The sequence below is a fragment of the Micrococcaceae bacterium Sec5.8 genome (assembly GCA_039636775.1).
GTDB lineage: Bacteria > Actinomycetota > Actinomycetes > Actinomycetales > Micrococcaceae > Arthrobacter.
The window spans coordinates 572393-1033765 of record CP143429.1; the positions used below are offsets into that span (position 1 = coordinate 572393).

Consider the following 461373-nt stretch of genomic DNA (forward strand, 5'->3'; position numbering starts at 1 on the left):
TCCGAGGCAGCCCAGGACTCCATGTACAAGGCCGGCGGCCGTCCGCCGGCGCTGAAGTCATCCTTCGAGAAGGCCGCCAGCGATCCCATCGTGGCAGCCTTCGGCAAGATCGGCGCCACCGGGGTCCCGATGCCGGCGATCCCGGAAATGAGCGCGGTCTGGGCTGACTGGGGAGCCACCGAGCTGGCCCTGATCAAGGGCCAGGGCGACCCGGCCGCAGACTGGGCCAAGATGGCCGCCAGCATCAAGGCCAAAATCGCGGGTTAGTCCCCGCTCCGGCCCCTGACACTCCGAGACTCCGACACTCCGAGACTCCGAGACTCCGAGACTCCGGAGAGCGTCACGGACCGCAAGCACCGGGCCGGGCGGCAGCCATGCCGCCCGGCCCGTTCCTGCACCACCACCAGCTTCTCCCTAGGACTGTAGACAGCCATGACAGAAACCGAACTCCACCAGGCCGGGACCTCCGCCGCCGCAACGGGCCCGGACGGCTCTCCCGGGCGACCGGGCCGCCCGGGCAAGCGCCGCCGCTTCGGCCCGGACACCACCAAGGGCACCGTCGCAAAGATCGTGTTGCTGGGCCTCGTGGACGCACTGGCCGTCTACGTCCTGATGATGCTTTTCCTCCGCCAGTCGTGGGGTGCGCTGGCCGTCTCCTCCGCCGTCGTCCTGGCGATCAACTGGATCTACCTGCGAAAGGGCGGCCTCCCCGCAAAGTACCTGGCCCCCGGTGTGCTGTTCCTGCTGGTCTTCCAGGTCTTTGTGGTCATTTTCAGCGGCTACATCGCCTTCACCAACTACGGTGACGGGCACAACAGCACCAAAGACGACGCGATCGCCGCCATCCAGCTCACTGCGCAGAAGCGTGTGCCCGACTCGCCGGCGTACAAGGTCGCCGTCCTCGAAAAGGGCAACACCTTCCACCTGCTTTTCACCGCCCCGGACGGCAAAATCGCGTTTGGCAGCACTGAGGAGCCGCTCGACGCCGTCTCCGGCGCTGGCAAGGACTCCACCGGCAAGGCGAACGCCCTGGACGGATACCGCACCCTGAACTTCCAGGAGATCGTGGCCAACCAGCAACAGATCCTGGGCATCACCGTTCCCGTCTCCTCCGACCCCGCCGACGGCACCCTGCGGACCGCCGACGGGAGCAACGCCTACCAGTTCAAACCGGCCCTGACCTATGACGCGGCGGCCGACACCTTCACCGACACCGACACCGGCGCGGTCTACCGGGACAACGGCGAGGGTGCCTTCGGGGCCAGCAACGGCGAGACTCTTACCACCGGGTGGAAGATCGACGTCGGCATGGACAACTTCGTGCGCGCCTTTACCGATCCCAGCCTGCGCGGGCCGCTGCTGGGCGTCATCCTCTGGACCTTCACCTTCGCCGTGGCCTCGGTGGCGCTGACCTTTGTGATGGGCATGTTCCTCGCCATGACCTTCAACCGCGAGGACCTGCGCGGCAAGAAGGTCTACCGCATCCTCATGATCCTGCCGTACGCGTTCCCGGCGTTCCTGTCCGGACTGGTGTGGTCCGGCATCCTGAACCCGCAGTTCGGCTGGCTCAACCAGACCCTGCTGGGCGGCGCCACGATCGGCTGGCTCACGGACCCGGTCCTGGCCAAAATCAGCGTCCTCGTGGTCAACCTCTGGCTCGGCTTCCCCTATATGTTCCTCGTCTGCACCGGCGCCCTGCAGTCACTGCCGGCAGAGCTGGACGAGGCTGCCCGGATGGACGGGGCCGGCCCCTGGCGTGTGTTCCGCTCCATCAAACTGCCGCTGCTGCTGGTCTCCATCGCTCCTTTGCTGATCTCCTCGTTCGCGTTCAACTTCAACAACTTCAACGTGATCTTCATGCTCACCGGCGGCGGCCCGCGGTTCGCGGACACAGACCGGGACATTGGAGCCACGGACATCCTGATCACCCTCGTCTACAAGGTGGCCTTCGGGCAGGGGACGGGGCGTGACTATGGCCTCGCCAGCGCCCTGGCAATCATCATCTTCATCATCGTGGCCACCGTGTCGGCCATCAGCTTCAAGCAGACCAAGGCACTCGAGGAAGTGAACTCATGAACGGGTCAGTAAGTACCGCCAGCGCGTCGGCGGCTCCCGCCGGCGTCGATGGCGCACCGGCGTCCAGCACCACCGACGTCGAGCATCTCCGCGGGCTGCAACGCCGGCGCCCCTTCGGTGTTTGGTTCAAGGACAAGGGCTGGCGGCACCTCGTCGGCATCGCCGTGACGATCTTCGCGATCTTCCCGCTGCTGTACGTCCTGTCCGCGGCATTCAATTCCACGGGCACGCTGGTGGGCTCCAACGCGCTGTTCAGCCGGATCGACGTCGGCAACTTCGTCGAACTGTTCAACAACCCTGCGCGGCCCTACGCCCGCTGGTTCGTGAACACCATGGTGGTGGGCGTCGTGACGTCAGTGGCCACGGTCTTCCTCGGCGCCATGGCCGCGTATGCGTTCTCCCGGATGCGCTTCAAAGGCCGCCGGATCGGCCTGCTGAGCCTGCTGCTGCTGCAGATGTTCCCGCAACTGCTCGCCGTCGTCGCGATCTTCCTACTGCTCAGCGGCATCTCCGAGGTCATCCCGGCGCTCGGGCTCGGCAGCCAGCTGGGCCTGATCATGGTCTACCTCGGCGGCGCCCTGGGCGTGAACACCTACCTGATGTACGGCTTCTTCAACACCGTGCCGCAGTCCCTCGACGAGGCGGCCAAGATCGACGGCGCCAGCCACACGCAGATCTTCTTCGGCATCATCATGCGCCTCGTCACCCCGATCCTGGCCGTCGTGGGACTGCTGTCCTTCATCGGCATTTCCGGTGAATTTGTGATCGCCAGCGTGGTGCTCACGGATCCGGACAGCCAGACCCTCGCGGTGGGCCTGTATTCCTTCGTCGCGCAGCAGCGGTCCGAGAACTGGGGCGTTTTCGCCGCCGGCGCCGTCGTCGCGGCCGTGCCGGTGATGGCGCTGTTCCTCTTCCTGCAGCGCTACATCGTCAGCGGCCTCACCCAGGGCTCGGTGAAGGGCTAGGCATGACCAGGCAGGGGAGGGCCGGGTTGCTGCCGCACCACGACGGCTCCGGCCTGTACGCCCCGCAGCAGGTGGCGCTCGGCGACGAGGCCCTGCTGCGGGTCCGGGTTCCTGCCGGGTGGGGACGGGCCACCAGGGTCTGGCTCCGCTCGATCCACGACGGTGAGCCCCGCTATGAGCCCTGCGCAGCTTCGGGCGAGGCCGACGGCTGGGCCTGGTGGGAGGCGCCCATGACCGTCACCAACCCGGTGGCCCGGTACCGGTTCCTGCTGGAGGCCGGGGAACGCTACTGGAGCCTGAACGCGCAGGGTCTATTCAGCCGGGACGTCTCCGACTATGCGGACTTCCGCCTCACCGCGTTCCCGGCAGCGCCGCAGTGGCTCCGCACCGGCACGATGTACCAGATCTTCCCGGACCGCTTTGCCCGATCTGCCGCGCCTGCGGAGGGCCCGGCCGCGGCGCAACACGTCCCCGATTGGGCTGTCCCCTGCAGCTGGGACGCCACCCCGGTGCAGGGGACAGGCCCGGACACCCCGTACCAGTTCTACGGCGGAGACCTCGCCGGCATCACCGAAAGACTCGACCACATCCAGGAGCTCGGCGCGGACGTCATCTACCTGACGCCGTTCTTCCCCGCACGCTCCAACCACCGCTATGACGCCTCAACCTTTTCGTCCGTGGATCCGCTCCTCGGCGGGGACCAAGCCCTCGTGGAGCTGGTGGAGGCCGCCCACTCCCGCGGTTTGAAGGTCATGGGCGACCTCACCGCCAATCACTCCGGCGACGCCCACGAATGGTTTCGGCGGGCCCTCGCGGAACCGGACGCCGCGGAAGCGGGCTACTACTACTTCAACGGGGACCACAGCGAATACGAGGCCTGGTACGGCGTGTCCTCGCTGCCCAAACTCAACTGGTCATCGGAAGGGCTCCAGCAGAGGTTCGTCCTGTCAGAGGACTCGCCCGTGGCCCGTTGGCTCAAGCCGCCGTTCAGCCTGGACGGCTGGCGGATTGATGTCGGCAACATGACCGGACGGCTCGGGGCCACGGACCTCAACCAGGACGTCGCCCGGTTGATCGCCGGCCGGGTCCGCGAGATCAACCCCGAGGCGGCGCTCCTGGCCGAGGCCACCAACGACGCTGCGCCGGATTTCAGCGGTGAACACTGGCACGGCGCCATGACGTACTCCAACTTCACCCGGCCGCTCTGGTCCTGGCTCGCCGGGGACGCCCCGCACGTCAATTTCTTCGGCACGCCTTTGGCCGGACCCAACCGGACCGGCGCCGAGGACTTCCTGGCCACCCACCTGGACCTGGCCGCCGCCTTCAGCTGGGGCGTGCGGCAGCAGAACATGAACGCCTTGAACAGCCACGACACGGCGCGGGCCGCCACCGTCATGATCGACGGCGGGCAGCGGCTCGGGGCCGTGCTGATGTTCACGCTGCCCGGTGTTCCCGTGGTGTTTGCGGGCGATGAATTCGGCCTCAAAGGGGACAACGGGGAGGCTTCGCGGACGCCGATGCCCTGGAACGATCCGGACCGGGTCCTTGATGACCTCCGGTCCGACTACGCTGCCCTCGCTGCGTTGCGCCGGGACCAGCCCGCCCTGACCGGCGGCGGGATCCGGTGGCTGCACGCCGAGGGCGATGCGCTCGTGTTTATACGGGAAACAGCCGGGACCTCCGTGCTCGTCGTCGTCACCCGGGCGGCGGCGGATGTGGCACTGCCGGCGGGGATGCTCACCGGCGCCCAGCTCGGGGCACTCGCGGACGCTCCCGCGTTCGCCGCCGGGCAGGTATCGGCGGAGGGCGCCAATGCAGCCGCCCTGATCTGCACCCGCGGTCCTGCCTCCGCCGTCTGGGTTCTGCCCGGCACCACGCAGCCCTAAGCACTCCGGCTGCGGTCCCGGCTTAGACTGAAGGCCGGATTCAACGAACTGGAGACCGCATGAGCATCATCGACGAGCTCACCTCTGTCCTGGGACCGGCGAAAGTCGACCTGGATGACCCCACGCTGGCCGTCTATGCCGTGGATCAGGCACCGGTGCTGGACTATCAGCTGCCGCTGGCCGTGGTCCGGGCCGAATCGGTCGAAGACGTCCAGGCCACCGTCCGCGCCTGCGCCGCCCTCGGGGTCCCGCTGGTGGCCCGCGGCGCCGGGACCGGTGTGTCCGGCGGCGCCCATGCGAGCAAGGGCTGCATCGTGCTGAGCCTGGAACGGATGAACCGCATCCTTGACCTCAATCCTGATGACGAGACCGCCGTCGTCGAACCCGGGGTCATTAACGCGGACCTCAACGCCGCTGCCGCGGCCCACGGCCTGATGTATGCCCCCGACCCGGCCAGCTACAGGATGTCCACCATCGGCGGCAACGTTGCCACCAACGCCGGCGGCCTGCGCTGCGCCAAATACGGGGTGACCCGGGACTCCGTGCTGGCACTCGACGTCGTGCTGGCGGATGGTTCCCTCATCCACACCGGCCACCAGACGTTCAAGGGCGTCGCCGGCTACGACCTCACCGGGCTGTTCGTCGGCTCCGAGGGGACGCTGGGAATCGTCGTCGGTGTCACCGTCCGGCTCAAGTATCTCCCGCAGGACGTGCACACGATCGCCGCTTTTTACCCGGACTTCCGCACCGCCGCGGCCGGTGTCCTCGCTGTAGGCAAAGCGCGGGTGCAGCCGGCCATCATGGAACTGCTCGACAGCGGCACCCTGGCCCAGCTCGATGAGATGCACGGCTCGGACCTCGCCGCCAGGGGACAGTCCCTGCTGTTGATCCAGACCGACGGGTTCGGTGCGGCGGCCGAGGCGGCCGCCATCCGGCCCGTTCTCGTGGCGGGCGGCGCTGTGGTGACCATGGAAGCCAGCGCGGAGGCAGAGCAGCTTGTGGAACTGCGGCGCAACAGCCGCGGCGTGGAGGTCGACGACGAATACCGCGTGGGCGAGGACGTCGCCGTCCCGCGCTCCCGGCTGGTGGACTACGTCGCCGAACTGGAGGCCATGGCGGCGGCGAACAGGGTGAACCTCAAAGTCGTGGCGCACGCCGGCGACGGGAACCTGCATCCCACCTTCTGGGTGGACCGGGTGGACGGAGCCGTCGACGCCGGCGCCATGGAGCGGCTGGGAGCGGCCTTGGACAAATCCATCACCGTTGCCCTCGCGATGGGCGGCACCATCACGGGTGAGCACGGGATCGGCCAGTTCAAGCTGCGCTGGCTCGGGCTTGAACAGAAGGAACCCGTGCGCGAACTGCAGCGCCGGATCAAGGAACTGTTCGATCCGGCCGGCATCCTGAACCCCGGCAAGGCGATTTAGCGCAGCTGTGCCACAACGGCGTGGCCCGGGATCGACGCGCCGGCCCGGGACCGGCCGCCCCTGACTGGTGACGGGTGCGCCGGACGGGTCCGGTCAGTCGTTCGAGTCGGGATATTCGTCGTCGGACTCATCCGCGCCGTAGCGGGATTCCTCTGTTTCCACCTCAAGAATTTTGAGCAGTTCGGTGTCCGGGTTCAGCATGATCGCCGCCTCGTCCCGGCGGTGGCGGAGCTCGGAGTCGATGTAGGACTGCACGGCCTCGGCCAGCGGAATGTGCCGGTTCTCCTTTTCGGACATGTACCAGCGGTGCTCCAGGATCTCGTGGACTGCCTCCGCCGGTTCCAGTTTCCCGGACAGGTCCCGCGGGATGGAACGGACAATCGGTTCGAAGATCTGGCTGACCCACAAGTGGGCGCTGTATTCCTCATCCATCCCCGGGTTGTTATCCGCGCGGAACGAATCCATGTCGTTCAGGAGCCGGCGGGCCTGGTTCTCCTGGACGTCCAGGCCGGTCAGGCGCAGCAGCCTGCGCTGGTGGTGGCCGGCATCCACCACCTTGGGCTGGAGCTGGATGGTGGAGCCGTTCTGCGTCGTCTTGATCGCGTACTCCTCGACGTCGAACCCCAGCTCGTTGAGTTTGCGGATGCGGGCCGCGACCCGCCAGCGTTCGCCGATCTCAAACGATTCCTTCTCCGTCAGCTCGGTCCACAGCCGCCGGTAGCTGTCCATGATGAGTTCGCTGGTGGCGACGGGGTCCACCTTTTCCTCGATGAGTCCGCCGTCGAGCAGGTCCATCAGTTCCCCGGCAATGTTGACCCGGGCGATCTCCAGGTCGTATTCGCGCTGGCCGGTGGAGAGGTCCGGATAGAGCTCACCTGTTTCGGCGTCCACGAGGTAGGCGGCGAACGCGCCGGCATCGCGCCGGAACAGGGTGTTCGAGAGCGATACGTCGCCCCAGTAGAAGCCGATCAGGTGCAGGCGGACCAGCAGGAGGGCCTGGGCATCGATCAGGCGGGTGAGGGTGTCCTTGCGCAGCATCTGGGAGAAGAGGGCGCGGTAGGGCATCGAGAACTTCAGGTGCCGGGTGACCAGCACGGGGTTCAGCGGCCGCCCATCGGGGGTGGTGCGGCCGGTGATGACGGCGACCGGCTCCACGCAGGGCACATCCAGCCGGGCAAGCTTGCGGAGCATGTGGTACTCGTGGCGGGCCACGTGCTCTGAGGTTTCCTTGATGGCAATGACCGAGCCGCCGAGGTGGGCGAACCGCACAATGTGGCGGGAAATGCCGCGAGGGAGAGCGGCGAGGTGTTCCGCGGGCCAGTCCTCGAGGGCGATATGCCACGGCAGGTCCAGGAGTTCGGGCTCGGTGGCGGCAGCGGTAATGCTCAGCGAGCTCGAGGCCATGGGGGCCTTGCTGTCATTGGCGCTGGCGGCTTCAAACCGGGGCAGCTTGCCGATCTGGCCGTAGTCGGTGGGTTCGTCGTGCCACTGGGCACTGTTTTCCTCGGTGCTGGCGTATTCCTCGGTCATGAGCCAATTCTTCCGTACTGGGCGCCGCTGCCCTAACGGACGCCGGCCAACAGGTTATTTAACGCCTGACGGCGGCCCTCCCATAGGAGGACCGCCGTCAGTTGCGCAGCGTTGCCTGGAGCGAGGTCAGGGTGCCGGTGGCGATTAATCGCCCAGGCGCAGGCCCGTCTTGGTGTCGAACAGGTGCACGTGGCCGGACTGGGGGCGGACGTAGATGGTCTCGCCCTTCATCGGCGGGCGGCGGCCGTCGACGCGTGCCACGATGTCGTGGCTGGTGCCGTCCAGCATGGTGTGCCCGTAGACGTAGGCGTCGGCGCCGAGTTCCTCGACGACGTCGACCTCCACCTGCAGGCCTTCACCCTGAGGCACCGTCTCGAGGTCTTCCGGCCGGGAGCCGAGGGTGACCGTCTTGCCGGTGGCCGCTTCGAGGACGTCGTGCGGCACCGGGTAGATGGTGCCGCCGAACTGGACGCCGCCGTCGACGACGGGCAGTTCCAGCAGATTCATCGCGGGGGAGCCGATGAAGCCGGCCACGAAGACGTTCTTCGGCTTGTCGTACAGGTTGCGGGGGGTGTCAACCTGCATCAGCAGGCCATCCTTCAGCACGGCGACGCGGTCGCCCATGGTCATGGCCTCGACCTGGTCGTGGGTCACGTACACAGTGGTGACGCCCAGGCGGCGGGTCAGGGACGCGATCTGCGTGCGGGTCTGCACGCGGAGCTTGGCGTCAAGGTTGGACAGCGGCTCATCCATGAGGAAGACCTGCGGGTTACGCACGATGGCGCGGCCCATGGCCACACGCTGGCGCTGGCCGCCGGAAAGGGCCTTCGGCTTGCGGTCCAGGTACGGCTCGAGGTCCAGCAGCTTGGCGGCTTCACGGACCCGCTCGGCGCGCTCTTCCTTGCTGACGCCGGCGATCTTCAGAGCAAAGCCCATGTTGTCTGCGACCGTCATGTGCGGGTACAGGGCGTAGTTCTGGAACACCATGGCGATGTCGCGGTCCTTCGGCGGGATGTCGGTGACATCGCGGTCGCCAATGAGGATCCGGCCGGAGTTGACGTCCTCAAGACCTGCAAGCATGCGCAGGGAGGTCGATTTGCCGCAGCCGGAGGGTCCTACGAGGACCAGGAATTCGCCATCGGCGATTTCAATGTTGAGCTTGTCAACAGCGGGCTTTTCGGTGCCCGGGTACAGACGAGTTGCGTTGTCAAAAGTAACTGTAGCCACAGTTATCAATCCCTTCACCGGCAGGTACGTGCCGGACGATCCGTAGTGAATGGTCTTATTGTTCAATTGTTAATTCAGTTGTTACTCGGTTCTCAGCACCTGGTCGTGCGCATACTCCCCGGCCGAAGCCGAGGAGTATCCAATGATGCCGCACGGTACTTGTGCGCCACATCACAACAAGAGTATGTCAGATGTTTGGTAAACGGGGCGAAATGTTGGCGATTTCACACGTGATGGGGCTTACGTTGGGCCCGCAGTGCCGCTGACCCTCACATGCCGAGGGCGCGCTTCCGTTCCCTCAGCAGGGCTTCCAGCAGCTCGGAGACATAGACAGGGGCTTCGATCCGGAACTGCGCCTGGGTGAAATCCAGGCCCACTTTCACGCCGAGGTCCCCGGGCAGCAGGCTGGCCAAGGCGTCCTCGTCCGTGGTGTCGTCACCGGCGAACACCGTGGCAGTCGCACCGGTCGCCTGGCGCAGGAAGGTCACACCCTCCCCTTTGGACGCGTGGATCACCGAGGTCTCCAGCACGCGGTTGCCGGCCTTGAGGAAAACGCCGGGCTTGTCCTGCAGGACGGCCCGGGCTGCGGCGACGGCGTCCTCGGCGACGTCGTCCTCGGCCAGGCGGGTATGGAGGACGACGCCGGCCGGCTTGTCCTCCAGCAGTGTGCCCGGAGCTACCCCGACGATCCCCTCCAGCTCTTGCCGGACCTCGGCGAGCAACGCCCGGCGGGGTTCATCGAGTTCCAGTTTCGCGGAGCCGGGGCCCAGCCAGGCTTCAGCGCCGTGGCTTCCGATCAGCAGCGTCTTCGCCGGGGGAAAGGCGACCGCCCGCAGGCTGTCCAGCGCCCGCCCGGAGATGAGGGCCGTCGTCGTCCGCGGCAGGTCGGCAAGCGCGGCAAAGGCTGCGGCGGAGCGGGGGAGGGCGCGGGCGTCGCCGGCGTGGTCCACGAGCGGTGCCATGGTGCCGTCAAAATCCATTGCCACCAGCAGCTGTTCGGTGCCGGCGACGCGGCGCAGCGCCTCCAGCAGCTCCGGGGAGAGCGAGAGTGGCGTCTGCCCGGGGGATGGGTCAGGAGTCATCGCGGATTACCTTCTCTTCGAGGGCGCTCAGGAAGTCCGAGGACCAGAGGTCGACGTCGTGATCGAGGATCTGTTTGCGCATCGCACGCATCCGGCGCCCCGCCTCGGCCGGCTGCATGTTGACGGCCCGCATGATGGTGTCCTTGAGGCCGTCGATGTCGTGCGGGTTCATCAGCAGCGCCTGCTTGAGCTGGTCTGCGGCACCGGCAAACTCGCTGAGCACCAGGGCGCCGTCGTTGTTGGTGCGGGCCGTGACGTATTCCTTGGCCACGAGGTTCATGCCGTCCCGCAAGGCGGTGACGAGCATGACGTCCGCTGCCAGGTACAGCGCCACCATCTCCTCGACGGGGTAGCTGTGGTTCAGGTAGCGCACGGCGGTGTTCTGCATGGTGTCGTACGTGCCGTTGATGTGGCCCACCGTGCCCTCCACTTCTTCGCGGAGGAGGCGGTACTGCTCCACCCGTTCCCGGCTGGGACTGGCGACCTGGATGAGGGCGGCATCTTCCACGGTGACCTTGCCGTCGGCCAGGAGTTCCTCGTAGGCCTTGAGCCGGTGCCGGATGCCCTTGGTGTAGTCGAGCCGGTCGACGCCGAGCAGGATGGTCTTCGGGTTTCCGAGGTCCCGGCGGATCTGCCGGGACCGTTCGACGATCTCAGGTTTCTGTGCGAGCTCGCTGATCTGCTTGACATCGATGGAAATGGGGAAGGCCTGGGCACGGGCGATATGGGTGGTTTTCCCGTCGGAGCCCTTGACGTGGATTTGCTGCTGCTTGACGCTGGCCCCGAGGAAACGGCGGGCGGAGCGCATGAAGTTGCCGGCGTCGCTGGAGCGCTGGAAGCCGACCAGGTCAGCGCCCAGCAGTCCGTCGATGATGGCCCGGCGCCACGGCAGCTGGGCGAAGATCTCCGGCGGCGGAAAGGGAATGTGGTTGAAGAAGCCGATTTTCAGGTCCGCACGCGCCTCGCGGAGCATCTTCGGCACGAGCTGGAGCTGGTAGTCCTGGACCCACACCGTGGCGCCGGGGCCGGCGTGGTGGATGACGGCGTCCGCGAACCGGCGGTTGACCTTGCGGTAGGAGTCCCACCACGTCCGGTGGAACTCCGGCGGCGCGATCACGTCGTGGTAGAGCGGCCAGAGCGTGGCGTTGGAGAAGCCCTCGTAGTAGAACTCGATGTCCTGGGTGCTCAGCTGGACCGGCACGAGGTCGATGCCGCCGTGGCTGAAAGGCTGGAGCTGCTCGTCCGGGGCGCCGTGCCAGCCCACCCACGCGCCGTCGGTCTTCGTCATCATCGGCGCAAGGGCAGTTACCAGGCCGCCGGGGGAGCGGCGCCAGCCGCCTTCGCAGCCGGGCTCGTCCGGGTCACAGCGGTCGACCGGCATGCGGTTGGAGACCACCATAAAGTCATATTGCGCGTTCGGATCGGTCTTGCTCGCGCCCTCGGACTTTGGATCCGGTTCGGCCTGTTTGGCTGCCTGCATTGGTGCCCCCTGGGGTTCGCTCATGGCTTTTGTCCACCCTAGCCGGGCGGAATCTTCTGGGCTATTCGTCCGTTAGGAGGCGGGGAGGAAAGTTGAAAGCGCAAGTTCCCAGTTTTCTCCCCTAAAATGATGAACTGCCACCGAAGTGGATGTCACCGGCCGATCGACCCGAGGAACCAATGAGCCCCGCTAACGACCCCCGTCAGTCCAAGTCAGAGCGAACTGCCGCGGCCCGCGAGAAAGCCCGTGAAATCCGTGAGGCGCAGCTGAAGAAGGAGAAGCGCAACAAGCTGCTGATTGGTTGGGGCATCGTTGCCGCCGTCGTGGCCATCATTGTGGTGGTGGCGCTGGTAGTGACCTCCAACATTCAAAAGAACGCTCCGGTCGCGGACGAGGGGCCAACACCCGCCAACGGCAACGTCTACGGCGGCGTGACCCTCCTGGCGAACTCCGAGGTGGCCAAGACGGAGCCTGGCACAGTCAGGATCGCCGACCTGTCCGCTCCGGCGGAAACCCCGCCGGCTGAGATCACCGCCCCCGGCGCAGAGGCCGAGGCCGGTAAGCCGGTCAAGGTGGTCCTCTTCATCGACTTCATCTGCCCGGTCTGCAAAAACTTTGAGACCCAGTACAACGAGACCCTCACGAAGCTCCGCAACGAGGGCAAGATCACCGTGGAATACCGTCCGCTGGGCTTCCTTGACACCCGCTCCACCACTAACTACTCCTCCCGTGCAGCCAACGCAGCGGCCTGCGTCGTGAACGAGTCGCCGGAGAAGTACGCCGACTTCGTCAACATGCTTTTCCAGAAGCAGCCTGCTGAAGGCAGCGCCGGTATCTCCGATGCGGATCTGAAGAAGATGGCAACCGACGCCGGGGCCAAAAGCATCGACACCTGCGTGGACGGGAAGACGTACCGCCCGTGGGTCAAATACGCCACCCAGCAGGCCGCATCCATCGGTGTGACCGGAACGCCGACGGTCCTGGTCGAAGGCAAGCAGTGGGGCAAGGGCGACAGTGCCCAGACCCCGTTCGATCAGTTCCTGCAGGCCGCCATCGACGCCAAGAAGTAACCGGAAGCCCTGCCGGCAAACAACAGGCCCGGTTCCGGATTCTTCCGGAGCCGGGCCTGTTTTTATCCCCGGGCCGATCGTGGGCTAACCTTATCTAGCGCACTTGCGCCAGGCCCGCGCGGCCCGGCGCGGGCCTGGCGCAGGAATGCCTCCTTAGCTCAGTTGGCCAGAGCACCGCTCTTGTAAAGCGGGGGTCGTCGGTTCGAATCCGACAGGGGGCCCCACGAACCCCTCCGTTCCGGTGATGTCGCCCGGAACGGAGGGGTTTTTCGTGCAGGAGTGCTGATGCTTTGTCCGGATCGAGCCGCAAGGCCAGTCTCGATCCTCCCTGCGGATGATCCAACGCGACGCCCATCACCTTGGAGCCCACCGTGGCCAAAAATCGGGAAAGTGTGGAGAATGTCCGTAGCATTGCGATGCCGCATCTCCGTACTTAGGCATCCGACACTTAGGCATCCGATGCCGGATCTGTTGGGCAACATGGCCACCCGGGACAACCCGTGGGCCAGCAACAGTTGGGGGAACACCATGACCGAAAGACGCCGACGCCGGTGCCCAGCTACCGCGTTCACTGCCGCCGCGTTCAGTGCCACCGCGTTCACTGTCGCCGCCCTTCTCTCCGGCTGCGCCGCCGCGTCAACCGAACCCGGTGCCGCCAGCACCACCGGAACCTCCGCTCCGGCCGGTGTGCCCGCCCCTGGCAGTACCCCTGCGTCGTCCACGGCCGGAATCCCGGCCGCCGCATCCGCCCCCGCCGCATCCGCCCCCGCCGGAGCGGCCCGGGCGAGCTTGAAAGACAGCGCTCCCTTCCAAGCCCTGACAGCCGAGCAGCAATCCAGGGTCAGTGCTTTGGAGGCCATGGACGTGGCCGCGTTCCAACAGCAGAGCCGCGACGACCAGCTGGCCTACGGGGCCTTCCTTCGCGAGGTGTATCCGGGGGGCGCCGTTGCGGGGGCGGCCGGCAACAGCCCGGACCCCAAGCTCCCGGCCGCCAGGAAGGTGTCCAGCTCGGACACCGGAGAGCAGGTGGTCAATGACCAGCTCCTGAAGGCGGCGACGGCGATGGCCGCGGGCGGAAACTACGCGAAGATGGCTCCGATCCGCGTCTCACCGCTCTTTACCGGGGCCTACGCGGACGTTTCCTCGGTTCCCGCAGCCACCGGCGCACTCGACGCCTCCGGGCTCCCGGAATCAACGGGCATGACGGTGGAGGACGAATCCAATACGTTCCTCCCCATGGACGGGTCCTGGGAGGAGCTCACGTTCAAGATTGTCCAGATGCGCAGCACGTCGACCGGGGCCCGCACCCAGTTCTGGTTCGCGTACACCCCGTTCATGAACATCCACGGGGAACAGGACGGCGTGTGGATTCTGATGTTCAAGGCCGGGGAATCCCAGGAAAAATGGGTACCCGATCTGTCCGTGATCGACTGAACGGACCTGTTCGCGGCCCAGCGCACGGACGCCGGCGAGCGGGCCGTTAGGCCCTAGTCCGCGGAAACCGCACGACAGAGTCTGGGCGTATGACTGAATCGACTCCGGAAACAACACCGGACATCAAGTCCACCCAGCTCCAGGAACAGCCGACGGCGGTGCTGCGCGAGACCGTCCCCATGACGGAGTTGCGCGGGTTCTTCGACCGGGCCTACGGGTTGGTGTCCGCGGCCGCCGAACAACAGCACGTCCAGCTGGCAGGGCCGCCGTTCGCGATGTACCGCGGAATGCCGACCGACGTCGTCGACGTCGAGGCGGGCTTCCCCGTGGCGGCGCCGTTTCCCGGCGGAAGCGACGGCGGGGTGACCGCGGGAACCCTCCCGTCCGGCCGGGCCTTCCAAGCCATGCACGTGGGTCCGTACGAGTCGCTCCCGGAAACATACAGCGCGGTGATGGCCAGGATGCAGGCCGACGGAGCCGCCCCCGGCGATGCCATGTGGGAGTACTACCTCAGCGATCCTGCGGCGGAGCCTGACCCGGCGAAGTGGAAAACGCTCATCGTCTGGCCGGTCGCCTGAACGGCCGGCTCCGGGGTTTCCGACGCAAAGTGTCGGGTTGGCCACACTTTTCCTCGACTGCGGGCATAATGTCCTAAACTGCTTCACTGAGGTGCCTGAATTGGCGCTGCGCAGCAACGAAAGTGAACCCCACATGGCAACCGATTACGACGCACCCCGCAAGACCGAAGAAGAGTCTCCGGCCGAATCGTTGGAGGCCCTTCAGGCATCCCGCGGCGGCGGCGCCCAGACCGCTGTGATCGACGTCGACGAGAACGATACCGCCGAAGGCATCGACCTGCCCGGCGCCGATCTCTCCGGTGAAGAGCTGACGGTCATTGTTGTTCCCGAGCAGTCCGATGAATTCACCTGTTCCTCCTGCTTCCTGGTCCGTCACCGGTCGCAGGTGGCCAAGGAAAAGAACGGCCTGAAGTTCTGCCGCGATTGCGAAGGCTAGGGGACCTTCCACCGCGCACCACCGCTTCACTGCACTGACGCAACACAGCAACGCACCGCGAAGCGCCGGACCCGCTGGAGGACCGGCGCTTCGCCGTTTCACCGGCCCTGCCACTCCCGCGGACGACGGCGGTGCAACCGTTCCGTGACCGGCTCCGCCCCGGTCTAACGCTTCGACGCCGATGGAGCTGGCCCCTCGATTCAGCCCCTCAACGCTCGTACTCTGGAGTTATCTCAACTCTCGGGGGGCGGCCCACAATGAAGAAGTTCCGGGTATGGCTGATAGCGGTCCTGATGGCGGTCGGATCGGGGCTGGTGGCGCCTGGCCCTGCGTCGGCGGCCCCCTACTGCGGACTGGTGTGGGGATCGCTCAGCAAAGCGGACCCGGCCATGAGCCAGGCCCAGGTGAGAAATGTCCGCACCGGCCAGCACTACTGCTTTGACCGGCTGGTCATCGACCTCAATGGGCCGGTGGGCGGTTACACCGTCCGGTACGTTCCGCAGGTGACGCAGGACGGCTCGGGCCTTCCTGTTCCGCTGCGCGGCCAGGCGTTCCTCCAGGTCACAGTTAACGCCCCGGCCTATGACAGCAACGGCGCCGCCACGTACAGCCCGGCGGATCCGAAGGAACTCAGTGACCTCACCGGCTACCAGACGTTCCGGCAGGTGGCCTGGGCGGGCAGCTTTGAAGGGTATTCCAGCCTCGGTATCGGCGTCCGGGCCCGGCTGCCGTTCCAGGTGTTCGCCTTGGCAGGTCCGGACGCGGGCTCACGGTTGGTGATCGACGTCGCGCATTTCTGGTGAGCCGCGCTCGCGGAGAAAAGCGTCAGAGCGAGCTGAGGTCGGCCCGGAGCGGGTAGTCGCGGCCGTCCAGGACCAGCTGGGTGCAGCGGCGGTTGGCCGGGTTGAGCACCACCGGGGCCATCAGGTTCACGGTGGTCCCGCCGGCGGAGTGATTGATCACCACGAGCACCTGGGGTGTCCCGCCGGGCTCTACGTCCAGGGCTTCCAGTACGGCGGCAGGCACGGGCGGGGCGTAAGCCGGCACAAACACGGCGGCGTCCGCGAGGAACAGCCGGAGCGGGACGGGCGAACCTGCCTCCAGCGCGTAGAGCCCGGCGGCGCCGTCGACGCTGCGCAGGGTAAAGTCCCGCACGCTTTCCAGACCCGGCATGGGTGCGGTGAACGTCACGGGCGTGTTGGTCACGGGTGCATCAGCCACCGGCGTGTTCATCGCAGGAAGTCCATCAGGGTGGGCTGCAGAACCCGGGCCGTGGCGGCGAGGGCCACCTGGTAATTGGTCTCCTGGAGTTTCAGGTCCATGATGACGCTGCTGAGATCTGCCTTTTCAATGCCATTGCGCTTGGCGTCCAAGGTGGCCTCCAATTCTGTGTTGACGGATCCGGCGCGTTCCAGCTGCGCCTGTCGTGTTCCTATTTCAGCACGTCCGGAGATGACGGTGGACAAGACCGCGTCCACGTCCTGCAGCTTCGGAGTGATGTCGCCGCCGGCCCGCAGGGTGGCAGCCATGCCGCTGACCAGTGTGAAGACGGACGTGGTGCCCGCACCAAAGATCTTCGCCCCGTCGGCATCGACCCGGACTGTCTGGCCGGCGCTGATGCGCCGTTCCACCGAGCCGTTAGCGGACCCGTTGTAGGTGGACGGGTCAGCGGGGCCAAAGGCGACCGCGGCGTCGGAACTGCCGGCGAAGATGTTGCGGCCCGACTGCTTCGCGTTGGCGGTGGCGAGCAGATCCTGGTTCAAACCGTCCAGCTGGGACGCGATGGCGTCCTTGCCGGCCTTGTTCAACGTTCCGTTGCCGGCCTGGACTGTCAGGTCGCGGATCTTGTTGAGCAGGTTGTTGGCGTTCTCCAGAGCCAAATCGGCCGCGTCGAGCCAGCGCCCGCCGTCGTCAATGTTGCGGCCATACTGGGCGTTGGCAGCGAGCTCGGCGCGGGTACGGAGGGCTTCTCCGGTGGCGGCAGGATCGTCGGAGGGACGCGAGATTTTGTTCAGCGACGTAGCTTTTTCCTGCAGCCCGGCCAGCCGGGACTGTTGGGTCTGCAGCGTGCGCTGGGCGGTGGTGCTCATGGTCAGGTTCGTGACGCGGTTCAGCATGGCTATCTTCCTACCAGTCCGGTGCGGTTGATCAGCACGTCCAGGGCCTCGTCGACGGCGCTCATCACGCGGGCCGCGGCCTGGTAGGCGTGCTGGTTGGTGAGCAGGTTGACGTTTTCCTCGTCCAGGCTCACGGACGCCTGCGAGGCCCGGCTGCCCTGCGCGGAGATTTCCGCCGCGGAGCTCAGTGCCTCGTGCTGCTGGGCACCTCGTGACTGCACGCCGATCCCGGTGACGATATTTGCCCAGGTGTTGTCCGGAGCTCCGGGGCCGGATCCGAGCTGGGAGATCGTGTCGGCCAGGCTTCCGTCCAGCTTTCCCTGGCCCGCTGTCCCGACGGCGACGCCGGCAGCTTCGGTGGGGACGACGTTCAGGCTGCGGGCCGGATCCGTCGCAGAGACATTGAAGAAGTTGCCGACCGTTGTTCCGTCGGACGTCTGCCCGCCGGAATAGGCGGAATTCACCGTGTCCCCGAGCTTGCTGGCGAATGAATTCAGCGACACGGCGGCCGCGGCGATAGCACCGCCTCTGGCGGCCGGGGCGACGACGGACAAGGCGCCGGCGATTGAACCACTGATATCAGCGACGGCTGCGCCCGGACGGTCCGCCCATTCGAGCTGGACGGTGGCGCCGAGTTTGTCCGCGCCTTGGGATCCGGACAGGGCGAGGGTCCGGACGGAACCGCCCGTGACGAGGGCATTTCCCCCCACCAGCACGTCAACGGTGCCGTCAGCCTGCTCCCGAACAGTGCCGCCGGAGAGCCGGGAGATGGTTTCGGTGAGCTTGGCCCGGGCGTCGATCAGTTCATTCGCAGAGCCCCCGGCGGCGAGGGTGGAGCGGATCGTGGTGTTATAGGCCGCCACTTGCGAGGCGGCAGCATTGACGGTGTCCACGGATTCCTGTGCCTGAGCCCGGACGCTGCTCCACTGCCCTTCAAACGCGCGGTAGGAGGAGGAGACCTTGGCGGCGAGATCGTTGCCTGCCGCCAGGACCTGTCCCTTGGCCGTCGCATCCCCGGGATTGTTGGACGCCCCTTGCCAGGCGGACCAGAAATCATGAAGCGCCGAAGAGATGCCGTTGTCGCCCGGCTCCTGCAGCACGCCTTCAATGCCCTGCAGCGCGGCGGACCGGGCGCTCGCGAAGCCGGCCTGCGCGCCTGTTGAGCGGACCCCGGCGTCGAGGAAGCTGCTGCCCAGCCGGGCGATGGAGTCCACCGACACGCCCTGGCCCGCCTGCAGCAGCCCGCCGCTGAAGAGGCCCCGGGTGGGCGCCCCGACGGAGGACTGCTCAACACGCTGCCGGGTGTAGCCCTCGGTGGCTGCGTTGGCGATGTTTTGACCGGCCACGTTCATGCCCTGCTGGGCGGCGGTCAGGCCGCGGTAGGCGGTGTTCAGGGCGCCAAAGGTACTCATGATCGCGTCCTTAGAATTGCTGGTCGAAGATGCGGGAACCGGCGGTCTCGGCGGTTTTGCCGTGCGCGTCATAAGTGCCGGCTGCCGCCGTCGGCCGCAGATCCGCGAGGGACTCCTGGGTGGACCGGACGGCGGTGCGCAGGTACTGCTCGTTGGAATCGCGCAGTTCCTTGATCAGGGCCGTCTGCTTGGTCATGGCACTCAGGTGCGCGCTGAGGATCTCGGACCAGGCCCCCTGCGGGGCAGCTGCGGCCAGTTCGCCGAGGGAGACGTCTGTGGGCAGCCCCCAGGTTTCGGCGACGACGGCGGCCTCGATAGTGCGGGCCAGGCTCGCCTGCGAGAGGTGGGCCAGGACCTGCTCGACTTCCTTGGTGCCGTGGGGCAGCCAGCGGGACTTTCCCGAGGTGAGCAGCAGCTGCTCTTCCTCAAGTTTGAAGGTGAGAACGTCCAGGAGTTCACGCTCCCGCCACAGCAGGGCTGAAAGTTCGTGGATGGCCATAGGTCCGGACGGCTCCCTCTATTGGTGACAAACGTTTAGTGGCTAACGCGGTGGTGTGCCTGGCGTGCAGTACATAAGGGTCAGCTGCGGCCATCAGCAGGGTTCGTAGAAACTATCGGCCGGTGAAGTGGATCCGTTAGCCGGAATAGGGCGGGAAAGGTGTTGTAAGGGGGGGGAATTAGCCAGCGGGAAAACAATTTTCAAATTCTGCTTACCTGCTTCGCCTAAACGGCGATAGCTACTCCTGAAGGCCCACGGATGGGCCATCGCACACCGTCCCACATCATGGAGGAAACATCATGGGAATGCAGATCAACACCAACCTGGCTGCCAACAACGCCTACCGCAACCTCAGCAACACCCAGAACGACCTGTCCAAGTCGCTGGAGAAGCTTTCCAGCGGCCTGCGCATCAACCGCGCCGGTGACGACGCGGCCGGCCTGGCTATCTCCGAAGGCCTGAAGTCCCAGGTCAACGGCATGGGAGTTGCTGCCCGCAACGCCCAGGACGGCATCAGCGTCATCCAGACCGCAGAAGGCTCCTTGAACGAGGTTCACTCGATCCTGCAGCGTGTTCGCGACTTGGCCGTTCAGGCCGGCAACGACTCGAACAGCGTCAAGTCACGCGAGGCAATCACGACGGAAGTCAAGGCACTCGGTGAGGAACTCACCCGCATCGGTGCGTCCACGAACTTCAATGGCAAGAATCTGCTTGACGGCGTAACCACCTCACTGACCTTCCAGGTCGGCGCCGGAAGCGTCGCTGCTTCCGACCAGATCGCTGTGAAGTTCATGGACGTCGCAGCAATTGGAACTGCCGTCACCGCCCTCGGCACTGCAGCCACGGATGGTTTCAAGGATGCAGGGACGGCCCTGACGACCATCGCGGCATTGGATACCAACATTCAGACCGTCTCTAGCGCCCGTGCGGAACTCGGTGCCAGCCAGAACCGCTTCGAGAGCGTCATCAAGAACCTGAACGTCTCCAAGGAAAACCTGTCCGCTGCCAACTCCCGTATCCGCGACACGGACATGGCAGAGGAAATGGTCAAGTTCACCAAGTCCAACATCCTGTCCCAGGCCGGCACCGCAATGCTGGCCCAGGCAAACCAGTCCGGCCAGGGCGTTCTCCAGCTCCTGCGCTAAACCGGTTCGGGTGGACTAGCAGTCAAGAAGTGAGTCCGCCGCCCTTGATCGGATAAGAGAACCACTCCCGGTCAGTTCGCTGTGGAAGGGCCGGACGATGCGAGCAATCCATCGTCCGGCCCTTACGCGCAGCTCCTGAATGAACGAAAAACCGGCACGAACCAGAGAGCAAGGAGCGGCAGCCATGGGAATCTCCCTTGACGGGCTAGCCAGCGGACTCGACACCACGGCCTTGATCGGCTCCCTCATGCAGGTTGAAGCGATCCCGCAGACACAGCTGAAGAACAAGTCGTACGAGATCCAGACCATGGTGTCCGCCCTCCAGGGCCTGAACACGAAGGTGGCTGCGCTCGCCACCCAGGCCTCGGCCGCCGCCAAGCCCGGTGCCCTGGACCTCTTCGCCGCTACCCTGAGCAGCGACAAGGTAACCGCCACCACCACCGCGGCCGCCAAGGCAGGCTCCATCGACTTCACCGTCACCAAACTGGCCCAAACACAGGTCGCTGTGACGAACAAAGTGGTGGGCTGGCCGTACACCACCATGACCATCACCAGCGGCGGGCAGAGCTACACCGTCACCCCGCTGACCAGCTCCCTTGACGACGTCGTAAGTTCGGTCAACGCCGCCGGAGCCGGCGTGGTGGCCAGCAAGGTGGCCGTTGGCGGCGGTGAATTCCGCCTGCAGTTCGCCGCGACGAAACCCGGTGAAGCCGGCGCCTTCACCATCACCGATCCCGGAACCGCGTTCACCAACGTCAAGGCCGCGCAGGACGCGGAAATCGAACTCTGGCCCGGCACCGGTGCCGCCCAGGTGGTGAAGTCCCCGACCAACACCTTCGCCGACGTATTGCCCGGGGTATCGCTCACCGCCAAGGAAATCACCGGCGCTCCCGTTACCCTCACCGTGGGCCGTGACGACGCCGGCATCACCAAGCTCGCCTCCGACCTGGTGGCCGGGCTGAACGGTGTCCTGTCCCTCGTGGCCAGCAAAAGCGCCGTCAGCGGCGCCGGCGGCTCCGCGACCTCCGCAGGGGTCTTTGCCGGCGACAGCACCATCCGGTCGATGAACCAAACGCTGCTCTCGGCCGCCTCCCTGCCGGTCGGCACACCGCCCCGCTCTCCGTCGGAAATCGGCATCAGCATCACCAAAACCGGCAGCATGGAATTCGACGACAAGAAGTTCGCCGCAGCCCTCGCCGCCGACCCGGCCGGAGTGCAGGCGAAAGTCCAGGAAATTGCGACCCGCCTCGCTGCGGCAGCAACCACCGCCTCGGACAAGTACACCGGCACGCTGACCAACAAAATCACCGGCCAGCAGACCGAGGTCAAGGACCTTACCGACCGCATCAGCGACTGGGACACCCGGCTGGAATCCCGCAAAGCCACCCTGCAACGAACCTACTCGGGCCTGGAAGTGGCGCTGAGCAACATGAAGGCCCAACAGGCCTGGCTTTCCTCCCAACTCGCAGGCCTCTCAGGAAGTAGCTCAGCATGACTACCACGTCCTTCGCCGGCTACGGCAACACCGCCCAGCGCAACCAGTACCTCGCGGACTCCGTCCTCTCGGCCCCGCCGGCCCGGCTGCTCACCATGCTCTACGACCGGCTCCTGCTGGACCTCGGCCGGGCGGAAGCGGCGCAACAGAGCGCCAACTGGCCGGTCGCCACGGAAAACCTGCTCCACGCCCAGGCCATCGTCACGGAACTGTCCTCCTCGCTGAAAACCGACGCGTGGGACGGCGCCGACGGGCTGCTGGGTGTCTACAACTACGTCTCCACCGCCCTGATCAACGCCAACATCCAACGCGACGCCGCACTCACCCGGGAAGCGATCGAGCTGCTTGAGCCGCTGCGCCAGGCCTGGCACGACGCCGCCGCAGCCGTTCCAACCCCCGCCCCGGCCGGGGCTCCGGCCTTCGCGACTACCGGCCCTTCCGGTTTCGCGTCGTCCGGCGCCTGGAATGCCCAGTCCGGATCCGGCAGCGGGAGCCTCGGTTTTGGGTGACTGGGCCGATATGGAAACCAAAGCAGGGGGAGCCGGCATGCAATTTTCTGAAACGACGCTGAACCGGGCCGCCGGCACGGACACCGCACTCGCAGCCTGGAACGCGGTGCTTGACATGCTTGAGATGGCGGTCGGCGCCGCTGAACGGACCCTGAAGGACCCGCTGGGCCCGCTGTCCGCCGCACCCCAGGCCGGGGCGGAGCCGCAGGCCGAGAAACGCTGGCAGCCGCCGGTGTCCCCGGGGCCCCTGTCCGCCGTGGCCCGCCGCCGCGCCCTGGCGCTCTCTGCTGCGCAGGACCGGGTGGCCCGGAGACTCGAAGAGGCCCGCTCGGATGTGGCCCGGCAGCTGCAGGCGGTCTCCTCCGTCCCCGGCATCGGGGACCCCTCCGGTGCTGTGTACCTCGACGTCAACGGCTGACAGGCCGCGCCCAAAAATCCCGGGACCCGGCGGCACCACACCCGGCGGTGAACCTGCAGAAAACCTGAGGAAATTTCTGCTAACGCGCAGCTGACCGCTGCCGATAACCATTCTTAGAGCACGGATTGCTCGTTTAACGGCCACGGATCGGCCCTCGCCACTTTCACCAGGCAGGACTCTGTGCTCGAATCCGTGACTTCCGCCGCCTTGGCCAGCGCCATGGACGGTTTGGCGCTGCGCCAGCGCGCCATCGCGAACAACATCGCGAACGTCAACACGCCGAACTACCACGCCAAGCGTGTCAGCTTCGAGGCTGCCCTGGCGGATTCCGTGCAGTCCGGCGAAGGCACAGTGGGCGCGTCCACCGGCACCTCGCTGGAGCCCACCCAGTTGAACGGCAACAACGTCAACCTGGACACCGAGACCCTCTCCAACATCGATACCGTGCTGCGCTTCCAGTTCGCTGCCCGGGCCATCGGCGGGGAATTCAATGCCGTCCGTGCCGCGATGAGGACCAGCTAATGACCTTCGACGCCATCGGCATCGCCGGCTCAGCGCTCACCGTGCACCGCAAATGGCTCGACGCCGTCTCGGATAACCTCGCCAACATGAACAACGCCTCGGCCACGTCCGGGCCGGCCTTTCGAGCCAAGTATGTTGAGGCCGCCGAAGGGTCTGAGGGCAACGGTGTCTTCGTCAAAAGCACCCAGCTCGGCAACGCCGAAGGCCGGATCGTGTACCAGCCGGACCACCCGCTGGCGGACGCCGACGGCAACGTGAAGTACCCGGACATTGATATGGCCGAACAGATGGGCGCCCTCATCATCGCCCAGCGCGGCTACCAGGCCAACGCGCAGGTAGTGGACCGTGCCCGTGAGACCTACCTGGCTGCCCTTGAGATTGGAAGATCCTGATGCCTGTTTCCCCCATCGCCCCCGTCCAGGGCGTTATGCCCACGGACTACCTTTCCGGCACCGGCGCTGTCACCGGCACCGACGGCTCAGCCTTCGGCGCCTCCCTCACCGGGGCGGTGGATAACCTCCAGCAGCTGCAGTCGACGTCGAAGGAGCTCGCCGTCTCCGCTGTTACCGGCAACCTGGATGACATCCACAACGCCACCATCGCGTCCAGCCGAGCACAGATCACGCTTGAGCTCGTGGCTGCGGTGCGCAACAAGGGCGTCGATGCGTTCAACGAAATCATGAGGATGCAAGCCTGATGCCGCCGCAGATCACTGTCTTCTTCCAGCGCTTCGGCGCCGGACTCAAAAGCTTCACCACCGGTCAGCGCACGCTCGCCGTGATCGGGGCAGCCCTCCTGGTGGTTGGCATCATCGCCCTCTCCGCCTGGCTGTCCAAACCTGCCCTGACGCCGCTGTTCTCCGGCCTCAAGGACACCGACGCCAACGGCATCGTGGAGCAGTTGCGCAAGGACAACGTGCCGTACGAATTGAGCGACGGCGGCTCCACCATCCTGGTACCGCAGGACAAGGTCTATGACGAACGCCTGAAAGCAGCCGCCGCCGGCCTGCCCACCGCAGCCGCCACCGGGTACTCCCTGCTGGACAAAATGGGCGTCACCTCGTCGGAGTTCCAGCAGTCCGTCACCTACAAGCGGGCCCTCGAAGGCGAACTTGCGAGCACCATCACCGCCATGGAGGGCGTGAAGACCGCCGCAGTGCGCCTGGCCATTCCGGAAAAGACCGTGTTCGTCTCCAAGACCCCGGACACCACCGCGTCCGTTTTCGTGGAAACCACCCCGGGCACCACGCTGTCCGGTGACAAAGTCCAGGCCATCGTGCACCTCACCTCGGCCGCCATCGAGAACCTCAAGCCCGCGAACGTCTCCGTCGTCGACTCACAGGGCAACGTCCTGTCCGCGGTCGGCGCCGGTGCGGCGGGGTCGGCCTCCAAGCAGGCCACCGATTACCAGCAGCGCACCTCCGACGCCGTCAGGGCCGTGATGGACCGCGTGGTGGGTCCCGGTAATTCCACCGTGGCCGTGGCCGCGGATGTTACCGGGGAATCCGCCCAGCAGAAGAGCGAGACCTTCAGCAACGCCGAGGGCGCCCTCCCGCTCAGCGAGTCGTCCAAAACCGAGAAGTACACCGGCACCGGGGGAGGCGCCGCGGGGGTCCTGGGCCCGGATAACATCGCGGTTCCCGGCGACACCAGCGGAAACGGCAACTTCGACTCGGCCACGGCAACCAAGAACAACGCCGTCAACAAGGTCACCGAGGACCGGCTGATCCCGGCAGGTGCCGTGAAGCGGCAGACCATCTCGGTCGCCGTCGACCAGGCCGCGGCCGGCGGGCTGAACCTGGGCTCGCTGACCTCGCTCGTCACGGCAGCCGCCGGCGTGGACACCGCCCGCGGCGACGTCGTGACCGTTGAGGTGGTGCCGTTCAGCACCGCCGCCGCGGACCAGGCAGCCGCATCCCTGGACGCAGCCAAAGCCGAGCTCGAAGCCCAGAAGCAGGCCGAGTTCTTCAACACCCTGATCACGGCCGGCAGCATCCTGCTGGGCCTGCTGATCCTGGCCCTTGTCATCACCGTGGTGCTGCGCCGCCGGCAAAAGCGTGAGCCGGTGGACCTCGGCGAACGCCTGGACCTTGAGCTGGTGCCGGTGCTGCCGGCCGTCACCGCGCTGCCCCCGGCGCCCGCGACGTCCGCCATTCCGATCGCCGCCCTTCCGCCGGTGCTTCCGCCGCCGGCGCAGCTGGAGGCTGAACGCCGCCGCTTCGAGATCGACAACATGGTCGCCGCCAACCCGGAGAAGGCAGCCGATTACCTGCGCGGCCTCATGGATGACAGGCAGCCGGTATGAAACTCGCCGATTCACCCCTTACCGGCACCCAGCGGGCCGCCGTCGTCCTGATGCAGATGAGCCCGGCCAACGCCGCCAAGGTGATGGCCCAGTTCAACGACTCCGAGGCCGAGGAAATTGCCGCCGAGATCGTCCGGCTCCGCAAGGTGGACCCGGAAGTCGCAGAGCAGATTATGAAGGACTTCCACGAAACCGCGATGACCAGCCCCCGGCAGGCCCGGGGTGGCCGGGAACTGGCCGAAGGCCTGCTGGAAGCGTCTTTCGGCACGGAGAAAGCCGCGGGCCTGCTGAACCGGCTGACGGTCAACATGGCCGGCAAATCCCTGGAGTTCCTCGAGGACATTGAACCCGTACAGATCCTCGCGCTCATCGACGGCGAACTGCCCCAGACCATCGCCCTCGTCCTGGCGCACCTGAGCCCGCGCAAGGCCTCCGCCGTGATGTCGGGGCTGCCGGGTTCCCTGCGGGCCGACGTCGCCCTCAGCATCGCCACCATGGGCTCGGGCGCCCCCGAGGCCATCGGAATCGTTGCCGACACCCTCAAGCTGCGCGGCGGCGCGGCCGTCTCACAGCAGGCATCCAAGGTGGTGGGCGGCATCGCGCCGTTGCTGGAAATCATTAACCGGACCGACGCCGGCACCGAACGCTCCGTACTGGACGGCCTGGACCTGCTGGATCCGGCCCTCGCCGTGGAGATCCGCGCCCAGATGGTGACTTTCGACGACATCGTCAAACTCGAACGCCGGGACGTGCAGCTGGTGCTGCGCGGCGTCGACGCCGCCGTGCTGGCCGTGGCCATGAAGGGCGCCTCGGAATCCGTCCTGGAAGCGATCACCACCAACGTCTCCGGACGCAACCTGGAAATCCTCGAAGCGGAAATCGCCGCCCAGGGCCCGCTGCGCGCCTCCCAGGTCGAAGAAGCCCGGGCCGCCGTGGTGCGCTCCATCCGCGAGCTGGACGCCGAAGGCCAGATCACCATCCAGCGCGGGGACGAAGAAGCCTATGTCTACTGACGCGGCAACGACCGGCAACGGACCCGCCCGGATCATCTTTCCCTCGCTCCGTGGCAGCGGACCCGCCAGCGAGCAGGCCGGCTACACCGAAGGGCACGCCGCGGGGTACGCCGCCGGGGTCCGTGCTGCCGCCAAGGAACAGCGCCGCTGGCGGGACCGCATGGCTGCCGAGCAGGCCGCCTCGCTGGCCTCCGGGCAGCAGGACCTGGACCGGGCGGTCCGCGCCCTCGCGGTGGCCCGGACGGACTTCGCCCACCGCAACGTCCAGGCCCTGCACGACGCCGAGGAAGTCCTGGCCCGGACGGCGCTGGAACTTGCCGAGGCCATCCTCGGCTACGAACTCGCCGAGGGGACCCGGACGGCCCGCGCCGCCCTGGACCGCGCCCTCGCCGGAGACGACGCCGCCACCGTGCTGGCGATCCGGTTGAACCCGGCGGACATCCAGGTCCTCGCCAAGGAAGGCCAGGACCTGCCGGCCGGCCTGCCGTTGCGCGCGGACCCATCCCTCAACCGCGGCGACGCCAAAGTTGAATACCGGCAGGGCTGGCTCGACGCGAGCCTCGGCAGCGCCCTGGCCCGTGCCCGCGAAGCGCTCCTGGGCGATCAGGGCCGGGCGGACGCCGCGCCGGGAGACCTGCGGTGATCGCCGGTTGGCGTCCCATGGGCGCGGAGTATCCGGCAGCCCTCCGCGCCGCCGCCCCGCAGCGGGTAGGCGTCGTGACCTCGGTGATGGGCCTGGGCCTGGAAGTGTCCGGACTCGACTGCGCCCTGGGTGACCTGGTCACCGTGGGCTCCCACCCGGGACTGGACGCCGAGGTGGTGGCCGCCCTGGAAAGCTCCGTGCGCTGCATGCCGTTGGGCCGGCTGGCCGGCATCGCGGCGGGCGATCCGGTACGGACCAAGGGCGGCGCCGTGCTGGTCCCCACCGGATCCGGGCTCTTTGGCCGCGTCCTGGACGGTCTCGGCCGGCCGATTGACGGCAAAGGACCGCTCACCAGCGGCCCCCGCGTGCCGATCGACAACGAAGCCCCCAACGCCATGAAACGCGCCCGCATCGACACGGCCCTGCAGACCGGCGTCCGGGTACTGGACACGATGACGACGCTCGGCAAAGGCCAGCGCATGGGACTCTTCGCCGGCTCCGGCGTCGGGAAGTCCTCCCTGCTCTCCATGATTGCCCGCGGCACCGACGCGGAGGTGTCGGTGATTGCCCTCGTGGGGGAGCGCGGCCGCGAAGTCCGTGAGTTCCTTGAAGATGACCTTGGCCCGGCCGGACTGGCGCGCTCGGTGGTTATTGTTGCCACTTCGGACGAACCGGCCCTGATGCGCATGCGTGCAGCGTTCACCGCGACCCGCATCGCCGAATCCTTCCGCGACAAGGGCCAGGACGTGGTCCTGATGATGGACTCCCTCACCCGGGTGGCGATGGCCCAGCGCGAGATCGGGCTCTCCGCCGGCGAGCCGCCCGCCACCCGCGGCTACCCGCCGTCGACGTTCTCCGTCCTCGCACGGCTGCTGGAACGCGCCGGCACCGCCGAAACCGGCTCCGTCACCGGCATCTACACGGTGCTGGTGGATGGCGATGACCACAACGAACCGATTGCCGACGCCGCCCGCTCCATCCTGGACGGGCACGTGGTCCTGGACCGGAAGCTCGCCGTCACCGGGCATTTCCCCTCGGTGGACGTGCTCGGCTCTGTGTCCCGGGTCGCCACCAAAGTCAACGCCCGCCCTCACCTGGAGGCCGCGGCCACCTTGCGCCGCGTCCTCGCCGCCCGGAAAGCCGCACAGGACCTGATCGACGTCGGCGCCTACCAGGCGGGCACCAACCCGCTGGTGGACGCTGCCCTCAACCACGAGCGGGACATCAGCGCTTTCCTGCAGCAGCCGATGGACGAATCCACCGCCCACCCCGAGTCCTGGCAGCGGCTCAACCACCTCACCTCGATCCTGGGAGCAGCATCATGAACCGCCAATTCTCTCTGGCAGGGCTCCTGCGCCTGCGCCAGATGCAGCAGGACCAGGCCGCCACCGGGCTGGCCAGCGCCCGCTCCCGCTCCAGCTCGGTGCGGGCGCGGGAAGCCGCCGCGCGCCGCGACCTGGCCGTGGGCGAGGCGCCGGTCTCCGGTTCGGCCTCCCTGCGGGCTGTTGCCGCCGCCCGCTCCTCGTCGCACAGCATGCTCGCGGACCTCCAGGCTCTCGCCAAAGTGGCGCACACCGAGGAAACCACAGCCCGCGAGGATTTCATCGCCGCCCGCACACGCTCCGTCGGCCTGGAAAAGCTGCAGGCCCGTCACCTCGAGGAAGTCCACACCGCAGACCTGCGGGCCGAGCAGTCCACCCTGGACGAGATCGCTTCCACCCTCTGGCACCGCGAAGAGCAGGAGGCGAAGTCATGAGCATGACCGAGGCAATCGGCCGGATGCAGGGCATCCAGGCGATGATCGCTGAACTGAGCCGGCCCGCCGCAGCCCAAACCAACACCGCCGCCCTCCAGTCGGCGGCCGCAACATCGCTGGCCACCGGGACGGGGACCGGGGACGCGGGGTCCTTCACCGAGGCGCTGACAGCGGCGCTGGGCGGGACCAAGGGCACCGATGCTTCCTCCCTCGCTACCAGCCTGGGCCTGGGCGGCACGACGGCGGTCGGCGCCCTGAAGGGCGTCACCCAGCCGGCCACCGTTCCCGCCACCGTCCCGGCGGCCGGCGCGGCGACGGGCACCGACGTGGTGGCCATGGCTAAGAAATACATCGGCGTTCCTTACGTGTGGGGCGGAACCAATCCGGCCACCGGCATGGACTGCTCCGGCTTCACCCAGCGGGTGTTCAAGGATCTGGGCGTTGAGATTCCCCGCGTGGTGAGCGACCAGATGCGCCAGGGCACACCGGTTGCATCCCTGGCCGAGGCCAAGCCCGGCGACCTGCTGGTGAGTTTCGGCGGCGACCACATTTCGATCTACCTCGGCAACGGCAAGGCCATCGACGCGCCGGTTCCCGGCAAGACGATCCAGATCCGGGACGCCTGGGAGCAGTACTCCAACCTGACCTCCATCCGGCGCATAGTGCCCGCCGGGACGGCATGATGAAAAGCATGGCTCCGGCCTCCACACCGACCGTTGCCGGTCCGGGCCGCGGCGCGGGGCAGAGCACGCGTGCGGCGTCCGCCGGAGGGCACGGGGACGCCGACACCTTCGGCGCGGTGCTGCAAGGTGTACGGCGTGCACCGGAAGCTTCGCCGAGGCCGGCGACGAACGCCCGCGGCGCTGCGGCCGACGCTGCACCCCGGGACGCATCCACCGGCGCATCCACCGGTACGGACGCGACGCAGTCCGGCGAGCGACCAGATCCCGGCGCATCCGCGGCCCGGGATGCGCCTGGATCTGATGCTTCAGCTGCCGGCAGCGCCGCCGCCCTGGCCCCCGCCCCAAATCTCGTGATCGGCATGCCGCCGGCCGCCGGGACCCACCCCACCGCGGAGCCACAGACAGCAGCGCCGGCCGGCGCGCAGATTCCCGGCGTGCGTCCCGGGCCAGCCCCGGCGACGCTGCCTTCGACGGCACTTCCCCTGACCGGGGATGCAGCCACCGCCGCACCGGGCACAGCAGTGGCTGGCCCACTGGCGGCGAGTGCTGCCGTGCCGGTGCCCGGACCGCGGTCGTCCCTGGCGGCGACAGCGGCGACGGTTACGACAGCTTCGACAGTGACGTCACCGACCACACCCTCGACGGCTGCTCCGGCGACGGCACCGCCCGCGGCCGGCGCGGGGAGCGGTCCCACGGACGCCGCGCTCGCCGCCGCCGCGCTCGCAGACGGCGCGGCCACCGCCCCCGACGGATCCACCTCCGTGGCCCCCGCGGTACCGACGCAGACGCCCGCCGCTGATGCGCTTGCCGCCGCCGGGAGCGCAGCGGCCGTTGCAGCGCCAGCCGCCCAGCCGGCGTCGTCAGCTGCTCCCGCACCGCACACCGCGCCCCCACCGCAGCCGCAGACCGGGCCCGCTCTCCAGACCCAGGTGGCGAAGCCGCTTTTCACCCTGGCCGGAGCACCGCAAGGACAGCACATCATGACCTTGCAGGTGAGTCCGGAGGACCTGGGTCCTCTGACGGTCAGGGCTTATATCGATGCCGCGGGCGTCCGGATCGAGCTCTTCGCCCCCGGCGACGCCGGACGCGAGGCCATCCGGGGGATCCTGCCCGAGCTCCGCAAGGAACTTGCCGACGCCGGCTTCGGAGCCAGCCTGGACGTCTCCGGGCAGAACGGCCCCGGAAGTGCGGCCCGCGACGGAACCGGCAGGGACCCTGCGGACCATGGCACGGGACGGGACCCGGGCCCAGACCCGGGTGGCAGCAACGGCCGGGGCGATCAACGGCCCGGCCACCGCTGGGACGCTCTGGCCGATGGTGCCGCCCTGCGCCACACCAGGGCAGTGAACGGCCCCCAAACCACCCTTGACATTCTTGTCTGACACGAAGGAAAGCGACTCATGACGATTCAGCCCATCGCCTGGCAGCCGGTCACGGCCGCGGGGGAGACCACCCAGGCCGCTGCCGTGCGGACACCCGTGCAGGCCATGGATTCGGAGGTGTTCATGTCCCTCCTGGTGGCCCAGCTCAAGAACCAGAACCCCAGCGCCCCCATGGACACCAACCAGATGATGAGCCAGACCATCCAGCTCTCCATGATGGAGAAAATGCAGGAGCTGACCACCAACAGCAAGGAAGGGTTCTCCCTGCAGATGCGCCAGGCCGCAGCGCAGCTGATCGGCCACTCCGTGGACTACACCCTCGCCGACGGCACCACCGGCACAGGCAACGCCAGCTCCGTGTCCTATGCCGGCGCCGTTCCGGCTGTCAAGGTGGGCGACCTGTCCATTCCTCTCGACTCCATCACCGGGCTCACCGCTCCGGCCACCTCCTGACCAGTTCTTCCCCCGTAGAAAGGCAGTTCCCATGCTCCGCTCGCTGTATTCCGGAATCTCCGGCCTTCGCGCCCACCAGACCATGCTGGATGTCACCGGCAACAACATCGCCAACGTCAACACCGCAGGCTTCAAGGCGTCGTCCACCCAGTTCCAGGACACACTGTCGCAGATGACGCAGGGCGCCTCCGGCCCCCAGGCCGAAACCGGCGGCAGCAACCCCGCACAGATTGGCCTTGGCGTCCGGGTTGCCGGCGTCAGCACCAACTTCGCCCAGGGTTCCTCGCAGAGCACCGGCCGCGCCACCGACATGATGATCTCCGGCGACGGGTTCTTCGTCACCAGCAAGGGCGGGCAGCAGCTCTTCACCCGTGCCGGCGCCTTCAGCGCCGACGCCGCCGGCCAGCTCGTCAGCCCGGACGGCGGGATCCTGCAGGGGTGGACCGCCGTCAACGGTGCCGTCAACACCGGCGGACCGGTCGGCGACCTCGCGCTCAACGCGAACAACCTCGTGCCGGCGAAGGCCACGGACGCGGTCACGGTGGACGGAAACCTGCCCAGCGAGGGCGCCACCCTGGAACGCGTCGTCAAGGTCTATGACGCCACCGGGGCCGAGCGTAACCTCAGCCTGACCTTCACCGGTTCGGGTAACAACTGGCGAGTGTCCGGATCGGATGACAACGGCAGCACCGGAACGGCCGCCCTGACCTTCACCGACGGAAAATTGACCGCCGGCGGCCCGCTGGTGGTCGGCGGCATCTCCGTCAACCTTCCCGAGATCTCCTCCTTCGCCCGCGTGGCATCCGTCGCGGTCAGCGGCCAGAACGGTGCCGCTGCCGGCAAACTGGAGTCCTTCACCCTCGGCAACGACGGCTCCCTGATCGGCTCCTTCAGCAACGGCCTCAAGCAGGTCCTCGCCAAGATTGCCCTGGCCAAGTTCACCAACCCGGGCGGCCTGGAGAAGGCCGGCGGCTCGTCGTACGTGGCCACCGCCAATTCCGGCGGCGTGCAGCTCGGCGGCGCAGGCGACGCGGGCCTCGGCAGCCTGTCCGGCGGGTCCCTGGAAATGTCCAACGTGGACCTGTCCCAGGAATTCACCAACCTGATCGTCGCCCAGCGCGGCTTCCAGGCCAACGCCCGCATCATCACCACCTCGGATGAGGTCCTGCAGGAGTTGGGCAACCTCAAGCGCTAGGCCTTTTGGGAGGCCGCGGCGGAGGGCCCAAGATCGGACAGGGTGAGCGGATGGGCCGGGGCCTCCGGGAAGGGGAAGCTGGCCGTCACTGCCAGATCCGGGCCCACGTGCACCAGTTCGCCGGCCTCCAAAGCCCGCCACCGCGGGTCCTGGTCCATCCGTTCGGTGGCGATGAGGACGTGTGAGGAGCCGGCGAGGTCGTCGCTGCGGGCGTGGATACGGTGGCTCCGGGCGTCCAGAGGGGCCGGGCCGGCTGCATCGGCGCGGCCCCTCTCCAAAATGTACAACTCATGGGTCGCCGGGTACCTCACGGCCCACAGCTCCGTCGCTGTCGTGACGATGAGGTTCAGGCTGAGCACGGGCACTTCCCGGGCAATCCACGCGATGGCCCGGGCGAGGCCTTCCCCAGCATCACCGTCCGCCCTCCGGCTCTCTGCGGTGATCAACGCAAACAGCCGCTCGCTGTCCGTCTGGCCGTGGACGAGGCCGGTGGCACCGAGCCCGGCCAGATGGTGATCGAGTCGCCCGAGACCACCGAAAGCGCCGTTGTGCGCAAACAGCCGTCCGTCCTGTTCGAAGGGGTGGGTGTTCACCATCGTGTGCGCTCCCGTGCTGGCGTAACGGACGTGGGCCAGGAACGTTGTGCTCTTGAGATCCCGGGCCTCGCGGGCGAAGGCATGGTCCTCCCAGGCGGCCAGGGGTTGCTTCGCCACGTGGGCTGCGCCGTCCGCGTCGAAGGTACCGATGCCGGCCCCGTCGGGCTCCCTCCGGCTCTGGACCGAAAGGCTGTCGGGGGCATCAAGGAGCCAAAACGTCGCCCGGACCGGGCGGGCGCCGGCGTGCAGGCCAAAGAGTCGGCACATGGCTTTCCTTCCGTTGGACCCTGCCTAGTGGAGCCCGGCTAGTGGACCCTGCCTAGTGGTGGAAGGCCTGGGTTTGCCCACCGGGTGGCATGGGCGCCGTCAACCCGTCCAGGTACGCGACTTCCTTTGTGAGGTCGGACAGGAAGCTGGATGCGAGGTCGCGGGTGAAGCCGTTGCGCACCACAATCCTTTGTACCGTGACCTCGCCCAGACCGTCCGGCAGGGGGTAGGCAGGGACGAGCCACCCGTTCATCCGGAGCCGCTCAGAGAGGTGGTGAAGATTCCAGTTTCCGGTGTGGCCGTCAGTGAGCTGCCAGGCAAAGACCGGGATATCAGATCCGTCACTCCACAACGTGAAGGCGTCCATCGCCCCAATCTCAGCGGACAGATACAGCGCCACGTCCCGGGAGGTGGCCTGCACCGACTCATAGCCGGCAAAGCCGAGCCGGAGCAAAAGGTAGTACTGCAACAACACCTGCGCGCCCGGCCGTGAAAAGTTCAGCGCGAACGTGGGCATGTCCCCGCCGAGGTAGCTGACATGGAAGATCAGGTCATCCGGAAGCGACTGTTCGTCCCGCCAGACAACCCAGCCGAGACCGGGATACACCAGACCGTATTTGTGGCCGGACGTGTTGATCGAGGCGACCCGGGGGAGGCGGAAGTCCCAGACAGTTTCCGGCTGCAGGAACGGGGCGATCATGGCTCCGGAGGCCCCGTCGACGTGGATCGGGACATCCAGGCCGCGGCGTGCCTGGATGTCATCCAAAGCCGCCGATATCTTCTCGACCGGTTCGTAGACGCCGGTGTACGTCACGCCCATGATGGCCACAACGCCGATCGTGTTCTCGTCCACGTACTGGTCCAGGTCATGGCCATCGAGCATCCGGTGTTCCTTGGACACCGGAACAAACCGGGGCTCAACATCCCAGTAGTTGCAGAATTTCTCCCAGCACACCTGCACGGCCGAGCTGAGAACGAGGTTGGGCTTATCCGCCGCCAGGCCAGCAGCGCGTCTGGCGTGCTGCCATCGGCGCTTCAGTGCCAGCCCGCCGAGCATGCATGCTTCCGAGGAACCCGTGGTGGAGGTGCCGATGGTCTTCGCCGGGTCGGGTGCGTTCCACAGATCTGCGAGCATTCGCCAGCACCGGGTCTCCATCAAAGCCGTTTGCGGGTATTCGTCCTTGTCGATCATGTTCTTGTCGAACGTTTCGGCGTAAAGCTTCGAGGCTTCCGGTTCCATCCACGTTCCCACGAACGTCGCCAGGTTCAGCCGCGAGTTCCCGTCCAGCATGGCCTCATCGTGAACCACCTGATACGCCGTCGAGGGCAGGGACTCCCCGTGCGGCATCGTGAAGCGTGGATACATGGTGGATTCCCCCGGCCGGCTGAACAAGGGGTTCAGCTCGACGGCGGAGTCCGGGTCATGAGCCGACGTCCGGTGTGACCTGCTCATTTTTGCTCCTTCGCATCGAGGGACCGCCTCGGACCTCCAGCCGGTGGTTATCCGAAGTCTCTCACTCAGGTGCCCGGTCGCGGATCACCAGGACAGGACAATGTGCGTGGTGGACCGTCTGGGTGGACACCGAACCGAGCATCATGCCGGCGAATCCGCCGTGGCCGCGCGAGCCGACAGCGACGAGCTCGGCGTCCCGGGAGGCGTCCACGAGTGCTGTGGCGGCGTTGCCCTGCACTACGCGCCCGGTGATCTGCACACGCTGGTCCCTGACCCGTGCCAGTTCCGCCTCAAGGATGGTCTGGGCGTCGGTCTGGAAGAGCTCGTAGTCCCACGCCTGGCCCAGGGCATCGCTGATGTACGGGAAGTTCCAGGACGTCAGGGCCATCACCTCGCCGTTGCGCAACCTGGCTTCTTCCACTGCCCAGTCCAAGGCGGCCCGGGATTGCGGCGAACCGTCCACCCCCACCACGATCCTGAAGCTCCCGCTGCCGGTCATGTGTCCTCCGCTCCGTGTGAACCCGTCCGGGCACTGCGCTGATAATCCATGGTGGCAGTCCGGAAATTTCGGCGGGGAGTGCCATTAGGCACTGTGTCCGGCTTCCTCCCACACCTGCCTGCCGCCCACCCCGGCCCACCGACCGCGCATCGTGGGTACGATCGTGGGGTGAAAAAACAATCCTGCGCTGACTGTGGCTCGGCCGTCTTTTTCGAAAACTCAGTGTGCCTGAGCTGCGGAACCAACCTCGGGTACTTGCGGGACCGGCGGTCCATCGTCGCTGTGGACACGGACGGGAAGCACCGCGACGCCGCGGGCGATCTCTGGTACATCTGTGCAAATTTGCCGCTCTCAGGCTGCAGTTGGCTTGCCCCGCAGGAGGGCGGCCAATGCTTCAGCTGTGGTCTCACGCGGACCCGTCCCAACGACCGCGACGCCAAGGGCCTTTCGCAGTTCATCGTCGCTGAGCGGGCCAAACGCCAACTGATCGCCGAGCTGGACGCGCTGGACCTGCCCATCACCACCCGCGCGGAAGACCCCAGGAACGGCCTCGCCTTTGACCTGCTGTCCAGCGTCAACGAGAACGTGGTCATTGGCCACGCCGACGGCGTCATCACGATCGACCTCGCTGAAAGCGATGACTCCTACCGCGAACGGATGCGCGCCCAGCTCGATGAGCCGTACCGGACGATGCTAGGCCATTTCCGTCACGAAGTTGGCCACTATTTCCAGGAGGTGCTCGTTTTCGGCAATGAGGGGAAAACCCGGACCGCACGGGATCTTTTCGGCGATGACACCAAGGACTACCGGGCAGAAATAGATCGCCACTACGCCGAAGGGGCCCCGGCGGACTGGCAAGAGCGGTTCATCTCCCGGTATGCGACCATGCATCCCTACGAGGACTTCGCCGAGTCGTTCGCCCATTACCTGCACATCAACGACACCATCGACACCGCACGGGAATTTGGGCTGATACCGAAAGGTTCCGGGACCCTGCCGTTCCGCACCCTCGTGGAAACGCAATGGCTTCCGCTTTCCATCGCGCTGAATCAGATCAACCGGAGCATGGGGCGGGAAGATCTGTACCCGTTTGTCCTCTCCGCCCCGGTGCTTCAGAAGCTGGAGTTCGTTCATGGGCTCCGCGCCTGAGGACCGGCCGGGTCAGCGGTCCACCGGGTCGGACACCGTCTGCCGCAGTTCGTCCCAAAAGGCGGTCGCGTCGGCGGGGCGGGGGACGTTAAGGACTTCCTGCTGCGTCAGCGAGTCGGTCCACTGCTGAACCAGCTCATGGTGGAAGACGAACTCCTGAAGGGCCGTGCGCTCCGGAAGAAGCATCCCGGCCGGTTCCGGCCCCGCCGGTAACTGGTCGATTGCTGCCAGCATGGACTCCAGTGTTCGCCGCGCGGTCTCCGGCCCGCGGGTTTGCTGCGGCAAACGGCCAAGGCCTTTGGCAGCAGCGATCTCCTGGCGCAAAGTCCGCGTGTAAGCAGCCCACGCCCTTGCCTGATCCGGCTGAACAGGCAAGGTGCTGTCAGTATCGGTGGGCCGGAACTGATCGTGGATAACGAACCGGCCCCGGCCGGCGCGCTTTGCCGCGTACATTGCCTGGTCCGCCCACTCCAGCAGATTGTCGATGTTCTCGGACTCGGACTCGGCCTCGGATCCGGCCGCGATCCCGCACCGGACCGCGACTCCCACGCTCGCGGTCATGTGCAGTACTTTCCCCGCCACTTCGACGGGTTCCGCGACGGCGTCCATGATGCGCCGGGCCATACCTGCTGCCATATCGGCGCCCGAGCCCGGCAGCAGGAGGGTGAACTCGTCGCCTCCGGTCCGCGCGGCCGTATCACCGCTGCGGGTGCAGGACTGGATTCGACGTGCCAGTTCGAGCAGCAGGGCGTCGCCGGCCGCGTGCCCGTAAGAGTCGTTCACGGGTTTGAAACCGTCAATGTCCAAGGACAGCACCAACAGCGGCTCCCCGTGCTGCACACCCGCTGCGAAGGCCGCGCGGAGCCTCTCCTGCAGCAACGTTCGATTGGCCAGCCCGGTCAGCGGATCGTGCAGGGCCTGGCTTGCGAGCCGGTTCAACAGCATTTCTTCTTCCGCCCGGGCGCGTTCGTGGATGGTCCAGTGGACAATACTGGTGGCGCAAATGGCGAGGAAGAGGAGGGTGTGGATGATGGCCCACATCAGTGGGTCGGCCAGCGCCGCGGGATGGTTATAGATGTGCTGGGGTGCCAATAAACCAAGGACCCAGTGGTGGGAGAACACCACCAGGGCTGCGGCCGCCAGCGGGGTCCAGTCCTCGTAGAGGGCCACAATCGGCACCATGATGAAAAACAGGAAGTGCGCTTCGATGGTGCCGGACGTGTGCACCACCATGACCGCGGTGATCATCAGAGCCACCGCGGTGAGGGAAGCCCGAAGCCTGCGGCCACACGGGGCCTTGAGGGCAGCCGCGGACAGCAGGGCCGGCGCGGCTCCTTCCAGGAGTGCAGGCCCCGGGTCAGTGCCCTGGGAGACAGCGAAAACGGTGACGGCCAGGGATAAGACCAGAGCAAACCCCACGATCATCCGGTGCCGGAAGACCCACGCACGCTCGGGAAGCTTTGAGCCGTGGGGAACGAAGCTGCCGATCGCACGAAGCCATTGCGGTGCCACGGAGATGCTCCCAAATTTCGGTTGGATGAGGTGTGCTGGATCGGCTGCCCAGGCTTAGTGCCGACAGCCTACTGTAGCTATTCCGGCGCGATGTGATGCATGTTACGCGTGCGCGCCGCGTTTGAATGTGGCGCAACGCTCTGGCGCCTAACGGATGGGGTTCGGTTGCCGACAGTAGGTACAGGAACACCGCCCCTAAAACAAAGCAGAATCGGCCCATGATCGTTGTCACTCGCCTGAACGGAACGCGTTTCGCGGTTAACCCGGATTTGATCGAGCGTATCCACGAGAGCCCGGACACCCATCTGGTGACCCTCGACGGCGCCACCTACGTGGTGCTCGAAAGCCTCGCCGACGTGGTCGAACTCATCGCCGACTACCGGGCTTACGTCCTGAGCAAGGCACGGGACTTCCCTGCGGTGACCGGATACCCGTTGAGCCTTGTCCCGTCGCCGGAGTCCACAGTGGACGCCGGCAGCCGCCCAACACCTGAGCCACCAAGGAAGTAATCCATGGATCCCGCAACAGTCATCGGACTGCTTCTCGCTTTTGGTTCCCTCATCGTCATGGTCCTCCTCGAGGGCGGCAGCCTCAGCTCACTGGTCCTCCCGGCTCCCATGATCCTGGTCTTCGGGGCCACTCTGGCCATCGGACTGGCAGGAAACACCCTTAAGGACGTTATCCAGGCCTTCAAGTCCGTGCCGGGAATGTTCATCGGGAAGACGTCGAAGCCGCAGGACAGCATCGACCAGATGGTGCGGTTCGCCGAAAAGGCGCGCAGCGAGGGTCTGCTCTCCCTTGAGGAAGAGGCCGCCGGAGTCGACGATCCATTTCTGGCCCGGGCGCTGCAGAACATCGCCGACGGTACCGACGCCGAGGACCTCCGGATGCAGATGGAGGATGAAATTGATACGAAGTCCCGCAGCGACCACGCCTCGTCGAAGTTCTTCGCATCCCTCGGCGGCTATGCCCCCACCGTCGGCATTGTCGGAACCGTGGTTTCCCTGACCCACGTCCTGGAAAACCTGTCCCAGCCCGACGAGTTGGGCCACATGATCGCCGCGGCGTTCGTCGCGACCCTCTGGGGCCTGCTGTCCGCCAACTTTATTTGGCTTCCGTTTAGTTCCCGCCTGGCCCGGTTGTCTGAACTGGACATTGAACGCCGGACCCTGCTGATGGAAGGCATGCTTGCCGTGCAGTCCGGGGCCCAGCCGCTGCTGCTCGCCGAAAGGCTCCGCTCCATGGTGCCCGAGCATCAGCTCAAGAGTTCCGGAAGCGGCCGCAAGGCGGCCGCCGGTGATGCCGGAACGATGGACTCTGCCGCGTGAGCGGCCGCCGGCGCCCCCGCAAGAAACCAGAAGAGCACCACGTCGACGAACGCTGGATGGCGTCCTACATGGACATGGTCACGGTGCTGATGTGCTTGTTCATCGTCCTCTATGCCATGTCCACGGTGGACGCGAACAAGTTTGAGAAGCTGCGTAATTCCCTCGCCACCGGCTTCGGGACGGTCGCAAGCGACACAGTGGATACCGCAGAAGGCACCGTGGTGCCGCCGGAAGCTGTGGACAAGAACCTTGAGGCCTTCGCAGCGGTCGAAGCCGCGGCGTCGCCGGCAGCACCCGAGGCCCTTGACGCGGCCATGAAGGAGGTGGACCGGCTCCGTGCCCTGGAGGCACAAATGAAAGCCGGCCTGGCTGATGCCGGGTTAAGCGAGAACGTCGAATTCCAGATTGACCAGCGCGGACTAACGGTCAAGTTGGTCGGTTCGCAGACGTTCTTCGCGCCGGACCGGCCGGAGCTTACCGACCGGGCGGCGCAGGTCCTGCGGATCATCTCTCCGATCATTGGCCCGGCGTCCCTGGAGGTCATGGTCGAGGGTCACGCCGCCAATGGCATCACCGCCTACCCGTCCACCTGGGAGTTGTCCTCCGCCCGCGCCGTCAACGTCCTGCGCTTCATGGTGGACCGCGGCGGCATCGCTCCGGCGTCCATCGGCGCCGTCGCCTTCGGGTCCGCACGGCAGGTCAACGACGATTCCACACCGGAACTCATGGAACTCAACCGCAGGGTGGACATCGTGATCATTTCGGACCAGCCCGACGTCGTCCGTGCCCTGATTCCGGAAGTGCTGAAGCAGACCCGGAAATAGGCCGGAACTGCCTCGCGTTTTGCCAGGATTATTGCCGGTGGCGGATTGCTTACGAACGCGGAGCCCGTGCCGATAGTGGCAACCGTGAGTGTTATGGAAGAGCAGGAAGCGGCGCGGGAGCGGACGGTCAGCGTCTACGACTTCCGGCGTCCCGCGACGCTTGCCCGGGAACACAGCAGGGTCCTGGAACTGGCGTTTGAAACGTACGCCCGCCAGTGGGGAACCCAGCTGACCGCCAAGGTCCGCGTGAAATCCGTGGTGCGGCTCGAAGACGTCAGCATGCTCAGCTACGACGAGTACGCCGCCTCCCTGCCGGCGGTCACGGCCATGGTGCTTTGCACCGTCGAGGGAAACGATTCCCGGCTCGTGGTCCAGTTCCCCGCCCCCGCCGCGCTCGGCTGGGTGAACCGCATGCTCGGTGCCTCCAACGACGCGCCCATGCCGGACCGCAAATTCACCCAGATCGAACAGGCACTGGTCAAGGGCCTCATGGACGAGGCGCTGGAAGACCTCGGATACTCCCTGGGCCCGCTGCTGAGCGAAACCGTCCGGGTCGACACCATCCAGTACAACTCCCAGTTCGCCCAGGCCGCAGCGCCGAGTGAACTGATGATCGTCGCGGCGTTCACCATCACCGTCGGTGACATGAGCGCCCCCGCCACCCTGGGTGTCCCGGCGGCACTCCTGCTCGGCCGGCTCAAGAAGGTCAACCCCACGGACAACCGGGGAGACGCCGCAGCGCGGGTCAGCGCCCAGCTGGAACGGGTACCGGTGGAACTGTCGGTCCGGCTCTCGACGTCGTTTGTCACCCCCAGCCAGGTGCTGGGCCTCGCCGTGGGAGACGTCCTGACCCTCCCGCACCTGGAAAACCGACCGTTTGATCTAACCCTGGACGGCACCCGGCTCGCCACCGCCGCTCCGGCCCGGAACGGGTCCCGCGCCGCCGCTGTCATTGTCACAATCGAGGAGAACCACCGATGAGCATCACCCTGACCAGGCACCAATCGTCGGCGGAACGGCTCGTTGAAGAACTGCCGAGCCCTGTGGCGCTCAAAGTGCTGGCCCTCGTGCCGGCCCGCGCCGCCGCCCCCCACGCCCGCCAGGCCGTCACCGCCACCTTTGTTGGCTCCGTCACCGCCGATCTCGCGCTTATGTTGAGCGACCGCACTTTCCTCGACGAAGCGGCCGGCGGCATGGCAGGAGCCCAGCCCGGCGTCGTCTCCGTCACCGATGTGCTGCGCCCCGCGATGGAAAGCGCCAGCTCGGTGTTCGGCGCCGGGGTACTGAGCGACCTGCGCGAGTCCGACGCCTCCGGGCTGCTCTCCGACCCCGACACCGCAGTGTTCGAACTCTCCGATGGCGTGAACGCCGCCGCCTGGTTCGCCGTCCGCCTCCGCGAACACAGCACCGGCCAGGACCGTGCCGGTGACTTGTTCGCCGCCGCCGCCGGCGGCGACGCCGTCGCCGGCCGCCTCGGCCGGATCAACAACATCGAAATGGCCTTGACCGTGGAAATCGGCCGCACGCGGATGTCCGTGCGGGACGTGCTCTCGCTTGAACCCGGCAAGATCATCGAACTCGACCGCTCCGCCGGTGCCCCGGCGGACGTCCTGCTGAACGGGCGGCTGATTGCCCACGGCGAAGTGGTGGTCCTGGACCAGGACTACGCCGTCCGGATCACCCGCATCCTCGACGTCGCTGAGGGGCTCAGCTGAATGGACGCACTGATCCTCGGGCTGCGGGTATTCGTGGCCCTGGGCGCGGTGCTGGGCCTCATGTGGCTTTTGCAACGACGGCTCGTCAAGGGCACCGGACGGCGCCGGACCGACAGTGCCCTGAAAATCGTCAGCCGGCAGAGCATCGGCCAGAAGGCCTCCGTAGTGGTTGTCGATGCCAGCGGGCAGCGCTTCCTCCTGGGCGTCACCGATCACGCCGTCAACGTCCTGCACACCGGCGACATTCCGGCTGAGGCCGTGAAGGAGGCCCCGCCCGAAAGCCGCCGGGCCGCCGGGGAATTCGCCCGGGTCCTCGCCGGTTTCAACCCGCTGCCGGGCCGCGACCCCGGCGTCGCAGAGATGGCCGCGGACCGGGTGGACGAGGTGGCGGCCGCCCCCGCGGACACCCCGCTGCCGCGCCGCAGTACCCGGCACCGGGTCTCCCACGCCCGCGGGCCGGCCCCCCGCGCAAAAACCTCCGGCGCGGCCGGCCACGCGCCCCTGCACGGGTCCATCCTTGCCGGCTCCACGTGGAAGCAGGCTGCTGCCGCTCTCAGGAGCGGACGCCGCAATTGATCCGCTCCCTCACTTCCAAGCCCGCCAGGGCCCTGGTGTTCGGCCTCGCCGCCGTCCTCATCGCGGGACTGCTGCTGTGGCTCAGCGCCTCGGCCGGCCAGGCCGCCCCCATCGACCCCACCCCGCCGGTCGCCCCCACGGACCCGGCGAACCCGGGCGATGGCAGCGTCAACATCGAAATCAACGGACTCGACGGCAAACCGTCGACGGCGGTCCTGACTCTGATCGGGATCACCCTGCTGTCGGTGGCTCCGGCGCTGCTCCTGATGATGACGTCCTTCACCAAGATCTTCGTGGTCCTGGCGATGACCCGCAACGCCCTGTCGCTGCCTTCCATCCCGCCGAACCAGGTCCTGGCCGGGCTGGCCCTGTTCCTCTCTATCTTTGTCATGTGGCCGGTCATCAACGAGATGAACACCCTTGGCATCCAGCCCTACCTCAACGGCACCCTGGACTTCAACGGTGCGGTCGACGCCGCCAGCGGGCCGCTGCAGCAATTCATGCTTGCCCACACCCGGGAAGAGGACATCGCGCTGATGTCCCGGGCCGCCGCAGCCGAAAACCCGGCAACCCCCGAGGCCGTGCCGCTGCAGACGCTGATTCCGGCCTTCATGATTTCTGAGCTTCGCGCCGCGTTCATCATCGGCTTCGTCATCTTCATCCCGTTCCTCGTGATCGACCTGGTGGTCTCCGCCGCCCTGATGTCCATGGGCATGATGATGCTCCCGCCGGTGATGATCTCCCTGCCGTTCAAGATCCTGCTGTTCGTCCTCGTGGACGGCTGGGGCCTGATCATCACCTCGCTCATTCAAAGCTATGCGGCCACCGGATGAACGCCAACGCTGTCCTGGACATCTGCCTCCAGGCGATGATTGTCGCCGCCAAGCTCTCCGCCCCCGTCCTGGTCACCGCACTGGTGGTGGGACTGGCCATCGCCCTGCTGCAGTCGATCACCCAGCTGCAGGAAGCCACGCTGTCGTTCGTGCCGAAAGCCGCGGCCGTGGCGATCGCCCTGCTGGTCTGCGGCCACTGGATGATCTCGGAGATGGTGGCGTTCACCAACGACCTCTTCGCCAAGATCCCGTCCCTGCTCGGAGGCCTGTGAGGTGGGCATTCCGATCGACCCGACGTGGCTGGAAGCGCTCCTGCTGGCCACCGTCCGGATGACGGCGTTCCTGGTGGTGGCACCGCCCTTTGCGTACCAGGCATTCCCGGCCCGCGTGAAGGCCATGCTGGGGCTGGGGCTGGGCCTCGCGGTGTCCCAGCGGGTCTCCGCCGGGTACACCGCACGCGACACGGCCGGTTTCCTGACCGGAGTGGTGCTGGAGCTTGTCACCGGGCTGGCCCTTGGTTTCCTGGTGCTGGTGATCTTCTCCGCTGTTCAGTCCGCCGGCAGCCTGATCGATCTCTTCAGCGGTTTTCAGATGGCCCAGGCCTTCGACCCCCAAATGAACGTCAACGGCGCACAGTTCACCCGACTGCTGCAAATGGCCGCGCTGGCGCTTTTGTTCGCCTCCGACGGGTATCAACTGGTCATCACCGGACTCACCGGGAGCTTCGGTGCCCTGCCGCTCGCCGGGGGCATCGATCTCGCCCGGCCCGTCGAGGCGCTGACATCGGCGGTCACCGGCATGTTCCTCGCCGCCGTCCAGATCGCCGGGCCGCTGGTGGTGGTCCTGTTCCTCGCCGACGTCGGGCTGGGACTGCTGACCCGGGTGGCCCCGGCGCTGAACGCCTTTTCGCTGGGCTTCCCGCTCAAGATCCTGCTCACCCTCATGCTCGCCGGATTCATCTTCCTGGCGCTGCCAAGGATCGTCTCCAGCCTCGCCGGCCAGGCGGCCAAGACGGTACTGGGGGTGGGCTGATGTCGGATTCACAGGAAAAAACCGAGCAAGCCACCGACAAACGCATGAAAGAGGTCCGCTCCAAGGGCCAGCTTTCCCGCTCCCAGGACCTCACGGCGTGGGTTGGCGTCGGTGCTGCCGCCATCATGCTCCCGGCCACGGTGGAACGCGCTGCCAACGCCGCAACGGACCAGCTCTTCAGCATCCGCGGCATCGTTGCAGCCCCGGACCCGGGCAAGGCCGTGAAGGCCCTCGAGGACGGACTCTCCGCCATCGCCGGCATCATCGGGCCCCTGCTGATTGTTGTCTTTGTGGTGGTCCTCGCCGGCGCCGCACTCCAGGGCGGCGTGCACATCAAAAAGTTCAAGCTGGACTTCGAGCACTTCAAGCTCCTCGACGGTCTGAAACGCCTCTTCGGCATGCAGGCCGTGTGGGGCGGCGTCAAGGCCCTGCTGAAAGCCAGCGTCGTGGGGCTGGTTCTCTACAGTGTGGTCCAGGGGCTGGTACCGGTGCTGCTGACGGCCGGTGGAATGCCCGTCGCGGGTGTGGTGCAGGCCGCGGGCGGCGGCATCGCCGCCCTGGTCCAGTTCGCCGTGGCGGCCGGCATCGTGCTGGCGGTGGCGGACTTCTTCGTGGTGATGCGCCGCAACCGAAAAAAGACCCGGATGTCCAAAAAAGAAGTCCAGGACGAAAACAAGAGCAGCGAAGGTGACCCGCTGATCCGCTCCCAGCGGCGCGCCCGGCAGATGGCAATGAGCCGGAACCGGATGATCGCGGCAATCGGGGACGCCGACGTCGTGCTGGTCAACCCCACGCACTTCGCGGTGGCCCTCAAGTACGACCCCGGAAAGTCAGCGCCCCGCGTGGTGGCCAAGGGCTCCGGCCATATCGCGGCCAGGATCAGGGAAGAAGCGGAAACGAAGAACGTTCCAATGGTCCAGGACATTCCGCTGACCCGGGCCCTGCACAGCGCTTGTGAGCTGGGCCAGGAGATCCCGGTGGACTTCTACCGCGCCGTGGCCGGCGTCCTTGCGTTCGTGATGTCGCTGAAGGCGCGGGGGGCCGCCAGCGGCATGCACCGGATGGCAGCCGCCACGTGAGAACAGCTCGATCGTCCGTCTGTGAAAGGACTGCACCATGAAGAACAAGCTCGCCCCGCTGACCGTGCCGATCGGCATCGTCGGTATTGTGCTGCTGCTGGTTGTTCCGGTGCCGGCGCCGCTGCTGGACGTCCTCATCGTCTGCAATATCCTGCTCGCGCTGCTGGTGCTGCTGACCAGCATGTTCGTGAAGAAGCCGCTGGACTTTTCAGTTTTCCCCTCACTCCTGCTCGTGGCCACGCTGTTCCGGCTGGGCCTGAACGTCGCCTCCACCCGCCTGGTGCTGGGGGAGGGGTACGCCGGGCAGGTCATCGAAGCCTTCGGCAAGGTGACCGTGGGCGGATCCATGATCATCGGCGCCGTCGTGTTCCTGATCCTTCTGGTCATCCAGTTCGTGGTGGTCACCAAAGGCGCTGAGCGGGTGGCCGAGGTGGGCGCCCGCTTCACCCTCGACGCGATGCCCGGCAAGCAGATGGCCATTGACGCTGACCTCAATGCCGGCCTGATCACCGATACCCAGGCCCGCGAACGCCGCGCCGAAGTCTCGGCGGAGGCAGACTTTTACGGCGCCATGGACGGCGCCTCGAAGTTCGTCAAGGGCGACGCGATCGCCGGGCTCATCATCATCATCATCAACTTCATCGGCGGCATCGCCATCGGCATGCTGCAGCGCGGACTGGAGATCGGCGACGCGGTAGGCACCTACGGCATCCTCACCATGGGCGACGGCCTCGTCACCCAGATTCCGGCGCTGCTGATGGCCGTGTCCACCGGCATGATCGTGACCCGTTCAAACGCCGAATCGGACATGGGGCGCACGGCGTCCAACCAGCTGATGCAGTCGCCGAACGCCCTGCTCATCGCCGGCGTCGCCGCCGTGGCGATGGCACTGATCCCCGGCATGCCGCCGTTGCCGTTCCTTCTGGTCGGGGCGGGGCTGATTCTGGCCTCCCGCCGCGCGTCCGCCGGCCTGCGGCAGGCGGAGCAGGTCCGCGAGGCCGAGGCCAGCGCCCTGAACTTCCCGGAAGTGGACCCCAACGAGAAGCTTCTCGAGGACATGCGCGTCCACCCGGTGGAGATCCTCCTGGCCCCGGACCTCGTGGACATGGTCTCCGGCGCCTCGGATGACCTGCTGGCCCGGGTGCGGTCCCTGCGGCACAAAATCGCCATGGAGCTGGGCCTTGTGATCCCCCCGGTCCGCACGCGGGACAGTGTGGACTTGCCGCCGTCGAGCTACTCCATCCGGATCGCCGGCGTAGAGGCAGGCGGGGGCACCGCCCCCAGTGGCCAGATGCTCGCGTTGGGCGACAGCCTCGACTCGCTACCCGGCGTCGCAATGATTGAGCCCGTGTTTGGCCTGGCCGGGAAGTGGATTCCGGCGGAAATGCGCCACAACGCCGAGATGACCGGCGCCACCGTCATTGACCGCGTCTCGGTCCTGGTCACCCACCTGTCCTCGATTGTCACGGCTAACGCCGCCCGGCTCCTGTCCCGGGAGGACGTCCGGGTCCTGACCGAGGGGGTCCGGAAACAAAGCCCGTCCGCCGTTGACGAACTGACCCCGGCCCTGCTCTCCCTCGCCGAACTGCAACGGGTCCTCCAGGGGCTCCTGGACGAGCAGGTACCCATCAATGACCTGGCCCGGATCTATGAGGCACTGACCCTCCGCGCCAAAATATCCACGGACCCGGAGACACTGGTGGAATCCGCACGCCAGGCCCTCGGTCCGGCGCTGACGGCCAGGTTCATGGAAGGCCCCGTCCTGAATGTGATCATGATCGACCCGCTCCTGGAACAGTCCATGCTGGAGGACATGCGCCCCGCCGAGGGCGGCAGCCAGATTGTGATGGGCCAGGACCGGCTCGACGCCGTACTCCGGTCAGTGCGGTCCGCCGTCGACTCCGCGGCGGCCGCCAACCGCCCGGCCGTGCTGGTCTGCGCCCCGGCGCTGCGCCCCGCCATCCACCGGCTGGTGGGGGCGCACCCGGGTTCGGTACCGGTGCTCTCGTACCGTGAAGTCACTTCAGCGAACGTCCGGATCGAAACAGTAGGAGTCGTGCGCCATGCAGAACCGCTTTCGGCTTAAGGGCGCCTCGCTTGAGGAGATCCGCCGCAAGGCGGAGCAGCAGCACGGCCCCGCCGCCCGCATCGTGTCCGCGGAACGCGTCATCAGCCCCGGCATCGCCGGTCTCTTCGCCGGCGACCGCTACGAGGCGGTGGTCGAGGTGGGACCGGAGCCGGTGACCGGCGAGGTGGCGCCCGATCCGGACGTCCTGGCCAGGGCCGCCCGTCCGACTCCTGGTCCGGCCAGCGCCGCCCGCGCTGCGGTGCCCGCCAACACTGCGGCTGCTGCGGTGCCCGCGGGTTCGGTGCCCGCCGCTGCGGTGCCTGCCCACAATTTGCAGGGCGCCGCGATCGCTGCCCTGCTTGACGAAGCCGACGCGGCCGAATTGAGCCTGCACCGGCCCGGCAACCCCGGACTTTCGACGGAATCCCCGGATTTCGCCGAACTGCTTGAACAGCTCGGCGCCGGGCTCCGCGGCCCGGCCGCCGTCGCTCCGGCCGAAACCATCGCTCCGGCCCGGCGCGGGCAGGCCGGGGAACGCGCCGCCGGGGCCCGGCGCGTGGCGCCGGACCACCAGGCGCCGGACGCCCGGCAGACGGCGGCGCCGGCCCCCGCCGTCGTACGCATGCCGGCGCCGGCACCGCTCAGCGGAACCGGGGACCTGGTGCTGCTCGTGGGACTTGGCGACGACGCGCTGGACACTGCCCTGGCCATGTCCACCGCAGCCGGCGGCGCCGACGTGCGCACGGCGGGGAAGCTGTCCGCTTACGGTCACCTGCACGTGGAAGGCCGGCAGGGCGCGACGGCGGCCCGCGCCCACGCAGTCGTCACGGAACGGACCGCTCTGGTGGCCTTCGGCTTGGGTAAGGCCCGCGACGCCCTCGCCCGGCTCCAACCGATCGGCGCTTTGTCCGCAGACCAGGTCTGGGTGGTGGTCGACGCCGGGCGGAAGCCGGAGGACACCGCGCGCTGGGTGGGCGTGCTCGCCGCGCAACTGGACATCGCTGCGGTGGCAGTGGTCGGGGCCACCGAGACCGCATCGCCGGAAACGGTTAATGCGCTGGGGCTGCCGGTGGGCTGGATCGACTCGGCTCCGGCACACCCGGCCAGGACCTGAGATGGCCGGCACTTACCGCGCAACTGCCGCCGGATTCGTCGGCCGCCCTGCACCGCGAAGGGTAGATTGAGAGAATGCTGGTACTAACACGCAAGCCGGGCGAACAGATCATGATCGGCGACGGGATCGTCATCACGGTTCTGGAAGGCCGTGGTGACGGTGTTCGGATAGGCATCGAGGCGCCCCGTGGGGTGCCGATCCAACGCCGCGAAGTCATCGAAGCCATTGCCGCCGCGAACCTGGCGGCAGCGCAAGCCGGTGCGGAGGCCGGCCCGGGGGCCGAGGATGCGCTGCGCGGGCTGGTCCCGCCGGCGCCCGCCACCAAGCCCACCGCCGGCACGGACTGACAACCGGGCGGGGCCATTCCCGCCTGCGGGCGATCAGTCGACGGTGCCGTCGAGGTAGCGGGCCAGCGCCGGCTGGGCCGTCCGGCCGATCACGGCGAGGGCGTACTCTATGGTGCCGGCCATCGTCAGCTGATCGAGCACCTGGGTTGTGTCAGCGGGCTGCCTGGCGCCGTCCTCGGCCCGGCCGCCGGACGTGGCGGCCGCGTGCCGTACCCCCAGGCCCCGCAGGGTGTCTTCGTTGGTGCGGGCAGCGGCGCTGAGCTTATCGAGCGAGATGCGCAGAGTATCCAAGTGATCCCGCAGGATTTCAGGCCAGGTCCCGGCGGGAGCCCCGCCGATGAGTTCAAGCAGCGTCGCGTGGTCCGGCAAGCCCCATTCGGCCGCGATTGCCGCCGACTCCACGCTCCGGGCGAGCGCTTCAAAGCGAAGGCGTTCCAGGACACCCTCCACTTCGGCGGCCGTAAAGCTCAGCCACTGAAGGTTTCCTGCCTCGAGATGGAGCCGCTGGGTTTCCAGCCTGAACAACAGCAGTTCCAACTGGCGGCGCTCCTGCCACAAAGCTGCCGAAAGATCACCTGCACCCATGGGCCCCATTCCCGTTGCTGCCCCGGCCGAAGGCGTTACCGCAATTTCAGCCAAGCTTTGTCCTGAGATTACACGCAGAAAGTGCCTCGGGTGATAAGTTTCGTTTTGGGTGCTGCGCCCGGGTTTTGAACACCGACTTCCTGGGGGAGGCACGGGGCCCGTTCAGGGTATGGCTCATCGTTTTCAAGGCTTCCGGATCCTGTCTCATGGGGGGACAAACTATTGAATCGCGTGGAACGCAACGAGATGGTCACACAGCATCTTCCGCTGGTGGGCTACCTCGTTTCAGATTTGTGCTCGAAAGCGTCACATCTTTCCCGTGATGACTTGGCGTCTGCCGGCGCCATCGCCCTGATTACGTCAGCGGACTCCTTCGACCCGGACCTCGGTGTGCCCTTTGGGGCTTTCGCCCGGCGGCGGATTCTGGGGGCCTTCGCCGACGAGATGCGCGCCAGCGACTGGGCCACGCGCTCGGCGCGGCGCCGCATCAAAGAAACAATGTCGGTCCAGGAGACCCTTGCCGCGGCCCTCGGACGCACCCCCAGCGTTGATGAGATTGCCTCGGCCCTGGGCGTCCAGCAGAGCGTTGTGGAGGCAGCCCTCGCCGACGCGTCGCGCACCCTGACTCCGCTGGACGAAGCCGTGGTGGACACCTTGGCCGCCGAGACCCTGACCCCGGAACTCTCCGTTCTTGCGGACGAACGGCTCCAGTACCTCCGCGCGGCGGTCAAATCCCTGCCTGAACGGATGCGCTTCGTCGTCGAGGAGATCTACTTTGGCGACAGGACCGTCAAGGACCTTGCCGCCGAACTCGGCTCAACCCACGCAGCGGTGTCCCAACAGCGCGCCGAGGCGATCCGGCTGATGCGGGACGGGCTGACCGCCCACTACGCAGACGATCCCGGACAGGGCTTCAAGCCCCAGTCCCGGATAACGCCGAAACGCCGCAACGACTACCTCTCCCAGCTGGCGGAAGCCACAGCCGGGGGCATCACGAAAGCCATCTTCCCGCAAGGTCCCCTGCTCAACAAGGCTGTGTGAGCGCCTCCAGGGGAACCGCCCCGGCAGGTACTAAGCGGACTTAGTAAGCTGATCGAGAAATTCCCCGGGACCGTCGCCCGGCGTCGACGGCCTGCGGTAGCGTCGAGGCATCGGATTTGGCGATACCGGGCGCGGCAGCAATGTGCGCGGCCGGCCCGGACTTACTCAGGAGGACGCATGAAAGCAACACCTACCCTCACAAAAAACCTGCAGGCCGTGCTCGTGGACCTGATCGAACTGCACCTCCAGGGCAAGCAGGCGCACTGGAACATCGTTGGAACGAACTTCCGCGACCTGCACCTTCAGCTGGATGAGATCATCGAAGCCGCCCGGGCCTTCGCGGACGACCTTGCCGAGCGCATGCGCGCCCTCCACGCCCTCCCGGACGGCCGCAGCTCCACCGTTTCCAAGTCGACCTCGCTGGCCGAGTTCCCGAACGGCTTGATCAACACCAAGGACGCCATCGAGCGGATCGTTGCGGCCCTCGAAGCTGCCGTCGGCACCATGCGCGAAGTCCACGACGCGGTGGACGAAGAAGATCCCACCACCGCTGACCTGTTGCACGCCTTCATTGCCAAGCTGGAGCAGTACGCCTGGATGGTCAACGCCGAGACGATGCGGGCCACCGCCGACGTCACGACGGCGAAGGGCAAGTAGCCTTTCGGCTGCGCCCTACGGGATATGCACAGCGCCCGGCACCGGTTTTCCCGGCGCCGGGCGCTCTGCAGTTAAGCAGCATCCAGCCTGCGTAGACTTCCGGCTCCGGCGCCCGGGCTAGTTCGCGGTCGGCACTTTCCGCAGGACGACGCCAGCGAGCACCGACGCGCCGGCCATGAGCACCAGGGCGATGGTGGCCGTGATGTGCACGCCGGAATCGAAAGCGGTCCGCGCGGCTGTCATCACAGCCTCCGCCAGGGGCCCCGGCAGCGCCTGGGCCAGTTCCACGGCACCGGCCAGGGTCTCACCGGCCTGGGTGGTCACGGCAGCGGGGGCTGCTTCGGCGGCGCCGGCGGGGAGCCGAAGATTCCCCTGGTAGGAGGCTGTCAGGATCGAACCCAGGATGGCGGTGCCCAGGAGGGACCCGACTTCGTAGCCGGTCTCGGAGATCGCGGCGGCTGCGCCGGACTTCTCGGCCGGCGCAGCCCCGAGGATGAGGTCGTTGGAGATGGTTTCGGCGGCACCGACGCCCAGGCACAGCACCAGCAGGGCAGCCAGCAACAGCGCCGGGCCGTGGCCATGATCGCCGAACGCCACCAGGAAATAGCCGGCGGCGCTCAGCAGCAACCCGCCCGCCACTACGAACCCGGGGCGGACCTTCTTCACCAGAGGCACCACCAGCAGTCCAGCCAGTACGGTGGCGATGAGGGCGGGGACCATGGCGACACCGGACTCCGACGGCGACTGCCCCTCGATCAGTTGCAGGTGCTGGGCGAGGAAAAGAATGAAGCCGTTGAAGGAGAACAGCGCCAGGACGTTCGCAATGATGGCGGTGCTGAAGACCCGGTTGCCGAAGAGGCTGAGGTCCAGCAAGGGGGCCGTGCGGTTCCGGGCACCCGACGCCGCCAGGAGGTGCCGCTGGCGCCGGACGAAAACGTACCCCATGAGCAGGCCGAAGGCGATGGCCCCCAATGGTTCCGCCGCAGGACCATGCGTGGCCAGGACTTTGATGCCGTAGACCACCGGGACCATCACCAGCAGGGACAGAAGGATGCTCGGCAGATCCACCCGGCCCGGGTTGGGGTCGCGGGATTCCGGGATGAGGGCCGGGCCGAGCGCCAGCAGGGGCAGGATGATCGGCACGGCCACCAGGAGAACCGCGCCCCACCAGAAGTGTTCCACCAGCCAGCCGCCGAAGATCGGGCCCAGAGCCGCGCCACCGGAGAATCCGGCTGCCCAGATGGCCACTGCCAGCCGGCGCCGGTTGGGCTCGGGAAAGATGTTGCGGATCAGGGACAAGGTGGAGGGCATCAGCATGGCCCCGAAGAACCCCAGCCCGGCGCGGCCAGCAATCAGCCACTCGGCGCTGGGGGCAAACGCTGTGACCGCCGAGACGGCAGCGAATCCGGTGCTGCCGATGAAAAGCAGCCGGCGGCGCCCGATCCTGTCGCCCAAGCTGCCCATCGCCACCAGGAGTCCCGCGAGGACCAGGGGATAGGCGTCCACAATCCAGAGCAGTTCCACGCCGGAGGCGTCGAGGCTGCGCGCGATTGCCGGCAGCGCGAAGGTCAATGCGGTGTTATCGACGGCCACGAGCAGCACCGGGAACATCAACAGGGCCAGCGCCAGCCAGTCGCGCCAGGGCGCCCGCGTCGGCCGGGTCACCGTTGATCCGGCGTCCGGGCCGGGGGTGCCGGGGTGGCTGGTGGTGGCGGCAGTGTTGCTCATGACAATAACTATACCGTCTGGACGGTATAGTTAGGAAATGCAGTGTTTACCGGTCGGCGCCCGCAGCGGGGCAAGATAGGAGCCATGGCCAGAAAACCCGTCGCCCGCGAAGCCGTCCTCGACGCGTTCGAATCCCTGTTGATTGAAGAGGGCGAACGCGCGGCGACGCTCGACGCCGTGGCCCGGCTCGCAGGCGTATCCAAGGGCGGGCTGCTCTACCACTTCCCCACCAAGGACGCGATGATCTCGGTCCTGCTGGAACGGCTGGACCGGCTGCTCGCCGAGGACCTGGCAGCCATGGCCGCCGCACCGGAAGGCGCCGCGGCGTTCTTTATCAAGTCCTCTGTCTGGGCAGACACGCCGCTGGATCGCGTTTTCGTCGCCGCGACCCGGCTCGCTGAAGTCGCCCACCAGGAGACCCTGCGCCGCATGGCCGCCGTCCAGGCGGCCTGGCTGGAGCTGCTGGCAACCGATGTCGGCCCCGCCATGGCCAAGCCGGTCCTGTATATGGGGGACGGGCTCTACTTCAACGCCATGCTGGCCCGCGCGCCGGGCGGCTCACTCCCGGAGGTGGGCCCCGACGTCGAGGGCCTTCTCGCCGCACTCGACCGGCTCCGCGGTTAAGTCCGCGGGACGTGACGCTTCCGGACCCGCGCCCCGGGCGGAGGGTCCCTGTGTGTCATGCGAGAACAGGTTCCCGTCGCTGGTTTGCGGACGCAGCCCCGGCATAGGACAATGGAAGCTGTGACTGCGGTCACCAGCAACTAAATAGCCTTTGATCTGCGGCGGGAGAGTCCTGCAAGTAGGTACAAGCAGGCGCCGTAGGAGCAAACCCTCCCCAGGAATCTCTCAGGCCCATGTACCGCCGCGGCAAGGCAACTCTGGAAAGCAGCAGGCACCCCAGCCGGGGTGCGGTGCTCACCGACGGTGCAAGCGGAGCCTCGCGAAAGCGGCTGCGCGGAAACTCTCAGGTCCAATACAGAGTGGGGAGGAACCCGAATCAATGTGGCGTACCCTGCGCCGCCTTAGTTATGGAGTTCCTTGTGACTGTTACCCCAGCCTCCACGTCCTTCGTTGACCGGCACATCGGCGCCCGCCGCCAGGCCGACGTCGACGCCATGCTGAAGGCTGTCGGTTACGACACCGTCGACGCGCTCGTGGACACCGCCGTCCCGAAGGTCATTCGCCAGGACTCCCCGCTGAAGCTCACCGAAGCCCTCAGCGAAGTCGAAGTCCTGGCCGAACTGCGCAAACTGGCATCGAAGAACACGACGGCCGTGCAGATGATCGGCCAGGGCTACTACGACACCCTTACCCCGCCGGTGATCCGCCGCAACATCCTTGAGGCCCCTGCCTGGTACACCGCGTACACCCCCTACCAGCCCGAAATCTCCCAGGGCCGGCTCGAAGCACTGCTGAACTTCCAGACCATGGTCCAGGACCTTGTCGGCCTCCCCATCGCCAACGCCTCGCTGCTGGACGAAGCCACCGCTGTCGCCGAGGCCGTGCTGATGATGCGCCGCGCCAACAAGAACAAGTCCGCCCACGACGGCAAGACCGTCCTGGACGCCGACTGCCTCCCGCAGACCATCGCCATCGTTCGCGGCCGCGCCGAGGCGCTCGGCTTCGAGGTGGAAGTGGCTGACCTGTCCAAGGGCCTGCCGGAGGGCGTCATCAACGGCGTTGTCCTGCAGCAGCCCGGCGTCTCCGGCCGTGTGTTCGACCACTCTGCCGTGATCGCCGATGCCAAGGAACGCGGCGCGCTTGTCACCGTCGCCGCGGACCTGCTCTCCTTGACCCTGATCACGCCCCCGGGCGAACAGGGCGCGGACATCGCCGTCGGCTCCACCCAGCGCTTCGGCGTGCCGCTGTTCTTCGGCGGGCCGCACGCCGCGTACATGGCGGTGCAGAAGGGCCTGGAACGCTCCATGCCCGGCCGCCTCGTGGGTGTGTCCAAGGACAACACCGGCGTTCCCGCCTACCGCCTGGCGCTGCAGACCCGCGAGCAGCACATCCGCCGCGAGAAGGCCACGTCCAACATCTGCACCGCGCAGGCGCTGCTGGCCATCGTCTCCTCCTTCTACGCCGTCTACCACGGCCCGGAGGGCCTGAAAGCGATTGCCGCAACCGTCCATAACCACGCCCGGACCATCGCCGCCTCCCTGCAGGCAGCCGGCCTGGACGTGCAACATTCCTCCTTCTTCGACACCGTCACCGTCTCCGCCCCCGGCAAAGCCGCGGGCATCATCGCCGCCGCCGAGGCCAAGGGCATCAACCTGCGCGCCATCGACGCTGACACGGTGGGCATCTCCACCGATGAAGCCACGACGGCGGCCATCGTCGCCGACGTCGTCGCGGCCTTCGGTGCCAGTGTTGCCGACTCCGGCGCAGACGCCGGCACAGCCTTCGGCCTGGACACCGCCGTCGAACGCACCTCCGACTACCTCCAACACCCGGTCTTCAACACCCACCGCTCGGAAACGCAGCTGCTGCGCTACATCCGCCGCCTCTCGGACCGTGACCTGGCGCTGGACCGCACCATGATCCCGCTGGGTTCCTGCACCATGAAGCTGAACGCGACGGCCGAAATGGAAGCCATCTCCTGGCCGGAGTTCGCCTCCATCCACCCCTTCGCACCCGAATCCCAGACTGCAGGCTGGCGCGAACTGATCGAGGACCTTGAAGCCCAGCTCACCGAAATCACCGGCTACGACCAGGTCTCCCTCCAGCCCAATGCCGGCTCCCAGGGCGAACTGGCCGGATTGCTCGCCATCCGTGGCTACCACCGTTCCCGCGGCGACGCCCAGCGCAACATCTGCCTCATCCCGGCCTCCGCGCACGGCACCAACGCGGCGTCGGCCGTGCTGGCCGGCATGAAAGTCGTGGTCGTCGCGACCGCCTCCGACGGCACGATCGACCACGCCGACCTGACCGCCAAGATCGAGCTGCACCGGGACGCGCTCTCCGCGATCATGATCACCTACCCCTCCACCCACGGCGTGTTCGACGCCGACGTCCGCGAGGTCTGCGACGCGATCCACGCAGCCGGCGGCCAGGTCTACATCGACGGCGCCAACCTCAACGCCCTCGTCGGCCTCGCCCAGCCGGGCCAGTTCGGCGGCGACGTCTCGCACCTGAACCTGCACAAGACCTTCTGCATTCCGCACGGCGGCGGCGGACCCGGCGTCGGCCCGGTCGCGGCCAGGGCGCACCTGGCCCCGTTCATGCCCGGCAACGCCGCAGACCCGGCCAACGGCGCCGACGGCACCCCGATCTCCGCCTCCCGGTACGGCTCGGCCGGTGTGCTGCCGATCTCCTGGGCGTACGTGAAGCTCATGGGCGGCCAGGGCCTGACCGAGGCCACCAGGTCAGCGCTGCTCGCGGCCAACTACGTCGCGGCCCGGCTCAACGATTTCTTCCCGGTGCTCTACACCGGCGACGGCGGCCTGGTGGCCCACGAGTGCATCCTGGACCTGCGCGAACTCACCGCCAAGACCGGAGTGACAGCTGAGGACGTCGCCAAGCGCCTGATCGATTACGGTTTCCATGCGCCCACCCTGGCGTTCCCGGTGGCCGGCACCCTGATGGTGGAGCCCACCGAGTCCGAGGACCTCGGTGAGATCGACCGGTTCATCACGGCGATGATCGCCATCCGTGCCGAGATCGACCAGGTGGCCTCCGGTGACTTCACTGTGGAACAGAGCCCGCTGCGCAACGCCCCGCACACCGCAGCCGCTGTCATCAGCACCGACTGGGCCCGCGAGTACCCGCGTGAGCAGGCTGTCTTCCCGGTCCACACGCTCAAACAGGACAAGTATTTCCCGCCGGTCGGCCGGATCGACGGCGCTGCCGGGGACCGGAACCTGATCTGCTCCTGCCCACCCCTGTCCGAGTTTGAAAACTAAGGATCACGACATGACTGAGAACTACACGGCCCTGTACGAAGAGCACAAAAAGCTCGGTGCGTCCTTCACGGACTTCGGCGGCTGGCAGATGCCGCTCAAGTACAGCTCCGAACTCGCCGAACACCACGCCGTCCGCAAATCCGCGGGCCTGTTCGATCTCTCCCACATGGGCGAAGTCTGGGTCACCGGGCCGGATGCCGCAGCGTTCCTGGACTACGCCCTCGTCGGCAGGATCTCCGCCATGGCGGTGGGCAAGGCCAAGTACTCGCTGATCTGCAACGAGGACGGCGGCATCATCGATGACCTCATCACCTACCGCCGGCCGGCGGCGGCCGACGGCACCGATGCGTTTCTCGTGGTTCCCAACGCCGGCAACGCCAAGGCCGTGGCCGCGGCCCTGGCTGATCGTGCCCGTTCCGGCCAGGACGGCGGGTTCGACGTCACCGTCCGTGACGCCTCGGCCGAGATCTCGCTGATCGCGGTCCAGGGCCCCACAGCCGAGGCCATCCTGCTCCGCCTGGTTCCGGCCGCGCAGCACGAGCTGGTGACCGGTCTGAAGTACTACGCCGCCGTCGAGGTCCCGTTCATGGTCGGCGGCGCCGGCCAGGAGCTGCTCCTGGCCCGCACCGGCTACACCGGTGAGGACGGCTTCGAAATCTTCGTGTCCAACGACGACGCCGCCGCCCTCTGGCAGGCGCTCATCGCCATCGCCGAGGACGGTGAGCTGACCCCTGCCGGTCTGGCCTCCCGCGACTCACTCCGGCTCGAGGCCGGCATGCCGCTCTACGGCAACGAACTCTCGCTCGAGGGGGACCCGTTCGCCGCCGGACTGGGTCCCGTCGTCGCGCTGTCCAAGGACGGCGACTTCGTCGGCAAAACGGCGCTCGCCGCGAAGAAAGAAGCAGGGGCAGGGACAACCAGCGGCCGCAAGCTTGTCGGGCTCAAGGGTCTCGGCCGGCGCGCCGGCCGCGGCCACTACCCGGTCCTGAAGGACGGCAGCGTGGTTGGCGAAGTTACCTCCGGCCAGCCGAGCCCGACCCTCGGCTACCCGGTGGCGATGGCCTACGTCGCCGTCGAGCTCGCCGAACCGGGCACCGCCCTGGACATCGACCTGCGCGGCAAGACAGAGCCCTTCGAAGTCGTAGCATTGCCCTTTTACAAGCGCCAAAAGTAGTTCCGCCCCGGCCACAATGGTTGTGGTCCACGACGTTCAACTCAAAAAGGAAAAACACATGGCAAAAGTTGCACCTGAACTGCAGTACTCCGAGGAACACGAGTGGGTTGCCCGGGACTCCGGTGACACCGGATCGAACATCGTGTCGATCGGCATCTCCGCCGTCGCCACGGACGCCCTGGGCGACATCGTCTACGTTGACCTGCCGGAAGTTGGCTCCGTGGTAGCCGCGGGGGAGACGTGCGGCGAGGTCGAGTCGACCAAGTCGGTGTCCGACTTGTACGCCCCCGTCACCGGCGAGGTCACTGAAACCAACCCCGCCGTCGTCGAGGACCCCGCCCTGATCAACTCCGATCCTTACGGTGCCGGCTGGCTCTTCAAGGTGGCCGCGGTTTCCGAGGGCCCGTTGCTCTCGGCCGAGGAATACGCGTCCAAGAACGGTGGCGAGCTGTGAGCGCGGCCGCTGGAACGGTCCCCTTCGAGCAGATAGTCTCCCCGTCCCTGGACGCGGAACTCGCAGCGTTGGATCCGGAGATTGCCGCGAAAATTGATGCCGAGCTGGCCCGCCAGCGCGACGGCCTGGAGATGATCGCCTCGGAGAACCACACCGCGAAGGCCGTGATGCAGGCCCAGGGCTCGGTGCTGACCAACAAGTACGCCGAGGGCTACCCGGGCAAGCGTTACTACGGCGGCTGCGAACACGTCGACGTGATCGAACAGCTCGCGATCGACCGGGTTAAGGCACTGTTCGGCGCCGAGTACGCCAACGTCCAGCCGCACTCCGGCGCGCAGGCCAACGCCTCCGTCATGCATGCGCTGATCCGGCCCGGGGACACCATCATGGGCCTGAACCTGGCGCACGGCGGTCACCTCACCCACGGCATGAAGATCAACTTCTCCGGCCGGCTGTACAACGTGATCCCGTACCAGGTCCGGGAAGATGACCACCGGATTGACATGGCCGAGGTCGAACGGCTGGCGCAGGAACACAAACCGAAGCTGATCGTCGCCGGCTGGTCCGCGTACGCCCGGCAGCTGGACTTCGCTGAATTCCGCCGCATCGCCGACTCCGTGGGTGCCTTCCTCATGGTGGACATGGCCCACTTCGCCGGGCTGGTGGCCGCAGGGCTGCACCCGTCACCGGTGCCGCACGCGCACGTCACCACCTCCACGACGCACAAGACCCTCGCCGGTCCGCGCGGCGGCATCATCCTCTCCAACGATGCCGACATCGCCAAGAAGATCAACTCGGCCGTGTTCCCGGGACAGCAGGGCGGCCCGCTGGAGCACGTGATCGCCGGCAAGGCGGTGGCGTTCAAAATCGCCGCGTCACCGGAGTTCAAGGAACGCCAGGAACGCGTGCTGGCCGGGGCCCGGATCCTCGCCGAGCGCCTCATGCAGCCGGACGTCACCGCCAAGGGAATCAACGTGATCTCCGGCGGCACTGACGTGCACCTGGTTCTCGTGGACCTGCGCACCTGCGTGCTGAACGGTCAGGAAGCCGAGGACCGCCTCGCGGAAATCGACATCACCGTCAACCGCAACGCCGTGCCGTTCGACCCCCGCCCGCCGATGGTCACCTCGGGGCTGCGGATCGGAACCCCGGCTTTGGCCACCCGCGGGTTCGGCGAGGCCGCCTTCGCCGAAGTCGCGGACATCATCGCTGAGGCGTTGATCGCCGACGCCGGCGCGGACCTCTCCGCACTGCGCGGCAGAGTCGAGGCTCTCGCCGCCGCCCACCCGCTCTACCCCTCGGTAGCCAACCTCGGCTGACTGCCTCCGGAGCCGGACCCCCTTTCGGGTTGGCTCCGGGCCCGGCGGACCGGACTTTTCATGCGTGCTACTCCCCACCGGCACCCTAGCCTCGCAAGCTCGGCCAGGGAACCCTGCCGGCGTGGGCGCTCGCCACCGGCACCCTAGCCTCGCAAGCTCGGCCGGGGAACCCTGCCGGCGTGGCCCCTCGCGTAGACGCAACGCTCTCGAAACGTCCGGCTCCGCCGGCCCCCCGTGCACACGTCCGGACTCATCCGTCCGGACAGCATTCATTTAGTTAGGAACCACCATGGCAGTCGGCGTGTTTGATCTCTTCTCTATCGGTATCGGGCCTTCGAGTTCGCATACTGTGGGGCCGATGCGGGCTGCCGCCGTGTTTGCGGGCGAGCTCAAGGATTCCGGTGTCTTGGAACGCGTCGCCGGGTTGCGCGTGGACCTTTACGGGTCCCTTGCCGCGACCGGGCACGGCCATGGCACCATGACCGCCATCCTGCTCGGCCTGGAGGGGTTTCATCCGGAACTGATCCTGCCCGACGAAGTTGAGGAACGCCTCGCGGCCATCGACGCGACGGGCACCCTCCGGCTGGCAGGATCGACGCCGTTGCCCTACGCGGTGAAGGACATGGTCCTGCGCCCGCTGACCATCCTGCCGCGACACACCAACGGCATGACCTTCACTGTCTCCGGCGCCGACGGCCAGGTCCTGCACAGCGCGACGTTCTTCTCCGTCGGCGGCGGCTTCATTGTCCGCGAGGGTGAGGAGGACGCCGCGCTCAAAGAACTCGACGAATCCAAAAAGGAACTGCCCCTGCCGTTCCGCACCGCCGCGGAACTGCTGGGCCACTGCCAGTCCGAGGGTTTCTCAATCGGCGAGATCATGTTCATTAATGAGCGCGCCGCCCGGACCGAAGAAGAGATCCGTGCGGGGCTCCTGCACATTTATTCGGTGATGGAAGGCTGCGTCGAGGTCAGCCTCAAGCGCGAGGGCCTGCTGCCGGGCGGGCTCAAAGTCCGCCGCCGGGCCCCTGACTGGCACGAACGCCTCCTGAAGGAAAACCCCGGCGAGGACCCGGGTTACCGGGACCCGAAGTACTGGCAGGAGTGGGTTAACCTGATCGCCCTGGCCGTGAACGAGGAAAACGCCTCGGGCGGACGTGTTGTCACCGCCCCGACCAACGGCGCCGCCGGCATCATCCCCGCCGTGCTGTATTACGCCCTGCATTTCGCCCCCGGCATGGACAAAGCCAGCCAGGCCGACCGCGACGACGTGGTGGTCAAGTTCCTGCTCACTGCCGGGGCCATCGGGGTGCTCTACAAGGAGCAGGCCTCGATCTCCGGAGCCGAGGTGGGCTGCCAGGGCGAGGTGGGCTCGGCGTCGTCGATGGCCGCCGCCGGCCTGGCCGAAGTTCTGGGCGGAACACCCCAGCAGGTGGAAAACGCCGCCGAAATCGCGATGGAGCACAACCTCGGCCTGACCTGCGACCCGATCGGCGGGCTCGTTCAGATTCCCTGCATCGAACGAAACGCCATCGCCGCGGCCAAGGCGATTAACGCCGCCAAGATGGCCCTGTGGGGCGACGGCACGCACCGGGTCTCCCTCGACGAGGTCATCGTCACGATGCGCGAAACCGGCAAGGACATGAGCTCCAAATACAAGGAGACCGCCATGGGCGGGCTCGCTGTTAACGTCGTGGAGTGCTGAGTCAGTTGTTCAAGGCCGCCCACAGGTTCAGTGACGAAGCGAAAACCACCCACGCCAGGTAGGGAAGCAGCAACAGCCCGGCCGTCCGGCTGATCGGCCCGAAATGCAGCACGGTCACCGTTATGGCCACCGCCAGGGCGGCGATGACGCCGAAAGCGAGCCAGAGAGCCGGGGTGCCGAGCACGGGATACAGGCCGAAGAAAGCAGGCGTCCACAGCAGATTCAGCGCGAGCTGGACGCCATAGACGGTCAGGGCGGCTCGTGCCGTTTTCTTCCCGCTCCGCCACACCAGCCAGCCGGCCGTTGCCATCGCAATGTAGAGAACCGTCCAGACCGGGCCGAACAACCAGTTCGGCGGCGACCACGGAGCCTTGTTTGCGGTGGCATACCAGCCGTTGACGTTGTCAGCGGTGGCAAGCCCGCCGAGTCCCGCCACCAAGGCGGAAGCCGCGAGGAAGAGAAGGAGTCCCAGCAGCTGGGCGCCCCCTGCGCGCTTGCGGGGCTCCCGGTCGTGGCTCGCGGGTCCGGTGGCCAGTGGTTGCTGATCGGAGGGCATACTTCCAGCGTAGCGGTCCGTTCCGGCCCGGAGCGAGGGGCCGGGCGGATAGACTTAACGCTGCATGTCCGCATGCCGCCGACGCTCGTACCGCAATGATTGGATGCCGCACCCTTGCGCGAATTCACTGCCCGCTTTGCCTCTGCCGAAGAGATCGCCAACTGGGACGCCCACGTCACTGCGAATCCCAATGGCGGCAATCTCCTGCAGTCGGAGGCTTTTGCCGAGGTCAAGCAGCACTTCGGCTGGAAGCCCCGGCACCTCGTATACGAAACCGCCGATTACACGAGCTACAACCTCGTTCTGGAAAAGTCCATTCCGCTGCTCGGCAAACTCTGGTACCTGATCAAGGGTCCTGACGTGGCGTCCGTCGAGGACATCCCCGGCATCGCCGCCGCCAACGCCGAGTTCGTCAAGCGTGCCCGGCTGGGCGTCTTCGCCGTCAAGATCGAGCCCGACATCGTGCTCACCGACACGGCCCGGCGGGTGCTCGAGGCTGCCGGCCTGGTTAAGACCCACAACCTGCAGCCCAACGACTCGACGGCCCTGCTGGACATTTCCCCGGATGAGAACCAACTGCTGCGCAACCTGCATTCGCGCGGCCGCAACGCCGTCCGGCGCGCGATCCGCGAAAGCGTGGAGGTCCACAACGCGGCACCCACCGAAGAGAATTTCCGGGCCATGTATGCGCTGATGACCAACACTGTGGAGGCCAAGTCGCAGGTGCGGGTCCGCGAATACGGGTACTACCGGCAGTTCTGGACCAACTTCATCAACCGCGGCCAGGGACGGCTGCTGTTCGTCTATGAGAACGGCGAGCCCTCAGTGGGCGCCTTCGTCATCAACTACGGCCGCAAGGGCACCTACAAAGACGGCGGCTCACTGCAAAAGCGCAACCAGTACGGCGACTCGCACCTGGTGCAGTGGACGGCCATCGGCCAGTTCAAGGACCTCGGCTGCACGGAATACGATTTCTGCGGCACGCCCCCCAGCGACCAGCTGAAGGACACGTCCAACCCGTTCCACGGCCTGGGCCTGTTCAAAACCAGTTTCAGCAAGACCGTGACGGACTTTGTGGGCTGCTATGACCAAGTGCTCAGCCCGCTGAAGTACAAGGCGTGGATGGCCGCGGGAGAGCGCGTAGCCCGCCAGCTCTACACCCGCCGCACGGGCCGGCAGTTCTACTAAACCGGCTGCCAGGACAAGCGAGGACGCCGGAAATGACCAAGGAAACCGACGGCCGCCAAAGGCCGCGCACAGACGGACTGCCCAAGACGGCGCCGATGTCTCCCACCCAGGTGCGCCAGGACGCCGCCGCGAAGCGGATGCTGCGCCGGCTGGTGCAGGGGGAGAACCCGCCCACCGCGCCGATGAGCATCGTGGACCGCCTCGCCGGCAGCCCGTATGCCAACCCGATGATTCAGGTGGGCGGAGTGGACACCTCCGCCCGAAAGACCATCGACTTTGCGCTGCATCTGGCGGAGTCGATGTTCCGGTATGGCGCCGGCGCCCTCGAAGTGGAAACGAGCATCATCGCCATTACCGCGGCGCTCGGCCTGAAGAACATCGAAGTGGACATCACCAACCAGTCGGTAGCCATCAACTACGCGCCCAAGGACCAGACACCGATCACGCTGTTGCGGGTGGTCCGGTCCTGGACCAACAACTACGCCGGTCTGTCACAAGTCCACCAGCTGGTGACGGAAATAGTAACCGGCGGGGTAGGCCGGGACGAGGCCGTGCGCCGGTTGGAGGAGATCACCCACCGCGCCAAGCCGTTCCCGCGCTGGATGGTCACGGTGGCGTTCGGGGTGTTCTCCGCCGCGTTCGTTGGAGTGCTCGGCGGAGGACCGGGCGCCTCCGCGGTGGCTTTCCTGTCCAACCTGCTCGTAAGCCTCCTGGCCCGGCAGCTGAGCCGCTGGCGTACCCCGGACTTCTTCATCACGGCATCCTGCTCGTTCCTGGTGACCTTCATCGCCCTGCTGCTGGGACGCTTCGGCGGTCCGGTAGGAATTCAGATCGCCCCCGAGATCGTGGTGGTGGGCGGGATCCTGCTGCTCCTGCCGACCGGCCGGCTCGTGTCCGCTGTGCAGGATGCTATCAACGGCTTCCCCGTCACCGCCGCCGGCCGCTTCCTCTCCACCATGCTCACGTTTGGTGCGCTGGTCGCCGGCATCGCCGTGGGGTTCGTGGTGGGAGACACGGTGGGAATGGAGGCCATCGACGTCAGTAAAACATTCCCCCCGGCGTATGAGTTCTGGGTGGTGGTGGTCCTGATCGCCATCGCGGTGCTGATGATCGGCATTACCGAACAAACCGGCTGGACCCTGCTGCTGCCGACAGCGGCCATTGGAGTGATCGGCTACCTGGTGATGATTTGGGGAGAAGCGTTCGGCATCGGGCCGCGCTTCTCACCTGCGCTGGCAGCGGTTGTCATCGGGCTCCTGGCCCGGGTGGTGGCGCTGCGGATGGGGGCCCCGCAACTCGTGGTGGCCGTTCCGGCCGCCCTGATTCTGCTGCCCGGCCTCACTATATTCCGGTCCATGTACGTATTGACCGTCGAGGAGTCGGACAATCTGCTGGGCGTCGGCGGCATGATCAACGCCGGGGCCATCGTGCTGGGCGTCGCCGCGGGCATTGTCCTCGGGGATACACTCGCCCGGCCGGCGACCAGCGGCCTCGCCAGCAACGAACGGCGCCGGGCGCGGCGCCGGTAAGTCTGCCCTGCACCCTGCGCCGCCGGGTTTCCCCACCTGTGCCGGGCCCCCACGTCGTGGCGGGCCGCCGGGCCGGTGAGCCCCGGCGTCGTGATGGTGAAGGTGGGAAGACTCCGCGGGGTTGCTAGATCACACCGATGGGGAGCTTCTTCTCGGCCTGGAAATCATCCTCCACCCGTCCCTTTGCCCAATACCCGGACAAGGAGACCTGTGAGCGCTCCAGCCCGCGCCGGGTGAACAGAACCTCCCGCAGCTTCTTCATGTAGCCGCGCTCCCCGTGCGCAAAAACCTGTACCCGGCCCTCCAGCCAGACTGCCTCGCGCACAGCGTTGACCAGGAGTTCGCTGGCGCCGGCGGGCACACCGCCGCGCAGGAGCCAGTGCAGGCCCACGCCGGCCGGCGCGGCGATAGCCTGCATGTCGGCCTGGCTGTCCACTTCGAGGAAGGCGAGGCCCCGGGCGGCCGATGGCAATGATTCGATCGCGGCGCTGATCGCCGGCAGGGCGGATTCATCGCCCGCAAACAAGTGCCAGTCCGCGGCCGGGTCCGGGTTGTAGCCGCCGCCGGGGCCCGTAAAAATGAGGTCATCGCCGGGCTGCGCGGTTGCGGCCCAGGGGCCGGCAAGGCCGTCATCGCCATGGATCACGAAGTCGATGGCAAGTTCGCCGGCTGCCTCGTTGACCCAGCGGACCGTGTATGTGCGGGTATACGGCCACTGGTCGCGCGGCATGGTCTCCCGGATCTGCCAAAGGTCCAGTGGTTCCGGATAGCTGATTCCCGGCTGGGGGAAGACGATCTTGACGTAGCGGTCCACGAAGCCGTTATTCATGTAGCCGGCAAAGCCCGGGCCGCCGGCAATGATCCGGACCATGTGGGGTGAGAGCTGGTCGCGGCGCAGTACGGTGAGGTTGGTCTGCGGGCGCACCTTCCGGGTGGCCGAGGTGGCAGCGGGGACTGAAGTCATGGCCTAAGCCTAGCCAACGCGGCAGCGCGTGGCCCTACGACGAAGGGGGCCCGGGCAGCGGCGGCAGCTGCCAATCCACGGTGCCGCCGCCTTGTTCCTGGAGCAGTTTGTTGGCTTCGCTGAACGGCCGGGAACCGAAAAACCCCCGCGAGGCTGAGAGCGGGCTCGGATGGGCGCTCGCGATCACCGGCGCGGTTCCCAGCAGCGGCCGGACACTCTCCGCGTCCTTTCCCCACAAAATGGCCACCAGGGGTGCGGCGGAACCGTCGGTGGTGACCCGGTTTGCGACGGCGCTGATCGCCGTCGCGGTGATGACCTCCCAGCCTTTGTTCCGGTGCGAACCGGCGTTGCCCGCCCGGACGCTGAGGACCCTGTTAAGCAGCAGCACACCCTGGTCCGTCCAGGCACTGAGGTCCCCATGCCTGCGTGCCGGCAGTCCCAGGTCGGCGTCGAGCTCCTTGAAGATATTGGTGAGGCTGCGCGGGATGGGCCGGGTGGCGCCGTCCACGGCGAAGGACAGGCCGACGGCGTGGCCGGGGGTGGGATACGGGTCCTGGCCGACAATGAGTACCCGGATGCCCGCCAACGGCTGGCGGAAAGCCCGCAGCACCTTCGACGCTGCAGGGAGGACCTCGTGACCCCCGGTGGTTTCCCGGGCCAGAAACGCCAGCACGTCGCGCAACTGGCCCTCGACCGGAGCCAGCGCGGCGGCCCAGTCGGCGGCAACAAGTTCCTCCAGCGGCTGGCGTGCCAGGCTGGCGAAGCCGGCCGCCGCGCCCGGCGCGGGCTCCAGCTCAAAAAGGGCGGCGGGGTCAGCGGGATCGGTGATAGGCACAGGCCCATTCTCGCAGGACGCGCAAATGACAACCCTGTTATTCGCCCGTAACATGGAAAAAGACTTTTCAGCCGAGCCAGCCAGGGAGTGTGTCATGGCCGAACAAGCGCAAGAGCACCTGTCGACGGCGGGATCGCCTGCCGAAAGCGCCAGCGCCGAGTCGCCGCTGAGCAGCCGGGACCAGCAGATGCTGGCTCTGGAACGGCAATGGTGGAAGTACGCCGGCGCCAAGGAGCAAGCCATCCGGGAGCTCTTCGACCTCTCGGCGACGCACTATTATCAAATCCTCAATGCCCTCATCGACACCGAGGATGCCCTGGCCCACGATCCCATGTTGGTTAAGAGATTGCGTAGACTACGTACGTCACGCCAGCGGGCCCGCACCGCCCGCCGCCTCGGCTCGGACGCCTAACAGCGCCGCTACATCTTGCGGGTTCGTGCAGCGATGCCGGCGTGGTAACCCCGTCAGAAATCAGCAAGGACCTCGTGTGACCATGACCAAATACGCTCGCGATGAATTCGATCGGGTCCCGGAGACTTCCGCACGCCAGGGTGTGCACCGGACAGCTGCCGAAATCCGCCGCCGACGCCGTCTGGGTCCGGTCCTGACTGCCGGCGCCGCGGCCCTCGCCGTTGGTGTGCTGGCCTTCCTGTTCCTCCCGCATCCCGGTCTGTCCTCCACCGGACAGACTCCGGCAGCTCCCGGCAGCAGTTCGGTGGCGTCGCCTGCACCGGCGGCGGCCGGCGGGCCTTCGGCCAGCCAGGCGGCCAGCGGAACGCCGTCCGCGCCCGCTCCGACCTCCTCCGCTCCGACCTCCTCAGCTCCGACCTCTTCAGCTCCGACCTCCTCAGCTCCGACCTCCTCAGCTCCGCCGGATGATGCCCCCGTGGACAAGACCCAGCCGGTGGCCGTGTTCAATGGCTCCGTTACGGCCGGGCTGGCAACGCGGGTGGGCGCTACGGTATCCGCCGACGGCTGGACCCTCGGAGCGTTGGGAAACTGGGGCGGCGCCCCTCAACAGGCCTCGGTGATCTTCTACAGCGGCGCTGCGCAAAAGGGCAACGCCGAAGCGCTCGGCCAGCTCCTGGGCATCCCGAGCGTCGTGGACTCGGCGGAGTTCGAGGTGCCGCTCGTCGTGGTCCTCGCGCCTGGTTTCCGGTAAGTCATTTCGGTTACGCCTGAATAACTATTACCGGCCGGACCGGCCCGCCATCCCGCGCCGCGCACGGTGGCTGCGGGTACAGTGTTCGCGGACTTCTTTTTGCATTCCGCGGCCCACATTGCGGTGGGGCGCCCGCACAGCCGACTGAAAGTGGAAAAGCCATGGCATTGGGAACCGTCAAATGGTTTAACGCCGAGAAGGGCTACGGTTTCATCACCGTGGACAGCTCCGGAGCCGACGTCTTCGTGCATTGGTCCGCCATCGCGGGGGACGGCTACCGCGCCCTGGACGAGGGCCAGCGCGTGGAACTCGAGATCGGCGAGGGCGAAAAGGGCCCGCAGGCCGAAAGTGTCCGGCCCGCCCCGTGACCCATGCCGCCGCCGCGCACCACTTACAGGACCCTGACGGAACAGGGCCGGCCGGGCCGGCCACCCAAAGCGCCACCCGCCGCCGCCGGACTGCTGCCCTGCCCCTGGTCCGGGCTGCCGCCATGGCGGCAGCGGCCGCACTGACCACCACCGCGTGCCTCGGCCCGTCCGGCGGAACACGCCTGGAACAGGCCGATGCGAGCGGTGACGGCACCCTGCGGATCGGGATGATCCTGGACAACACCGGACCCCAGGGCTTCCTCAACGCTCCGCAGCTGGCCGCTGCGAAGCTGGCTATCAGGGACATCAACGCTGCCGGGGGGCACAAAGGCAAACCGGTGGAGCTGCTTCCGCCCACGATCGGTGATGACACATCGGCGCAGGCGACGGCGCTGGTTGCAGCCAACGCCGATGTGGTCATTGGCCCCACAGACTCGAGCCGTGCGCCTGCCGCCATCGATGTCCTGGCCCATGCCAAGATCGCCGTAATTTCGCCCGCCAACTCGGCCAGCGGTCTCAGCAGCTATTCGAGCGAAGGCTATTATTTCCGCACTTCCGCGGCGGACATCGCGCAGGCCCCCGTCCTGGTCAAGCTCGCCAAGGACGGCGGCGCGGCAAGCATCGCCGTGGTCCACGAGGAGGGCAGTTACGGCAAGGATGTGTCCACCGCCGTGGCAGCCGCGGCCAAGGACTCGGGTCTCAAAGTCGTGGCCTCTGCCAGCTTCGCTCCGGGCCAGGCCCGGCAGGCGGCGGACGCTGTGAAAGCTGCGGTCCCCGACGCCGTCGTGCTGGTCTCCCGCGCAGGCGCCCAGGGCGCCATCGCCGAACTGAACAATGCCGGCGTCGCCGGGAAGAAGCTCCTCCTCAGCGACGGGGCCGTCAACGCCTACGGGTCGGGGCTCGGTTCCAGCGCCCTCGACGGCGCGCGGGGAATCCTTCCGGGGACGTTTGCTTCCGCACATTTCCAGGCTGAACTGGTCTCCGTGGATCCGCAATTGACGGATATGACGTTCGCCGCCGAGACGTACGACGCCGTGAATCTCGCCGCCATCGCCGCCGCCGCGGCACAGGACGATGCCGGGTCCTCCATTGCTGCGGGCCTGACCGCGGTCTCGGGCGGCAAAGCCCCGGCGTCCGGCGGTGCCGCGCCGGCCGGGGAGGCTGCCGTGTGCAAGAGCTACCAGGAATGCCTGGCTGTTCTCGGGACCGGTAAGCGCGCTGACTATGACGGTGAATCCGGGCGGATCAGTTTCGATGCCCATGGTGACGTCAGCTCGGCCAATTACGTCGTGTACAGCTACGGGGCGGACAACTTGCCGACCAGAAGCGGTAGCGAAACAGCCGGCAGCAGCGGGAGTTAATCGCCCGTAGCGTATTGCGTCGGCATCCAGTGGCGCCAGCCCGCCGATAGCGGACTTCCAGCACCCCCACTGCTTGCACTCTCCCCGGGGGAGTGCTAATTATGGAGTTAGCACTCCTGCGTATTGACTGCTAAAACAACGCCCGGTTCGTCCGGCCGCGAAGTTGAGGCAGCCGTTCCTGGAGCGAAAGAAACACCTGGCTGGGGTGAGATCCCTGATCCAGCGGCATACAGAGGCCGCCGGGCAAGGATCGTCCGTCGCGGGCACCAAAGCCCAGGTTCATTCTTAACGACTGTCCCGAAAGGACTATTGCCGTTATGGCCAAGATCATTGCATTTGATGAAGAGGCACGCCGCGGTCTTGAGCGCGGCCTGAACATCCTCGCCGACGCCGTCAAGGTCACCCTCGGCCCGCGTGGACGCAACGTCGTCCTCGAAAAGAAGTGGGGCGCCCCCACGATCACCAACGATGGTGTTTCCATCGCCAAGGAGATCGAGCTGGACGATCCTTACGAGAAGATCGGCGCCGAGCTGGTCAAGGAAGTTGCCAAGAAGACGGATGACGTCGCCGGCGACGGAACCACCACCGCCACCGTGCTGGCTCAGGCACTGGTCAAGGAAGGCCTGCGCAACGTCGCGGCCGGCGCTGATCCCCTGTCCCTCAAGCGCGGCATCGAGAAGGCTGTCGACGCTGTCACCCGCGAGCTCCTGGCCTCCGCCAAGGAAATCGAAACCAAAGAAGAGATCGCCGCCACCGCGTCCATCTCTGCCGGTGACAACGAGATTGGCGCCCTGATTGCCGAAGCCCTGGATAAGGTCGGCAAGGAAGGCGTCATCACCGTCGAGGAGTCCAACACCTTCGGCCTCGAGCTGGAACTCACCGAAGGCATGCGCTTCGACAAGGGTTACATCTCCGCTTACTTCGTCACCGACGCAGAGCGCCAGGAAACGGTCCTTGAGGACCCGTACATCCTGATCGTCAACTCCAAGATCTCCAACGTCAAGGAACTGGTTGCTGTCCTCGAAAAGGTCATGCAGTCCTCCAAGCCGCTGCTGATCATTGCCGAAGACATCGAGGGCGAGGCCCTGGCCACCCTGATCGTCAACAAGATCCGTGGCACCTTCAAGTCCGTCGCCGTCAAGGCTCCGGGCTTCGGCGACCGCCGCAAGGCCCAGCTCGCCGACATTGCCATCCTCACCGGTGGCCAGGTCATCTCCGAGGAAGTCGGCCTCAAGCTTGAGACCGCCGGACTCGAACTCCTGGGCCGCGCCCGCAAGGTCGTTGTGACCAAGGACGAGACCACCATCGTTGAGGGTGCCGGCGACGCCGACCAGATCGCCGGCCGCGTTTCGCAGATCCGTGCCGAAATCGAGAATTCCGATTCGGATTACGACCGCGAGAAGCTGCAGGAGCGCCTGGCCAAGCTGGCCGGCGGCGTTGCAGTCATCAAGGCCGGCGCTGCAACCGAAGTTGAGCTCAAGGAACGCAAGCACCGCATTGAGGACGCTGTCCGCAACGCCAAGGCTGCGGTCGAAGAGGGCATTGTCGCCGGCGGCGGCGTTGCCTTGATCCAGGCCGGTGCCAAGGCATTCGCTAACCTGCAGCTCGAAGGCGACGAAGCGACCGGTGCGAACATCGTCCGTGTTGCCATCGACGCCCCGCTGAAGCAGATCGCGTTCAACGCCGGCCTCGAGCCCGGTGTTGTGGTCGACAAGGTCCGCGGCCTGCCTGCGGGCCACGGCCTCAACGCAGCCACCGGCGAATACGTCGACCTGCTGGCTGCCGGCATCAACGACCCGGTCAAGGTCACCCGCTCTGCCCTGCAGAACGCGGCGTCCATCGCCGGTCTCTTCCTCACCACCGAGGCCGTTGTGGCCGACAAGCCGGAGAAGAACGCTCCGGCTATGGGTGGCGGCGACGACATGGGCGGCATGGGCGGCATGGGCGGTTTCTAACCACCCTGCTTCCCGGGTCTGGGAAACCAGTCCTGAACGTCCAGTTCAACGGCGGCGGCTCCACCTTCGGGTGGGGCCGCCGCCGGCGTTAAGCCGGTGCCGGCTCCGGCGGTGACAGCTATGCCGGCGGGTGTCTGGCAGGATGGTGCAGTGACAATTACAGCAGCAGCCGACGGTTCGGCATTAGGAAATCCCGGCCCGGCCGGTTGGGCCTGGTACGTCAACGATGACTGCTGGCGGGCCGGCGGATGGCCGCACGGCACCAACAACATGGGCGAGCTCATGGCCGTGCTGGATCTCTTCCACGCCACCGCGCACCTGCCCGGCGAGGACCTGCACATCCTCTGCGACAGCCAGTACGTCATCAACTCGGTCACCAAATGGATGCCGGGCTGGAAGCGCAAAGGCTGGCGCAAGTCCGACGGCAAGCCCGTGATGAACGTCGAGCTGCTCAAGGAAATCGACAAGGCGCTGGCCGGCCGGAAATACACCTTCGAGTGGGTGCGCGGCCATGCCGGGCATGACCTCAACGAGGCAGCGGATGACCGCGCCCGTGCGGCCGCAACGTCCTACCAGCAGGGCGTGGCGGTGCGCCAGGGGCCCGGTTTCGGCACCGCTGCCCCTGCTTCCGTGGCCCTTGATTCCGCCGCGCCCGCGGCCCAGCCAGCCGCGGCAGCTCCTGCGCCCCGGCAGGCGGCGCCCCCGGCAGAACCGGAGCCGGTCCGCCGGCGGCAGTTGTTCGATGTGTACCCCAACGCCGCAGCGCCGTCCCTGTTTTCGGAGCCCTCGCTCTTCGACGAGCCGGACCTCTTCAGCGAACTCGACGAGGACACCACGCCGGCCCCCGGTATGGACGCAAGCCCCGAGGCAATCGTCGAGGCGCTCGAGCGTGAGCTCCTCCGCCCGGAGACCCGCGCCGACATCGGACGCACCGGGATCCTCCTGCACCCGGAGTTCACCGAAATCGGCAGCTCGGGCCGGATGTGGACCCGGGACGCCGTAATGATGTCCCTGGCAGAGCAGCCCGGCGGCCCCGCAGACCTCGAGGTGATCGGCGCGGACCGGCTGGGTGAGCAGACCATCCTGCTTACCTACCGCAGCCACACCCGGACTGGAACGGCCCTGCGCAGCTCTCTTTGGGTTCACGACGGGGCGCAATGGCGGCTTCGGTTCCACCAGGGCACCCCCGAGGTTTGAGGCTTTCTCCGGCGGACAGGGCATGCCCGAGGTTTGCGGCGGTCTCCGGCGGACAGGCGGATCAGCTGAAACGCTGCGTGTTGCCCAGCTCTGCCTGGGCGTAGCTCGCCGCCGCGGAGGTCAGCGCGAGGTTGATTGACGCCAGGGACGCCTCAACTTTTCCCTGGGTCAGGGTCCACTCGGACACCAGGGCGTGAAAGTTGGTGGCCGCCGAGCCCCGCCAGGTGGCTTGTAGCTCGTCGAGCCCGCGTTTCATGGCCTGGACGTCGGCGCTGATCCGGTCCACGGTGGCCTTGACGTTGGCCGATTTGAGCTCGAGGAGTTCTGTATCGACGGTGATGATGCTCATGGGCTGGCCTTTCTCTGCAATATCGCTGGTCCGGGTTTTCCGGTTCATTGCGAGCCTAGTCAGGCGCCCGGGTGCGGGGGAGCGAGGGCCGCGCTATGTGGAAAAAGCCGGTGCTGCCACGAACCGGTCAGCTCCTGGCAGCGTCACCTGCACCTGCACCTGCACCGGCACCTGCACCGGCGCCGGCGCCGGCACCTGAACCTGCACCGGAGCCGGCCTCGTCGTCCCGGGCGTCGTCCGGAGCCTCATCCAGGAACGGCAGGCTGACCACGAGCGTGGCCCCGCCGCCGTCCGTCCGTGCAACCCGAACGCTGCCGGCATGCGCGCCGACGATGGCTGCCACGATCGCCAGTCCCAGCCCGCTGCCGCCGGTCTCCCGGGTGCGGGACGTGTCCGCCCGGTAGAACCGCTCGAAGATCCGTGCGGCCTCCTCGTCCGGGACGCCGGGACCGTGGTCGCGGACCTCAATAACGGACCGCCGGGCGCCGTCCTGGCCGGTCCGGACCCCGACGGCCAGTTCGATCGGGGTGCCGGCAGGGGTGTAGCGCAACGCGTTGCCTACCAGGTTGCCCACCACCTGCCGGAGTTTGGCCTCCTCGCCCAGCACAGGCGCCGGAGCCGGGGGACCGCCGTCGAACCCGGTCAGGGTGATGGCGCGGCTGCGGTCACTCGCCTGGGTATCGACCACGGCGTCGTTGGCCACCAGCAGCAGGTCGGCGGGTTTTTGCTGCAGCGGCCTCTGCTCGTCGATCCTTGCCAGCAGCAACAGGTCCTCCACCATGGTGCCCATCCGCTTGGCCTCGCTTTCGATCCGGCTCATGGCCGTGGCGACGTCTTCGGGCGTGGACAGGGCGCCGTGCCGGTACAGCTCGGAGAAACCCCGAATCGTCACGAGGGGGGTCCGCAGCTCGTGGGAGGCGTCGGCGGCGAAGCGCCGCATCCGCTCCTCGGACGCCATCCGGGCGGCAAAGGCAGTCTCGATGTGGGCGAGCATGGCGTTGAGGGAGCTGCCCAGCCGGCCCACCTCGGTGTTGGGGTTCTCCAGTTCCACGCGACGGGAGAGGTCACCGGCGGCAATTGCCGCGGCCGTCCTTTCGACCCGTGCCAGGGGCCGGAACGACCGGGAAATGCTCCAGGTGGCGATGAAGAAGGCCAAAACCAGCGTCAGCAGCCCGACGCCGACGACCACCAGCACGGCATGTTCCATCACCGAATCCACCGGCCACAAGGGCAGCCCGATCACCACCACGGAACTGCGCTCGTTGCTGTCGACGACGTTGAGCGCGACCACCCGCCAGTTGCGCCCGTCCGTGCCGCGGACCAGGAACGGGGCCAGCTGGCGCTCTGCGGCGTCCGTGGCGCTGATGCTGGCGATGTCCGGGTGGACGTCCTTGTTGCCGCCAAACGGCCGCGGCGGCTGTCCCGGTGTGAAGAGCATCAGCGAGTAGTCGGTGGGGATGCTCTGGTTCTGTTCCTGCAACTGGCTAAATGACTGCTGCTGCCGGACGGAGGCCACGGCGGCACGGAGCTTGTCGTCTACCTGCCCCTGCAGGTAGCTGTGCAGCAGGGTCAACGTTCCCGCGCCGGTGACGGTGAGCGCCACCAGCATCAGGGCGGTCATGATGGCGACAAGCTGCGACCTCAGGGACGCCGACTTCCAACGGTGGAGCAACAAGGTCAGCGCTTCTCGGCCGTCCGCAGCACGTAACCCACGCCCCGCTTGGTTTGGATCAGCGCCGGGGCATCGGCATCAATGTCCACTTTGCGGCGGAGGTAGGAGATGTAGGACTCCACGATGGAGGCGTCGCCGTTGAAGTCGTACTCCCACACGTGGTCCAGGATCTGTGCCTTGGACAGCACGCGGTTGGGGTTGAGCATGAGGTAGCGCAGCAGCTTGAATTCGGTGGGGGACAGCTCAATCACCGTGCCGCCGCGGCGGACCTCGTGGGCGTCATCGTCGAGTTCCAGGTCATCGACGCGGATAACGGCGTCGTCGTCCTGCAGGGGCTGGGTGCGGCGGAGCACGGCGCGGATGCGGGCCACAACCTCGTCGAGGCTGAACGGCTTGGTGACGTAGTCGTCGCCACCCACGGTCAATCCCATCACCTTGTCCTCGGTGTCATCCTTGGCGGTCAGGAAGAGCACGGGGAAGTGTTTACCGGCGGCGCGCAGCCGGCGGGTGACGGTGAAGCCGTCCATATCAGGCAGCATCACGTCAAGCACGGCAAGATCGGGGGAGTGCAGATCCACCGCTGCCAGTGCCTCACGCCCGTTGGAGGCAGAGACGACCTCAAAGCCGGCGAAGCGCAACGAGGTGGACAGCAGCTCGCGGATGTTCGGTTCATCGTCAACGACGAGCAGCTTGGCTTCCGGACCGTTCTTTTTCATAGTTCCCATAATGCTCCCGGAATCTGGGAGTTTTCTGTATGGGAGATGTGTGTTGGATGGACCAGGGCGGCCGCCGGCCGCGGCGGTCGACCGTACGGGAAATCAAGGGGCCCCGCCCAAGGCATTCCCCTCCGCGCAGGCCGCTACTAGAGTGGCCATATCGAACCCACTTTGCCGCGGCGGTACGAGCGACCGGCAGCCAACAAGGAGCACACAAGTGACGACTGAGAGCAATGCAGCCAGCAGTGCGGGATCCGCTGACCGGAGCATCCGGGACTGGGCGGACCTGGCCGAAGAGATGTGGTCCTACCTGACCGGCAAGGGCGCCGCGATCAATTACAACTTCGTCGACATGACGATCGAAGTTCCCCGTGACATTGGCCCGGACGCGCCGCGCGCCACCTGGAAGCTGAATGGAAGCCTCCGTGTGACCACCAGCGACAAGGATGCAGCGGGTTCAGACGAGAACAGAAGCTGACCTTGGCCCCGCGATTCAGGGCCGATATCAATCTGGACTTCTCGCTCCAGGAGCCGTCCGGGGAAGAGGTCCGCGGATCGGTGCAGGCGTCCGGGTCCGAGGTGGTGGTCTCCTTGGAGAGCATGGGCGCCCTGCTGTCCCAGCGGATGCCGTCTCTGGGCGATATGCGGCCGCTGGCCCAAACCTTGTCCGACCAGGGCCTGACAGTGGCTGTGGATGGGCCCGATGGCAGAATCATCAGCCTCGGCGCCGTCGCGGCTCCTGCCTCCCAGCGCGTGATTACCAGGTCACCGCACATCAAACTGGGAAAGTTGGGTGCGCTGGCGCCCATGCTGAAGCGGGGCAGGCGCGCTCCGGCACGGGGGTTCTCCCTGCTTCCACCAGGCACGCTGTTGCCGCTGCTGCCCACGGTGAAGCGCAAGATCCCCCGGCGCATCACCACCACGCACTACACGCGCGGCGGCGGCTCTCCGCGATTGATTTTCGTCCAGGACTCGGAATCCTGGAACGGACAGGTCCCGCGGGTATTCAGCCTTGCTGCCGAGCGTGTAAGCATCGGCAGCGACCCCGCTGTAGACCTGCAACTGCCCGGCCTCGAAGGGATCCACGCGGAAATCGTCCATAACGAGCAGGACGAATATGTCCTGGTCCGGCACGGCAAAGTCACGGGCAGCTTCGCTCCCGGATCCTCGTCTGTGTTGCGCACCGGCGCCCGGCTCCAAATGGGTCAGTGGTGCCTGGCTTTCTTCCGGGAGGAATACGCAGACCACGGGCGTCCCTTCGGCGGGCGCAGCGGCGGCGAATTTGCCTACCAGCGGCCCCAGCGGGATCCGCGCACCGGGGCGCTGGAACGGGACAGTTCGACGTATATCCGCTGACCGGGGACGCCCCGGTGCCGCGCGTCGGCCCGGTCCGGGTGCGGACCGGGCCGACGTGCGCCGGGCAGCTTGCGGACCGCAAGGCCCGCGTGCGGGCGCTGCGGTCATTCGGTCGGCGAACCCGTGCCGACGTCCCTGGCGTCCATGATCCGGTAGGCGTAGCCCTGCTCGGCCAGGAACCGTTGGCGCTTAGCCGCGAAGTCCTGGTCCAGGGTGTCCCGGGCCACCAGGGAGTAAAAGCGCGCAGCGCGGCCGTCCTTCTTGGGACGCAGCAGCCGGCCAAGGCGCTGGGCCTCCTCCTGCCGGGAGCCAAAGGATCCGGACACCTGGATGGCCACCGACGCCTCCGGCAGGTCGATGGAGAAGTTGGCCACCTTGGACACCACCAGGGTGTGCACCTCCCCGGCGCGGAAGGCATCGAAAAGCTTCTGGCGTTCCTTGACGGACGTGTCGCCCTTGATCACCGGCGCCTGCAGGCGCTCGCCGATCTCATCGAGCTGGTCGATGTATTGTCCGATCACCAGCAGTTGCTCACCGGCATGCTCGGCCACGAGTCGCTCCACCACCAGGGTCTTGGACTCGGACGTGGCGCAGAGCCGGTACTTGTCCGCGTCCTCGGCCATCGCGTAGGCCACACGTTCATCGCGGGGCAGATCAATCCGCACCTCGACGCAGTCCGCCGGCGCAATGTAGCCCTGCGCCTCGATGTCCTTCCACGGCGCGTCGTAGCGCTTGGGCCCGATCAGGCTGAAGACCTCGCCCTCTCGGCCGTCCTCACGGATCAACGTGGCGGTCAGGCCGAGCCTGCGGCGGGCCTGCAGGTCCGCGGTCATTCGGAAGATCGGGGCAGGCAGGAGATGGACCTCGTCGTAGATGATCAGCCCCCAGTCGTTGCCGTCCACGAGCTCAAGGTGGGGGTAGAGGCCGCCGCGCTTGGTGGTCAGCACCTGGTAGGTGGCGATGGTGACGGGGCGTACTTCCTTCACGGACCCCGAGTACTCGCCGATTTCCTCCTCGGTGAGCGACGTGCGCTTAAGCAGTTCCTCCTTCCACTGCCGGGCAGAGACCGTGTTGGTCACCAGGATCAGCGTGGTGGTGGAGCTGGTGGCCATCGCGGCGGCTCCCACGAGCGTCTTGCCGGCGCCGCACGGCAGGACGACGACGCCGCTGCCGTCGGCCCAGAAGTTCTCCATCGCCAGCTGCTGGTACGGGCGCAGCTTCCAGCCGGTCTCGTTAAGTACGATCGGGTGCGGCGTGCCGTCAACGTACCCGGCGAGGTCCTCCGCCGGCCAGCCGATCTTCAGCAGCAGCTGCTTGAGCTGGCCGCGCTGGGAGGAGTGCACCACCACGGTTTCAGCGTCAATCCTCGGACCCAGCAGGGGCGCGATCTTCTTGGCGCGGCTGACCTCCTCCAGAACCGGATAGTCCGAGGTGCGCATCACGAGCCCGTGCTGGGGATCTTTTTCGAGCCGCAGCCGGCCATACCGGGACATGGTTTCCTCGACATCGATCAGCAGGGAATGCGGCACCGGGAAACGGGAGTACTTCAGCAGGGTATCGAGTACCTTTTCGGCATCCAGGCCGGCGGCCCGCGCGTTCCACAGGCCCAACGGCGTGAGCCGGTAGCTGTGGATGTGCTCGGGGGCGCGCTCAAGTTCGGCGAAGGCGGCGATGGCGTGACGGGCCTCGGTGGCGAGCTCGTGATCCACTTCGAGCAGGATGGTTTTATCACTCTGGACGATCAGCGGTCCATCGTTCACTGGAGCAATTCCTCTGCGGCTTCTACGTCAATAATCCGGTGGATGGACAGTACGCGTTCGGTTTCCTTCGCCGGGTCGAAGACCCGGACCCGTCCGCCAGTTACAGCTACCGGAACAACCGTTTCCCGCACCGCATTCCCCATGCCGTCGACGACGTTCATCACCACCCGTTGTTTGAGCCGGATCGCTTTCTGCAGGGTTTCCAGACCGATCTGGGTCGCTTCCTCGCTGCCGGGGGCCAGCGCGGGATGGCCGCCGCCCGCGGCGGCGGTTTCGTTGCGCAGCACTGCCAGCTGGGCATCGACGTCGGCCTCCGGCGGGGCTGTGCGCGGGGCGCTGTAGACCGGCCGGACACTTCCGGGCGCCGCGACGGTGCGGCGCAGCCGGACCCCGGCGGCCTCCGATTCGTCCACGGCGGGCGCGAGGCCCAGGCTCCGGAGCAGCTGCGCTGTTTCCCGCGGTGCGGCGTGCGAGAGAAGCACAGTGGGTGCGATCCGAACCAGTCCCAGGCCGGCGGCGCCGGGGGTGTTGAGGAGTTCCAGGAGGGCCGTTTCGTCGTCGCTCTGGATGAAACTCGCCGCGGAGCCGACGCGCAGCCGGGCATGCCGGGCGGCGGTGTCCTCAATCAGGTACTTTAACGGCTGCGGGATCGCGGTGGCCGAGTGCTGGCTGAGGAAGTCCAGCAAGGCGTGGGCATCGTGGCCGGCATCGAGTGCGCGCCGGACGGAAGCGACCGAGAACCGGTAGATCGTGGCTGGTCCCTGGCCCTCGGCGTCGGCCATGGTGAGGAGCTTCTCGGTCAGTTCCGGTGCGAGGTACCCCGGGGCCACCGCCGTAAGGTCGGCCTGAAGCAGCACATGGTTCAAGGCCGCTGGCAGGTGTTCGCCCAGGATTCCCATCGCCTCGTCGGGCTGCTCGGCGGCGATGGCCGCGCCGATCTGGCTGAGCGCGCCGGAGCCGATGAGGCCCAGGAGCTCTGCCTCCGCCAGGACTCCCTGGATCAGTGAGCTGAAACGCCGTGCCATCCGGGGCTGGGCCCAGTCGGCGCGCTCCAGCACGGCCGCGGCATCCAGAACCGGTGCCTGCCCGTCGGCGGCAGCGGCCTCCGCGGTCAGTTCGGCCAGGATTTCAAGGATCCGTTTCCGGACGACCGGGGCGTCCGGACGCTGGGCTTCGGCCGAGAGCGCATTGATGGTGGTGCCGGCCACGCCGCGGTGAAGGGCGGGGACCGCCGACTGGCCGGAGACCGGCTGGCCCACGAGGGAGGGCGCCCGCTCGCTGGCGAGCCAGGCGTTGACCAGCCAAAGCCACTGTTCCTGCCGCGGCAGCGTCAGCCACTCAAGCTGAGCAGGCTGGACCCAGGCCGAACTGTCAACGTCGAGGCGGATCAGGCCGGCAAGAGCACATAATTCCGCCAGCACGCCGGCCTCGGGCAGCTGAACCCGCAGCGCGTCCGCCAAACGCTTGAGCTCCCGGACGCCCACCCCGCCGCTGCGCAGGGTAACGAGGGGCTGTCCCCGCAGGACGTGCAGCAATTCGCCCACCAACCGCAGCGTCTCGGCGATCGCGCCCAGCGCGGCGTTGCGGCGCAATCCGGCTGAGGTCCATCCCAGCTGCGGGACCGGGGGAGTCAACGCAAAGTTCTCGATGATATGCCCGCCGCGCAGGGACACCCCCACGCTGTGCGGGAGTTCGACGTGGGCGGCGTCCAGCGGCACCAGCAGCCCGCGCGCGAGAAGCCAGTCCACCGGCCCTACGTCGGCCGGCTCGTGCAGCACGCACGCGCGCCGTTGCGCCTGTGGAACCGCGCCCATGGCCCAGTTCCCGAAACGTGCCAGCAACGCCGTGGTGCGCTCAGGTGCGGTCTCCAGGATTTGCCGGAGCGACTCCGGTGTGTCCGTCCAGTGCTGCAGCGACAAGGCAGCTTCCATCGGGGTGGCTGCGGGCGAGATGGCCGCACCGTGGTGGTGCAGTTCCCCGACCAGTTGCACGGCGCGCTGGGCGAAGGCCGGCTGGAGCCGCACGAGTTCGGTGTAGCTGCGCCCCAGCCCGGCCGGGTAAATCCCGATCACATCCTTGAGGCTGCCCACCGGCAGGTAGTAGCGGTGCTTTGCGGCGGCCGGGGCGGTGCCGTGCGGGGGTTCGGCGCGGTGGACCAGCGCCAGGTCCTGCAGCGACTGCAGCATCCTTTCAATGGCCGCGAGGGAGGCGCCGTTGATCAGCTTCTTCAGCGGCGGGGCCGAGGCGCTGTGCCCGGTGTCCGTGTTGGTGCACAGGTGCAAAGTTTCCAGGACCTGCATTTGTGGTCGGTTGAGTCGCTCCAAGGCGCGCTGGACGCTGACGCGGCCGCTGGCGCGGGCCGCGAGGGCGGCAAAATCCGGCACGCCGGGGGAAATGAGGTCCGGCCGCGCAGCGAACAGGGCCCGCAACGAGTCATCGCTTCGTGCCTGCAGGTCTTTGCTTAGCGCGCGGATAAGGGACATCAGTGTCAGGTTACCTTCCGTCTGGCTCTCGCGTCCGTCGCCGGGATGCGGCGCCGTCGATCACGAGCAGGAGCATCAACAAGAACGCCACCGGAAGCCCGTAGAGGGCGGTGGACGTCACCCACACAGGCGGCACGGCATGGTTGAACGCCAGCGCCATCACGAGGCCGACAGCAGCGAGCGACAGCATGGCGGCTGCTGCCGCAGCGATCAACAGTGGCCGCCGGAAACGCAGTTCAGTCATGGGGCTAACGCTAACAGTCCGGCCCGCACCGTGCCCCGAACGGCCAAAGTGGGCTCGGCACGATAACCTTGGGGGAACAGACCAACACGGTCAAGGCAGTCATCCCTTGAACCCGCATATCCATGCGGATGCGGTGGCCGTCGGCCGCGTCACCAGCAGAACGAAGAGGGTTGATTACGTGCCTACCGGCAAGGTCAAGTGGTATGACAAGGACAAGGGCTTCGGATTTCTCGCGGGCGAGGACGGCCAGGAAGTCTTCCTTCCCAAGTCCGCGCTGCCCGAGGGCGTAACCGAGCTCAAGGCCGGCACGAAGGTCGAATTCGGCGTGGCCGACGGCCGCAAGGGCGCCCAGGCCCTGGGCCTGCGGGTGCTCGAGAAGACCCCGTCCATCGCAAAGGCCAAGCGCCCCAGCGCGCGAGATCTCGCCCCGCTGGTGCAGGATCTCGTCAGCGTCCTGGACAACCTTTCCGGAACGCTGTCCGCGGGCAAGTACCCGGAAGGCAACAAGGGCAAGGCGATCGCCGTCGCCCTGCGTAAGGTTGCCGACGAGCTGGACGCGTAGGTTCGGCGATGACTCCGGAAACTGACCAGACCGACGCCGGGGAGCAGACCGCCGCCGGGGCCGGAAATGCCGGAACGAAAGAGGGCTCCAAACCGCGTGCGGGGGTTCCCGTCTGGCGCACCGGCAAGCCTGACGTCTTCCTCGCCGACGCCGTCGACGCCGCACGTACCGCCCTTGAAGGCATCGCCCCCGCCGGGCAGATCGGCCGGCACCTGGCAGCCAAGAGTGAGGGCGACCGTCTGGTCACCCACCTCTTCGAATCTAAGCTGGCCGGTTACGGCGGGTGGCAGTGGTACGCCGTGCTGACCCGGAACTCCAGGTCCAAAGTGGTGACAGTCGACGAGCTCGGCCTGCTGCCCTCTGAGGACTCGGTCCTGGCGCCGGAGTGGATTCCCTGGGCCGAGCGGGTCCGGCCGGGAGATGAGCAGGGCGATGACATTCCTGAAGCCGCCGGCGCTGTCCCCCTGGCGGACGTGATCGAGCCCGAGCCCGCCGCCGGCGCGGATTACGAAAACGAAGACGACGACGGCTCGGCGGAAGACGATGCGCCGGAGGACGACTCCGATGACGCAGACGGCAACGCGGACGGCGCCGGCGACGAGTACGACGCCGATGACGTTGACGACGACGATAACGATGACGATAACGATGACGACTCGGAAGCGGCCGCAAGTGACGGTCCGGACGACGAGCTCCCCGCGGCACAGGCTGACTAGCGGTTGAAACCATCAGGGTCGCGGCAGAGTGAGGGCTGGAGATGATGTCCACCTTCAAGTCCCTGCATATCCTGAACTACCGGATCTGGTTCATTGGGGCAATGGTCTCGAACATCGGGACCTGGATGCAGCGCACGGCCCAGGATTGGCTGGTCTTTGACCATCTGACCGAGCATGATGCCAGCGCCATGGGGATCACGATGGCCTTGCAGCTCGGTCCCCAGCTCTTCCTCGCCCCCGTGGCCGGGCTGATGGCCGACCGCTTCAACCGCAAACAACTGCTGGTCATGACCCAGTCCGCCATGGCGCTGCTGAGCGCCGGCCTGGGTATTCTGGTGATCTCCGGCGCGGCCCAGCTCTGGCACGTCTACGGCTTTGCCCTGTTGTTGGGCCTCGTGTCCGCCCTCGATGCTCCGGTGCGCCAGACGTTCGTCTCCGAACTGGTCCACGACGAGTTCCTGCCCAATGCCGTGGCCCTGAACAGCGCCTCCTTCAATGTGGCACGGATGATCGGACCCGCAGTGGCCGGTATCCTCACGGTCGCGGTAGGGCCCGGTTGGGTCTTCCTGATTAACACCCTGACCTTTGTGGCATTGCTGCTGAGCCTGTGGAAGATTCCCACCAGTTCGCTGCGCCAGCTGCCCCGGGCCGCGCCCGGGAAAGGCCGGATCCGGGAAGGCCTGCGCTACGTGCAGTTCCGGCCGGACATCGTCGTGGTGTTGGTGGCAGTCTTTATCGTGGGGACCCTCGGACTGAACTTCGTACTGTTTATCGCGGCCATGGTCGGCACGGAGTTCGGCCTGGATGCCAGTGCGTTCGGGCTCATGAACTCCATCATGGCGATCGGCTCCGTCGCCGGTGCCTTGCTGTCCGCCGGCCGCCAAAAGCCGCGGCTGCGGATTATCTTCGGAGCTGCCGGAGCTTTCGGCGTGGCGTCCGGCGTCGCCGCATTGGCCCCCAGCTACTTCTGGTTCGGTGTGGCGCTGGTTCCGGTGGGGCTCTTCGCCATCACGATGATGACGAGCGCCAACGGGTACGTGCAAACCACCACGGACCCGGTGATGCGCGGGCGGGTGATGGCGCTCTACATGGCGATCTTCATGGGCGGTACCCCCATCGGGGCGCCGTTCGTGGGCTGGGTGGCGAATGTCGCCGGTCCACGCTGGTCCCTGGGTGTAGCTGCTGCCTCAGGCATCATCGCTGCCCTGATCGGGCTGGGGTGGATTGTTCGGGCTAAACACCTGCGGATCAGGTTCGACCGCCGGGCCCGCGGAATCCGGCATTTCCGCGTCGAGTCCGCCGGCGCGCCGGGACCAACCGGCCCGCACACCGCAGCGCCCGGGCTCGGCCGCCCCGACGCAGACGGCGCCGCCCGGGATTCCAACCCGGACGACGCCGTCGAACGCTGACGCAGCGGCATCCGGCGCGGGGCGGGCTATTTCCTCAGTTCGCCCACCACGAAGTCGATGCATTCCAGCAGAGCCGACACATCATCCGGCTCGATCGCAACGAATGTGGCGATGCGCAGCTGGTTGCGGCCGAGCTTGCGGTAGGGCTCCGTGTCCACGACGCCGTTGGCGCGGAGCACCCTGGCAATGGCCGCAGCGTCGACGGAGTCGTCGAAGTCGATCGTTGCAATCACATTGGACCGTTCCTCCGGTTTGGCCACGAACGGGGTGGCGAACTCCGAGGCCTCCGCCCAGCGGTAAATCCGCCCCGCAGAGTCTGCCGTCCGGGCCGAAGCGAAGTCCAGCCCGCCGCTTGCGTTGAGCCATTGCACCTGGGCGTCGAGGGTGACGAGGGTAGCCAACGCCGGTGTGTTGTAGGTCTGGTTCAGCCGTGAGTTGTCAATCGCCGTCTGGAGGTCCAGGAAGTCCGGTATCCAGCGGCCGCCGGCTTTGATCCCCGCCGCGCGCTCCAGCGCCGCCGGGGAAAACAAGCCCAGCCACAGGCCGCCGTCGGAAGCAAAATTCTTCTGCGGGGCGAAGTAATAGACGTCAGCCTCTGCGACGTCCACGTCCAGCCCTCCGGCCGCGGAGGTGGCGTCCACCAACACCAGGGCACCGTCGTCGGCGCCGGCCACCCGCCGCACCGGAGCCGCGACGCCGGTGGAGGTCTCGTTTTGCGGCCACGCGTAGACGTCCACGCCGTTCTCTGCCTGCGCCGCCGGGCGGGTACCGGGCTCGGACGTGATGATGGAGGACTCCGCGAGGAACGGAGCCTTGTTGGTGGCGGCAGCGAACTTCGAGCCAAACTCGCCGAAGGATAGGTGCTGTGCTTTGTTCTTCACCAGACCGAAGCTGGCAACGTCCCAGAACGCAGTTGATCCGCCGACGCCCAGGATGACCTCATAGCCTTCGGGCGCCCGGAAGAACTGGCTGAGCCCGGTCCGGACCGACCCCACAAGATGTTTGACCGGCGCCTGGCGGTGCGATGTCCCCAGCAGCGCCGACGCGGAGGCGAGGGCCTCCATCTGTTCCGGACGTACCTTGGACGGGCCGGCGCCGAACCGGCCATCCTTGGGGAGGAGGTTTGCGGGAATCGTGATGCTGGTGTCGCTCACAGTGGCTCCAATTTTCGGCTGGTACAAAGTGTGGCCCGGCAGGGTGGCTGCAGCGGAGCCTGTCGTTTCATTCTGCCTGACTGGCCCGCGGGGCAAGCAAAGCGGCCCGTCACAGTCCGGTCATTGAGATTATCCGGAGTAATTCAAATTAGACTAAGCTGGCCTGCGAACGTACGGCGGACCCGGCCAGGGCGCCAGCAGCAGGCGGTACGGTGGAAAGCACGCAGGGACGGCGCTTGAGGAGCGGAGCTGAATGACGGATCTGATCGACACAACCGAGATGTATCTCCGGACCATTCTGGAACTCGAAGAAGAGAACATCGTGGCTCTTCGCGCCCGTATTGCGGAACGGCTGCGCCACTCCGGTCCCACTGTGTCCCAGACCGTCGGCCGGATGGAGCGCGACGGGTTGGTGGTTGTCTCCGGTGACCGGCACCTTGAACTGACCGAAACCGGCCGGAGGCGGGCCATCGGAGTCATGCGCAAGCACCGGTTGGCCGAACGGCTCCTCGCAGACGTCATTGGGCTCGACTGGGCCTACGTCCATGAAGAGGCCTGCCGCTGGGAACACGTGATGAGCGAACGGGTGGAGCGGCGGATCTTCGAGTTACTCGACCACCCCACAGTCTCGCCGTACGGCAATCCGATTCCGGGACTCGTGGAGCTTGGCGGCCTGCCCTCTTCACCCTATTCCGACGGTGTGGTGAACCTGCTCGACGCCATGGCCGGCTACGGACCCGGTTCGGTGGTCAGAGTCAACCGGCTGGCGGAACCCATCCAAGTTGAACCGGAACTGCTGGTTCAGCTCGATGAGGGCGGCATCCGGCCCGGGGCGCTGATCTCGTTGGAGCGCGTCGGTGAGTACATTTCCGTGCGCGTGCCGGACATCGAGGGTGCGCTGGAACTTCCTCCCGAGGTCGCCGCCCACGTTTTCGTTACCGTCGGGTCATAACCGCCGCCCCAAGCTCGCGGACGCCCGCAGGTGGCGCACAAGCTGGGTAACGGATTTATCTCTGGACAGCTTCATCGCCTATAGTTGAAACAACCACCGATACCAAACCGTTACCTGATCCGACGCCGAGCTCTGCCAGCGGATCAGTTGCAGTATCACTTTCTGGCAGGGGCGGGGGAACCACTTTTTGGCTGTTCGACAGCCTTGGGGTGAAGTCCGTCAGCGGCAATCACGTGTCACCAGAGGACTCCGCTGGAGCCCTCTCGTGTTTGCGTGCTTGTTCCGGCGGACCGGGTCTTTGATCACTCTGACCCGAATCCGACAGCTAACTCCGCAGGCTCTCCCGAGAGGATTCGTCTTTGACCACCCAGACCGCAAGGGGCCGCCGCCGCGCGACCGGCGCCGCTCCGGAGCCGCGCCGGGCCCTTGCTGCCCCAGCCGACCGCCCGCGTGAAACGCACCGTGACGATCGCCGGGTCCGCCGCAGCGCGTTCCGCCAGGTAACGGACTTGGCCGCCGCCAGCGGCGTTGGCCAGAAGGCCGGGATTGCACTGGCCGCCACGGGATTAATCCTCACGGTGATGGTCCCGGCAACCGGACCCGTGATGGCCACAGACACCGGCACCGTGTCCGCTGCCGTCCCCGCCGCGGTCCAGCCCGCCATCACGGCCGCAGACGCAAAGATCGACTTCAACCGCAGCGCTGTCACCACCCAGAGCGATCCGGACGGGAAGCTCAAGCAACTGCTCAGCGCCCAGTCGGTCGGCTCCGTCACCCGCGCGGCTTCAACAGGAGTGCTCGGCGCGCCCCTGGACGATTTGAAAACCGCGTCGCCGTTCGGCTACCGCGTCAGCCCGATCACCGGCGGCTCCGGCGAGTTCCACCGCGGCCAGGACTACGCGGCCCAGTGCGGCACAACCGTCCACGCCGCGGCAAGCGGCACCGTGACCTTCACAGGCTGGCATCCCTACGGCGGCGGAAACCGGGTGGTGGTCGATCACGGCAACGGCCTGGAGACCACGTACAACCACCTGTCCTCCGCCAGCGTCATCGTGGGCCAGACACTCGCCCGCGGCGATGTCCTGGCGCTGAGCGGCACCACCGGTGCCTCCACCGGCTGCCACCTCCACTTCGAAGTCATGGTCAACGGCGAAGTCGTTGACCCGACCGGCTGGCTGTAGAAATCTGATGGGGTGCTCTCAAATTCTGGGAACACGCCGTGACCCGAATGTGACATTCGGTCCGCACTGCTGTACCGTTTGACCTACGCCAACTTTTCCGAAGTTGGCGCTCTTGAGTGGATTGCCTAGCTCTGCCACCGCTCAAGGTCCGTTCGCATGACATCGTCTGGCAGGGGCGGGGGAACCAATTTTGGTCTTCGCAAGAAGACCTTGGGGTTAAGTCGCAAAGCTTCCTACGGAAGCCGAGCGGCCGGGTGACTCCCATCCGAATCCGACAGCTCACCTCGCAGGCATTGGGAGAGGCTACTTTCGTGTCTTCACGCCACAATGCTGCGCTTCATCGCGCTTGCGCGGCTCCAACGAGCCCGCTGGAATCCAACGTTCGTGCCGCCCTTGCCGGCGCCCGGGCCGGATTCCGCACTGCCGACTCAATCTCTGCTGAGTCCGGCCCGCAGGCCATGCACCTGCAAGCAGTTCCCGCTTTTGGCGCGTCTTCGCAGTACACCCTTCGCTAAGTAACCCATTTCGGGGCGATCCGGCGTACCCCCAAGATGCCGGAGCGTCCTCAGCCTGCGCCCAAAAAGCGCGGACCCAGGATCACGAAAGAGAGAACTTAATGACTACTCGTGCAAACGCACGGCACCGCGGTGAGGTCACCAAGACCAACTCGCTGGCCGTTATTGCCAAGACCGTCGGCGGCAACGCCGGTGGCATGGGCCGCCAGGCCGCAGTCATCGCCGCAGCGTCGGGCCTCGTCCTGACCAGCGGTATCGCAGCCAACGCTGCTGAGACCAACGTCCAGCGCGAGTCCACGTCGGCTTCCACCTTCGACGTTCAGTCGGCCGCCCCGGCGACCATTTCCGCAGCTTCCACCATCGCGATCTCGTACGAGAAGCCGGCGGTCACCACCTCGCCGGCTCCGGTCGTCGAGGCCCCGAAGCCCGTCGTGAAGGTCCAGGAAGCCCCCGTTGCCCCGGTGGCCGCCGCCGTCGCAGCCGCTCCCGCCGTCGCAGCGGCTCCCGCTGCCAAGGCCGCCCCCGCCGCCAAGGCTGCCCCCGCCGCTACCCGCACCGCAGCAGCTGCCCCCGCCGCGGCCCCGGCCGCTACCCGGGCACCGGCCGCAGCCAGCGGCAAGGGCGCCACCATCGCTGCCGCTGCCTACGCCCAGCTCGGCGTTGGCCAGGATTGCACCGCACTTGCCACGAACGCGCTGGCCGCTGCGGGTATCAACTACCACGGCTGGCCGGCAGGGTACCTGTCCCTCGGCCGCACGGTAAGCGCTGCCGAGGCACAGCCGGGCGACCTCGCCTACTACCAGAACGGTGGCTCCGGCATGGCCCACATCGCTGTCTACGTCGGCAATGGCCGGGCAGTTCACGGCGGCTGGAACGGTGGAACCACCTCCCTGCAGAGCGTCAACGTCGGCTCCGGCCCCGTCTTCATCCGCGTCGGCGGCTAAGTAGCTCTGAAGCAACGCACAGGACCCTTGCCATTGTGGCGGGGGTCTTTTGCGTTGCATTGAACAATCCGGCCTTCGAACGGGGTCACTGCCGGGAAAAAACATTCGGCGAATTGCCATGTCCGTGTTTACTCTTATTTAGTCGATCCATAGCCCGACCATGCAGAGGGCAGCCGGCCCTCGTGCCCCTGGCGGGTGCGGCCGTGAAGAGGTATGCGGATGCGCACTCTTGTACTGAATGCTGGATATGAACCGCTGGCGGTTGTAACCTTCCGCCGGGCGCTGGTCCTTGTGCTGACGGGTAAGGCCAGTGTTGTCGCGGAAGGTGAGGATCCCGTCGTCGGGCCGCAGGACGTCCTGGGTCGGCCTTCAGTGATCCTCCTTCATCGCTACATCAGGCCCCGGTACAACACCGCGACGGCGGTGAGCCGCCGGGGAGTGCTGCGCCGGGACGGGCACCGCTGCGCGTACTGCGGCAAAGCCGCCCACACCATCGACCACGTCCAGCCCAAATCCCGGGGCGGGGCGGACTCGTGGGAAAACCTCGTCGCTGCCTGCCTGCGGTGCAACAACGCCAAGGGCGACCACACTCCGGCGGAAATGGGGTGGAAGCTCAGCTTCTGCCCCGCGCCCCCCAAGGGCACCACCTGGCAGATCAAGGAGTTGGAGAAGCCGACGCCCGCATGGGACCCGTTCCTGCTGCCGGAATCCGCCGCCTGACTCCGGCGCGTACCTCCGCGGTCCGGGCCGCCAGGCCGGGACCGCGCTAGGCTGGAGTGGTGGACTTCGATGCTGTCATTCTCTCCGGGGGCCGGTCATCCCGGCTGGGAGGCGTTCCCAAATCCGGACTGACCCGCGGCGGCGCCACCCTCCTGGAGTTGGCGTTGCGGACGGCGCGCGGTGCCCTGGCCATCGCCGTGGTCGGGCCAGACCCGGGCATGCTGCCGGCCGGTGTGCTGAGCTGCCGCGAAGATCCACCCTTCGCAGGTCCCGCTGCGGCCGTCGCCGCCGGACTCGACGCCCTGGAACGCCATCATGGCCAGGATCCCCGGGAGGGCGGGGCCGCCCCCTACACCCTTGTCCTCGCCGTCGACATGCCCCGGGCGGAGTCCGCCGTCCAAGCGCTGCTGGCCGCGGCCGCGGAGGCGGCGGGCGGGGACGGGCTGATGGCGGTGTCGACGGACGGACGCCGGCAGCCACTGTCAGGGCTATATAGCACGGCTGCGCTACAGCGGGCGGTGGCCGGTGCCCGGCAAGGCGGCGCACTGGAGAATGCCTCCATATTCGGCCTTCTTGCTAGGCTGGAGGTGCGCGACGTCAGCGTTCCGGACGGGTCCACCGATGATGTGGATACATGGGACGATGCCGCCGCCTTAGGGGTGTGCGACCCGCCCGGAAGGCAGGGCCGGGCCGGCATCGGCCGTTCCGTCCCAGGCGCCGGCCCGGGACTCCCCAGCTGAACTCGACCTTGGAGGCAAACGGTGAAAAGCCAGGATGAAACATTGGAAGACTGGTGCCGCGCTTTGCTTCAGGCGCTGGAACTGGACGACGTCGACGTCGACGTCGACGCGGTCCTTTCCCTGGCAGGCGTGGCAGCGCACTCGATAGTGCGCCCGGCTGCCCCTCTGACGACTTTCATCGCCGGCTTCGCCGCCGGCCTTGCCTCCGGCTCCGGCCAGGCGAGCGATGCCGTCTCGATGCAGGCCGCCATGGCCGTGGCCCGCCGACTTGCCAAGGACTACGCAGCCCCCGAAGCCCCGGGAGCATGACAGCTGCGCCTCCACACAGCGGTGCAGCTGCCCGGCCGGCAATCGGTCCGTCGGCGGTGCCGGGTGACACCGAACCCACGGCGCACCGGCATCTCGCGCACACCTGGCTCGAAGCCAGGCAGCTCGCCTTCGATTGCGCCACGCCCATTCCCGCCGCGCCCGTGGTCCTCCGCGCGGCTTTGGGGCGCGTCCTCGCCGCTGACGTGGAAGCGCTCGTCGAGATGCCGCATTACGCTTCCTCCGCCATGGACGGATGGGCGGTCAACGGCAGCGGACCCTGGATCCTCGCAGAACCCGGCCAGCGGTTGGCTCCCCACCAGGCCAGCCCGATCGTCACCGGCGGGCTGATCCCCTCCGGGGCGAAAGCCGTGCTGCGCAGCGAAAGCGGCCTGATTGCCGCCGACGAGGACGGGTTGCCCGTCCTAAAGCTCGCTGGCGCTGCCAAGCCCGGCGAGCCCCGAAACGGTGAACACATTCGAAAAGCCGCGGAGGAAGCCGCCGCCGGCGACGTGCTGATGAGGAGCGGGGCCCGGCTCAACCCGGCGCACGTGGCCCTCGCCGCCCTGGCCGGCCACGACACGGTCCCGGTCCTGGGCAAACCCGTGGTCCGGCTGGTGTTGACCGGATCCGAGGTGGTCTCCGCGGGAATCCCGCAGCCAGGCCAGGTGCGCGACACCTTCGGTCCCCAGCTCGGGGCGGTGGTGGAAATGCTCGGCGGCACCTGTGCGGGCGAAGTGAAAATCGGCGACAGCTACGCAGCATGGCTCTCTGCCCTGGCGGACATCGACCCGGCGGAGGACAGCGGAGAGTTTCCCGGCGGATCCGGCGCTGAGCCGTTGCCCGCCGACGTCGTCATCACCACGGGCGGCACCGGACTGTCCGGAACTGACCACCTGCGGCGTTCGGTGGCCGAGCTCGGCGGCCGCCTGCTGATCGATGGGATCGCCATGCGCCCTGGCCACCCAGCCGTGCTGGCTGAACTGCCGGACGGCAGGTTCATCATCGGATTGCCGGGCAACCCGCTCGCTGCCATGATGGCACTGTCAACTATCGGTGCACCGCTCTTGGCCGCGCTGGGGCACCGGCCCCTGCCGCCCGTCACGGATGTCCCGTGCGGCTCCATCATCGGCCCCCTCCCCGGCCGGACCCGATTAATGCCGTTCCGGCTTGTCTACGGGATGGCCTCGCCGGCGCAACATACCGGTTCGGGCATGATGCGCGGGCTGGCCGCAGCCGACGGCGTCCTCGTTGTCCCGCCGCACGGGGTTCAGCTGGGAGAACCGGTTCCCGCCTTCGCCCTTCCCTGGGGTGCGCCGCTGCCGGAGTCGGCGGTGAGGAAAGAACCCGCACCCAAACGAACGTCCCGCAAGTCCGCCGGTTCCGGCGGCCCTGTGGACTGGAGTGCGCTGCTGGGCTGAAAACCCGGACCCGAACGTGCACTGGCCACCCGGCCCAGTGCTTGCCAGAATGAAACTATGTTGGTTAGGAGTACCTGATGGGCCGCGTCACGCAGCGCCGCAAGGTGCACAAATATGTCCTGGACGGATCCCCCCAGGCCCTGGAGTTCCCGGTCCGCCACCGTGAAGACGTGCTCGCCGTTGAGGAGCCACTGGAAATTCGAATTGGCAGCATGCAATTCTCCGTCACCATGCGGACTCCGGGGCACGACTTTGACCTCGTAGCGGGTTTCCTCGTCTCCGAAGGCGTCATCTGGCACCCCGAACAACTCCTCTCGCTACGGTTTTGCGCAGGAGAGGACGAGGACGGCGTCCAGACGTTCAACGTCGTGGAAGCCCAGCTAAGGCCCGACGTCGTCCGCCCGGAAACGGGGCGGAACGTCTACACTTCGAGCTCGTGCGGCATCTGCGGCACGGACTCCATCGAGGCCGTCCACAAGTCTTCGCATTACAGCCCGGCGGAGGACCCGCTGGTGGTCCCCGTGGCCACCCTCGCGGCCCTTCCGGACCAGCTGCGGGAAGCCCAGGCCGTCTTTGACGTCACCGGCGGCGTGCATGCCGCGGGTCTGTTCCGCACGGCGGACGACGGCTCCGCCGAACTCCTCTGCCTGCGTGAGGACGTGGGCCGCCACAACGCCGTGGACAAGGTGGTGGGCTGGGCATTGCGCGAGGGCCTCCTGCCGCTGCGCGGAACCGTGCTGCAGGTTTCCGGACGGGCATCGTTCGAATTGGTCCAGAAGGCCGCACTGGCCGGGATTCCCGTGCTGGCCGCCGTGAGCGCGCCGTCGAGCCTGGCCGTCGAGCTCGCCGAGGCCAGAGGCATCACGCTGGCCGGCTTCAGCCGCCGCACGTCCCTGAACGTGTACGCTGGCGCCCACCGCATAGCGGCGCCCGCTCCGGTGCAGCGGTAATGTCGGCGGTTCGCAGCTTGGCTTGGGGCTGACGACGACGTAGATTTTAGCCATCGATTGGATGCATTTCGGCCATCCACGCCAGCGCTAAGAGGACCACATTGCATGACGACCGCCGGCTTACGGAAATCCGCCTAGACCGCTTCGTCCGCGAACGCCTGGTCCCTGCGATCTATCCGCGCAGCGTGCCGCTGACCCTGAGCAGCTGGGACGCCCCGGGCGAGCCGGTTCCCGCGCTGGAGGCACTCCAGCAGGAGTTCACGCCGCAAGAGCACGGAGCGGCCTGGGGTAAGCCCTGGAGCACCAGGTGGTTGCGGCTCCAGGGTCAGGTTCCGGACTCGTGGGGCACCGCAGCGGACACCTCCGTGGAAGTGATCGTGGACCTGGGATTCAGCAGCGATCTTCCTGGCTTCCAGTGCGAAGGTATCGCCTGGCGGCCGGACGGGACCATCATTAAGGCCATCTCGCCCCGGAACCAGTACGTCCCGCTCAAGCTCCTGGGCAGCGGGATGTCCATCGACTTCTACGTCGAGGCGGCCGCCAACCCCGACCTGTCCCAGGGCTGGACATTCGCGGCCACCCCCTACGGTGACAAGGCGACCTCGGGTGAGGACCCGAAGTACCGGTTCGGCAGGATTGTCATCGCCGAACTCGACCAAACCGTGTGGGAACTGCACCAGGACGTGTGGACCCTTACCGGCCTCATGCACGAACTGCCGATGGAGCTGCCCCGCCGGCATGAGATCCTGCGCGCGCTGGAACGGATGCTGGACATTCTGGATCCTGAGGACGTGGCGGGCACAGCGTCCGCGGGGCGCGAGGCGTTGGCGGGGGTGCTGGCCCGGCCGGCCTATGCCTCAGCCCATCGCCTGCTCGCCACCGGCCACGCCCATATTGACTCCGCCTGGCTCTGGCCCGTCCGCGAAACCGTCCGCAAGTGCGCCCGCACGTTTTCCAACGTCATCGCCCTGATGGACGAGGACCCCGACTTCGTCTTCTCCTGCTCCTCGGCCCAGCAGCTGGCCTGGATCAAAGAGCTGTACCCGGAGCTCTTCGGGCGGATCCGGGAAAAGGTCGCGACGGGCCAGTTCGTTCCCGTCGGCGGCATGTGGGTGGAGTCCGACACGAACATGCCCGGCGGCGAGGCCATGGCACGCCAGTTCCTGGAGGGCAAGAGCTTCTTCCTGACTGAATTCGGGATCGACTGCGAGGAAGCCTGGCTCCCGGACACCTTCGGCTATTCGGCTGCCATGCCCCAGATCGTCAAGGCTGCCGGCAGCAAATGGTTCCTGACGCAGAAGATCTCCTGGAACCAGGTGAACCGGATGCCGCACCACACGTTCAACTGGGAAGGGATTGACGGCACCCGGTTATTTACGCACTTCCCGCCGGTGGACAGCTACAATTCCGAACTCAGCGGCCGCGAACTGGCCCACGCCGAGCGGAACTACCGGGACCATGGCCGCGGCACCACCTCGCTGGTCCCGTTCGGCTATGGAGACGGCGGCGGCGGACCCACGCGCGAGATGCTTGCCGCAGCGCGCCGCACCGCAGACCTGGAGGGCTCTCCGAAAGTGGAACTCGGCTCGGCCGCCACCTTCTTCACCCGGGCCGAGGCCGACTACGACGCCCTCCCGGTCTGGGTCGGTGAGATGTACCTCGAACTGCACCGCGGCACGTACACCAGCCAGGCAAAAACAAAACGCGGCAACCGCCGCAGCGAGCACCTTCTGCGGGAGGCTGAGCTGTGGTGCGCCACGGCCGCCGTCCGGGCCGGCTACCCGTACCCGGCCGCCGCGCTCAAGCGGCTCTGGCGACTGGTCCTCCTGCAGCAGTTCCACGACATCCTTCCCGGCAGTTCCATCGCCTGGGTTCACCAGGACGCCGAGCGCAATTACGCCGCCGTGGGCCAACAGCTTGAGGCGATCATCGCCGACGCCGGCAGTGCCTTGCTGGGCGCCGGGGACACCGACTTCCTCCTCAACGCCGCACCGCACAGCCGCTGCGGCGTTCCTGCCCTGGCGGCAGCCGCTCCGGTTGCCACCGCACCGGCGGCGCTGGCCACCATCGCTGCCGGCAGCTTCATCCTGGACAACGGCATCATCCGCGCCGTCGTCAATGCCGACGGTCTGCTGGAATCTCTCGTTGACTACGCCAGCGGCCGGGAGGCGATTGCTCCCGGACAGTTCGGCAACCTGCTTGAACTTCACCGCGACACCCCGAACGAGTGGGACGCCTGGGACATTGACGCTTTCTACCGCCGCAACGTCGTCGCGCTGACCGACGCCCGCTCGGTGAGCCTGGAAGCCGGCGGAAGGGACGCCGTCGTGGTGGTGGAACGGCTGACCGGGTCCTCCACGGTCACCCAGCGGATCACGCTTGCGGCCGGCGCCGCCTCCCTGGCGATTTCGACAGTGGTTGACTGGCAGGAGAGCCAGAAGCTGCTCAAACTCGGGTTCGCCCTCGACGTCCGCGCGGACCGGTCAGCGTCGGAGACCCAGTTCGGCCACGTGTTCCGTCCGACCCATCTCAACACGTCCTGGGAAACGGCCAAGTTCGAGATCTGCGCCCATCGGTGGATCCAGGTCGCCGAGCCGGGCTACGGGGTGGCCATTTCGAATTCAGCGACCTACGGCCACGACGTCACCCGGAACATTCGGGAGGACGACGGCGGAACCACCACCACTGTTCGGCTCTCACTGCTGCGGGCGCCCACGTTCCCGGACCCCGGTGCGGACCGCGGCCGTCAGGAGCTGGACGTCACCATCCGGCCCGGTGCCAGCATCGCCGATGCCGTCGAGGAGGGGTACCGGACAAACCTCGCACCCCGGCTACTCAAGGGCGGGCACGGGGCGGAGCCGCTCATTGCGGTGTCCAACCCGGCTCTCGTTGTTGAGGCCGTGAAGCTCGCCGAGGACGGCTCCGGGGACGTGATCGTTCGGGTTTACGAATCGCTGGGGGAGCGCTCCACCGGGCGCGTCACCGCCGATTTCGCGGTCACCGGCATCCGCAGCGTGGATCTGCTGGAGCGCGCTACGGCAGTTCCCGGGGTGGTGGTGGAAGGGAACTCGGCTGTCATGGCGCTGCGGCCTTTCCAGCTGGTGACCTTGAGGTTTGTGCGCTGAGGTACGTTCCGAAGGATGCCCTTCCCGGGTTCCGGCGCGGACGGCACGCCCGGCCCAGCCGCAGTCCGGGCCGTTAAACAGGCTGAGTGGGAGCGGTCCTTGCGGACCGCTACCACTCATCCCCCCAATGGCGTTTGGGCGGCTGCCTGGCTCCGCACGGATCGTTCCCGTCCACGAAGTGATTGCCGCTTTCACACATTCATGATTCTCTCACGGTCTAATGATTTTGTGAATGCCTAACGCTGCCTGTCACCGAATGTTGCCTGAGTGTTACTAGATTTAGTGACCAGCCCGGAGAACCAGAAGAGGGCGAGGCCAACGACGTACCCCAGCACCGCGCCGTAATTGAGGAAGTCCTGCGCCGCGGACCAGGCCGCAGGTCCCAGTGACGCCGGAAGGCTCAGGACGGCGAAGCAAACGCCGAGCAGCACGGTGAGTGCGCCGGCCCGGACCAGGCGCGGCAGCCGGCCCCTGAAGGCTGCCAGCAGGGGTGGTATCAGGACCAGGGAGACATAGGCGGGATACGTTCGGCCGGCAGCGGCATAGAGAGATGCCAGGGCGGGGTTTCCGGCGCCGCCCGACGACCAGTCCTGCACCCCGGCCCGTGGCCCGTACACGAGGAAGAACGTTACCGTCACGGCCAGGCAACTCAGCCCCAGCGCCCACCAGCCGAGGCCTCCGGTGATGAGGCTGTGCTCCCGGGCAGCGCCCAGGCCCCGGGTGAGGCGACTGCCCACCAGCAGGACCGTCGCGAAGACGGTGTAGCGCAGGATCAGGCTCGTGACATCCTTGCCTCCGAGCGCACCATCCACCACTGCATAAAGCTCGGACACGGCGAGCAGGCTGCACAGCGTGGCCAGGAGAAGGATCCCGAACACGGTCCGGTTCCGGCCGCGCACTGCGTCCGGCAGCCGCAGGAGAAGCGCCGCGCAGCACACCGCCAGCGTTGCCCACTCCAGGGGTGAGGTCATGAGGTCTATGCCCGTCGCTTCGCTGCGGCGCCTGCTTGATCTGTGTCCAGGCCGGTCGAAGAAGCCAGGGATGGCGCGCGGCGGGACGATCGCTTGGCCAACAGACCAGAGATCCAGACGCAGGCGAGTCCCAGCGCGAGGGATAGGACCGAAGCATAATTGATGATGTACTCCAGATAGCCGAGGTTTCCGGGAATCAGGGGGTACAAGGATCCGACCGCCATCGCAGCAAAGGCGATGGTCAGCAATAGGGCTCCGAACCGGATTGCGGCGGGCAGCCGCTGACTGACGGCCTGGTAGGTGGCAGGCAGGATGCAGGCCGCCACATAGGACGGGTACAGCCGCCCCGTCGCTGCGTACCACTCGATGAGTGCCGCGTTCCGAGGGCTCCGCGCGGGCAGCGTCGTTAGCCCGGTGGCGGTCCCTGCGGTGTCGGCCAGCAGGAAGAGCACGAAAGTGGCGGCGCCCACGGCGGCCAGAACCGCCAGTCCCGTGGGGCCGGCAATAAACCGGATGCTGTTCGCCGCATTGAACGCCCTGGCGATCCGGTACCCGGCCAGCAGCACCGTCGCATAAATAACAAAGCGAAGGATCAGGTTCGTGTAGTTAGCGGACCCCAGCCAGGTATCGATGGCAACATACATGGGATCGATGCTGAGCAGAACTGCAACCGCCGAGAGCAGGAAGATGCCGAAGATTGACCGGTTTTCACCCCGAATCGCGCTTGGAATCCGGGCGATCGCGGCGAGAGCGCAGACCGCCAATGTGGTCCACTGCAGGATCGCGATCATCCGAGGTTCTCCAATATTGTCTTGGTTTGTTCGTTTTCCTGCTCCTGGCGGCGCAGGAATCTGCCCAGGGACTGTAGCCGCTCGCCGGCCAAGGCTGTAAGTTCGCCGTCCGACAGGGCATCCAGGGCGGCCTGCTTCGCCCCAGGGTGCCACCCGGCCTCGGCTTCGGAAATCAGACCGGTGGCGACCAGCCCGCCGGTAAATCCCACACCGGCGGCGCGGGAGGTGGCGACCGCCAGCTCCGCCGAGAGCCGGTTTGCGGTTAATTGAGCCGAATAGTTCTGCGGCGCGACCCCGGTGGCCGCGGACACCCGGTGCCGCAACTCGCCGTCGTCGATCGCGTCCACCCAGTTCCGGACCGAGGTGGCGTGCGGTGCGGGGCCAAGCGCCGGGGTCCGGGAGCTGCTTTCATCGCCAAAGCCGCCGTACGCCGGGGATGAACGGGAAATGACCGCGCGCAGCAGGTCCATGGTAGCGATCTGGCTCACCAGCTCGGCGGCAGTGGGTGGCCGCGGCTGGCCGGCCAGCTCCGGGTAACTCTCGAATGATCCGAGGTCTGCCAGCGGGCTTCGGTGCAGGGCCCGGCTGATGCTGACAAGGGTAATCTCTGCGACCTTCCCGCGAACCAGCTGCTGGGCGAGCGTGGTGCGTTTGATGCCGGAAATCCTGCAGATATCGGCTGTGCTCGCGGCGGGGGCGACCCGGTGGAGCCAGGCTTGAAACGCCTTGGCGGATAAGGGCATTAATGGCTTCCTGCGGAGTCGAATGGAAGTGCGGCTGGGGTGGTGCCGAGTGCGTGGGGTGCATTGATTTTACCCGAGGTGCTTCTTCAATTATGCTAAGTGTTCGAACCCGCTGGTCCGTACACCCCCCAAGTCCGGACCAGCGGGTTCTTTCATGCCCGGAACCCGGTGGTTGCCAGAACCGGCAACCCCCACCCGTGGCTGGCCGTAACGGGCCGCGGTGAGAGAATGGATCAATGACTGCAACCCTTGTTGCCAAGGACCTCTCCGGTGGCCACGACCACCGCACACTTTTTTCAAAACTCTCCCTGACGGTTGCGCCCGGCGACGTCGTCGGCGTCGTGGGAGCCAACGGCGCGGGCAAGTCCACCCTGCTCCGGCTGCTGGCCGGCGTCGATGAGCCGCAGGAAGGCACCGTCAGCCTGGCCCCGGCGGACGCGTTCGTGGGCTGGCTGCCCCAGGAACACGAACGGATCACCGGTGAAACGGTGGGCGGATACATCGCGAGGCGCACCGGCTGCGCCCAGGCCACCCTTGACATGGAATCCGCGGCGGAGGCCCTGGGCGGCGGCGCTCCCGGCTCCGACGACGCCTACTCCCTCGCGTTCGACCGCTGGATGGCCTCCGGCGCCGCGGACCTGGACGAACGCGTCCCGGCCGTCCTGGCAGACCTCGGCCTGGAAGTGGGCCAGGACGCCGAGATGACGGGGCTCTCCGGCGGCCAGGCAGCCCGCGTGGCGCTCGCGGCATTGCTGCTTAGCCGCTTCGACATTGTGCTCCTGGACGAACCCACGAACGATCTCGACCTCAGTGGACTGGCCAAACTCGAGTCCTTCGTGCAGGGGCTCCGCGGCGGCGTCGTGCTGGTCTCCCATGACCGTGAGTTCCTCGCCCGCTGCGTGAGCACCATCGTGGAACTGGACCTCGCGCAGAATTCCGTCGCTGTCTACGACGGCGGCTACGAGGCCTACCTGGAGGAACGGGCCGTCGCGCGCCGGCATGCCCGGGAACGCTACGAGGAGTTCGCCAACACCAAGGCCGATCTCGTCTCGCGCGCCCGGACCCAGCGGGAGTGGAGCTCCCAGGGGGTCCGGAACGCCATGAAGAAAAACCCGGACAATGACAAGATCCGCCGCGCGGCCAGCACCGAGTCCTCGGAAAAGCAGGGCCAGAAGGTCCGCCAAATGGAATCCCGCATCGCCCGGCTCGACGAGGTCGAAGAACCCCGCAAGGAATGGCAACTGCAGTTCACCATCGGGGCGGCCCCCCGTTCCAGCGCCGTCGTGGCGACACTCCGCGACGCCGTACTCCAGCAGGGGGACTTCACGCTGGGACCGGTGAATCTGCAGCTCAACGCCGGAGAACGGATAGGGATCACCGGGCCCAACGGCGCCGGCAAATCCACCCTGCTGCGCCTGCTGCTGGGCATCCAGCGGCCCGACTCGGGGGATGCGTCCATGGGCGCCTCCGTCGCGGTCGGCGAGATCGACCAGGCCCGCGGGCTGCTGGCCGGCGGGTTAAAACTCGCCGACGCCGTCGAAGCCGTCCTGACGGACCAGACCCCTGCTGAGGTCCGGACCCTGCTGGCAAAGTTCGGCCTCAAGGCAGACCACACCTCACGCCCGGTCGACTCGTTGTCGCCGGGGGAGCGGACCCGCGCCGCGCTTGCCCTGTTGCAGGCCCGCGGCGTGAACCTGCTGGTGCTCGACGAACCCACCAACCACCTGGATCTCCCCGCGATCGAGCAGCTGGAAGAAGCCCTGGAACACTACGAGGGCGCCCTGCTGCTCGTCACGCACGACCGCCGGCTCCTGGAAAACGTACGTCTTGACGCACGCTGGAACGTCGAACACGGCGTCGTCACCGAACTGCTGGGCCACACCGCCCCGAAAGGCAACAACGCATGAGCATGGACCGGGTAGCCTGGAGCTCCCTTTACAACATCACCCGCGCCTCGTCCGGCTCCAAGCCGTTCTCCAAGGCGACGCTCAAGCGGGTCTTCAGCTTCGCGCGCCCGCACAAGACGCAACTGATCGCTTTTGTGCTGCTCTCGATCGTGATGGCTGTTCTGGCCGTCGCCACGCCCGTCCTCGCCGGCCAGGTGGTTGACGCGATCATCGCCAAAGCGGGCACCGGGACGGTGGTGTGGCTGGCCGTGCTGATCGCTATTGTGGCGGTGGCCGAGGCCGGGTTGGGACTGGTGACCCGCTGGCTCTCCTCCACGATCGGTGAAGGCGTGATTGTGGACCTGCGGACCAAGGTCTTCGACCACGTGCAGAAGATGCCCATCGCCTTCTTCACCCGCACCCGCACCGGCGCCCTCGTGAGCCGGTTGAACAATGACGTGATCGGCGCGCAGTCCGCTTTCGCCGGAACCCTGTCCGGCGTGGTGAGCAACGTGGTGGCCCTGGCCCTGACCCTCGTGGTGATGCTGGGCAAGTCCTGGCTCATCACCGTGCTCGCCATGATTCTGCTGCCGATCTTCCTGATTCCGGCCCGCCGGATGGGCTCCAAGCTCGCCGACCTGCGCCGTGAGGCCGCCGAGCACAACGCCTCGATGGGCACCCAGATGACGGAGCGTTTCTCCGCCCCCGGCGCCACCCTGGTGAAACTCTTCGGCCGCCCCGACGAGGAATCCCGCGAGTTCGCCCTCCGCGCCGGACGCGTCCGGGACATCGGCATCCGCACCGCCATGCTGCAATTCACCTTCGTCACGGCACTGACGCTCGTCTCCGCCCTGGCCCTTGCCCTGGTCTACGGGCTCGGCGGTTTCCTGGCGCTGCAGGGCCAGCTGGCGGCCGGCGACGTCGTGGTGCTGGCGCTGCTGCTCACCCGCCTCTACGCCCCGCTCACCGCGCTCTCCAGCGCCCGGGTGGAGATCATGAGCGCCCTTGTCAGCTTCGAGCGGGTCTTTGAAGTCCTGGACCTCAAACCCCTCATTCAGCAAAAACCCGATGCGGTCTCATCCCCGGCCGGACCTCTTGCCGTGGAGTTCGACGACGTCCGCTTCTCCTACCCTGCCGCGGACAAAGTCTCTCTCGCATCGCTGGAGGACGTGTCCACGCTGGACACCCGCGGCGGCGAGGAGGTGCTGCACGGCATCAGCTTCCGGGTGGAGCCGGGACAGACCGTCGCCCTGGTCGGATCCTCCGGCGCCGGCAAGTCCACCATTGCCCAGCTCCTCTCACGCCTGTACGACGTCGACTCCGGCGCCGTGCGCTTCGGCGGGACCACAGCCGGAACCGGCGTGGACGTCCGGGACCTCACCTTCGACTCGATGCGGCAAAGCCTGGGCATGGTGACCCAGGACGGGCACCTGTTCCACGAGAGCATCGCCTCCAACCTGCGCCTGGCCCGCCCGGAAGCAACCGAGGATCTGATGTGGGACGTGCTGCGCCAAGCCCGGCTCGAAGACATGATCCGTTCCCTCCCGGACGGCCTGGACACGGTGGTGGGGGAGCGCGGGTACCGGCTGTCCGGCGGTGAACGCCAGCGCCTTACCATCGCCCGGCTGCTCATTGCCCAGCCGAGGATCGTGATCCTGGACGAAGCCACCGCAGCCCTGGACTCCACCAATGAGGCAGCTGTCCAGGAAGCGCTGGGCGCCGCACTCGAGGGCCGCACGGCAGTCGTGATTGCCCACCGGCTGTCAACGATCCGCGCCGCGGACGCCATCCTGGTGGTGGAGGACGGCAGCATCGTTGAACGCGGAACCCACCCGGAGTTGCTGGCCGCAGAGGGCCGCTATGCGGAGCTGTACCGGACCCAGTTCGCCGAGGCCAGCGCCGCGGCGGACCAGGCCGTGCCCGGGCTCTAACCGGAGCGGCCCCACAGGGCCGGCAGGACGTGGTCGGTGAGCAGCGGGGCGAGGTCGCCGGGCAGGTCCGCGGCCAGGTCCAGCCAGCGGATCTCGGCGATTTCCGCGGACGGCCGGGCGTCCCAGACGCCCGGGGCTGTGAAGACTGTCGCCTGGATCTGCGTTGCGGCCTCATTCGCGGCGTCCGCGAACCAGAGCCCCAGGAACACGAGATCATTGGCCGGGAGCACGATTCCGACTTCCTCCGCGAGTTCCCTCGCGGCTGTCTGGGCGGGGGTCTCACCCGGCTCCGGTTTGCCGCCGGGGTGCATGAACTTGTCCGTACCCCGTTTGCGGACGGTGAGGAGCCGGCCTGCCTGGTCAAAGACGCAGACGGCGGAGACGACAATGAGCGGGTTCACGACGGCCGGTCCGTGGCGCGCCGCAGGACTGAGGTAAGCAGTTGGTCCTTGGCCGGACCGGTGACATCCCACTGGTAGCGGAAACCGTCCCGGCCCGTTTTCGTGTAGTTCACGCGGTAGGTGTCCGGATCGCACCAGTGCCGGGCCTGGCTGTTCTGCGGGCCGAAGCCCATGCGGTGGAACGGCCGTCCGTCGGCGAAGAGCATGTCCATCGTGTCCGCCGCGCCCGTGGGCCGCAGCAGGTACTCGCGGCTGGCCGGGCCGGTGAAGGGGGCGGACGCCGGTCCGCCGGGTACGGAGGCCCAGGACACGGTGCCTTCTTCGCGGAAGTGGAGGCCGCCGTCGTCCTCCGTTGGGGTCAACCGCACGACGCCGGTGAACGTTCCCCGGGTGCCGGTGCTCCGGTCCAGCAGCGTCCGCTCCACTTTCCAGTTGCCCAGCAGGTAAGCGCGGAGGTCGAAATCGGGTGCGTGGTCCGGGGGCTGGGGGTTCAAGTGCCCTCGATTGGAATCGAACCAACGACACCGGCTTTAGGAGAGCCGTGCTCTATCCACTGAGCTACGAGGGCGGGCGTCCGAGCCGGCCGGCCGGGGCCGGTCCGTTGGGACACGGGTACAAGCATACAAGGTAAGGCGGCGTACTACGCTCTTGGGATGACCGCCGCAGCTGATTCCCCGTCCAGGGACGCCGTCTTCTTTCCCGATGTGCCGTCCACCCGGTTCTACGCCGGCGCCCTGGCGCTGCTCAGTGTGCTGCAATATTTCGTGGCGGAGACGGCCGTGATCGGCGCGTGGACAGGGCAGCAGCCGTACAGCCGCCGGACCGGGTACATCAGTGATCTGGGCGCCCTGGGCTGTGGGAGTTACGCCGGCCGGGATGTCTGCTCACCGGCGCATGTACTCATGAACGCCTCCTTTGTGGTCCAGGGCGTCGCCATGATGGTCGGGGCACTGCTGCTGAGCGCCGCGCTGCTGTGTACGGCGGGGGTGCCCGGCTCCACACCCCCGGCCACCCGGATCCAGCAGGGAGCCGCCGTCGCTGCCCGCGCCCTCACCGCGGCAGCCGGCGCCGGAACGGCCCTGGTGGGGCTGGTCCCCGAGGATGCCGGCTCCCCATGGCATGTGGCCGGCGCCATCGGGTACTTCGCGGCCGGGGCCCTGGCGCTGGTGTTGCTGGGCTGGCTCTGGCTCCGGCAAACTCCGCTGGGCTGGATTATCCTCGCCTGCGGCCTGCTGTCCCTGGGCGCCCTCGTTACCGGCGGCATCACGGGGATGGACGTGCCGGAACCGGGCACCCTGGAACGGGTGATGGGCTACCCGATCACCCTCGGCACCGCCGTCGTCGGGCTGGTGGTCGCCCAACGGATCGGGCGGCACCGCGCTGCCGTGCGGCGTTCGCGGGCGGCGGCGCGCTGACCGGGCGGGTTTCCAGGGGGCAGGTTTGCGCGGGCAGGTTTGCGCGGCCGGTTTGCCCGGGCCGGTTTCCACGGGCCGGACGCCGGGACCGCCTATTTGCCGAGGAACGTCCGGTAACTGTTCAAGGCTCCAGAGCCGGAATAGCCCAGGTCGGCGGGCGAAACGGCCGATGCTCCGTCCGCGGATATGACCTGGATGGCCAGGTTCACTTCCGGATCGCCCGCCGCGGCGTCCACAATCGCCGGGAAAGCGTCCCGGAGGACGCCCAGCAAGGTTTCCCGGTCCGAGGTATCCGCGTGCAGAAAGACATCCCCGCTGCGGCCCATGCCGGAGGATTTGTAGCTGGCGCTCACGCTGGCCACGTGGGCCAGCGGCTCGGCCGCCGCTTGGTACTTGGCGGCGTAATCGGCGTCCGGGGTTCCCGGGTGCGCCCCGCACCCCGCCAGCACCAGCACCAGCAGGACCATGGCCACTGCGGTGACAATTCTTCGCATCCTCAAAGACTCCTTTTCCGGCCGGCACCGGGCGCCATCCGCGGCCCGGACCACCCACCCGCACAGCGCGACACGCTCCCGCGCTGACTGCGGGGGAGGGGGTGGGGCCGTAGGGACAACGTCCCCACGGCCCCCTGTCAGCGCTGCGTGCTGCGTGCCGCGTGCTGCCGGCTAAGGCGTCGGCGCCGGCGTCGGTGTTGCGGCCGGCGACGCAGGCGCCGTCGCTGCAGGCGCCGTCGCTGCGGGCGCCGTGGCGGGGGACGCAGGCGCCGTCGTGGCGGACGTCGTGGCGGGCGCCGTCGCCATCAGCTTCAGCAGTTCCTCATCGCGCAGCCTGGTCCACGGCGATTCCGGGGCACCCTGCATGGCCGCCTCGGGGCTGTCCGTCTGGGTCCACCACTTTGCTTCATAAACCCGGCCTCCGAAGAGCACCCGGTCGCTCTTGCGGTAAACCTTGGCCGGTTCCCACTCCGGGGCGGTGCCGGCGGGGGCGGTGAGTTGCGGGGTGGGCTTATCGCCGGGCAGTACCGGGCCGATGATGCGCCAAGGCGTCGCGGCCCCCTGGAGTACCGGGTTGTCCGGGGCTTCGTTCCGCGTCCACCATTTAGCCTCATAGACGTTGGCGTGCCAGACGATCCGTTCGCTGGTGGTGTAGGCGGTTTCCTCATTCCAGACCGGATACGGGCTGGTGGAAGGATCATCGACGGCGGCGGCTCCCCGGGTGGCGTTGCCGGACGGCGGCGAGGCTGCCGCGCTTCCCGTGGCGTCCGGGGAAACTGCGACCCCGGCGCCCAGGATGGTGGCGAACGTGGAAGAGCCTTGCTCGATGCCGCTGCAACCGTCCGAGACCTTCTTGACGTCGGGGTAGTTGGGGCTGCAGGTCCGGTCCCGGTTCAGCGACCACATCGACAGCCGGCCCACACCCTTGGCGCTGGCATATGTGCTCAGTTCCTCCGCGTCCTTGAGCGTGAAGATCTCGCCGACGATGTCGTTCTGGCCGATCATCGGGGTCAACCCGATCTTGCGCCACACCGTTTCACTGCCCAGCTCGCTGCCGGCATCCTTGTACAGGCCGGTGACCTGCCGGTGCGTGGCTTCCGCCGCCGAGACGGCGTTCTCGTACATCGACCGGTCCATGAGCCGGCTTCCGCCGTAGTCCATGGTCATGATGTTGACCCCGCCGAGGTCGGTCCCCGACGCGATAGTCCGGCGTACCGCGTCGGTGCCCGCCGCCGTCAGCCCGTTGGGATCGGCCGGGAGCGTCAGCCACACGTCAAGGTTCTTTCCGCTTTCGCGGCGGTCCTTCTGGAGGGCGGTGACCGCCGCGGCGCGCCGGTCGAGGGAAGCGACATCGCTGAGGGCCCCGCCTTCGATGTCCAGGTCAATGCTGCTGACGTTGTACCGCTCCACTACGGCGCGGTAGGCGTCTTCAAGCTTGCCCGCATCGGTGCAGCCCGTGGCCAGCTCGTTGTTGATCAGGCCGCCGAAGGAGATGGACACTGTTCCACCCAGCTGCTGGAGGCGGGCGACCCTCCGGTCCAGGTCCAGGGCCGAACCGGCCTCGTCGAGGGAATAGGCGGCACCCCACGTCGGCGTGCACGGGTCTTTGGAGTCCGCGACGATGAAGGACAGCTGAACCTTCTGCGCTTCCTTGGATACCGGGTCTTCGAAGGCGTAGCGGGGCGTCGCTGTAACATCCACGTAACCGGAGAAGATGGACGGGATGGCCTCGGCCGCCCTGCCATCGTTGAAGTTGCCCCATGCGGCCACGCCACCGGCAGTGACGGCCACAACAACTCCGGTGAGAACGCCCAGCCGGGCAAGCGATAATTTACGGCCTGGGAATCTTGCGGACACAGGGCCCCCTAATGTCTTTTATTGTGAACTGCCGGGCACGCGCCGGCCATCGCGATCAGCTCGTGATATTCCGGAGTGTCTGATGTCCGGCAACGGTCTGACCTTGCATTATCCTAAGGGCACTCACCGAAACATTCCGGTGCGCCGGGCGCTTTGGAACAAATGCGCACGCTCAAACAGCGAATTTGCAGTCTATGGGGACTAATGTCTGATCAGCTTGTCTTGCCGCGCCCTGACGCAGAGAGCGTCTCCACCGAGGTCAAAGACGTGGTGCGCCGACGCCAGTGGGGCGCTGAGCGTCGCTCGGAGCCGCTGTCAATCGTGCACCCGCGGCCGTCCCGCCGGAAAATAATACTGGGAAGACTGGGAATTCTCACCACCCTGCTTGCGTGGGTGACCTACGTCATAACCACCATCCTTCGGGAGTTGGCGGACAACCCAAACGCAGGTTTTAGGTTTCAATTTGAAACGGCGTCATACCTGATTGTCGTAACATTCCTGACTTTTTCGGCGTTGATGTACTTGATGGCCCGGCAGGGAGCCCTTTACCGGTTCCGGGACCATTCACGGGTACCGCGCGGGGAATTGGATCGCCACTTCGCCGAATACGACGAGGGGATCACCGTGCTGGTGCCGTCCTACGCCGAAGAGCCGCAGGTGGTCCGGGCCACGCTGTGGTCCGCCGCGCTGCAGGAATTCCCTGCCCTTAAAGTTGTGCTGCTCGTTGACGATCCGCCCAATCCCAAAGATCCCGGCGAACTCGCAAAGCTGGAAAAGACCCGTGCACTGTCGGCCGAAATTGCCGCAGCGATGGGCGTTCCGGCCGCACGCTTCAACGCCGCCCTGGCAGACGTCCGCCGGCGGTCCCAGGCAGGCCCGCTGAACGAGGCCGCTGAACTCGCATTGCTGATAACCGAGTACCAGGCCGCCGCGGACTGGTTGGAAACCATGGCAGCCGCAGAGCAGGTGGAGGACCACGTCGACGAGTTCTTCGTGGACCTTGTCCTCATGGGCCTGGCCCGGGAACTGCGGCTCGTCCTGGTCGGCCTGAACGCTGCTCTGGCGCAGAAAACCTCGCCGTCCGCGACGCGGCGCGAGGAACTGTACCTCCGCCTGACCTGGATTTTTAACGTCACCACCGAAACGTTTGAGCGCAAGAAGTACGCAAGCCTCTCGCACGAGGCCAACAAGGCGATGAACCTCAACGCCTACATTTCCCTGATGGGAAATTCATGGCGCGAAGAAGCCACCGCCGACGGCGTGGTGCTGCGCAAAATCGAGGGCGACGCGGAGCTCGAAGGAACTGGCCGGGTCCTGGATTTCCCGGATACCACCTACCTCCTGACGCTCGACGCCGATTCCCTCCTGTTGCGCGACTACTGCCTGCGCCTGGTCTATTTCCTGGAATCGGCCGGCAACGAGCAGGTCGCCGTAACGCAGACCCCCTACTCCTCGTTCCGCGGGGCACCCACCCGGATCGAGCGCGTGGCCGGGGCAACCACCGACCTCCAGCACATCCTCCACCAGGGCATGTCCTACTACGGTGCCACTTTCTGGGTGGGTGCGAATGCCGTCATCCGTAAGCGGGCCCTCGAGGACATTGTTGAGGTGGAGTCCAACGGCGCCTTCGAAATCCGGACCTACATCCAGGACCGCACGGTGATTGAGGATACCGAGTCCAGCATCGACCTCGGCCAGCATGGCTGGACCCTGGTGAACTACCCGGAACGCCTCAGCTACAGCGCCACGCCGCCGGACTTCGGCTCGCTCGTGGTCCAGCGCCGTCGCTGGGCCAACGGCGGGCTTCTGATCCTGCCCAAGCTGTGGGCCCAGCTCCTCCAAAACCGGTCCGACCGCCGCAAGATTCTGTTCCGGGAAGTCCTCCTGCGCGTGAACTACATGGCGTCCATCGCCTGGGCCAGCTTTGGCCTGCTGTTCCTGCTGGCATACCCCTACGACAGCCGGCTGCTGAGCCCCATCGTCTTCCTCGCCGCCCTGCCGTACTTCCTGGCCATGGGCAGCGACTTGCGGGACTGCGGGCACCGCTTCAGTGACATCCTGCGGATCTATGGCTTCAACCTTGTGCTGCTTCCGGTGAACCTTGCCGGCGTCCTCAAGTCGTTGCAGCAGGCTGTCACCGGCGACAAAATTCCGTTCGCCCGCACCCCGAAGGTCAAGGACCGCACAGCAGCCCCGGCCATCTATGTCCTGACCCCTTACGCGATTGTTGCCTTCTCGCTGCTGACCGTCTGGCGCGACGCCCAGCTGGGGAACTGGGGCAACGTGGCCTTTGCCACGCTGAACGCCGTCCTCGCCGCTGGCGCTATCCGGGCCTACATCGGCGTTCGCAACTCGGTGGTGGATGTGTTCCTCGGTATGGTCAACTGGCTCTATATCAGTCCGCGCCCCAAGCAAGTGAAGGAGAGCCCCGTGGTGGAGAAGACGGCCGAGGAGGCCGACTGGGAGACGATCCTCTACCACGGCGACCGCCGGCTCAACCGGGACCTTCGTGGCACTACTGACCGCCGTCGTCGAATCGCCATTCGGTGAGCATCGACTTTTGCGCCTTGCCCACTGGGCAAATTCCCGCGGCGCCCGGGGCCCCTGATCTGCCGGCCGCGGTGCCGGCGTCGGGGCCGGAAGCTCCCGCTCCGATCGGTGTCCGCCTGCTCGACGGCAGCATCATCGAGGTGGTGCTTCCGGGCACGGGGGACCTTGGGGGTCCCGAGGCGCGTACGGCGGGCGCCACCGTACGGACACTCGCGGCCGGCCGGCGCCTTCCGGTCCTGCTGGTCATCACGGGAGTCGAGGGCGTCAGCGTCGACGCCCGGCATGTCTACGCCACCACCATCGCGGCGTCCGCATTTGCGCTCGTCGGCGAAAGCCCGGTGGACCGGGTGATCGCCCATTATCTGCTGCGCTCCAAGACCGAGAATATCCCTGCGCGGTTCTTCACCTCCAAGGCGGAGGCCATCGAATGGTTAGGGCAATACTCGAGTGAAGACTGATCCTCCCGACCCCCGTCTGCACGCCCTCGTCGAAGGCATCGTCCGGATCGCCGGCGGCGATTTGACCACCAGGATCGCGCCCTCCGGCGCCAGGGACGACGTCGCGGCGGTCATTGCCGGGATCAACCTGATGGCTGATGACCTGCAGACCATTTACCAGGAACTGGAAGAACGCGTGGAAAGCCGGACGGCGATGCTGCGTGATGCCCAGGTGGAGCTGGAGCGGATGGCCCTGACCGACCCGTTGACCCAGCTGGCCAACAGGACCGCACTGAACTCGGTCCTCAGCCACGCCCTAGCAGAGACCTCCCGGGGCGAAATGCCGCCGGCGCTGCTGGTCCTGGACCTTGACTCTTTCAAGGGCATCAACGACACGCTGGGACACAGCGCCGGCGATGACGTCCTCCGGGTGATTTCGCGGCGCCTTGAGGCGGCCGTCCGGGATACGGACACCGTCGCCCGCCTCGGCGGCGACGAATTCGCCGTCATGTTGCCGAAATCCAATTTGGTCCGGGCCCGACGGGTGGCCAACCGGATCCTGAAGGCCCTCAGCGAGAGCCTGGAGGTAGGGGACCTCCGCATCACTTGCGGGACCAGCATCGGCCTGCGAGTCGCGGAGGCCGGACAGTCCGTCGATGACCTGGTCATGGAGGCCGACACCGCGATGTACGCTGCCAAGGCCCAGCCGCACAGCAGCATCAAAGTGTTCGAGCCAGCTTTGCTCTATGCCCGCCGACTGCAGAGCGTCATGGTTACCGAGATGCGCGAGGCCATCCGCCAGGACCAGCTCACGCTGCACTACCAGCCGGTGGTGGACCTGGCCACCGGCCGGATTGAAGGTGTGGAAGCGCTGGTGCGCTGGAACCACCCGGAGCGGGGGCTCCTGATGCCCGATTCGTTTATCCCGCTGGCGGAAGAGACCGGGATGATCGTGGAGCTCGGCCACTGGGTCCTGAAGCATGCGGTGCGTCAATTGCGGCACTGGCAGCAAGGGCTGGACGTGGACGCGAAGTTCAACATTCGGGTCAACATTTCTACCACCGAGCTGCAAAACCTCGACCTGATCGAGAACGTCCGCGACATTCTCCGAGAGACAGGTCTGGACGCCGCCAACCTCGTGGTGGAGTTGACGGAATCCATGGCTGTCAACGGCGGGGACGTGGACAAATACTCCCTCAGCGGCCTGCGGCGCCTGGGCGTCCAGCTGGAGATTGACGACTTCGGCACCGGATATTCGTCCATCAGCTATTTGCGGCAGCTGCCGGTCAATGTGGTCAAAATCGACAAGAGCCTGATCGACGGGCTGGGCAGCGACGCGAAGGAGAGCGCGTTTGTGGAGGCGGTCCTGCACCTCATCCACGCCTGCGGGCTCACGGCCGTCGCCGAGGGTATCGAGACGGCGGAGCAGGCAGCTGAGCTGATCCGGTTGGGATGCTCGAGTGGCCAGGGCTACTATTTCGGCCGGCCTGTCCCGGCGGCGGAGCTTGAGGCAATGCTCCGCCGCCGCGTGCTATAGGCCGCACTTTCAACCGTTTGGTGCCCCTGTTCCGGTGAACGGCGGCACGAAAAAGGCGGGCACCGGACCCTAGGTCCGCTGCCCGCCTTTCGTTGACCCGACTAGTTCTTCGGGGTGGAGTTCGGCCACCAGCCCACTGCCACGGCTGAGCCCTGGCCACCGTTTTCGCCGGAAGCAGAAATTGCCGAGGTGGCGGAAAGGCCTGCGGCTGCCAGCGCACCGGCGACGAGAAGGGCTGCGAGGGTCTTTTTCATGGGGGACTCCTGATACGTAAGGGGCTGATGTGACTTGTGTGATACGAGTTCAGTATAGGGGCTTAAGACACGCCGAATACCAACTATTGGGTGATTATTTTTGAATCTGTGTTATCACGCGAAGCCTGGCTGATGCCGGCACCGAATGTTCACCCCGCCCAAAAGAGCGTGCCGTGCGGCAGCCCAGCCGCGGCAACAGATAATGAAGTCATGACATTGCACTCCGCCTCGCCTGCGTACGCTGCAGCTGAACTCAGGGCGTACGAGCATCGGATCAATCATGACTTCATCCAGGCTGCCGCCAGCGCCCACGATGCCGCGGCAATAGCCCGTGGCGACGGGGAAAGCGATGCTTGGTGGCGGATGACGTTTCTCGAGGCCGAAAACCTGCTGGATGCAGAGGAGTTCGCGACCTGCGCCTGCCTCGCTTCGGACCTGGTCGATGGCGGAGACGCGACGACCGAGGACCAGGCCAAGGCGCGGGCGAATATCTTGTTGGCCAAGGCCCGGCAGGGCGCCGGGCTGTTGGAGCAAGCGGCCGACGCTGCCCGGGCTGCCGTCGAGCTCGTGTCGGAAAATGACGGGGAAACCGGGGTGAAGGCCCGGCAGGCTTTGATCGCTGCGCTTGCGGACATGGGAAGTTTGGACGAAGCCTGGACCGAATGCCTTGGTCTGGCTGAGGCTGTTTCTGCTGAAGTTGACGACCAACTTATCGGAAAGGTCTACTGGGTGATTGGCAACGTGGCCTTTCTGTGCAGCAAAGTCCGGGAGGGGCTTGAATATCACGAGCTCGCAGCGGCGACCTTTTCTCCCGCCCGGAACCTCGATGTCTGGGCGAAATTCAATAAAGCGTCGGCGGCTATGCGGCTTGCGGCCGATGTAGCGGACGCGGACACTCTGCGATGTATCGAGCGGGCGGAACTGGCGACCGATGTCATTGGCGGAACGCCAAACGACTACCTTCTGCTGAATTTGAACCGTGCCCATTGGAATTATCTCGCTGGAGATTCGCAGACCGCCATTCAGCTCCTGCAGGGCGTGTGCGCCGCCGAGGGGGCTTTGCCCCAAATTCTCGGTGAAGCCCATCTCTTGCTCGGCCGGGCACATTCCAGCGCCGGCAATGGTGAGGCGGGAAGGGACAATCTGCTGCTGGCCGCGGACCATTTCGAGGCGTCAGGCGCGCAACAGCGTGCGGACCAGGCCCGGGAGTTCCTCGCGGACCACGCTTGAGCCGGCCGGCCGGACGCGCGGGCCCGGCCGGCCTCCTGCTGGGCATGCCCCCGATGGCCCGGACGGATGGACATCACCGGATTATGCCCGTTGGCAACGCTTAGGAATGAGCATGTCCAGTGGTGGGAGCTGCGGCGGACGAACGCTTGCGGCCCAGGAACACCGCTGCGCCGCCGGCCAACAGGCTCAGCACCAGCAGCACCCAGCCCGCGACCGTGAGGCCCGAGGCCAAAGCGACCTGACCGGCGTCGACCGTGTCCGCAGAAAGCATGGAGTCGATCGCCGCATTACCCCACAGCCTGACGGCCGCAAAGAGCAGGGGAGCTGCCCAAAGCGCCCACCGCAGCCCCTTCCGGGCCACGTTGGTGCCGATCAGCAGCAGCCAGGTGAAGCCGAAGATTAGCGGAAAGAGCGTGCCTGCCGTCTTGTGGACGTAGTTGAGCTGGCCGCGGGCCGCTTCATCTGTCGCGCCGCGGAGTTGTTCCACGAAGCCTGGGTCGAAGCCGCCAATCAGGGAGTCCGGCATAGCCAGGCCCCCACTGAGCTGGGTGAGCTGGTTCAGCGTGAGCAGGTGGAGGTACCAGAACAGGAACAGGCTGGCCACAACGCCGGCGATCAGGATCAGGTTGCTGTTGCTCTGCGCCTTTTGCGGTGTGCGGCTGGTGCTGGGATTGATCACCGGCGGCAGCTGGTGCTGGGGAACCGACGCGTTGGCGCCGTGCTTCTTGATTCGCTGTGCGGGTGTCTTGGCCATGGCTCCATTATCGCCCGGCCCCGTCGCGAAACCGGCCGCCGGGCGGCGTGGGACGCCCGCCGGGTCCGTGCCTCGCCGGGCCTGCCTGTTCACTGCCGGTGGGCGCCGATAGGCTGGAGCGCGTGACCGAACTAGGAAAGCACCGGCTTGGCCGGCACAGCACTGCTGAACTCGACCCCGCCCTGGACGATTACCGGCTCGCCGAGGCACTGGTGCGCGAGGCCGGCACCCTGGCGTTGCTCATGCGCCAGGCCGGGCTGGAGGGCCGGCAAAAGACGTCGGTTTCCGACGTCGTCACGGCCGCCGACCACGCGGCCGAGGCTTACGTGCTGGAACAGCTGAAGCGCTGCCGGCCCGACGACGGCATCCTCGGCGAAGAGGGGGCCTCCGTGGCCGGCACCAGCGGCCGGACCTGGGTCATCGACCCGGTCGACGGGACGTATAACTTCCTGAACGGCTCCACCTACTGGTGCTCCGCGATTGCCCTCAAGGATCCCTCCGGGGTGCTGCTCGGTGCAATTTACCAGCCGGAGGAGGACAAACTCTGGCTCGGCGGAACCGAGAAGCCTGCCACGCTCAACAGTGAACCACTGGTGACGTTCGGTCCGGGCGGAGTCGGGGGCGCCCGCCGCGCTGAGACCCCCTTGTCCGAACTCGGAGCAGCCACCTACATCCATCCCACCTGGCTCGCCGACCCGTTATGCGCCATGCCGTGGCATGCCGCTGCGACGTCCGCCGCCGCGCTGCGCATGTTTGGCTCCGGTTCCTGCGACCTCAGCCGAGTGGCCGACGGCGAACTGGGATGCTGGTTCCAGCACAGCTGCCCGGAATGGGACTGGCTCCCGGGCAAAGCCATTGTCCTCGCGGCCGGCGGCGCCGTCGACGTCGTCCGGGTCAACGGCCTCGACTGGTTTGTCGCCGGCGGAACGACCGCGGTCCAGCAGCTCCGCGCCGCCTTGGAATCCGGCTCCGTAGCTTAGCGGCCGGCGGGCGCCCCCCGCGGGGAGGACATGCCCGGTGGTGGCTGCCGGCCCAGGCGGGCATGCTCATTCTCTGTGAGCCCGGAAGGGCATGCCCGGTGGTGGGTGTCGGCCGCGGCGGACATGCTCATTGTTGGTGGCGGGGCCTGGACATATGGGCATTATGTCCAGTGGCCGTGGGCGAAGAAGGGCATGCCCAGTGGTGGGTGCCGTCCCAGGCGGACATGCCCGTTCTTTGTGAGCCCGGAAGGGCATGCCCGGTGGTGGGTGTCGGCTGCGGCGGACATGCTCATTGTTGGTGGCGGGGCCTGGACATATGGGCATTATGTCCAGTGGCCGTGGGCGGAGACGGGCATGCCCGGCAGGGCGGACGTCGGCGTCAGCGGCACCGCCTAGACTTGTTAACACCATGGATATGTTGTTTGACCCTTACGCCGACGGACCTTTCGCAGCTGCCTCAAAGTCGGCGGTGCACACAAAAACGCCCGCCGGAATGGGCATGGCCGGGCTGGATTCAGCGGAAAACGCCGGGCCGGGCCGCGTCCACGGAGGCCACCCGGCAGGGGAAGGGGACCACCCCGCGCTTCCGGGCCCGGCGGAGCTCCTGGAAGGGCTGAACCCGCAGCAGGAAGAGGCCGTGAAGCACGCCGGCAGCGCCCTGCTGATCGTCGCCGGTGCCGGCTCGGGCAAGACGCGGGTGCTCAGCAACCGCATCGCCTACCTGATCGCCACCCGCCGCGCCCACCACGGCGAAATTCTGGCCATCACCTTCACAAACAAGGCCGCCGCCGAAATGCGGGAACGGGTGGAAGCCCTGGTGGGCGGCCGGGCCAAGACCATGTGGGTCTCCACTTTTCACTCCTCTTGCGTCCGGATCCTGCGCCGCGAAGCTAAGAATGTCGGGCTGAACTCCAATTTCTCCATCTACGATTCCGCCGACTCGCTGCGACTGATCAACCTGGTGGCGAAAAACCTGGACCTCGACCCCAAGCGCTTTCCGCCCAAGGCCATCCAGCACAAGATCTCGGCGCTCAAAAATGAACTGATCGACGCTGACAGCTATTCCTCCAGCGCCAACCACAACGAGCCCTTCGAACAGGCCGTTGCCGAGGTCTTCAAGGGCTACACGCAGCGGCTGCGCCAGGCCAACGCCATGGACTTCGATGACCTGATCGCCGAGACGGTCTACATGTTCCGTGCCTTCCCGGCGCTCGCGGAGTCCTACCGGCGCCGCTTCCGGCACGTCCTCGTCGACGAATACCAGGACACCAACCACGCCCAGTACGCCCTCGTCCGGGAGATCGTCGGCGAAGGCCCCGGCGCTGCCGAGCTGACCGTCGTCGGCGATTCGGACCAGTCCATCTACGCCTTCCGCGGCGCCGATATCCGCAACATCGTGGAATTCGAAAAAGACTACCCGGACGCCCACACCATCAAGCTCGAGCAGAACTACCGCTCCACCCAGACCATCCTCAGCGCGGCCAACTCGGTGATCTCCCGCAACCCCAACCGGCCGGAGAAACGGCTCTGGACGGCAGAGGGCGACGGCGAGAAAATCGTCGGCTATGTCGGCGAAAACGAGCACGACGAAGCCCAGTTCATTGCCAAGGAAATTGACCGGCTGCAGGACGAAAGTGATTTGCGCCCGGGCGACGTCGCGATCTTCTACCGCACCAACGCCCAGTCACGCTCGATTGAGGACGTCCTGGTCCGTGTCGGCCTCCCCTACAAAGTGGTCGGCGGTACCCGGTTCTACGAGCGCAAGGAAATTAAAGACGCTCTCGCGTATCTCCGGGTCCTGGTCAACCCGGACGACGACGTCAACCTGCGCCGCATCCTCAACGAGCCCAAGCGCGGCATCGGCGACAGGGCCGAGGGTGCCGTGGCCTCCCTCGCGCAGCGCGACAGGATCTCGTTCATGGCAGCGGCCCGCCGCGCCGATGAGGCGCCGGGCATGGCCACCCGTTCCGTCAACGCGGTCCAGGGCTTCGTGAAGCTCCTCGACGACCTCGCCGAGGTGGCCTCCGGCTCCGGTGCGGCAGCTGCCCTGGAAGCGGTGCTGGAACAAACCGGCTACCTTGCCACCCTCCGCTCCAGCTCCGACCCGCAGGACGAGTCCCGCGTGGAGAACCTGGCGGAACTCGTCGCCGTCGTGCGTGAATACGAACGCGACAACCCCGAAGGCTCGCTCGGAGCCTTCCTTGAAGGTGTGTCCCTCGTCGCCGACGCCGACCAGATTCCGGACGCACCCGCAGGGAGCCCCGACCAGCTCGCCGCCGCCGTCGCCGAAGCCAAGCGGCTCGGCGTCGTTACCCTGATGACCCTGCACACCGCCAAGGGCCTGGAATTTCCCGTGGTGTTCCTGACCGGCATGGAGCACGGGCTGTTCCCGCACCAGCGCTCCGCCACCGATCCCAAGGAACTGGCAGAGGAACGCCGGCTCGCCTACGTGGGCCTGACCCGGGCACGGAAACGCCTCTACCTGACCCGGTCCGAGGTCCGCAGCATGTGGGGTCAAAGCCAATACAACCCCGCCAGCCAGTTCATCGAGGAAATCCCCGCGGAACTGGTGGAGTGGAAGCGCGAAGGCTCCACCCGCCAGGCCGGCGGTTGGGGGAGCGGCGCCGCGATCGGATCCAGCCGGTACGGCGGGTCCTTCTGGGGCGCCGGCACGGCCCGCGGGTCTGAAGGCACTCCCACCGCCGGGTTCAATGCGGACGTCCCCGCGGCCATCGCCAAGAACCGGGTGCAGCCGCAAAAGGAGATCGTGGCGGTCAGTGTGGGCGACAAGGTCAACCACACGAGCTTCGGCAACGGCACCGTACTCGCCGTCGAAGGCGCCGGGGACAAGACCGTCGCGAAGGTGAAGTTCGGCGTCGGCGAGAAGCGTCTCCTGCTCCGGTACGCCCCGCTGACCAAAATCGACGCCTAGCACCGGCGTTAGCTGCGGAAAACTCTCCGCGGGCGCCTCTTTCCGCGTCGGGCGCGAGGGCTGCGAACGGATTCCCGCAGCCGGTAAACCCGGCCCGCGGGGGCGCTCGGAAGCCCCAAAACCCCCGTAATCTAGGCGTTTTTCTACGCTCCATAGAATAGTGTCCTTACTCACATTACGGGTACTCTGGGGAGGGCTTCTCCCAAGGAAGGGCTAGAGTTCCGAAAGGAGCATTGCGCCGTGTGGCTCGTTTCCAAGCAAGTCGCAGGGTGCGTTTATTCCGCAGCCCGGTAACCGCGATAACGTGGGGTCCGGCTGTACAGAAACTACTTCGACGTAGAAGGACACTCAACCGTGGACCTGTTTGAATACCAGGCGCGCGATATGTTTGAGGCGCACGGTGTACCCGTGCTTGCCGGCATCGTGGCGCACACCCCTGAAGAAGCAAAGGCAGCTGCCGAGAAAATCGGCGGCGTAACTGTCGTCAAGGCGCAGGTCAAGGCCGGAGGCCGCGGCAAAGCCGGCGGCGTCAAGGTTGCCAAGACCGCTGACGAGGCGTTTGAACACTCCACCAACATCCTCGGGATGGACATCAAGGGCCACACCGTCCACCGCGTCATGATCGCCCAGGGTGCGGACATCGCCGAGGAATACTACTTCTCCGTCCTTCTGGACCGGGCCAACCGCAACTACCTGGCCATGTGCTCGGTCGAAGGCGGCATGGAAATCGAGCAGCTCGCCGTTGAGCGCCCCGAAGCCCTGGCCAAGATCTCCATCGACCCGGCTGTCGGCATCGACCAGGCCAAGGCTGACGAGATCGTCGCCGCGGCCGGCTTCGCCGACGAACTGCGCGCCAAAGTTGCCGGCGTCATCCTCAAGCTCTGGGACGTCTTCAAGAAGGAAGACGCCACCCTGGTAGAGGTCAACCCGCTGGTCCTCACCGGCGCCGGTGACATCGTCGCCCTTGACGGCAAGGTCTCCCTCGACGAGAACGCCGATTTCCGTCACGCCAAGCACGCAGCCCTTGAAGACAAGGACGCAGCTGACCCGCTCGAGGCCAAGGCCAAGGCGCAGGACCTCAACTACGTCAAGCTCGACGGCTCCGTGGGCATCATCGGCAACGGCGCTGGACTGGTCATGTCCACGCTCGACGTCGTCGCTTACGCCGGCGAGAACCACGGCAACGCCAAGCCCGCCAACTTCCTGGACATCGGCGGTGGAGCTTCTGCCGAGGTCATGGCAGCAGGCCTCGACGTCATCCTGGGCGACCCGCAGGTCAAATCCGTCTTCGTCAACGTCTTCGGCGGCATCACCGCCTGTGACGCCGTCGCCAAGGGCATCGTCGGTGCACTGGCCGAGCTGGGCCACTCCGCGAACAAGCCGCTGGTAGTCCGCCTCGACGGCAACAACGTTGAGGAAGGCCGCCGCATCCTGGCCGAGGCCAACCACCCGCTGGTTACCCTGGCCGCCACCATGGACGAGGGCGCCGACAAGGCCGCCGAGCTCGCCAACGCAGCGAAGTAAAGGGACCCGACTATGTCTATCTATCTGAACAAAGACTCGAAGGTCATCGTCCAGGGCATCACCGGCGGCGAAGGCACCAAGCACACCGCCCTGATGCTCAAGGCCGGCACCAACGTTGTCGGCGGCGTCAACGCCCGCAAGGCCGGCACCACTGTTGTGCACGGCGAGAACGAGATCACCGTATTCGGCACCGTCAAGGAAGCCATGGCCGAGACCGGCGCCGATGTCTCCATCGTCTTCGTGCCGCCAGCCTTCACCAAGAACGCGGTCGTTGAGGCCATCGAGGCAGGCATCGGCCTGGTCGTTGTCATCACTGAAGGCGTCCCGGTCCAGGACTCTGCCGAGTTCTGGGCGCTGGCCCAGTCCATGGTGGACGCCGACGGCAAGCAGGTCACGCGCATCATCGGACCGAACTGCCCCGGCATCATCACCCCGGGGGAGGCCCTCGTCGGCATCACCCCGGCGAACATCACGGGTAAGGGCCCCATCGGCCTGGTCTCCAAGTCAGGCACCCTGACCTACCAGATGATGTACGAACTGCGCGACCTCGGCTTCTCCACCGCCATCGGCATCGGCGGCGACCCGGTCATCGGTACCACGCACATCGACGCCCTCGAAGCGTTCGAAGCCGACCCGGAGACCAAGGCAATCGTCATGATCGGCGAAATCGGCGGCGACGCCGAAGAGCGCGCTGCCGACTACATCAAGGCACACGTCACGAAGCCGGTTGTCGGCTATGTGGCCGGCTTCACCGCCCCGGAAGGCAAGACCATGGGCCACGCCGGCGCCATCGTGTCGGGCTCCGCGGGCACTGCCCAGGCCAAGAAGGAAGCCCTCGAGGCTGCCGGCGTCAAGGTCGGCAAGACGCCGTCCGAGACAGCCAAGCTCCTGCGCGAGGTCTTCGCCACCCTCTAGGGCCGAAGAACACCAGGTACCACTGCACCGCGGGGTCACTTTCGGTCCGTCCCACTTGCTGGGCCGGGCAGGGGGTGGCCCCGCGGTGTCGGTTTAAGCACGACGGCGGCAGGTCACTTTCCGGAGAAGGTGACCTGCCGCCGTCGTGCCCTCGCTGGGGCGTCGTACCATCGCTGGGGCGGGGTGCACTCAGACCTTCGCGCCGGCCAGGACCTCCTCCAGCCGTTCGTAGGCTTCGGTCAATCCGCCTTCCATTCCCGACTGTGCCATGCCGTCCCGGGCCTCCATGCTGGGATAGACGGCATGCGCCGACAGCCGGGTGCGGCCGCCGCCGAGATCTTCGAAGGTGAGGAACTCGATGCTGACCACGTCCGGATAGCCGCCGTATTCGAAGGTCTGGATGGCGAAGCTGTTGTCCCGAACAGTGTGGAAGACCCCGCTGAACACGTGGGCGGCGCCGTCGGGCCCAGTGTGCGTGTAGCGGTAGCTGCCGCCGGTGCGAAAGTCGTAATGGTCGATGTCCATTTTGAGCCGCCGGGGGCCCAGCCACTGGGCGACGAGGTCCGGTTCTTTGTGGGCCCGGAAGACCTCGGTGACGGGAAAATCAAATTCCCGGTCGAAATCGATGAAGGGCAGTCCCTCCGGAGCAGTAACTTTCAGGGCGTTGGTCATGATGTGTCCTTTGCCTGGGTGCCGCGTGCCGCGGCAACTGACTGGAGCACGGCGTCAAGGCTGCGGAACTGCCCCTCGCGGACCAGCCGGTACTGGTCGATCCATGCGGTGAGCGCCTCCAGCCGTGCGGGATTCAGGTGGACGGGCCGGCGCTGGGCGTCACGGGTGCGCGTGACCAGTTGGGCTTGCTCGAGGACCTGGATGTGTTTCGAGACCGCCTGCTTGGTGATCGCGAACGGTTCCGCCAATTCATTCACGGTGGCCGGACCCCGGCTGAGCCGGGCAATGATGCGGCGGCGGACGGGGTCGGCGAGGGCCAGGAAGGCCGAATCGAGCATGCCGTCGTCGCCGTCGTCCATGGGGATATCGACCTCCCGTGCAGGATCCGGCGGTGTTCTTCTGCTGCTCCACTGGCAGTGACCGGTGATCAACCAGTTCATTGATCAACCTCTAGGTTGTTAACGCTACGCCTGGCCTCCGGTCTGCGCAATAGCCCAGCGCGGGGTCACCTCGCGTCCATTCCACACCCCGGGATGGGCGGGAGATGACCCCGCGCTGCGGTGTTCTCTTGATCCCTCGGTCTGTGATTGTTAGTATGTCAGGACAAATGAAGGGGAGGAATGAGTGCCTTTCGTGCGAATCGACGTCACCCAGGGCCGGACCCCGGTGGAGCTCCGGGCGCTCAGCCGGGGAATCCACCACGCCATCGTGGCCGACTATGGCATTCCGGAGCGGGACTACTTCCATGTCCTGACCGAACATCCCGCGGGTCAGATCCTGGCCCAGGACGCCTGCCTCGGCCTCGAGCGGACGCCGGATGTGGTGATGATTCAGATCCTTACCCAGGCCGGGCGCAGTACGTCACCGGTGAGCTCGGCGTCCCCGGCACGTAGCCCGCAGGGGTTGCGCCCACTGCCTGCCACACGGGCCGGGCCGCGGCGGCATTCAGACCCTCCGTGTCATGTTGTAAATATGTCAGTACAAACCTTTGACAGTACATAGATTCTGGGGCAGAGTAGTGGATGTGGCCCGGCTCACGCCGGCCTCCTAGGCACCGAAGCTCAGGTTGCGCAAAGGTACCGAGTTCACACCAGAAAGGTCCGCGATCACCGTGACCCACGAACTGCTCACGATCGGGCGCATCAGCGTTGATATCTACCCGAACGACATCGGGGTGGATCTGGAGGATGTCACGTCCTTCGGAAAGTACCTTGGCGGATCACCGTCCAACGTGGCAGTCGCCGCGGCCCGCCACGGCCGCCGCAGCGCTGTCATCACCCGCACCGGCGACGACGCCTTTGGCAACTACCTGCACCGCGAACTGCGCAAGTTCAACGTGGACGATTCCTTCGTCACCGCGGTGAAGGAATGGCCCACGGCGGTCACATTCTGCGCGATCAAGCCGCCCGCGGACTTCCCGCTCTACTTCTACGGACGCTTCCCCACGGCCCCGGACCTGCAGATCAAGGCCGAGGAGCTGGACCTGGACGCCATCAGGGACGCGGGAATCTTCTGGTCGACAGTCACCGGACTCTGCCAGGAACCCAGCCGGACCGCCCACCTCACGGCCCACGAGGCCCGGCCCCGTAACGGGCTGCAGCCCGGCCAGTTCACCATCCTGGACCTCGACTACCGTCCGATGTTCTGGGCCTCCGAAGCCGAAGCCCGGGATCAGGTCGCCAGGATTCTCCCGCACGTCACCGTGGCCATCGGCAACGACAAGGAATGCGCCGTCGCCGTTGGCGAAGGCACCCCGGACGATCAGGCGGACCGGCTGCTCGCCGCCGGCGTCGAGATCGCGGTCGTCAAGCTCGGCCCGGAAGGCGTGATGGCCAAGACCCGCACCGAACGCGTTGTCTCTGCCCCGGTGCCGGTGGAAACCGTCAACGGCCTGGGTGCCGGCGACTCTTTCGGCGGAGCGTTCTGCCACGGGTTGCTCTCCGGCTGGCCGCTCGCCCAGGTCCTCGACTTCGCCAACGCCGCCGGCGCGTTTGTCGCCTCCCGGCTGTCCTGTGCTGATGCGATGCCGACGCCGGACGAGGTCACCGGCCTGCTCGCCGAACGCGGCCGAATCGTGCCGGGCACCTACGCCACCGAAGGAGCAACACTGTGAGTGTCAACCCCGCCGCCGCCAGCCTTGCGGTGGATGACAACCCGCGCCGCTACGAGCACCTGAGCATCATCCGGCTCGAGGATCCCGACGCGGTCGCCCGCGCCGCGAAGGCCCGCCGCCGCCACCCCGGCGTCAGGGCCGGCCAACAGAATTTCATCGTCGCCGCCGACCACCCGGCCCGCGGGGCACTCGCGGTCGGCAATGATCCTGGGGCCATGGCCGACCGCCGCCAGCTCCTGGACCGCCTGCAGATCGCCCTGGCGAACCCCGACGTGGACGGCGTGCTGGCCTCCCCGGACATCTTGGACGACCTTCTCCTGCTCGGCGCGCTGGATGGCAAACTGCTCTTCGGCTCGATGAACCGCGGCGGGCTCTCGGGCCTGGTCAACGAGTTCGACGACCGGTTCACCGGCCACACCGCTGCCGCCCTGGAAGCGCTGGGAGCCGACGGCGGCAAGATGCTTACGCGCATCTGCCTCGGCGACCCGGACACCGTCGCCACCTTGGAAGCCACCGCCAAAGCGATCGACTCGCTCGCCGAGCGCAAGCTCATCGCGATGGTGGAGCCGTTCCTGTCCGTCCGGGAGAACGGCAAGGTCCGCAACGACCTCTCCACCAACGCCGTCATCAAGTCCGTCGCGATCGCCGAAGGCCTTGGCTCCACCAGCGCCTACACCTGGATGAAACTGCCGGTAGTGGCCGGGATGGAACGCGTCATGGCGTCCACCACCATGCCCACCGTGCTCCTTGGCGGCGATCCGGACAGCAGCCAGGACGAAGTTTTCGCCAGCTGGCAGGACGCCCTCGCGCTGCCGGGCGTCCAGGGCCTCACCGTCGGCCGGACCCTGCTCTACCCGCACGACGGCGACGTGGCCGGTGCCGTCGCAACCGCCGCCTCGCTGCTGCACCACACCGCATCCACCCGCACCGCATCCGGCGCCGCAGAAGTATCGGAGTAACGTCCCATGGTTATGAACACTGCCTCAGGAACACGCAGAATGACCGTCGGCCAGGCGGTCGTCGAATACCTGTCCCAGCAGTACACCGTCGATTCGATTGGCGGCCAGGACTACCGGGAACGGCTGATCCCAGGGACTTTCGGCATTTTCGGCCACGGCAATGTCGCCGGCGTCGGCCAGGCCCTCAAGCAGTACCAGCAGCTCGATCCTACGATCATGCCGTACTACCAGGGCCGGAACGAACAGGCCCAGGCGCACCAGGCGGTGGGCTACGCCCGGCACACCCGCCGGCGCCAGACCTTCGCGGTCAGCACCTCGATCGGCCCGGGTTCCTCGAACCTGCTCACCGGCGCCGCGCTGGCCACCACCAACCGGCTGCCGGTTCTCCTGCTGCCGAGCGACACCTTCGCCACCCGCGCCGCGGACCCTGTCCTGCAGCAACTCGAACGCCCGGAAGCCTCCGACATCACCGTCAACGACGCGTTCCGGCCGCTGTCCAAGTTCTTTGACCGTGTCACCCGGCCCGAGCAGCTGTTCTCCGCGTTCCACCACGGGCTCCGGGTGCTGACGGACCCGGCCGAGACCGGCGCCGTCACCATCTCACTGCCCCAGGACGTCCAGGCCGAGGCCTTCGACGTGCCCGAGGAATTCCTCGCCGAACGCGAATGGCGGATCCGCCGCCCGGACGCTGACGATGAGGACATCCGCCGCGCGGCCGCGGCCATCCGCGCCGCCAAGCGCCCCCTGATCATCGCCGGCGGCGGCGTCCTGTACGCCTACGCCAACGAGGAGCTCGCGAGGTTCGTCGAGGTGACGGGCATCCCGGTGGGCAACACCCAGGCCGGCGTCGGCGTCCTGCCCTGGGACCACAGGTTCTCCCTTGGTGCGATCGGCTCCACCGGCACGACGGCGGCGAACGCCATCGCCGCCGACGCGGACCTGATCATCGGGATCGGCACCCGCTACGAGGACTTCACCACCGCGTCCCGGACCGCGTTCCAGAACCCGGGCGTGTTGTTCATCAACATCAACGTTGCCGCGATCGACGCCTACAAGCACGGCACCGCCCTGCCGATCGTGGCGGACGCCCGCAAGGCCCTGGTCAAGCTGAATCAGGCCCTCGGCGGCTACCGGGTCGGCGCGGACCTGGAACAGCAGATCGCGGCCGAGAAGACCCGCTGGGACGCGACCGTGGACGAGGCCTTCGACACCCGCTTCACCCCGCTGCCGGCCCAGAACGAGATCATCGGCGCCACGCACCGCGCCATGGACGCCCAGGACGTGGTCATCTGCGCCGCCGGGTCCCTCCCGGGTGACCTGCACAAGATGTGGCGCGTCCGGGACCCGTTCGGCTACCACGTCGAATACGGCTACTCCTGCATGGGCTATGAGATCCCGGGCGGGCTCGGCGTCAAGCGCGCGGCGCTGGCCGAAGCGGCCAGGGGCGGGGCGCAGCGCGACGTCGTCGTGATGGTCGGGGACGGTTCCTACCTCATGATGCACACCGAACTGGTCACCGCCGTCGCCGAACGGATCAAACTGATCGTGGTGCTGATCCAGAACCACGGCTACGCCTCCATCGGCTCGCTCTCCGAATCCCTCGGCTCGCAGCGTTTCGGCACCCAGTACCGCGCCCTGGACGAGGAACACCACAGCTTCGACGACGGCGAGCGGCTCCCCGTGGACCTGGCCCTGAACGCCGAAAGCCTCGGCGTGAAGGTGATCCGGATCGAACCGGGGGAGAAGGTCATCGCGGAGCTCGAACAGGCAGTCCGGGACGCCAAGGCGGCACCGGAACGCGGCGGCCCGATCCTCATCCACGTCGAATCCGACCCGCTGCTGGACGCCCCCAGCTCCGAGTCCTGGTGGGATGTTCCGGTGTCCCAGGTCTCCGAGCTCGACTCCACGAAACAGGCGTTCCGGACCTACATCGACCACAAGAGCCGCCAGCGCAAGCTGCTCGGCTGAACCGCCCAATAGAGAATCGAGTGCTGAGCAGGCGCCGTTTTGAGCGCCCAAAAGGGCACTTGTGGAGCAACCGATTAGAAGGGATGGATATGACTGAGAACAAGCTGATCATCGGCACCGCGCCGGACTCGTGGGGCGTCTGGTTTGCGGATGACCCGAAGCAGACCCCGTGGGAACTGTTCCTGGACGAGGTGGCCGAATCGGGCTATAAGTGGATCGAACTCGGCCCCTACGGCTACCTCCCCACCGCCCCCGCACGGCTCGCCGAGGAGCTCAAGGCCCGCGATCTGAAGATCTCGGCCGGCACCGTGTTCACCGCCTTCCACCGCGGCCTGGACCAGTGGGAAACCGCCTGGGAGCCGGCCCGCAAGGTTGCCGAACTCACCGCCGCGATGGGCGGCGACCACGTGGTGGTCATCCCGGCCATGTGGCGCGACGACGTCACCGGCGAGGCGGTGGAAAGCGGCGAGCTTACCGAGAAGGCGTGGAGTGACCTTTTCGCCGGCCACAACCGCCTGGGCAAGACCCTGCTGGAGGATTTCGGCCTGCAGCAGCAGTTCCACTCCCATGCGGACTCCCATGTCGGCGCGCAGAAGGACATCGAGACCCTCCTCGCCGCCACGGACGCGAAATACCTCAACCTCTGCCTGGACACCGGCCACGCCGAATACTGCGGGGCCTCCAGCCTGGACCTGATCAAGAACTACCCGGACCGGATCGGCTACCTGCACCTCAAGCAGATCAACCCGGACATCCTCAAAAAGGTCAACGAGGAAAACATGACCTGGGCCGCCGCCAACCTGGCCGGCGTCATGACCGAACCGCCGAACGGCCTGCCGGACCTGCGCGCCGTCATCGAAGCCGTCGAGGCGCTGAACCGGCCGATTTTTGGCATTGTGGAACAGGACATGTACCCCGTCGCCTTCGACGTCCCGATGCCGATCGCCCGGCGGACCCGCAACTACCTGCTCTCGTGCGGCTCCCGCACCGCCGTCAACTAGAACCCAAAGGACCAGAACCATGACCAAGACCCTCCGCGTTGCTGTCATCGGCGCCGGCCGTATGGGCGCAGACCACATCCAGCGGCTCAACACCCGCATCCACGGCGCTGAAGTTGCCGCGGTCGTCGACGTCGACCTCGGCCGCGCCCAGGCGGCCATCGAAGGCATCCCCGGCGCCGTCGCCCTGGCGGACGCCGACGAGGCCCTCAACAACGGCGACGTCAACGCCGTCCTGATCGCCACCCCGGGCTTCCTGCACCAGGACATCCTGCTCAAGGCCATCGCCAGGGACATCCCGATCCTCTGCGAGAAGCCCCTCACCCCGGACGCCGCCTCCGCCTGGAAGATCGTCCAGGCCGAGGAAAACCTGGGCCACCAGCGCATCCAGGTCGGCTTCATGCGCCGCTTCGACGCCGAATACGCCGCTTTGGGCAACATCATCCGCGCCAACGACCTCGGCGAACTGCTGATGCTGCACCACCAGCACCGCAACCCGGCCACGCCTGACGGCTTCACCAACGAGATGCTGATCAACGACTCCGTAGTGCACGAATTCGACGCCGTCCGGTTCTTCACCGGCGAGGAGATCACGTCCGTCCAGGTCCGCCTGGGCAAGGCCACGAAGAACGCCCCATCTGGCCAGCACGACCCGCAGCACGTGCTGATCGAAACCGAATCCGGTGTCCTGGCCGACGTGGAGATCTTCGTCAACGCCAAGTTCGGGTACGAGGTGGCCACCCAGGCTTCCTTTGAGAACGGCATCGTCAACATCGGCGGCGACAACGGCCCGTATACCCGCACGTCCGGACGCTGGGGCGGGAATGTCACCCCCGGCTTCGAGGAGCGCTTCGGCGCGGCGTACGACGTCGAAATCCAGTCCTGGGTGGACGCCGCCCTCCGCGGCGAAATCGGCGGGCCGACGGCCTGGGACGGCTACGCCACCGCCGCCTGCTGCGAGGCCGGCGTCGAGGCGCAGAAGAACGGCGAAAAGGTCGCCGTGAAGCTGAACGCCAGGCCCGCCCTGTACCGCTAGGAGTGCGGCTCCGGCGGGCCGCTTTCTGCTGCTAACCTGAAAATCGGCGACGGCGACGTCAACTGGGACAAACTCTTCGGCAGCGACCAGCTGAAGATCAGGTAGCAGCAGATCCAGAAGGTGAACGTATGAAGTCGGCGGCAACTCCCCGACAGCGCAAGACGTCCGAAAACCACCAGCGGGCTCTGCGCACCGCCACTTTCATCTCCACCCTCGGCGGGTTGCTCTTCGGCTACGACACCGGCGTCATTAACGGCGCCCTGCCGTACATGCAGGAGGACCTGGGCCTCACGCCGCTCACCGAAGGGCTCGTGACCTCCTCGCTGCTCTTTGGTGCCGCCTTCGGCGCCCTGTTCGGCGGACGCCTCGCGGACCGCAACGGCCGCCGCAAGATGCTCATGGTGCTGGCCGCCATCTTCCTCATCGGCACGCTGGCCTGCACCTTCGCTCCGACCACGGGAGTGATGATCTCCGCCCGTTTTGTCCTTGGCCTGGCCGTCGGCGGGGCATCGGTCACCGTGCCGGTGTATCTCGCCGAAATCTCCCCGAGTGCCCGGCGCGGACGGATCGTCACCCGGAACGAGCTGATGATCGTCACCGGCCAGCTGCTGGCTTTCATCTTCAACGCCTATCTCGGCGCCAGGTTCGGGGAATCCGGCGGGATCTGGCGCTGGATGCTCGTGGTCGCCACCCTGCCCGCGATCGCGCTCTGGGTCGGGATGAACGTCATGCCCGAGAGCCCGCGCTGGCTGGCCTCGACGGGCCGCTTCGGTGAGGCCCTCAGCGTGCTGCAACGGATCCGCTCCCAGTCCGAGGCCCGGGCCGAATTTGAGGAAGTCAAGGCCATGGCCGTGGAGGACTACAAGTCCACGATGGGTTCCTGGCAGGACATCAGGGTGCCCTGGCTGCGCCACATCTTCGTGGTGGGCTTCGGCCTCGCTGTCATCCAGCAGATCACCGGCGTGAACTCGATCATGTACTACGGCAACCAGATCCTCGCCGAGTCCGGCTTCGGCAGGGAGGCCGCGCTGACGGCGAACATCGCCAACGGCGTCATCTCGGTGCTGGCCACGTTCGTGGGGATCTGGCTGCTGGGCAAGGTGGGCCGGCGCAGGATGCTCATCACCGGCCAGTTCGGTACGACGGCGGCGCTGCTGCTGATCGGGTTCTTCTCGCTGGTCCTGCCCGAAGGCACTGCCCGCGGCTTCGTGATCTTGTCCCTGACCGTGACGTTCCTGGCGTTCCAGCAGGGCGCGATCTCACCGGTCACCTGGCTGATGCTCTCGGAGATCTTCCCGCTGAACATCCGGGGCCTCGGGATGGGAACGTCCGCTTTTGTGCTGTGGACGGTGAACTTCCTGGTGGGTTTCGGCTTCCCGCAGCTCCTCGACGCAATCGGGCTTTCCAACACCTTCTTCGTCTTTGCCGTGCTGGGCGTCGGTGCCATCGCGTTCGCCGCGAAGTACATCCCGGAGACCAAGGACAAGAGCCTGGAAGACCTGGAACACCACTTCAAGCAGCTGGCGGCAAAGTAGCCCGGATCTTCCAGCACAAAGCCCCGCCCCGCGATTGAACGCGGGACGGGACTTTGCGCTTCATCAGGGCGTCTGGCGTGTTGTTACACGGCCGCGTGCAGCTTCGGAAGGGCAGCGACCAGGGGCGACAGTTCCGGCACCTCCTGCGCCTCGGCCAGCGCCCGCTCCAGCGTCGCGTCATGGCTGGGCCGGGCCTCCTCCAGCAGCTTGATGCCGCTGGCAGTGAGCTCGGTGTAGATTCCGCGGCGGTCATCGGCGCACAGGATCCGGGTCAGCAGGCCCCGGTCCTCGAGCCGGTTCACCAGGCGGGTGGTGGCGCTGGCACTCAGCGCCGTGGCGCGGGCCAACTGCTGCATCCGCATGTGCCAGCCGTCCTGGCGGCTCAGCGCATCCAGCACGGTGTACTCCACGACCGACAGCTGCGCCACAGCCTGCAGCGAGCGTTCCAGCTCCGCCTCGATCAGTGCGTGCAAGGCCGCCAGGGTCCGCCAGCCTTGCGCCCGGACCTCGACGGCGTCGTCCTTGATGCCCATCAGTTCTTCCCTTCCGATCGGCCTGCCCCGCCCCGACAAATCCCGGAACACCGACAGCCCACAAATTAGTTGCTTGCGCGGTATAGTTGCTTGTGCAACAATAAATAACGCGTCTGCAACTAATAGCTTACGCTTCGCTTTTCTTTCCGTACAGTTTTTGAAGGAGCTCCGCCATGCCAATTGGCCTGATAGCACTCGCCCTCGGCGGGTTCGGGATCGGACTCACCGAGTTCGTCATCATGGGCCTGCTGCCCGAAGTAGCCGCGGACTTCCAGGTCAGCGAGGCTACGGCGGGCTGGCTCATCTCCGGTTACGCGCTCGCGGTCGTCGTCGGAGCCCTGCTCCTGACCGCCGCCGTCACCCGCTTCGAGCGCAAGCCGGTGCTGGCCGTGCTGATGGTCCTGTTCATCGCGGGCAACCTGGTCTCCGCCGTCGCACCGGACTACGGGCTGATGATGATCGGCCGCATCATCGCGGCGCTCGCGCACGGTGCCTTCTTCGGCATCGGCGCGGTGGTGGCCGCCAGTATGGTCGCCCCCACCAAAAAGGCCGGCGCGATTGCCATCATGTTCACCGGGCTCACGGCGGCCAATGTCCTGGGTGTTCCCTTCGGCACGATGCTGGGCCAGGCCGCGGGCTGGCGGTCCACCTTCGGGGCGATCACGGGCATCGGCGTGCTGGCGCTCGTGGGGATCCTGACGCTGGTGCCCAGGACCGGTGCGGGGGAAGTGGCAACTGGTTCTGCCTCAGGAGGCCTTCGCGGGGAACTCCGCGCGTTCCGGTCCGGCCAGGTCTGGCTCTCCATCCTGGTCACCATCCTCGGCTACGGCGGCATGTTCGGCGCCTTCACCTACATCGCCTTCACCCTGACGGAGGTCACCGGGTTCTCCGCCTCCACCGTGCCGTGGCTGCTCATTCTGTTCGGCGTGGGCCTCTTCATCGGCAACACCGTCGGCGGCAAGGCGGCGGACCGGAATGTGGACCGCACCCTCCTCGTGGCGCTCTCCGTACTGGTGGTGGTCCTCGTGGCCTTCGCCCTCACCGCCGGGAACCAGCCGATGACCATCGCCTCCATGGTCCTGCTGGGTGGCTTCGGCTTCGCCACGGTCCCCGGGCTGCAGATGCGGGTCATGAAGTACGCCACCACCGCCCCCACCCTGGCCTCCGGCGCCAACATCGGCGCCTTCAATGTGGGCAATGCGCTTGGCGCGTGGATGGGCGGGGTGACCATCACCGCCGGCCTCGGCTACACCTCGCCCATCTGGGCCGGCGCCGGCATCACCCTGCTGGGCCTGGGGGTCATGGTGTTCGCGGCAGCCGCCGCGAAGCGTCACGGCGCCGGACGGCCGGCCGACGTCGACAGCGCCGAGCAGGAACTGCAGCCCGCTTAAGGGCAGAAAGGCAGCCGGGGATCCACATCCTGGCCGTCCCAGGTCTGGCGGATCCAGCCGTGGTGCGGGTCGTCGCTGATGAGCCAGTCGCGGACCGGGCCGGGGCCCGCCATCACGTTGAGGTAGTACAGGTCGTAGCCCGGGGCCGCCATCGCCGGACCGTGCCAGCCGTAGGGCACCAGCACGACGTCCCCGGTCCGCACCTCCGCGGAGACATCGATGGGGCGCTCGTCGGAGGCGTATACACGCTGGTAGCCGATCGCGTCGTCGGATCCCGGCCGGGCCGGAGCCCCGGGGGCGACCCGGGTCTCGAAGTAGTAGATCTCCTCGAGGCTGGTCTCGCCCTCCTTCTCCTCGTCGTGTTTGTGCGGGGGATAGGAGGACCAGTTGCCGGCCGGCGTCAGGACCTCGCAGACGATGAAGCGGTCCGCTTCCAGCGCGGCAGGGGTCCCGAAATTGTGGACCTGGCGGGAGCAGTTGCCGGCCCCGCGCAGCTCGACCGGCGTCTCCGCGGCCGTGATCAGGCGCGTCGGGTAGGCCGCTTTGGCCGGGGCGGTGGCCACGGCGACGCGTCCGCCGTCGGCCGAATTGATGGTCACGGCCTTGCCGGTCCCCGTGTAGAGGACGTCGCTGGGGCCGCCGAAGACGCTGTCCCGGCCGGCCAGCCGGTACTCCTCGCCGTCGACCGACACCGTGAAGGACCCGTTGAGCGGGACTACGATGCGTTCCTCGTCCGCGGCGGGAAGTTCGACGGCGGCCGCGGGCCGCAGTGTGGCCACCTTCAGCCCGGTGTGGGCCCAGCCCTCCACCTCCAGGGTGGAATCGGAGGTGCCCAGGGATACGTCCCAGGTGCCTTCGGCGGCGGTGCCGAGCGGATAGACCCAGTTGGCCATGAGTTCAGCCCTTTCGTTGTCGCGACGGGGAAGACGCGGGTGGACGGGGGAGCGGTGCAGAGGGGGACCAGATGTGCAGTGCCGGGGCGCGCAAGGCCCAACGGCATGCGCTGTCGCCTGGCGCTGGCGGCCCTAGCGCTGGACCAGCGTCATTTCGAAGCTGTAGGAATCCGCGCGGTAGACGTGGTGGCCGGTCTCCACCTGGCGCCCGGTGTCGTCCACGGCCGTGCGCTCCATGGTGACAAGGGCCGAGCCGGGGGTGGTATCCAGCAGGGTCGCCTGGTAGTCGTTGGCGATCATGGCGCCGATCCGCTGTGAGGCGAGCCGGAAGTTCACGCCGCCGTTGCGGAGGATCGCGTAGAGGCCTTGTGAGCCCAGGAGCGCTTCGTCGATGGGTGTGATGTCGTCGCGGACCCAGTTCTCCATCAGCGCCAGCGGTTTTCCGCCGACCTTCCGGAGCCGGGTGAAATGGTAGACCTTCGAGCCCGCGGGAATCTGGAGTGCTGCCCGGGTGGCGGCGTCGGCTTCATCGTGGGAGAAGCTCAACACCTCCGTGGTGGGCTCGCTGCCGTTGTTGCTGAGGTCGTCGAAGAGGCTGGACAGCTCAAGGGGGCGCCGGACCTGGCTGGAGACGACCTGGGTGCCGACGCCGCGCTTGCGCACGAGCAGTCCGGAGCGGACGAGCTCGTCCATGGCCTTGCGCATGGTGGGGCGGGAGAGGTTCAGCTGTGCGGCAAGGTCGATCTCGTTGTCGAGACGGCTGCCGGGGGGAAGGATCCCGCCGTGGATCGCGGCCTCGATGCCCTGGACCACCTGGTGGTAGAGCGGCACCGGTGAGGACCGGTCGATGTTGAGATTAAGATGATTCGCGACTTTCTGCATAACCACTTTTGAAGCGCTCCCTTGTGCCCCGGACCCGGGCCCAAGCAGGGCGGCGGGTCACATTCTCCGGCATATGTTCGCTTGATAGGACATACTGCCTAAGTTCATACTAGCAGGGCCACTAAGTGCTGGGGAAAGCTGCGACACACCTCAACGAAGGCGCGGAACGGGGCCAGCCGTTCTCCTGCCGGCAGTTCCAGGGCCTCGGGATGCCACTGCATAGACGCTACCCAGCGCTCCGGGTCTTCCAGCGCCTCCACCGTCCCGTCCTCGGCTACCGCTGTCATCACGAGCCCAGCGGCCACCCGCGCGACAGCCTGGTGATGGCCGGAGGCAATCTTGACCGTGACAGCTGGAAGATTGCCGCCGTTTTTATGGCCGCCGGGGCCGTCCCCGCCGTACAGGCCGGCAACCTTGCTTCCGCCCTGCATCTCAACCTCATGCCAGGCCCATGGTCCGGCACCGTGCACCGGCGCGGGTCCCCGGTGCGCCGCGGTGCCCGGCGCCATGACCTGGATCAGTGACCCACCATAGAGGACGTTCAGAAGCTGGTGCCCCGGCAGATTCCGAGGACGGGCAGCCCGGCACCGATCGAGCGCCGCGCAACGGCCAGGTCCAGCTCGTCGTGCGCCCGGCACCGGGTCCGCGATGTAGCCGAAGAGCTCATTGGCCTTCGCTACCCGCGGATCCGCGTCCGGGGGGCTGCCACGGCGGACGGGGAGACCGATGCGGGGCGGATGCGGGGGAGGGGCTGGGTCAGCATGGTTTATTCTGCACCAATCCGCCGGCACTAGGATTGCCGCATGACCAACAGATATCTCGTGTCCCGCAGCCGCTTCATCGCGGCCGCCCCGGAAGCCATCTTTGACGTGCTCGCCAACCCCGCGCTGCACAGCGTGATTGACGGCTCGAACACCGTCAAGGGGGCCCAGCCGCGCGGCCCTGAGCGGCTGGCCATGGGGGAGAAGTTCGGCATGGAAATGAACATCAAGATGGACTACAAGATCCTCAACACGGTCTGCGAGTTCGAGGAGGGCCGGCGGATTGCGTGGCGGCACTTCGGCGGCCACATCTGGCGCTACGTGTTGGAACCCGCCTCCGACGCCGCCGGGAAGCCGGGCACCCTGGTCACCGAAGAATGGGACGCCCGTGAGGTGCGCGCCAGGATCCTGCTGCGCCTGGCCGGCTACCTCCGCCGCCACCCTGCCAGCATTGAGCAGACCCTGGCCAAACTTGACGCTTACCTGAGCTCTGAAGCCGCCTCGGGCTCCGGCGCCGCCCCGGACCACACGCGCTAGGGCCCGACGGATGAGCGCTGCCCGCAGCCTGCACGCCAGTCCGCGCACGCTGGAGGTCGAAAGCCTGGACAGCTTCGACCGGCTGGTTGCGGGCGGGGCGACGTCGCTGCAGGGCTGGCATGTCCAGTCCCTTGACCTGCGGGGCCGGTCGGCGCAGCTCAGAGCCGTGCACCCGCAGGGCGGAATTTTCCTCGGGTGCACTTTCGCCGGCGGCGTGGAGGAGTCGCTGCGCAGCCGCGGCGCACTGATCTTTCCCAAGCTGGACGCGGTGCCGTTCAACCCGTACCGCGGGCAGCTATACACCCCGCAGGAACTGTACGAAGGGATCTCCGACTCCCGCTATGAGGACACGCCGGATGCCAAGGTGTACCAGTGGAGCATCCGGCCGGGACAGCGCCGCCGCCTCGACGCGACCCTGGCCGCGGCCCTGCACGACCACGCGATCGGTGATGCCCTCGAGGAGCTGACCCGCTCCGAACTCTGTACCGGCCGGACCATGGTGGGCGTGATGGGCGGACACGCGGCCACCCGCGGTTCGGGAGTCTACGACCAGGCTGCCCTGCTCGGAAGGCTCCTGGCCCGGGACGGCCGGGTCGTCGCCACCGGCGGTGGACCGGGCGCCATGGAGGCCGCCAACCTCGGCGCCTACCTGAGCAACGCCGCGGAGCCTGACGTCAGGCAGGCATTGGAAGATCTCGCCGCCGTCCCGGGGTTCCGGCCCTCCGTCTCGGCGTGGGCACGCGCCGCGGCCGCCGTCGTCGAACGCCATCCGGAAGGCACGCCGTCGCTGGGGATTCCCACCTGGTTTTACGGACACGAGCCGCCCAACTTCTTCGCCACCCACATTGCCAAGTACTTCGCGAACTCCATCCGCGAGGCCATTTTGCTGGAGCTGTGCACCGGCGGCATTGTTTTCCTGCCTGGTTCCGGGGGTACGGTGCAGGAAATCTTCCAGGACGCGTGCGAGAACTACTATGGCGCGCCCGAAACCATCACGCCGATGGTGCTGGTGGGGCAGGAGCACTGGCTGCGGCGCTACCCGGCATGGCCCCTCCTCCAGAGCCTTGCCGCGGGCCGGGGGATGGAGAACCGGATTTTCCTGGTGGACACCGTGGAGCAGGCTCTCGCCGTCCTGGACGGATAAGCGGGTCAGGACCTAAGCTACCGCGGCGCCGAAGGCCAGGCCCAGCAGGTACGTCACGCCTGCCGCACCCATGCCGATGGCCAGCTGGCGCAGGCCCCGGGAAGTGGGGGAGGTGCCGGACAGGAGACCCACGACGCCGCCGGTGAACAGCAGTGCCAGGCCCACCAGGCCGGCGGACACCGCCAGCGCCGCGACGCCGGTCATGCCCAGTACGAACGGCAGAATCGGAACAATGGCCCCTGAGGCGAAGAAGCAGAAGCTCGACGCCGCCGCGCTCCAGGCGGTGCCGACGGCTTCGTGTTCGTCGTGGGCCTCCGGAAGGTCCGGTTGCAGCGAGAGGCTGGGATCGCAGTCGCAGTCACGCAGACCCATCCGCTCCGCTACGCGGTGCTCGGCCGCTTCCCGGGACATGCCGCGGGCCAGATAGACCAGCAGGAGTTCGTTGTGCTCGATGTCCAGCGAGGGTGCTACGGCCAGGGTGATCTGGGTGGGGCGCGTCGCGTCGAGGAGTTCGCGCTGGGATCGCACGGAAATGAATTCACCGGCGCCCATGGACAGCGCCCCGGCCAGCAGCCCGGCGACACCGCTGAGGAGGACCACGGAGCTGGCCACGCCGGAGGCGGCCATGCCCATCACGAGGGAGAGGTTGCTGACCAGCCCGTCATTCGCGCCGAAAACGGCCGCGCGGAAGGTGCCGGCCAGCCGGTTGCGGCCCCGGGTGGCGAGCCCGCGCACCACTTCCTCGTGGATCTGCTCGTCGGCGACCATCGCCGGGGTGGCCGAGGGATCGCTGGCGTACGGTGAACGGCTTTCGGCCCGCTGGGCGAGCGCCAGCACGAAGACCGAGCCGAAGTGGCGGGCCAGGAAGCCCAGGAACTGGCTGCGGAGCGAGGCCGGGCGGGAACGGCCGGCGTGGTCGCCGAGCAGTTGCAGCCAGTGCGCCTCGTGGCGTCCTTCGGCGTCGGCCAGGGCGAGCAGAATCGCCCGCTCCTCACCGGAGCGGTTCTGGGCGAGGTCGCGGTAGACGGCGGCTTCGGCCCGCTCGTCGGCAAGGTACTGCCGCCACCGCTTGATGTCTGCAGGGCTTGGCCCCGCGGCGGGCTCCGCAGTGTGGGCTGCAGCCGGATGGGCTTCGGCGCGGGGCCCGGGGCGGCGTTCACGGCCGGGTTCGGGGGAGGGGGGTTCAGAGTTGAAGGGGTCAGATGGGGCGTGCTGGGACACGGAAGCTCCTGGGCTTGAAAGGGCATGGTTCGGCCCCGTTGCGAATCCAGCGTACCCCGTCATTCCGCGGATTTTCGGCTGGTATTCCTCAGTGCAGAGTTTAGGCAGACCGTAAAAAGCGCCGGCGCCGGGGAGCGGTTGCCGGCCGCTGGAATCCCATGGGGCAGGACTCTTGACCACCAGGGTCCGCGGTGTTCGAATGAGAGCCAGGGCGGGCTCCGCGGAGCCCTTGCCATCACCCCGCCACACGGAGGTTGCAGCATGGACACCACGGGTTCACGTCCAAACCAGCCAGCCAACGACTCCCTCGAATCCGATCCCGCCTACGACTACGCTGAGGACGCGCCCGTCGGTGACGCCGCCGGAACCGAGGAGGAAGAGCTCTTCGAAGAGGCGGATCGGCTGGTTCCGCTGGGCGAGGAGGATTTCCTGGGCGAGGAGAAGCCGGTGGCCCCCCTGGAGCGCGAAGAATTTGTGGAGCCGGAGGAAGGCGACTAGTGGTCCCGGACCACTGACCGCACGGGAGGCTTAAACGCCCGACGGCGACGCCCCCGAAACGGGGAGCGCCGCCGTCGGGCGTTCAGCTTCGCGCTAGTGGGTCAGAACGGGAACCTGTTCTTCCTCCACGGCACCGCCGGCAACCCTGCGGTGCCAGTTGGCCATGACCGCGGGATCCGTTGGCTTAGTCAGCAGGGATACCGCGATGTAAACCGCCGCTGATGCCAGCAGCCCGTAGTAGATAGGTTCGTTGGCATAGATCCCGTCCAGGGGAACCTCCGCGTTGATCTCCAGGATGATCATGGTGCCGAGGGTGATCACCGAGCCCACCGCCATCGAGGCAGCTGCGGCGGCGCCGGTGCCGCGCTTCCAGACGAGGCCGCCGAGGATGGCGACCAGGAGCCCGCCGACGAGGATGTCGTAGGCGATGGTGAGGGCCGCGACCACGTCCTTGGTGATGATCGCGATGACAATCGCGACGACGCCGAGCCCCAGGACCCACATGCGGTTGGCCCGAACGTCGTGTTCCGGGTTGTCCGTGTCATCGGTGTTGATGTTCTTGCCGAACCAGCTGGCGACGAACGGCAGCACATCGGCGCGGGCCACCGTGGCGGCGGCAATCAAGGCGCCGGAGGCGGTGGACATCATGGCGGCGACGGCGGCGGCCAGCACCAGGCCGCCGATGCCGATCGGCAGGAGGTTGGTGGCCACTTCGGCGTAGACAACATCCTTGCCGAGGGCCTTGACATCGATGTCCGGCAGGGCAACGCGGGCGCCCAGGCCGATCAGGGCGCCGGCAGCGCCGTAAAGAATGCAGTAAATGCCGGCGGTGGCGCCGCCCCAGCGGGCCACGGTGGGGGTCTTGGCGGTGAAGACGCGCTGCCAGATGTCCTGGCCGATCAGCAGGCCCAGGGTGTAGACGACGAAGTACGTGATGATCGTCTGGATGCCAATGCCGTCAATCTGGAAGAAGCTGGCGTCCACTCGGGCGCGGATCCCGTCGAGGCCGCCGGCGGCGTTGAGGGTGAACGGCAGCATCAGGGCGAAGATGCCGACCGTTTTGATGACGAACTGGACCTGGTCAGCCAGGGTGATCGACCACATGCCGCCGATCGTCGAGTAGACCAGGACGATCGCGCCGCCGATGGCGATGGCAAGCGCTCGGTCCCAGCCAAAAAGCACCACAAAAATGGTGGCGTACGCGCCGGTGGACGTGGCGCAAAGCATCAGCGTGTAGGCGAGCATCACGATGCCCGAGGTCTGGGTGGCGTTGCTGCCGTAGCGCAGGCTCAGCATCTGGGACACGGTGTAGATCTTCAGCTTCTGAATGGTGCTGGCGAAGAGCAGGCTGAGAAGGAGCACGCCGGCGCCGATCGCGACGACGAGCCACATGCCGGAGATGCCGAATTTGTAGCCGAGGCCTACGCCGCCTACGGTGGAGGCGCCACCGAGCACGACGGCAGCCATGGTGCCGGTGTAGAGAAACGGTCCGAGGCGGCGGCCGGCGACGAGGAAGTCGCTGTTGTTCTTGGTGCGGGACTTACCCCACCACCCGAAGGCCAGCATGGCGGCCAGGTACACCACCACGATGGCAATGTTGACGAAACTTGCGTCCATTGAGGGCTCCTTGGAGCTGTTCGGAGCAGGGCTGAACCTGGCGGCACACGTGCAGAGTCCGGGATCCAACTGCTTTTTGAGGGTAGGGAACGTTTTGCCGGCGGCAGCGTGCCGCGGGTGGGGAGCGCTGCCGCACTTGCGGCGGCTATTGCCTAATAGGCAACACTTGTTGCCAAAGATTAGATGTGATCCCTGTAACAGTCAAGACGCATGACGCGTCGGGGGCAGATCCGGGGTCCCGGAGATGCCGTCCCGCTAGTATGGCTCCAACGATGGGGCCGAGCGGCCGGCCGTGAAAGGTTCCAAAAAATGAAGGCTCTACCAGTTGAACCGAGCAACGTTCCCGTTGCCATCGGTTCCCGGATCCGCGCCGCCCGGCAGTCCCAGCGGCTCACCATCGAACAGGTCGCCGACGCCACCGGTCTGACCAAGGGTTTCCTCAGCCGGGTGGAGCGGGACCTCACCTCTCCGTCGGTCGCTTCCCTGGTCACGCTGTGCCAGGTGCTCTCCATTTCCATCGGTGATCTTTTTGCGGCCCCGGAGACCCACCTCACCAAGAACAACGAGGGCCCGCGGATCTCGCTCGGTGGCGAAGGCATCGTGGAGCGGCTGCTGACCGCGCGCTCGGAGCGCCGGGTCCAGATCATCCAGGCCGTGATCGAGCCCCGTGGCCGCGGCGAATCGGAGCTCTACGCCGTCGACTGCGACGTCGACGTGCTGCATGTGGTCAAGGGCAGCATCCGGCTGATCCTCACGAACGAGGAATTCGAGCTCCACACCGGGGACACCGTCACCTTCCCCGGCCGCGAGCCGCACACCTGGGTCAACCCGACGGATGCCGCCGTCGAGGTCCTCTGGGTCCTGGTCCCCGCCGCGAGCCGTTAGAGTCCTTGGCCTGGCCGCGGCCGCGTTCCCTCCCGGCTGCCCGCCGCGCCGGCTGCGGGAGGCGGCAGACCCGCGCTCCTGCCCGGTTACTCGCCTGTGGAACGCCCGTCGGTGGGGTTGAAACCCCGGAATGCCGCAGTCGCCCGAAGGCGGGCGCCGGGGTAACTGGGCGGGAACGCCAGATGTGGAGGAAACCGGACGCGGCAGTTCGGTCCAGGGTCAGGGCGAGGCATGGACGGCTGGTGTCAGGACGCTTACCGCCGGGCCAGAACGGCGCGAATCTCGGCGACGACCCGCTCCGGTTCGTACCAGATGTGTTCCGGCATGTACCTCAGCACGGAGTAGCCGGTCAGGGCCGAGGCATTATTTCGGCGCAGATCCCGGCGCATGGCCTCCCGGCTGGAATGAAAGGCAAAGCCGTCCACCTCAACGATCAGGTAGCCTTCGATCAGGAAATCGACCCGGCCAATTCCGGCAAGGTAGACCTGGGCCTCATAAGCTATTGAGGCGGCGCGGAACAGGTGCTGGGCGTCCACTTCCACGATTGATTCGGCCCGCACATCCACCAACTGGAGGGCCTTGCGGGCCGGGCCGGATTTATCGCCGAGGAGTTGGCTCTTGAGCAGTTCCAAGGGAACGCCGTGAAGACGCAGGGCGGATGTCGCAATAGCCGCCGCCGCCGGCGGCGGCAGGCAGGTCATGGCATGCAGCACCACGTCTTCAATCGCAGCCACGGGCAGCATCGGGTGCCCTGCGAACCTGACCGTCCGATGCCGGACGAAACCTCCACCGTGGCCGTGGTTGCACGCCAGATGATGACGGGCCGGGGCGTCCCGCAGCCACAGGCCATAGTGTGCCGCCGCGCTGGCGCAGCTGACCCGGGCGTTGTTCCGGATAGCTGCCAGGAATTCGGGCCGGCAGTCAGGGAGGACAAACACGCCCCGCCGCAGCTGTTGCGCCCCGGCGCCGGCCAAGCGGGCAATATCCGTTCGTGAAAAGCCGGCGGCGAGCAATTGTGCTGTCCGGGCGACGCCGCCAGCCTGGGTCAGGTAGTCCAAAGGGTCCATGCAGCCAGTTCACGGCGAAGCGGATGCACGCGGCACCCGGGAACCGGGTTATCTGGACAACTTCGGTGGCCGCCCGCTGCGCTGCCGCCCAGTTACTCGCTCCAGTCCCAGGTCCGGTCGGCGCCTGGCCCGGGCTTTCCGCGGGTGTCCAGCCGGCGGGGGAGTGCTGGGCAACAGCAACTGGGCAGGAGCGCAGCCGTGGCCGCCCCAGGCGGTTTACTTGTAAACATTTGATGCACAAGAGGCAACTTCGAGTGTATGATGGTTGTCACACCCGTCGGTCAATCCTCGAAGGAGAGGCTTTCTTTTGGAAGAGCTGCGCATCGAGGCCAATGGCAACCTTGGCCCCATCGATTCATCCCGCATTCCCCGTTACGCGGGAGCCGCCACCTACGCGCGGCTGCCCCGGCTGGATCAGGTCGCCAAGGCGGATGTGACGGTGGTGGGCGTGCCCTTCGATTCGGGTGTCTCCTACCGCCCCGGCGCCCGCTTCGGATCCAACCACATCCGCGAGGCGAGCCGGCTGCTGCGCCCGTACAACCCGGCCTGGGACGTCAGCCCTTTCGAAAACATCCAGGTGGCCGACGCCGGCGACATGGCCGTGAATCCCTTCAATATCAATGAAGCGATCGAGACCATCCAGCAGAACGCCCTGGACCTGAGTGCTTCCGGCAGCAAGCTGCTGACCCTGGGCGGGGACCACACCATTGCCCTGCCTCTGCTCCGTGCCGCTGCCGAACGCGCCGGTGAGCCGGTCGCCATGCTGCACTTTGATGCCCACCTGGACACCTGGGACACCTACTTCGGCGCCGAGTACACCCACGGCACCCCTTTCCGCCGTGCCGTTGAGGAAGGCATCCTGGACACCGAGGCCATTAGCCACATCGGCACCCGCGGCCCGCTGTACGGCAAGAAGGACCTCGACGACGACCACCGTTTCGGCTTCGGCATCGTCACCTCCGCCGACGTCTACTACCAGGGCGTGCTCGAAACCGTCGCCAAGGTCCGTGACCGGATCGGCAACCGTCCGCTGTACATCTCCGTGGACATCGACGTCCTGGACCCCGCGCACGCCCCCGGCACCGGAACCCCCGAGGCCGGCGGGCTCACCAGCCGCGAGCTGCTGGAAATTCTCCGCGGCTTCCGCGGCATGAACCTGGTTGGGGCCGACGTCGTTGAGGTCGCCCCCGCGTACGACCACGCGGACATCACCGGCGTGGCAGCCAGCCACGTCGCCTACGAACTGGTGACCTTGATGGCGGACCGTGCGGTGGACGGGGACCGCTTCGGTGCGCCGAACGGTTACGCTGCGCAGGCACTCGGCCAGGATTCCCGCCGTCCGGCAGGGTCCGCGGCCTCCGCGGCCTCCGCGGCCCAGCGTGTGGAGAGCGAAAAGTCCCGGTGACAGGCGTCCGCAACGGCGGCGACCTCGTCGTCGAAACCCTCGAAGCCCTTGGCGCCAAAACGGTCTTCGGCATCCCCGGCCAGCATGCCCTGGGTCTTTTCGACGCAATGGGCCGCGGCAACTTGCACTTCGTTTCCTCCCGGGTGGAAAACAATTCGGCTTTCGCCGCCGACGGCTACTCGCGCGCCACGGGCGAAGTGGGCGTCCTCTTCCTTTCCACCGGCCCCGGCGCCCTGACGTCGCTGGCCGGGCTGCAGGAGGCCTACGCCACCGGTGTCCCCATGGTGGTGATCGCGAGCCAGATCCCGCTCGAAGGACTCGGTGCGCGGCGCAAGGGCATGCTGCACCAACTCGATGACCAGAAGGCCTCGGCCGCCAACGTCACGAAGAGCCAGCGGCTGATCCAGCACGCCTCCGGCATTCCCTCCGCCATCCAGGACGCCTGGACGGAGGCCATTTCCTCGCCGCAGGGCCCCGTTTGGCTGGAAATCCCGCAGAACGTGCTGCTGGATCCCATCATGGTGCCCCCGGTGGAGGACGCCCTCGCCGAAGCGGCCGACAACCCGCCCCGGATCGAACTGGTCCGGGAGGCCGTGAAATGGCTGTCGACGGCGGAACGTCCCGCCATCATCGCCGGCGGCGGCGCACGCCGCGGCCGGGCGGAGAAATCGCTGCTCTCCATTGCGGAGAAGCTGCGCGCTCCGGTGATCTGCACGCCCGGCGGAAATGGCGCGTTCCCGTGGAACCACGAGCTCTCGCTGCAGGCCTGGATCGAGGACCAGCACATGACGGAGCTGCTCGAGGACGCCGACGTGCTGGTGGTGATCGGGTCCTCGCTGGGGGAAGTCACGTCCAACTACTTCACCTTTACGCCGCGGGGCCGGATCATCCAGATCGACGCCGAACCGCGCGTCCTCGAATCCAACCGCCCCGGCCTGGGCATCCGGGCCGACGCCGGCCAGGCGCTCGCCGACCTCGATGCGGCGCTGACCGAGCCGCACGGAGCAGGCGCGGACTGGCGCGGCACCCCGCCCGAGACGCTGGTCAAGGAAACCCTGGCCAAGGTCAAGGCACGGCTGGAATCCCAGGACCTCAGCAAAGAGCTGAAGTTCATGGCAGACATCCGTGACGCCGTTCCCGCCTCCATGCAGACCTTCTGGGACATGACGATCTCGGCCTACTGGGCCTGGAGCTGCTGGGACGCCCGCCAAGGCCAGTTCCACTCCGCCCAGGGCGCGGGCGGGCTGGGCTTCGGTTTTCCCGCCGCGATCGGCGGCGCCGTCGGCCTGGAAACCACGGGCATGCCCGGCAGTTCCGCCCGGGTGCTGGCCGTCTCCGGCGACGGCTCGGCGATGTACTCCATTTCCGAACTCGCCACGGCCAAGCAGCACAATGTGCCGGTCACCTGGCTGATCGTGGACGACGGCGGCTACGGCATCCTGCGTGAGTACATGGTCGGCGCCTTCGGCACGGCCACGGCCACGGAACTCTCACGCCCCGATTTCGTCAAGCTCGCCGAGGCCTTCGGCGTTCCTGCGGTCCGGGTTGCCCCCGAGGATGTCGGGGACGCGCTCAAGGCGGGGTTCGCGGCGGACGGTCCGAACGTCGTCGTGGTCGAAACGCTGCTGAAAATGTTTGCGCCCACCCATCTGGGGGAGCAGGCAGGACCGGTGGTCGGCGGATAGAAGCCGAGCCACCACCACTCCACCATTGCTGCGCGGACCGCCGGGCCTGACCTTCATCCGAAGGTCCGGCCCGGCGGTCCGCGTTTGGCGTATCTGCCGCAATTCCGGCCAGGCACAGCGCAGCGGACACCCCTCCAATAGGTTTAGTTTCCCGAAGTAACCAATTTGGGTATATAGTTGCCTTGGGCAAGCAATCAGAGGAGTGTCCTTCCGTGTCAGTGGAATCCAATGCCGCAGCCAAGCTCGTGTACCAGATCTTTGACCTCCAACGCGCTGTCCGGTGCGTTGCCGCCGCCAATGTGCGGGGGCAGGACACCGGCGTAGCACTGCAAGGCGTCCTGCGCTTTGTGGGTGAGGGCGAGTCCCGGGCCACCCACCTCGCTGAACGGCTTGGCGTCAGCGCGCCGGTCCTCAGCCGGCACATCGCCGAGCTCGAGGAACACGGCTACGTCATCCGCCGGCCGGACCCTGACGACGGCCGGGCCCAATTAATCGCTTTGTCAGTCGCCGGGGCGCAGAAACTGCGCGTCATAGAGGACCACCGCACGGCGACCCTCCAGGCCCTGCTGCAGGACTGGAGCGAGGATGACGTCGAAGTTACGGCGGGCGTCCTCCAGAAACTTGCTGAGTCCCTCAGGACCACAGCCCGGGCAACGACGGCCGGACCCGCACACACGACCGAAATTGTTGAGGAGTAGAAATATGGCCAGCCACGCCGCCGCCACAGGGCCGTCCCCGGCCCCGATGGACAAGAAGCCGGGGGCGCCCCGCGCGTCCCAACCCGCCGGGGAGCCCACGGAAATGACCCACCGGCAGATCATGGAAGCGCTCACCGGGCTGTTGGCGGCCTTCTTCACCGCCATTCTCAGCAGCACGATTGTGGCGAATGCGCTCCCCACCATCATGTCCGAGCTCAAGGGAACCCAGACCGACTTCGCCTGGGTCATCACGGCCGCACTCCTGGCCAACGCTGCCACCACCCCCATTTGGGGCAAACTGGCCGACCTCTTCAACAAGAAGGTCCTCGTCCAGCTCAGCATCGTGATCTTCGTGGCCGGCTCGGTCATGGCCGGCCTGTCCGAGACCATCCCGCTGCTGCTCACCGCCCGGGTCATCCAGGGCATCGCGATGGGTGGCCTCACCGCCCTGGCCCAGGCCATCATCGGTTCAATGATCCCGCCGCGCGACCGCGGCAAGTACTCCGGCTACATGGGCGGCGTGATGGCCGTCGGCACAGCCGGCGGCCCCCTCCTGGGCGGCTTTATCGTGGACAGCCCCCTGGGCTGGCGGTGGACGTTCTTCGTCTGCGTTCCGCTCGCCGTCGTGGCACTGATCCTGCTGCAGGTGACCCTGAAGATCCAACACGTCAAGCGGCCAGCCAAAATCGACTGGCTCGGCTCCATCCTGCTGACCTCCGGCGTCAGCCTGCTGCTGATCTGGGTCTCCTTCGCCGGCAACCCGGACTACTACGACTGGTGGTCCTGGCAGACAGTTGTCATGGTGGGCGGCGGCGTTGCCCTGCTGGCCCTGCTGGTCCTGGTGGAATCCAAGGTGGCCCAGCCCATCATTCCGCTGAACATCATTTCCGAGCGGACCACGGCCCTGGCGATCCTCGCTTCGGTGGCCGTCGGCGTGGGCATGTTCGGCTCCTCCACCTTCCTGGGCCAGTACTACCAGGTGGCCCGCGGCGCCAGCCCCACGGAAGCCGGCCTGCTGACCCTGCCCATGATCGCGGGCAACCTGATCGGTTCCGTCGCTTCCGGCCTGCTGATCAGCCGTACCGGCAAATGGAAGCGGTACCTGGTGGCCGGCGCCGTCCTGCTCATCGGCGGGCTGGGCATGGCAGGCAGCATGGACCACACCACCGAACTCTGGATGACCGGTATTTACACAGCCATTCTGGGCGTCGGGCTGGGCCTGCTGATGCAGAACCTCGTTCTCGCCGTCCAGAACACGGTCCAGGCCAAGGACATTGGCACTGCCAGTGCCTCCGTGGCCTTCTTCCGGGCTGTTGGCGGCGCGATCGGCGTCTCGGTGCTGGGCGCCGTCCTGGCCAACCGGGTCAAAGCCCTCGTGATAGAAAAGCTCGCGGCCTCCGGCGCCCAGGCGCCGGCCGGATCCTCCGCGGCCACCATGGACCTGAACGACATGCCGGCGCCGCTGCGTGAGATCATGCGGGCGGCTTACGGCGACGCAATCGCCGAGGTCTTCCTGATTTCGGCCATCGTTGGCCTGGTGGCGCTGGTAGCTGTCCTGCTGATCAAGGAACGTCCGCTGCGCCGCACCGTCGACATCCGGCCTGAACCTGCCGAAAACGGCGGAAACCTTGCCTTCGAGACCACACCGGCCGCCGGCCGTGTCCCGGCAAGTTCGGCCGGCACCGCCGGAGTCGGGGCGGCCACGGCTGCCCCATCTGCAGCCGGCACCGGAGTCAGCAGCGGCACCGGCACCGTGGATTTGGACCTGGAATTTCTGGAGGTGCTCAGCCGGCAACACGCCGAATCCCACGGCCCGGACGCGGCCCGCGCGGAGGCCGGCGTGAGTTCCGGCCCGGGGGAGTCCGACGGCCACCGGGCGGTCGAGAGAGAAGGCGCCCGGCAACGGTCCCGCACCCTCGTCGCCGCGGACCGGCCTGACGTGGCCGACGTCGTCCCCGTGTTGCTCCAGACCCAGCAGTTGCTGGCGCAGCAGCAACTTCAGCTCGTGGCGGCGATCCGAGCGGTCAACGAACAAGCTGCGCAGCAGCGGGAAATTGCTGCCCAACAGGCATGCACTGCCGAGGAGCTCACAGCCTTGGGCCGCCAGTTGGCCAAGCAGCGCAAGCTCCAGCGCGCTGCCGCGGATTACCTCGCCACGCACGGGCGGCACCGGACAGAGTAAGCGGCAGTACAGGACCGGCAGCAGCCAACGCCGGGAACAGCACGCAGCACGGCCCGGGCGGCCGCCTCCACCAGGCGGCCGCCCTTGGCGTCAGCAGTGCAGCCGACTTTTTTGCCTCCGATATTCCGCCGGGGCGCGACGTTTCGTAGAGTTGGAACGCTATGGCTGTCAGCCCCGTCTGCTACTACTGGGTGCACGGGCTGAAGATTTCTCTTCGGGCTCTTTCCAGCCTCAACTATTCGTTCGTCCTAAGGACTCGTGGGCATGCTCGTCACCCTCATACGGCGCTACTCCAAGCCGTATATGCCATACATCGGTGCAGTGATTTTCTTCCAGCTCGCCTCCACCATCGCAGCGCTGTATCTCCCCAGCCTGAACGCCCAGATCATCGACGAGGGCGTTTCGCGCGGCGACACGGATTACATCTGGCGGACCGGTGGCGTGATGCTCGGTGTAGCCCTCGTGCAGGTCGTCACCGCGATCGCCGGAGTTTACTTCGGTTCGAAGGCTGCCATGGCATTCGGCCGCGACCTGCGCCGCGGCGTGTTCCGCAAAGTCACCAGCTTCTCCGCCAAGGACGTCAACGTTTTCGGCGCCCCCACCCTGATCACCCGGGGCACTAACGATGTCCAGCAGGTGCAGATGCTCATGTTGATGGGCCTGAACTTCATGGTGGCCACGCCCATCATGTGCATCGGCGGCATCTTCATGGCACTGCGTGAGGACCTTAACCTGTCCTGGCTGGTCTGGGTGTCCGTGCCGTTGCTGGCAGTGGTGGTGGGCTACCTTGTGGTCCGGCTGATGCCGCTGTTCCGGTCCATGCAGACGAAAATCGACCGGCTCAACGGCATCCTCCGGGAGCAAATCATCGGCATCCGCGTGGTCCGCGCGTTCGTGCGGGAGCCGCATGAAGCCGAGCGCTTCGGCGCCGCGAACAAGGAACTCACCGACGTCTCGCTCAAGATCGGCGCCCTGTTCGTGCTGATGTTCCCCGCAATCGGCATGATCCTGCACATCTCCACCGCGGCCGTGCTCTGGTTCGGCGGCCAGCGGGTGGGCGCCGGGGAAATGCAGGTCGGCTCCCTGACAGCGTTCCTGCAGTACCTGCTTCAAATCCTGATGGCCGTCATGATGGGCACCTTCATGGCCATGATGATTCCCCGCGCCACCGTGTGCGCGGACCGCATCGGTGAGGTGCTCGACGTCGAACCCTCCATCCACGAGTCGGCCACCCCGGTCACTCCGGCCAGGAAGGCCGGCCGAGTCGAGTTCCGCAACGTCTCCTTCGCCTACCCCGGTGCCGAGGCACCGGTGCTGAGCGGCATCAGCTTCACTGCCGAACCCGGGCAGACCGTGGCGATTATCGGCTCCACCGGCGCCGGCAAGACGTCCCTGCTGTCCCTGCTGCCCCGCCTGTACGACGCCGCCTCGGGGGAGGTGCTGCTCGACGGCGTTCCCGTCACCAACCTGGACCGCGCCGAGATCACCCAGCGCGTGGCCATGGTGCCGCAGCGGCCCTACCTGTTCTCGGGAACCATCGAGCACAACCTGCGCTTCGGCAAAACGGAGGCCACCGACAAGCAGCTCTGGGACGCCCTGACCGTGGCCCAGGCGGCCGATTTTGTACGCGAGAAGAAAAACGGTCTCGGCTCACGGATTTCCCAGGGCGGCACCAACGTCTCCGGCGGCCAGCGCCAGCGCCTGTGCATCGCCCGGGCCCTCGTCACCGAACCCAAGGTGTTCCTGTTCGATGACTCCTTCTCCGCCCTCGACGTCGCCACCGACGCCCGGCTCCGCCGTGCCCTCAAAGCGAAAACCGCCGACGCCACCGTGATCATCGTCGGACAGCGCGTGTCCACGATCGCCGACGCCGATCAGATCCTGGTGCTGGACAAGGGCCGGATCGTGGACCGCGGCACACATGAGGAATTGTTGCAGAGCTCCAGCACCTATCAGGAAATTGTTGAATCCCAGCTGACCGCGGAGGCCGTGGCATGAGCACCAACCAAAAAGGTACCCGCCCTCCGAAGGCCGGCGGGATGACCGCTACCGGCGCCGCGGCCACCGGCCCCACCGCAACGAGCGCCGCGGCCACCGAACCGGAGGAGGACTTCTACGAAGAGGAGTTCGTTCCCGGTGAGGCCGACGGCGGTATGTTCGGCAGCGTTCCCGCGAAGAAACCCCAGCACTTTTGGCCTTCCGCGAAGCGGCTAATGGGCCTGCTGAAACCCGAACGCGCCGGCATCACCGCCGTGCTCGCGATGGTGACGGTCGCCGTCGTCCTCAACGTTGTGGCGCCGCGGATCCTTGGCCAGGCGATGGACGTGATCTTCAGTGGAGTTGTCGGCAAACAGTTGCCTGCCGGCGGGTCCAAAGAGCAGTTCGTCGAGGGCCTCCGGGCCCAGGGACAGGATAACTTCGCGGACATGCTGGCCAGAATGGACGTTATCCCTGGCGCCGGCATCGACTTTCAAAAACTCGCGTTCCTGATCAGCGTGGTCCTGGTGATGTACTTCGTCGCCAACATCTTCCTCTGGCTGCAGGGTTACGTCCTGAACGTCCTGGTCATGCGGGTGGTCCGCCAACTGCGCGACGACACCGAGAAGAAGCTCAACAGGCTTCCGCTGAACTACTTCGACACCCGCCAGCGCGGCGACATCCTTTCCCGGGTCACCAACGACGTCGACAACATCCAGCAGGCGCTGCAGCAGGCCTTCGCGCAGCTCGTGAATTCGGCCCTGACGGTCATCGGCATTCTCATCATGATGTTCATCGTGTCCTGGCAGCTGGCCCTGATCGCCCTCGTGGCGTTGCCGCTCTCCGCAGTGGCCGCCGGCATCATCGGATCCCGCAGCCAAAAGCTCTTCGCGGCGCAGTGGAAAAACACCGGGGACCTCAACGGCCAGATCGAGGAGTCCTTCTCCGGCCACGATCTGGTCCGGGTCTTCGGCCGCGACGCCGACATGCTGGCCCGCTTCGACGAGCGGAACGAGGCGCTCTACCAGGCGAGCTTCGGGGCGCAGTTTGTGTCCGGAATGATCATGCCGGTCATGCAGTTCGTGTCCTACCTCAGCTACGTCGGCATCGCCGTCGTCGGCGGCCTGCGCGTCGCCTCCGGCGCGATGAGCCTGGGCGACGCCACCGCGTTCATCCAGTACTCGCGCGAATTCACCCAGCCGCTGGGGCAGATGGCGGGCATGGCCAACATGCTGCAGTCCGGGGTCGCGTCAGCGGAGCGGGTCTTTGAATTCCTCGACGCCGACGAACAGGACGCCGAGACGGCCACCGAAAAGTTGCCGGCCAAGACCGACGGGCACGTTCAGTTCCGGCACGTCACCTTCAGCTACACCCCGGACAAGCCGCTGATCGAGGACCTCTCGTTCACCGCCGAGCCCGGGCACACCGTCGCCATCGTCGGCCCCACCGGCGCCGGCAAAACCACCCTGGTGAACCTCGTCATGCGCTTCTATGAGCTGCAGGGCGGCAGCATCACCCTGGACGGGGTGGACATCACCCAGTTGAGCCGCGCTGAACTGCGGTCCAAGGTGGGCATGGTGCTGCAGGATGCCTGGCTGTTCGGCGGCACCATTTACGACAACATCCGTTACGGCAAGCTCGATGCCACCGAGGAACAGGTGATGGAGGCGGCCCGGGCCACCTTCGTGGACCGCTTCGTCCGCGCCCTCCCTGATGGTTACAACACCATCATCGACGAGGAGGGCAACAACGTCAGCGCCGGCGAGAAGCAGCTGATCACCATTGCCCGTGCCTTCGTCGCCAACCCCTCGCTGCTGATCCTGGACGAGGCCACCAGCTCGGTGGACACCCGCACCGAAGTGCTCGTCCAGAAGGCGATGGCCGCCCTGCGTACGGACCGCACGAGCTTCGTCATTGCCCACCGGCTCTCCACCATCCGCGACGCGGACACCATCCTGGTGATGGAGGCCGGGCGGATCGTGGAGCAGGGAGCGCACGCACAGCTGTTGGAGATGAAGGGCGCTTATTACCGCCTGTACATGTCCCAGTTCGCCGGCGAAGACGCCGACCCGGCCTTTTCGGAAAACACGGCAGACGATGCGACGGCGGTACGCAGCTGAGCGCCGCCGGCACCGCGCCCGAGTCCCGGCGCATCGAGGTGCAGATCCCAATGCGCTGGGGCGACATGGACGCCTACGGCCATATCAACAACGTCCAGATCGTTCGCATTCTGGAGGAAGCCCGCATCGCAGCGTTCGGGCCGCCGCGAGGTTCGGGGTTGCCCGGAGTGGAGCCCCCGGCGCCGCTCTTCAGCGAGGTCCCGGCCGGGACCCTCGCGTTGATCGTCGAGCACAAGATCCGCTATGTCCGAACCCTCGAGTACCGGAACGTGCCGGCTGTCGTGCAGGTGTGGGTCGGGGCCATCAAGGGCGCCAGCTTCGACATCCACTACCTGGTGCAGGACCCTGTCACGCGGGCGGACTGCGTCCGGGCCACCAGTCACCTGGCCTTCGTCGACGAGGCCACCGGGCGGGTGCAGCGGCTGACGCCGGAGCAGAAAACTACGCTCACCCGTTTCACGCCGGTTCCGGCGCAGACAGCCCAACCGGTCCCATCGCCTCTATCTGCTACCACCGAACATCCCTAAACTGGTCCCTTTACGGGCAGTCCGCCCGGCAATGAGGAACCAAGCTCAGAGTCAACAAGCGAGGACACATCATGGCAAACAAACGTGCGAAGAACGCCCGGAAGAAGACCTGGAAGGAACTCTCGCCCATGGCGAAGTTCGGCACCATCACAGCTTCCGCCGTTCAGATTTCACTGCTAATTGCGGCGCAGCGGGACATCTCACGCCGCCCGGCCGAGGAGATCCGCGGCGGCAAAATGCTGTGGCGGCTGGCCACCCTGGTCAACTTCGTCGGTCCGGGCAGCTATTTCACCTTTGGGGTTAAGCGGTCGGTGGCCAAGTAGTCGCCCGTTTGAGGTGCCGTTAGCTGGCTTCCTGTGCTCCGGAGCCGTAGAGCAAATGGCCCACGAACGCTTTCCCGGGCTTGCCGGGGTTGTTGGCGACATGCCAGCGGTAGGTCATTGCCTCCGGGTGGGGATGTTACCGAAGTCACGTCCGCCGTGTCGCCAAGGCCGCCGCGGGTTGCCTACGCAGCGCGGGCTGCGGGCGGAGTGGGTCCGTTGCCTGCAGGAAGTCGTCCAGTTGCTTTTCCAGTGCCGCACGGTCCTTGAGCCCGCATTCCCACACGGTGAGGACCGCCCAGCCCGAGTCTGCTAGCTGCCTGCGCTGTTCGGCGTCCCGGGTCCGGGTCCGGGTGCGTTTGGTTTCCCAGAACTCTGCGTTGGCCTTCGGCGCATGCTGCCCCACCCGGCAGTCGTGGAAATGCCAGAAGCAGCCATTGACGAAGATAACTTTGCGGCGGCCTGCGAACACCAGATCGGGATTGCCGGGCAACCGTGCTCCGCGGACCGCGCCGTGCAGCCGGTATCGATAGCCCTTGGCATGCAGTAATTTGCGGACTAGTAGTTCAGGCTTGGTGTTCTTCCCGCGGATCCGGGACATGTTCCAGCTGCGCCGCTCCGGGGTCAACTGGTCCGCCATCGCTTAAGTCTAGGCGGCCTGCGGCCTCGGACTGGCTGCTAAATCTCCCGCTCTGGATGCTCGCCGAACCGGAAGTGTCGGCCGCTCACCGAGGTGGGCTCGATCTCGACATAGAAGTCCTTCAGGGTGGGCACCCAGGGCTTAAGCTCCAAGGCCTCTGCCGCTTCGATCTCGGCGGACTGCTCCAACACCCGGGCCGTGCCACGAAGAACGACTGACCAGGCCTCTTCGGACAGGATGCCGTCCGTCTCGAACAGGATCTTGGCGTTGATGGTCAGCTCGGCAAGCTTGTTGCCCGGGGCTGTGCGGAGGTAGAGCTTCCTGCCGCTCACGGCGTAGTTCACGGGGAAGATATCGGGCTCGCCGCCCACGATCAGCACCAGCCTGCCGTGCTTGGTGCTCTCGATCAGCTTCCAGCTCTGATCAGCGTCGAGGACCAGGATGGGGTTTTCGCCAACATGTTCGAACATCATGGGTTCATTGTTCTGGGCTGTATCGAAAAACACCAGAGGCTAACGCGGGGAAGTCACCGTGAATCGGCGTGAGGTGGCACTGGTGCGGCGAAGCAACCGAACAGCGCCTGGAATGTCGGACCCCGGCCATAGTCTGACGCTGTTCGCCCCGGATCGAGTGCGCCGTTGGTCAGGCGGCAGTCTGTGGATAACTTGGATGTCCAAAATGTGATGTCAGTTACCCTTAAGTCATTGTTTGGCTTCAGGCGTCTTGATTTCTATCGGGGGGAATAGCTGACCATGACATCCCGCACTCCGTTCTTCGGCTGTCGCAGAAAAATTTGCGCCGTCTTGGTCGCCCTCTCCCTGTTCCCGATCACAGCCTGCACCGGCGGGGCAGCAACGCCGGGAGCGCCGGCGGCACCACCGTCCTCGAGTCCGACCGGGACGCCCACTCCGACGCCAACGCCAACACCGGCGGCCAGTTACAAGCCCGCCGACGCCTCCGGCCGGGCGCAAAACGTGCCCGTCCCCGAGCTGCCGGAAACCGCCAAGGCCGAGACGAAGGAAGGCCTGGAGGCGTTTGCGCGGTACTGGTTTCAATTGCTCAGCTACGGATACGAGACCGGCGAATTGGCACAATTTGAGGAGATGACGTCGCCGGATTGCGAGCCGTGCACGAAAGCGAAGAGCGTAATCAAGGCATGGCATGCAGAGGGGCGGTGGCTGATAGGTGGAAAGATCACCACTCCGACAGTTAGCACTGAGTTTGTCCCGGATGCTGCCGCAACTTATCAGGTAGTGGTTCAGGCGCAGCAGACGCCGCTCACCTACATGCGACAGGATGCGAGCGTTGCCCGAAGTGATCCCCAACCAGACGACACAGGCAACCTGTTATTGGTGACCTTTAGCGGCAGGAAATGGACTGTCCTAAACGTCGGCAGAATTGTCGGCTAGGTCGTGCGCATCCGAGGGGCGTCCCGTGTTCTAGAAGCATGGATTGTCGCTATGGCATTAGTTGTGTTCGCAGCGCCGGGCTTAGCTCACGCAGAGCCGCCCGATATCTTCGGTGATTGGAAGCCGGACAGCGTCAACGTTGGGGGCTGGCGCCTGGACCCAGCGACTGGGAAGTTCGTGGCGCTTCAACCGGGCAGCCCCAGTGCCGACCCGTACCAATACAAATATGAACTCCAGTGCCACCTCGGGGCTGGCGACTTTGACACGAACTGCCTCGCGGACCTTGTGGACTGCAAGAACGGCCCGGACGGCAAAGACGGCATCCCGGTCCTGTGGCTGAAAGCACCGGCCGGCGTGCCAAATCCCACATGGACGTACCACTCCGGACCCACGTGTCTCTTCGACCCAAGGCCTGAAGACTTGCTGCCCCGGATCGCAGCCATGATCCAAAAAGAGTTCCAAAAGCTGCAGGTCAGCGCAGGCTCGGTCACCGCGCAACCCAGTCCCCATACCCTTCGGGGAGCCGAGACCAACTTTTTCGCCGACGTAGCTGAGCAGCAGTTCGACATCACAATTTTGGCCCAAAAGGTGCACGTCACCGCCAAGCCCGTCCGGTATACCTGGAGCTACGGCGACGGGATCTCGCTGGGACCGCAGGCCGCCACCGGAGGGCCCCTCCCGCAGGACCGCTGGGGTGAGAAGACCGCCACCAGTCACGTTTATGCCCAGACCGGTGATTTCTCGGTGGTATTGACTACCCATTTCCAGGGCACCTACTCGGTCAACGGCGGACCACCCCTGCCAATCCCGGGGCAAGGGCAGTTCAGTGCTCCACCGCAGCCCGTCAGCGTCTGGCGTTCCATCACGCGGAACTATGCCGACGACTGCCTCCGCAACCCGCAGGGCCAGGGTTGCCCCGGCGTCGCACCCCCGGCTCCCTAGGACAGAGCCGAGCCAGAGAGGGCTGAGATCAGGCCCGCAGCGCGAGCGCCTGATGCCGCCTACGCCCGCAGTTCCCGGTCCAGTCGCTCCATCCGTGCCGTTACCAGCTGGGCGCGCGGATCCAGCGGCCCTAAAAGCTTCGCAGCCAGCGCCGCAGCGGCCGTGTCCGTGGACCCCATATCGGACGTGCACCACCGCAGCATCAACCCGGCATCGCCACTGGCCCGAACCGAGGCGCCGACGGCTTCATTGAGTTCATCCCGCAGGAAACCGATGGCGAGGTTGTTGGAACGATTGAGAAATTTGGCCGGATAAGCCGCAACCGCTGCAGCAACCCGGCCCTCCCGCAAGTGGCCTGCCACCGCCGATGCGTCTGTCTCAACCTTGACCGAAGACGAAAAACGGTAGGGGTTTGCCTCCACTACCTCGCCCAGCACGCTGCGGATCCGGTGCATCTCGGTCCGGATCGCCGCTGCGGTGCCCGCATCGCCGTGGATTTCAAAGGCCAACTCGTCGGCGCTCCAGCCCCGTGTCCGGGAGGCCAGCAAGGCCAGGATTTCGGCCCGGCGCAGTGTCAGCGGCCGGCGGGTGCCGCCGTCGACAGCTGCTGACGGGGCGTCCGCCAACAGCGTCAACTGGACCCGGACCCCGGAAGAGGCCCGTACTGAGGTGTTGACACCTGACCCGCTGCGCTCCGGGCGGCGGGAACCGTCCGCGGGAGCCGCGGATTTCAATAGTTCCTCGGCCAAGCGCACTCCGCACCGCACCAGACGAAGGCTGTCCGGTGTCACGGATTCGAACGGGCCGGATACGTCCAGAACACCGAGGATTTCCCCCGTCAGCGGGTCACGAATCGGCGATGCCGTGCAGGCCCAGTCGTGATGGGTCCGGACGAGGTGCTCAGCCGAGAAGAGCTGCGCCGGCGCACCCGTCACTAGGGCCTCGCTGATGGCGTTGGTCCCCACCCCGGCCTCAGACCAATCCGCCCCCTCGACAAACTCCAGCGAATCCGCAAGTTTCAGCGCTTGTTTGCTCCCCACACGCCAGAGCACCTCGCCCGCGTGATCGGTCACGATCAGGAGATGGCGCCCGGTCACGGTCTCATCGGCCAGGAGTTGGGACAGCGCAGGCATCACAGCCGCCAGCCGGTGGCCGGCACTGAGCGAGCGGGCCTCGGAAACTTCATGCCGGTGGACGGGTCGGTGTCCGTCGGGATTGATACCCATGGCAAGCGAACGTTGCCAGGACTTGATCAGGGACGGCGACAAATGCGGGCTTGGCGAGCCGGAGACCGAGGCTTCATGTGCCTTACGGAGGGCCCGGGCGTACTCTGCCGGCGCGGAAAATCTCAAGTCCGAGAGCTGCGTGAAAGAGCGACTGCCCGGCCGCATACTCATGTTCCCAACTCGCCCTCGAATCGTCGGACCCGTCCAGCTCAGGCAGCCCCTGACCGGCGGAACCAAGGCCGGGTTCAGGAGCGCTCTGTGTAACCCGATTGTAACCCCCGGTGATCTTTACTTGTGAGGCGGGTCACTGCACGGACGTCATGTCCTGCAGCGGCATCCGCCCACAGTTGGCAACGGAAAGAGGAATCATGCCTGAGACACCCAATGGCGTGGTCGAGGCGTGGCTGGCGCAGTTCGATGAGGCGCTGCGCAGCCACGATACGGACCGCGTGCTTGACCTGTTCGACGACGATTCGTACTGGCGCGACTTCGTTTCCTTCACCTGGAATCTCAAAACTCTGGAAGGTAAAGAGGACATCCGGCGCATGCTGGATGCAACCCTCGACGACGTGCAGCCCAGCAACTGGACCTTGGCGGAAGACGCCACCGGGGATGCGGCCAACACCGAGGCGTGGGTGAACTTTGAGACGGCCCAGGCCCGGGGCTACGCCCATCTGCGCCTCCGCAACGGCAAATGCTGGACCCTGCTCACCACCATGCAGGAACTCAAGGGCTTCGAGGAAAAAAAGGGCCCCAACCGGGAGAAGGGGGTCGCTCACCAGATCACCAAGGGCCGCAAATCGTGGCTGGAACTGAAAGAAGAGCAGGAAGCCCGGCTCGGCTACGAAGACCAGCCCTACACCGTCATCATCGGCGGCGGCCAGGGCGGGATCGGGCTGGGCGCCCGGCTGCGGCGGCTTGGCGTGCCCACCATCATCATCGAAAAGAACGATCGCCCGGGTGACTCCTGGCGGAACCGGTACAAGTCCCTCCACCTCCATGACCCGGTCTGGTACGACCACCTGCCCTACATCAAGTTCCCGGACGACTGGCCGGTCTTCGCGGCCAAGGACAAGATCGGCGACTGGCTGGAGAATTACACCCGGATCATGGAACTGAACTATTGGTCCAAGACCGAATGCACCGCCGCCCGCTTCGACGAATCCACGCAGGAATGGGTGGTGGAGGTGGTGCGCGACGGCGAACCCGTCACCCTGCGTCCCAAGCAGCTGGTCTTCGCCCTCGGCGTGTCCGGGTACCCCAGCGTCCCCACGTTCGACGGCGCCGAGTCCTTCCAGGGCGAGCAATACCACTCCTCCAAGCACCCCGGTGGCGGAGACTGGACCGGTAAAAAAGCCGTGGTCATCGGTTCCAACAACTCGGCCCACGACATCTGCGCCGACCTCTGGGAACACGGCGCGGACGTCACCATGGTCCAGCGCTCCTCCACCCACATCGCCCGCAGTGAATCCCTCATGGACCTCGCCCTGGGAGGGCTGTATTCGGAGCAGGCACTGGCCAACGGCGTCACCACGGAGAAAGCCGATCTGCTGTTCGCCTCGCTGCCGTACCGGATCCTGCCGGAAGCCCAGATCCCCGTGTACGCGGAGATGGCCGAGCGGGACGCCGAGTTCTACTCGCAGCTGGAGGCAGCAGGCTTTGATCTGGACTTCGGCGTCGACGGTTCCGGCCTGTTCCTGAAATACCTGCGGCGCGGCTCCGGCTACTACATCGACGTCGGCGCCTCGCAGTTGATCATCGACGGCCGGGTCAAGCTCGCCAACGGCGAGGTCGGCAAGATCACCGGCAACGCCGTCGTGATGGCCAACGGAACCGAACTGGAAGCCGACGCCATCATCTACGCCACCGGCTACGGGTCGATGAACGGCTGGCTGGCTGACCTGGTCTCTCCCGAGGTGGCCGACGCCGTCGGCAAGTGCTGGGGCTTCGGCTCCGACACCCCGAAGGACCCGGGGCCGTGGGAGGGTGAGCTGCGGAACATGTGGAAGCCCACCAACGTGGACCAGCTCTGGATCCACGGCGGCAATCTGCACCAAAGCCGCCACTATTCCAACTACTTGGCGCTGCAGCTCAAGGCCAGAATGGAAGGACTCCCGACGCCGGTTTTCGAGCGCCAGCCCACCCACCACACCCGCTGACCCGCACCCGCCGTGACATTCGCGCCCCCGGGAACCACACTGGGGGTGGCGGCCCTTTTCCTGACAATCCAACGACCTGCTGTGGAGGCGCCTCATCGGGGCGCCTCCACAGCGGCAACGCGAAGGCAGAACACCATGAAGGCAGCACGTTTCCACGCCCGCAACGACCTCCGAATCGAAGACATTCCCGAGCCGGAGCTGCGCCCCGGAGCGGTGAAGATTTCCGTCGCCTGGTGCGGCATCTGCGGCACCGACCTGCATGAGTTCCTGGAAGGGCCCATCTTCACCCCGGCGCCCGGCCATCCCCACCCGCTTTCCAGCGAATCCGCCCCGGTGACCATGGGCCACGAATTCTCCGGCACGGTCAACGAACTGGGGGAGGGCGTGAGCGGTCTCAAGGTCGGCGACAACGTGGTGGTGGAACCGTATCTCGTTTGCAATGAATGCGGCCCGTGCCGCAGCGGCCACTACAACCTGTGCACCAAGCTGGGCTTCATCGGGTTGGCAGGCGGCGGTGGCGGCCTCAGTGAGACCATCGTGGTCGACGCCCGCTGGGTGCACCCCGTCGGTGATATCCCGCTGGATGAAGCGGCGCTCATTGAACCCCTCGCCGTCGCGTATCACGCCGTCGGCCGCGGCGGCCTCAAAGCCGGGGACGTCGCCGTCGTCGGCGGTGCCGGCCCCATTGGCCTGCTCACCGCAGCGGTCCTCAAGGGCCTGGGAATCACCACCATCGTCACCGAACTGTCAGCGGCCCGGAAGGACAAGGCGGTCTCCTCCGGTGTCGCGGACCATGTCCTCGATCCGAGCTCCGATGACGTCAAGGCCCGGGTGCTGGAGCTCACCAACGGCCTCGGGGCAGACGGGGCCTTTGAATGCGCGGGAGTGAACGCCGTGCTGGACACCATGCTCGACGTCGTCAAGCCAGCCGGCGTGGTGGTCAACGTTTCGATCTGGGGACGTCCGGCAACGGTGGACATGCAAAAAATCGTCTTGAAGGAAATCGACCTGCGCGGCACCATCGCCTACTGCGGCGACCATGCGGCCGCGATCAAGCTCGTCCAGGACGGCAAGGTTGATCTGAAACCCTTCATCACCGGCAGAATCGCGCTCGATGACCTCGTCGACAAGGGCTTCGATACCCTCATCAACCACAACGACACCGCAGTGAAGATCATCGTTCATCCGTAGTGATCCGGGTCTCGTCCGGAATAGTTGCAGGCGCCCCGCAGTTACCTCCAGTGAACCCAATCCCTGGTGAAAGGAACTGCGCATGCTGTTTTCCCCAATGACTCTCGGCGAGATGGAACTGCCCAACCGACTCGTGATGGCGCCGCTGACGCGCGTCCGCTCCGGCCAGGAAGGCATCCCCGGACCCCTCGTCGTCGAGCACTACCGGCAGCGGGCGTCCCTCGGACTGATCGTCAGTGAGGGCACGTACCCCAGCCACGCCGGCCGGGGGTTCCCGGGGCAGCCCGGCCTGGTGACCGAGGCCCAGCTGGAGGGCTGGGCCAACGTCACCTCCGCCGTGCACGCCGAGGGCGGCCGCATCTTCGCCCAGGTCATGCACGCCGGACGCGTCACCCATGAAGACACCACCGGCGGTTACCAAGTGGTAGCACCCAGCGCCATCGCGATCGACGGCGAAACCCGCACCTACACGGGCAAGCAGGCGTTCCCCGTTCCGCACGCCCTGACCGCCGACGAACTGCCGGGCATCGTCGAAGAATTCGTCACCGCGTCCCGCAACGCGATCGGTGCCGGATTCGACGGCGTCGAGCTGCACTCAGCCAACGGTTACCTGCTGCACGAATTCCTGACCCCGTCCGCCAACCAGCGCGACGACATCTATGGGGGCTCGCCGGAGAACCGTGCGCGCTTCGTCATCGAGGTGACCCGCGCCGTGGTCGAGGCCGTGGGCGCTGACCGCGTTGGCATCCGGATCTCGCCCGAGCACAATGTCCAGGGAGCCATGGAGAGCGAAGCAGCCGACGTCCGCGCAACCTACGACATCCTGGTGGATGCGCTTGCGCCCCTGAAGCTCGCTTACCTCAGCGTCCTGCACAAGGAGCCCACCGGCGACCTGGTGCAGGATCTGCGCAGCCGCTTCGGCGGAACCTTCCTGCTGAACACCGGCTTCGGCGTCATCACCACCCGCGAGGAAGCCACGGCCTTGGTCGCCGACGGCCTCGCTGACGCCGTCGTCGTCGGACGTCCGGCCATCGCCAACCCGGACCTGGTCCGCCGCTGGCGCGAAGGACTCCCGGTCAACGAGCCGGACCCGTCGACTTTCTACGGCGAGGGCGCCAAGGGCTACACGGACTACCCGGCGTACCAGAACTAGGTCCGCCAGCTCCACCCCTCACCACTGGACATGTCCACTCCCGGCGACTCCCGGGACCGGACATGTCCAGTGACGGCCGCGAACAGTGGGCAGAATGCCATTCTGCCCACTGTTCTCATTTAACAATGGGCATGTCCCGTGGACCTTGGCGCGAAGAATGGGCATGCCCGGTGGGTGCTGCGCAAGAATGGGCATGCCCGGTGGGTCCGGCCACATGAATGGGCGTGTCCGGTGGGTCCGGCCACATGAATGGGCATGTCCGGTGTCAGTTGGCGGCGACCGAGCGCTGGCACAGCCCGATGAACCCGCCCAGCTGCTCCAGGCCTTCGGGACGGGCGGGAAGGTAGTTGGTGAGCTCGGGTGCCCGGATGACGACGGCGCGCCACTGCCCGCGGGACACGGCCACGTTGATCCGGTTGCGGGAGAGCAGGAATTCCATCCCGCGCGGAGCCTCCGCCACCGCCGAACACGCCATGGACACCATCACGACGACGGCTTCCTGGCCTTGGAACTTGTCGACGGTCCCCACCCGGACGCCGGCCAGGGACGCGGCGTCGAGGGCCTCGCGGATCACATTGACTTGGGCGTTGTAGGCGGCCACCACCAGGATGTCGGCGGCTTCCAGCGGCCGGCTGCCGTCCCCAGCATGCCAGACCAGGCCCAGGTGGCGCCGCGCTTGCCGGACGACTTCGGCGGCCTCCTCGCGGGAAGACGTGATGTTGCCGCTGTGCTCCACCAACACGGTCTCGATCCCGGCGGGGACCCCATCGAGCCTCCGGAGGTCTGCGGCCGGGGCCGACCGCAGTTTGCCCTCATAGGAGAGTTCGGACACGGCCCGGCACAACTCCGATGTCATCCTCCACGAGTCGGCCAGGAAATAGCCCAGCTCCGACGGCAGCGTGGCATGCCCGGCGGAAACCCACCCCAGAGCCGACTCATCCACCGGTTCGGGGTGGGCGCCCTGGCTGACCTGCGGCAACTGCTGGGGGTCGCCGAGCAACAGCAACCGGCTGCTGGCCTGCGCCACGGCGAGGGTGTTGGCAAGCGAGAACTGCCCGGCCTCGTCGATCACCAGCAGGTCCAGGGACCCGGCCGGAACGTTGGCTCCCGTCATGGTCCAGGCAGTGCCGCCGATGAGCGCGCCACCGGGGGAGTCGAGCAGCCGCGCCACGTCCTGGGCCGAGCGTTGCGCCCACGGGAGCGGCTCACCGTGCTTCACGTCCTTGGCCACGCGCACCGGGTCGACGCCGGCTTTGGTCACAGCCGTCTTGAGCAGGTTCTCCACCACGGCATGGGACTGGCCCACCACCCCGACTTTCCACCCCCGGGCCACCAGGCGGGCGATGACATGGGAGCCTACGTGGGTTTTTCCCGTCCCGGGCGGGCCCTGGACCGCGATGTAGGAATGGTCCAGGGCGCCGACGGCCGCCGTGATCGCGTCTATGAAGCGGTCCTCCCCTGCACCTGGCGTGGGGAGCTGCGCACCGGAGGTCAGCCGCGGCGGAACCCGGCGGACAAGATCCAAGGCCGGATGCCGGGGAAAACCGGACGCCCCCACCTGTAGTCCTGCCGTGACGGTGGAGGCCAGCGCGCCGAGTGCGTCCTCGAGGCTCTTGGTCTGGATGGGCTGGTCCTCGGTCAGCGCCACGGGGACCTGGCTGTAGGGTTCGGCGGTCTTGCGGAGTTTGTCCCGGATGACGACGGTGTCCCTGCCGTCCTCCTGGCCGAGTTCCAGAACCTCGGTCCCGAACCACCCGTTACGTCCGGTGCCGTTGATACCGGTGCCCTCAAGTCCGGCCGGAAGCGGCGGGTCGTACATGCGGAACCACGTACTGCCCTCCCGGAGGTCCGAGCCCGGGCTGAGAGTGCCGACCAGCTTCACCCTCCGCTCCGGAAGCTTGGCGCCGTCCTTCCACCAGTCTTCCAGCACGTGGGCGTCTTCCACCAGGAAGACATTGCGGTCCTGCTGGTGGTGGGTATCGGGGCCGTTCTCGCACCGGTCGAAGTGCGCCCACCAGAACGCCTTGCGTTCCCGGCGGTGATAGCTGACTGCGGCCGACAGCATCGAAACGGCCTTCCGGTCGTCCCCGGACAGCCCGACGCCGGACTCCGCCAGTTCAGCGAGTGTCACTTCCAGCGGATCCAGCTCCGCGGTGGCCGGCGCGGAGCCGGCGCCCGGGTTGCCGCCGGACGTGGCCTCGCCCGTGGCTCCCTCACCCGCCGGTTTAATGCCTCGATCGCTTGCCAAGCCCAGCAGCCAGTTCCGCAGCTCCAGTGTGGAGAGGCAGTCGTATTCGTTGTAGTCGGAGATCCCGGCGAGGACGGTGGCCGCGTCCCCGGCCCGGCCGTCGTCGCGGGCGTCGCAGTAGTGGGCGTATGCCACCACCGAGGCTCCGGCGTCTTTCACGTCACCGGAGCGCAGGTTTGTCCCCATGTACAGCGGCTCGAGTTTCTTGATGCTGTAGGAGTTCTCCGAGACCCGAATGCTGTTCCGGACCGTCTGGTAGAGGTCCACCAGGAGCCCGTCGCGCAGCCACTGGTCCACGGTGTCTTCGCCCGCAACGTGCAGCACGGAGAGCTTCCGCAGGGCGGTTTTCTCGTATACGGCGTAGTGGTAGACATGCATGTCCGGATAGTCCTGCCGGCGCTTCTGCACATAGTCGAGAAAGTCGAGGAATGCCTGTTTCTCGGCTTCCCGGCTGTGGGCCCAGAACGGCCGGAACATTCCGGGCACGCCGGGCCCGGTGGGTGCTTCGACGACTCCGAACAGGTATTCCAGACCCCAGACGCCGGTGGCGCTTTCCTGCCACAGAGGATCGCCCTCGAAGTCGAAGAAGATGTCTCCGGCGCTGGGCGGCGGCAGCTCTGCCAACGTGTTCTCCGGAACCACCCGGTAGCTGATGGAGTGGTCGGTTCCGTCCTTGACGAACCGGACGCTGCCATCGGTCGGGCCCACCCCGCTCTGCATCCGGGCTTGGTCCTGCAGGCGCAGCAATGCCGCGTTCGCGCCGGGAAGCTGTGTTTCCGCGAGTTCCCGCACCGTGAAGATCTGGCGTTCGTGCAGTGCCTTGCGCTGCGCCGAATTCATCCGCGCCACGAGCAGGAGGTCGTCGGTGGCAGCAACCTGCTCCTGGCAGTAGTCGCAGCGGCCGCACGCGCTGACCCCGGGGGCGCCCCACTGAATGGTGCCGGGCTGCGCAGTGTGCGAGGAGGTCAGTGCGACGAAGCGGTCCCGCCGCTCCCGGAAAACCGGCAGGATCTCGGCCAGCTTGTGGTGGCTGCGGACGTAGTCGAAACCCCCGCCGGGGAGCGGGACGGTGGCACCGAGGACCAGGGTCACAGCGGGATCCGTGCGGATTCCTGCTTTCAGCAATTGGTCGCCGTAGGCGGCGAGCTGGAGCAGCGCGGTGACCTTGGCGTGGCGGGCCAGTTTGGTGTCGAATACTGCGTAGCTGGCGTCGGCCTGGCGGACCAGGAAGTCGGAGCGGCCATGGAACTGTCCGTCGAAGAAGGCCGCCTGGAACACGACGTCGGCGCCGGCGCGCAGGGCGTTGATGGACTCGCGGTGGCTGGCCTGCAGAGTGGCACGGTCCATGGCCACAGCCTCTGCGACGTCATACACGCCCCGCCCGGCGGCCGGGTCCCAGCGGCCGAAATCCCGGACGAAGCCGTCCAGGACTTTGCGTTCGTGGACATCACCGAGCGCGGCGGCATGCTTGAGCATCTCGTCGTCCTCGAAAACGGCCTTGGCGGACCGGCCCAGCTTTTCATCGAGCTTCCTGAGCAGCTGATATTCGCAACTGGCAGCGGTCACCAGGTCACTCGCGGAGAAGACCAGGTCCGGCGCGGACCCCGGAACTTCCGGTTCAAGAAAAAACACTGTGCCCCCGATGTCGATGCGCTGCACTCATGAGAAGCCGGACTGGTCGCTGGAGTGCTTCGAACGCGGCCTCGCCGTCCCACTCTTCAAGCTATCAAAGCCCTCTGACAGTCCTGGTGGCACCCGGGAGCCAAAGGGCTGGTTCCAGTCGCAGGCCGGGCGTATTGTCTAAGAGACAATGACTGAACAGCAGCCCTTTGAGCTCATCCAGCGCTACCCTGACTTCGAGGTGCGCCGCTATCCGGCGCATGTGGTCGCCGAGGTCCAGGTTGATGCGACCTTCGACCGGGCCGGAAATGCGGCCTTCCGATACCTTTTCAATTACATCACCGGCAACAATGCGGCCCGGCAGTCAGTGGCGATGACGGCCCCGGTGGTCCAGGGGTACGGCCCCTCACAAAAGATCGCCATGACGGCCCCCGTTCTCCAAAGCGGGGCGCTGGCAGGGGGTGAGGGCCCCGGCGAGTACGTCGTCGCCTTCGTCCTGCCGGCAGCGATGACAGCTGAGACGGCCCCGGTTCCGACGGATCCGGTCGTCAAGATCCGGGAAATGCCCGGCTCGGTGACCGCCGCGCTTGTCTTTTCCGGCAGTGGGTCGAGAAGCGCCTTCGAAAAGCGCAACCAGCAATTGCAAACTGTGCTGGCCAGCGCAGGCCTGACCGGCGTCGGCCTGCCACGGTTCGCGCGCTTCGACCCGCCCTTCAAGCCCTGGTTCCTCCGCCATAACGAAGTCCTCCAGGACATCGAACAACCCCAGCCCGCGCTGTAACGGCCCCCAATAAGGCAAAATGGCAGGGTGAACCACACCCCGCAGCGACCGTCCGCGCCCGCAACAACCCGCACCGCCAAAACCCAGGCTCCGCACACCCAGGAGTCGGGCATCGCCGCCCAGATCGCCGCAGAACTTGGTGTGCAGGCATGGCAGGTTAAAGCCGCCGTGGACCTGCTCGACGCCGGCTCCACCGTGCCGTTTATCGCCCGGTACCGCAAGGAAGCCACTGGAACGCTGGATGACACCCAGCTGCGGGAGTTGGAGGAGCGGCTGCGGTACCTGCGGGAGCTGGAGGACCGGCGCAGGACCGTGCTGGAGGCGATCGCGGCGCAGGGCGCACTGACGCTGGAGCTGCAGGCCGCCGTCCTCGGTGCCGACACGAAGTCGCGGTTGGAGGACATTTACCTGCCGTTCAAAAGCAAGCGGCGCACCAAGGCGCAGATTGCCCGTGAGGCCGGACTGGAACCGCTTGCCACAGCCCTGCTGGAGCGGCCCGAGCTGGACCCGGACCGCGAAGCCGCCAAGTACCTCAACGCCGATCACTCCATCGGTGACCCCGCCGCGGCGCTCGCCGGTGCCCGGTCCATTCTGGTGGAGCGCGTCGCGCAGGACGCCGACCTCGCCGCCACGCTGCGGGAACGGCTTTGGACGCAGGGCCGGATGGTGTCCCGCGTCAAAAAGGGCAAGGACGCCGAGGGGCAAAAGTTCAAGGATTATTTCGACTTCTCGCAAGCCCCCGCCGGGATGCCGTCGCACCGTGTCCTGGCTCTGTTGCGCGGCGAGAAGGACGGGGTGCTGGAATTGGACCTCACCGAGGCTGAACCGGACGACGACGCCGCCCTCACCGCCGCGCGCGGCCGGTATGAAGCAGCGGTGGCCCGGTTCCTCGGGGTCGCCGACCGTGGCCGGCCCGCCGATGCCTGGCTGGTGCAGACCGCGCAGCTCGCTTGGCGCTCGAGGGTGCTGGCGCGGTTGGCGGCAGACCTGCGCAGCCGGATGTTTGCCGCTGCCGAGGACGAGGCCGTACGGGTCTTCGCCGCAAACCTGCGCGATGTGCTGCTCGCGGCGCCGGCCGGTAACCGCACCACCCTGGGGCTGGATCCGGGACTGCGCACCGGTGTGAAGGTCGCCGTCGTGGACGGCACCGGCAAGGTGGTGGCCACTGATACCGTCTATCCGCATGCCCCGGCCCGGAAATGGGATGAGGCGCTGCGGACGCTGGTAAAGCTGGCACGGACGCACGGCGTCGAACTCGTGGCGATCGGCAATGGCACCGCCTCCCGGGAAACGGACAAACTCGCGGCAGAGCTGCTCAAACAACTTACCTCCGGCCCGGACTCACCCGTTCACGGGTCGGCCAGCCAGACCTCCGCCCAACTGAACCCAACCAGCCCGGCCGCCAAACCGCAGAAGATCGTCGTCTCGGAAGCCGGCGCCTCGGTGTATTCCGCGTCGGCACTGGCGGCCGCTGAACTGCCGGGCATGGACGTGTCCCTGCGCGGGGCGGTGTCGATCGCGCGGCGGTTGCAGGACCCGCTCGCTGAGCTCGTGAAGATCGAACCGAAGTCGATCGGCGTCGGGCAGTACCAGCACGACGTCACCGCCGCGAAACTGGACCGCAGCCTCGACGCCGTCGTGGAAGATTGCGTGAACGCCGTCGGTGTGGACGTCAATACGGCGTCCCCGGCGCTGCTGAGCCGCGTGGCCGGCGTCGGGCCGCTATTGAGCGAGAACATTGTCGCCTACCGGAACGAGCACGGGCCGTTCCGCAAGCGCAGTGAGCTGAAGAAGGTCCCACGGCTCGGGGCCAAGGCGTTCGAGCAGTGTGCCGGGTTCCTGCGGATCAGCGGGGGAGCGGAGCCGCTGGATGCCTCCAGCGTGCACCCGGAGGCGTACCCGGTGGCGCGGAAGATCAAAACCGCCGCCAGCGCAAAGGGCCAGACCGCGGAAAGATATGCCGCGCTGAACCCGCAGGACTTCGTCGACGGCGCGTTTGGCCTGCCCACGGTGCAGGACATCATCGCCGAGCTCGAAAAGCCGGGCCGGGATCCACGGCCGGTTTTTGCCGCGGCGACCTTCTCGGAAGGGATTGAGAAGATCTCCGATCTCCGGCCAGGGATGGTGCTGGAAGGAACTGTCACCAACGTGGCCGCGTTCGGTGCGTTCGTCGACGTCGGGGTCCACCAGGACGGCCTGGTGCACGTCTCCGCGCTGGCCAACCGCTTCGTCTCCGATCCCCGCGAGGTGGTGAAGTCCGGTCAGGTGGTTCGGGTCAAGGTGCTGGAGGCCGATCCGGAGCGCAAGCGCATATCGCTCACCTTGCGACTCGACGACGACCCTTCGGCCCCCGTCGGCGGCCCGGCTCCCGGCGGGCGTCCAGCTGCGCGGAATGCGTCCACGCAGCAAACCGGCAAGCAGGCGCCAGACAGGCAACAGGCGCCAGACAGGCAGCGGTCCGGGAAGCAGGCGCCCGGGAATCAGCAACCCGGCAGGCAGGCGCCAGACAGGCAGCAGTCCGGGAAGCAGCCTGATCGTCGGACCCCCGCCGCGCCTGCGCAGCGGTCGAAGCCCGCGCCTGTGCCGGCCGACACCGCGATGGCCCAGGCGTTGCGGAACGCCGGACTCGGGCGCTAGCGCCGCCACTCACCGCGGATTTGCTACCGTTCGGCGCAGGAATACTACGTTTGCTGATCATTTGCACCATGATTGCCGGAGGCAACGGCACGTTTCGAGATCGTTCGCCTCTGGGCCACTGGACGCTGTGGTCTTCGACGAACAAGGGAAATGCATCATGGGCTGGCTGGACCGAGACCGAACAATTGCCCCGCCGGGATTCAACCGGTGGCTGGTGCCTCCCGCAGCGCTTGCCGTGCATTTGTGCATCGGCCAGGCCTACGCCACCAGCGTTTACAAAACCGCCCTGGTGAAGCACTTCGGTGCCAGCCTGACCGAAATTGGCGTGATCTTCTCCATCGCCATCGTGATGCTGGGACTCTCCGCAGCCATCATGGGCACCTGGGTGGACACGAACGGTCCCCGCAAGGCCATGTTCACCTCGGCCGTGTTCTGGGCCGGCGGCTTCCTGGTCGGTTCGCTCGGCATCTTCACCAGCCAGCTGTGGCTGGTCTACCTCGGTTATGGCGTCATCGGCGGAATTGGCCTGGGCATCGGGTACATCTCGCCGGTGTCCACCTTGATCAAGTGGTTCCCTGACCGCCCGGGCCTAGCCACCGGCATGGCCATCATGGGCTTCGGCGGCGGCGCCTTGATCGCCAGCCCGGTCTCCACCGCGCTGCTGAAGATCTACGACCCCAACTCCGGGGCCAAGGGCTGGGTGGCCAGCGGCGACTCTGTTGGCAAACTCTTCCTCACCCTCGCCGTCATCTACCTCGCCTACATGCTCTTCGGCGCCTTCACCATCAAGGTCCCGGCCGACGGCTGGAAGCCGGCCGGCTTCGACCCCACCAAGGTCAAGGCTGCCAAACTGGTCACCACGGAACACGTCTCCGCCAAGAACGCCGTCAAGACCAAGCAGTTCTGGCTGGTCTGGGTAGCGTTGTTCTGCAACGTCACCGCCGGCATTGGCATCCTGGAACAGGCTGCACCCATGATCCAGGATTTCTTCCGCCAGTCCGACGGCGTGTCCCTCGTCAGTGCCGCCGTCGCCGCCGGCTTCGTCGGCCTCCTCTCCATCGGCAACATGGCAGGCCGTTTCGCGTGGTCTGCGACATCGGACATGACCGGCCGCAAGCGCATCTACATGGTCTACCTCGGCGTCGGCGCGGTGCTCTACACTGTGCTGGCACTGGCCGGGTCCACCACCACCGTCCTGTACGTGGCGCTCGCGTTCCTGATCATTTCTTTCTACGGCGGAGGCTTCTCGACGGCGCCGGCCTACCTGCGTGACCTGTTCGGCACCTTCCAGGTCGGCGCGATCCACGGCCGGCTCCTGACCGCCTGGTCCGCAGCCGGCGTCGCGGGACCGCTGATCGTCAATGCTTTCCTGGATGCCCAGGGCAAGCCCGGGCAGCTGAATGCTGCGTCCTATCAGCCTGCGCTGCTGACCATGGTGGGGCTGCTGGTCATCGGCTTCGTGGCCAACCTGCTGGTCAGGCCGGTTGATGCCCGGTTCCATGAACCACGCCCGGACCGAGTCCGGTCCGACGAACCTGCCCTGGAGGCCTGAGATGAGCACTGTACAGACATCCGCAAAACAGTCCACCGGGAAGATCGTGATCGCCTGGGCGCTGGTAGGGGTTCCGCTGGGGTACGGCGTATACGAGACTCTCACCCGCGTGGCAGCCCTCTTTGGCTGACCCGGCTGGAAGCAGGCACGCCCGGCCCTAACACGCCCGGTAAGCGGCCGCAGCGGGCCACCGGCGCGCCCACGTTCCATCCGACATCGATGCCCGGGTCGTCTGGCCGCACACCTGGAAGCCAGGCGGCGCCGTCGTCGGGGACCGGCTGGCGAGGATGTCATCGCCGGGCTGGAACGCCTCGGTCATGTAGTGATTAGAGCTGCTGGCTGAACGCTGGGACGACTGTCCTGCGGGCGGCGGGCAATTCCTGCGGTGCCCCATCCGCAATGCCCACCCGCGGCGCCCACCGGTACGCGGCAGGGCACCGGTACGCGGCAGGGCACCGGCGGGGGACTGGCAGGAACGGCCGGCCATCGGACTCTGGTCATCCTGTTCCCTAAGACGGGCCGTTGTTTGAGCGGGTGGCTCTCAGCCGCGGGGCCGCAACTGATCCAGAAACTGGAGGGACTCCGCGGTAATCTGCCTCCGGGCCTCATCACGGCTGATGCCCGGCGTGCCGTCCCCGGGCTGTTCGCCATAGTCCCCGAAAAAGGCGTGCACTCCACCCTCTACGGTTACAAAGCGGGTGGCAGGTGGCAGGAGGGGTTTCGACGCGGCGATTTTGTCCGGGTTCGAGAGCCCGTCATTGGAGCCGGAGATCGACAGCACCGAGAGTCCGGTGGAGCCCGCCATGCTGTCCACGGGGTAAGAGGCGAAGAGCAGAAGTCCGGAGACATCGGCGTTCGACTTTGCGAAGGAAGATGCACTCACCCCTCCCAAGGAATGACCACCCACTGCCCAGGATGTGATCTCAGGATGGGCCGCCATGATCCCCCGCGCTTGGCTCGAGTCAAGCAGCGAGATGCCTAGGGGCACTTTCAGGATGACCACCAGATGGCCCGCGTTGGCGAGGGGCCCCAGGATGTCCTGATAAGCGCGGGCGTCGACCCTTGCCCCGGGATAGAAAATGAGGCCCGTGCTTGCTTTGCCTTCGGGAGCCAGCGTGATCGAAGTGGCGTCCTCGGTGGTCGTTACCGTGGTTTGGCCGGTCGCTCCGCTGGGCTGGTGAGCAAAAGGGTTGAGCCATGCCAGGGCGGCAACGAGACCCAAGGCGGCGAGGCGTATAGCGATGCCGCGGACCAAGTGCCAGCGCGATTCCGTGCGGTGTGGCTGCGGACCGTCTGCCGCCTTCCGCGGTTTCTTCCGGCTTGTGCGAGTGGCCAGAAGGACCATCCAGAGGAGGCCGAGGGCGACGGCGGCCAGAAGCAGGACGGGCAGCGCCGGATGGCCGCCGAGCACGGCACTGTTGCCTAAGAGCATCCACAGCGGAACCGCTACCAGCGCTACCGCAGTCAAAAGGCCGCTCCAGCGCAGGACTGCCGACCATGCTCCTGTCCGCTCGGCGTGCGGACTTTCGGTGTGCCAACTTTCGGCGTGCGGCGGTTCGGCGGCCAGATTTGGGTTCTTTGACGTCGCGTCTTTCACAGTTCGATAGTATCTCCATCATCGAGATATCTCTGCTGTGGGCGGACGGATCCTCCAAGTTGCTGCGCACCCCGAGTCGACGTGGCTACAGCCCGTCGTTAGCTGGCGGTGGTGAGGGGTGCGGGGTGGAAGTAGTGGTTTCGTTGGGGTTTTTGGCGTGGGTCGACGTGGGGTGGGGGGATGAACCAGGGGATGCCGGTGCGGAGGTGGATGGTCCAGTGTTCTTTGTGGATGATGTGGTGGTGGTGTGAGCACAGCAGGACTCCGTTGTCTGTGCCGGTGGTTCCCCCGCGGGACCAGTAGGTGATGTGGTGCGCTTCGCACCAGGGGGCCGGGATGGTGCAGCCGGGGAAGGCGCATCCTTGGTCGCGGGCGGTGAGGGCTTTGCGGATGTGCGGCGGGAAGATCCGGGTGGCCCGGCCGATGTCCAGGACCCGGCCTTCGCTGCCGAGCAGGACCGGGATGATGTCCGCGTCGCAGGCGATCTTCCGCGCGGTCGAGGCGGTGACGGGCCCGGTGAACAGCATCGCCCCCGTATGCGCCGGTGTTCCTGCGGAGGGGGCGCCGTTCGTGCACTCAGTGCCGTTGCCGGGTTCGGGGCCGTTGCCGGGTTCGTCGGTCCGGCGCAGGCGGGCCAGGAGGTCGCGGTAGTCGATGGTGACCATGACCTGGGGCCGCAGCCCGCCGGTGGCGGGCAGCAGCCCGGTGGTGAGCGCTGCTTTGCAGGCACCGACGAGCCCGTCGAGGTGTTTCTGCGGCCGTGAGCGCAAATCCAGCACAACACCCCCGCCACCACCAGCGCAGGCGCCATTACCGGTGCTGGTGCTGGTGCTGGTGCTGGTGCCTGGGAGTGCCCCGTCCAGGGTGCTGCCGGCCGGGCAGGCGGGGGCGGTGGTGGTCGGTGGTGTGGCCGGGGTGCGGGGGTTCGTGGCGGTGTTCATGACCGTGAGGAGGTGTTCGAATTGTTCGGTGGTCGCGAAGATTTCCAGGTGTTGGAGTCCGTGGCGGGGTTTGCGGATGAACAGGCCCTGGAGTTGGCGCAGGAGCTCCTCGGAGGGTTCGGCGCCGTCTTGATCGATCGCGTCCATCCAGCTCCGGGCGACGCGGGCGAGGAAGTCGGGGTCGTTCTCGGCCGCCGTTTGGGTCAGGGCGTGTTCCATCCGGTCCCGGGTGTCCGTGTCGCAGAGGTGCCGTACCCGGTCCAGGGCCAGGCTGATGGTGCCCGCGGGCCGGGACGCGATGGTCCCGGCAGCGACCGCGGCACCGAGTTCGGCGTGCACGGCAGGTAAGGGTTCCCCGGTGAAGCCCTGCCGGGGCAGCAGGTCCCCGGACAGGGACAGCCGGCGCCGGGCCTCCGCGGCGCTGATCCGCAACCGGGCCCGCAGGAACTCCCCGGTGTTCCGGTACCCGTCATCCACACCACACCCGTCGCCGGCAACAACCCCGGCCGCGCCCGCGTCCCCACCCGGGCCGGCTGGGCGGGGCGGGCCAGCAACCCCGGTCCAGCCGGCCGGGCCGGCTGGACTTGGCGAGCCAGCAACCCCGGCCGAGTCAGCCGGGCCGGCCGCGAATGCTGCGGCCGTGGCCGTGCCGGGGGAGCATGGGGTTTCGCGCCAGCCGGTAGTCCAGGAACTTGCCCGCTTCGCGGCGGTTGCCGCGGACTGCTTCCGGGTCCGGTCCACGGCGGCGGCCGCCACGAGCTGCAGGTACTCCACGACCCGGGAGGCTTCCTCCACCGTCCCGGCGAAATCAGAGGCGGCCTGGAACCCCAGCAACGCCGCGTCCCCGACCGCCGTCAAACTCACAGCCCTAAGCGTGGCGAGGGCCTCACCCACGCCGGACTGCCCGGCCGGATCAGCAACCCGATCCGTGTCCTGGAAAGAAATGAAATCCCTGACGGCTTCCATGAACTCAATCTACCGACGGGGTCAGACATTTTAGTCCCATCACCGTGTGGGAACGGGCAACCCCTAAAATTCCGGGATTCTGCTAGTTTAGGCCCCGTTTTCCAGGAATCGAGGCCGGCCAAACTGGGTGCGGACCCCGGGTGAGAAGAGGACGGAGTCGGGCGGCCCGGCGACCGTGATACCGGCCGCGGCGACCAGTTGATCCTCTGCATGTGTCAGTTCCGCGTGGTACAGCGGCCACTCGGTGTGGGTGTTCGGAACGTATATGGTCCTGCCCCGGAACCTCGTGTGCAGACCAAACCGGGCCGTGAGGTGGAGCGACAGCGGATCTGTCGCTTCGGCGTCGAGCTCCGGAGCCACGGCGAAATCGCTCCGGGCACCGCCCCGGAACCGCCGCACCCAGTATCCGGCCTGAGGCCCTGTCTGCCCGGGGTGTCCTGCCGACAGTGCCGCCCCCGATAAAGACGCCCCAGACAGACCCACCCCCGCTGACGGAGTCAAGGTCCCCTCCCCGCGGAAGCCCGCCCGCGACCAGACGTACGGGATTCCGGCCGCCCGGGCGGCCAGAACAACCGCGAGCCGGGTAGCATCCAAGCTCAGGAAGACGACGCCCCGGGTGCCGTTGGGCTCGCGGGAGTAAAGGCGCACGTTGATCTCATCGAAGCTCCCGAAGTAGGGGATACCGGGCCCGCGGCCCAGGCCGGCCCCACGCATGCGGAATCCGATCAGCCCAACCCACGCGGACCCGTCAAAACTGTCCGGGACCACCCCCCGGGGCATGAACGGGGCGGCGACGGCATCCGTTATCCGCCAGTGCAGGAAAACAGCATCTTCCCAGCGCTGATCCATGATGGTCGGGACTGGAAGTTCAGGGGCAAGGGGCCAAGGATCAAGGCTCATCGGTCGCGGTCCGTTAATTCAACGGCCGGGTGGCTTGGGGCAGCGCCCCGCCTGCCAACAGCTCGGCGGTGGCATCGGCCAAAGCGGTCAGCGCCACGCGCTGGGTCCATGGGCCGTAGGAAATCCGGGCCACGCCAAGGTCCTGGAGCTTGGCCGGGGGCAGGGAACCTGGAACGTTGATGACGGAGACCTTGTTCCAGCCGATGCCGTCCACCAGTGCGGTAACAGTTGCCTCGTCCAGCAGACCGGGCACAAACACGGTGGCGGCCCCGACGTCGAGGAACGCCCGGCCGCGCTCGATGGCATCGGCCAGCACCGCCGAGGAGTCCCGGTCCTTGCCCTGAAGGAAAGCGTCGGTGCGGGCGTTGAGGACGAATTCGATGCCTTCCGCTTCGGCCGCACGCACCACCGAGCTCATCTGCGCGACGGCGTCGTCGAACGGCCGCATCTGGTCCTCGATGTTGGCGCCGACGATGCCGACGCCGATGGCCCTGCGTACTGTCTCGCCCGGGTTGCCGTACCCGGATTCGAGGTCGGCGCTGACGGGCAGCGCAGTGGCAGCGGCGATCCTCCGGACGGCGTCGATCATTTCGTCCAGTGGAATGTTCTCACCGTCCGCGTAGCCCTGCGAAGCGGCGATGGAGTGGCTCGCCGTAGCCAACGCGGCGGTACCCGGGACATCAGTGACCACCGCGGCGGAGATGGCGTCCCAGACGTTCACCACCTGGAGAAGCTCGGGGGCCCGGTGGAGCCGGAGCAGTTCGGTGGCCTTGGAAGCGAGGGAAGAATCAGATTCGGTCATGTCCTGAGCCTAGCGGTCGCCTGAGACGCCTGAGACGCCTGAGACGCCTGAGACGCACAGCGGATCAGCCGGCCGGTGACGGTGCGGCAGAGCCCTCGGGTTCCTTCTGCCACGGCCAGCGGCCGGTGATCTCAAGTTCAAGGGAGAAACTCAGGAACGTTCGGATCAGCACGATGATGGCCAGGACGCCCACGCTTTCGAAGGTGGGCGTGACGGCCACGGTCCGGATGATGTCCGCCGCGACCAGCAGCTCCAGCCCGAGCAGAATCGAGCGCCCCAGCAACTGGCGGTAGGAGCGGTACACGGACAGCGGCGCGTATCCTTCCGGCAGCTTCCGCGGCTGGTAACCGCGCAGCGCCATCGGCAGCGACACAAGGGCGCCGAGCACCATCACGGCCACACCGGCCATGTCCATGAACTCGCCGACCGTCTGGATCATGTCCTTGAATTCCATGGTTCCCCTCGAAAGGATTGGGTGGGTGAATCCGAAAAGGCTTTAGGGGTGCCGGACTCCGGCTCCGGTAAGAATAGCCCGGTACCCTTCACGGAACCCGGGGTATTGGAATACGAAGCCGGTGCTGCGGAGCAGCGCATTGCTGCACCGCTTGTTGCCGCCGCGGGACGGCTCCCCGCGCCCCTGCGAGGTCCCGCCCGTCGAACCGCGCCCCTGCGAGGTCCCGCCCGTTCCGTTGTGTTCAACCGCGTCCGACGGCGGTCGGGGCAGTCCCAGCTCGGCGGCCAGGAAACCCAGCACCTCGCCAAGCTCAGCAGGTTCGTTGTCGACGCCCAGATAGACCGGCGCTGGAACGGCGTCCATGGTGCACAGGTGCTCGATCGCGGCGGCGGCATCGTCCCGGTGGATGCGGTTGGTGAAGCGTGACTCCGCCGGGATCACCGCCGAGCCGCCGCGGACCTGGTCAATGAGCCGGGTCCGGCCCGGGCCGTAGATCCCGCCGAGCCGCAGCACCACCGGAGTAATCCCGGTGCCGCTCAACCGGCGGGAGAGAAGCTCCTCCGCCTCCCGGATGATGCGGCCCGAGAATCCGCCAGGCTCCGGCGTCGTGCGTTCATCGATCCAGTTCCCGCCGGCGTCGCCATGGACGGCGGTCGAGGAGACAAAAACCACCCGCCTGACGGGAGCGCCGGAGGCGAGGATGGCGTCTACAACATTGGACAGCCCGTCTACATAGGCCGCCCGGTAGGCAGCCTCGGTGGGGGCGTCCGCTGCAACCGCGACGACGACGGCAGTAGTGTCGGCCGGAACGGGCGGAAGTTCGTCCGAGCTCAGGTCAGCCGCCACGCCTTCGATCGCCGCCGGAAGTTTCTCCGGCGAACGCCGCCAGCCCACCACCCGGTGGCCCGCCTTCGCGAACCGCAGCCCCGCTTCAGTGCCCAGATCGCCGCAGCCGGCCATAAGTACAGTCATGCTGGCAAGTCTGCCAGTTTTCGGCGGCCGGGGGCGCCAGCCCGAGGGCTACGGCGCCGGAATCGGGAAGAACACCCGCGGGTCCTGCAGCAGTGCCGGGTAGTCAAAGGCGGCGCGGTCCAGGATCTCGTCCACCTTGAAGTTCCGCGCGAAGCGGCCATCAACGGTGATGGGACGGCCCAGGACCTTGCCGACGGCGAAGGACGCGCCGCCGTCGAACGGGATGGCGATAACGGAGTTGCCCGGAAGGGTGTTGAATGCTTCTTCCTGGTGCTGGCGCTTGCGCGTGGGCTTCTTCACGAGCTGCTTGGGCGGGAGCTTGCGCACCTTGGGCCGGCGTGAGCCGGAATCGGCATAGACGAACTGGTAATCCTCGTCCTCGGTTGGAGCAGCTTTGGCCTTGCCCGCGGGCGGAAGGCTGACGGTGTCCACCTTCTCCGGTTCCGTGTTCTCCAGGGGCTGGCGGAGCACCCAGATGCGGTCGCCGATGGGGTCCTCCGGCAGCAGTTCCAGCCTGGGCTCGGGCCAGACGTACTCGAGGTCCAGGTCCGCGTCCGGGAACAACGGCCCGTAGAACCGCGGGTCCTTGGCCACCAGCCGGGAACGGTGGCTCAGGTGCAGCTCGGCCGCCCCGAGCCACGGCGGCATCGGAATTTTTTTAGCGTAATCCGGGTGCGCTGCCTGGGGTGCGAATTCCATGATCTTCTCGCGCGTGGTGTCCTCGCCGCCGCGGGCCGTCCACTCATCCACCATGGCCAAGCCATAAAGAGTTAACGCGGGGACGTGCCCCATCCACATCCGGATGGCGGGGTGCGACTGCCAGCCGTACTCCGGGATCACCAGCGCACGCAGGGTCTGCAGGGCTTCAACGCGCTGCTTGCCGAGGCGGGCGCGGTCCAAAACCGCGGCGCTCTGCTGGAAATCGGGGAAAGGGAGAAAAGTCTGCATCTCTTTAGTTTGAGGCCACAGAGCCAATGCACCAATTACGGACTGCTTCAGGTGAGCGCCTTCACAATTCGGAACGGAACAGACAGCACGTGAAACCGGCGCGTAAACTAGCACGAAACAGTCCTGCCGCCCCGGAGACACGCCATGCCAATGAAGCCAGCAAATGAATCACCGGTGCAGTCTGCGCCCGGCCAACTCCCCAAGTACGGGCTCATGCTGGGCCCGGAAGCCCACGGAATCCTGGTGCTGGAGGAATTCACCCTCGACCCGGCGGCCGCCCGCAAGGAACAGTACGGCTTCCGGACAGCCTTAGCCGCCTTAGCGCTGACCATGCGGCGAATTCTCGCCTTCCGGCTCCTCATCGCCGTGGTGGCGGTCGCGAACCTTCCGCTGTTCCTGCTCTCCAGCGGCTGGGAAATCTACGCCGTCTCGCTCACCCTTGTGGTGGCGGTCCATGCAGCGGTGTCCTGGCTGAACCGTCACGAACCCCAGATCCGGCAGCGGCGGATGCTGGAACTGCACCTCAACCGCGAGAAAAGCGACAACTACCGCAAAGTCCGCGACGCCGTGAAATACGTCATCGATGCCCCCGCCCGGATGAACGAGAACCTGTACCTTGAACTGTTGGTCGCCAAGCGCGTGGCGCTGCACCTCGCCATGGGCACGGTCGCGCTGCTGGACACGAGCGATGACTCCGCCTGGAAGGTGCAGATCATCCGGGAGATTCCGCGGGCCGCTCAGGTCTGACGGCTGGCCGGCCCCGTTACCGCCACTGAAGCCGGCAGTGAGTAAAGCTGGCCGCGACTTAGGCCGACAACACCACGCAGACAGCACGACGCCGGAGGGTTCCCCTGGGGGAACGCTCCGGCGTCGTGGGTGAAGCGCCGCTAACGAGAGCGGAAGGGCCCGAATCAGGCCGGAAGCTGCAGCACCTGGCCCGGGAACACCAGGTTCGGGTTGGTGATGGTGGCTGCGTTGGCGTCAGCCAACTGCTGCCAACCGCCGGTGATGTTGAGCTTGTCGGCGATCTTGCTCAGGGTGTCGCCGCTCTGGATGGTGTAGCTTTCACCGCTCAAGGCGACGGCGGCAGCATGCCGCGGCGCCTGCACAGCAGCCTTCGGTGCGGCAACCTTGGGTGCGGCAGCCTTGGGTGCTGCGGCCATCGGTGCTGCCTTGGCGGGCACCTTGGCCTGGGCGGGAACTGCTGCGGGTGCTTTGACGACCGGCACGCTCTGCGGCGCGATGGCCCCGCCGCTCAGGCCCAGCTTGGCGGAGCAGGACGGCCACGCGCCCCAGCCCTGGCCGGCCTGAACCCGCTCGGCTACGGCGATCTGCTGCTCACGGCTGGCGTTGGCTGCCGAGCCGGTACCGCCGTAGGCTGCCCACGTGCTGGGAGTGAACTGCAACCCGCCCGAGAAGCCGTTGCCATTGTTGATGGCCCAGTTTCCGCTGCTTTCGCACTGTGCCAGGGAATCCCAGACGGAAGCGTTGGTGGCGGTGGGGACAGCTGCGTTGGCAGCCGACGCGGACAGGGCGACGCCGGCGATCGAAACGGCGGCAAAAGCGATGCCACGGCGCGCGGCAGTGCTGTAAGTGGATTTCTTCATGGGTTTGATGCTCCTGAGGGCCACCGGCGCTCGGTCCGTCCCCGGACGTTAACGCGCTACTGCCCGCCCCTGACAAGTAGAGGTCATTACGGTGGCTACCGGTCGGGCAGTATCTGGTGGTGGCAGCACCGGGCATTCATACCCGGTACCCGGGCACGCATACCAGACTAGGGCAGGAACCCGCCGTTATCAAGCTGTTATTTCTCACCCTGTTCCGGAGACTCGGCCGCTGGCCGCACCCCCGCACCGGGCTCAGCTGCCGAGCACCTCGGCGAGATAAGGGGCCGTCCGGCTCTTCTTCGACCCCGCAACCTCGGCGGGTGTTCCCACCGCGATGATCTTGCCGCCGGCGTCTCCGCCGGCCGGCCCGAGGTCAATCACCCAGTCCGCTGCCGCCACCACGTCCATCTCGTGCTCCACCACAATCACCGTGTTGCCTGCGTCAACCAGCCGGTGGAGCTGGGCCATGAGGAGCTCGACGTCGGCAGGGTGCAGGCCCGTGGTGGGCTCGTCCAGCAGGTACAGCGAGTGGCCGCGCTGGGCGCGCTGGAGTTCGGTGGCGAGCTTGATGCGCTGGGCTTCGCCGCCGGAGAGTTCGGTGGCCGGCTGGCCGAGCCGAAGGTAGCCGAGCCCCACCTCGCGCAGCGTCTGCAGGCTCCGGGCGGCGGCGGGCACCGCGTCCAGAAATTCAGCGGCAGCGTTGACGGTCATGCCCAGGACCTCGGCGACGTTCTTGCCGCGGTAGGTGACCTCGAGGGTCTCCGGGTTGTAGCGCGAGCCGTGGCAGACCGGGCAGGGACCGTAGCTGCCGGGCAGGAACAAGAGCTCCACGGCGACGAAGCCCTCACCCAGGCAGGTCTCACAGCGGCCGCCAGCGACGTTGAAGGAAAAGCGACCGGCGCCAAAGCCGCGGGCCCTCGCCTCGTCCGTTGCGGCGAACTCCTTGCGGACGGCGTCGAACAGTCCGGTGTAGGTGGCGAGGTTGGAGCGGGGCGTGCGCCCGATCGGCTTCTGGTCCACCTTGACCAGCCGGTCCAGCCGGTCCAATCCGGTGACCGGGCCGACGGTGAGCGGTTCGGCGGATTCGCCGGCCTCGGCTTCCAGGTCCTCGGGCGCGGCCGCGGACGCGTCGGCGTCCGGATGCAGGTGTGCGCCGACAACCTCGGCGAGGACCTGGCTGACCAGGGTGGACTTGCCGGAGCCGGACACGCCGGTGACCGCGGTCAGGACGCCGAGCGGAAAATCGGCGTCGAGTTCGCGCAGGTTGTGGCGGGTGATGTCGCGCAATTCCAGCCAGCCGTCAGCTGCCCGGCGGCTCCGCCCCACTCCGGAGCCGTCAGCACCGGAGCCGGCCGCTGACCCGTCCGGGAACAGGAACGGCCGCGTGACGGATGACTCCACCTCAGCGAGCCCGGCCACCGGCCCGCTGTAGAGCACCTCGCCGCCGCCCTCACCGGCGCGCGGGCCCACGTCCACCAGCCAGTCGGCGCGGCGGACGATGTCCATGTTGTGCTCCACCACGAACACCGAGTTGCCGGAGGACTTGAGCTGGTCCAGGACCGCGAGGAGGGGCTCGGCGTCGGCAGGGTGAAGGCCGGCGGAGGGCTCGTCCAGCACATAGATCACACCGAAAAGGCCGGAGCGCAGCTGAGTGGCGATCCGCAGACGCTGCATCTCGCCGGGGGAGAGTGTGGGGGTGGACCGGCCCAGCGCGAGGTAGCCCAGGCCGAGGTCCAGGAGAACGGTGACGCGCTGCAGCAGGTCGCGGGTGATGGCAACGGCCACCTCATTGGACTCGCCGGAACTCTGCTTGCGCGACGCGGTCTCCGTGGCCGTCAGCTCGGTGGTGGGACGGATGATTTCGGCCAGTTCCGTCATGGGGACACCGTTGAGGTCTGCGATGGTCCGGCCGGCGAAGGTCACGGCCAGTGCGGCCGGGGTCAGTCCGGCGCCGCCGCAGACCGGGCACGGTCCGGTTTCCATGAAGCGCAGCACGCGGTCGCGCATGCTGGTGCTTTTGGAATCGGCGAGGGTGTGCAGGACGTAGCTCTTCGCGCTCCAGAAACGGCCCTTGTACGGCTTCGCCACCCGGTCCCGTTGCGGCGTCACCTCCACGACGGGCTGTTCTTCGGTGAAAAGAATCCAGTCGCGGTCCTTTTTGGGCAGCTTCCGCCAGGGTGTGTCGACGTCGTAGCCCAGATGGGTGAGGATGTCGCGGAGGTTTTTGCCCTGCCAGGCGCCGGGCCACGCGGCGATCGCACCGTCGCGGATGCTCAGCGAGGGGTCCGGGACCAGGGAGGAATCGGTGACGGTGTGCGCGATGCCCAGGCCGTGGCATTTCGGGCACGCGCCGGCGGCGGTGTTGGGGGAGAAGGCGTCCGAATCGAGCGGGCTGGCGCCCTCGGGGTAGCTGCCGGCGCGGGAGAAGAGCATGCGCAGGGAATTGGAGAGCGTGGTGACAGTACCCACGGTGGACCGGGAGCTGGGCGTCCCGCGTCGCTGTTGAAGCGCGACGGCGGGCGGCAGCCCCGTGATCATCTCCACCTTGGGGTTGTGGCCCTGCTGGATAAGCCGGCGGGCGTAGGGGGCTACGGACTCGAAGTAGCGTCGCTGGGCTTCGGCGTAGATGGTGCCGAAAGCCAGGGAGGATTTCCCGGAACCGGAAACCCCGGTGAACGCGACAATCGCGTCGCGGGGCACATCGACGTCCACGTTCCGCAGGTTGTTCTCGCGGGCGCCGCGGACACGGACAAAACCGTCGGCGGGGGAGTCGGCGCTCAGTCCTGGAATGGCGGGGCCGGGCGGATTGGAAGCCTGCTGATCATTGCGCATCCTATCGACTCTATCCGGGTCCGGCGCCCGCGGGCATATCCTTACCGAATGGAAACTAACGACGGCGCCGCCGCCACCGAGGGCGCCGCACCGCACAGCTCAGCAACAGCCGACATTGAAGTGCACGAATTTGCCGAGATTCCCGAGGAGGTGCACGGTCCGCTGCCGGTCGCGGAACTCCACCTGCATATCGAGGGAACGCTTGAGCCCGACCTGATCTTTGCGCTCGCGGAACGCAACGGAATCCGGCTGCCGTATGCAGACCTGGACGAACTGCGCTCCCGCTACGAATTCACGGATCTGCAATCGTTCCTGGACCTTTACTACGCCAATATGGCTGTGCTGCAGACCGAGCAGGACTTCGCCGACATGGCCCGGGCGTACCTGACCCGGGCAGCGCTCGCCGGGGTCCGGCACGCCGAAATCATGCTCGATCCGCAGGCGCACCTGTCCCGCGGCGTGGCCCTGGCGACCTGCGTGAATGGCGTGGCATCGGTGCTGGCCAACTCCGTTGCGGAGTTCGGGATCTCCACCCTGCTCATCGCCGCGTTCCTGCGGGACCAGTCCGAGGATTCGGCGCTTGAGGTGCTGGAGCAGCTGCTCGCCATGAATGCGCCGATCGCCGGCATCGGCCTCGATTCGGCCGAGGTAGGCAATCCGCCAGCCAAGTTCCAGCGGCTGTTTGCGCGGGCCAAGGACGCGGGGCTGCACCGGATCGCGCACGCCGGGGAGGAGGGCCCGGCGTCGTACATTATCGATGCGCTGGAACTCCTGGACGTGGAACGGATCGATCACGGCATCCGCTGCATGGACGATCCCGAGCTGGTGGAGCGGCTGGTGCAGGACCTGGTGCCGCTGACGGTGTGCCCGCTGTCCAACGTCCGGCTCCGCGCTGTGGACACCATGGCCGACCACCCGCTGCCGGCCATGCTCGCCGCCGGTTTGAACGTCAGCGTCAACTCGGACGATCCCGCCTATTTCGGCGGATACGTCGATGACAACTTCGCGCAGCTCAAGTCGGTGATTGGTCTGTCCGAGTTCGACTGCGTACGGATGGCCGCGAACTCGATCCGGTCCTCATTTGCCAGCGAGGACCGGAAGACCGAGCTGCTGGCTGATCTGGCGGCGTCCGGCCACTGACCCGCGTTGGTCAAAGCGGGCCAGCGTCAGCTGTCGATGCTGCCCATGTCCGGGTAGCGTGCGCCTGCTGCCGCCCCGGCCGGTGCGAGTTCGTCCAACCGGGCAAGGTCCGCAGCGGTGAGCTCGACGTCGAGGGCGCCCAGGTTCTCCTGCAGGCGCCCGCGTTTCTTGGTACCCGGAATGGGAACGATGTGCGCGCCCTGGGCCAGCAGCCAGGCAAGTGCCAGTTGAGCCGGGGTGCAGCCCTTCTGGTCCGCCAGCGCCTTGACCCGGTCCACGAGGTGGAGGTTGCGGGTGAAGTTTTCGCCTTGGAAACGTGGGGAGTGCCGGCGGAAATCGTCCTCGGCGAAGTCGTCCGGGCTCCGGAACTGCCCGGTCAGGAAGCCGCGGCCCAGCGGGCTGTAGGGGACAAAGCCGATGCCCAGCTCGGCGAGCACTGGAAAGACCTTGGTCTCAGGCTCCCGTTCCCAGAGCGAGTATTCGGACTGCAAGGCGGCGATGGGATGCACCGCGTGGGCGCGGCGCACGGTGCCGGCGCTGGCTTCGGACAAGCCCAGGTGCCGGACTTTGCCGGCCTGCACCAGCTCCGCCATGGCGCCGACCGTTTCCTCGATCGGGACGGTCTTGTCCACACGGTGCTGGTAGTACAGATCGATGTGGTCAACGCCCAGCCGCTGCAGGCTCGCGTCGCAGGCTGCCCGCACGTAGTCGGGGGAGCCGTTGATGCCCACCCAGGAGCCGTCGGCCCGGCGTTCATTGCCGAACTTGGTGGCGAGGACCACGTCCTCGCGCCGGCCCGCGATGGCACGGCCCACCAGTTCCTCGTTCGTGAAAGGACCGTACATGTCCGCGGTGTCCAACAGGCTGCCGCCTGCGTCGAGGAAGGCGTGGATGGTGGCGGTGGCCTCGGTGTCGTCCGGCTGGCCGTAGAACTCGCTCATCCCCATGCATCCCAAACCCAAGGGCGAGACGGTGAGCGTACCGAGCGTGCGGGTTTCCATGGGGTCTCCTCAGATGGACGGAAAGGGGGCGGCATCCGGTGCGGGATCGTGCTGCCGGAAGGACCGCCGGGGCAGACCGCCACTCTAAGCCCGCGCGGCAGGAGGCACAACGCCCGGCCCCGCCGGTTCGCCGCCTGCCCGGTTCGCCGGCCCCGCCGGTTCGCCGGCTGCCCGGTTCGCCGACTGCCCGGTTCGCCGACTGCCCGGTTCACCAGCGGCGAAGGATGCGCCGGGCGGCACCGCACGGCATAGTGCAGGTATGACCACGACTCGACACCGCAGTGCGGCCGCGCTGGTGCGGGTGATGCCAGGGCTCGACGCCGCCGCGACGTACCGGGGCAGTTGGTTCTGGAAGGACATCGTCGCCGGCATCGTCCTGGCGACGCTCCTGGTGCCCCAGGGCATGGCCTACGCCGTGCTGGCAGGACTGCCGCCGATTACCGGGCTCTACACCACGGTCCTCTGCCTGCTCGCCTATGCAGTTTTCGGCCCGTCCCGGATCCTGGTGCTGGGCCCGGATTCCGCGCTGGGCCCACTGATCGCAGCGACGGTCCTGCCGATCGTCGCGTCCGACGGCGATCCGCAGAAAGCGGTGGCGCTGGCGTCATTGCTCGCCTTGATGGTCGGTGTCCTCATGATCCTCGCCTCGGTGGCCCGGCTGGGTTTCATCGCGGACCTTATTTCCAAGCCCACCATGATCGGTTACATGAACGGTCTCGCCGTCACGATTCTGGTCAGCCAGCTGCCCAAGCTCTTCGGGTTCTCGGTGCAGGCCGAGGGCTTCGTCGCTGACCTCACCGGCTTCAGCCAGGGCCTGGCCAGGGGCGAAACCGTGGTGGCCGCGGCCGCCGTCGGGATCGCGGGGATTGTGCTGGTCCTGGCGTTGCAGCGGTGGCTGCCCAAAGTCCCGTCGGTGCTCGTGATGGTGGTGCTCGCGATCGGTGCCGCGACGGTCCTGAATCTCGCGGATCGGGGCGTTTCACTCGTCGGGGAGCTTCCGCAGGGCTTCCCGCCGTTCACGGTCCCCTCGCTGGAGCTCACCGACGTCGCCCTGATGTCCGCCGGCGCCCTGGGGATTGCGGTGGTGTCACTGACGGACACGATTTCGACGGCGACGTCGTTCGCCGCCCGCACCCGTCAGGAAGTCCGCGGCAACCAGGAAATGATCAGCATCGGTGCAGCCAACCTGGCGGCGGGACTTTTCCAGGGCTTCCCCGTCAGCACCAGCGCCTCCCGGACAGCGGTCGCGGAGCGCGCGGGCTCGAAGACCCAGCTCACCGGCGTGACCGGCGCCGTCCTGATCCTGCTCATGCTGGTGCTGCTGCCGGGGCTGTTCCGGAACCTGCCCCAGCCGGCGCTGGCGGCCATCGTGATCACCGCCTCGGTATCACTCGCGGACGTCCCGGGCAGCGTGCGTCTTTGGCGTCAGCGCAAGAGCGAATTTCTGCTCTCGGTCGCGGCCTTGTTCGGGGTGGTGCTGCTGGGGGTGCTGCCCGGCATCGGCATTGCGGTGGGCCTGTCCATCCTCAACATCTTCCGCCGGGCCTGGTGGCCCTACGAGACGGTGATCGGCCGCGTCCCGGGAGTGGAGGGATTTCACGACGTGCACGTCCACCCGGACGCCAAGCACCTGCCCGGCCTCGTGATTTACCGCTTCGACGCCCCGTTGTTCTTCGCCAACGTCAGGCCGTTCCGCGAAAACGTGCGGCGGCTGGCACGCGCCGAGCCTAAACCGCGGTGGATTGTCATCGCCGCCGAGCCCATCACCGACGTCGACACCACAGCCTCGGACGTGCTCCTTGAGCTGGACCGCGAGCTGAACGCGCAGGGCACGTCGTTGGTGTTCGCGGAGCTCAAGCACGGTGTCCGGGAGAAGTTCGAACGTTATGAACTGACCCGCGAGATCGAACCGCGCCACTTTTACCGCACCGTCGACGCCGCCGTGGCCGCCTACGTTGCCGAGACCGGCGCCCATTGGAGCGCCGGGGAGTGAACCCGCGGCCCCGCGGGTGGTGCCGGTGGGAGTTACCGCGCGGGACCGGGCTTCGCGAGCGTGCGGCGCAGGAGGGTGGCCGTCAGCCAGGTGACCGCACTGCACACCGCAGCGCCCCAGGCGATGTCGGTCACGGCCACTAGGACGGGGAAGCTTTTGAGGACGGCGAGCGCGGTGAGCGCCCACGTGGCGTAGGTGAAGAAGCCGAACAGTGCGGCTCCCTGCACCCGCTGCCGCATCGAGGCGGCGGCGTTGTTGGGCCGGACCCCGTAGTGCACGATGCCCGCGACGTAGACCAGGTAGAACACGACGGCGCCGGCCAGGTTTACGCTGGGGGCGAGCAGGTCACCGATCTGGCTTTCGTACTGCCGGTTGGCCACGGTGCTGATCCAGGCGACGTCGATGACGGCGAAGATGACGGCGGTGGCTGCGTAGGTCAACAGCCACTTTTTGGTGCGGACGTTCATGCTTGGCTCCTTGGGTCGGCGTACAGCTTGTCCACGATGTGGTGGGCGCGTTCGGTAAAGGCGCCGCGTTTGAGTTTCATGGTGGGGGTCACGATGCCGTTGGCTTCGCTGAGGTCGGTGAGCAGGAGCACGAAGCGGCGGACCTGCTCGGACCGGGCGATCTTCGCGTTCGCGGCGGACACGGCTTTCCCGATCGCGGTGAGGAGCCGCACGTCATCGATCTGGACGGCGCCGCCGTCGTCGGGGATCTGCAGGCCGGCGAGGTCGGCGATGCCCTCCCGTTCTGCCCACGCCGCGACGGACTCCGGGTCCAGCAGCACCAGGCCGCCCAGATAGGGTTTGCCCTCTCCGACCATCACGGCGTGGGCCACGAGGGGGTCGCCCTCCACGTAGCCCTCCCAGATGGCGGGGGAGATGGTTTTGCCGCCCGCGGTAACAATGACATCCTTGATCCGGCCGTTCAGGGTCAGGCTTCCGGACTCGTCCAGTTCGCCAAGGTCTCCGGTGCGGAAGAACCCGTCCATGAACGCGTCGGCGTTGTCGGCCGGCCTGCGGTAGCCGGCAAACACTCCGACGCCGCGGGCCAGCACCTCGCCCCGGTCGGAGATCCGCACGGTGGTGCCCGGCATCGGAACGCCCACGGATCCGGCCCGGATGGAGCCGGGCATGTTGCCGGTCAGCGGGGCGGTGGTCTCGGTGAGGCCGTAGCCCTCCACCACCGGCAGGCCGAGGCCTCGGAAGAAAAGGGACAGCTCGGCGTCGAGCGCGGCGGCACCGGACAGCAGGTAGTCCAGGCGCCCGCCCATCAGCGTCCGGAGCCGGGCGTAAAACAGCCGGTCAAACAGCGCATGCCTGACCCGCAGCCCCAGCGCGGGCCGGGTGGCCGGGTCGGCGTCGCGGGCCTGCGCAAACCGGCCCCAGGCAACCGCGGTGCCCTGCGCCGACGACCACACCCGTCCCAGGTGCTTCTGCGCCGCGGCCGCCGCGGCGGACGCCTGGATCTTCTGGAGCACGCGGGGAACCACCACCAGGAACGTCGGTTTCAGGACGCCCAGGGCAGGTACCACGTCCCGGGGATCGGACAAATGGGCGATGCGCATGCCGTTGGCCAGGCAGGTCAGTTGCAGACCACGGGCCAGCACGTGGGCCATCGGCAGGAAGATGATGGTGTTGCCGCCCTCGCGGACCACGCCGGTGTAAGCCGCGGCCACGTTCAGGACCTGGCCTACGAAGTTCCCGTGGGTGATGAGCGCACCCTTGGGCGCGGCCGTGGTGCCGGAGGTGTACACGATGGTCGCAACCGAGTCGAGGCCTGCCAGCAGGCGCCGTTCCTCCACCGCGGCATCGGAAATTCCGGCGCCGCGGGCCACAAGGTCGGCCAGGTCCGCGCCCGGCCTGACGTCCATGGTCCAGATCCCCAGACCCGGGATTCCGGCTTCCGCGAAACCCACCTCCAGCAGGGCAGCATGCCCGGCGGTGCCGGCGATCGCCAGCCGGACCCCGGCGTCGGCGAGGATCGCGGTCACCTGGGGCGCGGCGGATGTCTCGTAGACCGGGACCACGACGGCGCTGGCGAACCACGCGGCCATGTCGGCCAGCGCCCACTCGTACCGGGTGGGAGACATGATGGCGAGGGCTTCCCCGGGTGTGATGCCTGCGGCGATCAGGCCTTTAGCCAGGGCCCGCACCTCATCAACGAATTGCCGGGTGGTCACCTGGCGCCACGGTTCGGTAATCGCGGCTCCGGCGGCGCGTACTTCGAAGGCAACGTGGTCCGGGGAGCTCCGGTAGCGCTGCAGGAGCAACTCGGTGGCGTTGCGGTGACCGGACGCCTCAACCAGCAGCGGGGTGGTGAACTCTCTCATCGGGCGTCCTTTTCGGAAAGTGCGTGCAGGTGGTCGCGCATGAGGCGCTGGGCGGCGTCGAGGAAGTCCGTGACGACCCTCTGGTCTGCGGCCGGCAGGGCCCGGAGGTGTTCGTTGGTGGCGGTCATGAGCGGCAGCATCAGGCTCATAATCCTGGTGAACGATGTTGCTGTGGCGTTCACTTGGACCTGGCGGCGGTCGTCGGTACTGCGGCGGCGCGCAACGTAGCCGCGGGACTCCAGCCGGCTGACGATGGCGGTGGTGGTGGCGGGGGTGGCGCCCAGCTCTTCGGCGAGTTTGCCCACGGTGACCGGTCCTGAAAGTCCGAGCACGGACAGTGCGCGGAAGTCCGTGAGGTTCAGCCCCATGCCGCGGGCGATCTCCCACTCGGTTTCGTTGGCGAGGGTGAACAGGCTCTGCAAGGCCAGCGTGGCCGGGTGGTGCTGCGACGCGGTCATGTCCACTCCTTGGGGGTCCGGATCCCGGGATTCGTCAAGCTAGTTCGATGATCTATTATTCAATCCTATTTGATTATCCATTAGGATGGCTAAAACTGCTGTTGCCCGGAACTTCGTTCCCCACCGACATGGCCACGGCCCGCTCAACGGATGAAAGGGTTTCCTCGTGAAGGATTCGTACCGTAAGTCGCTCATCGCCCTGCCTCTGGTGGTGCTGCTGGCGGCACTCGTGGCCGTGGCAGGCTCCCAGGGCGGCGCCACGCTGGGCGGGATCCCCGTCTTCGCCCTGGCGGTCGGGGCGGCGTTCCTCATCCAGTGGCTGGTGTTTATCCCCTCGTTCAAGGCCCAGACCGAGAAGTTCTACGACCTGACCGGCTCACTGACCTATATCGCCATCACCGTGCTGCTGGTCCTGCTCACCCCCGGGATCGACGCGCGGGCACTGCTGCTGGCGGCCCTGGTCCTCATCTGGGCGATCCGGCTGGGAAGCTTCCTGTTCCGCCGGATCAGCAAAGCCGGCAAGGACGACCGCTTCGACGAGATCAAGCCGTCGTTCGTGCGGTTCCTCAACGTGTGGACAATCCAGGGACTCTGGGTGGTCTTCACGGCCGCAGCAGCCTGGGTGGCCATTACATCGGCGACCCGGGTGGGGCTTGACTGGTTCGCGCTGGTCGGCTTCCTCGTCTGGGCCCTTGGGTTCGCCATCGAGGCCATGGCGGACCTGCAGAAGAGCCGCTTCAACGCCGAATCCGCCAACAAAGGCACGTTCATCTCCACCGGACTGTGGTCCAAGTCCCGCCACCCGAATTACTTTGGCGAGATCCTGCTGTGGATCGGCGTCGCCATCATCGCCGCTCCTGCACTGGAGGGCTGGCAATGGGTGGCGCTGATCTCGCCGGTTTTTGTCATCCTGCTGCTCACCAAGGTCAGCGGTGTGCCGCTGCTGGAGAAGAAGTCCGACAAGAAGTGGGGCGGCCAGGCCGACTATGAGGCCTACAAGAAAAACACCCCCGTTCTCATCCCCAAGCTCTAACCCCAACGGGCCCAGCTGCAGCCCGTGGCGGCTCCCCGGGCGGGCCGCAGCCGACCCCAGGTTGTATTGCTACTGGCGGGTACTGGGTGTGTGATCCTCGCGGACGCCCGGTTCGGATGTAATAGTGGGTGACGACACACAGAGTTAACCGCTCCCGACTCGCGGAAACTCGTCGATCCTTGGCAAAATGCAGGTGGATCAATTGTTCTAGAGGAGACCCATGGGCGCGAACACTGCCGAAAACACCACCCGTCGACTGAAGACTGTACTGGACGTGCTCGCTGAGGGCGTGTGGACCGGTGAGAAACTGAACGCCGGCGCCGTGCTGGGTGAGGCAATCACCCGCGTACCGCTCAACGATTTCGAACGCGAACTGCTCAGCGGCGGAATTCCGCGCGGCCACAAGACGCTGACCACCGCCACCGCGAAGCTGGTCAAGGCCGGCTGGCTGGTTAAGGGCCGTGCGGGCTGGACCATCACCGAGGACGGCCAGCGGGCCACCGTCGCGTTCGCTGACCCCGCCGCGTTCGGCGCAGCGCTCGACGCCGGAACCCCGGTTCCGGCCGAGACCCCCCTCCCGTCGGCGCCTGCCGGCAAGTCCGCTGCAGACGCTGCACCCAAGGACGACTCCTCCGTCGGCGAAAAGATCGCCGGCAAGGCCGCCAAACTGGTCGAAGAAGCCGTCGCTCCCGTCGCCAAGGCAGTCCGCAAGCGCAAAGCCCCCGCCGCCAAGGCCCCGGCAGAAACACTGGCCGCCGGGTCTGCGCCGGTTTCTGAGCCCGCTCCGGCGGCTGAAGCCACCCCGGCCGCCGCCCCGGAAACAGCAGCCCAGACCATCGAGCAGCCGGCCGCGGTGGCAGTGGCCGGCGACTTCAACGTCCTGCTGGGTGCCCCGGCCAACTGGGCCCCGCAGTACGACGAATCCCAGATGGAGCTGGACCTCGTCGATCAGCTCTGGAAGCTGGCCGCAAACCTTCCGGCCGGTTCCTACACCTTCAAGATCGCGCTCAACCGCTCCTGGGACGAGAACTACGGCGCCTTCGGGACCTTCGATGGCCCCAACCACGAAGTCCACCACTCCGGCGGCCGGCTGGTTATCCACTACAACCACCAGACGCACGACATCGTCCTGCTGTAACTGGCGGCACGCTTACTTCCTGGCGACGCGCGAAAGACCCCTCGACACCCGAATACGGGCGCGAGGGGTCTTTTGCGCGTCGCGGGCACTTTCGCGCGTCACGCCGGGGCCGGCGGAGCTAGCCGTCTGACGCCTCGCGGGAAGCCCGGGCTAGAACCGGGTGGGGTCCGGGCTCGGCGGAACCGGACCGGGATCGGGCACCGGTAACGGTCCTGGCACGGGAAAGGGGCCGGGGGTTGGTGCCGGGCCAGGCTCCGGAATGGGTGCCGGCGGAGGTACCGGGCCGGGCTCCGGTGGAAACGGGTTCCCGGGCGGGGGCTCGGGCGTGGTGGGCCCGGGTTCCGGCGGGAACGGCCCAGGTTCGAAGGGCGGTGGAATGGTCATGGCAGGCTCCTTCACTCGGTTCAGCTCGGATGGGATGCTCCGGCGCGGAACACCTTCAGTTCCCACGGCCGCAGATGCAGCCGCGGAACCGCAGCGTCGGCGGGATAATTGGCCAGGACCAGTTCCGCGCTGTCCCACGCGAGCGGAACGTCGGCGCCGTCGAGCGCCACCTGCTGGTCCTGGCCGGAGAAGTTGCCCAGCACCAGCAGCTTGGTATCCGGCAGCGAACGCACGAAGGCGTAGACGTGCTCGTCCCGGGGCAGCAGCATGGTGAAATCCCCGTGCGAAACGGCCGGCTCGGAGTGCCGCAGCCCGATCACCTTACGGTAGAAGCTGTACACCGAGTCAGGGTCATCCACCTGGGCCGCGGCGTTGATGTGGTTGGCGTTCGGGTTCACCGCGATCCACGGCGAGCCGGTGGTGAAGCCTGCGTGCTGCGAGGCGTCCCATTGGACCGGGGTGCGGGCGTTGTCCCGGTTCAGCGGGGCCAGCGCTGCCAGGACCTCGGCGTCGGTGTGGCCCAGATGGGTGGTGGCTTCGCGGTGGTGGTTGAGGACCTCGATGTCCCGGTAGTCGCTGATGGCCCCGAACGTCATGTTGGTCATTCCGAGTTCCTCGCCCTGATAAACGTAGGGCGTGCCGCGGTGCAGGTGCAGGATGCCGGCGAGCAGCTTGGCGGAGAGCTCCCGGTGCGTGCTGTCGTCGCCGAACCGCGACACCGCGCGGGCTTGGTCGTGGTTGCCCCAGTAGAGGCTGTTCCAGCCGCGCTCCGCCAGCCCCGTCTGCCAGTGACCCAGGGTCGCCTTGAGGTCGGTGAGCTTGAGCTTCTTGGGACGCCACTTGTTCCCGTTCTCCTGGTCTAGGGCAACATGCTCAAACTGGAACACCATGTCCACCTCGGCCCGCTCCGGGTCGGTGAACAGGATGGCCTCGTCCACGGTGACGCCAGGCATTTCACCGACGGTCAGCAGCGGGCCGGGGCGCCCGGCGAACACCTCCCGGTGCATTTCCTGGAGGAACTCGTGGATCCGTGGCCCGCCAATGTAGAACGGGGTGCCGTCGCCGTAGAGCATTCCGGCGGCGATCGGCCCGTCCGGCAGGGCGGTGTCCTTGGAGATGAAGTTGATGACGTCCATCCTGAAGCCGTCGACGCCGCGGTCCAGCCACCAGTTCATCATCTCGTAGACCGCAGCCCGCACCTCCGGGTTTTCCCAGTTCAGGTCCGGCTGCTTCCGGGAGAACAGGTGGAGGTAGTACTCGCCGGTGGCCTGGTCAAACTCCCAGGCCGGCCCGGAAAACGCTGATCCCCAGTTGTTCGGCTCCGCCCCGGAACCGGGTGAGCCGTCAGGGGACGCGTCGCGCGGCGGCCGCCACCAGTACCAGTCCCGTTTCGGGTTGTCCTTGGAGGAGCGGGATTCCACGAACCAGGGATGTTCGTCCGAGGTGTGGTTGACCACCAGGTCCATGACAAGTTTCATTCCCCGGGCGTGCAGCCCGTCGGTGAGCTCCCGCAGTTCTTCGAGCGTTCCGAAGATCGGGTCCACGGTGCGGTAGTCGCTGATGTCGTAGCCGTTGTCATCCTGCGGGGACGTGTAGATCGGGGAGAGCCAGACGACGTCGACGCCCAGCCGGTGCAGGTAATCCAGCTTGCTGATGATGCCCCGCAGGTCCCCGATGCCGTCCCCGTTGGCGTCGGCAAAGCTGCGCGGGTAGATCTGATAGACGACGGCTCGCTGGAACCAATCGCGGGCCGGTGCCTCTGCGGATGCGTTTGTCGGTTGTTCTACCGTCATGGGGGCTCCTCGGCGTCTCCGGCGGGCTGCGGCGGAGGGCCTCGGTGCCGGACCGCCAACCTCTGATTATTGATCAGTTCCCGTGGGCAGGGAAGAGCCCGGCGGCGCTATGTGCACGTCGACCGGCCCGGCCGGCGGCACGCTGGCTCAGTTTTGGGCGGTCTTGTCCCGGTCCTCGAAGACGTCCTCGCCCGGGCCGGTAAACGCCTTGGAACGCTCGATCGCCTCGATGGAGCCCGTGAACAGCTGGGAATCGTGCGGATCCGCCGGGTGGCGGCCGTGCTCGTCAGCGGCGGAGACCGTGCCTGGCTGCCTCGTGGAGCCGTTGGAAGCCCCAGGGGTGGGGGACGCGCCGGAATCCGGCGATGCGGCGCCCAGCGATTCGAGCCGGATGTGGGGGAGCGACCTCGGGTGTTCCTGCTGCAGGAACAGGACCAGCTCCTCGCGAATCAGGCAGCGCAAGTCAAAGAGCGCGGCGCTGTCCGCGGCGCTGACCAGGATGCGGACCCGGACGAAACCTGCGGTGGCGTCGGTGATCTGCAGGATGCCCACCCGTTTGTCCCAGAGTTCGGTGCCAGCCAGGACCTTTTTGAGTTCGGCCCGCATGGCCTCCACCGGGGCGCGCCAGTCGAGGTCGAACTCCACGGTGCCCATGACCTCGGACTGCCGCCGGGTCCAGTTCTCGAACGGGGTGGTGGTGAAATACGTGGAGGGCAGGATCATCCGCCGGTCATCCCAGATGTGGACCACCACGTAGGTCAGGGTGATCTCCTCGATCCGGCCCCATTCCTTCTGAACCACCACAACGTCGTCCACCCGGATCGCGTCGGTGAAAGCCAGCTGGATGCCGGCGAAAACATTGACTAGGGAGGTCTGCGCGGCGAGGCCGGCGACAATCGAGATGACACCGGCGGAGGCCAGCAGCCCGGCGCCGAGGGCCTGGATGGCGGGGAAGGTCAGCATCGCGATGCCCAGCGCCACGAGGGCGATCAGGGCAGTGCCGATCCGCCGGGCCAGGATCACCTGGGTGCGGAGCCGGCGGGCGCGCCGGTTGTCCGCCACGTCCACCCGGTAGCGGGTCAGCACCATCGTCTCGATGATGAGGACCACCGCGATGGCCAGCCACGCAATAGAGCCGATGAGCGCAATTTGGAGGGCGTGGTCCACGGTGCGGCGCCAGTCGGCGTCGTCGGTGGTGAGGCTTAGGGCGATCCGGACCCCGATCAGGCAGAGCGCCAGGCGCAACGGCAGGCGCGCCACCCGGGAGGTCTCGCGGAGGGCGGGCTGGTTGCGGTTGAGTTGGAGCACAATCCGGCGCACCAGCCAGGACGCGAGGAGTCCCACGGCCACGGCGAAGGCAACGGCGAGAGCGGGGGCGAGGAAAGGCAGGGCGGGATCGAGGAGGTCTTGCATTAGTTAAGCTCTAGCAAGGTTCCGTGGCCAATTGAAATTGCAGGGACCCAACGTGGGTAGCGTCACGGCCGGAACGCCCGGTCTCCGCGTTCCGCCCGGGATGAGTGCCAAGGGTCTAAAGGCCTTTGTTTCCGCGCGTAAACCCCTGAGAATGGTCCAACCACTTTGTTTTTTCGGGGGAGAGTGCCATGCGCCGGACAGCGTCGTTCACCACAGTCATTTCCGCTTTCTGCGCCGCTGCTGTTCTCGCCGGGTGCGGGTCGACGCCGGCCGCACCTGCTACCAGTTCCCCGCCACCGTCGACGGCGACGGCAGTCCCGCAATCATCCAGTGCCACGCCGGCCACGCCCACGTCGGCGGACGGCACCACGGCGCCGGCCGCCACGGTACCGGCGGGCTGGAAGACACATACGACGTCGGATGGCACCCTCGCGTTTGACTATCCGGAGACATGGACCGTCAAGGACCCGGCAGATGAGCCTGCCGAGGGCGGGATCGCCGTCGATCTGATCAGTGACTACGGGAAGACCATGGCCTCGCTGCGGACCAACATGGTCGTGGGGGCCGAGTGCACTGAGAAGTCTCCCTTCATGGTGTACGACTCCGCACCTGTCCCGGCCCTGGCCCAGGGCGGGATAACGCCGCGCTTCGTTTACGAGGGCCGCACCGAACCGGTTGAGGCGGATCCGGCAACAGATGACCCTGCGGCGGATGACCCTGCGGCAGGTGACCCTGCGGCAGGTGACCCGGCCGCGGATGCACTGGAGGAACCAGGTGCGGACCCTGCGGCGGATGTTACGGACCCGGCTGCGGAGGAACCTGGCCCGGACCCGGCCGCGGATGCCTCGGCGGACCCGGCCGCGGATGCCTCGGCGGACCCGGCCGCGGATGCCTCTGCTTCGGATAGCCCGGAGGAGACCGGCGGTGACCCGGCAGCAGGTAACCCCGGGCCGACCCTCACTTTCGCCTACGGCATTACCTCGGCGCCCGAGCCCACCGGAGATACGGCCTGCCCCATCTTCCACTTCTTCACGTGGCCGCCCAGCGGTGCCATGTTCGGTGGCGCGTACGATCCCATGGACGCCACACCGGGCGGTCCCGTGCATGTGGATATCCCCGAGGCTTACAAGGAGACCCCCGAGTACAAGAACGTCAAGCAGGCGATCATGTCCCTGCGGCCTGCCGGGAAGCCATGACGTGAGGCGGCCGGCCTTGCCCGGCGGCCTCCGGTGCACCCGTGCGGGCGCCGCTCTTGGCTTGGTTTTATTGATGACGGCCTGTGTTCCGGCGTCGCCAAGTACCACCCCGCCGGATAGGACAACGACGGACAGCGCAACGCCGGCCGTCTCCCCGTCACCCGGGCCGGCCGCTTCGACACCCGCGCCAGAGGGCCCGCCGTCGGGCTGGAGGACGTTCACCACCACCAGCGGAGACTTGTCGTTTGACTACCCTGCGGGCTGGACCGTCAAGGATCCCGGCGGCGCGCTCACCGGGGATTTCGTCGACGTGCTGAACCCGGCGGGGACGTTGGTGGCAGGGCTACGGACCAGCATCGTCACGGGGTCGGAATGCCGCGACAAGTCCCCGTACGAGGTCTACGACGCCGCGCCGATGCTCGCGCTCGCAGAGGCCGGGGGCGCCGACGGCGGAGTACCCCGGTACGTCTTCGAGTCCCGGGGTGCGGACACCGGCACGGTGTCCACGCAGTCCACTGTTGCCGCGTTCGGCATCACCATGCTCCCGGAGGAGTCCGGTGATACGGCGTGCCCCATGTTCCACCTGTTCCTCTGGCCGCCCAGCGGCGCCTTCTTCGGCGGGACCTATAACCCGGAGTCCAACCAGACGCCCGGGGATTCCTCGCTGCCCTATCTGGAGAAGGCCAGGCTGTACGCGTCCACCCCCGAGTACCGGGACGTCCGGACCATGATCACATCCCTGCGCCCGGCCAGGGGAGCAGCGGACAAATAGGAACAGCGGACAAGTAGTGGTTAGCGACAAAGCGGGCCGCCTGCCAGGCAACCCGCTCCGGGTCTTGGAGTTTGTCGGTGGTGTTGGTTCCGGTTCTTATGCGATCGTCGCGAATCGCCGGAATGCGGTCGCGCCGTTCAGCGCTGGCGATCCCGCCCTGTAGCCGCCGGCAACGTGGCGTTGCCGGCGATCCCGCCGTTTAGACGGCGGGAACGTGGCGGTGCCGGCGGTGAGCCGGGGTGGGCAAGCCGGGCCTGTTGGTGCCAGTGCCGCCCCAGGCGTTGGAGCGGACTTCTTTGATCAGGCCCGTGCCGGCGCACTCGCGGACTGCCATGATGCCTTCCGCTGCCGCACGTTTGTCCTCGTACGCCTTGGAAACCGCCAGTACCGTACCGTCGGGGCCGAGGAGCCTGAAACGGACGTTTGCCTCCGCGTCCGTGAAGATTTCGAATTGTCCTGCCATGGTGATGTCCCTCCCGTAATGCAGCACCGCGGGAAGACGCGGCACCTCCATGTGCCATGCCGTCTGCTCGACACCTTCACCGCAGCGCACCCCACTATCCTTTCCGCAGCGTTCCGGAAAGGTTAGGGGCGAAGGTCCCTATGTGGAAAACCCAGCCAGTGCCCGGTGGCGGCCTCGGTGCCGGACGCTACATTGGGAGCATGGCTGAGTTTCCGAGAAACGATCCCGGCGAGATGGTCCGGCTGACGGCGCGGGTGGCTGGCGTGGTGCAGGCCGTGGGGTTCCGCTACTGGACGGTGCGCAAGGCCGGGGAACTGGGGCTGACCGGAACGGTACGGAACAACGACGACGGCACGGTGGCTATCGCCGCCGAGGGTGCCCAGCCGGTGGTGCTGGAGTTCCGCCGCTGGTTGCGCTCGCCGGACGCGCCGGGCCGGGTGGACAGCGTGGACGAAACCATTTCCCGGGCCACCGGTGAATTCAAGGACTTCGACGTGGCGTACTGACCCGCCCAGCTGTTTCTCCGGGGATCAGGGCCCTCGGCAGCGGGCGGGTTTTTGAGTAGGGTAAGCCCATGCAGAAGATATCGCTCGACGCCCTTGCCCGTCAGCAGATGGCGGCTGCCGTGGCGGCACCCAGCGGACGTGCGGCTGACACTGCCTTTGGCGGCCATGAAAAGACCCTCCGCCAGACGGTGATGGCGTTCCGGGCCGGGACCCAGCTCAGCGAGCACCAGAATCCCGGCGAGGCCACGGTGTTTGTGCTCCGCGGGTGCGTCCGGCTCCGCTCCGGCGATGAGTCCTGGCAGGGAAAGAGCGGTGACCTCCTGATCGTGCCGGACGGGCTGCACAGCCTGGAAGCGGAAGAGGACTCGGCGATCCTGATGACCGTCGCGAAAATTAGGACCTGACGGCTCACCCGCGGAGGCCGGCGGGGGCAAACGGAGGCGGTCCCGGATTGCAGCAAGGAGCAGCACATGACTGTCATTCCTTTCGACCGGATCCAGCAGACCCGGCGGTGGTGGGCTCGGGCCGCCTTCGCCGCGGTTTTGTGCGCAGCGGCGGTCCTGCTGGTGTCTGCCGGTGTAGCGGGGATTGTTGCGCTCCTGCTCACCGGTGCCGGCGGCATCGTGATGACCCTCGCCGGGATCTACTGGTTCCTGACCAACCGTGGTGCCTTGCGCTGGGGTGCGCTGGCGCTGGCAGGGCTCGCTCCGCTGGTGGTTTTGTTTCTCTTCATCCAGGCCGGGTTGCTGTGGGAAATCGTCCTCACGCTGGCGCTGGTGTTTGGGGCGCTGGTCTGCGCGCGGGCCGCCCTCCGGGAGCACCGGGCGGAGTTACAGGTGGTTGAGCACCCCGCGCCGGCGGTGCGGCATCCTTTTGTGGTGATGAATCCGCGTGCCGGCGGGGGCAAGGTGGTGAAGTTCGATCTGCAGCGGAAGGCGGAACAACTCGGCGCCGAGGTGGCGTTGCTTCAGGGACCGGGCAGGGTGGACGTCGCGGCCCTGGCCCGGGACGCGGTGGCGCGGGGAGCCGATCTGCTCGGTGTCGCCGGCGGTGACGGTACCCAGGCGCTGGTCGCCGGCATCGCTGCCGAACATGATCTACCGTTCCTGGTGATCAGCGCCGGCACCCGCAACCACTTCGCCCTGGACCTCGGCCTGGACCGGGAGGATCCCGTCACCGGCCTTGAGGCGCTCCGTGACGGGGTGGAACTGCACGTCGATCTGGGCAGGATCAACGGCCGCACGTTCGTGAACAACTCCTCCTTCGGGGTCTACGCCGAGGTGGTGCAGAGCCCGGAGTACCGCAACGACAAAGCCGGTACCGTGCTGCAAATGCTTCCGGACCTGATCCAGGGCGACAGGGGTGCACGCCTGCGGGTCAACCTCGACGGCGTCACCGTGGACGGGCCCCAGGCTGTGCTGGTCAGCAATGGGCCCTACGGCAGCCACGACCTCGCCGGCCTGGGCCGCCGCACCCGGCTGGACCGGGGCGTGCTCGGCGCGGTGACGCTCTCTGTCATCAGCCCCCGGAAGGCCGTTGGCTTGTTGCACCGGGCCTCCAAACGCGGCCTGATCCAACGCACCGCGGAGGAAGTGGTGGTCGACGCCGACGTACCCGAGATTCCGGTCGGGGTGGACGGAGAGGCGCTGCTGTTCGCCACCCCGGTGCGGTGCACCATCGAACCCGGCGCCCTGCGGGTGCTGGTGCCGCGGAACCGGCCGGGAGTCCTGCCCGACCAGCCCGAACTTGATCTGGTCCGGCTCCGGGAACTGGCCTGGGGGCGTGGGCGGCATTCCGGCGGTCCGGCTCCGGCGTACAGTGACCTTACTGAATGAGTTCTGACCAAGCAGGCAGCCAATACCCTCCCGCAGAGTCGCGGGAGGCCAGAGTATGTGAACAGCTAAGGACATCATGCGCACCCGATACTTACTCCCCGTCCTCACCGTCGCCACAGCGCTTTCGCTCTCCGGCTGCGTCAACAACAGCGAACCCGCCGCCACCGGCGGAGCATCCGGCGGCGCATCCGGAACCGCGGACGCCATCGACGTGCAAAAGAGCGACTCCATCGCCGCGATGCTCCCGGAGAAAATCAAGAGCGCAGGCGTCCTGAACGTCGGCATGGCCAACAATTACCCGCCTAACGAGTTCAAGGACGATAACGGTGCGCCGGCAGGCTGGTCGGTGGACCTCACCAACGCCCTGGGCAAGGTCATGGGCTTGAAGGTCAACTTCGATATCGGCACGTTCGACAACATCCTGCCCGCCGTGCGCGCCGGCAAGGACGACATGGGCATGTCCTCCTTCACCGACACGCTGGAACGCGAAAAGCAGGTGGACTTCGTCAACTACTACTCCGCCGGAATCCAGTGGGCCGCGCCGAAGGGCAAGACCGTGGACCCCGAGAACGCCTGCGGGCTCAAGGTCGCCGTCCAGGCCACCACATACGAGGACACCCACGAAGTGCCCGCCAAGTCCAAGGCCTGCACCGACGCCGGCAAGCCCGCCATCACCATCTTCAAGTACGACGCGCAGGACCAGGCCACCAACGCCCTGGTGGTGGGACAGGTCGACGCCATGAGTGCCGACTCGCCCGTGACCCTCTACGCCATCTCCAAGACCAAGGACAAGCTGCAGACCGCCGGCAACGCCTTCGAAGTGGCGCCCTACGGCATCCCCGTGGCCCAGGGCAGCGAGTTCACCCCGGTGCTGCAGAAGGCGCTCCAGTCACTGATCGACGACGGCACCTACACCAAGATCCTGTCCAAGTGGGGCGTGGAAGCCGGCGGAGTTAAGACGGCGGACCTCAACGTGGCAGCCAAAGGGTGATAGCCCATGAGCGAGCCTGAACCCGGCCGGATGCTGGAAGCGGAACCCGGCGGGACGCCGTCGGCCAGCAGGAAACACCACGCTGACGACGCCCCGGCGGAAGCGATCGTCGCCATCCCGCTGCGCCACCCCTGGCGGAACGCGGTGGCGGTGGTCCTGGTCCTCGGGCTGGCGGTGTTTGTGCTGGACGCCGCCCAGCGCCCGGACTTCGGCTGGCCCGACGTCGGCAAGTACATCTTTGACCGGCGGATCAGCCAGGCGGCGTGGGTGACGCTGTGGCTGACCATCTACGCGATGATCGGCGCGATCGTCATTGGACTGCTGCTGGCCATCATGCGGCTCTCGCCGAACCCGGTGCTGAAGAGCATCGCCTGGCTGTACATCTGGATTTTCCGCGGCACCCCGGTCTACGTCCAGCTGGTTTTCTGGGGGATTGTGTCCTTGATCTATCCGGTGTTCACGCTGGGGATTCCGTTCACGACGCCGTGGGTCACCATTCCGAATGAGGTCTTCACCAACCTGTTCATCACCGCCGTGATCGGGCTGGCCCTCAACGAGGCCGCGTACATGTCCGAGATCGTGCGTGCCGGGCTGCTGTCCGTGGATGAGGGCCAGGAGGAGGCGTCGACGGCGCTGGCCATGTCCTGGGGTCAGACGATGCGGTTCGTCGTGGTCCCGCAGGCCATGAAAATCATCATTCCGCCTACCGGCAATGAGGTGATCTCGATGCTCAAAACCACGTCCCTGGTGGCCGCGATTCCGCTGAGCATCGACCTGTACGGGGTGTCCCGCGGGATTTCCGCGGTGACGTTCACCCCGGTGCCGCTGCTGATTGTGGCGTCCCTCTGGTACCTGCTGTTCACCTCGGTCCTGATGGTGGGGCAACACTTCATTGAGAAGCGGTTCTCCCGCGGCACCGGGCGGGTCAAGACGGACAAGGAACCGGCGACGCCGGGCCAGGCACCGGCGGCAGGTCCCGGCACGCCCGGCACCCCGCTCGGCACTGATTTTGGAGGAAAAGGATGACGGACGCGCCGATGGTGCTTGCGGAGCGGGTCTCCAAAAATTTCGGCACCAACAAGGTGCTGCGCGGCATCAGCCTCGAAGTCGACTCCGGGGAGGTGCTGTGCATTGTGGGCCCCAGCGGTTCGGGCAAGTCCACGTTCCTGCGGTGCATCAACCACCTCGAACGGGTGGACGGCGGCCGGCTGTCGGTTGACGGGCAGCTGGTGGGCTACCGCCAAAAGGGCGACAAGCTCTACGAGCTCAAACTCAAGGAAGCGGCCTTCCAACGCCAGGAAATCGGCATGGTCTTCCAGCGGTTCAACCTCTTTCCGCACCTGACCGCGGTGGAGAACATCATCCTGGCGCCCATGCGGGTAAAGGGAATCTCCAAGGCCAAAGCCACGGCCCGTGCCATGGAACTGCTGGAGCGGGTGGGCCTGGGGGACAAGGGCGACGCGTATCCGGCGCACCTGTCCGGCGGGCAGCAGCAGCGCGTCGCCATCGCCCGCGCCCTGGCCATGGACCCGAAGCTGATGCTCTTCGACGAGCCCACCAGCGCCCTGGACCCGGAGCTTGTGGGCGAGGTGCTGGACGTCATGAAGGAACTGGCCAAGAGCGGCATGACCATGATCGTGGTGACCCACGAGATGGGGTTCGCCCGCGAAGTGGCAGACACGCTGGTATTCATGGACGAAGGCGTCGTGGTGGAGGCCGGCCCGCCCCGGCAGGTCCTGGGCGCTCCGCAGCATGACCGGACCAAGGCGTTCCTTTCCAAGGTCCTCTAAGGCCCGCGGTGGCCGGTCCGGTTCGATTTTTCCCGGGCCCCTGGGACAGACTGTTGCCGTGAGCAACTCTCCCCGGACCGGCCTGGCCGTCGCAGGCCTCAGCCTGGGCACGGCCTTGAATCCGCTGAACTCTTCCATGATCGCCGTGGCCCTCGTGGTGCTGCGTGCGGACTTCGGGCTCGACGTCGCCACCGTCACCTGGGTGATCACCTCCTTCTATCTCACCTCCGCGGCGGGCCAGCCGTTGATGGGCCGGCTGGCGGACCGGTTCGGGCCACGGCGGCTGTTCATCGTCGGCATGGCGCTCGTGGCCGTGACCTGCGCGGTGGCACCCTTCGCGCCGAACTTCGCCGTGCTCTGCGTGGCCCGCGCGTTTATGGCCCTCGGGACAGCGACTGCCTACCCGAGCGCGGTCGTGATGGTCGGTGCCCTGGCAAAGCTCGCGCAGGTGAAATCCACCCGGCCGCTGGGCCGGATCCAGATGGCCAACACCTCGGCCGCCGCCGTCGGGCCGGTGGTGGGCGGGCTTTTAGTGGGCTTCGTCGGCTGGGAGGCCCTGTTCCTGATCAACGTCCCGCTGGCCCTGGCCGCCATCGTCCTGGTCCGGCAATTCGCGCCGGCAGATGAGGAGCGGGAGCGTGGCCGTGCCGCGGACCTGCTGCGGGACTCGGACATCCCCGGCATTCTGGCATTCACCGGCTCGCTGGTGCTGGTGATGATGGCGCTGCTCAACGTGGTGCCCGGCTACCGCTGGTGGCTGCTCGGCGCAGGCACGCTGCTCGCCGCGCTCTTCGTGGGGCGCGAACTGCGCTTTGCCCCGCCGTTCCTGGACCTGCGGCTGCTGGGCCGGAACCGGCCGCTGCTGCTGGTCTACCTCGGCTTTGCGCTGTTCAACGGCGTCTACTATTTCGCGTTCTTTGGCCTGCCGCAGCTGCTGCAGGAAGCCGGCGGCTACGCGCCCGGCGTCGTGGGCCTGCTGATGCTGCCGCTGGCGGCGATGTCGGTGGTGGTCACGCCGGCCGCGGTCCGCGCGATCGACCGCTTCGGGGTGAAGCCGGTGCTGGTCGCCGGCGTCGTGCTGCTCATTGTGGCGTCGGGCACCATGTGGCTCCTGACGGGGTCGTTGGCCGTTCCGTTGGTGATCGCTATGACCGCCCTGCTGGGCGTGCCCTACGGGGTGGTCAGCATCGCGTCGAGCCAGGGCATGTACCTGTCCACCCGGCCGGAGGAACGCGGGGTGGCTGCCGGGATCTTCCAGACCTGCCGCTACCTCGGGGCCATCACCGCCACCGTGCTGATCGGGATCTTCTACGGCACAGGCGTCACCCAGGCCAACTGGGCGCTCATGGTGCTGGTGATGCTGGGACTCGGGTCGGTGGTGTTTGTCGTGTCGCTGCTGTGGCGGGAGCAGAGGAGCTGAAGGTCCAGCACCGTAGCATTTTTTGGCTGCTGAACGATTCAGAGCTCTGCTGCCAGGGCCGCCGGAAGGTCGGTCAGGGCGGTCACGGTGATATCCGGGGCCCGGAAGTGCTGCGGGTAGGGTTCACCGTTCCTGTTCAGCCAGGCCGTGCGCAACCCCGCGCGGGCTGCGCCGTGGATGTCCCAGGGATGGACGGCCACCAGCAGCATCCCGGCGGGCTCCGTCCCGGCGGCTGCAGCAGCGTAGTCGTAGGAGGCCCGGGCAGGCTTCCAACAGGGGGCATCTTCGACGGAGAGGAGCACATCGAACCGATCCCGGATTCCCGCCTCGCTGAACAGCTTCTCGGCGATGCGGGCCGATCCGTTGCTCAGGGTGATCAGCCGGAAACCGGCAGCGGAGAGTGCCCGGATTCCGTCAGGAACGTCCGGATGCACCGCCAGCCCGGCCATGCCGTTCAGGACGTGGTCCACAGCGGCGTCGAGGGGGCGGTCAAGCTCCGTGCCGGTGAGAAGCCGGCGGAGCACGTCGGCTCCGATGTCCGCAAACGATGCATTATCGCCGCTGACTGTGAGGGCGAAACCATCGCGCAGCAGAGTAGCGAACCAGAGCTTGGCCAGTTCGGCAGGCACCCCAACGTCGCTGAACCGCTGCCCGAGGGCCGACATATCGGAAAGGGTCTCGTTGACGTCAAAGACCACAACGGGCGGGGCGGTGCTCATAGTTCTCCCAGGGGTTTAGGCGGCGCGCTTGTTCCAGTCTGCAGGTTTCCCGATCGGCACGGAACCGCCCAAGGTCATTCCGGCAACAAACTGAAAGGCTGCCCACGTTCCAGAGGGAACGCGGACAGCCTTTTGTTCCGTGTGCGCGGCAGTGGCCTAGCGCTGGGCCTCCCGCTGCAGGGCGTCGTCGTGCTCGGCGTGGGCGCGGTGGATCAGGTCCTTGAACTCGGTTTCGTGGTGGATAAGCCGCTTGTATTTCTCCGGCAGGGCCCGGAGCTGCTCTTCTTCGCTGACCATCTTGGCGAAGATGCGTTCCCGCTCCGTTATGTCGGTCTCGTAGTTGAGGTCCAGGTAGTCCGTGGCGTGCCGCTTAGCTCCCGAGACGGCGTTCTTCGCCTTGCCCTTGGGGCTGAAGATGGACGCCAGGACGGTGAAAGTGAGGACTCCGAGAATCACCAGGAGTGAGGCGCCGGTGCTGATCTCGAGGACGGTGACGTGTTCGCCGTCGTTGATGAACGGCAGGGTGTTCTCGTGGAGGGCGTGCAGGACGAGTTTGACGCCGATGAAGCCCAGCACGGCGGCGAGGCCGTAGGAAAGGTAGATGAGCCGGTCCAGCAGGCCGTCGATGAGGAAGAACAGCTGACGCAGGCCCATCAGGGAGAACGCGGTGGCTGTGAAGACCACATAGACGTTCTGGGTCAGGCCGAAGATCGCCGGAATGGAGTCCAGCGCGAACAGGATGTCTGTTCCGCCGATGGCCACCATCACCAGGAGCATCGGGGTAAGGACGCGTTTGCCGTTTTCGACCGTGAAAAGCTTGTCGCCGTCGTAGTGCGAGGATGCGGGGAGGAACTTCTTGGCGAGGCGGACCACCAGAGGGTCGGAGTCGTCGTCGTGAGAGTGGGGCCGGAGCAGGTTGCCGGCGGTGAGCAGCAGGATGAGGCCGAAGATGTAAAACACCCAGGAGAAGCTGTTGATCAGGGCAGCGCCGAGGAAAATGAACGCCGTCCGGGCGATCAGGGAGAAGACGATTCCGAAGAGCAGCACCTTCTGCTGGTCGGCGCGGGGGACCCGGAAGCTGGCCATGATGATGAGGAAGACGAAGAGGTTGTCAACGGAGAGAGCCTTCTCCGTGACGTAGCCGGCGAAGTACTCCGTGCCCATGTCCACGCCGCCGAACATCAGGACACCGACGCCGAAGAGGAGGGCCGCGCCGACGTAGATCGATGACCAGATGGCCGATTCGCGAAGGGTGGGGGTATGGGCCTTGCGGACGTGGAAAAAGAAATCGAAGGCCAGCAGGCCCACTATTCCGATGATCGTGAATATCCAGACAATGGTGGGGACCTGCATGCTGCCTCAGTTGGTCAGCGCCGGGATGATGGCGCCCGAGAACACCTGCCATGCGAGGGCGGTCTTGGCGATGAGGCTGAGAGTGATGTACACCCGTTCGCCATAGAGGTAGTCACGCCATGGCCCCACCTGGCGGTATTGGAGCCACTGGTTAATCGCGAAAGTGTTGAAGAACAGGAACAGCGAGATGATGATGCCGTAGACGAAGGCTGGCGGCCCCACCGTGCTCGTCGATCCGGGGGAAAGGAAATAGATCAGGATCACGATCCAGGGCACCACCCCGGCCAGTGACCCCAGGACGAAGGGCAGGAAATTGCCGCTGCCGGGTTTCTCGTATTTTTCCTGCAGTGCCCCGAAACCGATCATCGCGGCGTTGGCGGCGAAGAGTGAGATCAGGGCGGCGATATCGGTGATGCCTGTTGTCTGGGCGATGAGCCAGATCATTACGGAGGAACTAAGCGCGTACTCGACCCAGCGGAAGTAGTTGTGGTTCGCTCTGAGCCCGGCACCGTAGCGCGGGAAGAAAAGGGGCGACGCGACGGCGAAGTGGAAGAGCGCTGAGAGGGCGAGGAACACGACAACACCGGCACCCACATTGACGGCAAAGAGCTCCACGCGCTCAGGTGGAACGGGGAAGCCGGGAGGGCCCGCCAGGTAGTCCGCCGTCACCCCGAAAGTCACCTGCGTGCTCAGCATGGTGAGGATGATGGCAAAGCCGATGGCCTGGACGAGGTGCAGAGAGCCGGCTACGAGGTTATACGGGCGAAGACGGCGAATGCTGTCGTCGGCAGTCCTGGGTGTGCGCGCCATGGGTGCTCCTCGATGAACGGCCAAACACTCTGTGATGCCCACGATAGCAGTCAGGCGCCCGGGTGGGATCACACCTGTACGCCTGACTGCTACCGTCATCGAATTGTTGTCAGCCCTTCGGTGCGTAAGCCTTGGGCAGCTTCAGTCCGCGCTCTTCCATCACGGTGCGCAGACGGGTGGGGTAGTCGGTGATGATGCCATCCACGCCGAGGTCCATCAGCCGGTTCATGTCCGCCGCGGTGTTGACGGTCCACGGGATCACCGGCAGCCCGAGCTCGTGGGCCTCGGCGATCATCGCCGGGGTGACGGAGCGGAAGGCGGGGGAGACGGCGTCGTAGCCCTGGGCCGCTGCGGCCTTGGCGAGGGAGCCGCCATAGGTGTCGATATCGATGCCGCCGAGGTTGGGGCTGGCGCCGGGCTTACCCACCTCGAGCCAGGCGTCGCCGCTGGACAGGGCGACGAGCGGCAACTCCGGGGCGATCTGCTTGGTCAGGTTCAGCGAGGACCAGTCAAACGACTGCACCGTGGTGCGCTCCGCCATGCCGGAGCCCTGGATCTCCGCGACCACTGCCTTGGTCAGGGCCACCATGCCCTCGCCGCCGGACTTCCCGTCCTCCACCTTGGTTTCGATGTTGAAGCGGACCTTTTTGGCGTCGGCGTCGCGGACCAGCCCGAACACGTCCTTGAGCTCGCCGATCCGGTTGCCCTCGATCACGTCCTGCTCCGGGAACCCCTTGAGCTGAGTGAACCCGCAGTCGAGGGTTTTGATCTGGGCGAGCGAGAGCTCGGCGACCCGGTCCCCGACATACGGGAAGGCGGCGTCGCCCGGCGCGGCCGGGGCCGTGTCCTGGCATTTGTCCGCCTGGATGGTGTCGTCATGCCAGACGATGATCTTGCCGTCGCTGGTCAGGTGGGTGTCCAGTTCCAGGGTGGTCACGCCCAGCTTCAGGGAGTTGCGGAAGGCGGCCAGGGATTCCTCGGTCCACTCGCCGCGGCCTCCCCGGTGCGCCTGCAAGTCGAAGGAACCGTTGCTTTCGTTGGTCTTGATGCTGGTGGGTGCCTTGTCGGCGGCCGCTCCGGCGGCGTTCGACGACGGCGATCCGGCTTCGGGGTTTGAAGCGGCGACGGCGGGGCCCGCCAGGGCAGCGATGAGCGCGGCGGCGGCCGCGGCAGTCAGGACTGTGCGCATGGGAATGGTTCCTCCTGGGTGTGATCGTTGCCGGCGCAGCGCCGGCGACCCGATAACCCTAGGGATGCGACATGGACTGCCGTGTTCGGGGAACTGGACCCCGGGTGAACTCTTCATCGCCGCCCCGTCTCGGCGACCCGGTGTTCAGGCGTGCGGCCCCGCCGCGATCGCGTCGAGGTCACGGATGGCGTAGCGAAGATGCTCCCACTCCTCGTTGAGAATCGTGTGCAGGCAAGAGAGGACTGTCACCGGCATTTCCGGGGCCCAGGGGTTCCGGCGCTCGTGGGACAGCCGTTCCTGGGTCGCGGCGGCGAGGTAGCCGCGCACCATGGCCTGCCGGCCTGCCCGGACCTCGAGTACTTCGGCATACGACGGTGCAACCGTCGCGAAGACCGACGTGTCGTATCCGTCCGTCCCGTACTCCACATTCGGCTGACCAATCGGGTGGTAGGGCTGCTCGATCTGCAGGACCGCTTTGCGAAGCCAGGTGTCGGTGGCCATGACCAGGTGCCGCAGCGTCTGGGTGAAGGACCACTCGCCGTCCACCGAGATCTCGACTGCTCCGGCCGGCAGCGCGGCTACCCGCTCAACCGTGGCCTGCCAGGAACGCTCCAGCGTCTCCCATGCCGCACGTAGACCTTCCGGATCTGGAGCGCGCCGTTCGGCTCGGCCGGGAAAGCGGCGGTTGAGTTCGGCGTCGACAAAAGGCGCCACGTCGACGCCGTTGACGCGCAGGAAGCCGCCGCCGTCGAACAGCCACGGAGCGTCGATATCGGCCCCCGTCACGTCCACCCCGCGCATTACGGCGCTGGAAAGATCGGACCGGACGAACCGGGCTCCCCGCAGATTCACGTCGGTGAATTCTGCGCCCTGAAGGTCATCGGAGTGACTGAAGGCTGTCATGGCAGCACTCTGTCACGTCCCCTGGACTCAAGGAAACCCAAAGCACGTAGGACGAGAATGCGAGCCCCGGGCTTCGCATGGGCCCGAGGGCTCCGAGGTACGTGGAAGGACTGCATCGTGAAGAGCCGCAAAATCACGCAAACTCTGCTGGCCTTGGCGTTCAGCAGGGTGTCAGGGCAACCCGACGTCTTGTCGTTGCGGCGGCAGAAAAACCCTTCCGGCGACGACCATCCAGAACGCGGAAACGCAAAGGGGTGGGTGATCTTCGTCCTGCTGTCGGTCGTTGGGATCGCGGTCCTTCTGGCACTGGCCGGTCCGCCACTGATGGCCTTGTTTACCCAGCTCATGGAGCGAGCAAAATGGTAGGTTCGGCGATGGCCAGGACGCTAGTGCGTGTCCGGTTCCCCGCCCGGCAGGTGCCGGTGGTGCAGCTCGTAGCTGTCGAAGACATCTGAAGAGGTCTTGCCTGAATGCCCGAACTTGCCGCGAAGAACGTCTGCGAGTCCGTCCAGCGCCGCGTGGAGCATCCGCCCGGCGAACTGGAGTTCAGGGTTCTCGCTGAGCTGGGCCTGGGATGCCAACTCCTGGGCGTAGGCGACTGTGTCCGGCAGGGAGCCGCGCTGCTCGACTTCACGGAAGTAATAGGTTTCGTGGAACGCCAGCAGATCTATGCTCACCAGAGCCACGTTGCCGGCCATGGACTCCAGCAGCCCGGCAGCATGCCGGGGGTCCAAGGACAAGAGACCCGCAGGACCGGCAGCCTCCCTGAACAGGTTCAGCTCGTGGGCGAGGGCCCGGCGGCGGTTGAGGGCCGGGTACATTTGCAGGATCCAGGTGACCGTTGCTGTCAGCAACCCGAAACCCGTGACGGCCTGAAGGGCCACAACCAGCCTGAGCAGCGGATGCGCCGGCACGATTTCGCCGAACCCCACGGTCGAAAGCGTCACCAAGGAGATGTAGAGCGCTTCGGCGAAGTCGCGCTGCTGCGGCACCCCGGGTCCGTGGACAAATCCGGTGGTCAGATGGGGCAGATACAGCAGGGCCCAGCCGATGGCCGCGAGGCCGGCCCAGGCGCCGATGACGGCGGCCATGGCCAGGGGCGCTGCGATGATGGAGCCGCGGCCCCGCAGCTTTCTCGACACCAGCCAGAACGCACGCATGATCGACCGGCCCACAGGACCGGAACCGTGCGGATAAAGCAGCGTACGAAAGACGTCAACGAGCATCAGCAGAACCAGCCCGGCCCCTAAAACCGTCCAGAGCGTGTCCTCAAAGTCCATGCCTCATCCTATGGGCGGCACCCGGGGCCCGATGACCAACTGCTCCCGCCCGGCGACGAACAGGGGAACCCGCAGTCCAGGCACGGTGGGATCCCTCGCTGGCCTCGACGGCCTCTACTTCTCGCAGCCCACTCCGTCGCCATCGCGGTCGAGTGAACGGCTGTAGCCTGGCTGTCCGATCCGAATCGGTGCTGCCCCGGCAGCCCTGACCGCGGCGCAGTTAGCGTAGTGGGCAGCAGCCGGTGCCGGGGGCACGTACGGAGCCGGCGCCGGCGCCGGCGCCGGCGCGGGGGCAGGGACAGGCGCTACGAACGGTGCGGGAGCCGGTGCGACGTAGGTGGGTGCTGGCGCGGGTGCCGCGGGTTCGGGGACCACGACGGCTGCTTTGGCCGCGTCGTTTGCGGCCTGGTCGGCGGACGCGACCACCGCGACCTCCTTCTCGTTGGTCGGAACCAACTGACCGGCGCAATCCCGCAGGACGGTTGCCATGGCATCGTGCTCCGCCTGAGTCACCCACAGGTCATAGGTGGCCTTGACGGAAATCTGACGGGCCACGTACTCGCAGCGGTAGTCCTTGTTCGGCGGCAGCCATGTGGCGGCGTCGCTGTCACCTTTCTGCACGTCAATCGGCCCGTCCGTCGCCTGCAGATTCAGGGGATCATTAGCAAAGGCCATGCGCTGCACGCCGGTGAGCTGCTGAGCACCCTTCTTCCAGGCGTCACCCAGCGCGACCACATGGTCCACCTGAACATTGCTGCCGGTTTCGGGGCCTCTTTGGAAGTGGATGGTCGTAGCTGTGTAAGGGTCGGCTAGGGTACCGCTCTCCACCCTGCAGGTCGAGTTGGCGGTGAAAACGACGTCGGTCAGGTCGCGTTTGAGGATATCGTTCCGGTGTCGCACCCGTTCCGGTCCACATCTGCCCACGCCTGACCGAAGCTGACCCGGGCGCCGTATCCGGATGAAGACGATGCTTCCTTGACGGATAGGACGGCGAGAAGGGCCAGTGCTTTGGTGGCGTAGGCCGGTTGGCTCTTCGGTGCGGTGAAGCTGATCCCCCCGGCAAGTTCCGTGACGTTCTCCGGGTCCAGCGGTTCGCCCGTGTCCTTCGGTGAGGGCGATGGCGACGGCGTGGGGGAGGGAACGGCGGAGGGGGACGGTGACGAGGAGGCGGCGCCGGACGCTTCTGCTTCTGCTGCTCGTTTTTCGTTCTCTGATGCCGCCTGGGCAGCAAGACTCTCTGCCGACCGGGGCGGCAGCGTCATGCCGCCGATGACGAAGAGCACTAGAGAGCCAGCAAGAACGACGCCGCCAACTTTCCGGCTGCCCGGCAACCGTGCCCATGACCGACGTCCCGTGGCTGCGACGTAGAGGCCGGTGAGCGCGGCAAAGATGGCCAAAAAAATCAACGCTCCGCCCACTCCGCCGTTGGCAGCGCCCAATGCTGTGGAAGCCAGAGCCAGAGCTCCAACGATGAATGTGGAGACGTTCGGCTTCTGGGACTGCAGCGCATAGTACGAATCCGGCTTGCCTTTAGACCATCGGTTGCTATTCATTTGTATCCCCAAGTTTCTCGGCTCATCAGCACCATCGCTGGAGGCCAGACCTTTGACGCTAGGTGGCGTCTCCTGGAGTATATGGTCATTCCTCGAGTTCTTACCCAGGAATAGCAGGCGAAGTTGCACTGGCTGCGGCAATGCGGGCCGAACTTTCCGGATCCGCCAGGAGGCCGCTGACAAAGCGGAGTATTTCCTCGCCTGCCAGCACCCCGGACGCTGACGTTACGGTCAAATGGTGCCGGGAAAAGCCGTCGTTTTCGAGTTCTCCGTGTGCGGGACGGATGGCGATGTCTGCCAAGTCAAGAATCCCCGCATCCAGCCTGGAGTCACCGGCGGCAACGAGCAATCCCGCCCCGCTTCGGCGCCGGACCTCGGCCACGGCGGCTTCCTTGGTGATCGGAGCCGGCACGCAGTAGAGCTTTCGCCCCTGCAAGGATGTCGTCCAGCCGCGGTCCCCACACCAGGCGTCGAGCTCGTCCAGATAGCCGGGCCGCAACGCCTGCCGGTCCACGATCGAGTAGGCGAAGAAGTCCTCAGCGGTCCGGACCCGCAGGATGGCGGGGTCCGCTGTGCTGCCGGTGAGGTGCTCCAGCACCTCGCTCAGCGGAGCGCAATCGGAGCCCAGTGACCGCTGGATGTGCCGTGACCAGTCGGCATCCGGCTCGCCGTCGTGCAGCAGGACGGCGCCGTTGGTGGTCACCGCGTACCCCCGCCCGAAGCCTGGCACCCGCACCCGGGAGAACTGCGCCCGGGTACGGGTGGTGACGGGCACGAAAACGCTCCGCTCCACGATGTCTTCGAGCATGTCCTCTGCGGCCCGGGTCATGAAGGACAACGGTGCGGCGTCGTAGACCTCGGCGACCACCATTCGCGGTGCCTGGTGGTCACTGCCCGCGAGCGCCATCGAGTTCGCCGAGTAGATCAGCGTCCGGTCCAGGTCGCTGGCCACCATGACCGGGGCAGCGGTTGAAGTGTTGCTCATACGTCCACCACCGCCTTGCCATCGGCGCCGGTGGCTCCCGGCGTGTGCAGCGGATGGATCAGTCCCACGCAGCTGTAGGCCAGGTCCGGGACGCTGAGGACCTCGACGCCGCGCTGTTCGGCCAGGTGCAGCACGTGGGCGAGCTCGGATACGGCATCCGGGCGCACCAGCACCTTCCACGGCACGCGGCGAAGCAGCACCCTGGTGGTTTCGCCGACACCCGGCTTGACCAGGTTCACGTTGTTGATGCCGAAGCTGCGGCTGATGTCCTCGACGGCGGCCCACCCGGACCAATCTGCTTCCGGCAGCGCTGAAATGTCCGACGGCGCGCGGGTTGCGGCCTGCAGGACGTCGTCGCGGACCTCGGCAAACCGGGCCGTGACGGCGGCCAGGAAATCGCCGGACACGTCGCTGCCGGCGAGCTCGGAGTAGAACTTGGCCCCATGAAAATCACCCGGCCCGATCAGCGCCTTGTTGAAAACGGTGCGGGACACCAGGCCGGAGACGGTCGAGTTCAGGCAGGCCGACGGCACCAGATAGTCCTCCCGGGTGCCGAAAATCCGGACGCAGTGCCCGGGATCCGCCAGGACGGCCAGGTCCGGCCGGAAATGAGCCCCGTCCGTTTCCCGGAAGAGGTCGACGGCGGCGGCGAGCTCGCGTGCGATGGCCCCCTTGCCGGTCCAGCCGTCCACGAACATGATGTCCTCCGGACGGTGCCGGGAGGCGAGGTAGCTGAGCGCGGTCTGGTCGATGCCAAGTCCGCGGACGATGCTGAGGGCATAGTGCGGCAGGTCCAGGCCATGGAATTCCTGCGCCCACCGCTTCATCAGGATGCCGACGGGGGTGCCGGCGCGGGCGAGGGACACCAGGACCGGTGCGTTGCTGCGCAGTTTCAGAACCTGCTCGGTGAGCCTTCCGACGGCGTGCGCGATCCGGACGGCGGAGCCCTCCAGGGCGGACCGGAACAAGGCGCCGTACTCGGGAGACGGTTCAAATTCCTGCGGCAACGACTCGGCGTAGCTGGCCTTGCCGGACTGGATCGCAGCCTCACGTTCTTCCTTGGGAGCTTCCAGCTGCGCGGCACTAAGGTCCTTCAGCAGCCACTGCACATCCTCCGGCGGGTAGGAACCGAACGCGGGGCCGCGCAGCGGCGTCGGGAAAGGCGGCTTCGCGGGCAGCGCGACCAGCCGGACGTCGGGGGCCACGCCGGCGACGGCCTCGGCGATGTTGCCGGGGCCCAGCAATCCGGCCGCGGCGGTGCCGGGTTCGGCAAGAATCAGCACTGTGTCGAAGCGTCCGTCGGGGTGCGCGAGGTTGTACGCAAACCGCGGCCCGGGACCGTCTGCGGAGTCGCCGGCACTGCCGAAGGAAACCGCTGACCGGATCGCATAAGCCGGGTCATCCACCGCGGCGATCGGCGAGCGGGTGCTGGTGGAATAACGGATGTCGGCGTCGGGGCGCAGGTCCTGGAGCCGGGTGGCCACCGCCAGCGGCAGGGCCATGAATTCCTCCGTAGCCAGGACCAGCACCCGGCGGCCGGCGCTGCTGCCGAGGTCGGCGGCGAGGGTGTCTGCGATGAGTGCTGCCTGGTCCGGGTCCGGACGGCCGGCGACGCCGAACCGGGCGCTGCGGATCGGCGGCACGATGCCGGTGAGGTCCATAAGCTGCACCTCAGCCGGGGAGGGGGCCGCTTCGGGCGGGAGGGGGAGCGTGGTGATCAGTTCCGCCGCGTCCGCGGCGAGGGTCTCCGGCAACTCGATGCTTCCCTGTGCCAGCGCCACGGCACTGATCCGGGTGCCGAGTTCGCGGGCCAGTTCTTCGAAGCTGTCCCGGTCGGCGGCGGTGCGCAGGTCCACCAGGGACGCGACGACGTAGCGGCCGTGCGGGGCGGTGGCGTGCAAGTCGCGGATGGTGTTGATGATGGTGGCGCCGGTGCTGAGCTCGTCGTCCACCAGGACCACGGTGCCGGCCTGGTTCAGGGCCGCGCGGCTGGTCGGGAGCAGCTGGTGGGAGGTTGCGTGGGAATGCGCCTCCTCAAAGGCGCCGTACGGCTCGATTCCGCAGCTGTCCTGCCGGGTGGAGTGGAGGTAGTACGTGCCCAGCTGTCCGGCCACCAGGTGGCCCAGCCCGGTGGCGGTCTCCGCGTAACCGAGGGTCACGACGCCGGGACGTTCCGTTTGTTCTCCGGCCAGGAGTTCACCCAGCGCCGCCACGGCGGCAATCCGGGCGGTGCGGCTGTCGGCGTCGGGCACGGTCCCGGGGGCTGTCGGGGCCACGGGGTCCAGCAGTCGCTCCAGCATGGCCGCTGCCTCCTCGATAACCGCGGTCAGGCCCCCGGCGTCGGCGGGAGGATCGAGTTCGCGGCGGACCAGAAGTCCCAGCAGCTGCCCCGCTGACGTGACGATCCCGGGTTCGGTGGGGACGTGCTTGGCCAGGACCCGGGAGACCAGCAGGTGGGCCCGCTTCGGATTGCGCCGCAGTGCCAGCCCGACCAGTGCCTGTACCGGCAGCAGGCTGGTGCCGGGGTCTGAGGCGACGTCAACGCCGAGGGCTTCGCGCACGTAACCGCCGCTCCAGGGGGCTGCCGTCGAGAGTTGGTTCACCGCATGCTCGCTTCCAGTAGTTCGACAAAGTTGACTCCTGGCCGGGCGACCCCGAAGGCCCTGGCACGCAGCAGGGTGCGCTCCGCCCAGGCCCGGTGCGGCTTCACCTCGTTCATCTTGTTCCCGTAGGACGATGCCTTCACCCCGCCCCCAGCGTCCCCGGTGATGTCCAGGGCATCGAGGTATTCCTCGTGGCTCACCACGCACATGGCGTGCACCACCGGGACATGGGTGGGATGGATGACGGTCTTGCCCAGCAGCCCGTTGGCCAGGTCCAGCTCAATCTCGCGGATCAGGCCGTCCAGATTTGCCATCAGGATGCGCTTGCGGAGCGCGCCCTCGTTGGCGGCCTCGAACGGCGTGGACCGCAGTTGCGGCCGCAGGACCCGTTCGGTGTTAACGAAATGTTCCCAGACCGGACCGGAGATGACCCAACCGTCGCTGGGGCGGCCAAAGATATTCACGACGTCGCCGATGATGTTCGCCACGACCTTGACGTTGTAGATGGTCAGGTCGCGGGAGCGCCGCAGGCCGAAAGCACTGGACATGTCCGTGGCGCCGATCCGGACGCACAGCACCACATCCCGGAACTCTTCGATCAGGGCCAGGTTGTCTGTCAGCACCCGGACCCGTGATTCCAGGTGCGTGGTGGACAGGTCCTCGATGATCGGCATTGCCATCAGCGGCTGGTGCTGTGGCGCCCCGGTGCGTCCGGCTTCTTCGTTCAGCAGCCGCAGCGCATCCAGAAAGGCGCGCCCGCGGCCTGTTTCGTTCTCAAACTTGGGCAGGACAAAGCCATAGACCACGCTGAGGTTCGCGCCTGCCCGGCGGCCGACGTCGAGCAGCTGTTCGGGAGTGCGGCACCGGATAAAGATCAGCGGGAGCTCAGCCGGATCCTCCAGGGCCAGGTCGGACAGGGCGGCGAGCAGGTTCTGCTCCGCGGCGGGCACTTCCTCGTCCGGAACGGCGTCTTCGAGGCAGATCACAGTGCTGAGGCAGCCGGCGTCGGCCTGTTTCCGGATTCCGGCTGCCAATGCACTCCTTGTGGCCGGCGAGTACAGGGTGGCACCGAGGGCGACGGCGAGCATACCGGGGTCCGAGGTGCGGTGGAGGTGTTCAGGGCGCAGGTGGAAAAGCCGATCCTTGACGGATTCGGTCAAGGCGTTGAAGTGCTGCATCGTCCCCTAGGTGGCAGTAGTGAGCGTCCGTACTAGCGCTGGTGGACCCGTTGGTCCAGCGGAATGGTCATGGTGAAACCGAACATGGCCCAGATGGCTGCGTCGGAGGCGTCTGCGGGCACGAACTCGGCGCGAAGCTCGAGGACCGCGCCCACCCGCACTGCATACAAAACGCTCCGCAGCCCCGCAGGGTTCCGGGCAGCCACCGCAGCGGCCGCGCCGTCGAAGACACCAACCGTCAGCGGAGCCTCGCCCGCGATAAACAGGGCGCGGCGCAGCAACCGGACGTGGCGCAGGGACACGATGCCGGCCCCGTCCTGAACGCCGGCGAGGGGCCGGTTCCCGGGAGTGCGGACGGCGGTGCCGGCCAGGTGCCCCTCTGCGTGGTGGGCGCCCGTGGTGAGCTGGGCGTCCTCCCAGGCCACGGAGCGGACCCCGGCCACCAGAAGGGAACCGATCGCGGATTGCCGGGAGTTCAGTCGGACCACCGGGTTCTCTGCATCCAGCTCGCGCAGGCTGCCGAACTCCGGGGCAGGGAACAGCCGTTCCGACGCCGACGCGGCGCCCCGGGGGCGGGTAGCCGCTGTTGCGGGGCGGCTTGTGGACGGCGCGGGCGCCGGGGTGGCGCCGAGCGTCAGCCCGGTGGGGCTGGGGGAGGGTGCCGCTGGTGTGCGGCCGCCGAGCGACAATCCGGTGGAAGCAGGTGTGCTGGCGCCGGGGGTCAGCCCGGTGGAGCTGGGGGAGGGTGCCGCTGGTGCGCGGCCGCCGAGCGTCAGCCCGGAGGCAGGCGGGGTGGCTGCGCTCTGGGCAGGAAGCTGCTCGGGCCCGGGCTGGGCAACGGGTTTCCGGCGCCGGGTGAGGTATCCGATGTCGGTCCGCACCGCGGTTCTGTTCAACGCCATAGTCAGAGTTTCAACTTGAAGTCGGCGGCAACAGCGGCGAGCCCGGCCTCATAGCCCTGGCCGAGGGCCCGGAACTTCCAGCCCCCGGAGTGCCGGTAAAGCTCGCCGAGGATCATCGCGTTGATCTTGTCGAGGTTCCCCCGCGGCACCGTGAAACGAAGGAGCTCCCGGTTTTGGTCGGTCGCGACCCGCAAATAGGCGTTCTTGACCGGCCCGAAGGTACCAGGCCCCCGCACCTCCGGATCCACATAAAGCAGCACGACGATCTTGTGCACCGTCTCGGGCACCCGGGCGAGGTCGACGTCGATCTGTTCGTGGTCTTCCGTCCCGGCGAAGGAAATGCTGCCCTCGGGACTGGCGATCTGGTTGAAGAACACCAGGTGGTCATCCGAAACAGCGCGGCCGTCGGCGCCGCACATGATCACCATGGGGACCAGCTCGGCTTGCGGACCACGGCTGGGAACCATGTCCCAGCCGATTCCCAGCAGGACCGTCGCCAGTCCGGGGTTCTCAGCGGTGAGGGCGGCGTTGCTGCCGGCGACCATAGAAGCCATCAGCTTCCTTCCAGATGAAGACCATCAACATCAAACTTGTCCCGGAGGAATTGGCCGTGGACTGCCAGTTCCGTAATGGCACCCGTTCGCACCTGGTTGTCCAGGTTTTTGACGGTGGAGTAGAGCATGTCGATCTGTTCCAGCAGCACGGCCGTCTCGGCGGAGTCGTCCCGCCTCGACCCGGCGGACAGCATGAGGTATGCCCGCAGCGGGGACGGGAGGTAGTCCGTGATGACGGCGTTCAGCAGGACCCGCTGCTCGGTGGACGCCCCCGACCGGTCAATGTAGCCGATGAGGGCACGCAGGATATCGGCCAACTGCAGCACCTGGGACCCCACGAGCGGAGGCAGCTCGGCGCCGTTAGCCAGTACCGTCCGCCGGAGCTCTTCGAGCGCGACGGCGGTGGCTGCCAGCTCGTCTGCTGCCGGATCGGCGGGAGGAGATTCGGCGCCGGGGACGGCGGCGGAGCGGGGTACCGCTCCGCCGCCGAACAGCGAACCTAAGAATTTTGCGACCATAGCCCGTAAGCCTATTGCTCAGGGCTGATGACCACTAATTCCCTTCCTGCTGCCGCACCCTGTCCAGGTAGGGGCGGGCCCGTTCCAGCCCGGTTTCGAGGGCCTGCACGGTGCCTTCCATGTTCTTGTTTGCCTGGGAGCGGAAGGTGTCGATTGCATCCATGGTCTGGAACACGTTGTCGAACGCCTTCTGCAGCGTTTCCACGCTGACACCGGAACTCGCCGCCTGCTGGTGGATCCGTGCGGTCTGATCCTTGAGCATCTCGGATGTCTTGAGGATCATGTTGTTCGTTGTCGTGTTGATGGCGTCGATCTGATCCAGCACCATCTTCTGGTTCGCCAGTGCCTGGGCCACAATGACGGCGGTCCGCAGCGCGGAGATCGTGGTCGTGCGTGCTCGTTCAACACCCTTGATCAGCTCGGTGTTGTTCTTGCGGATCATGTCGATGGCCAGGTAGCCCTGAACCGAGACGGCCAGCTGGGTCAGGATGTCCTGGTGCCGCTGGCGGATCGGGTAGAGCACGTCGGCGTCGAGTTTGCCCGCCTCCTCGATCTGGCCCTGCATCTTCATCTCATCGATTTTGTTGGCCGTCGCGGTATCCAGGGCCTTGGCAAAGACCGCGTACTCGCTCAGCGCCTGCATGGTCTCCCACAGCTGGGTCTTTTCCTGCGCGAGGGAAGCGTTGTCCTTGAGAAGGGCGTCCTGGCCCGCCATCAGGGACTTGATGATCTTGTCGAGCTGGGTCTGCGCGCTTTCGTACTTCTGGAAATACTTCGCGAGCTTGTTGCCGCCCGGAATGATGCCCAGAATCTTCCGGCCCACGCTCAGGTCGGCGTTGCTCGGCGTCAGGTCCTCCACGGTGGAGCGGAGTTCGCCGAGCGTTGAGGCAACCTGCACCTGGGCGCTGCTGCCGGACTTCTTCGCACCGGCCAGCGACGTGGATGACCGCTCCAGGAGCCGGCTTGAGGTGCTGGCGGATGCCACGAGCTGCTGGCCAGCGATCCGGTTGATGCCGTCGATCTTGCTGGAGTACTCGGGGCTGAAGGGGCTCATCGCCGACACTTCGCTGACGAAGGCCCGCGCCTGGGCGTTGATCTCCTGCTGGCGTTCGGCCGGAACCGGGACCATGCCCGGGGCGTCGTCCGCTTTGACGATCTCGACGGAGGCCGGCGCGTCCAGCACGAGGGGGTTCGAGGCCGACGCTTCAGGCGGGGTGAGTTGCATGCTCATTAGTGCTTCTCTCTTTCTTAGGTCTCGGGCTCTTAGCCGAGCTGGACGCCGAAGTCCGCGGCAATTCCCGCGAGGCCGGTGGCGTAGCCCTGGCCGACGGCCTTGAACTTCCACTCGCCGTTGTGCCGGTAAAGCTCGGAGAAGATCATGCAGGTTTCCGGCGCCGCGTCTTCGCTGAGGTCGTAGCGGACTACTTCCGCTTCGCTTTCCTGGTTGACCACTCGGCAGTACGCGGCGCGCACCTGGCCGAAGTTCTGCCGGCGGGCCTCCGCCTGATCGATCGACACTACGAAGACGATCCGCTCCACGTCCGCACCAACAGCGGAGAGCTCGACGGCGATCACTTCGTCATCGCCGTCGCCATCACCGGAGCGGTTGTCCCCCTTGTGGACGACAGAACCGTCGGCGGCGGCCGGCTGGTTATAGAAAATGAAGTCCGCGGAGCTGCGGACCTTGCCGTCCGCGCCCAGCAGGAGCGCCGAGGCGTCCAGGTCGAAGGCGTCGCCGGTGGTGGTGCGGGGATCCCAGCCCAGCCCGACGAGGACCTTGTTCAGCCCCGGATCGGTCTTGGTCAGGGAGAGGTTGCTGCCTTTGGTGAGGGTCAGTCCTGCCATGGTTAATCTCCTTGTAAAGTCTGGGTGGATGGGTGATGGGGCGGTCCGGGCTTCCCGGACCGCCCGGCTCCTAATCCAGTGCTATGCCGAAGTCCGTGGCTACGCCGCGGAGGCCTGAGGCGTAGCCCTGGCCAACGGCACGGAACTTCCACTCGCCGTTGTTGCGGTAGATTTCCGCGAAAATCATGCACGTTTCCGCGGCTGCGTCCTCGGTCAGGTCGTAGCGGACGATTTCGTTGTCCGTCTCCTGGTTCACAACCCGGCAGAACGCGTCACGGATCTGGCCGAAGTTCTGCCGCCGGGCCTCCGCCTGATCGATCGACACGACGATGACGATCTTTTCGATGTCCCGGGCCACGGTGTCGAGGTCGATGAGGACCTGCTCGTCATCTCCCTCACCTTCGCCGGTGCGGTTGTCTCCCTGGTGGACCACGGAGCCGTCCGGAGAGGACAGCTGGTTGTAAAAAATGAAGTCGTCGTTCGAGCGCACTTTGCCGTTCGCGCGGACAAGGATCGCCGAGGCGTCCAGGTCAAACTGCTCGCCGGCAGTTGTCCGCGGGTCCCACCCGAGGCCAATCATGGCCTTTCGGAGTCCGGGGTCGGCTTTTGTCAGGGACAGATTGCTGCCCTTGCTCAGAGTCAGGCTGGACAAGAGGTACTCCTTCAGTGTGGGTGCGTTCGGCGGGGCTGGAGAGAGCTGGGTCCGGCGGGGTTACAGGGCGGAGGCCGCGGCGCCGAGGACTTCCCCGGCCGTGCGGCCGTTGGCCGGTGTGCCGATCGCCTGGAAGGTCCAGGCGTTGCCGGTCCGGGACAGCTTCGACATCACCATGGCAGTGTTCTGGCCTGACTCGGTGAGCGAATAGCGGGCGACCTCCGGGCTGCCGGCAACCGAGTCGTCGATGACGCGGCAGAACGCGTTCTTGACCATGTCGAATGTCTGCTGGCTGTAGCTGGTGATAACGAACACGATGTTCTGGACGGCCGGTGAGACGGCGGGCAGGTTGACCATCATGGTCTCGTCGTCGCCGTCGCCTTCGCCGGTGAGGTTGTCGCCCGTGTGGCGGACGGCGCCGTCCTTGCTGGTGAGCTGGTTAAAGAAGACCGTGTCCAGGTGCTTGCCTTCGGCGTCGAACATGAGGGCCGAGGCGTCCAGGTCGATCTCCACGGTTTTCGAGCCGCCGAAGAAGCCCTTCTTGGCCGGGACGGCGGAGTCCCACCCGAGACCGAGACGGACGTTCGTCAGGGACTCGCCGTTCTGCTTGGTGAGTGACAGTGACTGGCCTTTTTGCAAACTCAAACCCATTGATTTACTCGCTTTCTAGTCGTTCTTCTTACTTACCGTTGACTTCTTACTTACCGTTGACGAGCTGGCTGTTGACGTCTGCCGGCTCAAGTGTTTTGTCCTGGTCGGCGGCGCTGGCGCGCCGGTTGCGCATGACCGATCCCGTGAACGCGGCGCCGATGAAGACCACGCCGATGAGGCCGGTGATGATTTCGTTGATGGGCGTCACGATGGTGATCAGCAGGATCACTGCCAGGGCGCCGATGGCCCAGTGGGCGCCGTGGTCGAGGTACTCGTATTCGTCCAGGGTGCCTTCCCTGACCAGGAAGACCGTGAGGGAGCGGACGAACATGGCGCCGATGAAGCCGAGGCCCAGCGCAATGATGATGGGGTCGGAGGTGATGGCGAAGGCGCCGATCACGCCGTCGAACGAGAAGGAGGCGTCGATGACTTCCAGGTAGAGGAAGAGCATGAAGGCGGCTTTGCCGGCCAGCTTGGCGGTGCCGGAGGGGCCGGTGTGGGCCATCAGTGCGGCGTCGTCCGCGTCGACGTCGCCGTCCTGGTCCACGTCGAAGAGGTTTCCGAGGCCGTTCACCAGGAAGTAGGTGATCATGCCCAGCAAACCCGAGAGGAGAACGATGGCCTGCTTTTCACCGGAGACGGCTCCGGCGATGGCCAGTGCCGCCATGCCAATGATCACGGATGCGCCCTCAAGCTTGCCCAGCCGGGCCAGCGGGATTTCAAGGAACTTGATCCACTTGATGTCACGGTGGGCCAGGATGAAGTCCAGGAACAGCATCAGGAGGAACAATCCGCCGAACGCGGCAATCTGCGGGTGCGCTTCGTGGAGCAGGTACCCGTAGGAACCCGGGGTGTTGGGGTCGCCCTTTTCCATTGCCAGGGTGATCGCTTGCACAGGGTTCAAGCCGGCGGTGACGGACACGATCAGGAGCGGGAAGACGATGCGCATGCCGAAGACGGCGATGATGATGCCGACGGTGAGGAACATCTTCTGCCAGAACGGGTTCATCTTTTCAAGGATGCGTGCGTTCACGACGGCGTTGTCGAAGCTCAGACTGATTTCAAGGATGCCCAGGATGAGGCAGAGGACCAGCGCCTCGGGTCCGCCGTAAAGAAAGGCGACAACCAGCGCAATGATGGTGACCGCGAACGACCATCCGAATGTCTTGAGGATCAAGCTTGAACCACTCCTGGAACGACAGGTCCTACCGGTTAGTAACGGCACGACGGCGAGCAACGTCCCGGAAGTTATTCCCCAAGACTTCGTGGCACTATCCTAACCGCACCCTGTGACGCTTTGCCCTGTGATCGCCGGTTTTTGGCTATGGGATGAACCCGGAACTTTTGCCGGTCTGTCCGCTGCGAGCTAGTGGGAGTCGGTTCGGCTGGCAGGCCTGCCGACGTCGGCGGTGCCGGTCATTGCGTTTGTAATGGGTGACGGCTTAAAGCCCTTAAAGACCAGCCAGAGGCCAAGCGAGAACTCCCAGAGAGCGATCGGGAGCGCGGCGACCAGGGTCACGGGGGAGATTCGGTCGATGAGGCCGAACATCGTGAGGATGACGGCCGTGAACTGCAGGGGAGCTCCGATGAGCCCAAGCACGGGCAGGAAACGCGGCACGAGGCGCGAGCGGTACAGCAAGGTTCCCAACAACACAGCGTTCACGGCTGGCATGAGGCTCTGTCCGAGCAGGAACGCGCCGTTATAGAAGGCGACGAGTCCGGAGCCCATAGTGGTCAACGAGGTCGCGTCCGCTCCGGAGGCCCCGGGTTGCTGCAGGGCAACGAGCGACAGGATGCTCGCGACGCCGGCGAAGATCATGGCAGCTTCAATTGTGCGACTCGCGACGAAGCCCAGCGCCATGCTTTCGTTTTGCCGTTTGACGACCGGGAACAGCGCGACGGCGGTGCCGATTCCGGCGAGACCGACGATCACCTCGAGCAAGCCTCCCCAGAGCGCGCCGGTGTTGGCGGTGGAGCTGATGACAAAGTCCGCGCCCTTCACGGGACCGTACAGTGTGAGCGTGGGGATCGAAACAAAGGTAATCAGGTAGAAAATACCTGCCGCGAGTGCGGTCTTCCTCGTTGAAGTCACCGGAATGCCTTCCGTTGGTGGCGCAATGGCCGGCGAGCGATTGCCCACCCAGTTGTTTGGCCGTGGCGTAAATTGTGCCGACCTTCAACTGGGTCCCAGTGTCGTGCCCGGGTGAACGCTGGTCAAGAGCTTGCGATGATGCGAAAGGACCGTCCAACGCCAGACGGCAACATGGAGACCCTTCCGTATGACCGGTCCCGTCAGTCCCGCAGTATCCAAGCGGCGTTGTTCGGCTGCAGCCAGCCGTTCTGTTCCAGCGGCGCCGCGTTGAGCAGGACGGTTCCGGCCGGAAGTTGCACAGGTTCCAGCCGAAGGAACCCAGGAGCCGGAGTCATCCGAGGTGAGCCCCCGCGTTCATCGGTAATCCGGTTTGTTGTGATCGGCCAGCACAGTGCTGCCGCCAGCCCACCAAGTGCCGCAGGCCGGGCACTTGATGTGCCACTCGTCGGTTCCGGGAAACTCGATCATCTCGCCCACGTTCTCACCGCTCGACGGGCACCACGCCTTCATGTCCTCCTCCTTTTGGAGGATCGCCTCTTGGATCATTATGAAGTCCAGGTCATCGTCGTCTCTGATCATGGTCGCGACCTTACGCTGGGTGACCGACATCCAACCTCCGGGGCCGCCGCGGTCTGGACGGAACCGCCGAGGTGTCTGAGGTGACTGCAGACTCCTGCCGGGAAGCGGACCCGCCCGGCGTGCCTGATTCCTTCCCGTCCCGCCGGGCTGACTAGCCAGCCACCGCCGCCTTCGCCGCCCGCGAGGCCTCCATCCACTCGCTCAGCCACGGGGCCCGGACGCTGGAGGTGATGCGGCAGTCGGCCACGAAGGTTCCCTTCGCGCCGGCATCGATCCAGTCCTGCAACGCGGAAAGGTCCGCCAGCGAGCGGATGATCGCCGATTCGGCACCAAGCGCCCGAGCGACGCCGCTGAAGTCCACCTCGGGGATCAGCATGGGCTTGTCGGTCAGGCCCTGGGAGCCGTACTGGTGGATTTCGGCTCCATAGGCGGCATCGTTGTAGATCACGACGACGGCGCTGCTCGCCGCGCCAATCAGCGATTCGAGGTCGGACAGGCCCATCAGGAAACCGCCGTCGCCGGAGGCCAGCACCAGGGTGCGGCCGTCCTCCACCGCGCGGGCTGCCCCGACGGCGCTGGCGAGGCCCAGCCCGATGGTCTGGTAGGCGGTCCCCACCATCACCAGGTCCTGGGGCCGCGGGATGTTCCAGTACATCGGTGCCCAGCCGAGGAAGTGCCCGCCGTCCTGGACCACCGTGCGCCGCTCCGGCAACACGGCGTCCAACGCGGTGGCCAGGGAACGCGGGTCCAGCCGGCCGTCCGCGGTCTCCTCGCAGCCCGGGTGGTGGGCCGGTCCTTCGGCCAGCCGTTTGCGGGCTTCCGCGCGCCACGCTCCGCCGCGGCCGGCGTCCGGCGAGGCCGCGCCCTCAAGTATCCGCAGGAGGTGTCCGGCCGCGGACTTCGCGTCCGCGCTGACGAACGTATCCACCCGCGGGTGCGTCGGCTGCAGGGCGGTGTCGATCTGGATGACGGTGCTGTCCGGGCCGAGCAGGTGCCCGAACCGCAGGGTGAAGGCGCTCAGGCTTGCCCCGGCCACGAGGACCACATCGGCCTCACCCATGAGCCCGGCTGCGGTGTCCGTGCCGAAGCCGCCCGCCACGCCGAGGTATCCCTCGCCTTCGAGGAGATTGAGCGCCAGGGCGGTTCCGGCGGTCACGGCGCCGAGGCGGTCGGCGAGCTCCCGGAGCTCCGGGCTGGCTCCGGCGAGGTGCGCGCCGCGACCGGCGAGGATCAACGGCCGCTTCGCCCCGGCGAGCAGGCGGGCTACCTGCCCAAGGCCGGCGTCGACGTCGTCCGTCACCGTTCGTGCCGGGGGTGCCGGAAGTTCCTCGTCCGCAGCCTCGAGGGCCGCGAGGTCGTAGGGGATGGCAATCACGACGGCGGTGCGCTGGGTGAGTGCGTACTCCACCGCCTGCCGGGTGATGGAACCGGCGGCGTCGCGGGTGACGGTGAACGTGGCGGCGCCGAGGCCTGCGGCGATGGCCGATTGGTCCACGTCCCAGGGCCGGGCGCCGGTGGTGGGGGCGTCCCCGGTGACCAGCACGACGGGGATCTGCGCCTGGACCGCCTCGGCGAGGGCGGTCAATGCATTGGTGTAGCCGGGGCCGTAGGTGGTGGTGCCCGCGGCGAGACGTCCCGACGTCCGGTAGTAGGCGTCGGCCGCGGCAATGGCGGCGCCTTCATGGCGGACGGCGGAGAAGCGGAGGCCCAGCTTTTCCGCGGCGTCCAGGAAGTAGACGTTCCCGTTGCCCATGACGCCGAAGAGATCGGTGAGATAGCTGATGAGAATCTGCGCCACGCGGCCGGAGACGGTGAGAGTAGTCATGCAGAAATTTTGTGCGCTGGTCCCCAGATAGGCAAGGGGGTCAGGTTTGGCTGGGAGATTTGGCAGGCGCAAGATGCGCAATTGAAAATATGACCACTTGTGGCCTGCGTCACCCGCACTTAGCCGGCGGCGCGGGGCTCCTGCTCGGAGAGCCGGCTCAGCAGTCCGTCGTAGCGGGGCGGCATGAGTTCCAGGACGGAGATGGCGGTGCTGGTCCGTTGAATCCCCTCGATTTCCAGGATCTGGTTGGTGATGCGATAGAGATCTGCCGTGCCGCGTGCCACCACCTTGGCCATGAGGTCCGCGTCGCCGGTAGTGGCGTGCACCTCGATGACTTCCGGGATCGCGGCGAGCCCGTCCTCCACCGCACCTGTCCGGGTCTGGCTGATGGACAGGGAGAGGAAGGCCATCAGTTCATAGCCGAGTGCGGCGGGGTCCAGCCTGCGGCTGAAGGAGCGGAGGGCGCCGCTGCGCTCGAGCCGTGCCAGCCGGGCGTGGACCGTGTTCCGTGCGACGCCGAGTGTCCGGGAGAGTGCCAGGGCGCTGGCCTCCGGATCCTTATCCAAGGCCAGGATGATCCGGCCGTCGAGGGAATCCAGGGTGCGGGGGTGCAGGATGGTCATATTTTCACCAAAGACAGTAGAAGTTGGGCAGAAGTCCCAATGGGTTGAGCGTACCTTGCATTGTGGGCGGAGTCACACCCATGATCAGTCCTCATGACCCGTGATCAGCTCCGCACCGCACCGGACACCGCACTCCCCGCCCTTCGTGGCGCTGTGTCCGGCCTCCCGCCGTATGTCCCGGGCCGGCGCAGCGCCGGCTTGGACGTTGCTGCCCTCGCCAGCAACGAAAGCCACTATCAGCCGCTGCCCGCGGCCGCCGCCGCGGTGGCCGCAGCGGCCGGTACCATGAACCGCTACCCTGACAGTGCCGCCGTCGAACTCCGTGAACGGATCGCAAGCCACTTCGGCGTCACCGCCGGAGAGGTCGCGGTGGGACCCGGCAGCGTGGGCGTCCTCCAGCAGATCATCACCGGCCTGTGCGATGCCGGGGATGAAGTGATCTTCGCGTGGCGCTCCTTCGAGGCGTACCCCATCCTGGTGGAGCTGGCCGGCGCCCGGCCGGTCCGCGTTCCGCTGGACACCTTTGAGGGCCACGACCTGGAGGCCATGACCGCGGCCGTCACCGCCCGCACGAAGGTGATCCTGCTCTGCACCCCCAATAACCCCACGGGCGTGCCGATCAGCCACGAGCGCATCGAGGCCTTCCTGCAGTCCGTCCGTTCCGACATCCTCGTGGTGGTCGACGAGGCCTACGTGGAGTACGCCGAAGCGGGCAGCGGCCCCGATTCCCTGTCGCTCTACCGCCAGTTCCCGAACGTCTGCATTCTGCGCACCTTCTCGAAGGCCTACGGCCTCGCCGGCCTGCGCGTGGGCTACGCCGTGGCGGCGCCGGCCATCGCCGAGGGACTGCGCCGCACCGCGCTTCCCTTTTCGGTGAGTGCGCTGGCCCAGAAGGCTGCCATCGCGTCGCTGGACGCCGGGGACGAGATGAAAATCCGGGTAGCCGCGGTCAAGCAGGAGCGCGCCCGGATGGCCGCGCAGCTCGAAGCCCAGGGCTGGAAGCTGCCGCCGAGCCAGGGCAACTTTCTGTGGATCCGTGCGGATGAGGGCCTCCAGGCAAGGCTCGTGGATGCGTTTGACCGCGCGGGCATCATGGTCCGGGCCTACCAGGGTGACGGGGTGCGGATCACCGTTGCCGGCCCAACCGCCAACAACCGCGTGCTCCGGGTTTTGGAAGCCCACGCTGCCTGAACACTCACTGACTCTTTACCAACCCGTTCCGCCTACAACCAGAGGAATCCTCATGGAACAACAGACAAAGACGTCTGCCCGCCCGCTCGGCGCGGCCCTTAAGCCCCGCCAGCTCACGATGATGGGCCTGGGAAGCGCCATCGGTGCGGGCCTCTTCATCGGCTCCGGCGCCGGCATCCAGGCCGCCGGCCCGGCCGTGCTGATCTCCTACCTCGTGGCCGGCACCCTCATCATCCTGGTGATGTGGGCCCTCGGCGAGATGGCCGCAGCCAACCCGGACAGCGGAGCCTTCTCCGTCTATACCGCCAAGGCCTACGGGCCGGTGGCCGGGGCCACGGTGGGCTGGCTCTGGTGGCTGCAGCTCGTGGTGGTCATTGCCGCCGAAGCGCTCGGCGCGGCAGGCCTGCTGGCCACCATCTTCCCGGCCCTGCCGGTGTGGCTGATGGCCTTCGTGTTCATCGTGCTGCTCACCGCCGTGAACCTCACCAGTGTGAAGAACTTCGGCGAGTTCGAGTTCTGGTTCGCCCTGCTCAAGGTGGCAGCCATTGTCGGGTTCCTCCTGGTGGGCGCAGCCCTGCTCTTTGGCTGGCTGCCGGGAGTGCAGTCGCCGGGCCTGTCCAACTTCACCGGTGCCGGCTTCGCACCCAGCGGTTTCGCCGGGATTGCCACAGCACTGTTCGTGGTGGCGTTCGCGTTCGGCGGCACCGAGATTGTCTCCGTGGCCGCAGCTGAGACCGCCGAGCCGGCCCGCAGCGTGAAGAAAGCGGTCCGCACGGTGCTGTGGCGCATCCTGGTTTTCTACATTGCTTCCATCTTCATTATTGCGGCCGTGGTTCCCGTGGGTTCGGCGGGGCTGAAGAGTCCGTTCGCGGCGGTTCTGGACGCCGCCGGGATGCCCGGCGCAGCCACCGCTATCACCCTGGTGGCCGTGGCGGCATTGCTCTCCGCGCTCAACGCCAACCTCTACGGCGCCTCCCGGATGGCGTTCTCCCTCGCCGAGCGGGGCGACGCGCCGCGCCTGCTCGCCTCGGTGTCCAAGGCACGGGTCCCGGTTATCGCAGTCCTGGCCAGCGTCGCCTTCGGCGTTGTCACGGTCGGGCTGGAGCTGGCTTTCCCCGATCAAGTCCTTCCCGTCCTGCTCAACATTGTGGGCTCGACCTGCCTGCTGGTGTGGACGTCCGCGCTCCTGGCCCAGCTCGCGCTGCGGCTCCGCGCCGACCGCGAGGGGACGGAGCTTCCTCTGCGGATGCCCGGCTTCCCGTGGCTGACGGGCTTTGGCCTGCTCATCCTCGCGGCGATCTTCACGGTGGGCTTCATCGGCGAGGACTCCCGTCCCCAGCTCCTGAGCACGTTCGCACTCGTGGCGCTGCTGGCGGTGGCGAACTGGCTGCACCAGCGGAGGAAGGTTCCGGGCAGCGTTGATTCTTCGGAGCCCGCTAAGCAACCGGTGCTCATCGACTGAATCAGGTGCCTGCACCGCTTCGCGGCTTCACTGCACGGAGGGCGCGTCCGGTCTGCCAGGGTTCTAGCGGTCGTTGCATCAACCATAATTTTTGGGGGTTGCAACGACCGTGTCGTCTTTAACGAAAGAACTCAGTTGCAACACGACGGTTCCGCCCACCTCGGTAGGTTCAGGGCCGGTCCTCTTTTATTGCAACGGAACTCACGTGGTCAAAGAGTTTGAACGCGCCGCGACCTGCCAAGCCAGGATCCATGAATACAATCACCAGAGATCAAGGGCGGCACTGGCGGATTCTCACCAATCAGCCGCATTCCCACCTCTTGGAGAGGTGCAACCACAGAGGAGTAAGCGATGACCAATATCGAGAGCATCACGTTGGAGGCGGAGCTCGTCGGCGAGGACGCCACGCGTGACATTGCGAAGGCGGTCAGCGCTCGTCATTCGATCGCTCGCAAGTATGTCATGAGGCTCCGCCGGCGGCATCCGGACGCATCGCCCGCTGAGGTAATCCAGATGTTGGAGCGTCACTACGGAACCTCGATCACCACTGCCGGTGCCCTCATCAGCGCCGGCGCGATCGCGGCTGATATTGGTATCGCAATGATTCCTGGAGTCGGGGCGGCAGCAGCCGGCATGAAGAGCGCGGGACAACAGGCCGCCAAGAAGACTGGCAAGGAAGCCGTCAAGCTTGCCGCAAAGAGCGCTGCGAAACAGGCGGCAAAGAACATGGCGCTGGGTTCTGCGAAGAACGGTGCACAGCGAGCCGCTGCGCTCCTTCCCGCAGGCGATGAGCAGTTGCAGTTCGAGATCACCGCGGTTTTCGCGCTCGCTATTGCCGATATTCACGCTATGGACCTCGATAGAGACCAGGCCCTCGCCCTTGTCTACGGGCTCTCGAACGAACGCGTGAGCCAGAAGCAGATCGCAACGATGGCGACAGACCTGTCGAGCGCGTCCCCTGAAGGCATCGTCGGCATCGGCAACAGGATCTCTGCCGGCCGCACGGACTGGTCGCACTGGGCGAACACGCTCGCGGACACTCTCCCGGGCGGCGCCGCGCAGAGTCTGGTTCGGACCATGGAGACGGGTCAGCTAGACACCGTGCGAGAAAATTTGAGTGGAAAGCAGCAGGCAACGATTGAATATGGAGTTGGAGCCTTGGCGGGAGGAGTCACGCGCTTCGTGTTCGGTCGCGACGTCATCGTCGCTGCCCGGGCAGCGTTCGCTCATGCCCCGGACATGTTCCCCGAACATCTGGCCGTTCCTGTAGAGGCTGGCGCTGAGGACGGAGACTTCGAACAGAACCGAGCTCTCGCAGCCATGGAAGATGCCGCAAAAGTGACGGGAAACTGGATTGCCGGCACTGCCAGCACAGTCGGAGGCGGCGTCGCAACGGGCGCTGTGGCAGTGGGCACCGGGGTGGCAACCGCAGCCGACACGGTAACGCGCGCGTTCCGGAGCGTGGATATCGATGGCGACGGGATCCCGGATGAGCCCATGGCCCTCAGTGCGGTCAAGGGCGTCGGCGGCGCCATCGCCGGTACGGCGGGCTCGGTTGGTGGGAGCGTCGCAGGGCTGTTCAAACGGAAAAAGCGCGGAGAACAGACGGCGGGCGGGTCTGAGGCCGGTCGTGATCAAGTGGCCGTTAAGTAACCCCGAAGGCTGGTCAGCTGCGGAACGCGGTGGAATTGAGATTCCATGGGTAACCGCACTTCCGTCCAGGAACCTGGCTGTACCCCCTAAGCGGGAGAGGCTGTGCTGAGCCCGCCTTTCGCCCACGCGAGCGCGAGTGCGGCAATGCTGATGCCGTCACGGATCTGGTCGTCGGCTATCTCCTGACTGATCCGGTGCATATCAATCCACCGCAGCGCCGAGTACTCCGCGTCGGCCCTCCATGCAAGAGGGTCGACGCGGACTTGCACCACGTTCACCGCGTCGCCGCTCAGGCCGCTCTCTGCCCAGATCTGGCCAAGCAGGCGGGTCTCAATCGCCATCAGGCCGGTCTCTTCGAGAAGTTCCCGTGCAGCCGTTGCCTCCGGGGATCCGTCCGCGGCGTCGGCCTGTCCGCGCGGCAGCTCCCACAGATTCCGTCCGATTGCGGGGCGCTCCGCGTCAACGAACAAAACTTTCGACCCGTCGACGACCACGGCAACAGCACCGTCGCCTTCGGAGTTCGACAGGATCCTGTGACGAGTCCAGCCTTCTTCATCGCGCGCCTGCAAGAAAAGACGTTCTCCCGGTGCCGTCCAGACGTCGCGCCAGCGGCGGGCCGCCGTCATGCCTTGAACCGAAGTGTGGACTTCAACTTGGAGCCGGACATGCGGCGCAGACTGCCAAGGTCCGACCAGGGCGCGGCGAGGAGAGCAGCGGTAACGAATGCGATGACCGCCCACTCTGGCCCGTCCAGGGCGATGACCCCGTTGTCGTAGAGCACCACCGCGAGCCCGCCGATAGTGACGACGGCGGCGCGCAGCGTCGTCGAGCGCATACGCCGGGATCGTGACGTCGTGTCACCGGCGATCTCGTCGATAGCGACCACGAGGTCGAAGAGGGACCGCCGCCCCGGTTTTCGCAGCAACTCGCGCGAGCCAACAGCATCGAACGCCTGAAGACGTGAGTACTCGGCGGGGGTGAATGCCGCGAGGCGCGTGACAACATCGCCGGCGATAGGCAGAGTGTTCGCGACCGAGGACCGCGACCGGCGTCGAAGGCGCGCCCGCAGCCGGGCCCTGACGCTCTCCTTAGGCCGGCGAAGTCCCCAAGCGAGCTCGGCAGCCTCAGCGTCGTCGCCGCGGATGCCCGAGGGCGAGGGCAGTGCGTTAAAAATTGTGAGCAACCTCAGGTCGTCCCGGTTGCAGATGGCACGGTTGTAGGCCAGTGTCCACCAGCCGAGTGCAGAGCTGCGGTGTACGGCCAACTCGTCACGCTGCAGGGAGTCCGGCAGCCGCGGCGGGTTCAAGAGTTCCACGTCCTCGCCGTCAAGCCACCGGGTCACCAGGGACCGAGTGGTCACGTGGGCGCGCTGGCACGGCTCGGCATAGCCCGAGTGCACGACCCTGCAGGGAGCGGTCTTGCGCCGGTCATCATCGGTCGCGTACTCAAGGTTCATCAGTGCTGCGACGAGTTCATCCACCTCCGGGAGATTCTCATCGTTCGGGGGAAGCTCGGTATCGAGCTCAGGGCCAATCGGATTAGGTCCGAGGCTGAAGCTGCTGCGTACCTGGACGCGCCCGTGCCGCATTGCCTCGACCCAGGCGTTCCGGCCGCTCTCCCGGACCTTTTTCGCCACTTCAATATCCCGCGCTGACCAGAGAGCCTGTGGCATCACGACTGGGTCCGAAACACGCCACGCTTCATCGAACTTAGCGCCGGAGGACGAATGGGACCGCTGGCTTGCGTCCGAGGCACGTTCGTAGGAACCCCCGGTCAGGGCGATGAGCGGAGACGATACCCGGTGCAGGTCGTCACGGATCGCCGCATGGTTCGCCTCGATTGCCGTCACGAGTTCGTCGTCGACGCCCCAGCGTTGCTCTCCGTTGGCGAGTTGCCATGGTCCAGATGCTGTCGACGCGCTGGATGGTGCAGGCAGCAGTTGTACTTCGATCGGAAGCGGGGCTCCTGGCTCTAATCCGAGGTGCCAGGCCAAGCGCTCCGGAGGCATGGCGATGAAGAATATCCCCTCGAGGAGCTGATTGCGGTCGACGACGACCGTGCCTCCGAAGAGCAGTGCGGCTCGTAATACCCCGACAAGCATCCGCCGCGCCTCGGTGGGCCCGACCTGCAACCACAGCTTCGACTGCTCGACCGGGTCGAGGTTGAAGACGCTGATCCGGGTGGAAACGCCAGCCTGCTCATCTGTATCCGAATCCGACATCGGCCCTCACTTGTTCTGACGGAGAAGTACTCGTGCGCTTCAGCAAGAGACTCTGCCCTGGCCGCGCTCTGAGCGTACTCAATCACGTGCCCACCCGTTGTTCATTCATTTGAGTGTCCGGCGAGTTGGGCATGAAGCACGGTGTCAGGGTGTTGGCTGGCAGTACGTGGTCCCGTTGCGCTACCACTTGTGGTCGTTATCAGCCACTAATAGCAGCTGCAAGTGATAGCGCAACGAGTTTTCATTAGTCCCGCAGAACCCATGCCGCGTTATTTGGCTGCAGCCAGCCGTCCTGTTCGAGCGGCGCCGCGCTGAGCAGAACGGTCCCCGCCGGGAGTTGCACCGGTTCGGTTCCCATCGCGACGGCGACGAAGAAGTCGGGGCTGCGTTCGCAGATCAGCAGGTTCCCGGCTTCGACGCGCCAAGTGCCGCCGTCGTTCGGGCCGAAGACCTCGTTCTTCCAGAGCAGCCGGCGCATTTCCAGCGCCTTGGTGACCAGCACGAGCGAGGACTCCGGGTCCTGCTGCTGGCGGTCGACAGCGTGCGTGCCCCAGCCCGCTGGCTGCGGGAGCCAGGGCTTCTCAGCCGGTTCAGCCAGCGAAAAGCCGTGGTTCAGGGCCGCATCCGAAGTCCACGGCAGCGGCACGCGGGCGCCATCGCGGCAGACGCCGCCGCGGGCCCACATCGGATCCACCCGGGCCTCCAGCGGAACGTCGACCTCGGGCAGCCCGAGCTCCTGGCCTTGGTAGATGTAAGCCGGTCCCGGCAGGCCCAGCAGGGCCACCAGGGCGGCCCGCGCCCGCAGGGCGCCGAGCTCGCCGCCGCCGAACCGGGTGACGGAGCGGACGATGTCGTGGTTCTCCAGCGCCCAGGTCGGGGTGGCGCCGTGGAGCCGGCGTGCGGCTTCGAGCTCGTTCCCGGCGGCGGCCCACGTGGCGGGGTCCCAGCCGAGTTTTACGAACGCGAACGCGAAGGCCTGCTGCATCTCATCGGCGCGGGTGTAGCGGGCGGCGCGGGCCGGTTCCAGATTGACCTCGCCCACCAGCAGTCGGTGCGGCTCATACTTCTCGGCCAGGGTGCGCCAGCGGCGGTAGACCTCGTGGACTTCCTCCTGGTCCGAGACCTGCGGGTTGGACCGCAGCCCGTCCACCACCCCGCCGGTGGAGGGGGAGTCCGGCAGGCCCTCGGCTTTGAACAAGGCATGCGCTACGTCGATCCGGAGGCCGTCCACGCCCTTGTCGAACCAGAAGCGCAGCACATCGTCGAAGTAGTCGCCGACGGCAGGGTTGCGCCAGTTCCAGTCCGGCTGTTCCGGCGAGAAGAGGTGCAGGTACCAGGCGGTGTCGGTATCAGAACCGGGGGTGGCGCGGCTCCAGGCCCGGCCGCCGAAGACACTCTGCCAGTTGTTCGGCGGCACGTCGCCGGCACCCGTCCCGCCGTCGTCGGGCATGTCCTCCGGACCGGGGACAAAGTGGAACATGTCCCGTTCCGGAGAGCCCGGGCCAGCCGTGAGGGCCGCCTGGAACAGCGGGTGCTCGGCGGAGCAGTGGTTGGGAACGACGTCGAGCAGGACCCGCAGGCCCAGCGCGTGCGCGAGCTCCAGCAGCGAATCGAACTCCTCCATGGTGCCGAACAGCGGGTCCACGCCGCAGTAGTCGGACACGTCGTAGCCCTGATCCACCTGCGGGGAGGGCTGGAACGGGGTCATCCAGATGCCGTCGACGCCGAGCGAGGCGATGTACGGCAGCCGTGCGGTGAGCCCGGCGAGGTCGCCCACGCCATCGCCGTCGCCGTCGGCGAAGGAGCGCGGATAGACCTGGTAGATGACCGCGGACTGCCACCACTGCACGTCGGGCGTGAGCGTGGTTTCTTCGACAGGACTCATTTGCTGGCGCCGGCGGTGAGGCCTTCGACGATCCGGCGCTGGAAGATCAGCACCATGATCACCAGCGGGACGGTGACGATGACGCCGGCGGCCATCTGCTCGCCGAAGGGCGCCTGGAATTCGGTGGCGCCGGTGAACTTGGAGATCGCGACCGTGGCGGTCTGGATCTTCGGATCGTTGATCATCGACAGGGCGATGATGAACTCGTTCCAGCTGTGGATAAACGTCAGGATCGCGGTGGTGAAGACGCCCGGCGCGGCGAGCGGCAGCAGCACCCGGCGGAACGCCTGCCACTTGGTGCAGCCGTCGATCATGGCGGCCTCTTCAAGGTCGAACGGCAGGGCCTTCATGAAGGTGGTGAGGTTCCAGACCGCCAGCGGGATCGCGAAGGACAGGTTCGGCACGATCATCGCCTGGTAGGTGTTGATCCAGCCGATGTCCGTGAAGAGCCGCAGCAGTGGCACGACGACGGAGATGCCGGGGAACATCGAGGTCGCAATGATGACGCCAAGGATCACCGACTTGAAGCGGAAGTTCAGCCGGGCGATCGCGTAGGCGGCGAACACGCCCAGGACCAGCGCGAACGTGGTGGTGGTGCCGGCGACGATCAGGGAGTTCAGCAGCGCCTGGCCGAACATCGTGGAGCCGTCGAAGACCTTGGCGTAGTTCTCCAGCGAGAACGGGGCCGGCAGCAGGGTGTTGTCGAAGATGTCCGCGGTGCGGCGGAGGCTGGAGACCAGCATCCAGTAGAACGGGGCCAGGCAGTACGCGAAGATCAGGGCCAGTCCGGCGTAGACGCTGTAGGAGCGCCAGGTGCGCTTGGCTTTGGGCCGGGTCGACGGCGGCGCGTCGGCTGGGGCGGCGGCGCCGGAATCAGCCGCGGCGTTGCGGAGGTCGGAGATGGTCATCGGGTGGCCTCGGTCTTCTTCTGTGCGGAGTTGGCCAGGGAGCGGGACTTCTTCGCGCTCTTCTTGGACAGCAGCTTCAGTTCCTTGGCGCCGGTGACGTCGGCGCCGAGCACCTTCACGAACACGATCGCGACGACGGCGACGTACAGGAAGAGCATGACGGCGAACGCGGAGGCGGAGCCGTAGCGCAGCTGGTTGGATTCGTCCCAGGCGAGCATGGAGAGGGTCTCCACGGATTCCTTGCCGGGCCCGATCAGCACAAAGGGCAGGTCGAACATGCGCAGCGCGTCGAGCATACGGAACAGCACGGCCACCAGCAGGGTGGGCTTGACCAGCGGCAGGGTGATGGAGCCGAGCTGGCGCCACCAGCCGGCGCCGTCGATCCGAGCGGCTTCGTAGACTTCGCCGGGGATGACCTGCATGCCCGCGAGGACCAGCAGGCCGATGAAGGGGGCGGTCTTCCAGACTTCGGCGATGATGACGGCGACCTTGGAGGCGTTGCCTTCGGCGGTCCAGAGGATCTCGCTGCCGATCAGGGTGTTAGCGATGCCGTCGGACTGGAAGATCCAGCGCCACAGCAGGCCGGAGACGGCTGTGGGGACGGCCCACGGGACCAGGATGCTGGCGCGCAGGAAGGACCGGCCGCGGAAGGCGCGGTTCATGGCGAGGGCCAGGCAGAGGCCCAGGACGGTCTCGAGGAACACCGTGGTGACGGTGAAGAAGGTTGTGTTGGCGAAGGCGTTGAGGAAGCGGCGGCCGGACTCGCCGACGAAGAGGTCGGCGTAATTGGCCAGGCCCACGAAGGATTCCACATCGGAGACGAAGCCGTCCGCATCCAGGCCGGATTCGGCGCGGAACAGGGACTGGTGCACCGCGGAGAGCAGCGGGTACACGATCACCAGGGCCAGCACCAGGATGGTGGGGGAGAGCAGCATCGCGGCCATGCGGCCTTCGCCGGGGGAGCGTTTGCCGCGTTTGCGCGGGCTGCCGGGTTGGGGCGCGCCGGTCTGCGCGCCGGCGGGCGGGGCGGTCGTCGTCGTCATGCTTGGGTACCTAACTGGAGTTGCAGCTGCCTGGCCGGCCGGGATGGGCCGGCCGGCCAGGCGGGTGGTCTGAACTGCGGGGGTTACTGCTGGATTACTTGGACAGCTCGGTGAGCTTGGCCTGCATGTCGTTCAGGGCCGTGTCCGTGTCCTTGGCGCCGGTGATCGCCGCGTAGGCCTCTTCCTGGATGGCCTTGGTGGTGGCGCCGTACTGGACCACCTTGGGCCGCGGCTGGGCGTTGTTCAGCGAGGTCAGCAGTGTGGGGAAGAACGGGCGCTTGGCGACGACGGCGGGATCCTCGAACAGCGAGGCGTAGACCGGGGCGCGGGAGCTGAGCTCGAGGCGCTTCTGGGCCTGCTCCTCGCTGGTGAAGAACTTGACGAACTCCAGTGCGGTGGCCTTGTTCGGGGTGAACGGGGAGATGGCGAGGCTGCGGCCGCCGAGGGTGGAGACGCCGGGGCCGTCGGTGCCGGGGATGGAGGTGATGTCGAACTTGCCGGCCACCTGGCTGGAGCCATCCGTGGCGCTCAGGGAGGCGTGCAGGAAGGGCCAGTTGCGCATGAAGACAAGCTTGCCCTCCTGGAACGCGCGGCGGCCCTGCTCCTCGAGGTAGGTGATGGCGTCGGACGGGAACATTCCGTCCTTGAAGCCGTTCACCAGCAGGTTCAGGCCTTCCTTGGCTTCGGGGGTGTTGACGGTGGGCTTGCCCTCGGCGTCGACGATCGAGCCGCCGGCGGAGGCCACGGCCTCGGAGAAGTTGACCGTGAGGGCCTCGTTCTTGTCGAACTGGCCGGTGTAGCAGGACATGCCGGCAGCTTCCGGGAGCGCCAGGATCGCGTCGCAGGCGGTCTTCATCTCGTCCCAGGTCTTGGGCGGGGCGGCGATGCCGACGGCCTTGAGCAGGTCGGAGCGGAAGTAGAACAGGGCGCCGTCGGTGTAGTACGGGGCGCCGACCAGGGAGTCCCGGTAGGTTGCGGCGTTGACCGTGGCGGGGATCATCTGGTCGGTGGGGACGGCGTCCGCGGGCAGCGGCAGGATCCACTTGTTGGCGGCGAACTCGGAGGTCCAGACGACGTCCAGGTTCAGCACGCTGAAGGTGTCCGACTTGATCTGGGCGTTCTGGATGAGCTGCTGGCGCTGCTGGTCCGCGGAGTCGGGCAGTTCGATGAACGTGACCTTCTCCTCCGGGTGGGCGGCGTTCCATTCCTCGATGGTCTTGTTCGCGGCACCGGAGGCGTCGCGGTTGGAGACGTAGTTGATGGGGCCCTTGCCCTCGAAGGACGCGGCGGCGGCCTTCGGGGTGCTCTTCGCTTCCGTGGAGGCACCGCCGCAGCCGGTGAGGGCGACGGCGGCGACGGTCAGGGATGCGGTGGTGGCGAGAAGAGTCTGCCAGGTGCGGCGGCGCTGCCTCATGTGATGCTCCTTGTTCATTGGGGTGGTGCGGGGTGGTTTTGTGCATGCGGAATCGCGGCGGCTGGCCGGTTGGTGGCACGGGGGAGTGCCGGCTGCCGCCGGTGGTTTGTGGGGGTTTAGCTGGTGGGTTCTGGGGCTCCGGGCGGGGCTGGCGCCGTTTGATGCGGCGGGGCGGTGGAGCCGCGCTCGATCAGCCGGTGCGGCATGATCTTCGGCCCCAGGTCGCGGGAGCGGAGCAGCTTTTTCACGGCCATCCGTCCCATTTCCTCGAGCGGCTGGGCCATGGTGCTCAGCGGCGGGTTCACGTGCAGTGAGGTGGAGGTGTTGTCGAAGCCCAGGACGGAAACGTCTTCCGGCACCCGGAGCCCGCGGCGCTGCAGTTCATTGACGACGGCGGCACCCATCTCGTCGCTCATTGCGAAGATCGCGGTCAGTCCGGGGTCCTGCTGCAGCAGCTCGTCGACGCCGGGGGCGCCGCTTTCGTAGAAGAAGCTGCCCGCGGCAGTGACCGGAGTGCAGCCGGATTCGGTCATGGCGCGGAGGTAGCCGCGTTTCCGGGGCTGGGCCACGTAGACCGACGCCGGGTCTCCGGTGAGCAGGCCGATGCGCCGGTGGCCGAGCCGCAGCAGGTGACGGGTTGCGTCGTAGGCTGCCTGCTCGTCGTCGATGGCCACGCTGGGGGAGCCCGACTTGTCACTGATGGCGACGGAGATGATGGGGACGTTGGGCCCCAGCAGCTGCCTGGTCTCCGGCGTGATCACCGCGGAGATAAGGATGACGCCGGCGGCCCGGTAGGTGCGCAGGGTCCGGAGGTACCCGGCGATGTAGGCGGACCTGGCGCCGGTGCGGCCCAGCATCACGGCGTAGCCGCGTTCCTGGGCTTCCTCCTCGACGCCCTGCATGACCTGGGAGGCCAGGGCGTCGGACACCATGGGAGCGAGCAGTCCGATGACGGAGGTCTGTCGGGTTTTCAGGCCCCGGGCGAGGTAGTCCGTTTCGTAGCTGAGGCTCTTGACGGCGGTTTCCACGCGTTCGCGGGTCTCGTCGGAGTAGCCCACCAGACCGTTGACAACCCGGGAGACGGTGGCCGGGGAGACGCCGGCGTGCTTGGCGACATCGCGGATGGTGACCACTGTTCCTCCTCCCTGAGGGTGTCTCTGTTGTCTGCTGCTTGCGTTACGTAAACGGTTTCGGAAAACGGTTTACGTAAACGGTTTCGTTCGGTGCAGGATCAACAGTAAGGGCAGACGTGCCGAAGGCATGACTGTTTAGGAAACAACGCCCTCAGGAGGGGCCCCGGCGCCCGGTCCGTCGAACAGCGAGCTGCTGCTGCTCTGGGGCACCACCACGTGGACGGCGTTGCGCTGGATGGTGAAGTCGGCCGACGTGGTGGTGGCAATTTCGCCGTAGAGGTTCGCCAGCAGCGGCGGCTCGGTGGAAAGCCGCACATGCAGGCTGTCAGGTGGTACACCCGGTCGTGTTCGATGAAGCTGTCGGCGTTGAGCAGCCGTGAGATGCTCACGTGTTCCCGGAGCGGGCCGGCCAGGATGGCGTAGATGTCAAGAATGTCGTCATCGATCCCCGCTGCGGGGCAACAGTGTTGCCGCCCCCCGTAATGCCGGCTGTGGCCGACGGCCACCTGAAGCAGGTCCTCGAGCTCCAGCGGCTAGTGGTCCTCTTCCGGGAACTCGAGGCGGGCCCGGAACGGCTGGTGCCGGGAATAGGGGCTTAGGGTGGCGATGCTGTACGCCAGCGGCCCGATGTACCGCTTCGGGCGGGGGCTCAGAACCTCAGCCACTGGCACCGACAGGCCCACGGACGCGACGTTGAGGAGAGGCTCACCGTTAGCCGGGCCTAGGTCGATGTACGCCGCCTTCCCGTCCGCGACGGCAGCGCCCGCCTCGGCAAGGTTGTTCGGTATCTCCAGCGTGCGGGCGAAGTCGTTGGCAGCGCCCAGTGGAATAACGCCGAGCACAAGGTTTGTGCCGGCCGTCTGCGTAGGACAGAGTCCCGTCCCCGCCGCCGACAACCACCAGGTCGTGCCCGTCCGCAAGCACCCGGTCAAGCGTCATGGCCAAGTCTGCCCCCCGACATCAGACCTTCAGGATGGCGCCCGGAATCCGCGCCGCCAGAACCCCCTGTTTCTCCAGCAGCAGCAGGACGTCCTTGCCGCTGTAGCTTTATCAGCGTCTGCGCCCGGCTATTGCCGGATTCCGGTGGCGGGTCGCAATAGTTGACTGCTTGGACCCGCGGCTCCAGCAGTGAATGAACCCCGGAGACAACTAGGGTTCTTTCACTGTGTCGACACAATTTCGGGACTCGTCGTCCTGAGGGCGCGGCCGAGCGCAGAACTGTCGACCTCTGCTGGCACACTAGGGGGCTCAGTACTCGCATGTTTTTGCGGAAACCGTTCCAAGGGCACATGACGCTGGCGTTGGCTTAGTCTCAGCGCTTAGTCACTGGAGTCGGTTACTGCGATCCCCCTGATGGCCAGTTCGGCCATGCCTTCCTTCTCGACCAACTCCACTGACATCGCCTGCAGCTCTTTCCGGCACTGCTCCTTACCTGCCCGATTACCGTTCTGCCACTTCGGGGCAGCAGTCAGAACCGTCTGATACACCTCAGATATCAGCATGCGAACATTGACGCCAAGGTAGACCTCACGCCCTTCTGCCGTCTGTTCATTGCTAACCAAGTTCTGAATGGCGCTCGGCCAGCGGTCGACCGTATCGGCTATCTTTGCTGTGCGCTTGCTTGCTAGCCTCAGTCGTGCGGTCGAGGCGAGCAGCACGACTACGAGGTCCTGCTTCGTCGATGGCTCAATTGTTCGCGAGACCTCGTAGGCCTTGCCAACCGCAGCCACGAAACCGGCTATGGCCTCGATCTCGCGGGCCTCACGGGCATTCTTCCGCTGATGTTTGTTCGAGAGTCCAACAACAACGAGAGCGACAACGGCACCCATGAAGGCGCCTATCGAGCCGTTCCAGAAAGCAATCCATGTACCGCACGTGATGCCCAGTGCATCGCCACAAATCAAGTTCACTCAGGGAGTCTATCTTCGCTGCTGAGACTTGCTTTCTAACGCAGAGTGGGCTCGGCAGTGCCTCAAGCTTGGTGGACGGCGCCCTGGACTCACCACTGGCTGGTGTCAGTCTGAGAGTGAGGCGGAGTGCGTGAGGCCAGTCGTGATAGTCAAACTCGATGAAGTAGGCGGAGGGTTTACCGAATGGTCCTGAGCCGCAACTTCTGGCGTACGCCGACTTTGACTGGCCAAGGACGCGTTCCTGATCGTGGCGTCCAACATCGTCCTGCTCGGATCGCCAGGCACCGGCAAACAGACCTCGCCTCCGGTCTAGGGCTCCGGGCACCCAGTTGGGTCAACGGGTTCTATTCGCCACCGCGATTGACTGCGATTTTCGGCTCCAAGGCGAACATCAGCACGGGAGGCTGCCCCGGAAACTGGTCAGGTTGCGCCGCTTTGGATTGATCATCGTGGATGAAGTGGCAACGTCCAGCGTCCTGAGGGATGGCGGTGGCCGCTGGACCGGGTGCAGCCGGCCGGGGGACTAGTCCGCTACCGCCGCTTTCGGCGTCGGCGAGGCCTCCATCCACTCGCTCAGCCACGGGGCGCGCACGCTCGAGTCATGCGGCAGTCGGCCACGACGGTTACCTTCGCGCCGACGACGATCCAGGTCGTGACGGCGGATAGGTCCGCCAGTGAGCGGATGATCGCCGACCCGGCGCCGAGCGGGCGGGCGATGCCGTTGAAGTCCACTTCGGGGATCAGCATGGTATTTTTCGGTCACCCCTGGGAGCCCTACTGCTGCATTTCGGCTTCGTAGGCTGCATCGTTGTAGATCACGACGACGGCGCTGCTCGTCGCCCCAACCGGCAGACAGTTCCATCAGGAAACTGCCGTCGCGGGAAGCCAGAACCAGGGTGCGGCCGTAAGCCCTTGGTACGGCGGGGCTGCTGGCGACAATCTTTTCCAGCCCTGCCAGGGCGGCTGATGGCCTTCGTCTTCATTATGTTGCTCACCGCTATAAACCTCACCAGCGTGAAGAACTTCGGCGAGTTCGAGTTCTGGTTCGCCCCGCTCAAAGTGGCAGCAATCGTCGGGTCCCTCCTGGTGGGCGCCGCTCTGCTCTTCGGTTGGCTGCCGAGCGTCTAGGCGCCGGGGCGTGGCCAACTTCACAGGCGACAGGTTCGCGCCGGACGGTTTCGCGGGGATTGCCGGTCCGGCGCTCTTCGTGGTGGCCTTCGCCTTTGGCGGCACCGAGATCGTGTCCGTGGTGGCAGCCGAGACCGCGGAGCCGGTCCGCACTGTGAAGAAGGCAGTCCGTACAGTGCTGAGGCGCATCCTGGTTTTCTACATCGGTGCGATCTTCGTGATCGCCGCGGTGGTTTCCGTGGGTTCGGCCGGGCTGAAGAGCTTTTTCGCTGCCGTGCTGAAGGCGGTCGGCATGCCGGGTGCTGCCAGCGCCATCACCATAGTGGCTCCGGCAGCACTGCTCTCAACCCCTCGACGCCAACCTCTACGGGGTCTCCCGGATGGCGTTCTCCCTGGCCGAGCGGGGCGAAGCGCCACGCCTTCCCGCTTCCGTGTCCAAGGCCCGGGTCCCGGTTGTCGCGGTCCTGGCCAGCATCGCCTTCGGTGTTGTCACGGTCGTGCTCGAGCTGGCCCTCCCCGAAAAGGTGCTTCCCTTCCTGCTCAACATTGTGCGCTCGACCTGGCTGCTGGTGTGGATGTCGGCGCTGCTCGCCTAGCTCGCACTGCGCCTCCGGGCCGACCGCGAGCGAACGGAGCTTCCCCTGCGGATGCCCGGCTTCCCGTGGCTCACGCGCATCGGTCTGCTTATCCTTGCGGCGATCTTCACGGTGGGCTTCATCGGCGAGATTCCCGTCCCCAGCTCCTGCTCTTTTGGACTCGTGGGGCTTCTGGCGGTGGCGAACCACAGGTTCGGTAAGGGGACGCGTGGCGTTGAAGCGGTGGAGACTGACAAAGAACCGACTGATAAGGGCCCGAGCTACCTCGCGGCCTCAGGGCACTCGAAGGGCTCGTCAGGCTTCGGTCTGGCGTGCGCTCCGTCGGAGGCTTCCACTTAGAAGGACAGGTTCAATGCCGTATTTGCCAATAGTACGGAGAGTCGCTGACGGCAAGCACACCTTGACTCCCTTTATCGAACACCCTTTTTAGGCGCGTCCGCTGCTGAGGGTTGGTATTGCCCTGCAGCAGGCTGGCCATATCATACAGCACTGGGTGTGTTTCTGCATAATAATTGTGTCCGAGGCCTAGGAGAGATACATCCAGGTTCCCCACTTGAATAGTGTCAATTCCGGGGTAAATGGTGACAGGGGGCGTATGACCTGCACGTTCAAAGGATTGCAAATGTCCAGAAAGTCGCAGCGCTTTATCCTTCGATGAAACATACATTGTGGTGTTTTCCGACAAGGAGGGGAAGGCGGATGCAAGACTACTGAATGTACCTCGGTCCACGTCGGGGGCTGCAAGAATTACGACACCCAACTTTATTTCCGCGCTATTCGCGAGATGCTCAAACTTAGATACAACCCTTGAAAAAACTCGATTGCCCATAGAATGAGCAATTACATTTATCCGAGTCGCCCCGGCGCGGTGAGCCAAAAGCTGTATGTACTTTTCCAAGCTTTGTTCGCTGGCATCGGCGCGGTTTTGGTCTGCGATATAACCACGAATATTTCCTCTGGAAGGCCAGCTGAACAGCGCCATCTGACCGCGTATGTCCAGGTCATGACCTATTTGGGCGGCACGTATTACTGCATTCTCAAACTTGGTGTTGTAGCCATGGATATACAGTAGAATGCTTCTATCGTCCGTCTCGGACAGAGAGCTCCTCAAGCCGCCAACAAAGTCATCATCATTCCTAAATGTTTCAAACTTGGCAATTCGCATCTTCTGATTCCAGGCGGATACGGAATATAGGTGACGCCACCAAGGCGCGGCCACCGTACCGAATGGCATGTCATGTGGTATGCGAACAAGACAGCGACCGAAGTGCAAAGAGCCCGGTCCATCTCTTTCACCTGTGTACCAAGGCCGTTTGTCGGGGTCTTTTGCGGCCTGTCTGTTTGTACCAAACCACACAGGAAATAGGATTGAACCCGGCGAGGGAGTTATTTCTGGTTGCATTTCCCGCGGCGAAATGTAGTCATTCGATTGTTTGGCGGTTTCGAGAGAAATTCCATTATCTAGGTAACCCCCGTCCGAATGAGCTAACCAGTCTTGAGTATCAGGCAAATCCAGGAGAAGTTCTTCTGCGCGCAGCGGTTCTAGTACTTGATCCTGGAGAGTGCGGCCAGTTCTGGTTACTACGGGTCTCACGGATTCAGGGCGAAGATAGGACATATTTTCGAGCGCTATCCACGGGAGATTGGCTCTCTGGGCTTCCCTCACGCCAGAATAGTCCGTTAGTTGCGTCGCTTGAGCAGATATTTGCTCCAAAGCTCGACCGCGGTTCCCCGCTTGCTCGGCGAGACCATCAAGAAAAGCTGCCGCCGCGGGCAAATATGGCCGCTCCCCTTCCAGCTGGGCGACATCCTGCTTTGGCAGGAACATGCGTTGGGTGACGAAGCCTTGCTCCCACCAGTCCGATAGGCGTGCGAGTTCGATTGGGCGGTTGCCCGCGGTGCGGCCCCACAATCGAACCAACATGGCGGCGAACTTGATTTTTGCAGGAGATGCGGACCTTCTTCTTCCCGCTTCAAGGCCGTACTGAGCAATAGCAGTCGCTGACCTCATGAACTCAACGAACGTGATCCCTGTGTCGCCGTCGCCAACTGCTTCATTGGGCCAAAAATGTTCCTGAACCGTCTCAGAATCACGAAGGGCAAGAAGACGATTAACCTGGTGCAAACCCTCTAGCAACATGCCTCACTCACTTCACATTTGATAATTGCCTGTAACCCTACTAGGCGAAGACTTGCTGACGGCAACTGTGCGATTGGCCCAGCCATACCGGTTGAGAGGGCCGCCCAGTCCCCTTCTGGGCGCAAGGTCGATCATTGGCTCTAGATTGGATCTGGCGGAGGTGCTGGAGTGTCTCGTCCGACGGGAGATCAGACACTTCTTCCCAATCGACCTCGCGTGAGCGTCAACTCCGCGGCAGAACGGTGTATTCGCTGGCCGTGAGTTGAGCTGCCGCTCTAAGACTGCCCCTAAGTTTGTAGAAACCCGGCCGATGGCGTAGTCCATATACTCGGTACAAGCGAAACCCTGATGATGCATCTAATGAAAGGTCGACCTCATCTGACGAAACCATGAACGGGAATTCAGCAAGGGAGTTTGTGGCTTTGACCAGTATTGTCCTGAGAGAGCCGGAAATGGAACGGGAAATAACCAGTCCCGTTCCGGTTCTGTAGTCATTTTTCCTTATCTCCACGGCTGCAGCCAGATCGCTGCGTTCAGAAGCGGCCAGCGTCCTCTTCTCGTGCAGGGCAACGGCCTTTAGTGCCATAAGGTGAACGGCTCCGGACTGCGCCTCGGCGGCGAGAAGATCATTGGAGATCACCTGTCTACGCAGCCTTGCGCTCTTCCAAGGGGCGGTTACCGAGGGGATCTCGGCTGGTTCCAAAGCGGGAACATCCGAATTCATTCCAATGGAAGTCATCGACTGCATCGCGAGATCGCCAAAATTCTCAATACCGCCAATTCCCTCTAAAACGGCCGCTTCTAGGGAGATCTGAATATTTGGGAGCGGTTTGTATCCGTAAATCGGTGGTATTCCATATGCGAGAAGTATCGCGCTAATATTTCTATGTTTCATTTCAATCGACGAGTCTGTGCGCTTGCTCAGCATGGGGGACAGCGCGCGTCGTTCTGACGACTTGTTGTATGGAATGCCGTTCCACTCGCATAGCAACATGCGCAGATAGCTGTTGACTACCGCGGTGTTTTCGGGGGAGCTCCAGGCTGAGCCTTGCATCTAGGTAGTCTCACTCTCACGAGTTTTGTTCTTGGTTATTCAGGGTCAGTTCATACTTTGTACCGCGAAAAATGACAGACGAGTTGGCTAGACCAAGCGGATCCCATCGACCACCTGCTTGCGTTGTACCAAGCGGACCCCATCGACCACTTGCTTGCGTTGTTCTGGAGGCAACCGAAGGAAATGCAGCCACACTTGGTCCAGCGGGGTCTGGATGCGTCTGTCGTTGGCGAGCCAAAGGCGGAAGCTTTCCCTTTCCCTGGGGTTGAGGTCTTCCAGCTCGCTTAACACGTCCTCCGCGGAGAACGGTGCTGAGGCCCCCCGGCAACGGGCACATACAGTGCAAAGAGCGCCGCCTTGCATGGGCTCCCTGCCGCGAGCCACTGTCAGAACAGCTGTCCGTGCAGGATCGTCCATATAGGCCTCGCCGGCGGAAATGCCGCAGAAGACGCAGGCGAAGTTGTCTCGAAGCATTACTGCTCGGCGCTCGGCCTCTGTGATCATCGAAATCGCTGCTGACCTGTACGTCTTTTCCCAGACCCGACCGCCGACTGATACCAGGCGCAGCTCGTCTGGATCCAAAGAAACATCCTGCGAATTTGTGTGTATCACCCACCCCTCAGGACGTAGATCGCGCATCCTGCGGTCAACTTGTTCAACGTTGGGGAAGGCTTCCCGCAACTGGGCTTTGGTGAATACGCCCCCGGGTCCGATCTCCTCGTGCAGCCACAGCGCAACACGGCTCTTGGTTCCGCCATCGAAAGTCTTCCAATTAGGCAAGGTCATGCAGTGAATCTTCCGACACGACCGTGCCCACATGCAAAATACGGTTCTTCCGCTCCTAAACCTATTGGCCAAGTACCATCAATCAATCAAGTAAAAAAATTTGGAATGGGGAAGCTGTGACGACAAGGCCGGGCGATGCGGCGCGCATCGAATCTTTGGTGGAGGATCGGCTGAATGCGGTCCTTGGGGAGCTCGGCTCCAGGGAGACCGTAACAGTCGAATGGCGTGACGCCGTGGTTCATCTGCCGGTGATCTCTATGCCAGTGGACGCGCTTTACTACAACCCCGCAACCCACCGGATACGGGCACAGCGTTCACTAGATCCCGACCTGGACGTCATCCTCGACAACGATCCCTACGGAGACGCGGCGCAAGGCTATCTGCACCAGCTTCTAAAAGGCGATCCCTCCGACCCACGCACGACGGATCCTGCATTTGAGCTCCTCAAAGCTGATTTGGAGGAGCACGGACAATCGGAACCGGGGATTGTAACGCGATGGGGCGAACTCATCAATGGCAACACTCGTCGTGCCGCCCTTTCGGAACTTCAAGTAAAGAATATCCGCGTCGGCGTTTTGCCAAGCGATGCTGGAGCTGAAGACATCCGGTCCGTCGAGCTGGCTCTGCAGCTTCGACGAGACCATAAACGTGACTATTCGTTCATGAATGAGCTTCTGGCCATAGATGAGCGTATTCGGGCAGGACGTCCCGCCACCGAGATCATGTATGAATTCCGTATTCGTCAGCAGAAATTTGACCGATCCCGCTGGATCCTCGGTCTCGTTCGGGAAGCAATCGACAGGAGTCGCATCTGCGATGAGAACGGCGCAGACCTATCCCTTAAACTTGTCGACTTTGAGACTCACCAAGGAAAGCTTGAAGAGCTCTACCGCGCATATTCGTCGCTAAAGCTGAAAGACCCAGACAAAGCTGATGCTCTCCGGGAGCAGCGGTTGCTGGCACTCATCCTGAACAAATCTAAGACGGATCTTCGATATGTGGACTCTGAATTCGCTGATACCTATGCGGCGGCGTTGCTGGCGGGAACGCATGGCGTGGACAGCACGGTAACTATTCCGGGCCTCGGAGTGACAGTGCCCGGTGCCAGCGCCAAGGTGGACCGATTGCGTTCAGTTACGACGAAAGTGCTCCAGGCTCGCGTCGTCGAAGCTGCTGGGCCCGCCGCGGGCGGGTACGTGCACCGCAATGCGCTCGACCTGTTGGACAGAACTCGCGAGGTCGTCGAGGCCGGTCTTAGGAAGGCCGGCAAGGACGGTCGTGTCCTCAAGAAAAAATTGGAGCCCGTAGACCGGCTCGCTGAGGCCAACGAAGCACTGGAATTGGCGACGGCTGCTGTTGCCGATGCAAGGGCGACAGGGAATTACGATCCTTCATCACTCGATGAGGCATTGGGGTCTATCCGTGGCTCGCTCGTTTCTCTGGCCAGAATCATCCTGCGCGGGCAAGACGAGGAGTACCCGGCGACGGAATGGCTAACTTCGTTGGTGCAATCTCCAGAGGTCCAATAACCAATGCTGAAACTTCAGCTAGCGCTAGATCCCGGACGCGTCCAGTTGGCTTGTGATGATGAGCAGATTGAGGAACTCCGAAAGATAGCTACTAGACTTGTTACGGCGACCTATGTTCGCCCACGGGTAGTAGAAGTCGACCTGGACGACCTGCTGGTGAATGTCGCAGAAGTCGCGAACTGGCCGCGGGACGACGAGGTGCTCTGGTCGGATGAGCTAGGCAGCATCATCCGAGATAACTTCTCGGACGCCGAGGCTATGCGCTCCCGGCTCAACACCGATGAAGTCGACGGCGAATTGCAGATGCTGTCTGGCGGCTGGCTAGACGAACTCAGGTCGTTTCAAAAGCGCGACGTTTCTAAGCTGCTTAGCCTGAAGCATGGGGCAAACTTTAGCGTTCCTGGCGCCGGCAAGACGAGGGCGACACTGGCATTGTTGATGAACCGTATGGCTCAAGGCTCTGCCGACAGGCTTTTAGTTGTCAGCCCCAAATCGGCATTCGAGGCCTGGTCAGACGAAGTGAGCGTGACCCTGGGCCAGGGTGACTTCACCCCGAATATCGTGACGACGAACGAGGAGCTCTCGGGCCTCGTCATCTTGGTCAATTATGAGCGATTGGCAACAATGATGCCGCACCTAATTCGATGGATGCGGTTGGGGAAGACGATGTTGGTTCTGGATGAAGCTCATCGTATGAAGCTAGGCGTACGCGGTCAGTGGGGGAGCGCATGCATGCAGTTGGCACCATTCGCATCCCACCGACTAATCCTCAGTGGTACGCCGGCACCCAACGGTTCCGCAGACCTGGAGAGCCTATTTTCTTTTGTGTGGCCCGGCCAGGGTACCCGGCACGTCCGGAATGCAATCTCGACAGGCTCCCTCAAATCGGCAAGTGCTGCACTTCGCCCTCTGTTCACACGAACAACCAAGACTGAACTGGAATTGCCTCCAATGACGCCTACGGTCAGGCGGGTCGAGCTGCCTCCTCTTCATCGGGAGATTTACGATGCGCTTGTATGGCGGGAGTCGGTCAGACTCAAGCGCGATGGCCGCAACATGGCGGATCTCGGCAAAGTAATCTTGTACCTCATAATGGCCGCGACTTCGCCGGCGCTCGTAGCCGTTGGCGCAAGTCGACATGAACCCTTGGCATATCGAGTACCTCCCCTTGAGCTGCCCCTCGACCACGACGGACGAACCATGTTGGAGGACCTTCCCAACTTCGAACTGAGTCCTAAATATGTCGAAGTGGCCAAAATCGTGCAGAAGAACTGGCAAGAGGGGAGAAAGACCCTGGTGTGGTCCACTTTCGTGAGGAACCTGACTACCCTCGAACGCATACTTGAACCGTTCAACCCCGCGATGGTGCACGGCGGAACCGAAGATAGAGCCGACCAGATTAAGAAATTTCGTACTGACCCCACCTGTGCAGTGCTGCTGTCGAATCCGGCGACACTCGGTGAGGGCATCAGTTTCCATCACACTTGTCATGATGCCGTCTATGTTGACCGCGATTTCTCGGCCGGTCGGTATTTACAAAGTGTGGATAGAATCCATCGACTAGGCCTGGCACCGGATGTACGTACAAACGTGACAATTCTGGTGGGCGCCAACACTATTGACGAGTTGGTCGAGCTCCGTCTGCAGCAGAAGCTCGACTTCATGGGCGGCATATTGGACGACGGCAACATCATGGTGCTCGGAGACCTGGCCGAGGAAGTAAGCGAGAGCGCGGGACTGGATGCCAGAGACGTCGAAGAACTGCTCAACCACTTGAAACCATGAGCATGCCCCGAACAGTGATAGTGGCCATCGGTAGATGGCTCGATTTGCTGAGTAAAACTGGTTTTGTGCGGGCGAACGCAATCGTCCACAACGATGCGGCGTATACCGACATTACGCCCACCCAGTACGCCACAGCTCTTGAATGGCTGTGGAGGATTACCGATATCCGCGGTCTGGTTGAACTGGCGAAGGATTCAGGCACACGGAGGATTCCCCTGGATTTCTCCAGACGCGTGGCCCTGCAGTCACTGATCATTGAAGAGAGTCCGTCCTGGCTCTCCGTGGCGGATCAGCTAGTGGCCACGCCGGACGATCTTCCTACGGACGTCGTCGAATGGGGTGCGAGCCTCGGTATGACCGACGAGGATTGTCTGGATAGCGTGCGAAATGTGTCTCGAAAGGTGAACTTGCAGGCGAGATCCGACTTCGGCGCGGCTGGGGAGTCAGCGTTGCTGGCCCTTTTGGAGACGGCATGGCCGGGCTCGGCAACACACATTTCGACCATTTCGGACGGATTCGGATACGATATTTCCTTTCAAGAATCCGGAATCGAGTGGCACCTCGAAGTCAAGTCCGTAGCCGCTGGCCCTCGCGCCCGCATCTTCCTCACTCGCCACGAATTTGAAGTTGCTCGCAGGGATCCTGCATGGAGGTTGGTCATATTATCCATGGACCACGACTGGTCAGTTCTCTCCGTCTGCGTTGCAGACAGCGAGAAGCTGATGATGCGTTCGCCACGGGACGTCGCGACCAGCGCCACATGGGAGACCTGCAGGTTTGTACTGAGCGCCGAGGAGGCGAGCCTCCCGTTTTGCCGAGCCCTCGGTATCGAAACTCCAAAGTCCGCGAGTGTTGCCCTATGGGGGAGTCCCGGGCTTCCCGTCGCAACGGCCTAACTCAGCACCGGTGGCTCGATGGCTGACACAGCGACGGTCCCCGGCGCCTCGGAATTTGTCAAGGTGAATGAGGCCAGTGGGAGTTAGGCTGCGGCTTTGGTGTCGGTTTTCTCGGCTGGTTTGTTGATCCAGGCGGTATCGGGGATGGTGATGATCTTGGGGTCGTTGTTGGTGGTGAATCGTTCGGGTGTTTTTGCCCGTGCGGCGGCAAGGGTTCTGGCGCGTTCAAGGGCTTTGCCGGCGGCCAGTCCGTAGTGCACGTCTGCCGGTGTGTTGAGGCCGATTCCGGTGTGGCAATGGGTGTGGTTATACCCGTCGACGAAGGAGCCCATGAAGGCCCTCGCGTCAGGCAGGGACCCGAAGCGTTCGGGGAATATGGGGGCGAACTTCAGCGATTTGAACCAAGCCTCACTGTACGGATTATCATTGCTGACGCGCGGACGGGAATGGGACCGGGTGATCTCCAGATCCGAGAGCAGCGCGGCGACTGTTTTGGACGTCATGGAGGTGCCACGGTCGGCGTGGACGATCTGCGGGATGCCGTGGATACCGAAGATCTCCTTCATCATTTCCACGGCCAGTTCCCCGGACTCGTGGGCATGGACGTAGGCGCCGACAATGTAGCGGGAATAGATGTCGATCATGACGTAGCAATCGTAGTATTTGCCCTTGATCGGGCCGGCGAGCTTGGTGATGTCCCACGAAAAAACTTGCCCAGGGCCGGTCGCGACCAGCTCCGGGACGGCCCGGGCCGGGTGGCGTGCCTGTCGGCGGCGTTCCTTGACCTGCCGGCTCTCCTCCAGAACGCGGTAGAACGTGGAGATTGAGCACAAATAGATGCCTTCATCCAGGAGCCGGGCATAAATCTGCACCGGCGGCAGATCGATGAAATCCTTCGAGTTCACGGTCGCCAGGATGTGAGCGCGCTCCGCCGCTGAGAGCTTATTTGCCGGTGCCGGGGCGGGCCGCGGGTCTTCCGCCGGGATTCGGACTTTGCGGGTCGCTGTGGCCCTGGGGACCCCGGCAATCACGGCTGCTTCCCTGGTTGGGATGTCCGCGCCGGTGAGGGCGGTGTAGGCAGACATCAGGGTTTCTTGTACCAGGGCTGCTGCTCCGCGCTTTCGGAGATATCCTCCAAAAGCAGTCGTGCTTTTTCCATAATCGACAACGCAGCTTCAGTCCGTGCCAGCTTGCGTTCACTCACCTCCAGCTGCCGGCGTAGACGACCGATTTCCGCCTGTTCAGCAGTGGGCTTGCCTATCTTTTCCCCAGGCTTCTTGCCCTCCAGGATGCCGGCGTCGCGGAGCTTGCGCCACTCGGTGATTTGGGATGAATACAGGCCCTCGCGGCGCAGGTATGCCCCGCCTCCGGTGCCGTCGTCGCAGGCCCGTTGATACGCATCCAAGTGCGCCAATTTTTGTGCCGGAGTGAACGACCTTCGAGGGGACGGCCCACCGGCGCGGGGGCCAGAATTACTCATGGATCCATCTTCCCGCACCGGGGAAATCGTGGAGATAGACATTGGTGATGTTCCTGATTCTCGCCCTACAGATTAAGCGAAGTTGCTATGAGCCGCTGGCCTCATCCAACCCTGACGCGTAGGGGAACACGCGCAGGAGGCTGAAAACGAAGTGCCGTGCATGGTCCGTCTTCATTCCTGTCCTTCCCCCCGCGCTCTCATGGGCAAGCTCGCGGAGGGCTACGTTACCGCCATGGCCGTCTCGCGCGTACGCTGTCCACCGGCCGAGAATTCGTTCGGCACCATCGGCTTTGCCGACGTACTGTTTGCCGTTCGTGGAGTCCGTGATGAGGTAGATTCCCTGGACCTCTGACAGGGCGATACGCCAGTCCGTGTAGCGGGGATCGTCCACCATGTCGCGCAGTTGGTGGTAGGTGAGCAGTACGCCGTCGAAGCCTGGAAAGTGGACCTTGTCCCGGTCTGCGATCTCCAGCACGGGCATGCGCGCGCCTGTGGCTGAGCCCGCGCTCCGGTGCCAACTGCGGGGGTTGTCCCATTCGACTACGAGCCGGTCATTGAGGGGTGCAAGGAATTCTGTCGGGCGCAGGTCGAAGCTTCTGTAGTTCTTGGTGGATGTTGTTGCCACTTCGCCGTGGTTCTCGTAAGTACCCCAAAGGCGGGAGCGACGCCCGCCGTCGGCAATGAGGATCACCCAGTATCGGGGAGGATTTGCCGGGAAGCGGGGCGGAATGTCTTGGGTTCTGGTGTAGGCGAGGACCCGCTCTTGGGTCAGATCCTCCGGCCCACGCAACGCATCGGGATCACTCGGCTTGAAGGTGTGGCGGATGACGTGTATATCCTCCAGCCGGACCGCTGGGTCATAGTCCGCACCTATCCCGCTAAGCACATGACCCAGCGTAAGGGACGTGCGGGAGGTCGGCTCTTTGGAGAACATTGTCTCCGCAGGCACGTAAAGGGCAGGGGATCGCAGATCAGACACTGGAACACCTTATGCCAGTGACTCGTGCGTTCTAGTCAGCCGGTGAGACCTCTCGTATGTCTAGAGGTGCGAGACGATCTGGAGTGAAGCGTTTAGGGCACCTTCCAGGGGCGGCTTTATGGGCCGGCGTATACGGGCACGTCACCTCCAGCATCCGCACAGACAGCCTTTGGAACTACCCCCGGCACCACCCGGGACGTCACCGAACACCCGGGCTTGTACGCCGTCGGTTGCGTGGCTGACCGGGCACGGTTCGTCCATCGTGGCGGGCGTGGGCCCGCGATGTCGAGTACATTGCGCAGCACATCGCCTGCCGGTGAGGGCGACCTTCCAGAGGGGTGGCTACCCTGCGCAGGCCCCGTCGAAGTCCACTGGGGCGGCGAGGCCGGCCGAGCTGAACCATTCCCTGGCCCAGGCCTGGACCGAGGGGATCGCGAGTTGCTCGGCAACAAGCTCCGGCGGCCGGCCGAACACGGACTTCCCCTCCTCCAGGAGGTCCCCGGTGCCGCTTCCGGCGAGGAGCCCGAAGAGGGCAGGCTGGTCGAGGAAGGGAATCTTCCCGCCGTCGCCGTCGGTCAGCACGCCCCAGCGCGAGGTGAACAGCGAAAACTCCTCCGGACTTTCCCCGTGGTCCATCACGAGCGGGCAGGCTTCGCCGTCGAGCTGGATCCGCGAGTAGTTGGGCTCCGTTTCGTCGAGGGCCATCAGTTGGACGTCGTCGAGCCACGAAAGCCAGACCGCTGTACACTCTCCCAGCAGCGGATACGGGGCGGCGGCGATGTAGCCGGCCTTGCTCACGTGGGCCGAGTGGCCAACGGCGACGTTGTGGAGCTGCCCCCGGACCAGCGGCAGGACCGCGCTGACAGGCTGGTGGTAGTTGGCGAATTTCCGCCGCATCACGTCGGCGCTTGAATTCGAGCCGATTGAGACCACCAGGGAACGGGCTTCCAGCGGTGCCGCGCTGGCTTGCGCGAGGGCTTCATCCAATCCGGCTGAAAGCCCAAGGGGCCGGAATTCCTTGCCGTCCATAACACCCGAAGCCACGGGCGGGTCCCACGGATACAGCAGCGGATCGAGATGGCCGGCGCCGTCCGCACTGCTCAGTCCCAACGCGTCATCCGAGTGAAGCCGGATGAAGCCGTCGGCATCGTGCTGGAGACTGATCAAGGCGGCCCGCTTTCATGGTTGGGACTTCCAGTGTCCCGCACTTTTGGGGGAACCCACATTCGGCATTTAGGGAGCCGGGCAGGCCGCGCCGCCATAGCTCAGGCCGCCAGGTAGCAGTCATGCCGTCCCCCGAAGCAACTGCCCGTCACCGACACGCCGAGAGTCAACACCGTGGTGGTCGAGTCCGGACAGGCGGGACTGGCCACCAGTTACTGGCTCGCCCCGGCCGGCGCTGAGCACCAGGTGCTGGAGCGGCGGGATGCTCTGGGTGGGGCGCGGCGGGACCGATGGGACAATTTCTACCTGAACACCACCAACTCCTCGTTCATGCTGCCGGAGCTGAAGTACGACACCCCCGAGCGGTGCAGCCGGGCACGGAGGCGATCCGGATCACGCCGGCGGGCGGCCGGCAACCTCATCGTGGAGACCGTCGGCGGACGCCGGCAGAGGACGTGGTCTTGGCGAACGGCTCCTTCCAGCGCCCGCGCATCCCTCCCGTCCGTCGGACTCCCGGGGGTACCGCCGCCGTGACGTCTAGATATTGCACTCAACCTGCACGGGAAACCAAGGTGCCAATCGGTCAAACTTCTTTCCTTGAAAGACAAGATCCAGGCCAGGCCTCGGACTGTCCGGACGCGTAGATGTTACAAAATTGACCGCTTGGTCAACTTGGTCAGACGGGGACGCCGCTGCAGAAACTCGGCGTGGAAAAGTTCCGGAAGGCCTCCGCAATGAAGGCTACCTAGATCGTCAGGGGCAGCTCTAACCGACGAAGTTCATGTACAGAGGTTCAGCTGGGCCAGGCTCCCCTGATGTCTAGGGAACCTCGCGCCCGACAGACCAGTGCTCAAATTGCCGACAGTTCACCCCCCGGCTGATGGACGTCGCAAACTTGGGACAGGCCCGACTCCCGGAGACGCTTCGTCGGCAACCTTCTCCCCGACCAGTCCCCACCTGACGCGACGGCACACTTATTGACGCTACAGTTCTAGATCGGAAAAGTAGCCAAGCGTTGGATCGGTCAGAGTCCCGATCACCAGACCGCGATCCAGGAACCGGTTGAACTGCTCACAGCTGGTCTCAGGCAACAACGCGCAGCCGTGGCAGGCCGCGAGGTTGCACGAGTCCGGACCCTGCCCCTTCTCGCCTGCATCCATGCAAACTGGGTCGGTCGAACACCAACGTGCTCCGCTCAGCGCCGACGCAAAGACCGACCGCATGTTGTCCGGGCGAGACATCCTGACGAGCCCGCCCATCGTGCCTTCGGAGTCTCCCGCCGCAGTGTAGAGCAAGAGTCCTGCTGTATGCCGATCAGCTGCATCAGACACATACAACCGCTCCCGAAGGGACGCGGAGCTGTAACCACAGGCGAAGACCAGCTGATTAATCAGCAGATGGCCCAACGTATGAAGCAGTACGTACCGTGGGCTGAGCGTGCGTGCATGGAGCCCACGCTGCGACGCGACGTGGCCGTAGTGCGCGGTAATCTTGTCCGCTCGTGCCTGGACCTCAGGTCGAGCCTCCCACTTCGCGAGGCGATCGCTGTCAATCTCGATATAGATCCCCTCGCCCTTCACGACGTATGCAGGCAGCCAGTCCTGTTCAGGTGAAAGCGACTGACGACGTAAGAGAGCCTTCCCGACGCTGAGCTTGAGGACGTCATCTCGCACCCGCGTAAAGCCACGGAGTGCCCTCGTCTCTCGTAAGACATCAACGCTCCTCACACGGTCGAAATGCAACGCCAGGTCGGCATGCATTCCCGGATTGGTTGCCGTCAGGTAATCGTCCTTCGGCGTTTCGCGGATCGCAACGTATTCGGGATAGCGCCATTCGTCGTCTTCCGTAAGGAGCTCCGTACCGCCTTCCTCGCTCAACTCAGGCTGCGGCCCTTCGACCCCCAGCAGGTCTCGATAGCCGGCCATGAGTTCTTCATCCGAGATCGGCCTAAATCGTTCCGGCGGAACGTTACGCATTAGCGTCTTACGCAGTACCGCGACATCAAGATCTTCGCCAAAAGCTGTGTGCAGGGTCCGCATGGTCGCACTCACCGCCGGGTGACGCATCAACTCGTGCATCTCTACACTGACCGCGCCCTCTTTCCTCGGGAGGTAGATCGATGACTCCACTTTCGGGAAGTAGACGTTCCCGGCACCACGCAGCGCGCCTCGCATAGGCAACCCGCAGACGCCGTCGAGTTCCGCCAACCACGGCCGTGCGCCAGTGCAGTAGTGCGGGTCATTCTCGTTCAAGGACAGCTGATCGGTCAGGTTTGTGTGCTCTTCACCTTGGGAGTCTCGCCACGATCCCGTGATGCCGAGAAGTGACCGCTGTTTCCCGCAACCATCAACAACTTTTCCCTTGACAAGGCCACAGGTTACGACCTGACCCTCGAGGCCCCCACCACCCCGTGATTCAAGGCGCAAGACACCCTTACATTTCGGGTTATGAGCGCGGTGCACCCACTTGTCGAATGGGAAGTCGTCGAGATGCCCAGCTATGCAGATGGCGACGAAGGGCACCTGGGACATCCGGGGCTTGTACTGTCTGTCGGCGTGCTCTGAGTCTGGACACTTCTCACCCTGTTGCATAGTAAGGGTGCTGAGCTTGAGTCGTTTGCAGTACATACAGAAGCTCCAGCGAGGAAATCGCAGCACCGGCACCGTCAGCTTGACGTTACGTTGATCGCTTCCTGCGCCTTGGTAGCGATAATCCGGCGGGAGACGGAACTCCTGAACCCGCAGCCGCGCCTCAAGGCGCCAGTCGTGCTCCTGGTACTCCTCCAAAGCGAGGTTTGGATTACTAGCCGGATACCAGTGATCCAAGCCAGCAGTAATGATCGACGTCCCATTGACCAGGACACTCATCGCCCCCACACCGAACGGCGTAACGACCTGCGCCCGCCGCATGCTACCCGTACTCATAGTTCTCCCTCCTCAGCCTCTGCGTCAACCCGGTTGTAAGCAAGGGAAATCTGCAACCGACACTCAGCGTCGACGTTGCGCATGCTGGTCGGGACTTCCCAGATCGTCGCCTCGCTGTCGAGGTCCGGCAGGGTTCCGGCATACCGCATCAAACCCTGTTTAGGATCCCCTTGAATGACGTTGGCCGACCACATAGTTCGCTCCCAGCTCGCCCACTGCCGGGCCCGGCGCTTGGCCATGCGTTTCAGCACCGGCACCTCGTCGGGGTCGGCGATGGCTGCCCGTGCTTCAAGCAGAGCAATCGCATCTTCATACTCGCGCAGCGGAAACGGGTACGGCGGGAGTAGCGGCGCTACATGGCGGATGTGTGCCACCGCAGCGGCATGGAGTGCGCGACGCAACACCGGCGCAGCAAACGGCGTCACCGACGTTGGCTCGACCTGCGCGTAGAGCCGTTGATGGTAGGTGCGAAAGCGCTCATAGTGGCTTCGGTCTCGCGGCTTCGCCGCGCCATAGATAGCAATGACTAGCCCGGGACTGACGTCCGCCCGACGGCCGACTCGACCGCTGACCTGGATGTACTGTGCCGTGGTCTTGGGCTGGCCAACGATCGTCATGAGTCCGAGCCGGTCGATATCGACACCGACTTCGATGATGTTCGACGCCAAGCAGATGTCGACACAGTTCGGCGACCCGTAACGAGCCTGGAGTACCTCGATGGCCTTCGGGATCTCATCGCTTCGACGCCGGGAGGTGAGCTCCATCGTCTCCCGCGGCCAACGCGGTTCGATACCATCCCGGAAGCGCAGTCCGGTCAAGTAGTCAGGTACGTCCGATTCCAGCAGCGACACGGTGTTGCCCAGCTCGCGCAGGCTGTTGAGGAAGTTGACATTCGTCCAGTAACCATCACGGTCGGGCTCGGGGATCTCGGTACCTGCCTGCAGGGTTGCCGCTGCGACTCGCACTTGGACAGTCTGCATCGACCCGAGCGAAGAGCTCATGACGCCGAGATAGCGGCGTCCCGGCTCGAGCGAGCCATCGTCGAGCGTGGCCGCCTCAGCGAAAAACGAATGCCCTTCTTCCAGCCCATGCGGCGGGAAGAGTGCCACCTGCTGGCGTCCGAAGAGTCCCCGGATTTGATCCTCATACCGCCGAATGGTGGCCGTCGATGCGATGATCTTGGGCGGCACAGGCTCACCGCCGCGATAATCGGTGCACAGCTCGTCGATCACGGGTTCATATAGACCGACCATCGAGCCAAGCGGTCCAGAGATCAGATGGAGCTCGTCCTGGATGATGAGGCCAGGCGGAGACACCTGGCGGCTACCGTCATCGCCTAAGCCGAACAGTCGTCTCGACTCTGGGCGCCAAGCCATCATGGCGAACTTGTCGACGGTACCGATGACGATCGATGGGCGAGTTTCGTAGATGTCGTCGTCGACGACATGCACCGGCAACCCCTTCCGTCCGCTGAACAGACAGACCGTATCGACACAGCGAAAGATGACCTTCTGCCCGACTTGTTCGTAGCCGATGACGTCCTGACCACTTCGCCCTCTCGGTTTCGTGCCCATCTGAGCCCCGCACCAAGGACAGCGGAGTAGCAGAAACTCATTCTGTGTCTGCGGGTCGCGCCTCAACTGACTCAGAACCTCGACGGCCCTCTTCCAGGTATTCGGAGTAGAGGACCCACCAAGCCAAATCCCAATACTAAATCGGGTCTCGCCGAGATCCTCCGCATTCTTCGATCGGATGTCCTCTAGAACGCAGACCAATGCCGCAGCACGAAGAAACTGTTGTGCTGTTAGCAGCCGCAGCGTGTAGCGCATGAGCGTGTCGGTGCCCGCATCCTCTGGGTTGCGCAGACGCCGGGCAAGCAAGCTGATCGCCGACGCACCGAGGTAAGCCTCCGTCTTACCTCCACCAGTCGGAAAGAAGATCAGGTCTACTATTCCGCGGGTGGCACGCGAAGGCTCCACGAGTTCAGGCAAACTAGCCAGGATGAAGGCGATCTGGAATGGACGCCAGTTGCCCGTCCCCGGCTTCACGACAGGTTCCGGGTGCGGACCCTGCACTCGCAGAATTCCACCAGACCCGGCGGCGACTTCGCGAGGCTCGAAGCGCGATCGCACCTGCTGGTAGAGCATGGCTTCGTTCATTAGCCGGAAGGCGCGGCCAGCGATCGGATTAGAGTTCACGAGATCCCACCCGGCCCGCATCCTAGCCAGCGCCTCACGACAGAGCGTCATGTGCCTCGTCGCGGCTGGCCGAAAACGGGGCGAAAGTTCCGGGATGAGTCTCTCCTGCTGGGTGATCCACACATCGTAGAGGCGTAGGACTGTTTCAACCTGCACCCGTCCTGCGTCGCTTCCCTCAGCCAACGACGCCATGCTAACCATGACCGGCGTTCTGTTTCCCGTCTCATCCGTCACGTATATGTTCGGCGTCAAGCTGACGACCTCATATACCGGGAGCGGTTCAGCCTGGACCCACGACGTTGCCTCGTGCTTGGCTTCGCCCCACTCCGCAGCACAGCCGTGTCCAATTGCGTAGGTCCGCTTGTTCCTGTACAGCAGATCTATAGATTGTTCTTCTTCGTCCCGGTCCGGCTGCTCGACGTCGTGGTAGGCCTCGATCGTGAGCCCACCCGCGGCAGCAACCGTGAAGCCCATCTGGAACAGGGCGCTGGCCGAACCGGTGCCTGACGTTTGATTCAGAACGGCCACTGTCACGAGCCGGAGTTCAGGGTCATGCTCTCCGGGAACCGGCCGGCTGAAGACCTGCGTAGTCGGAGCAACGCGCGGTCGCTCTTCGCCACTTGCCGTATCAACGTTCTTGAGCCGATTGTTCTCGTTTAGAAGCACGTGCCCCGGAACCGTGCCAGAGAGTTCGAACGGGCGACGGAGCCACCACTCGCGGGCTTTGGTCACTCCCGGAATGTGCACGCTCAACTTGTCGTAGTAGGCGCCCTTCACCGTGACTACCAAGTAGCCGTTTGTCGGCACGCGGCATTTGAACGAGATCGCCATCGCTGACGGCTTGAAGGTGTTGGCGTCGCTGAGGTCGAAGTCGTCGGAATCTGCCTCATCATGGCGAAGTCGCCCCTTGACCTCAACAGTCGGGGCGTCGAGATGCACCTCGGTACCTCCGAGCCCAGCGACCCAGCTGAGGTCGGGGTCATCCTGCGAACCCCCGTCGGAAGTCCCGGGAGACGAGATCGCTGTACCTCGCTGTGCTGCGCCGTTGTGTAGCACACCTATGCCATAGCGACGGAGAGGATCCGAGCGCGTGAGGATCTCCTGGTGCGTCGTCGTCTCGTGAAACTGACCGCGGCTGGCTTCTTGAGATTCGAAGGTCAGCACCCCCGAGGAGCAGTCGAGTGGCGTCCCGGGGGGCGAGTCCGTGTCCACAGGACCAAATAACTCGCGCCGAACTGCCGCCTCGACGATACCGCGCGCCTCCAGCCCAGTCATACTGTCCCTCCCAGTGCTGCCCTGAGTGTCCCGGCTTCGATCAAAGCGAACAGCCTGTCGGTCGCTCGCGTCAGGCCAACATACAGCAGCGATTCGAAGTTCGGCATGGTGTGCCGGTCGATATCGGTAACCACCACCGCCCGTGCCTCGAGTCCTTTGAACGCTTGGATCGTACTGTAGGACAGTTGTCCCGGTCGCGACGCGCTGCCGTCAGCGGGTCGAAGCACCTGGCGGAGCCAAGTATCTGTTGTCCTACTCGCAGTAGAGTTCCCCTCAAGAGGGCTCAGCACCACGATCTCGTTCAGCTCAAACCCATCGTTGCGCAGGGTACGTACAGCGCTCACCAGCTGCTCAGACTGGTCGCTTCCGGACTTGTACGTGAATACGGACGGATCGAAGCCGTCGTCCAGCCGCCGGAATCGCTGATAGCCGGGTTGCAGCTTACTGAACGTGTTCACTTGGTAACCAATCCTCGGCAGGTTGCGACAGTTGGTGATGAGCCGATGCATAGTGAGCTGACCCACACGGCTACGGAGCAGCTCCCGCCCGGCTGGCGCATCGAATATCGCTTGCCGCTCGAAGTCGCCGAAAAGGAGCAAACGCCCGTCCTCAAGCCCACCGGCTACCATCAGATCAAGCACATCGAGGTAGGGCTCGCGAACGATGTCCTGGATCTCATCGACAACTAAGAAGTCGCTGACCAGTCCCTCGCCACCTTCCAGGAGCACCTCCATCGCCCGGTCCGGCAGCTCGCGCTCCCAGAAATCTGGCCCTGCTCCCGGGGGCGGCTGCACGCCGGCGATCCGCACCAGTTCCTTGTGGAGTGTGCCAACCGTGAGCCCAGGGAGGTCGTCCATATCGCTGACAAGGCGTCGCCCCAGGAACCGGTTGAAACACAGCAACCGCCCCGATCGACCCATGCTCACTTCCCTGCGTGCTGCCTCGGTCGCAAGGAGCGTCTTACCCGAGCCTGCCGGACCGGTGAAGAGGACCTGCCGGTTGTCCTGCATGGCGTCTAGCGCCTCGTACTGCTCCCCGATAAAGCTGATGAGCTCCTGCTCACGTACTCGTCGTCGATCGCCAGCCACTGTCGCTAGCTCGAAACGGGGGCGCAGGATCGACGCGATCCGGTCAGTCTGGGCTTGGTCCGGACCGACACCTCCATAGGAGAAGTACTGAATTTTCGCATCGAGATGCGCGTTGCCCTCCTCGAGCGTTCGTAAGATCGCCGCCGGAACCCCCTTGCGTAGATCCTCGGAGTCCAAAACCTGCCAGTCGTGCCACTCGGTCGATGAAGGCAGCATTGTCCGCGCGCGGACTTCAGTAAACCAAGCACAGCTCAGTAGCGGAATCGAGCGCAAGTCCAGGTTCTTGGACTCGAGGAAGCCTCGCAGGCTGTGCATGGCTTCATTCGCCTGCTTGAACGGATGCCGCGCAGTCGGCCGGTCATGACCGAGCTTCCACTGACCGTCATCGAGCACGGTGATGGTCTGGTGCGACTTCACTTCGATGACGAGCACCCCGTGGTCGGGCACGACGACGACGAAGTCAGCCTCGCCTTCTACTTGGCGGACGTGCTCGGCGATGGCTAGCGAATGCAACACGATCCAGCCCTCGGTATCTGGGCTCGAGGCAAGGGCTGCATAGAGCGCCTTCTCGCCGGGCGGCGCCGATTCTGGCCGGTAGGACGGCATCATTCGAGCCATTGTGCACCCCAATCTTCGAACGGCACCCTCGCATCATGCCGTGGAACAATCACCTGATGTGGCGAGATAGCGAGGACTCGCGTCGCGATGATGCCTCGGAACCCGTCTGCCTGAACGTCCAAGCTCAAGTGCCCCTCGCGTTCCAGCTCTGATAGATCCGCCGCAGAGACTGCAACCTCCAACTTTTCCCGCACGTCGGCGATCGCCTGATGGATCAACTGACGCAGCTTGGTCGCATAACCGAAGGTTGGTTGGATTGGAATCCGTAACCACCTAAGCAGAATCTCGAAGTCATGATCGCTATTCGGGCGGACGAGGTTCGGCTCTATCCACGCCGGCGCGCGATCGGCCGTGGTCATGCCTAGTTGTCGGAGTTCACTGACAACCGCCTTTCTGCCACGCAAAGTCAGGAGCCGGGAAAGCTCATCTTTCCAAGCATGCTGAGAAGCACTGACAGATTCTCCCTTGGCGCCAAGCAACCGCAGCGCGGCTGCATACAACACGCCTTGTTCCGTCTCGCCTTGTCGAAGCAACAGATATGTGCCGGGCCGGACTGCGTGTATGTCGCAATAGACGACTCGTTCCCCGCTTGGCTGGTTTGGGTCAAGCGCACGGATACGGTCCCCGTCGTCGAGCCAAATCGCCAAGTTACCGCTGAGCAGTACCTTCCATGCGACCACTTCCTCGCTGCTCGGCTCACGATCAGCCGGCTGCCGATTACCCCACAGGGGCATTGGAAGGAACTCCTCCTCAACCTCAGGCTCCACCGCCTCGGCAGAGGGCTCACCCAGATCACCTACGGTGAATGTCCGTGATTCAACTCGAATGGCGTTGTCGGCATACGGCGCGATCACGGACTCCGGAAGCGAGCGGTCGCCAATCCATGCAGGCATAAGGAAACTCACCCCATTCGCGGGCGGCGCCGTTACAAGAGATGACTTAAAAAAGCGCGGCGGCCCCACTGCAAAAGCCTGTTCCACTTGACGCTTCTCGCGGTGCAAGTCCCCAATCGTCATGACGGAAACGCCTAGGTCTCCAAGCCAAGCTTGAAGTCCTGCCCTCGCGGAACTGCTGGCAGGCACAACAACACAGTCACTCGGTCCTATTTCTTCGATAGAGCTCCACAGGACCGACCCGAGCAACGGTACTGCTTCCAAGGCCGCCTGTGCGGCGGCTGCCAGTTCGTCGAGTATTTCGTCGTTCGCGGCCGAACCGCGCAGCAGTCTCGCTTGCACCGATACCTGCTCGGCCGCATCGCGGAGACCAGCGTTCAGACTGATCGGCTGTGGCTGCGTCACTAGCCGCCATCGCATCGCATTGACCGCGCCAGCCAGATCGGTCCAAGGTGCCGGATCCCCCTCACGCATGATCGAAAGCAGTCTACGAGCAGCTGCGTTGAGGCGCGCTCCTCCGGAATCAGCGACCCGAACTATCTCGACACCGTTTCGCAGGAGTTCCGCACACGAGGCGTAGCGCGCGTTAAGTGCCTCAATCCGAGTCATAGCGCAACCGTGAACGCAAGAGCCTCAACACCGATTGGCGGTGTCCAGCCCAGGGTGTCGCGGATCGAGACGGGTTCCCCCCGCGTGTTTCGTAGCTGCACGATAATTTCGGCAGCCGTCTCATCCGCGACTGATCGATCCAGGACGCAGACCACAATTGGAGCCTCCATCTCAGCCAGATACTTGATCGCGCCGCTCCCATCCAACACGACCGCATCAATCTCCTTGGGTAACGGAAGAACCTCAGCGAGGCTAGCTGACGCGTACAGCCGTGTCGACCACGTCGGGACGCGCTCGTCCTTCGGGAGCAAGAGGGCTGCGATTTCATCCGGCGCAGACACGGTACAGCCGTCCTGTGCAAGGTACGCGCCGAAATCGTCATTCAGCCACTCGAGCGTTCCCACGATAGCCAGGTCCGTAGCTGGGCTCGCAAGACGCTGATCCCAGGTCTCCCGCAATCCCGCAAGATCGCAGACACTTCCTGGAACGGGCCGTCGTCCTCGCAAGGGCTCCGTAAGTTCAGGCAACACGGCGAGTGCACGAATCGACTCCGCCTGCCAATATGTACCGCCCACGTGAACGCGTGGACGCGCAACGTTGTCGTCAAATTCGTAAAAGTAGTCACTCAGAACCGCGCTCGAAGTGACGATCCTCACCGGAGTTCCACGCTCGAGGCTCCGCATGAGTTCGATCGGCGGCCGAATCTCAGGGGCAGGTCGCGTCATGGCCCATCCACAGCCAATTAGAGCGGCCGCGAAATCTCTCCTCGGTACCGAAACGACTACAACGAGTTGACGTCCTTCGTCTCGCTGAGCGGACCGCGCAAGTCGAGCGCCAAGAGCAACCAGTGATCCGATCCAAGATGCTCGATGTGCCGGCCCGTCAATGGCCTCTGCTAGGGCAAGCAACGCAGGCCCCGCACCCGGACACGCAGAAACCAATGTGGACCCCCTTTCTCGTAACTCATCACAGCCCTCTCTTCAGGATCATAGGGCGGCACGCCGACATCGCCTTTAAGACGCCGAACGCTAATTCGTCGTCCACCAAATGCGTCCCAACACCGCGATATGGCCGACCCCAGGCCGCAGCATCCGCGGCAGATTCCTAGCGCCTAGCCAGAGCACGGCGGTATGGAGGGCCAAGCAAGTCTTTCGTCGCGGGAGAAGATGAAGCCATCGGCAGTCCCCCGAGGGAGCGCCGGCGAATGTACCCTAGATCGGAGCTAACGAAGTCGAGCGTGCTAGGCCGGCATAAGGAACATGACGATTACGCTTCCTCTTTGTCTTTGGGTTCATCAATCCGCGGAGCTGGCTCCCGGCTCGCCTCATCGGGACGGGCCTGCCGCCACCTACGCCCACCGATAAGCGCCCCAGTGTTGTCTTCGGAAGGTACAACACGGACCGAGACGTACTCGTCCTGGCGCGGCACCGGAACACCGAGATCTTCAGCCAGCTGACGGTGATAGAGCCCACTGAGGATTAGATAACCCTCTGGCGCCAAGACGGAGCGGGAACCGCCGTTATAGCGCACCCGCTTCTGGTGATCTAGCTGACGGCTCACGGTCGCGACGATGTTGCGGTGGACAATCATGTCTACGGCCGCCCTGAATAGACGATGCGTGCGCTGCGTGCCAAAGCGACTATCAAAAATGTCGTCCACGACGTCACGCGGAAGCTGGAGCAACACGTTCGGGCGCAGTGGCGCATCCTTCCAGAGCCATTGAACAGAGTCCCTCCCCAAGACATTGAGTTGACTCTTCTTGTCCCGGTTGGTTGACTCCTTACGAACCTCTGCGGTAATGCGAATGAGGCCAAGGGACCAGACCGACTCCGCATCGCTACCCGTCACGACGAGGGCAAGCTCACCGAAAACCTCTGGGGGCAGCATCCAACTTCCCGACGTCTGACTCCACTTGGCGTCAACCTGGTGTCCGGAAATCCGGTAGTCCGTTGCATCTCCGCCCTCAAACTCGAACTCGCGCTGAGCGTTGATCTCCATGAGCGTGCCGAAATGGGTTTTCTCTGTCTTCATCAATTGATCCCAGCGATACCGACCCGTCTCTTGGCCGTTGTAGATCATGTCGTAGGTACGGCGAATTACGGATGCCCACCGCACACCGTCGGGGTCAAGCCGCATTAGCTCAGCGGCAACCTCATCGAGGGCAGGGTCCGATTTGGGGGCGAATATATCCATAGAGTGGCTCACCCGCTGAGCCTACATATAAGACTGGCTTCATCTACTTGCCGACACGTCCAAATGCAATTACGATTCCGCCGGTATTGGGGGAATTTGAACACGCACCCACTCACTGACCTCTGGCCACTCGTCAGGGCACGCACCAGGGACGTTGCACCACTTCCTGCTTGGGAACGACGCACAACCGCCTACTTCGCTTGCGACTCATAGGAAGTGCGGAGTTGTCCACGCTCGAAAGGGTGATTGACACCAACATACAGGACACCGACGACACTCGGGCTAAACTCCCCGAAGAACTGCAAGCGGAGTAGAGAGCCTAGCCAGACTGGAACTGGACGTACCGGTCACCTATTCACGATCGTCGGCTGCCTCCCGACGGGCTGCACGCACCTGGACCTCGCTTCCCCGACATCTGCCCATTCGTTTCGAAGGGACTGGGCAAAGTGTCTTGCGAGCATCCGGGAAACCTCATCAATGGAACACAAGGCCGGGCTAAATATGTGCTTTGGCGCCGACTCCACCGGGCTGGTCAGCGTCTGACGTGCAGGCATGAAGCCCAGAATGTCTCAGCGCTTGCACAGGTGTAGACGCGATAATCACTAGCTGACAGCTAGCAGCTCGCGCTCCACTGACTCCTCGAAGTTCATGGTGTCAACCGGCCGAACGCCAAGTGCCCTGGCAATCGACGTACCGATAGCAGCGGCAACCGGCGGAGGAAAGGCGTTGCCAATCTGGCGGTAGACCGATGTCTTTTTTCCTGAGAACTGCCAGTCCAAGGGGAATCCTTGGACACGGGCGACCATCTCATTGGTAAGACGAGGCACGTGCTCCAGAGGAGTGTCGGGGCCAGGCACCTCATTGGCTATGCCCTTACCGTCGACACCCAGCTGGAGCCATGCGGCCTTCGCTCGCGTAGGGCCCAAGTCAGCCCCTCCGTGTTTTTTGGATCCGCCGACAACTGTTGGGGCAATACCATCAGCCTTTCGTGCCCATGCTGCTGCTCCGGGCCAGTTGCGGCTCTCCATCATCGGCAACAGCACCTCGCCAACAGTCGGGGGAGCGCCGTGGGCAGACGGCCATTCAAAATTCTTCCCGTACCGCTTTTTTACGGCAACTAGGATAAATCGCGGACGAAGCTGGGGGACACCAAACTCACTGGAGTAGAACAACTTCCAGTCGGATTGGTACCCAAGAGTCTCTAAGGCGTCGAGGATCGACTGCCGGTAGGTGGAGAATCGTGCCGAGGCCAATCCTTTGACGTTCTCCAACATCACGGCAGAAGGATTGGCTTCCTTCACGAGACGGAGAGCCTCCGGAAATAGATCCCTCTCGTCATCGGCCCCTAGCTGCTTACCAGCAATGCTGAAAGGCGGGCACGGTACTCCTCCGGCCAGTAGGTCAATGCCTCTGTAGTCCTTGCCGCTGACTTCTCGAACGTCACCGTGGTGAACGTCCCAGGACGGTCGATTGAGCCGCAGAGTCGCAGCCGCGTCCGTGTCGATCTCGACGGCCAACGAATGGCCGAAGCCGGCTTGTTCCAGCCCTACTGACTGGCCTCCTGCCCCGGCGCAGATTTCGAGCACAGTGAGTTTGGAGGGGGTTGTCATGTCGTCCATCATCTCATTTCGGCTTGTTGGGTCTTGCCACTGAGACCCTGTGTCTCCAACTTTGCCGCGCACCTCCGACAAGAACGGACGGCATGGATCGCGAGCTGAGTGTCCGGCGATGGTCGGCAAGGCCCTACGCGTCAGGGTTGGATGAGGCCAGCGGCTCATAGCAACTTCGCTTAATCTGTAGGGCGAGAATCAGGAACATCACCAATGTCTATCTCCACGATTTCCCCGGTGCGGGAAGATGGATCCATGAGTAATTCTGGCCCCCGCGCCGGTGGGCCGTCCCCTCGAAGGTCGTTCACTCCGGCACAAAAATTGGCGCACTTGGATGCGTATCAACGGGCCTGCGACGACGGCACCGGAGGCGGGGCATACCTGCGCCGCGAGGGCCTGTATTCATCCCAAATCACCGAGTGGCGCAAGCTCCGCGACGCCGGCATCCTGGAGGGCAAGAAGCCTGGGGAAAAGATCGGCAAGCCCACTGCTGAACAGGCGGAAATCGGTCGTCTACGCCGGCAGCTGGAGGTGAGTGAACGCAAGCTGGCACGGACTGAAGCTGCGTTGTCGATTATGGAAAAAGCACGACTGCTTTTGGAGGATATCTCCGAAAGCGCGGAGCAGCAGTCCTGGTACAAGAAACCCTGATGTCTGCCTACACCGCCCTCACCGGCGCGGACATCCCAACCAGGGAAGCAGCCGTGATTGCCGGGGTCCCCAGGGCCACAGCGACCCGCAAAGTCCGAATCCCGGCGGAAGACCCGCGGCCCGCCCCGGCACCGGCAAATAAGCTCTCAGCGGCGGAGCGCGCTCACATCCTGGCGACCGTGAACTCGAAGGATTTCATCGATCTGCCGCCGGTGCAGATTTATGCCCGGCTCCTGGATGAAGGCATCTATTTGTGCTCAATCTCCACGTTCTACCGCGTTCTGGAGGAGAACCGGCAGGTCAAGGAACGCCGCCGACAGGCACGCCACCCGGCCCGGGCCGTCCCGGAGCTGGTCGCGACCGGCCCTGGGCAAGTTTTTTCGTGGGACATCACCAAGCTCGCCGGCCCGATCAAGGGCAAATACTACGATTGCTACGTCATGATCGACATCTATTCCCGCTACATTGTCGGCGCCTACGTCCATGCCCACGAGTCCGGGGAACTGGCCGTGGAAATGATGAAGGAGATCTTCGGTATCCACGGCATCCCGCAGATCGTCCACGCCGACCGTGGCACCTCCATGACGTCCAAAACAGTCGCCGCGCTGCTCTCGGATCTGGAGATCACCCGGTCCCATTCCCGTCCGCGCGTCAGCAATGATAATCCGTACAGTGAGGCTTGGTTCAAATCGCTGAAGTTCGCCCCCATATTCCCCGAACGCTTCGGGTCCCTGCCTGACGCGAGGGCCTTCATGGGCTCCTTCGTCGACGGGTATAACCACACCCATTGCCACACCGGAATCGGCCTCAACACACCGGCAGACGTGCACTACGGACTGGCCGCCGGCAAAGCCCTTGAACGCGCCAGAACCCTTGCCGCCGCACGGGCAAAAACACCCGAACGATTCACCACCAACAACGACCCCAAGATCATCACCATCCCCGACAGCGCCTGGATCAACAAACCAGCCGAGAAAACCGACACCAAAGCCGCAGCCTAACTCCCACTGGCCTCATTCACCTTGACAAATTCCGCCCCCCGCAGGACCCTAGGACTCTTCGAGCCGCAGGTTCCGTGTCCCATCAGAAGGTGGACGTGGCCTGACTTGTCGCGCCCGTCGGCTGTCTCCAGTGAAGGGGCCGCCCTCCTGGGCCGTGCAGCCGGACACCGCAAGGAGTTCTTGTACAGCTGTGCGTGTTCACGCGGTCAGGGCGCGGGCACTCATTCGAATGCCCGGGTTCCTGTTCGCCGGTGTCCCGTGGAATGAACGTTTGTGTAGGCGAGGTTGGCGGATTTCTCAGGCCTTCCTCCGGCGGAAAGAGTGTACTGACCAGTAGCTTTGCATCGCGAGGGAGCGATATTTCCGGGCGGACAGGGTTCGCCCGCGGAGCCCGTTTTCGTGCACATCCGTGCAAATCCATGGCCCCACAGGGCCTCGGGCTGCCTACCGTTGAGTATCCGGGCAACCTGGCTGACTCGCAGCACAGCGATTAATGCCGGCCCGCACCACCGCTGACACGCGAACAAAGAGGTTTCTATGTCACTGCTCACCAAAGTCCTGTCCACCGCCGCCGCTGCCGCCCTGGCCGGCTCCCTGGCCGTGGCCCCCGCCCATGCCGGACCTGTTGAGATTTCCCCGCAGGGTGCCAACGACTGGTCCTGCAAACCAAGCGCCGAGCATCCGTATCCGGTCATCCTGGTGCCGGGAACCTTCGAGAGCATGGACAAGAAGTGGTCCACCCTCTCGCCCTACCTCAAGAGCGCCGGGTACTGCGTCTTCGCCCTCAACTACGGCGAGACCAACGGCGTGTACGCCACCGCGCCGGTCGCCGATTCGGCGCAGCAGCTCGCCCCGTTCGTGGACAAAGTGCGTTCCGCCACCGGTGCCAAGAAGGTGGACCTCGTCGGCCACAGCCAGGGCGGCATGATGCCCCGCTACTACATGGGCTTCCTCGGCGGCGCCAAGAGCGTCCACCACCTCATCGGGATCGCACCCTCCAACCACGGCACCGAAGGCGTGACCGTCCCGCAGCCGGGCGCCGTCCCGGACCCCAACTACACCGGCGTAGGCTGTGCCGCCTGCGCCGACCAGCAGGCGGGGTCGCCCTTTATGCAGAAGCTCAACTCCATCGGCGACACCGTTGCGGGACCCTCCTACACCGTCATCTCCACCGTGAACGACGAAGTGGTCATTCCCTACAACAGCCAGTTCCTCAACGGGCCGGCGCGGCAGGTCACCAACATCACCATCCAGGACAAGTGCCCCGCCGACCCGATCGAACATGACCAGACGCCGAACGACCCCGTGGTGCACCAGTTCGTCGCCCACGCACTGGGCAGGGTGTCCGGTCCCGCTGATCCGGCCTACCAGCCCAACTGCATCTAGTAAGTGGCGCCGGGCTGGGGGGAGTGGCGCTACTGCAGCCCCGGCACCCCGTCCAGAATCTCAAACGACGCCTTCGTAGAAACGGGCGCACCCGGCGTCGTGACGTAGTCCAGTGTCCGGAAGTCAGCGGTCATCGCGTCCTTCGTGATGCGGGTGTTCACGTAGCCCCGGTTGTCGTTGTAGAACTTCAGGTGCGGGTTCCAGGCCATCACCGGATCCGCAGTGGATCCAGAGCCGTTGCCTGTAGATGTGATGGACGTGCACACCAGTTCCGAGCCCACGACGGGCGACGCCGGGTCCTTGTAGTCCACCTTGACGTCGTTGGCCCAGTTCCGGTGCACGTCGCCGGTCAGCACGACGGCGTTGCGCACGTTCGCGTCCACCCAGCCCTGGGTGATGCGGCGGCGCGACGCGGCATAGCCGTCCCACCCGTCCATGGAGACGTCGTCGATCTCCGGCGCCTTGTCCCGGTCCCGTTCGGCGAAGAACACCTGCTGGCCCAGGATGTCCCAGCGCTGCGTGGAGTTCCGGAAGCCGTCCAGCAGCCACTTCTCCTGCTCCGAGCCGGTGATGGTGCGGTCCTCGGCCAGACGCCCGGCCACGTTCTTCCTCCAGCCGTCGCCGGCGAGCTGGTCATCCCGGTATTGCCGGGTGTCCATCATGTGGAAGTTGGCCAGCTGGCCCCACTGGATGGTGCGGTAGATCTTCATGTCGAACCCGGCCGGCACGGACGAGGCCCGCAGCGGCATGTTCTCGTAGTACGCCTGGAAGGCCGCGGCCCGGCGCTGCCGGAAATGCTCGGTGGTGTCGTTCAGCTGCCCGGCGTCGGTGTTCTCCGGGATCTCGTCCGCCCAGTTGTTGTCCACCTCGTGGTCATCCCACACCACCAGCCACGGCGCCACCGCATGCGCGGCCTGCAGGTCGGCGTCGGCCTTGTACTGGGCGTGGCGCTGCCGGTAGCCGGCCAGGCTGGTGGTCTCCGGCCCCTCGTGGTCGCGCGGGTTGCCGCCGCCTATCACATAACTGTCCTTCTTGTACTCGTACAGATAGTCGCCCAGGTGCAGCACCAGGTCCGGGTGGTCCTGCGCCAGCCGCGCGTAGGCGGTGAAGTAGCCGTGCTCGTACTGCGCGCAGCTGGCGAACGACATGGCCAGCGCCGCCGGCGTCTCGTGCAGCGCCGGGCTGGTCAGGGCGCGGCCCACCGGGCTGATGTGCCGGCCGGTGCGGAAGCGGTAGAAGTATTCGCGCCCCGGCCGCAGGCCGCGCAGCTCCACGTGCACGGAGTGCGCGGTCTCGATCCGGGCCCGCTCGACGCCGCGTGCTACTACCTTCCGCATGCCGGCGTCCTCCGCCACTTCCCACGCCACCGCGACGTTGCGCGATGGCATCCCGCCCAGGCCGTTCCCGGCCACCGGGTCCACAGCCAGCCGGGTCCAGATCACGAAGCCGTCCGGCCAAGGCTCGCCGGAGGCGATGCCCAGCAGGAACGGATCAGTGCGGAGGCCGGCGTCGTCCGCGGTGGAGGTGGCGACGGCGGCACCCGGCCAGGCGGCGACGAGCCCGGCCCCGAGGCCGGCGGAAAGAACGGATCTGCGTGAAATGTTGTCCATGCCTCCGACCGTACGGAGGGTGGTTGGACAAGGTCTGAGGGCGATATGAATGCGCGGTTAACTGCGTGACAAGATCTGTTGAGTGGGTCACCACCCGCGTTGAAAAAGGGTATGCAGCTCAGGCCCCGAGCTCGTGAGCTAGTTCGGTGATGCTCGATGCCGAGAGGTCCCAATCGCTCTCCGGCGTCAGATCCGCAACCTGGCCCGGGCCGTATTCGGTGGGGCGGGCGATGAACGCCGTCGCCAGCCCGGCCTCCCGGGCAGCACGCAGGTCACTGTTGTGGGCGGCCACGAGCATCACCTCACCGGGCCTGAGGTCCAGGAACTCCGCAGTCCGAAGGTATGCCGCCGGCAGCGGCTTGTACGTGCGCGTCATGTCCGAGCCGATGATCACGTCCCACGGAAGCCCGGCGTTTCTGGCCATGTCCACCAGCAGCGAGGTGTTGCCGTTGGAGAGGGGACCCACGATGTAGCCTCGGCGGACGGCGGCCAGGCCCACCAGGCTGTCCGGCCACGGGGGCAGGCGGTGCCAAGATCTGTTCAACGCCTCCAGGGTTGTTGCGTCCAGCTGATCCGGATCGAAGCCGTGGCGGCGGAGCACCTGGTCCAGGTTTTCGCGGTGGAGTGTGTCCAGGGTGGCGAATTCACGGGATCCGGAGCGGATGGCCTCCATTGCCGGCTGGTAGAGGGCGCGCCAGTCATCGGCGAACGCCCCGGCGTCGAGATCCTGCCCATGTGTCGCGGCGAAAGCGGCCGCCTGCCGGGCGACGCCGGTGCGCCAGTCCACTACCGTGCCGAAGGTGTCGAACAGGACGGCGCGGACCCCGCACCCGGTTGACGGTGAACGGTATGGCTGGATCGTCATATCCTGTCTCCTTCCCGAAACTTCCCTGAGCGTTAGTCTGGCAGTATGCGCACTGATTTCGATCCCGCAACCACGTCCGCCCGTGATTTCTACCGGTTGCTCACCGCGGTGGTGGTTCCCCGGCCCATCGCCTGGGTTTCGAGTGTCTCGCCGGAGGGCGTCGACAACCTTGCCCCGCACTCGTTCTTCACCGTGGCGTCCACGAATCCTCCCATCGTGCAGTTCACCTCGGTGGGGGAGAAGGATTCGCTCCGCAACATTACCGAGTCCGGCGAAGTCGTGGTGAACCTCGCCCCGGCCGCGCTGCTGGAGGAGGTCAACGCCACCGGCACCAACTTTCCGCCCGATGTCAGTGAGTTCGACGCCGCCGGCCTCACCCGGGAGCCGAGCCTCACCGTGGGTGCGCCGCGGGTCAAGGAATCGCTGGCGGTGCTCGAATGCCGCCTCCATTCGGTCCTGCCGATGGGTGATTCCATCCTGGTTTTCGGCGAAGTGACGCACGCTGCGGTGAGTGACGCGGTTCTGGACGGCAGCCACCCTCGGATTGACCTGCTGGAGCCGCTGTCCCGGCTGGGCCTGGACGAGTGGGGCACGCTGGGCACGGTCCAGGACCTCAAACGGATCCACCTCAAGGACTGGCCGGGGCCTTTCCGCGCGAAGGCCTGAACGACTGGCCAGGACGCATCCCGGTCACCGGGCCGCGATGTGACCTGCCACGAACTCCGCGTCGTCGCCCACCACCGGCAGCGTGGCGGACAGGTGCTTGGTAAGCCAGGGGAGGCCCACGGCATAGAGGCCCGGGACATCGGTGACACCTCGACTGTGGCGCGGGTAGTTCCACTGGTCGAGCACGGGGATGTCGAGGAAGTTGAAGTCCAGGCCGTAACCGGTGCACCAAATGACCGAGGTGACACCTTCGGCCTCCAAGTTGAGCCGCGACCCCGATTCTGCGGGCAGCCAGTCATCTGCCGCCGGAGGTTCCGCGGCCGGTGCGTCGATGCCTGCGGCGTGAATGTAGGCGTCGGCCAGCCGCCCCAGCCGCGCACCGAACCCCGCCTCCACCAGGGCGAGGCGTGCCGGGAGGTCGTCACTGAAGACGAGTACGCCGTCGTCCGCTCCCTCAAACCGGCCGTGCAGCCGGACGCCCCGTCGGCCGAGATCCCGCAGATGGATGCTGTGGCCGCCACCGTTGCCGGAGATCAGCGGGTTGCACATAAAGCGCGCGGCGGGGGAGGGGAGCTGGTCCGCCTGGAGGCCGTTGATGCCGTACTCGGGGCCGTGGAGGTTGACCTGCAGAATCCAGTGGAAGACGTCCTGACCGCGGTACCGCCGCGGAGCCTCCGGGCAGGATGAGACGGACAGGTGCACCTCCCGGCCGGCGTCGAGCAGGTCCTCGGTGATCTGACCGCCGGACTGCCCGGTGCCCACCACCAGCACGGCGCCGCCGGGAAGCTGCTGTGGGTTGCGGTAGTCGTGGCTGTGCAGCTGGCGGATGTGCCCGGGTAGCCCGACGGCGGCTGGCGGGATCCGCGGGACCTGGAAGGCGCCGTTCGCGAGGACCACGTTCCGTGCCTGCCAGCGGCCTTGAGTGGTCTCCACCGTGAAGCGGCCGTCGGCGACGCCGACCCGGGTCACCTCCGTGCCGAGCCGCACCGGTGCTTCGATCCGTGCGGCGTAGTCGCGGAAGAGTGCGATCACCTCGTCGCGGGGGAGGAAGGCGTCCGGCTCGGGGCCGTCGTAGGTCATCCCCGGCAGCAGGAACGAGAAGTTCGGGGTGTTCAGGTAAAACGACTCCCAGCGGTCCTGCCAAGCGCCGCCCAGTTCCGGCCGCTGCTCCAGCAGATGATGTTCGACGCCGTGCCGGGTCAGCCAGTAGCTGGTGGCCAGGCCGGCCTGCCCCGCGCCCATCACCAGGGTGTCGACCTCGTGGACGGGGCGCTCGGCGGGGGAGGGCATGGCTACTTCTTTGCTGCCTTCACTTTTGGAGCTTTGGGGGCCTTGGGAGCCTTCGGCGGCAGTCCGGCCACGTGCTCGAAGGCCTTCTCCACCCAGGCCCGTGCCCGCGCCTGGTCGCCGTCGCCCTCGGCGTTCCAGATTTCCGGCAAGCCGGTGTATCCGCCCATGGGGCGCTCGGCGGGCCCGAACGGAACCGTCCGCTCCGTGCTTTCGAGCAGTTCTTTGTCCGCTTCGGCCAGCTTCACCCCGACAGTGGGGCCGAACAGGCCGGCGAACATGTTGCCGTTCACGAAGGCGCCGAGGTTTCCGAACATCGGCTTGATAACCACCGCGGGAATGTCCGGCAGCACCGAGCGGAAGTGGTCCTTGTCGGCGTCGGATGCTTTGGGCATTTCCACGGGGTACCTCCGGAAACTGCGGGTGCGGAACAGTTCTTTTTGCAGGATAACCCCGCGGCCGGACCAGGTATAGACGGAGTACAGACGGTGCCGGACCGAGCCCCGATTAAGCCCGAGGTTTAGCCTTCCGCAGCCGCCGCCAGCCGTTCGTCCAGGCCGCACCAGTCGGCGATGAACAGGGCAATGCTCTTGGTGATCCGGCGGACGGACTCGACGGAGACCCGCTCGTCGAAGCCGTGGATGGACTCCGACACCGGGCCGTACACCAGCGCGGGAGTGTCGGCGTAGAGGGCGAAGACCCGGCCGTCGAGGTAGCCCGGGGTGGTGAAGCTCTCCAGCTCGCCGCCGAAGACCTGTTCGTGGGTGCGGCCCAGCAGCGTTTCGGCGTCGCTGCCCGGTTCCAGCACGTAGCCCTCGGCGAAGAACCCGGTCTTGGTGCCGACCGCCTTGATGGGGTCCGGACCGGTGCCCAGCTGCGCCAGGCACTCCTGGAGTTCAGCCCAGGCGTCCTCGGCCGCGATCCCCGGATAGATGGCCGCCCGCACGTCGAACTCGCACCACGCCGGCACGCTGGAAGGCCAGTCCCCGCCGGCGATCCCGCCGAAGTTGAAGTTGATCGGGTGCTCCAGGTCTTCGAAGTGGCGGTGCTGTCCCCGCTCGGCGTTCCACTTCTCCTCCACCTCACGCAGCGCCGTCATCGCCGTGTACGCGGCGTCGATCGCGTTGAAGCCGGTGCCCATCTCGCGCGGGTGGGTGGGGTTGCCGGTGACCCTGACCTTGAACCAGAGCACACCCACGTTGGCGCGGACCAGCATGTCCTCTTCCGGTTCGGGAATGATGACCGCGTCGGCCTGGTAGCCGCGCATCAGGGCGGACAGGGAGCCGTTGCCCGTGCATTCCTCCTCGACGACGGACTGGAAGTGGATGCGCCCGGCCGGCTCGAACCCGGCGGCGCGCACGGCGTCGAACGCGAAGAGGTTCGCCGCGAGCCCCGCCTTCATGTCGCCTGCACCGCGGCCGTACATCCACCCGTCGATGACCGGGGCGTCCCAGGGGTAGCGGGACCAGTCTTCGGCCGGGCCCTCCGGAACGACGTCGATATGGCCGTTGAGGATCAGGGACCGGCCGCGCTCGGTGCCCGGGCGGTAGGTGCCCACCACGTTGGTCATCCCGTCATAGGACACCGTCACCGGGCCGAAGCCCTCGTGGACGGAGAGCTCCTGCGCGTCCAGCTCCCAGCGGTCCATGTCCAGGCCGCGGCCGGACATGGCGCCGAACATCAGGTCCTGGGCGCTGCCCTCCCGGGTCCGCAGCGACGGGTGCTTGACGAGGTCCTGGGTGAAGGACAACTGAGCGTCGAAGCCAGCGTCGACGGCGTCCAGGATGCGACGGGTTTGGTCGTCACTGAGCATGTTCGTCTCCTAACGGGCGGGGAGCCGTCCGCCGGACGGCTCCCCGCTGTTGATGGTTGAGCATTGGTGGGTGATAGCGCCTGGGCGCCGGGGACCGTCGGGCCCGCAGCCGGTCTCTAGGCGTCCGCGACGAGCTTCTTGTCCTGCACGCGCAGGCGCTCGCCGAAGAACCCGCCCACGGCGGTGAGCAGCGAGATGATCATCAGGATCAGGGCGGCGCCCCAGGACTGGTTGCCGGAGACGCCCAGCATGGCGGTGGCCAGCAGCGGCATGAACCCGCTGGTGGCGCCGGCGATGTTGTAGCCGAGGGCCACGCCGGAGTAGCGCAGCTTCGGCGGGAACAGTTCGGTCAGCAGGGCTCCGTTCACGGCGTACGCCACCGCGATGAGCATGATGCCGATGGTGATGGCCAGCGTGATCAGGAGCGGGGACTTGGTGTCGATCATGGCGAAGAGCGGGAACGCCGTGATGGCGCTGACGATGCCGCCCCACATGGTGACCTTGCCCGGGCCGATCTTCTCGGCCAGCCGGCCCATCAGGAAGGTGACGCCGATCTGGGCCACGGCGGCGACCAGGGTCGCGTTGACCATGACGTTGCGGTCCACCTTCAGGGTGTTCGCGCCGTAGCTGACCACGAAGGTGGTGATCATGTAGAAGCCGCCGACGCCGAGCAGGGCGGCGAGGATCGCTACCAGCAGGCGGCCGCCGGCGTGGCGGAATACATCCAGGGCCGGGACCTTGGAGGTTTCGCCCATGGCGAGCAGGTCCTTGAAGATGGGGGACTCCTCCACCTTAAGGCGGATCCAGAGTGCGACGCCGAGCATCGGGAATGCCAGCAGGAACGGGATGCGCCAGCCCCAGGCGTCAAACGCCTCGGACGGGAAGAGCAGGACCAGTGAGAAGGCGCCGGAGGCCAGCAGCGTCGCGACCGGCGACCCGACCTGGACTAGCGCCGCATACCGGCCGCGCTTTTCCACCGGGGCGTGTTCCACGGCCATGGTCACCGCGCCGCCCCACTCGCCACCGACGGCCAGGCCCTGGACCAGGCGCAGGACCGCCAGCAGGACCGGCGCGGCCAGGCCGATACTGCCGAAGTCAGGCAGCAGGCCGATCAGGGCGGTGGCGAGGCCGATCATCACGATGGTGATCAGCAGGGCCGGGCGGCGGCCGTACCGGTCACCGATGTAGCCGAAGATGACGGCGCCGATCGGACGGGCCGCGAAGCCGACGCCGAAGGTGGCGAAGGAGGCCAGCAGCGCCGCGGTGGGGTCCATGTTGGTGAAGAAGAGTCGGTTGAACACCAGCGCCGCGGCGGTGCCGAAGAGGTAGTAGTCGTACCACTCCAGCGCGGTTCCGACGAAAGCGGCGCGGGCAATTTTGCCCGCGTCCTTGCCGGAAATCACCGGAGGGGCACCTGCGGCGGGGGAGAGCGAGTTTGAGGTCGTCACTGCGTGGGCCCTTTCGAGCGGGGGGAGTTGTGCATCTCGGGTCCTTCGGCAGCCGGCAGGCGGGAGCCTGCGCGCTGCGGTGGTCCTTCGAGACTAGGCGAGTGATAAAGCCCTAAACAATGACAATATCCACCCACTTTTCGCTTCTTAATTGGGCTTTTTCACAAAATCACTCGACGACGTCGCTGTACCGGCTCAGCGCGATGAGGGCCCGGGCGGCCTGGGCCGGCACCGTGAGGTCCAGGCCGATCACCTCGTGCAGGCTGTGCAGGCGGTTCACCACGGTGTTGCGGTGGCAGAACAGCTCTTCGGAGGTTTCCTTGATGGAGCCGGTGCGTCCGTAGCTGCGTGCCACCTGCAGCAGGCGCTGGCGTTCCAGCGGCGTGCAGTTGTCCAGCGCCTGCCGGATCGGCGCCGAGAAGTCCGGAAATTTCCGCTCCAGAAGTCCGCCGGCGATGCCCATCCAGGTGTCCTCCATGGTGGCGAGGCCGGCGCCGCGGCGCTGGTGCTGGGCCAGCACCAGCGCCGAAGCGGCAGCCGCGGGGACCGCGGCCAGCCCCTCCACGCCGGGGACGTAGCCGGCCGGGAAGGGCGGAGCCTCCGCGGACCAGGTGCGCCCTTTGCGCTGTTGCCGGAAAAGGTACAGGACGCCGGCGTTCTCGTAGGCGTAGATGCGGTGGTCGGACTGGCGCTGCGCCTGCGCCACGGACTCCGCGGTGACCGCCAGCACTTCAAAGCTGCCGGCGGCCTGCACGCCGAGGGCGGCGGCCAGCTCGCGGACTTCGGCGGGGCCACCCAGGTCTGCGTTGAACAGCCGGGACAGCAGCCGCTGCCTGTAGAGCTGCTTGTTGCGGGCCAGCCGTGCTTCCTCCTCGGCGTAGGCCTGCTGGATGCTGCTCACGTAGCCCTCGACGGCGTCGAGGACTCGGTCCATGTTGGCCACCAGAACGCCGATTCCGGTGGTCCCCGCCACCCGTTCCAGCCCCTTCCAGAGAACCCGGAAGTCATTGCGGATCGCTTCGAGGAACGCGTCCAGGGGCACGCCCTGGCGGGCCCGGCGCGACGCCACCTCTCGCGGCAGCGCCTGCAGGTCGGCGGGAAGCGGCAGGCCCGCCATCTGAAAGAGGAACATGTCCATGGTGTCGGCCGCGGTCTGGTAAACGTCCTCCGGGGGAACCAGGGCGTCGCCGTAGGAAACAGCGGAGAACCGGGCGAGGAAGTCTTTGACCAGCAAGTCCCGGTCCCGCCAGAGGCTCTCCAGCAGCTCGGTCCATTCCGGTTCCATGGGCCGCCCGGGCCGGAAGTCGCGGGGAGCGGCCGCGGCGGGGCGGGCGTAGCCGCCGTCGTGTGTCGTCATGAGCTCATTTTATGCAAAAGCATAAATTTCGGCCAGAAAGCGGCGTTGGATGTCCATTGAGGGCAGCAATATTACAGCGTTGAATGGATCGGGAGCTTCACCTCCCGTATCAACCCGACCGCCCGAGCGGACCGGGACCCACAGCAAAGAGGATTCATGCCCGTTGATCTCCTGATCCGCAACGCCCACATCCTGACCCAGGATGCGTCCCGCCCCACCGCGACCAGCCTGCTCATCCACGACGGCAAAATCCTCGACGTGGAGCCGGACCCCGCCCTGGCCGGCTCCGCCGCACGGACCATCGACGCTGCCGGACTCACGGTTGTTCCCGGGTTCAACGATGTCCATGCGCACAGCGTGTGGTTCGGGCTGGGGCTGATGGAGGCCAATCTGGGAACGGTGCGCAGCCTGGCGGATGTGTACCGGATCATCGCCGACGCCGCGGACGGGCTGGCACCGGGCGACTGGGTGGTGGCTTCGGGCTTCAGCCCGCTGCTGATCGGCGGCCAGCAGCCGGACCGCGACCGGCTGGATGCAGCGGCCGGCGGGCGCCCGGTGTGGATCAAACACTCCTCCGGCCACGCCTGCACCCTCAATGGCGCGGCCCTGGATCTTGTCGCCGCGGGCGCCGACCTCAGCGCCCCGATCGACGGCGGCGCCGTCGTCGTCGATGACGACGGCATGCCCACCGGGCTGCTGGAGGAAAACGCGATGCGCCTGGTGCAGGACATCCTGCTGCCCTACCCGCTGGAGACGATCGAACGGGCCCTGGACCTGGCCACTTCGCATTACCTTTCCGAAGGCATCACCAGCGTCACGGACGCCGGAGTCGCCGGCGGTTGGATCGGCTATTCGCCCCGCGAGTTCGCGGCCTACCAGAACGCCCGCGACCGGGGCCTGCTCAGCGTCCGGATGCAACCGATGATGGTCATCGACGCCCTGCACGGAGTGCCCGGCCACGACGACGACCTGGCCTTCACGGGTCTGGACGGCGGCATCCGCACCGGGCTGGGCGACGACTGGCTCCGGCTGGGCCCGGTGAAGATCTTCAGCGACGGCTCGCTCCTGGGCAGCACTGCGTACATGACCGAGGACTATGTCGGCTGCTCCCACAACCACGGCTACCTGCAGATGGACGCGGAAAAGCTGCGCGAGTCGGCGCTGGGCGCTTACCGGGCCGGGTGGGCGGTCGCGATGCACGCCATCGGCGACCACGCGATCGACCATGCGATTGACATCATCACCGAGGCGCAGGACAGCTACGGCTCGAACAGCCAGCCCAACCGGATCGAGCACGGCGGCGTGGTCCGGCCGGACCAGCTGGACCGGATCGCCAAGGCCGGCATCGTGCTGGTCCCGCAGCCGCACTTCATCACCGAATTTGGCGACGGCATGGCCCGCCTGCTGGGTCCGAAGCGCACGGCGTGGTCCTATCCGGCCAAAAGCCTGCTGAGCCACGGGCTGGTGCTGCCGGGGAGCTCGGACCGTCCTGTCTCCAACGGCCGTCCGCTGGATGTGATGCAGTCGTTCGTGGAGCGGCTGACCCCCTCCGGCGCGGTCTACGGCCCGGAGGAACGAATCACGGCAGCCGAGGCGCTGGCCGCGTACACCACGGGTTCGGCCGCCGCGACCGGCACCGGGGACGTCAAGGGACGCCTGGCGGCCGGGTACCTGGCGGACCTGGTGTTCCTCGACCAGGACCCCACCGCCGTCGACCCGTCCCGCATCGGCGCCACCCAGGTCCTGGCCACCATGGTGGGCGGACAGGTCCGTTTCGGCGCAGACAATCTCCCGCCGCGGGCCCGCGGCGAAGACCTCGAGGCAGCAATGACAGGGAAGGAAACCCCATGAGCACCACCGACGAGCAGTTCCTTACAGATTTCGCGACCATGTCCGGGTTCGGCGCGACCTCCGGCGGCGGCGTCGACCGGCAGGCCGGCACCGCCGCCGACCACGCCACCCGGTCCTGGTTCAGCCAGTGGCTGGCGCAGCACGGCTATACCGAAACGGTGGACGAGGCAGGCAACCAGTTCGGCACCCTGGAGCTGGTGCCCGGCGCCCCGTACGTGCTGGTCGGCTCGCACCTGGACTCCCAGCCGTTGGCCGGCCGGTACGACGGCGCCTACGGCGTGCTCGCCGCGGCCCACGCAGGCAGCCGCGTCGCCGCCGAGGCCCGGACCGGGAACCTGGACCCCGCCTACAACCTCGCCGTGGTGAACTGGTTCAACGAGGAAGGCAGCCGGTTCGCGCCCAGCATGATGGGCAGCGGCGTCTTCACCGGAAAGCTGACGCTGCGCGACGCCCTCGCGACGGCGGACCCCGCGGGCACGACCGTCGCCGAGGCCCTGGCCGCCGGGCACCGCGACGCCGACGCCGACGCCCCGGTCCTGGCCCAGGTGGCCCGCTACGCCGAAATCCACATCGAGCAGGGCCGGGAGCTGGAGGAGAGCGGCACACACGTGGGCATCGTGGACCGAACCTGGGCCGCGAGCAAGTACCGGGTGACCGTGGACGGGGCGCAGTCGCATACCGGCGCGACCCGGATGGAGGACCGCCGTGACGCGCTCTACGGGGCCGCGCTGGTCATCGCCGCCGCCCGGGAACTGGCCGCGGAATTCGAACCCGGGCTGCTGCACACTTCGGTGTCCGAACTGTTCGTCCTGCCGAACTCGCCGGTGACGATCGCCCGGCAGGTCCTGATGAACCTGGATCTCCGCTCCCCGGACGAGTCCGTGCTGACCCTCGCGATGGAGCGGCTAAGCAAGCGGATCATCGACGCCGAGACCGATTCCCGCACGGACATCCGCCTCACGCTCACACACAACTGGGGGTTGCTGTCCTACCAGCCCGGCGGAGTGGCGCTTGGCAAGGCCAGTGCGGACAGCCTGGGCTACACCCACAAAGAGGTCATGACTGTCGCCGGGCACGATTCGACCAACCTGAAGGACGTCGTCCCGACCGTGATGCTGTTCGTCCCCAGCGTCGAGGGCATCTCCCACAACGAGGCCGAATTCACCCGCGACGAGGACGCGCTGCGCGGCGTGGAACTGCTCACAGACGTCACCCGCCGGCTGGTGCGCGGCGAATTGGAAGAGAGCTAGCCGGGCACCGGTGAAAACCTAGCGGGCGGGAACGCCGTCAGCGGCCGCCGACCCCGGCCCTGACGCCGGCCGTCTCCTCCTTATCCGCCAGCGTTGCCCGGGCGTCCGTCCGGTACCGCCGGTGGCCGACGCCCGCTACAGCAGAAGCAATCAGCGCAGCAACGCCCAGCCCCATCCAGAGCCCCACGTGCAGGGCCGCGGACCCGGCCAGGGCGCCCAGCAGGATCAGCACAATGGCCAGCGCCCGGCGGACCCAGTGGACGCCGGTGCCGCCGGCGAGGCGGGAGTCGGCGGCGAGTCCGGTGATGGTGGAGGTGACCACCACCGTGGTGATCTCGGCGACCTTGAGTTTCTTCGCCGTCGCGGCCTGGATCCCCATCAGCAGGGCCATCCCCGAGGTGGTGATGCTGCCGTAGAGCTCCTCGGCGTGCACCGGCGCCAGCGCCACAAACACCGTCAGGGCCCAGAGGCCCAGGGCCACCGTGAGGAAGTTCGTGGAAGTCCGGTGTGACCAGCCCTCACCCGAGCGCCGCAGCACCCGTCCCGCCAGGGCGGCGCCCAGCATGAAGAAGGCCAGTGCCAGGGCCGGCCGCAGGACCGGCAGGCCGGTGCCGCCCACCACGGCCATGCCCAGCAGCACCACGTTGCCGGTCATATTGCCGGTAAACACCCGGTCCAGGCCGAGATAGCCCACCGCATCCACCACGCCGGTGGAGAACGTGAGCATCAGCATCAGGACCAGGTGGAGGCGGGCGGTGCCGCCGGAAAACTTGGGTTTCACAGAAATATCTCCGATACATGCTTGAAACAAAAGTATACGAATGTAGGATCCATACACAGATTGTATTCAATACCGTAGTCGTCTTCGACCCGATGATTTGGATCCGTATGTCACCCTTGTTCCGTTCCACCGCCCCGCCGGCCACCGGCCGGCGTCACGCCCGGACTGCCGCCCTGTTCGGCGGCGTGGCCCTCGTGGCCGTTGCCGCCACGGGCTGCCAGCCGATCCAGCCGCTGCCCGAAGCCGTCAACCGCACGGACGTCATGTCCGCCCCCATCGGCACCCAGCAGATCAAGGAGGGCGGGAACCTGGTGATGGCGCTCTCCGCCGAGCCGGACCGCCTCGACCCGACAACGTCGTCGTCCCTCTACACTCGCTACGTCATGCAGACGATGTGCCAGAAGCTCTACGACATCGATGACCAGGGCGAGATCGTCCCGCAGCTGGCCACCGCGCTGCCCGAGGTCAGCGCGGACGGCCTGGCCGTCACCATTCCGGTCCGCACCGGCGCCACCTTCGCCGACGGCACCCCGTTCAACGCCGACGCCGCCCGGCTGACGATCGAGCGCGGCCTCACCCTGAAAGGCTCGGCCCGGAAAAGCGAACTGGGACCCATCGCCAGCGTGGAGACCCTGGACGAGACCACGCTGCGGATCAATTACAAGAAGCCCTTCGCCCCGATCACCGCCGCGCTCGCGGACCGGGCCGGCATGGTGCTCTCACCCAAAGCCGTGGCCGACGCCGGTGCCTCCTTCGGCGACCACCCCGTCTGTGTGGGTCCCTTCAAATTCGCCGAACGGGTGCCGCAGACCTCCATCAAGGTTGAACGCGACCCGCTCTACTACGACGCCACGAACGTCCACCTGGACACCATCACCTACCGGATCATGACGGACTCGAACATCCGGGCCGCCAACCTGCGCTCCGGCGACGTCCAGGTGGCCGACTCCATCTCCCCGCAGGACGTGGACGCCCTCTCCAAGGAAGACGACGTCGGCGTCCTCCAGGTGGGGTCCCTCGGTTACCAGGGACTGACCCTGAACCTGGGCAACACCGACGGCGTCGGCAAACCACCGGGGGAGATCGACACCGCCCTGGCCAAGGACGCCAAGGTCCGGATCGCCCTCTCCATGTCCGTGGACCGGGCAGCCCTGGTGAACACCGTCTTCAACAACTGGTACGAACCGGCCTGCTCACCGATTGCGCCCTCCAGCCCCTTCGCCACGGACCTCAGCAGGGCCTGCCCGGAATTCAACCCGGAAAAGGCCAAAGCCCTCCTCCAGGAAGCCGGGGTACAGACCCCGTACCCGGTGGAACTGCAGGTCAGCAACTCACCGGACACGCTGCGCTACGCCCAGGCCCTGCAGGCAGCGGTGGCGGACGCCGGCTTCGCCCTGACCATCCGGCCCGTGGAATACTCCACGCTGCTGGACGTCCAGACCCGCGGCGACTTCGCGGCCCTCCAGCTGGGCTGGTCCGGCCGCGTGGATCCACACGGGAACATGTTCAACTTCCTCGCCACCGGCGCCGGCAACAACTACTCCGGCTACAGCAACCCGGCGGTGGACAAGCTCCTCGCCGCGGCCTCCGGCGCAACGGACCAGGCAGCCCGCGCGGAGCTCTACGGCCAGGTGGTGCAGCAGGTGCAGGCGGACAATCCCGTGATCTACCTCTACCGCGTCCGCAGCCTCACGGCCTACAGCACCGGGGTGGCCGGCATCGACACCTTCGCCGACGGCGTGGTCCACCTCAGCAACGCAGCCTTCGTGACGAAGAAGTAAGGACCTCCCATGACCCGCTATCTCTGGACCCGACTCTGGCAGTCCCTGGTCACCCTGGTCCTGGCCTCCCTGGTGATTTTCATCGGCATCCGGCAACTCCCCGGCGATCCCGCGATCGCCATGGCCGGGGAGGAGGCCAGCCCGGAACAGCTCGAGGCCGTCCGCTCCCAGCTGGGCCTGGACCAGCCCCTCCCGGCCCAGTACTTCAGCTTCATCGGCCGGCTCCTGCACGGGGACCTGGGCCAGTCCACCCGCACCGGCACCCCGGTCACGGACCTGATCGCCACCACGCTGCCCGTCACCCTCTGGCTCTCCGCCTACGCGATCGTGCTCGCCGTCGTCGCCGGCATCCTCCTGGGCGTCATCTCCGAACGGTTCCGCGGCCGCTGGCCCGAATGGGTCTCCAACGCCGTCGCCCTGGTGGGACTCTCGGTCCCGAGCTTCTGGCTGGGCCTGCTCGCCATCCTCTACCTCGCCGTCAACCTCGGCTGGTTCCCCGCCTCCGGGTACGTGAACGTCCTGGAGGACCCGGTGCGGGGCCTGTACTACCTGACACTGCCGGCCATCATCCTGGGCACCGCGCTGGCCGCGGTGATTCTCCGGCAGACCCGCGCGTCCATGATCGAGACCATGAGCACCGACTACGTCCGGACCGCCAACGCCAAGGGCCTCAGCGGCGGCCGGGTGCTGTTCCGCTACGGGCTGCGCAACTCCCTGATTGTGGTGGTCACCATTGTGGGCCTGCAGCTGGGCGGGCTGATCTCCGGAGCCGTGGTCACGGAACGGATCTTCGCGCTGCCGGGCTTCGGCAAGCTCACCCTCGACGCCGTGTTCACCCGCGACTATCCCGTCATCCAGGCCGTGGTGCTCATCATTACCGTGAGCTACATCGTGATCAACCTCGCGGTGGACATCCTGTACTCGGTCATCAATCCGAAAATCCGAGTGGGAGTCAACTAAATGGCCATCACCGAAATCCGCCCCGCAGCGCTGGACTCAGCAGGACTGGGCTCCGCCCGCGGCCGCATCTGGAAATCCCTGCGCCGCAACCCGCTGGGCCTCACCGGCGGCATCATGCTGGCCCTGGTGCTCATCGTGGCGCTCTTCGCGCCGCTCATTGCCCCCTACGATCCCGCGCAGGTGCACTTCAACACACCGTTCCAGAAGCCCGGCACCGTCGGGTTCCTGCTCGGCACCGACGACCTGGGCCGGGACATCTTCTCCCGCCTGGTGTTCGGCGTCCGCGCCTCACTGATCGTCGGCGTGCTCTCCGTCCTGCTCTCGGTCCTGGTGGGCGCCCCGCTGGGCCTGCTGGCGGGCTACTGGAAATGGCTGGACGTCATCATCTCCCGCCTCACCGACGTGACACTGGCCTTCCCGTTCCTGATCATCGCCGTGGGCCTGGTGGCCATCAGCGGCCCCAGCCTGGCCAACGCGGCAGTGGCCCTGGGCATCGCCCACATCCCGGCCATGATCCGGGTGGTCCGCGGCGAAACCCTGCGGATCAAGGAAAGCGACTTTGTGCTGGCCGCCAAGACCATGGACGCCTCCGGCGGGCGGATCATCTTCCAGCACGTGCTGCCCAACACGGCGTCGGCCCTGATTGTGCAGGCTACGGTGATCATGCCGGTCGCCGTGATCGGTGAGGCCCTGCTGTCCTTCCTGGGCCTGGGCATCCAGCCACCCTCACCCAGCCTGGGCATCATGCTCTCCGACGCCCAGCAGTACATCTTCCGCTCACCCACCGCAGCGATCATCCCCGGCATCGGCATCGCCGTCATCTGCCTGGCCTTCAACCTCTTCGGGGACGCCCTGCGCGACGCCCTGGACCCCACAGCCTCCAGCCGAAAGTAGCCCCATGACGTACACCACCCCCGACTCCTTCACCACCCGCCCCACCCTGCAGGGCACCTTCGGAATGACCGCCTCCACCCACTGGCTCGCGACGGCGTCCGCCCAGGCCGTGCTGGAACGCGGCGGCAACGCCTTCGACGCCGCCGTCGCCGGAGCCTTCGTCCTGCACGTCGTGGAACCGCACCTGAACGGCCCGGGCGGGGACATGACCGGCGTCTTCGTCACCGCCGGCGCCCCCGCCGAACCCGTCGTGCTGATGGGCCAGGGCCCGGCACCGGCCGCGGCGACCCGGGAACACTACCTGGCCGAAGGCCTGGAACTGGTGCCCGGCGCCGGCGGGCTGGCCGCCGCCGTCCCCGCCGCCGTCGACGCCTGGCTTCTCCTGCTCCGGGACCACGGCACCTGGGAACTGTCCGAGGTCCTGGCCTTCGCGATCGGGTACGCCCGGGACGGCCACCCGGTCCTGGACCGGGTAGGCAGCACCATCGCCTCCGTCAAGGACCTCTTCACCGAACACTGGCCGACGTCGGCCGCCCTCTGGATGCCGGAGGGCAGGATCCCGGCCGGCGGCGACCTGGTCACCAACGGCGCCTACGCCGATGTCCTGGACCGGCTGGTCGCCGCCGGCGGGTCCGCGGACGACGGCGGTGCCGGGTCCCGGGAATCCCGGATCGACGCCGCCCGGCGCGAATGGAGCGAAGGCTTCGTGGCGAAGGCCGCGGTGGAATTCCTGGCCACCCCGCACCGCCACTCCTCCGGCACGGACCACGCCGCGGTCATCACCGAGGCGGACTTCGCGGCCTGCAGCGCCTCCTACGACACCGCCACCACGCTGGAATTCCGCGGCCACACCATCGCCAAGACCGGCCCCTGGGGCCAGGGCCCGGCCCTGCTGCAGACCCTGGCCATCCTGGACGGCTACCCGGACGAGTACCTCGACCCCTCCACCGCCCTCGGCGCGCACACCATCCTGGAAGCGCAGAAGCTCGCCATCGCCGACCGCGAGGCGTACTACGGGGACGCCGCCGTGCCTCTGGATTACCTGCTGAGTCCGGAGTACGCCGCGGCCCGCCGCGAACTGATCACGGACCAGGCCTCGCACGAGTTCCGCCCGGGCACCGTCCCCGGCCACGAGCCGTTCGTGCCGCCGCTGCGCACCGAATACCTGCCGCCGTCGCACCCGGGCAAAGGCGAACCACTGTTTGCCGGCGTCGGCGAACCCACGGTCATGCCCACCGGGGAAACCCGCGGCGACACCTGCCACATCGATGTGGTGGACCGGTGGGGCAACATGATCTCAGCGACCCCCTCCGGCGGCTGGCTGCAGTCCTCGCCCGCCATCCCCGAGCTGGGTTTCTGCCTCGGCTCCCGGCTGCAGATGACCTGGCTCGAAGACGGCGCACCCTCCACCCTCACCGCGGGCAAGCGTCCGCGGACCACCCTGACCCCCACCCTGGTCCTCAAGGACGGCAAACCGGTCACCGCACTTGGTTCGCCGGGCGGGGACCAGCAGGACCAGTGGCAGCTGCTCTACCTGCTCCGGACCCTGGTGGGCGGGTACTCGCCGCAGGAAGCCGTGGACGCCCCAGCGCTGCACACCACCTCCATCCCGGGATCCTTCTGGCCCCGGACCTGGACGCCCGGCGGCGCCGTCGTCGAGGACCGTCTCGGCGAGGACGTCATTGATGAGCTGGAACGCCGCGGCCACGTGGTGACCCGCGCCGGAGACTGGGCCCTGGGCCGGCTCTCCTGCGTGGTCTCCGATCCCGAAACCGGCGTGCTGAAGGCCGCCGCCAACCCCCGAGGAGCCCAGGGCTATGCAGCAGGACGCTAACAACCAGGACACACCTCTGCTCTCCGTCCGGAACCTGGAGGTCAGCTATGGCGGGACGTCCGTGCTGGAGAGCGTCAGCTTTGACCTTAAAAAGGGCGAGCGGGTGGCGATCGTGGGCCAGTCCGGGTCCGGTAAATCCACCGTGATCGGCGCCATCCTGGGTCTGCTCCCGGGCAGCGGCCGGATCTCCCGGGGCTCCATCCTGCTCGAGGACACGGATCTGGCGGATCTGAGCGGAAAGCAGATGCGCGGGATCCGCGGCACCCGGATCGGCCTGGTGCCGCAGGATCCGATGTCCAACCTGAACCCCGCCATGAAGGTCGGCGCGCAGGTGGCGGACGCCCTCGTCAGCAACGGCCTGCGCGGCCGTGCGGCGGTGAAGCAGCGCGCCGTCGAACTCATGGCCGAAGCCGGGATTCCCGACGCCGGACGCCGGTACGGGCAGTACCCGCACGAATTCTCGGGCGGGATGCGCCAGCGGGTGCTGATCGCAATCGCGCTTGCCGGTGAACCGGACCTGCTGATCGCCGACGAACCGACGTCGGCGCTGGACGTCACCGTGCAGCGGCAGATCCTGAACCACCTGCAGACCCTGGTGGACGCCCGCGGCACCTCGCTGCTCTTCGTCACCCACGACCTCGGGCTGGCCGCGGACCGCACGGACCGGATCATTGTGATGGCGGACGGCCGGATCGTGGAGACGGGCACGCCGGAGGAAATCCTGTTCGACCCGCAGGAGGATTACACCGCGCGCCTGGTTGCCGCGGCACCGTCGGCCAGCCTGCTCCCCGGCGCCGGGCTGACCGCGGACCCACTGGCCAGCAGGGCACCCGAACCGGTGCTGACGGTGAGGAACCTGTCCAAGGTCTTCAAACTGCGCGGCCAGCGCGGCGGGGTGATCCAGGCGGTGGACGACGTCTCCTTCAGCGTCGAACGCGGCACCACCACCGCCGTCGTCGGCGAATCGGGCTCGGGCAAGAGCACGCTGGCGCGGATTGTGCTGGGACTGGAAACCGCCTCCGGGGGAGAGGCGCTCATCAACGGCGGCAGCCTCGCCACCACCAACGTCCGTGAGCGGCGGGCCCTGCGCCGGATCGTTCAGCCGGTGTTCCAGGACCCCTACGGATCCCTGGACCCGACGTACTCGATTGAACGGTTGATTGATGAGCCGCTGCGGATCTTCGGCGTCGGGAACAAGGAAAGCCGGCGCCGGCGGGTGGGCGAACTCCTGGACCAGGTGGCCCTGCCGCGCACGGTGGCCCAGCGCCGGCCCAACGAACTCTCCGGCGGCCAGCGCCAGCGCGTGGCGATCGCCCGGGCGCTGGCACTGGAACCCGACGTTCTCATCTGCGACGAGGCCGTCTCGGCCCTCGATGTGCTGGTGCAGGAACAGATCCTGGATCTGCTGGGGGAACTGCAGGATAGGCTGGGCCTGAGCTACCTGTTCATCACCCATGATCTGGCCGTCGTCCGCCAGATCGCACACAATGTGGTGGTCATGAAATCCGGAAAAGTGGTGGAATCGGGCAGCGTGGACCAGGTCTTCCTGGCTCCGGCCGCCGACTACACCCGAGAACTACTTGGAGCCATTCCTGGTGCAGCATTCGCTAGATAGCGCGGACACCGCCCCCCGCCAGCGCGTCCAGGACGAGATCCGCCGCGACATCATTTTCGGGATCCTCCCGGCGGGCAGCCGCATCACCGAAACGGCGCTGGCGCACAAGTACGGGATCTCCCGGGTGCCGGTCCGGGAGGCCCTGCGCGCCCTGGAAGTTGAGGGCTTCGTGGAATCCAAGCCCTTCGCCGGGTCCACGGTGTCCGCCATCCCGGTCGATGACGCGGACGATCTCTTCGCAATCCGGGAAGCCCTGGAAGCAGCCACCGCGCGGCGGGCCGCCCGGAACGCGGCCGCGCAGTTTGCCGCCGGCGGCCCGGACCCGGCGTGGTGGAAGACCCGCAAGGACCTGGCTGTCCTGCTGGAAGAGGGGGACAAAGCGGTGGCCGACGGGCGGATTGATCTGTTGCCCGAGCTCAACATCCGCTTCCACCTCGGGATCGCGGACCTGAGCCGCAGTTCATCCCTGACGGCGCTGCTCCGCCAGATTTCGGGGAAAATCGAATGGCTGTACGCCTCCGACGTCGACAACCGGGGGAAGAGTTCCTGGAGCGAACACCGCGCCATCATGGCGGCGATTGATGCGGGGAACGTGCTGGAGGCCGAGCAGGGCATGGCCGCGCATGTCCACAGCTCGAGGCTGGGCTACCTGACCCGGTTCTCACCCGGCGGGCCGCCCTCAGCGTAGCCGGGCCCGCCGACGCTGTGGCGTCCCGGGAGTGGACGCCGACGCCCACCCAGAAGGCGAGTTCCCCGCCGTCGTGGATCTTTTCGCCGTCGCGCCGGCCGCGGTCACCGGCCACCCTTCGCGAGGTAGTCCTGACCGTCGTAGTGCACGTCCAGGGTTGCGATCACGCCGCCGTGGAAGGTGAAAAACTCGGCAAACCGGACCCTGCCGGCGGGCATCTCGGCGTCGTACAGGACGGCGGACCCGTGCTCGCTATGCACCTCGCGGACCAGGTCGATGCTTCGAACGGTCGCAATGAAGCCCTTCACGCCGTGGAGGAACCCGTCCGTGGCATGGGGAATGTGGCCCGCGAGGGAGCCGGTGAAATCGAGGTGGTCCGAGAGCAGTACGCGGAGCCTCTGCCCCTCATCAAAGGCGTCGATTCCTGCGACCAGGACGCGGTAGTACTCCTGGAGTGTTGCCGGCGCGGACGCCGAGACGGTGCTGGCCACGGAGCTCTCCCTCGCTGGTAAACGTGTCTTCGAAGATGGCGTGCTGGCCTCTTATTGTCAAGGACTTCTAACGGTGACCGGGTCGCTTTGCCCAGCGGGCGGAGGTCCTCGGGCCGGATGGGGTAGGTCAGGAGCCGCAGCCCAGCACCACCCCAGGCAAGCGCCCCGACGGCCGGCAGCGCCGCCGACAGTGCGGGAAAGCCTTCGAGTCCGAGCCCCACCACGATGATCCCGCTGGCCATGGTGAGGGCGAAGTATCCCGGAGTGAGGGTCTGCACCCTCTGGGAGAAGCGGGAGCCGAAGGAATTCCGGCCGGCGATGGCAGTGGGCATGGCACCAGGCTAAGGGCTTGCCGAATTCACCCTTGCGGCTCCTCGCAACCAACGTCGCGGAGCGCCAGCACCGCCTGGACCAACGCGGCGTGGGTCAGGGCCTGGGGGTAGTTCCCGAGCAGGGCACCGGTGCCCTGCTCGGCTTCCTCGCTGAACAGGCCCAGCGGGCCCCCGACCACGAGCAGCGCTTCGAAGAGTTCCTCAGCTTCCGCCACCCTTCCCGTAAGGGCGAGGGCTTGCGCCAGCCAGAAGGAGCAGGGCAGGAAAGCGCCCTCGTCCCCGGGCAGCCCGTCCTGGCCGGGCGGGTAGCGGTAGAGGAAGGGGTAGCCGGCGGACAGCTCCGCCCGGACGGCATCCACCGTGCCCCGGAGCCGCGCCGAGCCTGGCGACTCGAAACCGGTCACCGGCAGGATCAGCAGGGCCGAGTCCAGATCACCGGAGCCATAGGACCGGGTGTACGTGTTCCTGGCCGGGTCGAATCCCCGGGCCCGGATGTCCGCGGCGAGGGCACTTCTCGCGGTTTCCCAGCGGCGCCGCCGCCGCATGCTGATCCGGTGGGTCTCAGCGATCCGCAGCGCCCGGTCCAGGGCCAGCCAGCCCATGACCTTGGAATGCACGTGCTGCGCGGGGTCGTCGCGGATCTCCCAGATGCCGGCGTCCGGTTCCGGCCACCGCCGCGCCACGAGATCCGTGAAGCCCGGCATTGCCCGCCACGTTTCCGAGTTGAGCCGGTGCCCCTGCGCCACGAGGTTCCACGCTGCGTCCAGGACCCAGCCGTAGCCGTCGAGCTGGTGCTGGTGGGCGGCCCCGTTGCCCGTCCGCACCGGAACGCTGCCCGCGTACCCCGGCCAGTTCGCCAGGGTGCGCTCGCGGGGGACATGCCCGCCGGTCAGCGTGAGCAGGGCCGGCAGCCGGGGCCGCTGCAGCCTGCTGGCATGCAGGAGCCAGTTCAGGAAGTTCAGGGCCTCCCCGTCCTTGCCCAGGGCGAGGAACGCGGCAATACCGATGCTGGCGTCCCGCGGCCAGGCGAACCGGTAATCCCAGTTCCGGATCCCGCCGGGGTCCTCCGGCAGGGACGTCGTGGGGGCCGCCACCGGCGCGCCCGACGGCGAGTACGTCAACAGCTTCAACGTCAGCAGGCTCCGCAGGACCGCCTCGCGAAACGGGACGTCCCCGCTGATGCCCGATGCCCAGTCCCGCCAGCGGGCTTCGTCCGCGTCCACCAGGTCCCACGCGGTCCCGGGGTCCACCCAGACCAGCGGCTCCGCGTAGGCCAAAGCGAGCACCAGCACCACGGGATGCCCGGGCACGACGGTGACTGCCGCCGTCGTCCCCGGTTCCACCCGCAGTCCGCCGCTGCAGCCCAGCGACATGGCCAGGGCGCCCCAGTCGCAGACCAGGTGCTGCCCCTGCCGGATGCGCGGGCGGAGGTGGCGCTCGCCGAAGCGCGGGTCAAAGACGACGGCGGCCTGTGCCGGTGCGCCCGCCGCCGCCAGCCGCCGGATCAGGAGAGTGGTGGGCAGCAGCTGGCCCGAGACTTCCCCGATCATCGCCTCGGTGAGGGTCAGTGTGCCGCCGTCCGTGGCCCAGACCGTCTCGAGCGTAGCGGTGTGCGGCCGGTACCGGCGGATGAGCTGTTGTGCGGACACGGCGGGGCCGGCGCGGAAGGTGCCTGCGTCCGCGCCGCCGAGCAGGGCGCCGAACACGGGGTCGCCGTCGAAGGTGGGGGCGCAGAGCCAGTCAATGCCGCCGTCGGCCGAGACCAGGGCGGCCGTGCGGGTGTCGCCGAGCAGCCCGTAGCCGGCGAGGGCGGGGGAGGGTGCCACTGGCTTCAAGGTGCTTCACCTTCTCTCGCCGGCTCGGTCAGCGGACCGTGAGGAGCAGCCCGAGCAGCGAGCCGTAGACCAGGTGCGCCGCCACGGCCACCGCCGGCGTCTGGATGCCGTAGTTCAGGCCCAGCAGGCCGGGCGGTTCGAGGGCCGCGCGGCTGGCCGGGCCGGCCCGGGTGCTGGCCATCCGGGGGTGGATGCCGGGCAGCAACGGCAGGACGATGGTCAGCGCCACGGTGACGTGCAGGAGACCCAGCAGCGCGCCGATCCACCAGGTGGCCCTGCCCAGCAGCGCGAAGACCGCCGCGTAACCGAGGGCGAAAACCTGTCCGGCCGCGAGGTGGATGAAGAACCCTGCAATCCGGGCCTTGTCCGGATCCGGGGTGACGAGGCTGCCCAGGACCAGGGGCAGGTCCAGCCGGGTCCAGCCGGCCATCTGGCAGGCGATCATCACCGCGGTCAGGGCGGTGGTGGCCAGCAGCCCGAACAGCGCCCAGCCAGACCAGTCCATCTCAACCGCCGACCCGGTGCTGCTGACGGGTGCGGGACGTTTTGGTTGCCTTCATGATGCACCTTCTAAAGCCGGATTCTCCAATGTAGAGTTCGCGAAGAGCAACGGGCAAGGGCCGCTTGTCACCGGGGCTCAAGCCGGCTCTCGGCGACTCAGCGCTCCTCTGCAGTTTCGAGATGTGCCTTCAGTGCGGACCAGATTCGTTGCTCCTGCCGGCGTCCCAGGGCTGCGATCAGCGGGGCCGTGAGCTTCAGCAGTCCTTTCGGCCGGACGTCCCAGGTCCACGTCATCCGGGTTCCGGCAGCTTCCAGTGCAAAGGTCAGGACCCCGCTGATGTCTGCTGAGTCCATCCGGGTCACTGAGCCAAGCCGTTCCGGTGGGGCGTACTCGGTGACCTCGAGCTCCAAGGGTGTGGCCCGCGTGCCCGAGGTCAGGACAGCGCGCCACCGTGTGCCAACACCGATCGGTCCCGGAGTGAGCTTCGCGACGCTGCGCATTTGCGGGTTGTAGGCCGGCTCGTTCCGCTCGTCCGCGACGAAGCCGAAGACTTCCTCGATCGGGCGCCGGATGAGGATGGTGCCACTGAACCTTGTCATGTTTTCGCTGTTCTCGCGGAGTCCGTCGTGGCCGCCGGCTGCCCTCCCGGTTGAACGCGACCTGCCAGCCGAAGGAGGGAGACACCCACGACGGCGAACCACACCCAGAGCAGCGGCCCGTACACGGCGTAGAGGGCGGGCACTGCGAAGCGCAGGGCCTCGCTGGCGAGGCCAAGTGCGCCGGTGACGATCCCAAGCCAGCCGGTCCAGTGCGGCAAAGCGCCCCGGCGCAGGGGCAGCGAGATCAGCAGGAGTCCCAGCGGGGTGAGCGCACCGGCGAGGGAGACCGTGTTGTTTTCAGCCACAAGGGCCTCCGCCGCGGCGATGAAGACCGACTGCGCGGCGGGATCCGCCGCTGCAGCGTACTGGTCGCTGAGGTACACGAGCGAGAGGGTACCTTCGCTCGTCACCGGAACGGCAAGAAGTGCGGTCCAGGATGCGCCGCCGACCGCGAAGCCCAGGAGCGCGAGGCTGGGGTTGGCCGGAAGAAGAGCGACCAGGAGCGCGACGAAGACGATGAGCCCGAACAGCGAGGGCACGAGCCAGAGGATCTGCTGGGCAATATAGGAGGCCCTGTGGTTGCCGATGAACCGCAGCGTCGCCTCGCCCCCGGACACCGGAGGGGGATCCGTGGCGTAAAGCGCGAGGGCTGCCAGCCCAAAAAGGACGAACAGGATCCCCGCGGCACCGCCGACCCGATACAGGGGGCCCCACGCCGCGGTTTTGGGCCACAAGTACGCTGACATGCCCCTATGATGGGCCCGGAGCCGCCGTCGCCACAGTGCCGAACGACTCCGCGTTGCGGGTCGCCGGCCTGCACATGGGCGATTGATGCGGGGAACGTGCTGGAGGCCGGGCAGGGCATGGCCGCGCATGTCCACAGCTCAAGGCTGGGGTACCTGACCCGGTTCTCACCCGGCGGGCCACCCTCAGCGTAGCTGCGGGCCCGTCCGGCTGAGCCGGTTGGCGTTCAGGTTCGCGGAGCTGAGCTGCTCCAGCGCCCAATCCCAGCGGATCAGTTCTTGTTCCAACCGGACGGACGTGCCGAACCGGTTCCGGCCCAGCGCGGCGTAGAGCGCCGACTCCTCAGCCGTCAGCCTGCTCAGCGCGGCCCGGGAAGGCGCCGGCTCGGTGCCCCAGGCATCGCGGTGCGCCAGCAGCGTTTCCTCGTCCATCATGACGCTCACCACCTGAGGGTGCACCGCCCGGAGCTGGTCCAGGATCCGGAAGCCGTGGGTGTCCAGGTCACCCCAGTACCAGACCTCGCAGTTGCGGAGCCACCCGGCATCGCGCAGAGACGAGAACCCGTAGCCGCCGCCGTAAAGGGCCAGGGTGCCCGGGGCCTCCGGGAGGGCGAGGAAGTTCACCAGGTTTTCGGTGACAAGAACGCACCGGACCGGCAGGTTCAGGGTACTGAACGCCTCGGCGGTGACCGTCAGGTCCCGCACCTTGCCCAGCAGAGGCATGCCGGGGTCCAGCGCCCGGAACCGGACGAGCTCGGGCGGGTGCAGGAAACCGTGCCGCGCGGCGAAGCGGGCCGCCGGTGTCCGGGCCGTTAGCCCGCCCAGCAAGGACCCGGGTTCCGCGGGCCTCTCCGGAAGGATGTCATCGTCCGCCCGGGCGCCGGCTTCCGCGACGGCATACTGAGCCGGCACGGCCTGCAGCTCCGCGGCCATCTCATCAATGACTTTTCGGTGCGTCTCGACGAATTTGGTGTGCACCCCGGGCAGGCTGAGCTGCCGCACGAAGACGCCGGGATCCGGGTTGTCCCGCAGCCACACGGCCACCCGGGCCGCAGTCAGCGCGTCGCCGCCGAGTTCAAGCAGCCGCAGCGGCCGTTTCAGCGCCCAGGCCCGAAAGGCAGGCTCCAGCGCCGACAACCCCTCGGCGAGCCCGCGGAACCGCGCCGCCTCCTTCGATCTTCCAACAAACGCAATGTCATCCTCCGCGGAAGCAAACACCGCCGCGGCCGGCAGCAGGTTGGACCCGATGGTGGTGCGGCCCACCTCCGCCGTCTCCAGGGTGAAATGGCCCGCCGCCCCAAACAATTCAGCCGCCCAAGCCCGGGACGCCGCGTAGTCACTCCGGAGGGTGGCCGCCGTCGGGCGTTTCAGCGGGCGGCGGCGCGGATACACGCCGCCGGGTTCCAGCAGTTCGCGCAGCAGCGCCCCGCTGTCCCAGGCCTTTTGCGACTGGGCGCGGAGCATCGCCAGCGTGGTCCAGCCCTGGGCCCGCACCGCCGAGGATTCACCCGGCACGCCGGTCCCGTTCGTCCCGGTATTCCTGGATGGTCATGTTCCGCAGCTGGGAATCGTCGCCGCGAACGTTCGCCACGAAGCCGACATGGGCCACGAAGGGTTCGATCACGTGGATCTTCTGCAGCGGAGTGACGATCAACAGCTGGAGCTTCATCCGCTGGAACAGCTCCAGGCCGTACCGCGCGGACTCATCGGACCCCCGGCCGAAGGCCTCATCAATGACGACGAACCGGAAGCTGCGGCCGGCAGCAGGATTCTTGCCGGCGCTCTTTCCCGGCCCCTGTCCGGACCCGAGCCCGAACTGGAACGCCAGCGCCGCGGCGAGGATGGTGTAGGCCAGCTTCTCCTTCTGCCCGCCGGACTTTCCGCCCGAGTCGGTGAAGTGCTCAAACTCCTCCCCGGTCTCCGTCCACTTCTCCGAGGCGGAAAAGGTGAACCAGTTCCGCACATCCGTGACCTTGGCCGTCCACCGCTCGTCCAGCGCGGTGTAGCCGTCCCGGCCCCGGAACCGCTCGATCAGCCGCGCCACCTGCAGGTACTTCTGCTCCGAGTACTGCTCCTCGTCGCCGATGGTGCCCTCCGAACAGGCCCGCAGGTCCATGCCGAACTGGCGGACATCCAGGTCCGTGGTGTTCTGGTGCTCCAGCTGGATGTGCCGGCCGGGGTTGTACTCAATCCCGGCCAGGGAGAGGTTGATTTCGCCGATCCGGTTCACGATGTCCTGCCGGCGGCTGTCCAGGAAGGCGTTGAAGGCCACCACCTCGTGGATGGTGTTCTGGTTCAGCGAGTCCTTGAAATGGGCTTCGAAGCGGGGCAGATCGTTGCTGGCCAGCTGCTCCAGGAGCCGGTTGTAGTCCCCGGCGGCCTCAAGGGCGGCGTCGATCTCGGTGGTCTCGGTGGGGTATTTGTTCCGGAAGTCGGCCATCAGCCGCACCGTGGTCTCCGCTGTGCGGGCGATCCGTTTGACCAGCGCGTCGATAATGTCCGTCAGCCCGGCACGGACGGTGCTTTCCACCGCCGCGGTGTTCTTGTACGTCAGCGGTTTGTCCCCGAGCGCAGCGGCAGCGAGCGCTGCGACGGCGGCCAGCACCCCGGCGTCGTCCGTCACAGGCTGCTCGGCGAGCACGGCAGCGCATTCCTCGACCGCCGCGGCGATCTCCTTCGCCGCTTCCTCATTGGCGCCGATCCGGCGCTGGAGCTTGTCCGCCTGGTCCTCCAGGCGCCCCAGCCGCCCGGCCATCTCCTGCTCCCGGGCCGCGAGCTGCTGCAGGACATCGCTGGCGGACTCGAGCGCGCTTTTCTCCGTTTTGAGGTCCTCGATCCGGCGGGCGGTGAGCTGCCAGCTGATCTCGGCGAAATCCGTCACGGACCGGACCGTGCCGAGCTGCTGGTTCTGCCGGCCGAGCGCCCCGAGGTAGTGGTCCACCTTCCCGAGCCGGTCTTTGTTGCCCTGCAGCTGGCCGCGGACCTCGTCCTGCTCGGCGAGGAAGCGGGTGACCTTGTCCTGGTTGTCCCAGCCGAGCACATAGTTGCGCCGGTCCGCCAGGTCCCTGCGGTCGTCCTTCTCGTGCCGGCCGCGGCCGCCCTTGAGCTGGCCGTTGAGGGTCAGCGCCTTGGGGTGCCGGCGGAAGTCCGCCAGGTTCGAGCAGCAGAAGTAATCGAACCGGCTGCTGAGTTCGTCCAGGAGGAAGTCCCGGAAGGGGGTGCCCTGCTTGATGGCGATCTTGGCCGCCAGCGTTCCCGGCTCGGCTGCCCGGGGCGAGTGCGGGTCGCCGATCTTCAGGTACACCAGCCGGCCCTTCAGGTTGTTGGTGTCCACCCACGTGCTCACGGCCGGGTAATGCTCGGCGGGGACCAGCAGGGAGAGCGCGAAGCCGTGGAGGGTCCGTTCCGCGGCGCCCTCCCACTCGGCTTCCCCGTCGCGGACCCGCAGCAGTTCCCCGGCGTACGGCAGCGCGTTGTCCGGGATTCCAGTGCCCTCACACAGCCGGCGGCGGAGCTCCAACTGGGGGCGCGGCAGCAGGTTGGGCCGGGACTGCAGGCTGGTCAGTTCCGCGCTGATCTCCGCGGCGCGCTCGGTGAGCGTGGTCCGCTCGATGGTCAGGGCGGTACGGCTTTCCTGCAGCCCGCGGGAGTTCTCGCCGAGCTCCGCCTCCACCGCGGGAAGGCGGGCGCGGTTGGCGTCGAACAGCACCCGGTCCTCGGCGGCCGGCAGGCCCAGGCCGGCGGCGGCGGCCGTGTAGTTCTCGAAGCGCTGCCGCTGGGTGCGGGATTCCCCGGTGAGGCGCGTGACCTCGGCATCAATGGCGGCCAGCCGGCCGCCGCCGTTGCTGCGGATGTCCTCCTTGACCCCGGAGAGATCGTGGCGCAGCGCGGTGATGGACGTGGAGAGTTTGCTGCCGTCCTCCCGCAGCCGGACCCCGGTGTCCGCCAGCTCCGCCTGGTGTTCCAGGCTCAGCGCCAGCTTCCGGTCCGTGAACCAGGGGTGCAGCTGGTCCCGCTGTGCCCGGGCGAGCTCGTCCTCACGGCTCAGGGCGGCGTGCTGGGCCGAGCCGTCCCGGATGGGCGTCAGCAGGCCGATCTGGTCCTTGGCCCGCAGCACGGCGTCGTGGGCCTTTTTCAGGTCATCGAAGTGGTGGATGAGGTTTTTGATCCGCGCCTCGACGTCGTCTTCCTCCAGCATGTTGGTGCGCACGAAGGAGGTGATGTTCTCCACCTGCTTCATGGAGACGGTGCGGTGGAACAGCTCCATGGCCTGGTTCCCGCCGATGCCGAACTGCCGCTTGAACGCCGCCGCGTAGGGGTCGAAGGAGTCATGGACGCTCACACCCGCGGCGCGGAGCTTCTTTTTCAGTTTCGCCGGGTCCTGGCCGAAGTTCGCAAAGTCCGCTGCGATGGACTGGTCCGTCTCGGCGAGGGAATAAAAGCGGTTGGGCTGGCCGGCCTCCTGCATCGCCCAGAGCGTGACGGCCAGGGTGACCGACTTGCCCAGCACCGCGTTGTGGAAGACGCCGAGGACCACGGTCAGGGTTCCCGTCCCGCGCAGGGCCACCGGTTTGGAGTATTCACCCCCGGCGCTGCGGGTGCTCTTGTGGAAGCCCCGGACGTAGGACATCAGGGTGCGTTCCTTCTTCTGCGCACCGGCGGCCTTGTTGTACTCGATTTTGTGGGCCGGCAACAGCAGAGTGGTGATCGCGTCCACGACGGTGGATTTACCCGAGCCGATGTCGCCGGTGAGCAGGCTGTTGGCGCCGTCCAGCCGGAACGTGCGGATCCCCTGATGGAAGGTGCCCCAGTTCAGCAGCTCCAGGCGGTGCAGCCGGTACCCGGGGGGAGTGCCGGCGTCGTCCGTGGTGTCCGGGCCGGGTTCGTCCAGACTGAAGAGGCTGTCCTGCAGGTCGATATTGGTGGTCATTTGCTGTCCCCTTCCGTGACCCCGGCGCCTGTGCCGGTGAGCGATGAGCGGTAGTCCGCCAGCCGCGCGTCGAACTCCTCCAGCCACTGCGCGTCCACGTAGGCCTTCAGGATGCGGGCCACCTCATAGGTGCCCGCCTGTCCGCGCAGTTTCCGCAGGAAACCCAGCTCCACCACCTTCTTGATGTTGGCGCCGAGCTGGTCCAGGATGCGGGCCTCGTTGCTGGATTCGGGCAGGAACACCGAGACCATGTCCGCTATTTCCTGCTCGGTCATGATCAGGCGCAGCTCGCTGGAGTTGGTGTCAAACTCCAGCATCCGGCCGCGCAGCAGGGCCAGGAGCAGGCTCACGTTGAAGGTCAGCTGCCGCCGCGGGATCAGCCGGGGGAGGGTGCCGTCCGGGTCCTCCCGGGACTTCAGGAACGCGTACCCCTCGGATTCGTCCAGGATCAGGTCCAGCCCCAGCACGGACACGTAGTCGCGGACCTGGGAGGTCAGGGCAAGCAGCGACTGCCAGATCTTCTCGTCCGTTTCGGCGTAGACCACGCCCTTGAACAGCCGGGTGACGACGCCGGGAAGCTCCTCCGGCGTCCGGGTGTCGGAGGTTCTGGCGTCCGGTGCTCCGGCGGGGTTCATGCGGGCCTTCCAAAGATGATCTGGTCGATGGTCGCCTCGCGGATGCTTCCATCCGGCAGGGACCAGGACAATTGTTGCGTGGCCTCGGGGTTGATGCTGGCCCACTCCGATTCGGTGGCGAGCTGGTAGTAGGCGACGATCTCGGCGAGGCCCTGCTGCAGCGGGTGGGCGCGGGTGATGTCCGCGAGGGTCGCCTGCTCCGCCTCGGCCAGGACGGCGTCGATGCTGGATTTGAGCCGCTGCGGATCGACGTGGAACTGGTTGAACAGGGCGCCGGCGTCCACGTCCGTGTCGTCGGCGGCCACGACGTCGTCGTCCACCATTACCTTCCGGCTGGGCTCATAGAGGGGCCGTTCGAAGGGCAGCGCCACCTCCACGGACGGCGCGGCGATGTGCAGGAAGGTCCCCGACGGCGGCGCCTCCCGGGTGCCCAGCGCGCCGGATTCGACGCTGCGGATCAGCTGCATGATGCGTTTGTTTTCCAGGAACACCTTGTCATCGAGCAGCCGGCGCATCTGCTGGGACAGCTGGCGGACCGTCGCCTGGGTCTGTTCGACGGCGGGCAGCCAGTCCTGGTGGAGGTTGGTGACGGCCTGGAGGTTTTCGGTGCCGGACAGTGCCTCGATCAAGGTGGCGCGCTGCAGCAGGTCCTTGAGTTCGGTGCGCAGCTGCGGGGACATCAGGTAGTCCCAGAAGCCCTGGAACGTCCGGCCCTGCAGCGAGCTGCTGATGTCCTGCTGGTTGGCGAAGATGGACTCCAGGAGCTCGCCCTGGGACCCGTCCCAGGTGGCGATCTGTTCGCGCACCTGGCGGTCCAGTTTCCGGAAGTTCTGCTCGACCTCCCGGAAGTCCGAGAGCAGGTCCTTGGCCAGGGACGTCAGCTGCTGGAAGTGATCCAGGGCCTCCGGAGCGGTCATCACCCTGATGTTGCCGTCCCTGATCCGCTGCATCTCCGCGTCGATGCCGTCCCGCTGGCGCTGGAGTTCCGCCAGCCGGACTTCCGGGTCCGTCTCCGACTGCTGGACGAGGGCCTTGAGGACGGCGAAAATGCTGGTCAGCCGCGACTGGGTGGCGACGAAATCCCGGCCGCGCAGGCTTTCCACCCAGTGCACGACGTCCTCGGCCGCGGCGGTGAGGTCGTAGCGTGGTTCGTCCTGGCCGGGCACGTAGTACTTGCGCAGCCAGGCGCGCTCCGGGGCGGCCCAGTCGTCCAGGTACTCCGCGGCCGGGCGGGGGAACTTGTCCTCGCCGTAGACATCGCGCAGGCCGAAGAGGACGTCGTCGAGGTGGTCGATGAGGTCCTGGCGGCCGATGTCCCGCTGGTTGGGGCCGGTGAAGGCCTTCATGAAGAAGGAGATGGCCAAGGGGGCGTTCTGTGCGCGCAGCAGCGACCACCCGGCGTGGTTTTCGCGCAGCGAGGTAATTGCGTAGTAGTCCATCGTGTCCTTGATGCGGCGGGTGGGGGGTCAGGGCCTCAAGTACATGCGATCACAAACATCCGGTGGAGGAGAGGCCGACATTCCCATTTTAGGTCGGACTGTTGAGGCGCGGGGTGGATGCTGGGCCGGTGTCGGGTTGGATGCAGGGCGGGTGTCGGGTGGCTAGGATCGGGGCTATGGGGACATCAGAGGACATGTTCGAAGGGGAGCCCGCCGAATTGCCGGCACCCATGCCGCGCGGTACGGCGCTGTACCGGCCAGGACCAGGCCCGGCCGTGGTCCGGCATGTGAGGGGTTATGCGCCGTTCGTTGACTTCTGCGCTGACCAGGGAGCCCGGCCCGGGGAACTGGCCGCCGACCCTGAACAGCTCATCCGGTTCCTGCGCACGTCCGGCCCGGAGCTTGCGGGCGATGGCACGCTCGGCGAAGCGGCGGCCATCTTCGCCGGGAACACCATCGCCCGGATGCGGGCTGACGCGCAGTGGACCGCATACGAAGCGGCCCCTCCTCTGGTGGGAAACCGGAACAAACAGTTCGAGGTCGGCCGCCTGGTCGATCGACTGCGCGACGCCGACGACGCTGCGGTCCAAGGGCTCGTGGCCGTGCTGCTGGACTGGGCCCGGGACGAGCCGGAGGAGCCACCGCAAATGCCGCCCCTCCCGGTACCCCCGGAGTCCGGGCAACCGCGCTATGTCCGGCCGGCTCTTCCCACGGAGACCTACTACACCCGCGAGGGCGAGCTCATACCGTACGGCCGGCACTGGGGCGCCGGCGGGCCGGACCCGGACTCGTACAGCGTGGACAGCCACCCCGAGCGTTTCGCCGGCCTCCACGCAGTCGCCCGTGCCCTGATCGACCATCTCACGGCCGTGTACGACGTCGACGTCCAGGACGATCCGGTCCTCGCCGAGGAGTTGCTGATGCGGGGCGGGGAGGTACTGCAGGCGGTCAAGCTCACCCCTCGCGACTCCGGAGCGGCCTCCCTGACCTTTATGTTGACCGGATATCCGGGAGTCATGGTGCACGCCGGGGTGCTGCACGACTTCCCGTTCCCGTCCTGCGGCTGCGATGCCTGTGACGAGACGGTTGAGACAGTGGCGGACCGGCTGGAGATGCTGGTGCTCACGGTCGCGGCCGGCGGCTACAGCGAACGGTATCCGGTGGGCCGCCAACGCTGGAGCGAATACGCTTTGACCGCGGTGGACGGCTCCGGCTCCGAAAGCGGCCGCGGCGAACCCGGCCCCTTAACCGCCGCCCGGCTTCACGATGCTGAACTCCGGTTGCGGGAGGCGGCCGGCGGATGGAGTCCTTGGCAGCTGCGCGGGAACTGACGCGCGCTTCGTGTGGCCTGCCCGAACGCCCAACCAGCGGAACTAGCCTTTCTTTCGGGCCCCCAGAATGCAGAACTCGTTGCCTTCCGGATCCTCAAGTACAGTCCACGGCTGCTCACCTTGACCAACATTGACTCTGCGGGCACCAAGGGAAACCATCCGCTCGACCTCGGCCGCTGGATGGTCCGGGCGGAAATCGAGGTGCAGGCGATTCTTCGTCACCTTCGAATCCGCCACCGGCACAAAGACCAACCCTGGCAACCGGTTCGGTGCAGAGCGAATTTCGAACTCATCGTCAGCTTCGAAGGTCACAACCCAACCCAGAGCATTCGCCCACCACCGTCCGAGTTCGGCCGGCCGCGCCGAGTCAACAACTACCTGTTCCCATTCAAGACTCATGCGTTCCACCCTAATGAGCCGGACCACGGCACGGTCAAGAATCCCCGAGCGTGCACTGGCAGCCCTCGCCGCCATGGTCCCACCCCCACCGCTCCAAGAAATACTCCGAACAGCTTCGCATGCCCAAGATAGTGCCGATTGCCGGCTGGCTTTTCCTCGGCGTGGGTCTTCTCCTGGGACCGGTCGCCTTCTCCCTGGATGACGCCTCGGGCCGACGAGGTGGCTTTCCGCAGCCTGCTGGGCAAGGAACACCTACTTCCGTCCCATGACATCGCCGAATACCGGCCGCGGGGACCGGACCCCAAGCGCCAACCTAGGCCCCCGACGTCGTACCCCAGGCGCCGCGGGGAGGCGTGGACCCCAGGCCCAATGTAACGAACTGGTAACATTGAGTGGATGCGCTCCAAGTCAGGTCAAACCCGAGTCACGCAACTGGATGGCCTCCGGGGCATCGCAGCCCTGGTGGTGGTTGCCTGCCACGTCCTCTCCACCCTGCCGGGAATCGGCAGCGTTGTGGAAGGCGACCGTTCCGCAGGACTCTCCACAGCGGGGGAGTGGGCTGTCTTCTCGCCGCTGCACATCCTCTGGAACGGCACCCCGGCGGTGCACGTCTTTTTCGTGCTCTCCGGCTTTGTCCTGGTGCTGCCGTTCACCCGGCCGGGAGCCACGGGCTGGGGGCAGTATTACGCCAAGCGCTTCTTCCGCCTCTATCTGCCGGCCTGGGCGTCCCTGATGGTGGCGGTGGCGCTGATTTTGCTCATTCCCCGCACGGCGTCGCCCCTGCAGAGCCCGTGGGCGGACATGTATGTGGTTGATCCCACGGTGGGGCAGGTGCTCAGGGACGCGTCGCTGATGCTGAACGCCAGCACCATCAACACGCCGTTGTGGTCGCTCAAATGGGAGGTGGCATTCTCGCTCCTGCTCCCCGCCTATGTTTTTCTCGCCCTCCGCTGGCGGCGGGTCTGGTACCTGAAGATCGGCGTGGCGCTGCTGCTGGCTTTTGTGGGAGCGGTACAGGACATTGAGTGGCTGTCCTATCTTCCGATCTTCGCCATCGGCGCCGTCCTCGGCGTCGAGCGGGCGCGGATCGGTGAGCTGACCCGGCGCTGGCCCCGCTTCGTCTGGTTCTTCGTGGCCGCGGCAGGCTTGTTCCTGGCCAACGCGGAATGGATCAGCCCCGAGAAGCCGATCACCGGCGTCCGCGCCGTCGTCACCGTTGGTGCGATGCTGCTGGTCCTGGTGTTTGTGTTCTGTGCATCGGCTGCGTGCCTCGGCAATACCGCCATCGCGCAGTGGCTGGGGCGCGTCTCCTTCAGCCTCTACCTGGTGCACCTGCCGATCATCCTGGCCGGCGTCACATTGCTGCGATCGGTCTCGCTTCCGCTGGCGCTCGCGGTCTCCGTGGCCGCCTCGCTGGTGATCGCCGAGCTGTTCTTCCGCTACGTGGAGCAGCCCTCCCACCGGCTGTCGATGGCAGCAGGCCGGGCCGTGGGCCGCCGGGGCCGCCGCGACGCCGCCCCGGCGGGTGCAGTCACGGCCGCCCCGGCGGGCGCGGCCACTGCGCATCACGCGGGCCCGGCCACTCCGCACCACACAGCGCCGTCTGCGGCTGTCCGGGCGCGCACCCCCGTGGGGGCCAGCCGTCAGTAGGCCCCGGCTCCGGCCTCGGCGACCTCCTGGTCCTGTTCAATGGTTCCGGTGGACACCCCGATTGCGCCCATGATCCGGCCGTCACGCACCAGCGGGATGCCGCCGGGGAACACCACCAACCGCCCGCCGTGGGCGTCGCTCAGCCCGTGAATGGGCCCGTGCGGCCGGGTAACTTCCTGCAGATCGCCGGTCTCGCACTGGAAGGCAATGGACGTGTAGGCCTTGTTGATCGCGATGGTGATGGAGCCGATGTTGGCGCCGTCCATCCGGGCGTGGGCTTTGAGGTTGCCGCCCGCGTCCACCACGGCGATGTCCATGGGCTGGCCGATCTCCTCGGCCTTCTTCGCGGCGGCGTCAATGATCTGCTGGGCTTCCTCGAGGGTGATGGTTTCCAGGACGGTTCCGTCAGCCATGGCTGTGCTCCAATTCGGTGGGGGATAGTGGGCCCACTCAAACACGCCACCGGCGCCCGCAACAGGTGGGGATGACCCCCAAGTCCACCTACGGGTTTCCCCCCGTACCCGGGACGGCAAAGCTCCCCTAGCGTGGGGGTTAGCCAACCTAGGAGGTTTCCCGTGAGTGTTGTGCCCCTGAAGGAAATAGTTGATCCGGCCTTTTCCGCCCGCTACGGCGTGCCAGCCATCAACATTTTCAACGACCTGACCATGGAGGCGGTCCTGGCCGCCGCCGAGGACGCGAACTCCCCGGTCATCCTGCAGACCTCGGTCAAAACCGTCCGCAGCATCGGCTCCCGGCAGCTTTTCGACATGTGGCAGTCCCTGACCCGCGGTATTCACGTTCCGGTCACCCTGCACCTGGACCACTGCCCGGACCGGGACGTGGTCACCGAATGCCTCAAGGCCGGCTGGAACTCCGTGCTCTTTGACGCCTCCAACCTGCCGGTGGCGGAAAACCAGCGCCAGACCATCGAAGTGGTGGCCGAGGCCCGCCGGTACGGCGCCCAGGTGGAAGGCGAGATCGAGGCGATCACCGGCGTCGAGGACGACCACGGCTCGGACAGCGTCGCCGCGCAGCAGAGCCTGGAAACGGCCCTGGACTTCATCGACGCCACCGGCATCGACGTCTTCGCCCCCTCGATCGGCAACGCGCACGGTTCCTACAAAGCCGCCCCCGTGCTCGACGTCGGCCGCGTCACCGAAATCGTTCAGGCCCGCAACATCCCCATCGCCCTGCACGGCGGATCCGGACTGAGCCCGGAACAGTTCGCGGACCTGATCGCCCGGGGCTGCGCGAAGGTCAACATCTCCACCGCGCTGAAGGAAACCTATATGCAGTCCTCCCTGGCCTTCCTCAAACAGGCGGAAGAAAACAACAAGTGGGATCCGCCGTCGCTGTTCAAGCACACCCGCGCCGACATCCTGACCATGGTCACCGACCTGACGCACCAGTTCGGCAGCGCCGGCAAGGGTGGCCGCTGATGCCGGCGTTGATTTTCGACTGCGACGGCGTCCTCGCCGACACCGAACAGCACGGCCACCTGCCGGCCTTCAACCGGACCTTCGCCGAGTTCAACGTCCCGGTGCAGTGGAGCGTGGCGGAGTACGCGGAGAAGGTCAAAATCGGCGGCGGCAAGGAACGGATGCGCAGCATCCTCACCCCCGAGCTCGCAGCCTCCCTCGGCCTCACCGACGACGCCGCCGTGGACGCTGCCATCCTTTCCTGGCACCAGCGCAAAACTGCCGTCTACAAGGAGCTGGTGGCAGCCGGTGTGATGCCCGCCCGGCCCGGGATCGCCCGGATCGCGCAGGAAGCGCACGACGCCGGGTGGACCCTCGCGGTGGCCTCCACCTCCGCGGAACCCGCCGTCCGCGCCGTTCTCACGCACGCCGTCGGCGGGGAGCTCGCGGCGCACTTCACCGTATTCGCCGGCGACATCGTCCCGGCGAAGAAGCCCGCCCCGGACATCTACCTGCTGGCCCTGCACGAACTGCATCTGGATCCGGAGGACGCAGTGGTGGTCGAGGACAGCGCCAACGGCCTCCGCGCCGCCCTCGGCGCCGGGCTCCGCACCCTGGTCACCGTCAGCGGCTTCACCCGGGAAGAGGACTTCACCGGCGCGGCCCTCGTGGTCAGCTCCCTCGGCGAACCCGAAGACGCCGGCGGTGAGTCCGCCGACGTGCTCGCCAACCCGGCCGGCGTCGACGTCCCCGGCGCCGTGACGCTGGCGACGCTGCAGGCCATCCTTGCCCAGCCCCGGCCCGGCACCGAGACCCCACCTGCCCCTTCGACCCCGACGGAGACCCCATGACCGCCACCGACCTCGCCGACGTCGAGTACGTCGTCCACACCCTCGCGCAGACCGCCGTCGACAACGAAAAGGAGTTCGGCGACCTCGACGCCGTGGTGGGTGACGGTGATCTCGGCTATTCCCTGGCCCGCGGCTTCGAAAAGGTCCTGCAGGACTGGGAGGGCTTCAAACGCGACGACGCCGCCACCTTCCTGCAGCAGATCGCCCTGGCCATCTCTTCCCGGATCGGCGGAACCTCCGGCCCGCTCTGGGGAACCGCATTCCTGCGCGCCTCCACCGCTGCCAAGACCGTGGACGTGATCGACGGCGCCGCCGCCGTCGCGATGCTCCGTTCCGCCGCGGAGGGCATCATGGCCCGCGGCAACGCGAGCCTGGGGGATAAGACCCTGCTGGATGCGCTGGTTCCGGCCACGGATGAACTGGAACGCCAGCTGGCTGCCGGTGCCGGACCGGCCGAGTGCCGGGCGGCGTTCGCCAAGACCATCCGCGAATGCGCGGACGCCACCAGCACGCTGCGGGCCATGCGCGGGCGGGCCAGTTACAGCGGGGAACGCAGCATCGGCTCCCCGGACGCCGGCGCCGTCGCGATCGCCATCATCACCGAACGCATCACCGCGGGCTGGGACCGGCGCTGACGCCTGACCCCTTTTTTGTTTGACCATTCCTGACCATCACAACGACGTGGAGACCACATGAAAAAGTTCCTTAACGACCCCAAACAGTTCGTTCCGGAGATGCTTGAAGGCCTGGCCCTCGCCAACCCCGACACCCTGAAATACGTCCCCGAATACAACCTGATCATGCGCGCCGACGGCCCGGACCAAAACAAGGTTTCCATCGTCCAGGGCTCCGGCTCCGGCCACGAACCCGCGCACGTGATGATCGTGGGCAAGGGCATGCTCGACGCCGCCTGCCCGGGCGACGTCTTCGCGGCCCCGCCGTTTGACTACGTCTACGAGACCACCAAGATGATGGCCTCGCCCAAGGGTGTGCTGCTGCTGGTGAACAATTACACCGGCGACAAAATGGTCTTTGACATGGCCCAGGAGATGTCCGCCGCCGAGGGCATCAACGTCAAGACCCTTTTCATCAACGACGACGTCTCCGTGGAGGATTCCACCTACACGATCGGCCGGCGCGGGGTGGCCGGGAACTTCTTCGTCATCAAGGCCGTCGCCGCTGCGGCCGAGCGCGGCGCGGACCTGGATGAGGTCATCCGGATCGGCGAGAAGGTCAACTCCGTCACCCGCAGCATGGGCGTCGCGCTGACCGCCTGCACCCCGCCGGCAAAGGGCAGCCCCCTGTTCGAACTCGGCCCGGACGAGATCGAGATCGGTGTGGGCATCCACGGCGAGCCGGGCCGCCGCCGGGCCGCCATGATGAGCGCGAACGAGATCGTCGAGGAGATGCTCGTCCCGATCGTCAAGGACCTGCCGTTCGGCGACGGCGACCGCGTGGCGCTGATGATCAACGGCCTCGGCGGCACCCCCATCAGCGAGCTCTACCTCCTGTACGGCCAGGCCCACAAGCGCCTCGCCGAGCAGGGCATCAGCGTCGGACGCAGCTACGTCGGCGAATACTGCACCTCCCTGGACATGGCCGGGGCGTCCATCACCCTGGTCAAGCTCGACGACGAGATCGAGTCGCTGCTGCGGGACCCGGCTGAGATTCCGATCCGGGTTTTCTGATTCCGGAGGCTCCCGGGACCCTTTGGAAACTGCGTACGACGGCGGAGCCGGTCACCTTAGGGGGCCGGCTCCGCCGTCGTACCTGACGGAGGCGGCCCCGCAGCCTGGCCGGTACCGGAGCTCCCGGACCCCTTGAAGAGCCGGCCCCTTGAAAAGATCCAAGCCAGCGTGATGTGATCGATCCCGGCGGCATCATGACCGCCCGCATCATCGAAGTGCTCATCCCGTCTGGCTCCGCCTCCGGGGCGTACCTGGCTCCGGTCTTAAACGTCTGCTGATGAAAGGCCCCCTCACGATGAAAGCTGTTCAGATCCCATCGCGTGGAACGTCCATGGAAGTTGCCGAGCGCGACGTCCCGGAGGTCCCGCGCGGTCACGTGCTGATCAAGGTGGCCGCCAACGGCATCTGCCACAGTGACGCCATGGCGGCGGGCATGGCCTCCTCCTACCCGCGCATTCCCGGCCACGAGGTGGCCGGCACCATCGAGACTGTGGGGGAGGGCGTCACACACTGGACCCCCGGCCAGCGCGTGGGCGTGGGCTGGTTTGGCGGCGCGTGCTTTGAATGCGATTCATGCCGGCGCGGTGACTTCATCAATTGCCAGGCCGGGAAAACCACCGGGCTGACCAGCGACGGCGGCTGCGCCGAGTACCTGGTGGCCCCGTCGGACGCCGTCGCCGCGGTCCCCTACGCGCTCACCTTCGCGGAGGCCGCACCGCTGATGTGTGCCGGAGTCACAACGTTCAACGGGCTCCGTCACAGCGGCGCACGCCCGGGGGACCTCGTCGCCGTGCTGGGACTCGGCGGTCTGGGCCACCTGGGCGTCCAGTTCGCGGCCAAAATGGGTTACGAAACCGTCGCCATTGCGCGGGGAGCCGAGAAGGAACAGTTTGCCCGTGAGCTCGGGGCGCACCACTACATCGACAGCACCAGCGCGAACGTGGCGACGGAGCTCAAGCGGCTGGGCGGCGCCACGGTGGTGCTGGCCACCGTGACCGATGCCCAGGCCATGTCGGTCACCATTCCCGGACTGGCACCCCGCGGCCGGCTGGTGGTCCTGGGCGTCCCCACCAATGCCCTCGCCGTCAGCGCGGCCAACCTTGTTATGGGGAGCAGTTCCGTCGCAGGGCACGCCTCCGGTACCGCCAAAGACTCCGAGGACACCCTCCGCTTCGCCGCGCTGACCGGCGTCCGGCCCGTGATCGAGACGTACCCGCTGGAACGCGCTGCCGAAGGATACGAGCGCATGATGTCCGGGAAGGCACGCTTCCGCGTCGTACTGACCACCGAGTGAAGCCGGCACCGCCGTCGGGCCGGATCATCTCCGCGCCCGCCGGGGTGTCCGAACGTCCGGTTCTGGTGGTAGATTCCGAGCAGACCGGCGCCTTGGGGGCCTGCGTCTCGTCAAGGAGGACGAAGAATGTCAGAAGCTGAGCCGGAATTCGATGTGCTGGTGCGCAGCCTGCGTGACGTCGAGGGTGCCCAGCACAAGCTCGATTCCGTCGCCGAACTGGCACGTGACCTGGCCGGACGGTTTGAGCTGCAGCCGCTGCTGGGCCGGATCCTGGGCCACGCCACCTCCCTGTTGGGCTGTGAGTCCGGCTCCATCGCCCTGGTCAACGAAGCCAGCGGCACCTATACGAAGAAAGTGGACATCGGCGTCGGCTGCCAGGAAGGCCAGACGTTCTCGCTGCGGGAGGGCTTTACCGGGCAAATCGTGCGCAGCCGCTCCACCGTGATCCTGGACGCGTACAGCAGCATCGACCGCGGTCACATCCCGGCCACGGACCCGCGCTGGAACTGCGCGGTGATCGGGGTGCCCATCAGGTGGGGTGAGCAGATCATCGGGGCCTTCATCGTGTTCAGCCCGGAGCGGGGGAGGGTGTTCAACCCCGAGGAGGCCCGGCTCGCCGAACTTTTCGCCAGCCACGCCGCCATCGCCCTGGCCAACTCCGAACTCCATGCCACCGCGTCCGTGCGGGAACGCGAGGCGGCCGTCGCCGCAGAGCGGGAGCGCGCCGTCCGGGATGTCCACGAAACCGTGGGCCGGTCCCTGGCCACCCTGCTGCTCAGCCTCGACGAGGCCGAGAAAGCCAGCTGGCTCCACGCCGGCGAGCACGCCGTGACGCCGCACCTGAGTAAGGCCCGGACCATCGCCCACGACGCCCTCATCGAAACGCGCCGGACCGTGCTGGGCATGGGCCCGGCGGCGCTCGCAGGCCGGACCCTGGACGAGGCGATCTCCGGCGAGTTGGCCTGGGTGGAAGCGATGTCCGGCGCCGCGACCCAACTGACGGTGATCGGCGACGCCCGCCCCTTGGCGCCGGAGATCGCGCATCAGGCCTTCAAGATCGTCCAGGAGGCCCTGAACAACGTGGTGACCCACGCGCGGGCCACCACTGTGCGAGCCGGACTGATTTACGACGCCGGGACCCTCGCCGTCGTCGTCGAGGACAACGGGCAGGGCTTCGACCTCGCGGCCGCCCACGGTGACCACGCCACCCTGCCCGCCGGTCGGTTGGGACTGCACGGCATGAGCTCACGGGCCATCCACCTGGGCGGCCAGCTGGACATCGACACCACCCCGGGCTGGGGAACCAAGGTCCGCGCCATCCTGCCGGACCGGGCGCCTGAACCGGAATCGACCGGACGGCCGCAGTGGAAGATCCTCATCGCCAACGATCATCCGGTGATCAGCGCCGGACTGGTCCGGCTGCTCAGCATCGCCGAACCGGCCATCCAGGTCACCGCCGAGGTCAGGTCAGTGGAACAGCTGTGCGACGCCTTCGAGCTGCTGCGCCCGGACGTTCTGCTGGTGGACCTGGACATGGTCCACCAGAACACCACCGGCGTCCTGGCACGGATCCGGGAACTGGACCCCGGCGTCGCGATTGTGGTGCTCACGGACAACCCCACCGTGGAGCAGGTGCGGTCGGCGCGGCAGGCCGGGGTGCGCGGCTTCATCAACCGGCGGGCCAGCGGCGACACCATTGCCCGCGTCCTCGTTGCTGCGGGCCAGGGCCAGGCGCTGGTGGAGGGCGACATTTTCGACCACCTCCTGGGCTCCTCCTCTGCCGACCACGAGCTCGGGACGGATGCCTTCACCACCCGCGAAAAAGAGGTCCACACCATGGTGGTCCGGGGCATGGCGGACAAGCAGGTTGCCCGCGACCTGGGCATCTCGGTCAAGACCGTGGAAAAGCACGTCGGCTCGATCCTGCGCAAGACCGGGGCCCGGAACCGGACGATGCTCGCCGGCATGACCGGGGGAGAAGCCGCCCCGGCGCATCCCTGGGGGTAGCGGCCCACATCCGATGAGTCGCTTGGCGAACAGCGGCGGACCGCAGGCGGCTGCGGGGTCAGGCGGCCTGGTTGAAGCGGACCATGTTCCCGGACGGGTCACGGAACGCGCAGTCGCGCGGGCCCCAGGGCTGGACGATGGGTTCCTGAAGGACCTCCGCGCCGGCAGCCCGGACCTTCTCGAACGTGGCGTCCAGATCGTCCGTGCGGAACACGAGGATGGGGAGGGCGCCCTTGACGAGCAGTTGCTGGAGGGCGTCGCCGTCGTCCTGGGAGCGGCCGGCGTGCGGGACGGACAGCACCAGCTCCAGATCGGGTTGGGCGGTGCTGCCCAGGGTGACCCAGCGCTGCCCGTCCGAGCCGACGTCGTTGCGGACTTCCAGGCCGAGCACGTCCCGGTAAAACGCGAGCGACTCGTCGAGATCGTTGACGGTGATCTGTGAATACTGCAGTGAAATGTTCATGTCCTCCACGCTAGGCCAGGGGCTGCGGGGGCGCTTCTTCAATCCTGCTCGGCTTGCGGGCGGGCCGCGTGCGCACCTTCGCGATGCACGAGGGCATGGCCTGCACCGCGTGGTGCTGCCGGGACCGGTACGCACTCGGCGGCATCCCGACGATTTCCGTGAAGCGTGAGCTGAACGATCCCAGCGAGGTACAGCCCACTTCCATGCAGGCATCCGTCACGCTGGCACCGGCCCGGAGCAGCGCCATGGCGCGTTCGATCCGCCGGGTCATGAGGTAGTTGTAGGGCGTCTCACCGTAGGCGGCCTTGAACTGGCGGGAGAAGTGCGCCGGGGACATCAGGGCACCGGCGGCCATGGAGGGCACATCGAGCGGCCGGGCGTAGTCTCTGTCGATCAGGTCCCGGGCCCGGCGCAGGTGCGCCAGATTGGCCAGCTCCTGGGGTGTCATGCCGCCAGTCTAGGACCGGCGGCGTTTTTGTACAGCCCTAAATGACCGGCCGCCGGCACCGTGCCGGCCGCAGTGGTAATTCGTTCCGGAAATCTCCTGTAGGGTTGATCCTGTTGTTGTGTTTATGCAGTTCGTAGTTCAGGCAGTACGCAAGGTTGAAAGACCTTGTTCTTCTGAAGCAGCGGTTTTGAGCACCCCACACCGGAGGACCCGAAAGTCGGGATTTTTCCTCCACCTTCACGAAGGACAAAAAATAATGGCTACTGGTACCGTCAAATGGTTTAACGCTGAAAAGGGCTTCGGCTTCATTTCCCCCGATGACTCCTCACAGGACGTCTTCGCACACTACTCCGCGATCGCCTCTTCCGGCTTCCGCTCACTCGAAGAGAACCAGAAGGTCTCCTTCGAAACCGAGCAGGGCCCCAAGGGTCCCCAGGCCGTAAACATCCAGGCTCTCTAAGACTTAGCTTCCAGCTAACTCTTCTGAGTCCGGAACCTTACAGGTTTCGAGCAGGGTCCGTCTTTTGACGGACCCTGCTTTTGTTTAACCCAGACGTGCTGGCGGAGTCAGCGCTCCGCGCCTTTGTAGTCGAAGTAAACGGTCGCCGGCGGAGGCCCCTGCAGCATCTGGGCCGTCAGCCCGTGCAGGGTGACCAGATTCTCCCGGAACCAGACATCGTAGGGATCGTCCGACGTCGCGATGGCCCGGAAAGCCTCCGCCAGGTCCTCCGCCTCATGGAACAGGCAGACGAAATCGCCCTGCTGTGTCTGCATGAGGCTGGCGACCTCGCGGGTGACGCCCATGCGTTTCCTGGAGCGGGCATGTTCTTCTCCACGCGGGCCGGTCATCTCCGCATCGAGCGCCTTCCACTCGTCCAGTTTTCCGGGCAGGATTGGCGCGAACCAGGTGATGCATTCCATGACAGATTTCCTTCCACGCAGTAATGAGCACGGTGGTAATTCCATCGGTACAGCTGCATGGTAGTCCTGCCCGCGGCACCGGGACAGGGCTCCCGGAAACCGCGGCGTGCCTGCTCGGCGTACCGGATTATGCGGGCCGGTTCAGCCGCCGTCCCGCCGCTTCAGGAACCCTGTTAAGGCCGGGTTGTTGATCTTCTTCTCTGGACACCCGGGGCGGCGCGGGAGCATCCTGAACGTGTGCGCGCTGGCTACGGGGAGCAGCGGTGGTGCGGAAAGCGGCAATACGCCGGCGCCGGCTGCCGGAGCTGGCTTGCGGGCCATGCAGGCGGCGGGTCCTGCCTCAGTGCGCGCGGACACAATCGGCGAGGGAAGCGGGCATCACATCATGGACGAAGCATCCGATCCGCGGCATCGACTGTCTGCCCGTATCGAGGAGAAGCAATTGGCCGTCCGCACCTATCTGAGCCGGCAGCGGCCCCGGCGCGTCCGCCTGGCCAACATCAGCATCGTCGGCAGCGCACTGGCCGCAACGCTCACGGCCGGTCCCGCCGTCGGCGGCACGGGATTTACCAACGGCGTGGCCGAACTCTTCAACCTGAGCGATGATTCGCTGGTGTGGCGCGTATTGTGCCTGCTGGCAGTGATTCTCTCCGTCGCCGCGGCGCTGTCCACGAATTTTGCCACGTCCCATTCGCTGGCGGACCGGGTGAGCGCGGCCGAGACCTGCAGCGCACAGCTGGAGGGGCTGCAGGTCGCGTTGACCTTCGGGCACATCGAGATCGAAGAGGCCGTCAAGCTGTATCAGCAGTACACCACCCAGGTGGCGTTTGTAGAGGCGCTGCCGGCGCGCTGACGGACGGCCGCCGTCTAAATCTGCAACAATTCTGAAGGCGCGCGGCGGATCGCCGCGCCGCCTTCTCCTCTGACGAAACAGGCTTTGCGGCCGAGGAAGGTGCATCACATGCCAATGTGGGCGCAGGCCATGTTCTGGGGAACCCTGGCAGGCGGAGCCCTGGTTCTGGGTTCCTGGCTGTCCTGGCAATGGACCATTCCGAAGAAGCTGGTCTCCTCGATCATGGCTTTCGGCGCCGGTGTGCTCATCTCCGCCCTCGCCTTCGAACTGGTGGACGAAGCCGTCAAGGGCGGCGGGCTCTGGCCTACCGCCGCAGGGTTCCTGGCCGGGGCGGTGGTGTACGTCAGCGCCAACACGCTGTTGGCGCGGGCCGGGGCCAAACACCGGAAACGGTCAGGGGGCAAACAGCCCTCCGAGAAGGACAGCCCCGGCAGCGGCACGGCGATCGCCGTCGGCGCCCTCCTGGACGGCATCCCCGAATCCGTGGTCCTGGGCCTTGGGCTCGTCACCGCCGGAACCGTCAGCCCGGCCATGCTGGCGGCCGTCTTCATTTCCAACGTCCCTGAGGGACTCTCCAGCACCGCAGGCATGAAGAAGGCCGGCCGCAGCGCGACGTATGTCTTCGGCGTCTGGACCGGAATTGCCCTGCTTTGCGGTCTGGCTTCACTCCTTGGCTTCACTGCACTGGAAGCCGCCCCCGACGAAGCGGTGGCCTTCATCACGGCGGTGGCTGCCGGCGCGATCCTGGCCATGCTGGCTGACACGATGATTCCCGAGGCGTTCGAGGAACACCACAACCTCACCGGGCTGGTGGCCGCCGTCGGCTTCCTGAGCGCCTTCACTATCCACACCCTCGAGTGATAAACGGCGCCACCGGGGCGCGGAACCCGCACCACGATGGCGGGTCCACGACAGCGGGCCCTTCCCGGCGGCTGGAAAGCCGTCCCGGAAGAGCCCGCGTGGTGTTGGACCGCGTGGTGTCGGATTGCATTGGACACCGGCGCGGGAACGAGACCTAAGGCGTCGGCATCCCGCCATTGACGTTGAGGGTCTCACCAATCACGTAGCTGGACTCCGCAGAGGCGAGGAACACGTACGCCGGTGCCAATTCAGCCGGCTGGCCGGCGCGGCCCAGCGGGGTTTCCTTGCCGAACTCCGGCAGATCCTCGGTCAGCTGACCGCCGCTGGGCTGCAGCGGCGTCCAGATGGGGCCGGGAGCCACCGCATTGACGCGGATGCCCTGCGGTGCGAGCTGCTGGGCCAGGCCCTTGGTGAAGTTGTTGATTGCGCCCTTGGTGGAGGCGTAGTCCACCAGGGTTTCCGAGGGGCTGTACGCCTGGATGGACGTGGTGTTGATGATGGCCGATCCTGCCGGCAGGTGGGGGATGGCCTCTTTGGTCAACCAGAACATGGCGTACACGTTGGTCTTGTAAGTGTGGTCAAACTCGACGTCGGTGATGTCGCCAAGCGCCTTCTGCGCAACCTGCTTGCCGGCGTTGTTGACCAGGATGTCCAGCCCGCCGAGCTCCCGCACGGCAGTTTCGACGAGGTCCCGGCACACAGCGGAGTCCTTAAGATCGCCCGGCACCTTGACCGCCTTGCGGCCGGCCTTTTCAATCAGGGTGGCGATGCGGGCTGCGTCCTCTTCCTCTTCGGGGAGGTAGGACATGACGACGTCGGCCCCTTCGCGGGCGAAGGCGATGGCCGTCGCGGCGCCGATGCCGGAATCCGCGCCGGTGATGAGCGCCTTGCGGCCTTCCAGCCGGCCGGTGCCGCGGTAGGTGTCTTCGCCGAGGTCCGCCTTGGGCGTCATCTTGGCGTCGAGGCCGGGCTCGGGCTGGGTCTGCTCGGGCGGTTCGATCTGCTCGTAGGCCGTTACCGGGTTCTTGAACGTGTACTGGTCAGTCATGATGTTCCTCCGGATGGGTTCGGTATCAGTGTCCGGCGTCCCGTTGCCGGCGCCGCACACATGCTAAGCATGCTTAGCTTCCACCCTAGTCAGGGGGAGGGTTCCGGCGCAACGGGACGGACCGGGCGCCTGCATTTACTTATCGCCGGAACGCGAACATCCAATGCGCCGGCCCTGGCCTGGATGAGTTGGGGTCACGCCTCTGACTGAAACCGCCTCCGCGCGGGCGGCGATTGACGCCTTCGTCCGGTTCGTTCGCCGGCTACTCAACTGGGCCAGCCGCGGCGCATTGCAGTTAACCCACAGCTGCTATCTCGAAGCTGCCGTCGCCCGCCACACCGGCCCCTACCTTGAATGGTGCTGCCGTTAGCCAGCCACGAGGACTCAACGTGGCCGTGCACCGCAGCAGGAATGTCCGAAGCTCATGGTTGCCGGATTCAGCGCGAAGGCGCCTCTGACCATGGCCGGAAGCGCCTTCGCATAGCAAAGACAGGTCAGGGGCCGAGCAGCGCGCAGACGTCCGTTACCCTGCCTGGACCGGAGAACAGCCGCTTTTCCGTTCCATCTGGATTGAGGGCGTAGTTGACATTGCCCGTGGTGAGAAAGAGCCCCTCCAGATGCTTGCCGGGGACTTCGGGAACGATGATGAGGTTCCTTCCGGTCGACCTGATCTCCTGACTGCCGCCGGGCAGGTCGATGAGTTTTGACTTGCCTGAGAGTTGGCCCGTGACGTCACAACCCGGGCAGGCGGACTTCAGTACCTCCCGCGGGCTCCTTTGCAACTGGTGAAATTCCCGCAGCGAGTCGGAACGGGTCCCTGGCCGTGAGGCTTCAGGTGCATTTGAGATTTTCCCTGTGCGGCATCAATGTCAAGAGTTGAATCTGGTTGGCGAGGGGAGTGGGGCGCAATTCTTCTGCGCGCGGAAGCTCTGGGTCCAGGTTGTGGAACAGCTCGAAGCAGTGCGGCGGCGGGTGGCGGGCCGGTAGTGGTGATGCACCACACATAGGCTGTGTGCCGGTATTTTGGCCGGCGGGAGTGTTGGTGGGTGCTGGTTTTTGGTGTGGTGGCGGGGTTTTTGGGGGTGTGGGGCGGTCTGTGGGGGTGGATTTGTGGTTGGTCGTGGGGGTGTGTATTGTTGTTCGAGTCGCCGCCGCTGTTGCGGTAAGAAAGCGACCGACCCCCTTCTGAACGGCCTGGAATATGGCGTGGTTTGTTACGCGTTGTTTTTGGGTGGGGATCGTGCTGGTGGAGTGGGGAATCGCGGAAACGTTGATTTGCGAAGCTTCGCGGTATCGGGTAAGTTTGGGAAGTTGCTCCGGAGCGATCCATGGCCTGTGGTTGTGGAGGTGCCGGGTGTGTCTGTTGTTTGAGAACTCAATAGTGTGCCAAGTTTGTTGATACCAATTTATTGTATTGAATTGGTTGAATTGACTGGATTGCGCCACCCCGTGGTGTGGTCTGGTTTTTACAGCTGGTTTCAAATTTTGTGCAGCTGGCGCGTCCCGTTTTCCCGGGGGTGTTGGTTGTGTCTGTTTTACTTCAACGGAGAGTTTGATCCTGGCTCAGGATGAACGCTGGCGGCGTGCTTAACACATGCAAGTCGAACGATGATGCCAGCTTGCTGGTGGATTAGTGGCGAACGGGTGAGTAACACGTGAGTAACCTGCCCTTAACTCTGGGATAAGCCTGGGAAACTGGGTCTAATACCGGATATGACTCCTCATCGCATGGTGGGGGGTGGAAAGCTTTTTTGTGGTTTTGGATGGACTCGCGGCCTATCAGCTTGTTGGTGAGGTAATGGCTCACCAAGGCGACGACGGGTAGCCGGCCTGAGAGGGTGACCGGCCACACTGGGACTGAGACACGGCCCAGACTCCTACGGGAGGCAGCAGTGGGGAATATTGCACAATGGGCGAAAGCCTGATGCAGCGACGCCGCGTGAGGGATGACGGCCTTCGGGTTGTAAACCTCTTTCAGTAGGGAAGAAGCGAAAGTGACGGTACCTGCAGAAGAAGCGCCGGCTAACTACGTGCCAGCAGCCGCGGTAATACGTAGGGCGCAAGCGTTATCCGGAATTATTGGGCGTAAAGAGCTCGTAGGCGGTTTGTCGCGTCTGCCGTGAAAGTCCGGGGCTCAACTCCGGATCTGCGGTGGGTACGGGCAGACTAGAGTGATGTAGGGGAGACTGGAATTCCTGGTGTAGCGGTGAAATGCGCAGATATCAGGAGGAACACCGATGGCGAAGGCAGGTCTCTGGGCATTAACTGACGCTGAGGAGCGAAAGCATGGGGAGCGAACAGGATTAGATACCCTGGTAGTCCATGCCGTAAACGTTGGGCACTAGGTGTGGGGGACATTCCACGTTTTCCGCGCCGTAGCTAACGCATTAAGTGCCCCGCCTGGGGAGTACGGCCGCAAGGCTAAAACTCAAAGGAATTGACGGGGGCCCGCACAAGCGGCGGAGCATGCGGATTAATTCGATGCAACGCGAAGAACCTTACCAAGGCTTGACATGAACCGGTAATACCTGGAAACAGGTGCCCCGCTTGCGGTCGGTTTACAGGTGGTGCATGGTTGTCGTCAGCTCGTGTCGTGAGATGTTGGGTTAAGTCCCGCAACGAGCGCAACCCTCGTTCTATGTTGCCAGCGCGTTATGGCGGGGACTCATAGGAGACTGCCGGGGTCAACTCGGAGGAAGGTGGGGACGACGTCAAATCATCATGCCCCTTATGTCTTGGGCTTCACGCATGCTACAATGGCCGGTACAAAGGGTTGCGATACTGTGAGGTGGAGCTAATCCCAAAAAGCCGGTCTCAGTTCGGATTGGGGTCTGCAACTCGACCCCATGAAGTCGGAGTCGCTAGTAATCGCAGATCAGCAACGCTGCGGTGAATACGTTCCCGGGCCTTGTACACACCGCCCGTCAAGTCACGAAAGTTGGTAACACCCGAAGCCGGTGGCCTAACCCCTTGTGGGAGGGAGCTGTCGAAGGTGGGACTGGCGATTGGGACTAAGTCGTAACAAGGTAGCCGTACCGGAAGGTGCGGCTGGATCACCTCCTTTCTAAGGAGCACCTACAGTCACCTTGCCTCATGTATGTGAGTGTGGAGGGGTTGTCAGGAGTACGCCCGTTGCGCAGACGTAAGTTCTGCGGCGGGTGCTCACGGGTGGAATATCAACAAATAGCGGCCGCTGGTTTTTCCTGCGGCACTTAGTACGGTTCTGCACTTGTGTGGTTCCTGGAACGGTGTGCGGGGGGTGCTGGTGGTTTAGTGTTTGGCACACTGTTGGGTCCTGAGGCAACAGGACCGGTGGGGGGATGGCCTTTTGGGGTTGTTGTTCTGCCGGGACTTGTGTTTCTGGTTTCCTGGCTGCAGCGAGCACACGGTGTCGCCCCTTTTGCGGGGGTGCGTGTGGGGTGTGTGGTTTGGGGTTGTTGTTTGAGAACTACATAGTGGACGCGAGCATCTTTTATAAAGAAGCAATTTCCAAGAATATGAACCTGGATCTGGCTGCGCGTGGTGGCATTCCCTTTGTGGGGGTGTTGTTGGGTGTGGCTGGTTTTCGTGGTTCTCTCGAAAATTAGCGTTTTTGATCTTTTGTGGTCAAGTTTTTAAGAGCACACGGTGGATGCCTTGGCATTAGGAGCCGAAGAAGGACGTAGGAATCTGCGATAAGCCTGGGGGAGTCGATAACCGGACTGTGATCCCAGGGTGTCCGAATGGGGAAACCCCGCCAGGGGCGCGAGTCACCTGGTGACCCGCATCTGAACACATAGGGTGCGTGGAGGGAACGCGGGGAAGTGAAACATCTCAGTACCCGCAGGAAGAGAAAACAATAGTGATTCCGTCAGTAGTGGCGAGCGAACGCGGATCAGGCTAAACCGTTCCATGTGTGATAGCCGGCGGGCGTTGCATGGTCGGGGTTGTGGGACTTCCCATTCTGTCTCTGCCGGGACAGTGGGGTGTGTAGTGCAGGCATAGGTGAACGGTCTTGAAAGGCCGGCCAGAGAGGGTGTGAGCCCCGTAACCGAAATGTTGTGTACCGCCCGGGGAGTATCCCAAGTAGCACGGGGCCCGAGAAATCCCGTGCGAATCTGTCAGGACCACCTGATAAGCCTAAATACTCCCTAATGACCGATAGCGGACCAGTACCGTGAGGGAAAGGTGAAAAGTACCCCGGGAGGGGAGTGAAACAGTACCTGAAACCGTGTGCTTACAATCCGTCGGAGCAGCCTTGTAGCTGTGACGGCGTGCCTTTTGAAGAATGAGCCTGCGAGTTAGTGTTACGTCGCGAGGTTAACCCGTGTGGGGAAGCCGTAGCGAAAGCGAGTCTGAATAGGGCGTTGCAGTGGCGTGATCTAGACCCGAAGCGAAGTGATCTACCCATGGCCAGGTTGAAGCGACGGTAAGACGTCGTGGAGGACCGAACCCACTTCAGTTGAAAATGGAGGGGATGAGCTGTGGGTAGGGGTGAAAGGCCAATCAAACTTCGTGATAGCTGGTTCTCCCCGAAATGCATTTAGGTGCAGCGTTGCGTGTTTCTTACCGGAGGTAGAGCTACTGGATGGCTAATGGGCCCTACAAGGTTACTGACGTCAGCCAAACTCCGAATGCCGGTAAGTGAGAGCGCAGCAGTGAGACTGTGGGGGATAAGCTTCATAGTCGAGAGGGAAACAGCCCAGACCACCAACTAAGGCCCCTAAGCGTGTGCTAAGTGGGAAAGGATGTGGAGTTGCGAAGACAACCAGGAGGTTGGCTTAGAAGCAGCCATCCTTAAAAGAGTGCGTAATAGCTCACTGGTCAAGTGATTCCGCGCCGACAATGTAGCGGGGCTCAAGTACACCGCCGAAGTTGTGGATTTCAGATAGTAGCCAAGCCCTTGTGGTTCAGGCGTCTGGAGTGGTAGGGGAGCGTCGTGTGGGCAGTGAAGTCGCGGTGTAAACCAGCGGTGGAGCCTACACGAGTGAGAATGCAGGCATGAGTAGCGAAAGACGGGTGAGAAACCCGTCCGCCGAATGATCAAGGGTTCCAGGGTCAAGCTAATCTGCCCTGGGTAAGTCGGGACCTAAGGCGAGGCCGACAGGCGTAGTCGATGGACAACGGGTTGATATTCCCGTACCGGCGAAAAACCGTCCATGTTGAACAGGGGATACTAACTGCCCGAGACCTGCCTGACACCCCTTGTGGGTGGAGGGTTTTGGTGGAGCGCGGGACCTGATCCTGGGAGGCAAGCGTATTAACAGGTGTGACGCAGGAAGGTAGCCAAGCCGGGCGATGGTTGTCCCGGTCTAAGGATGTAGGGCGAACGGTAGGCAAATCCGCTGTTCATGATGCCTGAGACCCGATGGGACCCCCGTCAAGGGGGGATTTGGTGATCCTATGCTGCCGAGAAAAGCATCGACGCGAGGTTTTAGCCGCCCGTACCCCAAACCGACACAGGTGATCAGGTAGAGAATACTAAGGCGATCGAGAGAATTATGGTTAAGGAACTCGGCAAAATGCCCCCGTAACTTCGGGAGAAGGGGGGCCCCCATCGTGATGGACACCAGCTGTCCGGAGCGTGCAGGGGCCGCAGAGACCAGGGGGAAGCGACTGTTTACTAAAAACACAGGTCCGTGCGAAGTCGCAAGACGATGTATACGGACTGACTCCTGCCCGGTGCTGGAAGGTTAAGAGGACCGGTTAGCCGCAAGGCGAAGCTGAGAATTCAAGCCCCAGTAAACGGCGGTGGTAACTATAACCATCCTAAGGTAGCGAAATTCCTTGTCGGGTAAGTTCCGACCTGCACGAATGGAGTAACGACTTCCCCGCTGTCTCAACCATAAACTCGGCGAAATTGCAGTACGAGTAAAGATGCTCGTTACGCGCAGCAGGACGGAAAGACCCCGAGACCTTTACTATAGTTTGGTATTGGTGTTCGGAGTGGCTTGTGTAGGATAGGTGGGAGACGTTGAAACCCGGACGCCAGTTCGGGTGGAGTCATCGTTGAAATACCACTCTGGTCACTTTGGACATCTAACTTCGGCCCGTAATCCGGGTCAGGGACAGTGCCTGATGGGTAGTTTAACTGGGGCGGTTGCCTCCTAAAAAGTAACGGAGGCGCCCAAAGGTTCCCTCAGCCTGGTTGGCAATCAGGTGTCGAGTGTAAGTGCACAAGGGAGCTTGACTGTGAGAGAGACATCTCGAGCAGGGACGAAAGTCGGGACTAGTGATCCGGCGGTACATTGTGGAATGGCCGTCGCTCAACGGATAAAAGGTACCTCGGGGATAACAGGCTGATCTTGCCCAAGAGTCCATATCGACGGCATGGTTTGGCACCTCGATGTCGGCTCGTCGCATCCTGGGGCTGGAGTAGGTCCCAAGGGTTGGGCTGTTCGCCCATTAAAGCGGTACGCGAGCTGGGTTTAGAACGTCGTGAGACAGTTCGGTCCCTATCCGCTGCGCGCGCAGGAAATTTGAGAAGGGCTGTCCTTAGTACGAGAGGACCGGGACGGACGAACCTCTGGTGTGTCAGTTGTACTGCCAAGTGCACCGCTGATTAGCTACGTTCGGATGGGATAACCGCTGAAAGCATCTAAGCGGGAAGCTCGCTTCGAGATGAGATTTCCATACACCTTGTGTGTGAGAGGCCCCCAGCCAGACCACTGGGTTGATAGGCCGGATGTGGAAGCGAGGACTAACGACTCGTGAAGCTGACCGGTACTAATAGGCCGATAACTTACACCACACACCACCCGGGCAAACGATTCAAAAGCGTTTGCACCACCGGGAGGTACAAAGATAACAAGACTGCACGCGTCCACTATGTGGTTCCCAACCAACAAACCCGTTGCTTGCGAACACAACAAAATAACAACACCACAGTTGTAACCAAAAGTTTCCCACCACCACCCCCCCCACGGGGCCCCTGGTACGGTGCGGAGAAAAAGTTACGGCGGTCATAGCGTGGGGGAAACGCCCGGTCCCATTCCGAACCCGGAAGCTAAGACCCACAGCGCCGATGGTACTGCACCCGGGAGGGTGTGGGAGAGTAGGTCACCGCCGGAACACCATTAAACGGTCGAGAGCCCCTAACCACCAGGTCAGGGGCTCTCCCGCATTTAACCGGCCCTTCACAAATCGGCCAACGATCGGTCAACGGCGCACCCGATAGCGCAGGGGAAGCCCCCGGCTGCCCTGAAGCACCACGTCGGGATCCTCCAACAAGTACTGTGCGTGGACCGGCCCGAAGCAGCGCTTGCCGGACCCGGCGACGTGCCGGCCGGCGATTGACGCCCCGACCGGATCCCCGTACTGCCGGACGTAGTCGTAGGGCGTCTGCGCAACTTTCACCTCGCCGCTCTCGTGCAACGGCACGCCGTCGTCGCGTCTGTGGCCGGGTAAGCGTCGAGGTCTCCCGGCGCCGTACCGGAGCTGCGGGAACGTTGGCCATCGCTGCGTCGTTGGGGTTCGGTAGGCTCGATTCCGACAGCCCGACTTCCGACCCCGCTCGAAGGACTTCCCATGACCGCACGGACCATCGTCATTACCGGAGCAAGCGACGGCATCGGCGCCTCCGCCGCCCGGACCCTGAGCAAGCAGGGGGAGCGGATCGTCGTCGTCGGGCGTTCCGCGGAGAAGACGGCGCGGGTCGCCAAGGAGATCGGTGCGGACTTCTTCGTCAGCGACTTCGCAGAACTGGACCAGGTGCGCCAGCTCGCCGCGCAGCTGAAGGAAAAGTACCCGCGCATCGATGTGCTGGCGAACAACGCCGGCGGCATCATGGGCCGGCGCGAACTTACCGTGGACGGCCACGAAAAGACGTTCCAGATTAACCATCTGGCGCCGTTTCTCCTCACGACCGAGCTGATGGACGTCCTCACCGCCAGCAACGCCACCGTTATCAATACCTCCAGCGCTGCGAACTCGCTGTTCGGCAAGCTGGACATCGACGACCTGGACGCTGCCGCGAGCTACTCCACCAACCGGGCCTATGGGAACGCGAAGCTCGCGAATATTCTCTTCACCACGGAGCTGCACAACCGGTACGGCCAGCAGGGCATCTCCACGGCAGCGTTCCATCCGGGCGGCGTGGCCACCAACTTCGCGGCCGACTCCACAAGCCCCATGCGGTTCGCGTACAAGTCGTTCCTCAAGCGCTTCATGCTGACCCCGGACCAGGGCGCGGACACCCTTGTGTGGCTGGCGACAGCCGTTCCGGGACAGGACTGGGTTCCGGGCGCCTACTACGCCAAACGGGCGCTGGCGAAGGCCAACAAGCAGGCGTACAGCCCCGAGCTTGCGAGGGAGCTGTGGGACCGCAGCGCGGCCATGGTGGGCGCCAACCGCGACAAACTTGATTCCCGGGCTTAGGACTACCGGACCCCTGTCATAACGCGGGCCCGATCTCCTAAAAAACCCGAATTCCGGGGTAGCATTCGGAGAGCCTTGCCGATCCGCGGCATGCGCTTTGCTTCTTGGGGGAATTCCACTACATGCGCATTAAAAATGCCTTTGTTGCGTCACTGGCCGCAACCGCCGTCCTTTTGACCCTGTCGGCTGTACCGGCGAATGCGGCACCGGCACCGCGGTCGTACAAGAACTGCACCGAACTGAACAAGGTATACCCGCACGGTGTCGGGCGGAGCGGCGCACGGGACAAAACCTCCGGTAAGCCCGTGACAACCTTCCGCGTGGACAGCAAGTTGTACAGCTACAACGACGGCGCCAACCGCCGGGCCGGTGAATACGATTTGGACCGCGACAACGACGGCATCGCCTGCGAAAAGCGCTGACCGGGCCACACTTCGGCACCCCCGGTACCAGGGCTCTCCCATGACGGGGCGGGCCCGGGACCGGCAGGTGCCGGGCCGTCCGGGCTACCGTGCGGCGTCGACCTTGTCGATGGCCGTCAGGGCGCTTTCCATGGTCCCGGCCAGTTCACTGGCCGGGGCCGGCTTGGCGAACAAGTAGCCCTGCAGGGAGTTGCAGCCACGCTCCATCAGGTAGCGGGCCTGCGCCGGAGTCTCAATGCCCTCCGCCGTGACCTTCAGGCCCAAGGCGTGGGCGGCGTCAATCATGGTGGCAAAGAACGGCAGATGTTCCTGCCCGGTCTTGATCATGGCCACGAACGAGCGGTCAATCTTGACTTCATCGAGCGGGAGTTCCTTGAGCCGGCCCAGAGACGCGTAGCCTGTGCCAAAGTCGTCCATGGCAATCCGTACGCCGGCCTCGCGCAGCTGGCGCAACTGCCGGAGCACGTCCGAGTCCGCGTCGAAGAACACGCTTTCGGTAAGTTCCAGCATCAGCTGGCGGGGGTCGACGCCGGTGGACGCCACGATTCCCAGGATATCCGTGGCGAAGTCCCGGTTTTGGAACTGCAGCCCGGAGACGTTCACCGCAACACTGTACGCGGCGTCGCCGGCCAGCCACGGCCGGATCTCGGCGCAAGCCCGGCGCATCACCTCATCGCCGATCTCACGGATCAGGCCGCTCTGTTCGGCCACGGGCAGGAACTGGTTGGGCGGGACCAGCCGGCCGTGCCGTTCCCAGCGCGCAAACGCCTCGAACTGGACCACTGAACCGAGACCCGGGGACACCACGGGCTGGTAGTGGACCGAGATCTGCCCCAGCTCCACCGCCTGCCGGAGCCCGGACTGGCTGTCTCCGGCGCCCGCCCCGGTGGTCAACATCTCCGGCTGGAACCGCAGCCAGGCGTTCTTGCCCGCCGTTTTCGCCGCGGTCATGGCCGCGTCGGCCTGCCGCAGCAGCTCAGCTCCGTCGAAGGTCCCCGCAGACCGTGACGCCAGGCCCATGCTCACCCCGGGCCGGACCAGCGAACCGCCGACGCGCAGCGGCTCGTACAAGGCCTCAGTGATCCGCCTGGCCACCGCCTCCGCATTAAGGCATTCGGTCAGCAGCACCACGAATTCATCGCCGCCGAGCCGGGCCACGGTATCGTGCGGCCGGACACAGTTGCGCAGCCGGCTCGCGACCTCCACCAGCAGCTCGTCTCCGGCGGAGCGGCCCAGCATGTCGTTTAGGTGCTTGAAATCATCAAGGTTCAGCAGCAGCACATCCACGGGATCGGGCCGGCGCAGGGCGGCACCGAGACGATCATTGAAGAGCGTGCCGTTGGGCAGCGACGTGAGCGGATCCCGCAGCACCCCGGCCCGCAACTCGTCGTCATGGGCAGCGAACGCGGCCGGCACGGCCATGGACGCAGCACGGATACTGCGGCCCGGCGCTCCGGCGTCCCCGGTGGCACCAGCAAAACCGGGCCGGCCTCCGCCAGCGCTGGTCCCGGCAGCCCCGTGACCGGTGGCTCCATGGCCGACGGGCAAGTTTCCCGCTGCGCTGCCCGCGCCGGGCGCAGCCCGGCGGTGGCCGGCGCCGCGGACCGAGAGAGCAACGAACCCCGCGGGCGAGCCGGTACCGGCGTCGGACGGCAGCAGGGAACAGGTGATCTCGACCGGGATTTCGGTGCCGTCAGCGCGGCGGCCGGAGCCGGCGAAAGGCTGACCGGAGCGGGGCGTTGAGGCATGCAGTCCGGACAGGACGCCGTGGAAAGGCTCGCGCGAGCCCTCACCGAGAAGCAACGACGATTCGGCGCCCAGCAACTGGGCGCGGGTGTAGCCAAAGAGTTCCCCGGCGGCGGCGTTGAGGAAGGTGATGGACCCGTCGGGGGCAATCAGCAGCAGCGGGTCCGGGCTGTGCTCCAGCAGTAGTTGTGCGAGTCCTGAATCCATACGTATGTGCTTGCCCCCAGGGGTTGGTTGCGAAGTGACGCCCGGCCCTGCGGAGGAGAAGACGGGCTGCGCTCACTGAATCATATGCGGTGGGCACCCTCGGAGTGATGCGCGTTCTGTCCTGCCGATCAGTGTGTCTTCCGGTAGGGCTACGCGGGCAGCCGGACACCACCCAGCGCCGCTGCGGCGGCGTCAGCGCTGCGGACGCCGAGCTGCCGGCGGGAAGCGGGCTGCGGGCGGGAGAACAGGAAGCCCTGCAGGCCGTCGCAGCCTTGATCCAGCAAGTACCGGGCCTGCTCCGGAGTCTCAATGCCCTCCGCTGTGACCTTCAGGCCCAGGCTGCGGGCCATATGGATCATCGAGGTCAGAATTGGGAGCTTTTCCGCGCCGGTGCGCAGCATGGAGACGAAGGACTTGTCGATCTTGACGATGTCCACGGGCAGCTCCTGCAAACGGCCCAGCGAGGAATACCCGGTGCCGAAGTCGTCCAGGGCCACCCGGACTCCGGCGGCGCGCAGGCTCACGAGCTGAGCGATGACCTGGCACTGGGCATCGAAAAATACGCTCTCTGTCACCTCCAGCACCAGCTGGTGCGGGTCCACGCCGGAGCCTGCCGTGATATCGAGGACGCGCTCAGCGAAGTCCGGGTGCTGCAGCTGCACTCCGGAGACGTTGACCGCAAGCGACCGGGCCGGGTCCGCCGCAAGCCAGGGCTGCAGGTCGGTGCAGCTGCGCCGGAGCACCTCGGCCCCGATGTCCCGGATCAGGCCGCTGCGCTCCGCGGCCAGGATGAACTCGTCCGGCGGAACCAGCTGCTCTTCCCACTGCCAGCGGGCCAACGCCTCGAACTGCACCACTTCGAGTCGACGCGCGGAGATCACCGGCTGATAGTGCACCACGATCTGCTCCAGCTCCACCGCCCGCCGCAGACCTGCCGTCAGCTTGGTGCGCTCGAGCAATGCGGCCAGCATCTCGGGCCGAAAGTGCCTGTAACAGTTTTTGCCGGCTTCCTTGGCGGCGTACATGGCCAGATCGGCCCGCCGCAGCAGCTCGGACGAGGTGGTGGCCCCGGAGCCGCCGGAAGCGACCCCCAGGCTCAGACCCGGCCGCAGGAGCGTGCCCTCGATGGTGACCGGGGCATTCAACGTAGCAACGATCCGCTGCGCCACGGCGTCGGAATCGTGGCAGTCCACCAGCAGGACCACAAATTCGTCGCCGCCGAGGCGGGCCACCGTGCCGTGCGGCCCGACGCATTTCTGCAGCCGCAGCGAGATCTCCACCAGCATCGCATCCCCGGCGTGGTGGCCCAGGACGTCATTGACTTCCTTGAAATCGTCCAGGTCCAGCAGCAGTACGTGCACCGGTCCGGGGCGGAGCAGCGCCTCGGCAGCCCGTTCGTTGAACAGCCACCGGTTGGCCAGCCCGGTCAAGGAGTCCCGGAAGGCCAGTGCCTTGAGCGTTTCGGCCTGTTCGGCGAGTTCATCCATGGCCTTGCGGGCCTGGTCCTGGGCCCGTTGCCGGGTGGTGATGTCGCGGAAGTTCCAGATCCGGCCCACGATGGAGTCGGCGACTTTCTGGGGGCGGGAATACAGCTCCACGGAGCGTCCGTCCGCGAATTCCAGTACGTCGTGGCTGTGCTGGACACGGTCCTTGTAAAGTTCCGCGACCCGTTGGAGGAAGTAGCCCGGATCGACCAGCTGCTGGGAGATGAACCTGACCATCGCCGTCGGGTCCTCCGCCGCGATGACTTCCGGCGGCATGCTCAGCAACTTCAGGTATTGGTCATTCACGCCGGTGATCAGGCCTTCGCTGGAGATCACCAGGATCCCGTCGGCGGTGGTTTCCAGGGTGGCATCCAGCAGCGACACTGCGAGGCGGCGGCCCGAATCCGTGTCCTCCCGGTAGCTGCCGTCCCGGACAGCCACGGCCATGGCCATGCCATCGTGGCGTGTCACCAGCGAACAGGTGATTTCCAGCCGGAGCCCGCTGCCGTCCCGACGTCGGCCCGTCCCCGCGAACGGCCGCCGCCCCACTGTGCTGCCGCGGCCCAACCGGGCGAAGACCCGCAGGAAGCCCCCGCGTTCGTCCTCGGAGAGCAGGACGTTGTGCCCGACGCCGAGCAGCTCCCCGCGCTGATAGCCGAAGAGCCGCTCGGCAGCCGCATTGACGTACACGATGGTTCCGGCGGCGTTCAGCAGCAGGAAGGCATCGGGTCCTTGTTCGAGCAGGCTCTCTTCAGTTCCAGTTTTCACGGCGATACCGGCCCCCCAGACGACGGATGATGTGGTGACGGCTGTTCTGGGTATCACCCGGACAAAGCGCTTCCTCATCATAGGGTCAGTTGTTGCTGTGTCCAGTACCTCGGGTCCCGCACTTCGCCGCGCCACCGCAGTTCCGCGCGCCGCAGGATTACCGGTGCCCGGCGACCCGGTCGTCGTGCAAGGCTGCGTGGGCCCCGGCGGAGCGGGCGATGGCCGCAGGAAGGCCGGACTTGGCTTCGGGGCCGGAGAACAGGAAGCCTTGGAGCGAATCGCACTCCAGGCTCATCAGGTACCTGGCCTGCGCTGTTGTCTCCACGCCTTCGGCTGTGACGGTCAGGCCCAGGCCGTGGGCCATGGCGATCATGGCAGTGAGGATCGGTAAGTTCTCGTCCCCGGTGTGAATCATGGACGTGAACGACTGGTCGATTTTCAGGGTGTCCACCGGCAGCTCCTGCAGCCGGCCCAGGGAGGAATAGCCGGTGCCAAAATCGTCCAGGGCAACCCGTACGCCGGTGCTGCGCAGAGCCTTGAGTTGCTGAATGACGTGGCAGTCGTCCTCGAAGAACACGCTTTCGGTGACCTCGACCACCAACTGGCGCGGATCCACGCCGCTGGACCGGGCAACAGCCAGCAGCAGTTCGGCGAAGTCGCCGTGCTGCAACTGCATCCCGGAGACGTTGACGGCGAGGGCACGTGAGGGGTCCTCGTTGAGCCAGGGGCCCAGTCCCGTGCAGCCCTGGACCAGCACTTCGGTGCCGATCTCAATGATCAGGCCGCTGCGTTCCGCGGCCGGGATGAACTGCTGGGGCGGGATGGTCACGCCGTCGTGCACCCAGCGGGCCAGCGCCTCGACTTTGACCACCACGCCGAGCCGGGACGAGACGATGGGCTGGTAGTGCACCACGATCTCGCCGGTGTCCACGGCTTCGCGCAGGCCAGCCTCCAACTCGGTGCGCTCCACGAGCGACCGCATCATCTCGGGCCGGAACCGCAGGTACCGGTTCTTGCCGGCGGCTTTCGCTGCGTACATCGCGACGTCTGCCCGGCGCAACAGCTCGGAGGCGTCCACGGCCTCTTCGTCCAGGGACGCCAGCCCGAGACTCAGGCTGGGGCGCAGCAGGGTGCCTTCCAACAAGAGCTGCACGCGGAGCGAGTCGACGATCCGCCCGGCGGCGGCCTCCGGGTCCAGCGAGCCGATCATCAACACTACGAACTCATCCCCACCCAGCCGTGCCACCACGTCGTCCGGGCGCACGCAAGCCTGGAGCCGCCGTCCGATCTCAATCAGCATCTGGTCACCTGCATGGTGGCCGAGGATGTCATTGACTTCTTTAAAGTCATCCAAGTCCAGGAGCAGGACGTCGACGGCGGTTCCGCACGGACCGCTCAGGGCCGCCGCGAGCTGGTCGTTGAAGAACTGGCGGTTGGACAAGCCGGTCAACGGGTCCTGGAACGCGAGGGCCTTGAGCTGGGCGGCCTGCCCGGCAAGCCCGGCCATGGCCTCGGCGATCCGGTTCTGCGCAAGCCGGGCCGGCGTCACATCCCGGAAGCTCCAGACGCGGCCCACCACCCGGTCGGCAACCATTTGCGGGCGGGAGTAGCGTTCAAACGTCCGGCCGTCGCGGAAGTCCAGCACGTCGTGGCTTTCCGCGGTGGGATCGGCGTACAGTGCCGAAACCTTGTGCAGGAACTGGGCTGGATCCACGAGCTGTTCCACTACGTAGGCCAGCACCGCGTCGTCGTCCTGGGTGGCCAGGAGCTCCCGCGGGATGCCCCACATGGAGACGAACTGATTGTTGACGCTGGCCACCCGGCCGTCGGCGGCGACCACTAGAATCCCGTCCGCTGTGGATTCCAGTGTGGCGGTCAGGAGGGACATGGCCTCGCGGAGTCCAGCGTCCGCGGCCACGCGGTGGGAGGTGTCGCGGACGGCGGCGACCATGCTGACCGGCGCATTGGCGGTGTCGCCGGTCAGCAGTGCGCAGGCCACCTCGCCTTGGAACTCGGTGCCGTCGCGGCGGACACCGAAGGCCTCGACCGGTGCCAGGGTGGTGGTGCTCGGATCAGCTCTGCCTGCGGACGCTGTGCCCGGCACGGATCCGGCGTCGGCGTCCTTGCGGAGGGCGAGGAAGATCCGCTGCAGGCCGCTGCGGAAGCCTTCGGCGAGGAGCGTCCGGTGGTCCCGGCCCAGAAGCTCATCGCGGGAGTAGCCGAACATATGTTCCGTGGCGGCGTTGACGAAGCGGATGGTGCCGTCCTCGGTGATCATTAGGACGGCATCGGGGCTGGATTCCAGCACCGCCTCGAAGGAGGGCGCGGGCTGCCCGAAGGTTGTCACGCTGCCCGAAGCGGGCGAATGTGAGACCACTGATCTGCCATTGAAGTCCTCCCTTCAGGAAATCATAGGTGCCCCGCCGCCGCTTCTCGCCCAAGCGGGCCTGCGATTTGGCGGCTGGCCGCAGCGGTGCGCCCCAGCCCGCGGATTGTCCAGCCCTCCGCTTCCCAGCCGGGCGCGTCCAGTACGTTGCGGGCATCCAGGATCCTGCGGTGCCGGACCAGCGCCCCTGTGTCGACCGGTGAGAGGGTGGCGTAGTCGTCCCACTCCGTGAGCAGCAGCACCAGGTCCGCCCCTTTCAGCGCCAAGGACGTGGACTGTTCGAAGCGCAACTGCGGGTAGCGGAGCGACGCGTTGTTGATTGCGGCAGGGTCCGTGACCGTGACCTGGGCGCCGGCTGACGCCAGCTGCAGGGCGACGTCCAGGGCGGGGGAATCGCGGATGTCGTCCGTGTCCGGTTTGAAGGCCGCGCCGAGCACCGTGAGTCGGCGGCCGCTGAGCTCCCCGCCGCACAGGTCCCGGGCCAGGCCGACCGTGCGGGAGCGCTGGTTGCGGTTGATCGAATCCACCACGTCCATCCACCGGTCCACGGATGCCACGCCCAGGCCCGCAGCCTGGACCCGGAGGGAGCGGATGTCCTTGGGCAGGCAGCCGCCGCCGAACCCCAGGCCGGCGTGGAGATACCGGCCGCCAATGCGCGGGTCGAGACCCATGGCAACACCCAACTGGTGAACGTCGGCGCCTGTGGCGTCGCAGAGTTCGGCCATGGCATTGATGAAACTCAGCTTCGTCGCGAGGTAGGCATTCGACGCCGATTTGATCAGTTCCGCCGTGGCAAAGTTGCAGACCAGCCGCGGCACGCCGGCGGCCAGCAGGGGAGCGTAGGCGGCGTCGAGGACGGCGGTAATCGCAGCGACTGGACCGGCGGCCGGCACGCCGTCGTTGGGAACGCCGTCGTCGGGCACGCCGTAGATGAGGCGGTCCGGAACCAGGGAATCCTTGACCGCGGTGCCCTGGCGCAGGAATTCGGGGTTCCAGCCCAGGAGCACATCCGGGCGCAGGGACAGCACCCCGCTGAGCATGTCCACTGTTCCGACCGGGACGGTGGACTTGCCCACGATGGCGGACCCTGCGGCCAGATGCGGACGCAGCGCCTCCATGGCAGCGAGGAGGTGGCTGAGGTCGGCGTCGTCGGAGGTCTTGGACTGCGGTGTGCCCACGCAGAGGAAATGCAGTTCGGCGCGGGCGGCGTCGACGAAGTCCGTGGAGAAGCCGAGCTGGCCGGTGCGGACGCCGGCGCGCAGGAGCTCATCCAGCCCGGGCTCGAAAAACGGCGCGGTGCCGCGGCCCAGCTGGTCCACCTTGGCGGCGTCCACGTCGATTCCTATGACGCTGTGGCCCATCGAGGCGAGGGTGGCCGCGTGCACGGCCCCCAGGTAACCGCAGCCAATCACGGAAATTCTCACAGGGCAGCTCCTTCCCGGGTGGTGCGGGTGGTCCGGGCCGTATCGACCGAACCGGGGGTGCCGGCGCCCAGGACCGCCTGGTAGTGCTGGACGAGCTCGGCGCCGAGGGCGGACCACGTCCGTCCCTGTACCGACGCGTGGGCGGCCGCTGCGAACGCACGCCGCTTGGCGTCGTCGCCCGTCAGGTCCGCGACGCAGGACCGCAGCCCGGCAAGGTCGCCCGGCTTGTACAGCCAGCCGGTGCGGGAGTTCTCCACGAGGTCCAGTGGCCCGCCGCGGCCCGTGGCGACCACCGGCACGCCCGAAGCCATCGCCTCCTGGATGGTCTGGCAGAAGGTTTCGAACTCGCCCGGATGCACGAAGAGGTCGAAGGACGCCACCGCGCGGGCCAGTTCCTCGCCGCCGAGGAAACCGGTGAAGACCGCATCCGGCAGCGCCTCCTCAAGGGCCGGCCGCTGGGGGCCATCCCCCACAATCACCAGCCGGGTGCCGGGGACGTCGGCCAGCACAGCAAGGTCCTGCACCTGCTTTTCGACCGCGAGCCGGCCGACGTAGCCGATGACGCGCTCGCCGGCCGGGGCGACGGCGGCCCGCCATCCGGCGTCGCGCTTCTCCGGGGAGAACCGCTGGGTATCCACGCCGCGCCGCCACATCTGGACCCGCGGAATGCCGCGGCCGCGGAGTTGGTTGAGCGCGAAGCTGGACGGCGCGAGGGTCCGGGTGGCCAGCAGGTGGATGTTCTCCACCCGGGTCCACGCCCAGTTCTCCAGGAAGGGCACGCCGTACCGGCCGGCGTAGGACGGGACCTCGGTCTGGTAGATGGCGATGGTGGGGATTCCCAATTGATGGGCGGCCTGGGCAGCGCGCCAGCCGAGCACGAACGGGGAAGCCAGATGGATGACGTCCGGTGCGTACCCGGCAAGGATTCGCTTGACCCGGGAGACACCGCCCATCGCCACCCGGACGTTCGCGTAGCCGGCCAGCGGAACAGAGGGCAGCCGGTGGACCTGCGCCCCGTAGACCTCGGCGGGGGCCTCCACGTCCTGCGTGGACGGCGCGATGACCAGCACCTCGTCTCCGCGCTCCTGCAGATATTCAAGAACCCGCAGAATCGAGTGGGTTACCCCATTCATCAGCGGCAGGAATGACTCGGCAACAATTGCGATCCTCACCCCTCCACAGTGCGGGGGCAGTCTTGCGGTGCGGGGTCGGGTGTGTGGCGGGGGAGGGAAGAATGGGTTAACGCCGCTGTGTGGCGGGGAGCTACTGCGGGCCGAGGAGTTCCCGGGCCTGCCGCTGCGCTTCGAGCTGCTCCGGCGTGACGATGGAGCCGCGGAGGTACCCGGCGTCCTCGATGATCCGGCGCAGCTCGGCCACGGTCCGCGGGGTGCCGACCCCGTGATGGGCCATGGCGTGGCAGTTGGCGCAGAGCGGCACCAGATCGGTGAGGGGATCGAGTTCGTAGCTGCTGCCCAGCAGTGCCACGGGGACGAGGTGATGCACCGGGATGAAATCCGCGCCGAGCTCACCGTACTTCTGCTCGAACGAGAACCCGCAGGCCGCGCAGCTGGTGCCGTGGTGCGCGATGCAGGCCCGCCGCGCATCGGGGTCGCGCTCGTACCGGTTCGCCGCGGCCCGGGTGAGGGCCATCTGAGGGTAGGTGCCGGGAGCGGGCAGGGTGGGGTCCGGGCCCGCCGGAGGCCCAAAGTCGCGCCACAAGGTCCGGATGATGGCTTCGTCGGCCGGGTCAACGCCGCACTCGAAGTCTTCGGTCCCGTTCCATGGGATTGCTGGCACCGCGTTCTGGAGCACGTCGACGGCGATCGGCTCGCCGGCCGGCAGGAGGGCGTCGAATGCCACCAGCACCACCCTCCGGGTCCGCTCCGGCCCGGCTCCCTCAGGAACGGAAGCGAGCGGACTGGGCGGGGGTTGCTGCAGCCCATCAAACAGCGCCGCGTCCGAGACCACCACCCCGTGGCCAATGAGGCCCCGGCTGTGGCCACCCTCCAGGACCAGCCAGACGTCCGTGCCCGCTGGAGCGGGGTGGCTCACGCTCCAGGGCTGGAGGTACAGTCCGGTCGCAGCGGCGCGTCCGCGGACGTCCGAGTAAATCCAGTCATTCCAATGGTCCGGGTTCCAGCCCAGGATGATGGCGGTCATTGGGCCATTCTCGCAGGAGCCGCCGCCCGACCTGGTGCGGGTCGGCCATCAACCGCGAACAGTCCGGCCGCCGATTAGATACCCGGATCAGCCAGCATGGTGGAGGGTCCAGCCCGTCCGGGACTCCGTGCTCGGCGACTCGTCACAAATGGCCGCTCTGCAGGGGTGGGTAGCGGCCGTTTGTGGCGAGTGGGCGGGGTTTGGTGCCGCTCGGGGGTGGGTAGCGGCCGTTTGTGGCGAGTGGGCGGGGTTTGGTGCCGCTCGGGGGGACGCAGTGCCCCGAGGACGCCCGGAATCCGGCTGGCGCAGCCTGGACAAGGGAGCCCGGACAAAAGACTGGTGCAGCCGCTGCGTTTCCGCGAGGCGACTGCACCAGCAGGTAGTACGAATTTTCGGATTGCTATGAAACGGTACTCATTCGCGGCTCCCTCTTCCCGGTCGATTGTTACCGGGTCTTTGCGCCGTCGGCCAAATCCCTCGACATCAGCCAGCCGGCACCAAGCATTAGTATGCCCATGATCATGAAGGCCCAGGCATCGATGGTGTTGAGCGACAGGAAATTGGCCGCCGACCCCACTCCGACGATGAGTCCATACACGCTCAAGACGATGTACAGCAGGCCGAAGCCCATGAGGAAGTTCCGGGCACCCATTGGGTTGTTCCGGGACATGGCCAGGCCGGTGGCGCCAATCACCAACTGAACAATGTTCAGGAGCATCGAAACTTGGAACAGGCCCAGGAACAGAGCCGTGGAACCAGGTCCGAAGAACGCCAGGGAGCCGTACTGCGTGGTGACGCCGGGGATGAACCCCAGAAGTCCCACGACGATGAGGACAATACCCACACCCATGCCCATGTTCTGGACGTCCGTGCGTCCAAAGTGAACGCCGTGTGCATGTGGAGATGCGGTAGTCATTTTCTGCCTCCAACCACTGATTGCGGACATTCCAATTTTACGGCGGCGTACGGGAAAAAGCGCCCGCCGAATGCGCAGCCAAGTTCAGGAACCACGCAGACGAAACGGGACGTTGCACGGGTTAAGTAGGGTCCGTGAGCCTGTCGCACCGGGTGGCCGCCCGCAGACGTGGCACCATTGAACACGATGAAACTGCGCGCTGATCAGACCGGGGAACGTGGACTTCCGATGCCGTTGTGGCTGCAGGGAGCCCTGGAATCTGCGCAGGCAGCCATTATCTCGGCCCTGGTGGTGGCCGCTCCGATTGTTGCCGTATGGGCTACGGCCGGGTTCCAGAACGGAGCCACCGACGCCCTCGCCCGCCTCGCCGGGCAGGCCTGGCTGCTGATTCACGGCGTTCCGCTGCTGCTGGACACCGCAGGCGTGGGGGCCGCGGCCCAGCCCCAGACCGGGGTTTTGTCGCTCGTACCCCTCGGGCTGACGCTGATACCGTTCCTGCTCGCCTGGCGCGCCGGCCGCAGGCTGGCACGTGCGTCCTACGCGGACCAGCTCTGGCAGGCTCTGCTCGGATCCTGGCTGATGTATGCCGGCTTCGGCCTGGGCACCGGTTTCATCTGCCGCACCGGCGACGTCGGCGTGGGGCTCTGGTCCGCGGCCCTTATCCCGCTGGTCCCGGTGGGGCTGGGCATGGCAATCGGCGTCCGCCGCGAGGCCGGCTCCTGGCGCCGCCTGATCGGCGTCGACGCCGTAGCCTGGCTCTCCCGCACCAGCCAGCATTCGCGCTGGGCCGGGTCCTACCTCGGCTCCGCGATCAAAGCAGGCTATGTGGCGCTGATGGCCAGCCTCGCGATGTCAAGCGTGCTCCTGGCAGCGACCTTGTTTATCCACTGGAACCTCGTCATTGCCGTCTATGAAGCGCTCGACGCCGGGCCGCTGGGCGGCGCGGTGCTCACCGTCGCGCAGCTCGGCTTTCTCCCCAACCTGGCCGTGTTCGCGCTCGCCTGGACCTCCGGCGCCGGCGTCGCGCTCGGGGTCGGCTCCCACGCCGGGGCGCTCGGCACCGCCGTCGGGCCGCTGCCCTCGATCCCGGTGTTCGCGGCGCTGCCGGCCGGATCGCTGGACTACGGGGTGGCCGCCCTGGTGGTGCCGGTCCTCGCCGGAACGCTTGCGGGCTGGTGGTTCCTGCGCGAAGGCGAAAACCACTTCGACGAGTGGCTCTCCATCAAGGTCGATGTCCGCTGGTTCACCGCCGTGGCCTCCACCTTGATCCTCGGCCTCCTGGTGGGCAGTGTCGCCGGACTCCTCGCGGCGGTCCTGGCCTGGCTGGCCGGGGGATCGGCCGGCATCGGCCGGCTCACCGAGATTGGACCCGACCCGCTGATGACGGCACTGTTTGTGACCGCTGAGGTGGCGGTCGGCGTCGTGATCGGTTACGCGGCGGGGCCGTGGCTCGAACGCCGGCAGGAGTTGCGCGAAGCGGACCTGGAATCGGCTGCCCACTGACGGACCCGGCTCCGGGCCAATCGGCTCCAGGCCGTCCAGTTCCGCGCGGAACCCCCTAGCGGAACTGCGGCAGCGTCTTCTGCAGCTCGGTCTGGCACATGGAGGCGGCCTGCTGGGTGAGGGCCTGGCGGCTGCACTGCTGATAGTCCCGGACCTGGGTGAAGAACAGCGCCGAGGTCAGCAGCAGGAGCACCTGGACGGCCAGGACCACCATCCCGGAGACTGTCCCGTACAGCACCAGCTTGGATTCCTTGAGTTTGGCGTACCGGACCAGCACCATGATGCCGAGCACGATTGCGATCGCCGTCAGGAGTCCGCTCAGCCAGAGGTAGTTGATATCCAACTGGTAGACGAAGAACGATCCCAGCACGGCCACGATGAAGCTGCGGAACAGAATGTGGGTCTTCGCCTGCGAGGCTTTGGCAGCGTCGCTGAGCGGGTTCTGGCTGCCCGGGCTGCCGGCGGAGTCGTTCGGGGGATTCATGGTTTCCAGCCTACGCGAGCGGCCCCATAAGCTAGGACCATGCGTATCGTGGTCCTCGTCTCCGGCACCGGCTCCAATCTCCAGGCGGTTATTGACGCCGTCCAAACGGGCGGGCTCGACGTCGAGATCGCCGCAGTTGGCGCGGACCGGCCCGGGACTTATGGGGTGGAGCGGTCGGCCGCTGCCGGAATCCCGACGTTCGTGGTGGACTTTAAGGCCTATCCGGACCGGGCCGCCTGGAACGAAGCGCTCACCGGGGCCGTGGCCGCGTACTCGCCCGACGTCGTCGTCTCCTCAGGGTTCATGCGGATCGTCAGCGCGGACTTCATTGACGCGTTCGGCGGCAAGTATCTCAACACGCACCCGGCCTTGCTGCCGTCGTTCCCCGGGGCCCACGGGGTCCGGGACGCGCTGGCCTACGGGGTCAAAGTCACCGGCTGTACGGTCCACTGGGCCGACGCCGGCGTGGACACGGGCCCGATCATCGCGCAGGAAGCCGTGGCGGTGCAGGCCGCGGACACGGAAGAGACCCTGCACGAACGGATCAAGGTGGCGGAGCGCCGCCTGCTGGTCTCGACGCTGGCGGCCCTCGCCGCGGCCGCCACACCTGCCTGAACACCCGGATGCGCTATCACTTTTGGTGCTCATCCGGGGCGTAGAAGCACCAAAAGTGATAGCGCATCCGAGGGGGCGCGCATCCGAGGGGGCGCGGCTTAGGTAAGCTGCCGCTGCTTGGTTTCAGGGGCGAAGAACGCCATCCACAACACACTGAGCAGCACCAGGCCCCCGGCGAGGGCGAACGACGTGGCCAGGCCCAGTTCAGGCCAGAGGAAGGCCGCGAAGACCAGCGGGCCGAAGCCTGCGCCGAGCCGGGAAAACGTCGAGGCCCAGCCGAAGCCGGAGCCGCGCAGTTCCGTCGGGTATAGCTCGGAGACGTAGGCGTAGAGCACCGGGATGGCCACCTGCACCACAAAGCCGAACACCAGCAGCCAGAACACGGCCGCCGTCGGGATATCCACCACGATCGCCACGATCACCAGGGTCAGCGCAGACAGCGGGCCGGTGATCGCCAGGATCCACTTCCGGCCCACCCGCTCCACCAGCAGCGCGGCCACCACCACGCCGAGGAGCCCGACGGCGGCCATGGAGGCGGTGGTCAGGAACGCCTTGTATTCCTCGAAGCCGGCGCCGATCAGGATCCGCGGCATCCAGGTCAGCGACAGGTAGTACACCAGCAGGATGCTGAAGAACAGGGACCAGGCCGCGGTGGTGATTTTCCAGTCGTACTGCCAGAGCGCGCGGAGCTGGGTCCAGGCGCTGCCGGCGGAGAGCCGCGGTGCGTCCTGCGGCTCCGGGAGGCTGTAAACGCGGGGCTCGGCGCCGGTGGCCGCGACGAGGTCGTCGATCACCCGGGCGGCCTCCTCCCGGCGGCCCTTGCGGATCAGGAACAGCGGGGATTCCGGGACGCTGCGCCGGACCCAGAACACCAGCAGCGCCGGGAGCACCATCACCAGCATGGTCAGCCGCCAGTCCGCGAAGGCCGCCACAAGCCCGGCGGAGACGAAGCCGCACAGCGCCGCCCCGATCGGCCACCAGCCGTCCATTGCGGTGAGGACCCGGCCGCGCTGTCTGCGGGGGGTGAACTCGCCCACGAGGGCGTAGTCCACCGGGATGCAGCCGCCCAGGCCGAAGCCGGCCATGAAGCGGAACGCGACAAACCAGAGGAAGTCGGGGGAGAACGCGCCGAGCACCGTGAAGATCGAGAAGATCAGCAAGGTGGCGGTGAACGCCTTCTTGCGCCCGATGGTGTCCGCGATGGTGCCCCAGACAAACGCGCCCAACGCCATGCCGATCAGGTTCGAGGCGCCGATCCAGGCGGCCTCGCCCGGGGTGAGAGACCAGTGCCTGGACAGCAGCGGAATGAGGATGCCGTTCAGTGTGACGTCCCAGGCGTCAAACATGAAGCCCAGGCCGCCAATCAGGAAGATCCGGCCCTGCACTTTCCAACGCCACGGCAGTTCCTGGACCACCTGTTCGCCGCTGGGCACAGTGGTATATGTATTCATCTCTCAGCCTCCAGAGAAAACTTTACGTTGCCGCGGAGCCAGGTGCGCAGCGCTTCATACTCCGGCGCGCGGGGAGGCCCAGGGGACCAGCGCAGCCATGACGCGATAAACTGGCCCCATCCCCACCACCCGCGGCCTCGCCGCGATATAAGACGGAGACTTTTGTGAGCTTTACGCCGCTTGACCGGATATCCATCGACCGTGTGCCCATCCGCCGGGCCCTGATTTCGGTCTACGACAAGACCGGTCTGGAGGAACTCGCCAGAGGCCTGCACGACGCCGGCGTCAAGCTCGTCTCCACCGGGTCCACCGCCAAGAGGATCGCCGCCGCCGGCATTCCGGTCCAGGAAGTCGAGGAAGTCACCGGCTCCCCGGAGATGCTGGATGGCCGCGTCAAGACCCTCCACCCGCGCGTCCACGGCGGCATCCTCGCCGACCGCCGCGTCCCGGCCCACATGGACACGCTCACGTCCATGGACATCGAACCGTTCGACCTCGTGGTGGTAAACCTCTACCCGTTCGTGGACACGGTGAACTCCGGCGCCGCGCAGGACGACGTCGTCGAGCAGATCGACATTGGCGGCCCCGCGATGGTGCGCTCCGCGGCGAAGAACCACGCCGCCGTCGCCATCGTGGTGGACCCCTCGTCCTATTCCGACGTCGTAGCTGCCGCCGCGTCCGGCGGCTTTGACCTGAAGACCCGCCGCCGGCTGGCCGCCAAGGCCTTCGCGCACACTGCCAGCTATGACACCGCCGTGGCCACCTGGACCGCGAGCCAGTTCCTGGACGAGGACGGCGACGGCGTCATCGACTGGCCCGCGTACGCCGGGCTGGCCCTGGAGCGCTCCGAGGTGCTGCGCTACGGCGAAAACCCGCACCAGCAGGCCGCCCTCTACGTGGACAAGGCCGCCCCGGCCGGCATCGCGCAGGCGGACCAGCTGCACGGGAAGGCCATGAGCTACAACAACTTCGTCGACGCCGACGCTGCCCTGCGCGCTGCGTTCGACTTCGCCGAGCCCGCCGTCGCGGTCATCAAGCACGCCAACCCCTGCGGCGTGGCCGTGGGCTCCGCGTCCGCGGACGACCCGATCGCCGAGGCACACGCCAAAGCCCACGCCTGCGACCCGGTCTCCGCGTTCGGCGGCGTGATCGCGGCCAACCGCACGGTCACCGCCGGCATGGCCCGGACCGTGGCCGGCATCTTCACCGAGGTCGTCATTGCCCCGGGCTTCGAGGACGAGGCCGTGGAGATCCTGTCCCAGAAGAAGAACATCCGTCTTCTCGCCCTGCCCGAGGGCTACGGCCGTTACCCGACCGAGTTCCGCCAGGTCTCCGGCGGCATGCTGGTCCAGGCCACGGACAAGGTCGACGCCGAGGGCGACGACCCGGCCAACTGGACCCTCGCCGCCGGTGACGCCGCCGACGCCGCTACCCTCGCGGACCTGGCCTTCGCCTGGACCGCGTGCCGGGCCGCCAAGTCCAACGCGATCCTGCTGGCAGACGCCGGGGCCGCCGTGGGCATCGGCATGGGCCAGGTCAACCGGCTCGACTCCTGCAAGCTCGCCGTCGAACGCGCCAATACCCTCGGCGTGAGCGTGGACTCCGCGGTCGAGGGCGCCGGTGGTGCCTCGAACGCCGTTCAGGCAGAACCAGGCATGACCGGAGCCCCGGAGCGGGCCCGCGGCGCCGTGGCGGCGTCGGACGCGTTTTTCCCGTTCGCCGACGGCCTGCAGATCCTGATCGACGCCGGCGTCCGCGCCGTCGTCCAGCCCGGCGGGTCTGTCCGGGACGAGGACGTGATCGCCGCCGCCAACGCCGCGGGAATCACGATGTACTTCACCGGCGCCCGGCACTTCTTCCACTAGGACGGATCAACAGGGGGCGCCGGATGACCAGGCTGACAGGGTTGCGGGTCCACCGCGTCCGCGTGCCGCTGGTGGGGCACTTCACCACCGCTGTCCGCAGCGCGACGGAGCTGGAGACCGTGCTCGTGGAGGCCGTCGATTCCGACGGCCGCAGCGGCTGGGGCGAGGCACCGATCAGCCGGGTCACCCGGCTCAGCACCGAGCAGGCGGCGGCAAGCATCCAGGGCCCGCTCACTGCCCTGGTGCTGGGCCGTGCCTCCGGGACGGCGGTCCGCACGACGGCGGGTCCTTCCGCCGGGGATCTCGACGGCGTCCTGGACCGTCTGGAACGAAGCGGCGAACCGGCGGCGGCCCGGATGGCGGTGGACTGCGCCCTGCATGATCTGGCAGCCCAGCAGCTCGGGCTCACTCTCAGCGCGTACCTGGGCGGCGGGTCCGCTGCCGGCGGGCCCGCGGCCGGGGCCGGCGATGGCGTTCCAGGAGCCGCTCCCGCCCCGACTGTCGAGACGGACATGACGCTCTCCGTCGCGCCACCGGAAGAACTCGGGGCGAAGGCGGCGGTGCACGCGGCCGCCGGTTTCCGCTGCCTGAAGGTCAAACTGGACGCCCGGATGGACGTGCTGGCCTCGATGCGGGCGGTCCGGGCGGCGGCCGGCCCGGACGTTGTGCTGCGGATCGACGCGAACCAGGCCTTCGACGCCGGGACGGCCATCCGGATCATCCGGGAACTGGAGGACGCCGGAGTGGAGATCGAACTCGCCGAACAGCCCGTACCGGCCGGGGACTGGGCGGCACTGGCCCAGGTCAGCGCCGCCGTCGACACTCCGGTCATGGCCGATGAAAGCCTGTGGACGCTCGGAGATCTGGACCGGCTGCTGGAGCACCGGGCCGCGCCCCTGATCAACATCAAACTGGCCAAAGCCGGCGGACTGCGCCATGGCCGCAGGCTGCTCGACCGCGCCCGGGCTGAGGGTCTGGGGGTGGTGATCGGTTGCATGCTGGAGAGCCCGGTGGGGATCGCCGCGGCCGCCTCCCTCGCCTCCCTGCTCCCGGCGCCCACGGACCGGTCCGCAGCGCAGGACCTTGACGGCGGACTCTGGCTTGCCGCGTCCCCCGTGCTCGGCGGCGCCGGCTATAGCGGCCGGACCATCCGGCTTGCCGCGGCCCCCGGGCTCGGGATCACGGCTCTCAGCTAAGGGCAGCCACTTTTACGCCGTCCCCTTCGAGCCGTGCAGTTCCCAAGCCAGCCGCGAGATGGACCGGATGGCCGGCAGGGCGTCCTGCTCGGCGTACGCGCGGGTGCAGACCGCCAGCACATACCCGGCACTGAGCGGGCCGCCGCGCGGGGCGACAAACGCGACGTCGTGCTGGATTCCGGTGACCCAGCCCGACTTGCTGCCCCAGCGGACGTCGGCGCCTGCGGCGTCCAGTTCCGCGCCGAGGTCACCGTACTCCTGGGCGATGAGCCACCCCGTCATGAGTCCGGTCAGCTCCGGCCCGGCAGCAGCACCGGTCACGATCGCCCGGACGACGGCGGTCAGGTCCCGGGCCGTGACCTGGTGGCTCAGCCCGGCCCGCAGCGCCGGAAGATCGCCGATCAGCCGGTCCATGCGCGACGAGGAGGCGCCGCAGCCAGCCAGGGCCGTGTTGACCGCGGGCAGCCCCACAAGTTCCACGGCAAGGTTGGTCGCCTCATTCGAGGAGACCGTGATCATGCGCCGCAACACGTCGGCCAGCGGCAGGGCGGTTCCGGGGGAGGGCATGCCGGCGTCGCGCTCCCCGGGTTCGAAGCTGAAGATCTCCCCGCCGCCGGCGCCGGAGGCAAACGTGTGCGCTGCGGTGACGGGCTGCTCCAAATCCAGGGTGCCGCGTTCCACCGCCTGGATGGCCGCCACCAGCACGCCGAGCTTGATGGTGCTCGCGGAATAAAAGGGCAGGTCCGCGTCCCGTTGGGCCAGGACGGTGCCGTCCATCGCGGTGAGGCAATAGGCGATCGTGGGGACACCGTCGCTGTAGTCGGAGGTAACAGGCACGGGTGCTCCTAGCTGAGGGCGGAGTAGACCGCGCGGGACACGGCCAGCCGGACGGGCTGGACGTCGGAGAGCTCCCGGCGGGGGTGGACCCGGTTGCTGAGCAGGACCACGCTGAGGCCGGCGTCGCGGTCCACCAGCAGCGAGGTCCCGGTGAACCCGTTGTGCCCCCGGGCGCCCGGGGAGCCCATCCACGCCGCCTGCCCGATCCGCAGTCCCAGCCCGTGGCCGTACCCGGCGCCGGAGCCGGGCAGGGACGCGCCCAGCACCGCCGGGAGCTGGTCGGTCCACATGGCGTCGGCCGTGGCGGGGGAGAGGATGCCGGGCAGGCCGGCCCGCAGCGCCTCGCCGAAGTCCAGCAGCGCCGGCGCCGTCCCGAACAGTCCTGCGTTGCCGGCGGGGCCGCCGAGGGACCAGGCCGCCTCGTCGTGCACGGTGCCGCGGATCATGCCCCGGCCGTGGTCGGGCTGGAACTCGGTCGCGGCGCTGCGGCCCGGATCCGGGAAGAAGGTCAGGGCGGTGTACGGGACCAGTCCGGAGAGGACATGCTCCCTGACCAGGTCCGGCCAGGATTGCCCGGTGGTCTGTTCGGCAAGGGCCATGATGGTGTTGAACCCGGCGCAGGAGTACTCAAAGCGTGTTCCCGGCGGGTGCGCGGGCTGCAGGGACAGCAGGTCCGCGATCAGGCTCGGCCGGTCGAACCGTGTTCCGGCGGCCAGCGGTCCGCGCCAGCCCTGCCAGATTCCAGGCAGCCCCGAGGTGTGGGTGAGGAGATGGCGGAGCGTCACCCCGGAGTGGCCCGCCGGGACCGGCACAGCCGCATCAAGGGCCAGTACGCCGCGGTCCACGAGAGCCAGTGCGGTGACTGCGGTAAAAATCTTGGTGACGGAGGCGAGATCGTAAAACGTCCCGGCGTCCGCCGCGGGGCGTTGTTCCGCCGCCAGTTCGACGCCGTCATCGCCGAAGCGGACGGCGTTCCCGGCTGTGATGACCGGCAGCCGTTCGCCGCCGACAGCGACGGCACAGACCGCCGACGGGGTGATGCCGCCGTCCACGGCAGCGTCGAGCAGGCGCTGGAGTTCCACCGTCAGCAGCCGGTCAACCCGGGCCATCAGTCCAGCGCCAGGCTGGGGCGGGCGGCGTCGGGTGCGTGCAGGGTGGCCGGGACCCCGAGCGGAATGCTGTGTGCTGCCGGGCCGTGGCCGAAGCCGAGTTCCCAGACGAGCGGAATCCCCAGCGGTGCGAGCAGTTCCACGCAGAGGTCCTCGACCTCGGCGAGGTCGCCGCAGTCCTGCCAGGAGCCCAGGGCGAGCCCGGCCAGTCCCTCGAACCAGCCGGCCCGCAAGAGTGAATGAAGCATCCCGTCGATTTTGTAGGGGGGTTCCGTGACGTCTTCGAGCAGGCCGATCCGGCCGGTGTTGTTCACCGGCCGTCTGCCGCGGGCGCCGAGGGTCATCGCGAGCAGGCTCAGGTTCCCGCCGGTCAGGAGTCCGCGGGCCGTACCCGGGACGAGGGTCCGGGCTGCGTCCGCCGTGTAGCGGCGGCCGGCGAACGGCTCCAGCACGGCCTGCTGCAGGCTGGCGGCCGCGGCGGGGTCATCGAGCAAGGCGCCGGTGGCGAGCATCGGCGTGAACCACGTGGGCATGTCCAGCTGTTCGGCCCAGAATTCGTGGATCCCGGTAACGTCCGAGGACCCGAACAGCGGCTTCGGGACGGCGGCGCGGAGCTTGTCGACGTCAAGCAGGTCCAGAAGGCGCACGGAACCGTAACCGCCGCGGATCACAAACACGGCAGCCAGCGCCGGATCACACCACGCCTCCTGCAGATCAGCGGCGCGCTGGGCGTCCTCGCCGGCGAGGTACGCCGCGCGGGGGTGGGTGGCCCGGAGGTTGCGCCCGGGCACCGGGACCAGGCCCCAGGATTCCAGCAGTGTAATGGACCGTTCCAGCATGGCCGGCTGCGGCGGCCCCGAGCTCGCCACGAGCCCCACCCGGTCGCCCGGCCGGAGCGGCGACAGGACTGTGACTGCTGCGGGGGCACCTGCCGGGGCGGGGGAGTTGGCCGGCGGTGCCGTCATGAGCCGGAGCCGATCGCGACGCTGGCGTCGTCCGCCACGACGTTGTTGGTGGGTACCACGCTGAGCAGCTTCCGGGTGTACTCGTGTTGCGGGTTCAGCAGCACGTCCTCCACCGCGCCTTCCTCGACGATCCGGCCCTCGAACATCACCACCACCCGGTCGGCGATATTCCAGGCCAGGCCGAGGTCATGCGTGATGACGAGGGCGCCCAGGCCCAGTTCGCAGCGCAGCCGCAGGAGCAGTGCCAGGATTTCGGCGCGCACGGAGGCGTCCAGGCTCGCCACGGGTTCATCGGCCACCAGGAATTCCGGTTCCAGCGCCAGGGCGCCGGCAATGACGACGCGCTGGCGCTGACCGCCGGACAGTTCCTGGGGGATGGCGGCCAGGAACCGTTCCGGCGGGTTCAGTTCCGCTTTCCGCAGCGCCGCGGCGACGATTTCCCGTTCGTTGCCCGGCAGCTTGTGCAGCCGCGGGCCCTCGGCGACCGCCTCGTAAACGGAGTGCTTCGGGTTCAGTGCTGCGGAGGGGTCCTGCAGCACGAACTGGACGCTGCGCCGGTAATCCTTCAGGGCCTTCCGGCGGTGCGAGAGGGCCTTGCCCTCGAACAGTACCTCGCCCGACGTCGGCCGCTGCAGGGCCAGCATGGTGCGGGCCAGGGTGGTCTTACCGGAGCCGGACTGCCCCACGAGCGCCACGATCTCACCGCGCCCACACCGCAGGTTCACCGCGTCCACGGCCTTGACGTTGCCGCCGCGGCCGGTGAACGTCACCGACAGGTTCCGGGCCTCGAGCACCACATCGGCCGGGTCCGGCGCCGTGAACGTGCCGGCCTTTTCCGCCGGTGTCGCGGCGGGGGCATCCGGTGCCGTGTAGCCGGGGAGCCGGAGCCGGGACGCCGGGTCGCCGATCAGCGGGAACGCGGCGGCGAGGGCCCGGGTGTGCGGGTGCTGCGGGTTGCGCATCACGTCCGCAGAGGGTCCGTCCTCTACGATTTTGCCCTGTTGCATGACGACGATCCGCTCGCAGGTGGCGGCGAGCACGGAGAGGTCGTGGCTGATCATGACCAGGGACAGCCCGCGGGAGGCCACCAGGGCGGTGAGGACGTTGAGGACCTGGGCCTGGACTATGACGTCCAGGGCGGTGGTGGGTTCGTCGGCGATGATGAGTTCGGGGTCGCAGGCCAGGGCCATGGCGATCATGACCCGCTGCTTTTGTCCGCCGGAGAGTTCGTGCGGGTAGGAGGCGCCCTTGGCCGGCGAGAGGTCCACGAGTTCCAGCAGTTCGGCAACCCGGGTGTCCCGTGCGGCGTCGTCCTGGTAGGGCAGCGCCGCGGCGTGGATGCGGAGTGCTTCGGTGATCTGGTCCCGGACCTTGCGGACCGGGTTAAGCGAATGCATGGCGCCCTGGAAGACGATGGAGGCTTCGGTCCAGCGGACGGTGCGCAGCCGGCCCCAGCTCAGGTCCGGCACGTTTTCCTCGCCGAGCAGGATGCTGCCCTCGACCTTGGCGTTGGCGGGCAGCAGCCGGAGCACCGACATGGCCAGGGTGGATTTCCCGCAGCCTGATTCCCCGGCAAGTCCCAGCGTGGAGCCGGGCTCGACGACGAGGTTGACGCCGTCAACAGCCGTCAGGGTGCGGGGGCCGTCCTCGCCCTGGGAGGCGTAGGTGACGCGGAGGTCCTTGAATTCAAGACGCGGCATTAGCGGCCTCTCAGGGTGGGGTTGATGACGGACTCGAAGGCGCGGCCCACCAGGGTGAAGCACAGCACCACGAGGACGATCGCGATGCCGGGGGTCAACACGAACCACCAGTAGCCGCCGGTGGCGGCGCCGGTGTCCAGGGCGGCCTTCAGCATGGACCCCCAGGAGATCTGCCCGGGGTCCCCCATGCCGAGGAAGGACAGGGTTGATTCGGCGATGATGGCCGAGCCGACGGTGAGGGTGGTGTTGGCCAGGACCAGCGGCAGCACGGCAGGCAGCACGTGTTTGCCGATGATGTGGGCGTCGGAGGCGCCCAGCGCCCAGCTGCGCTCAATGTAAGCGCGGGACTCCACGCTGAGGGTCTGGGAACGGACCAGGCGGGCGGTGCCGGCCCAGGAGGTGATGCCGATGGCGATCACAATCGTGGCGACGCCGGGTCCGATCACCGAGGACAGCACAATCGCCAGCACCAGGCTGGGGACCACCAGGAAGAAGTCGATGACGCGCATCAAGACGCCCTGGGTAACGCCGGTGAAATGCCCGGCGGCCATGCCCACCACGGTGCCGATCAGCATGGACACGGTTGTCGCTGCGAAGCCGACCAGCAGCGAGATCCTGGCGCCCCAGACCAGCATCGCCAGGACGGACCGGCCGGCAGGGTCGGTGCCCAGCGGGTTTGCCCACGTGGGGGGCTCGTTCTGCGCCGAGGTGATCCGGGTGACGTTAAGGGTTTCCTCCGGCGCCAGCAGCGGGGCCAGGAGGGCCAGCAGGATGACGATGCAGAGCAGGACCAGGCCGATCAGGCCGGCGCGGTTGGCGGCGAATTCCGCCCACACCTCGCGGAGGCGCTGGGCCCGGCGGGCGGCGGCCACACTGCGCCGGTCGTTCGTGAGCGTGCTCATGAGGCACGCAGCCGGGGGTCGAGGAGGCGGTAGACGATGTCGGCGAAGAAATTCATGAGGATCACAATCGAGGAGAAGACAACGAAGGTTCCCTGCAGCAGCGGGAAATCCGGGGCGGACAGGGCCTGGAACGTCAGATAGCCCAGCCCCGGCCAGGAAAAGACCGTCTCTACAGTCACAGCCCCGCCCACCAGCCCGCCGAGGGTCAGGAAGATCAGTGTCACGGTGGGCAGCAGGGCGTTGGGGACGGCGTGTTTGCGCCGCACCTCGTCCTCACGCAGGCCCTTGGCCCGGGCGGTGACGAGGTAATCGGAGCTCATCTCCTCCAGCAGGGAAGCCCGCATCACCATCAGGTACTGGGCGTAGACGACGGCCACCATGGTCAGGACCGGCAGGACCATGTGCCGGGCCACGTCCCAGGCGTAGCCCAGTCCGGTGGCCTGGACACCGGCCGTCACCATGCCTCCGGTGGGGAACCAGTGCAGCCCGCCGGCGAAGACCAGCAGCATCAGCAGGCCCAGCCAGAACGTCGGGACGGACCAGAAGACCAGGGCCAGGCCGGTCTGGGTCTTGTCGAAGCTGCTGCCCCGCCGCCACGCTGCCCGCTGCCCGAGCCAGAGGCCCAGGACGACGGAGAGCGCGGCGGCGGTGCCGGTCAGCAGCAGGGTGGGGCCGATCCGGTCCAGGATCAGCTCCATCACCGGCCGGTTGTAGGTGTAGGAATCGCCCAGTTTGCCCTGGAACAGGTCGGTCAGGTAGCGCCAGAACTGCGCCGGGAGGGGTTGGTCCAGGCCGTATTGCCGGCGCAGGATGTCCATCTGCTCCGGCGTGACCTGCCGGCCGTCGGCCAGGGAACGGACCGGGTCGCCGGGCAGGATGCGGAAGGCGAAGAAGCCGAGAAGGACCACCATGACCAGGGACACCGCCGCGCCGCCGGCTTTGGCGCCGATGTACCGCGGCCAGGAGCCGCCGCGCCGGGGCTCGTCGGTATCCTTCGCCGGGGCGGCGCCCGGAGGGACGGCCGGAGCGGGCACCGCCCCTCCCAGGACGGGTTCGTTGAGCGTTGATTCCATTATTACTCGCGGTCTCCTGCGGTGGCGCTGCGGCGGCGGTAGAGCACAAATCCGCCGGCTGCCAGGGCCAGGACCACGACGGCGGGCACGATCACCGCGGCCGGGTCGAAACCGGCCGAGGCCTGGTCAGTTCCGGAACCGGCGGCCATGCCCACCGGCGTGGCGCTGTAGTAACCCCACGGACCGTTCTGCCCGGTGATCACCCCGCCCACTTCCGGCTGCGTGACGAACGGCTGGAACTTATCCGAGCGGTAGGCCTCAAGCGTGTTCGCGTAGTACATGACGTTGTTGACGGCGGCGTTGTAGATCATTTCCTGCCCCTGCTTGACCAGGGCGCTGCGCTTGGCCTGGTCAAGTTCCTCGTGCTGCTGTTTGAAGAGGGCGTCGAACTCGGGGGAGCAGTAGTTGTTCTCCGACGTCGCGCCGGTACCGTCAGCGTTCGGGCGGGATGCGCACGTGTTGATGGAGAGCTGGAAGTCCGGGTCCGGGCCCATGCCCCAGCCGGTGAAGTAGAGGTCGTAGTTACCCACCACGGAGTCGTCATTGACCTGGGCGGAGGACTTCATGACTGTGGTGACATCGATGCCGACTTCCTTCAACCACGGCTTGATGTAATCGGCCATCTGCTGGTGCGTGGGATCGGTGTTGCGGCCCATCAGGCGCAGCTTGAGCGGGTTTCCGGCCTTGTCCAGGCGGATTCCGTCGGCGCCCTTGGTGTAGCCGGCCTTGTCCAGCAGCTCGTTGGCGCCCTGCGGGTTGTACTTCAGCGGCAGGTCCGTGGTGTCCCAGTTGTACTGGGGGTAGGCGAGCGGAACCTCGCCCGTGGCCTCCTGGCCGAGGCCCTGGAGGACTTTGTCCAGGAGGGTCTTGTTATCGATGGCCATCACGATCGCGCGGCGCAGTTCGACGTCGTGCAGGGCCGGGCTGCCATCGCCGATGGGGGTGTTGTCCGGGGTCTGTGTGCCGGGGTTAATGCCAACCGCCTGGTAGCGGCGGCCGGTGCCGGCGTTGGTGGTGATCCCGGGCTGGTTTTGCAGGGCCTTGAACTGGGCCGGGGTCAGGCCGCTGATCAGGTCCACTTCACCGGTTTTGAGGGCCTGGACCGCGGCGTCGCTGTTCTTGTAGGGCGCGTAAGTAATGCCGTCGATCTTGGCCTTGCCCTGCCAGTAGTAGGGGTTGGACTTCATGGTCACGCCGGCTGCCTTGTCATAGCTGGTGACTGTGAACGGGCCCGAGCCCACCGAATCCTTGTCGTTGGTGAATGTCGCCGGGTCTCCGACCTTGGACCAGACGTGCTCGGGCATGATCGGCAGCTGGGTTCCCGGGTTGGGTGCCTGCGGCGCCTTGAGCGTAATGACGAGCGTTTCTGCGTCCTTGGCCTCCACCGATTCAACGGAGGACAGGAGCGAGCCGTTGGCCTGTTTGAGCTGATCGTTCGTCTGGATGGCCTTGAAGGTCCAGGCGCCGTCCTGGGCGGTAATCGGTTTGCCGTCGGACCATTTGCGGTCCGAGGGCAGGTGGAACGTCCAGACCTTGCCGTCCGTGGAGGTCTCCCACGTGTCCGCCATGCTGGGGACGTCCTCGTTGTTCTTCGGGCCGTAGGCCACGAGCGACTGGTACTGCAGGGCGAGGATACCGGTGCTGCTGGCAAGGATTGCCTTGAAAGGGTTGAGCGAGTCAATGTCGCCGGTCAGCGCCAGCTTGAGGGTGCTGCCCGCCGGAGCGCCTGACGCGGTGGCCGCCGGAACCGACATGACGGCCGGGGCGAGGGCGACGACGGCGGCGGCCAGGAGCGCCGGAAGACGCACCCCGGCGCGGGTTGTGCCCAGGGTTCTCCCCAGCGGCGCTGGGCTTCCCGTCGGTGGTGCCGGTACTGTCGCGGTCCGTGTCGGTGTCATCGCGTTCCCCTAGTGGTTCAGTGATCAGCGTGGTGCTGTGATCTGTGCTTCTGATGGCGGCTGGCGCCGTGCCCCCGGCAGGGCCGGGAGGTACGGTTCAAGGTATCCGGGAGTTGTGTCGCGGATGTAACCAGCATGTAAATGAATTACCGGATTGAATAACGTGATGCAATTCACTTACGCTCACCCTATAGCCGAGGTGTTCAGAAAACCATCCAGGGAGACTCAACCGTGACCATCCATCCGTCAAGCACTGCTGCGGCGCCCCATCTGCCGACAGTGTTCGTTCCTCCCATCGATGCCGCTGAACTGTGCGCCCGGCTGATCCGGTTCGATACGACCAACCACGGAGAAGGCAAAAGCGCCGGGGAACGCGAGTGTGCCGAATTTATCGCCGCCCTGCTGGAATCCGCAGGCTACCGGCCCGTGCTGCTGGCACCCTCGCCGGAACGCGCCTCGGTGGTGGTGCGGATCGAGGGCACAGACAGGTCCCTGCCGGGCCTGCTGGTCCACGCCCACCTCGACGTCGTACCGGCCGAACCGGAGCAGTGGAGCCGGGACCCGTTCTCCGGTGAGATCGATGATGGCTACATTTACGGCCGGGGCGCCTCCGACATGAAGGACATGGTGGCCATGACCCTCGCGACCCTGCTCAACTGGTCGGCAGCGGGAATCCGGCCCTTACGGGACATCGTGGTGGCTTTTGTCGCAGACGAGGAGGACAAAGGCGACTACGGGGCGCTCTGGCTCGCAGCCGACCATCCCGAACTTTTCGCCGGCGTCGGGGCCGCCATCGGCGAATCCGGCGGCCACGCGACCGTCCTCACCGCCGTCGATGGCGCCTCCGTCCGGCTGTACCCCGTGGCGGTCGCGGAACGCGGGACCCTGCACATCCGGGTCCGCGCCGAGGGGAACTCCGGCCACGGCTCCCGCCCGGTGCCTGCGAATGCCGTCAAGACCCTGATCTCCGCGCTCGACCGGGTAGGTAACTACCGCTGGCCGCTGACCCTGACGCCTGCCGTGCGCACCTACATTGAGCAGACCTCAGCGGCGCTGGGGCACAACGCGGACCTGGCCACCGAGGCCGGCGTCGGAGTCGCCATTGACGCCATGGGTGCGGCAGGCACCGTGGCCGGGGTGACCATCCGCTGCTCGGCCACTCCCACGGTGCTCCGTGCCGGGTACAAGGTCAACGTCATCCCTGGCGTCGCCGAAGCCGACATCGACATCCGCTGCCTGCCGGGGACGGAGGAATCCACCATGGACACCATCGATGCGCTGCTGGGGCCGGGGATCACGCGGGAATTCCTCTCCCACCAGCCGCCCACCCAGTCGGACGCGGGGTCGCACTGGTTCGATTCGATGCGGCGGGCCCTGCTGCGGCACGACCCTGCGGCCGTCGTGGTGCCGTACTGCATGGGCGGCGGGACCGACGCGAAGGCTTTCGCCCCGCTGGGCATTTCCTGCTTCGGCTTCGCACCGCTGGGCGCCGACCCCGACGGCCGGACCGTGGACGGCGTGCACGGGGTGGACGAACGCGTTCCGGCAGCGAGTGTCCGCAGCGGGCAGCTGATCCTGCAGGACTTCCTGGAAAACGTGTGAGTGACCGGTGGGCAGCGCTGCTTGAGCCTCTGGCTGCGGACCGGGTGCGTGGCCGCACGGCGCCGGCGCTCGCCGTCGGCGTCTTCACCGCAGGAAACCTGCGCGCCGCCGCGTTGCGCGGCAGCATCGATGAGACCGGCCGTCCGCCGCAGGCTGATACCGCCTTCCGTATCGCGTCCTGCACTAAATCCTTCACCGCTGCCGCCGTCCTGATCCTGCGTGACCGCGGCCTCCTGGACCTCGACAGCGAGGTCTCGGTGCATCTGCCTTATCTCCGCCTGATCGGCCCGGAGAAGGACATGCCCGGTGGTCCGCTGACCGTGCGGATGCTTCTGACCATGTCCGGCGGGCTGCCCACCGACGACCCCTGGGCCGACCGGCAGGAAGCCATGTCCGGCGCCGGCCTCGAGGACCTGCTGAAAGCCGGGGTGCGCCTGGTCCGGGCGCCTGGAACAGGCTACGAATACTCGAACCTGGGCTATGCCATGCTTGGAGCCGTCATCGCGGCGGCCGCAGGACGCGGCTACACCGACGTGGTCCGGCAGGAACTGCTGGAGCCGCTGGGGCTGGTGAGCACCGGTTTCGACGCCGGCGTCCGCGCGGGCGGGGGAGTGGCCCGGGGCTATCGCCGGCGCCGCGAGCAGTGGCAACCGCAACCCTTCAGCGCACCCGGTGCCTTCTCGGCCATCGGCGGGCTCTTCAGCACCCTCACCGACCTGGGCCGCTGGGCGGACTGGCTTGCCGACGGCTTTGCCGACGGGACGGAACCCCCCGGGCAGCCACTGAGCAGGGCAAGCCGCCGGGAAATGCAACGGCTGCACCGGCCTGCCGGACCGGAGCGCCTCGTCACTGGTGGCACCGGCGGGACGGCCGGCGCCGGCGGTTACGGCTTTGGCCTCCGGGTCCTGCAGGACCCGGTCCGGGGACTGGTGGTCGGCCACGCGGGCGGGTATCCGGGGTTCAGCTCACACATGACGTGGCACCCTGCGAGCGGCACCGCCGTCGTCGGCTTCGAAAACGCCAGCTACGCGAAGGTGGGTGTCCTGGTCCGCGAAGTGCTCGCCGCGGCACTTGAGAATGCCGGCGAAGCCCCTCCCGGGGGCATCCTGCCCGGCGAAGCCCGTCCCGCCGGACACCCTCCTGCCGATCCTGCGACGCCGGCGTCGGGGGAGCCGGCAGGGACCGGCGCAACCCCGTGGCCTGAAACGCTCGAGGCGCGCGCCGTCGTCGAACGGCTCGTCCACGCGTGGGATGACGGACTGGCGCGCTCGGTGTTTGCCAGCAACGTGGAGCTGGATGAGGCGATCGAGGACCGGCGGGAGCGGCTGCAGCTGGTGCTGGCCGCGGTGGGGCCGCTGCGGCATGGCGCCCCGGAACCCGGCTTCAGCGAGACAGCGGCGCGGCTCGAATGGGTGATGCCCGGCGACCGCGGCGGCCTCCACTGCGAGTTGTCGATGACGCCCGAGGCGGTGCCCAAGGTGCAGAGCCTGACCTTCGCGGCGGTCGCGTCCACGCCGGCCGATGATTAGCGCCGGTAAGGACATAGAATCCGAGAACCCGGGGCGGCTGGCGCGCCGGGACTACAGGGCAGGGCCCGAGCCCAGGGAGCCGTACGTGAGTATCCAGTCCACCATTCATTCCCTGATGCCCTCGCTGGCGCCTGCAGCCCGGCGCGTTGCCGAGGTGATCGTCACCGATCCGGGCGTTGTGCTGGGCCTGACAATCTCTGAACTCGCCACGATGTGCAACACCTCCGAACCCTCCGTCGTGCGGTTCTGCCGCGCCATCGGCTTCAGCGGCTACGTCCAGCTCAGGCTGGCGCTGGCCACCGAAATCGGCCGCGAGCACAGCTCAGGGGCGGTGGGCAAGAAGTTCGGCGAAGACATCCGGCCGGAGGATTCCCTCGCCGATGCCGTCGCCAAAGTCCGCTACACCGAGACCATGGGCATTCAGGAGACCTTGGACGGCCTTGACCTCGACGTCCTCGGCACCGTGGCGGAGAAAATCAATGCCGCTCCGCACACACTCATCTACGGGGTGGGTGCCGGGGCCATCGTCGCGGACGATCTCCGGTACAAACTTTTCCGGATCCGGCGGCAGGCGACCTCGTTCCGGGACCAGCATGATGCCCTGATGGGGGCATCCCTCATGGGCCCCGAGGATGTGGCCATCGCCTTTTCGCACAGCGGCCGGACCCGGGAGACGCTGGAGTTCCTCCGCCGGGCGAACGCTTCCGGGGCGGCAACGGTGGCGGTCAGCAATGCGGCCGCGTCGCCGATCGTCCAGGAAGCAGACCTCAGCCTGTTCACCGTGGTGCGGGAGACCGCGTTCCGATCCGGCGCCATGGTGTCCCGGATAGCCCAGCTGTCCGTGGTGGACTGCCTCTTCGTCAGTGTCGCCCGGCTGAGTTACGGATCCACGCTGGAGGCGCTGGAGATCACCCGCGAGGCCGTCCTGGGGCGACCGGGGCCGAGGCCGTAAGCGCGTCTTGGCGGCGGGCCGCCGTCGGCGCCGGGATGAACCGGCGTTCGCGCCGGTTTCTGTGCAGTATCACGAAAGGAGATGGCCTGATGGCGGATGAGGTGATCCTGGTGACCGGGGCCACGGGTAATGTCGGGCGGGTCGTGGTGGAACACTTGCTCACCGCCGGCCGGAGCGTCCGTGCGGCCGGCCGCAGTGCCGAATCGGTGCGCCGGATGTTCGGGCAGCGGGTGGACGCCGTTGCCTTCGATTTCGCGGACGAGAGCACCTTCCCTGGCACGTTCGACGGGGTCCACGGAATGTTTCTGTTGCGCCCGCCGCAGCTGGGCAAGCCAAAGACGCAGATCATCCCTGCCCTGGAGTACGCCCGTGCCTGCGGGGTCGAGCAGATGGTGTTCCTTTCCATCCAGGGTGCGGAGAAGAACAAAGCCGTCCCGCACGCCGCCATCGAAGCGTGGCTCCGCGGCTCCGGTGTTGCCTGGACCTTCGTGCGGGCGTCCTTCTTCCACCAAAACCTTGCCACCACCCACGTGAGTGATATCCGCGACCGTGACGAACTCGTGGTTCCCGCCGGCCGGGGCGGCACCGCGTTCGTTGACTGCGAGGACGTCGGCGCCGTCAGCGCCGCAGCACTGCTGAATCCCGCCGCGCACCGCAACACCGCGTGGACCGTGACCGGGAACGAAGCGCTGACCTACGGACAGGTTGCCCAAATCCTGGCAGACGAACTTGGCCGGCCCATCCGGTATGCCCGGCCCGGTATCTTCCGCTACCTCGGGCATGCCCGTCGAACCCTGGGAATGACCTGGGCGATGGCCTTCATCACCGCGGCCATCTACACCTCAGCCCGGCTCGGACTGGCCGGCGGCTTGTCCGATTCGGTGCGCCAAGTCCTGGGCCGGGACCCGATCAGTTTCGCCGAATTCGCCCACCGGGAACGGGGCACCTGGCAACCGACTCCGCCGCCGGTGCGCTGATCCCGCCCTGGGCCGGCTGGCTCCACCCAGCCCATGCCAGCGCGGGGCCACCCGGACCCATCCCCGCTGCTGGAGATGGACCGCAGGTGACCCCGCGCAAGTGTTCGTGCTGCTGGGTGGTTGAAGGCTAGGAAGCGGCCGCCGTGCCGTAGGTCTGCTGGATGACGGAGCCCCAGTACGGGCCGTACATCGTGGTGGAGTTTGTGCCGTAGCCGTAGCTGTTGACCGAGTTCTGGTAGCCGGTGGAGCTGGAACCGATGAACCACGGGCCGCCGGAGGATCCGCCGGTCATGTTGCACGGGATGCCCTGGGTTTTGAACTGCGGGTTGTAGGAGTCGTTGGTGGCGGTGCCGCTGCAGCTCTTGAGCGACTCACCGTTGAAGGGTGCAGCCGCCGGGTAACCGTAGGACTTGTAGCTCAGGCCGCGGGCGGCGTTGAACTGCACACCCGACGCGCCAACCACGTCTGCCAGTTTCTGGCCGTTGAGGGTGTTCAGGACCGCGAAGCCGGTGTCGTAGGTCATGTCGCCGCCGGAGCTCCACTGGGTCGGGGCGTAGAGGGCCTTGGCTGTCCACTTGCCATAGGGAGCGGCGCCATTGAGGTAGGCCGGGACAAAGGTGAACTTGGTAGCAAAAGCGCCCGGGCCCTCGTTCACGCAGTGCCCCGCCGTGGAGACGGTGCTCTTGTTCGCGGACGAGACGGAGTTCCCCGAGCACACGTAGTTGGCGCCGCCGAGAGTGAAGAAGATCTTGCCCACGTGCTTGACCGGGGTCTCGCTCGCGTTGGCCCTGGTTTGGATTTCCTTGGACTGGACGCTTGGCGCCAGGGCCTCAACGGTGCTCGGCGCACCCGCCTCGGCCGGGCGGTTCAGTGCGGCTTTGGCCCAGGCTCCCCGCTGCACCGCCTTGTCGGCCAGCACGTCTCCGGGGATTGCGGTGCGCATCCGCTCCTCCGTCCAGTAGTCGGCAGCGCCGGTCTCGACGACGGCATGGCTGCTGACGCCCGACGTCTCGGCTGGCGCCTTGCCCGGCACCGGAGCGGCGCTCGCTGCACCCGCCGCGCTCAAGGCCAGCAGCGCCGCCGCGGAGAGGCTGAGGAGGCTGGTGGCCAGAGTCGTTGGAGTTCTCATGGGTGTCCTAACCGGTGGAATGCGGGGCGGCCGCCCGCAGCGGCCGCTGTGATGGAACGAAACTACGGCACTATGACCGGCTTGTAAAGCCTCTTGTCAATTTCTGTCATGCCGGATTCCTCTCGTCACGGAGGCCGGGCCCCTCGACGCCGGTAGGCGGCAAACCTGCTCCCTCGGGTAAGTTAGGAACGTTGAAATGGCACAAAATTCCGGAATACCCAGACCTTCAGGGAGACGCCCGAGCAATGGCAAAGATTATCTATACCCACACCGACGAAGCGCCGATGCTGGCAACCTATTCGTTCTTGCCGATTGTTGAAGCCTTCGCTTCGACGGCCGGTGTGGAGGTGGAGACCCGCGACATTTCGCTGGCCGGCCGCATCATCGCCACCTTTGGCGACTACCTCACCGAAGAGCAGCGAGTCAGCGACGCCTTGGCGGAACTTGGCGGCCTCGTCAAAAAGCCCGAAGCCAACGTCATCAAGCTGCCCAATATCAGCGCCTCGACGCCGCAGCTGAAGTCCGCCGTCGCGGAGCTCCAGGGCCAAGGCTACGCCCTGCCGGATTACCCGGACAATCCCTCCTCGGACGAGGAGACGGACATCCGCTCCCGCTACGACAAGATCAAGGGTTCCGCCGTCAACCCCGTGCTGCGCGAAGGCAACTCCGACCGCCGCGCTCCGCTCTCGGTCAAGGCCTACGCCCGGCAGAACCCGCACAGCATGGGCGCCTGGACCGCCGAGTCCAAGACCAACGTCGCCACGATGGATGCCGATGATTTCCGGTCCAACGAAAAGTCCGTGGTCATTGAGGCAGCCGGAACCATTAAAATCCAGCTGCTCAAGGAAGACGGCACGGTCAAGGTCCTCAAGCGGGCGTTCCCCGTCCTCGCCGGCGAGGTCATCGACGGTACCGTGATGCGTGCTGCCGCCCTGGATGCGTTCCTCGCGGCCCAGGTGGCCCGCGCTAAAAATGAGGGAGTGCTGTTCTCTGCACACCTGAAGGCGACCATGATGAAGGTCTCAGACCCGATCATCTTCGGCCACGTCGTCAAGGCTTACTTCGCCGAGCTCTTCGACACCTACGGCGCCCAGATCGCTGCCGCCGGCCTGAGCCCGAACAACGGCCTGGCCTCCATCCTCAACGGCCTCGAGGACCTTCCCGAAGAGATCCGCGCCGACGTCGGGGCGGCCATCCAGAAGGGCCTCAATGAGGGCCCCGAGCTGGCCATGGTCGATTCGGACAAGGGCATCACCAACTTGCACGTCCCGTCGGACGTCATCGTGGACGCCTCCATGCCGGCCATGATCCGCAGCTCCGGCCACATGTGGGGCCGCGACGGCCAGGAGGCCGATACGCTCGCCGTTCTTCCGGACAGCAGCTACGCCGGCATCTACCAGGTGGTTGTTGACGATTGCCGCGCTCACGGCGCCTTCGATCCCACCACCATGGGAACCGTGCCGAACGTGGGCCTGATGGCCCAGGCGGCTGAGGAGTACGGCAGCCACGACAAGACTTTTGAAATCCAGTCTGCCGGCACCGTCCAGGTCATCGACGACGCCGGTTCCGTGCTGATCGAGCACCAGGTAGCCCCGGGCGATATCTGGCGCGCCTGCCAGACCAAGGATGTGCCGATCCGCGACTGGGTCAAGCTGGCCGTGACCCGCGCCCGCGCTTCCGCCATGCCGGCCGTGTTCTGGCTGGACAAATCCCGGGCCCACGACGCCCGGATGATCGCCAAGGTCGAGGAATACCTCAAGGGCTACGACACCGAGGGCCTGCAGATCGCCATCATGTCCCCGGACGAGGCCACGGCCTACACCCTCGAACGCATCCGCAAGGGCGAGGACACCATCTCGGTGACGGGCAACGTGCTGCGCGACTACCTGACGGACCTGTTCCCGATCCTGGAACTGGGCACGAGCGCCAAAATGCTCTCCGTGGTTCCGCTGATCAACGGCGGCGGTCTGTTTGAAACCGGCGCCGGCGGCTCTGCGCCGAAGCACGTCCAGCAGTTGCTCAAGGAAAACCACCTCCGCTGGGACAGCCTGGGTGAGTTCCTGGCCCTCGCGGTCAGCTTCGAGCACCTGGCCACCTCCACGGGTAACGCCCGGGCCCAGATCCTGGCTGACACCCTGGACCGCGCCACCGCCACCTTCCTGCTGGAGGACAAGTCCCCAAAGCGCAAGGCCGGCGAACTGGACAACCGCGGGAGCCACTTCTACCTCGCCAAATTCTGGGCCCAGGAACTCTCACGCCAGAATGACGACGCCGAGCTGGCGGCGGCCTTCGCGGCTGTTTCCGGCGCCCTGGATTCCGGCGAGGAGACAATCATCAGCGAACTCCTTGCGGTCCAGGGCTCCCCGGTGGATCTCGGCGGCTACTATCACCCGGACGTGGCGAAAATCGAGGCCGCTATGCGGCCCTCGGCGAAGTTCAGCGACGTGCTGTCCATGCTTGGCTAACAGACTGGGCGGCGTCCCTGCCGACGACAAAGCTTGCCAAAGGGTGCACCGGATCTTCCCGGTGCGCCCTTTGGCGTTTCCGTGGCCACCTTGCTCCGGACGGCTGTTGCCTGCGCGGGCCCGGTCGCCTAGGGTACTAAGCAAGCTTAGTTTCGGTTGCGGGGCCGGAGGAGTTCCGTCGCCGGGGCGAAGGTCGCCAACCCGGAGGAGACGTCCCATGCCAGCAGAGCCCACCATCCATATCCCCGGCGCGCCGTCCGTGGAACCGCCTGCGGTGGAGGAACCCACCACGCCGCGGGAACCGCTTCCCCCCAAGCCTGACCAGCAGGGACCAGAGGCGGTCTCGCCGACCGGCAGCCCCACCGGCGCGCCGGTGAACTCCCGGGCGCAGTCCGGCGCGTACCTCACTACCGCCCAGGGGCTCCGGCTGTCCGACACGGACCATTCGCTGAAGGCCGGCCGGCGCGGCCCGGTACTGCTCCAGGACCACCACCTGCGCGAGAAGATCACGCACTTCGACCACGAGCGCATTCCCGAGCGTGTGGTCCACGCCCGCGGCGCCGGAGCGCACGGTGTGTTCCGCTCCTACGGGACCGCGGCGTATGTCACCCGGGCCGGTTTCCTGGCCAAGGATGTTGAGACTCCGGTGTTCGTCCGTTTCTCCACGGTGCTGGGTTCCCGCGGCTCGGCGGATACTGTTCGTGACACCCGCGGTTTCGCCACCAAGTTCTATACCGACGAAGGCACGTTCGACCTCGTCGGTAACAACATCCCGGTGTTCTTCATCCAGGACGGCATCAAGTTCCCGGATATCGTCCATGCCGCCAAACCCCACCCGGACCGCGAAATCCCGCAGGCCCAGAGCGCCCATGACACGTTTTGGGATTTTGTTTCGCTGCACACCGAGGCGCAGGCCCACACTCTGTGGAACATGTCCGACCGGGCCCTGCCGCGCTCCTACCGCACCATGGAGGGTTTCGGTGTCCACACCTTCCGACTGGCCAATGCCGAGGGCAAGACCAGCCTGGTGAAATTCCACTGGAAACCGAAGCAGGGTGTCCACTCGCTGCTCTGGGAGGAAGCCCAGCTCATCAACGGCATGGACCCGGACTTCCACCGGCGGGACCTGGCGGACGCCATCGAAGCCGGCGCGTTCCCGGAATGGGAACTGGGTCTGCAGGTCTTCCCCGACACGGAAGAGGAGTTTTTCGAGGGCATCGACCTGCTGGACCCGACGAAGTTCGTTCCGGAGGAGCTGGCACCCGTGCAGCCGATCGGCGTGATGACCCTGAACGCGAACCCGGTGAACTACTTCGCCGAGACCGAACAGGTGGCCTTCCACCCGGGCCATCTGGTGCCCGGCATTGACGTGACCAACGACCCGCTGCTGCAGGTCCGGTTGTTCTCTTACATCGACACCCAGATCAGCCGGCTTGGCGGTCCCAACTTCAGCCAGCTCCCCATCAACCGTCCGCACGCCCCCGTCAACGACATGCTGCGGGAGGGTATGCACCAGACAGCCGTGCACGGGGGAGTGGCGCCGTACCACCCGAATTCGCTCGACGGCGGTTGCCCGTTCCTCGCCGGCGCCGACCTCGGCGCTTTGATCGAAGTTCCCGAACACATCGCCGAAGCGGTCAAGGAACGGAAGTCACCGGCATCCTTCGAGGACCACTACAGCCAGGCGCGGTTGTTCTTCCGCAGCCTGACACCAGTGGAACAGGACCATGTCATCCAGGCTTACACGTTCGAACTGGGCAAGTGCTACGAGGAAACCGTCCGCCAGCGCCAATTGCTGGCCTTGGCGAACATCGACCCGGCACTGTGCGCCGCCGTCGCCGCCGGGCTCGGCATGCCGGCTCCGGAAGCCACCGAGCAGGTGGAGGACGCAGCCCCCAGCCCGGCCGTCTCGCAGATCGGCGGTTCGTGGCCGGTGACCGGCCGCGTGGTGGGGATCATCGCCGACGAGGACAGCGACCTGGACTCCGTCCGGGCCGCCCGGACTACCTTGGACGCTGCCGGAATTGTCCCGCTCGTCATTGCGCCGTCCGGCGGTTTCCTGGGCGGCCCCGACGGCGGCATCCCGGTCCAGCGGACCTACCTGACGGCCCGCTCCATTGAGTTCGACGCCGTCCTGGTGGCCGCCTCGGGGGCGCCGGCCAGGGACGCCGCGCAGGGCCGGGATGCCAAGGCCGGTGAGCCGGGCGCGTCCCTGGATCCTCGGATCGTGCTGATGCTGTCGGAGGCGTTCCGGCACGCCAAGGCAATCGGCGGCTGGGGGCAGGCCGCTGCCTGTCTTGATGGGGCAGCCATCCCGCGGGGCGCTGCTGGCATTGTTCTGGGCGATGTCGCTGACGACGTCGTGGCCCAGCTCACCGGCCTGCTCGCCGAGCACCGGGCCTGGGATCGGTTCCCGGCTGCCGGGGCCTAGCAAAACGGGGGCTCTTAGGAAGTAGGGCCGCCACGGTAGAGGGACACGGATAGAGACACACGGATAGAGACACACAAGGGAGGAGCCCGCCGGGCTTCTCCCTTGTGTGTCCACTGGGATTGCTGCGGAGCGCCGTGGCTCCGGCGCTAGCAGTTGTTCTCAGCCGTTGCCCTTGGGTTTGCCCTTGGCCTTGCCGGTGTTGCTGTTCTTGCCACCGTTGTCGTGGCCGCCGTTGTCGTTGCGGGCGGGGGGCGCAGGGGTGATGGCCGGCGGGGGAGCCGGCGCTGCAGCGGCTGCAGCGGCCGCAGCGGCTGCCTGGGCGGCTGCCGCCGCGGCATCGGCCTGCGCCGCCGCCTCCTGCTCGGCAGCAATCCGGGCCGCCTCAGCGGCCGCGACGCGGGCAGCTTCGGCGGCCTGCTGGGCGGTGAGGTCTGCCCGGACGGCATCGACGGATGCCCTGATGCTCTGGTGGCGTTGAAAGGACACCTGGCCGCGGGCGGCAGCTCCGTCGAGTTGCAGCACCAGGTCATCGAGCTGTTGCAAGGATGCTCCGGCATCGTTGGCCGCGGCGGCCTCGGTCACGGCAAGCACCCGGGATTGCAGCTGCCGTGCGGCGTCGCGGTCCAGTTCCGGAGCTGCGGTGCAGCCCGCGAGCATACCGGCGGTCATGACGGCGCCGAGGAGCAGGCGGCCGAGGTGGTGCAGGGCGGGGCGCGTGCGGCCAGGGTTCATGGTTCCACGCTCTTTTGCAGCTCGTGGAGGTGTTGGCCCAGGTCCCCGGTCACGTCCGGATAGGAAATCCGCTCGGCCGGTGCGGGCGTTGCAAGGGCCACGGCGGCAGTTCCGGTGCCGGCAATGACAGCCAACAGCGCGAGGGTCAGCAGGACCCGGGTGCGACGGCGGGCGGCCCGAAATCGCGACGAGGTCCGCGCTCCCAGCGACCCGCGGCCTTTCGGCGGGACGGTGACGGCATCCGGGTCCAGCCTGTGCGCGCCCGGCTGAGCGGGCAGAACGCGCGTGCGGTCCTCTGTGAGGAGCCCCGACTGGAGGGTCGGCGAGACCAGGGCACGCCGGAGCGCGAGGTCGACGTCCGCGGCGGACGGCCGGTGCTGCGGGTCCAGTGCCGTCATGGCACGGATTAACCCGGCCCATTCGGCGGGCAGGGAATCAGGGATGGCTGGGGCGCGGTGGAGCCTCGCGACGGCGGATTCCACGGCGCTGCCGGGATACTCCACCTCGCCCTTGATGCATTCGAGGAGGACCAGCCCCAGGGAGTAGATGTCAGTTGCCGGTCCGAGGTCGGCGCCCCGGGATTGCTCGGGGCTCAAATACGCAGCCGTTCCCACCATGGTGCCGGTGGCAGTCAGTCGGGTTCCGTCCATGATGCGGGCGATCCCGAAGTCGGTGACTTTCGGCCGTAAGGGCTCGCCGGGACGGACCGGGACGAGCAGGATGTTGGCCGGCTTGATGTCCCGGTGAAGGATGCCGAGGGAATGAACATAGGCCAGGGCGGCGGCGGCGCCGGCGCCAATGACCGCGGTCTCGTTCAATGGCAGCGGGCTATGCCGGATCCGTGCCCGGAGGTCCTGTCCTTTGACCAGTTCCATGGTCAGGAACGGGCGGGGCTCCTCGGGAATCCGGCTGTCCGTACCCGCGTCGAAGAGCGTTACCAGACCCGGATGGTTCAGGGTGGCGAGGAGTGTAATTTCCGCTTCTTGCCGCCGAAGCTCGTCTGCATCAGCAGACTGCGGGGTAAAAAGCTTGAGTGCCACCTCACGGCCAAGCTTCGCGTCCGTGGCGGAATACACGGACGCCATGCCGCCCCGGCCGATTACTTCCCGCAACCGATAGCGGCCGCCCAGGAGCTCTTCCGCCGCGTCGCCAATGGATGAACTGTCCATACGCGTCCCCATCCCTTTCCTGCAGGCACCGCGGCGGCGCCCCCAAGAATGATACCGGGACGGTATCTGCTCCTGTGCGGCGGACGTGGACCGACGGCTGCCGTACAGGTGGATGCGGCCGGACTCCGGTGGCCGTTGGGTCCCCCAGCGGACCCAACGACCGTTTGCTGTGCCGGACTCCGGTGGCCGGTGGGTCCCCCAGCGGACCCAACGACCGTTTGCTGTGCCGGACTCCGGTGGCCGGTGGGTCCCCCAGCGGACCCACCGACGTCGCTCCGGCGCTTCAAGACCATGCGTGGCCGCCGCGCTCTAGGGCGGGCGGGCCGCGGGGTGCAGCCTGGGCTGACGGCACACGGGCTGCCCTGCAGGCCGGGCCGGGGCCAGGCACATTGCCGCGGGTGTTACGGGCACGGACACCCATGCAGCGTCGGTGACGGGTGAAAAAGGGGTGCCGGAATACCGGCAGCGGACGGTCGCGTCCATTGGGGATCTCCTGAATGACTGTTGGCGGGCGCGCAAGGCAGCCCGATCGGCCGTGTTCTGTGGAGGGCAGAGACGGCTAACTAGTCAGGAGAGGAGCCGGGGTCCGCGGCGACGGCCGAGTGAACGTGCTGCAGCGGCCCGCTGATCGGGTCTGTGCCGGCGGTGGGAATGACCAAGTATGGGCTGGGAAGCCAGGCAGCGCCGCTGGCCGGGCCGCCGGAGGAAAGAGCGTTTCCGGATCCCGAGCCGGGGGCCGCCGGAAGGGCATCGGGCGCGGGCAGACCTGTCCCGTTGGGCCAGGGGCTGTGGTGGTCTTTGTCTGGCGACGGCACGGAGCCGCCGGCCAGGGAACCCGCCGGGGGAGTATCGGTGGTCGGTGCTGCAGCGCTATCAACTACGGCCCTGTCCAAGGCAGGAAGATTCAGGGCACTGCCAGGAAGTCCGATGGCGGGCGCCGCGATCGCATCCTGTGGAGCCGCAACAGTGGGGTCGATAACAGGGCAGTCCGGCGGGACATCGGAGACGCCTTCAACGCCAGGGACCGCCGGAGCGGGATCCTGCGAAGGTGGCGCAGCACCAGGCAGCGCCCCGCCGGGCAGTGCAACATCGGCGAGGGACAAGTCCGGGGCAGCCGGTTTCACCGGCAGCACAGCATCCTTCACCGGCGGTGCCGTTGGAAGCGGACCGGCAGGGTCGGTCACGGCAGGGTCGGTCACCGCAGGGTCAGTGACGGCCGGATCGGTGACGGCAGGGTCGGTGACGGCAGGGTCGGTCACAGGCGGGTCAGTCACGGCAGGGTCGGTGACGGCAGGGTCCGTCACGGCAGGGTCGGTCACAGGCGGGTGGACGGGTGTTGGCGCGGGGCGCACCGGATCGGTGCTTGGCGTCGGGGAATGGTTTACTGGACCGGTCGGGGGCCGCGTTGGTTTCGGAGCAGCGACCGGCGGGGTGGGAGTGGGGGCCGGGGAGTTCACGTGCGGATCCGGTGAAGGCGGGGTGGATGGCGCCCGAACGGGGTCCGGGATGGGCGGGGGAGCGGGCGTGGACGGGGGAACGGGAGCGGACGTAGGTGCCGGGCTGGGCGGCAGCGTGGACGGCGCAAGAACGGGTTGCGGGCCGGGCTGGGGAGCCGGAACGGACGTGGGTGCCGGGGCCGGTACGGCTGAGGGCACGGGGACCAGTGCGGGAACTACGGGCTGGGCCGGCAGGACCGCGGGCACCGGCAATGAGGGCACCGGAGCGGGATCCACAGCCGGAACGGGCGCCGGAGCAGAGGTGGGGAGGATTCCCCGGGAATCGGGAGTGGCGGGTGCGGCCACGACCACCACGGGCATAGGCGGCACGGCGGCGCCGGGCGGAGGAGTGCTGTCAGAGGGGACCGCGATGACCACCGCAGCGGTGGCAGTGGGGGTCGGCACGGGAGTGCCGGCGTCGTCCGCGCTGGCGGCGGCGGCAGAGAACGCCAGCCAGGCGAGTCCTGCGGCGCCGCCCAGGATGACCTGCCGGAGGCGGCGCACGCGCCGAGGGACTAATGCTGGGTCCACGTGCACACCCCATTTCCCCGGAAGCTCGCTGGTTGCCTATAGGGTACGGCCGCGCGCGGGGGTGCGTCCAGAGCACATCGGAAAGTGGAAGGGACCGGCGGCCCGGTTCCGCGGCCCGGTTCCGGGGTCACCGGACGTCGTTCGGGTATCCCACCCCGAGCTGGGCGCGCACTCCGTCAAACAGCCTCATGGTGTTCAGCGAGTCCTCCAGCGGCATCACCGGGCTCTCAGTGAGTCCCTGCTGGATGCACCGGGTCACCTCCCGCAGTTCATAGCAGTAGCCGCGCCCGGCGACGTCGAAGGATTCAGTGCGGGGCTCATCGGAGCCTACCTGGATGAGGAGTTCTTTGGGATTGTTGATCGACCCGCTGGTCTGCAGGAACCCGAGGCTGCCGGCGACTGTGGCAGTCCGGGGACCATGCGCCAGCAGCGAGGACGTAAGTTGTGCCTGCGCGCCGTGGTGGTAGCCAAGAGTCAGCGCATTCTGGGCGTCCACGCCGTCGTCGTTAAGCCAGCCCGTGGCGCTGACCGTCTGCGGGAAGCCCAGGGTGCCGAGGGCCCAGAGCAGCGGGTAGACCGTGAGATCCAGCAGGGCGCCGCCGCCATCCTTCGGTGCCCAGAGGCGTGACGAGGGCGAATACGGCGCCGGAAAGCCCAGGTCTGCCGAGACCCACTTGACTTCACCGATTTCGCCGGATGCAGCGATCTCAAAGGCCCGCTGCATGCTGGGCAGGAAGCGGCTCCATACCGCTTCCATCAGGAACAGACCGTTGGCCCGTGCCAGGGACACCAGTTCGGCGGCCTCGCGGGCATTGACGGTAAGTACCTTTTCGCACAGGACGTGCTTTCCTGCGGTCAGGGCCGCCAGCGCGATGTCGTGGTGCTGGGCGTGCGGGGTAGCAACATAGACGACGTCGACGCCATCGTCCTCAAGCAGGCGCTCGAATCCGGCCCTGCCATCCCCGTCGCCGTAGGCACGGGCGAAGCCGAAGTCGGCCGCGAAGGCGTCCGCTGCAGCCTGGGTGCGGGAACTGACGGCGTAAAGCTCCGCGTCGGCCAGGAGCCCCAGGTCCCGGGTCACTGTTGCCGCGATGCCTCCCGTGGCGATCACTCCCCAGCGCAGCCTGGCGCCGGTGGCGGTGCGGGGATCGGGATCAGGCTGGCCGGCCAGCCAGGGCGCAGCAATGTGGGTGGTCATGGAGCCATCCTCTCACCGGAGCGGGAACCGGCGGGGACTTACGCGGCAGATGTTGCTGCGCAGCAAAAAGCCCCGGTTCCGCCGTGAGGCGGAGCCGGGGCTCTCTGGTGTCAGGAGGAATGAACTACTTCGTGAGCGGTCCGAGGACCGGATCGTTGACGTAGGCAGTCTTGACGTTTTCCTTGGTCACAATGACCGGCTCCAGCAGGTACGCCGGAACAACCTTGACCTTGTTGTTGTAGGACTTGTCGTCGTTGACCTCAGGCGTCTTGCCCGCCTGAAGGTCCTTGACCATGGTGATGGCATGCTCGACGAGCTTGCTGGTGTCCTTGTTGATGGTGGAGTACTGCTCGCCAGCCAGAATCGACTTGACGGACTCAACCTCGGAGTCCTGGCCGGTGATAACCGGGAGCGGCTTGCCGGCAGCCTTGACCGAAGTCAGGACTGCGCGGGCCAGGGTGTCGTTCGGGGACAGCACGCCGTCGAGCGTGGCACTGCCGTAGCTGCCGGTCAGCAGGGTGTCGGCGCGACGCTGGGCGTTCTCTGCCTTCCAGCCCTGGGTGACTGCCTGCTCGAAGGACGTCTGGCCGGAGAGGACCTTGAGCGTACCGTCGTCGATCTTCGGCTTCAGGATGCTCATGGCGCCGTCGAAGAAGACCTTCGCATTGGCGTCATCGGGCGAACCGGCGAACAGTTCGATGTTGTACGGGCCTTCGGGCTTCTTGGCTTTCATGCCGTCCAGCAGGGCCTGGCCCTGGAGTTCGCCGACCTTGAAGTTGTCGTAAGCCACGTAGTAGTCAACGTTGGCGGTGTTCAGGAGCAGACGGTCATAGGCGATGATCGTGGCGCCGGAATCCTTGGCCTGCTGCAGCTGGGTACCCAGCTGCGCACCGTCGATGGCACCGACGATGATGACCTTGGCACCCTTGGTGATCATGGCGCTGATCTGGTTCTGCTGTTCCGAAACGCCGCCGTTGGCGAACTGGACGTCTGACTTGAAGCCGGACGTCTTGAGCCCTTCGTTGAACAGCTTTTCGGCCAGGACCCAGTTTTCGGAGGTCTTCTGCGGAAGTGCGACGCCGATCAGGGAGTCTTTCGGGAACGCCTCGCCGCCGGCGGAGGAACCGCCGGTGGCCGCGGTGTCGCTGCGGCCGCAGGCTGTCAGCGCCAGTGCCGCAATAGCAGCGATTGCTGCTGCCTTTCCTGCTTTACCAATCATTCGCATTGCTTGGTTCACTTTCTTTTCGGGGTGCGGGGAATCGTGATGGAACGGATCGGGGAGGGCGTCAGGCGCCCTTGGAGATGACTTCCTTGGTGGAGGTGGTCTCGTCCGGCTTCAGCTCATTGCTGCGGCTGAAGTTCTTGAGCATCAGGCCGATGATCGACTTCTTGCCCTGGGACTTGTTGTAGACGTCGAACGCGACGGCGATCAGAAGCACCAGGCCCTTGATGATCTGGGTGAGGTCGGCGCCGACGCCGAGCAGCTGCAGGCCGTTGTTCAGGACAGCCATCACCAGGCCGCCGACGATCGAGCCGATCACAGTACCCACGCCGCCGGTGACGGCGGCGCCGCCGATGAAGACAGCAGCGATGGCATCCAGTTCCCAGCCGACGCCGTCGAACGGGCCTGAAGCCGTGGACCGGCCGACGAAGATCATGCCGGCGAGGCCGGCGAGGACGGCCATGTTCATCATGACCAGGAAGTTGACCTTCTTGGACTGGACGCCGGAGAGTTCGGCAGCATGGCGGTTTCCGCCGACCGCATAGATGTGGCGGCCGATGACCGTCCGGGACGAGACGAAGCCGTAGATGAGCACCAGGGCGGCGAGGATCAGGCCCGGGATGGGGAAGGAGGTTCCCGGCCGGCCCGTGGCGAACAGGTAGGTGGCGTAGAGGATCGCGCCGCAGATCAGGACGAGTTTGGTGATGCTGACCCAGGCTTCGGGCACCTCGGCGCCCAGCGCCTTGGCGTTGCGGCGGGAGCGGACCTCGCTGAAGATCACGAAGGCGACGCCCAGCAGGCCCAGCAGCACGGTGAGGTTGTTATAGCCGGTGCTCGGGCCCACCTCCGGCAGGTAGCCGGAGCCGATCTTCTGGAAATCTGAGGGTACCGGGATGGTGTTGGACTTGCCGACGTACTGGTTGGCGCCGCGGAAGATCAGCATGCCGGCGAGCGTGACGATGAATGCCGGGATGCCGACGTACGCGACCCAGAACCCTTGCCAGGCGCCGATCAGGACGCCCAGCAGCAGCCCCAGCAGGACACCCAGGTACCAGGGGATGCCCCAGTCCCGGATCATGAGGGCCACGCAGACGCCCACGAAGGCCGCGACCGAACCGACGGAGAGGTCGATATGGCCGGCAATGATGACCAGAACCATGCCGATGGCGAGGATCAGGATGTAGGAGTTGCCGTTGAAGAGGTTGATGACGTTGCCGGGGGTCAGCGTATTCCCGCCGGTGGCCACCTGGAAGAAGACGATCAGTGCCACCAGGGCGAAGATCATGCCGAATTGGCGGGTGTTGCCGCCAAAGAGCTTCTTGAGCGCGTTCATTGTTTCAGTCCTTGTTTCCGGAGTGTTCGGAGTATTCGGGGCGTTTCGGAGCAGGGCCCCGGCTGGTCAGGCCGACTTGCGGGCGGAGGTCATGAGCTTCATCAGGCTCTCCTGGCTCGCTTCGTCCTTGTTCAGCACGCCGGTGATGGCGCCTTCGAAGATGGTGTAAATGCGGTCCGAGAGGCCCAGCAGCTCGGGCAGCTCCGAGGAGATCACGATGACGCCCTTTCCCTGGTTGGCCAGCTGCTGGATGATGCCGTAAATCTCGTACTTGGCGCCGACGTCGATCCCGCGGGTGGGTTCGTCCAGGATCAGCAGCTCGGGGTCGGTGAACATCCACTTCGCCAGTACCACTTTTTGCTGGTTGCCGCCGGAGAGTTTGGCGACGCCTTCTTCCACCGAGGGGGCCTTGGTCCGCAGCGATTTGCGGTACTGCTCGGCGACGGTAAAGACCTTGTTGGCGTCAATGACGTTGTGCCTGCTGACGTCGCGCAGGTTAGCCGAGACCGTGGTGGCCTTGATGTCATCGAGCAGGTTCAGTCCCAGGGACTTGCGGTCCTCGGTAACGTATCCCAGGCCGGCGTCAATGGCCTGCTTGACGTTTTTGAGCTCTATCTCCTTGCCGTTCAGGTATATCCCGCCGGAGAGGAACCGACCGTAGGAGCGGCCAAAGACCGAGCGGGCCAGCTCGGTCCGTCCCGCGCCCATCAGCCCGGCGAAACCGACGATCTCCCCGCGCCGGACGAAGAAGTTCGAGTTCTTGCAGACCAGGCGGTCCTGGATCTGGGGGTGCCCCACGTTCCAGTTCTTGACCTCGAAGAAGACCTCGCCGATCTTCGGTTCATGGTCGGGGAAGCGGGATTCCAGGGTGCGGCCCACCATGCCCTTGATGATGCGGTCCTCGTCGACGCCGTCGGCCTTGACGTCCAGCGTCTCGATCGATTTGCCGTCGCGGATGATGGTGATGGAGTCCGCGATCTGTTCGATCTCATTGAGCTTGTGCGAAATGATGATGGAGGTGATGCCGCGGCCCTTCAGGCCGAGCATCAGGTCCAGCAAGTGCTGGGAATCGGATTCGTTCAGGGCGGCCGTGGGCTCGTCGAGGATGAGCAGTTTCACCGACTTGTTCAGGGCCTTGGCGATTTCAACAAGTTGCTGCTTGCCGACGCCGATTTCCTTGATCGGGGTTTCGGGTTCTTCCCGCAGCCCCACCCGGGCCAGCAGTTCGGTGGTCCGGGTCCGGACCTCGGCCCAATTGATCACGCCGCGCTTGGTGGGCTCATTGCCCAGGAAGATGTTCTCCATGATGGAAAGTTCAGGGATGAGCGCGAGTTCCTGGTGGATGATCACGATGCCGGCGTGCTCGCTGGCCCGGATGTCCTTGAACTGCTGGACTTCGCTCTGATAGACGATGTCGCCGGTGTAGGTGCCGAACGGGTAAACCCCGGAGAGCACCTTCATGAGCGTTGATTTGCCGGCGCCGTTTTCGCCGCAGATCGCGTGGATCTCGCCGGCTTTCACCCGCAGATTCACCTCGGCCAATGCTTTAACGCCGGGGAACTCTTTGGTGATGGAGCGCATCTCGAGAATTACCGGATCGCTGTGCGTGTTGAGGGACGTCATCTGCCCTTACGCCTCCAATGCATGACTTCGTTGTCCGCCCCTGCAAACCGCAGGGCCGTCTGATGGAAAAGTAAACTGGATCACAGGCCTTGTCGTCAAGTCTTTAACGCAACAGGCCGATAACGAAAAGCTCAGGTCCGCCGAATTCCGGCGTGCTGGAAGACCAGGGAGGCGGCCCCGAGGGCCTCTGCGCGGTCGCCCAGCGACGACATGGTCAACGTTGTGGTCTCGCCGATCACGGGCACTGCGTGCCGGACCAGGCCCCGCCGGATCGGATCCAGCAGCAGCTCCCCGAGGCCCGCCAGCGGTCCGCCCACCACGATCACCTCAGGGTTGATCAGGTTCGCCACATTGCCCAGCGCCCGCCCGGCGGCGAGGCCGGCGTCATCCACCACCCGCAGGGTGGCGGAGTCCCGGGCGAGGGCCTTGCGGACGATGTCCTCGGGGGTGACCGGCTTGTCCTCGCCCCGGGCCAGGAGTTCGATCATGGTGGAGGTGGAGGCGATGGTTTCCAGGCAGCCGCGGTTACCGCAGCGGCAGACCAGCCCGTGCTCGTGGATGGTCGCATGGCCGATCTCGCCCGTGATCCCCACGTTGCCGTAATAGGGCATGCCGTTCAGGATCAGGCCGGCGCCAATGCCGGAGCCGATCTTGAGGAACATCAGGTTGCTGGTGCCGGTGTGGGGCCCCCAGGTGACCTCCGACAGTGCGCCGAGGTTTGCGTCGTTGTCCACGAAAACCGGGAGGTCCAGCGCTTCCTCGAGCCGGTGCAGGATGTTGATCCCCACCCATTCGGGCAGGATGGCCCCCTGTGCCACCGTCCCCGTGCGGCGGTCGATGGGCCCCGGAATGCCGACGCCAGCCCCCACCACCGCACTGCGTTCCACGCCGCTGCCGGCCAGGAGCCGTTCCAGCACTCCGACGGCGGCTGCGATGCCCTCCTCGGCGTGGTGGCCCAGCGGGAGCAGGACCGATTCCTCGGCGATGACGTGGTAGCTCAGGGAGGCCAGAACCACGCGGAGGTGCCGGCGGCCAAAATCGATGCCGACGGCGACGGCCCCGTTGCTGTTGAGCCGGACGTTCAGGGCGCGCCGGCCGGAGCTGGTGATCGGTTCGGTGGAGGCCAGCCCGGCGTCCTGCATGATCTTGACAATGTTCGAGACCGTTGCCGTGGAGAGGCCGGTCTGCCGTGCGAGTTCCGCCTGCGTCGAGGGACCGGCGAGAAGGCACTCAATGATCCGCTGCTGGTTCAAATGCCGGAGTGCGGATTGTGATCCGGGGTTTTTGGTGCGGCTCCTCGTTGAGCGCGTTGATGAGGGCATGCAAAGAAGAGTGCCCCATTCCCGTCTTGTAGTCAAGAAGTTAACGCATGGACCGGCACGGTGCGCCGGGATCGCGGCGCGGTCCGATCCGGCGCCGGCGGCTCCGGACCCCATCCCGGCCGGGCCGGGCATTCCACCCTGCTGCCGCTCCGGCCGGGCGGAAATGCACCGCGACTTTCACGATGCCACGCAGCTACGCTGGAGGGGCGAGAGTCCGCCGCCGAGGGCGGACCCCGGATGCTGAGGTGGTAACGGTGCTCCTGGCCCTGATGCAGGCGAATGCCGCCGTGCTGGATGTTGAAGCCAACTGCGGCGCTATTGACGCGGCCGCTGCCACGGCGGCCGCCGCAGGCGCCCGCCTGCTGCTCACTCCCGAGCTTTTTCCGGTGGGGTATGCCCCCTTGCGGCTCCGGGCGGACCTTGATCCGGCGGTACTGGCACCCCTCCGGCGGACCCTGGCGGAGATCGCCCGCAGGAACGGCGTCGCGCTGGTGTACTCCCTCCCCGCCGTCGGCGCAGCAGGGCAGTGGCAGATTACGGCAACGCTGGTCGACGAGAACGGGACCGAACTCCTCAATTACGCCAAGGTCCATCTTTTCGGCCCGGACGAACGCGAGGCGTTCGTCCCTTCCGAGGCAGGGCCCTGCGTCGTGGACTTCCACGGGGTGAAAACCGCACTGGTCATCTGCTACGACGTGGAGTTTCCGGAATCCGTCCGCGCCGCCGCGGTGGGCGGCGCCGAACTGGTGCTGGTGCCGACGGCTCTCGGCGAGGGGTTCGAGGCAGTGCCGCAGCTGCTGGTCCGGGCCCGGGCGCTGGAGAACCACGTGACGGTGGCCTACGCCAACCACTCCGGCACCGAAGATGGTTGTGCCTTCCTCGGCGGCAGCGTCATCGCGGGCCCCGACGGCGTCCTCCTGGCCTCGGCCGGCACCGGGACGCAGCTGCTGTTCGCCGATGTGCCGGCGCCAGCGCCGTCCGCCCCGGACGTGGCGTACCTGGCTGATCTCCGGCCGGAGACCTACCGGTCGTGGAACGGCTGACCGGGAAGCCCGTCCACGTACTGCAGTGCAATCCAGAGCTCCGCCCGGGCCTGCGCCTGGTTGAGGTCCATCTCCAGGAGCTCCCCGAGGATGCCGATTTGCCGGCGGACGCTGTTGCGGTGAAGGCCCGTGGACTTCGCCGTCGCATCCCAGCTGCCGTTCGCCCCAAGCCATGCGCTGAGGACGCCCAGCAGGGCATCCCGCTTCTGAGGTTCCAGTGACAGCGCAGGGCCCAGCAGGCGGGTGGCCAGCATGGCGCCGGCTTCCTTGCCCAGCAGCCCGGTGACAGACCAGGTAATCTCATCGACGCGGACGCTCCGTCCTGACGACGCCACGCGGCCGCGCAGGGACCAGGCACGCTGGTAGGACGCCGGCAGACCGGAAAGTTCCGCGGTGCTGCCGATGACGAGGCGCCACCCCAGGCGTTCAACGCCGGCCAGCACGGCGTCGTCCACCTTCAGCCGGGTGATTGCGGCAAAGCCGTCCTCGGTGATCTCCACCAGCTTGGTGTCAAACATCCGCCGCCACTCCAGCAGTTCCCGGACCGGACTGTCGCCGGAGCGGCCGGTGCGGCCCGGGGCCGTGCCGGCCGCCGGTCCCTCCATGCCGCGGGCAGCCTCGGGGCGGAGCCCCAAAACAACGCGCAGCGGCCCGGACCGCGTGGAGGAGACGCTTTGCGCCAGCAGATCCTTGAGTCCGTTGACATGGCGGGTCCCGCCGGAGTCCGCGCTGTCCGGATGCAGCAACAGTGCGGTGGCGAGCTGGCTCGGGGCCAGCGAGCCGCTGGTGCGTTGCCGGACCAGCAGTTCCAGCAGCCCGACGGCGGTGGAGACCACGCTGTTTTGCGCCGGGGTCAGCGGGGCGTCGGTGCCGAGGATCAGCGCGCCCAGGGTGGCGTCCCGGGTGCTGCGCAGGGGATATCCGAAGACCAGTGCGGAGCCCGCCGTGGCGAACGAGTCCAGCTCCACGCGGGGGCCGCTGCCGGACAGCAGCCTCGCCAGCAGGGGCTGGAGCGTCGGCAGGTCCACGCCCGGGGCGGGACGCCCGCCGGGCGTGCCGGCGGCCCCGCGGGCACGCGGCCGCCCGTCGGCGCCCACGAGCACCGCCCAGACCGGAACCCGCTGGGCGAGGGCGGCCAGGAGCTCATGTTCCGGGCGGGCCGACAGGACGGCGCGCATGAGCTGGCGGTTGGTGTCGGCGAGCTGCCGGAACGTCGTGGCGGTGTCCGATTCCAGCAGCTGGGAAAATTCCAGGCCGACGGCGGCGAAGGGAACGGTTTTCGGGACGGCAACGAGGGTCAGGTTGTGCCGCCGGCAGGCGAGGACCACGGAGTCCGGCACGGTATCGAAGTAGGGTTCCAGGCCGAAGCCCAGCGCAGAGACGCGGGCCTCGACCAGCCGCTGCACATAGGCATCCACGAAGTCCTCCCGGCCGCCCGCGCCCAGGAAAGGCAGGCCGGCGGTGAGCAGGAACTCACCATCGAGCAGGTAGGGGGTGGGATCCTCCAGTTCGCTTGGCTCCACCCAGCGCAGCCGCTCGTCCCCGTTGCCGCCGTCGTGCAGGAGGGACAGTTCCGGCGGCAGCTGGCGCAGAAACTGGGCGAGGGTGACGAATCCCAGCCGCTCGGGATCCTCAGCAGTCATGGCCGCCACTGCCGGGCCACGCGACGGGATTCAGGGCGATAAGTCTCATGACTGAAGACTACAGGGCGATTTGCACAACCATGAGAGCTGGCTCACAAGCTTAGGGTGGACCCCGGGGAAAGACCACTACTGCAGATAAGGGCGTCAACGATGACTGTGCCAACTCTCGCCGGGGAACGGCCGCCGGCCACTCCGCAACGTCCCGGCCTGGCGGCGCAACTGCTCCGTCGCAAACCGATCGGACAGCTGGTCCGCGAAGCCGAAACAGGCCACGGCGGCACCGGGCTGGTCCGCAGCTTCGGTGTGCTGCACCTGACGATGATCAGCGTAGGCGCCACCCTCGGCACCGGCATTCTGGTGATCCTCGGCGAATCCGTACCGCTCGCTGGACCGGCCATCTGGATCTCCTTCGCGATCGCCGGCCTGGCAGCGCTGCTCTCCGCCGTGTCCTACGCCGAAATGGCCGGGCTTGTTCCGGCGGCCGGGTCAAGTTACTCCTACACCTACGCGACCATGGGCGAAGGCATGGCCTGGATCTGCGGCTGGTGCCTCGTGCTCGAATACGCCGTGTCCGTGGCCGCCGTCGCCGTGGGCGCCGGCCAGTACGTCAATGAGGCCCTCAACGTCTTCGGACTGGCACTGCCGGACGCCATCTCGCAGCCCCCCGGAGACGGCGGCGTGCTCAACGCCCCGGCCATGGTCATCGTGGCCCTTGCCATGGCGCTGCTGGTCCGCGGCGCCAAGGAAAGCGCCGGGATCAACACCGCCATTGTGCTGATCAAGGTCGGCATCCTGGTGTTCTTCTGCGCCGTGGCCTTCACGGCCTTTAACGCCGCACACTTTGAGCCGCTGCTGCCCATGGGTGCAGCCGGCGTCTCGGCGGCCGCCTCCCGGGTGTTCTTCTCCTACATCGGATTCGACGCCGCCTCCACAGCCGGTGAGGAAGCCCGCAACCCGAAGCGTGATCTGCCGCGGGCCATCCTGCTCTCGATGCTGATCGTCACCACCATCTACGTGCTCGTCGCGGTCGCGGCAATCGGTGCGCGGCCGTGGGGCTGGTTTGACGGCACAGAAGCCGCGCTCGTGAAAATTCTGGAGGAAACCACCGGGCAGCCCTGGATCGGGCTGGTGTTCGCCGTCGGCGCCGTCCTGGCCATCGCCAGCATCGTGCTCACGGTCCTCTACGGACAGACCCGCATCCTGCTCGCCATGGCCCGGGACGGGATGGTCCCCAAAATCTTCGGCCGCGTCTCGCCCCGCACCGGCACCCCGGTTGCCGGGACCCTGATTGTGGGGCTCGTCGTCGCCCTCACCGCAGGCCTGGTCCCGCTCGGAGCGCTGGCGGACGCCACCAGCATCGGCACGCTCTTCGCCTTCGCCCTGGTCAACATCGCCGTGATCCACCTCAGGCGCCGCCGGCCGGAACTTCCGCGCAGCTTCCGCGTTCCGCTGTTCCCACTGACCCCGCTCCTTGGAGCCGCGATGTGCGGGTACCTCATGCTCAATCTCGGCGCCGAGACCTGGGTGGTCTTTGGCCTGTGGATGCTGGCAGGGCTCGCCGTGTACTTCGGCTACAGCCGCCGGCACTCCCGGGTGGCGGCGCTCAGCGACGAGGAATACGGTGAACTAACCGGCCCAACCACCTCCGGCACTCTTTCCAGCTCGGAACCGACGAAAGCGCACCGCTCATGACAACCGCCACAGAACTTCCAGCCCCCCGGCCGACGCCGGACGCCGGCGCGCCCATCACCATGCTGAATCCGGATTTCCCGTTCAGCTACGACCACTACCTGGCCCACCCCGACGGACTCGGCGCCATCCCCGAGGAGCTGTACGGCACGGAAGTTGCTGTGGTGGGCGCCGGGCTCTCAGGACTGGTTGCCGCCTACGAACTGATGAAGCTGGGCCTGCGGCCGGTCCTCTACGAAGCCGACCAGATCGGCGGCCGGCTGCGGACCGCGAGTTTCCCCTCCGCCGCCGGCGTCGTGGCCGACCTCGGCGGGATGCGCTTCCCGGTCTCCGGCAAGGCGTTCTACCACTACGTCGAGCTGCTCGGGCTGCAGACCGCGGAATTCCCCAACCCGCTGGCTGCCGTGACCTCCAGCACCGTGATCGAACTGGCCGGGCAGAAGCACTATGCCCGCACCCCGGCGGACCTCCCGCCGTTCTTCCGGGAAGTCGCCGAGGCCTGGAAAGCCGCCGTCAACGACGGCGCCCAGTTCGCGCAGATGCAGGATGCCATCCGGGCCCGGGACACGGCCCGGATCAAGGAACTGTGGAACGCGCTCCTTCCCCTGCTGGACGAACAGACCTTCTACGGGTTCATCGCCGGCAGCGACTCCTTCAAGCAGGCCGGGTTCGCCCACCGGGAGGCTTTCGGCCAGGTGGGCTTCGGTACCGGCGGCTGGGACACGGACTTCCCCAACTCCATCCTGGAGATCCTGCGCGTGGTTTACACGGACGCCGATGACGCCCACCGATCAATCGACGGCGGAGCGCAACGGCTCCCGGAAGCGCTCTGGGAGCACGCGCCGTCGGGCATGGTCCACTGGCCCGAGGGGACGTCGCTGGCGTCGCTGCACGCGGGAGCGCCGCGGGGCGCCGTCGACAGGATTGCCCGGGACGGCAGCGGCGACTTCCGCGTCCGGGAACGGTGGGGACGCGAGGCCCCCTACCCGGCCGTCATCACCACGTGCCAGTCGTGGTTGCTCTCAACCCGGATCCACACCGAAGAGACCTTGTTCCCGGCCCAGCTGTGGACGGCGATCGAACGCTCGCACTACATGCAGTCGTCCAAGACGTTCGTGATGGTCGACCGGCCGTTCTGGAAGGACGTTGACCCGGTGACGGGCCGCGAGGTGATGTCCATGACGCTGACGGACCGGCTGAACCGGGCCACCTACCTGCTGGATAACGGGCCGGACCAGCCTGCCGTGATCCTGCTGTCCTACACCTGGAACGATGACGCGCTGAAATGGCTGTCCCTCGACGCGGACCAGCGGGTGGAGCTCATGCTGCACTCCCTCGCGCAGATCTACCCGGACGTGGACATTGCCAGCCACATCGTCGGCCAGCCCATCACCGTCTCCTGGGAAGCGGATCCGAACTTCATGGGGGCTTTCAAAGCCAACCTGCCGGGGCACTACCGCTACCAGCAGCGGATTTTCAGCCACTTCAAGCAAGACCAGCTGCCCGAGCGGCAGCGCGGCATCTTCCTGGCCGGCGACGACGTCTCCTTCACCGCGGGCTGGGCCGAAGGCGCCGTCACCACCGGGCTGAACGCGGTCTGGGGAGTGGTCAACCACCTGGGCGGGCGCTCTGCGGCCGGGAACCCCGGACCGGGCGATGTGCTGGACGAGCTGGGCCCGATCTCCCTGGACTAGGGCCCTGCGCGGGCTCAGCCGTGCAGTTCCTTGTGTGCGCGGGCCAGCTCCTGGTAGTGCGCTGCGTTCTGCTGGACGCCGGCGAACTCCGCGTCGCTGAGCTCGCGGCGGACCTTGGCCGGCACGCCGGCGACCAGCGAGCGCGGCGGGATGCGCGTGCCCTCCAGCACCACGGCGCCGGCGGCGATCAGGGAGCCGGCGCCGATGACCGCCCCGTTGAGGATGGTGGCGCTCATGCCGATCAGACAGTCGTCCTCGACCGTGCAGCCATGCACGACGGCGCTGTGGCCCACGCTGACCCGGGCCCCCACCGTGCAGGGGAATCCCGGGTCCGCGTGCAGCACCACGTTGTCCTGCAGGTTGGTCCCGGCACCCACGGTGATCGCGGCGGTGTCTGCCCGGACGGAAACGCCGTAGAAGGCGCTGGAGTTCTCGGCGAGGGCCGCCTTGCCGATTACCGAGGCGCTCGGGGCGATGAAGGCGGATTCGTGGACGGCCGGGGTATCGCCGGCGAAAGCATAAAGAGGAGCCATGCGTCCAGCCTAGGTCACAGGCTCTTGCCCCCGGCCCGGCGCCCCCGCATCCGTTGAACTATCACTTGTGGTCCTTCTCAGCGCTGGGAGCCACCACAAGTGATAGCGCAACAGGTGGAGCTCAGGCGGGGGAGCGGAGAACTGTCACGCCCTGGCCGGGAGGGACGACGGCGATCGGCGCGCCGGGCGCGGCGACGCGTTCCAGCTCTTGCACGACGGCGTCCCAGTCCTCCGGCGGCAGTCCGGCAAGGGCGTCCACCGCCCAAACCGACGGGAACGCCGAGTCAGCGAACGGCAGGGGCGCCGGACCCGCCACCGAGGCCTCGAGCCCGTGCGCCCGTGCGGCATGGATATTCTCTTCGGACGGGTCCACGCCGGTGAAGTGGATGCCGGACTGGACAAAGCGCAGCCCGTCCGTGCCCCGCCCGCAGGCCAGGCCCAGCACAGCCTTGCGGCCTTCGGCTTTGAGCAGGGTTACGAACTCAGTCAGCGGGTCTTTCGGGGAAAGTGCCATACCCCTATTCAATGACCGGGATCAGTTGAAAACAACCGTCCGGTTTCCGTCCAGCAGGACCCGGTGCTCGGCATGCCACTGCACGGCCTGGGCCAGGGTGCGGCCCTCCACGTCCCGGCCCATTTGAACAAACTGTTCGGCGGTGCGCCGGTGATCCACCCGGATGACTTCCTGCTCGATGATGGGTCCCTCGTCCAGGGCAGCGGTGACGTAATGGGCGGTGGCGCCGATGAGCTTCACACCGCGGGCGTGCGCCTGGTGGTAGGGCTTGGCTCCCTTGAAGGAGGGCAGGAAGGAGTGGTGGATGTTGATGGCCTTGCCGGTCAGCTGCTGGCACAGGTCGTCCGAGATGATCTGCATGTAGCGGGCGAGGACTGTGAGTTCAATATCGTGCTCGGCCATCAGTGCCCGGAGCTGGTCCTCGGCCTGGTCCTTGGTGGCCGCCGTGACCGGAATGTGGTGGAACTTGATGCCGTAGAACTCCGCCAGGCCCGCCAGGTCCCGGTGGTTGGACACGATGGCCGGGATCTCGATCGGCAGGGTGCCGGAACGCTGCAGGAACAAGAGGTCATTGAGGCAGTGCGCGGACGTGCTGGCCATCAACAGGGTCCGGATTTTCCGGCCGGCCGGGTTGAGGTTCCACTGCATTCCGAACGCCAGGGCCACGGGTTCCAGCGCTGCCCGCAGTTCCGGCTCCGGGACCGCCGTCGTGGCTTCCACGCGCATAAAGAACGTGCCGGTGCCCTGGCTGCCGTACTGCTGCGAGTCCGTAATATTGCAGCCCGCCACGAGCAGGGCCCCCGCGACGGCGTGCACAATCCCGGGGCGGTCCGGGCAGGAGAGGGTCAGGATATAGGAAGCGGTCAGCTCGGTCTCAGTCACGCAAGACAGCCTACCCGCGCCGCACGGGGGCCGCGTCCGGGCCGCCGGGCTGGGGTATTCTGGATGGGTCGCAACTGGCGTTGGGTGGTTAACCACCAGGGAGCGGCACACACGAAGACCACGGATCGTACGCCTGGGCCGAGGGTCATGTTTTCCGGTTGGCAGCACGCCGCTGCCCGCCCGCCGCCGGCATCCCACCAGGATCCGGCCCCTTGCACGGCCCCGGTGTCCGGGGCCGTAATCTAGGGGCGCCGCCGCGGGCCAGCCGGTAACCTGACCTTAAGCAGTGCCCGTTGCCTAGCCAGGAGTACCCCGTGACCACGTCTCTTCGCCTTTCGTCCGCCGCCGTGAGCAACCAGCCACTGGCCGACCTTGACCCCGAAATCGCCGCCGTCCTGGCCCAGGAGCTGGGCCGCCAGCGCGGCACCCTGGAAATGATCGCCTCCGAAAACTTCGCTCCCCGCGCGGTCATGGAAGCCCAGGGCTCGGTCCTGACCAACAAATACGCCGAGGGTTACCCGGGCCGCCGCTACTACGGCGGCTGCGAATACGTCGACATCGCCGAGCAGTTGGCAATCGACCGCGTGAAGGAGCTCTTCGGGGCCGAATTCGCCAACGTCCAGCCGCACTCTGGCGCCCAGGCCAACGCCGCTGCGCTGTCCGCGATGATCACCCCGGGGGACAAGATCCTCGGGCTGTCCCTGGCCCACGGCGGCCACCTGACGCACGGCATGAAGTTGAACTTCTCCGGCAAGCTCTACGAGGTCGCCGCCTACCAGGTCGAGCAAGACACCTTCCGCATCGATATGGACAAGCTCCGCGAACAGGCCATCGCCGAGAAGCCCCAGGTCATCATCGCCGGCTGGTCCGCCTACCCGCGCCAGCTGGACTTCGCGGCCTTCCGGTCGATCGCCGACGAGGTGGGCGCACTGCTCTGGACCGACATGGCGCACTTCGCCGGCCTCGTGGCCGCCGGCCTGCACCCGAGCCCGGTGCCGCACTCCGACGTCGTCACCTCCACCGTGCACAAGACCCTCGCCGGGCCGCGCTCCGGTGTGATCCTGGCCAAGAAGGAGTGGGCCAAGAAGATCAACTCCAACGTCTTCCCGGGCCAGCAGGGCGGGCCGCTCATGCACGTGATCGCAGCCAAGGCAGTGGCCTTCAAGATCGCCGGAACGGAGGAATTCAAAGAACGCCAGGAACGCGTCCTGGATGGCGCCCGGATCATCGCCGACCGCCTGAACCAGGCCGACGTGTCCGACGCCGGCGTGTCCGTCCTGACCGGCGGCACCGACGTGCACCTCGTCCTGGTGGACCTGCGCAACTCCCAGCTGGACGGCCAGCAGGCCGAAGACCTCCTGCACTCGGTCGGCATCACGGTCAACCGCAACGCCGTGCCGTTCGATCCGCGCCCGCCCATGGTCACGTCCGGGCTCCGCATCGGCACCCCTGCCCTGGCCACCCGCGGCTTCGGCGCCGCGGAGTTCTCGGAGGTCGCCGAGATCATCGCCACCGCCTTGAAGTCCGGCTCCGCCACCGACGTCGAGGCGCTCCAGTCCCGCGTGGACAAGCTCGCCGCAGACTTCCCGCTGTACCCGCAGCACGAGCAGTGGTAGCCATGACTTCCGCAGAGACCGCAGCGACAGCCAACACCGCGCAGATCCTCGACGGCAAAGCCACCGCCGCCACCATCAAGGCCGAACTGACCGAACGCGTCGCCGTGCTCAAGACCCACGGCATCGTCCCGGGCCTGGGCACCATCCTTGTGGGCTCCGACCCGGGCAGCACTTGGTATGTCGGCGGCAAGCACAAGGACTGCGCCGAGGTGGGCATCACGTCCATCCGGCGTGACCTGCCGGCGGAAACCACCCAGGACGAGCTCCTGGCAGTGGTCCGGGAGCTGAACGAGACCCCCGAGTGCACCGGCTACATCGTCCAGCTCCCGCTGCCGGCGCACATCGACCAGGACGTCATCCTGGAGGCCATGGATCCGGACAAGGACGCCGACGGCCTGCACCCGATGAACCTGGGCCGGCTCGTAGCCAACGTCAGCGGCCCCCTGAAGTCGCCGCTGCCGTGCACCCCCAAGGGCTGCGTGGAGCTCCTGACCCGGCACGGCATTGATCTGAACGGCAAACGGGTGCTGGTGGTGGGCCGGGGCGTCACCATCGGCCGCCCCGTGGGACTGCTGCTGACCCGCAAAGACGTCAACGCCACCGTCATCCTCGCCCACACCGGCACCCGGGACCTGCCCGCCGAACTCCGGCAGGCCGACGTCGTGATCGCTGCCGCCGGGCAGCCGCACATGATCAAAGCGGCGGACCTCAAACCCGGCGCCATCGTGCTCGACGTCGGAGTCAGCCGCGTCGACGACGGCTCCGGCAAGGCCGTGGTGACCGGAGACGTGGAACCCGCGGCTGCCGGCGTGGCTGCCTGGCTGTCCCCGAACCCCGGGGGCGTGGGCCCGATGACCCGCGCCATGCTGCTGGCCAACGTGGTGGAAACCGCGGAACGCCACCTGGCAGAGACGGCCGCCCCGGCCGGCGCCTAAGCTCTCCCCGTCCGGGACGCCCCTCCTTCGGGAGGCGGCGTCCCGACCGCGTTAAGCCGCGGAGGCAGCGGAACCGCCAAACGTCTGGATTTTTCTTCCGGGGAAGCCTGTTCCCGCGGGGCCCGATCCACTAGCGTGACTCGGGTGCCTGAACTCGATGCGAAAGAATCCGCCCGCAAGGAAAGCCCCGTGAGCCGCTCCGCTGACGCCGCACCGCCACAGTATGTGATCACCGCCGAGAATCTCACGAAGCGCTACGGCGATGTGGTCGCCGTCGACGGTATTTCCTTTTCCGTGCCCGCCGGCGAGGCGTTCGGCCTGCTCGGCCCCAACGGTGCCGGCAAGTCCACCACCATGAAAATGATTGGCGGAGTCTCGCAGCGCACCTCCGGCAGCCTGAGCATCATGGGCCTGGACCCCGACCAGCACGGGCCGGAAGTCCGAGCCCACCTGGGCGTCGTACCGCAGCAGGACAACCTGGACGAGGAACTGAAAGTCCGGGACAACCTGCTGGTCTATGGCCGCTACTTCGGCCTGCCCATGAGCTACCTCAAGCCCAAGGCCGACGAGCTGCTGGAATTCGCCCAGCTCACGGACAAGGCCAGGTCCAAGGTGGACGCCCTGTCCGGCGGCATGAAGCGCCGGCTCACGATCGCGCGTTCGCTCATCAACGAGCCGCGGATCCTGCTCCTGGACGAGCCCACGACGGGCCTGGACCCGCAGGCGCGGCACATCCTCTGGGACCGGCTGTTCCGGCTCAAGGAACAAGGCGTCACCCTGATCCTCACCACCCATTACATGGACGAGGCCGAGCAGCTGTGCGACCGCCTGATTGTGGTGGACAAAGGCAAGATCATGGCCGAAGGATCTCCGGCCAGCCTGATCCGGGACTACTCCACCCGCGAAGTCCTGGAACTGCGCTTCGGCTCCGAACGCAACGCGAGCGTCGGCGCCGACCTCGAAGGCATCGGCGAACGCCTGGAGACTCTGCCGGACCGGGTGCTCATCTACGCGCACGACGGCGAGGCCGCCCTGGAGCAGGTCACAGCCCGCGGCCTGCGGCCGGTCACCTCGCTGGTGCGGCGTTCCTCGCTCGAAGACGTCTTCCTGCGCCTGACCGGCAGGAGCCTCGTTGACTAGGGATACTGCGACGGCGGCGCCAGCCCCGCGCGCGCACTCACCGCAGGTCTCGGCCGCCCGGGCCCGGAAGTGGGGCGCCTTCTACTACGCCGAACAAGTCCTGCGGGTCATGAAGGGCTACGGCTGGACGATCGTCATGTACGGCGTGGGGCAGCCCGTGGCCTACCTCTTCGCCATGGGCGTGGGCCTGGCCACACTGGTCGAGGCCAACGGCGCGGGCGTCTTCGGCGGGGTCAGTTACCTGACGTTCATCGCCCCGGCCCTGCTCATCTCGTCGGCCGTCATGACGGCCGCCAATGAGTTCACCTTCCCGGTGCTGGACGGCTTCAAGTGGCGGCGCGTCTACTACGGCCCGCATGCGTCGCCGCTGACTCCGGAACAGATCGCCGGCGGACAGGTCATCGCCGTCACGGTCCGCTTCCTGCTGCAGTCGGCCATCTACTTTGCCGTCGTCGCGCTGTTCGGAGCCTCACCCGGCGCCTGGGGCTGGGTCTCGATCCTCATCGCCACGCTCGCCGGGCTGGCCTTCGGCCTGCCGCTCATGGCCTACGCGGCCACCATCAAGAACGACCGGGGCCAGTTCGCCATGGTCATGCGGTTCATCGTGATGCCGCTGTTCCTGTTTTCCGGCACGTTCTTCCCGCTGGACACCCTGCCCCTCGCGGTGCGATGGGTCGGCTGGATCTCGCCGATCTGGCACGGAACGGAACTTGGCCGTGTGGTCAGTTACGGGTACGACGAGGCGGCGTGGCTCACGATTGTCCACCTCGTGTTCCTGCTGGGTCTGGCGGCCGCCGGCTGGGTCCTGACCAAACGCCAGTTCAGCAAAAGGATGGCCTCATGAGCGCCGTCACCACCAGCCACAGTGCCACCGAGGCCGCACGCAACCGCAAGTTCGGGGCGCTGTACTCCCGTAACGTCCGCGCCGTCGTCGCCCGCGGGCTGATGGCCACCAAGAGCAGCAACTGGATGGTCATGGTTTCCGGGTTCTTCGAGCCCGTGCTGTACCTGATCTCCATGGGCGTGGGCCTGGGCGCAATCGTCGGGTCCGTCCAGGGACCGGACGGGCAGGACATCAGCTACGCCGCCTACATCGCGCCGGCGCTGCTGGCGGTGTCCGCCATGAACGGCGCCGTCTATGACTCCACCTGGAACGTTTTCTTCAAGATGAACTTCGCCAAGCTTTACCAGGGCATGCTCTACACATCGCTGGGGCCCTTGGATGTGGCCATGGGCGAAATCTTCCTGGCCCTGCTGCGCGGGGCCATGTACGCCACCGGGTTCACCGCCGTGATGGGGCTCATGGGGCTGATCACCACCCCGTGGGCCATCCTCATGGTCCCGGCCGCGGTGCTGATCGCGTTCGGTTTTGCGAGTTTCGGCATGGGCCTCACGAGCTTTATGAAGACGTTCCAGCAGATGGACTGGATCAACTTCGTGATGCTGCCGATGTTCCTGTTCAGCGCCACGTTCTACCCGCTCAGCGTCTACCCCCAGTACATCCAGTGGCTCATCCAGGCGATGCCGCTGTGGCACGGCGTGGAATTGCTCCGGCAGATCAGCGTGGGAGCGTTCACCCCGGCGACAGCGGTGCACATCGGCTACTACCTCGTCATGATCGCCTGCGGTGTGCTGCTGACCACCGGACGCCTGCGCCGGTTGTTCCTCAAATAAGGACCGAGCAGTGACTGGATCCCGATCGGCGACGCAGCCGACCGCCCAGGCGTTGCCGTCCAACGCGGGGGCCACCCGGGGTGCCCCCGTGGGGGTCCGCCCGGGGTACCCGTTCGCCCCGGGTGGAAGTGCAGCACCGGGTCCGGACAGTTTGCGATAATTGGCTCATGCAATCTCTGGGCAACCCCGCGTCCTCCAAACCGTCCGCGAACGGCACCGCCAAGTTCTCCATGTTCCGCATCAGCGGACCGGGGATGATGGTGTTCATCATCGCCTTCGTCGTCGCGGTCCTCTTCGCCGCGAACCAGAACGAGGTAGTCGGGTGGATCGTGGCGATCATCGCCGGTTTCTGGCTCGCCCTGGCCGCCTTCGTGGTCTTCAGCATCCAGAAGGCAGCCAGGAAAGCCGGAGCCAAGCTCACGGAGGCACATAACGCCTTCAACGCAGCAGCCGGCCGGTCGCCGTCCTCGGGCAGCGTTGACTCCGGCGGCACCCGGCTGGTGGAGGTCCGCCGCGAGGCAGACGACGTGCGGGACCTCAAGCTCGACCACTCGTTCAAAATCGTGCAGGTGCAGATCCGCGTCGTGGAACAGGAACGGGCAAAAGGCGCCGCCGCGGACCAGGAGACCATCCGACGGGCCCTCGAGACGATCGAGATCACCGCCACCAACGCCCGGGACATGATCAAGTCCCCTGGCGGCACCGACGAACCCGTATCCGGAACCATTGTCGACTAGAGTGGATCGGGTGATCCCGGCATTGAAGAAGGACAACCTTCGCATCGCGACAGTGAACGTCAATGGCCTCCGGGCCGCCTATCGAAACGGCATGGCAGAGTGGCTGGAACCTCGCGAAGTTGACATCCTCTGCCTGCAGGAGGTCCGCGCACCTGACGCGATCGTCCACCAGCTGCTCGGCGAGGGCTGGTACATCCTGCACGCGGAAGCCGAGGCCAAAGGCCGCGCCGGCGTCGCCATTGCGTCCCGGCTCGAACCCCTGCAGACGCGCCACGGCATCGGCGATGACTACTTCGCCACCGCGGGCCGCTGGGTCGAAGCCGACTACCTTGTCCGCAACGCAGCCGGTGAGGCATCTCAACTCACCGTCGTCAGCGCCTACGTACACTCCGGCGAGGCCGGCACCCCGAAGCAGGACGACAAGTTCCGCTTCCTCGACGCCATGGAAATCCGGCTCCCTGAGCTGACCAAGCACAGCGATCACGCCCTCGTGGTCGGCGATCTCAACGTTGGCCACACCGAACGGGATATCCGCAACTGGAAGGGCAACGTCAAACGTGCTGGCTTCCTCCCGCAGGAGCGGGCATACTTCGACCGGTTCCTCGGCGAGGAGATCGGCTGGAAAGACGTGCACCGGGGCCTGGCGGGCAGCGTCGATGGCCCCTACACCTGGTGGTCGCAACGGGGACAGGCGTTCGACAACGACACGGGCTGGCGCATCGATTACCAGCTGGCCACACCCGGTTTCGCCGCTTCGGCAGTGACCGCCGTCGTCGACAGGGCGCCATCCTGGGACACCCGTTTCTCCGACCATGCCCCGCTGGTAGTGGACTACCGGCTCTAAGTCCGAAGGTTTTAATCAACATGACTAGCTCAACCGCTGCCGCACCGAAGAAACGCATCCTTTCCGGCGCCAAGCCCACGGCGGATTCCCTGCACCTGGGGAACTACATCGGTGCTGTGCGCAACTGGGTGGACATGCAGTCCGAATACGACGCGGTGTTCTTCATCCCGGACCTGCACGCCATCACGGTCGATTTCGAACCTGCCGAGCTGGCCAAGCGGACCCGGGTGGTGGCTGCCCAGTACATCGCGGCCGGCATCGATCCGGATAAGTCCATCTTCTTCGTGCAGTCGCACGTCCCCGAACATGCGCAGCTGGCCTGGGCGCTGAACTGCATCACCGGGTTTGGCGAAGCATCCCGCATGACGCAGTTCAAGGACAAGACCCAGAAGTCCGGAGCGGAAGCGGCCACCCTGGGCCTGTTCGCGTACCCCACCCTGATGGCCGCCGACATCCTGCTGTACCAGACGGACCTGGTGCCGGTGGGCGAGGACCAGCGCCAGCACCTGGAGCTCACACGCAACCTGGCGCAGCGCTTCAACACCCGCTTCGGAGAGACGTTCACCGTGCCCGAAGCGACCATCCTGAAGGCCAGCGCCAAGATTTATGACCTCCAGAACCCGGCAGCCAAGATGTCCAAAACGGGCGAGTCGCCCAACGGATCCATCCAGTTGCTCGAAGACCCCAAGGTCGCGGCCAAGCGGATTAAATCCGCGGTGACGGATGCCGGGACGGAGATCCGCTTCGACGCGGAGGAGAAGCCGGGCGTGTCAAACCTGCTCACCATCTACTCGACGCTGACCGGCAAAACCGTCCCCGAGCTGGAAGCCGAGTACCAGGGCAAGATGTACGGGCACCTGAAAACGGACCTGGCCGGCGTGATGGTGGACTTTATAACCCCGCTGCGGAACCGGACCAACGAGCTGATGGCCGATCCCGCAGAGCTGGACAGGCTGCTTGCCCAGGGCGCAGAGCGTGCCCGGGAGATTGCCTCGGTCACGCTGGCCCGCGTCTACGGGAACATGGGTTTCCTGCCGTCGCTCAGCCTGGCCGGGGTCCGCTAGCGCAATGTCCTCCGTCAGCAAAGTCGCCGCCCACACGCCGGAACGCGCCACCGCGCGCACGGGCGGCAGCACCGCACCGGACCGGCGGGACGTCCGGGGCACGGGACAGCGCAGTGACGGCATCAGCATCGGCGTGATCCTGGGGTTCCCCACGGACGTCGCCGAGGAGCTCCAGCGCTGGCGCGCGTCCTTCGGCGATCCTATGGCCGCCGTTATCCCCGCCCACATCACCCTGGTGACAACCACCATGACGCAGGACTGGGACGCGACCCGGGACCACGTGCGGACCGTTGCGAGCCGGCAGGCGCCGTTCACCGTGACCATCGCCGGCACCGGCTCCTTCCGCCCGGTCTCCCCGGTGGTGTTCCTGAACATTGAGGACGGCTTCGATGACTGTGTCAGACTGCACCGCCGGCTCCAGACCGGGCCCCTGGAGCGTGAGCTGCCGTTCGCGTACCACCCGCACGTCACCGTCGCCCACGACGTCGCACCGGAGAGCCTGGATGAAGCCGAAACGGCGCTCAAGGATTACAGGGCCACGTTCCCGGTGGCTAGCATGGGACTTTACGAACACGACGACAATGGCATCTGGCAGCTACGGGAAGAATTAGACTTTGGGACTGAACCCGACCACCACCGAGGCGAGGACGGCGCCGCAGGCGCCCGCTAAGCCGCCCCTTCCCACCGATCTGGCCGGGCTCAAGCTGGAGGTCATCCGCAAGAGGCTTGACTGGGGCAAATCCCGACGCTCCGGTGCCGGGGGGATGGCCGCGCTGCTGGCGATGCTGCCGTGGCTCCTTGCCCGGCTGAACACCCTGCGCCCCCTGCGGGCCTTCCAGCACTACAACCTCCAGCGCGGGCCGCTGATGAGCGCCGGGATCGGTTTCCGGATGTTCTTCTCGATCACCGGTCTGCTGGCCACCGGCTTCTCGCTGGCGGGCCTGTTCCTGAGCGGACAGCCGGCGCTGCTGGACCAGATCATCAAGAGCGTGGCCACGGCGGCGCCGGGCCTGCTGAAGGTCGACGGCGGCGAGGGCCTGGTCGACCCCTATCAGCTGCTTAACCCCTCCGGCCTCGGCTGGACCGCCGTGATCGCCGCCGCGGTGACGATTTTCACCGCACTGGGCTGGATCAGCGGCATCCGCGACGGCGTCCGGGGCATGATGCAGCTCGGTCCGCGTGGCATCAACCCGCTGTTGCAGATACTGCGCGACGTCGGCACGCTCCTCCTGCTCGGCGTGGCCCTTGTGATCAGCTCAGGGGCTTCGCTGGTGTTTGGCACCGCCGCAGACTGGGTGGCCGGGCAACTGAACCTCGATCCGCTGATCGCTTGGCCCCTGACGACGTCCGTCACGGTTCTGGTGCCGTTGCTCCTCGGCTGGGGGACCGCCTTGATCATGTTCCGGCTGGCTGCGGGACTCAAGCTGGCTTGGCGCTCCCTTCTGGAAGGGACCGTCCTCGCCGCCGTGGGTACCACCGTGCTGCAGATCTTCAGCACCCAACTGCTGGCCAGTGCAGGCAGAAATCCCATCCTGGCGCCCTTCGCCATCATCATCGGCCTGTTGATCTGGTTCAACCTGGTCAGCCAGGTCTACCTGGTCTCCGCCGCGTGGGTTGCTATCCGCGAGCGGGACCTCGGCCAGCAGGGCGGCACACGGAAGACCGGGTGGGGTGCCCGCCGGGTCCAGCCGGGCAAGACGCCCGTGGAGAACGGCGACAGCCCGCGCCCGGCCGCGGCTACCCGGTGGCGTCGAGGTACTGGTCGGCCCAGGCGGAAATAATCTTTGCAGCGCGCGCCGCCTGGCCCTTGCCGGTCAGGAGGTGGTCGCTGCCCTCCAGCGAGACGAAACTGCGCGGATGGCGGGCGGTCTGGAAGATCGTGCTGGCGTTCTCGATGCCCACCGTGTTGTCCGTGGGGGAGTGCAGCACCAGCAGCGGTTTGTGCAGCTGCCGGATGCAGTCTGTCAGGTCGGCATGTTCCAGGTCCTCCACGAAATGCCGGCGGATCTCCACGCGTTTGCCGCCCAGGTCCACCTCGGCGCTGCCCTCGCTCAGGATACGGTCCAAAGCGGCGTCAAAGACGTGGGCCACGTGCTTGGGCGAGAACGGGGCGCCCACGGTGGCCACGGCGTCGAGCTCCGGGATATTCCGTGCGGCCGCGAGCACCGCGGCTCCGCCGAAGGAATGCCCCACCAGCAGCGAGACCGGCCGGCCCGAGTCGCGCATGAATTCTGCGGCCTTCACGGTGTCCGCCACCTTGTGGCTGAAGGATCCCTCAGACCACGAACCGGCCGATTCGCCCAGGCCCAGGTTGTCGAAACGGAGCATGCCAACCCCGTTGTCCGCCAGCGCCTTGCACATCCTCGATGCCGAGGGGCTGTCCTTGCCCAGGGTGAAGCCGTGTGAGAACACGCCCCAGCCTTTGACCTTCCCCTCGGGGAGATCGATCACGCCGGAAAGGATTTCTCCGGTGGAACCCGGAAACGAGACTTTTTCGGAGCGGGACACGTGGGCCTTTCAAGAGGGGGATACGACGACGGCGCCCCCACCGTCGAAGGTGGGAGGCGCCGTCGTCGGAGTGCGGACCGCCAGCTAGACTGCGCGGGACAGGATGGCCTGCTTGACCTCTGCGATCGCCTGCGTAACCTGGATGCCGCGCGGGCATGCCTCGGTGCAGTTGAAGGTGGTGCGGCAGCGCCACACGCCTTCCTTGTCGTTGAGGATCTCCAGGCGCATGTCGCCGGCATCGTCGCGGGAATCGAAGATGAAGCGGTGCGCGTTGACGATTGCCGCCGGGCCGAAGTACTGCCCGTCGGTCCAGAACACCGGGCACGATGAGGTGCACGCGGCGCACAGGATGCACTTGGTGGTGTCGTCGAACCGCTCGCGGTCCTCGGCGGACTGCAGACGTTCCTTGGTGGGCTCGTGGCCGCGGTTGATCAGGAACGGCATGACTTCACGGAAGGACTGGAAGAACGGCTCCATGTCCACGATCAGGTCCTTCTCCACGGGGAGGCCCTTGATCGGTTCAACAGTGATGGGCTTGGACGTGTCCAGGTCCTTCAGGAGGGTCTTGCACGCGAGGCGGTTGCGGCCGTTGATGCGCATGGCATCGGAACCACAGACGCCGTGCGCACAGGACCGGCGGAAGGAGACGCTGCCGTCGATCTCCCACTTGATCTTGTGCAGGGCATCCAGCACACGGTCCGTACCGTACATGGTGACGTTGAAATCATCCCAGGTGGACTCGTCGGAGACCTCCGGGTTGTAACGGCGCACGCGCAGGTGCACATCGAAGGAGGGAATGTCCCCGCCGCCCCCGACGTGGGCGGGCAGTTCGATCTTGGAGGCTGGCTCAGCAAGTTCAGCGGTCATCTTAGTACTTCCTCACCATCGGCTCGTAACGCGTAAAGACCACCGGTTTGGTGGCAAGCCGGATGCCCGCAATCGCCTCGGCGGAACCGTCCGCCGGAGCATGGTCATCCTTGTACGCCATGGAGTGCTTCATGAATTTGTCGTCGTCACGCTCGGGGAAGTCCTCCCGGAAGTGGCCGCCGCGGGATTCCTCCCGGTGCAGGGCCGCCACCGTCATGACCTTGGCCAGCTCCAGCAGGAAGCCCAGCTCCACGGCCTCGAGCAGGTCCAGGTTGAAGCGCTTGCCCTTGTCCTGGACGCTGATGCGCTGGTACCGCTCCTCGAAGGAGGCAATGTCCGTGAGCACCTGGTTCAGGGTGTCCGCGGTGCGGAACACCTGCATGTTGGCGTCCATCGTGTCCTGGAGTTCCTTGCGGATCACCGCGACCTTCTCGGTCCCGTCAGCAGTGCGGACGTGGTCCAGCAGATCCAGCGTGTAGGCCTCCGGGTCGGCGGGGAGCTCCACGAAGTCCGCGGTCTTGGCGTATTCCGCAGCGGCGATGCCCGCGCGCTTGCCGAAGACGTTGATATCCAGCAGCGAGTTGGTACCCAGCCGGTTGGAACCGTGCACGGAAACGCAGGCAACCTCACCGGCGGCGTACAGGCCCGGGACCACCGTGTCGTTGTCCTGGAGGACCTCGGCGGTGATGTTGGTGGGGATCCCGCCCATGGCGTAGTGCGCCGTCGGGAAGACCGGAACCGGCTCCGTGTACGGCTCGACACCGAGGTAGGTGCGGGCGAACTCGGTGATGTCCGGCAGCTTGGCGTCGATGTGCGCCGGCTCCAGGTGCGTGAGGTCCAGGAGGACATAGTCCTTGTTCGGGCCGCAGCCTCGTCCCTCACGGACTTCGTTGGCCATGGAGCGGGCCACGATGTCGCGGGGGGCGAGGTCCTTGATGGTCGGGGCGTAGCGCTCCATGAAGCGCTCACCCTCGGAGTTGCGCAGGATCGCGCCTTCGCCGCGTGCAGCCTCGGAAAGGAGGATGCCCAGGCCGGCCAGGCCTGTCGGGTGGAACTGGTAGAACTCCATGTCTTCCAGGGGGATGCCGCGGCGGAAGGCAATGCCCATGCCGTCACCGGTGAGGGTGTGGGCGTTGGACGTGGTCTTGAAGACCTTGCCGGCGCCGCCGGTGGCGAACACCACGGACTTGGCCTGGAAGATGTGCAGTTCGCCGGAGGCGAGGTCGTAGGACACGACGCCGGCCACCCGCTTTTGCTTGTAGGGGGTGCCGTCCTCGCGGACAGCGTCCTCCTCGACCGTGAGCAGGTCAAGGACGTAATACTCGTTGTAGAACTCCACGTTGTGCTTGACGCAGTTTTGGTACAGCGTCTGCAGAATCATGTGGCCGGTGCGGTCGGCGGCGTAGCACGCACGGCGGACCGGGGCCTTGCCGTGATCGCGGGTGTGGCCGCCGAAGCGGCGCTGGTCAATCCGGCCCTCGGGCGTGCGGTTGAACGGCAGGCCCATCTTTTCCAGGTCCAGGACGGCGTCGATCGCTTCCTTCGCCATGACCTCGGCCGCGTCCTGGTCAACCAGGTAGTCGCCGCCCTTGATGGTGTCGAAGGTGTGCCACTCCCAGTTGTCTTCCTCGACGTTGGCCAGGGCCGCACACATGCCGCCCTGCGCCGCACCGGTGTGGGAGCGGGTGGGGTACAGCTTGGTCAGGACCGCTGTTCGGGCGCGCTGACCTGATTCGATCGCCGCGCGCATCCCGGCGCCACCGGCACCGACGATGACGACGTCGTACTTATGGACCTGCATACCAGACGCTCTTTCTCTCAAAATTCTCTAAACAACACCGGCCGGCGGAGCCGGGCCGGTGACATCTCGTGGAGATCCGTGCCTGCACCGGGCAGGCACGGATCGGTTGCCGCTGGGGCTGCGCCGCTACGGTGCGGGGCAGAAGCCGCCCGGCAGCTGGACGCCGTTGACCACGGGGCACGGGTCAAACGTGAAGATGACCAGGGTGCCCAGGATGACGATGGCGGAGGCTGCGGCGAACAGCACAACCTTCAGCCACAGGCGCGTGGCGTCCTTTTCGGCGTAGTCGTTGATGATGGTGCGCACACCGTTCGTACCGTGGAGCATGGCAAGCCAAAGCATCGCCAGGTCCCAGATCTGCCAGAACGGGTCGGCCCACTTGCCGGCGACAAAGCCGAAGTCGATGGCGTGGATGCCCTCGCCCACCATGAGGTTCACGAACAGGTGGCCGAAGATGAGGACCACCAGGACCACGCCGGAGAGCCGCATGAAGAGCCATGCCAGCATCTCGAAGTTGCCCTTGGAGGAACCGCTGCGGTTGTACTGCGGGGCGATGCGGCCTGCGCCGACCTCCGCCGCACGAGGCGTCTGGATCTGCGTTGCTTCCATGGCTAGTGACCTCCGAGAGCGAGGGAAAGGTGGCGGATGGAGAAGCCGACCATGACGACGACCCAGAGGGCCAGGACCGTCCACAGCATCTGGCGCTGGTACTTCGCGCCCTTCTTCCAGAAGTCGACGGCGATAATCCGCAGGCCGTTGAAGGCGTGGAACACGATCGCTGCGACAAGGCCCGTTTCACCCAGGGCCATCAGGGGGTTCTTGTAGGCACCGATCACGGCGGTGTAAGCCTCCGGGGAGACACGCACCAATGAGGTGTCCAGCACATGGACCAACAAGAAGAAAAAGATCACTACACCGGTAATGCGGTGTCCAACCCAGGACCACATGCCTTCACGGCCGCGGTACAAGGTGCCAGCTGGTTTTGTCGGCACTGAATAAACCTCCCTGCAACACAGCGGCGCTGGCATGGGATCCACGCGGGGGGAACGCCTGCTGCGAGAGCACTCGTAAGCTCAAGCCTAAATCTAGGCTTCGGTACCATCTTATTCAATTCAACCACCCATTGGTGACGGCGCTTGGCGGGGATTTTGCCGGCTTTTGAGACGAACGCCACATCCGCAGCCCCCGCCGGGCTCCGCCGCCGCCGGTCCGGGAGCCGCCCCGGGGACGTGCCGTGTCAGCTTTGGCGGCGAATCCGGGGCCCGCTGGGCACGGTCAGCTAAAGTAGCCGTGATGACTACTAACAAGGCGACAAGCCAGGACGCGCAGCACGGACCGGCGCAGGGTTCTGCCCTGGACCGGTTTATTGCCGTGATTCCCGCAGGCGGCGTGGGGACCCGCCTTTGGCCCCTGTCGCGAGCAGCAGCCCCCAAGTTCCTCCATGACCTCACGGGCTCGGGCAGCACGCTGCTCAGATCTACCTACGACAGGCTGGAGCCTCTTGCCGGCAAGCACATGCTCGTGGTGACCGGCATGGCCCACCGCGATGCGGTCTGCCGCCAACTGCCTGAAATCGAGGACGCCGACCTGGTGCTGGAGAGCGAGCCGAAAGACTCCGGCGCCGCTATCGGCCTTGCCGCTGCCATCCTGCACGAGCGCGATCCGGACACCATCATGGGCTCCTTCGCCGCCGACCAGGTCATCAGTCCCGACGGGCTTTTCCATGAGGCAGTCCGGGAGGCCATCCATGCCGCCGCGGCCGGCAAGATCGTCACCATCGGAATCAAGCCCACCCACCCCTCCACCGGTTTCGGCTACATCCGGGCCGGGAAGAACCTCGGGGTCGAAGGAGCGCCCAGCGCCCAGGCCGTCGTCGAGTTCGTGGAGAAGCCAAGCGAAGAGGTCGCCCAGGAATACCTGGACAGCGGCGAGTACGTGTGGAACGCCGGCATGTTCGTAGCTCCCGTCGCGCTGATGCTCAAGCACCTCGAGGCCAACCAGCCGGCGCTGTTCGCCGGGGTCCAGGAAATTGCCCGGGCCTGGGACACTCCGCAGCGTGATGAGGTCAAGGCCCGCATATGGCCCACCCTGCCCAAGATCGCCATCGACTACGCGGTGGCGGAGCCCGCCGCAGCCGCCGGCGATGTCGCGGTCGTACCCGGCACCTTCCGCTGGGACGACGTCGGTGATTTCGCCTCGGTGGGCCGCTTGAACAGTGCCAAAGAAGTCAAGGACGTCACCGTCATTGGCGAGGGCGCCCGCGTCTTCACCGAAGACGCCAGCGGCGTGGTGGTCTCCGATACCAAGCGCGTGATCGCGCTGATCGGGATCAAGGACGTGGTGGTGGTGGATACCCCGGATGCCTTGCTCGTGATGCACAAGGAGCATTCGCAGCGTGTGAAGCAGGCGGTTGACGCCCTTAAAGCCAGCGGCGACACCGACGTCCTCTAAGGCCCGGGCCTAGGCCAGCGAGTGGCTTCGGCGGTACCCCGGTTCGTAACGCACCGTACGCGATGCGGCTATCTGTTGTGCGCTCGCTAGAGTTGTTGCGTGCGTAATTACTCTACTGAAGCTGAGCCCACCACGCTGGTGGGGCCGTGGCTCGAGCCCCTCCTGCCGGAGTTGATCGCGTTCCGGCGGGATCTGCATGCGCACCCGGAGCTCTCCTTCAAGGAGTACCGCACCACGGACAAGATTGCCCAGCGCCTCGAGGATGCGGGCCTCAAGCCCCGTCGGCTCGAGGGAACGGGCCTGACGGTGGACATCGGGGAGGGCCCCATCGCAACCGCCCTCCGCGGTGACATCGACGCCCTGCCCATCATCGAAGAGACCGGGCTTGGGTTCGCGTCGAAAAACCACGGCGTGACCCACGCCTGCGGCCACGACGTCCACACCGCCACGATGCTCGGCGCGGCCCTGGTGCTGCAGCGGATGCACGAGGAGTCACCGCTGCGCGGGTCCGTGCGGATCATCTTCCAGCCGGCCGAAGAGACCATGCCCGGCGGCGCCCAAAGCTGCATTGAACAGGGCGTCCTGGAGGGCGTTCCCCGGATCTTCGCGCTGCACTGCGATCCTCGGATCGAGGTGGGCAAGATCGGCACCCGGATCGGCGCCATCACCTCCGCCTCGGACACCATTAAGATCGAGCTGACCGGTCGCGGAGGCCACACCTCACGCCCGCACCTGACCGAGGAGCTGGTGTTCGCCCTCGCGCAGATCGCAATCAACGTACCGGCCGTGCTGTCCCGCCGGGTGGATGTCCGCAGCGGCGTATCCGTGGTGTGGGGCCAAATCTCCGCCGGTGCCGCGCCCAACGCGATCCCGGCCAGCGGTTACATGGCTGGCACCATGCGGTGCCTGGACCGCGATGCCTGGCACAGCGCCGGCGAAATCCTGGACGACGTCGTCCAGCAGATCGCGGCCCCCTACGGCGTCGACGTACACCTGGAACACACCCGCGGCGTGCCTCCCGTGGTGAACTCCGAACACGAAACCGCCCTGATCGAAGCTGCGGCCCGCGCCGAGATCGGCGAAGGCGCCGTGGTCCTGACCCCCCAGTCCATGGGCGGGGAGGACTTCGCCTGGTTCCTGGCAGACCTCCCCGGCGCCATGATGCGCCTCGGCACCAAAACGCCGGGCGGTGAAGAGTACGACCTCCACCGCGGCGACTACATCCTGGACGAACGCGCCCTGGGCCTGGGCGTGAAGGTCCTCACCGCCGCAGCCCTGCGCACCCTCCGCGACCTCTAGCCAGCAGTGCCGCTCCGGCCTCCGCGACGTGGACGTCCCGCCGGGTTTCCCCACCTGTGCCGGGACGGCGCCGGGCGGGCGGGACGACACGCCGTCGGGCCCGGCGAACATGGGGAATCCGACGGGTGCCCGCGCCGTTGGACCCGATTGCAGCCCGGGGTGCGGCGGACGTCGCGGCGACAAGATTGTGCACAACTAAGTTGTGCACAATGAAATTGTGGCGTACGCTGGATTCATGACCACGCCAGAGGGAACCCGCAATGCCGGGTCGGAAGCGCTCCGCCTGAACGGGCAGTTGTGCTTCGCCATGTATTCGGCGTCCCGGGCCGCTACCGCGGCATACCGGCCGATGCTCCAGGAACTTGGCCTGACCTACCCGCAGTACCTGGTCATGCTGGTGCTGTGGGAAGAGGACCCCCGCAGTGTCCGTGGACTGGGGGAGGAGCTGGGCCTGGACTCCGGGACGCTCTCCCCGCTGCTGAAGCGGCTCGAGTCCCAGGGCTTCGTGGAGCGGCGCCGGTCTGCGGCGGACGAGCGCCGGGTTGAGGTTTTCCTGACCGACGCCGGCTCCGCCCTCAGCGCCCGGGCCGCCGGCCTTCCGCAGCAGCTCGCCGACGCCGCCGGCCTTGCCCCCGCCGAGCTGGACCAGCTCCGCGGGACGCTGGAAAAGCTGGCTGCCGCCCTGCACGGCCCGCACTGACGTCCACCAACTGACGTCCACCAACTGACTTCCACCCGCCCGCTACAGATTGGATCATCCATGAAGACTCTCTACACAGCCGAGGCCCTGGCCTCGGGCGAAGGCCGCGACGGCACCGCCGTCACCAAGGACGGCAAACTCAGCGTCACCCTGGCCAGCCCGGTGGAACTCGGCGGCAACGGCGAGGGCACCAACCCCGAGCAGCTCTTCGCCGCCGGGTACGCGGCCTGCTTCCACTCCGCGCTGCGCCTCGTCGGACGCCAGCACAAGGCCGATCTGACGGATTCCGCCGTCGCCGCAAAGATCCACCTGGGCGCCCTGGCCGACGGAGCCGGTTACGGCATCGCCGCCGAACTCGAAATCGCCCTGCCGGCCGTGGACCGCGCAACCGCCGAGACCCTCGTGGCCAAAGCCCACGAGGTATGCCCTTACTCCAATGCCACCCGTGGCAACATCACTGTTGACATCACCCTTCTGGAGGTCGCCGCATGAGCACCCACACCGAAACCGCCGCCCTGCCCGCCATCACGCGGGAGATCCAGCTGGCGTCCCGTCCGCACGGCAAGCCGGTCCCGGAGAACTTCCGCCTCGCCGAGTCGGCACTGCCCGAACTCCAGGACGGCCAGGTCCTGGTCCGCAACCTCTTCATCTCCGTGGACCCCTACATGCGGGGCCGGATGAACGACGTCAAGTCCTACTCGGCGCCCTTCGCCCTGGACGCCGCGCTCGACGGCGGTGCCGTCGGCGAGGTCATCGCGTCCCGTTCCGCGGACCGTAAGGTGGGCGACGCCGTCGTCCATTCACTGGGATGGCGCGAATACGCCGTGCTCGACGCCGGCGCCACCACGCCGGCCCGCACGGATCTGGCGCCCGCCTCAGCGTTCCTCGGCGCGCTGGGGATGACCGGCCTGACGGCTTACGCCGGCCTGCTCAAGGTTGCCGACTTCAAAGCCGGAGAGGTCGTCTTTGTCTCCGGCGCCGCAGGTGCCGTCGGCTCCCTCGTGGGGCAGATCGCCAAGGCCATGGGCGCCTCCCGCGTGATCGGCAGCGCCGGTTCCGCGGACAAGGTGGCGCGGCTGCTGGAGCTCGGCTTCGACGCGGCCTTCAACTACCATGACGGCCCGGTGGCCGAGCAGTTGGCCGCAGCCGCCGGCGACCGCGGAATCGACGTGTATTTCGACAACGTCGGCGGGGAACACCTCGAAGCCGCGCTGTCCGCGCTCACCGCGGGTGGCCGGGTGGCCATGTGCGGCGCCATTTCGCAGTACAACTCAACCGGGCCCGCGTCGGGCCCGCGGAACCTGATGCAGGCCATTGGCAAGGGGCTCACGCTCAAGGGCTTCCTGGTCGGCGGGTACTGGCAGTACATGGCCGAGTTCGTCGAGACCATGTCCGGCTGGATCGCAGACGGCACCGTGCGCTACGACGAAACCATCGTGGACGGCCTGGAGAACGCCCCGCAGGCCTTTATGGATTTGCTGGACGGCGCCAACACCGGCAAGATGCTGGTCCGGCTCTAACCGCACACCCCGCCTGCCCGCAGGCTGCAAGCCCCGTACCGGAATGTCCCGGTACGGGGCTTCCTGCGTCTACCGCTTGGTAACAAGTTCTCAACAATCTGTGGAATAGCTGTGAACTCTGCAACCCGGACGTGTTCCAGGACACTAAAGTTGCTTCCATCAGTGCGCTTCGGCGCAGTGCTGCGAATCCCATCAGTGAAAACAGCGTTTCAGCGGCAACCCCGCCAACAGACACTCATTGAGCTCCGTCGTAGCGCCTACTCTTTCTTCCTGGAGGAAAATTGAAGAACTCTCTGCGTGCAACCTTCAAGCGCGGTTCCGTGGCAGGAGTCGCCACCGCCGGCGCGGCTGCACTATTGCTGTCCGGTTGCGGGGCCGCACCGACGGCCAGCAGCACCGCCAGCGCCTCGGCCAGTAACTACACCGGCTGCATCGTCTCCGACTCGGGCGGATTCGACGACCAGTCCTTCAACCAGTCCTCCTACGAGGGACTGAAGAAGGCTGAAAAGGATCTTGGCATCAAGGTCAACCAGGCCGAGTCCAAAACCAACAACGACTTCGAGCCGAACCTGCGCGCCATGGTCACCGCCGGCTGCGACCTGACCGTCACGGTGGGCTTCCTGCTCGGCGACGCCACCAAGGCCCAGGCCACGGCGAACCCGGACAAGCACTTCGCCATCATCGACTTCGGCTACGAAACCCCGATCAGCAACGTCAAGCCGATCATCTACGACACCGCCCAGGCCGCCTTCCTGGCCGGCTACCTCGCGGCCGGCACCACCAAGACCGGAACGGTCGCCACCTTCGGCGGCATCAAGATCCCCACGGTGACCATCTTCATGGACGGCTACGCCGACGGCGTCAAGTACTACAACGAGAAGAACGGCAAGGACGTCAAGGTCCTGGGCTGGGACAAGGCCAAGCAGGACGGTTCCTTCACCGGCGACTTCGAAAAGCAGGACAAGGGCAAGCAGTTCACCCAGAACTTCCTGGACCAGGGCGCGGACATCGTCATGCCCGTCGCCGGTCCGGTCGGCAAGGGCGCAGGCGCAGCCCTCAAGGAAGCCAAGGCCACAGGCAAGGACGTCAAGCTCATCTGGGTTGACTCCGACGGCTTCCTCACGGCACCGGATTACAAGGACATCATGCTTTCTTCCGTCATGAAGCAGATGGGCGAGGCCGTTGAGACCGTTGTCTCCGAGGACAAGGACGGCAAGTTCACCAACACGCCGTACGTTGGCACCCTCAAGAACGACGGCGTGCAGCTGGCCCCGTTCCACGACCTGGACTCCGCAGTTCCGGCCGAGCTGAAAACCCAGCTGGAGCAGATCAAGAAGGACATCGCCGACGGCAAGCTGAAGGTTGAATCCGCAGCCAGCCCGAAGGTCTAACTTCCGCCGCCAAGCGCCACGGCCCGTCCGGTCAACCACCGCACGGGCTGTGGCGCTTTTCGTTGAGCGGACAGATTTAGCTTCCGGCTGCAGGCACTAGGCTGTTCCTGCAGCCCCATCATCCGTCCGGCCGAGACGTCCGGAAACCTCGAGATTGGTCAGAGTTTTGAAACTTGAACTCAAGGGGATCACCAAACGCTTCGGCTCCCTGGTAGCCAACGACCACATCGATGTGGTGGTTGAACCCGGGCAGATTCATTGTCTGCTCGGCGAAAACGGCGCGGGCAAGTCCACGCTGATGAACGTCCTGTACGGGCTGTACGAACCCACCGAGGGCCAGATCCTGGTCGATGACAAGGCCGTCACCTTCCGCGGCCCGGGCGATGCCATGGCCGCGGGCATCGGCATGGTCCACCAGCACTTCATGCTCGTCCCCGTCTTCACCGTCGCCGAGAACGTCGCTTTGGGAGCAGAAACCACCAAGGCCGGCGGATTCCTGAACCTGGATGATACCCGGCGGAAAATCCAGGAGATCTCCGACCGCTACGGCTTTGACGTCGATCCCGATGCGCTGGTTGAGGACCTCCCGGTGGGGGTACAGCAGCGCGTCGAAATCATCAAAGCCCTGGTCCGCGACGCCAAGGTGCTCATCCTCGACGAACCCACGGCCGTGCTGACCCCGCAGGACACCGACGAGCTGCTGGACATCATGCGCCAGCTCAAGAGCCACGGCACCTCGATCGTCTTCATTTCGCACAAGCTCCGCGAGGTCAAGGCGGTCTCGGACACCATCACCGTGATCCGGCGGGGCAAGGTGGTCGGTACCGCCGATCCCAGCGCCTCGACGACTGAACTGGCCTCCATGATGGTAGGCCGGGCCGTGAACCTGACCCTGGACAAGGCCCCGGCCAAGCCCCAGGAAACGACGTTCCAGGTCAAGGACCTCACGGTGATCGCGCCCAGCGGCCAGCACGTCGTGGACGGCATCAGCTTTGACATCGCGCGCGGTGAGATCCTCGCCGTCGCCGGCGTCCAGGGCAACGGGCAGACGGAACTGACCGAAGCCATCCTGGGCCTTCAGGACCGCGTGCACGGATCCATCCTGCTCGACGGCGACGAACTCGTCGGCCGCAGCGTCAAGGACGTCCTCAACGCCGGCGTCGGGTTCGTCCCGGAAGACCGCTCCGTTGACGGCCTGATCGGCTCCTTCTCGATTGCCGAGAACCTGATTCTCGACCGCTATGACCAGGCCCCGTTCGCCAAGGGCATCAGCATGAGCCCGGCCAAGGTTCTGGAGAACGCCAAGACCCGGATCGATGAATTCGACGTGCGCACCCCCTCGGGCTCGCTCGCGGCCGGCACCCTCTCCGGCGGCAACCAGCAAAAGGTTGTCATGGCCCGGGAACTGTCCAGGCCGCTGCGGCTCTTCATCGCCTCCCAGCCCACCCGCGGAGTGGACGTCGGCTCCATCGAGTTCCTGCACAAGCGCATTGTGGCTGAGCGGGACCACGGCACCCCCGTGATGATCGTCTCGACCGAACTGGACGAAGTGATCGAACTCGCCGACCGGATCGCCGTCCTGTACAAAGGCAAACTGGTCGGGATTGTCCCGGCCGGCACCGGACGGGACGTGCTCGGCCTGATGATGGCTGGGCTGTCCCCGCAGGAGGCCCACGCCGACACCGCGAGCAAACACGCAGTCCTCAGCCCGGCGGACCACCCCGCCGCGCCCCCCGCAACGAATCAGGCGACCGCCGCCCGGCCTGTGCAGGAGTTCCGCTCCGGCGCCGTAGGAGAAGACCATGAGTGAGAACAACGAGCCGGGACGCCCGGCTGGACCGGACCCGCACCGGAGTCCGGACGCGCTGCCCGCGGCTGCCCCGGCCACCCCGGACGCGCAGGCCACCCCGGACGCGCAGGCAACGCAGGCGCCCGCACCCGAGGCCGGCGCGCCGGTCAAGGACGCAGGCCTTGCCGTGTCGCTGGACACCGCCGGCGGGGCCATGCGGCCATCGGCGGTTCCCGTGTCCGCCCAGAGCGGCTCCCTCCCCGGGGACGAGGACGCCGACTCGGTGCTGCGCCAGATCTTCACCGGCAACGGCATTGTGACCATCCTGGCCGTGTTGCTTGCCCTGATCCTTGGCGGGCTGCTCATTGCCAGCACGGACAAGCAGGTCGCGGCGACGGCGGGCTACTTCTTCGCCCGGCCCGCCGACTTCCTCGCCGCCGTCTGGTCAGCAGCGACCAGCTCTTACGTCGCGCTCTTCCAGGGCTCCGTCTTCAACCCCCGGGGAACCGGCGTGGGCGGACAGCTCGCCCCGCTCATGGAAACCCTCACCATCGCCACCCCGCTGATCACCGCGGGCCTCGGCGTGGCACTGGCGTTCCGCGCCGGCCTGTTCAACATTGGTGCCCAGGGCCAGATCATCATGGCCGGCATCCTGGCGGCCTGGGTGGGATTCGCGCTGGAGCTCCCCATGGGCCTGCACCTGCTGCTCGTCCTGATCGCCGGCATCATCGGCGGAGCCGTCTGGGGCGGCCTGGTAGGCGTCCTCAAGGCCAGAACCGGAGCCCATGAGGTCATCGTGACCATCATGTTCAACTACATCGCCCTCTATCTGGTGCGGTACCTCCTGGACACTCCTGCATTCCAGCGGCCGGGGGAGACCACCCCGATCTCACCGATCCTGGACGCGTCCGCCGTGTATCCGCAGATCTTCGGCAGCCAGTACAGGCTGCACATCGGCTTCCTGCTGGCCATCGCGGCCACGGTCCTCGTTTCGTGGCTGCTGAACCGCTCCACCCTCGGCTTCGAATTCCGCGCAGTGGGAGCCAACCCCAAGGCGGCCCTCACCGCCGGCATCAATGTTCCCCGCGCCACCATCCTCGTGATGGCCATCGCGGGTGCCCTGGCCGGCATGTCCGGCGTCGCCCAGGTGGCCGGAACCGAAAAGGTGCTCACCGACGGCGTCGCGGCAACGTACGGCTTTGACGCCATCACCGTCGCGCTGCTGGGACGCTCGACGCCGTGGGGCACCTTCGCCGCCGGCCTCCTGTTTGGTGCCTTCCGCGCCGGCGCCGTCCAGATGCAAATCCAGACCGGAACGCCCATCGACATCGTGCTGGTGGTCCAGTCGCTCATCGTGCTGTTCATCGCGGCACCCCCGCTGGTCCGGGCAGTCTTCGGGCTCAATCCGCGCAAGAAAAAAGCCGCAACCGCCGGCAAGTCCCAGAAGGCAGCAGCCACCGGAGGTGCAGCATGAGCACAACAGTAACCTCGCCCGTCCCCGGAGGGTCCGGAAAGCCACAACAGGGGCCGGCAAAATCGGACAGGAACCGCAAACCGACGGTATCCGCCAAGCCCGTGACCTGGAAGCTGCCGGTCACACTGCTGGTGCTGGCCGTCGTCGCGTTCGTCTTCTTCGGCCTGCTGGGTCCGCACGCGACCGCCAAGTTCGGCATTTCCTCCGGCGGTGACTTCTTCCAGCTCCCCGCGATCGAGGTGCCGGCCTTCCTGGCCGGGATCGTGCTCTCGGTGATCATGCTCGGCCTCGCCGGCTACGCCATGTTCCTGAAAACCAAGAACGCCCGGCCCCCGCGCTGGCTGCCCGCCCTGTTCACGGTGCTGTTCGTGGTGGCGTTCCTGATCTGGGTGGTCGGTGGCGCACGGACCCCCAGCATCTCGCTCGCCGGCCTCATCGCCGGGTCCGTGACCCTCGCCGTTCCGATCGTCTTTGGCTCCCTTTCCGGTGTCCTCTGCGAACGTTCCGGCGTGGTGAACATCGCCATCGAAGGCCAGCTCCTGGGTGGCGCCTTCACGGCCGCCATCATCGCCAGTATCACCAACAACCCCTACCTGGGCCTGTTGGCGGCAGCCGTCGCCGGCGCCCTCGTCTCGATGGTGCTGGCCGTCTTCAGCATCAAATACGTGGTCAACCAGATCATCGTCGGCGTGGTCCTCAACGTCCTGATCTCAGGCCTCACGGGCTTCCTCTTCAGCACTGTCATGCAGGCGGACAAGGAAATGTTCAACTCCCCGGGCCGGCTGCCCATCATCGACATTCCGGTGCTGTCCAGCATCCCGGTTCTCGGACCCATCCTGTTCAAGCAGTCCGTCGTGGGCTACCTGATGTACGTGGCCGTGATCGTGGTGTGGATCGGGCTGTTCAAAACAAAGTGGGGCCTGCGGGTCCGCTCCGTCGGCGAACACCCGCAGGCAGCCGATACCCTCGGCATCAAGGTCAACGCGACCCGTTTCTGGAACGTCACTCTCGGCGGCGCTGTCGCCGGCATTGGTGGATCCTTCTTCACCCTCGTCGCGATCGACAGCTTCACCAAGGAAATCTCCGGCGGCCGCGGCTTCATTGCCCTGGCCGCGATGATCCTGGGACGCTGGAATCCGATCGGGGCGTTCTTCGCCGCGCTGCTGTTCGGGTTCGCTGACAACCTGCAAAGCATCGTGACCATCATCGGCACCCCGGTGCCCAGCCAGTTCATGGCCATGCTGCCCTACCTCGTGACCGTGTTCGCCGTCGCCGGCCTCGTCGGCCGTTCCCGGCCCCCGGCCGCCAGCGGCATACCGTACGTGAAGGGTTGACCGTGGACAGCAACGACGTCGACTGGGCCGCCCTCGAAACCGCCGCGGTGGCGGCCATGGGGAACGCCTATGCGCCGTATTCGAAGTTCGCGGTGGGAGCGGCGGCCCTCACCGCGGACGGCCGGATAGTGAGCGGCTGCAATGTCGAGAACGCCAGCTACGGGCTGACGCTTTGCGCCGAGTGCGCCCTCGTCGGCAATCTGCACATGACCGGAGGCGGCCTGCTCCGGGCGTTCTACTGCGTGGACGCCGCCGGCACTGTCCTCATGCCGTGCGGGCGCTGCCGGCAACTGCTGTACGAATTCCGGGCTCCGGACATGGAGCTCATGACCACCCAGGGAATCAAGACCATGGACCAGGTCCTTCCCGACGCCTTTGGCCCCCACCACCTGGAGGAAACCCGATGACCCTTCCGACCCGATCCACCAGCACGACCGAATCGTTCGACGCCGTCGACATCATCCGCATCAAACGCGACAAGGGCGTGCTGAGCCCCGCCCAGATCGACTGGACCATCGATGCGTACACCCGCGGGGCGATCGCCGACGAGCAAATGGCGGCCCTGAACATGGCGATCCTGCTCAACGGCATGGACCGGGCCGAGATCTCGCGCTGGACAGCGGCGATGATCGCGTCCGGTGAGCGGATGAACTTCTCCAGCCTTCGCCGCCCCGACGGCAGCGTCAAGCCCACGTCCGACAAGCACTCCACCGGCGGCGTCGGGGACAAGATCACCCTGCCGCTGGCCCCCCTGGTGGCGGTCTTCGGGGTTGCCGTGCCGCAGCTCTCCGGCCGCGGCCTGGGCCACACCGGCGGCACCCTGGACAAGCTCGAAGCGATCCCCGGCTGGCGCGCCGCGCTGAGCAACGAGGAGATGCTGGCCCAGCTCCAGGACGTCGGAGCCGTCATCTGCGCAGCCGGCGCCGGGCTGGCCCCCGCCGACAAGAAGCTCTACGCCCTCCGCGATGTCACGGGCACCGTTGAGGCCATCCCGCTGATCGCGTCCTCGATCATGAGCAAGAAAATCGCCGAAGGCACGGGCTCGCTGGTGCTGGACGTCAAGGTGGGCAGCGGGGCGTTCATGAAAGACGAGGCCCGCGCCCGCGAACTCGCCGAAACAATGGTGGCCCTGGGGAAGGACGCCGGGGTTAATACGGTTGCCCTGCTGACCAACATGAACACCCCCCTGGGCCTCACCGCCGGAAACGCGATAGAGGTCCAGGAGTCGGTGGAGGTGCTGGCCGGCGGCGGTCCGGAGGACGTCGTCGAACTGACCGTGCGGCTGGCCGAGGAGATGCTCGCCTGCGCAGGTGTCCACGACGCCGATCCCCGGGCCGCGCTGCGCGACGGCCGGGCGATGGACGTCTGGAACCGCATGATCGAGGCGCAGGGCGGTGACCCGCGGGCAACGCTCCCGGTCGCCAGAGAGTCCGAGGTGATCTACGCCCCGGCCGACGGGGTGCTGGTGGAACTCGACGCGATGGCCGTCGGCGTCGCAGCCTGGCGTCTCGGCGCGGGACGGGCGCGCAAGGAAGACCAGGTCCAGGCCGGCGCCGGGGTGCGGATGCACGCCAAGCCCGGCGCCACGGTCAAAGCCGGCGAACCGCTCATGACGCTCCTGACGGACACCCCGGAGAAGTTCGACCGGGCCAAAGAGGCCTTGGAGCACGCCGTCGTCATTGCCTCCGACGGCTCCCGCCCGGCGCAGCAGCTCATCATCGACCGCATCGCCTAGATACCCCGGTTGCCCTATCACCTGGAGTCCCCATACCCCTGGTTTAACCACTCCAAGTGGCAGGGCAACGAAGAGGTGCCGGAAGTACACTGGCACCACAACTGTGCCCCCGTTGATTGGTAGGAAACTGTGCAGGCAATCAACGACTTCATCCTGGCCGCCGCAGGGCAACCGTGGGTACTTATCCTCGTCTTCGCTTGCTGCGTGATTGACGGCTTCTTCCCGCCGATTCCCAGCGAGTCCGTGGTGGTGGGACTCGCCGCAGTGGCCGCCGGCGCCGGAGTTCCCAACGTGGCGCTGCTGGCGGCGACGGCCGCCGCGGGAGCGTTCCTCGGCGACAACATTGCCTACCTGCTCGGCCGCAACACCGGAACCCGGCGCTGGGCATGGATGCGCGGGAACCGCATGCAGCGGGCGTTCCGCTGGGCCGGGGCGGAGCTGCGGAAGCGGCCCGCCTCCCTGATCCTCGTTGCGCGGTTCGTGCCGATCGGCCGGGTGGCGGTCAACCTGACCGCCGGAGCCACCGGATTCCCGCGGCCCCGCTTCGTCGCGCTGACGGTGCTTTCCGCGGTGCTGTGGGCCGCCTATTCGGTCGCCATTGGATTGTTCTTTGGCCAATGGTTCGCGGAGAACCACCTGCTCGCCGTCGTCGCCGCCGTTGTCTGCGCCATTGGACTGGGGGTCCTGCTGGACGTCGTCATCGGCAAGCTCCGCGGAACACTGCCCGGGGACGCCGGTCAGCCGTCCCCGCCCGCCGAAACCTCCTGAGAGGGAACCCTCAGTTACCCGAGATTTATTGCAGGCGAACGTAGCGCATCACGGTCCGTCATGGGACACTGAAGAGCGCTTTCCATCACTTTCCTAGGAGCAACGCCCGCGTGGAATTCATCAATGAGGCTATTCTTCACGCCGCGGGACAATGGTGGATTTATCCGATTCTCACGATCTTCTGCTTCATCGACGGCTTCATTCCGATTCTGCCCAGTGAAACTCTGATTGTCGCCTTGGGTGCCCTGTCCGTGACGTCGGGCGAACCCAACATGTGGTTCGTCATGGCGGCGGCAGCCCTGGGAGCCATTGCCGGGGACAACATGGCCTACCTGCTGGGCCGGCACGTCGGGGTCGAGCGCTTCCGCTGGATGCGCAAACCCAAAGTCCAACGGGCACTGAACTGGGCTCGTTATGAACTGGACAAGCGCGGCGCCATGCTGATCTTCACCGCCCGCTACATCCCGGTCGGCCGGGTCGCCGTCAACTGGATCGCGGGCACCACCGCCTACCCGCGCCGCCGCTTCGTCATCCTGGATATCATCGCTTCCATCACCTGGGTGGTTTACTCCGCCGGAGTCGGCATCATCGCCGGCAACTGGGTCCATGACCACCCGCTGCTCGGGGTGGGCATCGCCATCGCCTTCGCCATTGTGCTCGGCATCGTGATCGACCATCTGCTGACCTGGCTGCACCGCTGGCGCGACACCCGGGGTGCCACGTCCTCCGCCGGCCGGGCCGCGTCCCGGACGGCCGAAGCCAAGAGTTCCCACGCCGGAACCGGCGGACCGCCGGCAAGCAGCCGGGACTCCGGACCCGCCCCGGGCTCACCGCAGCTCGCAGCACCGGCCGACGTCGAGGCCTGATCCCGCCGCCGCTGCACCGGCCGGCGTGGCCGCGGGCGGCTGACCGGCTGGTACTTCAGCGCTGCCAACCCTAAGGTGGGAACGTGACTGAGATAATTCTTGACGCTGCCCCTGACCTCGACTTTGACCTGAAGGGCCTTCCCAAGGTTTCCCTTCACGACCACCTGGACGGCGGACTCCGCCCGGCCACCATCATTGAACTTGCTGAAGCCGTGGGACACACCCTGCCTTCCACTGATCCGGTCGCCCTGGGGGAGTGGTTCCGCGAATCCGCCAACTCCGGCTCGCTGGTCCGCTACCTCGAGACGTTCGATCACACCATCGCCGTGATGCAGACCAAGGACGGCCTTTTCCGCGTCGCCAAAGAATTCGTTGAAGACCTTGCCGAGGACGGCGTCGTCTACGGCGAAGTGCGTTGGGCCCCCGAGCAGCACCTCCAGCAGGGCCTGAGCCTGGACGACGTCGTCGACGCCGTGCAGGCGGGCCTGGACGCCGGCGTCGACGCCGTGGCCGAAACCGGCCGCGACATCCAGGTGGGCCAGCTCATCACGGCCATGCGCCATGCCGACCGCGGCCAGGAGATTGCGGAGCTGGCCGTCCGGCACCGCAACAACGGGGCCGTGGGCTTCGACATCGCCGGTGCGGAGGACGGCTTCCTGCCGTCCCGGTTCAAGGACGCCTTCACCTACCTCGCCCAGCACAACTTCCCGGTCACGGTCCACGCCGGAGAAGCTGCCGGGCTTGAGAGTATCCAGTCCGCCCTGGTGGACGGCCGGGCCCTGCGCCTGGGCCACGGCGTCCGGATCGCCGAAGACGTCACCGTGGAGTTCGACGACGCGGAAGACGGCGCCGGCGAATTCAATGACAGCAGTGACGGCGTCGACGACAACATCGGCATGGTCACGCTGGGAGAGCTCGCCAGCTGGGTCCGCGACCGCGGAATCGCCCTGGAAATCTGCCCCTCCTCCAACCTGCAGACCGGCGCTGTGGCAGGCTTCGGCGAGGGCATCGAAAGCCACCCGCTGGACATGCTCTACCAGCTCGGCTTCAACGTCACCATCAACACGGACAACCGGCTCATGAGCGGCGTGACCCTCACGGACGAATTCGAGCTGCTGGTCGAGACGTTCGACTACGATCTCGATGACCTGCTGGAGCTGACGCTGAACGCCGCGGAGGCTGCGTTCCTGCCGCTTGAGGAAAAGGAAGCCCTCGTCGAATACATCAACGAGGCCTACGCCGACCTGGGCTAAGAACCTTGGCTAAGAAGGACAACGCCGTGGGCGCGCTGGTCGGTATCCTTGCCGACCTGCGCGCCCACTGCCCCTGGATGGCCGCCCTCACGCACGAATCCCTTGTGGAGTACCTCCTCGAGGAGGCATTCGAGGTCGCCGAAACCATTGAAACGGGAGCCAGCGACGACGAACTGCAGGCCGAACTGGGCGACGTCCTGCTGCAGGTGGTCCTTCATGCCCGGCTTGCCCAGGAGCGCGGCGCCTTCGACCTTGACGACGTCGCCCGCGGCCTGTCCGCCAAAATGATCCGGCGCAACCCGCACGTGTTCCGCCCGGACGGTTCACTGCAGGAGACCTTCCCAGCGACGGTGGAGGAGATCGTCCGGACCTGGGACGCGGTAAAACGCTCCGAACAGGTCCTGCACTCCAGCGGCGCCGGCCCGGGCGCCAAGGGTCCCCTCGATGGTGTTCCCGCCGCCCTGCCGGCGCTGGCCCGGGCGCAGAAACTTCAAGACCGCGCCGGGCGGGCGGGCTTCCCGGCAGCCACGGTCCCGGTGGAGATCCCGGCGTCGGAAGAGGACCTCGGAGACCTGCTCTTTGCCATCGCCGCGGCCGCCCGGGACCAGGGGCTCGATGCCGAGCGTGCCCTGCGCGGCGCCAACCGTCGTTTCCAGGCCGGCCGGCCCCGTAACTGCCCGTAAGGCGTCCGGGTGTTGGATGGGTTTTACGTAACCTATCCCACTCTCGACTAGGCTAGGTACCGACGAGGACGTCCGTTTCTGAGCTAAATTCCCATCAGTTTCCAGCAGATCGCTTCACCAAAGGAGCCTATCCATGGCGCTTATCGATGCCATCCACGCCCGCGAGATCCTCGATTCCCGCGGCAACCCCACTGTAGAAGTTGAAGTCCTGCTCTCGGACGGCCAGATCGGCCGCGCAGCAGTTCCCTCCGGAGCCTCCACCGGCGAGCACGAAGCCGTCGAACTCCGTGACGGCGACAAGGGCCGCTACCTCGGCAAGGGCGTCCAGAAAGCCGTTGACGCGGTCATCGACCAGATCGCCCCGGCCCTGATCGGGTTCGACGCCACGGACCAGCGCAGCATCGACCAGTCGATGATCGACCTCGACGGCACCGCCAACAAGAGCAAGCTTGGCGCCAACGCCATTCTCGGCGTCTCCCTGGCCGTGGCCAACGCTGCCGCGGCGTCCGCTGACCTGCCGCTCTACAAGTACCTCGGCGGACCGAACGCCCACATCCTGCCCGTGCCGCTGATGAACATCCTCAACGGCGGCTCGCACGCGGACTCCGACGTCGACATCCAGGAATTCATGGTTGTTCCGCTCGGTGCCGAGACCTTCTCCGAAGGCCTCCGCTGGGGCGTAGAGGTCTACCACGCACTCAAGGCCGTCCTGCAGGCCAAGGGCCTGTCCACCGGTCTCGGCGACGAAGGCGGCTTCGCACCGAACCTGCCGTCCAACCGCGCAGCCCTGGACCTCATCCAGGAAGCCATCCGCAACGCCGGTTACACCCCGGGACAGGACATCGCCCTGGCCCTGGACGTCGCTTCCTCCGAGTTCTTCAAGGACGGTGCCTACCAGTTCGAAGGCAAGTCGCTGAGCTCCGCGGAGATGAGCTCCTACTACGCCGAGCTCGTCGCCGACTACCCGCTGGTGTCCATCGAGGACCCGCTGGATGAGAACGACTGGGACGGCTGGAAGACCCTCACCGACGCCATCGGTGACAAGGTCCAGATTGTCGGTGACGACCTCTTTGTCACGAACCCGGAGCGCCTGCAGACCGGCATCGATTCCCGGACCGCCAACTCGCTGCTGGTGAAGGTCAACCAGATCGGGTCCCTGACCGAGACCCTCGATGCCGTGTCCCTCGCCCAGCGCGCCGGGTACACCACCATCACCTCGCACCGCTCCGGCGAGACCGAGGACACCACGATCGCTGACATCGCCGTTGCCACCAACGCGGGCCAGATTAAGACCGGCGCCCCGGCCCGTTCCGAGCGTGTCGCCAAGTACAACCAGCTCCTGCGCATCGAAGAGGAACTCGACGACGCCGCCCGGTACGCCGGACGCAGCGCCTTCCCGCGTTTCAAGAGCCAGTAGCAGCAGGAACCGTGAACCGGTGGCTATGGTTGACAGACCATGGCCACCGGTTCCTTTGTGCGTTCCTTCGGGGTCCGTACCGCCGGATCCACGCCGGTGCCGGGCCGCGGCCACGGGGATCAGTACTGAACGCAGCAAGCCAGCCGGGGGAGAACCTGGCATTACAGGAGTGTCATGGTTACCCGCCGACCCAAGGTTCCCCGGGCCACGCCTGCGGCCCCCAAGTCTCCGGACACGGTCGACGGCGGAGCCGTCATCCAGGCTGATTTTGGCAGTTCCCGTGCAGCCCACGCCCACCAAGGCACCAACGCACCAGCCAGGGCCGCCGTGCCCCGGCCAGGCACTGACCCGCGGGAGCCTGCCCGGCAGGACCACGCGCCGACCAACGCCGCTCCGGCCCGCACGGTGCCAAAAAACACCACCGCCAAGAACGCATCCGCCAAGAACGCATCTGTCAAGAACACCGGTGCATCCGGTCCCGCGCCCGAGGGCCCCGGCACCCAGCGAGCCGCCAGCCCCGGCACCCAGCGAGCCGCCAGCCCCGGCACCCAGCGAGCCGCCAGCCCCGGCACGGCCAAACCATCCAAGGACGGCGCCGTAACGGGGGAGCACCTTAACCCCGTGCCCGCGAAGGCTTTCTCCGGCCGCATGCTGGCGCTGTTCGTTGTCATGATTGCCATCACCATCATGCTGGCTCCCACCGTCAAAATCTACTTCGAAAAGCGCGCCGAAATCGCGGCCCTCGAGGCCGACATCTCCGCCAAACAGTCCCAGCAGACCGAGCTCAAGCGCCAAGTCTCCCGGTGGCAGGATCCGAACTACGTGAAGCAGCAGGCCCGCGACCGCATTAACATGGTTATGCCCGGCGAGACGGGCTACTGGGTTTTCGGCAGTGATCTTCCTGCCGGAACGCCCGGTGGCGCGGCCGGAACAGGGTCCCAACCGGACCCGGCCGACCTGCCCTGGGTGGATTCCCTGTGGGACTCCATCCGGCGCTCGGCAACAGACTAAGAAGCGGCGCCCGCCGCAGGATTGTCCGCCGGACAAACCAGACAGGGCAGGAAGGCCCCGCCCATGGAGGAGAACCGAGTGGACGAGAACCCGACAGCAGGAAATCCGCAAACCCCGGAGGCCGCCCGTTCCGCGGCGGACTTCCGCCGGCCCTCGCCCCGCGACCTCGATGTCCTGAGCCGGCAACTGGGACGGCCGGTGCGCGACGTTGTGGAAATTCCCGCCCGCTGCATCTGCGGCAACCCGCTGGTGGCGGCGACGTCCCCGCGGCTGAGCAACGGCACGCCCTTCCCGACGACGTTCTACCTCACCCACCCGGTCATCACGGCCGCGGTGTCACGGCTGGAAGCGGCGGGCCTGATGAACGACATGAACACCAGGCTCGGCGGCAATGAACCACTGGCAGCCCGCTACCGCGCCGCCCACGAGGCCTACCTGGCGTCCCGGGCCCAAATCGGCGAGAGGTCCGGGATCGGCGCTGTGCCTGAGATTGACGGCATCTCTGCCGGCGGCATGCCCACCCGGGTTAAATGCCTGCATGTCCTGGTCGGTCATTCGCTCGCTGCGGGTCCCGGCGTGAATCCGCTCGGCGATGAAGCCATCGACGCCATCGCCGAATGGTGGACGACGGACCGCTGCTACTGCGCCGGGGCCTGGGACACCGGCGGCGAGGCCCCCTCGCAGGACCTGAGCAGGCACGGCCCACAAGGGCTTCCCGGAATTGTGGGCCGCCCGGCCCCGGTCCGCAAGACCCGCCAGGACGCGGGCGGCACGTCCAACACCGGCGCCCCCGGTACCCCCGAAGCGTCCGGTACTCCCGAAGCGTCCGGTACTCCCGAAGCGTCCGGTACCCCCGAAACCCCCGGTACCCCTGACAACGCCGGCGTCAACGGGGCCCGCACGTGACCCGGGTCGCCGCCATTGACTGCGGCACTAACTCGATCCGCCTGCTCATTGCCGACGTGGAAACGGGCGGCGGAGCCCCGCGCCTGGACGACGTCGTACGCGAAATGCGCGTCGTTCGGCTCGGCCAGGGCGTGGACGCCACCGGCGAACTCGCCCAGGAGGCACTGGACCGGACGTTTGCCGCCGCCTCGGACTACGCCGATCAGATCCGCCGGCACGGCGCCGCCCGGGTGCGTTTCGTCGCGACGTCCGCCACCCGGGATGCCCGCAACCGGGGGGTCTTCGTCGAGGGTATCCGCGGCATCCTCGGCGTTGAACCCGAAGTCATCACCGGAGACAGCGAGGCCGCGCTGTCCTTCGCCGGGGCCAGCAGCGTTTTGCCCAGCCGCGGGCAGGACCCCGTTTTGGTGGTGGACCTCGGCGGCGGCAGCACCGAGTTCGTCCTGGGCAACGCTGACGGTGTGATTGCCGCCAGAAGCGTCGACATTGGGTGCGTCCGGATGACCGAACGCCACCTGCGCAGCGACCCGCCCACGGCCGCCGAGATCGCCGCCGCGGAGGCCGACGTCGACGCGGCCATCGATGAGGCGGCCCGGACCGTTCCGCTGGACCGCAGTACCGCCGTCGTCGGGGTGGCCGGTTCCATCACCACCATCACGGCCCACGCCCTCAACTTGCCGGAGTACGACCCCGCAGCCATTCACGGCACGGAACTCTCACTCGATGATGCGCGCCGGGCCTGCACCGAACTGTTGGCGATGTCCGCCGCGCAAAGGGCCGCGCTGCCCTACATGCACCCGGGCCGCGTGGACGTCATCGGTGCCGGCGCCCTTATCTGGCGGCGTATTCTGGAGCGTTTGGCCGACGTGACGGAGAACCGGGTGGTGGCGGCCGTTACCAGCGAACACGACATCCTCGACGGCATTGCCCTGAGCGCAGGACCCGAATGACCGGAGCACCAGCCCGGCTCCGCCGGACCGGCTCCGCGCTGCTGGTCCTGGCCCTGGCGGGAAGCGCGTTCGCCGCCGCCCTGACCGCTGCCTCCGCCGCCCACGCCGACACGTGGCGGGACGAGGAATACTGGCTCGCCGAATCCGGCATCACGAAGGCCTGGGAGGTGTCCAAGGGCGCCAACGTCAAGGTCGCCGTGATCGACAGCGGCGTGGACGGCCAGCACCCGGACCTCGCCGGCGTACTGGCAGGCGGTGTCGACATCTCCGGTGCCGGTGCTCCGGACGGCCAACGGAGCATCGGGGCCAAGCCCGAACATGGAACCCTCGTCGCCACGCTGCTGGCCGGCCGCGGCCACCAGCCCGCCGATGCAACGGCCCCGCCCAGCGCCGGCCCGTCCGTCGCCCCGGATGGCGTCGTGGGGGTGGCCCCCGAGGCTCAGTTGCTGTCCGTATCCACCTGGCTTGGCTCGGCGAACCCCGGCGGCAAGACCGATCAGGACCAGATCCCGCAGGCCGTCCGCTGGGCGGTCGATAACGGTGCCCAGGTTATCAACATCTCCCTGGGCAGCACCTCGCCGGTGTGGCCGCAAAGCTGGGACGCAGCGTTCCTCTACGCCGAGCAAAAGGACGTGGTGATCGTCGCTGCCGCAGGCAACCGCGGCGGTGGCAACGTCCAGGTCGGCGCCCCCGCCACCATCCCGGGCGTCCTGACCGTCGCGGGACTGGACCGCAGGGGCGTTGCCAGCACCGACGCCTCATCCCAGGGCATCAGCATCGGCGTCGCGGCCCCGGCGGAGAACCTGATTGGCGGCCTGCCCGGCGGCGGATACGCGGAATGGGCGGGCACCTCAGGCGCCACCCCCATCGTCGCCGGCGTCGCGGCCCTGATCCGCTCCAAGTGGCCGGACATGACAGCCAGCCAGGTCATCAACCGCATCGTCACCACCGCGAAGGACACCGGAGCGCCCGGCAAGGACCCGCTGTATGGTTTCGGGGTCCTCGACGCCGAGGCGGCGCTTACGGCCGACGTCCCCGAAACCCGGGGCAATCCGCTGGGATCGATAGCGGACTGGATCCGGGTCAACCGGCGGGGTAACCCGGCCACCTCGCCCGCCCCCGCCTCGCCGGCACCCTCCAGCGCGGCCCCCACCCTTCCGGAGGCCACCGTCCCGCCAGTGCAGCCGCCGTCCGAGCTGGACACCGCCCTTCCGGCGATGGTGGTGCTGGGCTTCGGCGGACTGTTCCTCAGCATCGTGGGGGCGGCCGCCTTCCAGCTCCGCCGCACGGCACGGACCGGCGCCGACGGGCAGGAAAACCCGGACACCGGCGTGCTCGATGCGGTGGATTCCACCGGCCGAACGTAGTTAGTGAAGGTTTTCACAAACTACGGTATTCTTGGGGAATGGCAATCTCTCCCCAGCTCCAGGACCGTCCCAGGGTACTCGTCGTCGGCGGCGGGTACGTCGGCCTGTACGTAGCCCTCAAACTGCAGAAGAAGATCGCGAATGCCGGTGGCATCGTCACCGTCGTGGATCCCCTGCCTTACATGACCTACCAGCCGTTCCTTCCCGAGGTTGCCGGCGGCAACATCGAGGCACGCCACGCCGTGGTCTCGCACCGCCAGCACCTCAAGCAGACCGAGCTCATCCAGGGCCGCGTCCTCTCCATCGACCACGAGAACCGCACTGCCGTGGTGGCGCCGACGGACGGCGGCGAGAACTTCGAGGTTCCTTACTTCGACGTCGTCCTCGCGGCAGGCGCGATCACCCGCACTTTCCCGATCAAGGGACTCGCGGACAAGGGCATCGGCCTGAAGACCATCGAAGAAGCAGTCGCCCTGCGCAATAAGGTCCTGGACCGGATCGAAGCGGGCTCGCTGATGACCGATCCCGCAGAACGCGCCAGCGCCCTGACCTTCGTGGTTGTCGGCGGCGGTTTCGCCGGCATCGAGTGCATCACCGAAATGGAAGACCTCGCCCGCGCAGCGGTCAAGAACAACCACCGCCTCAAGCAGGAGGAGGTCCGCTTCGTCCTCGTTGAAGCCATGGGCCGCATCATGCCCGAGGTCACGGCCAAGCAGGCCGAGTGGGTTGTGGAGCACTTGCGCAGCCGCGGCATCGAAGTCCTGCTCAACACCTCGCTGGACAGCGCCGAAGGCACCCTGAAACTCATCAACCTCCCGGACAAGACGCCCGCCCAGGAGTTCCGGTCCGACACCCTCGTTTGGACCGCCGGCGTTCAGGCCAACCCCATGGTTCGTTCCACGGACTTTCCGCTGGAGCCACGCGGCCGCGTCCGTGTCCTCCCGGACCTGCGCATCGCCGGCGACGACGGCATCATCGAGAACGCCTGGGCTGCCGGCGACGTCGCGGCTGTGCCGGACCTGACCGGCAGTGGCCTTCCGGACGGCACCTGCGTCCCCAACGCCCAGCACGCGCTGCGGCAGGCCAAGCGCCTGGCCAAGAACCTCTGGGCCTCCCGCTGGGACAAAGAGCTCACAGATTACAAGCACAAGAACCTGGGCGCCGTCGCCGGCTTCGGCCAGTGGAAGGGTGTCGCCAACATCAACCTCCTGGGCCGCATTGGGCTCAAGGGTCCGCTGGCGTGGCTGGCGCACCGCGGCTACCACGGCCTGGCCATGCCCACCGTGGAGCGCAAGATCCGGGTGATCTCCGGCTGGTTCTGGACTCTCTTCCTGGGCCGCGACACCACCCAGCTCGCTGACCTGGACAACCCGCGCGGTGCCTTCGTCGCCGCAGCGACGCCGGCGCCCAAGCCGGCCGCCGCTCCTGCTGCTGGGAAGCCGGCAGTGGACGGCACCAAGGCTGCAAGCCAGGAAGCCGTTCCGGCCCACTCCAAGTAGCCGGCACCAGCAGCCGACGGCGGCCGTTCCCCGGTGGGGAGCGGCCGCCGCTGCTGTTAACCCGGCATGGTTAAATCGTTGCTGACGGCGGGGAAATCCCGGTTGCGGCAGCCGGTGGCACCCGGGCCGGTCGCAGGCCGCGCCTAGACTGGCTCCATGACAGCTGTAAAGGACCTCTCCACCCTGTTGGCCACCATGCACCCGGAACGCCGTGCGGGTGAATTCGTGTATGTCCTCTGGCCCGAGGGCGTGCCCCTCGCCGGGACGGCCGCTGCCGCGGTCCGTGAAGCGGAGGGACTGACGGTGGTCCTGCCGCGCGCCGACGCGGACAACCAGGGCCTGAACTATGATTTCGTCGGCGCCTGGATCACTCTTCAAGTGCAGTCCGCGCTGGACGCCATCGGCCTGACGGCAGCCGTCAGCACCGCCTTGACCGAGGCGAAAATCAGCTGCAACGTTCTGGCCGGTTTCCACCACGACCATCTCCTGGTGCCGGTAGCGGACGCCGACAGGGCTCTGGAGGTGCTGCACGAGCTTGTGGCCGCGAGCGGCGAACATCCGCCCGCCCCGGAGCTGGTCCTGCGCAGCGAACAACCCGCGGACCGTCCCGCCATTCTGGAACTGACGGCCGCAGCCTTTGCCACCTCCCCTGTCACCGGGCTGCCGGTGGACGGTGAGCCGGCGGAGGTGGAACTTTTGCGCGGGCTCTTCGACTGCGAGGAGTACCTGCCCGGGTTCAGCATCGTCGCGGAGCTCGACGGCGGGATTGTCGGCCACCTCATGTGCACCCGGGGCTGGGCGGGCGAGCTGGAGCTCCTGGGCCTGGGGCCGATTGGCGTGGTGCCGCGGCTGCAGCGCCACGGGATCGGCAGTGCGCTGATGAAGGAATCGATCGCCCGGGCCAACGCCGCGGGGGAGCGCGGCATTGCCCTGCTCGGCGACCCGGAGTACTACTCGCGCTTCGGTTTCGTCACTTCGACGTCCCTCGGCGTGCAGGGCTCCGACCCGGCCTGGGGCGCGCACTTCCAGGTGCTTCCGCTGGCTGTCTGGCCGGGCGGCGTGAACGGCACTTTCCGCTTCGCCGCGCCATTCGGCACCGCTGGGTCCGCCGGACGGGATAGCATGGACCGGTCGCCCCAGTAGCCCAATTGGCAGAGGCAGCGGACTTAAAATCCGCGTGTTGTGGGTTCGAGTCCCACCTGGGGCACCCGTCGCGGTGCCCGCGAAACGTTCGGCCGGATTTCCTCTATGCAACGAGTGTTATAAGGATGTGACCGTAGTCACTTTGGATCGGGCGCGAAGTGCACTAGCTTGAAGTTAAATCAGGAACACCTGATCTTTCGCATCAAAGGCCGTTCGCACCTTTAGATCGAGGAGATTGTAAATGACTTCACTCCCCCAGGTGGCGCCCCGCGTAGCTAAGCTCACCGCGCTTAGCATCGGCGTCGCCCTTCTGGCTACGGCTTGTGGTGGTTCGTCCACCCCGACGTCGACGAGCTCCGGAAGCGCCTCGGCAAACGCCGCCGGCATCGCTTGCCCGGCGCCCAGCGCGACTGCCGGTGCCAGCAGCTCCGCGGCGGCCGGCGGGTCCGTCCCTGCCGCCACCACCACCACCGATACCGCCCTCAAGATTGGTTCGCTCCTGCCGACGACGGGGTCGCTGGCGTTCCTCGGCCCGCCCGAAATCGCGGGTGTCAACCTTGGCATCAAGGAAATCAATGACGCCGGCGGCGTCCTGGGCAAGCCCGTTGAGGTAATCCACCGCGACTCCGGCGATACCAAAACCGATATCGCCACGCAGTCCACCAGCGCACTTCTCGGCCAGGGTGTCAGCGCAATCGTCGGAGCCGCATCCTCCGGCGTTTCGAAGACCGTCATCAACCAGATCACCGGCGCCGGCGTCATCCAGTTCTCCCCGGCCAACACGTCCCCGGACTTCACCACCTGGGACGACAAGGGCCTGTACTGGCGTACCGCACCCTCGGACGTCCTTCAGGGCAAGGTCCTCGGCAACTACATGGCCACCTGTGGTGCCCAGACCGTAGGCATGATTGTTCTGAATGACGCGTACGGCACCGGCCTTGCCAAGAACGTGCAGGCTGCGTTCGAGGCGGCCGGCGGCAAGGTAGTTGCCCAGGAACTCTTCAACGAAGGTGATTCCCAGTTCAGCAGCCAGGTTGACAAGGTCCTCGCGGCCAAGCCGGATGCCATCGCCCTGATCACCTTCGACCAGGCCAAGAGCATCGTTCCGCTCATGACGGGCAAGGGCGTCAAGCCCACCCAGCTCTTCATGGTGGACGGCAACATGTCCGACTACAGCAAGGACTTCCAGGCAGGCACCCTGAAGGGCGCCCAGGGCACCATCCCGGGCACCTTCGCCAAGGATGACTTCAAGAAGAAGCTCCTGGGCATCGACCCGGCACTGAAGGATTACAGCTACGCAGGCGAGTCCTACGACGCCGTGAACCTGATCGCGCTGGCCTCCGAGGCGGCCAAGACCACCAAGGGCACCGACATTGCCGCGCAGCTCAAGGCAGTCTCCGAGACTGGCGAGAAGTGCAACGATTTCCCCTCCTGCGTCACCCTGCTCCGTGAGGGCAAGGACATCGACTACGACGGCCAGTCCGGCCCCGTAACGTTCTCCGACGCCGGTGACCCGACTGAGGCGTACATTGGCATCTACGAGTTCCAGGATGACAACACGTACAAGCCGGTGAAGGAAGAATTCGGCAAGCTGTAATCTCGCCCTTCCTTAGCTAGCAAAGACCCCCGTCCACCGGACGGGGGTCTTTTGCGTGGGGGGACAGGGACAGGGCTGGGACGTCCCGGCAGCGCCCCGCTCCGCCCCGCGCACCTGTCCCGCACCGCTGTCCCGTACCGCTGTCCCGCACCGCTGTCCCGCACCGCTGTCCCGCACTGCTGTCCCGCACCGCTGTCCCGCACTGCTGTCCCGCTCCGATTCGACGGTTCCGGGTGCACCCGACGCTTGCGTACACCGAACGGGCCGGGAAGCATCGAAACGGGCGGCGCGGGCGGGGCACGCAGAAAGGCCGCCCCCGGCTGGTGACGGCCCTTCTGGCGCTTCTGGTGGCGCGGTGCGTTACTCTACGGTGTCCGCGAGGGTGCCCAGGTAAAGCTGGATGACCTTGGGGTCCTTCATGAGCTCCCGCCCGGTGCCCGTGTACGCGTCCTTGCCCTGGTCCAGGACATAGCCGCGGTCACAGATCTGCAGGCAGCGACGGGCGTTCTGCTCAACCATGATGACCGAGACGCCTGCACGGTTGATCTCGTGAACCCGAAGGAAGGTCTCGTCCTGCTTGACAGGGGAGAGGCCAGCGGAGGGCTCGTCCAGCAGCAGCACCGCCGGATCCATCATCAGGGCCCGTCCCATCGCCACCATCTGGCGTTCACCGCCGGAGAGCGATCCAGCGCGCTGGGCCCGCCGCTTGCCGAGTTCCGGAAACAAGCCGGTGACGAAGTCGAAGCGCTCGGAGAAGTCCTTGGGCCGCTGGAACATGCCCATCTGGAGATTCTCTTCGATGGTCAGCGCCGCAAACACGTTGTTGTTCTGCGGCACAAAGCCGATGCCCCGGCTGACGAGCTTATTGGCCTTGAGCCCGGTAATGTCCTGGCCGCGGACCACGACGGAACCGGAATGGACCTTGACCAGGCCGAACATCGCCTTCAGGAGCGTGGACTTGCCGGCTCCGTTGGGGCCGATGATACCGATGAGCTCACCCTTGCGGGCCTCGATGCTGCAGCCGTTGAGGATGTTGACGCCCGGGATGTAGCCCGCAATCAGGTCGGTGACCTTGACGACGGAATCCTCATCGTGCACGGGCTTAGCGGCGGGGGCCGCGCTGGTGGCGCTCATTCTGTGTCCTTCGCTGTGCTGTGCGGCTGCTGGCCAGGGGGCGGCTCCTCGGCGCTGCGCCGGCCGCGCGCGGGTCCGCTGCCGGCCGGACCGTCCGTTTCCTTTGCGACAACGTCGAGCGAGATGATGCCCGCGTTTTCGGTGCCGACAATTGATTCCTCGTCGGCCACCAGTTCGGCTGCGAGCTCTTTGATGCCTTCCGAGTCGCCCAGATCGACGTCGTGGTGGGCGCCCAGGTAGGCGTCAATCACGGCCGGGTTCTTCATGACATCGGCAGGCGGGCCTTCGGCCACGATCTTGCCCTCGGCCATCACCACCACCCAGTCGGCAATGTGCCGGACCATGTGCATGTCGTGTTCGACGAACAACACGGTCATGCCCTCGGCTTTGAGGTTCTTGATGTGGTCCAGCAGCGACTGGGTCAGGGCGGGGTTAACGCCGGCCATCGGCTCATCAAGCATCACGAGCTTGGGCCGCACCATGAGGGAGCGCGCCATCTCCAGGAGCTTGCGCTGGCCGCCGGAGAGGGACGCCGCGTAGTCATCCTTCTTAGCATCCAGCTTGAACTTCTCCAGAAGCACGTCGGCGTCTGCGGTAATTTTCTTTTCCTGGCCGCCCCAGATGCCTTTGAACAGGGCCCGTGAGAGCCGCTCGCCAGCCTGGTTGGACGCGCCAAGGCGCATATTCTCCATCACGGTCAGCTTGCCCATGACCTTGGTCAACTGGAAGGTGCGGACCATGCCCATGCGGGCCACCTTGTAGGAGGAGACCCCGGCCAGGCTGTGGCCTTCGAACTGCCACTTGCCCGTGTTGGGGGTGTCAAAACCCGTGAGCAGGTTGAACAAGGTGGTCTTGCCGGCACCGTTGGGGCCGATCAGGGCCGTGATCTTGTGCCGCGGGATCTCGAGGTACTCGACGTCGACGGCGTTGATGCCGCCGAAGCTGCGGGTGACGTTTTCCGCGACGACAATCGGGTCACGCTTCTTGCAGCCGGGGGCGGTCTCCCCGGCGGCGATGGGACGCGAGTCCGTCATGTAGTCGATGGTGTCCGAGTCTTCGGACGGCAGGGGTTTTTCGCTTTGCGTGCTCATGCGAACGCCAGCTCCTTCTTGTTGCCGAGGACACCTTGGGGCCTGAAGATCATCAGCAGCATCAGTGCCACACCCACCAGGATGTAACGCAGCTGCCCGGCCTGTACCGTGTTGAGCCAGGTGACGGCGCCGGATTCAATCAGGCCGTAGAGGATGCCTTGTGTAAGGGACAGCACCACCCAGAAGATCATGGCGCCGATGACCGGCCCCAGCACCGTGCCAAGGCCGCCGAGCAGCAGGCAGGTGTAGAGGAAGAACGTCAGCTCGGTACCGTAGTTGGCCGGCTGCACCGCACCACGGGGGAGGGTGAAGATCATTCCGGCAAGAGCGCCGAGGACGCCGCCGATGATCAGGGCCTGCATCTTGTAGGCGTACACGTTCTTGCCCAGCGAGCGGACGGCGTTTTCGTCCTCGCGGATGCCCTTCAGGACACGACCCCACGGGCTGCGCATCAGCAGCCACACCAGCAGGCAGAGCAGTGCCACAACGGCCCAGGCAACGATCCGGATGAAAAAGTCCCGGTTGTTCATTCCCATGTACGAACCTGGCGGGAACGGGTTCATGGAGTAGAAGTCGCCTTCGAAGGCGGCGAGGCCGTTGGCCGAACCGGTGACGGCGGTCAGCTGGTTGGTGGTGACGATGTAGCGCACAATTTCCGCCGCCGCGATGGTCACAATGGCCAGGTAGTCGGCCCGCAAACGGAGGGTGGGGATGCCCAGGAGCAGGGCGAAGATGGCGGCGCAAACCACTGCGATGAGCAGTCCGACGAAGAACGGAACGCCGAAGGACAGAGTGGAGATGGCGAAGCCGTAGGCGCCTACTGCCATGAAGCCGGCCTGGCCGAAGTTGAGCAGGCCTGAGTAGCCGAAGTGAACTGCGAGGCCGAGGGTGGCGAGTGCATAAGCCGCCGTCGTCGGGCTGAACAGTTCTCCGGCAGCACTGGAAAGAATGAATCCAAAGTCCATGGCTGTCTCCTAACCCACGCGCTCGCGCCGGCCCAAGATGCCTTGGGGCCGGATCAGAAGGACAATAATCATGATGAACAGTGCTCCCACGTACTTGAGGTCGGCGGCGAGGCCGAACACGGTGGTCAGCTCCACGAAGATACCGACGATGATGGATCCGATCAGGGCACCCCACACCGTGCCGAGGCCGCCCAGGGTGACGCCGGCGAAGATGAGCAGCAGGATCTGCGATCCCATGTCGAAGGTCACGCCGGGCCGGTAGTAGGCCCACAGGATTCCGCCGAGCGAGGCCAGCATGCCGCCGGTGACCCAGACGATCCGGATGACGGAGTCGACGTCGATGCCCGACGCCGCTGCCAGCGCCGGGTTGTCGGCGACGGCGCGGGTTGCTTTTCCGAGCCGGGTCTTGAGCAGGATGACGCCGAGGAGAGCAATGACAACCGCGCTGATGACGAGCGACCAGAGGTTGTTGGGGGAAATGGAGACCGGGCCGAGCTGGATTTCCGCGCTTTGGGCGAACGGAAGCTGCTGGGTGGCGCCGCCGAAGAAGAACTGGATGACGTAGCGGACGGCCAGGGCGAGGCCGATGCTGACGATCATCATCGGCACGAGCCCGGTTCCGCGGCGCCGCAGCGGTTTCCACAGCCCGGCGTCCTGGACGTAGCCGAATAGACCGCCGCCGAGCAGCGCGAGGATGATGGCCAGCCAGAACGGGAGATTCATTGCGTTGAAGGCGAACACCAGGACGGCGCCGAGTGTAACCATTTCACCGTGTGCGAAGTTGGTCAGCCCGGTGGTGCCGAAGATCAGGGACAGGCCCACCGAAGCCAGGGCCAGCAGCAGGCCGAAGCTCAGACCTGCAACGAGCCGGTTGATCAGGTTCTGGCCGAAGTCCTGTTGCTGCACGACGATGCCCTTGCCGAAGGCGAAGATCACCGAGAGGTTTGAGGTCTGGCTGAAGGTGACTTGACGGGGGTTTTCCTGGCCGTCGGCGAGCTTGATGCCCTCCGGGAGCGTGGATTCGTCGAGCCGGATTTCGTAGGTGCCCTGGGTGGGCACCCCGATGGTCCAGGAACCATTGGCGGTCGATTTGGCCGTTCCGGTGAAATCGCTGCTCTTAGCGGTGATGGTGACGTCAGCAATCGGCGCCCGGTCATCACCGCGCAGGAAGCCGCTGATGCTGTTTTGGAACGTGGTAGCCGACGGGGATGGTGCCGGCGAGGGGCTCGTGGCCTGTGATGCGGGCGCGACGATCAGCAGTAGCGCGGCCACGGCGGCAAAAACAGCCCCCACAGCTCTCAGCAGTCTGCCGCGCCGTCTCTGCGACAGGCCTCTCGGTGTGCTTCTCAAAATGAAAACCTCCACATGGGGGTGGTGTGGGTTGCGCCATTGCAACCGCTGCGAACAGTCAGGGTGACGAGGTGTAGTACTTCTTGCGATGCGGTAGAGACGTGCGATGCGGAATAAATAACAAAACTTAACGCTTGTGATGTCCGTCACCCTATGCGGCCATGTTACAGCCCGTTGGGAGCATTGAATGCCGCCGGGAGCAGGCAAAACATCGCGATCGGATAACAACCGTGAAGCGCGGTAGGTTAAGTGATTTACCGCTACTAAAGAAAACTTTTGTTGTTTAGGAGTGCCCCTTAACAGTTGCCGGACCCGCTGCGGGGTGGGACGCGGAGACGGGGCTGGGAGGTCACGGTTGGGTTGCGGCCCGGCGGCCGCGGGAACTAACCCTGCCCGTCGACTGTTGGAATTGGTAGCGTGGTGTAACAAGGCACGAAACTTTTCACCACCGGACCATCAACCACCCCCTTTATCTGGAGGACACCCGCAATGGCACTTGGCGGAAACCCAGTCTTCAACGGAAAGAACTTCCGTGGAGCAACCCAGGCACCGCCTGCCCCGCAGGCGTACGGACGGGCCCCCGGCCAGAACCAGTTCGGCCAGACCCAGACCGGTCACGCCCCGTACGGCCAGACCCAGACCGGCTGGAACGCTGCCCAGCAGGGTATGACCCAGGACCAGCTCCAGGACATGTACAACCGGCCCGCCGCCGGACCCGCCGACACGGGCCGCATGACCTATGACGACGTGATCATGAAAACCGCGGCCTGCCTCGCCGCCGTCATCGCTGGCGCGGCCGTCACCCTCCTGGTGGCAGAGGGCCTGGCCTACATGCTGATGATCGTCGGTGCGATCGGCGGCTTTGTACTTGCCCTCGTCAACACGTTCAAGAAGCAGCCCTCCCCGGCGCTCATCCTCGCCTACGCGGGCCTTGAGGGTCTTTTCCTCGGCGGCCTGACGCGGATCCTGGACAACATGTACCCGGGCGTCGGCCTGCAGGCCGTGATTGGCACCCTGTCTGTCTTCGCCGTGACGCTGGTGCTCTTCAGGAGCGGCAAGGTCCGTGCCACCCCGAAGGCCATGCGCTTCTTCATGATCGCCATGATCGGCTATGCCGTCTTTGCGCTCATCAACATGGTCATGGTCTGGACAGGTGCCGTGCAGGAGCCGTTCGGCCTGCGCACCTCGGTGGAAATCTTCGGCATCCCGCTGGGCGTCTTCATCGGTGTCCTGGCTATCGGACTGGCCGCGTTCTCCCTGATCATGGACTTCACCAGCATCGAAGCCGGCGTCCGCAGCGGCGCCCCGCAGCGCTTCTCCTGGACCGCAGCATTTGGCCTCACGGTGACTCTGGTGTGGCTGTACGTGGAGATCATCCGCCTCCTGTCCATTCTTCGCGGCAACGACTAATTGCAAGCGGCGGCCACGCCGCCGGAGCCTAACCAAAAGGGGCCCTGCCACCAGCGGGCCCCTTTTGCGTACCCCGGGCTCAGCGCCCCGGGGTTGGCGTCCCGGGGTTGGCGCCGGCGGGTGGCCAGGCCAAGCCGGAGCGCCATGGCGGGCCGGTGGCGGGCCCGAATATGTGCGGGTCATTGGACCCGCGGTATACGGCGCGGCGTGCGGCTGGGTACGGTGGTGACCATGAACCCGCTGCCCCCTGCCCCCTCCGACCCACCCCAGCTCGACGGCCCCGACGACCCCGCCCCGCAGACGTCTGCCCGGCGTTATGCTTCCGGCCGTCAATACGAACTGCGCCGCGGTGATGCGCTCGCCGTCGTCACCGAACTGGCGGCCGGGCTGAGGCTTTACAGCCGTGGCGGGATGCAGTTGACGGAAAGTTACGGGGACGGGGAAATTTCGCCCGGCGCGTCCGGCATCACGCTGGCGCCGTGGGCGAACCGGGTGGAAGACGGTGTCTGGTACCTCAACGGCAAGAAACAGCAGCTGGACATCACGGAAGTATCCCGCAACAACGCCAGCCACGGGCTGCTGCGCAACGCCGCCTACGAGCTCGTCGACGAAGCCGAATTTTCCGTCACCCTCGAAGCGGCCGTGTTCCCCCAGCACGGCTATCCGTTCCTGCTGCGCCATCGGGTGCAGTACGAACTCGCCGAGGACCTGGGCCTCGTGGTCCGGCAGCAGCTGACCAACGACGCAGAGCGACCGGCGCCCTTCGTCCTGGGCGCCCACCCCTACCTCCGGCTGGGGGACGTGCCCAGCGAGGAGCTGACCATCACCGTCCGTGCCGCCACACGGCTGGTCACGGACGAGCGTTTGATTCCGCGCTCGGCGGAAGCGGTCGGCGGCACCTTCGACCTCCGCGCCGGGAAGCCCGTGGAAGCCCTGGATCTCGATTCCGCCTACACCGATCTGGAGTTCGACGACGGCGCTGCCCGCCACACGCTGGCCGCGCCGGACGGCCGCAGCGTGAGCCTCTGGCAGGACACGAACTGTCCTTACACCCACGTCTTTGTCACTACCGAGTTCCCCGGCCGGACCAAGGCGGTGGCGATCGAACCGATGACGGGGCCGGCCAACGCCTTCAACAGCGGCGATGGTCTCCGCTGGCTGGCCCCGGGGGAGCGGTTCGCCATGACCTGGGGTATCAGCGCCACCCTTTAGCGGGGAGCGGGCACGGCGGGGTTTCGCATCCGGGCCGGGCTGGGGAATCATGGGGCTATGACGCCAGCTGACGACGCCGCCCCGCTGACCCCCCCGCCCGCCGCCGTACCCGCTACCGCACCCGCCGGCGCAGTCCCCGCGCCGGCGCGACCGGTCACCGACCGCGAAATCGACCAGGACATCCCCTACGGCGTGCGGATCGCCGCCTCCTGGTCCTGGCGCCTCGGACTCATCATTCTCGTGGCGGGCGCCCTGGTATGGCTGCTCAGCAGAGTCAGCTTCCTCCTGATCCCGGTGATGGTGGCTGCCCTGCTGGCCGGCCTGCTGGCACCGGTGAAAAGGTCGTTGCGGCGGAACCGTGTCCCCAACGGGTTGGCCGTCGCCATCACCATCCTGGGCTTTATCGGCCTGATCGGCGGGGCCCTTGCCCTCGTGGGACGGCAGCTCGCCTCCGGCTTCTCCGAGCTATGGAGCCAGGCGCTGACGGGCATCCAAAAGATCCAGACCTGGCTCGCCGACGGTCCCCTGCACCTGACCGCAGCCCAAATCGACCAGTACCTCAAAGATGCCACCGACGCGCTGCAGAACAACAGCAGCAGCATCCTCAGCGGAGCACTTTCTTTTGGCAGCACCGCGGGGCACTTCGCCGCGGGACTGGTCCTGGCGCTGTTCATCCTCATTTTCTTCCTGCTGGAAGGGGACCGCATCTGGGCGTTCCTCGTGCGGCTGCTGCCACGGAAGGCCCGCGCCGCGACGGACGGCGCCGGCCGGGTGGGCTGGTCCTCGATGGTGAGCTACGCCCGGATCCAGATGTTCGTTGCGTTCGTGGACGCGGTCGGAATCGGCGTCGGCGCGGCCATCATTGGCGTACCCCTTGCGCTGCCGCTGGGCGTTCTGGTGTTCCTGGGCTCCTTCATTCCGATCATCGGCGCCCTCGTGACCGGCTCGGTCGCGGTGCTGCTGGCCCTCGTCGCCAACGGGTGGGTAAACGCCCTGATCATGTTGGGCATCGTTTTGCTGGTCCAGCAGCTGGAGAGCCACATCCTCCAGCCGCTGGTCATGGGCAAGGCCGTCTCGCTGCATCCCGTGTCCGTCATTCTGGCTGTCGCCGCCGGTTCCTACCTCGCCGGCATCCCCGGCGCCCTGTTCTCCGTTCCCATCCTCGCCGTAGCAAACTCGTCGGTTCGCTACATTGCCGGGAGAACGTGGGAACATGAAAGTGTGCCGGCTCGAGCTACGATCCCAGGAACGAAGCCTGAGCCTGACAACGCCTGAGCCGTAGAAGGAGATTAGTTCGTGAACACCCTTGAGAGCCTGCCCGTCACGTTGGACGATGTCCTGGAGGCGCAGAAGCTGCTCGACGGGATCATTACGCGGACGCCGGTTGAATCCTCCCGCGCCCTGGGCAGCATGGTGGGCGGCGAGGTGGTCCTCAAATGCGAGAACCTGCAGCGGGCCGGCTCCTTCAAAGTCCGCGGCGCCTATGTCCGGATGGCCAAGCTTTCCCCGGCCGAGAAAAAGCGCGGGGTGGTGGCGGCGTCAGCCGGCAATCACGCCCAGGGAGTGGCCGTCGCGGCCAAAAGCCTGGGCATCAAGGCCCGCATCTACATGCCGCTCGGCGTCGCTCTGCCCAAACTTGCCGCGACCCGCAGCCACGGGGCCGAAGTGGTCCTGCACGGCCACAACGTTGACGAGGCCCTCGCCGAGGCGAAGCGTTACGCCGACGAGACCGGTGCCGTCTTCGTCCACCCCTTTGACGACGTCGACGTCGTCGCCGGCCAGGGCACCGTAGGACTGGAAATCCTCGAACAGATCCCATATGTGGATACCATCCTGATGGGCGTCGGCGGCGGCGGACTGCTGGCCGGCGTGGCCGTCGCCGTGAAGGCCCGGGCCAAGGAGCTCGGCCGGGAGATCCGCATCATCGGAGTCCAGGCCGAAAACGCGGCCGCCTACCCGCCCTCGCTCGCCGCGGATGCCCTGGTGCCGCTCAAACGCGTCTCCACCATGGCCGACGGCATCGCCGTCGGCCGGCCCGGCCAGTTGCCGTTCAGCATCATCCGGGAACTCGTCGACGACGTCGTCACCGTCAGCGAGGACGCTCTGGCAAGGGCTCTGATCTTCCTGCTGGAACGGGCCAAGATGGTGGTCGAACCAGCCGGGGCCGTGGGCGTGGCGGCACTCATGGAAGGCAAGATCGAGAACCCCGGAACTGTGGCCGTGGTGCTCTCCGGCGGCAACATTGACCCCATGCTGATGCTTAAAGTCATCCAGCGCGGTCTCTCCGCCGCGGGCCGGTACATGACAGTCCGCATGATGCTGGATGACCGCCCCGGATCGCTGGCCACCATCGCCCGGATCATCGCCGAGAACGACGCCAACGTCACTGGCCTGGACCACACCCGCGTGGGCGGTTCGATCAGCATGGGCGATGTGTCCATCACCGTTAACCTGGAAACCAAGGGCCACGAACACTGCGAGCAGGTCCTCGCGGCGCTTCGGGCCGAGGGCTTCCAGCCGATCGTGGTGCACTAGGGCGCCGGCGATGCTGGATTCACTTCCCCACGGCGACCCCCGGGCCGGCGACACTCCCGCAGGGCGCGCACGCACGGGTCTGCTGGTGGTCGGCGGGTTTGTGCTGGTCCTGTACGTCATTGAGTTCATCAACGCCCTCCTGCTCCATTCCTTGAACGGCGTCTTCGGACTGCGCCCCCGCCGCTTGGACGGGATCCTGGACATCCTGACGTTCCCGCTGCTGCATGCCAACCTGGGGCACCTGCTCTCCAACACGCTGCCGCTGATCATTTTCGGGTTCCTGGTGTTGCTCTCCGGGGTCCGGGTGTTCCTGACCACCCTGGCGCTGAGCTGGCTGGCCTCCGGAGTGGTGGTATGGCTCATTGGCGGGTTCAATGTGACCGTCGGGTCGTCCGGCCTGGTCTTCGGCCTCTTCGCGTTCCTGCTGGTCCGGGGCTTCGTTAACCGCAGCTGGTGGCAGATTCTGCTGTCCGTGGTGCTGTTCCTGAGCTACGGCGGGATACTTTTCGGCGTGCTGCCCACGCTGGTGGGCTACGTCTCATGGCAGGCCCACCTCGGCGGCGCCCTCGGCGGAGTGCTCGCCGCGCTGCTCCTCAGTGTGCCCCGGACGGGAGCCCGGCTCCGGCGGCAATAGCCGCAGGCACCACATGACCGGAGGCACGACGGGCGTATAACGACGTAACTGGAGGCACGAAGGGCCGGACAACGCAGAAAGTCCCCGCCATGGCGGGGACTTTCCGGTGGACAGGCGTGGGACCAGTGGTCAGCCGACGTAAGGCTTGGCGGAGATGATCTCCACCGGGATGTCCTTGCCGTTCGGGGCGGTGTAGCTGAGCTTGTCGCCCTCCTTGTGGCCGACGATGGCCGCACCCAGGGGCGACTTTTCGCTGAAGACGTCCAGATCCGAGTCACCGGCGATTTCCCGTGAGCCGAGGAGGAAGGTTTCCTCGTCGCCGGCGATCTTGGCAACGACGATCATGCCGGGCTCGACGATTCCGTCATCAGCCGGGGATTCGCCCACATGGGCGTCCCGGAGCAATGCGGTCAGCTGGCGGATGCGGGCTTCAATCTTGCCCTGCTCCTCTTTGGCGGCGTGGTAGCCGCCGTTTTCTTTGAGGTCGCCTTCCTGGCGCGCGGCCTCGATCTTCTGGACAATTTCTGCCCGGCCGGGGCCGGAGAGGTGGTCCAGCTCTGCCTTCAGGCGGTCAAAAGCTTCCTGGGTAAGCCAAGCTGCAGTTGCGCTGTTGGTGGTAGACACGGACTTCTCCTTTATGGTCAAACAAGCAAAGACCCCGCCACGGTGGCCACTTGTGGAACTCAGTAACCAGCTCAGCGGGGCAAAGGTATTGATCCATTGTAGTCAATCCCGTGGATATACCAAAGATGGCTGCGGCGTGCATCACATAGTGTTGTGCGGGTTCCATCCGGCTGCAGGCCGGGCGGCTAGCTCCCTGCGTCGGGGATCCAGCAACTGTCGACGACGCCGGAGACGGCCTGGGACTCGGTGCGCAGCGTCGCCCGGTGGGCCGTGGTGCGTCCGCCGTCGGTGCCGGCGTCCACGGCATTGGGAGCGATGTCCACGACTTTCCAGCCGACGACGGCGAACTTGGCGTCCATTGCCTTCACCGAACATTTGGCAGCCGTGGACGGTTCCTTGGTGACCTGGAAATCGACCTCCGCGAGGGTGGCGTCAGGCGTGCTGTAGCCGATGTCCTTGAAGGTGACGCTTTCCGTCGCATTGGACGTTGAGATCCAGACCATGAAGGCTATCCCGGCCGCAATGGCGAGGACCAGGACGATGCGCTTGGCCTTGCCGCTGAGCGTCCGCTTTTGACCGCCGTAACGATTGGCTAGGCTGGGAGATGCCGGCGCGGGCGCGGCAGGCTGATCCTTGGAAGTCACCAGTCCAGTTTAGTGTGGATTGGAGCGGGTCTTCGCCGCGTCCTCCATCCGGCGGTTGCACCGCTACGTCTATGTCTGTAGATCAAACCCGTTGATGAAACCTGTAACGAAAGAGGAACCGTCCCACGATGACCGCGTCCACCAGCCCGTCAGCGCCGCTTCGGCTGTTGGCTGTCCATGCTCATCCCGACGACGAATCCAGCAAGGGCGCCGCCACAATGGCCATGTATGCCGCGGCCGGCGTCGACGTCCTGGTGGCCACCTGCACGGACGGCTCACGCGGTGACATCCAGAACCCTGCGATGGAGGGCATGCCGCACCCCAAGCGCGACATGGCCGGAGCGCGCCGGCTGGAGATGGAACACGCTGCCTCGGTCCTCGGCGTCCGTCAGCGCTGGCTGGGCTTCGTTGATTCCGGGTTGCCGGAGGGCGATCCGCTGCCGCCGCTGCCGGCGGGATCCTTCGCGACACTGCCGCTGGAACGGGCGGCCGCTCCGCTGGTCCGGCTGGTCCGCCGTTTCAAGCCGCAGGTCATCCTGAGCTACGACGAAAACGGCGGCTACCCGCACCCGGACCACATCATGGCGCACCGGGTTGCCGTGGAGGCTTTCGAGGCCGCGGGGGACCCTGCCCGGTATCCGGGAACCGGGGAGGCCTGGGCGCCCAGCAAGCTCTACTACGATCGCGCCTTCAGTCCTGAGCGTTTCCGCGCCCTGCATTTCGCGCTGGAGAATGCCGGACTGCAGTCGCCCTACGCCGAACGCCTGGCCGCCTGGCTGGAAGCGGACGCCGAAGGCCACACCCCGCCTGCGCCGACGCACGCCACGACCACCCAGATCGAGTGCGGGGATTACTTCGAAGCGCGCGATGACGCACTGCGCGCCCACCGTACCCAGGTGGACCCTGAGGGATTCTTCTTCGCCGTCTCACCGGCCATGCAGCGCCGCGTCTGGCCGTGGGAGGACTACTCCCTGATCCAGTCGCGGGTCTCCGCCGAACAGCCGGAGAAGGACTTCTTCGCCGGGCTAAGATAGTTGCACAGGCCATTTCTATGACGCGTAGAAGACGTTGTGGAAACACTTCCCACGCAGCCCGCGGTTCGTCCTCCCGGGCCGCCGCCCAGCCCCACAGAAGGTCCTTACCGTGCACTCCTTGCTCATCGCCCTGGCCACCTCCCCGGCTCCCGCACCCTCGCCGTCGCTGCGCGAGGGGCTGACCCAGGACCAGGTGACGCCCGGGTTGCTGGGCTTCCTCCTGACCGCCTTCATCGTGGTGCTTACGGCCCTCTTGATCGTGGACATGGTCCGCCGTGTCCGCAGGGTCCGGTACCGCGCCCAGGTGGAGGAGGAGCGCATGGCCGCCGGCGGGGATGAGTTCGAGAACACCGCCGCGGACCCTGCCGCCACGCAGTCCGCTCCGGAACGTGGGCCGGCACCGGATTCCGCCGGCCGGCCGGGCCCCCGGCCGGACGCCGACGGAGGTCCGGGGTCCGCTAGCCGCTGAGGACCAGCGGGTCCTCGCCGACCTCGGCTGGGAGCTGGAGCTGGAGCTGGAGGAGATCGTGGATCGTTTCGTCGGCAGGAGCGAAGCCGACTTCACCGACGCACTCGAGGCGCAGCTGGGCCGGGAACTCGGAGAGGGCTGGGACCGCAAATACGAGCCCTGGTACCGGTCCGCGTTCGACCGCGAACTCGCGCCGGTTGACGGCGTGGTGGCGGCGCTGGATGGGTTGCGGATCCCGCACTGCGGGGCCTCCAGCGGGAGCCACGCCAAGATGCGGCGGACGCTGGGGCAGACGGGGCTGCTACCCCGTTTCGAGGGCAGGATCCTCAGTGCGACCGAAGTCGCGAGGGTCAAGCCTGCACCGGACTTGTTCCTGCACGCCGCCGGGACGCCCGGCCGGCCCCGGAACCACAGTGTTCTCCGACATGCGGGACTTGCCCGCCCTCATTGTGTCCGGACGGCCCTGAAAAGCGGTCTTTGACGCCGAAATGCCCCACCTTTCACGCCTGCGCCCGGTGTGTCGGGCAGAAGAGCCGGTGGGACGCGGCACGCTGCCGCAAAGGTGGGGAGAATCCGCGCAGGAGCGCAGGAAGGCAGGGTAGCGGCTGGCCCTGGGGCGGCTACCGCCATCAGTCGTCGCGGGGCTTTTCCCGGCAAATCAGCCGAAGACGGCGATGGCAATCGCGAGATAGTGCGCAGCGAAGGCGAAGACCGTGAGGGCATGGAAGAGTTCGTGGAACCCGAAGTGCTCATAGCTGAAGTTCGGTTTCTTCAGCGCGTAAAAGACCGCACCGGTGATGTAGAGAGCGCCGCCGACGCAGATGAGAACGGCGGAGGCCACGTTGGCGGCGAAGAAATCGGGCAGATAGAACAGTGCCCCGCAGCCCAGCGCGATGTAGATCGGCACGTACAGCCAGCGCGGCGCGTCCGTCCACAGCAGCCGGAACAGCACCCCCAAGATGGCTCCGGTCCAGATCACCCACAGCAGGAGCTCTGCCTTGGGCCGGTCCAGCAGAGCCCACGCCAGCGGCGTGTAACTGCCGGCGATTACCAACATGATGTTCGTGTGGTCCAGACGTTTCAGGACGATCTTGACCCGCGGGGACCAGTTCCCGCGGTGGTAGACGGCGCTGACGCCGAACAGCAGTACCCCGGTGAAGGCGTAGACAGCACAGGCAACCTTCAGATCCGGCGTCGGGGCCAGAATAACCAGGACCAGGCCCGCGGCCAGCGCCAGCGGAGCCGTGACGGTATGGATCCAGCCGCGCCACTTGGGCTTGACCATCAGGAGTTCGGCCAGCCGGACCGCGGCATCGTCAAGGGGGCCTGCTCCACGGTCCGCGTGGGGCTCCGGCCCAGGCTCAGGGGTGTTGCTTTCCATGCCGCAATAATAAACTACGGCCCGGTAAGGTACCGGCGAGTAGCCCGAGGTGGGTGACGAACCGGTTCTTCACGTGCGCCACAGTCCGCACTCCGGCGGGTAGCCTAGGATGTGCACAACGGTCGTACTTCAAGGAAGCCAGGTGAATCTGCGGATGGAAATGCCCGGGTTCCTCTATGGCTTCTACGAGCGCAAACTCCAGCGCTCGATGGACCCGGAGCGCATCCCGCGGCACATCGGCGTCATGGTGGACGGCAACCGGCGCTGGGCCCGGCAGTTCAACGCCCCGACCAGCCAGGGCCATCAGGCCGGGGCTGACAAGATCCATGAGTTCCTCGGCTGGTGCCAGGAGCTGGGCGTCAAAGTGGTCACGCTTTACATGCTCTCGACGGACAACATGAACCGCTCGGGCGAAGAACTTGACCTGCTCATGGGGATTATCGCCAACACGCTGGACCGGCTGGACGAGGACGCCGAGATTTCAGTCCATGCCATGGGCGCGCCGGAACTACTGCCGGACTACCTTGCCGCACGGCTCAACCGGCTGACCGCCCGCACCCCCGCCCGCGAGAAGCTCCACGTCAATGTTGCGGTCGGCTACGGCGGCCGACGGGAAATCGTGGACGCTGTCCGCGAACTGCTGCACGACGCCGTCGGACGGGGAGCGGACATCGGCAAACTCGCCGATGAACTGTCCGTCGATGACATCTCCCGTTTTCTCTACACGCGCGGGCAGCCCGATCCGGACCTGGTGATCCGTACCTCCGGGGAGCAGCGGCTCTCTGGTTTCCTGATGTGGCAAAGCGCGTACAGCGAATTCTATTTCTGTGAGGCCCTCTGGCCCGCGTTCCGGAAAGTGGATTTCCTTCGGGCCCTGCGCGACTACGCGGGCCGGCAGCGCCGCTTCGGTTCCTGACGTATCCTGCGGTTCCGGGCGCGTCCATCGAGTGTTCATCCGGCGGGAACGGGAATCGCCGGAGAATTGGCGCCCTACACTCCACGGTGGGCGTAGGTTGATCCCATCAGCAGGCAAACTGCCCGCTGATCGGGGAGGCCGATACATGGAGCGGATGTCCGCACCGGGTGTAGGGGAGGCCGCGTCCGGCTTCCCGGCCGAGCCGCCTCACCACTAACAAATCCGGGCACGCGCCCCGGGGCTGGAGTTGATGTGGCTACTTCTGAACAACTGCCCGACGTTCCCACCCACGAGAATCAGAACGCCTCTCGCGCCCGGCGAGCCACCCCCCAGACCGGTACCGCGGAGAATTCCGCCGGGGCCGGTCCTGCTGTTTCCGGGGAAGGGACAGCACTTGGGGAAGCCGGGGAACCTGCCCGGAGCTTCGTGATCGATACCTCGGTGCTGCTCTCGGACCCGCTGGCCCTGCTGCGCTTCGCAGAGCATGAGGTGATCCTGCCGATCGTCGTCATCAGCGAACTCGAAGGCAAGCGCCACGACCCCGAGCTCGGCTATTTCGCCCGCAAGGCGTTGCGGCTCCTCGATGACCTGCGGGTGGAGCACGGCGGGCTCGACCGCCCCATCCCGCTGGGGCACGACGGCGGCAGCCTCATGGTGGAGCTCAACCACATCTCCGCCGAGGTGCTCCCCACCGGCTTCCGCGGTGGGGACAACGACAGCCGGATCCTCGCCGTCGCCAAGAACCTCGCCAACGAGGGCCGGGACGTCACGGTGGTATCCAAGGATCTCCCGATGCGCGTCAAGGCCTCCGCCATGGGTCTGCAAGCGGACGAGTACCGCAACGAACTCGTCAAGGACTCCGGGTGGACCGGCGTCGCAGAAATCGACGCCGGCGAGGAGGACATCTCCACCCTCTACGGCCACGAGCCGGTCTTCATCCCGGAAGCGGCCGAGATGCCGACGAATACCGGCCTGGTCATCCACTCCCAGCGGGGCTCCGCGCTCGGCCGGGTGGGCGCCGACAAGCAGGTCCGGCTGGTCAAGGGCGACCGTGAAGTGTTCGGGTTGCACGGACGCTCGGCCGAACAGCGGCTCGCGCTCGACCTGCTTATGGATCCTTCGGTCGGTATCGTCTCCCTCGGCGGCCGCGCCGGCACGGGAAAGTCCGCTCTGGCCCTCTGCGCGGGCCTTGAAGCCGTACTGGAGCGCCGGGAACACCGCAAGGTGATTGTCTTCCGGCCGCTCTACGCGGTGGGCGGACAGGAGCTTGGCTACCTGCCCGGGTCGGAGGCGGAAAAAATGAACCCGTGGGCGCAGGCTGTTTTCGACACCCTCGGCGCACTGGTCAGCCCGGAAGTGGTGGAGGAGGTGCTGGACCGCGGCATGCTCGAGGTGATGCCGCTGACCCACATCCGCGGCCGGTCACTGAACGATGCCTTCGTGATCGTGGATGAGGCGCAGTCGCTGGAAAAGAACGTCCTGCTGACGGTCATGAGCCGGATCGGGCAGAATTCCAAGATTGTCCTGACCCACGACGTCGCCCAGCGTGACAACCTTCTGGTGGGCCGGCACGACGGCGTTGCCGCCGTCGTCGAGACGCTCAAGGGGCATCCGCTCTTCGGCCACGTCACCCTCACCCGCTCCGAGCGATCGCCGATCGCTGCCCTCGTGACGGATTTACTCGAGGGGGCTGAGATCTAAGCGCCTTCCGCGGGGGCGCGGCCGGCGATGCGCTCCGCTGCGGGACGTCGCGGCCATGCCTGCAGTGTGCCTACGCTGCGGTAGCCCTGTGCGCGGCTGTCACCTTTCCCGTAGCGGGATTCCCAGGTATTCGGCCGTGGCTTCGTGGCCGTGCACTTGCAGGTGCCAGTCGGGGCGGATGAAGGCGGCGGGGGTGAGGCGGACTCGTTGGGCTTCCTGTCGCTGGCCGCCCCAGGACACGCGGGTGATGCCGTTGAGTTCGTAGCCGAGGGAACGGGAAACGCCGAGGGACTGCTGGTTCCAGACGGCGGCCTCGGACTCCGCGACGTCGGCGCCGAGCCAGTCGAAGGCGTAGAGGGCGACGGCGGCCCGCATCTCCTTGCCGAAGCCGCGGCCGTGCACGCTTTGTTTCAGCCAGGAGCCGGTGCTGACCGTCTTGAGGATGGCGAAGTCTTTGGCCTCGATGTCCTGGCAGCCGAGGAATTCGCCCCCGTGCCAGATACCCAGGAGCAGGGTCCATTCCGAGGGCGACGTGGTGGCGCGGCACTGCCAGTACCATTGCGCCATGTTGCGGCGGAGCTCCTCCGGCGGGGCCTCGGCCCAGGGCCGGCTGAAGGGGCTGCGGCCCGGTTCGTGGATGCCGCTCAGCGCCGCGTCCGCCGCCGCCGGGATTTCCTCGTCGCGGATGGGACGCAGCACAAGGCGGGGCGTGGTCAAGGTCAGGCCGAAAGGCGGCCAGTAGCGGGCGGGTTCAGTCATCCGGGAAGCCTAACCGGGCAGCCGGTGCCCGGCCAGTTCCCCGCGCCGTCAGCCCGCCGGAAGCTCCCAGCTGATGTGTCCGCGGACGTCCGTCAGATTCATGGACTCGGCAAGGAACAAATCATCGAGCATGTATTCCTCCACCGCCAGGATCCGAAGCCAGTGCCCGTAGCCGGGTTGCTCCTCGTCCGGCCCGCCATCCAGCCAGCGGCTCGCGACGCATACGCCGGTGCCGGCGTCGATCCTGACCACCGTCCGGCCCGGCCGGCACAGCGGCGCTCCCGGGTCGCTCGGACGGTAGCCGGGATTCGGCGTCACAGTGGTTTCGAGGGCGGGCCGGCCTTCGTGCATCACCTCGGTGATAGTGTCCAGTTCCACGGCATTCGAACGAGGAAATTCCAGCGGCACAGGGGCATTGCCGGCCAGTTCCACCGGGTCCAGCGCCGCCGCGAACCGGCCATTGCCGAAGCCGGGTTCACCGTAGGCGGCCTCCGGGCGGCGCCGGACCAGGCCCCGGTCATCGTAGACCGGGGTGACGAGGTGGGGCGGCAGCAGCCAGGTCTTTCGAGTGGAGCGGACGTAGAACACATCGCGGGAGTCGTTGATGCCCGTGGTGCTGTGCAGGACCAGGCCGTCCGCTGATTCCAACCTCAGGGCCCCGGGGCGGCGGAGCCATGCACGGACCAGATCCGGTGATGAGGCAGCGCCCGCACCATCGGCGCCGGCGAGGGGCCGGTCCAGGTACTCAAAGCGCAGTGACTGCCACTTCCACGGTGAGGAGCGGCAGAGGTTCCGGAAGGCGGCCGCCTCCTCCGGGGGATCTCCGGGGGTGCGCGCCCCGCGCGCGTTCACGTAGTCCCATGCGGCCATATCCACAGCTTACGCGGGCACTGCCCCGGCGGCCGGATATTCCCGTAGCATCCGAGGGTGATACAACGGCTCGATGAACTGGATGGGGCGACGCCGCTGGCCTTCTGGCTGGTGCTGCTGGCGTGCGCCTACCTGGCCGTTACGGCCGTGCGCCTCACGCTCATCGATGTTCGGCACCATCGGCTGCCGAACAGGATCGTTTTTCCGGCCTACGCCGTTGCAGGGGTGCTGCTGCTGGGCGCCGCGGTGCTCTCCGCGGCCCCCGGTGCGCCGGCCGTGGCCGCCGTGCCCGACGCCGGCGCGGGCCTCTTCGGAGTACCCGGGCTCCGCGTGGTGGCCGGGGGAGCGGCGTTGTGGCTCTTCTACTTCCTGTTGCGCGCCTTGTATCCGCCGGGGATGGGGTTCGGCGACGTCAAGCTGGCGGGCGTGCTGGGAATGTACCTGGGGTTCCTCGGCTGGCCGCACGTGCTGGCGGGCACCCTGGCCGCATTCCTGTTTGGCGCACTGTGGAGTCTGGCCCTGCTGGTTTCGCGGCGCGGCACCCTGAAGTCGAGTATCCCCTTCGGACCGTTCATGCTGGCCGGCGCCGCAGTCGCCATGGTCTTTCTCCCCGCGGCATGAAGCGGAAGACGCCGGGCCGATGTGACTAGGCATGCGGCATGGCAACCCCCGACTTCATCCTCAACCTTCGCGCCAGCATCGGCCATGGGACGCTCTGGATTCCCGGAGTCCGGGCTGTCGTGTTCGACGACGCCGGCCGGGTCCTGCTTGGCCAGCGGGCCGATAACGGCAGGTGGGGACTGATCACCGGGATTCTGGAGCCAGGCGAAGAACCGGCAGCGGGTCTGCTCCGGGAGGTCCTGGAGGAGACCGGCGTCGTCGCTGTGGCCGAACGGCTGGTCTCGGTCGACGCCGTCGGGCCCACCGTTTACCCCAACGGCGACGTCTGCCATTTCCTGACGCTGGACTTCCGGTGCCGCTATGTCGCCGGGGAGGCGAGGGTCAACGACGACGAATCCCTGGCCGTGGGCTGGTTCCTGCCGCAGGATTTCCCCGAGCTGATGTCCGGGCACCTGGAGAGCATTGACCGTGCGGGGCAGGCGGACGGGGCGGCCCACTTCCAGCGCTGAGGGCCCCTACCGCGCGCTGGCAGGAGGCACCGGACCGGAGTGCCGTTCGGCCTCGAGACGTTCTGCCTCTTCTCCGCCGACAGCCTCGCCGCGGGCCACCATGCCGGCGGTGTCCGAGAGGGGGATCTGCCGCAAGGTCAGCGCAAGCACCAGGGCCACCGCGAGGAAGGGCAGCAGATACCAGAACACCGGCGCCAGCGAGTCGGCGTAGGCGTTGACGATCGCGTCCTTGAGCTGGGCCGGAAGCTGGCTGAGAGCCTGCGGATCCAGAGTGCGGGTGGACTGCGAGGCCTGTTCCGCCGAGGCTCCCGCGCCGGTGAACGCCTGCGCCAGGGAATCGGAAAGCCGGGCGGTGGTGCGGGGCCGGAGACGACACCGGCCGGCACCTTTTGTGCAAAGGTGCCGGCCGGCGTCGGACGTTTGGCGGGGGTGGAGGTTCCACCCCGGGGGAGGGGGCTAGGCCTTGTGCGGCGGGCGCGTCATGGACATGACGTCCAGGGCGGTGTCCAGTTGTTCTTCGGTCAGTTCCCCGCGCTCCAGGAACCCCATGGCCACGACGGTTTCGCGGATGGTCAGGCCCTCGGCGACGGATTTCTTGGCGATTTTGGCGGCGTTTTCGTAGCCGATGAACTTGTTCAGCGGCGTCACGATGGACGGCGAGGCCTCGGCCAGGAAGCGGGCCCGTTCGACGTTGGCCGTGATGCCGTCGATCATCTTGTCGGCCATGACGCGGCTGGTGTTGGCCAGCAACCGGATGGACTCGAGCAGGTTGGCGGCCATGACGGGAATGCCGACGTTGAGTTCGAAGGCGCCGTTGGTGCCGGACCAGGCGATGGTGGTGTCGTTGCCGATCACCTGGGCGCACACCATGATGGAGGCCTCGCAGATCACCGGGTTGACCTTGCCCGGCATGATCGAAGAGCCCGGCTGCAGGTCCGGGATCGCGATTTCGCCGAGGCCGGTGTTGGGGCCGGAGCCCATCCAGCGAAGGTCGTTGTTGATCTTCATGTAGGAAATCGCAATGTTGCGCAGCTGGCTGGAGGCCTCAATCAGGCCGTCGCGGTTGGCCTGGGCCTCGAAGTGGTCCCGCGCCTCGGTCAGCGGAAGCCCGGTGTCCGCGGACAGCAGTTCGATGACCCGCTCCGGGAAACCGGCGGGCGTGTTGATCCCGGTGCCGACGGCGGTGCCGCCGAGCGGAACCTCGGCCACGCGCGGGAGTGAGGCATTGATGCGCTCGACGCCGTAGCGGACCTGTGCGGCGTAACCGCCGAACTCCTGGCCCAGGGTCACCGGGGTGGCGTCCATGAGGTGCGTGCGGCCGGACTTGACGACATCCTTGAACTCGACGGCTTTGCGCTCCAGGGACTCGGCGAGGTAGCCCAGGGCCGGGATCAGGTCGTTGATCAGGGCGGACGTGGCGGCCACGTGGACCGAGGTAGGGAAGACGTCGTTGGAGGACTGTGAGGCGTTGACGTGGTCATTCGGGTGGACCACTTTGTCGCTTCCGGCGGCCTTCAGGGCCCGGGTGGCCAGCTCGGCGAGGACCTCGTTGGTGTTCATGTTCGAGGAGGTCCCGGAACCGGTCTGGAACACGTCGATGGGGAAATCGCCGTCGTACCCTCCGGCGGCCACCTCATCGGCGGCATCCGCGATCGCCTGGGCAAGCTCGCCGTCGAGCACTCCCAGTTCTGCGTTGGCCTGCGCTGCGGCCTTCTTGACGCGGGCCAACGCTTCGATGTGGGCGCGCTCAAGAGTTTTGCCGGAGATGGGGAAGTTTTCGACGGCGCGCTGCGTCTGGGCGCGGTACAAGGCGTTCACGGGGACGCGGACTTCGCCCATCGTGTCGTGTTCAATGCGGAATTCTTCGGTGTTCAACTCTTCTGTGGAAGTCATGGGGCTAGCTTATTGGGCGGAGGGGTCCCATCGAAAACCGTGAAGGGCCCGCCGCCCGGCCGCCGGAGGACCCTAGAGCTCGCCGATACCGGAAACGAGGTCCGCCCGGCCGTCGGCCAGGGAGTAGGCGAGCCCGATCACTGCGGACCGTCCGCTCCCGACAGCCTCGGAAATCACTCGCGAGCTGTCCACGAGCCGCTGTGACGTCTGCTTGACGTTTTCCACGACCATGTCGTTGACGTCGTGCCGGTCATTGCGCAGCGAGGTCAGCACCGCCGGGGTGATGCGCTCGACGAGGCTGCGCATGAAGCCCACGGGCATCTGGCCGGTCTCCATGGCGTTCTTGGTGGCCGTGACCGCGCCGCAGCTGTCATGCCCGAGGACCACGATCAGCGGCACCGAGAGGACGCTGACGCTGTATTCGAGCGAACCGAGGACGGCGTCGTCGATCACATGGCCTGCGGTGCGGACCACAAAGGCATCGCCGAGGCCCAGATCGAAGATGATTTCAGCGGCCAGCCGGGAATCCGAGCAGCCGAAGATCACCGCGAAAGGGTGCTGGTTCTCCACGAGGGAGGAGCGGCGGGACGCGTCCTGGTTGGGATGGGAGGAGTTGCCGGAGACGAAGCGCTCATTGCCTTCGCGGAGGCGGCGCCAGGCAAGTGCGGGAGTGAGATAAGTAGCCACGGGCCTATTTTACGGCGAAGCGGCGGAAGACGGTGAAACTGTTGCTTGGGTGCTTCCGGGCGACGCGGCGGTATTCCCCGGCAGGGACGTGACGACGGCGGCCGCCAGCTTGGTGAACTCATCGAGTTGGGCCTCGCCGGTCAGGATGACGGTGGTGCCGCCGGCGTCCGCGAGCACCATGCTCTTCTCGCCCTTGCCGGTATCGCGGAGTTCCCAGTCGCGGCCGCCGGCACTGCGGGTGCCGGTCACGGGCGCGTTCTTCACCTGCTGCAACAGCCAGGTGGGGTTGGGTTGGCGCGTCTGCACGAGGGCTATGAAGGATTCCTTGGGGGTGAGGTAGCCCACCTCCCACGTCGGTACGCCGCTGCCGGTTCCGGACTCCCAGCGGGCATAGTTGGCGCGGAAGGTGTCGCCGACAACCGGCGCTGCGGGGGTGAATCCTGCCACACCGGCGGCGTTGCCCGCGACGGCGCTGACGTCAATGTTGGGCCGGTAGCCGTCGGTCTTGGGCGAGGGGTTCATCAGGACGATGGGCAGGAACGCGGCAATGCTGAGGGCCAGCGCAATGATCATGCCGATTACTGAGGCGTTGGCGCGCTTCGCCGCGCCGGCGCTGAGAACGGGTTTGGCGGGCGGCTGGCCGGATGCGCCGGGCGTTTCCGCGCCGGCGGTGCCGGTAGGGGACCCGGGGGCTGCGGGGGGCGTTTCCTGCAATTCACTCACCCCTCTATAGTCGCCCATTTCGGGCCGATCTCACATTCGGGGAGCAGAACCGGCCGGGGCGCGGGGCGTTCACGGAATGGTCATTCCACGACGCAGCTTTCCGCCACGACTATGATCAGGTACAGACGAGATCATAAACAAACGAATCACCGCCGCGGATCGATCCTGTCCGTGCGGCTTCACTGATCGCCACTCGAAGAAGAGGTTCACGTGACACCAGCGCCAATGACCCAGAAGTATTCCACGCTCTCCCCGTCGCTCGCCGTCGGCATCGACGAGCCGGACCGCAACCTTGCTCTGGAACTGGTCCGCGTCACCGAGGCCGCCGCGATCGCCGGAGGCCACTGGGTGGGCTTCGGGGACAAGAACAAGGCCGATGGCGCCGCCGTCGACGCCATGCGTTCCTTCCTCCAGACCGTCCACTTCAACGGTGTTGTGGTGATCGGCGAGGGCGAGAAAGACGAAGCCCCGATGCTCTTCAACGGTGAGAACGTCGGCGACGGCACCGGCGCGGAGTGCGACGTCGCCGTCGATCCGATCGACGGGACCCGCCTGGCGGCCCTCGGCATCAACAACGCCCTGGCGGTCCTGGCCGTCGCCGAGCGCGGTTCCATGTTCGACCCCTCCGCCGTGTTTTACATGGAGAAGCTGGTCACCGGCCCCGAAGCCGCGGACATGGTGGACCTCCGGTTGCCGGTCAAGCAGAACCTGCACCTGATTGCCAAGGCCAAGGGCGTCAAGGTCAACCAGCTCAACGTCATGATCCTGGACCGGGACCGCCACCGTGGACTCGTTGAGGAAATCCGCGAAGCCGGGGCCCGGACCAAGTTCATTATGGACGGCGACGTCGCCGGTGCTATCGCGGCGGCCCGCGCCGGCACCGGAGTGGATGCCCTGATGGGCATCGGCGGAACGCCCGAAGGCATCGTCACTGCCTGCGCCATCAAGTCCCTCGGCGGCGTCATCCAGGGCCGGCTGTGGCCCACCAGCGATGACGAAAAGCAGAAGGCGATCGACGCCGGCCACGACCTCGACCGTGTGCTGTCGACCAACGACCTCGTCTCCAGCGACAACTGCTACTTCGCCGCCACCGGCATCACGGACGGTGACCTGCTCAAGGGCGTGCGCTACTCCAAGGACAAGGTCCTGACCCAGTCCATCGTCATGCGCTCCAAGTCCGGGACCATCCGCTTCGTTGACGGCGAGCACCAGGCGAGCAAATGGGAAGGCTACGCGCGCAAGAACTAGCGCCCGGCGCACCAGCCAGGACACCCGGATCCCGGGGCGCACGTCGCGTCCCGGGATCCGCTGTATCCAAACCTTGCTGGTTCCCGCGCCGGCCGGCCCGGCCGCAGTTCCCCGGACGGCCCGGCCGCATTGGGTAGGGTGGGACCATGACATGGCTCGTAACAGGTGGCGCAGGATATATCGGTTCACACGTGGTCTCCGCTTTGCGCGGAGCCGGCATCCAGGCGGTGGTGGTCGACTCGCTCTCCAGCGGTCACCGCGAGTTCGTCCCGGAGGACGTGCCATTCGTGCACGGCACCATCCTCGACTCGGAGCTCGTGGCCCGCACCATGCTGGACCACGGCGTCACCGGCGTCATCCACCTCGCCGGCTTCAAATACGCCGGTGTCTCCGTGCAGGAGCCGCTGTTGACCTACGAGCAGAACGTCACCGGCACCGCAGAACTGCTGAAGGCCATGGAACTCGCCGACGTGGACAAACTGGTCTTCTCCTCCTCTGCTGCAACCTATGGCACCCCCACCGGGGACATCGTCACCGAAGCGACCCCCACGCTGCCGGAATCCCCCTACGGGGAAAGCAAGCTGATCGGCGAATGGCTGATCCGCGACCAGGGCGTGGCCCGCGGGCTCAAGCACACCTCGCTGCGCTACTTCAACGTCGTCGGCTCCGGCTCGCCCGACCTCTATGACACCAGCCCGCATAACCTGTTCCCGATCGTGCTCCGGGCACTGACCGCCGGCAAGACCCCACGCATCAACGGCACCGACTACAACACTGCAGACGGCACCTGTGTGCGCGATTACGTTCACGTCGCCGACCTTGCCGCTTCGCATGTCGCCGCTGCCCAGGCCCTCGCGGCCGGCACGCCGCTGGAACGCGTCTACAACCTGGGCTCCGGCGATGGACTTTCCGTCCGGGAAATCATGACGGCGATGGCCAAGGTCACGGGCATCGACTTCGAACCCGAAATTGGCCCGCGACGGGCGGGGGACCCTGACCGGGTCGTAGCCGACGGCACCCTGGCGGCACGTGACCTGGACTGGAAGATGCGCCATTCCGTCGAAGACATGGTCGCCAGCGCGTACGAAGCGCAAAAGAAAGCTGTTTCCGCAGGAAACTAACGCTGGCACGCCGCCGAGCAACGGACATGCCCAGTCTTTGGGCCCCGGTGTGCTGGCGCCGTCGGACATGTCCAGTGTTCGGGCCCGGGAGTGGACATAGCGGGTTTATGTCCATCCGTCTGGGCCCGGGATGGGCATGCCCGGGGTTGAAGCCTGGGGATGTGCTGCCTTTGGGGACATGTCCATTGCTCGCAGGCTGGGAGGTCGCGGCGCCGTCGGGCATGTCCAGTGGGCGGGCCCGGGAGTGGGCATAGTGGGTTTATGTCCATCCGTCTGGGCCCGGGATGGGCATGCCCGGTGTTGAAGCCTCGGGATGTGCTGCCTTTGGGGGACATGTCCATTGCTCGCAGGCTGGGAGGTCGCGGCGCCGTCGGGCATGTCCAGTGTGCAGGCCCGGGAGTGGACATAGTGGGTTTATGTCCATCCGTGGGGGCTCAGGATGGGCATGTCCGGTGTTGAAGCCTCGGGATGTGCTGCCTTTGGGGGACATGTCCATTGCTCGCAGGCTGGGAGGTCGCGGCGCCGTCGGGCATGTCCAGTGTGCAGGCCCGGGAGTGGACATAGCGGGTTTATGTCCATCCGTGGGGGCCCGGGGTGGGCATGCCCGGTGGCGGTCCCCGCGGAAAGTGCGGCCAGCCCTGCCCGGAAGGTTGTCCTAGCGGCGAACCGCGGCGCGGAGCCTGACGGGCACTTTCCGCGCTGCGGTGAGGCCCCTGCGGGCGGCCTGTGCACCCTTCCGGGCGAGCTGGTAGCCGGTGTAGCGCAGCGTCCGCACCGGGAGGTCCCAGGTTCCGGGGTAGGCCACCTCGCGGCCGCCGAAGGATTTCTTGAACGCCGTGAAGCCGGCCCACTTATGCTCCGGCTGGTCCGCGGGCGCCACTCCCCAAAGGTCCACCTGCTTCAGGCCGCGGTCCTTCGCGTCGGCCATCAGCGTGACCAGCAGTGGAATCCCGGCGCTGAGTTTGCGGTGCGTGTCATCGAGTGCTGCGTGGGCATAGGTGCGGGTGTCCGCGGAATCGTAGGCCAGGGCGGCGGCGATCGGCTCGCCCTCACGTTCGGCGATGAACAGCGTCGCCGCACCGGCCGGCATCAGGGAGCGTGCCACCTGGGTGAGGTATTCATCACTCTGCGGTTTGAAGCCGCTGCGCACAGCCGTCAGGTGCAGGAACCTCAACAGGATGGAGATCTCAGCCGGGTCCTGGCTGGCGCGGAACGTCACGCCCTTCTTGTGGATGTTCCGGTACAGGTTTCTGTTCACCGGCTTCATGTCCGCGAGAACGTCCTTGAACTCCCGGTCCAGGTCAACGATCCAGGTTAGTTCGGGCTGCTGGTTCGCCGGCGCACGCCGGAGGCCGCGTCTACGCAGGGCAGCGTCGGTGCCAGCGGCCGGCAGACCGGCGTCGACCGGTTCAACCCGCACGAACACGGCTCCGCAGCTGCGCGCCAGCACGGTCAGGGCAGCCAGGGCGGCATCGAACCCGGCCAGCGACGCGGCCACCGGCCCGTAAGGGACGTACAGGAGCTTCCCGGTCGGGTTGCTTTCCTCGACGGCCAGGAAACTCCACCCCGGGCCGGAGCGCTGGTGCACGGTCCGGCCCAGGCTGCGCTGGAAGTCCGCCCACGCCGGGCTCTGCAAAAACAGGTCCATGGGTTCAGGCTCCCAGCGCTGTGGTGACGGCGAAGGCCAGGGCGGTCCCGGCGGCACCGGACGCGGCATGCGCATTGACCGGGGCCTCGGCTGCCGGCAGGAACGCGCTCGCGCCCCGCTCCAGGCGCAGCTCGCCCTTGGGGGAGTCCAGGAGAAGGGAACCAGCCACCACAATGATGACCGCCGCCCCCGACTGCGCCACCGGGACGGGCCCGGCGCCGGGTTCCAGCACGATGCGCTGCAGCTGGAACTCGCGGAAAGGCGGCCGGAACAGTTCCTGTCCCAGCATGGTGGTTTCGGGCTCAAGCTTTGGTACGCCGGCGGCCTCAAAGGAGACGGTCCGGAGCAGTTCGGGGATGTCCACGAACTTCGGAGTCAGGCCGCCGCGCAACACGTTGTCCGAGGACGCCATAACCTCGACGCCGAGGCCGTGCAGGTAGGCGTGGACGTTGCCGGCCGGAAGGTACACGGCTTCTCCGGGCTTAAGTGAGATCCGGTTCAGCAGCAACGAAATCAACACCCCGGGATCACCCGGGTACTGCGCGTTGAGGGCCGCCACTGTGGAGAGTTCCGCCTGGAAGGGCGCCGTCGGGGCACCGGAGATGAGGACGGCCGCAATCGCCGACGTCGCTTCGGCCACCTCACTCCCACCGTCGATCAGCCGCTCGAAGGCCGAGCGCAACGCCGTGCCTTCCTCGGGGTGCGCCAAATCCTCCAGCAGCAGTTTGACGAGGGGCGGAAGCTCAAGACCGGCGAGCTCAAAGTCCGCCACGAGCACCTCGAATGCGGCGCGGGCCTGCGCTGCCGGTTTGAAACCGCACAGCGCCTCGAACGGCGTCAGCGCGAGAATCATCTCCGGCTTGTGGAACGGGTCCTTGTAATTGCGCTCCACGGCGGCACGGTCGACGCCGGCGGCCTCTTCGCGGGCGTATCCCTCCCGGGCCTGCTCCAGCGTCGGATGGACCTGCAGGGACAGGGGACTGTCGGCGGCCAGGACCTTCAGCAGGAACGGGAGCCGCGGACCAAACGCGGCCACGCTGTCGCTGCCCAGGTGGTGGCCCGGATCCTCTGCGACCAGCGCGTCCAAAGCCCTGCGCCCGGGCTCGTCCGGCGTGCCGGCGTCCGGCGTGCCGGCGTGTGCCGGCACCGCACGGGCCGGGCGAAGCGCCACCGAGGGGGAGTCCGGATGCGCACCGATCCACAGCTCCGCTTCAGGGCCGCCGGAGGCGGTCCGGCCGAGGAGACCGGCGATGGCTGTGGTGGAGCCCCAGGCGTAGGGCCGGAGGACATTCTCAAGTTCGTACACGGCCGGGGTGTCCCTATCTGTTGTGGAGGCTTGTGGCGGACTATCGGGGGCGGACCATGGGGTCGGCCGGGCTAGAGCGGTGCGCACTGGCCGTTGGTGGCGACCAGATTGCGGATGGACTGTTCGTCACCGTCGAGCTTGAACTGGTTCAGCATCTCCTCGGTGATCGGCTCGCCGTCCGGCGTGGTGGTCACCGGGGTGAAATCCGACGACGGCGCGGGCTGCGTTCCGGGGACGGCGGCCGGCAACCCGCCGGCTGCCGACAGGTGAGAGGGCGCCGGGTCCTGCGGGCCGATGGTGTCCTCCGCCTGTCCGGCCGCAGGGGCGGGGCCGAGGAGGGCATCGACCTTCCGGCGGATCAGGGTGAAGTCCGGGACCGTGGAGAAGGAAGCGTCAAAGTCGGGCGGGCCGATGGTCAGCCGCTTCGCTTCCTGGCCCTTGGCTTTCATGGCCAGGTCCACGAAACTGCCCAGCTGGTCCGCGGAGATGTTGGAGTCGACTACCTTGGTGCCGGCCTTGGCGATGTCCTCGAACTTGGTCAGGAGCGTTGCCGGATCCAACTGCTTGAGCATGGCCTGCTGGACACATTGCTGGCGGGCGATGCGGGCGTAGTCGTCGACGAATTCACGCGAGCGGCCGTACCAGAGGGCGTGGTAGCCGTCCAGCGTGTTGTCGCCGGCCGGAATCCAGCCCAGCGGCATGCCGTGGATTCCGTTGGCTTCGTCGATGGTTTCGCCGCTGATGGGGACCCAGCCGCCGGCCTTGATCCTGATGCCGCCCATGGCATCGATGAGCTTGGCAAAGCCGTCCATGTCCACGAGGACATAGGCCTGGACCTTGATGCCCAGGGTTCCGGACACGGCCTCCAGGGTGGCCTGCGCACCGGGGTCCTCCACTCCGGGGTAGAGGTCCGTGTGCTCGTTGGTGACCTCGGTGTTGATGGCGTTGATGAGGCATTCATCGCCGCAGTCGTAGCCGTGGGGGTAGATCTTGCGCATCGGTGAGTCCTTGCTGAACTGCGCGTTCTGCAGGTTCCGGGGCACCGAAATGATGGCCGTTTGGCCCGTTTTGGCATCCACACTGATCACCGAGAGGCTGTCCGGGCGGCGTCCGGTGCGGTCCGCTCCGGCGTCCCCGCCCATCATCAGGAAGTTGTACCGGCCCTCCGAGGGTTCCATCGAGGGTCCGGAGGAAAAGATGTTGCCAATGGCGTCGCGGCTGACGTTCAGCAGATAGGCCGCATAGCCCAGGGAACCGCTGCTGAGGATCATCGCCAACACCAGCGCAAGCACGACGGCGGGGCGCACGCCGGGTGCCAGCAGCACCGGCCGGATCAGCCGCAGAGTGTTCAGGAAGAGCCCGGCCCAGCCGATGGCCAGCGCTACGAGTCCGATGACCAGCAGCAGCGCGGAATACCGGTTGGTCAGCACCGTGATCAGTGTCGACCGGGACCAGACCAGGAGCGCCAGCGCGAGGATGGCGAGCAGCCAGACGGTGAGAGTGACACGCAGCGCTGTCCGTCCGAGTCTTCTGTTGCCGGCGACAATTTGAGCACTCCCGGGCACCAGCAGTGTCATCAGGACCAGCAGGAAGGCGCGTTTGGTCAGGACCGGTGCCGCCGCCCCTGCGGGGTGGCGGACGGGATCGGTGCGGGACCCGAAGGTTGCCGCGTTCCGCGGCGTCCTCTGACGGGATGAGGCGTAGCTGTCGGTCATAGAAAAATCCTTAGCGGCCGCTCCGGCTGACGACGTTTGCGTCGGCGAACACTTCGCTCACCTTCTGCCGCAGGGTCGCGCCTTTCCGGGTAGCGACGATGTTGAGCTCCTGCGCGAATTCCACCAGTTCGGCGCGGAGCCGGGACGCCAACGGGTCTGTGCCGGCGGCCAACATCCGCACCGCCAGGAGGCCGGCGTTCCGGGCTCCGCCGATGGAAACGGTCGCGACCGGTACTCCGGCGGGCATCTGGACGATGGAAAGCAGGGAGTCCATCCCGTCGAGCGTCTTCAGCGGCACCGGGACACCGATGACCGGCAGCGGCGTGACGGAGGCGAGCATCCCCGGCAGGTGGGCGGCGCCGCCGGCGCCGGCGATCACAACGCGCAGGCCGCGTTCATGCGCGCTTTGGCCATACCGGATCATTTCCAGCGGCATCCGGTGGGCGGAGACGACGTCGGCCTCGAAGGGGATGCCGAACTCGGCCAGGGCCTCGGCCGCGGCCTCCATCACCGGCCAGTCCGAGTCGGAGCCCATCACGAGTCCGACGAGGGGAATCGCGGCGCCGGAGTCCGCCGCTGCCGGGAACGGGCCGTCCGTAGGCGGGGGTGTGCTGCGGGTGCTCATGCGTTCTCCTCGTGGACTCCCGCTGCGGCACGGGACTGGGCCGTTCCGTTGCGGATGATGTTGGCGACCGTGGCGGCGCGTTCGCGCACGTCGTCGACGTCGGTGACAGATCCGCCGACGAGGTTGACGTGGCCGATTTTGCGGCCCGGACGGACCGCCTTGCCGTAGCAGTGGACCTTCGCTGCGGGTTCGCTGGCGAGGGCCGCCGGGTAGGCGGAAAAGAGGTTCTGGTTGGACCCGCCCAGGAAGTTCTTCATCACGACGACGGGCGCCAGCAGGTCGGTGGCGCCCAGCGGCAGGTTCAGGACCGCCCGAAGATGCTGTTCGAACTGGCTGGTCACCGATCCGTCCTGGGTCCAGTGGCCGGTGTTGTGCGGCCGCATGGCCAGTTCATTGATCAGGAATCCGGCGCCGACGCCGGGGGTCTCGAAGAGCTCCACCGCCATGACGCCGGTGACGCCGAGTTCGCCGGCGATCCGCAGGGCGGCGTTCTCCGCCGCCGCGGCGACCTCCAGCGCAATGTCCAAGGCGGGGGCGATGACTTCGTCACAGACACCGTCGACCTGGATTGTATGCACCACGGGCCAGGCCCGGGCTTCACCATCCGGGGTCCGGGCGACCAGCGCCGAAAGTTCGCGGCTGAATTCAACCTTGGCCTCCGCGAGCAGCGGCGACATCGTTTCGAACCAGTCCGCCGTGCGGGCGGCGTCGGCCGCGGAGTCCACGATCCGCACGCCCTTGCCGTCGTAGCCGCCGCGCGGGGTTTTCAGGACGACGGGCCAGCCGGTGTCGTCGCCGAACGCGATCAGTGCGGCGACGTCGTCGACGGCGGCCCAGCGCGGATTGGGCAGTTCCAGCCTGTCGATGGCGGCGCGCATCACGAGCTTGTCCTGGGCGTTGACCAGCGCGTCCGGCCCCGGGTGGACGTTGACGCCGGCCCGCTGCAGCGCCCGGAGGTGTTCCGTGGGCACGTGCTCGTGGTCGAAGGTCAGGACATCCAGGCCGCGGGAGAACTCCAGAAGATGGTCCAGATCGGTGTAATCACCGACCGGTGCGTGGGCCACGGCGGACACCGCTGAGACGTCCTCAGCTTCGGCAAGAACGCGCAGCTCAAAGCCCAGGGCAGTGGCTGCGGGGGCCATCATTCGGGCGAGTTGGCCGCCGCCAACCACGCCGATCACAGGAAAAGTCACATGTCCCAGCCTACCGAAAACCTCGCCATAACCGGGCTTTTGGCCGTCCGGGTGCGGGTTCCGGGCGGCCCGCCGGGCGTTCTCCCGGCAATCGGCGCTAAAATGGGCCGTTGGCCCACTGGCCGAATGTTCGAGACGGCCACGGAGGGTCATGATTACTACACTTACCGAGCGCTTACGCGGGCTGGCCTCGCTTTTCTGGCGCGAAGTGGCCAAATTCGGAGCGGTGGGGGGTGTCGCGTTCATCATCGACAACGGACTCACGTACTACCTGATGCACGGGCCGATGACCGACAGCGAGGCCAAAGCCCGCTTCGTCGGCGCCACCATCGCCACCATCTTCTCCTGGATTGCCAACCGCTTCTGGACGTTCCGCCACCGCCGCCAGGACAACGTGCTCCGCGAATTCGGGATGTTCATCCTGATCAACGGCATCGGCATCGGCATCTCCACCGGGTTCACCGCGCTGGCCAAGTACAGCTTCGGCGTGACGGACAAGAACATGCTGTTCGCCGCCGGAATCGTCGGCATCCTTGTCGCCACAGTGGTGCGTTTCTTCGCTTACCGCTTCCTGGTTTTCAACAAGGAACTCGACGAAGAGCCGGAGTTCTCCCACGACCACGAGATCATCGACCGGCACCCGCAGTCCCACCAGGGCCCCGTCGTCCCAAGCCGCGCCGGCCAGGAATCGGAGCGGCCCGGCCCGCCGGCCTGACCGCAGGGTTCAGCTGGGGCTGACGCGCTCATCGGCGAGCAGCTTCTCTGTCACCGCAACCTCGGGGTGCACCAGCACAACAGACCCGTCGGCTTTCCAGGCGCCCAGCGCCTGGGCCAGGGCGGATTCAAGGCCATTCCCGGCGGGTACCAGCAGCCGCACGCCGTCCTCATGGTCCGCCGCGAAGCCATCGAGCAGCCGGCCGTGGGTGACGTCCGTTCCGCCGGCCGTGTGGACGGCGCGCCGGGACGCCTCCGGGTCCACGTGCGGCATGAAGACGTCGCCGTGGGAGCGCACTTCAGCCGCGTAATCCACGACGCCGGTGGGCAGCCCGCCAGGCCACCGCATCGCCAGCGCCGGCAGCGCCACTGCCACGACGGCGTCGAACGCGCCCAGCGCCGCTGCGGGGCCAGGGTCTGCGGTGGCCAGCAGATCGGCGTCGGCGGCGTCCTCAAAGACGACCTCCATGCCGAGCTGCCAGGCGGCGAGGGCGAGGATGACCGACTTCCAGTGTGCCGGCAGATCCAGCCGCAACCGCGTCCCGGGCTCGGCGTCGAGTTCGTCCTGCAGCAGGTTGCTGGTCTTCGCCACCCAGTTGTCCAGGACCCGGCCGGAGAGTTCAACCCGCTCGGCGTCAGGGCCGTACCAGGTGAGCCGGGGGGAGGTCGACTGGCCGGACCGCAGGGCTGTCATCAGTTCGAATGCCGGGATGTTCATGCGTTCATCCTGCCACGGTCACTGCCGTGTGATCTCCGTCATAGCGCTCCCGGCAGGCAGACCTCCGGCGTGTTGCCGCGACGGAAACTTCCGCGGAATATCGGCAAAAATTTCTTCAGGTGCTCAGTATCCTGATTTTTCCGCTCATTTTCCGGAGTGTCGCAGGAAATTCCCGGGCGTGGCGTGCCGGACTTTAGGTCCGTCAGTGATTAGTATTCCCACCGCAGCTTGACTCGCGGATACTTACACGAGTGTAATTAGGCATCGAAGGGTCAATGCGCGGAGACCGGCGCTCAACCGAGTGTCCCGGGTCAGGCAAGGGCTGCAAAAAATCAGGGAGGAACGCCAATGGGGCTAGCAGAGCGTATCCATGAAGAGGCCGTCGTTGCTGGACAGGCCACGGCCAAGTACCGTTCACGCGGAGTGCCGAGCGACTGGTACGTCGATCCGGCAGATCCGGGCGCAGCGGACCGCTACAACGAACACACGAAGGACTCGCTGCAGGACCAGGCAACCGCCTTCCTCGCAGCCCACGACGAACTTCTGTCCGGGCCGGACCAGGACAACGATCCCAACGATCCGCCCATGGAGCTTCAGACCCTCCATGCCGGCACCACCGCGCAGCCGGTGTGGATCGGATTGCCATCCCAGCAGGACTTCGACGACGAAGGCGAGCTCGGCTGGCAGACGGATGCGCTGTGCGCACAGACCGACCCCGAGGCCTTCTTCCCGGAAAAGGGCGGCTCAACGCGCGACGCCAAGAAAGTCTGCGGGGCGTGCAACGTCCGCTCCCAGTGCCTTGAATACGCCTTGTCCAACGACGAGCGTTTCGGCATCTGGGGTGGCCTCTCCGAGCGCGAGCGGCGCCGGCTTAGGAAGCGAGCGATCTAATTCTTCAGGTAGTACAAGTCACCGCCGTCGTGGTCTCACACGACGGCGGTGACTTTCTCCCCAGGACCCTCGCGGCGCTGGCGGCTCAAACCCGCCCAGCTGAGAACTGCATCGGGGTTGACACCGGTTCCCGTGACCATTCCGCTGCCCTTCTTGAACAGGCGTTCGGCACAGCCAATGTCACGGTTTTCGACCAGGCCCGCAGCGGCATGGGCGGCGCCGTACAGGCAGGCCTCGACGCGCTCGCTGCCCGCAACGGCGGCTCATCCGGCGGCGAACCGTCCGGCGGCGGCTCATCCGACGGCACGACCGCTGGTGTCTCCGGCGAGTGGATCTGGCTGCTGCACGACGACGCGGCCCCGGCTCCCGAAGCCCTCGCCGAACTGCTCCGGGCCGTGGAACGTGCACCTTCTGTCACGGTAGCCGGCTGCAAGCAAGTGGACTGGCACTCCGAGCGCCGCCTGATCGACGTCGGGCTCTCCACGAGCCGCTGGGCCGAACGGCTGACTCTGATCGAGGCTGACGAACTCGACCAGGGACAATACGACGGCCGCAGCGACACCTTCGCCGTCAACTCCGCCGGCATGCTGGTCCGCCGGGACGTCTGGGATTCCCTGCGCGGCTTCGACCCGGCCCTGCCCGGAAGCGGCGACGACGTCGACTTCTGCTGGCGCAACCGGCTCGCCGGACACCGGGTGGTGGTGGTCCCCACCGCCAGGATGTTCCACGTCGCCCGCCGCCCGCACGCCCTCGGGAACGCGACAGCGGCCCGCAAGGCGCAGGTGTACCTGCGGCTCAAGCACGCCCCCTTGTGGAAAGTTCCGCTGCATGCTGCCGGCGCCTTGCTGGGCAGCATCTTCAAACTGGTCCTCAGTATCGCCGTCAAGGACCCGGGCCATGGTTTCTCGCAACTGCTGGCGACCTTTGCCGCCCTTGGGCGCCCTGCCGCCGTCATCCGGGGGCGGCGGAACGCGGCCCGGACGCGCCGCATCCGACGATCCGTCATCAAGGGCCTGCAGACCCCGCGGCGTGAAGTCTGGGCACACCGCCGCTCCCTGATGGAAGCCCTCGGGGCGGACGACCCGGACGAGGCCCTGACCGGGAACGATCCCCTGGCTGAACAGCCCACAGGCGACGCGGCCGACGACTTTGCCACGCTCACCACCTCCGAACGCGGCTGGGTGGGCAACGGCGCCCTGCTGGCCGTGCTCATTACCGCAGCCGCCTCCCTGATCGGGCTGCTTAACCTCTTCCGGGCCGACGCCGTCTCCGGCGGAGCGGCGCTTCCCGTCTCACTGCACCTGAGCGAGATGTGGAACCATGCTTCCGGCTGGTGGATAACCCTCGGCGCGGGGCTGCCCGGCCGGGGCGACCCCTTCGGCTACCTCCTGTGGATCCTTGGCATGCTCGGTGCCGGCAACGCCAATGGCGCGCTGGTCTGGCTGCTCATGCTCGCGATGCCCCTCGCTGCCCTCGGCGCCTGGTTCGCCGCCGGTGCACTGACCCAGCGCCGCCGCCTTCGCCTGGCAGCGGCGCTCGTCTGGGCCGGTGCCCCGGCTCTTCAGGTGGCGCTCAACCAGGGGCGCATCGGAGCCCTGGTGGTCCATGTCGTCATGCCGCTGCTGGTGCTCGCCCTGCTGCGGGCCACCGGCACCGCCGCGGGACGCGGCCGCTTCGCCGTGCCGGCGCCCGGGGACCGCCGGTACACCGAACTTCCCCCTGCCAAACCCGGCGTCAACGGCACACCGTCCTGGACCGCAGCCGCGGCCGCCGGCCTGGCCCTGGCGGTCGTTACCGCAGCCGCACCCTCGCTGCTGATCCCCGGCGTGATGCTCGTGGCACTGTGCGGCACGCTTCTGGGCCGCCGCGGACGGACCGTCTGGTGGGCGCTGTTGCCCAGTCTGGCCTTGTTTGTGCCGTTCCTTCTCTCCACCCTTGACCGGCCACGGGCCCTGCTCGGGGACCCCGGACTGCCTCTGGGCTTCGACGCCGCTCCGCTGTGGCAGCAGGTTCTCGGCCAACCCTTGCGCTTCGCTGCCGACGGCGGCCTCACCGGCCTCTCCCTGTTCGGTGCGGGCTCCGCTGTTCCCTGGGCGCTCCTGCTGGCACTGCTGATTGGCCTGCCGGTGTTGTTCCTGGCCGCGGGCGCGCTGTTCCTCCCGGGCCATCCGGCCCGGATTGCCCGCGCCCTCTGGGCCGCGGCACTGCTGATTCTGGCCGGCGGTTGGCTCAGCAGCCAGGTGGCCACCGGAGCAAATGCCACCGACCTGGTGACCCCCTTTACCGGTCCTGCCGTGTCCGCCGCCGCGTTCGCCCTCCTGGCAGCCTCACTGGCCGGTGCCACGGGCCTGCTGGACGCCGCCGACCGCGCTTCCTCAGCGGCGCTGGGCCGCAGGGTTCTGGTCCGCGCCACCGCTGTAACGGCCATGATCCTCCTGCTGGCCGGCCCGGTGGCCGGCCTCACGGTGTGGGCCGCGCAAAACGTCCAGCCGCAGTCGGAGGGGATGCCCCCCGGAACTGCGGCTGCAGCACCGGCTGCGGATCCGGCGGCCGCCGCTGCCGGCCCGGCGGGAGCCGACCCGGCGGGTGCCGGCACGGGGTCCCTGGGCGCCCGGCGTCTGGTGCAGCCCGCCGGCACCCGATCCCTGCCAGCCACGGCCATCGACCGCGGTCAAGGACCGGAACAGGCCCGCACCCTGATTATTTCCACTCGCGAGGACGGCACGTTCGACGCCGCGCTCATGCGGGGCGCCGGAACAACCCTTGATGCACTGTCCACCATCGCCGCCGCCCGCCCCATTCTTGGGGCGCCGGGCCAGGAGACTGTCCGGGTCGACGATCCCGTCGTCGCCTCCGTCCGCAGCGTTGTCGCCACCGTCGTGGCTGGCCAGGGCGTCGATCCACGCCAGGAGCTGGAGCGGCTTGGCGTCGGCTTCGTGGTCCTTCGGGCCGCCGATGCCGCGGCCCAGCTGACTGCCAGCAGGATGGACGCCGTTCCTGGCCTCGTCGCCGTGGGCAAGACCGACGTCGGCTGGCTCTGGCGGATCAGCCCGCTCAACCAGCCGGTGATTCAGGCGGCCGACGTGGCGCACCGCGTGCGGATCGTCGACGGCGCGGGTGCCACCCTCGGGTTGATTCCTTCCGGGCCGGTGTCAGCAGACGCCGCGGTGCCCTCCGGACCGGAGGGACGGCTTGTGGTGCTGGCGGAACGCGCCGATCCGGGCTGGAGCGCCTGGCTCGGGGGCCGGCGCCTCACCTCCACCACGTCCGGCTGGGCGCAGGCTTTCACTTTGCCCGCGCAGGGCGGCCAGCTCACCATCAGGTACGAGGCCCATTGGGCCCTTTGGATCGGTGTTGCCCAAGCCGTCATCATTGGCCTGACCATCCTGCTTGCCCTCCCCATGCCTGCCCGCCGGCCGAATTCCGGCCTGTCGAGGGACGAAGGCTCCCTGCGTAAGGAACACTCTGATGCCTAGGGACCACAACCCCGCGAATTCCTCCCCGGACGCCCCGGAGAATCCCTTGGACGACGCCGGCAGCGCTCACCGCCCCGGGAGCTCAGCGCGTGCGCCGTTCCGGTCCCGCTGGAGCACGAAGCGGCGCGCGCAGCGGCTGGGCGGGGGGCTGGCAGCAGTCGCCCTCCTGGCGGCCGGCGGCGGACTCGTCTCCGCTGCCGCGCTCAGCCCGCAAGGTCCCGGCAGCAGCAGAGCCCTCGCCGCCCCGCTCGCGGCCGTTCCGGCCGGCAGCAGTGTGGGTATCTGCCCCGGACCGGCGCGGCTCCTCGACGGAGCAGCCGCCGGCACCGATCCACAGTTCAGCGCCGAGTCCGCCAGTGCCAGGACCAGCGTCGATGCCCTGGTACTGGCCTCCGCCGCCGGGACCCTGCCCGGCAGCCGGCTCGCCTCACTGTCCGGCAG

The 461373-nt window shown here is 66.5% G+C and carries 404 protein-coding genes, 3 tRNA genes, 3 rRNA genes, 5 pseudogenes and 3 riboswitches (2 of these 418 only partly in view); of the genes and pseudogenes, 227 read left to right on the forward strand and 188 right to left on the reverse strand.

Features of this window, described 5'->3' with window-relative positions:
* The 5 genes from VUN84_02700 to VUN84_02720 form a co-directional block, all read left to right on the forward strand.
* Nucleotides 1-267: the 3' portion of a maltose ABC transporter substrate-binding protein gene (locus tag VUN84_02700; protein ID XAS65739.1), read on the forward strand. The gene continues 1032 nt to the left of window position 1, outside the view; only the last 267 of its 1299 coding nucleotides appear in the window; its start codon lies beyond the left edge, outside the window; it ends in the stop codon at nt 265-267.
* A gap of 165 nt (nt 268-432) precedes the next feature.
* Complete coding sequence (locus VUN84_02705; protein ID XAS64604.1) at nt 433-2076, forward strand: ABC transporter permease subunit; 1644 nt, start codon at nt 433-435, stop codon at nt 2074-2076.
* A complete protein-coding gene (locus VUN84_02710) occupies nt 2073-3041 on the forward strand; it encodes a sugar ABC transporter permease (protein XAS64605.1) in 969 nt (322 codons plus the stop codon). Before VUN84_02705 ends, VUN84_02710 begins: the two co-directional genes overlap by 4 nt.
* A gap of 2 nt (nt 3042-3043) precedes the next feature.
* Nucleotides 3044-4927, forward strand: a complete 1884-nt coding sequence (locus VUN84_02715; protein XAS64606.1) for a glycoside hydrolase family 13 protein — start codon at nt 3044-3046, stop codon at nt 4925-4927.
* A gap of 59 nt (nt 4928-4986) precedes the next feature.
* The gene (locus tag VUN84_02720) at nt 4987-6354 is read left to right on the forward strand and encodes an FAD-binding oxidoreductase (protein XAS64607.1); all 1368 of its coding nucleotides are present in this window, start codon (nt 4987-4989) and stop codon (nt 6352-6354) included.
* A 93-nt stretch (nt 6355-6447) separates the two neighbouring features.
* Here the strand turns inward: VUN84_02720 and VUN84_02725 are convergent, their stop codons facing one another.
* From VUN84_02725 to VUN84_02740, 4 genes are all read right to left on the reverse strand, one after another.
* On the reverse strand, nt 6448-7884 hold the full coding sequence (locus tag VUN84_02725; protein XAS64608.1) for a DUF4032 domain-containing protein: 1437 nt from the start codon (nt 7882-7884) through the stop codon (nt 6448-6450).
* 144 nt (nt 7885-8028) lie between these two features.
* Complete coding sequence (ugpC, locus tag VUN84_02730; GenBank protein XAS64609.1) at nt 8029-9111, reverse strand: sn-glycerol-3-phosphate ABC transporter ATP-binding protein UgpC; 1083 nt, start codon at nt 9109-9111, stop codon at nt 8029-8031.
* A gap of 269 nt (nt 9112-9380) precedes the next feature.
* Nucleotides 9381-10193 carry a trehalose-phosphatase gene (otsB, locus tag VUN84_02735; protein ID XAS64610.1) on the reverse strand — a complete coding sequence of 271 codons (813 nt, stop codon included), beginning with the start codon at nt 10191-10193 and terminating at the stop codon, nt 9381-9383.
* The gene (locus VUN84_02740) at nt 10183-11592 is read right to left on the reverse strand and encodes a trehalose-6-phosphate synthase (GenBank protein XAS65740.1); all 1410 of its coding nucleotides are present in this window, start codon (nt 11590-11592) and stop codon (nt 10183-10185) included. Before VUN84_02740 ends, otsB begins: the two co-directional genes overlap by 11 nt.
* 260 nt (nt 11593-11852) lie before the next feature.
* Between VUN84_02740 and VUN84_02745 the strand changes: the two genes are divergently transcribed.
* From VUN84_02745 to VUN84_02770, 6 genes are all read left to right on the forward strand, one after another.
* Complete coding sequence (locus VUN84_02745; GenBank protein ID XAS64611.1) at nt 11853-12743, forward strand: DsbA family protein; 891 nt, start codon at nt 11853-11855, stop codon at nt 12741-12743.
* Nucleotides 12744-12890: 147 nt separating this feature from the next.
* Nucleotides 12891-12967: transfer RNA gene (locus VUN84_02750), tRNA-Thr, on the forward strand.
* Between the two features lie 235 nt (nt 12968-13202).
* The gene (locus VUN84_02755) at nt 13203-14177 is read left to right on the forward strand and encodes a hypothetical protein (protein ID XAS64612.1); all 975 of its coding nucleotides are present in this window, start codon (nt 13203-13205) and stop codon (nt 14175-14177) included.
* Between the two features lie 89 nt (nt 14178-14266).
* On the forward strand, nt 14267-14755 hold the full coding sequence (locus VUN84_02760; protein XAS64613.1) for a GyrI-like domain-containing protein: 489 nt from the start codon (nt 14267-14269) through the stop codon (nt 14753-14755).
* Between the two features lie 133 nt (nt 14756-14888).
* On the forward strand, nt 14889-15191 hold the full coding sequence (locus tag VUN84_02765; protein ID XAS64614.1) for a DUF4193 domain-containing protein: 303 nt from the start codon (nt 14889-14891) through the stop codon (nt 15189-15191).
* Between the two features lie 257 nt (nt 15192-15448).
* On the forward strand, nt 15449-15994 hold the full coding sequence (locus VUN84_02770; protein ID XAS64615.1) for a hypothetical protein: 546 nt from the start codon (nt 15449-15451) through the stop codon (nt 15992-15994).
* Between the two features lie 22 nt (nt 15995-16016).
* Here VUN84_02770 and VUN84_02775 read toward each other — a convergent pair whose 3' ends face one another.
* From VUN84_02775 to VUN84_02790, 4 genes are read right to left on the reverse strand one after another with little or no spacing between them, the layout of a single operon-like run.
* On the reverse strand, nt 16017-16397 hold the full coding sequence (locus VUN84_02775; GenBank protein XAS64616.1) for a flagellar assembly protein FliW: 381 nt from the start codon (nt 16395-16397) through the stop codon (nt 16017-16019).
* A 23-nt stretch (nt 16398-16420) separates the two neighbouring features.
* Nucleotides 16421-17308, reverse strand: a complete 888-nt coding sequence (gene flgL / locus VUN84_02780) for a flagellar hook-associated protein FlgL (GenBank protein XAS64617.1) — start codon at nt 17306-17308, stop codon at nt 16421-16423.
* Between the two features lie 2 nt (nt 17309-17310).
* Nucleotides 17311-18720, reverse strand: coding sequence for a flagellar hook-associated protein FlgK (flgK, locus tag VUN84_02785; protein ID XAS64618.1), 1410 nt, complete (start codon nt 18718-18720; stop codon nt 17311-17313).
* Between the two features lie 10 nt (nt 18721-18730).
* On the reverse strand, nt 18731-19219 hold the full coding sequence (locus VUN84_02790) for a flagellar protein FlgN (GenBank protein XAS64619.1): 489 nt from the start codon (nt 19217-19219) through the stop codon (nt 18731-18733).
* A gap of 299 nt (nt 19220-19518) precedes the next feature.
* On the opposite strand from VUN84_02790, the gene VUN84_02795 reads away from it, so the two are divergent.
* From VUN84_02795 to VUN84_02870, 16 genes are all read left to right on the forward strand, one after another.
* Nucleotides 19519-20364: a flagellin gene (locus VUN84_02795; protein ID XAS64620.1), complete on the forward strand. Its 846-nt coding sequence runs from the start codon at nt 19519-19521 to the stop codon at nt 20362-20364.
* A 184-nt stretch (nt 20365-20548) separates the two neighbouring features.
* Nucleotides 20549-21859, forward strand: a complete 1311-nt coding sequence (fliD, locus tag VUN84_02800; GenBank protein XAS64621.1) for a flagellar filament capping protein FliD — start codon at nt 20549-20551, stop codon at nt 21857-21859.
* Nucleotides 21856-22368: a flagellar export chaperone FliS gene (gene fliS / locus VUN84_02805; GenBank protein ID XAS64622.1), complete on the forward strand. Its 513-nt coding sequence runs from the start codon at nt 21856-21858 to the stop codon at nt 22366-22368. Before fliD ends, fliS begins: the two co-directional genes overlap by 4 nt.
* A 37-nt stretch (nt 22369-22405) precedes the next feature.
* Nucleotides 22406-22786, forward strand: a complete 381-nt coding sequence (locus VUN84_02810) for a hypothetical protein (GenBank protein ID XAS64623.1) — start codon at nt 22406-22408, stop codon at nt 22784-22786.
* Between the two features lie 180 nt (nt 22787-22966).
* On the forward strand, nt 22967-23308 hold the full coding sequence (locus tag VUN84_02815) for a flagellar basal body protein (GenBank protein ID XAS64624.1): 342 nt from the start codon (nt 22967-22969) through the stop codon (nt 23306-23308).
* Nucleotides 23308-23700, forward strand: a complete 393-nt coding sequence (locus VUN84_02820; protein XAS64625.1) for a flagellar basal body rod C-terminal domain-containing protein — start codon at nt 23308-23310, stop codon at nt 23698-23700. The genes VUN84_02815 and VUN84_02820 overlap by 1 nt, the downstream gene beginning before the upstream one ends.
* Nucleotides 23700-24005 (forward strand): flagellar hook-basal body complex protein FliE, encoded by a 306-nt coding sequence (gene fliE / locus VUN84_02825; protein ID XAS64626.1) that lies wholly within the window; start codon nt 23700-23702, stop codon nt 24003-24005. Before VUN84_02820 ends, fliE begins: the two co-directional genes overlap by 1 nt.
* On the forward strand, nt 24005-25612 hold the full coding sequence (gene fliF, locus VUN84_02830) for a flagellar basal-body MS-ring/collar protein FliF (GenBank protein ID XAS64627.1): 1608 nt from the start codon (nt 24005-24007) through the stop codon (nt 25610-25612). Before fliE ends, fliF begins: the two co-directional genes overlap by 1 nt.
* Nucleotides 25609-26625 (forward strand): flagellar motor switch protein FliG, encoded by a 1017-nt coding sequence (fliG, locus tag VUN84_02835; protein XAS64628.1) that lies wholly within the window; start codon nt 25609-25611, stop codon nt 26623-26625. Before fliF ends, fliG begins: the two co-directional genes overlap by 4 nt.
* Nucleotides 26615-27268: a FliH/SctL family protein gene (locus VUN84_02840; GenBank protein ID XAS64629.1), complete on the forward strand. Its 654-nt coding sequence runs from the start codon at nt 26615-26617 to the stop codon at nt 27266-27268. Before fliG ends, VUN84_02840 begins: the two co-directional genes overlap by 11 nt.
* Nucleotides 27269-27285: 17 nt before the next feature.
* The gene (locus tag VUN84_02845; GenBank protein ID XAS65741.1) at nt 27286-28593 is read left to right on the forward strand and encodes a FliI/YscN family ATPase; all 1308 of its coding nucleotides are present in this window, start codon (nt 27286-27288) and stop codon (nt 28591-28593) included.
* Nucleotides 28590-29024, forward strand: coding sequence for a flagellar FliJ family protein (locus VUN84_02850; GenBank protein ID XAS64630.1), 435 nt, complete (start codon nt 28590-28592; stop codon nt 29022-29024). The genes VUN84_02845 and VUN84_02850 overlap by 4 nt, the downstream gene beginning before the upstream one ends.
* A complete protein-coding gene (locus VUN84_02855) occupies nt 29021-29707 on the forward strand; it encodes an NlpC/P60 family protein (protein ID XAS64631.1) in 687 nt (228 codons plus the stop codon). The genes VUN84_02850 and VUN84_02855 overlap by 4 nt, the downstream gene beginning before the upstream one ends.
* Nucleotides 29708-29715: 8 nt before the next feature.
* Nucleotides 29716-31089, forward strand: coding sequence for a flagellar hook-length control protein FliK (locus VUN84_02860; GenBank protein XAS64632.1), 1374 nt, complete (start codon nt 29716-29718; stop codon nt 31087-31089).
* Between the two features lie 18 nt (nt 31090-31107).
* Nucleotides 31108-31542 carry a flagellar hook capping FlgD N-terminal domain-containing protein gene (locus tag VUN84_02865; GenBank protein ID XAS64633.1) on the forward strand — a complete coding sequence of 145 codons (435 nt, stop codon included), beginning with the start codon at nt 31108-31110 and terminating at the stop codon, nt 31540-31542.
* A 31-nt stretch (nt 31543-31573) separates the two neighbouring features.
* Nucleotides 31574-32737 (forward strand): flagellar hook protein FlgE, encoded by a 1164-nt coding sequence (locus VUN84_02870; GenBank protein ID XAS64634.1) that lies wholly within the window; start codon nt 31574-31576, stop codon nt 32735-32737.
* Here the strand turns inward: VUN84_02870 and VUN84_02875 are convergent.
* The 3 genes from VUN84_02875 to VUN84_02885 form a co-directional block, all read right to left on the reverse strand.
* Nucleotides 32734-33600 carry a class II glutamine amidotransferase gene (locus tag VUN84_02875; protein XAS64635.1) on the reverse strand — a complete coding sequence of 289 codons (867 nt, stop codon included), beginning with the start codon at nt 33598-33600 and terminating at the stop codon, nt 32734-32736. The two genes, VUN84_02870 and VUN84_02875, sit on opposite strands and share 4 nt — an antisense overlap.
* 52 nt (nt 33601-33652) lie before the next feature.
* A complete protein-coding gene (locus tag VUN84_02880) occupies nt 33653-35053 on the reverse strand; it encodes a glutamate decarboxylase (protein ID XAS64636.1) in 1401 nt (466 codons plus the stop codon).
* Between the two features lie 61 nt (nt 35054-35114).
* Complete coding sequence (locus VUN84_02885; protein ID XAS64637.1) at nt 35115-35552, reverse strand: universal stress protein; 438 nt, start codon at nt 35550-35552, stop codon at nt 35115-35117.
* 168 nt (nt 35553-35720) lie between these two features.
* On the opposite strand from VUN84_02885, the gene VUN84_02890 reads away from it, so the two are divergent.
* Complete coding sequence (locus VUN84_02890) at nt 35721-36701, forward strand: putative zinc-binding metallopeptidase (GenBank protein ID XAS64638.1); 981 nt, start codon at nt 35721-35723, stop codon at nt 36699-36701.
* A gap of 12 nt (nt 36702-36713) precedes the next feature.
* Here the strand turns inward: VUN84_02890 and VUN84_02895 are convergent, their stop codons facing one another.
* A complete protein-coding gene (locus VUN84_02895) occupies nt 36714-38213 on the reverse strand; it encodes a GGDEF domain-containing protein (protein ID XAS64639.1) in 1500 nt (499 codons plus the stop codon).
* A gap of 218 nt (nt 38214-38431) precedes the next feature.
* Between VUN84_02895 and VUN84_02900 the strand changes: the two genes are divergently transcribed.
* From VUN84_02900 to VUN84_02960, 13 genes are all read left to right on the forward strand, one after another.
* Nucleotides 38432-38722 (forward strand): flagellar FlbD family protein, encoded by a 291-nt coding sequence (locus VUN84_02900; GenBank protein ID XAS64640.1) that lies wholly within the window; start codon nt 38432-38434, stop codon nt 38720-38722.
* A 3-nt stretch (nt 38723-38725) separates the two neighbouring features.
* Complete coding sequence (locus VUN84_02905; GenBank protein XAS64641.1) at nt 38726-39541, forward strand: MotA/TolQ/ExbB proton channel family protein; 816 nt, start codon at nt 38726-38728, stop codon at nt 39539-39541.
* Nucleotides 39538-40365: a flagellar motor protein MotB gene (locus VUN84_02910; GenBank protein ID XAS64642.1), complete on the forward strand. Its 828-nt coding sequence runs from the start codon at nt 39538-39540 to the stop codon at nt 40363-40365. Before VUN84_02905 ends, VUN84_02910 begins: the two co-directional genes overlap by 4 nt.
* Nucleotides 40366-40458: 93 nt before the next feature.
* Complete coding sequence (locus tag VUN84_02915) at nt 40459-41346, forward strand: flagellar motor switch protein FliM (protein ID XAS65742.1); 888 nt, start codon at nt 40459-40461, stop codon at nt 41344-41346.
* Nucleotides 41343-42080: a flagellar motor switch protein FliN gene (gene fliN / locus VUN84_02920; GenBank protein XAS64643.1), complete on the forward strand. Its 738-nt coding sequence runs from the start codon at nt 41343-41345 to the stop codon at nt 42078-42080. Before VUN84_02915 ends, fliN begins: the two co-directional genes overlap by 4 nt.
* Nucleotides 42081-42656, forward strand: coding sequence for a flagellar biosynthetic protein FliO (gene fliO / locus VUN84_02925; protein XAS64644.1), 576 nt, complete (start codon nt 42081-42083; stop codon nt 42654-42656).
* Entirely contained in the window at nt 42653-43489 is an 837-nt protein-coding gene (gene fliP, locus VUN84_02930) for a flagellar type III secretion system pore protein FliP (protein XAS64645.1), read from the forward strand. Before fliO ends, fliP begins: the two co-directional genes overlap by 4 nt.
* The gene (gene fliQ, locus VUN84_02935) at nt 43486-43761 is read left to right on the forward strand and encodes a flagellar biosynthesis protein FliQ (protein XAS64646.1); all 276 of its coding nucleotides are present in this window, start codon (nt 43486-43488) and stop codon (nt 43759-43761) included. The genes fliP and fliQ overlap by 4 nt, the downstream gene beginning before the upstream one ends.
* Before the next feature lies 1 nt (nt 43762).
* On the forward strand, nt 43763-44521 hold the full coding sequence (locus tag VUN84_02940; protein ID XAS64647.1) for a flagellar biosynthetic protein FliR: 759 nt from the start codon (nt 43763-43765) through the stop codon (nt 44519-44521).
* Nucleotides 44521-45600, forward strand: coding sequence for an EscU/YscU/HrcU family type III secretion system export apparatus switch protein (locus VUN84_02945; GenBank protein XAS64648.1), 1080 nt, complete (start codon nt 44521-44523; stop codon nt 45598-45600). The genes VUN84_02940 and VUN84_02945 overlap by 1 nt, the downstream gene beginning before the upstream one ends.
* A 37-nt stretch (nt 45601-45637) precedes the next feature.
* Nucleotides 45638-47686 carry a flagellar biosynthesis protein FlhA gene (locus VUN84_02950; protein ID XAS64649.1) on the forward strand — a complete coding sequence of 683 codons (2049 nt, stop codon included), beginning with the start codon at nt 45638-45640 and terminating at the stop codon, nt 47684-47686.
* The gene (locus VUN84_02955) at nt 47664-48782 is read left to right on the forward strand and encodes a hypothetical protein (protein XAS64650.1); all 1119 of its coding nucleotides are present in this window, start codon (nt 47664-47666) and stop codon (nt 48780-48782) included. Before VUN84_02950 ends, VUN84_02955 begins: the two co-directional genes overlap by 23 nt.
* 74 nt (nt 48783-48856) lie before the next feature.
* On the forward strand, nt 48857-49129 hold the full coding sequence (locus VUN84_02960) for a carbon storage regulator (protein ID XAS64651.1): 273 nt from the start codon (nt 48857-48859) through the stop codon (nt 49127-49129).
* 33 nt (nt 49130-49162) lie between these two features.
* Here VUN84_02960 and VUN84_02965 read toward each other — a convergent pair whose 3' ends face one another.
* On the reverse strand, nt 49163-49768 hold the full coding sequence (locus tag VUN84_02965; GenBank protein XAS64652.1) for a flagellar protein FlgN: 606 nt from the start codon (nt 49766-49768) through the stop codon (nt 49163-49165).
* Between the two features lie 168 nt (nt 49769-49936).
* Between VUN84_02965 and VUN84_02970 the strand changes: the two genes are divergently transcribed.
* Nucleotides 49937-50755, forward strand: coding sequence for a sigma-70 family RNA polymerase sigma factor (locus VUN84_02970; GenBank protein XAS64653.1), 819 nt, complete (start codon nt 49937-49939; stop codon nt 50753-50755).
* A 177-nt stretch (nt 50756-50932) separates the two neighbouring features.
* The gene (locus VUN84_02975; protein XAS64654.1) at nt 50933-51412 is read left to right on the forward strand and encodes a DNA starvation/stationary phase protection protein; all 480 of its coding nucleotides are present in this window, start codon (nt 50933-50935) and stop codon (nt 51410-51412) included.
* A 117-nt stretch (nt 51413-51529) separates the two neighbouring features.
* Here the strand turns inward: VUN84_02975 and VUN84_02980 are convergent, their stop codons facing one another.
* On the reverse strand, nt 51530-53140 hold the full coding sequence (locus VUN84_02980; GenBank protein ID XAS64655.1) for an MFS transporter: 1611 nt from the start codon (nt 53138-53140) through the stop codon (nt 51530-51532).
* An 84-nt stretch (nt 53141-53224) separates the two neighbouring features.
* Here VUN84_02980 and VUN84_02985 point away from each other — a divergent pair, with 84 nt between their 5' ends.
* The 6 genes from VUN84_02985 (at nt 53225) to VUN84_03010 (ending at nt 61694) form a co-directional block, all read left to right on the forward strand.
* The gene (locus VUN84_02985; protein XAS64656.1) at nt 53225-53764 is read left to right on the forward strand and encodes a helix-turn-helix domain-containing protein; all 540 of its coding nucleotides are present in this window, start codon (nt 53225-53227) and stop codon (nt 53762-53764) included.
* A gap of 152 nt (nt 53765-53916) precedes the next feature.
* A riboswitch (glycine riboswitch) is annotated at nt 53917-54015 on the forward strand.
* A gap of 156 nt (nt 54016-54171) precedes the next feature.
* The gene (gene gcvP / locus VUN84_02990) at nt 54172-57045 is read left to right on the forward strand and encodes an aminomethyl-transferring glycine dehydrogenase (protein XAS64657.1); all 2874 of its coding nucleotides are present in this window, start codon (nt 54172-54174) and stop codon (nt 57043-57045) included.
* A 10-nt stretch (nt 57046-57055) separates the two neighbouring features.
* Nucleotides 57056-58219, forward strand: coding sequence for a glycine cleavage system aminomethyltransferase GcvT (gene gcvT / locus VUN84_02995; protein ID XAS64658.1), 1164 nt, complete (start codon nt 57056-57058; stop codon nt 58217-58219).
* 58 nt (nt 58220-58277) lie between these two features.
* Nucleotides 58278-58673, forward strand: coding sequence for a glycine cleavage system protein GcvH (gene gcvH, locus VUN84_03000; GenBank protein ID XAS64659.1), 396 nt, complete (start codon nt 58278-58280; stop codon nt 58671-58673).
* Nucleotides 58670-59992: a serine hydroxymethyltransferase gene (glyA, locus tag VUN84_03005; GenBank protein ID XAS64660.1), complete on the forward strand. Its 1323-nt coding sequence runs from the start codon at nt 58670-58672 to the stop codon at nt 59990-59992. Before gcvH ends, glyA (VUN84_03005) begins: the two co-directional genes overlap by 4 nt.
* 289 nt (nt 59993-60281) lie before the next feature.
* Nucleotides 60282-61694: an L-serine ammonia-lyase gene (locus VUN84_03010; protein XAS64661.1), complete on the forward strand. Its 1413-nt coding sequence runs from the start codon at nt 60282-60284 to the stop codon at nt 61692-61694.
* A gap of 1 nt (nt 61695) precedes the next feature.
* Here the strand turns inward: VUN84_03010 and VUN84_03015 are convergent, their stop codons facing one another.
* Entirely contained in the window at nt 61696-62250 is a 555-nt protein-coding gene (locus tag VUN84_03015; protein XAS64662.1) for a TspO/MBR family protein, read from the reverse strand.
* 114 nt (nt 62251-62364) lie between these two features.
* Here VUN84_03015 and VUN84_03020 point away from each other — a divergent pair, with 114 nt between their 5' ends.
* On the forward strand, nt 62365-63438 hold the full coding sequence (locus tag VUN84_03020) for a peptidoglycan bridge formation glycyltransferase FemA/FemB family protein (GenBank protein XAS64663.1): 1074 nt from the start codon (nt 62365-62367) through the stop codon (nt 63436-63438).
* A gap of 32 nt (nt 63439-63470) precedes the next feature.
* Nucleotides 63471-64967 carry a threonine/serine exporter family protein gene (locus VUN84_03025; protein ID XAS64664.1) on the forward strand — a complete coding sequence of 499 codons (1497 nt, stop codon included), beginning with the start codon at nt 63471-63473 and terminating at the stop codon, nt 64965-64967.
* A gap of 124 nt (nt 64968-65091) precedes the next feature.
* Here VUN84_03025 and VUN84_03030 read toward each other — a convergent pair whose 3' ends face one another.
* Nucleotides 65092-65931 (reverse strand): siderophore-interacting protein, encoded by an 840-nt coding sequence (locus VUN84_03030; GenBank protein XAS64665.1) that lies wholly within the window; start codon nt 65929-65931, stop codon nt 65092-65094.
* Between the two features lie 34 nt (nt 65932-65965).
* Nucleotides 65966-66766: a uracil-DNA glycosylase gene (locus VUN84_03035; GenBank protein XAS64666.1), complete on the reverse strand. Its 801-nt coding sequence runs from the start codon at nt 66764-66766 to the stop codon at nt 65966-65968.
* A gap of 94 nt (nt 66767-66860) precedes the next feature.
* Between VUN84_03035 and VUN84_03040 the strand changes: the two genes are divergently transcribed.
* The 6 genes from VUN84_03040 to VUN84_03065 all read left to right on the forward strand — a co-directional run bounded on the left by VUN84_03040 (nt 66861) and on the right by VUN84_03065 (nt 72810).
* Complete coding sequence (locus VUN84_03040) at nt 66861-67178, forward strand: DUF3263 domain-containing protein (GenBank protein XAS64667.1); 318 nt, start codon at nt 66861-66863, stop codon at nt 67176-67178.
* 82 nt (nt 67179-67260) lie between these two features.
* On the forward strand, nt 67261-67929 hold the full coding sequence (locus VUN84_03045; GenBank protein ID XAS64668.1) for a LytR C-terminal domain-containing protein: 669 nt from the start codon (nt 67261-67263) through the stop codon (nt 67927-67929).
* Between the two features lie 161 nt (nt 67930-68090).
* Nucleotides 68091-68297: a cold-shock protein gene (locus VUN84_03050; GenBank protein ID XAS64669.1), complete on the forward strand. Its 207-nt coding sequence runs from the start codon at nt 68091-68093 to the stop codon at nt 68295-68297.
* 122 nt (nt 68298-68419) lie between these two features.
* Nucleotides 68420-69658 (forward strand): ABC transporter substrate-binding protein, encoded by a 1239-nt coding sequence (locus VUN84_03055; GenBank protein ID XAS65743.1) that lies wholly within the window; start codon nt 68420-68422, stop codon nt 69656-69658.
* 317 nt (nt 69659-69975) lie between these two features.
* Nucleotides 69976-71613, forward strand: a complete 1638-nt coding sequence (gene groL / locus VUN84_03060) for a chaperonin GroEL (GenBank protein XAS64670.1) — start codon at nt 69976-69978, stop codon at nt 71611-71613.
* 150 nt (nt 71614-71763) lie between these two features.
* Entirely contained in the window at nt 71764-72810 is a 1047-nt protein-coding gene (locus tag VUN84_03065; protein ID XAS64671.1) for a ribonuclease HI family protein, read from the forward strand.
* 61 nt (nt 72811-72871) lie between these two features.
* On the opposite strand, the gene VUN84_03070 is transcribed toward VUN84_03065, so the two are convergent.
* The 3 genes from VUN84_03070 to VUN84_03080 form a co-directional block, all read right to left on the reverse strand.
* Entirely contained in the window at nt 72872-73159 is a 288-nt protein-coding gene (locus tag VUN84_03070) for a WXG100 family type VII secretion target (GenBank protein XAS64672.1), read from the reverse strand.
* A 127-nt stretch (nt 73160-73286) separates the two neighbouring features.
* On the reverse strand, nt 73287-74831 hold the full coding sequence (locus VUN84_03075; GenBank protein ID XAS65744.1) for a HAMP domain-containing sensor histidine kinase: 1545 nt from the start codon (nt 74829-74831) through the stop codon (nt 73287-73289).
* A 5-nt stretch (nt 74832-74836) separates the two neighbouring features.
* Entirely contained in the window at nt 74837-75547 is a 711-nt protein-coding gene (locus VUN84_03080) for a response regulator transcription factor (GenBank protein XAS64673.1), read from the reverse strand.
* A 217-nt stretch (nt 75548-75764) separates the two neighbouring features.
* Here VUN84_03080 and VUN84_03085 point away from each other — a divergent pair, with 217 nt between their 5' ends.
* Nucleotides 75765-76025, forward strand: coding sequence for a hypothetical protein (locus tag VUN84_03085; protein ID XAS64674.1), 261 nt, complete (start codon nt 75765-75767; stop codon nt 76023-76025).
* 2 nt (nt 76026-76027) lie between these two features.
* On the forward strand, nt 76028-76903 hold the full coding sequence (locus VUN84_03090) for an FHA domain-containing protein (protein ID XAS64675.1): 876 nt from the start codon (nt 76028-76030) through the stop codon (nt 76901-76903).
* 104 nt (nt 76904-77007) lie between these two features.
* Here the strand turns inward: VUN84_03090 and VUN84_03095 are convergent, their stop codons facing one another.
* Genes VUN84_03095 through VUN84_03105 form a run of 3 tightly spaced genes read right to left on the reverse strand, consistent with a single transcriptional unit; the run spans nt 77008 to nt 81390 of the window.
* The gene (locus VUN84_03095; protein XAS64676.1) at nt 77008-78663 is read right to left on the reverse strand and encodes a DNA repair helicase XPB; all 1656 of its coding nucleotides are present in this window, start codon (nt 78661-78663) and stop codon (nt 77008-77010) included.
* Nucleotides 78660-81146 carry a helicase-associated domain-containing protein gene (locus tag VUN84_03100; GenBank protein ID XAS64677.1) on the reverse strand — a complete coding sequence of 829 codons (2487 nt, stop codon included), beginning with the start codon at nt 81144-81146 and terminating at the stop codon, nt 78660-78662. The genes VUN84_03095 and VUN84_03100 overlap by 4 nt, the downstream gene beginning before the upstream one ends.
* A 10-nt stretch (nt 81147-81156) precedes the next feature.
* The gene (locus VUN84_03105; protein ID XAS64678.1) at nt 81157-81390 is read right to left on the reverse strand and encodes a hypothetical protein; all 234 of its coding nucleotides are present in this window, start codon (nt 81388-81390) and stop codon (nt 81157-81159) included.
* Between the two features lie 178 nt (nt 81391-81568).
* Here VUN84_03105 and VUN84_03110 point away from each other — a divergent pair, with 178 nt between their 5' ends.
* Genes VUN84_03110 through VUN84_03120 form a run of 3 tightly spaced genes read left to right on the forward strand, consistent with a single transcriptional unit; the run spans nt 81569 to nt 84077 of the window.
* Nucleotides 81569-81952, forward strand: coding sequence for a cold shock domain-containing protein (locus VUN84_03110; GenBank protein ID XAS64679.1), 384 nt, complete (start codon nt 81569-81571; stop codon nt 81950-81952).
* Between the two features lie 8 nt (nt 81953-81960).
* Nucleotides 81961-82668, forward strand: a complete 708-nt coding sequence (locus VUN84_03115; GenBank protein XAS64680.1) for a DUF3027 domain-containing protein — start codon at nt 81961-81963, stop codon at nt 82666-82668.
* Between the two features lie 44 nt (nt 82669-82712).
* On the forward strand, nt 82713-84077 hold the full coding sequence (locus VUN84_03120; GenBank protein XAS65745.1) for an MFS transporter: 1365 nt from the start codon (nt 82713-82715) through the stop codon (nt 84075-84077).
* A gap of 26 nt (nt 84078-84103) precedes the next feature.
* Here VUN84_03120 and serC read toward each other — a convergent pair whose 3' ends face one another.
* The gene (gene serC, locus VUN84_03125; protein ID XAS64681.1) at nt 84104-85231 is read right to left on the reverse strand and encodes a phosphoserine transaminase; all 1128 of its coding nucleotides are present in this window, start codon (nt 85229-85231) and stop codon (nt 84104-84106) included.
* A gap of 253 nt (nt 85232-85484) precedes the next feature.
* On the opposite strand from serC, the gene VUN84_03130 reads away from it, so the two are divergent.
* The 9 genes from VUN84_03130 to VUN84_03170 all read left to right on the forward strand — a co-directional run bounded on the left by VUN84_03130 (nt 85485) and on the right by VUN84_03170 (nt 96085).
* Nucleotides 85485-86183, forward strand: coding sequence for a metal-dependent transcriptional regulator (locus tag VUN84_03130; protein XAS64682.1), 699 nt, complete (start codon nt 85485-85487; stop codon nt 86181-86183).
* Between the two features lie 113 nt (nt 86184-86296).
* A riboswitch (cyclic di-AMP (ydaO/yuaA leader) is annotated at nt 86297-86538 on the forward strand.
* A 4-nt stretch (nt 86539-86542) separates the two neighbouring features.
* Nucleotides 86543-87364 carry a M23 family metallopeptidase gene (locus VUN84_03135; protein XAS64683.1) on the forward strand — a complete coding sequence of 274 codons (822 nt, stop codon included), beginning with the start codon at nt 86543-86545 and terminating at the stop codon, nt 87362-87364.
* A 147-nt stretch (nt 87365-87511) separates the two neighbouring features.
* Nucleotides 87512-87671: riboswitch (cyclic di-AMP (ydaO/yuaA leader) on the forward strand.
* Nucleotides 87672-87980: 309 nt separating this feature from the next.
* On the forward strand, nt 87981-88823 hold the full coding sequence (locus VUN84_03140; GenBank protein ID XAS64684.1) for an NlpC/P60 family protein: 843 nt from the start codon (nt 87981-87983) through the stop codon (nt 88821-88823).
* Between the two features lie 219 nt (nt 88824-89042).
* Complete coding sequence (locus VUN84_03145; protein XAS64685.1) at nt 89043-89543, forward strand: HNH endonuclease; 501 nt, start codon at nt 89043-89045, stop codon at nt 89541-89543.
* Nucleotides 89544-89602: 59 nt separating this feature from the next.
* The gene (locus tag VUN84_03150) at nt 89603-90283 is read left to right on the forward strand and encodes an NTP transferase domain-containing protein (protein XAS64686.1); all 681 of its coding nucleotides are present in this window, start codon (nt 89603-89605) and stop codon (nt 90281-90283) included.
* 21 nt (nt 90284-90304) lie between these two features.
* Nucleotides 90305-90592, forward strand: coding sequence for a DUF6457 domain-containing protein (locus VUN84_03155; GenBank protein XAS64687.1), 288 nt, complete (start codon nt 90305-90307; stop codon nt 90590-90592).
* The gene (locus VUN84_03160; GenBank protein XAS64688.1) at nt 90589-92010 is read left to right on the forward strand and encodes a molybdopterin molybdotransferase MoeA; all 1422 of its coding nucleotides are present in this window, start codon (nt 90589-90591) and stop codon (nt 92008-92010) included. Before VUN84_03155 ends, VUN84_03160 begins: the two co-directional genes overlap by 4 nt.
* A 77-nt stretch (nt 92011-92087) precedes the next feature.
* Nucleotides 92088-92960 (forward strand): formate dehydrogenase accessory sulfurtransferase FdhD, encoded by an 873-nt coding sequence (gene fdhD / locus VUN84_03165; protein XAS64689.1) that lies wholly within the window; start codon nt 92088-92090, stop codon nt 92958-92960.
* A 101-nt stretch (nt 92961-93061) separates the two neighbouring features.
* Nucleotides 93062-96085, forward strand: a complete 3024-nt coding sequence (locus VUN84_03170) for a glycoside hydrolase family 38 C-terminal domain-containing protein (protein XAS64690.1) — start codon at nt 93062-93064, stop codon at nt 96083-96085.
* Between the two features lie 236 nt (nt 96086-96321).
* Here VUN84_03170 and VUN84_03175 read toward each other — a convergent pair whose 3' ends face one another.
* Genes VUN84_03175 through VUN84_03185 form a run of 3 tightly spaced genes read right to left on the reverse strand, consistent with a single transcriptional unit; the run spans nt 96322 to nt 98590 of the window.
* Nucleotides 96322-97056: a hypothetical protein gene (locus VUN84_03175; protein ID XAS64691.1), complete on the reverse strand. Its 735-nt coding sequence runs from the start codon at nt 97054-97056 to the stop codon at nt 96322-96324.
* Between the two features lie 5 nt (nt 97057-97061).
* Nucleotides 97062-97847, reverse strand: coding sequence for a hypothetical protein (locus VUN84_03180; GenBank protein XAS64692.1), 786 nt, complete (start codon nt 97845-97847; stop codon nt 97062-97064).
* The gene (locus VUN84_03185) at nt 97844-98590 is read right to left on the reverse strand and encodes a hypothetical protein (GenBank protein ID XAS64693.1); all 747 of its coding nucleotides are present in this window, start codon (nt 98588-98590) and stop codon (nt 97844-97846) included. Before VUN84_03185 ends, VUN84_03180 begins: the two co-directional genes overlap by 4 nt.
* 236 nt (nt 98591-98826) lie before the next feature.
* On the opposite strand from VUN84_03185, the gene VUN84_03190 reads away from it, so the two are divergent.
* Entirely contained in the window at nt 98827-100497 is a 1671-nt protein-coding gene (locus VUN84_03190; protein XAS64694.1) for an ABC-F family ATP-binding cassette domain-containing protein, read from the forward strand.
* The gene (locus VUN84_03195) at nt 100494-102407 is read left to right on the forward strand and encodes an ABC transporter ATP-binding protein (GenBank protein ID XAS64695.1); all 1914 of its coding nucleotides are present in this window, start codon (nt 100494-100496) and stop codon (nt 102405-102407) included. Before VUN84_03190 ends, VUN84_03195 begins: the two co-directional genes overlap by 4 nt.
* Here the strand turns inward: VUN84_03195 and VUN84_03200 are convergent.
* From VUN84_03200 to VUN84_03210, 3 genes are all read right to left on the reverse strand, one after another.
* Complete coding sequence (locus VUN84_03200) at nt 102404-102808, reverse strand: NUDIX domain-containing protein (GenBank protein XAS64696.1); 405 nt, start codon at nt 102806-102808, stop codon at nt 102404-102406. The two genes, VUN84_03195 and VUN84_03200, sit on opposite strands and share 4 nt — an antisense overlap.
* Nucleotides 102805-103302, reverse strand: a complete 498-nt coding sequence (locus VUN84_03205; GenBank protein XAS64697.1) for a DUF6314 family protein — start codon at nt 103300-103302, stop codon at nt 102805-102807. Before VUN84_03205 ends, VUN84_03200 begins: the two co-directional genes overlap by 4 nt.
* Before the next feature lies 1 nt (nt 103303).
* Nucleotides 103304-103376 (reverse strand) — tRNA-Arg (locus VUN84_03210).
* An 85-nt stretch (nt 103377-103461) separates the two neighbouring features.
* Here VUN84_03210 and VUN84_03215 point away from each other — a divergent pair.
* Entirely contained in the window at nt 103462-104223 is a 762-nt protein-coding gene (locus tag VUN84_03215) for a DUF998 domain-containing protein (GenBank protein XAS64698.1), read from the forward strand.
* Nucleotides 104224-104315: 92 nt separating this feature from the next.
* On the opposite strand, the gene VUN84_03220 is transcribed toward VUN84_03215, so the two are convergent.
* Together VUN84_03220 and VUN84_03225 are read right to left on the reverse strand one after the other, a co-directional pair.
* Nucleotides 104316-104717 (reverse strand): hypothetical protein, encoded by a 402-nt coding sequence (locus VUN84_03220; GenBank protein ID XAS64699.1) that lies wholly within the window; start codon nt 104715-104717, stop codon nt 104316-104318.
* A gap of 171 nt (nt 104718-104888) precedes the next feature.
* Nucleotides 104889-106574: a carbohydrate-binding protein gene (locus VUN84_03225; GenBank protein ID XAS64700.1), complete on the reverse strand. Its 1686-nt coding sequence runs from the start codon at nt 106572-106574 to the stop codon at nt 104889-104891.
* A 204-nt stretch (nt 106575-106778) separates the two neighbouring features.
* On the opposite strand from VUN84_03225, the gene VUN84_03230 reads away from it, so the two are divergent.
* From VUN84_03230 to VUN84_03240, 3 genes are read left to right on the forward strand one after another with little or no spacing between them, the layout of a single operon-like run.
* Entirely contained in the window at nt 106779-109124 is a 2346-nt protein-coding gene (locus VUN84_03230) for a glycosyltransferase family 2 protein (GenBank protein ID XAS64701.1), read from the forward strand.
* Nucleotides 109125-109141: 17 nt separating this feature from the next.
* The gene (locus VUN84_03235; GenBank protein XAS64702.1) at nt 109142-109582 is read left to right on the forward strand and encodes a hypothetical protein; all 441 of its coding nucleotides are present in this window, start codon (nt 109142-109144) and stop codon (nt 109580-109582) included.
* Nucleotides 109572-111098 carry an EAL domain-containing protein gene (locus tag VUN84_03240; protein XAS64703.1) on the forward strand — a complete coding sequence of 509 codons (1527 nt, stop codon included), beginning with the start codon at nt 109572-109574 and terminating at the stop codon, nt 111096-111098. Before VUN84_03235 ends, VUN84_03240 begins: the two co-directional genes overlap by 11 nt.
* A gap of 101 nt (nt 111099-111199) precedes the next feature.
* Here the strand turns inward: VUN84_03240 and VUN84_03245 are convergent, their stop codons facing one another.
* Nucleotides 111200-111352, reverse strand: coding sequence for a hypothetical protein (locus VUN84_03245; protein ID XAS64704.1), 153 nt, complete (start codon nt 111350-111352; stop codon nt 111200-111202).
* A gap of 90 nt (nt 111353-111442) precedes the next feature.
* On the opposite strand from VUN84_03245, the gene VUN84_03250 reads away from it, so the two are divergent.
* On the forward strand, nt 111443-112582 hold the full coding sequence (locus tag VUN84_03250) for a hypothetical protein (GenBank protein ID XAS64705.1): 1140 nt from the start codon (nt 111443-111445) through the stop codon (nt 112580-112582).
* Between the two features lie 100 nt (nt 112583-112682).
* On the opposite strand, the gene VUN84_03255 is transcribed toward VUN84_03250, so the two are convergent.
* Nucleotides 112683-113336, reverse strand: coding sequence for a hypothetical protein (locus tag VUN84_03255; protein XAS64706.1), 654 nt, complete (start codon nt 113334-113336; stop codon nt 112683-112685).
* Between the two features lie 122 nt (nt 113337-113458).
* On the opposite strand from VUN84_03255, the gene VUN84_03260 reads away from it, so the two are divergent.
* From VUN84_03260 to sucD, 4 genes are all read left to right on the forward strand, one after another.
* Entirely contained in the window at nt 113459-114316 is an 858-nt protein-coding gene (locus tag VUN84_03260) for an inositol monophosphatase family protein (protein XAS64707.1), read from the forward strand.
* Between the two features lie 409 nt (nt 114317-114725).
* On the forward strand, nt 114726-117248 hold the full coding sequence (gene pcrA, locus VUN84_03265) for a DNA helicase PcrA (protein XAS64708.1): 2523 nt from the start codon (nt 114726-114728) through the stop codon (nt 117246-117248).
* Nucleotides 117249-117602: 354 nt separating this feature from the next.
* Nucleotides 117603-118772, forward strand: a complete 1170-nt coding sequence (gene sucC, locus VUN84_03270) for an ADP-forming succinate--CoA ligase subunit beta (GenBank protein XAS64709.1) — start codon at nt 117603-117605, stop codon at nt 118770-118772.
* Nucleotides 118773-118784: 12 nt separating this feature from the next.
* Nucleotides 118785-119687 (forward strand): succinate--CoA ligase subunit alpha, encoded by a 903-nt coding sequence (gene sucD / locus VUN84_03275; GenBank protein XAS64710.1) that lies wholly within the window; start codon nt 118785-118787, stop codon nt 119685-119687.
* A 189-nt stretch (nt 119688-119876) separates the two neighbouring features.
* Here the strand turns inward: sucD and VUN84_03280 are convergent, their stop codons facing one another.
* Together VUN84_03280 and VUN84_03285 are read right to left on the reverse strand one after the other, a co-directional pair.
* Entirely contained in the window at nt 119877-120359 is a 483-nt protein-coding gene (locus VUN84_03280; GenBank protein XAS64711.1) for an SRPBCC family protein, read from the reverse strand.
* Nucleotides 120356-120718 carry a metalloregulator ArsR/SmtB family transcription factor gene (locus VUN84_03285; GenBank protein ID XAS65746.1) on the reverse strand — a complete coding sequence of 121 codons (363 nt, stop codon included), beginning with the start codon at nt 120716-120718 and terminating at the stop codon, nt 120356-120358. The genes VUN84_03280 and VUN84_03285 overlap by 4 nt, the downstream gene beginning before the upstream one ends.
* Before the next feature lie 265 nt (nt 120719-120983).
* Here VUN84_03285 and VUN84_03290 point away from each other — a divergent pair, with 265 nt between their 5' ends.
* From VUN84_03290 to VUN84_03320, 7 genes are all read left to right on the forward strand, one after another.
* The gene (locus VUN84_03290; protein XAS64712.1) at nt 120984-121361 is read left to right on the forward strand and encodes a tautomerase family protein; all 378 of its coding nucleotides are present in this window, start codon (nt 120984-120986) and stop codon (nt 121359-121361) included.
* Nucleotides 121362-121470: 109 nt separating this feature from the next.
* Entirely contained in the window at nt 121471-122472 is a 1002-nt protein-coding gene (iolC, locus tag VUN84_03295; GenBank protein ID XAS64713.1) for a 5-dehydro-2-deoxygluconokinase, read from the forward strand.
* Complete coding sequence (locus VUN84_03300) at nt 122469-123431, forward strand: deoxyribose-phosphate aldolase (protein ID XAS64714.1); 963 nt, start codon at nt 122469-122471, stop codon at nt 123429-123431. The genes iolC and VUN84_03300 overlap by 4 nt, the downstream gene beginning before the upstream one ends.
* 39 nt (nt 123432-123470) lie before the next feature.
* A complete protein-coding gene (iolD, locus tag VUN84_03305) occupies nt 123471-125399 on the forward strand; it encodes a 3D-(3,5/4)-trihydroxycyclohexane-1,2-dione acylhydrolase (decyclizing) (GenBank protein XAS64715.1) in 1929 nt (642 codons plus the stop codon).
* Between the two features lie 89 nt (nt 125400-125488).
* Nucleotides 125489-126400, forward strand: coding sequence for a sugar phosphate isomerase/epimerase (locus VUN84_03310; GenBank protein XAS64716.1), 912 nt, complete (start codon nt 125489-125491; stop codon nt 126398-126400).
* A 19-nt stretch (nt 126401-126419) separates the two neighbouring features.
* Nucleotides 126420-127433: a Gfo/Idh/MocA family oxidoreductase gene (locus VUN84_03315; protein XAS64717.1), complete on the forward strand. Its 1014-nt coding sequence runs from the start codon at nt 126420-126422 to the stop codon at nt 127431-127433.
* 128 nt (nt 127434-127561) lie between these two features.
* Nucleotides 127562-128968 carry a sugar porter family MFS transporter gene (locus VUN84_03320; protein XAS64718.1) on the forward strand — a complete coding sequence of 469 codons (1407 nt, stop codon included), beginning with the start codon at nt 127562-127564 and terminating at the stop codon, nt 128966-128968.
* An 83-nt stretch (nt 128969-129051) separates the two neighbouring features.
* Here the strand turns inward: VUN84_03320 and VUN84_03325 are convergent, their stop codons facing one another.
* Nucleotides 129052-129501: a MarR family transcriptional regulator gene (locus tag VUN84_03325; protein XAS64719.1), complete on the reverse strand. Its 450-nt coding sequence runs from the start codon at nt 129499-129501 to the stop codon at nt 129052-129054.
* Nucleotides 129502-129674: 173 nt separating this feature from the next.
* On the opposite strand from VUN84_03325, the gene VUN84_03330 reads away from it, so the two are divergent.
* The gene (locus VUN84_03330) at nt 129675-130892 is read left to right on the forward strand and encodes an MFS transporter (protein XAS64720.1); all 1218 of its coding nucleotides are present in this window, start codon (nt 129675-129677) and stop codon (nt 130890-130892) included.
* Here the strand turns inward: VUN84_03330 and iolB are convergent.
* The 4 genes from iolB to VUN84_03350 form a co-directional block, all read right to left on the reverse strand.
* Nucleotides 130889-131785 carry a 5-deoxy-glucuronate isomerase gene (iolB, locus tag VUN84_03335; protein ID XAS64721.1) on the reverse strand — a complete coding sequence of 299 codons (897 nt, stop codon included), beginning with the start codon at nt 131783-131785 and terminating at the stop codon, nt 130889-130891. The genes VUN84_03330 and iolB overlap by 4 nt on opposite strands.
* Nucleotides 131786-131917: 132 nt before the next feature.
* On the reverse strand, nt 131918-132667 hold the full coding sequence (locus VUN84_03340; GenBank protein XAS65747.1) for a GntR family transcriptional regulator: 750 nt from the start codon (nt 132665-132667) through the stop codon (nt 131918-131920).
* 104 nt (nt 132668-132771) lie between these two features.
* Nucleotides 132772-133176, reverse strand: coding sequence for a gamma-glutamyl-gamma-aminobutyrate hydrolase family protein (locus VUN84_03345; GenBank protein XAS64722.1), 405 nt, complete (start codon nt 133174-133176; stop codon nt 132772-132774).
* A gap of 32 nt (nt 133177-133208) precedes the next feature.
* Nucleotides 133209-133334: a gamma-glutamyl-gamma-aminobutyrate hydrolase family protein gene (locus tag VUN84_03350; GenBank protein ID XAS64723.1), complete on the reverse strand. Its 126-nt coding sequence runs from the start codon at nt 133332-133334 to the stop codon at nt 133209-133211.
* A 136-nt stretch (nt 133335-133470) separates the two neighbouring features.
* On the opposite strand from VUN84_03350, the gene VUN84_03355 reads away from it, so the two are divergent.
* Entirely contained in the window at nt 133471-133965 is a 495-nt protein-coding gene (locus VUN84_03355; protein XAS64724.1) for a polyketide cyclase / dehydrase and lipid transport, read from the forward strand.
* Nucleotides 133966-133975: 10 nt separating this feature from the next.
* Nucleotides 133976-135109 carry a Rossmann fold nucleotide-binding protein gene (locus tag VUN84_03360; GenBank protein XAS64725.1) on the forward strand — a complete coding sequence of 378 codons (1134 nt, stop codon included), beginning with the start codon at nt 133976-133978 and terminating at the stop codon, nt 135107-135109.
* A 12-nt stretch (nt 135110-135121) separates the two neighbouring features.
* Here VUN84_03360 and VUN84_03365 read toward each other — a convergent pair whose 3' ends face one another.
* Nucleotides 135122-136330 carry a VIT1/CCC1 transporter family protein gene (locus VUN84_03365; GenBank protein XAS64726.1) on the reverse strand — a complete coding sequence of 403 codons (1209 nt, stop codon included), beginning with the start codon at nt 136328-136330 and terminating at the stop codon, nt 135122-135124.
* Between the two features lie 261 nt (nt 136331-136591).
* Between VUN84_03365 and VUN84_03370 the strand changes: the two genes are divergently transcribed.
* Complete coding sequence (locus tag VUN84_03370) at nt 136592-136828, forward strand: hypothetical protein (GenBank protein XAS64727.1); 237 nt, start codon at nt 136592-136594, stop codon at nt 136826-136828.
* Nucleotides 136829-136921: 93 nt separating this feature from the next.
* Here VUN84_03370 and VUN84_03375 read toward each other — a convergent pair whose 3' ends face one another.
* A complete protein-coding gene (locus VUN84_03375; protein ID XAS64728.1) occupies nt 136922-138445 on the reverse strand; it encodes a sodium:solute symporter in 1524 nt (507 codons plus the stop codon).
* Between the two features lie 309 nt (nt 138446-138754).
* Here VUN84_03375 and VUN84_03380 point away from each other — a divergent pair, with 309 nt between their 5' ends.
* A complete protein-coding gene (locus VUN84_03380) occupies nt 138755-139330 on the forward strand; it encodes a cupin domain-containing protein (GenBank protein XAS64729.1) in 576 nt (191 codons plus the stop codon).
* 254 nt (nt 139331-139584) lie between these two features.
* On the opposite strand, the gene VUN84_03385 is transcribed toward VUN84_03380, so the two are convergent.
* Nucleotides 139585-140397 (reverse strand): type IV toxin-antitoxin system AbiEi family antitoxin domain-containing protein, encoded by an 813-nt coding sequence (locus tag VUN84_03385; protein ID XAS64730.1) that lies wholly within the window; start codon nt 140395-140397, stop codon nt 139585-139587.
* Nucleotides 140398-140704: 307 nt separating this feature from the next.
* On the opposite strand from VUN84_03385, the gene speB reads away from it, so the two are divergent.
* From speB to VUN84_03425, 8 genes are all read left to right on the forward strand, one after another.
* On the forward strand, nt 140705-141802 hold the full coding sequence (gene speB, locus VUN84_03390) for an agmatinase (GenBank protein ID XAS64731.1): 1098 nt from the start codon (nt 140705-140707) through the stop codon (nt 141800-141802).
* Nucleotides 141799-143487, forward strand: coding sequence for a thiamine pyrophosphate-binding protein (locus tag VUN84_03395; protein ID XAS64732.1), 1689 nt, complete (start codon nt 141799-141801; stop codon nt 143485-143487). Before speB ends, VUN84_03395 begins: the two co-directional genes overlap by 4 nt.
* A gap of 212 nt (nt 143488-143699) precedes the next feature.
* Nucleotides 143700-144185 (forward strand): MarR family transcriptional regulator, encoded by a 486-nt coding sequence (locus VUN84_03400; protein ID XAS64733.1) that lies wholly within the window; start codon nt 143700-143702, stop codon nt 144183-144185.
* Between the two features lie 46 nt (nt 144186-144231).
* The gene (locus VUN84_03405; protein ID XAS65748.1) at nt 144232-146367 is read left to right on the forward strand and encodes an MDR family MFS transporter; all 2136 of its coding nucleotides are present in this window, start codon (nt 144232-144234) and stop codon (nt 146365-146367) included.
* Nucleotides 146368-146631: 264 nt separating this feature from the next.
* On the forward strand, nt 146632-148365 hold the full coding sequence (locus VUN84_03410) for an ABC transporter ATP-binding protein (protein ID XAS64734.1): 1734 nt from the start codon (nt 146632-146634) through the stop codon (nt 148363-148365).
* Nucleotides 148366-148406: 41 nt separating this feature from the next.
* Complete coding sequence (locus tag VUN84_03415) at nt 148407-150464, forward strand: ABC transporter ATP-binding protein (GenBank protein ID XAS65749.1); 2058 nt, start codon at nt 148407-148409, stop codon at nt 150462-150464.
* Between the two features lie 50 nt (nt 150465-150514).
* Complete coding sequence (locus tag VUN84_03420) at nt 150515-150991, forward strand: thioesterase family protein (protein ID XAS64735.1); 477 nt, start codon at nt 150515-150517, stop codon at nt 150989-150991.
* A gap of 71 nt (nt 150992-151062) precedes the next feature.
* The gene (locus tag VUN84_03425) at nt 151063-151314 is read left to right on the forward strand and encodes a hypothetical protein (GenBank protein XAS64736.1); all 252 of its coding nucleotides are present in this window, start codon (nt 151063-151065) and stop codon (nt 151312-151314) included.
* A 145-nt stretch (nt 151315-151459) separates the two neighbouring features.
* Here the strand turns inward: VUN84_03425 and VUN84_03430 are convergent, their stop codons facing one another.
* Together VUN84_03430 and VUN84_03435 are read right to left on the reverse strand one after the other, a co-directional pair.
* The gene (locus VUN84_03430; protein ID XAS64737.1) at nt 151460-151951 is read right to left on the reverse strand and encodes a very short patch repair endonuclease; all 492 of its coding nucleotides are present in this window, start codon (nt 151949-151951) and stop codon (nt 151460-151462) included.
* 38 nt (nt 151952-151989) lie between these two features.
* Complete coding sequence (locus VUN84_03435) at nt 151990-152424, reverse strand: pyridoxamine 5'-phosphate oxidase family protein (protein ID XAS64738.1); 435 nt, start codon at nt 152422-152424, stop codon at nt 151990-151992.
* Between the two features lie 330 nt (nt 152425-152754).
* Between VUN84_03435 and VUN84_03440 the strand changes: the two genes are divergently transcribed.
* Both VUN84_03440 and VUN84_03445 read left to right on the forward strand, forming a co-directional pair.
* Nucleotides 152755-153360 (forward strand): DUF6318 family protein, encoded by a 606-nt coding sequence (locus VUN84_03440; GenBank protein XAS64739.1) that lies wholly within the window; start codon nt 152755-152757, stop codon nt 153358-153360.
* A gap of 177 nt (nt 153361-153537) precedes the next feature.
* On the forward strand, nt 153538-154302 hold the full coding sequence (locus VUN84_03445) for a hypothetical protein (GenBank protein ID XAS64740.1): 765 nt from the start codon (nt 153538-153540) through the stop codon (nt 154300-154302).
* Between the two features lie 59 nt (nt 154303-154361).
* Here the strand turns inward: VUN84_03445 and VUN84_03450 are convergent, their stop codons facing one another.
* Nucleotides 154362-155528, reverse strand: a complete 1167-nt coding sequence (locus VUN84_03450) for a GAF domain-containing protein (protein ID XAS64741.1) — start codon at nt 155526-155528, stop codon at nt 154362-154364.
* 368 nt (nt 155529-155896) lie between these two features.
* Between VUN84_03450 and VUN84_03455 the strand changes: the two genes are divergently transcribed.
* From VUN84_03455 to VUN84_03465, 3 genes are all read left to right on the forward strand, one after another.
* Nucleotides 155897-157687: an NAD(P)/FAD-dependent oxidoreductase gene (locus tag VUN84_03455; GenBank protein ID XAS64742.1), complete on the forward strand. Its 1791-nt coding sequence runs from the start codon at nt 155897-155899 to the stop codon at nt 157685-157687.
* 135 nt (nt 157688-157822) lie between these two features.
* Nucleotides 157823-158878, forward strand: a complete 1056-nt coding sequence (locus tag VUN84_03460; GenBank protein XAS64743.1) for a 2,3-butanediol dehydrogenase — start codon at nt 157823-157825, stop codon at nt 158876-158878.
* Between the two features lie 82 nt (nt 158879-158960).
* The gene (locus tag VUN84_03465) at nt 158961-160031 is read left to right on the forward strand and encodes an alkene reductase (GenBank protein ID XAS64744.1); all 1071 of its coding nucleotides are present in this window, start codon (nt 158961-158963) and stop codon (nt 160029-160031) included.
* A 265-nt stretch (nt 160032-160296) separates the two neighbouring features.
* Here the strand turns inward: VUN84_03465 and VUN84_03470 are convergent, their stop codons facing one another.
* On the reverse strand, nt 160297-163911 hold the full coding sequence (locus VUN84_03470) for a TM0106 family RecB-like putative nuclease (protein XAS64745.1): 3615 nt from the start codon (nt 163909-163911) through the stop codon (nt 160297-160299).
* Between the two features lie 178 nt (nt 163912-164089).
* Here VUN84_03470 and VUN84_03475 point away from each other — a divergent pair, with 178 nt between their 5' ends.
* From VUN84_03475 to VUN84_03490, 4 genes are all read left to right on the forward strand, one after another.
* Complete coding sequence (locus VUN84_03475) at nt 164090-164680, forward strand: heme-binding protein (GenBank protein XAS64746.1); 591 nt, start codon at nt 164090-164092, stop codon at nt 164678-164680.
* A gap of 111 nt (nt 164681-164791) precedes the next feature.
* Nucleotides 164792-167317, forward strand: a complete 2526-nt coding sequence (locus VUN84_03480; protein XAS65750.1) for a Tex-like N-terminal domain-containing protein — start codon at nt 164792-164794, stop codon at nt 167315-167317.
* Nucleotides 167318-167474: 157 nt separating this feature from the next.
* The gene (locus VUN84_03485; protein ID XAS64747.1) at nt 167475-168869 is read left to right on the forward strand and encodes an OFA family MFS transporter; all 1395 of its coding nucleotides are present in this window, start codon (nt 167475-167477) and stop codon (nt 168867-168869) included.
* Nucleotide 168870: 1 nt separating this feature from the next.
* Complete coding sequence (locus VUN84_03490) at nt 168871-168999, forward strand: hypothetical protein (protein XAS64748.1); 129 nt, start codon at nt 168871-168873, stop codon at nt 168997-168999.
* Nucleotides 169000-169410: 411 nt separating this feature from the next.
* Here VUN84_03490 and VUN84_03495 read toward each other — a convergent pair whose 3' ends face one another.
* The 7 genes from VUN84_03495 to VUN84_03525 all read right to left on the reverse strand — a co-directional run bounded on the left by VUN84_03495 (nt 169411) and on the right by VUN84_03525 (nt 176449).
* On the reverse strand, nt 169411-170337 hold the full coding sequence (locus VUN84_03495) for an alpha/beta hydrolase (protein XAS64749.1): 927 nt from the start codon (nt 170335-170337) through the stop codon (nt 169411-169413).
* Nucleotides 170338-170564: 227 nt separating this feature from the next.
* Complete coding sequence (locus tag VUN84_03500; GenBank protein ID XAS64750.1) at nt 170565-172373, reverse strand: DUF222 domain-containing protein; 1809 nt, start codon at nt 172371-172373, stop codon at nt 170565-170567.
* 87 nt (nt 172374-172460) lie between these two features.
* On the reverse strand, nt 172461-173273 hold the full coding sequence (locus tag VUN84_03505; GenBank protein XAS64751.1) for a DUF2071 domain-containing protein: 813 nt from the start codon (nt 173271-173273) through the stop codon (nt 172461-172463).
* 13 nt (nt 173274-173286) lie between these two features.
* Complete coding sequence (locus tag VUN84_03510) at nt 173287-174075, reverse strand: isocitrate lyase/phosphoenolpyruvate mutase family protein (protein XAS64752.1); 789 nt, start codon at nt 174073-174075, stop codon at nt 173287-173289.
* Between the two features lie 64 nt (nt 174076-174139).
* Nucleotides 174140-174529, reverse strand: coding sequence for a DUF1622 domain-containing protein (locus VUN84_03515; protein ID XAS64753.1), 390 nt, complete (start codon nt 174527-174529; stop codon nt 174140-174142).
* Nucleotides 174530-174571: 42 nt separating this feature from the next.
* Entirely contained in the window at nt 174572-175501 is a 930-nt protein-coding gene (locus tag VUN84_03520; GenBank protein XAS64754.1) for an NAD(P)H-binding protein, read from the reverse strand.
* 48 nt (nt 175502-175549) lie between these two features.
* Complete coding sequence (locus VUN84_03525) at nt 175550-176449, reverse strand: MSMEG_6728 family protein (GenBank protein XAS64755.1); 900 nt, start codon at nt 176447-176449, stop codon at nt 175550-175552.
* A gap of 150 nt (nt 176450-176599) precedes the next feature.
* On the opposite strand from VUN84_03525, the gene VUN84_03530 reads away from it, so the two are divergent.
* Nucleotides 176600-177196, forward strand: coding sequence for a hypothetical protein (locus VUN84_03530; protein XAS64756.1), 597 nt, complete (start codon nt 176600-176602; stop codon nt 177194-177196).
* 164 nt (nt 177197-177360) lie between these two features.
* Here the strand turns inward: VUN84_03530 and VUN84_03535 are convergent, their stop codons facing one another.
* Both VUN84_03535 and uvrA read right to left on the reverse strand, forming a co-directional pair.
* A complete protein-coding gene (locus VUN84_03535) occupies nt 177361-178056 on the reverse strand; it encodes a transglycosylase family protein (GenBank protein XAS64757.1) in 696 nt (231 codons plus the stop codon).
* A 252-nt stretch (nt 178057-178308) separates the two neighbouring features.
* Complete coding sequence (gene uvrA / locus VUN84_03540) at nt 178309-180888, reverse strand: excinuclease ABC subunit UvrA (GenBank protein XAS64758.1); 2580 nt, start codon at nt 180886-180888, stop codon at nt 178309-178311.
* A gap of 48 nt (nt 180889-180936) precedes the next feature.
* Here uvrA and VUN84_03545 point away from each other — a divergent pair, with 48 nt between their 5' ends.
* Entirely contained in the window at nt 180937-182028 is a 1092-nt protein-coding gene (locus VUN84_03545) for an adenosine deaminase (protein ID XAS64759.1), read from the forward strand.
* A 26-nt stretch (nt 182029-182054) separates the two neighbouring features.
* Here the strand turns inward: VUN84_03545 and VUN84_03550 are convergent, their stop codons facing one another.
* A complete protein-coding gene (locus VUN84_03550; protein XAS64760.1) occupies nt 182055-183029 on the reverse strand; it encodes an aldo/keto reductase in 975 nt (324 codons plus the stop codon).
* Between the two features lie 259 nt (nt 183030-183288).
* Between VUN84_03550 and sulP the strand changes: the two genes are divergently transcribed.
* A complete protein-coding gene (gene sulP / locus VUN84_03555) occupies nt 183289-185022 on the forward strand; it encodes a sulfate permease (GenBank protein XAS64761.1) in 1734 nt (577 codons plus the stop codon).
* 32 nt (nt 185023-185054) lie between these two features.
* Here the strand turns inward: sulP and VUN84_03560 are convergent, their stop codons facing one another.
* The 3 genes from VUN84_03560 to VUN84_03570 are packed head-to-tail and all read right to left on the reverse strand — an operon-like array spanning nt 185055 to nt 187812.
* Nucleotides 185055-185489: a DUF2177 family protein gene (locus tag VUN84_03560; protein ID XAS64762.1), complete on the reverse strand. Its 435-nt coding sequence runs from the start codon at nt 185487-185489 to the stop codon at nt 185055-185057.
* On the reverse strand, nt 185486-187354 hold the full coding sequence (locus VUN84_03565) for an AMP-dependent synthetase/ligase (protein ID XAS64763.1): 1869 nt from the start codon (nt 187352-187354) through the stop codon (nt 185486-185488). Before VUN84_03565 ends, VUN84_03560 begins: the two co-directional genes overlap by 4 nt.
* On the reverse strand, nt 187351-187812 hold the full coding sequence (locus VUN84_03570) for a MarR family transcriptional regulator (protein XAS64764.1): 462 nt from the start codon (nt 187810-187812) through the stop codon (nt 187351-187353). Before VUN84_03570 ends, VUN84_03565 begins: the two co-directional genes overlap by 4 nt.
* Before the next feature lie 166 nt (nt 187813-187978).
* Here VUN84_03570 and VUN84_03575 point away from each other — a divergent pair, with 166 nt between their 5' ends.
* Together VUN84_03575 and VUN84_03580 are read left to right on the forward strand one after the other, a co-directional pair.
* Nucleotides 187979-188845: a DUF1295 domain-containing protein gene (locus tag VUN84_03575; GenBank protein XAS64765.1), complete on the forward strand. Its 867-nt coding sequence runs from the start codon at nt 187979-187981 to the stop codon at nt 188843-188845.
* 220 nt (nt 188846-189065) lie between these two features.
* The gene (locus VUN84_03580) at nt 189066-189983 is read left to right on the forward strand and encodes a glycosidase (protein ID XAS64766.1); all 918 of its coding nucleotides are present in this window, start codon (nt 189066-189068) and stop codon (nt 189981-189983) included.
* Nucleotides 189984-190387: 404 nt separating this feature from the next.
* Here the strand turns inward: VUN84_03580 and VUN84_03585 are convergent, their stop codons facing one another.
* Complete coding sequence (locus VUN84_03585; GenBank protein ID XAS64767.1) at nt 190388-192160, reverse strand: alpha-glucosidase; 1773 nt, start codon at nt 192158-192160, stop codon at nt 190388-190390.
* 147 nt (nt 192161-192307) lie between these two features.
* On the reverse strand, nt 192308-193573 hold the full coding sequence (locus VUN84_03590) for a mechanosensitive ion channel domain-containing protein (GenBank protein ID XAS64768.1): 1266 nt from the start codon (nt 193571-193573) through the stop codon (nt 192308-192310).
* Nucleotides 193574-193761: 188 nt separating this feature from the next.
* Between VUN84_03590 and VUN84_03595 the strand changes: the two genes are divergently transcribed.
* Nucleotides 193762-194769, forward strand: a complete 1008-nt coding sequence (locus tag VUN84_03595) for a hypothetical protein (protein XAS64769.1) — start codon at nt 193762-193764, stop codon at nt 194767-194769.
* Nucleotides 194770-195007: 238 nt separating this feature from the next.
* Nucleotides 195008-195541 (forward strand): hypothetical protein, encoded by a 534-nt coding sequence (locus VUN84_03600; GenBank protein XAS64770.1) that lies wholly within the window; start codon nt 195008-195010, stop codon nt 195539-195541.
* 199 nt (nt 195542-195740) lie between these two features.
* Here VUN84_03600 and VUN84_03605 read toward each other — a convergent pair whose 3' ends face one another.
* The gene (locus VUN84_03605; protein ID XAS64771.1) at nt 195741-196004 is read right to left on the reverse strand and encodes a YegP family protein; all 264 of its coding nucleotides are present in this window, start codon (nt 196002-196004) and stop codon (nt 195741-195743) included.
* A gap of 200 nt (nt 196005-196204) precedes the next feature.
* On the opposite strand from VUN84_03605, the gene VUN84_03610 reads away from it, so the two are divergent.
* From VUN84_03610 to VUN84_03640, 7 genes are all read left to right on the forward strand, one after another.
* On the forward strand, nt 196205-196510 hold the full coding sequence (locus VUN84_03610; GenBank protein ID XAS64772.1) for an acylphosphatase: 306 nt from the start codon (nt 196205-196207) through the stop codon (nt 196508-196510).
* A gap of 68 nt (nt 196511-196578) precedes the next feature.
* Complete coding sequence (locus VUN84_03615; protein ID XAS64773.1) at nt 196579-196914, forward strand: cupin domain-containing protein; 336 nt, start codon at nt 196579-196581, stop codon at nt 196912-196914.
* 66 nt (nt 196915-196980) lie between these two features.
* A complete protein-coding gene (locus VUN84_03620) occupies nt 196981-198345 on the forward strand; it encodes a diacylglycerol kinase family protein (GenBank protein XAS64774.1) in 1365 nt (454 codons plus the stop codon).
* 76 nt (nt 198346-198421) lie between these two features.
* Complete coding sequence (locus VUN84_03625; protein XAS64775.1) at nt 198422-199336, forward strand: ABC transporter substrate-binding protein; 915 nt, start codon at nt 198422-198424, stop codon at nt 199334-199336.
* Nucleotides 199337-199342: 6 nt separating this feature from the next.
* Nucleotides 199343-200362: an amino acid ABC transporter permease gene (locus VUN84_03630; GenBank protein ID XAS64776.1), complete on the forward strand. Its 1020-nt coding sequence runs from the start codon at nt 199343-199345 to the stop codon at nt 200360-200362.
* Nucleotides 200359-201126 (forward strand): amino acid ABC transporter ATP-binding protein, encoded by a 768-nt coding sequence (locus tag VUN84_03635; GenBank protein XAS64777.1) that lies wholly within the window; start codon nt 200359-200361, stop codon nt 201124-201126. Before VUN84_03630 ends, VUN84_03635 begins: the two co-directional genes overlap by 4 nt.
* Before the next feature lie 58 nt (nt 201127-201184).
* Nucleotides 201185-202546 carry an MFS transporter gene (locus tag VUN84_03640; GenBank protein ID XAS64778.1) on the forward strand — a complete coding sequence of 454 codons (1362 nt, stop codon included), beginning with the start codon at nt 201185-201187 and terminating at the stop codon, nt 202544-202546.
* Nucleotides 202547-202584: 38 nt separating this feature from the next.
* Here VUN84_03640 and VUN84_03645 read toward each other — a convergent pair whose 3' ends face one another.
* The 5 genes from VUN84_03645 to VUN84_03665 all read right to left on the reverse strand — a co-directional run bounded on the left by VUN84_03645 (nt 202585) and on the right by VUN84_03665 (nt 207520).
* Nucleotides 202585-203265 carry a haloacid dehalogenase type II gene (locus tag VUN84_03645; GenBank protein ID XAS64779.1) on the reverse strand — a complete coding sequence of 227 codons (681 nt, stop codon included), beginning with the start codon at nt 203263-203265 and terminating at the stop codon, nt 202585-202587.
* 156 nt (nt 203266-203421) lie between these two features.
* Nucleotides 203422-204618: a TerC family protein gene (locus tag VUN84_03650; GenBank protein ID XAS64780.1), complete on the reverse strand. Its 1197-nt coding sequence runs from the start codon at nt 204616-204618 to the stop codon at nt 203422-203424.
* Between the two features lie 6 nt (nt 204619-204624).
* Nucleotides 204625-205428 carry a heliorhodopsin HeR gene (heR, locus tag VUN84_03655; GenBank protein XAS64781.1) on the reverse strand — a complete coding sequence of 268 codons (804 nt, stop codon included), beginning with the start codon at nt 205426-205428 and terminating at the stop codon, nt 204625-204627.
* A gap of 109 nt (nt 205429-205537) precedes the next feature.
* Nucleotides 205538-206617, reverse strand: a complete 1080-nt coding sequence (locus VUN84_03660) for a glycerophosphodiester phosphodiesterase family protein (protein ID XAS64782.1) — start codon at nt 206615-206617, stop codon at nt 205538-205540.
* Between the two features lie 144 nt (nt 206618-206761).
* A complete protein-coding gene (locus VUN84_03665) occupies nt 206762-207520 on the reverse strand; it encodes a DinB family protein (protein ID XAS64783.1) in 759 nt (252 codons plus the stop codon).
* A 117-nt stretch (nt 207521-207637) separates the two neighbouring features.
* Here VUN84_03665 and VUN84_03670 point away from each other — a divergent pair, with 117 nt between their 5' ends.
* Nucleotides 207638-207886 (forward strand): hypothetical protein, encoded by a 249-nt coding sequence (locus tag VUN84_03670; protein ID XAS64784.1) that lies wholly within the window; start codon nt 207638-207640, stop codon nt 207884-207886.
* Between the two features lie 20 nt (nt 207887-207906).
* Here the strand turns inward: VUN84_03670 and VUN84_03675 are convergent, their stop codons facing one another.
* The 18 genes from VUN84_03675 to VUN84_03760 form a co-directional block, all read right to left on the reverse strand.
* Complete coding sequence (locus tag VUN84_03675) at nt 207907-208800, reverse strand: ion channel (GenBank protein XAS64785.1); 894 nt, start codon at nt 208798-208800, stop codon at nt 207907-207909.
* A 114-nt stretch (nt 208801-208914) separates the two neighbouring features.
* Nucleotides 208915-209700 carry a DUF1524 domain-containing protein gene (locus VUN84_03680; protein ID XAS64786.1) on the reverse strand — a complete coding sequence of 262 codons (786 nt, stop codon included), beginning with the start codon at nt 209698-209700 and terminating at the stop codon, nt 208915-208917.
* Nucleotides 209664-210353, reverse strand: coding sequence for a hypothetical protein (locus VUN84_03685; protein XAS64787.1), 690 nt, complete (start codon nt 210351-210353; stop codon nt 209664-209666). Before VUN84_03685 ends, VUN84_03680 begins: the two co-directional genes overlap by 37 nt.
* 100 nt (nt 210354-210453) lie before the next feature.
* Complete coding sequence (locus tag VUN84_03690; protein ID XAS64788.1) at nt 210454-211338, reverse strand: HAD family hydrolase; 885 nt, start codon at nt 211336-211338, stop codon at nt 210454-210456.
* Nucleotides 211335-213941, reverse strand: a complete 2607-nt coding sequence (locus VUN84_03695) for a phosphoribosyltransferase domain-containing protein (GenBank protein XAS64789.1) — start codon at nt 213939-213941, stop codon at nt 211335-211337. Before VUN84_03695 ends, VUN84_03690 begins: the two co-directional genes overlap by 4 nt.
* A complete protein-coding gene (locus tag VUN84_03700; GenBank protein ID XAS64790.1) occupies nt 213938-215119 on the reverse strand; it encodes an HpcH/HpaI aldolase/citrate lyase family protein in 1182 nt (393 codons plus the stop codon). The genes VUN84_03695 and VUN84_03700 overlap by 4 nt, the downstream gene beginning before the upstream one ends.
* 32 nt (nt 215120-215151) lie before the next feature.
* Nucleotides 215152-216021: a hypothetical protein gene (locus tag VUN84_03705; protein XAS64791.1), complete on the reverse strand. Its 870-nt coding sequence runs from the start codon at nt 216019-216021 to the stop codon at nt 215152-215154.
* A gap of 2 nt (nt 216022-216023) precedes the next feature.
* A complete protein-coding gene (locus tag VUN84_03710; protein ID XAS64792.1) occupies nt 216024-216575 on the reverse strand; it encodes a TerD family protein in 552 nt (183 codons plus the stop codon).
* Nucleotides 216575-217093, reverse strand: coding sequence for a hypothetical protein (locus VUN84_03715; protein ID XAS64793.1), 519 nt, complete (start codon nt 217091-217093; stop codon nt 216575-216577). The genes VUN84_03710 and VUN84_03715 overlap by 1 nt, the downstream gene beginning before the upstream one ends.
* A 34-nt stretch (nt 217094-217127) precedes the next feature.
* Entirely contained in the window at nt 217128-218324 is a 1197-nt protein-coding gene (locus VUN84_03720; GenBank protein ID XAS64794.1) for a toxic anion resistance protein, read from the reverse strand.
* A gap of 32 nt (nt 218325-218356) precedes the next feature.
* Nucleotides 218357-218938: a TerD family protein gene (locus VUN84_03725; GenBank protein XAS64795.1), complete on the reverse strand. Its 582-nt coding sequence runs from the start codon at nt 218936-218938 to the stop codon at nt 218357-218359.
* Between the two features lie 70 nt (nt 218939-219008).
* The gene (locus tag VUN84_03730; GenBank protein XAS64796.1) at nt 219009-219590 is read right to left on the reverse strand and encodes a TerD family protein; all 582 of its coding nucleotides are present in this window, start codon (nt 219588-219590) and stop codon (nt 219009-219011) included.
* A gap of 60 nt (nt 219591-219650) precedes the next feature.
* Nucleotides 219651-220241 carry a TerD family protein gene (locus VUN84_03735; protein XAS64797.1) on the reverse strand — a complete coding sequence of 197 codons (591 nt, stop codon included), beginning with the start codon at nt 220239-220241 and terminating at the stop codon, nt 219651-219653.
* Nucleotides 220242-220287: 46 nt separating this feature from the next.
* On the reverse strand, nt 220288-221418 hold the full coding sequence (locus tag VUN84_03740; protein XAS64798.1) for a DUF475 domain-containing protein: 1131 nt from the start codon (nt 221416-221418) through the stop codon (nt 220288-220290).
* A gap of 189 nt (nt 221419-221607) precedes the next feature.
* Entirely contained in the window at nt 221608-222333 is a 726-nt protein-coding gene (locus VUN84_03745; GenBank protein XAS64799.1) for a DUF4386 domain-containing protein, read from the reverse strand.
* 354 nt (nt 222334-222687) lie between these two features.
* A complete protein-coding gene (locus VUN84_03750) occupies nt 222688-222912 on the reverse strand; it encodes a hypothetical protein (GenBank protein XAS64800.1) in 225 nt (74 codons plus the stop codon).
* Between the two features lie 151 nt (nt 222913-223063).
* Entirely contained in the window at nt 223064-224737 is a 1674-nt protein-coding gene (locus VUN84_03755) for a thiamine pyrophosphate-binding protein (GenBank protein XAS64801.1), read from the reverse strand.
* A gap of 119 nt (nt 224738-224856) precedes the next feature.
* Nucleotides 224857-225360 (reverse strand): Lrp/AsnC family transcriptional regulator, encoded by a 504-nt coding sequence (locus tag VUN84_03760; protein ID XAS64802.1) that lies wholly within the window; start codon nt 225358-225360, stop codon nt 224857-224859.
* A 93-nt stretch (nt 225361-225453) separates the two neighbouring features.
* Here VUN84_03760 and hisC point away from each other — a divergent pair, with 93 nt between their 5' ends.
* From hisC to VUN84_03775, 3 genes are all read left to right on the forward strand, one after another.
* Entirely contained in the window at nt 225454-226551 is a 1098-nt protein-coding gene (hisC, locus tag VUN84_03765; protein XAS64803.1) for a histidinol-phosphate transaminase, read from the forward strand.
* A 52-nt stretch (nt 226552-226603) separates the two neighbouring features.
* A complete protein-coding gene (locus VUN84_03770; GenBank protein ID XAS64804.1) occupies nt 226604-228013 on the forward strand; it encodes an amino acid permease in 1410 nt (469 codons plus the stop codon).
* A gap of 351 nt (nt 228014-228364) precedes the next feature.
* Nucleotides 228365-229666: a hypothetical protein gene (locus VUN84_03775; protein ID XAS64805.1), complete on the forward strand. Its 1302-nt coding sequence runs from the start codon at nt 228365-228367 to the stop codon at nt 229664-229666.
* An 86-nt stretch (nt 229667-229752) separates the two neighbouring features.
* On the opposite strand, the gene VUN84_03780 is transcribed toward VUN84_03775, so the two are convergent.
* From VUN84_03780 to VUN84_03830, 11 genes are all read right to left on the reverse strand, one after another.
* A complete protein-coding gene (locus VUN84_03780; protein XAS64806.1) occupies nt 229753-230292 on the reverse strand; it encodes an NUDIX hydrolase in 540 nt (179 codons plus the stop codon).
* Nucleotides 230289-231887: a hypothetical protein gene (locus VUN84_03785; GenBank protein XAS64807.1), complete on the reverse strand. Its 1599-nt coding sequence runs from the start codon at nt 231885-231887 to the stop codon at nt 230289-230291. The genes VUN84_03780 and VUN84_03785 overlap by 4 nt, the downstream gene beginning before the upstream one ends.
* Before the next feature lie 244 nt (nt 231888-232131).
* Entirely contained in the window at nt 232132-233772 is a 1641-nt protein-coding gene (locus tag VUN84_03790; protein ID XAS64808.1) for an alpha-amylase family glycosyl hydrolase, read from the reverse strand.
* Nucleotides 233769-234680, reverse strand: coding sequence for a carbohydrate ABC transporter permease (locus tag VUN84_03795; protein XAS64809.1), 912 nt, complete (start codon nt 234678-234680; stop codon nt 233769-233771). The genes VUN84_03790 and VUN84_03795 overlap by 4 nt, the downstream gene beginning before the upstream one ends.
* Nucleotides 234677-235723 (reverse strand): sugar ABC transporter permease, encoded by a 1047-nt coding sequence (locus tag VUN84_03800; GenBank protein XAS64810.1) that lies wholly within the window; start codon nt 235721-235723, stop codon nt 234677-234679. Before VUN84_03800 ends, VUN84_03795 begins: the two co-directional genes overlap by 4 nt.
* 94 nt (nt 235724-235817) lie before the next feature.
* Complete coding sequence (locus VUN84_03805; GenBank protein XAS64811.1) at nt 235818-237137, reverse strand: ABC transporter substrate-binding protein; 1320 nt, start codon at nt 237135-237137, stop codon at nt 235818-235820.
* 116 nt (nt 237138-237253) lie between these two features.
* A complete protein-coding gene (locus tag VUN84_03810; GenBank protein XAS64812.1) occupies nt 237254-238270 on the reverse strand; it encodes a substrate-binding domain-containing protein in 1017 nt (338 codons plus the stop codon).
* A 135-nt stretch (nt 238271-238405) separates the two neighbouring features.
* Nucleotides 238406-238585: a hypothetical protein gene (locus VUN84_03815; protein ID XAS64813.1), complete on the reverse strand. Its 180-nt coding sequence runs from the start codon at nt 238583-238585 to the stop codon at nt 238406-238408.
* Between the two features lie 218 nt (nt 238586-238803).
* Nucleotides 238804-239202 (reverse strand): diacylglycerol kinase family protein, encoded by a 399-nt coding sequence (locus tag VUN84_03820; GenBank protein XAS64814.1) that lies wholly within the window; start codon nt 239200-239202, stop codon nt 238804-238806.
* Nucleotides 239203-239589: 387 nt separating this feature from the next.
* Nucleotides 239590-240180, reverse strand: coding sequence for a hypothetical protein (locus VUN84_03825; GenBank protein XAS64815.1), 591 nt, complete (start codon nt 240178-240180; stop codon nt 239590-239592).
* A gap of 573 nt (nt 240181-240753) precedes the next feature.
* A complete protein-coding gene (locus tag VUN84_03830; GenBank protein XAS64816.1) occupies nt 240754-240927 on the reverse strand; it encodes a hypothetical protein in 174 nt (57 codons plus the stop codon).
* A gap of 161 nt (nt 240928-241088) precedes the next feature.
* On the opposite strand from VUN84_03830, the pseudogene VUN84_03835 reads away from it, so the two are divergent.
* A pseudogene (locus VUN84_03835) lies at nt 241089-242090 on the forward strand (amino acid permease).
* 163 nt (nt 242091-242253) lie between these two features.
* Here the strand turns inward: VUN84_03835 and VUN84_03840 are convergent.
* The 3 genes from VUN84_03840 to VUN84_03850 form a co-directional block, all read right to left on the reverse strand.
* Entirely contained in the window at nt 242254-244044 is a 1791-nt protein-coding gene (locus VUN84_03840; GenBank protein ID XAS64817.1) for an alpha/beta hydrolase, read from the reverse strand.
* Nucleotides 244045-244267: 223 nt separating this feature from the next.
* Nucleotides 244268-245098 carry a DUF3883 domain-containing protein gene (locus VUN84_03845; GenBank protein ID XAS64818.1) on the reverse strand — a complete coding sequence of 277 codons (831 nt, stop codon included), beginning with the start codon at nt 245096-245098 and terminating at the stop codon, nt 244268-244270.
* An 87-nt stretch (nt 245099-245185) separates the two neighbouring features.
* Nucleotides 245186-245884: a hypothetical protein gene (locus VUN84_03850; GenBank protein ID XAS64819.1), complete on the reverse strand. Its 699-nt coding sequence runs from the start codon at nt 245882-245884 to the stop codon at nt 245186-245188.
* 116 nt (nt 245885-246000) lie between these two features.
* Between VUN84_03850 and VUN84_03855 the strand changes: the two genes are divergently transcribed.
* The 3 genes from VUN84_03855 to VUN84_03865 are packed head-to-tail and all read left to right on the forward strand — an operon-like array spanning nt 246001 to nt 250094.
* Complete coding sequence (locus VUN84_03855; GenBank protein XAS64820.1) at nt 246001-247413, forward strand: ParB N-terminal domain-containing protein; 1413 nt, start codon at nt 246001-246003, stop codon at nt 247411-247413.
* Nucleotides 247414-247416: 3 nt separating this feature from the next.
* The gene (locus VUN84_03860; GenBank protein XAS64821.1) at nt 247417-249198 is read left to right on the forward strand and encodes a DEAD/DEAH box helicase; all 1782 of its coding nucleotides are present in this window, start codon (nt 247417-247419) and stop codon (nt 249196-249198) included.
* The gene (locus VUN84_03865; protein ID XAS64822.1) at nt 249195-250094 is read left to right on the forward strand and encodes a DUF3883 domain-containing protein; all 900 of its coding nucleotides are present in this window, start codon (nt 249195-249197) and stop codon (nt 250092-250094) included. Before VUN84_03860 ends, VUN84_03865 begins: the two co-directional genes overlap by 4 nt.
* A gap of 83 nt (nt 250095-250177) precedes the next feature.
* Here the strand turns inward: VUN84_03865 and VUN84_03870 are convergent.
* From VUN84_03870 to VUN84_03880, 3 genes and pseudogenes are all read right to left on the reverse strand, one after another.
* Nucleotides 250178-251574 (reverse strand): annotated as a pseudogene (locus VUN84_03870) (IS3 family transposase).
* 85 nt (nt 251575-251659) lie between these two features.
* The gene (locus tag VUN84_03875) at nt 251660-252553 is read right to left on the reverse strand and encodes a GIY-YIG nuclease family protein (protein XAS64823.1); all 894 of its coding nucleotides are present in this window, start codon (nt 252551-252553) and stop codon (nt 251660-251662) included.
* A gap of 342 nt (nt 252554-252895) precedes the next feature.
* Nucleotides 252896-253720: a hypothetical protein gene (locus VUN84_03880; GenBank protein XAS64824.1), complete on the reverse strand. Its 825-nt coding sequence runs from the start codon at nt 253718-253720 to the stop codon at nt 252896-252898.
* Between the two features lie 171 nt (nt 253721-253891).
* Here VUN84_03880 and VUN84_03885 point away from each other — a divergent pair, with 171 nt between their 5' ends.
* Nucleotides 253892-254251 (forward strand): hypothetical protein, encoded by a 360-nt coding sequence (locus tag VUN84_03885; GenBank protein XAS64825.1) that lies wholly within the window; start codon nt 253892-253894, stop codon nt 254249-254251.
* Between the two features lie 449 nt (nt 254252-254700).
* Here VUN84_03885 and VUN84_03890 read toward each other — a convergent pair whose 3' ends face one another.
* The 7 genes from VUN84_03890 to VUN84_03920 all read right to left on the reverse strand — a co-directional run bounded on the left by VUN84_03890 (nt 254701) and on the right by VUN84_03920 (nt 267125).
* Entirely contained in the window at nt 254701-256641 is a 1941-nt protein-coding gene (locus VUN84_03890; GenBank protein ID XAS64826.1) for a DUF1998 domain-containing protein, read from the reverse strand.
* Nucleotides 256638-259778, reverse strand: a complete 3141-nt coding sequence (locus tag VUN84_03895) for a helicase-related protein (protein XAS64827.1) — start codon at nt 259776-259778, stop codon at nt 256638-256640. The genes VUN84_03890 and VUN84_03895 overlap by 4 nt, the downstream gene beginning before the upstream one ends.
* A 332-nt stretch (nt 259779-260110) precedes the next feature.
* On the reverse strand, nt 260111-261811 hold the full coding sequence (locus VUN84_03900) for an NERD domain-containing protein (protein XAS64828.1): 1701 nt from the start codon (nt 261809-261811) through the stop codon (nt 260111-260113).
* Nucleotides 261808-263118 (reverse strand): hypothetical protein, encoded by a 1311-nt coding sequence (locus VUN84_03905; protein ID XAS64829.1) that lies wholly within the window; start codon nt 263116-263118, stop codon nt 261808-261810. The genes VUN84_03900 and VUN84_03905 overlap by 4 nt, the downstream gene beginning before the upstream one ends.
* 200 nt (nt 263119-263318) lie before the next feature.
* A complete protein-coding gene (locus VUN84_03910) occupies nt 263319-263726 on the reverse strand; it encodes a hypothetical protein (GenBank protein XAS64830.1) in 408 nt (135 codons plus the stop codon).
* Between the two features lie 862 nt (nt 263727-264588).
* Nucleotides 264589-265527, reverse strand: coding sequence for a NaeI family type II restriction endonuclease (locus VUN84_03915; protein XAS64831.1), 939 nt, complete (start codon nt 265525-265527; stop codon nt 264589-264591).
* A 590-nt stretch (nt 265528-266117) separates the two neighbouring features.
* On the reverse strand, nt 266118-267125 hold the full coding sequence (locus VUN84_03920) for a DNA cytosine methyltransferase (GenBank protein ID XAS64832.1): 1008 nt from the start codon (nt 267123-267125) through the stop codon (nt 266118-266120).
* Between the two features lie 255 nt (nt 267126-267380).
* Between VUN84_03920 and VUN84_03925 the strand changes: the two are divergent.
* Nucleotides 267381-268777 (forward strand): annotated as a pseudogene (locus VUN84_03925) (IS3 family transposase).
* Between the two features lie 537 nt (nt 268778-269314).
* Nucleotides 269315-270163 (forward strand): alpha/beta fold hydrolase, encoded by an 849-nt coding sequence (locus VUN84_03930; GenBank protein ID XAS64833.1) that lies wholly within the window; start codon nt 269315-269317, stop codon nt 270161-270163.
* 29 nt (nt 270164-270192) lie between these two features.
* On the opposite strand, the gene VUN84_03935 is transcribed toward VUN84_03930, so the two are convergent.
* Both VUN84_03935 and VUN84_03940 read right to left on the reverse strand, forming a co-directional pair.
* Nucleotides 270193-271773, reverse strand: coding sequence for an alkaline phosphatase D family protein (locus VUN84_03935; GenBank protein ID XAS64834.1), 1581 nt, complete (start codon nt 271771-271773; stop codon nt 270193-270195).
* A gap of 118 nt (nt 271774-271891) precedes the next feature.
* Complete coding sequence (locus VUN84_03940; protein ID XAS64835.1) at nt 271892-272638, reverse strand: haloacid dehalogenase type II; 747 nt, start codon at nt 272636-272638, stop codon at nt 271892-271894.
* Nucleotides 272639-272683: 45 nt separating this feature from the next.
* Between VUN84_03940 and VUN84_03945 the strand changes: the two genes are divergently transcribed.
* Nucleotides 272684-273304 (forward strand): flavin reductase family protein, encoded by a 621-nt coding sequence (locus VUN84_03945; protein XAS64836.1) that lies wholly within the window; start codon nt 272684-272686, stop codon nt 273302-273304.
* Between the two features lie 24 nt (nt 273305-273328).
* Here VUN84_03945 and VUN84_03950 read toward each other — a convergent pair whose 3' ends face one another.
* From VUN84_03950 to VUN84_03970, 5 genes are all read right to left on the reverse strand, one after another.
* The gene (locus VUN84_03950; protein ID XAS64837.1) at nt 273329-274594 is read right to left on the reverse strand and encodes an NAD(P)/FAD-dependent oxidoreductase; all 1266 of its coding nucleotides are present in this window, start codon (nt 274592-274594) and stop codon (nt 273329-273331) included.
* A 2-nt stretch (nt 274595-274596) separates the two neighbouring features.
* Nucleotides 274597-274992, reverse strand: a complete 396-nt coding sequence (locus VUN84_03955) for a TfoX/Sxy family protein (GenBank protein XAS64838.1) — start codon at nt 274990-274992, stop codon at nt 274597-274599.
* Between the two features lie 119 nt (nt 274993-275111).
* Nucleotides 275112-276404, reverse strand: a complete 1293-nt coding sequence (locus VUN84_03960) for an ArgE/DapE family deacylase (protein ID XAS64839.1) — start codon at nt 276402-276404, stop codon at nt 275112-275114.
* A 116-nt stretch (nt 276405-276520) separates the two neighbouring features.
* Nucleotides 276521-277852 (reverse strand): MFS transporter, encoded by a 1332-nt coding sequence (locus tag VUN84_03965; GenBank protein XAS64840.1) that lies wholly within the window; start codon nt 277850-277852, stop codon nt 276521-276523.
* 169 nt (nt 277853-278021) lie between these two features.
* Nucleotides 278022-279209 (reverse strand): helix-turn-helix domain-containing protein, encoded by a 1188-nt coding sequence (locus VUN84_03970; protein XAS64841.1) that lies wholly within the window; start codon nt 279207-279209, stop codon nt 278022-278024.
* A 156-nt stretch (nt 279210-279365) separates the two neighbouring features.
* On the opposite strand from VUN84_03970, the gene VUN84_03975 reads away from it, so the two are divergent.
* Together VUN84_03975 and VUN84_03980 are read left to right on the forward strand one after the other, a co-directional pair.
* Nucleotides 279366-281060: an amidohydrolase gene (locus VUN84_03975; protein ID XAS64842.1), complete on the forward strand. Its 1695-nt coding sequence runs from the start codon at nt 279366-279368 to the stop codon at nt 281058-281060.
* Nucleotides 281057-282310 (forward strand): M20 family metallo-hydrolase, encoded by a 1254-nt coding sequence (locus tag VUN84_03980; protein XAS64843.1) that lies wholly within the window; start codon nt 281057-281059, stop codon nt 282308-282310. Before VUN84_03975 ends, VUN84_03980 begins: the two co-directional genes overlap by 4 nt.
* A 37-nt stretch (nt 282311-282347) precedes the next feature.
* Here the strand turns inward: VUN84_03980 and VUN84_03985 are convergent, their stop codons facing one another.
* Complete coding sequence (locus VUN84_03985) at nt 282348-283091, reverse strand: YoaK family protein (GenBank protein XAS64844.1); 744 nt, start codon at nt 283089-283091, stop codon at nt 282348-282350.
* A gap of 107 nt (nt 283092-283198) precedes the next feature.
* On the opposite strand from VUN84_03985, the gene VUN84_03990 reads away from it, so the two are divergent.
* Genes VUN84_03990 through VUN84_04015 form a run of 6 tightly spaced genes read left to right on the forward strand, consistent with a single transcriptional unit; the run spans nt 283199 to nt 290863 of the window.
* Nucleotides 283199-284872, forward strand: a complete 1674-nt coding sequence (locus VUN84_03990) for an ABC transporter substrate-binding protein (protein ID XAS64845.1) — start codon at nt 283199-283201, stop codon at nt 284870-284872.
* A 9-nt stretch (nt 284873-284881) separates the two neighbouring features.
* Nucleotides 284882-285832: an ABC transporter permease gene (locus tag VUN84_03995; GenBank protein ID XAS64846.1), complete on the forward strand. Its 951-nt coding sequence runs from the start codon at nt 284882-284884 to the stop codon at nt 285830-285832.
* Nucleotides 285833-286726: an ABC transporter permease gene (locus VUN84_04000; protein XAS64847.1), complete on the forward strand. Its 894-nt coding sequence runs from the start codon at nt 285833-285835 to the stop codon at nt 286724-286726.
* 4 nt (nt 286727-286730) lie between these two features.
* Complete coding sequence (locus tag VUN84_04005; GenBank protein ID XAS64848.1) at nt 286731-288560, forward strand: gamma-glutamyltransferase; 1830 nt, start codon at nt 286731-286733, stop codon at nt 288558-288560.
* Nucleotides 288544-290175: an ABC transporter ATP-binding protein gene (locus VUN84_04010; protein XAS64849.1), complete on the forward strand. Its 1632-nt coding sequence runs from the start codon at nt 288544-288546 to the stop codon at nt 290173-290175. The genes VUN84_04005 and VUN84_04010 overlap by 17 nt, the downstream gene beginning before the upstream one ends.
* The gene (locus tag VUN84_04015; GenBank protein XAS64850.1) at nt 290156-290863 is read left to right on the forward strand and encodes a GntR family transcriptional regulator; all 708 of its coding nucleotides are present in this window, start codon (nt 290156-290158) and stop codon (nt 290861-290863) included. Before VUN84_04010 ends, VUN84_04015 begins: the two co-directional genes overlap by 20 nt.
* A gap of 104 nt (nt 290864-290967) precedes the next feature.
* On the opposite strand, the gene VUN84_04020 is transcribed toward VUN84_04015, so the two are convergent.
* From VUN84_04020 to VUN84_04060, 9 genes are all read right to left on the reverse strand, one after another.
* Nucleotides 290968-291354 (reverse strand): hypothetical protein, encoded by a 387-nt coding sequence (locus VUN84_04020; GenBank protein ID XAS64851.1) that lies wholly within the window; start codon nt 291352-291354, stop codon nt 290968-290970.
* 358 nt (nt 291355-291712) lie between these two features.
* Entirely contained in the window at nt 291713-293512 is a 1800-nt protein-coding gene (locus tag VUN84_04025) for a glycoside hydrolase family 15 protein (protein ID XAS64852.1), read from the reverse strand.
* Between the two features lie 37 nt (nt 293513-293549).
* A complete protein-coding gene (locus tag VUN84_04030; protein ID XAS64853.1) occupies nt 293550-294026 on the reverse strand; it encodes a hypothetical protein in 477 nt (158 codons plus the stop codon).
* A gap of 152 nt (nt 294027-294178) precedes the next feature.
* Nucleotides 294179-294622, reverse strand: coding sequence for an SRPBCC family protein (locus tag VUN84_04035; protein ID XAS64854.1), 444 nt, complete (start codon nt 294620-294622; stop codon nt 294179-294181).
* Entirely contained in the window at nt 294619-295368 is a 750-nt protein-coding gene (locus VUN84_04040) for a DUF4386 family protein (GenBank protein XAS64855.1), read from the reverse strand. Before VUN84_04040 ends, VUN84_04035 begins: the two co-directional genes overlap by 4 nt.
* Before the next feature lie 183 nt (nt 295369-295551).
* A complete protein-coding gene (locus VUN84_04045; GenBank protein ID XAS64856.1) occupies nt 295552-296880 on the reverse strand; it encodes a Wadjet anti-phage system protein JetD domain-containing protein in 1329 nt (442 codons plus the stop codon).
* Nucleotides 296870-300295, reverse strand: a complete 3426-nt coding sequence (locus tag VUN84_04050; protein XAS64857.1) for an ATP-binding protein — start codon at nt 300293-300295, stop codon at nt 296870-296872. The genes VUN84_04045 and VUN84_04050 overlap by 11 nt, the downstream gene beginning before the upstream one ends.
* Nucleotides 300292-300930, reverse strand: a complete 639-nt coding sequence (locus tag VUN84_04055) for a DUF4194 domain-containing protein (GenBank protein ID XAS64858.1) — start codon at nt 300928-300930, stop codon at nt 300292-300294. The genes VUN84_04050 and VUN84_04055 overlap by 4 nt, the downstream gene beginning before the upstream one ends.
* Nucleotides 300927-302369 carry a DUF3375 domain-containing protein gene (locus VUN84_04060; GenBank protein XAS64859.1) on the reverse strand — a complete coding sequence of 481 codons (1443 nt, stop codon included), beginning with the start codon at nt 302367-302369 and terminating at the stop codon, nt 300927-300929. The genes VUN84_04055 and VUN84_04060 overlap by 4 nt, the downstream gene beginning before the upstream one ends.
* Nucleotides 302370-302545: 176 nt before the next feature.
* Here VUN84_04060 and VUN84_04065 point away from each other — a divergent pair, with 176 nt between their 5' ends.
* Nucleotides 302546-303700, forward strand: a complete 1155-nt coding sequence (locus VUN84_04065; GenBank protein XAS64860.1) for a DUF6226 family protein — start codon at nt 302546-302548, stop codon at nt 303698-303700.
* A 42-nt stretch (nt 303701-303742) separates the two neighbouring features.
* Here VUN84_04065 and VUN84_04070 read toward each other — a convergent pair whose 3' ends face one another.
* A complete protein-coding gene (locus tag VUN84_04070; protein ID XAS64861.1) occupies nt 303743-304099 on the reverse strand; it encodes a VOC family protein in 357 nt (118 codons plus the stop codon).
* A 396-nt stretch (nt 304100-304495) separates the two neighbouring features.
* Here VUN84_04070 and VUN84_04075 point away from each other — a divergent pair, with 396 nt between their 5' ends.
* Nucleotides 304496-305749 (forward strand): acyltransferase, encoded by a 1254-nt coding sequence (locus VUN84_04075; protein ID XAS64862.1) that lies wholly within the window; start codon nt 304496-304498, stop codon nt 305747-305749.
* On the opposite strand, the gene VUN84_04080 is transcribed toward VUN84_04075, so the two are convergent.
* Nucleotides 305743-306162: a heme-binding protein gene (locus VUN84_04080; GenBank protein ID XAS64863.1), complete on the reverse strand. Its 420-nt coding sequence runs from the start codon at nt 306160-306162 to the stop codon at nt 305743-305745. The two genes, VUN84_04075 and VUN84_04080, sit on opposite strands and share 7 nt — an antisense overlap.
* A 162-nt stretch (nt 306163-306324) precedes the next feature.
* On the opposite strand from VUN84_04080, the gene VUN84_04085 reads away from it, so the two are divergent.
* From VUN84_04085 to VUN84_04110, 6 genes are all read left to right on the forward strand, one after another.
* Nucleotides 306325-307188 (forward strand): class II fructose-bisphosphate aldolase, encoded by an 864-nt coding sequence (locus VUN84_04085; protein XAS64864.1) that lies wholly within the window; start codon nt 306325-306327, stop codon nt 307186-307188.
* A complete protein-coding gene (locus VUN84_04090; protein XAS64865.1) occupies nt 307188-308018 on the forward strand; it encodes an HAD-IA family hydrolase in 831 nt (276 codons plus the stop codon). Before VUN84_04085 ends, VUN84_04090 begins: the two co-directional genes overlap by 1 nt.
* A complete protein-coding gene (dhaL, locus tag VUN84_04095; protein ID XAS64866.1) occupies nt 308015-308653 on the forward strand; it encodes a dihydroxyacetone kinase subunit DhaL in 639 nt (212 codons plus the stop codon). Before VUN84_04090 ends, dhaL begins: the two co-directional genes overlap by 4 nt.
* Before the next feature lie 57 nt (nt 308654-308710).
* Nucleotides 308711-309706: a dihydroxyacetone kinase subunit DhaK gene (dhaK, locus tag VUN84_04100; GenBank protein XAS64867.1), complete on the forward strand. Its 996-nt coding sequence runs from the start codon at nt 308711-308713 to the stop codon at nt 309704-309706.
* Nucleotides 309707-310037: 331 nt separating this feature from the next.
* Entirely contained in the window at nt 310038-311000 is a 963-nt protein-coding gene (locus VUN84_04105) for an alcohol dehydrogenase catalytic domain-containing protein (GenBank protein ID XAS64868.1), read from the forward strand.
* Between the two features lie 126 nt (nt 311001-311126).
* A complete protein-coding gene (locus VUN84_04110; GenBank protein XAS64869.1) occupies nt 311127-313007 on the forward strand; it encodes a GAF domain-containing protein in 1881 nt (626 codons plus the stop codon).
* Nucleotides 313008-313065: 58 nt separating this feature from the next.
* Here the strand turns inward: VUN84_04110 and VUN84_04115 are convergent, their stop codons facing one another.
* Complete coding sequence (locus VUN84_04115) at nt 313066-313470, reverse strand: VOC family protein (protein XAS64870.1); 405 nt, start codon at nt 313468-313470, stop codon at nt 313066-313068.
* A 10-nt stretch (nt 313471-313480) separates the two neighbouring features.
* Entirely contained in the window at nt 313481-313918 is a 438-nt protein-coding gene (locus tag VUN84_04120; GenBank protein ID XAS64871.1) for a helix-turn-helix transcriptional regulator, read from the reverse strand.
* A gap of 256 nt (nt 313919-314174) precedes the next feature.
* Here VUN84_04120 and VUN84_04125 point away from each other — a divergent pair, with 256 nt between their 5' ends.
* Nucleotides 314175-314378 (forward strand): cold-shock protein, encoded by a 204-nt coding sequence (locus VUN84_04125; GenBank protein XAS64872.1) that lies wholly within the window; start codon nt 314175-314177, stop codon nt 314376-314378.
* Nucleotides 314379-314485: 107 nt separating this feature from the next.
* Here VUN84_04125 and VUN84_04130 read toward each other — a convergent pair whose 3' ends face one another.
* A complete protein-coding gene (locus VUN84_04130; GenBank protein ID XAS64873.1) occupies nt 314486-314839 on the reverse strand; it encodes a hypothetical protein in 354 nt (117 codons plus the stop codon).
* Nucleotides 314840-315224: 385 nt separating this feature from the next.
* Between VUN84_04130 and VUN84_04135 the strand changes: the two genes are divergently transcribed.
* Together VUN84_04135 and VUN84_04140 are read left to right on the forward strand one after the other, a co-directional pair.
* A complete protein-coding gene (locus VUN84_04135) occupies nt 315225-315692 on the forward strand; it encodes a hypothetical protein (GenBank protein XAS64874.1) in 468 nt (155 codons plus the stop codon).
* Between the two features lie 108 nt (nt 315693-315800).
* Nucleotides 315801-316553, forward strand: coding sequence for a ZIP family zinc transporter (locus VUN84_04140; protein XAS64875.1), 753 nt, complete (start codon nt 315801-315803; stop codon nt 316551-316553).
* A 154-nt stretch (nt 316554-316707) separates the two neighbouring features.
* Here the strand turns inward: VUN84_04140 and VUN84_04145 are convergent, their stop codons facing one another.
* Nucleotides 316708-317601 carry a glucose 1-dehydrogenase gene (locus VUN84_04145; protein ID XAS64876.1) on the reverse strand — a complete coding sequence of 298 codons (894 nt, stop codon included), beginning with the start codon at nt 317599-317601 and terminating at the stop codon, nt 316708-316710.
* 1540 nt (nt 317602-319141) lie between these two features.
* Between VUN84_04145 and VUN84_04150 the strand changes: the two genes are divergently transcribed.
* The 4 genes from VUN84_04150 (at nt 319142) to rrf (ending at nt 324651) form a co-directional block, all read left to right on the forward strand.
* Nucleotides 319142-320665: ribosomal RNA gene (locus tag VUN84_04150) — 16S ribosomal RNA — on the forward strand.
* Nucleotides 320666-321056: 391 nt separating this feature from the next.
* The gene (locus tag VUN84_04155; GenBank protein XAS64877.1) at nt 321057-321188 is read left to right on the forward strand and encodes a hypothetical protein; all 132 of its coding nucleotides are present in this window, start codon (nt 321057-321059) and stop codon (nt 321186-321188) included.
* A 17-nt stretch (nt 321189-321205) separates the two neighbouring features.
* Nucleotides 321206-324331 (forward strand): 23S ribosomal RNA (locus tag VUN84_04160).
* 203 nt (nt 324332-324534) lie between these two features.
* Nucleotides 324535-324651: ribosomal RNA gene (gene rrf / locus VUN84_04165) — 5S ribosomal RNA — on the forward strand.
* The 16S, 23S and 5S rRNA genes sit together here, the layout of an rRNA operon.
* A gap of 87 nt (nt 324652-324738) precedes the next feature.
* On the opposite strand, the pseudogene VUN84_04170 reads toward rrf, so the two are convergent.
* Nucleotides 324739-324960 (reverse strand): annotated as a pseudogene (locus VUN84_04170) (hypothetical protein).
* Nucleotides 324961-325107: 147 nt separating this feature from the next.
* Here VUN84_04170 and VUN84_04175 point away from each other — a divergent pair.
* A complete protein-coding gene (locus tag VUN84_04175) occupies nt 325108-325956 on the forward strand; it encodes an SDR family NAD(P)-dependent oxidoreductase (protein ID XAS64878.1) in 849 nt (282 codons plus the stop codon).
* A gap of 122 nt (nt 325957-326078) precedes the next feature.
* A complete protein-coding gene (locus VUN84_04180; protein ID XAS64879.1) occupies nt 326079-326378 on the forward strand; it encodes an excalibur calcium-binding domain-containing protein in 300 nt (99 codons plus the stop codon).
* 84 nt (nt 326379-326462) lie between these two features.
* Here VUN84_04180 and VUN84_04185 read toward each other — a convergent pair whose 3' ends face one another.
* From VUN84_04185 to VUN84_04215, 7 genes are all read right to left on the reverse strand, one after another.
* Entirely contained in the window at nt 326463-328331 is a 1869-nt protein-coding gene (locus VUN84_04185) for a bifunctional diguanylate cyclase/phosphodiesterase (protein XAS64880.1), read from the reverse strand.
* Nucleotides 328332-328480: 149 nt separating this feature from the next.
* Nucleotides 328481-330583 (reverse strand): EAL domain-containing protein, encoded by a 2103-nt coding sequence (locus VUN84_04190; GenBank protein XAS64881.1) that lies wholly within the window; start codon nt 330581-330583, stop codon nt 328481-328483.
* A gap of 157 nt (nt 330584-330740) precedes the next feature.
* On the reverse strand, nt 330741-332930 hold the full coding sequence (locus VUN84_04195; protein XAS64882.1) for an EAL domain-containing protein: 2190 nt from the start codon (nt 332928-332930) through the stop codon (nt 330741-330743).
* 62 nt (nt 332931-332992) lie between these two features.
* The gene (locus VUN84_04200; GenBank protein XAS64883.1) at nt 332993-334393 is read right to left on the reverse strand and encodes a UDP-glucose/GDP-mannose dehydrogenase family protein; all 1401 of its coding nucleotides are present in this window, start codon (nt 334391-334393) and stop codon (nt 332993-332995) included.
* On the reverse strand, nt 334390-335565 hold the full coding sequence (locus VUN84_04205; protein ID XAS64884.1) for a glycosyltransferase family 1 protein: 1176 nt from the start codon (nt 335563-335565) through the stop codon (nt 334390-334392). The genes VUN84_04200 and VUN84_04205 overlap by 4 nt, the downstream gene beginning before the upstream one ends.
* A 91-nt stretch (nt 335566-335656) precedes the next feature.
* Nucleotides 335657-336553 (reverse strand): HNH endonuclease, encoded by an 897-nt coding sequence (locus tag VUN84_04210; protein ID XAS64885.1) that lies wholly within the window; start codon nt 336551-336553, stop codon nt 335657-335659.
* A gap of 445 nt (nt 336554-336998) precedes the next feature.
* Entirely contained in the window at nt 336999-337469 is a 471-nt protein-coding gene (locus tag VUN84_04215; GenBank protein XAS64886.1) for a DUF4383 domain-containing protein, read from the reverse strand.
* A gap of 186 nt (nt 337470-337655) precedes the next feature.
* Between VUN84_04215 and VUN84_04220 the strand changes: the two genes are divergently transcribed.
* Entirely contained in the window at nt 337656-338972 is a 1317-nt protein-coding gene (locus VUN84_04220; GenBank protein XAS64887.1) for a DUF6350 family protein, read from the forward strand.
* A 55-nt stretch (nt 338973-339027) separates the two neighbouring features.
* Here the strand turns inward: VUN84_04220 and VUN84_04225 are convergent, their stop codons facing one another.
* Nucleotides 339028-339456, reverse strand: a complete 429-nt coding sequence (locus tag VUN84_04225; GenBank protein ID XAS64888.1) for a hypothetical protein — start codon at nt 339454-339456, stop codon at nt 339028-339030.
* A gap of 39 nt (nt 339457-339495) precedes the next feature.
* Here VUN84_04225 and purN point away from each other — a divergent pair, with 39 nt between their 5' ends.
* A complete protein-coding gene (purN, locus tag VUN84_04230; protein XAS64889.1) occupies nt 339496-340071 on the forward strand; it encodes a phosphoribosylglycinamide formyltransferase in 576 nt (191 codons plus the stop codon).
* A gap of 98 nt (nt 340072-340169) precedes the next feature.
* On the opposite strand, the gene VUN84_04235 is transcribed toward purN, so the two are convergent.
* Entirely contained in the window at nt 340170-341522 is a 1353-nt protein-coding gene (locus VUN84_04235) for an MFS transporter (protein XAS64890.1), read from the reverse strand.
* Between the two features lie 164 nt (nt 341523-341686).
* Between VUN84_04235 and purH the strand changes: the two genes are divergently transcribed.
* Together purH and VUN84_04245 are read left to right on the forward strand one after the other, a co-directional pair.
* Entirely contained in the window at nt 341687-343387 is a 1701-nt protein-coding gene (gene purH / locus VUN84_04240) for a bifunctional phosphoribosylaminoimidazolecarboxamide formyltransferase/IMP cyclohydrolase (protein ID XAS64891.1), read from the forward strand.
* A gap of 23 nt (nt 343388-343410) precedes the next feature.
* Nucleotides 343411-344583, forward strand: coding sequence for a dipeptide epimerase (locus tag VUN84_04245; GenBank protein ID XAS64892.1), 1173 nt, complete (start codon nt 343411-343413; stop codon nt 344581-344583).
* 12 nt (nt 344584-344595) lie between these two features.
* On the opposite strand, the gene VUN84_04250 is transcribed toward VUN84_04245, so the two are convergent.
* From VUN84_04250 to VUN84_04280, 7 genes are read right to left on the reverse strand one after another with little or no spacing between them, the layout of a single operon-like run.
* On the reverse strand, nt 344596-345420 hold the full coding sequence (locus tag VUN84_04250; GenBank protein XAS64893.1) for a serine hydrolase: 825 nt from the start codon (nt 345418-345420) through the stop codon (nt 344596-344598).
* 8 nt (nt 345421-345428) lie between these two features.
* Nucleotides 345429-346529, reverse strand: a complete 1101-nt coding sequence (locus tag VUN84_04255) for a serine hydrolase domain-containing protein (protein XAS64894.1) — start codon at nt 346527-346529, stop codon at nt 345429-345431.
* Nucleotides 346529-347494, reverse strand: a complete 966-nt coding sequence (locus VUN84_04260) for an LD-carboxypeptidase (GenBank protein ID XAS64895.1) — start codon at nt 347492-347494, stop codon at nt 346529-346531. Before VUN84_04260 ends, VUN84_04255 begins: the two co-directional genes overlap by 1 nt.
* The gene (locus VUN84_04265) at nt 347491-349194 is read right to left on the reverse strand and encodes an ABC transporter ATP-binding protein (protein ID XAS64896.1); all 1704 of its coding nucleotides are present in this window, start codon (nt 349192-349194) and stop codon (nt 347491-347493) included. The genes VUN84_04260 and VUN84_04265 overlap by 4 nt, the downstream gene beginning before the upstream one ends.
* Nucleotides 349194-350096, reverse strand: a complete 903-nt coding sequence (locus VUN84_04270; GenBank protein XAS64897.1) for an ABC transporter permease — start codon at nt 350094-350096, stop codon at nt 349194-349196. The genes VUN84_04265 and VUN84_04270 overlap by 1 nt, the downstream gene beginning before the upstream one ends.
* Nucleotides 350093-351169, reverse strand: coding sequence for an ABC transporter permease (locus VUN84_04275; protein XAS64898.1), 1077 nt, complete (start codon nt 351167-351169; stop codon nt 350093-350095). Before VUN84_04275 ends, VUN84_04270 begins: the two co-directional genes overlap by 4 nt.
* A 2-nt stretch (nt 351170-351171) precedes the next feature.
* Complete coding sequence (locus tag VUN84_04280) at nt 351172-353067, reverse strand: ABC transporter substrate-binding protein (GenBank protein ID XAS64899.1); 1896 nt, start codon at nt 353065-353067, stop codon at nt 351172-351174.
* Between the two features lie 231 nt (nt 353068-353298).
* Here VUN84_04280 and VUN84_04285 point away from each other — a divergent pair, with 231 nt between their 5' ends.
* The 4 genes from VUN84_04285 (at nt 353299) to VUN84_04300 (ending at nt 358127) form a co-directional block, all read left to right on the forward strand.
* On the forward strand, nt 353299-354669 hold the full coding sequence (locus VUN84_04285; protein XAS64900.1) for a M20/M25/M40 family metallo-hydrolase: 1371 nt from the start codon (nt 353299-353301) through the stop codon (nt 354667-354669).
* On the forward strand, nt 354666-356198 hold the full coding sequence (locus tag VUN84_04290) for a serine hydrolase domain-containing protein (protein XAS64901.1): 1533 nt from the start codon (nt 354666-354668) through the stop codon (nt 356196-356198). The genes VUN84_04285 and VUN84_04290 overlap by 4 nt, the downstream gene beginning before the upstream one ends.
* A gap of 85 nt (nt 356199-356283) precedes the next feature.
* Nucleotides 356284-357150 carry a MurR/RpiR family transcriptional regulator gene (locus tag VUN84_04295; GenBank protein ID XAS64902.1) on the forward strand — a complete coding sequence of 289 codons (867 nt, stop codon included), beginning with the start codon at nt 356284-356286 and terminating at the stop codon, nt 357148-357150.
* Between the two features lie 89 nt (nt 357151-357239).
* Entirely contained in the window at nt 357240-358127 is an 888-nt protein-coding gene (locus VUN84_04300; protein ID XAS64903.1) for an NmrA family NAD(P)-binding protein, read from the forward strand.
* Between the two features lie 127 nt (nt 358128-358254).
* Here VUN84_04300 and VUN84_04305 read toward each other — a convergent pair whose 3' ends face one another.
* Complete coding sequence (locus VUN84_04305; protein XAS64904.1) at nt 358255-359256, reverse strand: hypothetical protein; 1002 nt, start codon at nt 359254-359256, stop codon at nt 358255-358257.
* Between the two features lie 245 nt (nt 359257-359501).
* Here VUN84_04305 and VUN84_04310 point away from each other — a divergent pair, with 245 nt between their 5' ends.
* Complete coding sequence (locus VUN84_04310; GenBank protein ID XAS64905.1) at nt 359502-361721, forward strand: NADP-dependent isocitrate dehydrogenase; 2220 nt, start codon at nt 359502-359504, stop codon at nt 361719-361721.
* Between the two features lie 217 nt (nt 361722-361938).
* Nucleotides 361939-364152, forward strand: a complete 2214-nt coding sequence (locus VUN84_04315) for a catalase (protein XAS64906.1) — start codon at nt 361939-361941, stop codon at nt 364150-364152.
* A 159-nt stretch (nt 364153-364311) separates the two neighbouring features.
* On the opposite strand, the gene VUN84_04320 is transcribed toward VUN84_04315, so the two are convergent.
* From VUN84_04320 to VUN84_04355, 8 genes are all read right to left on the reverse strand, one after another.
* Nucleotides 364312-364884: a mucin-associated surface protein gene (locus tag VUN84_04320; GenBank protein ID XAS64907.1), complete on the reverse strand. Its 573-nt coding sequence runs from the start codon at nt 364882-364884 to the stop codon at nt 364312-364314.
* Nucleotides 364881-366053 (reverse strand): serine/threonine-protein kinase, encoded by a 1173-nt coding sequence (locus tag VUN84_04325; protein XAS64908.1) that lies wholly within the window; start codon nt 366051-366053, stop codon nt 364881-364883. Before VUN84_04325 ends, VUN84_04320 begins: the two co-directional genes overlap by 4 nt.
* A gap of 563 nt (nt 366054-366616) precedes the next feature.
* Nucleotides 366617-368053, reverse strand: coding sequence for a hypothetical protein (locus VUN84_04330; GenBank protein XAS64909.1), 1437 nt, complete (start codon nt 368051-368053; stop codon nt 366617-366619).
* Nucleotides 368054-368207: 154 nt separating this feature from the next.
* Entirely contained in the window at nt 368208-369278 is a 1071-nt protein-coding gene (locus VUN84_04335) for a Gfo/Idh/MocA family oxidoreductase (protein ID XAS64910.1), read from the reverse strand.
* A gap of 124 nt (nt 369279-369402) precedes the next feature.
* Entirely contained in the window at nt 369403-370503 is a 1101-nt protein-coding gene (locus tag VUN84_04340) for a sugar-binding protein (GenBank protein ID XAS64911.1), read from the reverse strand.
* A gap of 61 nt (nt 370504-370564) precedes the next feature.
* Nucleotides 370565-371833 carry a multiple monosaccharide ABC transporter permease gene (gene mmsB / locus VUN84_04345; GenBank protein XAS64912.1) on the reverse strand — a complete coding sequence of 423 codons (1269 nt, stop codon included), beginning with the start codon at nt 371831-371833 and terminating at the stop codon, nt 370565-370567.
* 66 nt (nt 371834-371899) lie between these two features.
* Nucleotides 371900-373456, reverse strand: a complete 1557-nt coding sequence (mmsA, locus tag VUN84_04350) for a multiple monosaccharide ABC transporter ATP-binding protein (GenBank protein ID XAS64913.1) — start codon at nt 373454-373456, stop codon at nt 371900-371902.
* Nucleotides 373457-373587: 131 nt separating this feature from the next.
* A complete protein-coding gene (locus VUN84_04355; GenBank protein ID XAS64914.1) occupies nt 373588-374778 on the reverse strand; it encodes an ROK family transcriptional regulator in 1191 nt (396 codons plus the stop codon).
* 269 nt (nt 374779-375047) lie between these two features.
* On the opposite strand from VUN84_04355, the gene VUN84_04360 reads away from it, so the two are divergent.
* Nucleotides 375048-375821, forward strand: coding sequence for a nitrilase-related carbon-nitrogen hydrolase (locus VUN84_04360; GenBank protein XAS65751.1), 774 nt, complete (start codon nt 375048-375050; stop codon nt 375819-375821).
* Here the strand turns inward: VUN84_04360 and VUN84_04365 are convergent.
* Nucleotides 375800-377464 carry a PucR family transcriptional regulator gene (locus VUN84_04365; protein XAS64915.1) on the reverse strand — a complete coding sequence of 555 codons (1665 nt, stop codon included), beginning with the start codon at nt 377462-377464 and terminating at the stop codon, nt 375800-375802. The two genes, VUN84_04360 and VUN84_04365, sit on opposite strands and share 22 nt — an antisense overlap.
* Nucleotides 377465-377614: 150 nt before the next feature.
* On the opposite strand from VUN84_04365, the gene VUN84_04370 reads away from it, so the two are divergent.
* On the forward strand, nt 377615-379156 hold the full coding sequence (locus tag VUN84_04370) for an amino acid permease (protein XAS64916.1): 1542 nt from the start codon (nt 377615-377617) through the stop codon (nt 379154-379156).
* Complete coding sequence (locus tag VUN84_04375; protein ID XAS64917.1) at nt 379153-380847, forward strand: FAD-dependent oxidoreductase; 1695 nt, start codon at nt 379153-379155, stop codon at nt 380845-380847. Before VUN84_04370 ends, VUN84_04375 begins: the two co-directional genes overlap by 4 nt.
* Before the next feature lie 14 nt (nt 380848-380861).
* On the opposite strand, the gene VUN84_04380 is transcribed toward VUN84_04375, so the two are convergent.
* The 3 genes from VUN84_04380 to purU all read right to left on the reverse strand — a co-directional run bounded on the left by VUN84_04380 (nt 380862) and on the right by purU (nt 382776).
* Nucleotides 380862-381380 carry a gamma carbonic anhydrase family protein gene (locus tag VUN84_04380; GenBank protein XAS64918.1) on the reverse strand — a complete coding sequence of 173 codons (519 nt, stop codon included), beginning with the start codon at nt 381378-381380 and terminating at the stop codon, nt 380862-380864.
* 121 nt (nt 381381-381501) lie between these two features.
* On the reverse strand, nt 381502-381894 hold the full coding sequence (locus tag VUN84_04385; protein XAS64919.1) for a class I SAM-dependent methyltransferase: 393 nt from the start codon (nt 381892-381894) through the stop codon (nt 381502-381504).
* A 21-nt stretch (nt 381895-381915) separates the two neighbouring features.
* Nucleotides 381916-382776: a formyltetrahydrofolate deformylase gene (gene purU / locus VUN84_04390; protein XAS64920.1), complete on the reverse strand. Its 861-nt coding sequence runs from the start codon at nt 382774-382776 to the stop codon at nt 381916-381918.
* A 314-nt stretch (nt 382777-383090) separates the two neighbouring features.
* On the opposite strand from purU, the gene glyA (VUN84_04395) reads away from it, so the two are divergent.
* The 10 genes from glyA (VUN84_04395) to VUN84_04440 all read left to right on the forward strand — a co-directional run bounded on the left by glyA (VUN84_04395) (nt 383091) and on the right by VUN84_04440 (nt 392567).
* Complete coding sequence (glyA, locus tag VUN84_04395; protein ID XAS64921.1) at nt 383091-384392, forward strand: serine hydroxymethyltransferase; 1302 nt, start codon at nt 383091-383093, stop codon at nt 384390-384392.
* A gap of 2 nt (nt 384393-384394) precedes the next feature.
* A complete protein-coding gene (locus VUN84_04400) occupies nt 384395-385327 on the forward strand; it encodes a bifunctional methylenetetrahydrofolate dehydrogenase/methenyltetrahydrofolate cyclohydrolase (protein XAS64922.1) in 933 nt (310 codons plus the stop codon).
* 189 nt (nt 385328-385516) lie between these two features.
* The gene (locus VUN84_04405) at nt 385517-386467 is read left to right on the forward strand and encodes an ABC transporter ATP-binding protein (protein ID XAS64923.1); all 951 of its coding nucleotides are present in this window, start codon (nt 385517-385519) and stop codon (nt 386465-386467) included.
* Nucleotides 386460-387311: an ABC transporter permease gene (locus tag VUN84_04410; GenBank protein ID XAS64924.1), complete on the forward strand. Its 852-nt coding sequence runs from the start codon at nt 386460-386462 to the stop codon at nt 387309-387311. Before VUN84_04405 ends, VUN84_04410 begins: the two co-directional genes overlap by 8 nt.
* Complete coding sequence (locus VUN84_04415) at nt 387308-388141, forward strand: ABC transporter permease (GenBank protein XAS64925.1); 834 nt, start codon at nt 387308-387310, stop codon at nt 388139-388141. The genes VUN84_04410 and VUN84_04415 overlap by 4 nt, the downstream gene beginning before the upstream one ends.
* Nucleotides 388142-388308: 167 nt before the next feature.
* Nucleotides 388309-388878 (forward strand): hypothetical protein, encoded by a 570-nt coding sequence (locus tag VUN84_04420; protein ID XAS64926.1) that lies wholly within the window; start codon nt 388309-388311, stop codon nt 388876-388878.
* Nucleotides 388879-388888: 10 nt separating this feature from the next.
* Nucleotides 388889-389722, forward strand: a complete 834-nt coding sequence (locus VUN84_04425) for an exodeoxyribonuclease III (GenBank protein XAS64927.1) — start codon at nt 388889-388891, stop codon at nt 389720-389722.
* A gap of 20 nt (nt 389723-389742) precedes the next feature.
* Nucleotides 389743-390786, forward strand: a complete 1044-nt coding sequence (gene trpS / locus VUN84_04430; GenBank protein XAS64928.1) for a tryptophan--tRNA ligase — start codon at nt 389743-389745, stop codon at nt 390784-390786.
* Nucleotides 390787-390790: 4 nt separating this feature from the next.
* Entirely contained in the window at nt 390791-391456 is a 666-nt protein-coding gene (locus VUN84_04435; GenBank protein XAS64929.1) for a 2'-5' RNA ligase family protein, read from the forward strand.
* A complete protein-coding gene (locus VUN84_04440; protein ID XAS64930.1) occupies nt 391401-392567 on the forward strand; it encodes a YihY/virulence factor BrkB family protein in 1167 nt (388 codons plus the stop codon). Before VUN84_04435 ends, VUN84_04440 begins: the two co-directional genes overlap by 56 nt.
* Here the strand turns inward: VUN84_04440 and VUN84_04445 are convergent.
* From VUN84_04445 to sdhC, 5 genes are all read right to left on the reverse strand, one after another.
* Nucleotides 392524-393294 carry an alpha/beta fold hydrolase gene (locus VUN84_04445; GenBank protein ID XAS64931.1) on the reverse strand — a complete coding sequence of 257 codons (771 nt, stop codon included), beginning with the start codon at nt 393292-393294 and terminating at the stop codon, nt 392524-392526. The two genes, VUN84_04440 and VUN84_04445, sit on opposite strands and share 44 nt — an antisense overlap.
* Nucleotides 393295-393378: 84 nt before the next feature.
* A complete protein-coding gene (locus VUN84_04450; GenBank protein ID XAS64932.1) occupies nt 393379-394161 on the reverse strand; it encodes a succinate dehydrogenase iron-sulfur subunit in 783 nt (260 codons plus the stop codon).
* Between the two features lies 1 nt (nt 394162).
* A complete protein-coding gene (sdhA, locus tag VUN84_04455) occupies nt 394163-395962 on the reverse strand; it encodes a succinate dehydrogenase flavoprotein subunit (protein ID XAS64933.1) in 1800 nt (599 codons plus the stop codon).
* 126 nt (nt 395963-396088) lie between these two features.
* A complete protein-coding gene (locus VUN84_04460; GenBank protein XAS64934.1) occupies nt 396089-396571 on the reverse strand; it encodes a succinate dehydrogenase hydrophobic membrane anchor subunit in 483 nt (160 codons plus the stop codon).
* A gap of 2 nt (nt 396572-396573) precedes the next feature.
* On the reverse strand, nt 396574-396954 hold the full coding sequence (gene sdhC / locus VUN84_04465) for a succinate dehydrogenase, cytochrome b556 subunit (GenBank protein XAS64935.1): 381 nt from the start codon (nt 396952-396954) through the stop codon (nt 396574-396576).
* A 301-nt stretch (nt 396955-397255) separates the two neighbouring features.
* Between sdhC and VUN84_04470 the strand changes: the two genes are divergently transcribed.
* The 24 genes from VUN84_04470 (at nt 397256) to VUN84_04585 (ending at nt 423115) form a co-directional block, all read left to right on the forward strand.
* Nucleotides 397256-398413: a sugar phosphate nucleotidyltransferase gene (locus tag VUN84_04470; protein XAS64936.1), complete on the forward strand. Its 1158-nt coding sequence runs from the start codon at nt 397256-397258 to the stop codon at nt 398411-398413.
* A 99-nt stretch (nt 398414-398512) separates the two neighbouring features.
* A complete protein-coding gene (locus tag VUN84_04475; protein XAS64937.1) occupies nt 398513-399712 on the forward strand; it encodes an amidohydrolase in 1200 nt (399 codons plus the stop codon).
* A gap of 235 nt (nt 399713-399947) precedes the next feature.
* A complete protein-coding gene (locus tag VUN84_04480; GenBank protein ID XAS64938.1) occupies nt 399948-400412 on the forward strand; it encodes a MarR family transcriptional regulator in 465 nt (154 codons plus the stop codon).
* A 60-nt stretch (nt 400413-400472) separates the two neighbouring features.
* Nucleotides 400473-400904 (forward strand): organic hydroperoxide resistance protein, encoded by a 432-nt coding sequence (locus VUN84_04485; GenBank protein ID XAS64939.1) that lies wholly within the window; start codon nt 400473-400475, stop codon nt 400902-400904.
* Nucleotides 400901-401932: an NADP-dependent oxidoreductase gene (locus VUN84_04490; GenBank protein ID XAS64940.1), complete on the forward strand. Its 1032-nt coding sequence runs from the start codon at nt 400901-400903 to the stop codon at nt 401930-401932. Before VUN84_04485 ends, VUN84_04490 begins: the two co-directional genes overlap by 4 nt.
* A gap of 281 nt (nt 401933-402213) precedes the next feature.
* On the forward strand, nt 402214-403323 hold the full coding sequence (locus VUN84_04495) for a BMP family ABC transporter substrate-binding protein (GenBank protein ID XAS64941.1): 1110 nt from the start codon (nt 402214-402216) through the stop codon (nt 403321-403323).
* Nucleotides 403324-403489: 166 nt separating this feature from the next.
* Nucleotides 403490-405133, forward strand: coding sequence for an ABC transporter ATP-binding protein (locus VUN84_04500; protein ID XAS64942.1), 1644 nt, complete (start codon nt 403490-403492; stop codon nt 405131-405133).
* Nucleotides 405126-406586, forward strand: coding sequence for an ABC transporter permease (locus VUN84_04505; GenBank protein XAS64943.1), 1461 nt, complete (start codon nt 405126-405128; stop codon nt 406584-406586). The genes VUN84_04500 and VUN84_04505 overlap by 8 nt, the downstream gene beginning before the upstream one ends.
* Nucleotides 406583-407920 (forward strand): ABC transporter permease, encoded by a 1338-nt coding sequence (locus VUN84_04510; GenBank protein XAS64944.1) that lies wholly within the window; start codon nt 406583-406585, stop codon nt 407918-407920. Before VUN84_04505 ends, VUN84_04510 begins: the two co-directional genes overlap by 4 nt.
* A 2-nt stretch (nt 407921-407922) precedes the next feature.
* A complete protein-coding gene (locus VUN84_04515; protein XAS64945.1) occupies nt 407923-408327 on the forward strand; it encodes a cytidine deaminase in 405 nt (134 codons plus the stop codon).
* Nucleotides 408324-409655, forward strand: coding sequence for a thymidine phosphorylase (locus tag VUN84_04520; GenBank protein XAS64946.1), 1332 nt, complete (start codon nt 408324-408326; stop codon nt 409653-409655). Before VUN84_04515 ends, VUN84_04520 begins: the two co-directional genes overlap by 4 nt.
* A gap of 129 nt (nt 409656-409784) precedes the next feature.
* Nucleotides 409785-410423 carry a VTT domain-containing protein gene (locus tag VUN84_04525; GenBank protein ID XAS64947.1) on the forward strand — a complete coding sequence of 213 codons (639 nt, stop codon included), beginning with the start codon at nt 409785-409787 and terminating at the stop codon, nt 410421-410423.
* Nucleotides 410424-410533: 110 nt separating this feature from the next.
* On the forward strand, nt 410534-411289 hold the full coding sequence (locus VUN84_04530) for a DedA family protein (GenBank protein XAS64948.1): 756 nt from the start codon (nt 410534-410536) through the stop codon (nt 411287-411289).
* An 83-nt stretch (nt 411290-411372) separates the two neighbouring features.
* Nucleotides 411373-412542, forward strand: coding sequence for an adenosine deaminase (locus tag VUN84_04535; protein ID XAS64949.1), 1170 nt, complete (start codon nt 411373-411375; stop codon nt 412540-412542).
* Nucleotides 412543-412619: 77 nt separating this feature from the next.
* Nucleotides 412620-413225: a MazG nucleotide pyrophosphohydrolase domain-containing protein gene (locus VUN84_04540; protein ID XAS65752.1), complete on the forward strand. Its 606-nt coding sequence runs from the start codon at nt 412620-412622 to the stop codon at nt 413223-413225.
* Nucleotides 413226-413358: 133 nt separating this feature from the next.
* Complete coding sequence (gene eno, locus VUN84_04545) at nt 413359-414642, forward strand: phosphopyruvate hydratase (protein XAS64950.1); 1284 nt, start codon at nt 413359-413361, stop codon at nt 414640-414642.
* Between the two features lie 174 nt (nt 414643-414816).
* Nucleotides 414817-415653, forward strand: coding sequence for a septum formation initiator family protein (locus VUN84_04550; protein ID XAS64951.1), 837 nt, complete (start codon nt 414817-414819; stop codon nt 415651-415653).
* Nucleotides 415654-415716: 63 nt separating this feature from the next.
* Nucleotides 415717-416559, forward strand: coding sequence for a DUF501 domain-containing protein (locus VUN84_04555; protein XAS64952.1), 843 nt, complete (start codon nt 415717-415719; stop codon nt 416557-416559).
* The gene (locus tag VUN84_04560; GenBank protein XAS64953.1) at nt 416556-417509 is read left to right on the forward strand and encodes a Ppx/GppA phosphatase family protein; all 954 of its coding nucleotides are present in this window, start codon (nt 416556-416558) and stop codon (nt 417507-417509) included. Before VUN84_04555 ends, VUN84_04560 begins: the two co-directional genes overlap by 4 nt.
* The gene (locus VUN84_04565) at nt 417506-418876 is read left to right on the forward strand and encodes a S8 family serine peptidase (GenBank protein ID XAS64954.1); all 1371 of its coding nucleotides are present in this window, start codon (nt 417506-417508) and stop codon (nt 418874-418876) included. The genes VUN84_04560 and VUN84_04565 overlap by 4 nt, the downstream gene beginning before the upstream one ends.
* Before the next feature lie 38 nt (nt 418877-418914).
* Nucleotides 418915-420375, forward strand: a complete 1461-nt coding sequence (locus VUN84_04570) for an FAD-dependent oxidoreductase (GenBank protein ID XAS64955.1) — start codon at nt 418915-418917, stop codon at nt 420373-420375.
* A gap of 156 nt (nt 420376-420531) precedes the next feature.
* Nucleotides 420532-421518: an ACT domain-containing protein gene (locus VUN84_04575; protein XAS64956.1), complete on the forward strand. Its 987-nt coding sequence runs from the start codon at nt 420532-420534 to the stop codon at nt 421516-421518.
* Nucleotides 421509-421582: transfer RNA gene (locus tag VUN84_04580), tRNA-Leu, on the forward strand. The genes VUN84_04575 and VUN84_04580 overlap by 10 nt, the downstream gene beginning before the upstream one ends.
* A 177-nt stretch (nt 421583-421759) precedes the next feature.
* Nucleotides 421760-423115 (forward strand): ABC transporter substrate-binding protein, encoded by a 1356-nt coding sequence (locus VUN84_04585; GenBank protein XAS64957.1) that lies wholly within the window; start codon nt 421760-421762, stop codon nt 423113-423115.
* Nucleotides 423116-423475: 360 nt separating this feature from the next.
* Here VUN84_04585 and VUN84_04590 read toward each other — a convergent pair whose 3' ends face one another.
* Genes VUN84_04590 through VUN84_04605 form a run of 4 tightly spaced genes read right to left on the reverse strand, consistent with a single transcriptional unit; the run spans nt 423476 to nt 427598 of the window.
* On the reverse strand, nt 423476-424249 hold the full coding sequence (locus VUN84_04590; GenBank protein XAS64958.1) for an ABC transporter ATP-binding protein: 774 nt from the start codon (nt 424247-424249) through the stop codon (nt 423476-423478).
* Nucleotides 424246-425340, reverse strand: coding sequence for an ABC transporter ATP-binding protein (locus VUN84_04595; GenBank protein XAS64959.1), 1095 nt, complete (start codon nt 425338-425340; stop codon nt 424246-424248). Before VUN84_04595 ends, VUN84_04590 begins: the two co-directional genes overlap by 4 nt.
* Nucleotides 425337-426305, reverse strand: coding sequence for a branched-chain amino acid ABC transporter permease (locus tag VUN84_04600; GenBank protein XAS64960.1), 969 nt, complete (start codon nt 426303-426305; stop codon nt 425337-425339). Before VUN84_04600 ends, VUN84_04595 begins: the two co-directional genes overlap by 4 nt.
* A gap of 9 nt (nt 426306-426314) precedes the next feature.
* Nucleotides 426315-427598: a branched-chain amino acid ABC transporter permease gene (locus VUN84_04605; GenBank protein XAS64961.1), complete on the reverse strand. Its 1284-nt coding sequence runs from the start codon at nt 427596-427598 to the stop codon at nt 426315-426317.
* A gap of 546 nt (nt 427599-428144) precedes the next feature.
* On the opposite strand from VUN84_04605, the gene VUN84_04610 reads away from it, so the two are divergent.
* The 5 genes from VUN84_04610 to VUN84_04630 all read left to right on the forward strand — a co-directional run bounded on the left by VUN84_04610 (nt 428145) and on the right by VUN84_04630 (nt 433446).
* Nucleotides 428145-429065 carry a Bax inhibitor-1/YccA family protein gene (locus VUN84_04610; GenBank protein XAS64962.1) on the forward strand — a complete coding sequence of 307 codons (921 nt, stop codon included), beginning with the start codon at nt 428145-428147 and terminating at the stop codon, nt 429063-429065.
* A gap of 231 nt (nt 429066-429296) precedes the next feature.
* Nucleotides 429297-430277, forward strand: a complete 981-nt coding sequence (locus tag VUN84_04615; GenBank protein XAS64963.1) for an aldose 1-epimerase family protein — start codon at nt 429297-429299, stop codon at nt 430275-430277.
* A gap of 57 nt (nt 430278-430334) precedes the next feature.
* Nucleotides 430335-431552: an AI-2E family transporter gene (locus VUN84_04620; protein XAS64964.1), complete on the forward strand. Its 1218-nt coding sequence runs from the start codon at nt 430335-430337 to the stop codon at nt 431550-431552.
* A gap of 21 nt (nt 431553-431573) precedes the next feature.
* Nucleotides 431574-432812 carry a threonine ammonia-lyase gene (gene ilvA / locus VUN84_04625; GenBank protein XAS64965.1) on the forward strand — a complete coding sequence of 413 codons (1239 nt, stop codon included), beginning with the start codon at nt 431574-431576 and terminating at the stop codon, nt 432810-432812.
* A 10-nt stretch (nt 432813-432822) separates the two neighbouring features.
* Nucleotides 432823-433446, forward strand: coding sequence for a rhomboid family intramembrane serine protease (locus VUN84_04630; GenBank protein XAS64966.1), 624 nt, complete (start codon nt 432823-432825; stop codon nt 433444-433446).
* A 129-nt stretch (nt 433447-433575) separates the two neighbouring features.
* Here VUN84_04630 and greA read toward each other — a convergent pair whose 3' ends face one another.
* Both greA and VUN84_04640 read right to left on the reverse strand, forming a co-directional pair.
* Nucleotides 433576-434070, reverse strand: a complete 495-nt coding sequence (gene greA, locus VUN84_04635; protein ID XAS64967.1) for a transcription elongation factor GreA — start codon at nt 434068-434070, stop codon at nt 433576-433578.
* Nucleotides 434071-434255: 185 nt separating this feature from the next.
* On the reverse strand, nt 434256-434714 hold the full coding sequence (locus VUN84_04640; GenBank protein ID XAS64968.1) for a DUF4307 domain-containing protein: 459 nt from the start codon (nt 434712-434714) through the stop codon (nt 434256-434258).
* A gap of 128 nt (nt 434715-434842) precedes the next feature.
* On the opposite strand from VUN84_04640, the gene mca reads away from it, so the two are divergent.
* The 3 genes from mca to VUN84_04655 all read left to right on the forward strand — a co-directional run bounded on the left by mca (nt 434843) and on the right by VUN84_04655 (nt 436698).
* Nucleotides 434843-435748, forward strand: a complete 906-nt coding sequence (mca, locus tag VUN84_04645) for a mycothiol conjugate amidase Mca (GenBank protein XAS64969.1) — start codon at nt 434843-434845, stop codon at nt 435746-435748.
* A gap of 109 nt (nt 435749-435857) precedes the next feature.
* Nucleotides 435858-436217: a hypothetical protein gene (locus VUN84_04650; protein XAS64970.1), complete on the forward strand. Its 360-nt coding sequence runs from the start codon at nt 435858-435860 to the stop codon at nt 436215-436217.
* Nucleotides 436138-436698 (forward strand): HAD family hydrolase, encoded by a 561-nt coding sequence (locus VUN84_04655; protein XAS64971.1) that lies wholly within the window; start codon nt 436138-436140, stop codon nt 436696-436698. The genes VUN84_04650 and VUN84_04655 overlap by 80 nt, the downstream gene beginning before the upstream one ends.
* Before the next feature lie 177 nt (nt 436699-436875).
* Here VUN84_04655 and VUN84_04660 read toward each other — a convergent pair whose 3' ends face one another.
* Nucleotides 436876-437598: a hemolysin III family protein gene (locus VUN84_04660; GenBank protein XAS64972.1), complete on the reverse strand. Its 723-nt coding sequence runs from the start codon at nt 437596-437598 to the stop codon at nt 436876-436878.
* A gap of 154 nt (nt 437599-437752) precedes the next feature.
* Here VUN84_04660 and VUN84_04665 point away from each other — a divergent pair, with 154 nt between their 5' ends.
* Nucleotides 437753-438514, forward strand: coding sequence for an isoprenyl transferase (locus VUN84_04665; protein XAS65753.1), 762 nt, complete (start codon nt 437753-437755; stop codon nt 438512-438514).
* Between the two features lie 252 nt (nt 438515-438766).
* Nucleotides 438767-440215, forward strand: a complete 1449-nt coding sequence (locus VUN84_04670; GenBank protein XAS64973.1) for a PhoH family protein — start codon at nt 438767-438769, stop codon at nt 440213-440215.
* Between the two features lie 99 nt (nt 440216-440314).
* Here the strand turns inward: VUN84_04670 and VUN84_04675 are convergent, their stop codons facing one another.
* Nucleotides 440315-440974 (reverse strand): GNAT family protein, encoded by a 660-nt coding sequence (locus VUN84_04675; protein XAS64974.1) that lies wholly within the window; start codon nt 440972-440974, stop codon nt 440315-440317.
* 48 nt (nt 440975-441022) lie between these two features.
* Nucleotides 441023-441844 (reverse strand): hypothetical protein, encoded by an 822-nt coding sequence (locus VUN84_04680; GenBank protein ID XAS64975.1) that lies wholly within the window; start codon nt 441842-441844, stop codon nt 441023-441025.
* 57 nt (nt 441845-441901) lie between these two features.
* On the opposite strand from VUN84_04680, the gene VUN84_04685 reads away from it, so the two are divergent.
* Nucleotides 441902-442465 carry an A24 family peptidase gene (locus VUN84_04685; protein ID XAS64976.1) on the forward strand — a complete coding sequence of 188 codons (564 nt, stop codon included), beginning with the start codon at nt 441902-441904 and terminating at the stop codon, nt 442463-442465.
* Nucleotides 442466-442503: 38 nt separating this feature from the next.
* The gene (locus VUN84_04690; GenBank protein ID XAS64977.1) at nt 442504-442974 is read left to right on the forward strand and encodes an NUDIX domain-containing protein; all 471 of its coding nucleotides are present in this window, start codon (nt 442504-442506) and stop codon (nt 442972-442974) included.
* Nucleotides 442975-442980: 6 nt separating this feature from the next.
* Here the strand turns inward: VUN84_04690 and VUN84_04695 are convergent.
* From VUN84_04695 to VUN84_04710, 4 genes and pseudogenes are all read right to left on the reverse strand, one after another.
* Nucleotides 442981-443322: pseudogene (locus tag VUN84_04695) on the reverse strand (MFS transporter).
* Between the two features lie 108 nt (nt 443323-443430).
* Entirely contained in the window at nt 443431-444867 is a 1437-nt protein-coding gene (locus VUN84_04700; protein ID XAS64978.1) for a class II fumarate hydratase, read from the reverse strand.
* Nucleotides 444868-444939: 72 nt separating this feature from the next.
* On the reverse strand, nt 444940-445554 hold the full coding sequence (locus VUN84_04705; GenBank protein XAS64979.1) for a carbonic anhydrase: 615 nt from the start codon (nt 445552-445554) through the stop codon (nt 444940-444942).
* A 9-nt stretch (nt 445555-445563) separates the two neighbouring features.
* Nucleotides 445564-446277 (reverse strand): DUF4245 domain-containing protein, encoded by a 714-nt coding sequence (locus tag VUN84_04710; GenBank protein ID XAS64980.1) that lies wholly within the window; start codon nt 446275-446277, stop codon nt 445564-445566.
* 225 nt (nt 446278-446502) lie between these two features.
* On the opposite strand from VUN84_04710, the gene glpX reads away from it, so the two are divergent.
* Both glpX and galE read left to right on the forward strand, forming a co-directional pair.
* Entirely contained in the window at nt 446503-447525 is a 1023-nt protein-coding gene (gene glpX, locus VUN84_04715) for a class II fructose-bisphosphatase (protein XAS64981.1), read from the forward strand.
* Nucleotides 447526-447671: 146 nt separating this feature from the next.
* Nucleotides 447672-448646, forward strand: coding sequence for a UDP-glucose 4-epimerase GalE (galE, locus tag VUN84_04720; GenBank protein ID XAS64982.1), 975 nt, complete (start codon nt 447672-447674; stop codon nt 448644-448646).
* A 655-nt stretch (nt 448647-449301) separates the two neighbouring features.
* Here galE and VUN84_04725 read toward each other — a convergent pair.
* The 5 genes from VUN84_04725 to VUN84_04745 all read right to left on the reverse strand — a co-directional run bounded on the left by VUN84_04725 (nt 449302) and on the right by VUN84_04745 (nt 455085).
* On the reverse strand, nt 449302-450294 hold the full coding sequence (locus tag VUN84_04725) for a peptidoglycan bridge formation glycyltransferase FemA/FemB family protein (GenBank protein XAS64983.1): 993 nt from the start codon (nt 450292-450294) through the stop codon (nt 449302-449304).
* Between the two features lie 4 nt (nt 450295-450298).
* A complete protein-coding gene (manA, locus tag VUN84_04730) occupies nt 450299-451600 on the reverse strand; it encodes a mannose-6-phosphate isomerase, class I (GenBank protein ID XAS64984.1) in 1302 nt (433 codons plus the stop codon).
* 71 nt (nt 451601-451671) lie between these two features.
* The gene (locus VUN84_04735; GenBank protein ID XAS64985.1) at nt 451672-453315 is read right to left on the reverse strand and encodes an LCP family protein; all 1644 of its coding nucleotides are present in this window, start codon (nt 453313-453315) and stop codon (nt 451672-451674) included.
* 10 nt (nt 453316-453325) lie between these two features.
* A complete protein-coding gene (gene purE / locus VUN84_04740; protein ID XAS65754.1) occupies nt 453326-453850 on the reverse strand; it encodes a 5-(carboxyamino)imidazole ribonucleotide mutase in 525 nt (174 codons plus the stop codon).
* An 86-nt stretch (nt 453851-453936) separates the two neighbouring features.
* Entirely contained in the window at nt 453937-455085 is a 1149-nt protein-coding gene (locus tag VUN84_04745) for a 5-(carboxyamino)imidazole ribonucleotide synthase (GenBank protein XAS65755.1), read from the reverse strand.
* Nucleotides 455086-455284: 199 nt separating this feature from the next.
* Here VUN84_04745 and VUN84_04750 point away from each other — a divergent pair, with 199 nt between their 5' ends.
* Entirely contained in the window at nt 455285-455848 is a 564-nt protein-coding gene (locus VUN84_04750) for a GtrA family protein (protein XAS64986.1), read from the forward strand.
* 9 nt (nt 455849-455857) lie between these two features.
* Here the strand turns inward: VUN84_04750 and VUN84_04755 are convergent, their stop codons facing one another.
* Nucleotides 455858-456565 (reverse strand): TIGR03089 family protein, encoded by a 708-nt coding sequence (locus tag VUN84_04755; protein XAS64987.1) that lies wholly within the window; start codon nt 456563-456565, stop codon nt 455858-455860.
* 348 nt (nt 456566-456913) lie between these two features.
* Here VUN84_04755 and VUN84_04760 point away from each other — a divergent pair, with 348 nt between their 5' ends.
* The 3 genes in view from VUN84_04760 to VUN84_04770 are tightly spaced (at most 29 nt apart) and all read left to right on the forward strand, a layout consistent with a single transcriptional unit that may run on beyond the window.
* On the forward strand, nt 456914-457456 hold the full coding sequence (locus VUN84_04760) for a WhiB family transcriptional regulator (GenBank protein ID XAS64988.1): 543 nt from the start codon (nt 456914-456916) through the stop codon (nt 457454-457456).
* A 29-nt stretch (nt 457457-457485) separates the two neighbouring features.
* Complete coding sequence (locus tag VUN84_04765; protein ID XAS64989.1) at nt 457486-460932, forward strand: glycosyltransferase; 3447 nt, start codon at nt 457486-457488, stop codon at nt 460930-460932.
* Nucleotides 460925-461373, forward strand: the start of a protein-coding gene (locus VUN84_04770) for a DUF5719 family protein (protein ID XAS64990.1). Its footprint extends 1267 nt past the window's final position; only the first 449 of its 1716 coding nucleotides appear in the window; it begins with the start codon at nt 460925-460927; its stop codon lies off the right edge, out of view. Before VUN84_04765 ends, VUN84_04770 begins: the two co-directional genes overlap by 8 nt.

Excerpts from the sequence above, each read along its gene's own strand:
- VUN84_02705 (XAS64604.1), top strand. The coding sequence starts at position 433 with ATGACAGAAACCGAACTCCACCAGGCCGGGACCTCCGCCGCCGCAACG.
- VUN84_02710 (XAS64605.1), top strand. The coding sequence starts at position 2,073 with ATGAACGGGTCAGTAAGTACCGCCAGCGCGTCGGCGGCTCCCGCCGGC.
- VUN84_02715 (XAS64606.1), top strand. The coding sequence starts at position 3,044 with ATGACCAGGCAGGGGAGGGCCGGGTTGCTGCCGCACCACGACGGCTCC.
- VUN84_02720 (XAS64607.1), top strand. The coding sequence starts at position 4,987 with ATGAGCATCATCGACGAGCTCACCTCTGTCCTGGGACCGGCGAAAGTC.
- VUN84_02725 (XAS64608.1), bottom strand. The coding sequence starts at position 7,884 with ATGACCGAGGAATACGCCAGCACCGAGGAAAACAGTGCCCAGTGGCAC.
- otsB (XAS64610.1), bottom strand. The coding sequence starts at position 10,193 with ATGACTCCTGACCCATCCCCCGGGCAGACGCCACTCTCGCTCTCCCCG.
- VUN84_02740 (XAS65740.1), bottom strand. The coding sequence starts at position 11,592 with ATGGTGGTCTCCAACCGCATGCCGGTCGACCGCTGTGACCCGGACGAG.
- VUN84_02745 (XAS64611.1), top strand. The coding sequence starts at position 11,853 with ATGAGCCCCGCTAACGACCCCCGTCAGTCCAAGTCAGAGCGAACTGCC.
- VUN84_02755 (XAS64612.1), top strand. The coding sequence starts at position 13,203 with ATGCCGGATCTGTTGGGCAACATGGCCACCCGGGACAACCCGTGGGCC.
- VUN84_02760 (XAS64613.1), top strand. The coding sequence starts at position 14,267 with ATGACTGAATCGACTCCGGAAACAACACCGGACATCAAGTCCACCCAG.
- VUN84_02765 (XAS64614.1), top strand. The coding sequence starts at position 14,889 with ATGGCAACCGATTACGACGCACCCCGCAAGACCGAAGAAGAGTCTCCG.
- VUN84_02770 (XAS64615.1), top strand. The coding sequence starts at position 15,449 with ATGAAGAAGTTCCGGGTATGGCTGATAGCGGTCCTGATGGCGGTCGGA.
- flgL (XAS64617.1), bottom strand. The coding sequence starts at position 17,308 with ATGCTGAACCGCGTCACGAACCTGACCATGAGCACCACCGCCCAGCGC.
- flgK (XAS64618.1), bottom strand. The coding sequence starts at position 18,720 with ATGAGTACCTTTGGCGCCCTGAACACCGCCTACCGCGGCCTGACCGCC.
- VUN84_02790 (XAS64619.1), bottom strand. The coding sequence starts at position 19,219 with ATGGCCATCCACGAACTTTCAGCCCTGCTGTGGCGGGAGCGTGAACTC.
- VUN84_02795 (XAS64620.1), top strand. The coding sequence starts at position 19,519 with ATGGGAATGCAGATCAACACCAACCTGGCTGCCAACAACGCCTACCGC.
- fliD (XAS64621.1), top strand. The coding sequence starts at position 20,549 with ATGGGAATCTCCCTTGACGGGCTAGCCAGCGGACTCGACACCACGGCC.
- fliS (XAS64622.1), top strand. The coding sequence starts at position 21,856 with ATGACTACCACGTCCTTCGCCGGCTACGGCAACACCGCCCAGCGCAAC.
- VUN84_02810 (XAS64623.1), top strand. The coding sequence starts at position 22,406 with ATGCAATTTTCTGAAACGACGCTGAACCGGGCCGCCGGCACGGACACC.
- VUN84_02820 (XAS64625.1), top strand. The coding sequence starts at position 23,308 with ATGACCTTCGACGCCATCGGCATCGCCGGCTCAGCGCTCACCGTGCAC.
- fliE (XAS64626.1), top strand. The coding sequence starts at position 23,700 with ATGCCTGTTTCCCCCATCGCCCCCGTCCAGGGCGTTATGCCCACGGAC.
- fliF (XAS64627.1), top strand. The coding sequence starts at position 24,005 with ATGCCGCCGCAGATCACTGTCTTCTTCCAGCGCTTCGGCGCCGGACTC.
- fliG (XAS64628.1), top strand. The coding sequence starts at position 25,609 with ATGAAACTCGCCGATTCACCCCTTACCGGCACCCAGCGGGCCGCCGTC.
- VUN84_02840 (XAS64629.1), top strand. The coding sequence starts at position 26,615 with ATGTCTACTGACGCGGCAACGACCGGCAACGGACCCGCCCGGATCATC.
- VUN84_02845 (XAS65741.1), top strand. The coding sequence starts at position 27,286 with ATGGGCGCGGAGTATCCGGCAGCCCTCCGCGCCGCCGCCCCGCAGCGG.
- VUN84_02850 (XAS64630.1), top strand. The coding sequence starts at position 28,590 with ATGAACCGCCAATTCTCTCTGGCAGGGCTCCTGCGCCTGCGCCAGATG.
- VUN84_02855 (XAS64631.1), top strand. The coding sequence starts at position 29,021 with ATGAGCATGACCGAGGCAATCGGCCGGATGCAGGGCATCCAGGCGATG.
- VUN84_02860 (XAS64632.1), top strand. The coding sequence starts at position 29,716 with ATGGCTCCGGCCTCCACACCGACCGTTGCCGGTCCGGGCCGCGGCGCG.
- VUN84_02865 (XAS64633.1), top strand. The coding sequence starts at position 31,108 with ATGACGATTCAGCCCATCGCCTGGCAGCCGGTCACGGCCGCGGGGGAG.
- VUN84_02870 (XAS64634.1), top strand. The coding sequence starts at position 31,574 with ATGCTCCGCTCGCTGTATTCCGGAATCTCCGGCCTTCGCGCCCACCAG.
- VUN84_02875 (XAS64635.1), bottom strand. The coding sequence starts at position 33,600 with ATGTGCCGACTCTTTGGCCTGCACGCCGGCGCCCGCCCGGTCCGGGCG.
- VUN84_02880 (XAS64636.1), bottom strand. The coding sequence starts at position 35,053 with ATGAGCAGGTCACACCGGACGTCGGCTCATGACCCGGACTCCGCCGTC.
- VUN84_02885 (XAS64637.1), bottom strand. The coding sequence starts at position 35,552 with ATGACCGGCAGCGGGAGCTTCAGGATCGTGGTGGGGGTGGACGGTTCG.
- VUN84_02900 (XAS64640.1), top strand. The coding sequence starts at position 38,432 with ATGATCGTTGTCACTCGCCTGAACGGAACGCGTTTCGCGGTTAACCCG.
- VUN84_02905 (XAS64641.1), top strand. The coding sequence starts at position 38,726 with ATGGATCCCGCAACAGTCATCGGACTGCTTCTCGCTTTTGGTTCCCTC.
- VUN84_02915 (XAS65742.1), top strand. The coding sequence starts at position 40,459 with ATGGAAGAGCAGGAAGCGGCGCGGGAGCGGACGGTCAGCGTCTACGAC.
- fliN (XAS64643.1), top strand. The coding sequence starts at position 41,343 with ATGAGCATCACCCTGACCAGGCACCAATCGTCGGCGGAACGGCTCGTT.
- fliO (XAS64644.1), top strand. The coding sequence starts at position 42,081 with ATGGACGCACTGATCCTCGGGCTGCGGGTATTCGTGGCCCTGGGCGCG.
- fliQ (XAS64646.1), top strand. The coding sequence starts at position 43,486 with ATGAACGCCAACGCTGTCCTGGACATCTGCCTCCAGGCGATGATTGTC.
- VUN84_02945 (XAS64648.1), top strand. The coding sequence starts at position 44,521 with ATGTCGGATTCACAGGAAAAAACCGAGCAAGCCACCGACAAACGCATG.
- VUN84_02950 (XAS64649.1), top strand. The coding sequence starts at position 45,638 with ATGAAGAACAAGCTCGCCCCGCTGACCGTGCCGATCGGCATCGTCGGT.
- VUN84_02955 (XAS64650.1), top strand. The coding sequence starts at position 47,664 with ATGCAGAACCGCTTTCGGCTTAAGGGCGCCTCGCTTGAGGAGATCCGC.
- VUN84_02960 (XAS64651.1), top strand. The coding sequence starts at position 48,857 with ATGCTGGTACTAACACGCAAGCCGGGCGAACAGATCATGATCGGCGAC.
- VUN84_02975 (XAS64654.1), top strand. The coding sequence starts at position 50,933 with ATGAAAGCAACACCTACCCTCACAAAAAACCTGCAGGCCGTGCTCGTG.
- VUN84_02980 (XAS64655.1), bottom strand. The coding sequence starts at position 53,140 with ATGAGCAACACTGCCGCCACCACCAGCCACCCCGGCACCCCCGGCCCG.
- VUN84_02985 (XAS64656.1), top strand. The coding sequence starts at position 53,225 with ATGGCCAGAAAACCCGTCGCCCGCGAAGCCGTCCTCGACGCGTTCGAA.
- gcvP (XAS64657.1), top strand. The coding sequence starts at position 54,172 with ATGGAGTTCCTTGTGACTGTTACCCCAGCCTCCACGTCCTTCGTTGAC.
- gcvT (XAS64658.1), top strand. The coding sequence starts at position 57,056 with ATGACTGAGAACTACACGGCCCTGTACGAAGAGCACAAAAAGCTCGGT.
- gcvH (XAS64659.1), top strand. The coding sequence starts at position 58,278 with ATGGCAAAAGTTGCACCTGAACTGCAGTACTCCGAGGAACACGAGTGG.
- VUN84_03010 (XAS64661.1), top strand. The coding sequence starts at position 60,282 with ATGGCAGTCGGCGTGTTTGATCTCTTCTCTATCGGTATCGGGCCTTCG.
- VUN84_03015 (XAS64662.1), bottom strand. The coding sequence starts at position 62,250 with ATGCCCTCCGATCAGCAACCACTGGCCACCGGACCCGCGAGCCACGAC.
- VUN84_03025 (XAS64664.1), top strand. The coding sequence starts at position 63,471 with ATGACCAAGGAAACCGACGGCCGCCAAAGGCCGCGCACAGACGGACTG.
- VUN84_03030 (XAS64665.1), bottom strand. The coding sequence starts at position 65,931 with ATGACTTCAGTCCCCGCTGCCACCTCGGCCACCCGGAAGGTGCGCCCG.
- VUN84_03040 (XAS64667.1), top strand. The coding sequence starts at position 66,861 with ATGGCCGAACAAGCGCAAGAGCACCTGTCGACGGCGGGATCGCCTGCC.
- VUN84_03045 (XAS64668.1), top strand. The coding sequence starts at position 67,261 with ATGACCAAATACGCTCGCGATGAATTCGATCGGGTCCCGGAGACTTCC.
- VUN84_03050 (XAS64669.1), top strand. The coding sequence starts at position 68,091 with ATGGCATTGGGAACCGTCAAATGGTTTAACGCCGAGAAGGGCTACGGT.
- VUN84_03055 (XAS65743.1), top strand. The coding sequence starts at position 68,420 with ATGGCGGCAGCGGCCGCACTGACCACCACCGCGTGCCTCGGCCCGTCC.
- groL (XAS64670.1), top strand. The coding sequence starts at position 69,976 with ATGGCCAAGATCATTGCATTTGATGAAGAGGCACGCCGCGGTCTTGAG.
- VUN84_03070 (XAS64672.1), bottom strand. The coding sequence starts at position 73,159 with ATGAGCATCATCACCGTCGATACAGAACTCCTCGAGCTCAAATCGGCC.
- VUN84_03080 (XAS64673.1), bottom strand. The coding sequence starts at position 75,547 with ATGAAAAAGAACGGTCCGGAAGCCAAGCTGCTCGTCGTTGACGATGAA.
- VUN84_03100 (XAS64677.1), bottom strand. The coding sequence starts at position 81,146 with ATGTCCCTTATCCGCGCGCTAAGCAAAGACCTGCAGGCACGAAGCGAT.
- VUN84_03105 (XAS64678.1), bottom strand. The coding sequence starts at position 81,390 with ATGACTGAACTGCGTTTCCGGCGGCCACTGTTGATCGCTGCGGCAGCA.
- VUN84_03115 (XAS64680.1), top strand. The coding sequence starts at position 81,961 with ATGACTCCGGAAACTGACCAGACCGACGCCGGGGAGCAGACCGCCGCC.
- VUN84_03120 (XAS65745.1), top strand. The coding sequence starts at position 82,713 with ATGTCCACCTTCAAGTCCCTGCATATCCTGAACTACCGGATCTGGTTC.
- VUN84_03130 (XAS64682.1), top strand. The coding sequence starts at position 85,485 with ATGACGGATCTGATCGACACAACCGAGATGTATCTCCGGACCATTCTG.
- VUN84_03140 (XAS64684.1), top strand. The coding sequence starts at position 87,981 with ATGACTACTCGTGCAAACGCACGGCACCGCGGTGAGGTCACCAAGACC.
- VUN84_03145 (XAS64685.1), top strand. The coding sequence starts at position 89,043 with ATGCGCACTCTTGTACTGAATGCTGGATATGAACCGCTGGCGGTTGTA.
- VUN84_03160 (XAS64688.1), top strand. The coding sequence starts at position 90,589 with ATGACAGCTGCGCCTCCACACAGCGGTGCAGCTGCCCGGCCGGCAATC.
- fdhD (XAS64689.1), top strand. The coding sequence starts at position 92,088 with ATGGGCCGCGTCACGCAGCGCCGCAAGGTGCACAAATATGTCCTGGAC.
- VUN84_03175 (XAS64691.1), bottom strand. The coding sequence starts at position 97,056 with ATGACCTCACCCCTGGAGTGGGCAACGCTGGCGGTGTGCTGCGCGGCG.
- VUN84_03180 (XAS64692.1), bottom strand. The coding sequence starts at position 97,847 with ATGATCGCGATCCTGCAGTGGACCACATTGGCGGTCTGCGCTCTCGCC.
- VUN84_03185 (XAS64693.1), bottom strand. The coding sequence starts at position 98,590 with ATGCCCTTATCCGCCAAGGCGTTTCAAGCCTGGCTCCACCGGGTCGCC.
- VUN84_03190 (XAS64694.1), top strand. The coding sequence starts at position 98,827 with ATGACTGCAACCCTTGTTGCCAAGGACCTCTCCGGTGGCCACGACCAC.
- VUN84_03195 (XAS64695.1), top strand. The coding sequence starts at position 100,494 with ATGAGCATGGACCGGGTAGCCTGGAGCTCCCTTTACAACATCACCCGC.
- VUN84_03215 (XAS64698.1), top strand. The coding sequence starts at position 103,462 with ATGACCGCCGCAGCTGATTCCCCGTCCAGGGACGCCGTCTTCTTTCCC.
- VUN84_03220 (XAS64699.1), bottom strand. The coding sequence starts at position 104,717 with ATGCGAAGAATTGTCACCGCAGTGGCCATGGTCCTGCTGGTGCTGGTG.
- VUN84_03230 (XAS64701.1), top strand. The coding sequence starts at position 106,779 with ATGTCTGATCAGCTTGTCTTGCCGCGCCCTGACGCAGAGAGCGTCTCC.
- VUN84_03245 (XAS64704.1), bottom strand. The coding sequence starts at position 111,352 with ATGAAAAAGACCCTCGCAGCCCTTCTCGTCGCCGGTGCGCTGGCAGCC.
- VUN84_03255 (XAS64706.1), bottom strand. The coding sequence starts at position 113,336 with ATGGCCAAGACACCCGCACAGCGAATCAAGAAGCACGGCGCCAACGCG.
- pcrA (XAS64708.1), top strand. The coding sequence starts at position 114,726 with ATGGATATGTTGTTTGACCCTTACGCCGACGGACCTTTCGCAGCTGCC.
- sucD (XAS64710.1), top strand. The coding sequence starts at position 118,785 with ATGTCTATCTATCTGAACAAAGACTCGAAGGTCATCGTCCAGGGCATC.
- VUN84_03280 (XAS64711.1), bottom strand. The coding sequence starts at position 120,359 with ATGACCAACGCCCTGAAAGTTACTGCTCCGGAGGGACTGCCCTTCATC.
- VUN84_03285 (XAS65746.1), bottom strand. The coding sequence starts at position 120,718 with ATGGACGACGGCGACGACGGCATGCTCGATTCGGCCTTCCTGGCCCTC.
- iolD (XAS64715.1), top strand. The coding sequence starts at position 123,471 with ATGACCGTCGGCCAGGCGGTCGTCGAATACCTGTCCCAGCAGTACACC.
- VUN84_03310 (XAS64716.1), top strand. The coding sequence starts at position 125,489 with ATGACTGAGAACAAGCTGATCATCGGCACCGCGCCGGACTCGTGGGGC.
- VUN84_03315 (XAS64717.1), top strand. The coding sequence starts at position 126,420 with ATGACCAAGACCCTCCGCGTTGCTGTCATCGGCGCCGGCCGTATGGGC.
- VUN84_03320 (XAS64718.1), top strand. The coding sequence starts at position 127,562 with ATGAAGTCGGCGGCAACTCCCCGACAGCGCAAGACGTCCGAAAACCAC.
- VUN84_03325 (XAS64719.1), bottom strand. The coding sequence starts at position 129,501 with ATGGGCATCAAGGACGACGCCGTCGAGGTCCGGGCGCAAGGCTGGCGG.
- VUN84_03330 (XAS64720.1), top strand. The coding sequence starts at position 129,675 with ATGCCAATTGGCCTGATAGCACTCGCCCTCGGCGGGTTCGGGATCGGA.
- iolB (XAS64721.1), bottom strand. The coding sequence starts at position 131,785 with ATGGCCAACTGGGTCTATCCGCTCGGCACCGCCGCCGAAGGCACCTGG.
- VUN84_03340 (XAS65747.1), bottom strand. The coding sequence starts at position 132,667 with ATGCAGAAAGTCGCGAATCATCTTAATCTCAACATCGACCGGTCCTCA.
- VUN84_03345 (XAS64722.1), bottom strand. The coding sequence starts at position 133,176 with ATGGCGCCGGGCACCGCGGCGCACCGGGGACCCGCGCCGGTGCACGGT.
- VUN84_03350 (XAS64723.1), bottom strand. The coding sequence starts at position 133,334 with ATGAGCTCTTCGGCTACATCGCGGACCCGGTGCCGGGCGCACGACGAG.
- VUN84_03355 (XAS64724.1), top strand. The coding sequence starts at position 133,471 with ATGACCAACAGATATCTCGTGTCCCGCAGCCGCTTCATCGCGGCCGCC.
- VUN84_03360 (XAS64725.1), top strand. The coding sequence starts at position 133,976 with ATGAGCGCTGCCCGCAGCCTGCACGCCAGTCCGCGCACGCTGGAGGTC.
- VUN84_03370 (XAS64727.1), top strand. The coding sequence starts at position 136,592 with ATGGACACCACGGGTTCACGTCCAAACCAGCCAGCCAACGACTCCCTC.
- VUN84_03375 (XAS64728.1), bottom strand. The coding sequence starts at position 138,445 with ATGGACGCAAGTTTCGTCAACATTGCCATCGTGGTGGTGTACCTGGCC.
- VUN84_03380 (XAS64729.1), top strand. The coding sequence starts at position 138,755 with ATGAAGGCTCTACCAGTTGAACCGAGCAACGTTCCCGTTGCCATCGGT.
- VUN84_03385 (XAS64730.1), bottom strand. The coding sequence starts at position 140,397 with ATGGACCCTTTGGACTACCTGACCCAGGCTGGCGGCGTCGCCCGGACA.
- VUN84_03405 (XAS65748.1), top strand. The coding sequence starts at position 144,232 with ATGGACAAGAAGCCGGGGGCGCCCCGCGCGTCCCAACCCGCCGGGGAG.
- VUN84_03410 (XAS64734.1), top strand. The coding sequence starts at position 146,632 with ATGCTCGTCACCCTCATACGGCGCTACTCCAAGCCGTATATGCCATAC.
- VUN84_03415 (XAS65749.1), top strand. The coding sequence starts at position 148,407 with ATGACCGCTACCGGCGCCGCGGCCACCGGCCCCACCGCAACGAGCGCC.
- VUN84_03420 (XAS64735.1), top strand. The coding sequence starts at position 150,515 with ATGCGCTGGGGCGACATGGACGCCTACGGCCATATCAACAACGTCCAG.
- VUN84_03425 (XAS64736.1), top strand. The coding sequence starts at position 151,063 with ATGGCAAACAAACGTGCGAAGAACGCCCGGAAGAAGACCTGGAAGGAA.
- VUN84_03430 (XAS64737.1), bottom strand. The coding sequence starts at position 151,951 with ATGGCGGACCAGTTGACCCCGGAGCGGCGCAGCTGGAACATGTCCCGG.
- VUN84_03435 (XAS64738.1), bottom strand. The coding sequence starts at position 152,424 with ATGATGTTCGAACATGTTGGCGAAAACCCCATCCTGGTCCTCGACGCT.
- VUN84_03450 (XAS64741.1), bottom strand. The coding sequence starts at position 155,528 with ATGGGTATCAATCCCGACGGACACCGACCCGTCCACCGGCATGAAGTT.
- VUN84_03455 (XAS64742.1), top strand. The coding sequence starts at position 155,897 with ATGCCTGAGACACCCAATGGCGTGGTCGAGGCGTGGCTGGCGCAGTTC.
- VUN84_03460 (XAS64743.1), top strand. The coding sequence starts at position 157,823 with ATGAAGGCAGCACGTTTCCACGCCCGCAACGACCTCCGAATCGAAGAC.
- VUN84_03465 (XAS64744.1), top strand. The coding sequence starts at position 158,961 with ATGCTGTTTTCCCCAATGACTCTCGGCGAGATGGAACTGCCCAACCGA.
- VUN84_03475 (XAS64746.1), top strand. The coding sequence starts at position 164,090 with ATGACTGAACAGCAGCCCTTTGAGCTCATCCAGCGCTACCCTGACTTC.
- VUN84_03485 (XAS64747.1), top strand. The coding sequence starts at position 167,475 with ATGGGCTGGCTGGACCGAGACCGAACAATTGCCCCGCCGGGATTCAAC.
- VUN84_03490 (XAS64748.1), top strand. The coding sequence starts at position 168,871 with ATGAGCACTGTACAGACATCCGCAAAACAGTCCACCGGGAAGATCGTG.
- VUN84_03500 (XAS64750.1), bottom strand. The coding sequence starts at position 172,373 with ATGGAAGCCGTCAGGGATTTCATTTCTTTCCAGGACACGGATCGGGTT.
- VUN84_03505 (XAS64751.1), bottom strand. The coding sequence starts at position 173,273 with ATGAGCCTTGATCCTTGGCCCCTTGCCCCTGAACTTCCAGTCCCGACC.
- VUN84_03510 (XAS64752.1), bottom strand. The coding sequence starts at position 174,075 with ATGACCGAATCTGATTCTTCCCTCGCTTCCAAGGCCACCGAACTGCTC.
- VUN84_03515 (XAS64753.1), bottom strand. The coding sequence starts at position 174,529 with ATGGAATTCAAGGACATGATCCAGACGGTCGGCGAGTTCATGGACATG.
- VUN84_03520 (XAS64754.1), bottom strand. The coding sequence starts at position 175,501 with ATGACTGTACTTATGGCCGGCTGCGGCGATCTGGGCACTGAAGCGGGG.
- VUN84_03525 (XAS64755.1), bottom strand. The coding sequence starts at position 176,449 with ATGCAGACTTTTCTCCCTTTCCCCGATTTCCAGCAGAGCGCCGCGGTT.
- VUN84_03530 (XAS64756.1), top strand. The coding sequence starts at position 176,600 with ATGAAGCCAGCAAATGAATCACCGGTGCAGTCTGCGCCCGGCCAACTC.
- VUN84_03535 (XAS64757.1), bottom strand. The coding sequence starts at position 178,056 with ATGAAGAAATCCACTTACAGCACTGCCGCGCGCCGTGGCATCGCTTTT.
- uvrA (XAS64758.1), bottom strand. The coding sequence starts at position 180,888 with ATGCGCAATGATCAGCAGGCTTCCAATCCGCCCGGCCCCGCCATTCCA.
- VUN84_03545 (XAS64759.1), top strand. The coding sequence starts at position 180,937 with ATGGAAACTAACGACGGCGCCGCCGCCACCGAGGGCGCCGCACCGCAC.
- VUN84_03550 (XAS64760.1), bottom strand. The coding sequence starts at position 183,029 with ATGGAAACCCGCACGCTCGGTACGCTCACCGTCTCGCCCTTGGGTTTG.
- sulP (XAS64761.1), top strand. The coding sequence starts at position 183,289 with ATGACCACGACTCGACACCGCAGTGCGGCCGCGCTGGTGCGGGTGATG.
- VUN84_03560 (XAS64762.1), bottom strand. The coding sequence starts at position 185,489 with ATGAACGTCCGCACCAAAAAGTGGCTGTTGACCTACGCAGCCACCGCC.
- VUN84_03565 (XAS64763.1), bottom strand. The coding sequence starts at position 187,354 with ATGAGAGAGTTCACCACCCCGCTGCTGGTTGAGGCGTCCGGTCACCGC.
- VUN84_03570 (XAS64764.1), bottom strand. The coding sequence starts at position 187,812 with ATGACCGCGTCGCAGCACCACCCGGCCACGCTGGCCTTGCAGAGCCTG.
- VUN84_03580 (XAS64766.1), top strand. The coding sequence starts at position 189,066 with ATGGGCGCGAACACTGCCGAAAACACCACCCGTCGACTGAAGACTGTA.
- VUN84_03585 (XAS64767.1), bottom strand. The coding sequence starts at position 192,160 with ATGACGGTAGAACAACCGACAAACGCATCCGCAGAGGCACCGGCCCGC.
- VUN84_03590 (XAS64768.1), bottom strand. The coding sequence starts at position 193,573 with ATGCAAGACCTCCTCGATCCCGCCCTGCCTTTCCTCGCCCCCGCTCTC.
- VUN84_03595 (XAS64769.1), top strand. The coding sequence starts at position 193,762 with ATGCGCCGGACAGCGTCGTTCACCACAGTCATTTCCGCTTTCTGCGCC.
- VUN84_03605 (XAS64771.1), bottom strand. The coding sequence starts at position 196,004 with ATGGCAGGACAATTCGAAATCTTCACGGACGCGGAGGCAAACGTCCGT.
- VUN84_03610 (XAS64772.1), top strand. The coding sequence starts at position 196,205 with ATGGCTGAGTTTCCGAGAAACGATCCCGGCGAGATGGTCCGGCTGACG.
- VUN84_03615 (XAS64773.1), top strand. The coding sequence starts at position 196,579 with ATGCAGAAGATATCGCTCGACGCCCTTGCCCGTCAGCAGATGGCGGCT.
- VUN84_03620 (XAS64774.1), top strand. The coding sequence starts at position 196,981 with ATGACTGTCATTCCTTTCGACCGGATCCAGCAGACCCGGCGGTGGTGG.
- VUN84_03625 (XAS64775.1), top strand. The coding sequence starts at position 198,422 with ATGCGCACCCGATACTTACTCCCCGTCCTCACCGTCGCCACAGCGCTT.
- VUN84_03630 (XAS64776.1), top strand. The coding sequence starts at position 199,343 with ATGAGCGAGCCTGAACCCGGCCGGATGCTGGAAGCGGAACCCGGCGGG.
- VUN84_03635 (XAS64777.1), top strand. The coding sequence starts at position 200,359 with ATGACGGACGCGCCGATGGTGCTTGCGGAGCGGGTCTCCAAAAATTTC.
- VUN84_03645 (XAS64779.1), bottom strand. The coding sequence starts at position 203,265 with ATGAGCACCGCCCCGCCCGTTGTGGTCTTTGACGTCAACGAGACCCTT.
- VUN84_03650 (XAS64780.1), bottom strand. The coding sequence starts at position 204,618 with ATGCAGGTCCCCACCATTGTCTGGATATTCACGATCATCGGAATAGTG.
- heR (XAS64781.1), bottom strand. The coding sequence starts at position 205,428 with ATGGCGCGCACACCCAGGACTGCCGACGACAGCATTCGCCGTCTTCGC.
- VUN84_03660 (XAS64782.1), bottom strand. The coding sequence starts at position 206,617 with ATGCGCACAGTCCTGACTGCCGCGGCCGCCGCCGCGCTCATCGCTGCC.
- VUN84_03665 (XAS64783.1), bottom strand. The coding sequence starts at position 207,520 with ATGACAGCCTTCAGTCACTCCGATGACCTTCAGGGCGCAGAATTCACC.
- VUN84_03675 (XAS64785.1), bottom strand. The coding sequence starts at position 208,800 with ATGGACTTTGAGGACACGCTCTGGACGGTTTTAGGGGCCGGGCTGGTT.
- VUN84_03685 (XAS64787.1), bottom strand. The coding sequence starts at position 210,353 with ATGAATAGCAACCGATGGTCTAAAGGCAAGCCGGATTCGTACTATGCG.
- VUN84_03690 (XAS64788.1), bottom strand. The coding sequence starts at position 211,338 with ATGAGCAACACTTCAACCGCTGCCCCGGTCATGGTGGCCAGCGACCTG.
- VUN84_03700 (XAS64790.1), bottom strand. The coding sequence starts at position 215,119 with ATGCAGCACTTCAACGCCTTGACCGAATCCGTCAAGGATCGGCTTTTC.
- VUN84_03705 (XAS64791.1), bottom strand. The coding sequence starts at position 216,021 with ATGGCGTTGAACAGAACCGCGGTGCGGACCGACATCGGATACCTCACC.
- VUN84_03710 (XAS64792.1), bottom strand. The coding sequence starts at position 216,575 with ATGGCTTCTATGGTCGCCGGCAGCAACGCCGCCCTCACCGCTGAGAAC.
- VUN84_03715 (XAS64793.1), bottom strand. The coding sequence starts at position 217,093 with ATGGTCGCAAAATTCTTAGGTTCGCTGTTCGGCGGCGGAGCGGTACCC.
- VUN84_03720 (XAS64794.1), bottom strand. The coding sequence starts at position 218,324 with ATGAGCATGCAACTCACCCCGCCTGAAGCGTCGGCCTCGAACCCCCTC.
- VUN84_03725 (XAS64795.1), bottom strand. The coding sequence starts at position 218,938 with ATGGCAGGACTGACCCTCACCAAAGGCAGCAACCTCTCCCTGACCAAG.
- VUN84_03735 (XAS64797.1), bottom strand. The coding sequence starts at position 220,241 with ATGGGTTTGAGTTTGCAAAAAGGCCAGTCACTGTCACTCACCAAGCAG.
- VUN84_03750 (XAS64800.1), bottom strand. The coding sequence starts at position 222,912 with ATGATCAGAGACGACGATGACCTGGACTTCATAATGATCCAAGAGGCG.
- VUN84_03755 (XAS64801.1), bottom strand. The coding sequence starts at position 224,737 with ATGACTACTCTCACCGTCTCCGGCCGCGTGGCGCAGATTCTCATCAGC.
- VUN84_03760 (XAS64802.1), bottom strand. The coding sequence starts at position 225,360 with ATGACCATCCTGCACCCCCGCACCCTGGATTCCCTCGACGGCCGGATC.
- hisC (XAS64803.1), top strand. The coding sequence starts at position 225,454 with ATGACCCGTGATCAGCTCCGCACCGCACCGGACACCGCACTCCCCGCC.
- VUN84_03770 (XAS64804.1), top strand. The coding sequence starts at position 226,604 with ATGGAACAACAGACAAAGACGTCTGCCCGCCCGCTCGGCGCGGCCCTT.
- VUN84_03775 (XAS64805.1), top strand. The coding sequence starts at position 228,365 with ATGACCAATATCGAGAGCATCACGTTGGAGGCGGAGCTCGTCGGCGAG.
- VUN84_03780 (XAS64806.1), bottom strand. The coding sequence starts at position 230,292 with ATGACGGCGGCCCGCCGCTGGCGCGACGTCTGGACGGCACCGGGAGAA.
- VUN84_03785 (XAS64807.1), bottom strand. The coding sequence starts at position 231,887 with ATGTCGGATTCGGATACAGATGAGCAGGCTGGCGTTTCCACCCGGATC.
- VUN84_03790 (XAS64808.1), bottom strand. The coding sequence starts at position 233,772 with ATGAGTCCTGTCGAAGAAACCACGCTCACGCCCGACGTGCAGTGGTGG.
- VUN84_03795 (XAS64809.1), bottom strand. The coding sequence starts at position 234,680 with ATGACCATCTCCGACCTCCGCAACGCCGCGGCTGATTCCGGCGCCGCC.
- VUN84_03800 (XAS64810.1), bottom strand. The coding sequence starts at position 235,723 with ATGACGACGACGACCGCCCCGCCCGCCGGCGCGCAGACCGGCGCGCCC.
- VUN84_03805 (XAS64811.1), bottom strand. The coding sequence starts at position 237,137 with ATGAGGCAGCGCCGCCGCACCTGGCAGACTCTTCTCGCCACCACCGCA.
- VUN84_03830 (XAS64816.1), bottom strand. The coding sequence starts at position 240,927 with ATGCTGATCCCCGAAGTGGACTTCAACGGCATCGCCCGCCCGCTCGGC.
- VUN84_03840 (XAS64817.1), bottom strand. The coding sequence starts at position 244,044 with ATGTTGCTAGAGGGTTTGCACCAGGTTAATCGTCTTCTTGCCCTTCGT.
- VUN84_03845 (XAS64818.1), bottom strand. The coding sequence starts at position 245,098 with ATGCAAGGCTCAGCCTGGAGCTCCCCCGAAAACACCGCGGTAGTCAAC.
- VUN84_03850 (XAS64819.1), bottom strand. The coding sequence starts at position 245,884 with ATGACCTTGCCTAATTGGAAGACTTTCGATGGCGGAACCAAGAGCCGT.
- VUN84_03860 (XAS64821.1), top strand. The coding sequence starts at position 247,417 with ATGCTGAAACTTCAGCTAGCGCTAGATCCCGGACGCGTCCAGTTGGCT.
- VUN84_03865 (XAS64822.1), top strand. The coding sequence starts at position 249,195 with ATGAGCATGCCCCGAACAGTGATAGTGGCCATCGGTAGATGGCTCGAT.
- VUN84_03890 (XAS64826.1), bottom strand. The coding sequence starts at position 256,641 with ATGAGTACGGGTAGCATGCGGCGGGCGCAGGTCGTTACGCCGTTCGGT.
- VUN84_03900 (XAS64828.1), bottom strand. The coding sequence starts at position 261,811 with ATGATGCCGTCCTACCGGCCAGAATCGGCGCCGCCCGGCGAGAAGGCG.
- VUN84_03920 (XAS64832.1), bottom strand. The coding sequence starts at position 267,125 with ATGACAACCCCCTCCAAACTCACTGTGCTCGAAATCTGCGCCGGGGCA.
- VUN84_03930 (XAS64833.1), top strand. The coding sequence starts at position 269,315 with ATGTCACTGCTCACCAAAGTCCTGTCCACCGCCGCCGCTGCCGCCCTG.
- VUN84_03935 (XAS64834.1), bottom strand. The coding sequence starts at position 271,773 with ATGGACAACATTTCACGCAGATCCGTTCTTTCCGCCGGCCTCGGGGCC.
- VUN84_03940 (XAS64835.1), bottom strand. The coding sequence starts at position 272,638 with ATGACGATCCAGCCATACCGTTCACCGTCAACCGGGTGCGGGGTCCGC.
- VUN84_03945 (XAS64836.1), top strand. The coding sequence starts at position 272,684 with ATGCGCACTGATTTCGATCCCGCAACCACGTCCGCCCGTGATTTCTAC.
- VUN84_03950 (XAS64837.1), bottom strand. The coding sequence starts at position 274,594 with ATGCCCTCCCCCGCCGAGCGCCCCGTCCACGAGGTCGACACCCTGGTG.
- VUN84_03960 (XAS64839.1), bottom strand. The coding sequence starts at position 276,404 with ATGCTCAGTGACGACCAAACCCGTCGCATCCTGGACGCCGTCGACGCT.
- VUN84_03970 (XAS64841.1), bottom strand. The coding sequence starts at position 279,209 with ATGACGACACACGACGGCGGCTACGCCCGCCCCGCCGCGGCCGCTCCC.
- VUN84_03975 (XAS64842.1), top strand. The coding sequence starts at position 279,366 with ATGCCCGTTGATCTCCTGATCCGCAACGCCCACATCCTGACCCAGGAT.
- VUN84_03980 (XAS64843.1), top strand. The coding sequence starts at position 281,057 with ATGAGCACCACCGACGAGCAGTTCCTTACAGATTTCGCGACCATGTCC.
- VUN84_03990 (XAS64845.1), top strand. The coding sequence starts at position 283,199 with ATGTCACCCTTGTTCCGTTCCACCGCCCCGCCGGCCACCGGCCGGCGT.
- VUN84_03995 (XAS64846.1), top strand. The coding sequence starts at position 284,882 with ATGACCCGCTATCTCTGGACCCGACTCTGGCAGTCCCTGGTCACCCTG.
- VUN84_04000 (XAS64847.1), top strand. The coding sequence starts at position 285,833 with ATGGCCATCACCGAAATCCGCCCCGCAGCGCTGGACTCAGCAGGACTG.
- VUN84_04005 (XAS64848.1), top strand. The coding sequence starts at position 286,731 with ATGACGTACACCACCCCCGACTCCTTCACCACCCGCCCCACCCTGCAG.
- VUN84_04010 (XAS64849.1), top strand. The coding sequence starts at position 288,544 with ATGCAGCAGGACGCTAACAACCAGGACACACCTCTGCTCTCCGTCCGG.
- VUN84_04030 (XAS64853.1), bottom strand. The coding sequence starts at position 294,026 with ATGGACTGGTCTGGCTGGGCGCTGTTCGGGCTGCTGGCCACCACCGCC.
- VUN84_04035 (XAS64854.1), bottom strand. The coding sequence starts at position 294,622 with ATGACAAGGTTCAGTGGCACCATCCTCATCCGGCGCCCGATCGAGGAA.
- VUN84_04040 (XAS64855.1), bottom strand. The coding sequence starts at position 295,368 with ATGTCAGCGTACTTGTGGCCCAAAACCGCGGCGTGGGGCCCCCTGTAT.
- VUN84_04050 (XAS64857.1), bottom strand. The coding sequence starts at position 300,295 with ATGACCACCAATATCGACCTGCAGGACAGCCTCTTCAGTCTGGACGAA.
- VUN84_04055 (XAS64858.1), bottom strand. The coding sequence starts at position 300,930 with ATGAACCCCGCCGGAGCACCGGACGCCAGAACCTCCGACACCCGGACG.
- VUN84_04060 (XAS64859.1), bottom strand. The coding sequence starts at position 302,369 with ATGGACTACTACGCAATTACCTCGCTGCGCGAAAACCACGCCGGGTGG.
- VUN84_04065 (XAS64860.1), top strand. The coding sequence starts at position 302,546 with ATGGGGACATCAGAGGACATGTTCGAAGGGGAGCCCGCCGAATTGCCG.
- VUN84_04070 (XAS64861.1), bottom strand. The coding sequence starts at position 304,099 with ATGAGTCTTGAATGGGAACAGGTAGTTGTTGACTCGGCGCGGCCGGCC.
- VUN84_04075 (XAS64862.1), top strand. The coding sequence starts at position 304,496 with ATGCGCTCCAAGTCAGGTCAAACCCGAGTCACGCAACTGGATGGCCTC.
- VUN84_04080 (XAS64863.1), bottom strand. The coding sequence starts at position 306,162 with ATGGCTGACGGAACCGTCCTGGAAACCATCACCCTCGAGGAAGCCCAG.
- VUN84_04090 (XAS64865.1), top strand. The coding sequence starts at position 307,188 with ATGCCGGCGTTGATTTTCGACTGCGACGGCGTCCTCGCCGACACCGAA.
- dhaL (XAS64866.1), top strand. The coding sequence starts at position 308,015 with ATGACCGCCACCGACCTCGCCGACGTCGAGTACGTCGTCCACACCCTC.
- dhaK (XAS64867.1), top strand. The coding sequence starts at position 308,711 with ATGAAAAAGTTCCTTAACGACCCCAAACAGTTCGTTCCGGAGATGCTT.
- VUN84_04105 (XAS64868.1), top strand. The coding sequence starts at position 310,038 with ATGGAAGTTGCCGAGCGCGACGTCCCGGAGGTCCCGCGCGGTCACGTG.
- VUN84_04110 (XAS64869.1), top strand. The coding sequence starts at position 311,127 with ATGTCAGAAGCTGAGCCGGAATTCGATGTGCTGGTGCGCAGCCTGCGT.
- VUN84_04115 (XAS64870.1), bottom strand. The coding sequence starts at position 313,470 with ATGAACATTTCACTGCAGTATTCACAGATCACCGTCAACGATCTCGAC.
- VUN84_04120 (XAS64871.1), bottom strand. The coding sequence starts at position 313,918 with ATGACACCCCAGGAGCTGGCCAATCTGGCGCACCTGCGCCGGGCCCGG.
- VUN84_04125 (XAS64872.1), top strand. The coding sequence starts at position 314,175 with ATGGCTACTGGTACCGTCAAATGGTTTAACGCTGAAAAGGGCTTCGGC.
- VUN84_04130 (XAS64873.1), bottom strand. The coding sequence starts at position 314,839 with ATGGAATGCATCACCTGGTTCGCGCCAATCCTGCCCGGAAAACTGGAC.
- VUN84_04135 (XAS64874.1), top strand. The coding sequence starts at position 315,225 with ATGGACGAAGCATCCGATCCGCGGCATCGACTGTCTGCCCGTATCGAG.
- VUN84_04140 (XAS64875.1), top strand. The coding sequence starts at position 315,801 with ATGCCAATGTGGGCGCAGGCCATGTTCTGGGGAACCCTGGCAGGCGGA.
- VUN84_04145 (XAS64876.1), bottom strand. The coding sequence starts at position 317,601 with ATGACTGACCAGTACACGTTCAAGAACCCGGTAACGGCCTACGAGCAG.
- VUN84_04175 (XAS64878.1), top strand. The coding sequence starts at position 325,108 with ATGACCGCACGGACCATCGTCATTACCGGAGCAAGCGACGGCATCGGC.
- VUN84_04180 (XAS64879.1), top strand. The coding sequence starts at position 326,079 with ATGCGCATTAAAAATGCCTTTGTTGCGTCACTGGCCGCAACCGCCGTC.
- VUN84_04185 (XAS64880.1), bottom strand. The coding sequence starts at position 328,331 with ATGGATTCAGGACTCGCACAACTACTGCTGGAGCACAGCCCGGACCCG.
- VUN84_04210 (XAS64885.1), bottom strand. The coding sequence starts at position 336,553 with ATGACCGCCATCATCCTGGGCTGGAACCCGGACCATTGGAATGACTGG.
- VUN84_04215 (XAS64886.1), bottom strand. The coding sequence starts at position 337,469 with ATGACTACCGCATCTCCACATGCACACGGCGTTCACTTTGGACGCACG.
- VUN84_04220 (XAS64887.1), top strand. The coding sequence starts at position 337,656 with ATGAAACTGCGCGCTGATCAGACCGGGGAACGTGGACTTCCGATGCCG.
- VUN84_04225 (XAS64888.1), bottom strand. The coding sequence starts at position 339,456 with ATGAATCCCCCGAACGACTCCGCCGGCAGCCCGGGCAGCCAGAACCCG.
- purN (XAS64889.1), top strand. The coding sequence starts at position 339,496 with ATGCGTATCGTGGTCCTCGTCTCCGGCACCGGCTCCAATCTCCAGGCG.
- VUN84_04235 (XAS64890.1), bottom strand. The coding sequence starts at position 341,522 with ATGAATACATATACCACTGTGCCCAGCGGCGAACAGGTGGTCCAGGAA.
- VUN84_04245 (XAS64892.1), top strand. The coding sequence starts at position 343,411 with ATGACCAGGCTGACAGGGTTGCGGGTCCACCGCGTCCGCGTGCCGCTG.
- VUN84_04255 (XAS64894.1), bottom strand. The coding sequence starts at position 346,529 with ATGGCCCGGGTTGACCGGCTGCTGACGGTGGAACTCCAGCGCCTGCTC.
- VUN84_04260 (XAS64895.1), bottom strand. The coding sequence starts at position 347,494 with ATGACGGCACCGCCGGCCAACTCCCCCGCCCCGGCAGGTGCCCCCGCA.
- VUN84_04265 (XAS64896.1), bottom strand. The coding sequence starts at position 349,194 with ATGCCGCGTCTTGAATTCAAGGACCTCCGCGTCACCTACGCCTCCCAG.
- VUN84_04270 (XAS64897.1), bottom strand. The coding sequence starts at position 350,096 with ATGAGCACGCTCACGAACGACCGGCGCAGTGTGGCCGCCGCCCGCCGG.
- VUN84_04275 (XAS64898.1), bottom strand. The coding sequence starts at position 351,169 with ATGGAATCAACGCTCAACGAACCCGTCCTGGGAGGGGCGGTGCCCGCT.
- VUN84_04280 (XAS64899.1), bottom strand. The coding sequence starts at position 353,067 with ATGACACCGACACGGACCGCGACAGTACCGGCACCACCGACGGGAAGC.
- VUN84_04300 (XAS64903.1), top strand. The coding sequence starts at position 357,240 with ATGGCGGATGAGGTGATCCTGGTGACCGGGGCCACGGGTAATGTCGGG.
- VUN84_04305 (XAS64904.1), bottom strand. The coding sequence starts at position 359,256 with ATGAGAACTCCAACGACTCTGGCCACCAGCCTCCTCAGCCTCTCCGCG.
- VUN84_04310 (XAS64905.1), top strand. The coding sequence starts at position 359,502 with ATGGCAAAGATTATCTATACCCACACCGACGAAGCGCCGATGCTGGCA.
- VUN84_04315 (XAS64906.1), top strand. The coding sequence starts at position 361,939 with ATGCCAGCAGAGCCCACCATCCATATCCCCGGCGCGCCGTCCGTGGAA.
- VUN84_04320 (XAS64907.1), bottom strand. The coding sequence starts at position 364,884 with ATGAACCCTGGCCGCACGCGCCCCGCCCTGCACCACCTCGGCCGCCTG.
- VUN84_04325 (XAS64908.1), bottom strand. The coding sequence starts at position 366,053 with ATGGACAGTTCATCCATTGGCGACGCGGCGGAAGAGCTCCTGGGCGGC.
- VUN84_04335 (XAS64910.1), bottom strand. The coding sequence starts at position 369,278 with ATGACCACCCACATTGCTGCGCCCTGGCTGGCCGGCCAGCCTGATCCC.
- VUN84_04340 (XAS64911.1), bottom strand. The coding sequence starts at position 370,503 with ATGCGAATGATTGGTAAAGCAGGAAAGGCAGCAGCAATCGCTGCTATT.
- mmsB (XAS64912.1), bottom strand. The coding sequence starts at position 371,833 with ATGAACGCGCTCAAGAAGCTCTTTGGCGGCAACACCCGCCAATTCGGC.
- mmsA (XAS64913.1), bottom strand. The coding sequence starts at position 373,456 with ATGACGTCCCTCAACACGCACAGCGATCCGGTAATTCTCGAGATGCGC.
- VUN84_04355 (XAS64914.1), bottom strand. The coding sequence starts at position 374,778 with ATGCCCTCATCAACGCGCTCAACGAGGAGCCGCACCAAAAACCCCGGA.
- VUN84_04360 (XAS65751.1), top strand. The coding sequence starts at position 375,048 with ATGCAGGCGAATGCCGCCGTGCTGGATGTTGAAGCCAACTGCGGCGCT.
- VUN84_04365 (XAS64915.1), bottom strand. The coding sequence starts at position 377,464 with ATGACTGCTGAGGATCCCGAGCGGCTGGGATTCGTCACCCTCGCCCAG.
- VUN84_04370 (XAS64916.1), top strand. The coding sequence starts at position 377,615 with ATGACTGTGCCAACTCTCGCCGGGGAACGGCCGCCGGCCACTCCGCAA.
- VUN84_04375 (XAS64917.1), top strand. The coding sequence starts at position 379,153 with ATGACAACCGCCACAGAACTTCCAGCCCCCCGGCCGACGCCGGACGCC.
- VUN84_04380 (XAS64918.1), bottom strand. The coding sequence starts at position 381,380 with ATGGCTCCTCTTTATGCTTTCGCCGGCGATACCCCGGCCGTCCACGAA.
- VUN84_04385 (XAS64919.1), bottom strand. The coding sequence starts at position 381,894 with ATGGCACTTTCCCCGAAAGACCCGCTGACTGAGTTCGTAACCCTGCTC.
- VUN84_04400 (XAS64922.1), top strand. The coding sequence starts at position 384,395 with ATGACTTCCGCAGAGACCGCAGCGACAGCCAACACCGCGCAGATCCTC.
- VUN84_04415 (XAS64925.1), top strand. The coding sequence starts at position 387,308 with ATGAGCGCCGTCACCACCAGCCACAGTGCCACCGAGGCCGCACGCAAC.
- VUN84_04420 (XAS64926.1), top strand. The coding sequence starts at position 388,309 with ATGCAATCTCTGGGCAACCCCGCGTCCTCCAAACCGTCCGCGAACGGC.
- trpS (XAS64928.1), top strand. The coding sequence starts at position 389,743 with ATGACTAGCTCAACCGCTGCCGCACCGAAGAAACGCATCCTTTCCGGC.
- VUN84_04435 (XAS64929.1), top strand. The coding sequence starts at position 390,791 with ATGTCCTCCGTCAGCAAAGTCGCCGCCCACACGCCGGAACGCGCCACC.
- VUN84_04450 (XAS64932.1), bottom strand. The coding sequence starts at position 394,161 with ATGACCGCTGAACTTGCTGAGCCAGCCTCCAAGATCGAACTGCCCGCC.
- sdhA (XAS64933.1), bottom strand. The coding sequence starts at position 395,962 with ATGCAGGTCCATAAGTACGACGTCGTCATCGTCGGTGCCGGTGGCGCC.
- VUN84_04460 (XAS64934.1), bottom strand. The coding sequence starts at position 396,571 with ATGGAAGCAACGCAGATCCAGACGCCTCGTGCGGCGGAGGTCGGCGCA.
- VUN84_04470 (XAS64936.1), top strand. The coding sequence starts at position 397,256 with ATGACTACTAACAAGGCGACAAGCCAGGACGCGCAGCACGGACCGGCG.
- VUN84_04480 (XAS64938.1), top strand. The coding sequence starts at position 399,948 with ATGACCACGCCAGAGGGAACCCGCAATGCCGGGTCGGAAGCGCTCCGC.
- VUN84_04485 (XAS64939.1), top strand. The coding sequence starts at position 400,473 with ATGAAGACTCTCTACACAGCCGAGGCCCTGGCCTCGGGCGAAGGCCGC.
- VUN84_04490 (XAS64940.1), top strand. The coding sequence starts at position 400,901 with ATGAGCACCCACACCGAAACCGCCGCCCTGCCCGCCATCACGCGGGAG.
- VUN84_04505 (XAS64943.1), top strand. The coding sequence starts at position 405,126 with ATGAGTGAGAACAACGAGCCGGGACGCCCGGCTGGACCGGACCCGCAC.
- VUN84_04510 (XAS64944.1), top strand. The coding sequence starts at position 406,583 with ATGAGCACAACAGTAACCTCGCCCGTCCCCGGAGGGTCCGGAAAGCCA.
- VUN84_04520 (XAS64946.1), top strand. The coding sequence starts at position 408,324 with ATGACCCTTCCGACCCGATCCACCAGCACGACCGAATCGTTCGACGCC.
- VUN84_04540 (XAS65752.1), top strand. The coding sequence starts at position 412,620 with ATGGCCGCCCTCACGCACGAATCCCTTGTGGAGTACCTCCTCGAGGAG.
- eno (XAS64950.1), top strand. The coding sequence starts at position 413,359 with ATGGCGCTTATCGATGCCATCCACGCCCGCGAGATCCTCGATTCCCGC.
- VUN84_04550 (XAS64951.1), top strand. The coding sequence starts at position 414,817 with ATGGTTACCCGCCGACCCAAGGTTCCCCGGGCCACGCCTGCGGCCCCC.
- VUN84_04555 (XAS64952.1), top strand. The coding sequence starts at position 415,717 with ATGGAGGAGAACCGAGTGGACGAGAACCCGACAGCAGGAAATCCGCAA.
- VUN84_04565 (XAS64954.1), top strand. The coding sequence starts at position 417,506 with ATGACCGGAGCACCAGCCCGGCTCCGCCGGACCGGCTCCGCGCTGCTG.
- VUN84_04570 (XAS64955.1), top strand. The coding sequence starts at position 418,915 with ATGGCAATCTCTCCCCAGCTCCAGGACCGTCCCAGGGTACTCGTCGTC.
- VUN84_04575 (XAS64956.1), top strand. The coding sequence starts at position 420,532 with ATGACAGCTGTAAAGGACCTCTCCACCCTGTTGGCCACCATGCACCCG.
- VUN84_04585 (XAS64957.1), top strand. The coding sequence starts at position 421,760 with ATGACTTCACTCCCCCAGGTGGCGCCCCGCGTAGCTAAGCTCACCGCG.
- VUN84_04590 (XAS64958.1), bottom strand. The coding sequence starts at position 424,249 with ATGAGCGCCACCAGCGCGGCCCCCGCCGCTAAGCCCGTGCACGATGAG.
- VUN84_04595 (XAS64959.1), bottom strand. The coding sequence starts at position 425,340 with ATGAGCACGCAAAGCGAAAAACCCCTGCCGTCCGAAGACTCGGACACC.
- VUN84_04600 (XAS64960.1), bottom strand. The coding sequence starts at position 426,305 with ATGGACTTTGGATTCATTCTTTCCAGTGCTGCCGGAGAACTGTTCAGC.
- VUN84_04610 (XAS64962.1), top strand. The coding sequence starts at position 428,145 with ATGGCACTTGGCGGAAACCCAGTCTTCAACGGAAAGAACTTCCGTGGA.
- VUN84_04615 (XAS64963.1), top strand. The coding sequence starts at position 429,297 with ATGAACCCGCTGCCCCCTGCCCCCTCCGACCCACCCCAGCTCGACGGC.
- VUN84_04620 (XAS64964.1), top strand. The coding sequence starts at position 430,335 with ATGACGCCAGCTGACGACGCCGCCCCGCTGACCCCCCCGCCCGCCGCC.
- VUN84_04630 (XAS64966.1), top strand. The coding sequence starts at position 432,823 with ATGCTGGATTCACTTCCCCACGGCGACCCCCGGGCCGGCGACACTCCC.
- mca (XAS64969.1), top strand. The coding sequence starts at position 434,843 with ATGACCGCGTCCACCAGCCCGTCAGCGCCGCTTCGGCTGTTGGCTGTC.
- VUN84_04660 (XAS64972.1), bottom strand. The coding sequence starts at position 437,598 with ATGGAAAGCAACACCCCTGAGCCTGGGCCGGAGCCCCACGCGGACCGT.
- VUN84_04665 (XAS65753.1), top strand. The coding sequence starts at position 437,753 with ATGGAAATGCCCGGGTTCCTCTATGGCTTCTACGAGCGCAAACTCCAG.
- VUN84_04675 (XAS64974.1), bottom strand. The coding sequence starts at position 440,974 with ATGACTGAACCCGCCCGCTACTGGCCGCCTTTCGGCCTGACCTTGACC.
- VUN84_04680 (XAS64975.1), bottom strand. The coding sequence starts at position 441,844 with ATGGCCGCATGGGACTACGTGAACGCGCGCGGGGCGCGCACCCCCGGA.
- VUN84_04690 (XAS64977.1), top strand. The coding sequence starts at position 442,504 with ATGGCAACCCCCGACTTCATCCTCAACCTTCGCGCCAGCATCGGCCAT.
- VUN84_04700 (XAS64978.1), bottom strand. The coding sequence starts at position 444,867 with ATGACTTCCACAGAAGAGTTGAACACCGAAGAATTCCGCATTGAACAC.
- glpX (XAS64981.1), top strand. The coding sequence starts at position 446,503 with ATGACCCAGAAGTATTCCACGCTCTCCCCGTCGCTCGCCGTCGGCATC.
- galE (XAS64982.1), top strand. The coding sequence starts at position 447,672 with ATGACATGGCTCGTAACAGGTGGCGCAGGATATATCGGTTCACACGTG.
- VUN84_04725 (XAS64983.1), bottom strand. The coding sequence starts at position 450,294 with ATGGACCTGTTTTTGCAGAGCCCGGCGTGGGCGGACTTCCAGCGCAGC.
- VUN84_04735 (XAS64985.1), bottom strand. The coding sequence starts at position 453,315 with ATGACCGACAGCTACGCCTCATCCCGTCAGAGGACGCCGCGGAACGCG.
- purE (XAS65754.1), bottom strand. The coding sequence starts at position 453,850 with ATGGGCTCCGACTCGGACTGGCCGGTGATGGAGGCCGCGGCCGAGGCC.
- VUN84_04745 (XAS65755.1), bottom strand. The coding sequence starts at position 455,085 with ATGATGGCCCCCGCAGCCACTGCCCTGGGCTTTGAGCTGCGCGTTCTT.
- VUN84_04750 (XAS64986.1), top strand. The coding sequence starts at position 455,285 with ATGATTACTACACTTACCGAGCGCTTACGCGGGCTGGCCTCGCTTTTC.
- VUN84_04755 (XAS64987.1), bottom strand. The coding sequence starts at position 456,565 with ATGAACATCCCGGCATTCGAACTGATGACAGCCCTGCGGTCCGGCCAG.
- VUN84_04760 (XAS64988.1), top strand. The coding sequence starts at position 456,914 with ATGGGGCTAGCAGAGCGTATCCATGAAGAGGCCGTCGTTGCTGGACAG.